Origin of the sequence: Streptomyces sp. NBC_01241, from assembly GCF_041435435.1 — a bacterium.
Lineage (GTDB): Bacteria > Actinomycetota > Actinomycetes > Streptomycetales > Streptomycetaceae > Streptomyces.
The window spans coordinates 6713277-7174649 of sequence record NZ_CP108494.1; the positions used below are offsets into that span (position 1 = coordinate 6713277).

The 461373-nt window shown below is 69.9% G+C and carries 395 protein-coding genes and 32 pseudogenes (1 of these 427 cut by a window edge); 258 read left to right on the forward strand and 169 right to left on the reverse strand.

Annotated elements, in window-relative coordinates; translation table 11 throughout:
* Nucleotides 1-136: 136 nt before the first annotated feature.
* The 3 genes from OG306_RS30270 (at nt 137) to OG306_RS30280 (ending at nt 3376) form a co-directional block, all read left to right on the forward strand.
* Nucleotides 137-358 carry a helix-turn-helix domain-containing protein gene (locus tag OG306_RS30270; protein ID WP_371665889.1) on the forward strand — a complete coding sequence of 74 codons (222 nt, stop codon included), beginning with the start codon at nt 137-139 and terminating at the stop codon, nt 356-358.
* Nucleotides 359-542: 184 nt separating this feature from the next.
* A complete protein-coding gene (locus OG306_RS30275) occupies nt 543-1535 on the forward strand; it encodes a tyrosine-type recombinase/integrase (protein WP_371666285.1) in 993 nt (330 codons plus the stop codon).
* A 764-nt stretch (nt 1536-2299) separates the two neighbouring features.
* Nucleotides 2300-3376 (forward strand): NAD-dependent epimerase/dehydratase family protein, encoded by a 1077-nt coding sequence (locus OG306_RS30280; protein WP_371665890.1) that lies wholly within the window; start codon nt 2300-2302, stop codon nt 3374-3376.
* A 73-nt stretch (nt 3377-3449) separates the two neighbouring features.
* On the opposite strand, the pseudogene OG306_RS30285 reads toward OG306_RS30280, so the two are convergent.
* Nucleotides 3450-3617 (reverse strand): annotated as a pseudogene (locus OG306_RS30285) (response regulator); the annotation flags it as partial.
* 164 nt (nt 3618-3781) lie between these two features.
* Between OG306_RS30285 and OG306_RS30290 the strand changes: the two are divergent.
* The 3 genes from OG306_RS30290 to OG306_RS30300 are packed head-to-tail and all read left to right on the forward strand — an operon-like array spanning nt 3782 to nt 6026.
* Nucleotides 3782-4528 (forward strand): glycosyltransferase family 2 protein, encoded by a 747-nt coding sequence (locus OG306_RS30290; protein ID WP_266749218.1) that lies wholly within the window; start codon nt 3782-3784, stop codon nt 4526-4528.
* Nucleotides 4525-5202, forward strand: coding sequence for a TIGR04282 family arsenosugar biosynthesis glycosyltransferase (locus OG306_RS30295; RefSeq protein ID WP_266749219.1), 678 nt, complete (start codon nt 4525-4527; stop codon nt 5200-5202). Before OG306_RS30290 ends, OG306_RS30295 begins: the two co-directional genes overlap by 4 nt.
* Before the next feature lie 23 nt (nt 5203-5225).
* A complete protein-coding gene (locus OG306_RS30300) occupies nt 5226-6026 on the forward strand; it encodes a class I SAM-dependent methyltransferase (RefSeq protein WP_327259636.1) in 801 nt (266 codons plus the stop codon).
* 349 nt (nt 6027-6375) lie between these two features.
* Here OG306_RS30300 and OG306_RS30305 read toward each other — a convergent pair.
* Nucleotides 6376-7446: pseudogene (locus OG306_RS30305) on the reverse strand (molybdopterin-dependent oxidoreductase).
* A gap of 200 nt (nt 7447-7646) precedes the next feature.
* Here OG306_RS30305 and OG306_RS30310 point away from each other — a divergent pair.
* Entirely contained in the window at nt 7647-9041 is a 1395-nt protein-coding gene (locus OG306_RS30310) for a hypothetical protein (RefSeq protein ID WP_371665891.1), read from the forward strand.
* 342 nt (nt 9042-9383) lie between these two features.
* Here the strand turns inward: OG306_RS30310 and OG306_RS30315 are convergent, their stop codons facing one another.
* Nucleotides 9384-9536 carry a hypothetical protein gene (locus OG306_RS30315; RefSeq protein WP_266905192.1) on the reverse strand — a complete coding sequence of 51 codons (153 nt, stop codon included), beginning with the start codon at nt 9534-9536 and terminating at the stop codon, nt 9384-9386.
* 276 nt (nt 9537-9812) lie between these two features.
* Nucleotides 9813-11447 (reverse strand): MFS transporter, encoded by a 1635-nt coding sequence (locus OG306_RS30320; RefSeq protein WP_266905190.1) that lies wholly within the window; start codon nt 11445-11447, stop codon nt 9813-9815.
* A gap of 432 nt (nt 11448-11879) precedes the next feature.
* Between OG306_RS30320 and OG306_RS30325 the strand changes: the two genes are divergently transcribed.
* From OG306_RS30325 to OG306_RS30350, 6 genes are all read left to right on the forward strand, one after another.
* Complete coding sequence (locus OG306_RS30325) at nt 11880-13049, forward strand: cupin domain-containing protein (protein WP_266749225.1); 1170 nt, start codon at nt 11880-11882, stop codon at nt 13047-13049.
* Nucleotides 13046-13894, forward strand: coding sequence for a fumarylacetoacetate hydrolase family protein (locus tag OG306_RS30330; RefSeq protein WP_266749226.1), 849 nt, complete (start codon nt 13046-13048; stop codon nt 13892-13894). Before OG306_RS30325 ends, OG306_RS30330 begins: the two co-directional genes overlap by 4 nt.
* Nucleotides 13894-14601 (forward strand): maleylpyruvate isomerase family mycothiol-dependent enzyme, encoded by a 708-nt coding sequence (locus OG306_RS30335; protein ID WP_266749227.1) that lies wholly within the window; start codon nt 13894-13896, stop codon nt 14599-14601. Before OG306_RS30330 ends, OG306_RS30335 begins: the two co-directional genes overlap by 1 nt.
* Nucleotides 14602-14760: 159 nt before the next feature.
* Nucleotides 14761-16140: an FAD-dependent oxidoreductase gene (locus OG306_RS30340; protein ID WP_266749229.1), complete on the forward strand. Its 1380-nt coding sequence runs from the start codon at nt 14761-14763 to the stop codon at nt 16138-16140.
* Nucleotides 16141-16203: 63 nt separating this feature from the next.
* Nucleotides 16204-16329, forward strand: coding sequence for a hypothetical protein (locus tag OG306_RS30345; RefSeq protein ID WP_327258670.1), 126 nt, complete (start codon nt 16204-16206; stop codon nt 16327-16329).
* 196 nt (nt 16330-16525) lie between these two features.
* Nucleotides 16526-17134, forward strand: coding sequence for a TetR/AcrR family transcriptional regulator (locus OG306_RS30350; protein ID WP_266749230.1), 609 nt, complete (start codon nt 16526-16528; stop codon nt 17132-17134).
* 97 nt (nt 17135-17231) lie between these two features.
* Here OG306_RS30350 and OG306_RS30355 read toward each other — a convergent pair whose 3' ends face one another.
* The 4 genes from OG306_RS30355 to OG306_RS30370 are packed head-to-tail and all read right to left on the reverse strand — an operon-like array spanning nt 17232 to nt 20662.
* Nucleotides 17232-18155, reverse strand: a complete 924-nt coding sequence (locus OG306_RS30355; protein ID WP_266749231.1) for a LysR family transcriptional regulator — start codon at nt 18153-18155, stop codon at nt 17232-17234.
* 10 nt (nt 18156-18165) lie between these two features.
* Nucleotides 18166-19308, reverse strand: coding sequence for an NAD(P)/FAD-dependent oxidoreductase (locus tag OG306_RS30360; RefSeq protein ID WP_266749233.1), 1143 nt, complete (start codon nt 19306-19308; stop codon nt 18166-18168).
* A complete protein-coding gene (locus tag OG306_RS30365) occupies nt 19305-19493 on the reverse strand; it encodes a ferredoxin (protein WP_266749234.1) in 189 nt (62 codons plus the stop codon). Before OG306_RS30365 ends, OG306_RS30360 begins: the two co-directional genes overlap by 4 nt.
* Nucleotides 19490-20662, reverse strand: coding sequence for a cytochrome P450 (locus tag OG306_RS30370; protein WP_266749235.1), 1173 nt, complete (start codon nt 20660-20662; stop codon nt 19490-19492). The genes OG306_RS30365 and OG306_RS30370 overlap by 4 nt, the downstream gene beginning before the upstream one ends.
* A gap of 258 nt (nt 20663-20920) precedes the next feature.
* Between OG306_RS30370 and OG306_RS30375 the strand changes: the two genes are divergently transcribed.
* The 7 genes and pseudogenes from OG306_RS30375 to OG306_RS30405 form a co-directional block, all read left to right on the forward strand.
* Complete coding sequence (locus tag OG306_RS30375; protein ID WP_266749237.1) at nt 20921-21895, forward strand: phosphotriesterase; 975 nt, start codon at nt 20921-20923, stop codon at nt 21893-21895.
* Between the two features lie 48 nt (nt 21896-21943).
* Nucleotides 21944-22897 (forward strand): phosphotriesterase family protein, encoded by a 954-nt coding sequence (locus OG306_RS30380; RefSeq protein WP_266749238.1) that lies wholly within the window; start codon nt 21944-21946, stop codon nt 22895-22897.
* A gap of 11 nt (nt 22898-22908) precedes the next feature.
* Entirely contained in the window at nt 22909-24024 is a 1116-nt protein-coding gene (locus OG306_RS30385; protein WP_266749240.1) for an FAD-dependent oxidoreductase, read from the forward strand.
* Between the two features lie 4 nt (nt 24025-24028).
* Nucleotides 24029-24952 (forward strand): alpha/beta hydrolase, encoded by a 924-nt coding sequence (locus tag OG306_RS30390; protein ID WP_266749241.1) that lies wholly within the window; start codon nt 24029-24031, stop codon nt 24950-24952.
* 36 nt (nt 24953-24988) lie between these two features.
* Nucleotides 24989-25930, forward strand: a complete 942-nt coding sequence (locus OG306_RS30395; protein ID WP_266749242.1) for an MBL fold metallo-hydrolase — start codon at nt 24989-24991, stop codon at nt 25928-25930.
* A 17-nt stretch (nt 25931-25947) separates the two neighbouring features.
* The gene (locus tag OG306_RS30400; protein ID WP_266905188.1) at nt 25948-27672 is read left to right on the forward strand and encodes a CocE/NonD family hydrolase; all 1725 of its coding nucleotides are present in this window, start codon (nt 25948-25950) and stop codon (nt 27670-27672) included.
* A gap of 168 nt (nt 27673-27840) precedes the next feature.
* A pseudogene (locus tag OG306_RS30405) lies at nt 27841-28356 on the forward strand (RNA-guided endonuclease InsQ/TnpB family protein); the annotation flags it as partial.
* Nucleotides 28357-28602: 246 nt separating this feature from the next.
* On the opposite strand, the gene OG306_RS30410 reads toward OG306_RS30405, so the two are convergent.
* A complete protein-coding gene (locus OG306_RS30410; RefSeq protein WP_327350170.1) occupies nt 28603-29802 on the reverse strand; it encodes an erythromycin esterase family protein in 1200 nt (399 codons plus the stop codon).
* A gap of 6 nt (nt 29803-29808) precedes the next feature.
* A pseudogene (locus tag OG306_RS30415) lies at nt 29809-29904 on the reverse strand (IS5/IS1182 family transposase); the annotation flags it as partial.
* Between the two features lie 105 nt (nt 29905-30009).
* On the opposite strand from OG306_RS30415, the gene OG306_RS30420 reads away from it, so the two are divergent.
* The 3 genes from OG306_RS30420 to OG306_RS30430 all read left to right on the forward strand — a co-directional run bounded on the left by OG306_RS30420 (nt 30010) and on the right by OG306_RS30430 (nt 33044).
* The gene (locus OG306_RS30420) at nt 30010-30339 is read left to right on the forward strand and encodes an ArsR/SmtB family transcription factor (RefSeq protein WP_266749246.1); all 330 of its coding nucleotides are present in this window, start codon (nt 30010-30012) and stop codon (nt 30337-30339) included.
* Entirely contained in the window at nt 30336-30605 is a 270-nt protein-coding gene (locus OG306_RS30425) for a hypothetical protein (RefSeq protein ID WP_371665892.1), read from the forward strand. The genes OG306_RS30420 and OG306_RS30425 overlap by 4 nt, the downstream gene beginning before the upstream one ends.
* Before the next feature lie 135 nt (nt 30606-30740).
* The gene (locus tag OG306_RS30430; protein ID WP_266905136.1) at nt 30741-33044 is read left to right on the forward strand and encodes an MMPL family transporter; all 2304 of its coding nucleotides are present in this window, start codon (nt 30741-30743) and stop codon (nt 33042-33044) included.
* Between the two features lie 391 nt (nt 33045-33435).
* On the opposite strand, the gene OG306_RS30435 is transcribed toward OG306_RS30430, so the two are convergent.
* The 3 genes from OG306_RS30435 to OG306_RS30445 form a co-directional block, all read right to left on the reverse strand.
* Entirely contained in the window at nt 33436-34110 is a 675-nt protein-coding gene (locus OG306_RS30435) for a hypothetical protein (RefSeq protein WP_266905134.1), read from the reverse strand.
* 265 nt (nt 34111-34375) lie between these two features.
* Complete coding sequence (locus OG306_RS30440) at nt 34376-34615, reverse strand: hypothetical protein (protein WP_371665893.1); 240 nt, start codon at nt 34613-34615, stop codon at nt 34376-34378.
* A 583-nt stretch (nt 34616-35198) separates the two neighbouring features.
* Nucleotides 35199-35705 carry a GNAT family N-acetyltransferase gene (locus tag OG306_RS30445; RefSeq protein ID WP_266749252.1) on the reverse strand — a complete coding sequence of 169 codons (507 nt, stop codon included), beginning with the start codon at nt 35703-35705 and terminating at the stop codon, nt 35199-35201.
* 367 nt (nt 35706-36072) lie between these two features.
* Here OG306_RS30445 and OG306_RS30450 point away from each other — a divergent pair, with 367 nt between their 5' ends.
* The 4 genes from OG306_RS30450 to OG306_RS30465 all read left to right on the forward strand — a co-directional run bounded on the left by OG306_RS30450 (nt 36073) and on the right by OG306_RS30465 (nt 40214).
* Nucleotides 36073-37380 carry an LCP family protein gene (locus OG306_RS30450; protein ID WP_371666286.1) on the forward strand — a complete coding sequence of 436 codons (1308 nt, stop codon included), beginning with the start codon at nt 36073-36075 and terminating at the stop codon, nt 37378-37380.
* Between the two features lie 172 nt (nt 37381-37552).
* Nucleotides 37553-38248: a 4'-phosphopantetheinyl transferase family protein gene (locus OG306_RS30455; protein ID WP_266749253.1), complete on the forward strand. Its 696-nt coding sequence runs from the start codon at nt 37553-37555 to the stop codon at nt 38246-38248.
* 142 nt (nt 38249-38390) lie between these two features.
* Nucleotides 38391-39512, forward strand: a complete 1122-nt coding sequence (locus OG306_RS30460) for a P1 family peptidase (RefSeq protein ID WP_266749254.1) — start codon at nt 38391-38393, stop codon at nt 39510-39512.
* Nucleotides 39513-39626: 114 nt separating this feature from the next.
* Nucleotides 39627-40214 (forward strand): hypothetical protein, encoded by a 588-nt coding sequence (locus OG306_RS30465; RefSeq protein WP_266749256.1) that lies wholly within the window; start codon nt 39627-39629, stop codon nt 40212-40214.
* Between the two features lie 200 nt (nt 40215-40414).
* On the opposite strand, the gene OG306_RS30470 is transcribed toward OG306_RS30465, so the two are convergent.
* A complete protein-coding gene (locus tag OG306_RS30470) occupies nt 40415-41299 on the reverse strand; it encodes an SIS domain-containing protein (RefSeq protein ID WP_266749258.1) in 885 nt (294 codons plus the stop codon).
* 186 nt (nt 41300-41485) lie between these two features.
* Between OG306_RS30470 and OG306_RS30475 the strand changes: the two genes are divergently transcribed.
* The 14 genes from OG306_RS30475 to mmuM all read left to right on the forward strand — a co-directional run bounded on the left by OG306_RS30475 (nt 41486) and on the right by mmuM (nt 54527).
* Nucleotides 41486-42286, forward strand: a complete 801-nt coding sequence (locus OG306_RS30475) for a DeoR/GlpR family DNA-binding transcription regulator (RefSeq protein ID WP_266749259.1) — start codon at nt 41486-41488, stop codon at nt 42284-42286.
* Between the two features lie 320 nt (nt 42287-42606).
* The gene (locus OG306_RS30480) at nt 42607-43779 is read left to right on the forward strand and encodes a Gfo/Idh/MocA family protein (protein WP_266749261.1); all 1173 of its coding nucleotides are present in this window, start codon (nt 42607-42609) and stop codon (nt 43777-43779) included.
* A gap of 378 nt (nt 43780-44157) precedes the next feature.
* Nucleotides 44158-45168, forward strand: coding sequence for an MBL fold metallo-hydrolase (locus OG306_RS30485; RefSeq protein ID WP_371665894.1), 1011 nt, complete (start codon nt 44158-44160; stop codon nt 45166-45168).
* A gap of 104 nt (nt 45169-45272) precedes the next feature.
* Nucleotides 45273-46682 (forward strand): ATP-binding protein, encoded by a 1410-nt coding sequence (locus OG306_RS30490; protein WP_266905130.1) that lies wholly within the window; start codon nt 45273-45275, stop codon nt 46680-46682.
* The gene (locus tag OG306_RS30495; protein WP_266749265.1) at nt 46679-47104 is read left to right on the forward strand and encodes a roadblock/LC7 domain-containing protein; all 426 of its coding nucleotides are present in this window, start codon (nt 46679-46681) and stop codon (nt 47102-47104) included. Before OG306_RS30490 ends, OG306_RS30495 begins: the two co-directional genes overlap by 4 nt.
* Entirely contained in the window at nt 47101-47454 is a 354-nt protein-coding gene (locus tag OG306_RS30500) for a DUF742 domain-containing protein (RefSeq protein ID WP_266749266.1), read from the forward strand. The genes OG306_RS30495 and OG306_RS30500 overlap by 4 nt, the downstream gene beginning before the upstream one ends.
* The gene (locus OG306_RS30505) at nt 47432-48046 is read left to right on the forward strand and encodes a GTP-binding protein (protein WP_266749267.1); all 615 of its coding nucleotides are present in this window, start codon (nt 47432-47434) and stop codon (nt 48044-48046) included. The genes OG306_RS30500 and OG306_RS30505 overlap by 23 nt, the downstream gene beginning before the upstream one ends.
* Nucleotides 48043-49317 (forward strand): cytochrome P450, encoded by a 1275-nt coding sequence (locus OG306_RS30510; protein WP_266749269.1) that lies wholly within the window; start codon nt 48043-48045, stop codon nt 49315-49317. The genes OG306_RS30505 and OG306_RS30510 overlap by 4 nt, the downstream gene beginning before the upstream one ends.
* Before the next feature lie 104 nt (nt 49318-49421).
* Nucleotides 49422-49820 (forward strand): cell division protein SepF, encoded by a 399-nt coding sequence (locus OG306_RS30515; protein WP_266749270.1) that lies wholly within the window; start codon nt 49422-49424, stop codon nt 49818-49820.
* A gap of 214 nt (nt 49821-50034) precedes the next feature.
* Entirely contained in the window at nt 50035-51330 is a 1296-nt protein-coding gene (locus OG306_RS30520) for an AAA family ATPase (protein WP_266905124.1), read from the forward strand.
* Entirely contained in the window at nt 51327-51695 is a 369-nt protein-coding gene (locus tag OG306_RS30525) for a nucleotide pyrophosphohydrolase (RefSeq protein ID WP_266749273.1), read from the forward strand. Before OG306_RS30520 ends, OG306_RS30525 begins: the two co-directional genes overlap by 4 nt.
* A gap of 124 nt (nt 51696-51819) precedes the next feature.
* Nucleotides 51820-52356 (forward strand): DUF6099 family protein, encoded by a 537-nt coding sequence (locus OG306_RS30530; protein WP_371665895.1) that lies wholly within the window; start codon nt 51820-51822, stop codon nt 52354-52356.
* Nucleotides 52357-52546: 190 nt separating this feature from the next.
* Nucleotides 52547-53470, forward strand: a complete 924-nt coding sequence (locus OG306_RS30535; RefSeq protein WP_266749276.1) for an LLM class F420-dependent oxidoreductase — start codon at nt 52547-52549, stop codon at nt 53468-53470.
* 85 nt (nt 53471-53555) lie between these two features.
* Nucleotides 53556-54527 (forward strand): homocysteine S-methyltransferase, encoded by a 972-nt coding sequence (gene mmuM, locus OG306_RS30540; protein WP_266749277.1) that lies wholly within the window; start codon nt 53556-53558, stop codon nt 54525-54527.
* A 54-nt stretch (nt 54528-54581) separates the two neighbouring features.
* On the opposite strand, the gene OG306_RS30545 is transcribed toward mmuM, so the two are convergent.
* On the reverse strand, nt 54582-56075 hold the full coding sequence (locus OG306_RS30545) for a recombinase family protein (RefSeq protein WP_266749279.1): 1494 nt from the start codon (nt 56073-56075) through the stop codon (nt 54582-54584).
* Nucleotides 56076-56213: 138 nt separating this feature from the next.
* On the opposite strand from OG306_RS30545, the pseudogene OG306_RS30550 reads away from it, so the two are divergent.
* From OG306_RS30550 to OG306_RS30570, 5 genes and pseudogenes are all read left to right on the forward strand, one after another.
* Nucleotides 56214-56528: pseudogene (locus OG306_RS30550) on the forward strand (AAA family ATPase); the annotation flags it as partial.
* Nucleotides 56512-58044: a site-specific integrase gene (locus OG306_RS30555; RefSeq protein ID WP_371665896.1), complete on the forward strand. Its 1533-nt coding sequence runs from the start codon at nt 56512-56514 to the stop codon at nt 58042-58044. The pseudogene OG306_RS30550 and the gene OG306_RS30555, both read left to right, overlap by 17 nt.
* Nucleotides 58041-59660, forward strand: a complete 1620-nt coding sequence (locus tag OG306_RS30560; RefSeq protein WP_371665897.1) for a hypothetical protein — start codon at nt 58041-58043, stop codon at nt 59658-59660. The genes OG306_RS30555 and OG306_RS30560 overlap by 4 nt, the downstream gene beginning before the upstream one ends.
* 108 nt (nt 59661-59768) lie before the next feature.
* Nucleotides 59769-61916 carry an integrase gene (locus OG306_RS30565; protein WP_266749283.1) on the forward strand — a complete coding sequence of 716 codons (2148 nt, stop codon included), beginning with the start codon at nt 59769-59771 and terminating at the stop codon, nt 61914-61916.
* Nucleotides 61913-62314: a hypothetical protein gene (locus tag OG306_RS30570; RefSeq protein WP_266749284.1), complete on the forward strand. Its 402-nt coding sequence runs from the start codon at nt 61913-61915 to the stop codon at nt 62312-62314. The genes OG306_RS30565 and OG306_RS30570 overlap by 4 nt, the downstream gene beginning before the upstream one ends.
* Nucleotides 62315-62323: 9 nt before the next feature.
* Here OG306_RS30570 and OG306_RS30575 read toward each other — a convergent pair whose 3' ends face one another.
* Nucleotides 62324-62806 (reverse strand): WapI family immunity protein, encoded by a 483-nt coding sequence (locus tag OG306_RS30575; protein ID WP_266749285.1) that lies wholly within the window; start codon nt 62804-62806, stop codon nt 62324-62326.
* 75 nt (nt 62807-62881) lie between these two features.
* On the opposite strand from OG306_RS30575, the pseudogene OG306_RS30580 reads away from it, so the two are divergent.
* From OG306_RS30580 to OG306_RS30595, 4 genes and pseudogenes are all read left to right on the forward strand, one after another.
* Nucleotides 62882-65236 (forward strand): annotated as a pseudogene (locus OG306_RS30580) (polynucleotide kinase-phosphatase); the annotation flags it as partial.
* Nucleotides 65237-65412: 176 nt separating this feature from the next.
* Nucleotides 65413-66645, forward strand: a complete 1233-nt coding sequence (locus OG306_RS30585) for an arginine deiminase (protein WP_266749288.1) — start codon at nt 65413-65415, stop codon at nt 66643-66645.
* 109 nt (nt 66646-66754) lie between these two features.
* Nucleotides 66755-67762, forward strand: coding sequence for an ornithine carbamoyltransferase (argF, locus tag OG306_RS30590; RefSeq protein ID WP_266905114.1), 1008 nt, complete (start codon nt 66755-66757; stop codon nt 67760-67762).
* A 237-nt stretch (nt 67763-67999) separates the two neighbouring features.
* A complete protein-coding gene (locus OG306_RS30595) occupies nt 68000-69439 on the forward strand; it encodes an amino acid permease (protein ID WP_266749291.1) in 1440 nt (479 codons plus the stop codon).
* On the opposite strand, the gene OG306_RS30600 is transcribed toward OG306_RS30595, so the two are convergent.
* A complete protein-coding gene (locus tag OG306_RS30600) occupies nt 69440-69904 on the reverse strand; it encodes an ATP-binding protein (RefSeq protein WP_266749292.1) in 465 nt (154 codons plus the stop codon).
* 279 nt (nt 69905-70183) lie between these two features.
* Here OG306_RS30600 and OG306_RS30605 point away from each other — a divergent pair, with 279 nt between their 5' ends.
* Both OG306_RS30605 and OG306_RS30610 read left to right on the forward strand, forming a co-directional pair.
* Nucleotides 70184-71011, forward strand: a complete 828-nt coding sequence (locus OG306_RS30605; protein WP_114247191.1) for an enoyl-CoA hydratase family protein — start codon at nt 70184-70186, stop codon at nt 71009-71011.
* A 4-nt stretch (nt 71012-71015) separates the two neighbouring features.
* The gene (locus tag OG306_RS30610) at nt 71016-73409 is read left to right on the forward strand and encodes a bifunctional salicylyl-CoA 5-hydroxylase/oxidoreductase (RefSeq protein ID WP_266749293.1); all 2394 of its coding nucleotides are present in this window, start codon (nt 71016-71018) and stop codon (nt 73407-73409) included.
* Here the strand turns inward: OG306_RS30610 and OG306_RS30615 are convergent.
* Nucleotides 73396-74232 carry a GNAT family N-acetyltransferase gene (locus tag OG306_RS30615; RefSeq protein WP_266749295.1) on the reverse strand — a complete coding sequence of 279 codons (837 nt, stop codon included), beginning with the start codon at nt 74230-74232 and terminating at the stop codon, nt 73396-73398. The genes OG306_RS30610 and OG306_RS30615 overlap by 14 nt on opposite strands.
* A gap of 73 nt (nt 74233-74305) precedes the next feature.
* Complete coding sequence (locus OG306_RS30620) at nt 74306-75907, reverse strand: AMP-binding protein (protein ID WP_266905112.1); 1602 nt, start codon at nt 75905-75907, stop codon at nt 74306-74308.
* 127 nt (nt 75908-76034) lie between these two features.
* On the opposite strand from OG306_RS30620, the gene OG306_RS30625 reads away from it, so the two are divergent.
* Entirely contained in the window at nt 76035-77162 is a 1128-nt protein-coding gene (locus OG306_RS30625) for an acyl-CoA dehydrogenase family protein (RefSeq protein ID WP_266749298.1), read from the forward strand.
* Nucleotides 77159-77560, forward strand: coding sequence for a RidA family protein (locus OG306_RS30630; RefSeq protein ID WP_266749299.1), 402 nt, complete (start codon nt 77159-77161; stop codon nt 77558-77560). Before OG306_RS30625 ends, OG306_RS30630 begins: the two co-directional genes overlap by 4 nt.
* A gap of 63 nt (nt 77561-77623) precedes the next feature.
* Here the strand turns inward: OG306_RS30630 and OG306_RS30635 are convergent, their stop codons facing one another.
* From OG306_RS30635 to OG306_RS30655, 5 genes are read right to left on the reverse strand one after another with little or no spacing between them, the layout of a single operon-like run.
* Complete coding sequence (locus OG306_RS30635; RefSeq protein ID WP_266749301.1) at nt 77624-78757, reverse strand: FAD-dependent monooxygenase; 1134 nt, start codon at nt 78755-78757, stop codon at nt 77624-77626.
* A gap of 60 nt (nt 78758-78817) precedes the next feature.
* Nucleotides 78818-79387, reverse strand: a complete 570-nt coding sequence (locus tag OG306_RS30640; RefSeq protein WP_266749302.1) for a GTP-binding protein — start codon at nt 79385-79387, stop codon at nt 78818-78820.
* Nucleotides 79388-79393: 6 nt separating this feature from the next.
* On the reverse strand, nt 79394-79750 hold the full coding sequence (locus OG306_RS30645; RefSeq protein ID WP_266752530.1) for a DUF742 domain-containing protein: 357 nt from the start codon (nt 79748-79750) through the stop codon (nt 79394-79396).
* 44 nt (nt 79751-79794) lie between these two features.
* On the reverse strand, nt 79795-80232 hold the full coding sequence (locus OG306_RS30650) for a roadblock/LC7 domain-containing protein (protein ID WP_266749304.1): 438 nt from the start codon (nt 80230-80232) through the stop codon (nt 79795-79797).
* Nucleotides 80229-83003, reverse strand: a complete 2775-nt coding sequence (locus tag OG306_RS30655) for a nitrate- and nitrite sensing domain-containing protein (protein WP_266749305.1) — start codon at nt 83001-83003, stop codon at nt 80229-80231. Before OG306_RS30655 ends, OG306_RS30650 begins: the two co-directional genes overlap by 4 nt.
* Before the next feature lie 590 nt (nt 83004-83593).
* Between OG306_RS30655 and OG306_RS30660 the strand changes: the two genes are divergently transcribed.
* The 7 genes from OG306_RS30660 to OG306_RS30690 all read left to right on the forward strand — a co-directional run bounded on the left by OG306_RS30660 (nt 83594) and on the right by OG306_RS30690 (nt 91091).
* A complete protein-coding gene (locus OG306_RS30660) occupies nt 83594-86521 on the forward strand; it encodes a Na+/H+ antiporter subunit A (RefSeq protein ID WP_266749307.1) in 2928 nt (975 codons plus the stop codon).
* Nucleotides 86518-87162 (forward strand): Na(+)/H(+) antiporter subunit C, encoded by a 645-nt coding sequence (locus OG306_RS30665; RefSeq protein WP_266749308.1) that lies wholly within the window; start codon nt 86518-86520, stop codon nt 87160-87162. The genes OG306_RS30660 and OG306_RS30665 overlap by 4 nt, the downstream gene beginning before the upstream one ends.
* Nucleotides 87159-88814, forward strand: coding sequence for a Na+/H+ antiporter subunit D (locus OG306_RS30670; RefSeq protein WP_266749310.1), 1656 nt, complete (start codon nt 87159-87161; stop codon nt 88812-88814). The genes OG306_RS30665 and OG306_RS30670 overlap by 4 nt, the downstream gene beginning before the upstream one ends.
* Nucleotides 88811-89434 (forward strand): Na+/H+ antiporter subunit E, encoded by a 624-nt coding sequence (locus OG306_RS30675; RefSeq protein WP_266749312.1) that lies wholly within the window; start codon nt 88811-88813, stop codon nt 89432-89434. The genes OG306_RS30670 and OG306_RS30675 overlap by 4 nt, the downstream gene beginning before the upstream one ends.
* Nucleotides 89431-89808 (forward strand): monovalent cation/H+ antiporter complex subunit F, encoded by a 378-nt coding sequence (locus OG306_RS30680; RefSeq protein WP_266749313.1) that lies wholly within the window; start codon nt 89431-89433, stop codon nt 89806-89808. The genes OG306_RS30675 and OG306_RS30680 overlap by 4 nt, the downstream gene beginning before the upstream one ends.
* Nucleotides 89805-90158, forward strand: a complete 354-nt coding sequence (mnhG, locus tag OG306_RS30685) for a monovalent cation/H(+) antiporter subunit G (protein ID WP_266749315.1) — start codon at nt 89805-89807, stop codon at nt 90156-90158. The genes OG306_RS30680 and mnhG overlap by 4 nt, the downstream gene beginning before the upstream one ends.
* A gap of 84 nt (nt 90159-90242) precedes the next feature.
* On the forward strand, nt 90243-91091 hold the full coding sequence (locus tag OG306_RS30690; RefSeq protein ID WP_266749316.1) for a hypothetical protein: 849 nt from the start codon (nt 90243-90245) through the stop codon (nt 91089-91091).
* A 195-nt stretch (nt 91092-91286) separates the two neighbouring features.
* Here the strand turns inward: OG306_RS30690 and OG306_RS30695 are convergent, their stop codons facing one another.
* The 4 genes from OG306_RS30695 to OG306_RS30710 form a co-directional block, all read right to left on the reverse strand.
* A complete protein-coding gene (locus OG306_RS30695; protein WP_371665898.1) occupies nt 91287-94802 on the reverse strand; it encodes a beta-galactosidase in 3516 nt (1171 codons plus the stop codon).
* A 58-nt stretch (nt 94803-94860) separates the two neighbouring features.
* Nucleotides 94861-96831 (reverse strand): beta-N-acetylhexosaminidase family protein, encoded by a 1971-nt coding sequence (locus OG306_RS30700; RefSeq protein WP_266749319.1) that lies wholly within the window; start codon nt 96829-96831, stop codon nt 94861-94863.
* Between the two features lie 234 nt (nt 96832-97065).
* Entirely contained in the window at nt 97066-98307 is a 1242-nt protein-coding gene (locus tag OG306_RS30705) for an MFS transporter (RefSeq protein ID WP_266749320.1), read from the reverse strand.
* Nucleotides 98304-98939, reverse strand: coding sequence for an ArsR/SmtB family transcription factor (locus tag OG306_RS30710; RefSeq protein ID WP_266905100.1), 636 nt, complete (start codon nt 98937-98939; stop codon nt 98304-98306). The genes OG306_RS30705 and OG306_RS30710 overlap by 4 nt, the downstream gene beginning before the upstream one ends.
* A gap of 376 nt (nt 98940-99315) precedes the next feature.
* Here OG306_RS30710 and OG306_RS30715 point away from each other — a divergent pair, with 376 nt between their 5' ends.
* The 6 genes from OG306_RS30715 to OG306_RS30740 all read left to right on the forward strand — a co-directional run bounded on the left by OG306_RS30715 (nt 99316) and on the right by OG306_RS30740 (nt 105901).
* Entirely contained in the window at nt 99316-99933 is a 618-nt protein-coding gene (locus OG306_RS30715; RefSeq protein ID WP_266749323.1) for a TOPRIM nucleotidyl transferase/hydrolase domain-containing protein, read from the forward strand.
* Between the two features lie 196 nt (nt 99934-100129).
* Entirely contained in the window at nt 100130-101188 is a 1059-nt protein-coding gene (locus OG306_RS30720; protein ID WP_266749325.1) for a vWA domain-containing protein, read from the forward strand.
* A 413-nt stretch (nt 101189-101601) separates the two neighbouring features.
* The gene (locus OG306_RS30725; RefSeq protein ID WP_266749326.1) at nt 101602-101901 is read left to right on the forward strand and encodes a MauE/DoxX family redox-associated membrane protein; all 300 of its coding nucleotides are present in this window, start codon (nt 101602-101604) and stop codon (nt 101899-101901) included.
* Between the two features lie 638 nt (nt 101902-102539).
* On the forward strand, nt 102540-104111 hold the full coding sequence (locus tag OG306_RS30730; protein WP_266749327.1) for a CDP-glycerol glycerophosphotransferase family protein: 1572 nt from the start codon (nt 102540-102542) through the stop codon (nt 104109-104111).
* 3 nt (nt 104112-104114) lie between these two features.
* Nucleotides 104115-104831 carry an IspD/TarI family cytidylyltransferase gene (locus tag OG306_RS30735; protein ID WP_266749329.1) on the forward strand — a complete coding sequence of 239 codons (717 nt, stop codon included), beginning with the start codon at nt 104115-104117 and terminating at the stop codon, nt 104829-104831.
* Nucleotides 104828-105901 (forward strand): NAD-dependent epimerase/dehydratase family protein, encoded by a 1074-nt coding sequence (locus OG306_RS30740; RefSeq protein WP_266905098.1) that lies wholly within the window; start codon nt 104828-104830, stop codon nt 105899-105901. The genes OG306_RS30735 and OG306_RS30740 overlap by 4 nt, the downstream gene beginning before the upstream one ends.
* Before the next feature lie 132 nt (nt 105902-106033).
* Here OG306_RS30740 and OG306_RS30745 read toward each other — a convergent pair whose 3' ends face one another.
* A complete protein-coding gene (locus OG306_RS30745) occupies nt 106034-106831 on the reverse strand; it encodes an acyltransferase (RefSeq protein ID WP_266749332.1) in 798 nt (265 codons plus the stop codon).
* Between the two features lie 295 nt (nt 106832-107126).
* Between OG306_RS30745 and OG306_RS30750 the strand changes: the two genes are divergently transcribed.
* Both OG306_RS30750 and OG306_RS30755 read left to right on the forward strand, forming a co-directional pair.
* Nucleotides 107127-107432, forward strand: coding sequence for a transposase (locus OG306_RS30750; protein WP_266744336.1), 306 nt, complete (start codon nt 107127-107129; stop codon nt 107430-107432).
* A 17-nt stretch (nt 107433-107449) separates the two neighbouring features.
* Nucleotides 107450-108340 (forward strand): IS3 family transposase, encoded by an 891-nt coding sequence (locus OG306_RS30755; RefSeq protein WP_266752043.1) that lies wholly within the window; start codon nt 107450-107452, stop codon nt 108338-108340.
* A gap of 215 nt (nt 108341-108555) precedes the next feature.
* On the opposite strand, the gene OG306_RS30760 is transcribed toward OG306_RS30755, so the two are convergent.
* Both OG306_RS30760 and OG306_RS30765 read right to left on the reverse strand, forming a co-directional pair.
* Complete coding sequence (locus OG306_RS30760) at nt 108556-108741, reverse strand: DUF397 domain-containing protein (protein WP_266749334.1); 186 nt, start codon at nt 108739-108741, stop codon at nt 108556-108558.
* Nucleotides 108738-109607: a helix-turn-helix domain-containing protein gene (locus OG306_RS30765; protein ID WP_371665899.1), complete on the reverse strand. Its 870-nt coding sequence runs from the start codon at nt 109605-109607 to the stop codon at nt 108738-108740. Before OG306_RS30765 ends, OG306_RS30760 begins: the two co-directional genes overlap by 4 nt.
* Nucleotides 109608-110040: 433 nt before the next feature.
* Here OG306_RS30765 and OG306_RS30770 point away from each other — a divergent pair, with 433 nt between their 5' ends.
* Nucleotides 110041-110574: a hypothetical protein gene (locus OG306_RS30770; RefSeq protein ID WP_266749336.1), complete on the forward strand. Its 534-nt coding sequence runs from the start codon at nt 110041-110043 to the stop codon at nt 110572-110574.
* A 25-nt stretch (nt 110575-110599) separates the two neighbouring features.
* Here the strand turns inward: OG306_RS30770 and OG306_RS30775 are convergent.
* A pseudogene (locus OG306_RS30775) lies at nt 110600-110731 on the reverse strand (protein kinase domain-containing protein); the annotation flags it as partial.
* Between OG306_RS30775 and OG306_RS30780 the strand changes: the two are divergent.
* The 3 genes from OG306_RS30780 to OG306_RS30790 all read left to right on the forward strand — a co-directional run bounded on the left by OG306_RS30780 (nt 110687) and on the right by OG306_RS30790 (nt 112807).
* Nucleotides 110687-111139, forward strand: a complete 453-nt coding sequence (locus OG306_RS30780; protein WP_371665900.1) for a hypothetical protein — start codon at nt 110687-110689, stop codon at nt 111137-111139. The pseudogene OG306_RS30775 and the gene OG306_RS30780 sit on opposite strands and share 45 nt — an antisense overlap.
* 209 nt (nt 111140-111348) lie before the next feature.
* Complete coding sequence (locus tag OG306_RS30785; RefSeq protein WP_266749338.1) at nt 111349-111930, forward strand: hypothetical protein; 582 nt, start codon at nt 111349-111351, stop codon at nt 111928-111930.
* Nucleotides 111931-112294: 364 nt separating this feature from the next.
* Entirely contained in the window at nt 112295-112807 is a 513-nt protein-coding gene (locus tag OG306_RS30790; protein ID WP_266752753.1) for an SMI1/KNR4 family protein, read from the forward strand.
* Nucleotides 112808-112817: 10 nt separating this feature from the next.
* Here the strand turns inward: OG306_RS30790 and OG306_RS30795 are convergent.
* The 3 genes and pseudogenes from OG306_RS30795 to OG306_RS30805 form a co-directional block, all read right to left on the reverse strand.
* A pseudogene (locus OG306_RS30795) lies at nt 112818-113162 on the reverse strand (ISL3 family transposase); the annotation flags it as partial.
* A 491-nt stretch (nt 113163-113653) separates the two neighbouring features.
* Entirely contained in the window at nt 113654-115183 is a 1530-nt protein-coding gene (locus tag OG306_RS30800; protein WP_266749339.1) for a helix-turn-helix domain-containing protein, read from the reverse strand.
* A gap of 221 nt (nt 115184-115404) precedes the next feature.
* A complete protein-coding gene (locus OG306_RS30805; RefSeq protein ID WP_371665901.1) occupies nt 115405-116028 on the reverse strand; it encodes an RraA family protein in 624 nt (207 codons plus the stop codon).
* 153 nt (nt 116029-116181) lie between these two features.
* On the opposite strand from OG306_RS30805, the gene OG306_RS30810 reads away from it, so the two are divergent.
* Entirely contained in the window at nt 116182-117438 is a 1257-nt protein-coding gene (locus tag OG306_RS30810; RefSeq protein WP_266749341.1) for a M20 family metallopeptidase, read from the forward strand.
* A 270-nt stretch (nt 117439-117708) separates the two neighbouring features.
* Nucleotides 117709-120423 (forward strand): aconitate hydratase AcnA, encoded by a 2715-nt coding sequence (gene acnA / locus OG306_RS30815; protein WP_327258629.1) that lies wholly within the window; start codon nt 117709-117711, stop codon nt 120421-120423.
* 76 nt (nt 120424-120499) lie between these two features.
* Here acnA and OG306_RS30820 read toward each other — a convergent pair whose 3' ends face one another.
* Together OG306_RS30820 and OG306_RS30825 are read right to left on the reverse strand one after the other, a co-directional pair.
* Entirely contained in the window at nt 120500-120697 is a 198-nt protein-coding gene (locus OG306_RS30820; protein WP_327349266.1) for a DUF397 domain-containing protein, read from the reverse strand.
* Nucleotides 120681-121526 (reverse strand): helix-turn-helix domain-containing protein, encoded by an 846-nt coding sequence (locus OG306_RS30825; protein ID WP_371665902.1) that lies wholly within the window; start codon nt 121524-121526, stop codon nt 120681-120683. Before OG306_RS30825 ends, OG306_RS30820 begins: the two co-directional genes overlap by 17 nt.
* A gap of 350 nt (nt 121527-121876) precedes the next feature.
* Between OG306_RS30825 and OG306_RS30830 the strand changes: the two genes are divergently transcribed.
* Nucleotides 121877-122521: a histidine phosphatase family protein gene (locus OG306_RS30830; RefSeq protein ID WP_266749348.1), complete on the forward strand. Its 645-nt coding sequence runs from the start codon at nt 121877-121879 to the stop codon at nt 122519-122521.
* Nucleotides 122522-122629: 108 nt separating this feature from the next.
* Here the strand turns inward: OG306_RS30830 and OG306_RS30835 are convergent, their stop codons facing one another.
* A complete protein-coding gene (locus OG306_RS30835) occupies nt 122630-126475 on the reverse strand; it encodes a GH92 family glycosyl hydrolase (protein WP_266749350.1) in 3846 nt (1281 codons plus the stop codon).
* Between the two features lie 502 nt (nt 126476-126977).
* Here OG306_RS30835 and ngcE point away from each other — a divergent pair.
* The 10 genes from ngcE (at nt 126978) to galE (ending at nt 140117) form a co-directional block, all read left to right on the forward strand.
* A complete protein-coding gene (ngcE, locus tag OG306_RS30840; RefSeq protein WP_266749351.1) occupies nt 126978-128426 on the forward strand; it encodes an N-acetylglucosamine/diacetylchitobiose ABC transporter substrate-binding protein in 1449 nt (482 codons plus the stop codon).
* Between the two features lie 50 nt (nt 128427-128476).
* Nucleotides 128477-129400: a carbohydrate ABC transporter permease gene (locus OG306_RS30845; RefSeq protein ID WP_266749353.1), complete on the forward strand. Its 924-nt coding sequence runs from the start codon at nt 128477-128479 to the stop codon at nt 129398-129400.
* Nucleotides 129401-129491: 91 nt separating this feature from the next.
* Entirely contained in the window at nt 129492-130409 is a 918-nt protein-coding gene (locus tag OG306_RS30850; RefSeq protein ID WP_266749354.1) for a carbohydrate ABC transporter permease, read from the forward strand.
* Nucleotides 130410-130608: 199 nt separating this feature from the next.
* Nucleotides 130609-131811 carry an ROK family transcriptional regulator gene (locus OG306_RS30855; protein ID WP_266749356.1) on the forward strand — a complete coding sequence of 401 codons (1203 nt, stop codon included), beginning with the start codon at nt 130609-130611 and terminating at the stop codon, nt 131809-131811.
* Between the two features lie 118 nt (nt 131812-131929).
* On the forward strand, nt 131930-133024 hold the full coding sequence (locus OG306_RS30860; protein ID WP_371665903.1) for a sugar ABC transporter substrate-binding protein: 1095 nt from the start codon (nt 131930-131932) through the stop codon (nt 133022-133024).
* A gap of 143 nt (nt 133025-133167) precedes the next feature.
* Nucleotides 133168-133962, forward strand: a complete 795-nt coding sequence (locus tag OG306_RS30865) for an ATP-binding cassette domain-containing protein (protein ID WP_371665904.1) — start codon at nt 133168-133170, stop codon at nt 133960-133962.
* On the forward strand, nt 133959-135272 hold the full coding sequence (locus OG306_RS30870) for a sugar ABC transporter permease (protein ID WP_266749360.1): 1314 nt from the start codon (nt 133959-133961) through the stop codon (nt 135270-135272). The genes OG306_RS30865 and OG306_RS30870 overlap by 4 nt, the downstream gene beginning before the upstream one ends.
* A gap of 168 nt (nt 135273-135440) precedes the next feature.
* Nucleotides 135441-137372 carry a 1-deoxy-D-xylulose-5-phosphate synthase gene (gene dxs / locus OG306_RS30875; RefSeq protein ID WP_327258627.1) on the forward strand — a complete coding sequence of 644 codons (1932 nt, stop codon included), beginning with the start codon at nt 135441-135443 and terminating at the stop codon, nt 137370-137372.
* A 204-nt stretch (nt 137373-137576) separates the two neighbouring features.
* The gene (locus OG306_RS30880) at nt 137577-139085 is read left to right on the forward strand and encodes an amino acid permease (protein WP_266749364.1); all 1509 of its coding nucleotides are present in this window, start codon (nt 137577-137579) and stop codon (nt 139083-139085) included.
* Nucleotides 139086-139130: 45 nt separating this feature from the next.
* A complete protein-coding gene (gene galE, locus OG306_RS30885; RefSeq protein WP_266749365.1) occupies nt 139131-140117 on the forward strand; it encodes a UDP-glucose 4-epimerase GalE in 987 nt (328 codons plus the stop codon).
* A gap of 87 nt (nt 140118-140204) precedes the next feature.
* Here galE and OG306_RS30890 read toward each other — a convergent pair whose 3' ends face one another.
* The gene (locus tag OG306_RS30890) at nt 140205-141293 is read right to left on the reverse strand and encodes an LCP family protein (protein WP_371665905.1); all 1089 of its coding nucleotides are present in this window, start codon (nt 141291-141293) and stop codon (nt 140205-140207) included.
* 402 nt (nt 141294-141695) lie between these two features.
* On the opposite strand from OG306_RS30890, the gene OG306_RS30895 reads away from it, so the two are divergent.
* From OG306_RS30895 to OG306_RS30920, 6 genes are all read left to right on the forward strand, one after another.
* Entirely contained in the window at nt 141696-143189 is a 1494-nt protein-coding gene (locus tag OG306_RS30895) for a hypothetical protein (RefSeq protein WP_266905088.1), read from the forward strand.
* Nucleotides 143190-143405: 216 nt separating this feature from the next.
* Nucleotides 143406-144587, forward strand: a complete 1182-nt coding sequence (locus OG306_RS30900; RefSeq protein WP_266749369.1) for a CDP-alcohol phosphatidyltransferase family protein — start codon at nt 143406-143408, stop codon at nt 144585-144587.
* Nucleotides 144584-149071, forward strand: coding sequence for a bifunctional glycosyltransferase/CDP-glycerol:glycerophosphate glycerophosphotransferase (locus tag OG306_RS30905; RefSeq protein ID WP_266905086.1), 4488 nt, complete (start codon nt 144584-144586; stop codon nt 149069-149071). Before OG306_RS30900 ends, OG306_RS30905 begins: the two co-directional genes overlap by 4 nt.
* A complete protein-coding gene (locus tag OG306_RS30910) occupies nt 149071-149850 on the forward strand; it encodes a rhamnogalacturonan acetylesterase (protein ID WP_266749372.1) in 780 nt (259 codons plus the stop codon). The genes OG306_RS30905 and OG306_RS30910 overlap by 1 nt, the downstream gene beginning before the upstream one ends.
* Nucleotides 149847-150584, forward strand: a complete 738-nt coding sequence (locus OG306_RS30915; protein ID WP_266749373.1) for a hypothetical protein — start codon at nt 149847-149849, stop codon at nt 150582-150584. Before OG306_RS30910 ends, OG306_RS30915 begins: the two co-directional genes overlap by 4 nt.
* Entirely contained in the window at nt 150581-151873 is a 1293-nt protein-coding gene (locus OG306_RS30920) for a phosphodiester glycosidase family protein (RefSeq protein ID WP_371665906.1), read from the forward strand. Before OG306_RS30915 ends, OG306_RS30920 begins: the two co-directional genes overlap by 4 nt.
* Before the next feature lie 80 nt (nt 151874-151953).
* On the opposite strand, the gene OG306_RS30925 is transcribed toward OG306_RS30920, so the two are convergent.
* The 5 genes from OG306_RS30925 to OG306_RS30945 form a co-directional block, all read right to left on the reverse strand.
* Nucleotides 151954-154092 (reverse strand): 3-hydroxyacyl-CoA dehydrogenase NAD-binding domain-containing protein, encoded by a 2139-nt coding sequence (locus OG306_RS30925; RefSeq protein ID WP_266749376.1) that lies wholly within the window; start codon nt 154090-154092, stop codon nt 151954-151956.
* Nucleotides 154089-155318: a thiolase family protein gene (locus OG306_RS30930; RefSeq protein WP_266749377.1), complete on the reverse strand. Its 1230-nt coding sequence runs from the start codon at nt 155316-155318 to the stop codon at nt 154089-154091. The genes OG306_RS30925 and OG306_RS30930 overlap by 4 nt, the downstream gene beginning before the upstream one ends.
* A 289-nt stretch (nt 155319-155607) precedes the next feature.
* A complete protein-coding gene (locus tag OG306_RS30935; RefSeq protein WP_266749379.1) occupies nt 155608-156882 on the reverse strand; it encodes a ribonuclease D in 1275 nt (424 codons plus the stop codon).
* A gap of 116 nt (nt 156883-156998) precedes the next feature.
* Nucleotides 156999-157661 (reverse strand): helix-turn-helix transcriptional regulator, encoded by a 663-nt coding sequence (locus OG306_RS30940; protein WP_024488613.1) that lies wholly within the window; start codon nt 157659-157661, stop codon nt 156999-157001.
* Between the two features lie 256 nt (nt 157662-157917).
* Nucleotides 157918-158577, reverse strand: a complete 660-nt coding sequence (locus tag OG306_RS30945; RefSeq protein WP_266749380.1) for a DUF3000 domain-containing protein — start codon at nt 158575-158577, stop codon at nt 157918-157920.
* A gap of 92 nt (nt 158578-158669) precedes the next feature.
* Between OG306_RS30945 and hemE the strand changes: the two genes are divergently transcribed.
* Nucleotides 158670-159743: a uroporphyrinogen decarboxylase gene (gene hemE / locus OG306_RS30950; RefSeq protein ID WP_371665907.1), complete on the forward strand. Its 1074-nt coding sequence runs from the start codon at nt 158670-158672 to the stop codon at nt 159741-159743.
* Nucleotides 159744-159778: 35 nt separating this feature from the next.
* On the opposite strand, the gene OG306_RS30955 is transcribed toward hemE, so the two are convergent.
* The gene (locus OG306_RS30955; protein ID WP_266749382.1) at nt 159779-161167 is read right to left on the reverse strand and encodes an FAD-dependent oxidoreductase; all 1389 of its coding nucleotides are present in this window, start codon (nt 161165-161167) and stop codon (nt 159779-159781) included.
* 37 nt (nt 161168-161204) lie between these two features.
* Entirely contained in the window at nt 161205-162194 is a 990-nt protein-coding gene (locus tag OG306_RS30960; protein ID WP_266749384.1) for a DUF4349 domain-containing protein, read from the reverse strand.
* 127 nt (nt 162195-162321) lie between these two features.
* Between OG306_RS30960 and hemG the strand changes: the two genes are divergently transcribed.
* Together hemG and hemQ are read left to right on the forward strand one after the other, a co-directional pair.
* Entirely contained in the window at nt 162322-163809 is a 1488-nt protein-coding gene (hemG, locus tag OG306_RS30965) for a protoporphyrinogen oxidase (protein WP_266749386.1), read from the forward strand.
* A gap of 4 nt (nt 163810-163813) precedes the next feature.
* Nucleotides 163814-164542: a hydrogen peroxide-dependent heme synthase gene (gene hemQ / locus OG306_RS30970; RefSeq protein WP_266749387.1), complete on the forward strand. Its 729-nt coding sequence runs from the start codon at nt 163814-163816 to the stop codon at nt 164540-164542.
* Nucleotides 164543-164717: 175 nt separating this feature from the next.
* On the opposite strand, the gene OG306_RS30975 is transcribed toward hemQ, so the two are convergent.
* The 4 genes from OG306_RS30975 to OG306_RS30990 form a co-directional block, all read right to left on the reverse strand.
* Nucleotides 164718-165518 (reverse strand): TIGR04222 domain-containing membrane protein, encoded by an 801-nt coding sequence (locus tag OG306_RS30975; protein WP_266749389.1) that lies wholly within the window; start codon nt 165516-165518, stop codon nt 164718-164720.
* A 98-nt stretch (nt 165519-165616) separates the two neighbouring features.
* The gene (locus OG306_RS30980; protein WP_266749390.1) at nt 165617-166675 is read right to left on the reverse strand and encodes a TIGR04222 domain-containing membrane protein; all 1059 of its coding nucleotides are present in this window, start codon (nt 166673-166675) and stop codon (nt 165617-165619) included.
* A gap of 16 nt (nt 166676-166691) precedes the next feature.
* Nucleotides 166692-168041 carry a DUF692 domain-containing protein gene (locus tag OG306_RS30985; RefSeq protein WP_371665908.1) on the reverse strand — a complete coding sequence of 450 codons (1350 nt, stop codon included), beginning with the start codon at nt 168039-168041 and terminating at the stop codon, nt 166692-166694.
* A gap of 157 nt (nt 168042-168198) precedes the next feature.
* Nucleotides 168199-168957 (reverse strand): peptidyl-tRNA hydrolase, encoded by a 759-nt coding sequence (locus OG306_RS30990; RefSeq protein WP_371665909.1) that lies wholly within the window; start codon nt 168955-168957, stop codon nt 168199-168201.
* Between the two features lie 72 nt (nt 168958-169029).
* On the opposite strand from OG306_RS30990, the gene OG306_RS30995 reads away from it, so the two are divergent.
* On the forward strand, nt 169030-169707 hold the full coding sequence (locus OG306_RS30995) for an AIM24 family protein (protein WP_266749393.1): 678 nt from the start codon (nt 169030-169032) through the stop codon (nt 169705-169707).
* Nucleotides 169708-169759: 52 nt separating this feature from the next.
* Here the strand turns inward: OG306_RS30995 and OG306_RS31000 are convergent, their stop codons facing one another.
* The 4 genes from OG306_RS31000 to zapE form a co-directional block, all read right to left on the reverse strand.
* Complete coding sequence (locus OG306_RS31000; RefSeq protein ID WP_266749395.1) at nt 169760-170587, reverse strand: polysaccharide deacetylase family protein; 828 nt, start codon at nt 170585-170587, stop codon at nt 169760-169762.
* A gap of 208 nt (nt 170588-170795) precedes the next feature.
* The gene (locus OG306_RS31005) at nt 170796-172175 is read right to left on the reverse strand and encodes an alkaline phosphatase PhoX (protein WP_266749397.1); all 1380 of its coding nucleotides are present in this window, start codon (nt 172173-172175) and stop codon (nt 170796-170798) included.
* 148 nt (nt 172176-172323) lie between these two features.
* Entirely contained in the window at nt 172324-172749 is a 426-nt protein-coding gene (locus tag OG306_RS31010; RefSeq protein WP_266749398.1) for an OsmC family protein, read from the reverse strand.
* A 102-nt stretch (nt 172750-172851) separates the two neighbouring features.
* The gene (zapE, locus tag OG306_RS31015; RefSeq protein ID WP_266905081.1) at nt 172852-173943 is read right to left on the reverse strand and encodes a cell division protein ZapE; all 1092 of its coding nucleotides are present in this window, start codon (nt 173941-173943) and stop codon (nt 172852-172854) included.
* Nucleotides 173944-173980: 37 nt separating this feature from the next.
* Here zapE and OG306_RS31020 point away from each other — a divergent pair, with 37 nt between their 5' ends.
* The 4 genes from OG306_RS31020 (at nt 173981) to msrB (ending at nt 177200) form a co-directional block, all read left to right on the forward strand.
* On the forward strand, nt 173981-174745 hold the full coding sequence (locus OG306_RS31020) for a pyrimidine reductase family protein (RefSeq protein ID WP_266749401.1): 765 nt from the start codon (nt 173981-173983) through the stop codon (nt 174743-174745).
* Nucleotides 174746-174895: 150 nt separating this feature from the next.
* On the forward strand, nt 174896-175348 hold the full coding sequence (locus OG306_RS31025) for an indole-3-glycerol phosphate synthase (RefSeq protein WP_266752535.1): 453 nt from the start codon (nt 174896-174898) through the stop codon (nt 175346-175348).
* Between the two features lie 40 nt (nt 175349-175388).
* Complete coding sequence (gene murC / locus OG306_RS31030; protein WP_266749402.1) at nt 175389-176783, forward strand: UDP-N-acetylmuramate--L-alanine ligase; 1395 nt, start codon at nt 175389-175391, stop codon at nt 176781-176783.
* 9 nt (nt 176784-176792) lie between these two features.
* Nucleotides 176793-177200: a peptide-methionine (R)-S-oxide reductase MsrB gene (msrB, locus tag OG306_RS31035; RefSeq protein ID WP_266749404.1), complete on the forward strand. Its 408-nt coding sequence runs from the start codon at nt 176793-176795 to the stop codon at nt 177198-177200.
* A gap of 113 nt (nt 177201-177313) precedes the next feature.
* Here msrB and OG306_RS31040 read toward each other — a convergent pair whose 3' ends face one another.
* Nucleotides 177314-177784, reverse strand: a complete 471-nt coding sequence (locus tag OG306_RS31040) for a hypothetical protein (RefSeq protein ID WP_266749406.1) — start codon at nt 177782-177784, stop codon at nt 177314-177316.
* 169 nt (nt 177785-177953) lie between these two features.
* Between OG306_RS31040 and OG306_RS31045 the strand changes: the two are divergent.
* Nucleotides 177954-179215: pseudogene (locus tag OG306_RS31045) on the forward strand (MFS transporter).
* Here OG306_RS31045 and OG306_RS31050 read toward each other — a convergent pair.
* Complete coding sequence (locus OG306_RS31050) at nt 179139-181598, reverse strand: GTPase-associated protein 1-related protein (protein WP_266749408.1); 2460 nt, start codon at nt 181596-181598, stop codon at nt 179139-179141. The pseudogene OG306_RS31045 and the gene OG306_RS31050 overlap by 77 nt on opposite strands.
* Nucleotides 181599-181973: 375 nt before the next feature.
* Between OG306_RS31050 and OG306_RS31055 the strand changes: the two genes are divergently transcribed.
* Nucleotides 181974-182858, forward strand: coding sequence for a peptidase S1 (locus tag OG306_RS31055; protein WP_266749409.1), 885 nt, complete (start codon nt 181974-181976; stop codon nt 182856-182858).
* Between the two features lie 88 nt (nt 182859-182946).
* Here OG306_RS31055 and OG306_RS31060 read toward each other — a convergent pair whose 3' ends face one another.
* Both OG306_RS31060 and OG306_RS31065 read right to left on the reverse strand, forming a co-directional pair.
* Complete coding sequence (locus OG306_RS31060; protein ID WP_266749410.1) at nt 182947-183132, reverse strand: DUF397 domain-containing protein; 186 nt, start codon at nt 183130-183132, stop codon at nt 182947-182949.
* Nucleotides 183129-183983, reverse strand: a complete 855-nt coding sequence (locus OG306_RS31065; protein ID WP_266749412.1) for a helix-turn-helix domain-containing protein — start codon at nt 183981-183983, stop codon at nt 183129-183131. The genes OG306_RS31060 and OG306_RS31065 overlap by 4 nt, the downstream gene beginning before the upstream one ends.
* A gap of 158 nt (nt 183984-184141) precedes the next feature.
* On the opposite strand from OG306_RS31065, the gene OG306_RS31070 reads away from it, so the two are divergent.
* The 10 genes from OG306_RS31070 to OG306_RS31115 all read left to right on the forward strand — a co-directional run bounded on the left by OG306_RS31070 (nt 184142) and on the right by OG306_RS31115 (nt 191646).
* The gene (locus OG306_RS31070) at nt 184142-184606 is read left to right on the forward strand and encodes an ATP-binding protein (protein WP_266749413.1); all 465 of its coding nucleotides are present in this window, start codon (nt 184142-184144) and stop codon (nt 184604-184606) included.
* Nucleotides 184607-184845: 239 nt separating this feature from the next.
* Nucleotides 184846-185319: a DUF2690 domain-containing protein gene (locus tag OG306_RS31075; protein WP_266749415.1), complete on the forward strand. Its 474-nt coding sequence runs from the start codon at nt 184846-184848 to the stop codon at nt 185317-185319.
* A 36-nt stretch (nt 185320-185355) separates the two neighbouring features.
* Nucleotides 185356-185784: a TIGR03668 family PPOX class F420-dependent oxidoreductase gene (locus OG306_RS31080; RefSeq protein ID WP_266749416.1), complete on the forward strand. Its 429-nt coding sequence runs from the start codon at nt 185356-185358 to the stop codon at nt 185782-185784.
* Nucleotides 185785-185919: 135 nt separating this feature from the next.
* Nucleotides 185920-186342: a hypothetical protein gene (locus OG306_RS31085; RefSeq protein ID WP_266749417.1), complete on the forward strand. Its 423-nt coding sequence runs from the start codon at nt 185920-185922 to the stop codon at nt 186340-186342.
* Between the two features lie 295 nt (nt 186343-186637).
* The gene (tdh, locus tag OG306_RS31090) at nt 186638-187666 is read left to right on the forward strand and encodes an L-threonine 3-dehydrogenase (RefSeq protein ID WP_266749418.1); all 1029 of its coding nucleotides are present in this window, start codon (nt 186638-186640) and stop codon (nt 187664-187666) included.
* Nucleotides 187667-187716: 50 nt separating this feature from the next.
* Nucleotides 187717-188910 carry a glycine C-acetyltransferase gene (locus tag OG306_RS31095; RefSeq protein ID WP_266749419.1) on the forward strand — a complete coding sequence of 398 codons (1194 nt, stop codon included), beginning with the start codon at nt 187717-187719 and terminating at the stop codon, nt 188908-188910.
* A gap of 58 nt (nt 188911-188968) precedes the next feature.
* Nucleotides 188969-189892, forward strand: a complete 924-nt coding sequence (locus OG306_RS31100) for a LysR family transcriptional regulator (RefSeq protein ID WP_266749420.1) — start codon at nt 188969-188971, stop codon at nt 189890-189892.
* Nucleotides 189893-190044: 152 nt separating this feature from the next.
* Nucleotides 190045-190515, forward strand: coding sequence for a hypothetical protein (locus tag OG306_RS31105; protein WP_266749421.1), 471 nt, complete (start codon nt 190045-190047; stop codon nt 190513-190515).
* Between the two features lie 512 nt (nt 190516-191027).
* The gene (locus OG306_RS31110) at nt 191028-191159 is read left to right on the forward strand and encodes a hypothetical protein (protein WP_266749422.1); all 132 of its coding nucleotides are present in this window, start codon (nt 191028-191030) and stop codon (nt 191157-191159) included.
* A gap of 28 nt (nt 191160-191187) precedes the next feature.
* Complete coding sequence (locus OG306_RS31115; protein ID WP_266905069.1) at nt 191188-191646, forward strand: hypothetical protein; 459 nt, start codon at nt 191188-191190, stop codon at nt 191644-191646.
* On the opposite strand, the gene OG306_RS31120 is transcribed toward OG306_RS31115, so the two are convergent.
* Together OG306_RS31120 and OG306_RS31125 are read right to left on the reverse strand one after the other, a co-directional pair.
* The gene (locus OG306_RS31120) at nt 191640-194342 is read right to left on the reverse strand and encodes an ABC transporter permease (protein WP_371665910.1); all 2703 of its coding nucleotides are present in this window, start codon (nt 194340-194342) and stop codon (nt 191640-191642) included. The two genes, OG306_RS31115 and OG306_RS31120, sit on opposite strands and share 7 nt — an antisense overlap.
* Complete coding sequence (locus tag OG306_RS31125) at nt 194339-195028, reverse strand: ABC transporter ATP-binding protein (protein WP_266907572.1); 690 nt, start codon at nt 195026-195028, stop codon at nt 194339-194341. Before OG306_RS31125 ends, OG306_RS31120 begins: the two co-directional genes overlap by 4 nt.
* Before the next feature lie 207 nt (nt 195029-195235).
* On the opposite strand from OG306_RS31125, the gene OG306_RS31130 reads away from it, so the two are divergent.
* Both OG306_RS31130 and OG306_RS31135 read left to right on the forward strand, forming a co-directional pair.
* Nucleotides 195236-196465, forward strand: a complete 1230-nt coding sequence (locus tag OG306_RS31130) for a sensor histidine kinase (protein ID WP_371665911.1) — start codon at nt 195236-195238, stop codon at nt 196463-196465.
* Complete coding sequence (locus OG306_RS31135) at nt 196453-197112, forward strand: LuxR C-terminal-related transcriptional regulator (RefSeq protein WP_266749428.1); 660 nt, start codon at nt 196453-196455, stop codon at nt 197110-197112. The genes OG306_RS31130 and OG306_RS31135 overlap by 13 nt, the downstream gene beginning before the upstream one ends.
* A gap of 14 nt (nt 197113-197126) precedes the next feature.
* On the opposite strand, the gene OG306_RS31140 is transcribed toward OG306_RS31135, so the two are convergent.
* Complete coding sequence (locus tag OG306_RS31140; protein WP_266749429.1) at nt 197127-197513, reverse strand: VOC family protein; 387 nt, start codon at nt 197511-197513, stop codon at nt 197127-197129.
* Nucleotides 197514-197672: 159 nt separating this feature from the next.
* Between OG306_RS31140 and OG306_RS31145 the strand changes: the two genes are divergently transcribed.
* Both OG306_RS31145 and OG306_RS31150 read left to right on the forward strand, forming a co-directional pair.
* Nucleotides 197673-198308, forward strand: coding sequence for a nucleoside/nucleotide kinase family protein (locus tag OG306_RS31145; RefSeq protein WP_266905063.1), 636 nt, complete (start codon nt 197673-197675; stop codon nt 198306-198308).
* Between the two features lie 70 nt (nt 198309-198378).
* Nucleotides 198379-199506 (forward strand): aminopeptidase P family protein, encoded by a 1128-nt coding sequence (locus tag OG306_RS31150; RefSeq protein ID WP_266749432.1) that lies wholly within the window; start codon nt 198379-198381, stop codon nt 199504-199506.
* A 67-nt stretch (nt 199507-199573) separates the two neighbouring features.
* Here OG306_RS31150 and treZ read toward each other — a convergent pair whose 3' ends face one another.
* Entirely contained in the window at nt 199574-201376 is a 1803-nt protein-coding gene (treZ, locus tag OG306_RS31155) for a malto-oligosyltrehalose trehalohydrolase (protein ID WP_266749433.1), read from the reverse strand.
* A 169-nt stretch (nt 201377-201545) separates the two neighbouring features.
* Here treZ and OG306_RS31160 point away from each other — a divergent pair, with 169 nt between their 5' ends.
* The 9 genes from OG306_RS31160 (at nt 201546) to OG306_RS31200 (ending at nt 210918) form a co-directional block, all read left to right on the forward strand.
* Nucleotides 201546-202934, forward strand: a complete 1389-nt coding sequence (locus OG306_RS31160) for a GH1 family beta-glucosidase (RefSeq protein WP_266749435.1) — start codon at nt 201546-201548, stop codon at nt 202932-202934.
* Nucleotides 202935-203206: 272 nt separating this feature from the next.
* A complete protein-coding gene (locus OG306_RS31165) occupies nt 203207-203920 on the forward strand; it encodes an urease subunit gamma (RefSeq protein ID WP_266749436.1) in 714 nt (237 codons plus the stop codon).
* Nucleotides 203917-205911, forward strand: a complete 1995-nt coding sequence (gene ureC, locus OG306_RS31170) for an urease subunit alpha (RefSeq protein WP_432762243.1) — start codon at nt 203917-203919, stop codon at nt 205909-205911. The genes OG306_RS31165 and ureC overlap by 4 nt, the downstream gene beginning before the upstream one ends.
* 19 nt (nt 205912-205930) lie before the next feature.
* Nucleotides 205931-206605: an urease accessory protein UreF gene (locus OG306_RS31175; RefSeq protein WP_266749439.1), complete on the forward strand. Its 675-nt coding sequence runs from the start codon at nt 205931-205933 to the stop codon at nt 206603-206605.
* A 38-nt stretch (nt 206606-206643) separates the two neighbouring features.
* Nucleotides 206644-207345 (forward strand): urease accessory protein UreG, encoded by a 702-nt coding sequence (gene ureG, locus OG306_RS31180; RefSeq protein WP_266749441.1) that lies wholly within the window; start codon nt 206644-206646, stop codon nt 207343-207345.
* A complete protein-coding gene (locus tag OG306_RS31185) occupies nt 207342-208199 on the forward strand; it encodes an urease accessory protein UreD (protein ID WP_266749442.1) in 858 nt (285 codons plus the stop codon). The genes ureG (OG306_RS31180) and OG306_RS31185 overlap by 4 nt, the downstream gene beginning before the upstream one ends.
* A gap of 76 nt (nt 208200-208275) precedes the next feature.
* Nucleotides 208276-208584, forward strand: a complete 309-nt coding sequence (locus OG306_RS31190; protein ID WP_266905053.1) for a hypothetical protein — start codon at nt 208276-208278, stop codon at nt 208582-208584.
* A 46-nt stretch (nt 208585-208630) separates the two neighbouring features.
* Nucleotides 208631-209857 carry an RNA-guided endonuclease InsQ/TnpB family protein gene (locus OG306_RS31195; protein ID WP_266749444.1) on the forward strand — a complete coding sequence of 409 codons (1227 nt, stop codon included), beginning with the start codon at nt 208631-208633 and terminating at the stop codon, nt 209855-209857.
* Between the two features lie 221 nt (nt 209858-210078).
* On the forward strand, nt 210079-210918 hold the full coding sequence (locus OG306_RS31200) for an alpha/beta fold hydrolase (RefSeq protein WP_266749445.1): 840 nt from the start codon (nt 210079-210081) through the stop codon (nt 210916-210918).
* Nucleotides 210919-210957: 39 nt separating this feature from the next.
* Here OG306_RS31200 and OG306_RS31205 read toward each other — a convergent pair.
* A pseudogene (locus tag OG306_RS31205) lies at nt 210958-211163 on the reverse strand (GNAT family N-acetyltransferase); the annotation flags it as partial.
* Between the two features lie 189 nt (nt 211164-211352).
* On the opposite strand from OG306_RS31205, the gene OG306_RS31210 reads away from it, so the two are divergent.
* Nucleotides 211353-211922: a DUF1707 and FHA domain-containing protein gene (locus OG306_RS31210; RefSeq protein ID WP_266749447.1), complete on the forward strand. Its 570-nt coding sequence runs from the start codon at nt 211353-211355 to the stop codon at nt 211920-211922.
* A 35-nt stretch (nt 211923-211957) separates the two neighbouring features.
* Here OG306_RS31210 and lpdA read toward each other — a convergent pair whose 3' ends face one another.
* On the reverse strand, nt 211958-213367 hold the full coding sequence (lpdA, locus tag OG306_RS31215; RefSeq protein WP_371665912.1) for a dihydrolipoyl dehydrogenase: 1410 nt from the start codon (nt 213365-213367) through the stop codon (nt 211958-211960).
* A 177-nt stretch (nt 213368-213544) separates the two neighbouring features.
* Between lpdA and OG306_RS31220 the strand changes: the two genes are divergently transcribed.
* Together OG306_RS31220 and OG306_RS31225 are read left to right on the forward strand one after the other, a co-directional pair.
* Entirely contained in the window at nt 213545-214432 is an 888-nt protein-coding gene (locus OG306_RS31220; RefSeq protein WP_266752538.1) for a LysR family transcriptional regulator, read from the forward strand.
* Nucleotides 214433-214493: 61 nt separating this feature from the next.
* A pseudogene (locus tag OG306_RS31225) lies at nt 214494-214613 on the forward strand (cytochrome P450); the annotation flags it as partial.
* Here the strand turns inward: OG306_RS31225 and treY are convergent.
* Together treY and glgX are read right to left on the reverse strand one after the other, a co-directional pair.
* A complete protein-coding gene (gene treY / locus OG306_RS31230; protein WP_266749449.1) occupies nt 214573-216969 on the reverse strand; it encodes a malto-oligosyltrehalose synthase in 2397 nt (798 codons plus the stop codon). The pseudogene OG306_RS31225 and the gene treY overlap by 41 nt on opposite strands.
* A gap of 89 nt (nt 216970-217058) precedes the next feature.
* Nucleotides 217059-219233, reverse strand: coding sequence for a glycogen debranching protein GlgX (gene glgX / locus OG306_RS31235; protein ID WP_266749450.1), 2175 nt, complete (start codon nt 219231-219233; stop codon nt 217059-217061).
* 357 nt (nt 219234-219590) lie between these two features.
* Here glgX and OG306_RS31240 point away from each other — a divergent pair, with 357 nt between their 5' ends.
* Together OG306_RS31240 and OG306_RS31245 are read left to right on the forward strand one after the other, a co-directional pair.
* A complete protein-coding gene (locus OG306_RS31240) occupies nt 219591-220823 on the forward strand; it encodes an SAV2148 family HEPN domain-containing protein (RefSeq protein ID WP_266749452.1) in 1233 nt (410 codons plus the stop codon).
* Between the two features lie 148 nt (nt 220824-220971).
* On the forward strand, nt 220972-221700 hold the full coding sequence (locus tag OG306_RS31245) for a 3'-5' exonuclease (RefSeq protein WP_266749453.1): 729 nt from the start codon (nt 220972-220974) through the stop codon (nt 221698-221700).
* 97 nt (nt 221701-221797) lie between these two features.
* Here OG306_RS31245 and OG306_RS31250 read toward each other — a convergent pair whose 3' ends face one another.
* Nucleotides 221798-222664 carry a phosphotransferase enzyme family protein gene (locus OG306_RS31250; protein ID WP_266749455.1) on the reverse strand — a complete coding sequence of 289 codons (867 nt, stop codon included), beginning with the start codon at nt 222662-222664 and terminating at the stop codon, nt 221798-221800.
* Nucleotides 222665-222768: 104 nt separating this feature from the next.
* Here OG306_RS31250 and OG306_RS31255 point away from each other — a divergent pair, with 104 nt between their 5' ends.
* The 6 genes from OG306_RS31255 to OG306_RS31280 all read left to right on the forward strand — a co-directional run bounded on the left by OG306_RS31255 (nt 222769) and on the right by OG306_RS31280 (nt 228522).
* Nucleotides 222769-223740 (forward strand): carbohydrate ABC transporter permease, encoded by a 972-nt coding sequence (locus tag OG306_RS31255; protein WP_266749456.1) that lies wholly within the window; start codon nt 222769-222771, stop codon nt 223738-223740.
* The gene (locus OG306_RS31260) at nt 223737-224576 is read left to right on the forward strand and encodes a carbohydrate ABC transporter permease (RefSeq protein WP_266749458.1); all 840 of its coding nucleotides are present in this window, start codon (nt 223737-223739) and stop codon (nt 224574-224576) included. Before OG306_RS31255 ends, OG306_RS31260 begins: the two co-directional genes overlap by 4 nt.
* A complete protein-coding gene (locus OG306_RS31265; protein ID WP_266749459.1) occupies nt 224576-225874 on the forward strand; it encodes an ABC transporter substrate-binding protein in 1299 nt (432 codons plus the stop codon). Before OG306_RS31260 ends, OG306_RS31265 begins: the two co-directional genes overlap by 1 nt.
* A gap of 369 nt (nt 225875-226243) precedes the next feature.
* Nucleotides 226244-227446 (forward strand): S8 family peptidase, encoded by a 1203-nt coding sequence (locus OG306_RS31270; RefSeq protein ID WP_327258613.1) that lies wholly within the window; start codon nt 226244-226246, stop codon nt 227444-227446.
* Between the two features lie 123 nt (nt 227447-227569).
* On the forward strand, nt 227570-228130 hold the full coding sequence (locus OG306_RS31275) for a DUF1697 domain-containing protein (RefSeq protein ID WP_327349257.1): 561 nt from the start codon (nt 227570-227572) through the stop codon (nt 228128-228130).
* Complete coding sequence (locus OG306_RS31280; RefSeq protein ID WP_266749463.1) at nt 228127-228522, forward strand: nuclear transport factor 2 family protein; 396 nt, start codon at nt 228127-228129, stop codon at nt 228520-228522. Before OG306_RS31275 ends, OG306_RS31280 begins: the two co-directional genes overlap by 4 nt.
* 6 nt (nt 228523-228528) lie before the next feature.
* Here the strand turns inward: OG306_RS31280 and OG306_RS31285 are convergent, their stop codons facing one another.
* Together OG306_RS31285 and OG306_RS31290 are read right to left on the reverse strand one after the other, a co-directional pair.
* Nucleotides 228529-228876, reverse strand: a complete 348-nt coding sequence (locus tag OG306_RS31285; RefSeq protein ID WP_266907570.1) for an ATP-binding cassette domain-containing protein — start codon at nt 228874-228876, stop codon at nt 228529-228531.
* A gap of 79 nt (nt 228877-228955) precedes the next feature.
* Nucleotides 228956-229825: an aldo/keto reductase gene (locus OG306_RS31290; RefSeq protein ID WP_266749464.1), complete on the reverse strand. Its 870-nt coding sequence runs from the start codon at nt 229823-229825 to the stop codon at nt 228956-228958.
* A 112-nt stretch (nt 229826-229937) separates the two neighbouring features.
* Here OG306_RS31290 and OG306_RS31295 point away from each other — a divergent pair, with 112 nt between their 5' ends.
* The 3 genes from OG306_RS31295 to OG306_RS31305 all read left to right on the forward strand — a co-directional run bounded on the left by OG306_RS31295 (nt 229938) and on the right by OG306_RS31305 (nt 232288).
* Nucleotides 229938-230936, forward strand: coding sequence for a ketopantoate reductase family protein (locus tag OG306_RS31295; protein ID WP_371665913.1), 999 nt, complete (start codon nt 229938-229940; stop codon nt 230934-230936).
* A 69-nt stretch (nt 230937-231005) separates the two neighbouring features.
* Nucleotides 231006-231587, forward strand: a complete 582-nt coding sequence (locus OG306_RS31300; protein ID WP_266749466.1) for a TIGR03086 family metal-binding protein — start codon at nt 231006-231008, stop codon at nt 231585-231587.
* Nucleotides 231588-231655: 68 nt separating this feature from the next.
* The gene (locus OG306_RS31305) at nt 231656-232288 is read left to right on the forward strand and encodes a DsbA family protein (protein WP_266749467.1); all 633 of its coding nucleotides are present in this window, start codon (nt 231656-231658) and stop codon (nt 232286-232288) included.
* Nucleotides 232289-232315: 27 nt separating this feature from the next.
* On the opposite strand, the gene OG306_RS31310 is transcribed toward OG306_RS31305, so the two are convergent.
* The 14 genes from OG306_RS31310 to OG306_RS31375 form a co-directional block, all read right to left on the reverse strand.
* A complete protein-coding gene (locus OG306_RS31310) occupies nt 232316-233068 on the reverse strand; it encodes a sirohydrochlorin chelatase (protein WP_371665914.1) in 753 nt (250 codons plus the stop codon).
* A gap of 8 nt (nt 233069-233076) precedes the next feature.
* Nucleotides 233077-233955: an ABC transporter permease gene (locus OG306_RS31315; protein WP_266905037.1), complete on the reverse strand. Its 879-nt coding sequence runs from the start codon at nt 233953-233955 to the stop codon at nt 233077-233079.
* Nucleotides 233942-234730, reverse strand: coding sequence for an ABC transporter ATP-binding protein (locus OG306_RS31320; protein WP_266749472.1), 789 nt, complete (start codon nt 234728-234730; stop codon nt 233942-233944). Before OG306_RS31320 ends, OG306_RS31315 begins: the two co-directional genes overlap by 14 nt.
* A gap of 34 nt (nt 234731-234764) precedes the next feature.
* A complete protein-coding gene (locus OG306_RS31325; RefSeq protein ID WP_266749473.1) occupies nt 234765-235880 on the reverse strand; it encodes an aliphatic sulfonate ABC transporter substrate-binding protein in 1116 nt (371 codons plus the stop codon).
* A gap of 235 nt (nt 235881-236115) precedes the next feature.
* The gene (locus OG306_RS31330) at nt 236116-237501 is read right to left on the reverse strand and encodes a sulfate adenylyltransferase subunit 1 (protein WP_266749474.1); all 1386 of its coding nucleotides are present in this window, start codon (nt 237499-237501) and stop codon (nt 236116-236118) included.
* 1 nt (nt 237502) lies between these two features.
* Nucleotides 237503-238438: a sulfate adenylyltransferase subunit CysD gene (gene cysD, locus OG306_RS31335; protein WP_266749476.1), complete on the reverse strand. Its 936-nt coding sequence runs from the start codon at nt 238436-238438 to the stop codon at nt 237503-237505.
* Complete coding sequence (cysC, locus tag OG306_RS31340; RefSeq protein WP_371665915.1) at nt 238435-238980, reverse strand: adenylyl-sulfate kinase; 546 nt, start codon at nt 238978-238980, stop codon at nt 238435-238437. Before cysC ends, cysD begins: the two co-directional genes overlap by 4 nt.
* A 23-nt stretch (nt 238981-239003) precedes the next feature.
* Nucleotides 239004-239705 carry a phosphoadenylyl-sulfate reductase gene (locus tag OG306_RS31345; RefSeq protein ID WP_327258608.1) on the reverse strand — a complete coding sequence of 234 codons (702 nt, stop codon included), beginning with the start codon at nt 239703-239705 and terminating at the stop codon, nt 239004-239006.
* Nucleotides 239702-239881, reverse strand: a complete 180-nt coding sequence (locus OG306_RS31350; protein ID WP_266749480.1) for a hypothetical protein — start codon at nt 239879-239881, stop codon at nt 239702-239704. Before OG306_RS31350 ends, OG306_RS31345 begins: the two co-directional genes overlap by 4 nt.
* The gene (locus OG306_RS31355; RefSeq protein ID WP_266905031.1) at nt 239878-241575 is read right to left on the reverse strand and encodes a nitrite/sulfite reductase; all 1698 of its coding nucleotides are present in this window, start codon (nt 241573-241575) and stop codon (nt 239878-239880) included. Before OG306_RS31355 ends, OG306_RS31350 begins: the two co-directional genes overlap by 4 nt.
* Nucleotides 241576-241689: 114 nt before the next feature.
* Nucleotides 241690-241773 carry a putative leader peptide gene (locus OG306_RS31360; RefSeq protein WP_311203059.1) on the reverse strand — a complete coding sequence of 28 codons (84 nt, stop codon included), beginning with the start codon at nt 241771-241773 and terminating at the stop codon, nt 241690-241692.
* A 178-nt stretch (nt 241774-241951) separates the two neighbouring features.
* Nucleotides 241952-242545 carry a GNAT family N-acetyltransferase gene (locus OG306_RS31365; protein ID WP_266749483.1) on the reverse strand — a complete coding sequence of 198 codons (594 nt, stop codon included), beginning with the start codon at nt 242543-242545 and terminating at the stop codon, nt 241952-241954.
* A 92-nt stretch (nt 242546-242637) separates the two neighbouring features.
* Complete coding sequence (locus OG306_RS31370; RefSeq protein WP_327350226.1) at nt 242638-242874, reverse strand: hypothetical protein; 237 nt, start codon at nt 242872-242874, stop codon at nt 242638-242640.
* A 138-nt stretch (nt 242875-243012) separates the two neighbouring features.
* Complete coding sequence (locus OG306_RS31375; protein ID WP_371665916.1) at nt 243013-244662, reverse strand: acyl-CoA dehydrogenase family protein; 1650 nt, start codon at nt 244660-244662, stop codon at nt 243013-243015.
* 17 nt (nt 244663-244679) lie between these two features.
* Between OG306_RS31375 and OG306_RS31380 the strand changes: the two genes are divergently transcribed.
* Nucleotides 244680-245894: a YihY/virulence factor BrkB family protein gene (locus OG306_RS31380; RefSeq protein ID WP_371665917.1), complete on the forward strand. Its 1215-nt coding sequence runs from the start codon at nt 244680-244682 to the stop codon at nt 245892-245894.
* A 13-nt stretch (nt 245895-245907) separates the two neighbouring features.
* Here OG306_RS31380 and OG306_RS31385 read toward each other — a convergent pair whose 3' ends face one another.
* Complete coding sequence (locus OG306_RS31385; protein WP_371665918.1) at nt 245908-246333, reverse strand: CU044_2847 family protein; 426 nt, start codon at nt 246331-246333, stop codon at nt 245908-245910.
* A 123-nt stretch (nt 246334-246456) separates the two neighbouring features.
* On the opposite strand from OG306_RS31385, the pseudogene OG306_RS31390 reads away from it, so the two are divergent.
* Nucleotides 246457-247232, forward strand: a pseudogene (locus OG306_RS31390) (DUF6597 domain-containing transcriptional factor).
* On the opposite strand, the gene OG306_RS31395 reads toward OG306_RS31390, so the two are convergent.
* The 6 genes from OG306_RS31395 to OG306_RS31420 all read right to left on the reverse strand — a co-directional run bounded on the left by OG306_RS31395 (nt 247172) and on the right by OG306_RS31420 (nt 253812).
* The gene (locus OG306_RS31395; RefSeq protein ID WP_266749491.1) at nt 247172-247564 is read right to left on the reverse strand and encodes a VOC family protein; all 393 of its coding nucleotides are present in this window, start codon (nt 247562-247564) and stop codon (nt 247172-247174) included. The pseudogene OG306_RS31390 and the gene OG306_RS31395 overlap by 61 nt on opposite strands.
* 158 nt (nt 247565-247722) lie before the next feature.
* Nucleotides 247723-249282 carry a 3-hydroxyacyl-CoA dehydrogenase gene (locus tag OG306_RS31400; protein WP_266749492.1) on the reverse strand — a complete coding sequence of 520 codons (1560 nt, stop codon included), beginning with the start codon at nt 249280-249282 and terminating at the stop codon, nt 247723-247725.
* 383 nt (nt 249283-249665) lie between these two features.
* Nucleotides 249666-251135, reverse strand: a complete 1470-nt coding sequence (locus tag OG306_RS31405) for a sialate:H+ symport family MFS transporter (protein WP_266749494.1) — start codon at nt 251133-251135, stop codon at nt 249666-249668.
* 63 nt (nt 251136-251198) lie between these two features.
* Nucleotides 251199-251879 (reverse strand): N-acetylmannosamine-6-phosphate 2-epimerase, encoded by a 681-nt coding sequence (locus OG306_RS31410; protein ID WP_266749495.1) that lies wholly within the window; start codon nt 251877-251879, stop codon nt 251199-251201.
* Nucleotides 251876-252856, reverse strand: a complete 981-nt coding sequence (locus OG306_RS31415; protein WP_327258606.1) for an ROK family protein — start codon at nt 252854-252856, stop codon at nt 251876-251878. The genes OG306_RS31410 and OG306_RS31415 overlap by 4 nt, the downstream gene beginning before the upstream one ends.
* The gene (locus OG306_RS31420; RefSeq protein ID WP_327258605.1) at nt 252853-253812 is read right to left on the reverse strand and encodes a dihydrodipicolinate synthase family protein; all 960 of its coding nucleotides are present in this window, start codon (nt 253810-253812) and stop codon (nt 252853-252855) included. Before OG306_RS31420 ends, OG306_RS31415 begins: the two co-directional genes overlap by 4 nt.
* A gap of 157 nt (nt 253813-253969) precedes the next feature.
* On the opposite strand from OG306_RS31420, the gene OG306_RS31425 reads away from it, so the two are divergent.
* Nucleotides 253970-254674, forward strand: a complete 705-nt coding sequence (locus OG306_RS31425) for a FadR/GntR family transcriptional regulator (protein ID WP_327258604.1) — start codon at nt 253970-253972, stop codon at nt 254672-254674.
* An 80-nt stretch (nt 254675-254754) separates the two neighbouring features.
* Here the strand turns inward: OG306_RS31425 and OG306_RS31430 are convergent, their stop codons facing one another.
* On the reverse strand, nt 254755-255345 hold the full coding sequence (locus OG306_RS31430; RefSeq protein WP_327258603.1) for a TetR/AcrR family transcriptional regulator: 591 nt from the start codon (nt 255343-255345) through the stop codon (nt 254755-254757).
* Between the two features lie 141 nt (nt 255346-255486).
* Here OG306_RS31430 and OG306_RS31435 point away from each other — a divergent pair, with 141 nt between their 5' ends.
* Together OG306_RS31435 and OG306_RS31440 are read left to right on the forward strand one after the other, a co-directional pair.
* Nucleotides 255487-256608 carry an ABC transporter permease gene (locus OG306_RS31435; protein ID WP_266749502.1) on the forward strand — a complete coding sequence of 374 codons (1122 nt, stop codon included), beginning with the start codon at nt 255487-255489 and terminating at the stop codon, nt 256606-256608.
* Complete coding sequence (locus OG306_RS31440) at nt 256605-257297, forward strand: ABC transporter ATP-binding protein (RefSeq protein WP_266749503.1); 693 nt, start codon at nt 256605-256607, stop codon at nt 257295-257297. The genes OG306_RS31435 and OG306_RS31440 overlap by 4 nt, the downstream gene beginning before the upstream one ends.
* Before the next feature lie 22 nt (nt 257298-257319).
* Here OG306_RS31440 and OG306_RS31445 read toward each other — a convergent pair whose 3' ends face one another.
* From OG306_RS31445 to OG306_RS31465, 5 genes and pseudogenes are all read right to left on the reverse strand, one after another.
* Complete coding sequence (locus OG306_RS31445) at nt 257320-258507, reverse strand: FAD-dependent monooxygenase (RefSeq protein WP_371665919.1); 1188 nt, start codon at nt 258505-258507, stop codon at nt 257320-257322.
* A gap of 165 nt (nt 258508-258672) precedes the next feature.
* Nucleotides 258673-260115, reverse strand: a pseudogene (locus OG306_RS31450) (exo-alpha-sialidase).
* Between the two features lie 126 nt (nt 260116-260241).
* Entirely contained in the window at nt 260242-261540 is a 1299-nt protein-coding gene (locus OG306_RS31455; RefSeq protein WP_266905019.1) for a GDSL-type esterase/lipase family protein, read from the reverse strand.
* A 15-nt stretch (nt 261541-261555) separates the two neighbouring features.
* Nucleotides 261556-262566: an acetylxylan esterase gene (locus tag OG306_RS31460; RefSeq protein ID WP_266749522.1), complete on the reverse strand. Its 1011-nt coding sequence runs from the start codon at nt 262564-262566 to the stop codon at nt 261556-261558.
* A gap of 195 nt (nt 262567-262761) precedes the next feature.
* Complete coding sequence (locus tag OG306_RS31465) at nt 262762-263493, reverse strand: FadR/GntR family transcriptional regulator (RefSeq protein WP_266749523.1); 732 nt, start codon at nt 263491-263493, stop codon at nt 262762-262764.
* Nucleotides 263494-263664: 171 nt separating this feature from the next.
* Between OG306_RS31465 and OG306_RS31470 the strand changes: the two genes are divergently transcribed.
* The 5 genes from OG306_RS31470 to OG306_RS31490 all read left to right on the forward strand — a co-directional run bounded on the left by OG306_RS31470 (nt 263665) and on the right by OG306_RS31490 (nt 270264).
* Nucleotides 263665-265260 carry an ABC transporter substrate-binding protein gene (locus tag OG306_RS31470; RefSeq protein WP_266749525.1) on the forward strand — a complete coding sequence of 532 codons (1596 nt, stop codon included), beginning with the start codon at nt 263665-263667 and terminating at the stop codon, nt 265258-265260.
* 148 nt (nt 265261-265408) lie between these two features.
* Nucleotides 265409-266359: an ABC transporter permease gene (locus OG306_RS31475; protein WP_266749526.1), complete on the forward strand. Its 951-nt coding sequence runs from the start codon at nt 265409-265411 to the stop codon at nt 266357-266359.
* A gap of 1 nt (nt 266360) precedes the next feature.
* Nucleotides 266361-268328, forward strand: coding sequence for a dipeptide/oligopeptide/nickel ABC transporter permease/ATP-binding protein (locus OG306_RS31480; protein ID WP_266749527.1), 1968 nt, complete (start codon nt 266361-266363; stop codon nt 268326-268328).
* On the forward strand, nt 268325-269332 hold the full coding sequence (locus tag OG306_RS31485; protein ID WP_266749528.1) for an ABC transporter ATP-binding protein: 1008 nt from the start codon (nt 268325-268327) through the stop codon (nt 269330-269332). Before OG306_RS31480 ends, OG306_RS31485 begins: the two co-directional genes overlap by 4 nt.
* Nucleotides 269329-270264, forward strand: a complete 936-nt coding sequence (locus tag OG306_RS31490; RefSeq protein WP_266749530.1) for a dihydrodipicolinate synthase family protein — start codon at nt 269329-269331, stop codon at nt 270262-270264. Before OG306_RS31485 ends, OG306_RS31490 begins: the two co-directional genes overlap by 4 nt.
* A gap of 94 nt (nt 270265-270358) precedes the next feature.
* Here OG306_RS31490 and OG306_RS31495 read toward each other — a convergent pair whose 3' ends face one another.
* Nucleotides 270359-271339, reverse strand: coding sequence for a chaplin (locus OG306_RS31495; RefSeq protein ID WP_323187791.1), 981 nt, complete (start codon nt 271337-271339; stop codon nt 270359-270361).
* Between the two features lie 384 nt (nt 271340-271723).
* Between OG306_RS31495 and OG306_RS31500 the strand changes: the two genes are divergently transcribed.
* The 6 genes and pseudogenes from OG306_RS31500 to OG306_RS31525 all read left to right on the forward strand — a co-directional run.
* Nucleotides 271724-272125 carry a rodlin gene (locus tag OG306_RS31500; RefSeq protein ID WP_266749531.1) on the forward strand — a complete coding sequence of 134 codons (402 nt, stop codon included), beginning with the start codon at nt 271724-271726 and terminating at the stop codon, nt 272123-272125.
* A gap of 279 nt (nt 272126-272404) precedes the next feature.
* A complete protein-coding gene (locus OG306_RS31505; protein WP_323183967.1) occupies nt 272405-272638 on the forward strand; it encodes a chaplin in 234 nt (77 codons plus the stop codon).
* A 247-nt stretch (nt 272639-272885) separates the two neighbouring features.
* Nucleotides 272886-273176, forward strand: coding sequence for a hypothetical protein (locus OG306_RS31510; protein WP_266752544.1), 291 nt, complete (start codon nt 272886-272888; stop codon nt 273174-273176).
* Nucleotides 273177-273328: 152 nt separating this feature from the next.
* Nucleotides 273329-273739: a rodlin gene (locus OG306_RS31515; protein WP_266749532.1), complete on the forward strand. Its 411-nt coding sequence runs from the start codon at nt 273329-273331 to the stop codon at nt 273737-273739.
* A gap of 254 nt (nt 273740-273993) precedes the next feature.
* The gene (locus tag OG306_RS31520) at nt 273994-274185 is read left to right on the forward strand and encodes a hypothetical protein (RefSeq protein ID WP_266749533.1); all 192 of its coding nucleotides are present in this window, start codon (nt 273994-273996) and stop codon (nt 274183-274185) included.
* 116 nt (nt 274186-274301) lie between these two features.
* Nucleotides 274302-274468 (forward strand): annotated as a pseudogene (locus OG306_RS31525) (rodlin); the annotation flags it as partial.
* A gap of 179 nt (nt 274469-274647) precedes the next feature.
* Here OG306_RS31525 and OG306_RS31530 read toward each other — a convergent pair.
* On the reverse strand, nt 274648-275148 hold the full coding sequence (locus OG306_RS31530) for a DUF5949 family protein (RefSeq protein ID WP_266749534.1): 501 nt from the start codon (nt 275146-275148) through the stop codon (nt 274648-274650).
* 375 nt (nt 275149-275523) lie between these two features.
* On the opposite strand from OG306_RS31530, the gene rsgA reads away from it, so the two are divergent.
* Both rsgA and OG306_RS31540 read left to right on the forward strand, forming a co-directional pair.
* Nucleotides 275524-276699 (forward strand): ribosome small subunit-dependent GTPase A, encoded by a 1176-nt coding sequence (gene rsgA / locus OG306_RS31535; protein ID WP_266749536.1) that lies wholly within the window; start codon nt 275524-275526, stop codon nt 276697-276699.
* Nucleotides 276700-276784: 85 nt separating this feature from the next.
* A complete protein-coding gene (locus OG306_RS31540) occupies nt 276785-278146 on the forward strand; it encodes a DNA-3-methyladenine glycosylase 2 family protein (protein WP_323184060.1) in 1362 nt (453 codons plus the stop codon).
* 31 nt (nt 278147-278177) lie between these two features.
* Here the strand turns inward: OG306_RS31540 and OG306_RS31545 are convergent, their stop codons facing one another.
* The 3 genes from OG306_RS31545 to OG306_RS31555 form a co-directional block, all read right to left on the reverse strand.
* A complete protein-coding gene (locus tag OG306_RS31545) occupies nt 278178-280571 on the reverse strand; it encodes a glycosyl hydrolase family 95 catalytic domain-containing protein (RefSeq protein WP_371665920.1) in 2394 nt (797 codons plus the stop codon).
* A gap of 160 nt (nt 280572-280731) precedes the next feature.
* On the reverse strand, nt 280732-281214 hold the full coding sequence (locus OG306_RS31550; protein WP_266749539.1) for a DUF456 domain-containing protein: 483 nt from the start codon (nt 281212-281214) through the stop codon (nt 280732-280734).
* 222 nt (nt 281215-281436) lie between these two features.
* Nucleotides 281437-282426: a helix-turn-helix transcriptional regulator gene (locus OG306_RS31555; RefSeq protein ID WP_266749540.1), complete on the reverse strand. Its 990-nt coding sequence runs from the start codon at nt 282424-282426 to the stop codon at nt 281437-281439.
* Nucleotides 282427-282635: 209 nt separating this feature from the next.
* On the opposite strand from OG306_RS31555, the gene OG306_RS31560 reads away from it, so the two are divergent.
* The 4 genes from OG306_RS31560 to OG306_RS31575 all read left to right on the forward strand — a co-directional run bounded on the left by OG306_RS31560 (nt 282636) and on the right by OG306_RS31575 (nt 290560).
* Nucleotides 282636-286403, forward strand: coding sequence for a S8 family serine peptidase (locus tag OG306_RS31560; protein ID WP_266905011.1), 3768 nt, complete (start codon nt 282636-282638; stop codon nt 286401-286403).
* Between the two features lie 128 nt (nt 286404-286531).
* Complete coding sequence (locus OG306_RS31565; RefSeq protein ID WP_371665921.1) at nt 286532-287917, forward strand: protein phosphatase 2C domain-containing protein; 1386 nt, start codon at nt 286532-286534, stop codon at nt 287915-287917.
* Nucleotides 287918-287982: 65 nt separating this feature from the next.
* The gene (locus tag OG306_RS31570; protein ID WP_371665922.1) at nt 287983-289725 is read left to right on the forward strand and encodes a pyruvate dehydrogenase; all 1743 of its coding nucleotides are present in this window, start codon (nt 287983-287985) and stop codon (nt 289723-289725) included.
* Nucleotides 289726-290197: 472 nt separating this feature from the next.
* Nucleotides 290198-290560 (forward strand): ATP-binding protein, encoded by a 363-nt coding sequence (locus tag OG306_RS31575; RefSeq protein WP_323184061.1) that lies wholly within the window; start codon nt 290198-290200, stop codon nt 290558-290560.
* A gap of 76 nt (nt 290561-290636) precedes the next feature.
* Here OG306_RS31575 and OG306_RS31580 read toward each other — a convergent pair whose 3' ends face one another.
* Nucleotides 290637-291713 carry a DUF2637 domain-containing protein gene (locus tag OG306_RS31580; protein WP_266749547.1) on the reverse strand — a complete coding sequence of 359 codons (1077 nt, stop codon included), beginning with the start codon at nt 291711-291713 and terminating at the stop codon, nt 290637-290639.
* A 191-nt stretch (nt 291714-291904) separates the two neighbouring features.
* Nucleotides 291905-292753: a (2Fe-2S)-binding protein gene (locus OG306_RS31585; protein ID WP_266749549.1), complete on the reverse strand. Its 849-nt coding sequence runs from the start codon at nt 292751-292753 to the stop codon at nt 291905-291907.
* 146 nt (nt 292754-292899) lie between these two features.
* On the opposite strand from OG306_RS31585, the gene OG306_RS31590 reads away from it, so the two are divergent.
* The gene (locus OG306_RS31590) at nt 292900-293721 is read left to right on the forward strand and encodes a GntR family transcriptional regulator (protein ID WP_266749550.1); all 822 of its coding nucleotides are present in this window, start codon (nt 292900-292902) and stop codon (nt 293719-293721) included.
* Between the two features lie 40 nt (nt 293722-293761).
* Here OG306_RS31590 and OG306_RS31595 read toward each other — a convergent pair whose 3' ends face one another.
* Nucleotides 293762-294565 (reverse strand): hypothetical protein, encoded by an 804-nt coding sequence (locus tag OG306_RS31595; RefSeq protein ID WP_266749552.1) that lies wholly within the window; start codon nt 294563-294565, stop codon nt 293762-293764.
* A gap of 163 nt (nt 294566-294728) precedes the next feature.
* A complete protein-coding gene (locus OG306_RS31600) occupies nt 294729-296501 on the reverse strand; it encodes a PucR family transcriptional regulator ligand-binding domain-containing protein (RefSeq protein WP_266749553.1) in 1773 nt (590 codons plus the stop codon).
* A 306-nt stretch (nt 296502-296807) separates the two neighbouring features.
* On the opposite strand from OG306_RS31600, the gene OG306_RS31605 reads away from it, so the two are divergent.
* The 13 genes and pseudogenes from OG306_RS31605 to OG306_RS31665 all read left to right on the forward strand — a co-directional run.
* The gene (locus tag OG306_RS31605) at nt 296808-297698 is read left to right on the forward strand and encodes an FAD binding domain-containing protein (RefSeq protein WP_266749555.1); all 891 of its coding nucleotides are present in this window, start codon (nt 296808-296810) and stop codon (nt 297696-297698) included.
* Between the two features lie 2 nt (nt 297699-297700).
* Entirely contained in the window at nt 297701-298294 is a 594-nt protein-coding gene (locus tag OG306_RS31610; protein ID WP_266749556.1) for a (2Fe-2S)-binding protein, read from the forward strand.
* A 2-nt stretch (nt 298295-298296) separates the two neighbouring features.
* Nucleotides 298297-300681 (forward strand): xanthine dehydrogenase subunit D, encoded by a 2385-nt coding sequence (gene pucD / locus OG306_RS31615; RefSeq protein WP_327349252.1) that lies wholly within the window; start codon nt 298297-298299, stop codon nt 300679-300681.
* A 381-nt stretch (nt 300682-301062) separates the two neighbouring features.
* The gene (locus tag OG306_RS31620; RefSeq protein ID WP_371665923.1) at nt 301063-302514 is read left to right on the forward strand and encodes an NCS2 family permease; all 1452 of its coding nucleotides are present in this window, start codon (nt 301063-301065) and stop codon (nt 302512-302514) included.
* Between the two features lie 57 nt (nt 302515-302571).
* Entirely contained in the window at nt 302572-303723 is a 1152-nt protein-coding gene (locus OG306_RS31625; protein WP_266905003.1) for an XdhC family protein, read from the forward strand.
* 105 nt (nt 303724-303828) lie between these two features.
* The gene (locus OG306_RS31630; protein ID WP_371665924.1) at nt 303829-307581 is read left to right on the forward strand and encodes a S8 family serine peptidase; all 3753 of its coding nucleotides are present in this window, start codon (nt 303829-303831) and stop codon (nt 307579-307581) included.
* A 312-nt stretch (nt 307582-307893) separates the two neighbouring features.
* Nucleotides 307894-308196 carry an urease subunit gamma gene (locus tag OG306_RS31635; protein WP_266749563.1) on the forward strand — a complete coding sequence of 101 codons (303 nt, stop codon included), beginning with the start codon at nt 307894-307896 and terminating at the stop codon, nt 308194-308196.
* Complete coding sequence (gene ureB / locus OG306_RS31640) at nt 308193-308573, forward strand: urease subunit beta (RefSeq protein WP_266749565.1); 381 nt, start codon at nt 308193-308195, stop codon at nt 308571-308573. Before OG306_RS31635 ends, ureB begins: the two co-directional genes overlap by 4 nt.
* Nucleotide 308574: 1 nt before the next feature.
* Nucleotides 308575-310278, forward strand: coding sequence for an urease subunit alpha (locus OG306_RS31645; protein ID WP_371665925.1), 1704 nt, complete (start codon nt 308575-308577; stop codon nt 310276-310278).
* The gene (locus OG306_RS31650) at nt 310278-310943 is read left to right on the forward strand and encodes an urease accessory protein UreF (protein ID WP_266749567.1); all 666 of its coding nucleotides are present in this window, start codon (nt 310278-310280) and stop codon (nt 310941-310943) included. Before OG306_RS31645 ends, OG306_RS31650 begins: the two co-directional genes overlap by 1 nt.
* Nucleotides 310936-311679, forward strand: a complete 744-nt coding sequence (gene ureG, locus OG306_RS31655) for an urease accessory protein UreG (protein ID WP_371665926.1) — start codon at nt 310936-310938, stop codon at nt 311677-311679. Before OG306_RS31650 ends, ureG (OG306_RS31655) begins: the two co-directional genes overlap by 8 nt.
* Nucleotides 311676-312425: an urease accessory protein UreD gene (locus OG306_RS31660; RefSeq protein ID WP_266904997.1), complete on the forward strand. Its 750-nt coding sequence runs from the start codon at nt 311676-311678 to the stop codon at nt 312423-312425. Before ureG (OG306_RS31655) ends, OG306_RS31660 begins: the two co-directional genes overlap by 4 nt.
* Before the next feature lie 19 nt (nt 312426-312444).
* A pseudogene (locus OG306_RS31665) lies at nt 312445-312759 on the forward strand (SDR family NAD(P)-dependent oxidoreductase); the annotation flags it as partial.
* 86 nt (nt 312760-312845) lie between these two features.
* Here the strand turns inward: OG306_RS31665 and OG306_RS31670 are convergent.
* Nucleotides 312846-314093, reverse strand: a complete 1248-nt coding sequence (locus OG306_RS31670) for an MFS transporter (RefSeq protein ID WP_371665927.1) — start codon at nt 314091-314093, stop codon at nt 312846-312848.
* 279 nt (nt 314094-314372) lie between these two features.
* Between OG306_RS31670 and OG306_RS31675 the strand changes: the two genes are divergently transcribed.
* Together OG306_RS31675 and OG306_RS31680 are read left to right on the forward strand one after the other, a co-directional pair.
* Entirely contained in the window at nt 314373-314951 is a 579-nt protein-coding gene (locus OG306_RS31675; protein WP_371665928.1) for a dihydrofolate reductase family protein, read from the forward strand.
* Nucleotides 314952-315074: 123 nt separating this feature from the next.
* Nucleotides 315075-315482 carry a nuclear transport factor 2 family protein gene (locus OG306_RS31680; RefSeq protein WP_327258588.1) on the forward strand — a complete coding sequence of 136 codons (408 nt, stop codon included), beginning with the start codon at nt 315075-315077 and terminating at the stop codon, nt 315480-315482.
* Between the two features lie 249 nt (nt 315483-315731).
* On the opposite strand, the gene OG306_RS31685 is transcribed toward OG306_RS31680, so the two are convergent.
* From OG306_RS31685 to OG306_RS31720, 8 genes are all read right to left on the reverse strand, one after another.
* Entirely contained in the window at nt 315732-316871 is a 1140-nt protein-coding gene (locus tag OG306_RS31685) for a zinc-binding dehydrogenase (RefSeq protein WP_327258587.1), read from the reverse strand.
* Nucleotides 316868-317170, reverse strand: coding sequence for a putative quinol monooxygenase (locus OG306_RS31690; protein ID WP_266749575.1), 303 nt, complete (start codon nt 317168-317170; stop codon nt 316868-316870). Before OG306_RS31690 ends, OG306_RS31685 begins: the two co-directional genes overlap by 4 nt.
* A gap of 6 nt (nt 317171-317176) precedes the next feature.
* Nucleotides 317177-317836, reverse strand: coding sequence for a glycerol-3-phosphate responsive antiterminator (locus OG306_RS31695; RefSeq protein ID WP_266749576.1), 660 nt, complete (start codon nt 317834-317836; stop codon nt 317177-317179).
* A 43-nt stretch (nt 317837-317879) separates the two neighbouring features.
* Entirely contained in the window at nt 317880-319433 is a 1554-nt protein-coding gene (locus OG306_RS31700; protein ID WP_266749578.1) for an FAD-binding oxidoreductase, read from the reverse strand.
* Entirely contained in the window at nt 319430-321103 is a 1674-nt protein-coding gene (locus tag OG306_RS31705; protein WP_323183969.1) for a glycerol-3-phosphate dehydrogenase/oxidase, read from the reverse strand. The genes OG306_RS31700 and OG306_RS31705 overlap by 4 nt, the downstream gene beginning before the upstream one ends.
* Before the next feature lie 75 nt (nt 321104-321178).
* On the reverse strand, nt 321179-322750 hold the full coding sequence (locus OG306_RS31710) for an FGGY family carbohydrate kinase (RefSeq protein WP_266749579.1): 1572 nt from the start codon (nt 322748-322750) through the stop codon (nt 321179-321181).
* Between the two features lie 82 nt (nt 322751-322832).
* Nucleotides 322833-324287 (reverse strand): MFS transporter, encoded by a 1455-nt coding sequence (locus OG306_RS31715; RefSeq protein WP_266749581.1) that lies wholly within the window; start codon nt 324285-324287, stop codon nt 322833-322835.
* Nucleotides 324288-324671: 384 nt separating this feature from the next.
* Nucleotides 324672-324935 carry a hypothetical protein gene (locus tag OG306_RS31720; RefSeq protein ID WP_327259711.1) on the reverse strand — a complete coding sequence of 88 codons (264 nt, stop codon included), beginning with the start codon at nt 324933-324935 and terminating at the stop codon, nt 324672-324674.
* Here OG306_RS31720 and OG306_RS31725 point away from each other — a divergent pair.
* Both OG306_RS31725 and OG306_RS31730 read left to right on the forward strand, forming a co-directional pair.
* Nucleotides 324919-325101 (forward strand): annotated as a pseudogene (locus tag OG306_RS31725) (IS5/IS1182 family transposase); the annotation flags it as partial. The gene OG306_RS31720 and the pseudogene OG306_RS31725 overlap by 17 nt on opposite strands.
* A 305-nt stretch (nt 325102-325406) precedes the next feature.
* Nucleotides 325407-325808 carry a ricin-type beta-trefoil lectin domain protein gene (locus OG306_RS31730; protein WP_266907566.1) on the forward strand — a complete coding sequence of 134 codons (402 nt, stop codon included), beginning with the start codon at nt 325407-325409 and terminating at the stop codon, nt 325806-325808.
* 225 nt (nt 325809-326033) lie between these two features.
* On the opposite strand, the gene OG306_RS31735 is transcribed toward OG306_RS31730, so the two are convergent.
* From OG306_RS31735 to OG306_RS31745, 3 genes are all read right to left on the reverse strand, one after another.
* Nucleotides 326034-326168 carry a hypothetical protein gene (locus tag OG306_RS31735; RefSeq protein ID WP_266749584.1) on the reverse strand — a complete coding sequence of 45 codons (135 nt, stop codon included), beginning with the start codon at nt 326166-326168 and terminating at the stop codon, nt 326034-326036.
* Between the two features lie 105 nt (nt 326169-326273).
* On the reverse strand, nt 326274-326708 hold the full coding sequence (locus OG306_RS31740; protein WP_266749585.1) for a VOC family protein: 435 nt from the start codon (nt 326706-326708) through the stop codon (nt 326274-326276).
* A 72-nt stretch (nt 326709-326780) separates the two neighbouring features.
* On the reverse strand, nt 326781-327290 hold the full coding sequence (locus OG306_RS31745; RefSeq protein WP_327259710.1) for a hypothetical protein: 510 nt from the start codon (nt 327288-327290) through the stop codon (nt 326781-326783).
* A 141-nt stretch (nt 327291-327431) separates the two neighbouring features.
* On the opposite strand from OG306_RS31745, the gene OG306_RS31750 reads away from it, so the two are divergent.
* Nucleotides 327432-328709: a choice-of-anchor A family protein gene (locus OG306_RS31750; RefSeq protein ID WP_371665929.1), complete on the forward strand. Its 1278-nt coding sequence runs from the start codon at nt 327432-327434 to the stop codon at nt 328707-328709.
* Nucleotides 328710-328833: 124 nt separating this feature from the next.
* On the opposite strand, the gene OG306_RS31755 is transcribed toward OG306_RS31750, so the two are convergent.
* The 3 genes from OG306_RS31755 to OG306_RS31765 form a co-directional block, all read right to left on the reverse strand.
* Nucleotides 328834-330387, reverse strand: a complete 1554-nt coding sequence (locus OG306_RS31755; RefSeq protein WP_266749588.1) for an N-acetylmuramoyl-L-alanine amidase — start codon at nt 330385-330387, stop codon at nt 328834-328836.
* 191 nt (nt 330388-330578) lie between these two features.
* Nucleotides 330579-330887 (reverse strand): hypothetical protein, encoded by a 309-nt coding sequence (locus OG306_RS31760; protein ID WP_371665930.1) that lies wholly within the window; start codon nt 330885-330887, stop codon nt 330579-330581.
* Entirely contained in the window at nt 330815-331543 is a 729-nt protein-coding gene (locus tag OG306_RS31765) for a nitroreductase family protein (RefSeq protein ID WP_266749591.1), read from the reverse strand. The genes OG306_RS31760 and OG306_RS31765 overlap by 73 nt, the downstream gene beginning before the upstream one ends.
* A gap of 173 nt (nt 331544-331716) precedes the next feature.
* Here OG306_RS31765 and OG306_RS31770 point away from each other — a divergent pair.
* Nucleotides 331717-332058: pseudogene (locus OG306_RS31770) on the forward strand (alpha/beta fold hydrolase); the annotation flags it as partial.
* Between the two features lie 51 nt (nt 332059-332109).
* On the opposite strand, the gene OG306_RS31775 reads toward OG306_RS31770, so the two are convergent.
* A complete protein-coding gene (locus OG306_RS31775) occupies nt 332110-334527 on the reverse strand; it encodes an endonuclease/exonuclease/phosphatase family protein (protein ID WP_371665931.1) in 2418 nt (805 codons plus the stop codon).
* A 212-nt stretch (nt 334528-334739) separates the two neighbouring features.
* Here OG306_RS31775 and OG306_RS31780 point away from each other — a divergent pair, with 212 nt between their 5' ends.
* Nucleotides 334740-335561, forward strand: a complete 822-nt coding sequence (locus OG306_RS31780; RefSeq protein WP_327259632.1) for an ArsR/SmtB family transcription factor — start codon at nt 334740-334742, stop codon at nt 335559-335561.
* Between the two features lie 7 nt (nt 335562-335568).
* On the opposite strand, the pseudogene OG306_RS31785 reads toward OG306_RS31780, so the two are convergent.
* Nucleotides 335569-335697 (reverse strand): annotated as a pseudogene (locus tag OG306_RS31785) (IS5/IS1182 family transposase); the annotation flags it as partial.
* A 200-nt stretch (nt 335698-335897) separates the two neighbouring features.
* On the opposite strand from OG306_RS31785, the gene OG306_RS31790 reads away from it, so the two are divergent.
* Nucleotides 335898-336425 carry a hypothetical protein gene (locus OG306_RS31790; protein WP_266752550.1) on the forward strand — a complete coding sequence of 176 codons (528 nt, stop codon included), beginning with the start codon at nt 335898-335900 and terminating at the stop codon, nt 336423-336425.
* 232 nt (nt 336426-336657) lie between these two features.
* Here the strand turns inward: OG306_RS31790 and OG306_RS31795 are convergent, their stop codons facing one another.
* The 3 genes from OG306_RS31795 to OG306_RS31805 form a co-directional block, all read right to left on the reverse strand.
* Nucleotides 336658-337497 (reverse strand): transposase domain-containing protein, encoded by an 840-nt coding sequence (locus tag OG306_RS31795; protein WP_371665932.1) that lies wholly within the window; start codon nt 337495-337497, stop codon nt 336658-336660.
* 135 nt (nt 337498-337632) lie between these two features.
* A complete protein-coding gene (locus OG306_RS31800; protein WP_266749596.1) occupies nt 337633-338001 on the reverse strand; it encodes a nuclear transport factor 2 family protein in 369 nt (122 codons plus the stop codon).
* A 262-nt stretch (nt 338002-338263) separates the two neighbouring features.
* Entirely contained in the window at nt 338264-338716 is a 453-nt protein-coding gene (locus OG306_RS31805) for a DUF5709 domain-containing protein (protein ID WP_266749597.1), read from the reverse strand.
* A 257-nt stretch (nt 338717-338973) separates the two neighbouring features.
* Between OG306_RS31805 and OG306_RS31810 the strand changes: the two genes are divergently transcribed.
* Entirely contained in the window at nt 338974-339204 is a 231-nt protein-coding gene (locus OG306_RS31810; protein ID WP_266749599.1) for a DUF6296 family protein, read from the forward strand.
* A gap of 105 nt (nt 339205-339309) precedes the next feature.
* On the opposite strand, the gene OG306_RS31815 is transcribed toward OG306_RS31810, so the two are convergent.
* Together OG306_RS31815 and OG306_RS31820 are read right to left on the reverse strand one after the other, a co-directional pair.
* The gene (locus tag OG306_RS31815; protein WP_266749600.1) at nt 339310-339735 is read right to left on the reverse strand and encodes a cold-shock protein; all 426 of its coding nucleotides are present in this window, start codon (nt 339733-339735) and stop codon (nt 339310-339312) included.
* A gap of 114 nt (nt 339736-339849) precedes the next feature.
* Nucleotides 339850-340725, reverse strand: a complete 876-nt coding sequence (locus OG306_RS31820; RefSeq protein ID WP_266749602.1) for a DMT family transporter — start codon at nt 340723-340725, stop codon at nt 339850-339852.
* Nucleotides 340726-340869: 144 nt separating this feature from the next.
* On the opposite strand from OG306_RS31820, the gene OG306_RS31825 reads away from it, so the two are divergent.
* Complete coding sequence (locus tag OG306_RS31825) at nt 340870-342045, forward strand: winged helix DNA-binding domain-containing protein (protein ID WP_266749604.1); 1176 nt, start codon at nt 340870-340872, stop codon at nt 342043-342045.
* Between the two features lie 74 nt (nt 342046-342119).
* On the opposite strand, the gene OG306_RS31830 is transcribed toward OG306_RS31825, so the two are convergent.
* Entirely contained in the window at nt 342120-342962 is an 843-nt protein-coding gene (locus OG306_RS31830) for a response regulator transcription factor (RefSeq protein ID WP_266749605.1), read from the reverse strand.
* 148 nt (nt 342963-343110) lie between these two features.
* On the opposite strand from OG306_RS31830, the gene OG306_RS31835 reads away from it, so the two are divergent.
* On the forward strand, nt 343111-344787 hold the full coding sequence (locus OG306_RS31835) for an AMP-binding protein (RefSeq protein WP_266749607.1): 1677 nt from the start codon (nt 343111-343113) through the stop codon (nt 344785-344787).
* Complete coding sequence (locus OG306_RS31840; RefSeq protein ID WP_266749608.1) at nt 344784-346481, forward strand: AMP-binding protein; 1698 nt, start codon at nt 344784-344786, stop codon at nt 346479-346481. The genes OG306_RS31835 and OG306_RS31840 overlap by 4 nt, the downstream gene beginning before the upstream one ends.
* 22 nt (nt 346482-346503) lie before the next feature.
* Here the strand turns inward: OG306_RS31840 and OG306_RS31845 are convergent, their stop codons facing one another.
* From OG306_RS31845 to OG306_RS31855, 3 genes are all read right to left on the reverse strand, one after another.
* Nucleotides 346504-346725, reverse strand: coding sequence for a hypothetical protein (locus OG306_RS31845; RefSeq protein ID WP_266749610.1), 222 nt, complete (start codon nt 346723-346725; stop codon nt 346504-346506).
* Between the two features lie 75 nt (nt 346726-346800).
* A complete protein-coding gene (locus tag OG306_RS31850) occupies nt 346801-347355 on the reverse strand; it encodes a GNAT family N-acetyltransferase (RefSeq protein ID WP_266749611.1) in 555 nt (184 codons plus the stop codon).
* Nucleotides 347356-347390: 35 nt separating this feature from the next.
* Nucleotides 347391-348119, reverse strand: coding sequence for a hypothetical protein (locus OG306_RS31855; RefSeq protein WP_266752552.1), 729 nt, complete (start codon nt 348117-348119; stop codon nt 347391-347393).
* A gap of 360 nt (nt 348120-348479) precedes the next feature.
* Between OG306_RS31855 and gcl the strand changes: the two genes are divergently transcribed.
* Nucleotides 348480-350255: a glyoxylate carboligase gene (gene gcl, locus OG306_RS31860; protein WP_266749612.1), complete on the forward strand. Its 1776-nt coding sequence runs from the start codon at nt 348480-348482 to the stop codon at nt 350253-350255.
* Between the two features lie 430 nt (nt 350256-350685).
* Here the strand turns inward: gcl and OG306_RS31865 are convergent.
* From OG306_RS31865 to OG306_RS31875, 3 genes and pseudogenes are all read right to left on the reverse strand, one after another.
* Nucleotides 350686-352142, reverse strand: a pseudogene (locus tag OG306_RS31865) (catalase).
* 221 nt (nt 352143-352363) lie between these two features.
* The gene (locus OG306_RS31870) at nt 352364-353263 is read right to left on the reverse strand and encodes a 2-hydroxy-3-oxopropionate reductase (protein ID WP_266749615.1); all 900 of its coding nucleotides are present in this window, start codon (nt 353261-353263) and stop codon (nt 352364-352366) included.
* Between the two features lie 47 nt (nt 353264-353310).
* Entirely contained in the window at nt 353311-354150 is an 840-nt protein-coding gene (locus OG306_RS31875; RefSeq protein WP_266749616.1) for a TIM barrel protein, read from the reverse strand.
* 316 nt (nt 354151-354466) lie between these two features.
* Here OG306_RS31875 and OG306_RS31880 point away from each other — a divergent pair, with 316 nt between their 5' ends.
* The 7 genes from OG306_RS31880 to OG306_RS31910 all read left to right on the forward strand — a co-directional run bounded on the left by OG306_RS31880 (nt 354467) and on the right by OG306_RS31910 (nt 360129).
* Nucleotides 354467-355669 carry a lactonase family protein gene (locus OG306_RS31880; RefSeq protein ID WP_266749617.1) on the forward strand — a complete coding sequence of 401 codons (1203 nt, stop codon included), beginning with the start codon at nt 354467-354469 and terminating at the stop codon, nt 355667-355669.
* A gap of 98 nt (nt 355670-355767) precedes the next feature.
* A complete protein-coding gene (locus OG306_RS31885; RefSeq protein ID WP_266749618.1) occupies nt 355768-356019 on the forward strand; it encodes a hypothetical protein in 252 nt (83 codons plus the stop codon).
* Nucleotides 356016-356402, forward strand: a complete 387-nt coding sequence (locus OG306_RS31890; RefSeq protein ID WP_371665933.1) for a helix-turn-helix domain-containing protein — start codon at nt 356016-356018, stop codon at nt 356400-356402. The genes OG306_RS31885 and OG306_RS31890 overlap by 4 nt, the downstream gene beginning before the upstream one ends.
* Nucleotides 356403-356653: 251 nt before the next feature.
* A complete protein-coding gene (gene uraD / locus OG306_RS31895; RefSeq protein WP_266749619.1) occupies nt 356654-357163 on the forward strand; it encodes a 2-oxo-4-hydroxy-4-carboxy-5-ureidoimidazoline decarboxylase in 510 nt (169 codons plus the stop codon).
* 5 nt (nt 357164-357168) lie between these two features.
* Nucleotides 357169-357558 carry a hydroxyisourate hydrolase gene (gene uraH / locus OG306_RS31900; RefSeq protein ID WP_266749620.1) on the forward strand — a complete coding sequence of 130 codons (390 nt, stop codon included), beginning with the start codon at nt 357169-357171 and terminating at the stop codon, nt 357556-357558.
* A gap of 5 nt (nt 357559-357563) precedes the next feature.
* Nucleotides 357564-358520: a factor-independent urate hydroxylase gene (gene pucL / locus OG306_RS31905; protein ID WP_266749621.1), complete on the forward strand. Its 957-nt coding sequence runs from the start codon at nt 357564-357566 to the stop codon at nt 358518-358520.
* Nucleotides 358521-358731: 211 nt separating this feature from the next.
* Nucleotides 358732-360129, forward strand: coding sequence for an 8-oxoguanine deaminase (locus OG306_RS31910; protein ID WP_266749622.1), 1398 nt, complete (start codon nt 358732-358734; stop codon nt 360127-360129).
* Nucleotides 360130-360381: 252 nt separating this feature from the next.
* Here OG306_RS31910 and OG306_RS31915 read toward each other — a convergent pair whose 3' ends face one another.
* Nucleotides 360382-360975 (reverse strand): TetR/AcrR family transcriptional regulator, encoded by a 594-nt coding sequence (locus OG306_RS31915; protein WP_266749623.1) that lies wholly within the window; start codon nt 360973-360975, stop codon nt 360382-360384.
* Between the two features lie 102 nt (nt 360976-361077).
* On the opposite strand from OG306_RS31915, the gene OG306_RS31920 reads away from it, so the two are divergent.
* Together OG306_RS31920 and OG306_RS31925 are read left to right on the forward strand one after the other, a co-directional pair.
* The gene (locus OG306_RS31920; protein ID WP_266749624.1) at nt 361078-362412 is read left to right on the forward strand and encodes a metal-dependent hydrolase family protein; all 1335 of its coding nucleotides are present in this window, start codon (nt 361078-361080) and stop codon (nt 362410-362412) included.
* Nucleotides 362406-363896: an APC family permease gene (locus tag OG306_RS31925; protein WP_266749626.1), complete on the forward strand. Its 1491-nt coding sequence runs from the start codon at nt 362406-362408 to the stop codon at nt 363894-363896. Before OG306_RS31920 ends, OG306_RS31925 begins: the two co-directional genes overlap by 7 nt.
* A 137-nt stretch (nt 363897-364033) precedes the next feature.
* Here OG306_RS31925 and OG306_RS31930 read toward each other — a convergent pair whose 3' ends face one another.
* Together OG306_RS31930 and OG306_RS31935 are read right to left on the reverse strand one after the other, a co-directional pair.
* Entirely contained in the window at nt 364034-364342 is a 309-nt protein-coding gene (locus tag OG306_RS31930; protein WP_266749628.1) for an SH3 domain-containing protein, read from the reverse strand.
* A 179-nt stretch (nt 364343-364521) separates the two neighbouring features.
* A complete protein-coding gene (locus tag OG306_RS31935; RefSeq protein WP_371665934.1) occupies nt 364522-365388 on the reverse strand; it encodes a chitosanase in 867 nt (288 codons plus the stop codon).
* A gap of 61 nt (nt 365389-365449) precedes the next feature.
* On the opposite strand from OG306_RS31935, the gene OG306_RS31940 reads away from it, so the two are divergent.
* Nucleotides 365450-366133, forward strand: coding sequence for an alpha/beta fold hydrolase (locus OG306_RS31940; RefSeq protein WP_266749631.1), 684 nt, complete (start codon nt 365450-365452; stop codon nt 366131-366133).
* Between the two features lie 63 nt (nt 366134-366196).
* Here the strand turns inward: OG306_RS31940 and OG306_RS31945 are convergent, their stop codons facing one another.
* Together OG306_RS31945 and OG306_RS40955 are read right to left on the reverse strand one after the other, a co-directional pair.
* Nucleotides 366197-366847, reverse strand: a complete 651-nt coding sequence (locus OG306_RS31945) for a TIGR03086 family metal-binding protein (RefSeq protein ID WP_371665935.1) — start codon at nt 366845-366847, stop codon at nt 366197-366199.
* Between the two features lie 36 nt (nt 366848-366883).
* Nucleotides 366884-367949 (reverse strand): annotated as a pseudogene (locus OG306_RS40955) (amidohydrolase family protein).
* Nucleotides 367950-368082: 133 nt separating this feature from the next.
* Between OG306_RS40955 and OG306_RS31960 the strand changes: the two are divergent.
* Nucleotides 368083-369090: a fibronectin type III domain-containing protein gene (locus OG306_RS31960; protein ID WP_371665937.1), complete on the forward strand. Its 1008-nt coding sequence runs from the start codon at nt 368083-368085 to the stop codon at nt 369088-369090.
* Between the two features lie 121 nt (nt 369091-369211).
* Nucleotides 369212-371525, forward strand: a pseudogene (locus tag OG306_RS31965) (glycosyl hydrolase family 18 protein).
* A 418-nt stretch (nt 371526-371943) separates the two neighbouring features.
* Here the strand turns inward: OG306_RS31965 and OG306_RS31970 are convergent.
* Both OG306_RS31970 and OG306_RS31975 read right to left on the reverse strand, forming a co-directional pair.
* Nucleotides 371944-372147: a DUF397 domain-containing protein gene (locus OG306_RS31970; protein ID WP_266749641.1), complete on the reverse strand. Its 204-nt coding sequence runs from the start codon at nt 372145-372147 to the stop codon at nt 371944-371946.
* A complete protein-coding gene (locus OG306_RS31975) occupies nt 372144-372980 on the reverse strand; it encodes a helix-turn-helix domain-containing protein (protein ID WP_266904982.1) in 837 nt (278 codons plus the stop codon). The genes OG306_RS31970 and OG306_RS31975 overlap by 4 nt, the downstream gene beginning before the upstream one ends.
* 423 nt (nt 372981-373403) lie before the next feature.
* On the opposite strand from OG306_RS31975, the gene OG306_RS31980 reads away from it, so the two are divergent.
* Nucleotides 373404-374300 carry a DEAD/DEAH box helicase gene (locus OG306_RS31980; RefSeq protein WP_266749644.1) on the forward strand — a complete coding sequence of 299 codons (897 nt, stop codon included), beginning with the start codon at nt 373404-373406 and terminating at the stop codon, nt 374298-374300.
* Between the two features lie 289 nt (nt 374301-374589).
* On the opposite strand, the gene aceB is transcribed toward OG306_RS31980, so the two are convergent.
* Together aceB and OG306_RS31990 are read right to left on the reverse strand one after the other, a co-directional pair.
* The gene (gene aceB / locus OG306_RS31985; RefSeq protein ID WP_266749645.1) at nt 374590-376209 is read right to left on the reverse strand and encodes a malate synthase A; all 1620 of its coding nucleotides are present in this window, start codon (nt 376207-376209) and stop codon (nt 374590-374592) included.
* 235 nt (nt 376210-376444) lie between these two features.
* Entirely contained in the window at nt 376445-377077 is a 633-nt protein-coding gene (locus OG306_RS31990) for a nucleotidyltransferase family protein (RefSeq protein ID WP_266749646.1), read from the reverse strand.
* 266 nt (nt 377078-377343) lie between these two features.
* Between OG306_RS31990 and OG306_RS31995 the strand changes: the two genes are divergently transcribed.
* On the forward strand, nt 377344-377658 hold the full coding sequence (locus OG306_RS31995) for a DUF5955 family protein (protein WP_266749648.1): 315 nt from the start codon (nt 377344-377346) through the stop codon (nt 377656-377658).
* A gap of 89 nt (nt 377659-377747) precedes the next feature.
* On the opposite strand, the gene OG306_RS32000 is transcribed toward OG306_RS31995, so the two are convergent.
* A complete protein-coding gene (locus OG306_RS32000; protein ID WP_266749650.1) occupies nt 377748-378548 on the reverse strand; it encodes an IclR family transcriptional regulator in 801 nt (266 codons plus the stop codon).
* A gap of 361 nt (nt 378549-378909) precedes the next feature.
* Between OG306_RS32000 and allB the strand changes: the two genes are divergently transcribed.
* The 3 genes and pseudogenes from allB to OG306_RS32015 all read left to right on the forward strand — a co-directional run bounded on the left by allB (nt 378910) and on the right by OG306_RS32015 (nt 382732).
* A complete protein-coding gene (gene allB / locus OG306_RS32005) occupies nt 378910-380253 on the forward strand; it encodes an allantoinase AllB (protein ID WP_266749651.1) in 1344 nt (447 codons plus the stop codon).
* A 2-nt stretch (nt 380254-380255) separates the two neighbouring features.
* Nucleotides 380256-380960 (forward strand): annotated as a pseudogene (locus OG306_RS32010) (allantoicase); the annotation flags it as partial.
* A gap of 117 nt (nt 380961-381077) precedes the next feature.
* Nucleotides 381078-382732, forward strand: a pseudogene (locus OG306_RS32015) (IS1182 family transposase).
* Between the two features lie 107 nt (nt 382733-382839).
* Here OG306_RS32015 and tnpA read toward each other — a convergent pair.
* Complete coding sequence (tnpA, locus tag OG306_RS32020; protein ID WP_266904249.1) at nt 382840-383268, reverse strand: IS200/IS605 family transposase; 429 nt, start codon at nt 383266-383268, stop codon at nt 382840-382842.
* Between the two features lie 23 nt (nt 383269-383291).
* On the opposite strand from tnpA, the gene OG306_RS32025 reads away from it, so the two are divergent.
* The 6 genes and pseudogenes from OG306_RS32025 (at nt 383292) to OG306_RS32050 (ending at nt 387917) form a co-directional block, all read left to right on the forward strand.
* Nucleotides 383292-384611: an RNA-guided endonuclease InsQ/TnpB family protein gene (locus OG306_RS32025; protein WP_266904976.1), complete on the forward strand. Its 1320-nt coding sequence runs from the start codon at nt 383292-383294 to the stop codon at nt 384609-384611.
* Between the two features lie 35 nt (nt 384612-384646).
* Nucleotides 384647-385060 (forward strand): annotated as a pseudogene (locus OG306_RS32030) (allantoicase); the annotation flags it as partial.
* A 67-nt stretch (nt 385061-385127) separates the two neighbouring features.
* Nucleotides 385128-385460, forward strand: coding sequence for a putative quinol monooxygenase (locus OG306_RS32035; protein ID WP_266749659.1), 333 nt, complete (start codon nt 385128-385130; stop codon nt 385458-385460).
* Between the two features lie 197 nt (nt 385461-385657).
* Nucleotides 385658-386136, forward strand: a pseudogene (locus tag OG306_RS32040) (histidine kinase); the annotation flags it as partial.
* A gap of 136 nt (nt 386137-386272) precedes the next feature.
* A complete protein-coding gene (locus OG306_RS32045; RefSeq protein WP_266749660.1) occupies nt 386273-387463 on the forward strand; it encodes a cytochrome P450 family protein in 1191 nt (396 codons plus the stop codon).
* A 31-nt stretch (nt 387464-387494) separates the two neighbouring features.
* Entirely contained in the window at nt 387495-387917 is a 423-nt protein-coding gene (locus OG306_RS32050) for a PaaI family thioesterase (RefSeq protein ID WP_266904974.1), read from the forward strand.
* 21 nt (nt 387918-387938) lie between these two features.
* Here the strand turns inward: OG306_RS32050 and OG306_RS32055 are convergent, their stop codons facing one another.
* Nucleotides 387939-388991: a Gfo/Idh/MocA family protein gene (locus OG306_RS32055; protein WP_266749663.1), complete on the reverse strand. Its 1053-nt coding sequence runs from the start codon at nt 388989-388991 to the stop codon at nt 387939-387941.
* Nucleotides 388992-389128: 137 nt separating this feature from the next.
* Here OG306_RS32055 and OG306_RS32060 point away from each other — a divergent pair, with 137 nt between their 5' ends.
* The 8 genes and pseudogenes from OG306_RS32060 to OG306_RS32095 all read left to right on the forward strand — a co-directional run.
* Entirely contained in the window at nt 389129-389887 is a 759-nt protein-coding gene (locus tag OG306_RS32060) for a GntR family transcriptional regulator (protein WP_266749664.1), read from the forward strand.
* 93 nt (nt 389888-389980) lie between these two features.
* Nucleotides 389981-390250, forward strand: a complete 270-nt coding sequence (locus OG306_RS32065) for a hypothetical protein (RefSeq protein WP_323183975.1) — start codon at nt 389981-389983, stop codon at nt 390248-390250.
* Nucleotides 390251-390336: 86 nt separating this feature from the next.
* Nucleotides 390337-391320, forward strand: a complete 984-nt coding sequence (locus OG306_RS32070) for a sugar ABC transporter substrate-binding protein (RefSeq protein WP_266749666.1) — start codon at nt 390337-390339, stop codon at nt 391318-391320.
* Nucleotides 391317-392369 (forward strand): ABC transporter permease, encoded by a 1053-nt coding sequence (locus OG306_RS32075; protein WP_266749667.1) that lies wholly within the window; start codon nt 391317-391319, stop codon nt 392367-392369. The genes OG306_RS32070 and OG306_RS32075 overlap by 4 nt, the downstream gene beginning before the upstream one ends.
* A complete protein-coding gene (locus OG306_RS32080) occupies nt 392366-393226 on the forward strand; it encodes an ATP-binding cassette domain-containing protein (protein WP_266749668.1) in 861 nt (286 codons plus the stop codon). The genes OG306_RS32075 and OG306_RS32080 overlap by 4 nt, the downstream gene beginning before the upstream one ends.
* 130 nt (nt 393227-393356) lie before the next feature.
* Nucleotides 393357-394520 (forward strand): ROK family glucokinase, encoded by a 1164-nt coding sequence (locus OG306_RS32085; RefSeq protein WP_266749669.1) that lies wholly within the window; start codon nt 393357-393359, stop codon nt 394518-394520.
* 14 nt (nt 394521-394534) lie between these two features.
* Nucleotides 394535-395125, forward strand: coding sequence for a hypothetical protein (locus OG306_RS32090; protein ID WP_266749670.1), 591 nt, complete (start codon nt 394535-394537; stop codon nt 395123-395125).
* Between the two features lie 29 nt (nt 395126-395154).
* Nucleotides 395155-396452, forward strand: a pseudogene (locus tag OG306_RS32095) (ketoacyl-synthetase C-terminal extension domain-containing protein); the annotation flags it as partial.
* A gap of 26 nt (nt 396453-396478) precedes the next feature.
* On the opposite strand, the pseudogene OG306_RS32100 reads toward OG306_RS32095, so the two are convergent.
* The 6 genes and pseudogenes from OG306_RS32100 to OG306_RS32125 all read right to left on the reverse strand — a co-directional run.
* Nucleotides 396479-396598: pseudogene (locus OG306_RS32100) on the reverse strand (hypothetical protein); the annotation flags it as partial.
* Nucleotides 396595-398397, reverse strand: a complete 1803-nt coding sequence (locus OG306_RS32105) for a glycoside hydrolase family 35 protein (protein WP_266749671.1) — start codon at nt 398395-398397, stop codon at nt 396595-396597. The gene OG306_RS32105 and the pseudogene OG306_RS32100, both read right to left, overlap by 4 nt.
* A 71-nt stretch (nt 398398-398468) precedes the next feature.
* Nucleotides 398469-399314 (reverse strand): carbohydrate ABC transporter permease, encoded by an 846-nt coding sequence (locus OG306_RS32110; protein WP_266749672.1) that lies wholly within the window; start codon nt 399312-399314, stop codon nt 398469-398471.
* Entirely contained in the window at nt 399311-400267 is a 957-nt protein-coding gene (locus tag OG306_RS32115) for a carbohydrate ABC transporter permease (RefSeq protein WP_266749673.1), read from the reverse strand. The genes OG306_RS32110 and OG306_RS32115 overlap by 4 nt, the downstream gene beginning before the upstream one ends.
* Before the next feature lie 103 nt (nt 400268-400370).
* Nucleotides 400371-401687: an ABC transporter substrate-binding protein gene (locus OG306_RS32120; protein ID WP_266749674.1), complete on the reverse strand. Its 1317-nt coding sequence runs from the start codon at nt 401685-401687 to the stop codon at nt 400371-400373.
* Between the two features lie 403 nt (nt 401688-402090).
* Complete coding sequence (locus tag OG306_RS32125; protein WP_266749675.1) at nt 402091-403266, reverse strand: ROK family protein; 1176 nt, start codon at nt 403264-403266, stop codon at nt 402091-402093.
* An 834-nt stretch (nt 403267-404100) separates the two neighbouring features.
* Between OG306_RS32125 and OG306_RS32130 the strand changes: the two genes are divergently transcribed.
* Complete coding sequence (locus OG306_RS32130; RefSeq protein WP_266749676.1) at nt 404101-404493, forward strand: hypothetical protein; 393 nt, start codon at nt 404101-404103, stop codon at nt 404491-404493.
* A 568-nt stretch (nt 404494-405061) separates the two neighbouring features.
* Here the strand turns inward: OG306_RS32130 and OG306_RS32135 are convergent.
* From OG306_RS32135 to OG306_RS32150, 4 genes and pseudogenes are all read right to left on the reverse strand, one after another.
* A pseudogene (locus tag OG306_RS32135) lies at nt 405062-406096 on the reverse strand (acyltransferase family protein); the annotation flags it as partial.
* Between the two features lie 493 nt (nt 406097-406589).
* On the reverse strand, nt 406590-407009 hold the full coding sequence (locus OG306_RS32140) for a hypothetical protein (RefSeq protein WP_266749677.1): 420 nt from the start codon (nt 407007-407009) through the stop codon (nt 406590-406592).
* Nucleotides 407010-407019: 10 nt separating this feature from the next.
* The gene (locus OG306_RS32145) at nt 407020-407301 is read right to left on the reverse strand and encodes a putative adhesin (RefSeq protein WP_266749679.1); all 282 of its coding nucleotides are present in this window, start codon (nt 407299-407301) and stop codon (nt 407020-407022) included.
* A gap of 27 nt (nt 407302-407328) precedes the next feature.
* Entirely contained in the window at nt 407329-407832 is a 504-nt protein-coding gene (locus tag OG306_RS32150; RefSeq protein ID WP_323183978.1) for a hypothetical protein, read from the reverse strand.
* Nucleotides 407833-408169: 337 nt separating this feature from the next.
* Here OG306_RS32150 and OG306_RS32155 point away from each other — a divergent pair, with 337 nt between their 5' ends.
* The 34 genes and pseudogenes from OG306_RS32155 to OG306_RS32320 all read left to right on the forward strand — a co-directional run.
* Nucleotides 408170-409276, forward strand: a complete 1107-nt coding sequence (locus OG306_RS32155) for a winged helix DNA-binding domain-containing protein (RefSeq protein ID WP_371665938.1) — start codon at nt 408170-408172, stop codon at nt 409274-409276.
* 60 nt (nt 409277-409336) lie between these two features.
* On the forward strand, nt 409337-409756 hold the full coding sequence (locus tag OG306_RS32160; protein ID WP_266749681.1) for a hypothetical protein: 420 nt from the start codon (nt 409337-409339) through the stop codon (nt 409754-409756).
* 883 nt (nt 409757-410639) lie between these two features.
* Nucleotides 410640-411266 carry an OvmZ protein gene (locus OG306_RS32165; protein WP_371665939.1) on the forward strand — a complete coding sequence of 209 codons (627 nt, stop codon included), beginning with the start codon at nt 410640-410642 and terminating at the stop codon, nt 411264-411266.
* Entirely contained in the window at nt 411263-411475 is a 213-nt protein-coding gene (locus OG306_RS32170; RefSeq protein WP_266749684.1) for a transcriptional regulator, read from the forward strand. Before OG306_RS32165 ends, OG306_RS32170 begins: the two co-directional genes overlap by 4 nt.
* A 294-nt stretch (nt 411476-411769) precedes the next feature.
* Complete coding sequence (locus OG306_RS32175) at nt 411770-412144, forward strand: dehydrogenase (protein ID WP_266749685.1); 375 nt, start codon at nt 411770-411772, stop codon at nt 412142-412144.
* 8 nt (nt 412145-412152) lie between these two features.
* Entirely contained in the window at nt 412153-412689 is a 537-nt protein-coding gene (locus OG306_RS32180; RefSeq protein WP_266749687.1) for a nuclear transport factor 2 family protein, read from the forward strand.
* Nucleotides 412690-412736: 47 nt separating this feature from the next.
* Nucleotides 412737-413222: an ester cyclase gene (locus OG306_RS32185; protein ID WP_266749688.1), complete on the forward strand. Its 486-nt coding sequence runs from the start codon at nt 412737-412739 to the stop codon at nt 413220-413222.
* Nucleotides 413223-413321: 99 nt separating this feature from the next.
* A complete protein-coding gene (locus OG306_RS32190; RefSeq protein WP_266749690.1) occupies nt 413322-413723 on the forward strand; it encodes a nitroreductase family deazaflavin-dependent oxidoreductase in 402 nt (133 codons plus the stop codon).
* A 10-nt stretch (nt 413724-413733) separates the two neighbouring features.
* Nucleotides 413734-414315 (forward strand): NADPH-dependent FMN reductase, encoded by a 582-nt coding sequence (locus OG306_RS32195; RefSeq protein ID WP_266749691.1) that lies wholly within the window; start codon nt 413734-413736, stop codon nt 414313-414315.
* A 34-nt stretch (nt 414316-414349) separates the two neighbouring features.
* On the forward strand, nt 414350-415738 hold the full coding sequence (locus OG306_RS32200; RefSeq protein WP_371666287.1) for a cation:proton antiporter: 1389 nt from the start codon (nt 414350-414352) through the stop codon (nt 415736-415738).
* A gap of 55 nt (nt 415739-415793) precedes the next feature.
* Nucleotides 415794-416447 carry a hemerythrin domain-containing protein gene (locus OG306_RS32205; protein WP_371666288.1) on the forward strand — a complete coding sequence of 218 codons (654 nt, stop codon included), beginning with the start codon at nt 415794-415796 and terminating at the stop codon, nt 416445-416447.
* An 83-nt stretch (nt 416448-416530) separates the two neighbouring features.
* A complete protein-coding gene (locus tag OG306_RS32210; protein WP_266749693.1) occupies nt 416531-418006 on the forward strand; it encodes an MFS transporter in 1476 nt (491 codons plus the stop codon).
* Between the two features lie 207 nt (nt 418007-418213).
* Nucleotides 418214-419158, forward strand: coding sequence for a MarR family winged helix-turn-helix transcriptional regulator (locus OG306_RS32215; protein WP_323183979.1), 945 nt, complete (start codon nt 418214-418216; stop codon nt 419156-419158).
* 190 nt (nt 419159-419348) lie between these two features.
* Complete coding sequence (locus OG306_RS32220; protein ID WP_266749696.1) at nt 419349-421061, forward strand: NAD(P)/FAD-dependent oxidoreductase; 1713 nt, start codon at nt 419349-419351, stop codon at nt 421059-421061.
* Nucleotides 421062-421110: 49 nt separating this feature from the next.
* Nucleotides 421111-421692, forward strand: coding sequence for a flavin reductase family protein (locus OG306_RS32225; protein ID WP_371665940.1), 582 nt, complete (start codon nt 421111-421113; stop codon nt 421690-421692).
* Between the two features lies 1 nt (nt 421693).
* Nucleotides 421694-423448 carry an acetyl/propionyl/methylcrotonyl-CoA carboxylase subunit alpha gene (locus OG306_RS32230; protein WP_371665941.1) on the forward strand — a complete coding sequence of 585 codons (1755 nt, stop codon included), beginning with the start codon at nt 421694-421696 and terminating at the stop codon, nt 423446-423448.
* Between the two features lie 6 nt (nt 423449-423454).
* The gene (locus OG306_RS32235; protein ID WP_266749699.1) at nt 423455-424417 is read left to right on the forward strand and encodes a questin oxidase family protein; all 963 of its coding nucleotides are present in this window, start codon (nt 423455-423457) and stop codon (nt 424415-424417) included.
* Nucleotides 424418-424495: 78 nt separating this feature from the next.
* A complete protein-coding gene (locus OG306_RS32240) occupies nt 424496-425962 on the forward strand; it encodes an FAD-dependent monooxygenase (protein WP_266904958.1) in 1467 nt (488 codons plus the stop codon).
* 46 nt (nt 425963-426008) lie between these two features.
* Nucleotides 426009-426338 (forward strand): TcmI family type II polyketide cyclase, encoded by a 330-nt coding sequence (locus tag OG306_RS32245; protein ID WP_266749702.1) that lies wholly within the window; start codon nt 426009-426011, stop codon nt 426336-426338.
* Nucleotides 426335-427606, forward strand: coding sequence for a beta-ketoacyl-[acyl-carrier-protein] synthase family protein (locus tag OG306_RS32250; protein WP_266749704.1), 1272 nt, complete (start codon nt 426335-426337; stop codon nt 427604-427606). The genes OG306_RS32245 and OG306_RS32250 overlap by 4 nt, the downstream gene beginning before the upstream one ends.
* A complete protein-coding gene (locus OG306_RS32255; RefSeq protein ID WP_266904957.1) occupies nt 427603-428823 on the forward strand; it encodes a ketosynthase chain-length factor in 1221 nt (406 codons plus the stop codon). Before OG306_RS32250 ends, OG306_RS32255 begins: the two co-directional genes overlap by 4 nt.
* A 38-nt stretch (nt 428824-428861) precedes the next feature.
* Complete coding sequence (locus tag OG306_RS32260) at nt 428862-429131, forward strand: acyl carrier protein (RefSeq protein ID WP_266749707.1); 270 nt, start codon at nt 428862-428864, stop codon at nt 429129-429131.
* A gap of 95 nt (nt 429132-429226) precedes the next feature.
* Complete coding sequence (gene fabG / locus OG306_RS32265; protein ID WP_266749708.1) at nt 429227-430012, forward strand: 3-oxoacyl-ACP reductase FabG; 786 nt, start codon at nt 429227-429229, stop codon at nt 430010-430012.
* A gap of 44 nt (nt 430013-430056) precedes the next feature.
* On the forward strand, nt 430057-431001 hold the full coding sequence (locus tag OG306_RS32270) for an aromatase/cyclase (RefSeq protein ID WP_266749710.1): 945 nt from the start codon (nt 430057-430059) through the stop codon (nt 430999-431001).
* Nucleotides 430982-433468, forward strand: coding sequence for an SDR family oxidoreductase (locus OG306_RS32275; RefSeq protein ID WP_371665942.1), 2487 nt, complete (start codon nt 430982-430984; stop codon nt 433466-433468). Before OG306_RS32270 ends, OG306_RS32275 begins: the two co-directional genes overlap by 20 nt.
* Nucleotides 433469-433804: 336 nt before the next feature.
* A pseudogene (locus OG306_RS32280) lies at nt 433805-434608 on the forward strand (transposase); the annotation flags it as partial.
* Between the two features lie 97 nt (nt 434609-434705).
* On the forward strand, nt 434706-436166 hold the full coding sequence (locus OG306_RS32285) for an MFS transporter (protein WP_266749715.1): 1461 nt from the start codon (nt 434706-434708) through the stop codon (nt 436164-436166).
* Nucleotides 436167-436243: 77 nt separating this feature from the next.
* Complete coding sequence (locus OG306_RS32290) at nt 436244-437059, forward strand: 4'-phosphopantetheinyl transferase family protein (protein WP_266749717.1); 816 nt, start codon at nt 436244-436246, stop codon at nt 437057-437059.
* A 13-nt stretch (nt 437060-437072) separates the two neighbouring features.
* Nucleotides 437073-438707: an acyl-CoA carboxylase subunit beta gene (locus OG306_RS32295; RefSeq protein ID WP_371665943.1), complete on the forward strand. Its 1635-nt coding sequence runs from the start codon at nt 437073-437075 to the stop codon at nt 438705-438707.
* On the forward strand, nt 438704-438937 hold the full coding sequence (locus OG306_RS32300) for an acyl-CoA carboxylase subunit epsilon (protein ID WP_266749719.1): 234 nt from the start codon (nt 438704-438706) through the stop codon (nt 438935-438937). Before OG306_RS32295 ends, OG306_RS32300 begins: the two co-directional genes overlap by 4 nt.
* A 72-nt stretch (nt 438938-439009) precedes the next feature.
* Nucleotides 439010-439921, forward strand: a complete 912-nt coding sequence (locus tag OG306_RS32305; protein ID WP_371665944.1) for an alpha/beta hydrolase — start codon at nt 439010-439012, stop codon at nt 439919-439921.
* Nucleotides 439918-440124 carry a hypothetical protein gene (locus OG306_RS32310; protein ID WP_266749721.1) on the forward strand — a complete coding sequence of 69 codons (207 nt, stop codon included), beginning with the start codon at nt 439918-439920 and terminating at the stop codon, nt 440122-440124. Before OG306_RS32305 ends, OG306_RS32310 begins: the two co-directional genes overlap by 4 nt.
* A 99-nt stretch (nt 440125-440223) precedes the next feature.
* Nucleotides 440224-440583, forward strand: coding sequence for a GNAT family N-acetyltransferase (locus OG306_RS32315; protein ID WP_266750718.1), 360 nt, complete (start codon nt 440224-440226; stop codon nt 440581-440583).
* Between the two features lie 76 nt (nt 440584-440659).
* Nucleotides 440660-441019 (forward strand): annotated as a pseudogene (locus OG306_RS32320) (arylsulfatase); the annotation flags it as partial.
* A 137-nt stretch (nt 441020-441156) separates the two neighbouring features.
* Here OG306_RS32320 and OG306_RS32325 read toward each other — a convergent pair.
* The 3 genes from OG306_RS32325 to OG306_RS32335 all read right to left on the reverse strand — a co-directional run bounded on the left by OG306_RS32325 (nt 441157) and on the right by OG306_RS32335 (nt 444328).
* Nucleotides 441157-442563: an IS4 family transposase gene (locus tag OG306_RS32325; protein ID WP_266749724.1), complete on the reverse strand. Its 1407-nt coding sequence runs from the start codon at nt 442561-442563 to the stop codon at nt 441157-441159.
* 754 nt (nt 442564-443317) lie between these two features.
* Entirely contained in the window at nt 443318-443515 is a 198-nt protein-coding gene (locus OG306_RS32330; RefSeq protein WP_266749726.1) for an integrase, read from the reverse strand.
* A gap of 57 nt (nt 443516-443572) precedes the next feature.
* Nucleotides 443573-444328, reverse strand: a complete 756-nt coding sequence (locus OG306_RS32335) for a transposase family protein (RefSeq protein WP_266749727.1) — start codon at nt 444326-444328, stop codon at nt 443573-443575.
* A gap of 590 nt (nt 444329-444918) precedes the next feature.
* Between OG306_RS32335 and OG306_RS32340 the strand changes: the two genes are divergently transcribed.
* Nucleotides 444919-446358 (forward strand): cytochrome D1 domain-containing protein, encoded by a 1440-nt coding sequence (locus OG306_RS32340; RefSeq protein ID WP_266749730.1) that lies wholly within the window; start codon nt 444919-444921, stop codon nt 446356-446358.
* A gap of 264 nt (nt 446359-446622) precedes the next feature.
* On the opposite strand, the gene OG306_RS32345 is transcribed toward OG306_RS32340, so the two are convergent.
* A complete protein-coding gene (locus tag OG306_RS32345) occupies nt 446623-447378 on the reverse strand; it encodes a transposase family protein (protein WP_266749727.1) in 756 nt (251 codons plus the stop codon).
* Between the two features lie 289 nt (nt 447379-447667).
* Here OG306_RS32345 and OG306_RS32350 point away from each other — a divergent pair, with 289 nt between their 5' ends.
* Nucleotides 447668-448264, forward strand: a complete 597-nt coding sequence (locus OG306_RS32350; protein WP_371665945.1) for a GNAT family N-acetyltransferase — start codon at nt 447668-447670, stop codon at nt 448262-448264.
* Here OG306_RS32350 and OG306_RS32355 read toward each other — a convergent pair.
* Nucleotides 448201-449167 (reverse strand): annotated as a pseudogene (locus OG306_RS32355) (IS5 family transposase). The gene OG306_RS32350 and the pseudogene OG306_RS32355 sit on opposite strands and share 64 nt — an antisense overlap.
* 325 nt (nt 449168-449492) lie before the next feature.
* On the opposite strand from OG306_RS32355, the gene OG306_RS32360 reads away from it, so the two are divergent.
* Entirely contained in the window at nt 449493-449909 is a 417-nt protein-coding gene (locus tag OG306_RS32360) for a hypothetical protein (protein WP_266749731.1), read from the forward strand.
* A 92-nt stretch (nt 449910-450001) separates the two neighbouring features.
* Here the strand turns inward: OG306_RS32360 and OG306_RS32365 are convergent, their stop codons facing one another.
* From OG306_RS32365 to OG306_RS32400, 8 genes and pseudogenes are all read right to left on the reverse strand, one after another.
* Complete coding sequence (locus tag OG306_RS32365; protein ID WP_266749733.1) at nt 450002-451393, reverse strand: Mucin-2; 1392 nt, start codon at nt 451391-451393, stop codon at nt 450002-450004.
* Nucleotides 451394-451400: 7 nt separating this feature from the next.
* Entirely contained in the window at nt 451401-451904 is a 504-nt protein-coding gene (locus OG306_RS32370; protein ID WP_266749734.1) for a DUF6262 family protein, read from the reverse strand.
* Nucleotides 451894-452571 (reverse strand): tyrosine-type recombinase/integrase, encoded by a 678-nt coding sequence (locus tag OG306_RS32375; RefSeq protein WP_266904949.1) that lies wholly within the window; start codon nt 452569-452571, stop codon nt 451894-451896. Before OG306_RS32375 ends, OG306_RS32370 begins: the two co-directional genes overlap by 11 nt.
* A 42-nt stretch (nt 452572-452613) precedes the next feature.
* Nucleotides 452614-454227, reverse strand: a complete 1614-nt coding sequence (locus OG306_RS32380) for a hypothetical protein (protein WP_266904947.1) — start codon at nt 454225-454227, stop codon at nt 452614-452616.
* Entirely contained in the window at nt 454224-455309 is a 1086-nt protein-coding gene (locus tag OG306_RS32385; RefSeq protein WP_266749739.1) for a tyrosine-type recombinase/integrase, read from the reverse strand. Before OG306_RS32385 ends, OG306_RS32380 begins: the two co-directional genes overlap by 4 nt.
* 344 nt (nt 455310-455653) lie before the next feature.
* Nucleotides 455654-457462, reverse strand: coding sequence for a C40 family peptidase (locus OG306_RS32390; protein ID WP_266749740.1), 1809 nt, complete (start codon nt 457460-457462; stop codon nt 455654-455656).
* A gap of 96 nt (nt 457463-457558) precedes the next feature.
* Nucleotides 457559-458553: pseudogene (locus OG306_RS32395) on the reverse strand (IS5 family transposase).
* Nucleotides 458554-458792: 239 nt separating this feature from the next.
* On the reverse strand, nt 458793-459824 hold the full coding sequence (locus tag OG306_RS32400; protein ID WP_371665946.1) for a transposase: 1032 nt from the start codon (nt 459822-459824) through the stop codon (nt 458793-458795).
* Nucleotides 459825-460083: 259 nt separating this feature from the next.
* Between OG306_RS32400 and OG306_RS32405 the strand changes: the two genes are divergently transcribed.
* Nucleotides 460084-461373, forward strand: partial view of an IS110 family transposase gene (locus OG306_RS32405; RefSeq protein WP_371665947.1) — the 5' portion only. 51 nt of this gene lie beyond the right edge of the window; 1290 of the gene's 1341 nt are visible here — the first part of the coding sequence; it begins with the start codon at nt 460084-460086; the stop codon falls past the right edge of the window.

Sequence of the window (461373 nt, forward strand, 5' to 3'; positions counted from 1 at the left end):
GGGCGGAATATAGGCCACGATCCCCGGTTACCGAAACCGGGGATTCTCCGGATCGTTTAGGGCGTCCTCACCGACTGCTTGGCGGTGGATCGAGTGCGGACTGACCGTCGTCCTGCCCTATCCATCGGAGCCTGCCGTGTGTGAAAAATTGCTATCGATACAGAGCGTTGCGGAAATTTTGGATGTAAGCCGACGCTCGGTTTATCGGTACATAGCTCTGGGGGAGCTTTCGGCTATCGATCTGCGCACGGGCGCGGAACGCTCTCGTGTGCGAGTTTCCGGAAGTGACGTAAAGGCTCTCGTTGAGCGGCGCACTAGCTCGTCCGGTTCCTCTTCCTCCGCCCCTCGGGCAAGTTAGCCCTACGTGTCCAATTGCTAGATGAATCGAGAAAGGCGAGATGGCTTACCTGCGTAAACTTCCATCGGGTAAGTGGCAAGCGACCGTAAGGACGCCGGCGGGCGATCGGGATACGGAGACCTTTGCGCTTAAGGACCAGGCGCGTGATTGGGCGGCTGGGAGGGAGGCTCAATTCCGGCGGGGTGTGCACCGGGACCCTCGTGCTGGAAAGATCAAGTTTCGCGAATGGCATGACCGCTGGTGGGATGCGCGGGTTGTCGAGCCCCATACGCTGCGCGGGGATGCTTCTGCCATACGCAACCATGTCATGCCCTATTGGGCGGACTGGGAAATGCGGGCTATAGGTCGCATTGACGTGCAGACGTGGGTCCGCAAGCTGATGCTCGAGAAAAAGGGTTCATCGGCGATTCGGCGCTCGTATAACTTGATGCACTCGCTGATGCAGGCCGCAGTCGATGAAGACCTAATCCCAGTTACGCCGTGCAGGCGCATAGACTTGCCGCCGGAGGTAGTGAAACCTCCGGAGTGGTTTACGCTCAATCAAGCCCAGGTGATTCTTGATGGGCTGTCACAGCCATGGCAGACGATGGCCCTTTTGGGCTTCTATACCGGTCTCCGGTGGGGAGAATTGTCAGGGCTCCATGGGAAGAGGATTGACTGGCGTAGGTCGCGGCTATTCGTCGTCGAGGTCAATACGAAGTCGGGCATCAAGGAGTATCCCAAGACTGCAAAGAGTCGCCGGGAGGTCCCGCTGCCAGACCACGTGCTAGATGCCTTGGCGCGTCACATGCATGGAAGGGATCGTGACGGTGTCGTCTTCACTACAGTCACTAAGGGGCGTGCCGGCCGATTGCTCGACGACGGAAATTGGCGGCGCCAGACGTGGTGGCCTGCCGTACGTGCGGCCTGCTATCTCGAAGCAGGTGGCAGGCGGCGAGCTGTCCCCGAGTATCCGCCGCACTCTATGCGTCACACGTGCGCTTCGTGGCTTGTGCAAAAGGGGGTGTCCCTGTACGAGGTGCAGCACCTGCTGGGGCACGAGAGCTATCAGACCACTCAGCGCTACGCCCACCTCGCACCTGATGCGCACGAGGCGGTTCTCGGGGCGTGGACACGGCTCGAATCGCAGCTCATAGTTCCCACGGGCACTGCCCTCCCATTGGCTGGGGCGCAGTGATTGCAAGCCGGGCCCTCGATGCTTCGCATATTGTCAGCCCTGCCGGTTCGCTCCGAACCGGCAGGGCTTCTCATGTGGTCGTGGAGCGGGCGGCCTAGGTGTTTCGCTGGTCGGTCAGGCCGCAGTGCGAAACCCCCGCTGCCACGCGTGGCCATGAAAGTGACGCACGTATGACGCACGGGGCCTATGGGCGCACGTGGGTTATGCCCTCTGACCTGCACGTTCCCTTGTGATTGACCCACTGCACATCTTCCCGATGACGCACCATGTGGAGTGCGTGGCAATCCTTGAACCTGCTGGGAAGGGTGCCTGACCTGCGGATTCGCTGCCCTGTTAGTTCGCTCGACCTGTTTCCCTCCGTGTGACGGTTCGAGCGGACGAATCGGTCACCCGAGGCTGTCTGACCTGCGGTTTCACCACGAATGCGACCATTTGGACGACGGTTCAGGACCTTGGTCCGGCATTCTTGACGCTCGAATGACGCTTGCCCTGGAAGATCAGCCTGGTCGTACGGCTCTGGTCGCAGGTGGCGAAAATCGTGGCTGCACGGGATACCGGATGACACCAGTGATCCGGGCGGCAGCAGCAGACCGGGCGGCCGGTGGTACAGAGCTCTCGGGCAGCCCGCTCACGCAGCTCGTCGGGGTGTTCATGTGCATGGATCGCGTTTTGTTTGTAGGCGGCCGCAGGGCATCTCTTACGATCCCGTGACGCGCCGCGCTGGAACCGGCCATGTGACTCGCCGGCGGCCTAGCGTGGGCGCCATGCGCGTACTGGTTACCGGTGGAGCCGGATTTATCGGGTCGGAGATCGTCCATACCCTCACATCGGCCGGGCATCAGACAGTCGTGTTCGACGCACTGCTGTCCTCGGTGCATGGTGCGGCAGTGGACCCCGCGGACTGCGACGCCGAGCGCATCATCGCGGACGTTCGCGATCGGGAGGCGGTGGACAGGGCCCTACGGGGCATCGACGCCGTGTGTCATCAGGCAGCGATGGTCGGCTTGGGAAATGACTTCGCGGACGCGCCCGAGTACGTCGGGTGCAATGATCTCGGGACGGCGGTGCTGCTTGCGGCGATGGCCGAGGCGGGTGTGCGAAGCCTGGTCCTGGCCGGTTCGATGGTGGTCTACGGCGAGGGACGTTACGACTGTCCCCGCCACGGCACGGTCCGGCCGGGACCGAGGACGGTGGCTGACCTGGACGCGGGCCGGTTCGAGCCGCACTGTCCGTGCTGTGGTGCGGAGTTGGCGCCTGGTCTGGTCACCGAGGATGCGCCCACGGACCCGCGCAGTGTGTACGCGGCCACCAAGCTCACCCAGGAACATCTCACCGCGGCCTGGGCGCGCGCGACGGGCGGGTCCGCGGTGTCGCTGCGCTACCACAATGTGTACGGGCCGGGGATGCCGCGTGACACACCGTACGCCGGTGTCGCCTCCTTCTTTCGCTCGGCGCTGGCCCGTGGAGAGGCCCCCCAGGTCTTTGAGGATGGCTGCCAGCGGAGGGATTTTGTCCATGTACGGGATGTGGCGGCCGCGAACGTATTGGCACTGGAAGCCATCAAAGGAAACGGGCCGGGCAGTTTTGCTGTTTACAACACGGGGAGTGGGGATCCCCGCACCATCGGCGAGATGGCCTCGGCACTGGCTTCGGCACATGGTGGCCCTGCTCCGAAGGTCACCGGCGAATACCGGCTCGGTGATGTACGCCATGTCACTGCGGACTCACGACGACTGCGAGACGAGCTGGGCTGGAAGCCGCAGGAAGGGTTCGCCAGGGGAATGGCGGAGTTTGCGACGGCCCCGTTGCGGGGGATGCGCCCAAACACCGGAAGGCTCTGAACACATTGCAGTGTGTGGTTGAGGCGTTCAACTGGCCGTTGGTCTGTGGCAGACAGGGCCGAGCCGGCTTATGGAGGACGACCAGGTCCGGCCGGCGTCCGGCGAAGCACCCCAGCGCCGTCGGACCGTCGTCCGCCCGCTCGACGTCGTACCCCGCCCGGACCAGGTAGCTGACGACGACCTCGGCGACCGTCGGATCGTCGTCGACGACCAGAACGTGGCCGCGTTCGGTGCCCGGCAGGAGTGCGTGCCTGGGCCTGAATCGTCCGGGATGTTCTCCATCTCACCACCCCGGCATGCAGGTGCGGCACGCGCGGGGCTCGTCCGCTGCTTCCAGGCCGACGTCCATTTTTCGTAAGAAAATGGAGCCCGGAATGTCGGTTTCTGCTCCGTAGGGTGAGTGGCGTGACCGATTCCTCCCTGACGGGCCCTCCGTCCGCCCATATCCCTACGCCGAGTGCCGACGTCATCCTGCCCTGTCTGGACGAGGCCGCGGCACTGCCCCGGGTGCTGGACGCCGTCCCCAGCGGCTGGCGCGCGATCGTCGTCGACAACGGCTCCACCGACGGATCGGCCGAACTGGCCCGCTCGCTCGGCGCCACCGTCGTGCACGAGCCGCGACGCGGCTTCGGCGCCGCCTGCCATGCCGGACTGCTCGCGGCCGAGGCGGAGTTCGTCTGCTTCTGCGACTGCGACGGCTCCCTCGACCCCGGCCTGCTCCCCGCCTTCGTACGCCGGATCGCCGACGGCGAGACCGACCTGCTGCTCGGCCGCCGCTGCCCCGAGGGCCGCGGTGCTTGGCCGCTGCACGCCCGCGCCGGCAATGTCGTGCTGGCCCGGATGCTGCGCCGCCGCACCGGCTTGCGGCTGCACGACCTCGGGCCGATGCGGGCCGGGCGCCGGGCGGATTTGCTGGCGCTCGGTCTCACCGACCGGCGCAGCGGCTACCCGCTGCAGATGGTGGTCCGCGCGGCGGACACCGGGCTGCGGGTCACGGAGACCGACGTCCCGTATCTCCCTCGCAGCGGAAAGTCGAAGGTCACCGGCACCTGGCGGGGTACCTGGCAGGCGGTGCGCGACATGCGCGCGGTGCTGCTTCAGCCACCGGCCGGGACGGCTCCGGGGACCGTGCGCTCCGGGGTGCCCCGGTGAGCGCCCCAGCCGGCCCCGGTGCGGTCGAGGGCTTGTCCGGCCCGACGACCGTGCTGGTCATCGCCAAGGAACCGCTGCAGGGCCGGGTCAAGACCCGGCTCACCCCGCCGTTCACACCCGCCCAGGCCGCCCGGCTCGCCGAGGCGGCGCTCGATGACACTCTGCGGACCGTGTGCGCCCTGCCCGCCCGGCGTCGCGCCATCGTCCTCGACGGACGTCCGGGCCCGTGGCTGCCGCCCGGCATCGAGGTGTTGCCGCAGGGCACCGGCCGCCTCGACGAACGGCTTGCCGCGGCCTTCGCCTGCTGTACCGGCCCGACTCTCCTCATCGGCATGGACACCCCCCAGATCACTGCCGCCCACCTGGCCGCCGCGCTCCGTCCCGCCGCCTGGGACGGCTGCGACGCCTGGTTCGGACCGGCCGACGACGGCGGCTTCTGGGCGCTGGGCCTGGCCGCCCCCGCCCCGGAACTCCTGCTCGGCGTCCCCATGTCCGTACCCGAGACCGGCGCGGTCCAGCGCCGACGCCTGGTCGACGCCGGGCTGACCGTGCGCGACCTTCCGCAGTTGCGTGATGTGGACACCGCACAGGACGCCGTCGCCGTTGCCGCCGCGGCGCCGCACGGCCGGTTCGCCGCGACGCTCGCCCTGCTGACCCCGGCGCAGGTCCAGTGAACCCGGTCCCTCACCGCAGCAGGCTGGTCACGGCACCCCCGTCCCCCGACCGCGGTACCACGTCCTGGGGCACCGATCCGTACGCTGAGGCGCTGCGCAACGGTCACGGACCGCTTTTCCTCCGCTGTACCGACGGCTGGCTCTTGCCCCTGGACGTCGAACGCTGGTGCGCGAAAGCCGACGCCGCCGACCTGTCGGCACTGGGCCGCTGCGAAGGCCCCGTTCTGGACATCGGCTGCGGGCCCGGCCGGCTGGTCGCCGAGCTCGCCTTCCGCGGCCATCGCGCACTCGGCATCGACATCAGCGAGACCGCCGTCGCCCACACGCTTCGACTCGGCGGAGCGGCGCTGCACCGCTCCGTCTTCGACCCGCTGCCGGGCGAGGGCCGCTGGGGCACCGCCCTGCTCCTCGACGGCAACATCGGCATCGGCGGGAACCCACCGCTCCTCCTGCACCGCACGGCCAACCTGCTCGCCCCGGGTGGTCTGCTCATCGCCGAGACGGCACCACAGGACATCGACGAGAAACTCCAGGTCCGGCTGGACGACGGACGCGGCACAGCGGCCGCCGACACCGGCGCCTGCGGCTCCGCGACCGCCTCACCGTTCCCCTGGGCCCGGCTCGGCACACCGGCCCTGCTGCGGTACGCGCAGGCGTACAGATGGCAGCCCGTCGATCAGTGGGAGGCGGACGGCCGCCCCTTCGTGTCCCTGCGCCGCAACCGGGCGGTACGGACGGCGAGCAACAGTGCCGAGCCCGCGAACAGCAACCCCGTGATCAGCAGCCAGTTCCCCAGGAACACATTGGGGGACAGCCCGCTGTAGGGCTCGTACCGCACCGCGTGCCGGGTGATCAGCGGCCACCACATCAGCAGGAGCAAGCCGGAGAGGAATGCCGGTACGCGGACGTAGTTGACCAGCCCGGTACGGGGCCCGAGCGCCCGGCGCAGGACCAGGTCCGCCGACGCGTACAGCGGCAGCAACACCAGATCGTGCAGGAGCGCGGAGCCGATGAACCACACCGTGATCGCGAACGTGTCGCCCGCCAGCAGCCGCACACCCGCATAGCCGGCGAGGGCGAATGTCGCGGCCAGCGGGAGGAGATGCAGCGGCCCTTCCCCGTACCAGCGCCTGAGAACCACTCGAGGATTCACCCGGTTTCCCGCCTTCCCGCTCACAGCGCCTCGAACGTCAGCCGGGCCACCCATTTGGTGTTGAGCACGCCGGGGGCCGCCGGGACGGTGATCCGCGCCGGATATCCGTGATCGAGCGAGAGGTCCTTGCCGTTGACCTGCAATGCCAGCAGCGCGCGCGGGTCGCGCACCTGGTTGTCGCGGAGCGCCACCTTCCGGAACGCCCCGCTGCGCTGGACGGACTCCACCGTCACCCCCGGTGGCCGGTCCGGATACCCCACGAGTGCCGCCAGATCCCTCAGCCGCACTCCGCGCCACCACTGGTCCGATATCGCTCAGCCCTCCACGCACGCGATCGGCAGCGCCGCGCTGTACTGGTCCATGGCCAGCAGTTGTTCCCGGCTGAGCCGGATCTTTCCGGCGGGCCCGCTGACGGTGAGCCGCCAGGCCTTCCCCGTATCGGCCGCGGCCAGTTCATCCGTCTCGCCGGGCGCGCAGCCCTCCAGCCGGCCGCCCCGCAGCACCCGGACGGCCCGCGGCAGCTTCAGCCCGGTGTGGGCGAGGAACGCGGCGAAGAACACCCACGCCCCGTAGAAGTGCAGCGGAGAGAACGACCCCGGGAACACGTACTCCAGCTGGATGTTGAGCAGTCCGGTGATGAACTCGAACAGTGCCCCGCCGACGAGCAGCAGCAGCGACACCCGCTCCAGCGCACGCCCCACGGAGCGGACCGGGGGCAGCGCGAAGAGCTTCGGGATCACCGACCAGAGCTTCGCCAGCAGTACGGGGACCAGGGCGATGCCCACCGTGACATGCAGCCCCTGCGTCAGCCGGTACAGCCAGTGCGGACCGGTCGGCCAGGCGAAGAGATAGAACCCCAGCAGGCCCTTGTCCGGCGTCTTGTCGTTGACGGGCGCGAGGTCCGGGTTGTACGCGGCGTACGACAGCAGACCGGTCACGAACAGCAGGGTGAGCCCGGCGAGCAGGACCAGCCCGAGCACCGCCGTGAACCGGACACCGCGCACCGGGCTACGCCAGAACCCGGGCGCGGAGGGAAGCCGCCCGGCGAAAGGCCGGTCCACGACCCGCCGAGCCCGGAAATGACCGGAAATGAGAAGGGGGAGCCTCTTCCGAAACGGCTGTCACCCATGTCCCGAAGCTATGCCCGGGACGCCTGACCGCAGGGCGTACGACTCCTGACGAATCTCTGACGTCACACCCCGGAGCGGGCAGCCGGAGCAAGATCTGACGGTTCGGTGACACGATCCCGTGGCATCACGTGTAACCGTCCTGCTGTGCATAGCGTGCCTGCGTGAAGACCGAGGACCGCACAGAACACCCCACCATGGATGAAACCGGTCACCGCACCGGCCGCCGCAGCGACTTGATCGCCGCCGCCGCGGGCGTTCTGCTCGTCACCGCCGCCGTGCTTGTCGGCCGGTTGATCCAGGACGCCGACGGAAGCCTCTTCGTCCACTGGCCTCCCCTGCTGGCCTCCTGGCACCCACACACCGGCCCCGGCACCCCGGCCGTCGTCGTCGTGGCAGCCACCGTCGTCGCGTACGGGCCGCCGCTGGCCGACCGTATCCGCCGGCGGGCGCTGCTCCCGGCCGCCTGGGCGGCGTCGCTCGCCTGGGTCTTCTCGCTGGCGCTGATCGACGGCTGGGGCCGGGGCATCGCCGAACGGCTCACCAGCAAGCATGAATATCTGCAGGCAATCGAGCGCTTCCAGAACATCGGCGCGGCCCTGCGCGGCTTCAATGGCCACATCCTGCTCGGCTCCCCGGACAACTGGCCCACCCATGTCGCCGGGCACCCACCGGGCGCCACGCTCACCTTCGTTCTGCTCGACCGCATCGGGCTCGGCGGCGGCGCCTGGGCCGGGGTCTGGTGCATCGTGGTCGGCGCCTCCGCCGGCCCGGCCGCCCTGATCGCGCTCCGGGTCCTGGCCGACGAGCGCCTCGCACGCCGCGCCGCCCCGTTCCTGGTCCTCGCACCGGTCGCGGTGTGGACCGGCACCTCGGCGGACGCCTACTTCGCCGCCGTCGCCGCCTGGTCCGTGGCCCTCCTCGCCCTGGCCGCGACCCGTTCGGTCCGCCTCCCCATGGCCGCCGCATTCGCCTCCGGTCTGCTGTTCGGGCTGACCTGCTACCTCAGTTACGGTCTGACGCTGATCGCGATTCTGCTCCTGGCCGTCCTCGTCCTCGCCCGTACCGCCCGCTCCGTCCCCCTCTTTCTCGCCGGAGCGCTGGTCGTCCCGGTCCTCTTCACCCTGGCGGGCTACAACTGGTGGGAGGGCTACCGGCTGCTGGTCGAGCGCTACTACCAAGGGGCCGGCGGCTTCCGCCCGTACTCCTACTGGGTCTGGGCGAATCTCGCCTGCACCACGATCGCCGCGGGCCTCGCCACGGTCGCCGGACTCCGTCGAGCCGCGGCCGGCGCCCCCGGAGCCGTACGCGCCCTGCGCACCGGCACCACCTGTGCGTCCCAACGGCTGATTCTGCTCACTCTGATGGCGCTCCTGGCACTCCTGGCCGCCGACCTGTCCGGGATGAGCAAGGCGGAGACGGAGCGCATCTGGCAGCCCTTCATCCTCTGGCTGCTGCCTGCCGCCGCCCTGCTGCCGACCGGCACCCGGCGCGGCTGGCTGACCGCACAGGCCGTCGTCGCCCTGCTCGTCAACCACCTGCTGTGGACCGGGTGGTGACGAGAGAGACCGTTGAACTCTTCTGCCGGGGGGTACAGGCGAGTCCTATGGCGGTGAACCGTTGAAGCGAACCGCGTGCGGCCGCGATGCGACCAGCAACCACCACCCCTCCGGTCCCTGGTGACCCGCTCGCCACCATCGGGGGCAGCCGTAGCCGGTCGTCCGCAGCCGTCCGGCGCGCTCATCCAGCAACTGCTCGGGAACGAACCCGGCTCTCGCGAGCCGCTGCCGGAGCTCGTCGGGGATCGGGAAGCGGGCGGCTGCGGATCGCCCGGCGCCCCGGACAGTGGTGCCCCCGGCACCTCCGTGCCGGTCACCGTGATCGCCGGCGAGGCCGGTTCCTCAGTGTTCGGTGAGCTCAGCGGCGCGGGCGTCCCTGCGGCCATGGCTCGCGGGCTCGAGGAGGCCGAGGACGCCGTCGCGATGCGCGTCGGCCCGGTCTCCTGCGGCATGCCGGCCCAGATCAAGGCCGCGCTCGCCCAACGCAGCGACCATGCCTCCGTCAACGGTCTGCACTCCGCCGTCACCGTGACCGGAGTCCTCCGCCTGATCGGTGCGGTGGCCGCCGTCGCCGGCATAAAGCGCCGGGCAGAGGAGGCAGCAGGCCCGCCGGCCGGTCCCACCGGAGGGCGGCAAGGGGGACGTGGTGATCGCCGGTGCTCACCGAGCGTCGGCGCACCCGTGAGAGCGGCGCTGCCGGGGGCGTGTCCGACCCTGGCGGGCGCCGCTCCGAAGCGGTGGACGGCGTTGTCCTTCTCCTCGCCGGGCTTGCTACTTCGCGACGGGTTCCGGGGCGCCGCCCTGTTCGGTGGTGGAGGGTTCGGCCGGGGACTGGGCGGGGGAGCGGTGAGGGCGGACGCCGAACATGCCGACGGCGGTAAGGACCGCGGCCAGGGCGGCGGCGATGCCGCAGATGAGGAAGGCGTTGCTGAAGCCGCTGCCCAGTGCGTCGAGGGCGAGGTCGTGCGCTGCCGATCCCGGAGCGCCGGGCGGCAGGCTGTTCACGGCGATCGGTCCTCCCTCCGCGGCGATACCGCGCGCGGCTCCCAGGTGGTCCGCCGGCAGGTCCGCGTCGTTCAGTTTCGACGTGAACTCCGTTGCCGCGTTGCTGAGGGCGACCGCGGTGACGACGACCGGGCCGAGCGCGAAGCCGAGATCGCGGAGCATGTTGGTCGTGGCGCTCGCCATGCCCGCCAACTGCGGGGGCACGCTGTCCAGTGCCACGGCCGTCACCGAACTCACGCACAGGGCGAAGCCGACGCCGATCAGCAGGGCGGGTCCGACGAGCGCGGTCAGGGCGGGGTCGGTGACATCGAGCCGGGTGCACAGGAGGCAGCCGACGGCCATCAGGACGAAGCCCGAGGTCAGCAGCCAGGTCGGGGCGACCCGGTGCAGCAGCCGGGAGACGATCGGTATGAGGACGAACGCCGGTCCCTGCAGCAGCAGGAACGGGACGGCGACGCGAAGCGGGTCCTGGTGCTGCACCGGTCCGAGCCACATGGCCGTCGCGAAGCATGCGCCGAGAAACGCGAGCATGCCGACGACGGCGACGACGGACGCCACCGTGAAGGCCCGGTTCCTGAACAGGGTCAGGTCGAAGATCGGGGACTTGGCACCCAGCTCGACCACGACGAAACCGATGAGGAAGCAGAGGCCGACGCCGAAGGACAGGATGACGGGAAGGGTTGTCCAGCCCGACTCGGGACCCTCGACAGCGGCGTAGAGCACCAGGATCAGACCGATGGCGAAGGTGATCTGCCCCGGTATGTCGAGCTTCCGGCCCTCGGGAGACCTGGACTCCGAGGTCAGCACAAGGGTGATTACCACGCTCACCGCGGCGATCACCACAAGCACCCAGAAGGAGCCGCGCCAGGAGCCGATCTTGGCGAACGCCCCGCCGAGGAAGGGCGAGACGGCCGCGCCGGCTGAGAGGAACCCGCTCCACAGCGCGACGGCGTGGGCCCGTTCCCGGGCGTTGCGGGTGACCGACGCGAGCATGGTGAGCGAACCGGGGAACAGGGCACCAGCGCCGAGACCGTTCAGCGTGGCACCGACCCAGAGGACCTGCACGTTGGGCGCAACCGCGGCCACGGTGCTGCCGACGGCGACGAGGGCCGCCCCCACGGTGATCAGCTTCTTGCGGCCGAACAAGTCGCCGAGCACGCCGAAGGTGAATTCGAAGCAGACCACCGCGATCATGAACGCCGCGGTGATCCAGGTCAGTTGGGAGCCATGGGTGTTCAGGTCCGCCTGGAAGAGTCCGAGGAGGGATGCCGGCAGTGCGTTGGCCACCTGCGCCACGAACACCGCACAGCAGGTGGCAGCCAGCGTCCCCGCGTAGCCCGGCTTCCGGGCCGCCCCCGCGGTGGGGCCGTGGGACGTCGTCGTCCCGTTGTTGAGCGTCATTGCTTCTCCCTGGCTGGGAAGGTGAAGTGCCCCGCCGTCGGGCGGGACGGGCTTCGGCCGACTGCCGAAGCGAGGAGGAGGAGAGGGTGAACGTTGCGGTCGTTCACCGTTCTCGCCGGGACCCGGGCACGCCGACGGGCTTCTCGTCGAGCGCTGCGGGCCTGTGCCATAGGGGCAGGTGTGGCGAGCCGCTGCCGTACTCGAGGTGGAGGGGGGAAGGGCACAGCAGGAGTCGGACGCGGTGCCGTGGAGAATGACATCTCGCTTTACGTCGCGTCAATGAAATGTTCGCCGTTTAAGCGAAATTTCCTCAACGTAAGGATCGAGTTGCCTCGGCGAGTTGACGCCTTCTGGCCCGACCTGCGCGGGGCCTTCGGTTCTGCTCTCCAGAATCTGCATGTCTTGTGTGCGAACCCGGCGCACGCTGAGTCCGTGACTCAGTCCTCACTCGCTCAAGACATCGCTACGGGCTCCCCCGTCCGGCTGCAGGCCGTTTCCGCAGCGGGCCGGCCCGAGGTCACCCCGGCACTGGAGGAGCTGTACCGGGGCTTCGAACAGGAACTTCTCGTCCCGCTGTGGACCGAGATCGGTGACCTGATGCCGGCGCACCCACGTTCGCGTGCGGTCCCGCACGTGTGGCGCTGGGCACAGCTGCGGGCGCTCGCGGCGCAGGCCGGCGCTCTCGTCCCGGTCGGCCGCGGCGGTGAGCGCCGCGCCATCGCGCTGGCCAACCCCGCGCTGGACGGCCGGCCGTTCGCCACGCCGACGCTGTGGGCAGCCATCCAGTACCTGATGCCCGGGGAGGACGCCCCGGAGCACCGCCACACCCAGCACGCGTTCCGGTTCGTCGTCGAGGGCGAAGGCGTCTGGACGGTCGTCGGCGGCGACCCGGTGGCCATGCGGCGCGGCGACTTCCTCCCGCAGGCCGGGTGGAACATGCACGCGCACCACAACGCCACCACCGAGCCGATGGCCTGGATCGACGGCCTCGACATCCCGTTCCAGTACGCCAATGAAACCCAGTTCTTCGAGTTCGGCCGCGACGAGATCAGCGACGCCGAGCGGATCACCCCGGACCGGTCACGGGCCGAGCGCCTGTGGGGACATCCCGGACTGCGCCCGGTCTCGGCCGCCGAACGAGGCCCCGGCACGCCCCTGTTGGCGTACCGCTGGGAGCACACCGATCGCGCCCTCGGCGACCAGCTCGCCCTGGAGGCGGAGGGCTTCGCCGGCACCGTCGAGCCCGGCCACGCCGCCGTCCGCTTCACCGACCCGGCGACCGGCGCCGACGTGCTGCCCACCATCCGCGCCGAGATGCACCGCGTCGCGCGCGGCGCCGAGACCGCGCCGGTCCGCGAGACCGGCTCGTCGGTCTATCAGGTCTTCGACGGCTCCGGCACCGTCACCGTCGGGGAGAAGTCCTGGTCCGTGACGCGGGGTGATCTGTTCGTCGTCCCGTCCTGGCAGCCGCTGTCCGTGCGCTCCGAAGCCGGCACCACCGACTCCGATTCCGGCGCCCTGGACCTGTTCCGCTTCAGTGACTCCCCGATCTTCGAGGCCCTCCGGCTCGACCGCACCCACGTGGAAGGAACCACCCGATGAAGCTCGCCACCCTCCGTACCGGCGGCGCCACCAAGGCCGTCCGGCTCGACGGCGACGTCCTGGTCGATCTCGGCGTCCCGGACGTCGGCACCCTGCTGGGCCAGGACGACTGGGCCGAGCGCGCCGCCGCGGCCACCGCCGAAAACGCCGAGACGTACGCCGTGGACGGCGCCGAGTACGCGCCCGTGGTCCCGCAGCCCTCGAAGGTGGTCTGCGTCGGGCTCAACTACCGCAACCACATCCAGGAGATGGGCCGAGACCTGCCCGAACACCCCACCCTGTTCGCGAAGTTCGCCGACGCGCTGATCGGCGCCGGTGACGACATCCTGCGGCCGGACGAGACCGGCCAGTTCGACTGGGAGGTCGAGCTCGCGGTGGTCGTCGGCAAGCGCGTGCGCCGCGCCCGGGGCGAGGAGGCCGAGCAGGCGATCGCCGGATTCACCGTCCTGAACGACATCACCTGCCGGGACTGGCAGTTCCGCACCCGTGAGTGGCTGCAGGGCAAGACGTGGGACTCCAGCACCCCGGTCGGCCCCTACCTGGTCACCCCCGACGAGCTGCCCGGCGGCGTACGCCCCGCTCTCGACATCCGGCTGACCGTGGACGGTGAGGTCATGCAGTCCGACTCCACGGCCGACCTGCTCTTCGATCCGGTGCACCTGGTGGAGTACGTCTCGACGATCGTGCGCCTGAACCCGGGCGACATCATCGCCACCGGCACCCCGGGCGGTGTCGGGCACGCCCATAAGCCGGGGCGCTATCTGGTGGGGGGCGAGACGGTCGTCGCCGAGATCGACGGCATCGGCCGCCTGGAGAACCGTGTCGTCGAGGAGAAGTCCGCCTGATGTCCCGCACGTTCGAGGACGCTCGCCGCTGGGCACAGCTCGGCACCACCCTGTTCGTCCAAGCCGCGGACCTCGGTGAAGCCGGGCTGGACGCGCCGAGCACGTTGCCCGGCTGGACCCGCAAGCACCTGGTCGCGCACGTCGCTGCCAACGCCGACGCCCTGGGCAACCTCGTCCACTGGGCCGCCACCGGCGAGCCGACACCGATGTACTCCTCTCCCGAGGAACGCGCCGCCGGTATAGAACGGGGCGCCGGGATGCCGGCCGCCGAACTGACCGCGTGGCTGCGCCGTTCCGCGGAGGAGCTGGCCGCGTCGACGGCCTCGCTCGGCGACGAGCAATGGCAGTCCCCGGTCGTGACGGCACAGGGCCGCACCGTGCCCGCCACCGAACTGCCCTGGATGCGCTCCCGCGAGGTGTGCGTCCACGCGATCGACCTGGGCACCGGCCTGACCTTCGCCGACCTGCCCACCGGCTTCCTCGCCGCGCTCTGCGACGACGTCGTGGGCAAGCGCGCCCAGGAATCCGGCCCGGCGCTGCACCTGGAGGCGACCGACACGGGCGCTTCCTGGAAGCTGCCCGGGGAGGGCGGGCCGACCGTGCTCGCCGGCCCCCTCCACGAGATCACGGCCTGTCTCACCGGGCGCGAACACACCCTCACAGCTCCCGGCGGCGGGCCCGTTCCCGCCCTGGCTCGCTGGCTCTGACCCCGGCTCGCCGGCTCCGACCCCGGTTTGCCGGCTCCGACCGCTGGGACCGCTGGGACCGCATCGGGGCCGGCCGCCCGGACTCCATCGGCCGGTCCCGATGCCCGGGTCTCACAAGCCCTGCCACTCGACGTCTCTCTGCCATTCGAGGAAAAGAAGATGAACCCTGCGACCCCGCCCACCAGCGACAAACCCGACGTGATCATCGTTGGAGGAGGCATCGGTGGCCTCAGCTCCGCGTTCGCCCTCGCGCGGCAGGGGCTGCGCGTGCGCGTCCTCGAACGGGCCCCGGAGTTCGGCGAGGTCGGCGCCGGCATCCAGATCGCGCCCAACTGCACCCGCATCCTCGACGAGTACGGCCTGCTCGACGAGGCCAAGGAGCTGGGCGTACTCCCGGAGAACATGGTGATGCGCGACGTCCTCGACGCCCGGGAGCTGACCCGGCTCGACCTGCGGGACGTGGAGCGGCGCTACGGCTTCCCGTACATGGTGATCCACCGCAGCGACCTGCACGGCATCTTTCTGCGCGCCTGTCGGCGGGCCGGTGTGGAGCTGCTGACGGACCGGACGGTCATCGACTACGAGCACACCGACGGTGGCGCCCGGATCCGCCTGGAGAACGGCCGGACCGAGGAGGCGCCGTTGATCATCGCCGCCGACGGCCTGCACTCGGTGGCCCGGCGCAAACTGGTCGGCGACGACGTGGTCAGCTCCGACTACGTCGCCTACCGCGCGGCCGTCCCGATCGACAAGGTGCGCGACAACGGCATCGCGGAGAAGGACGTCACCGTGTACGTCGGCCCGCGCTGCCACTTCGTGCAGTACGCCCTGCGGGGCGGCGACATGTTCAACCAGGTTGCCGTGTTCGAGTCGCCGAAGGCGCTGGCCGGGAAGGACGACTGGGGTACGCCGGACGAGTTGGACGCGGCCTTCGCGGCGACCTGCGACACCGTGCGCAAGGGTATCCCGCTGATGTGGCGGGACCGTTGGTGGCAGATGCTCGACCGGGACCCGATCGAGACGTGGGTGCACGGCCGGATCGCCTTGCTCGGTGACGCCGCCCACCCGCCGTTGCAGTACATGGCGCAGGGCGCGATCATGGCGATCGAGGACGGCTGGGTCTTCGCCCGGCACGTCGCCCGCCAGTCCACCGGGAGCGCCGGAGCACCGGACTGGGACGCGGTACTCGCCTCCTACGAGGCGGTCCGCGTCGAGCACTGCCGCCGGGTGCAGTCCACCGCCCGTGCGTGGGGCGACCTGTGGCACCTGGACGGCGAGCAGCGGCTGCAGCGCAACGCGATCATGCGTGGGCGGGACGCTCACGACTACGGCTTCACCGATTGGGTGTACGGCCCCACGGCGCTGGCCCCGGACGAGGAACCCGCGATGTTCACCCCGATCCCGCTGTCCTCGGCCCGGCTCGGCGAGACGGATACCGAGGGGGCGCTCGCGCAGACGGCGAATACCGAGGGGGCGCTCGCGCAGACGGACGTCAAGGGTGCGGAGGCCACCGCGGTCGCGGAAGGCATCGCCCGGTGAGCGACGCCTTCCCGTACACGGCGGTGCGGACACCGTTCGGCCGGTTCAACGGCGCGCCGGCCGGTGTCCGCCACGTACGGCGTCACGGTCGCGCAGCTACGGGAACGGCTCTCCGTCGACCTGCTCCCGCGAGCCACCGACACCAAGCGACGGACGCGCGCCGACGTCATTCATGGTTCCGCCCCTTGACGGGCGCCGGCCCTCACCGGTCGTCTCCCGAACGAGGCCATGGCGGTACCGCGACTGGACCGGTACCTGATCCGCGACACCGGGAAGCGCGTGAACGGTGACACGCTGGTTTACGGTGTGTCCGGGCTCAGGTCAACGCGTAAAGCGCGAAGCCGGTATGTGCGCTCGACGTACAGTGGCGCGTTAGGATCCGGTCATGGCGAACCTTCGTGAGGCGCAGAAGCAGATGACGCGCCGTCTGCTGCTGGAGTCAGGACTTGAACTGTTCAAGACGAAGGGGTACGCCGCCACCACGGTCGACGACATCGCGACTGCGGTGGGCACCACGCGAGTGACCTTCTACGCGTACTTCTCCTCCCGCAGCGAGCTGATGAAGGCACTCATCGACGAGCAGCTCAACGAGGCGTTGCAGCGCGTCGGCTCTCCCGAGCACGGCTCCACGGCGCAGGACCTCGTCGCCACGGTCGCCGACGGGACGCCGGAGGCGATCACGGCGTGGCTTCGGCGAACCGCCGACAGCTGGCCGGCCATCCGGCCCATCATCCGCGTCGGCCGTGACGCCGCGGCGGTCGATCCGGAACTCACCGACCTGGTCGAGCGATGGATGGAGGAGGCCATCAGCGACATCGAGGAAGGACTGGCGACGGCTGGGCGCCTCGCGCCCCATCAGCGCCGCTTCCGGGGCGTTCTGGCGATGGCCCAGCTCGATTTCGTCGCCCAGAACTGGGACCGTGCCGACTGGAAGATCACGCGTGACCAGATGCTCGATGAGCTCAGTGCCAGTTGGGTACGGCTCCTGGCCTGACCACGCCCGCGGGACCGGCCGCGCGACGGAGAGCGGGCCGCGCTGTTCAAGCGGTTCGGGAACATCGACGCGTGGTCGATTCGCCTCGTAGCCGGCGTCAGAGATGCGTTGCGACATCGAGCAGCAGCGCCCGAAGCCATTCGGTGAAGTACTGATCGGCCAGTCGGGGATTCCAGACCATGTCGATCCCGAGCCCGGGAATCGGGAACGGGAACTCCTCGATCCGCAGGTCGGTGAGCGTCCGCATGGCGGCGGCGACCTGGTAGCGAAGGAGTGCGACGCCGCCCGCGCGTGCGACCAGGAAAGGTACCAGCAGGAAGTCGGAGATCAACTGGCCGATGCGGTAGGTGACACCCGCTTCCTCCAGCACCGAATACGGGAAGACCCGACGATCGGTGTCGACGACGATGTGCGGCTGTGTGGTCAGGAGGTCGAGCGCGCTCGCTTCCGGCGGCGTGTCCGGTGAGGCCACCACCACACAGCGGTCGTTGTACAGCCGCTCGCGCGGGTACGGCGAGAAGTGCCCCTCGGAGAGCAGCACGACGTCGACGCCCTTGTCGGTGAAGGTGGCCTCGGTCGGCACTGTGATCGTACGCAGACGCAACGTGGCATGAGGAGCACGCTCGGCAATGAGCCGCGTCAGTTGAGGGCCGACGACGAACGCCGTGCTGTTCGTCATGGCGATCGTGATGACGCGCCGATCCGCGGCGGGGTCGAAGTGGGGGAAGTTCACGATGCGTGCCGTCTGTTGCAGGGCACTGCGCAGCGGCGCGATCAGTTCCAGCGCGCGCGGGGTCGGCGTGACGCCGGTCCCTTGTCGGACGACGAGGTCGTCACCCAGCAGACGCCGCATTCTCGTGAGGGCGTGGCTCATCGCCGGCTGTGACAGACCGACTCGCTCCGCCGCCTTGGTCACCGAACGCTCCTCGAGGAGCGCGAGGAGGGGCACCAACAGGTTGAGGTCGACCGATGCCAGTCGATCCAGCCCCGAACCCGTGGTGCCCTCTTCGTCGTCGACCATGGAGCGAACCTTACGCAGCTGCCCGGGTCATACGACGCAGCCGGGGAATCGGTATCCGGTAGTTGAGGGCCGCGACCACACCGGTGCCGTGATCGTGCGACCAGCGCATCAAGGCCGGCCCGCCACCGGGCCCTCCTTCGACGTATGCCGGTTCCCCTTCCAGCGGCAGATGGCCCACCGCCTTGAGGCTCAGTCCGAACTGCTCGGTCCAGAAGTACGGCTGAAACCGGAGCGGCGGCGCATCGTCGCCGCGGACAAGCGCCCTTGCGGCGACCTTCGCCTGCTCGATCGCACTGCTCCACAGGGGGATGCGGCGCAGTCCGTACGGAGTGGGGAAGGCTGCGAGGTCTCCGACGGCCGCGACGTCGGGGCGGACAAGCCCACGCGAGTCGACCGGGACGGCACCCTTCGCCGCAAGTCCTGTGTCCGCGAGCCATTCCGTGTTGGGGACGTCGCCGACGGCGGTCATGAGAATCTCCGCCTCCAGGACCGCGCCATCGTCCAGTACGACCCGGGCGCTTCCCTCACGCCGTTCGAGCCGTGCCGACCCGGTCTCGACGATGGTGAGCCCCCGCTCCAGCGCAGCCTTGACGAAGACGCCGGCGAGGTACGAACCGAGCTGGACGATCAGTGGCACTCCTTGGGAGACGAGGGTGACCCGGGATCCGGCGGCCAGGCACCCCGAGGCGATCTCCATGCCGAGCGGGCCTCCGCCGACCACGATGACCGACGGCCGGCCCGCCAACCGGCTTCGCAGGGACAGCGCGTCATCGAGTCCGCGCAGGGTGAGCTCCTCGGGGAGGCCGGACAGCCGTCGCGCACGGGAGCCCGTGGCAAGGACGACGCGGTCGTACGGCAGAGCCGTACCGTCGTCGAGAGTGACGAGCCGACGATCGAGGTGGAGTCCGGTCGCACGTACGCCCAGAAGTTCCGTCGCCCCGTGGCTGGTCGGCGCAAGCGCGTACGACGCCATGTCGTCGCCGTCGAGCAGGAGCGCCTTCGAGAGGGCCGGGCGGCTGTACGCCGGGTGCGGTTCGTCGCCGACGATGGTCAACTCGCCGTCGAAGCCGGCCTCGCGGAGCGTATCGGCCGCGGTGAGTCCGGCAATCCCGTTGCCGACGACAACGACGCGGTCCAACGCGGCGCCGCTCATACGATCCTCAGCGCTGCGACCGGACACACGCGGACGGCGGCGTTCACCAGGGCGGCGTCGGCTTCGTCGACCTGCTCTCTGTCGAGCACGAGCTCGCCGTCGTCGTCGAGGTGCATGAGCTGCGGGGCGGCCTCCTCGCACAGGCCGTGACCCTCACAGCGGGGGCGGTCAAGAACGATCTTCATGCGGGAATCACTTCCAGGACGGGGAGCTCCTCGATGCTCCGGGTGATGTTGCTGGGAACACGGACCTCGGGTCCGACGACGAGGCGCTTCACGCGCCGGGAAAGCGCTTCGATCACAGCGTGCGCCTCCAGGCGGGCGAGCCCCTGGCCCGCGCAGCCGTGGGGGCCGTAGCCGAACGAGAGATGGTCGATCGGATTGCGCTCGACGAGGAAGGCATCGGGATTCTCGTAGTGCCGGGGGTCGCGGTTGCCGGCGCCGAACAGGATCGCGACCTGCGCACCCGCGGGGATGACGGCCCCGTCGATGTCGACGTCCTTGGTGGTGCGCCGGCCCCAGGCGTGGACGGGAGCCCAGAAGCGCAGCACCTCGTTGAATGCCGCCGGCACCAGCGACGGGTCCTGGCGGATCAGGTCGAGCTGGTCGGGGTGCGAGCCGAAGAGGGCGACGATGTTGCCGATCGCTGCCACGGTGGTGTCGACGCCGGCCCCGAGGTACTGGTGGATGATGTGGCCGGCCGTGTTCGGCGGAACGGTCCCCCGTGCCTCGGCGTCAAAGATGCCACGGCCCACGGACCCTTCGGTCAGGTCGGTGGCCCTGACCTGGGAGCACCAGCTGTAGAGCTCGCCGGCGATCGGGAAGCTCTCGGCCGTGCGCTGGTTCATCGGACCGATGACCTGCATGGCGGCCTGGCCCCAGCGCAACATGTTGTCGCGCACGTGGCCCGTGAAGCCGATCAGATCCGCGACGACCTCCAGCGGGAATGCGCGAGCAAGGGCGTCGATCGCCTCGAAGGTGCCCTTCTCGACAAGCTCCGCGACGAGAGCGTCCGCCTTCACCTCGATTCGCCCCTTCAGACCGCGCAGCGCACGCGGCGAGAGGTTCTCGGTGAGCGTGGCGCGCAGTTGGGTGTGCATCGGCGGATCGGACGCGAGCGAGGTGCCGGCGAGTGCCTCGTTGGTCATCGGGTTGAACCCGATCGAGGCCGAGGAGAACGACTCCCAGTCCGCGAGTGCGTCACGGATGGCGTCGTACCGCGTCAGCACATGGACATCGTTCTTCCGGAGGCGGACGACGGGGCCCTGCTCCCGCAGTTCGGCGTACACGGGGTAGGGGTCGAGCACGACCCCGTCGGCGAAAAGGTCGATGTCGGAGGTAGGTGGGGTGGTCATGTCCTTCAGTGAAGTGGCTGGCGTCACATCCAACAAATGAATGATTCACATGCCGAAATATGCACGCCGTTCATGCTTGCCGTTCATGCTTCCCTTCCACGGCACCTGCCGTCGAGCGGCCGGTTCTGAATGCCCACTGCACCGTCCGTCCATTGTTTTTTCTTGGTGTTCATTTCATTGACACTGTGTAAATCGAATGGCTACTGTGACTGCAGCCACAGGGTGCGGTGCACCCGACCCGGACATGTGAGGGCAGGCATGAGCGTCAAGAGCAACACCGTGAACACCGTCCTGGGCCCGGTGCCGACCGAGGAACTGGGCGTCGTCTCGGTCCACGAGGCACTGCTGTCGGTGGTGCCGGGCGCGGAGTACGCCTTCGACATCACCATCGACCGCGCGGAGATCTTCGAGACCCTCGCCGTCAAGCTGAAGGACTTCCGCGCCCACGGCGGCGGCACGATCGTCGACAGCACCGGCATGTTCCACGGCCGGGATGTCCGGCTGTACGAGACCCTCTCCCGCACGACCGGCGTGCACATCGTCGCCTCGACGGGGCAGGGCCCGGAGGAGCTGCTCGGCGGCTACTTCCTCACGCCGCAGACCAACCCGCCGGCGCCGTGGCCGGCCGAGAAGTTCGCCGACCTCTTCACCAAGGAGGTCGCCGAGGGCATGGTGGTCCCCCGCGTGGAGCGACGAGGAGCCGCCGGCCTGGTGGCCACCGTCGCAACCCTTGAGGGCATGACCGCGACCGACGAGAGCTTGTTCCGCGGCGCGGCCCGGACCGCCCTGGGCACCGGCGTCGCGGTCTCCATCCGCTACGGGAGCGACGCCGTCCACGACCTCGATGTCGTCCTGGACGAGAAGCTGCCGGCCGACCGCGTCGTCGTCGGCGGACTCGACCGCAAGGAAGCCGTCGCCACCGGCGCGCCCCTCGAGATCACCCGCCGCGGCGCCTACGCCGCACTGGACCACGTCGGCGTGGAGGACACGGCCCACATCACCGATGCCGAGCGCGCCGCCCTGGTCGCCGACCTCGTGCGGGCCGGATTCGGCAACCGCATCCTGCTCTCGAGCAACGCGACGGGGGTGGCGAAGGGCCACCCCGGCAACGACCTCCCTTACAGCTACGTCCTGACCACTTTCGTCCCGCTCCTGAAGGCACAGGGTCTCAGCGACGAGGACACGCGGCGGATTCTCGTAGAAAACCCGCGCGACCTGCTGTCGGTGCGCTGAGCGCCGGCGCGAACGACCATCAAGTCTCTTTCTTCAAAGGTGAGTGTTGTGTCGAGAGTGAACACCGTTCTGGGGCCGGTCCCGGCCGAGGAGCTGGGTCTCGTGGCCGTCCACGAGCACATTGGCTACGGCATGCCCGGCTCCGAGCTGGACACGAAGTGGTGGAAGAACCCCGAGCAGCGGTACGAGGAGACCGTCCCGAAGCTGCGCACGTTCCACGAGTACGGCGGCGGCACCTTCGTCGACGCGACCGGGATCTGCAACGGCCGTGACGTCGACTACTACAGGTCGCTGTCTGCGAAGACCGGCGTCCACATCGTCGCCTGCACCGGCTTCGTCGGCGGCGACACCGCCCTGCGGCACTTCGCCCGGGCCGATGTGGACTACCTCACCCAGCAGTTCGTCCACGAGATCACCGTCGGCATCGGCAACACCGGCAGCCTCGCCGGTGTCATCAAGGTCGGGGTGAGCCGCGGCGGCCGTATGACGGACCTGGACAAGCGCATCTATCGCGCCGCGGCCCGCGCTTCGCTCACCACGGGCGCGCCGATCCTGACCCACCTCGCGATCGACGCCGAGAACGCGATCGCGATCTTCGGCGAAGAGGGCCTTCCCCTGGACCGTGTCCTGTTCGGGCACGTCGACGATGGCGTGAACGCCGACAAGACGCGCGATGTCTGGATCGCCGAGCAGGGCGGTCGCATCGGCTTCGACACCTTCGGCTACGAGACCGAGCTGCCGGACCCACCGTTCTGGGCCCGCCCCCGCCAGGAACGGCTGGACCACTTCCTCCGGTTCATCGGCGACGGCCGGCTGAAGCAGGTCCTCGCCTCCGCCGACGCCAACTGCAGCCCGCTGGGCTGGCCGGGCGTGAAGGGCCACACCGTCAACTACATCTTCGAGGACCTCATCCCGGACCTCCGCGCTGCCGGTCTCGACGAGGCCGCGATCAAGACGATCTTCGTCGACAACCCCGCTGACTTCCTGACCATCCAGAAGTAGAGAGAACCACCATGCAGCTCTCAGACCTGAAGAACCTGAAGATCGCCATCGTCGGCGCGGGGTACGGCGGCGCTGCGGCGGCCAAAGCCCTGAGCCTGCTCGGTGCGGATGTCAACGTCTACGAGCAGGCGAACCAGATCCGGGAGGCCGGCGCCGGCATCGGTCTGCGTCCCTCCACCATGAACCGGTTCCGCCAGTGGGGGATCTACGACGCGATCGCGAAGGTGAGCTCGCCGAGCGAGTACTTCGAAATCCTCACGCCCACCGGTGGCCCGATCATGAAAGAGGCGTGGCCGGCATCCGGCGAGCAGACCCACACCCACCTGATCCACCGCGGGGACTTCATCGACGCTCTCCTGGGCGTGCTCCCCGAGGGCATGGTCCACCTCGGTCACAAGCTGGAGACCATCCAGGACATGGGCGACAGTGCCGTCCTCACCTTCGCCAACGGCGAGACCGTCGAGGCCGACCTGGTCATCGGTGCCGACGGCATCAAGTCGGTGGTGCGTCAGCAGCTGTTCAGCGACAAGGACCCGGTGTTCTCCGGTGAGCACGCCTACCGCGCGGTCATCTCCGTCGACGACGCCTACGGGATGGTCGCCGACGACAACCTCCGGATGTACATCGGCAGGGGCACGAAGATCTATCTGCTGCCGCTGCGCCACCGCAATCAGGTGTCGTTCGACATCACCGCCCTGTGCCCGGACGGCACCTGGGTACCGCAGGTCACGAAGGACGACGTCCTGGCGACGGTGGAGGGCTTCGACGAGCGCCTCGTGAACATCACGCGCAACCTCGACATGGACACCGTGAACATTCGCGCCGTCTACGACATCGACCCGGTCGACACCTGGCACTCCGACTCCGTCGTCCTCGTGGGCGACGCGGCTCACTCGATGCTGCACCACCAGGGCCAGGGCGCGAACTCGGCCGTCGAGGATGCCGGAGCGCTCGCCGACGCCCTGGTGCGGGCGGACTCCGTGAAGGAAGGGCTGGCCCTGTTCCAGGCCACCCGTAAACCGGTGACCGACAAGCTGCAGCAGGTCTCGCGTCAGGGATGGAGCGAGGGCGAGATCGATGACGTCTTCCCCGGACAGAGGCCCGCGGCCGCTGCGCCGCAGGAGTGACGCCATGACACTGCATCCTGAGATCGCCACGTTCATCGCCGGCCTGCCGACCCCGCCCGAGGGCCCGCTCGACCCGGTCGCCATGCGCGCCGCGGACGAGGCGCACGTCGCTCCCCTCGAAGAGCGCCTGCCGCTCCACGCGGTCGACGACGTGACCGCGCAGACGGCGTCGGGCGAGGTACCGGTGCGGATCTACACGCCGGTCGAGGCCGACAGCTACGGCGTGCTGGTCTATTTCCACGGCGGCGCGTTCTTCCTCGGCAGCCTGGAGACGCACGACCACGTCGCGCGCTCGCTGGCGAAGGAGACCGGGCTCAAGGTCGTATCCGTCGACTACCGCCTGGCACCCGAGGCCGCCTTTCCGGCCGGTCTCGACGACTGCTACGCGGTCGTGCGCTGGGCCACCGAGGAGACCGGGAGCCTGGCCTGGGACGGCACGACCCTCGCCCTCGCCGGCGACAGCTCCGGCGGCACCTTCGTCGCCGCGGTCGCGGCCAGGGCACACGACGACGGCTTCCACCGGATCACGCACCAGGTCCTCTACTACCCCTCGCTCGACCTGGACTTCGACGTCGACCGCTATGCCTCGCTGCGGGAGAACGCCGTGGGGTACGGCATGGAGACGGCCGGGCTGAAGCCCTTCAACGCCTTCTACGTCGACAGCGGCGCCGATCCCGCGGACCCGCTCGTCTCGCCGATCAAGCGCGCGGACCTCACCGGGCTGCCGCCGGCCCTCGTCGTCACCGCGGAGTACGACCCGCTGCGCGACGAGGGCGAGCTCTACGGCCGACGGCTGCGGGAGGCCGGCGTGGAGTCGACGGTGAGCCGGTACGAGGGGGCCGGCCATGGATTCGTCCAGCACTTCTCCTGGATCCCGGAGTACCACGGGGTCTTCGCTCAGACGCGCGACTTCCTCGGCCGGCGCTGACCCGGCCGACCCGCGTACGAGTTCAGAAAGAAAGCCATGACGCACGCAGTCAACGTCCATCCTTTGGTGTCGCCGTGGGGCCGGTTCGGTCTCTACAGCTTCTTCATCGACGCACCCGAGCCGGCCGTCGTCGACACCGGGATCGCCTCCTCGCCCGCCGAAGGAATGGTTCCCGCGCTCGAGGCGATCGGCCGCCGCATCGAGGACGTGCGCTGGATCCTGCTGACCCACGGTCACATCGATCACATCGGCGGGGCTTACGCCCTGTGGGAGCTCACCGGGCGGCGCGCACAGGTGGTGATCCACGAGGCCGACGCACCGATGCTCCGCTCGCGGCGGGCCCACGTGGAGGAGTACCTCGCGGGACGGGGCCAGTACCTGCGCGACCCCGACGGGGCGGCGAAGGTGACGGCCGCCGCGCATGCCGTCATCGCCGGCGAGATGGAGCCCTCCATGCTTGTCAAGGGCGGCGAGACCATCTCCCTCGGCGGCGATGTCACCGTCTCGGCGCACTCGATCCCGGGCCACACGCCCGGATCGGTCGCCTACGCCATCGACGGCCAACGCTCGGTGTTCGTCGGCGACGCCGTGCAGGTCCACGGGGCCGCCAACGGCTTCCCCGGCTACCTGGACCCGACCGCCTACCGCACCAGCCTGGAGTACGTGCGGGACGAGCTCCGTCCGCAGCACCTGTACCTCGGACACCCGTACCGCCGCGCCGACGGCACGCCGTACGGCGTCGAACTCGACGCCGCGCAGGCCCAGGAGGCCATCGCCCACAGCCTCGCGATCGAGGGCCGTGTCACCGCGGCCGCCTGCGGCTGCCTGCAAGCAGGCCTGCAGAAGACGGATTCGCCGTACTCCCCGTTCGCCCGCGTTGCCGAGGAGCTCGGCTACACCGGCGACCCCGCGCTCGAGCCGTCGCCGTTCTTCACCTCCATGCACGGCTACCGCACACACCTCGCCCAGAACGCATGACACAGGAGCTCGCACTCATGACTGACTTCCAGACGATCCGGGCGGGAGAGCAGACGATCGCCGTTCGCAAGGACCTCCGGGTGCCGATGCGGGACGGCGTCGAACTCGCCGTGGACGCCTACCACGGCCAGGACGACAAGCCGCGGCCGGCTCTGATCGCGATGAGCGCCTACGGCAAGGAGCTGCAGGCGCTCGCCCTCACCACGCCGCCGCAGCGCCGGCCCAGCCCGATGTGGGACGGCTGCATCGAGGCCGGTGACATCGCGCGCGTCGTCAGGGAGGACTATGTCCACGTCATCGGTGACGTGCGGGGAACCGGTGATTCCGACGGCGTCATGATCGGCAACTACAACTTCGGCGGCGTTTCCCAGGGGCAGGACCTGTACGACCTCGTCGAGTGGGTCGCAGCGCAGCCGTGGTGCGACGGCAACGTCGGCATGATCGGCATCTCCTACTTCGGCTCCATGCAGGTACTCGCCGCCGCCGAGCGGCCACCGCACCTCAAGGCGATCTTCGTCAGCGGTGGCCACTACGACTTCTACGAGACCACCTACCACGGCGGCATCATGTGGTTCATGCCGCGTGCTGCCCGCGAGGGACGCGGCGGCGACTCCGGCATCGCGCACACCGACGTCAAGTCCCGTATGCAGGAGGTCCATTCCCCCGAGGAGCTGAAGAAGCTCGTCGAGGAGCGGCTGCAGGATCCGGACGTGGCGGCCTGGCCGAACCTCGTGCACGTGCTCAAGTACCCGAAGAACCGCGAATTCTGGTTCGACATCGTGATGAACCACCTCGACGGCGACTGGTACGAGGAACGCAACCCGATCAATCTGGCCGAGAACATCGACATCCCGGTCTACCTGCAGATCGACCAGGGGCGCGGCTGGACCCTGGACGGTCACATCGAGCTGTTCAACGTCCTGAAGGGTCCCAAGAAGCTGGACATCGGCTCCTACCCGCCGATGCAGTCGCGACCCTGGATCGAAGAGCACGACAAGATGTTCCGCTGGTACGAGTACTGGCTCAAGGGCATCGACAACGGCATCATGGACGAACCGGCCGTGAGCGTCTTCGTGGAGGGCTCGCGCGAGGTGGTCACCGCGGCGCAGTGGCCACCGAAGGAGATCGAGCACAAGCCGCTCTACCTGCGCCCGCGGCACAAGCTCTCCTTCGAGCCCGAGTTCATGGGCGCCGAATACGCCGCCCCCGACGGCTTCTACCAGGCACCGCTCACCGTCACCGACAAGGTGGAGGTGCTGAAGTGGAGCACCGAGCCGTATCCGGAACCCACCGAGCTGATCGGTACCGGCGCGGCACACCTGTTCGTGGAGATCGACCAGGACGACACCAACTTCATCCTGCGCCTGTGGGACGAGGCTCCCGGCGGCGGCCGGCAGCTGATCACCAGCGGATACCTCAAGGCCTCCCACCGCGAGCTCGACGAGAAGCGCACCACCGAGGGCGACCCCTACCACCCGCACACCCGCGTGGTGCCGGTGGAGCCCGGGAAGGTGGAGGAGTACGTGCTGCGGCTCTATCCGTTCGCAGCCACCTTCGAGCCGGGTCACCGTCTGGTGGTGGAGTTGTCGAACAACGAGCCGCTGGTCGACGCGCACAACGCGCTGCTGCCGCCGGATGCCTTCCACCTGCCGGTGGGCCGCCCCGTCACCCACAAGATCTACCGCGACGCCGCGCACCCCTCCCGGCTCGTGCTGCCGTTCACGACGGTCACCCGGTCGTGACGCACGCCGAGGGCGGCCGGGCCATCGCTTACCTGGCCGTCCTGCGTGACCAGCAGGGGCTCATTCACTCGCTGCGGGTGCCGGAGAAGCATTCCAGAAATCGGCGTAGTGGCCATCGCGGTGCAGCAGTTCGTCGTGGGGGCCTTCCTCCACGATGCGGCCGCCGTCGACAGGGCGAAGGTCCGGCTCAGGGTCGCCCGCGCTCACGCGCGGGTGACCGACGCGCGGCGTGAGTTCCACCACCAGCTCTCCACTCGGATCATCCGTGAGAACCAAGCGGCTGCCGTGGAGGACCTGGCGGTGAAGGGACTCGCCCGTACGCGTCTGGCCAAGTCCGTCCACGACGCCGGATGGTCGGCGGTCCTGGCAATGCTGGAGTACAAGGCCGCCCGGTACGGACGCACCTTCGTGCGCATCGGCCGGTTCGAGCCGACCTCCCAGGTCTGCTGCGTATGCGGCGTCAAGGACGGTCCCAAGCCCCTCCACGTCCGCGTGTGGGAATGCGGGGCATGCGGGGCCGTCCTGGACCGGGACATCAACGCGGCGGTCAACATCGCCAGGGCCGCCTGTGGAGCGCGGGTAGGACCGGGACTCGTCCCGGCGCAGCGCTGTGAAGCAGGAACCCACCGAGGCGGTCGGACGACCGTGGTAGGAATCCCCGGGCTTCAGAGCGTCCGCCAGTAGGTCATGAACGCGTCGGATTGGCGGCACGACGGGCAGGCGTCTGCTGATCATGGAGTTGCTGACGCTCTGCGATCCTGGGAGAACGTCTGTGCCCGTCATGCCCGCGTCCATCATCGACCCGGTCCGTGCCGAGTTCCTGGTGCTGTTGGCAGATCGTCCGGTGCGGGCGGCACCGAATCCGCCTCCTTGAGCCGTAGGCAGGTGGGGCCTCCGGCCGGAGACCCCACCTGCTCGGGTTCAGGTTGGTCAGAAGCGCACTGTGCGGTCCCGGGTGACCGTCGGGACGGCGAGCACGGCATCGAACGCTTCAGGGACCGGGGTGCTCAGATGGGAGCTCTGGAAACGGAGCCCGTTGATCAGTGGTGCCCCCTGTTCGTCGCGCGGTGCGTGGCGCAGGTCGGTCAAGGTGATCCGGTCGGCGAGTCCGGCATCGATAAGAGCGGCCTCGACACTGCCGGGCTCGGCAGGCTCAAGGGGGGCTTCGGCGAGGGTGAAGCCGACCGCGGCGCTCTGGTCGGGGTACATCTCCGGCACGTGGTCGGCGGTGTGGACGAGCGCCACGGTGCGGTAGTCCTGGCCGAGCATCCGCTGCAGGTGCTGGCCCATGGGCAGTGTGGTGAGGCCGCCGCCGAAATCCAAAGAAAACGCCGTCTTGTGGATGTGGTTGTTGTGTGCCGCAAGGGCTATCCGGGTCCCCGGTTCGGCGTGGTCCAGGTGCCAGCGCAGGGACTCGGCCAGGTAGATCTCTCGCACCGACAGGTCCGCGGCCAGGCCCCGACCGGACATCAGCGCGTTTCCCGCCTGGAACATGTAGTCGGTGTGGCGGGCCGCTTCCACCTGGCGCCGGGCGATGTCGAAGCGGCTCTGGCTGCTGCGGGAGACGTAGAGCGGTTCGACGGCGCGCAGCCGCAGCAACAGCCGTGCCAGTACGGCAGTCAGTTTGTTCTGCTCGGCGGTCTCCAGGCCGGCCCATGCGGGCGCGGCCGTGGCGCCGGAACCGCAGCCCTTGAGGAACCGATCGCTGATCTCCAGGGCCGTATCGACGAGGGGGAGTGCATCGGGGTCGACCTCACGCAGGTATTCGGCCACCGGCTCCAGGGCAGGTCGTAGCGCCCCGCCGGCCTCGGGGATGTCGAGGCCGGCGAAGCGCAAGGGGTGTCCGCTGGTGCGGTTGTGGTGGCGCAGCCAGTGCATGAGATCTGCGGCGCCCCACTCGGCGGCGGCCCGGCTTACTTTCGCCAGGTCCCCGTCGTCGCCGTCGCCCAGCAGCCACCGGTCGAGGGGGAAGGCTTCGCTGAAGCCGAACTCCATGGCGAAGACGGTGAATCCACAGCGTTCGGCGAGAAAGCGCAGCACCCGCTGGCGTGCGCGCGAGAACTCTTCGACGAAGTGGGCGCCCTCACCGACTGCCACAACCCGGGCATCGCCGACGATCTCCCGGAGCACTTCGAGGTCGTCGAGGGGCCCGTCCGGGATACGCGGGTTGTGGCAACCCAAGGGGTGAGTGTCCTCACGATCCGGCAGCGAGGCGAGGAACTCCTCGCGGATCGGGTCGGCTCAACCCCTCTGATGGTGTGCAGAGTTGCTGACCGCATCCCATGCAATTCGATAATGGCACCTGCTAACATTTCTTGGCATGTGCTGGACGTTGACATGAGAGACCCCGCGCCGACGGGCGACGACCTGGTGCGGGTGCTGGCCACGCTGTCCAACCCGCACCGGCTGCGAGTCGTGGCGGCCCTTTCCGGCCGACGGAACTACGTGAGCCAGCTGGCGCGCGAGCTGGACATCAGCAGGGCGCTGCTCCAGGTCCATCTGAAGAAGCTGGAGGCGGTCGGCCTGGTCTCCTCCCGGCTGGAGCTGTCGGAGGACGGAAAAGCAATGAAGTTCTACGAGGTGAGTCCGTTCTCGGTCCACCTCACACCCGAGTGCATCGAGAGCGCCGTAGAGACGTTGACCACCGAGAAGGGATCGTCGCGATGAACGAGCGCGAGTGGCAGGAAGTCATCGGAACCATCGGCATGTTCGTCCTGCTCATCGCCGTGGTCGTCACGGTCATCTGGCAAGTTGCCGCCGGCCGGCGGGCGAAGGCTCGGGAGGCGCGCGAGGCCGAGTACCAGAAGCTCGCCGAAGCCGCGGTCGCCGGGCAGCGGAACATCGAGCGGCAACTCGCCGAAATCGGCGGCCAGGTCTCGGACCTGCAGGGCCGCACGGATTCGATCGAACGGGTCCTCAAAGACGTCGAGTAGCCCTTGAGGGGCACATCCCGGAGAAAATCCCGGGCCGTCGAGCGGTAACTCGACGGCCCGGATTCGCGGGACGAACCACCTCGCCGAAGGCGAGTTTGCGCAGGAACACCCCACCAAGGAAGAGGAGAGCAGCCCATGCTGCCCAAGAGCAAATCCGCTCCCCGTCCGCCCGACGGTTTCGACAGCGCCCAACGGTGCTTACCTGCCTACTCCCGCAGCGCCGGGCCCGGTCGCAGCGCAGGGGTGATCGCGGCCGTCGCGGGCTGGTCGGCCCGGCACCGCGCCCTGGCGATCGGCGGGTGGCTCGCACTCGTAGTGGTTGCCGTCCTGTCCAGCTCCCTGGTCCGGGGCGACAGCGCCCGGTCCGTCGATCCGGGGGAGGCAGGTCGGGCCCAGCAGATGGTGGACGCGCAGGGCAGTGGCGGCTCCATCCGGGAGAACGTGCTGATCCAGTCCCGGGGCGGCGGTGATCGACGGTTTCCGGACGACCCCGAACTGAGGGATGCCACCAGGGACTTGGTGGCCGAGCTGCGCCGGACACCGGGCGCCGTGCGTGATGTCGGCTCCCCGCTGGCGGCGCACGGCGAGCGATGGGTGACGCGAGACGGCCGGTCCGGCCTTGTCACCTTTGAAGTGGCGGGCTCCGAGGAGCAGTTCGAGACCCACTACGAGACCGTGGCGAAGGCCGTGGAACGGGTCGGGGAGAGCCATCCGCGGGTACGGCTCGCCCAGGCGGGCGACCACAGCCTCTCCGAGGCGGTCAACGACGGGATCAAGGGCGACCTCAAGCGCGCCGAGACGACCTCTCTGCCGCTGACGGTCCTGATCCTGCTGGTCGTCTTCGGTTCCCTGGTCGCCGCCGGTATCCCGTTGCTGCTGTCGGCGACCACCGTGGCGGCCGCTTTCGGCCTGCTGCAAGTCGTCAGCCGGTGGGTGCCGTTCAACAGCGCCGCCTCCGCGATCGTGCTGCTGATCGGCATGGCGGTCGGCATCGACTACTCGCTGTTCTACCTGCGCCGGGTGCGCGAGGAGCGGGCGGCCGGACACGAGGTGCGGGAGGCGCTGCGGATCACGGCACTCACCTCGGGGCACGCCATCGTGGCCTCCGGCCTGACCGTGATGCTCTGCATGATCGGCCTGCTGTTCACCGGCGTGGACGTCTTCAAGGGCCTGACCGCCGGCACTGTCCTGGTGGTCGGCCTCGCGGTGCTCAGCTCCGTGACGGTCCTGCCCGCCCTGCTTGCCGCACTCGGCGACCGGGTCGACAGGGCGCGTATCCCCTGGCTGGGCAGGCGCAGGATCGCAGCGCAGGAGTCGCGTCTTTGGGGGCGGGTGGCGCGGGCAGTCGTACGCCGGCCCGTTCCGGCCGGTGCGACGGCGGCGCTGGTCCTGTTGCTGATGGCGTTGCCCGCGCTCGGCATCCGGTTGCAGGACGCCGCGGTGACGGCCAGCCTGCCGCCCGGTGTGTCGACCGCGGTGGACGCAGCGACGCGGATGCAGAGTGTCTTCCCCGGGTCGGCGACCGCGGCCCGGGTGGTCATCGACCGTGCGGACGGCACGTCGGCCGACACCCCCGAGGTACGGGCAGCGATCGACGGACTCCACGCGCAGGTTGCCGCCGGTCATGGCGCGCTGCGGGAGCCGATCACAGCCGTACCGGTCGGTGACGCGATGGTGGTGCGGGTGCCGCTGGCGGGCGCTGTCACCGATCCCGTGGCGAATCGTGCTCTGGAATCCCTCCGTGACCGCGCACTCCCCACGACTCTCGGCACGGTGGAGGGCATCGACTACGCAGTCGCCGGCAGGACCGCCATGCCCCATGACTTCGCGGAGCAGGTGAACCGCCGGACCCCTGCCGTATTCGCGTTCATCCTCGGCCTCGCCTTCCTCCTTCTCGCGGTGACGTTCCGGTCGTGGACGATCCCCCTGGTGTCGATCCTGCTCAATCTGCTGTCCATCGGCGCCGCGTACGGGGTACTGGCCCTGGTCTTCCAGGACGGCCACCTGGAATCGCTGCTGGGGTTCATCTCCTATGGAGGAGTGGTCAGTTGGCTACCGTTGTTCATGTTCATCATTCTGTTCGGCCTGAGCATGGACTATCACATCTTCATTCTCAGCCGGATCAGGGAACGGTGGCTCGCGGGTACGCAACCGCGCGAGGCGGTCGTCGGTGGCATCGCGGCCAGTGCGGGTGTCGTCAGTAGCGCGGCGCTCATCATGACCGGTGTCTTCACGGTCTTCATGACCCTGTCCGCCATCGAATACAAGATGCTGGGCCTCGGCATGGCGCTGGCCATCCTCATCGACGCCACTGTTGTGCGCGGTGTGCTGTTGCCGGCCGCGCTGTCCCTGCTCGGCGAGCGGGCCTGGAGTCGCGGGACCGGTGTGATCGGACGCGCCTCATCGAGCGGAAAGGCTTCCGGAGTGGACGGGTCCTGATGCCCGTCTCCCAGGGGCCGACCTCCAGCTTGGGGCCGCTGTCGGAACCGCCGGTGGCGGGGAGCGAGCCCGCGGGCCACTGCACGGTCGCCTGATGCGTGTCGTTCGGGGGCGTGTTCTTCGGCCGTGTTCCGCGGCCGTGTTCCTCGGCCGTCCGGCGTGGCTGCCGGGTGCTGTCCTGAACTGTGGTGGACGGCTGGGACGTTGATCACGTCGGCACGCCTGATTCGGGACGCTGGAACGGGTCGTCCCTCTGGCCTGGGGAAACAGGTGGTCCCTGGAACGCCGGGGTGGGAGGCCGGGACGGAGGACGCGGGGGACGGTGGGCACGTGGTACGCCGGCCCGATTCCGGCGGGCCGGCGTACCACGTCACGTCGCGCGGGCGAACGGTCAGTAGTCGTAGTCGTTTCCGATCACTCGGAAACTGCCCCCTACTCCGTTACTGACGAACACACCCCCTTCGACGCGGTTCGGGAACACGCCTTCAGTGGCGCCGTGGGGGCCGACGACGGCGACGGGGGCGCCGTTGTCGCAGGTCGCCCCGCTGAAGACCTCGACGGTTCGCCGGCTTTCGTTGAAGATGTTGAAGCTGGTGGAGCCCAGGCCGCTGGCCACGCTGACGCAGCCGCCGGGGGAGGCGGAGTACGTGCGCTCGTTGAAGTGAATCCTGCCTTCGTCGTAGTCCCGGCCCCCGTAGCCCCGGCCTCCGTGACCCCGGTCCTGGTCGCCTCCGCGCTCGTCGCCGCCCCTGCCTTCGTCGTCGCCGCGGCCCTGATTGCCCCTGCCTTCGTCGTTGCCCCGGCCCTCGCCGTTGCCGCCGCGGCCCTCGTCGTTGCCTCGGCTTTCGCCGTTGCCTCGGCCTTCGTCGCTCTTTCCGGTGTCACCTCTGTCCTTGGGGGCCACAGCGGGTGCTGGGGCCGGGGCTGGAGCGGCGACCGCTCGCTGGACGACCGGAGCGGCCTGGGGCGGCTCGTTCGTGGCGGCCGAGGTGAAGGTGCTACCGGTGGCGGTCAGGGCCGCGGCGGCGGCGATGGCGGCAGTGAGGACGGTGGAACGTGTGGTCATGTCGTTTCTCCTGTCTCGGAGTGAGGTCGGCAGAGCAGCGGACCCGTAATTGAACGTACGTAGGGACTCCATAGCTGTCATTTCGGGGCATACCGAAAGGCCGGTGCCGGAGCGTCGGCTGGGGCGGCAGTCACCCGTATGCCATTCGGGTGTGAGATGACGTACCGTCAATAGCTTTGTGCGTAGGTGAATTGATGCGTCGTTCGTCCGTTCGGGTGTCTTCTGGGGATCTATTCACTCCGGAAGCGGCGTGTCGTTCGTTGACTCAAGCCCGGGCAGGCGTTGCCGGGCTCGGTGGCGCCTGCGCGACGGTCTCCCGGTCTGCGTGCAGCGTCCTCATGGCGGGGTCGGTGAAGACCAGCCGGATGTAGGTGCGCTGCTTTTCCGGAATTTTGCCGAAACCGGTGACCGGAATGGCGGCGGGCGCATTCCACGCAAGGATGTCCATGCGACGGCCCATGACGATGGCCGCAGGGGCGGTGAGGCCGTCGAGGAGCCGCTGCATTGGTGGCTGGACTTTCTGCCGTGTGTGCCGTCGCGGTCGCGCCGGGCTTGTCCCGGCCAGGCCGAAGAGGCGGCCGTGCTGGTCGTCGAGGTGCGGGACGCGGGCGCGGGGGTGTGGATGCGGCCCTGCTCCGGACGGGTGCAGCAGTCGGTGCTGATCGCGGCCGGCCGGGCCACTTCCTCCCGGTGCAGCCCCGGAACCCGCCGTGGCCCTCCGCTGTCGGGCAGCCCTACGGTGCGGGGGCCGAGCCCGGCGGGCCGGGCCGCCGGAAACACCGGCCAACACCGACCCGGGGGGGCGGACTTCCCCGTCGCTTCGCGCGATTCATCCGGCGCGCCCATACTCCGGGCGGCGACGAAAGGAAGAACCGTGCCCGACACCGGCGTCTCTACGCACCGTCCGCAGCCCGTCGGCGACCGCCGCTCACTGACGGCCGAGGCCCAGCGGGTCGTATCGGGATCCAGGACGCCCGCCCACGCCTGACCCACACCGGAAACCGAACGAGAGTAAACGAAAGGCTCCGCAACGAACGGGCGGTCGCACTCGGTCAGTTCCGCGACCTCCGCCGAAGCGTCCCTGCCCTTTACCGGTGAAGTGCCCCTGGAACTTCGGTCAGGGCCTGACCCAGTTCCAGTTCCCCCACCGTTTGATCCCCGCTCGTCTCTCCGGTCGGCCGAAACCCGAGCCCCAGATAGAAGCCCTCAGGGCCGTCCTCGCCCGGGTGCCAGGAGACGGTGAGCCGGGTGCCGCCGCGGCGGCGGATTTCAGCGGCCACGGACTCGACCGCGAAACGGCCGTACCCGCGGCCCTGCTCACCCGCCGCGATATTGAGACGCCACAGACCCGAGCGGATGTCGGTGTTCTTGCCGTCGCCGGCGAAGTCGATGTCGAAGAACGCCATGAGGAAGCCGACGGGCCGGTCGCCGTCGAAGATGAGGCGAGGCCAGGCTATCCCGGGGTACAGGTACGCCTCAGCGAGCGATTTCACGACCGGCGCGACCAGGTGCTCCTGGTCGGTGCGCACCTTCAGGCCGATCGCAACGTCGAAGTTGTCGACGGTGATCTTCTCCAGGCGGAGCGTAGACGTCATGCAGGAATCATAGAATCGGATGATCACCGGAGGGCGCCTCCTCGACTTGACCCTTGTGCCCGGCGATGGTCTTCGACGCCCTGTACCGCGGAGCCGGCGTGGGGAAGGTCCGTGGAATCAGGCAGAGTCAGGCCCCCGGCCCGGCCGGCGGCCGCGTCTGCTACGGCGCCGACATCGTCTGAGGGGCTGTTCTCCGCAGGTATGTAGGGTTCGTCCACCGCAAGGTGCGGGGGTGAAGAACGGGGCGAACGGCTGAAGGGCCGGGCGGGGGAGGGCCAGCGTGAGCAAGGAACGCAGGAAGCCGCGAGGCGGGGCGAGGCGCAGGGCCGGCGAGAAGCCAGGAGGGCGACTCACGAGACGGGGCAAGCTGTTCGCCCGTGGCGGGGCCGTGCTGGCCGTGCTGCTTCTGGCGACGGGCGGCGTCGGCGTGTGGGTCTATCAGAGTCTCGACGGGAACATCCACTCCGCCGACATCGACGACAAGCTCGGCGGCGACCGGCCGGCCAACATGAGCCCCGGTTCCAAGAACATCCTGGTGGTGGGTTCGGACTCGCGCGACGGCGACAACGGGAAATACGGCAAGAGTCTGACCACGATGCAGTCGGACACCTTGATGGTCATGCACGTGGCAGCCAACCGGAAGTGGAGTACCGTCGTGTCCCTTCCGCGCGATTCGTGGGTGGGAATCCCGGCCTGCGACCGGGGCGACGGCACCCGGTCCACCCCGCATCACTTCAAGATCAATGAAGCCTTTGCCGTCGGCGGAACGAGCGGTGAGGTCGCAGGGGCCGCGGCCTGCACCATCCGGACCGTCGAACAGAACACCGGCCTGCGCATCGATCACTTCATGTCGATCGACTTCCAGGGATTCAAGGGCATGGTGAATGCCCTGGACGGCATAGAAGTCTGTCCCGAGACGGCGATCCACGACAAGAAGGCTCATCTCGATCTGGAGGCGGGGTGTCAGACGGTCAGGGACGAGAAGGCCCTCGGCTATGTCAGGACCCGCTACAGCGTGGGAGACGGCTCCGACCTGGGCAGAATAGGGCGGCAGCAGGAATTCATGGAGGCCCTGGCGGCCAAGGCGCAGAAGAAACTCACCAGTCCGGCCGCCTTGTACGGATTCCTCGACTCGGCGACCAAATCACTGACGACGGACAAGGAATTGGCAGGGATCACGCCGCTCACCGGGCTCGCCTCCGAACTCAAGGAAATCCCGAGTGACCGACTGACCTTCCTGACCGTGCCGAATTACGCGCGTGAGGCGGATGTGCCCACCGACAAGGCCAATGTGGTGTGGCAATACCCCCAGGCGGCGGACCTCTTCGCTTCGTTGGCCGCGGACAAGGAAGTCGACAAGAAGTCACTGGAGGCCCGCAGCAAGAACCCCGTGTACGCCGCCACCATCCGTGTGCGCGTACTCAACGGGACGGGAAAGTCGGGGCAGGCGGCAAAGGTCGCGGACGCCCTGCGTATGGCGGGGTACACCATCGTCGGCACGGGCAACGCCCCCAGCGACACACCAACGACGGCGGTCACATTCCCGCAGGGACTCGACCAGCAGGCGAAGGCACTGGCCTCCCGGGTGCCGGGAGCGCGGGCGACCGAGGACGCCACGGCCGCTCCGGGCTCGGTGACGTTGACCGTCGGCGACAACTTCGACGGCACTCGCTGAACCCGGCGGGCGGCGGGGGCTTCGCGGGCCGGGGGATTCTGTCGCCGCCGGCGACGGTCGGGGTGAGAACGTCGTCCGAAACACAGCCGGGCACTGTCGGAATCCCGCATTCTTTGGGCAGGCTTCGGAAACGATGCGAAGGATGGATCAACCAACCGGCACGAGGGAGAACATGATCGAGAAGATTCTGCCGCCCCAGGTGGCCGTGGTGGAGGCACTCTCCGACCCGGTCGACGCGGCTCTTTTCCCCGGTGAGGAAGAACTGATCCGTAACTCGGTGGAGTCCCGGCGCAAGGAGTTCACCACCGCCCGCTGGTGCGCCCGTCGCGCGCTCGGCATGCTCGGTTTCGCGCCCGTCCCCATCCTGAAGGGCGAACGCGGAGCGCCGATATGGCCGGAAGGCGTCGTCGGAAGCATGACGCACTGCGCCGGCTACCGAGCCGCCGCGGTCGCCCGCCGGGCGGACCTGCTCTCCGTCGGTATAGACGCCGAACCGCACGAGCCGCTGCCCGACGGGGTGCACGAGACCATAGCCCTGCCGGCGGAAAAGCAGCGCGAGCGCGAGTTGCGCAGGACGGCCCCGGAGATCCGTTGGGACCGGCTGCTGTTCAGCGCGAAGGAGAGCGTCTACAAGGTGTGGTTCCCGCTCACCCACCGGTGGCTCGGCTTCGAACAGGCCGACATCGTCCTCCACTCCAACGGCACGTTCACGGCCGATCTGCTGATCCCCGCCACGGACCCGGACCCTGCCCCGCCCGGAGGGGCGACGTCGACCCCGACAGGCTTCCGTGGCCGGTGGCTGGTCGCGGACGGTCTCGTGGCGACCGCGATCGCTGTCGAGAGCGAGCCGGACACGCCCACCCGGTAGCGCCGACGAGCCGGACACGCCTATCCGGACGGCGCGACGAGCCGAGGACACGCCCGCCGGGCAGTGCGGGGCAGCCGTGAACGACGAGCGGAGGCGCCCGCACCTCGTCCGGCGTGCGGGTCCACCCGTACTCTCTGACCGCATGAGTGAAAACCGTAAGCGTGCACGCGAGTTGGGCATCCCCCTGATGGGGGAGCCGGGGCCGTGGAACGCGATCACAGACGTGCCCGGTGTCGAGGTCGGGTACGTCACCCTTGTCGAGGGCGACGACGTACGCACCGGAGTGACGGCGCTTCTGCCGCGTGGCCGGGACGGAGTCGGAACGCCCTGCGCGGCCGGCTGGCATTCGTTCAACGGCAACGGTGAGATGACCGGAACGGCCTGGATCGAGGAGAGCGGATCGCTCGCCGTTCCGGTGGTCATCACCAACACGTATGCGGTCGGCCCGGTGCACCGGGGCGTCGTCGAGTGGGTGCGGGCCCACTGCCGCGGCATGGCACCGGAGTGGCTGTTGCCGGTGGTCACGGAGACCTGGGACGGCCACCTCAACGACATCCACGGTCCGGCCGTGCAGTCCCGCCACGCGGCGGCCGCGATCGAGGCGGCCGGGTCCGGTCCGGTCGAGGAGGGATGCGTCGGCGGCGGAACGGGCATGCGCTGCTACGGCTTCAAGGGTGGCTCGGGGACGGCGTCCCGGGTGGTCGAGTACGGCGAGGACCGCTACACCGTCGGCGCCTTCGTGCAGGCCAATTTCGGTGCACGGCGCGAACTGGTGGTGGCCGGTGTGCCGGTGGGGCGTGAGCTGTCCGGTCCGGTCGGGGCACCGGACCCCGAACCGACGGCCGACGGGGAGCGCCCGGTGCCGCCCGGCGCGGGTTCGGTGATCGTGGTCGTGGCGACCGACGCACCGTTGTTGCCGGGGCAGTGCAAGGCGTTGGCCCGTCGGGTGACGCTGGGCCTGGCCCGCACCGGCACCACCGGCAGCCACTTCTCCGGGGATCTCTTCCTGGCTTTCTCCACGGCCAACCCGTCCGCGCTGACCAGTACGTTCCCCGAGGACGACGGCAGCGCGCCGTACGAGTCGATGCGCTTCGTGCCATGGGGCCGGATGGATCCCTTCTACGGTGCGGTGGTCGAGTCGGTGGAGGAGGCGGTGCTGAACGTGCTCACCGGTGCGCAGTCGATGACCGGCCGCGCGGGCCACCACGTCCCGGCGCTCCCGCTGGACCGGGTGACGGAACTGCTGACGGTACGGGAGCGGTGACGTACTCGCGGGGACGGTGACGTAGTACGGCGAGCCCGGCCGGAGAAGGGGAAGAAAGGCGCCCGGCGTGGTGGTCACTGGTCTCGTACAGGTTCGTCGGCCATACTGCCCGCCGTGGAGCAGCGCATAGATCCGAACACTCAGCCCGGGTACGCCGCAGGGACAGACCCGGCGTACATCCCTGGTCTCACGGCCCCTGCCCCTGCCGGGAAGCCGCATACGAGCCGGGAGCACAGAGACCAGGAAAAGACGGACGAGAAGCAGACGTCCCAGGAGCAGACGTCCCACGAACGGACGGGTCAGGAGCAGGCGGACCAGGAACAGGCGGGCGAGCGGGAACCCGGTGCCGCAGCCCTCGACGATGCCCTCGCGGAGACCGCGTCCGAGGGTGCGGCGGTGGCTGATGACAAGGAGGCGGTGGACGGCCCCGTATTCGAGGTGAGCGACCGTCGCGGCTCGATCACCGCGGACCACGACGGCGTCCGGTTCCGGCTGGACGACCAGGAGGCCGAGTTCAGCTGGGACGAGGTCGGCGCGGTCGAGGTGAAGACCCCTCGGTTCGGCCGCCGGTTCACCGTCACGGTCCACATGTCGACCCGTCGATGGTTCAACGCCGAGGTCGAGGCGCCGGCCAGGAGCGATCTCAAGAAGTGGGCGGAGGACCTCGACGCGGTCCTCGACGTCTACTTCGAGGAGTCCTGACCACGGCGGTGCCGTCCGAGAGGCCGGGCCGGCGGCCGTGAGGGGGCCGACGTCCCTCACGGCCGCCGGCCCCGTCACGGCCGCCCGGTCGGGCCACGCCGGGCCCCGGTGCCAGGGCCCGGCCTACCCCCGTAGGGGAAGCGCATGAAGGCGGGAGCCCGGCTCTCGCCCGCAAGCCCTCGCACGTACGCCGCGGCCCGTCAGGCGTCCGCGAGAACCACGGAGCGGGTCAGGTGGCGCGGGCTGTCCGGGTCCAGACCGCGGGCGGCGGCGCGGGCGATCGCCAGCCGCTGGACGCGGACCAGTTCGGCCAGCGGATCCAGGTCGCTCTCCACCCAACGGGCACCGGTCGAGAGCACCTGTTCCGCGAGCCCTTCGGGGGCGGTGCCGAACATCCAGGTCGCGGTGCCGGTGGTGGCGATGCTGATGGGGCCGTGCCGGTACTCCATCGCCGGGTACGACTCCGTCCAGGACAGCGACGCCTCCTTCATCTTCAGCGCTGCCTCGTTGGCGAGCCCCGCCGTCCAGCCGCGGCCGAGGAAGGTGAACTGGGTGCACTCCACCAGGCCTTCGGGCAGCGGCTCGGCCAGCGCGGTCTCGGCGTCGCGGACCACGTCGTCGGTGTGCAGACCGAGGTGGGCGCGGAGCAGGGTGAGCAGGGTGGTCGCGAACCGGGTCTGCACGACGGACTGCTCGTCGGCGAAGTCGAGTACGACGACCTCGTCGGCGGACGTCATGACTGGGGTGTTGGGGTCGGCGGTGATGGCCACCGTGCGGGTGACACCACGCAGCCGGTCGAGCAGCGCCAGCACCTCGGTCGTGGTGCCCGAGCGGGTGAGGGCGACGACCCGGTCGTAGCTGCGGCCGAAGGGGAACTCCGAGGCGGCGAAGGCATCGGACTCGCCCTGTCCGGACTCCTCACGGAGCGCGGCGTACGCCTGGGCCATGTAGAACGAGGTGCCGCAGCCGACGACCGCGATGCGCTCACCGGCGGCGGGCAGAGCGGAGGCCTGGGTCCGGGCCAGCTCGGCGGCGCGGCGCCAGCACTCCGGCTGACTGGCCGTCTCGATCTCGACAAATGACACTTTTGCACTCCGTACTCGTAGTGGGATGCTCGTTCGTGCACGTTATAAGGGAACTGGGAGCATTATCAAGCATCCTGCATGCAGGATGCTTGACTGGGCGGAGCCTTGTGCCACGCTTGCGCGTGTCCGGAGACCGTACCCAAGGGGATGGGTGCCTGAAGCCCGGGCTCGTGAAGGAGAGTTCTCTTGTCCAGGGATGCCCGGTGGAACGCGCTGCTGGAGCTTGTCGGTAAGAACGGCCGAGTGGAGGTCGAGGACGCCGCCGCCAAGCTGGACGTCTCGGCCGCGACCATCCGCCGTGACCTGGACCAGCTCGCCGAGCAGCAGCTGCTCACGCGCACCCGCGGTGGCGCGGTCGCGCACGGTGTCAGTTACGAACTGGCCCTTCGCTACAAGACCGGCCGCCACGCCCCCGAGAAGCAGGCCATCGGCCGGGCCGTCTCCGAATTGGTGGCGGTGGGTGAAGTGGTGGGGCTGACCGGCGGTACGACGCTGACCGAGGTGGCCCGTTCGCTGGCGGTGCGCTCGGATGTCGTCGGTGACACCGCGGCGGGAATGGGCGGTCAGCCGACCCTGACCGTTGTCACCAATGCCCTCAACATCGCCAACGAGTTGGTGATCCGGCCGCAGATCAAGATCGTGGTGACCGGTGGGGTGGCCAGGCCGCAGTCGTACGAGCTGACAGGGCCGCTGGCCAGCGGGGTGCTGGGCGAAATCACGCTGGACGTCGCCGTGCTGGGCGTCAACGCGATCGACACCGAACGCGGTGCGTACGTCCATCACGAGGGCGAGGCCAGCATCAACCGGCTGCTCGCCCAGCAGGCGCAACGGGTGGTCGTGGCGGCCGACTCATCGAAGATCGGCAAGCGGGCCTTCGCCAGGGTCTGCGACCTCGGTCAGGTCGACTTCCTGGTCACCGACAAGGGCATCACGCCCGAGGCGACCGCCCGCTTCATGGAGGCCGGCGTCACTGTCATCGCCGTCTGAACCGCTCGCACGAAACGGCGGGTTGCCACCGATCGAAGCGGCGCCCGCCGTTTTCGTGGGTACGTGGGTACGTGGACGCGTGGGCACGTGTCCACGTACCCACGCGAGTGTGTTGGTGCGTGGGCGTGAGGCTGTGTGGATACGTCGGCGAAACCGGCCGTGACCTGCTTACTGTCACCAAAGCGCTAGTGTGGTGCCAATAAATGTTTGTTACCTCGGCAAAATGAACAACTCTTGCCATCCGGATGCGCCTTCGTGAACTATGTGCCTGCCGCCGCAGAGGAGCGTCCGCACCACCAGTACAGACAGAAGGGACCACCGTGTCAGACCTGCGACTCGGCGTCATCGGGCTCGGCCTGCGCCGATCCATCGCGATGTCCGCCCACCACCCCGGACAGGGTTCGGCGATCACCGCCGTCTGCGACCTCGACCCCGAGGTGCGGCAGCGTGAGGCCGAGCGGTTCGGCACCGATGTCGCGGTCGAGGACTACAAGCTGCTCCTCGACCGGGACGACCTCGACGCGGTCGTCGTCGCCACCCCGGACGACACCCATGAGACGATCGCCATCGACGCGCTCCGGGCCGGCAAGGCCGTCTTCGTCGAGAAGCCGCTCGGTATCACCGTCGAGAGCTGCGACAACGTCCTGCGTGCCGCGTACGAGACCGGAACCCGGCTGTACGTCGGACACAACATGCGGCACATGGGTGTCGTGCGACTGATGCGCGACATCATCGCCCGCGGCGACATCGGCGAGCCCAAGACCGTGTGGGTGCGGCACTTCGTGGGCTACGGCGGTGACTACTACTTCAAGGACTGGCACGCCGACCGGACCCGTACCACCGGTCTGCTGCTCCAGAAGGCCGCCCACGACATCGACGTCCTGCACTGGCTGGCCGGCGGCTACACCCGGCGGGTCAACGCGCTCGGTGACCTTCTCGTCTATGGCGACCTGCCGCGCCGCGAGCCGGACACCCCGCGCCCGGCGAACTGGCTGCGCGAGTTCGACTGGCCGCCGACCGCCCGCAAGGACCTGCACCACATCGTGGACGTCGAGGACGTCTCGGTGATGAACATGCAGCTCGACAACGGCGTCGTGGCCGCCTACCAGCAGTGTCACTTCACCCCGGACTACTGGCGGAACTACACCGTCATCGGCACCGAGGGCCGTCTGGAGAACTTCGGTGACGGCCCCGGCGACGAGGTCAAGGTCTGGAACACCGGCCCGAGTGGATACCGCGGCGACGCCGACATCACCTACCGGGTGCCGGACGCCGGTGGTTCACACGGTGGCGGCGACACCCGGATCATGGAGGAGTTCTGCCGCTTCGTGCGCGACGGGGGTGTCACCGACACCTCGCCGGTCGCCGCGCGGATGAGCGTCGCCGCCGGTGTACTCGCCACCCGTTCGCTCCGTGAGGGCGGCGCACCGTACGACGTACCGGCCCTCGATCCGGAGCTCACCGCGTACTTCGAGCGCGGTCAGGTCCGCTAGGAAACCGGCGCGACCGGCGCGACCGGCACGCAACGTTTCGGAGGCCGTTCGGCGACCTCGCGGCGACTTCCTGGTGACCGTGCGTCCGGCACCGTCACCGGGAGGTCTCGGGGCGGCTGTTTTCAGCCATGCTCGGTGGGTAATCGGCTCATTCCGGTTTGATGTCCGCTCGATGGTTGTCCGCCGCGCGGGGTGACGGTGCCGGGTGAATTGACCGAAATCATATGGGCGGTGCCGTACGGGGATGCGGGACGCCGCTCTCGTACGGTCACCGAACTGCCGCCACCGAGAGGTGTGGCCGACGATTTTGCGCCATTAGAAGGTCGTGATGGCCGAGTTCGAACGCGTGGCTGGATCGCGGTCGGCATAATCGCGTCCATGTCGATCATGGGTGGGGACGTCGTTGACCTTGGGCGGGGCCTGTACGCATGGCTCCCGCCGAAGCGGGGCTGGGGGCTGGCCAACTGCGGACTCCTCGTCTCGTCCCGCGGCGCGCTCTGGATCGACACCCCGTACGACACCGTGCTGGCCGGCCAGTTCCTGGCCGAGTCCACGAAGCGGCTGCCCGACGGCGTCTCCATCGACCGGGTGATCGTCACCCATGCGAACGGGGACCACTTCTGGGGTGCGGGCGTGCTGCCGGACGCGGAGATCATCGCGACCCGCGAGGCCCGGGAACACATCCATTACGAGCCCACGCCGAAACAGCAGCACGCGCTGGTCGCCACCGGCGATCCGGCCACCCCGCTCGGGGCCTACCTCGGACGTCACTTCGGCCCCTTCGAGTGGTCCCACACCGAGCCGGTGCAGCCGACCACGTACTTCACCGGGGAGCTCGAACTGACCCTGGGGGAGTACCCGGTCCAGATCTCCGCCCTGCCGTCCGCGCACACCACCGGCGACCTGATCGTCCATCTGCCCGCGCAGCGTGCGGTGTTCAGCGGAGACGTCATTTTCTCGTCCACCCCTGCTCAGCCCGGCGATCACCCGGTGCACTGGGCGGGTCCCCTCAGCAATGTGACCGCGGCCTGCGAACGGGTGCTGGCCACCGGCGCCGAGACCGTCGTCCCCGGACACGGACCGGTCCTCGACCGGGCCGGGGTGCGCGATCACATCGTGTACCTGGAGTACGTGCGTGAGCGCGCCCACGCCTTCCATGCCGCCGGGGTCCCGGCCCTTGAGGCGGCCCGCCGGGTCATCGGGGAGGGGCGCTATCCAGAACTCGGGCTTCCCGAGCGGCTGGTGGTGACCATCGGCAGCGAGTACCGGCAGCTCGACGGCTCCGAATTGCCCGGAGTGCTCCAGGTGATGACGGACGTCGCCGTGGTCGCCCAGGAACTGGAGCAGTCCGGTGAGCCTGCGGGCCCCGCAGGCCCCGCGGAGAAGTAGCCGGAGCGGTCCTGTGAGCCGACGGGCCCTGCGGAGAAGCAACCGGACCTTTCGCCGCCGCTTCGGCCGGAAGACCGATCCGACAACAGAAACGCGGTGACGGCATGGGATGGATCGTGGCGGTGATCGCCGTCGCCGCTGCCGTGGCTGCGGCGGTCCGCGCGCAGAACGCGGCCCGCTCGGAGCACCTGGCCCTGGCCCGCGCCGAGCTGGCCGAACGGCAGTCGAAGGCCGCCGAGGCCCGTACTGCCGCCCTCACCGACGAGATCCGGCAGCTGGCCCGCAGGCGGATACCCGCCACCGCGCTCGCCCTCTCCCACCCCACCGCCCGGGTCCCCGGACTGCGGGAGGCGGCCGAGGTCGACGGCGAGGCCGCCCGGCTCCTCACCGAGGCCGTACAGGCCGCCCGCACAGCGGTCGTCGAGGAGCGCGGGCGCGTCGACGCCGCCGCCCGCGCGGCGATGCGCGGCACCTCCGCCAAGATCCAGTCCCTGCTCAACCAGTCCCAGCAGTTGCTGCACGAGCTCCAGCACGAGTACGACGACCCACGGATCCTGCAACTGGACTTCCGTAACGAACTGGCACTGCGGCGCACCCAGTCCACCGCCGTGCTCTGCGACGCCTGGCCGGGGCTCGCCCGCCAGAACTCGCCGCTCGTCGAGATCGTGCTCGGCGCCCAGTCCCGGGTCGCCGGCTACGAACGGATCAAGGTCGCCAACCACCTGCGCGAGGAACGGCTCGCGCTCGTCGCCCGCGCCGCCGAACCCCTCGCCATCGCGCTCGCCGAACTGCTGGCCAACGCCACCGCCTACTCGCACCCCGACACCGATGTCCAGGTGACCGTCCAGCAGAGCGGTGGCCGTGGCGCGTTCCTGATCGTCGACGACGCGGGCATCGGCATGGACGACGACGCGCTCGACCGGGCCCGCGCCCTGCTGGCGGGGCCGTCCGAAGTGCTCCTGACGGAGCTGGGCGACCCGCCGCAGACCGGCTTCGCCGTCGTCGGCCGGCTCGTCGTGCAGTACGGCTTCGACTGCCACATCGAGGCTTCGCCGTTCGGCGGAATGCGTACGATCCTGCGCGTCCCCGCCCACCTCCTGACCGTGCTGGAGGAGGACCGCAGCCTGTCCGCCCTCGCCCCGAAACCGGTGCAGGCGCACGCCTCTTCGCCCGCCTCCGCCCCCGCCACCCCGCAGCCCGCCGCCGCGCCGCAAGCCACGGGCGGGCACTTTGCCGAGCTGCCCAGCCGACGCCGACGCTCACCCCGGCCGACCCCGGCCCGGTCCGCGTCCGCCGCCACCCGGGACCGTGGAGCCGCCACCCGGGACCACAAAGAGGTGTCCCGTACACCCGAACAGGCCGAGGCTTCCTGGGCGGCACTCCAGCAAGGCACCCTCAACGGCAGAGGCGTCGCCGGACGGCCGACCGCACCGGCACCGGCCGACCACGAGGACGACCACGAACACCGCAGCGACCGCAGCGACCGGAACGACCGAGGAGACGACGAGACGTGAGCACCCCCACCCCCACCACCGGTGACCTCGCATGGGTGCTGACCCCGCTGCTGGAGCTGCCCGGAGTCCAGCACGCCGTGGTCGCCACCGGCGACGGCCTCGTCGAGGGCGCCTCGCCCGGCCTGGACCGGGCATCCGGCGAGCGGGTGGCCGCGATGACCGCCACGCTGCACGCCGCGGCCCGCGCGTTCACCACCGCTTTCACCGACGTCGACGCCCCGAGCCTGGCGCAGACGGTCGTCGAGTCGGACCAGGGCTTCGCCATCGTCGTACCGGCCGGGAACAACACCACGCTCGCCCTGTTCGCGGAACCCGGCGCCAAACTCGGCGACATCGCCTACCAGATGCAGGTGCAGGTCACTGCCCTGACCCGGGCGATGAACGCACCCGCCCGCCAACCGGATGCCCCCGCCCGGCCATGACCTCCGGCCCCGGACGCCGTCTGATCCCCGCCTATCTGGTCACCGGCGGCCGGACCCGGCCCGCCGGTCCCGAGCTCGACCGGCTCGCCGTGCTCGTACGCACCGACACGGACCTGCCCCCGGACACCGGCTCGGAACAGCGCAGGCTGTGCGAGCTGCTGGAACCGGGGGCGCTCACCGTCGTCGAATGCGCGGCCCACCTGGACCTGCCGGTCAGCGCCACGGTCTTCCTGGCCACGGACCTCGCGGCCGGCGGACACCTGCACACCCGACCGCCCATCCCCAGCGCCGGGGAGATCGACCGGTCGCTCGTCGAGAGGCTGCTCGTTGGACTCCGCTCCCTCCATTGACCCGACCGGCATCGGCTATCTGCCGCCCGCCGCCCGGACCCTGATGAAGCTCGTCGTCACGGGGCCCTTCGGCGTGGGCAAGACCACCCTGATCCGTACGCTGTCGGAGATCGCCACCCTCCACACCGAAGAGGCGATGACCCAGTCCAGCACCCGGTTCGACGACACTGCGGGACTGCCGGACAAGACCACGACCACCGTCGCCATCGACTTCGGCCGGCTCACCGTCCTCGACGACCTGGTGCTCTATATGTTCGGCACCCCGGGCCAGCAGCGGTTCTTCCCGCTCTGGGACGACATCGCGCGCGGCGCGCTCGGCGCACTCGTCCTGGTCGACACCCGCAGACTCGCCGACTCCTTCGCGGTCATGGACATGGTCGAGGAGCAGGGCCTGCCGTACGCCGTCGCCGTCAACCGTTTCCCCGACGCCCCCGCCCACACCGACGAGGTCCTGCGCAAACACCTCGACCTCGCTCCCGAGACCCCGCTGGTGCAGTGCGACGCCCGGGAACGCCGCGGCAGCATCGACGCGCTGATCGCGCTGGCCGAGCACGTGCTGACCCGAATGCCCCGGCCCGAGGACCCCTCATGACACCGCCCGTACAACCGCCGCAGCCCCTCGCGCTGTACGGCCCGGACTTCGCCGCCGACCCGCAGAGCCACTACCGGAGCCTGCGCGGACATGGCCCCCTCGCCCCCGTCCGGCTCGCCCCGGGCGTCGATGCCCTGCTGGTCACCGACTACCAGGCCGCCGTCGACCTGCTGCGCGACACCCATACCTTCACGAAGGACCCGCGGGCCTGGCAGGCCACCGTGCCCGACGACTCGCCGGTCCTGCCCATGCTCGGCTACCGGCCCACCGCGCTCTTCAGCGACGGCGACGTGCACGCCCGCTACCGCGATGCCATCAACGACGGCCTCGCCCTGATCGAGCCGCACGTCCTGCGGGCCGAGGTCGCCCGGGTCGCCCAGCGGCTCATCGGGGAATTCGCCGTCACCGGCAGCGGCGATCTGATCGCCCAGTACGCCCGACGGCTCCCGGTGCACGTCTTCGTCACCTGGTTCGGCGTCCCGCCGGGTGACAGCGAACGCATCGTCAACGGCATCGCCGGCATGTTCAACTCCGCCGAGGACGCCGCCACCGCGTACACCGATCTCGTCGAGGTCGTCACCGAACTGGTCGCCGACCGGCGTGCCCGGCCACGCCGCGACCTCACCTCATACCTCCTCGCCCATCCCGCCGATCTCGACAACGACGAGACTGTGCGTCAGATCACCCTGATCATGAGCGCGGGCCACGATCCGACGACCAATCTGATCGGCAACGCGCTGCTGCACATGCTCACCGACGCGCGCTACGCCGGCTCGCTGCACGGCGGCGCGATGACGGCACACGAGGCGATCGACGAGGTCCTCTGGCAGGACCCGCCGCTGGCCAATCTCTCGGCCCACTACCCGCGCCACGACACAGAGTTCCACGGCGTCCGGCTGCGCGCCGGACAGTTGCTCCTGGTTTCCTACGCCGCGGCCAACACCCAGTCCCCGCCCGGTCTTTCGGACCCCGGCATCCGCTCCGGGGGCAGCGCCCATCTGGCCTGGTCGGCCGGTCCGCACCGGTGCCCGGCGAAGCAGCCGGCGCTGCTCATCGCGATGACCGCGATCGAGCAGCTGACCAGTCAGCTGTGCGACGCGGAACTGGACATTCCGATCAGCGGACTGAGGTGGCGACAGGGACCCTTCCACCGCGCCCTGGTCCGGCTTCCGGTACGTTTCACCCCCGTCGGCATGACCGCGGAAGCGGACCGGCGTGAAGCCGCCGGGAGCGCGTCGGGCGGGCCGTCGGCGGTGTCGATCAGCCCGTGAACCGTGTCGGTGGTACGCCGAACGGGTGAGGGACGAGAGAATTGCCCGATGAACAGCGAGCGCAGCCGGCGCAACGCCGACCGAAGCACAGACGGGGTGGTCCGGTGAGCAGGTACGACAGGTACGACGTCACGGACGAGCAGTGGGAGGGGCTTGCCCAGGTCGTGCCTCTGCGCAGCCGCAACGAATGGCCGTCCCGGGTGGATCACCGGACGGTCCCCGACGAGAGCGCGGAGACCGAACAGCGGCGCCTCGTCGTGCTGCGGGTCCAGGTCTTCGCGGACGCGCGGGAGGTGGCGGAGTACCTGGTCGCGCAGGTCCCGGTGCTGCTCGACCTGACGGGCGCGGAGACGGATGTGGCCAAGCGCATCCTGGACTTCACCAGCGGAGTCGTCTTCGGGCTCGGCAGCGGAATGCACCGGGTCGACCGGAACGTCTTCCTGCTGTCCCCGATCGGCATGGAGGTCGAGGGGGTCGCTGCGGCGGGCGTACCCGGTTCGTAGAGCGGGCGTACCCGGTTCGTAGGAGGGCCGCGGGAAGGGCGGTGGCCAGGGGTGGCGGCCTGGGGTGGTGTGCCGGTGGGTGGTGTGTCGATGGGCCTACCCCGTTCGTGGGAATGCCGTCCGGTCGGGGTTGCCACGGCGGGCGTAGCCCGATCGTAGGAAGGTCGTTAAGGCGGAACGATTCTCCGCCCCGAAGCCTGCTTACGGTCCGCCCATGACTGCACTCCCCCCGGAAACCACCACCCCTTCGCCACCCGCCGGTACGTCCGCGCCCGATGGTGTCCACGCGGCTACCGGTACGTACGCGACGTCCGTGCCCGACGCCCCCCGTGGCGCCGCCGTTCCGTCCACCCGCCGGGAAGCCGTGCCGCGCTCCGGTGGGCCTGTCCGCTGCGCCGGCCCCGTCGTCACCGAACTGCGGCTGTCCGCCTTCGCCTCGCACCGGGGCGCCACCTTCCCCATCGGTCCCGTCACGCTCTTCGCGGGCCCCGGCGGCAGCGGCAAATCGACTGTCCTGCGGGCGTACGAGGCACTGGCGCGGCTGGGCAGCGGTGACCCGCTCGAAGAGGTGTTCCCCGACCCGGAGGGCTGTGTGCCGGAAGGGGCCGCGGCCGATGCGCAGGGCCGCCGGGGATTCCGGATCGGCTGCACGACGGACGGCCCGGCGGGCCCGGTGCGACTCGACGTCGCCGTCCAGGCGGAACCCACCCTCCGCATCGTCGGTGAACGGCTCACCGGCGGCGGCGAGACCCTGCTCACCACCGCGTTGCGCGACCCGGGGCGCTCTTCGGTCCAGGCGGCCTGGTACACCGCGGGCGCGGTCCCGGTGACGCGTGCGCCGCTGCCGGACGACCGGCTCGGAACGGCGCTGCTGCCGCTGCGGGTGGCGGGCACGACCGAGGGGCAGTTACGGGTCCTGGCCGCCGCCGAACAGGTGGTGGTGGCTCTGCGGTCGGTCTTCGCCTGCGAACCGCAGCCCTCGCGGATGCGCGCCCCGGTGCCGATGGGCGACGGCCTGCTGCGCCGGGGCTGCGACAACCTCGCGGCCGTACTGGAGCGTACGTACACGCAGTGCGGCCAACGGCATGCCCGGCTGGTCGCGGCCGCTCAGGCAGGATGTGCGGGGCCGGTGACGGAACTCGGCGTGGAGCGGTCGACGGACGGCTTGCTGCGCGCGGTGGTCGGGCGCGGCGGGGGACGTTTCTCACCGGTCGGCCGGCTCGGCGACGGTGAGTTGAGGTACCTCGCGCTCGCCCTGGTGCTGCTCACCGGGCCCGGGGTGCTGGCGATGGACGCGGCGGGCGAGGTGCCGTCGGCCATGCAGACGCTGACCGTGCTGGCCGACGGGCTCGACCGGGACCTGGACGGACGGCAGTTGCGCGAACTGGTGGATCTGGCGGTGGCGATCGGGGCGGCCGGCCATCTCAGGCTGGTGGGCACGGTCACGGAATCGGGTGCGGTGCGGGCCCGGGAGACGCCCGGCGTGACGGTGGTAGACCTGGAGTCGTGACAGAACTTGATGTACGGGCCCTGCAGCAGCGGCTCGCCGCGTTCGCGGCCGCACGGGACTGGGAGCAGTACCACACCCCGAAGAACCTGGCGACGGCACTGAGCGTCGAGGCGTCCGAACTGGTCGAGATCTTCCAGTGGTTGACGCCGGAGCAGTCGGCACGGGTGATGGAGAGGCCCGAGACGGCGCACCGGGTGGCGGACGAGGTCGCGGATGTCCTCGCGTATCTGCTGCAGTTCTGCGAGGTGTTGGGGATCGACGCGTTGTCGGCGCTGGCGGAGAAGATCGACCGGAACGAGGCCCGGTTCCCGGTACCGGAGCCCCCGGACCCCTCCGAACCCCGGGATCGTCACTCTTCGGAGTGATCAACTTATACACAGTCGACTTCGTGTCCACAGATTTCCGAATTCCTCTGGCTTTTCGGTACCGACACCCTCACTGTGGGTAATGGATGAGTTGAGCGGCTTTTCGTACGGACGGGGGTATCGCATGGAAGCGGAGCGGCTTGTAGGAGTCGGCCGACGTGCGCTGGCGCAGAGCCGGGGCACGCCGGACATCATCGCCGAGGCATGGCAGGCCCAGGCGCTCGCCCAGGCGATCGGCAGCCGGCTGGCGGCGGACGGCCCCAAGGAGTTAAGGGGCGAGGCCCGCGGGCTCAGCGAGATCGGCGGGAGAAGCAGTGGGTCGCTGGACCATCCGGCGGCGCGGGCCGGAGTGGCGCGGGCCGCGCAGCTCTCCGAGCTCGCCGAACCGCGGGCGACGCTGACGGGTCTGGGCATGCTGCTCGGAGAGGTGGGGATGGCCCTGGTCGGGGTGGCCTGCGAGACCGATGAGCAGGGGCTCTACTGGCAGTGCATGGAGGCGATCGACGCTGCCGACGAGTCCTTGGACCGGGTGCACGGAATGCTCCGGCGCCTCGACGAGCAGGAGCGGGAGCGGCAGCAGGATATGGAGCGCGGCCGGGAGCGGGACGGCCCGTACGGCCCGGTCCGCGGACCGGCGGGCTCGGCGGCGGGCCAGTCGTGACCGCACGGCACTTCGACGGTGACCAGTGGCGGCGGTGGTGCCGCGGAGAGAAGAGATGGTGCCGCGGAGAGAGGGAGGAGAGAGGGAGGGAGGGAGGAAGGAAGCGAGGGAGGAGGGGGAAGCGAGGGAGGAGGGGGAAGGGAGGGAGGAGGGGAGCGATGACCGGCGGCCGGAGGTGCAGGATGGGTGCATGGATCTTCGAATCTTCACCGAGCCCCAGCAAGGGGCCGACTACGACACCCTGCTCACGGTCGCCAAGGCGGCCGAGGACCTCGGCTTCGACGCCTTCTACCGCTCCGACCACTACCTCCGCATGGGACCGGGCGACGGGCTGCCCGGCCCGACCGACGCCTGGATCACCCTGGCCGGGCTGGCGCGCGAGACCAAGCGGATCCGTCTCGGCACGCTCATGACCGCGGGGACCTTCCGGCTTCCCGGCGTGCTCGCCATCCAGGTCGCGCAGGTCGACCAGATGTCCGGCGGACGCGTCGAGCTCGGTCTCGGCGCGGGCTGGTTCGAGGAGGAACACAAGGCCTACGGCATTCCGTTCCCCAAGGAGAAGTTCGGCCGGCTGGAGGAGCAGCTGGCCATCATCACCGGGCTGTGGGCGACCGAGATCGGCAAGACGTTCAGCTTCGACGGCAGGTACTACCAGCTGACGGATTCGCCTGCGCTGCCCAAGCCGGCGCAGGCCAGGATCCCGGTCCTGATCGGCGGTCATGGTGCGACGCGTACACCGCGGCTGGCCGCCCAGTACGCCGACGAGTTCAATATCCCCTTCGCGTCGCTGCAGGACAGTGAGAAGCAGTTCGGCCGGGTCCGGGAAGCGGCAAAGGCGGCCGGCCGCGGGCCGGACGACCTGGTGTACTCCAACGCCCTGGTGGTCTGCGTCGGCAAGAACGACGCGGAGGTGGCGCGCCGCGCGTCCGTCATCGGCCGCGACGTGGCGGAGCTGAAGGCGAACGGGCTTGCGGGCTCGCCCGCCGAGGTGGTCGAGAAGATCGGCCAATACGCTGCGATCGGGTCGTCCCGGATCTACCTCCAGGTCCTGGATCTGGACGACCTGGACCACCTGGAGCTGATCTCCTCCCAGGTCCGTACCCAGCTCGCCTGAGCCGGGCGGTTCCGGCTCACCTGAGCCGGAGTCCGGTCCCCGTTCACCGGGCCGAGTCATGGCCCGGCACATGAGGGAGTCACCTGTGCAACCCGTCCGGTCAGCCGATGGCCCGCCCGCCCGCGCCCTCGGGCAGGCCCTCTTGCAAGGGGCGCTCCTGCTCGACGGCGGTCTCTCCAACCAGTTGGCGGCGCAGGGCTGTGACCTGTCCGACGCGCTGTGGTCGGCCCGGCTGCTGGCCGACGGGCCGGGGCAGATCGAGGCAGCGCACACGACCTATGTGCGGGCGGGCGCACAGGTGCTCATCACGGCCAGTTACCAGGCGACGTTCGAGGGATTCGCGCGACGGGGGATCGGCCGGGCCCGGGCGGCGGAGCTCTTCGCCCGCAGTGTGCGGCTGGCGCGGCGGGCCGCGGGTGGGGTGGAGCGGGAGGTCTGGGTCGCCGGCTCGGTCGGGCCGTACGGGGCGATGCTGGCGGACGGCAGCGAGTACCGGGGCCGCTACGGGCTCTCCGTCCGGGAGCTGGAGCGGTTCCACCGTCCCCGGGTCGAGGCGCTGGCCGCCGCCGGGCCCGACGCGCTGGCGCTGGAGACGGTGCCGGACATCGACGAGGCCGAGGCGTTGCTGCGGGCGGCCGAGGGATGCGGGCTCCCCGTCTGGCTCTCGTACAGCGTGGCGGGGGACCGGACGAGGGCGGGGCAGCCGCTGGAGACGGCCTTCGCCCTCGCCTCGGAAAACGACCGTGTCCTGGCCGTCGGGGTGAACTGCTGTGATCCGGCGGACGCGGACCGGGCGGTGCGGATGGCGGCGGACGTGGCCCGCAAACCCGTCGTCGTCTATCCGAACAGCGGCGAGCAGTGGGACGCCGGGGGCCGGGGGTGGGCCGGCGACGCCACGTTCGATCCGGGGAGAGTACGGGTCTGGCAGGAGGCCGGCGCCCGGCTGGTGGGCGGTTGCTGCCGGGTCGGCCCGGACACCATCGCGGAGCTGGCCGGGCTGCTCGGCGGGACGACCGCGGACGAAGGAGGCGAGACGTACGTGACTCGCCAGGGCTGACCCTCGAAGCAGCCTCGCCACCACAAGGGCACGGGGCGGCCTTCTTCTACCTGCTTAGCGCTTCCAGGCGGTCTCGATTGCGCCGTAGTTGAAGGCGTCGCCGGGCAGCCGACCTCGCCCGATCGGCAGGATGCGGACGTCCAGCAGGGTCCGCAGCACCGAGCGCTGCCTGTCCAGCTCCAGGGCCTTCCACGCTTTGGTGACGTCCGTGGCGCCCACCACGCCCACCAGCGGGTCCCGCTTGGAGGCGCGGGCCAACTGCTTGGTCACCACTTCGAGCTGGGCCCTGGCCGCGTCCGAGCCCTCCGTGAACTGGGACATGTCGATGCCCCCGGCGCCGAAGAGGGCCGCCAGGTTGGTGAGCCGCTGGCGAATCTGGTCGCTCTGCACCTGGAGGGCCGCCACGTCCACATCGTCCGGGCCGGGCTCTAGGAGGTCCACCGCGTCCGGCCGGGAGAGACGCGACACGATCAGGTCGGTGATGTACTCGTCCACCTTCTCGGCCTGCCGTGAGCCGCCGTGCCCGGTGATGCAGCGGTAGGCGGGCTTCGCGGAGCTGCCGCCCCGGCCGCACTTCACCGCCTCCGGGCACCCGGGCACCCCGCACTTATAGATCAGGGAGCCCAGCCACTTGGGCTTCGCGCCACGGGTCGTGTTGCGGGCCGGGTTCTTCAGCACGGCCACGACACCCCGGAACTGGGGTTCGGTGACGAGAGCGTCCCAGGATCCGCGCCCGATCTCCTGGCCCTGGTACACCGCGATGCCCGCGTTGCGGGGGCGCAGCAGGAGGAGGCGGGCGTCCGTCGCCCTAATCCAGTTGCCCTGTGACGACTTGATGCCCCCGTCCTTCATCCAGCGGGCAAAGCCCTGGATCGAGCCGCCGGAGAGGACCAGCTCCGTCCCGTACTTGATCGCGGCGGCCTCCTCGGGGGCGGCCTTGTCCATGTCCAGGACGGGGACCACGATCTCGTCACCCGTCGCCTTGTCGATCTTCTTGCGCGTCTCGCCGGTGGGCCTGCCCCAGCCGAACGGGCGGATGCCGCCGCCCCACTCTCCGGCCTTCGCCTTCTGCTGGCGCTTGCGGGCGACGCGGGCGCCCTTGTGCTCGGACTCCTGCCGGGCGACGGCACCGAGGATGCGGGCGGTCATGCGGCCGTGGGGAGTGGACAGGTCGATCAGCCCGGCCTGGACGGTGTGCGTGAGCACGGACCGCCGCTCGGACAGGGCGATGTACTCCTCCAGCTCCACGGGGCTGCGGTGGAGACGGTCGGTGTGCCACGCGAGGACCACCGTGGCGTCGCCCTCCTCTAGCCCCTGGAGCATCTCCAGGTAATCCGCGCGGGGCTTGCCGGAGTAGGCGGACAGGTCGTTGTCCTCAAAGATCCGGGCGGCCTCGTACACGACCTCCGGCGTGGACAGCCGCTTGGCGAGAGCGTGGCAGTCCTCGATCTGCCGCTCGGTGCCGAGATGGGCTCCCGTGCGGTCCTGGCTGATGCGAGCGTAGATATAGCAACGGACGACCCTGATCGCCCCCGTAAGGTTCTGCATGACCCTGATTGTGGCAGTTTTATGTGTCCCTGGTGAGATGTCGGACCACCCAAACAGATGTCCATTGTTCACGATGACCGCAGCCGATGAGACCGCGAAGCGGAACAGGAACGAGACCGTGAAGGAGGCGAAAGCCGCATGACCAGTCCCCCGCGCACCCTGCCGGTGACCGACCTCTCCCTCGTGGTCCTCGTCGGAGCCAGCGGTTCCGGCAAGTCCACCTTCGCCCGCAGGCACTTCGAGCCCACGGAGATCATCTCCTCGGACTTCTGCCGCGGCTTGGTCGCCGACGACGAGAACGACCAGAGCGCCAGCCGTGACGCCTTCGACGTCCTGCACTACATCGCGGGCAAGCGGCTGGCAGCCGGGCGGCTGACCGTCGTGGACGCCACTTCCCTGATGATTGGGCGTGTTCAAGCGTCAGGGGAGGCGTCAGTTGCACGAGTGGAACGTGGTGTGGGTGCCCGATCCGGGGCAGTGGGGATCGCTACCGTCTGAGGGGGTCCTGGGGGTACAGGACCTGCCGGCTGAGGTCGCCCGGATCGGTCTGCGGCCGGGCGATCCGGTGTTCGTGGCACCGGACGGAACGGTGGACCGGGACCTGCTGGATTTCGTCCGGTCCATCGAATTCCGGAATCTGGAGCGGGAGACCAAGCGGAATTACGCGACGGATATCCGGCCGCTGTTGACCTTCCTGTCCTCGCGTGAGGTTCCGTGGAGGCAGGCGAGGCGGCAGGACTTGGCGGATTACCGGCACTGGAGATGCCGGGCTCCGCAGAATCCGCGCCGAATCGGTGGGACGAAGTGGAACCGGGAGGCGGCCGCGTTCACCAAGCTGTTCCGGTGGGCGAAGGTGTCCCCGTTGCCGGTGGACATCGTGCGGCGCGAGGACCGGGCTGCGGACTCGGTGAGCTCGCGAGTGCTGTGGCTGACGCCGCGGACCTGGGGTTTGTGGTCGGACATCGGGCTCCGCGGCCACAGTCGTACAGGAATGCCGGCGCCGGGGTGGGAGTCGCGGACGGAGTTGCGCAACACCAGCTTCGTGCAGCTGCTGCTCAGCTCCGGCCTGCGCCGACAGGAGGGTGGTTCACTGCTCACCTTCGAACTGCCCAGCCAGCGCTTGCGGTTCGGCCGCTACTGCCATGGCCGCGTCGCCGCGGCGGTCACCCGGTCGAAGCAGAGCCGGGTCTTCTACGTGTCGGTGGACGCAGTCGGCCAGGCCGAGGCATACGTCGAGTCGGAGCGCGCGTGGGCGGTGCAGCGCGCCCAGGCGGAAGGCCGCTATGAGCGGTTGCCCACGATGTGGCTGGTCACGAAGGTGACACGGGGCCTGAGACCGAAGGTCGAGTGGGTCGACTCGGACGGCGTCATCGGTGAGCAGGAGCTGGGCCGGCTGGGATGGCGCGAGCGGCAGTGGCTGTTCCTGGAGGGCCCGGACGGGCCGGAGCCGGCGTGGTTGTGGCTGACGGAACAGGGCCTGCCGATGGCTCCGGACCGGTGGAACGGCGTGTTCAGGGTGGCGAACCTGCGCTGCGAGGAGGTCCTGCTCTCCCCGGAAGAACAGGAGATCGAACGGGACTTCCGGCTGGCGGAGGTACGCGGCAAGAGTCCGTACGCGACGCCACACGCCGCGCGTCATTCGATGGCCCTCTACATGCTGGTCTTGCTGAATCAGCTGGTGGAGACCCGCTATGGGCTCTCGGCCGCAGACCGGCGGGACTTCGCAGTGCTGTTCGGCGATCCGTGGTGGCTGGTGAAGACCCTACTCGGTCACGCGGACGTGGAGGTGACGAAACGGCACTACCTCGCGCCGGTCGCGCACCTGCAACTGGAATCGATCCTGGCCGCGGCCGAACCCGCCGGCGAGGAGGAACAGCAGGTCGAGGACCTGGAAGGTGTGTTCACCCGGCTCGCCCGGGAGTCGGAAGGCATCCAGGACATCGACGCGATCCTTGAGGTGGCCCGGTGATCGGGCGGGGACGGCGGGCCGTCCTGCCACCGGCCGATCATCACACCGAGCCGCCGCTGGCTCCTGACGGGCTCGTGGTGACGGTCGTCAACAAGGCCGGATACGAGATGGCGTTCGACTTCGCCGAACTTCCGGTCGCCGAGGCCATGCAGCGGTCGCTGGCCGAGGTCTTCGCGATCCGGTCTGCGGGCTGGAACAGTCACGAGACCGCACGGGCTTCCTGGATCACGGTGAAGATGTTCGCGCGCTTCGTCGCAGAGCTGGAGCATCCCCCACAGGACCTGGGGGACTTGACACCCGCCACGCTCAAGCGCTGGCGCGCGAGGCATATCGGCACGAACAGCGGCAAGAGCGTGCTGCGTCAAGTGAGGCCGCTGCTGAGGGCGGATCCGCGGCTGGTCGACGGGCCGGTGGGAGAGGAACTGGCCCGACGCATCCCCAAAGCGGTGCCGATCAAGCAGTCGTACGGGAAGGAGGAGCGGGAGCGGGTCCTGCTGGTGGCCCAGCGGCAGTTTCGGACCGCTCTGCTGCGGATCCGCGAGAACACCCGCCTGCTGGAGAGGTGGCGGGCCGGTGACCTGGTGGAAGGCAGACGTGACTGGCGCCTCGGACAGGTCCTCGATCACCTCGCGCAGACCGGCTACGTCCCGCACACGGTCATGCCGAGCGGGGAGTTCGTGAAGAACCACAAGCTGCTGGGCGGCACCAGCCCGGAGAACACGTGGGGCAGACTCTTCCTGTCTCGCTCCGAACTCACCGCACTGGGCGTGCTGTTGACCGACCGGTTCGGCTGGAACCTGTCCGTCTACGACCGGCTGCCAGCCCCGACCACGGCCCCGTCGGCCGGATCGCCGGCAACGGTGACCTATCAGATCCAGGTCGAAAAGCGCAGGCAGGGCGGCGGCCGGTGGTTCTCCACGGAAAACGTCACCGACTCCGGGGCCGACTCCTCTGGCAGGCTGATCACTCAGGCGTTGGAAGCCACCGCGCACGGACGGGCGCTGGTCCATCGCCTCGCGCCCGACATCGGCCTTTTGATGGTTGCGCGAATGCACTACCCCAAGCGGAGGCACCAGCGCACGGAACGACCCCGCCCGGTGGGCCCCTTCGCCTTCGGCATCGGCAACGGCGACGCCCAGCGTTGGTGGATCACGCATGAGCTGGGCGGATCTCCGTTCCAGCGGACGCGCAGGACTACGGTGACGCGGGAAGGCCGCCCCCTTCAGCACACCCAGGGCACCCATCAGAGCATCTACGTGCTGCCCGACGAGCACGTTCAGCTCGCCTCGCAGAGCGTCTTCGAGGCCGGTGCCCGCGAAGCCGTCGAACAGGCCCAGGCCGCGGTGTTCGCCGGCGGCATCGCCGCCGCCCCGGACCCTGACCACGAGCGGACCGTGACCGCGGACTGCTCGGACGAGACGTCCAGCCCCTGGCCCCGACGCGCAGGGCGGCTGCGGAGCAGACTTCCTGCTCTGCCTGGCCTGCCCCAACGCCCGTGTCCACCCCGGCCATCACCCCCGACTTGCTCACTTGCATCAGAAGGTGCACAGCCTTCAATCCGTCCTGCCGAAACGCTCCTGGCACGAGCTGTGGAGCGAGCACGCACTCCGACTTGAGGACCTGCGCGACAAGGTCGGCCCGGCGGCCTGGAACGCGGCCCTCGCCTGCGTGAACGACGAGGACCGCACCCTGGTCCACCTCCTGGTGAAAGGAGATCTCGCCCCATGACCGCCGTCGGCGCCGCTGCCGAGATCGATACGTACATGCTGGCCATGCCCGCACCGGACAGCCCCGTGGTGCTGCCCCAGTGGATCAGCCGTGGCAACACGCACCCGAACTCCCGCTACCAGGATCCGATCTGGTCCATGGCTCCGCTCATCGACAACCCCGGAACCGGTCTGGTCAAGCTCCACTGGAAGAACTGCCCGGAACCTCTGCGCGATCAGGTGAAACTGGCCACCTGGACGATGATCAACGGCCAGCTGCGGCCCACCTACCTGCAAACCCGAGGAGTCCAGGCCCGATCCCGGTCGGGCGGCACGGACATGCTCGCCACCTGCCACGAGTGGATGCGGCTCGCCCGCTGGCTGCACGAACGCCAGATCACCAGCCTGGCCGCCTGCACTGAGACGCAGTGGCGGGCCTACGCGAACGAGCGCCTGGGCCAGGTATCCCGTGACACCGCAGCGATCATCTGCGTCCGTTCGGCGAACCTGTGGGCGTTCGACCAGCTCAGCGCCCGTCCCTCGGGCATCGCCCGCCCTCCGTGGGAGACCGAAGGAGTCGACGACTTCCTTCCCGCAGTTGGTACGGCCGGCGGCGGGGAGAACGCGACGGAGCCGCTGGACCCCCGGGTTCTCGGTCCGCTGCTGATCTGGGCTATCCGGTTCATCGACGACTTCGCCGACGACATTCTGGCGGCCTGGGCCGAACGCCGCCGCCTGGTCGTCGTTGCCGCCGCCACGAAGGCCGCGCCGGCCGGATGGGCCGCGCTGGAGGAGTGGTTGCTGCCCGTGGCGCGGGCCGGTCACCCGCTGCCGGCCAACTCGGGGAAAAGCGAGATCCAGGTGGCCACCACCTACATCGCCGCCCTCACAGGCTCCAACCGCGGCCAGGTGTCGAGGTTCGTCAAGCAGCACGGCCTCGCGGAGATCGCCGCAGAGCGGCCAGGGCCATGCCCGCTGCGGGTGCCGGTCACCGGACGGATCAACGGCGAGCCATGGCGTGAACACGTGGACTTCCACGAGGCCGCCGAGTTGATGAAGCACTTGGGCACAGCCGCGACGATCATCCTGCTCTACTTGACCGGGATGCGCCCCCAGGAGGTGCAGGGACTGCGTTCCGGCTGCTGTCCCGCCCCCGCACCCGCCGCCGACGGCACCGACGGGCGGCGCCTGATCCACAGCCACCACTACAAGAACGTCACCGACGACGACGGGAACCACATCTCCGGCGGTGAGGTCCGCCAAGTGCCCTGGGTCGCGATCACTCCGGTGGTTCACGCCATCCGCGTGCTGGAGCGTATGGTCCCCGAGGGAGAGCTCCTCCTCAGCACCGCCCACCACGAGTTCCATTCCCGCCACGGCCATGCGGGCGCGCTGAAAAAGCACACCTTGACCTTGCGCATCGAGTCCTTCGTGAACTGGGTAAACCGCGAGGCCGGGGAGCAGGGCCTGTCGGACCAGACCATCCCCGAGGACCCCCACGGCGCGATCGGACTGAGCCGGTTCAGAAGGTCTCTGGCCTGGCATATCGCCCGTCGCCCCGGCGGTCTGATCGCGCTCGCCATCCAGTACGGGCACATGCGCACCGTCCTCGATGCCCGCACCTCCAGCAGCTATGGAGCCCGCGGCCGCGGCGGCATTCACGCCATCCTCGACGTCGAAACGGCCCTCGCCGCCGCCGACACCGCTGCCCGACTGCGTGACCGCGTCGCCACCGGAGAGAAAGTCTCCGGTCCCGCCGCCCGCAGAGCCCTGACTGCCGCCGCCCACACCCCTCGCTTCGATGGCCGCATCGTCCCCCGCACCTTCGCCAGGAAGGCCAGCACCTTCCTCGCCCGCGACGGCATCGTGCTCTACGACAACCCCGACGCGCTCCTGATCTGCGCCTTCAAGCACGACAACGCTCTATGCGAACCAGAGCCCGGCGCGACCGCCCCACGGCAGTACGACTGCCGACCCGGCTGCGGCAACACGGTCCGCACTGACACCCACGCCCGCCTCCTTCGCGAACGCGCCGACGACCTCGACCAGTTCGCCGCCCACGCCCCCGGCCCGATCAGCAAGCGCCTGCGGACCAACGCCCACCGGCTCCGCGAAACCGCCGACACCCATGACAGCACCGCGCACCCCGCCGAGGCCCTCGCATGAATCAGCAGCACCAGGACGAGCGCGCCCGCATCCGCGAGGCGATGGACCGACTCCTGACCGGACACGCCACCGTCTCCAACGGCAGCCTCACCGTCGTCGCGCTCGCCGCCGAGGCCGATGTCCACCGCATGGCCCTTATGAAGCGGCACGCGGACTTGAAGAACGAGTTCTATGAGCGAGTCCGCAATGAAACCCAGCAGATACCGGAAACCGAGAAACGACTCCGGGAAACCGTCACAAAACTCAAGAGGACCATCGCCAACCAGAAAGTAGAGCTCGAAGAGCTCCGTCAACGAGTAACCAATCTGACCCTTGCTGGCGCCGTTCTCAGCCAGAGGGCGGAGCCCTCCACGGGGAGGCCCGACAACGTCGTTCCTCTCCGTCCGCCCACCACCTGAGAGCCCTGATCAGCGGGGCGGGAAGGAAGCCAGAGCGAACTCCCACTGGTCGGCGGCCTGAAGCAAGGCAGCCGTCCCTACCCGCACCTCCACGAAGTACTGGTAAATGTCCGTCCCGTCATCACCCTGCTGGAATGGGGGTGTGGCCTCCAAGGACAGGTGAATGCGAATCGCCGCCTCGCCTTCGCCTCGGTCAGCGAGGCTAAGGGCGAGGACCGGCTCAACGAACCACGTGTCTGGGGACAACTGTCCTTCGGTATCAGGACCAGTCACAGCTACGGTCCCCGCAGCCACCGCGCGCAGCCAAGCGGCAACCTGACGGGCTTCATCGGTCAATAGACATGGGTCGGTAAATGACCAGGTGCCCTCGGGAGTTGTTACCGCTCCTTCGATGACCAGCCAATTGTCGTCGTATGAATCGCCCCGCACCGCAGAGAACTGATAGCGCACCGGGCGCAGCTCGACACTGCTCACATGATCATTCAGAAGCACCGTCACAGGATGGCACAGGGCCTCGCCCCGAGTCCCGGAGAAGCCTGCTGATCTGAACAGAAAGACTTGACGGGGAACGCCACCAACGTCCAGTCCGAGAGCCGCAGGCAGCTGGTCCAACTGGCCAGGAGCCACGACGTGCTGCCCATCGCGATCGTCCTCGACCTGCCCGAAGAGATCTGCGTCGCGCGCAACGCGACCCGCCCCGACCGCGCCGACATGCCGCGCCACGTCATCCAGCGCCACCGCCGCGAACTGCGCCGCTCGCTGCGCGGCCTGGAGCGCGAGGGCTTCCGCAAGGTGCACATCCTGCGCACCGAGGAGGAGGTGGAGCACGCCGAGGTGGTGCTGGAGCGCCGCTACAACGACCTGCGCCACCTCACCGGCCCTTTCGACATCATCGGCGACATCCACGGCTGCCGTTCCGAGCTGGAAGCCCTGCTCGGCAAGCTCGGCTACGTCGATGGCGTGCATTCCGAGGGGCGCACGGCGGTCTTCGTCGGCGACCTCGTGGACCGCGGCCCCGACAGCCCCGGGGTGCTGCGCCGCGTCATGTCCATGGTGTCGGCGGGCAACGCCCTGTGCGTACCCGGCAACCACGAGAACAAGCTCGGCCGCTACCTCAAGGGCCGCAAGGTCCAGCACACCCATGGACTCGCCGAGACCATCGAGCAGTTGGACCGGGAGGACGAGAAGGACCCGGCCTTCCGCGAGCAGGTGCGGGAGTTCATCGACGGGCTCGTCAGCCACTACGTGCTCGACGGCGGCAAGCTGGTCGTCTGCCACGCCGGACTGCCCGAGAAGTACCACGGGCGCACCTCCGGCCGGGTCCGTTCGCACGCGCTATACGGGGACACCACCGGCGAGACCGACGAGTTCGGTCTGCCCGTGCGCTATCCCTGGGCGGAGGAATACCGGGGCCGGGCCGCCGTGGTCTACGGCCACACCCCCGTGCCCAACACCTCCTGGATCAACAACACCATCTGCCTGGACACCGGCGCGGTCTTCGGCGGCAAGATGACCGCGCTGCGCTGGCCGGAGCGCGAGCTCGTCGACGTACCGGCCGAGAAGGTCTGGTACGAGCCGGTCAAACCGCTGACCACCGAGGCACCCGGAGGCCGGGAGGGCCGGCCACTGGACCTCGCCGATGTGCAGGGGCGCCGGATCGTGGAGACCCGGCACATGGGGCGCATCTCGGTCCGGGAGGAGAACGCCGCGGCGGCGCTCGAAGTCATGAGCCGGTTCGCCGTCGACCCCCGGCTGCTGGGCTACCTCCCGCCGACCATGGCGCCCACCGCCACCTCGCACGAGGACGGCTATCTGGAGCACCCGGCCGAGGCCTTCGCCCAGTACCGGGCGGACGGTGTCGCGCGGGTCGTGTGCGAGGAGAAGCACATGGGCTCGCGTGCGGTGGCACTGGTCTGCCGGGACGCGAACGCCGCCCGTGAGCGGTTCGGCGTGGGCGATGCCCTCCGCGCCTCCGATGCCCTCCGCGCCTCCGACGTCCTCGACAGCGAGGGGGGCCCGACAGGGGCGCTGTACACCCGCACGGGGCGGCCGTTCCTCGACGACGTCGCCCTCACCGAGGTGATCCTCGGCAGGCTGCGCATCGCCGTCACCGCCGCAGGACTGTGGGAGGAGTGGGACACCGACTGGGTGCTGCTCGACGCCGAGCTGATGCCGTGGTCCCTCAAGGCGGCCGGGCTGCTGCGCACGCAGTACGCCGCGGTCGGCGCCGCATCCGGAGCCGTCCTTCCGGAGGCCGACGCGGCCCTCGCGGCAGCGGCGGCCCGTGGGGTGGACGTGAGCACGCTCGCGGACCGCCAGCGGGGACGGGCCGAGGACGCGGCGGCGTTCACCGAGGCGTACCGCCGCTACTGCTGGAGCACCCAGGGCCTGGACGGAGTGCGGCTCGCCCCGTTCCAGATCCTCGCCGTGCAGGGCCGCTCGCTGGCCGCCGTACCGCACGACGAGCAGCTGGCCTGGCTCGACCGGCTGGTCGAGCACGACCCGACGGGACTGCTCCAGGTCACCCGCCGGCTCGTCGTCGACACCGGTGACGAGGCGTCGGTGCGCTCCGGAATCGACTGGTGGCTGGAGATGACCGGACGCGGCGGCGAAGGCATGGTCGTCAAGCCGCTCGCCGCGCTCGTACGGGACGACAAGGGCAGGCTGGTCCAGCCGGGCATCAAGGTGCGCGGCCGGGAGTACCTCCGGATCATCTACGGCCCCGAGTACACCCGCCCGGAGAACCTGGAGCGGCTGCGCGGCCGGTTCCTCGGCCACAAGCGGTCGTTGGCGCTCCGGGAGTACGCGCTGGGGCTGGAAGCGCTGGACCGGCTGGCCGGCGGGGAGCCGCTGTGGCGGGTGCACGAGGCGGTGTTCGCGGTGCTGGCCCTGGAGTCGGAACCGGTCGACCCGAGGCTGTAGGAGGGGGTGGCAGCGGATCGTCCGTGGGCTCGACGGTGAGATCGACGCAGAGTCCAACGGTGGGATCCGCGGAGAGACAGACCGCGGGATCCAGGGAGAGACAGACCGGGGGATCCACGGGAAACCCGCTGGCGATTCACCGGGTGAACGGCGCTCCGCACGGCGAGGATGGAGATATGGGATTCCACGTCGACTCCGAGGCCGGGCGGCTGCGCCGCGTCATCCTGCACCGCCCCGATCTTGAACTGAAGAGGCTCACCCCCAGCAACAAGGACGCGCTCCTGTTCGACGACGTGCTCTGGGTGCGCCGCGCCCGCCAGGAGCACGACGGCTTCGCGGACGTGCTGCGCGACCGCGGGGTGGAGGTGCACCTTTTCGGCGATCTGCTCCGTGAGGCGCTGGACATTCCGGTGGCCAGGCGGCTCGTCCTGGACCGGGTCTTCGAGGAGAAGGAGTACGGCCCGCTCGCGACCGAGCATCTGCGGGCCGCCTTCGAGGAGTTGCCCAGCGCCGACCTGGCCCAGGCGCTGGTCGGCGGGATGACCAAGCGGGAGTTCCTGGACCGGCACAGTGAGCCGACCTCCGTCCGCTTCCACGTCATGGACCTGGACGACTTCCTGCTCGGCCCGCTGCCCAACCACCTCTTCACCCGGGACACCTCGGCCTGGATATACGACGGCGTGTCCATCAACGCGATGCGCTGGCCGGCCCGGCAGCGCGAGACCGTCCACTTCGAGGCGATCTACCGCCACCACCCGCTCTTCACCGGCCCCGAGGCGGGCGCCTTCCACCACTGGTCGGAGGGGCAGGACGACTACCCGTCCACCATCGAGGGCGGCGACGTACTGGTCATCGGCCACGGCGCCGTACTCATCGGGATGAGCGAGCGCACCACCCCGCAGGCGGTGGAGATGCTGGCCCGCGGGCTGTTCGACGCCGGCTCGGCGCACACGATCGTGGCGCTCGACATGCCCAAGCGCCGGGCGTTCATGCACCTCGACACGGTCATGACGATGATCGACGGCGACACCTTCACCAAGTACGCGGGGCTGGGCATGCTCCGCTCCTACACCATCGAGCCCGGTGACGGGCCGAGGGACCTGAAGGTCACCGACCATCCGCCCGAGCACATGCACGACGCGATCGCGCACGCTCTGGGCCTGGACTCGATCCGGGTTCTCACGGCCACCCAGGATGTGCACGCCGCGCAGCGCGAGCAGTGGGACGACGGCTGCAATGTGCTGGCCGTCGAGCCGGGTGTCGTCGTCGCGTACGAGCGCAACGCCACCACCAACACCTACCTGCGCAAGGAGGGCATCGAGGTCATAGAGATCCGCGGCAGCGAACTGGGCCGGGGCCGGGGCGGCCCCCGCTGCATGAGCTGCCCCGTGGTACGCGACCCGGTGTAGTGGCGCGCGGCCTGGACCCGAGAAGAGGCGCCGTATAGCAATGCATGGTGTCGTATAGACTTCCAGAGTCAGTGCAAGTGCGACCCTCGCCCTACTCAGGAGCAGTCCCATGGCCATAGACCTCGCAGGCCGCCACTTCCTCAAGGAGCTGGACTTCACGGCCGAGGAGTTCCGCGGCCTGATCGACCTCGCGGCGGAGCTGAAGGCCGCCAAGAAGTCGGGGACCGAAGTGCAGCGGCTGCGCGGCAAGAACATCGCGCTCATCTTCGAGAAGACCTCGACCCGCACCCGCTGTGCCTTCGAGGTGGCCGCCGCCGACCAGGGTGCGTCCACGACGTATCTCGACCCCTCCGGCTCGCAGATCGGGCACAAGGAGTCGGTGAAGGACACGGCCCGCGTCCTCGGCCGGATGTTCGACGGTATCGAGTACCGGGGTGACAGCCAGGTGGCCGTCGAGGAGCTGGCCGCCCATGGCGGCGTTCCGGTCTTCAACGGACTCACCGACGACTGGCACCCGACCCAGATGCTCGCCGACGTCCTCACCATGACCGAGCACAGCGCGAAGCCGCTGGAGCGCATCGCCTTCGCCTACCTCGGCGACGCCCGCTTCAACATGGGCAACTCCTACCTCGTCACCGGCGCGCTGCTGGGCATGGACGTGCGGATCGTCGCGCCGAAGTCGTACTGGCCGGCCCCGGAGATCGTCGCCGAGGCCCGCGCGCTGGCCGAGGTGAGCGGCGCGACGGTCACTCTCACCGAGGACGTCACCGCGGGTGTCGGGGGCGCGGACTTCGTCGCCACCGATGTCTGGGTCTCCATGGGTGAGCCCAAGGAAGTCTGGGCCGAGCGTATCGAGGCTCTCGGGCCGTACGCCGTGACCATGGACGTCCTGCGCGCCACTGGCAACGCCGACGTGAAGTTCCTGCACTGCCTCCCGGCCTACCACGACCTCGGCACCAAGGGCGGACGGGAGATCGAGGCCACCTACGGGCTGACGGAGCTGGAAGTCACCGACGAGGTATTCGAGTCCGCGCACTCGGTCGTCTTCGACGAGGCCGAGAACCGGATGCACACGATCAAGGCCGTTCTGGTGGCGACCCTGGCGGCCACGCGCTGAATACTGCATGAACATGCATCCAATTGGGTGAACATGCGCGAAGGTGACTATTATGTTGCCTCTTGGTGGGGTTCGAGCTCGCACGCTCGAACCCCATTTTCGTGCCGCCCCACGCGCCCGAGCCCTGGGGCCCGAGTTCTGAGCCCGGAGCCCGGAGCCCGGAGCCGGAATCGGAGCCCCCCACAGGCCTCGGGGCGCACATCCCCCACATGCTCCACCAGAGAAGAGAACATCCCCGTGAGTCCGCTGCGCCCACCGAGCCCCACGCGTCCGTCCGGGCCACGCATCAAGAACCCGCACCAGCTGATCGCCGAGTCCGGCGCCGACCTGGAGGGGCACGGCCTCAGACGCTCCATGGGCCTCTTCCAGCTGGTGTGCTTCGGTGTCGGCGCCGTCGTCGGCACCGGCATCTTCGTCGGCCTCTCCGACAGCGTCGCCGAGGCCGGCCCCGCCGTCGTGCTGTCCTTCGTGCTCGCGGCGATCACCTGCATCTTCACCGCGTTCTCCTTCGCTGAGCTGGGCAGCGCGATCCCGGTCTCCGGCAGCTCGTACTCCTTCGCCTATGCGACGCTCGGCGAGCGCATCGCGTTCCTCGTCGGCTGGTGTCTGCTGCTGGAGTACGGCGTCTCGGTCTCCGCGGTCGCCGTCGGCTGGAGCCAGTACGTCAACGAGCTGCTGAGCAGCCTGTTCGGTCTGCAGCTGCCCGCCGCTCTCTCGGCGGGGCCCGGCGACGGCGGAGTGATCAATCTGCCCGCCGTCCTGGTGATCATGATGGCCGCCACCCTGCTGGTGCGCGGCGTCCGGGAGAGCGCGGGAGCCACCACCGCGATGGCGGTCCTCAAGATCGCCGTCCTGATCATGTTCTGCGTCATCGCCTTCACGGCCTTCGAGCACGGGAATCTCACGCCGTTCGTCGCTCACGGAGCGGGCGGGGTCACCGCCGGTGCGTCGCTGGCGTTCTTCTCGTACATCGGCTTCGACGCCATCACCACCGCGGGCGAAGAGGTCAGGAACCCGCGGCGGAACATCCCGATCGCGATCATGATCTGCATCGGCCTGGTCACGCTGCTCTACTGCGCCGTCGCGCTCGCCGCCATCGGAGCCCTCGGCCCGGAGGCCGTTGCCCACCGGCCGGCCGCGCTCTCGATCGTCGTCGACCAGGTCACCGACTCGAACGTCGGAGGCGGGATCATCGCCTTCGGCGCGGTCGTCGCGATCGCGTCCGTCGTGCTCGCGGTGATGTACGGGCAGACCCGCATCCTGATGTCGATGTCCCGCGACGGCCTGATCCCCCGGGTCTTCGAGCGGGTCTCGCCGCGGACGGCGACGCCGGTCGCCAACACCTGGATCGTGGCGGTCGTCTTCGCGGTACCGGCGGCCTTCTCCTCGCTCGACGTGGTGGTGAATCTGACGACCATCGGCGCACTGGCCACCATGGTCGCGGTGAACATCGCGGTGATCGTGCTGCGCCGCCGCAACCCCGAGGTGAGGGGCTCGTTCCGGGTGCCGCTCTACCCGCTGAGCCCGGTCCTGGGCGTCGGATTCTGCCTGTATCTGATGTACGGGACGGGCTGGGCGACCTGGGTGCAGTTCGCCGTCTTCCTGCTCGTCGGCGCGGCGGTCTACGCCTTCTACGGCCGCAGCCGCTCCCGGCTGGCCGCTGCCGACGCGGGGTGATCAGGGGGACCGGGGCGGCGCGGGGGCGGCGGGTAAGTTCTGCGGTGTACGGGACGGCAGGGTGAACCAGACCGCCTTGCCGTGCTCCGTCGTGCGGTGACCGCAGGACGAACTGAGCGTACGGATCAGCAGCAGCCCCCGGCCGTGCTCCTGCCACGGGTCCGGCTCGCTGCCGGGCCGCGGATGGGAGAGATCACCCGGCGGGGCGGGGTCGCGGTCGTGCACCTCCACCTGGCAGCCGGTCGGCAGCAGCTCCACCACCAGCTCGATCGGCTCCGCCCCGCGGGTGTGCTCCACCGCATTGGTGACCAGCTCGGCGGTGAGGAGCTCGGCGGTGTCCGAATCGGCCGGAGCGTCGATCTCCGCCAGCGCCGTACGGATCAGGGCGCGGGCGACCGGTACGGCCACCGTCGAGTGCGGCAGGGCGATCCGCCAGGAGGCAGGGACGGGGGCATCGGGGAGCACGGCAGAGTTTCCGTTCCGTAGTCGGTCGAGATTCCGGGCGTCGGTGGGGTTTCCGGGGCCGGTCGGAGGGCTTTCTGGACGTCAACACTTCTTCGGTTCAACCTTTACGAAGTGCAACGAGTTCGGACCAGGGTCTGCCGACCGGCATGAAGGGGACATTCGGCACTGCTTTCTCACGCTCCGCGTATCGCGTGCCCGTGACGGGAGTCACGTACGAGTGATAAGTTCGGTTGCAGGTATCGCAGGCAGCGGCCCGACGGCTGAAGGAGAGCCCCCTCCATGAGTCCGTTTCCCAGCTCCGCCCCCCGTACGGATGACTGGCGTCATCTGCGGCTGACGACGGACGACGGAGTCGCCACCGTCACCCTCGCCCGCCCCGAGAAACTCAACGCGCTCACCTTCGGTGCCTACGCCGACCTGCGCGACCTGCTTGCCGAACTGTCCCGCGAACGCACCGTGCGCGCGCTGGTGCTCGCGGGGGAGGGCCGCGGATTCTGCTCGGGCGGAGATGTCGACGACATCATCGGCGCGACACTCGCCATGGACACCGCCCAGCTCCTCGATTTCAACCGCATGACCGGGCAGGTGGTGCGGGCCCTTCGTGAAACCCCCTTCCCCGTCATCGCCGCCGTACACGGCGTGGCCGCAGGTGCCGGCGCGGTTCTCGCACTGGCCGCCGATTTCCGGATCGCGGACCCGTCCGCCCGCTTCGCCTTCCTCTTCACCAAGGTCGGTCTCTCCGGCGGCGACATGGGCGCCGCCTACCTGCTGCCGCGCGTCGTCGGCCTCGGTCACGCCACCCGACTGCTGATGCTCGGCGAACCGGTCCGCGCGCCCGAAGCTGAGCGGATCGGACTGATCAGCGAGCTGACCGAGGAAGGCCAGGCGGATGTGCGCGCGGCGGCGCTCGCCCGCCGCCTCGCCGACGGACCGGCCCTCGCCCTCGCCCAGACCAAGGCACTGCTCACCGCCGAACTCGACATGCCGCTCGCCGCCGCGGTCGAGATGGACGCCGCGACCCAGGCCCTGCTGATGCACGGCGACGACTACGCCGAATTCCATGCCGCCTTCACCGAGAAGCGGCCACCGAAGTGGCAAGGCCGGTAGCGCGATGCCGCCCGACATCAGCGCCACCGGCTCGGGACCGTCCGCCGCGACGGCGCCGGGTGTGATTCCATCCGCCGCGACGGCGACGGCTCCTGGCACACATCCCTCCGCAACGAAGCCGACCGGCGTGAAACGGATCGCGGTCATCGGCGGCGGACCCGGTGGGCTCTACGCCGCGGCCCTGCTCAAGCGGCTCGATCCGGAACGCGACATCACCGTCTGGGAGCGTAACGCCCCCGACGACACCTTCGGCTTCGGCGTCGTCCTCTCCGACGAGACCCTCGGCGGCATCGAACACGCCGACCCCGTCGTGTACCGGGCGCTCCAGGACGAATTCGTACGGTGGGACGACATCGACATCGTCCACCGAGGCGTGACCCAGACCTCCGGCGGCCACGGCTTCGCCGCGCTGGGCCGGCGCAGGCTCCTGGAGATCCTGCACGACCGCTGCGAGTCCCTCGGCGTACGCCTCCGCTTTTGCACCGTGGCCCCGCCGGCCGCCGAGCTGGCCGCCGCCCACGACCTGGTGATCGCCGCCGACGGAGTGCACAGCCTCACCCGCGCCGCGCACGCCGACACCTTCGGCCCCCGCCTCACCGACCACCGCTGCCGCTACATCTGGCTCGCCGCCGACTTCGCCCTCGACGCCTTCCGCTTCGAGATCGCCGAGACCGCGTACGGGGTGATGCAGCTGCACGGCTACCCCTTCTCGGCCGACGCCTCCACCGTCATCGTCGAGATGCGCGAAGAGGTCTGGCGGGCCGCCGGATTCGACACCTGCGACGTGGAGCACTCGACCGTACGCTGCGCCAAGATCTTCACCGAGGCGCTCGGCGGCCGGCCGCTGCGCTCCAACAACTCCTCCTGGCTGACCTTCCGCACCGTCGTCAACGCCCGCTGGTCGCACGGCAACACGGTCCTCATCGGCGACGCCGCCCACACCGCGCACTTCTCCATCGGCTCCGGCACCAAACTCGCCGTCGAGGACGCCCTCGCGCTCGCCGCCTGCATCGAGGAACAGCCCGACCTGCCCGCCGCGCTGTCCGCGTACGAGACCGAGCGCCGGCCGGTCGTCGAATCGACCCAGCGGGCCGCCGCGGCCAGCCTGCGCTGGTTCGAGGAGCTCGGCACCTACGTCGACCAGCCGCCCCGCCAGTTCGCCTTCAACCTTCTCACCCGCAGCCGCCGCGTCACCCACGACAACCTGCGGCTGCGCGACGCCTCCTTCACCGCCGCCGTCGAGGAGGAGTTCGGCTGCGCCCCGGACACCCCGCCGATGTTCACCCCGCTGCGGCTGCGCGGCCTCGAACTCCGCAACCGCGTCGTCGTCTCACCCATGGACATGTACGCGGCCATCGACGGCGTCCCCGGCGACTTCCACCTCGTCCACCTGGGCGCACGCGCACTCGGTGGCGCCGGGCTCGTCATGACGGAGATGGTGTGCGTCAGCGCCGAGGGCCGCATCACCCCCGGCTGCACCGGGCTCTACAGCCCCGAACAGGCCGCGGCCTGGACCCGGATCACCGGCTTCGTCCACGCGAGCGCGCCCGGAACGGCCATCGGCGTCCAGCTCGGCCACTCCGGACGCAAGGGATCCACCAAACTCATGTGGGAGGGCATCGACCAGCCCCTCGACCACGGCAACTGGCCGCTCACCGCCGCGTCCCCGATCCCGTACGCGGACGGCGTCAACCAGGTCCCGCACGCCCTGGACCGAGCCGGACTCGACGCCGTACGCGAACAGTTCGCGGCGGCGGCCCGCCGTGCCGATCACTGCGGCTTCGACCTGCTGGAACTCCACTGCGCCCATGGCTACCTGCTGTCCGGCTTCCTCTCGCCGCTCACCAACCGCCGCACCGACCGGTACGGCGGATCGCTGGGCAACCGGCTCCGCTTCCCCCTGGAAGTCTTCGACGCGGTCCGCGCCGACTGGCCCGACGACCGGCCCATGACCGTCCGCATCTCCGCCACGGACTGGGCCGAGGGCGGCACGACCGCCGAGGACGCCGTCGAGATCGCCCGTGCCTTCGTCGCCCACGGCGCCGATGCCATCGACGTCTCCACCGGCCAGGTCGTCCCCGACGAGCGCCCCGAGTACGGCCGCTCCTACCAGACCCCGTACGCGGACCGGATCCGCAACACGCTGTGCGTGCCGGTCATCGCGGTCGGCGCGATCTCGTCCTGGGACGACGTCAATTCACTGCTGCTCGCGGGCCGGGCCGACCTCTGCGCCCTGGCCCGCCCCCATCTCTACGACCCGCACTGGACGCTGCACGCGGCGGCCGACCAGGGCTACAGCGGTCCGGGCGCGCCCTGGCCGCTCCCGTACCGCGCGGGCAGCCGCACCCCGCCGACGGGCCGCACGGACGCACCGAAGCCCCGGCTCACCCTGGGGTGACGGGCTCCTCCGCCGCGCTGATCAGCAGCCGGTCCGAGACCGCCCGGAAGCCGATGCGCCGGTACACGCCGTTGCTGGTCGGGTTCGCAAGGTCGGTGAAGAGCAGCACCTCCTGCGCGCCCGCCTCCCGAGCCGCCCGGGCGACCTCCGCCGTCACCGCGGCCGCGTAGCCCCGGCCGCGGTACTCGGCAGGTGTGTAGACCGTCGCGATCCGTACCGTGCCCGCGATCCGTGGCGAGGCACCCGCCATCGACACCGGGACGCCGCCGTCCTCCCAGAGTGTCAGCGTGCCGGCTGCCGTCCCTTCGTCCACCAGCCGCTCGGCATTTTTGCCGGGCTGGCCGACCTGGTCGGCGAACGCGTGGAACCAGCGCACCAGCGGCTCCCGGTCGGCGGCGGTGGCGGCCCGGTGCCTCCCGGCCGGTGCCGGAGAGGGCGGGACCAGCGTCTCCAGCCGGTAGAGCCGCTGCTCCTGGTCGACCCGGTGGCCCGGCCAGGTGGCGGCCAGCGCCTCGGCGGTGGCCCGGTCCGCGTTGACCCCGGTCAGCGGGAGCGCGGCGGCCAGCGGGGCGAGCGCTTCCGGGGCGACGGTCCCCAGCAGTGGCCGGTACGGCGGGGTCTGCACCAGCGTCCCCGCGACCTCGCCGTCCGCCCCGCGCCACCAGCCCAGCAGCGGGGCGGAGTCGGTGTAGGCGTGCGGGCCGCCCCGACGCAGGGCCGCGGTGACGGTCAGCACCAGGGTGTTCTCGGCGGGCCGGGCGGCCAGCGAGGCGCCGGCCGCGTCCAGAAATACGTCGACGTCATCGGTGAAGGTCCAGGTCATGCCTCATCCTGCCGGGTGCGGGTGGCGCGAAGCACCCGTATTTCCGGGTCACTCGGCTCGCAGCATTTCGGGGTCACTGGTCCCGCAGCCGGAAGCGCTGCAGCTTCCCGGTGGCGGTCCGGGGCAGTGCGGGCAGGAACTCGACGACGCGCGGGCACTTGTGCGGGGCCAGTTCGCCCTTCATGTACGTACGCAGCTCGTCGGCCGACAGTTCGGCGCCCTCACGCAGCACCACGTACGCCACCACGATCCGGCCGCGCAGTTCGTCGGGCCGCCCCACCACCGCGGCCTCGGCCACCGCGGGGTGACGCAACACGGCGTCCTCGACCTCGGGGCCCGCGATGTTGTAGCCGGAGGAGATGATCATGTCGTCGGCGCGGGCGACGTAACGGAAGTAGCCGTCCGGATCGCGCACATACGTGTCACCGGTGATGTTCCAGCCGTGCGCCACGTAGTCCCGCTGGCGTTCGTCGGCGAGATAGCGGCAGCCGATCGGACCGCGTACGGCGAGGAGCCCCGGCTCCCCGTCCGGCATCTGCCGGCCCTCGCCGTCCACCACCCGGGCCTGCCAGCCGGGCACCGGAACTCCGGTGGTGCCGGGGCGGATCGCGTCGTCGGCGGCGGAGATGAAGATGTGCAGCAGTTCGGTGGCGCCGATGCCGTTGATGATGCGCAGACCCGTCCGCTCGTACCAGGACCGCCAGGTGGCCACCGGGAGGTTCTCGCCGGCCGAGACACAGCGCCGCAGCGCGGTCAGATCGTGCTCGTCGACGCGGTCGAGCATCACGCGGTACGCGGTCGGCGCCGTGAACAGCACCGACACCCGGTGGGCGGCGAGCGCGGGCAACAGCTGCACCGGGCCGGCCTGTTCGAGCAGCAGGGAACTGGCACCGGCCCGCAGTGGGAAGACCACCAGACCGCCGAGCCCGAAGGTGAAGCCGAGCGGCGGACTGCCCGCGAACACGTCGTCGGGCGTCGGGCGCAGGACATGGCGCGAGAACGTGTCGGCGATGGCGAGCACGTCCCGGTGGAAGTGCATACAGCCCTTCGGCCGCCCGGTCGTGCCCGAGGTGAACGCGATCAGCGCGACATCGTCCGCCGCCGTGTCCACCGGCAGGTACGGCCCCCGCTCGGCCTCGGCCAGCCGCAGCAGATCGTCCGGGGCGTCACCCCCGTACGCCGTGATCCGTAGTCCCGGCACCTGAGCCTTCACCAGATCGTCGATCGCCCGGATGTCGCACAGTGCGTGGCTCACCCGGGCGATCGAGCAGATGGTGGCGAGCTCGGCGGACCGCTGCTGGGCCAGCACCGTGACGGCGATCGCGCCCGCCTTCAGCACCGCGAGCCAGCAGGCGGCCAGCTGGGGCGTGGTGGGGCCGCGCAGCAGCACGCGGTTGCCGGGGACGACCCCCAGATCCGACGTGAGGACATGGGCGATCCGGTCCACCCGGTCCCGCAGTTCCCCGTAGCTCCACACTCCGCCGTCCGGGGTACGGAAGGCGGGGCGGTCGGGGCCGAAGCGCTCGGCCGTACGGTCCAGGAGCTCCGCCGCGCAGTTGAGGCGGGCCGGGTAGTTCAGTTCGGGCAGGTCGAAGAGCAGTTCCGGCCACTGGTCCGGAGGTGGCAGGTGCTCCCTGGCGAAGCTGTCGAGGTGCGCTGAGGTCTTCGGGTCCATGACGGATCGCCCCCTTGTCGCCTCCGGAGCGTATCGTTTGGGTGACGGTAGTCAACGGTCCGCGATAAGACGAGAAAAACGAGATGCGCCCCCGGGTGCCTCGGACACCGACAAGAGAGGCGCCGGTATGACGGCATTCTCGCTCGATCCGGCACAAACCGCCTGGTGCGAGGAACTGAGAGTCCTTGCCGAGCAGCAATTGCGCCCCCTCGCCGAAAAGGGCGACCCGGGCCACGTCAACCGCCCCCTGATCACCGCACTCGGCGAGTCGGGTCTCCTCGACCGGCTGCTGAACTCCGGCGCCCTCGACCTCTGCCTGCTCCGCGAGTCCCTGGCCCGCGGCTGCACGGAGGCCGAGACCGCACTGGCCCTCCAGGGCCTCGGCACCCACCCCGTGCTCCGGGCGGGAACCCCGGCTCTCCGCGAGCGCTGGCTCCCCGAAGTGCGCGCCGGCCGCGCCGTCGCCGCCTTCGCACTCAGCGAACCGGGCGCGGGCTCCGACGCGGCGGCCCTCGCCCTGAACGCCGAACGCGCCCCCGACGGCTGGCGCCTGACCGGCGAGAAGTGCTGGATCTCCAACGCACCCGAGGCCGACTTCTACACCGTCTTCGCGCGTACGACCCAGGGCGCCGGATCCCGTGGCGTCACCGCGTTCCTGGTCCCCGCCGACCGCCCCGGACTGACCGGCACCGCCCTCGACATGCTCTCGCCGCACCCCATCGGAACCCTGGTCTTCGACGGTGTCCCGGTCACCGCCGACGATGTGCTCGGCGAACCGGACCGCGGCTTCCGGGTCGCCATGGACACCCTCAACCTGTTCCGCCCCAGCGTCGGCGCGTTCGCCGTCGGCATGGCCCGCGCCGCCCTCGACGCCACGGTGACGCACACCGCCGGACGCACCGCCTTCGGCGGCCCGCTGAAGGACCTTCAGGCCGTCTCCCACCAGGTCGCCGAGATGGCCACCCGTACCGAAGCCGCCCGGCTGCTGGTGTACGCGGCCGCTGCCGCGTACGACGCGGGCGAGCCCGGCGTACCGCGCCGCGCGGCCATGGCGAAGCTGTACGCCACCGAGACCGCGCAGTACGTCGTCGACACCGCCGTCCAACTGCACGGCGCCCGCGCCCTGCGCCGCGGCCACCTCCTCGAACACCTGTACAGAGAGGTCCGCGCCCCACGGATCTACGAGGGCGCCAGCGAGGTCCAGCGCACGATCATCGCCAAGGAGCTGTACGCGAACCGGGAGGCGTCCGCATGAGTCCGCTCCACCGGATCAACCCCGCCGAGCTGTCGCCGCCCACCGGCTTCTCGCACGCCGTCACCGCCATCGGCGGTCAACTGGTCTTCCTGGCCGGGCAGACCGCCCTCGACCAGGACGGCAAGGTCGTCGGCGCGGGCCTGCCCGAGCAGTTCGCGACGGCGCTCACCAACTTGCTCACCGCGCTGCGTGCGGCGGGCGGCGCCCCGGCGGACCTGGCCCGGGTCACCGTGTACGCCACCGATGTGGCCGACTACCGCACCCATGCCGGGGAACTGGGCCGGATCTGGCGGCAGTTGGCGGGCCGCGACTATCCGGCCATGGCGGTCATCGGGGTGGCGAGGCTCTGGGACGAGCAGGCACTGGTCGAGATCGACGGGGTGGCGGTGCTGCCGTGAACGCGCCGGGCGGGCCGGGCACCGCGTGCCCGGCCCGCCCGGCGACGCGCGGATCGGCGCGGATCAGTACGGCTTCACCAGCACATGCGCCGCGCCCGGAATGCCGATCTTCAGCAGCTCGTCCTCCTCGGGCGTGGTCTCGCTGCCGGTCTCCTGCTTGAGCACCGCACGCGACATGGCCTGCACCCACATGGCCCGGGGGCGGCGGCGCGCCTCCCACGCTTCGAGGGCCGCTGCCACATCGGCCTCGGTGTCCAGCGACTCGGCGAGCACCAGCGCGTCCTCGACGGCCATCGCCGCACCCTGCGCGATGTGCGGGGTGGAGGCGTGCGCGGCGTCACCCGCCAGCACCACCCGGCCGACGTGCCACGGCTCGTCGACCGTCACCTGGGAGATCCGCGAGTACACCACCGCGGCCGGGTCGGTGACGGTGGCGAGCGCCTCGGCGACCGGCCCGGAGAACATCGCCAGCCGCTCCGTGAGCTGCTCGTGGGCCCGCTCCGGGTCCGGCCGGAAGTCCTCGGACTCGGCGAACACCGCTCCCAGGTACATCAGTTCCTCGGTGATCGGGGTGAGCAGCGCCTTCGCGGCCCGGCCCGCGGTGCCCATCACCACACCCCGCACCCGGGGCCGGCGGTCCACTGTCACCCGCCAGTTGGCGAACCCGGTGTACTCGGGGACGTAACGGTCCCCGTACAGCCGGGTGCGCAGCGGCGAACCGATGCCGTCGAAGCCGACCACCAGGTCCCAGCGCCCGGTGGAGCCGTCGGAGAGGGTGACGTCCACGCCGGAGCCGTCGTCGGCCAGCTCCGTGATGGTGGTGCCGAAGCGGATCACGGCCCCGGCGGCCACGGCGGCGGCGTTCAGTATCTGAGCGAGGGCGGGGCGCGGGATACCGTTGTTCGAGGGGACGTCGTCCATCCTCGGCTGCGGAATCTCGGCGAGCGTGTTGCCGGCCGGGTCGGCGATGGTCAGGATCTCCCACTCGAAGCCTGCCTTGAGGCAGTCGTCGAGCACCCCGATCTCCCGCATGACGTGGAGGGCGTTGGACGGCTGGATGATGCCGACGCCGAGCGCTTCCAGCTCGTCGCGGAGCTCGGCGACCTCGACGGTGTGGCCGCGCCGGGCCAGCGCGGTGGCGAGGGTGAGCCCGCCGATGCCGCCGCCGTGAACCAGGACGCGCAGGGGTGATGCCATCTCAGATCTCTCCAGAGCGAGAAAGGTGCAGAAGGTACGGGGAGTGAGGGGAGCGCACGGTCAGCCGGCCACGACGGGCACGCCCATCAGGTGGTCCACCAGGGCCAGCAGCACGTCCCGGCCGAACGGCCGCTCGCGCACGTCGCCGATCAGCATCGGGACGTGCGGATCGAGGTCGAGAGCTGCTCTGATCTCGTCCGGTGTACGGGTGTTGTGACCGTGGAAGCAGTTGATCGCGACCACGAACGGGATGTCCCGGCTCTCGTAGAAGTCGATCGACGCGAAACTGGTCTCCAGCCTGCGGGTGTCGGCGATCACTACACCGCCGAGCGCCCCGTTGACCAGGTCGTTCCACATGAACCAGAAGCGTTCCTGGCCGGGGGTGCCGAAGAGGTAGACCACCACCTCGGAACTGACCGTGATCCGCCCGAAGTCCAGGGCCACGGTGGTCGTGTCCTTCCCGCCGACCCCGGCCAGGTCGTCGACACCGATGCTGGCCTTGGTCAGGTACTCCTCGGTGCGCAGCGGGGCGACTTCGCTGACTGCTCCCACCAGGGTGGTCTTGCCGACGCCGAAACCGCCGGCGACGAGGATCTTGACGGCGGCGGGGGCCGCCTGACTGCTTGTCATGTTGGTTCAGAGTCTCCGGAGTCCGTCACGAACGGTGGCCAGCAGGTCCATCCGGGCCCCGCCGGCCGCCCGCGCCACCGAGAGCGGGGCACGGGCCAGCAGGAGGCCCTGGGCGACGAGGTCGGCCAGCAGGATCTTGGTCACCGACACCGGGAGGCCGAGGCCGGACGCGACCTCGGCGACCGCGGACGGGCGGCGGCAGTGCGCGAGGATCAGCCGGTGCTCCGGCTGGAGCCTTCCCGGCAGGATCGGCGCACCGTGCTCGTCCCGCGGGTCCTGCGCGGTCGTCAGCACCGTGATGAGGGTCAAGTCGTCCCGCTCGGGAGCGGTCCGGCCCCGGGTGATGGTGTACGGGCGCACCATCGAGCCCGCCCCGTCCTCCTCGGCCTCCTCCTCCCAGTGCGGGGTCACGCGCGCTGCCCGTTCCCGGATCCGAAGGCGTCGAACTCACCGCGGGCCGGGGTGCCGAGCTTCTGGCCGACCTGCTGGACGAGGTTGTGCATGGCGAGTGACATGATCTCGGCGTCCACCTCCTGGGAGGCGATCACGGCCAGGTGGGTGCCCTGGGCGGCCGAGATGATGAAGAGCCAGAGGTCGGCGAGTTCGACGATCACCTGGTGGACGCCGCCGCCGTCGAAGAGCTGCCCGACGCCGCGGGCCAGGCTCTGCTGACCGGTGCAGATGGCGGCCAGCCGCTCGGCGTCGGCACGGTCGATGGTGCGCGAGTGGCTCACCACCAGACCGTCGTCGGAGAGCAGCACGGCGTTCCGGGTCTCGGCCACCGAGTCCACCAGACCGTCGAGCAGCCAGTCGAGATCCTGGTGAGTGGCGGTTGTGCGTGTCATGACCGTTCTTCTCTCGTGGGGAGGGGGGTTGCGGGTGGAGCGGGCTGCGTCGTCGTCCCGTCGATCGCGCGGGCCGCGCGGGAGCGGCGCTGGAACGCTCCGATCGCCGCTCCGGCCCGGCGGGGGGCCGGTCGCGGCTGTGAGTTCTCGGACGGGCCCGGCGGCGTGGCCGCGGCGGGCCGGGCGGCCGGGGCGATCCGCAGCTCGTCCGCCAGGCTGGCCTGTCGTACCCGGCGCGGCAGCGGTGGCTCCGCACCGGGCGCGGGAAGGGCGGGCCGCCCGGACCCGCTCTCCGGGCGCAGGGCGTCCGGCTCCGGCGGCGCCGGATGGTCGGGCACGGACACCGGCAGCTGCGCGGGGCGGGCGACGTCCGGCCCGGACTGCCGGGGCCCGGGGATCGGGAGGCGGGGACGGTCCGTCCCGGCGCCCGAGGGGTACGGAGCGGCGTACGGCTGCTGGGGAGCCGGGTACGGCTCCTCGGGCATCGCGTACGTCTCCTGCGGCATCGGGTACGGCGGCTGGTCCACGGGGTACTGGCCGGCCGCCGTCATGTACGGCTGTTCGGCCGCGTTGTACGGGGTCTCGTGTGCCGTGCGGGACGCGGTGGGCGAAGCAGGTGCGGGCGATGCGTTGTACGGGTCGGTGGGCGCCCCGTACGGCTCGTCCTGCGCCGGGACCGGGTTCTCCGGCGCCGCGTACGGCTGCTCCGGGGTGGCGTAGGGCGCGCCCGCCGCGTTCAGCGCGGTGACTCCGGCCAGTGCCTGACCCTGGACGCGGGTCGGCAGCGCGTCACCCGGTGCTTGGGCCGCCGCGGGGGCGGCGGGTGCGGGAGCGGAGGAGGGCACGCCGACCGGGCCGGACTGCGGCTCGGAGACGGTGAGCTCGTCGGGGACGAGCACGACCACCCGCGTACCGCCGTACGGCGAGGAACGGAACTCCACCCGCAGACCGTGCTGGTCCGCGAGCCGTGCGATCACGTACAGACCGAGCCGGATGTCGTCGGAGTGGGCGAGCACGTCCATCCGGGGCGGCCGGACCATCAGCTCGTTGGCCGCGGCCAGCTGGTCCTCCTCCATCCCCAGGCCCCGGTCCTCGACCTCGATGGCCAGACCGCGGCTCACCTTGGCGGCTCTGACCTCGACCGGGGAGGGCGGCCGGGAGAAGCTGAGCGCGTTCTCCATGAGCTCGGCCAGCACGTGCGAGACCGGTCCGACGGCCCGCTCCGACAGCCAGGGGCTGCCGTCCAGGTCCAGCACCACACGCTGGTAGTCCTGCACCTCGCCCTGGGCGGAACGCATCACGTCCAGCAGCGGAACCGGCTTGCGCCAGCGCCGGTGCGGGGAGCCGCCCGCGAGGATCACCAGGTTCTCCTCGTACCGCCGCAGCCGGGCGGTGAGGTGGTCGAGGTCGAAGAGGCCGTCCAGCACCTCGGGGTCCTCGTGCTTGCGCTCCAGCTCGTCCAGCTTCTTCAGCTGCTGGCCGATCAACTGCTGGGTGCGGCGCGCGATGCGCTGGAGCAGCCGCTCGAATCCGCGGTGCTGATCGGCCTGTTTGACGGCCGCGGCCAGCGCACTGGTGCGTGCCAGGTTGAGCGCGTCGCCGAGCTGGGTCAGCTCGTCGCCCTTGTCGCCCTTGTCATCGCGCTCGATGGCGCGGGCCTCGGCCTCGACATCGATGCGCTCGCCCTTGCCCAGCCGCTCGACGACGTCGGGCAGCGCCTTTTCCAGCTCCTCGGCCCGCTCCTGCAGCCTGCCGATGCGGCGGCGGAGGTTACGGGTGAGGCGCCAGGTGGTCCAGATGACCGCGATCACGGCCACCAGACCGACCACCGTGGTCAGCACCATCTTGAACAGCAGTGACATCACACTGCCCTTGCCCTCCTCGACCACGAGGGCGGTGCGGTGTTCCAGCAGCTTCTCGATCCGCGGAGAGAGCTCGTCCATCGCGGCGCGCCAGGTCTTCTCCTCGGCGCCGACCTCGACGAACCCGGCGGCGTCGGCACCGGCCGGCCGCAGCACCTCGTTCTCCACCCGCGTCTTGGTCTGCCAGGCCGGACTGCGGGTGATCTCCTCCCACATGGCCTTCTCGTCCGACGGCAGATAGGGGACGACCTTGGTGGAGTACTGGAGCGACTGGCCGGACACGGCCTCCCGGACCTGTCGCAGGTCCTCGCTGCTCAGCTTCCCCTCGGACCAGCCGCGTGCCAGCAGCGCGTCCGAACGGGAGATCATCTCCTTGGTCCAGAACAGGTCGACGAGCGGCTGCGAGAGCGTGGTGATCCGGCCGTTGTCGACATGGCTGAGCGCGGTGAAGAGTTCGAGGTCGACCGCGATCAGGTCCGTGTAGTAGCCGTACACGACTTTCTGCTGATCGTTGCCGCCCTCGTCCACGAGGGTGCGCTGGGCGGGCAGTCGGTTGATCGCCTCACGGGCCGTGGCGACCGCGGCGCGGACCTCGGCGGGGGCGTCGCCGGTCGCCACGTCGGAGAGCGACTGAAAGCTTTTGATCGCCTCGTCGGTCTTCTTGCGCTGCTGCTCCAGCGCATCGGTCGAGCCCTTGTGCCGGGCGAGCGCCTCGGCGCTGAGCCGGCGCTCCTCCTGCAGGTTGTAATAGACGATGTTGGACGGCTGGCCCGCCTTCTGGGCCAACTGCCCCTGGGCTGCCTGGCGTTGGAAGTCCAGCAGCATCTGGCCGCTGGTGACGGCCCAGAGGGCGGCCAGGGCTACGCCGGGGACGATGGCCAGTACGAGCAGGGCCGTCCGCAACGACATGGTGGCCGATTGGGTCCGCCGTGAGGCGCGCGTGCGCAGGGCGTGCTCCTTGACGATGATGCCAGCCTCACGACTGGTCAAATCCGTTGAGAACTCCGACAGATCGATATTAGTCACACTGCAAAAAAGAAAAGAAAGCGGGCTCACAAGTGCATCACTGATCACACACAACTCCGCCACGGCGGTCCGGAGCGCCTGATCGGGACCGGTCCGGGCCGGTTCGAGCAGCGGGCCGTTGATCACGGGAGACGCTGGGGGGTCCGTACGGAGTCATGAACCAACCGGAAAGGTCACCGGTGGCCACCGATCAGCCCCCGCGCCCCGCGGACCCGGGTGATGCTGTGCGGCTGCGGACGCACCGGAAACACGCCGTACTGCGATCACGGCGGGCTCTGCGGCGAACACGGGTGAACGGCGGCGCGGGTCTGCGGCGAGCGCAAGTGAACGCAGCACGCCGGGCGGAGCGCGGCGCGCCGTACGGGTGAAGCGCGATCAGGGATATATCTGTATTTAGTGCCCTTTGCCTGTAATGCCTCATCCGGGCCCCGGACCCCCGCTCCCCGCGGGCACAGGACGCCCCTCGGGGCCGTATGACCGCGCTCATCGTCTGCCACTTCGTCCTGGCCGCCTGCGCGCGACCGCTGGTACGAGCGCTGGGCACGCGCGCCTTCGTCGTGCTGGCGCTGCCACCGGCCGCCGCCACCGTGTGGGCGGCCACGCAGTGGAACACCGCCGCCTCCGGCGGCTCGGTCACCTGGTCGTGGCGGTGGATGCCGGCGTACGACGTCACCGTCGATCTGAGGCTCGACGCGCTCGCTGAGCTCATGGTGCTGCTCGCGGCCGGAATCGGCACGCTCGTCCTGCTCTACTGCGCCTCGTACTTCACCGACGGAACCCCACAACTGGCCGGCTTCGCCGGGAACCTCCTTGCGTTCGCGGGTGCCATGCTCGCCCTGGTCCTCGCCGACGACCTGATCTCGCTCTATGTGTTCTGGGAGCTGACCACGGTCTTCTCGTACCTGCTGATCGGGTACGACAGCGAGCAGAAACACAGCCGTCGCTGCGCGCTCCAGGCGCTCACCGTGACCACACTCGGTGGCCTCGCGATGTTCGTCGGCTTCCTGATGATCGGTCAGTCGGCGGGCACGTACCGGATCTCCGCCATCCTCGCCGACCCGCCCCCGACGAGCCTCGCCGTCTCGGTCGCCGTGGTGCTGATCCTGTGCGGGGCGCTGTCGAAGTCGGCGATCTGGCCGTTCAGTCTCTGGCTGCCGAACGCCATGGCCGCACCCACCCCCGTCAGCGCCTATCTGCACGCCGCCGCGATGGTGAAGGCCGGTGTCTACCTGGTTGCCCGGCTCGCCCCCGGTTTCGCCGACGTGCCGGTCTGGCGGCCCGTCGTGATCGTCCTCGGGGCCGCGACCATGCTGCTCGGCGGCTGGCGGGCGCTGCGCCTGAACGACCTGAAGCTCGTCCTCGCCTACGGCACCGTCAGCCAGCTCGGCTTCCTCACCCTGCTCGCCGGGGTCGGCAACCGGGACACGGCGCTGGCCGCCGCCGTCATGATCCTGGGCCACGCCCTGTTCAAGGCGCCGCTGTTCCTCGTCACCGGCATCGTCGACCACGCGGCCGGCACCCGTGACCTGCGCAGACTCTCCGGCGTCGGACGGACGCTGCCGCACGTCTGCGCGGTCGCGATGCTCGCTGCCGCGTCCATGGCGGCCCTGCCCCCGCTGCTCGGCTTCGCCGCGAAGGAGGCCGCGTTCGAGGCGCTGCTGCACGGTGACACCGCCGACCGCTGGGCACTGGGCGTCACGGTGGCGGGCTCGGCGCTGACCGTCGCGTACACCGTGCGGTTCGTCTGGGGCGCCTTCGCCCGTAAGCCCGGGGTCGAGGACACCCCGGTACACCAGGTCGGCCCGTGGTTCCTCGCGCCGCCCGCCGTGCTCGCGGTCTGCGGGCTGGTGCTCGGACCCGGCGTCGGCTGGACGGACCGGCTGCTCGGCGCGTACGCGGACGCGTTCCCCCCGTCCGCGCATCCCTACCACCTCGCGCTCTGGCACGGATTCGGGACCGCCCTGCTGCTCTCGGCCGCCGCTCTGGCGGGCGGCGTGCTGCTCTTCGCCGCCCGCACCACCGTCACCCGGCTGTCCCGCCGGATCGCCTGGCCCACCGCCGACAGCGTCTTCGGACATCTGCTGCTCGGCCTGGACCGGCTCTCCCTCCAGCTCACCGGCTTCGTCCAGCGCGGCTCGCTCTCCATGTACCTCGCCACCACCCTGCTCGTGATGCTGGCCGGCCAGCTCACCGTCCTCGGCGTGGACAGACCCTGGCACGGGGCGGCCGCCCCGAAGATCTGGGACTTTCCGCTGCAGGGCGCCGTCGCCGTGCTGACCTGCGCGGCCGCCCTGCTCTGTCTCACCGTCAGCCGGCGGATGAAGGCCGTGGTCCTGGCCGGGCTGACCGGATACGGCGCCGCACTGCTCTTCGTCGTCCAGGGCGGCCCGGACCTGGCGCTCACCCAGTTCTGCGTCGAGACCGTGTCGATGATCGTGTTCGTGCTGGTGCTGCGGCGGATGCCGGTGCACTTCCAGGAGTCGGTCGGCAGCTGGCGGCGTGCCGTACGCATTCCGGTCGCGCTGGCCGCGGCGGCGACGCTCGGCGTGGTGGTGTGGGTCGCGGCGGCCGCGCGTACGGCGAAACCGGCGGGCGCGGCCATGGTGGAGGAGACCGCCCACCACGGGCTCAAGGACGTCGTGGCCACCATCCTGGTGGACCTGCGCGCCTGGGACACCATGGGGGAGTCCGCCGTGCTCGCCGCGGCGGCGATCGGTGTGACGAGCCTGATCTATCTGCACCGCCACGCCGAGGGCCCGTCGCTGCGGGAAGAGGCGCGGGGACGTACCGCCTGGTCACTGACGGCCCCCGAGATGACGGGGCTTCCGCACGGAGACGAAGGGGCACCGGAGCGCGGCTGGCTCGCGGCCGGGTCCACACTCGCCCCCGAGCACCGCTCGATCGTCTTCGAGGTCGTGGCCCGGCTGCTGTTCCACCCGGTCCTGGTGCTCTCGCTGTACCTGCTGTTCTGCGCCGAGAACATGCCGGGCGGCGGCTTCGTCGGCGGGCTCGTCGGCGGGCTCGCCCTGATCACCCGTTACCTGGCGGGCGGCCGCTTCGAACTCGCCGAGGCCGCACCCCTGCAACCCGGACTCTTCACCGGCCTGGGGCTGTTCATCTCCACGAGTGTCGCCCTGCTCGGCCTCACCGAGGGAACGGTCCTGGACGCCTGGACCCACCACGGCCGGCTGCCCCTGATCGGCGCCTACCACCTGGGCACCCCGGTCCTCTTCGACTTCGGGGTCTATCTGCTGGTCCTGGGCGTGGTGCTGGACATCGTGCGCGCGCTCGGCGCCAAGATCGACCGGCAGATCGAGCGCGCGGCGTTCGAAAGGGCCGCCGCCGCGCGCACCGGCACCCCACCGGGAGCCGCACCCGGGACAGGAGGCCCCACCGGATGACGGTGAGCTTCTCGCTCCTGGCCACCGCCGCCGTGCTGTGCGCGGTCGGCGGCATCCTCATGCTCACCCGGCCCCTCACCCGCATCCTGCTCGGCGCGGTGATCGCGGGCAACGGCATCAATCTGCTCATCCTCGCCGCGACCGGAACGGCCGGCCGGGAACCGCTCCTGTACGGCGTCCCGCTGCGGGAGGTCACCGATCCCCTGCCGCAGGCCATCGCGCTCACCGCGATCGTCATCACCCTCGCCACCACGGCGTTCCTCCTCGCCATGGCCTACCGCGGCCACCAGCTGACCGGCACCGACGAGGTCCACGACGACGACGAGGACCGGCGCATCGCACTGCGCGCCGAGGTGCTGGGGGAGCGGGACGAACTGCGCGAACGGTACCGGGCCGCCCCGGACGTCACGGAGAAGGAACGCGCCCGGTACCGCGAGGAACGACGCCGCCTACGGGCCAGACTGCGCGCCGACCGCGCCCTCCAGGCCCGGGGCCGTTACGCCACCGGGGACCTCTGGCACGACGTACTGGGCGCGGACCCCGAGGACTACGCCCAAAAACGGCCCCGCCCCGACACCGCCCCCGAGGACGACCCCCAGAAACGGCCCCACCCCCACGCCGACCCGGGAGACACCGGATGAACGCACTCGTCCCCCTGCCGGTGCTGCTGCCGCTCTGCGCCACCGGCCTGAGCCTCGCCGTCGGCACCCGGCTCAAGCAGATCCAGCGCCTCGTCAGCGTCGCCGTGCTCACCGCCGTGCTCGGGCTCTCCCTCACGCTGATGATCGTCGCCGACACCCGCGGCCCGCTCTCCGTCAACCTCGGCGACTTCGCGCCGCCGCTCGGCATCACCCTGGTCGCCGACCGGCTGTCCGGACTGATGCTGACCGTCTCCTCCGCCATCACGCTCTGCGTGCTCGTCTACTCCCTGGGCCAGGGCATGGCCGACCGGGACGAGGAAACACCCGTCGCGGTCTTCCACCCCGCCTATCTGATCCTGGTCGCCGGCGTCTCCTGCACCTTCCTCGCCGGTGACCTCGTCAACCTCTATGTCGGCTTCGAGATCATGCTCGTCGCCAGCTTCGTCCTGCTCACCCTCGGCGGCACCGGACCCCGCATCCGCGCGGGCTCCACGTACGTGATCATCTCGCTGTTCTCGTCGATGCTGTTCCTCACCGCCATCGCCATGACCTACGCGGCGACCGGCACCGCCAACTTCGCGCAACTGGCCGGCCGGCTCGCCGCGCTCCCGCTCGGGGTGCAGACCCTGATCCAGGCGATGCTGCTCACCGTCTTCGCCATCAAGGCCGCCGTCTTCCCGCTCGCCGCCTGGCTCCCCGACTCGTATCCGACCGCGCCCGCCCCCGTCACCGCGGTCTTCGCCGGTCTGCTCACCAAGGTCGGTGTGTACTCCATGCTGCGCACGGAGACGCTGCTCTTCCCCGGCAACCGGCTCGGCGACCTGCTGATGGCCGCCGCGCTCGCCTCGATGGTCGTCGGCATCCTCGGAGCCGTCGCCCAGACCGACCTGAAGCGGCTGCTGTCCTTCACACTCATCAGCCACATCGGCTACATGGTCTTCGGTATCGGCCTCGCCACCCGGGACGCGTACGGCGGCGCGATCGTCTACGTCGCCCACCACATCACCGTCCAGACCACGCTCTTCCTGGTGGCGGGGCTCATCGAACGCCGGGGCGGCACCAACGAACTCACCCGGATCGGCGGACTGGCCAAGGCATCCCCCCTGCTCGCCGTCCTGTTCTTCGTACCCGCCATGAACCTGGCCGGCATCCCGCCGCTGTCCGGCTTCATCGGCAAGCTCGGACTGATGCGGGCCGGCGTCGCCGACGGCAGCGTCTGGGCCTGGCTCCTCGTCACCGGATCGGCGGTGACCAGCCTCTTCACGCTGTACGTGATGGCCAAGGTCTGGAACCTGGCGTTCTGGCGGGCCGCGCCCCCGGGGCAGGCCGCGGCCGGCACCGTCCTGGAGTCCGACTCCGAAGAGGACGACAACGACATCGACGAGGGCCCCGACCACATCCCCGGCAGCGGCGACGAACCGGTCCGCCCCCGCCACCAGCCAGCCGGGCTCGCGGTCGCGGCCACCCTGCACGGACACGCCGTCACCACCACGACGAAACTGCCGCTGCCGATGACGGCGGCCACCGCGGCAGCCGTAGTCCTCGGGCTCGCCTTCACCGTGTTCGCCGGACCGCTGACCTCCTACACCGACCGCGCGGCCGCCGAACTCCTCGCACGCACCCCCTATGTAGAGGCGGTGCTCGGCCGGTGAAACGCATCGTCAAGCTGTCCTTCCGGAACAAGGACCTGCCGTTCTTCAGCTGCGAGTTCGGCGGACGGGGACGCGTGCTCGACCTCCCGCTGATCGCCTGGCTCACCTTCATCTGGGTGCTGCTCTGGTCCGGCCTGAACTGGGCCAACGTACTGATCGGCGCGGTCGTCGCGGTCGCCGTCTGCCTGGCCTTCCCGCTGCCCCGGGTCGACCTCGGGCTCCGCCTGCATCCCTGGGGCATCCTGATGCTCGCCGGCTATCTGCTCTACGACATGTACACCTCGGGCGTACGGGTCACCCGGCAGATCTTTGTCGACCACCCGCACCGGGCCGCCGTCATCGCCGTACCGCTGCGCTGCCGCTCCGACCTGATGCTCGCGGCCACCGCCGTCGCCGTGTCGAACGTGCCCGGCGGATCGGTCGTCGAGGTACGCCGCGCCACGGCCACCGTCTTCCTGCACGTCCTCGACGCGGACAGACCCGCCGTACTCGACGCGGCGCGGCGCTCCGTCTGGCGTATGGAGGAGCTGACCGTACGGGCCTTCGGCACACCCGACGAGATCGCCCGCGTCGCCGAACCGCCGCCACCGGCCGGGCGCGACAGGGGGGACAGCGCATGAGTGGGCCGGAGAACGTCGACCAGGCGCTGCTCACCGCGGCCGTCGTCGTGATCGTCATCGCCGGGGCGGGGCTTCTCACCCGGATCTGGCTGGGCCCCTCCATGCTGGACCGGGCCCTCTCACTCGATGTGTGTGCCGCCCTCATCATCGCGGGCCTGGGCGCCAAGTGCGCCTTCGCGCGCGAGCCGTTCTACTTCCCGATCATGCTGGTGCTGGCCTTCCTCGGGTTCACGGGGTCGGTCGGCATCGCCCGCTTCATCGCCACGCGCGACCGGCCGGTACCGCGACGGGAAGCGGGCGGAACCGGCGGCGACGGACGCAACGGACGCAACGGACGCGAGGGTACGGGCGGGACCGAGGGGGAAACACGGTGAACGTCTGGTTCCAGATCCTCGACACGGCCGGCGCGGTGCTGGTGTTCATCGGTGCGGCGATCTGCCTGCTCGGTGTGATCGGCATGCTGCGTCTGCCGGACGTGCTGTCCCGCAGCCACGCCGCCACGAAACCGCAGACCCTCGGCATGCTCCTGGTCCTCGCCGGGGTGGCCCTGCGGCTGCGCAGCGGCATGGATCTCGCCACCCTAGCGCTGATCGGCTTCTTCCAGCTGATGACCAGTCCGGTCGCCGCCCACCTGGTGGCGCGATCCGCCTACCGGACCGGCCAGATCGACCACAGGGAGCTGCTCTTCGACGAACTGGACGAGCAGTTGACCGAGGAGCACTGAGACCGGGGCCGCGCCGGGACGACGGGCGGACTCCCCGCCCCGTTCTCCCACGCGCGGGCGGCGTCCGGGACTAGCCTCCGCATCATGCTGCGTATCACCGACACCCGCACCGGCCACCTCGTGGAAGTCCCCGCCGCGCCGCGCCACCTGCTGCGCAGCTGTGTCCATCTACCGGCCCTCGGCACCGGCACCGGGATCGGCCCGGTACACCTGCGGGTGCCGCTGGTCGGTGACGTACTGGCGCGCACCGCGGAGCTGAACGGCCTCCAGGTCGTCACCGCCCTCACCACCCCGGAACTGACGCCCGATCAGGCCCGGGCGCTCGACCGCGTCATGGCGGTGCTCGGCATCCATCCCCCCGCCGTCGTCGGAGCCCACCACCCGGACGCGGCACTCGGCGGCCCCGCCGACGTGCACGTGGTCGCCCAGGGCGCCGACACCGGCGACGCCACGGGCGGGGGCCGGATCGAGGTGGGCCGGGTCAGCACGGTCCTGCTGGAGGAGGGCGTGCCCGACCCCGGTCACCTCCTCTCCCCGGACAGGCCGGACGTACGCGTGCCCGAGACCGCCGATCCCCTGGCCGTGCGGCTGCTGCTGCTCCACCGCCCCTACGCCGTGCCGGTCACGGTCACCGGTGCGGCGCTGGCAGAGGCCCGGGGGACACTGCGGCAGTGGCGCCGGCAGGTCGCGGACTGGGCGCAGGAGCCGTCCCGCCCGATCCCCGCCGATCTGCTGCGGGAGTCGCACGCGGCGCTCGTCGAGGATCTCGACGTCACCGCCGTTCTCGATCTGCTGGCGGATGTGGCGGGACGGTCCGACGTGCCGCCCGGCGCCAAATTCGAGACCTTCGCCCATCTCGACCGCGTCCTCGGCCTGGACCTCGTCCGCGATGTCGGCCACCAGCGCCGCCCGGACCGGCCGACACCCGGGTGAACAGCCGCGACCGGCGGTCTCGGCACCCCGGCCGGGCGGCATACCGATGGCCGGGACCAAGCGCAGGACCAAGCGCAGGACCAAGCGCAGGACCAAGCGCAGGACCACGCCCGGAGCCACGCCCGGAGCCGTGCCCGGAGCCGTGCCCGCCCCAGCGCCTTGCGCGATCGGGGCGGGCACGGCTCGGTCGGCAGGTCAGTTCCTTCGTGCCGTGCCCGTACCGAACAGCGCTTCGTAGCCGGGCGAGGCGTTCTGCTTGCCGGGTACGCCTCCGAGCACGGTGCCCTGGTTCACCAGCTCGACCGAGTCGGGTCCGACGCCGCTCTGCTCGGCGGTGACCGCCAGTGCGATGGAGTTGTCGCCGTGCGGCTTCAGGAAGCCGGACGGGATGACGAACTCCTTCTGGGGACCGACATCGTTGATGTACTGGCCGGTGTTCCAGCCGTTGACGAAGATCTGGACGCGGTACTTGCCTGTTCTGCCTCCGGCGTCGTTGATCCGCAGGCCGACCGCCGTGTCCGTATCCTGGGGCTGGTCGAGCCGGGCCGTGGTCCGGTACCACCGCACACCCGGGCGCTCGCTCTTCAAGGAGTTCGTCCGCGGCCACGACGAGTCCGGTGCGCCCGGCAGATGCCAGCCCATGCGCTCCCCGTACAGGCCTCCGTTGTTGTACAGCCCGCGAGCGGTGTCGACGGGCTTCGGCCCGCCGAGAGCGCCCTGGATCCGCCAGCCGACCCTGCCCGCGCCGGCGATGTCCACGTCGGCGAGGCCCCGTCCGCCCTTGGACCGGCCGTCGGAACTCCAGTCCTCGTACTGGCCCATGTTCCGTACGAGTACGGCCAGTACGGCGGGCTTGCCCGGCTCCACCAGTCCCTCGGGGACGAGGTGGGTGGCGCTGCCGTCGCCCTGGGCGCCGAGATAGTGACCGTTCAGCCAGATGAGAGCGTGACCGGCCGTGCCGGTCTTCACCGTGACCTTGACGGTGCTGCCGGCGGCGGTCGGCGTGTAGTGCCCGCGGTACCAGGTGTCGCCCTCGTGGAATCCGTACTCGTCGGTGTCCAGAACGACGCCGGCTGCCGCACCGGGCCCGTGGCGTGGGTTGGCGGCCGTGGTCCGGTCGGCCTCCAGCCAGCCCGAGTCGTCGTATCCCGTCTCACGTTCGGGATCGGACCCCGCGCTACGCCAGGTGTCCAGCGTCGGCAGCACCGACGGAGCGGGTCCGGGCAGCTCGGCCATGAGCGCCCCGGCCTCGTCCCGGCTCGCTCGGAGAAGGCGGTTGTTCCAGGTGAGGACCTTCACGCCGGTGGGCGCGAAGACCCGTAGCGGGCCGGCCCGGCGCGTGTCACCGGTCAGGTCGAGCCTGGCTCCCGTGATGCGTGCGGTACGTGCGAGTTCCGGGCCGGTGATCAGGACATCGCTGCTCCCGGCATCGAGCTGCCAGGTGTCCGCGACGCCGTCACGGTCGCTGATCACGACGGTCAGGTCGCTGCCGTCGCCGGAGATGCGTACCGTACGCCTGCCCCCGTGCGCGTAGTTGAGCCGCAGATCCTTTCGCTCCGCGTCCCAGGTGGTCTCCACCGGGGCTCCGTCCAGGGTCGTGACCTCGGGCCTCTCGGCGTAGCGCAGCACGGTCTCGCCGTCGCTGCCCTTCGCGCCGTCGAGGACGAGCAGATCGCGTCCCGCGTTCAGGTGGGTGAGTACCTGCGAGGTGGAGTAGACGAGCCGGTGCGGCCCGAAGGTGTAGTCGGCCACGAGGGTCTCGGCGTCGCGCCCGTCCACGGTGATCGCGGTGTCCGGCTTCTGCGGGACACGCGGATAGGCGGTGCCCGAGGAGGGCGGCTGCGGGGTCCGGCTCGGGTTCGTGTCGATGGCGTCGACGGAAACGAACGTTCCCTGGGAGGCGGACGTGCCCCTTTCACCGGTGACGACGATCTTGACGGTGTGCGAGCCCTGGCCGAGGTCGTTCGCCTCGTACAGCACACGCTGGAAGGCGGGGGACGGGGCGTAGCTGTCGACCGTCGCCTTCTTGACGCCGTCGACGTAGACGTCGGCGGTGCCGTGGTTGGACGAGTCCGGTCCGATCCAGCGCACCGTCGGTCCGTCGAAGGTGACTTCGAGGCTGTCGCCCGCCTCGGCGGAGAAGGTCTCGTCGTTCTTGTGGTCGCCGCTGGTCCACGACTTGCCGGTGGCGTGCTCCCAGGATCCGGTGAACTTCAACGCCCCGGTGTCCGAGTCGTTCCAGCGGTACGAGGCGCCCTCCAGCGGTCCGGGCGGGTCGGCCGGATCGAGGGGGAAGGTGACGCGGCTGGTCGAGGTGTCGTTGGAATCGGGGTGGCGCAGCGTGATCAGCCGCATGCCGTTGCCCGATACGGACGTGTCGCCGGCGTGCTCGGTGGAAAGCCGTTGCTGGGCCTTGACGGGGCCGCCGCCCGTGACGGTGAGCGCCGGTGCGGTGACGGCCCCGGCGGAGGCGATCGGCTTCACCGCGTTCTGCAGGTATCCGAATTCCTTCTGGACGGCGAGTTTCGGGGTGATCGCGCGGTTCTCGGCGAGCGCGGCGCCGTAGTCGTAGGACGTGAATCCGGAGCCGGGGTCGCCGGTCCATCCCCAGTTGGTGCCGCCGTACTCCATGTAGTAGTTGAACAGGGTGACGCCGTTGGCGACATTGTTCACGGCGAACTGACGGGTGAACGCGGAGTCCACGAACTTGGCGCACTCGTTCGTCTGGAAGTCACGGCCCCAGGCGGTGAACGCGCCGCCCTGGCCCTCGGCGATGAACACCGGTGTCCGGGGCGACTGGGCGCGGATGCGGGGCTCGAAGTCGCTCAGCCGGCCACGGCTGCCCGTGCAGTCGAAGCCGAGCGGGTACGTGTCGAAGGCGTAGAGGCCCAGCTTGGAGCCGCCGGGCCCGCCGGGCACGTTCCAGCCGTGGCCGTCGCCCCAGTCGTTGTGGAACAGCGGCACGGTGATGCCCTGTTCGACGACGGCGCTCTGCAGCTTCTCGATGTAGTCGATGTGCTTGGCCGAGTTGTCGATCTGTTCGTTCTCGACCTGGTACGCGATGACGCTGCCGCCGCCGTCGGTGATCTGGTGCTTGCCGATGATGCCGTTGACGGCTTTCAGCCACTCCAGGTCGGCTGCCAGGTTCTGCGGGTCGGCCGTGCGCTGCTCGCCACCGTGCGTGGCCATGTACGGCGGCAGACCGCCCATGCCGGCCTCGGCGTTGATGTACGGGCCGGGCCGGGCGACGACGTAGAGACCTTCCTCTTCGGCCATGGTCAGGAGCCGGTCGATGTCACGGACGCCGGTGAAGTCGTAGGAACCGGGTGCGCTGGAGTGGTAGCCCCAGAAGAAGTACAGCGAAACGGTGTTGAAACCTGATGCCTTGAGCTTCTGCAGGATGTCGCGCCACTGGTCGGGGCTCGGCAGCCGCCAGTAGTGGAACTCCCCGGACCACACGACCAGCCGCTCGCCGTCGAGTTCGAGGGACTTCTCATCCCAGGTGACGGTGTGGGGACGGCCGTCGTCGCCCGGGAAGCGAGGGGTGGTGGCCGTGGCGGCGGGAATCCGTTCGGCCGGGTCCGTGGTGCTCGCGGAGACCGGCAGCGGTGATGCGAGGGACAGCACGAGACCGGTCGCCAGGCCGCCGACGACGGCTCGCCGTCGTACGACGCGCGGGCGGCCGCGCAGCCGGTGGGAATGCTTCGTCATGAACGCCCTTTCGCTGGTGTGCTCATGGTGCGGTTCATCCGTGCGCGGGGCCGGGGGCCTATCGCATGCGGGTCTCCGCCTGCGCGAGGAAGGTGTCGAGCACGCCGTCGCCGACCTTGGGCTGGACGCTGCCCCAGGTGTTGCGCGGCGGGTCGACGCGCACGGCGCGTGCCTGTTCCCGCAGACGTTGTGATGCGGCGAGCTGTTGAGCGGCCGTGTCCTTGTCGCCCGCGCTCCAGGCGTCGAGTGCGTCCAGCATCGTCACGGTCGCGTCGCCCCACAGCCGGGTGGCGTCGAGCCAGGGCCCGGCGTCGGTGACGAATCCGGGCTGGACGGCGCCTTCGCGGATGACCGCGGGCGCGTTGCGGATCGCGGTGGCGTACGTGCGCAGTTCGCGCACGGCGTCGGCCCGGTCGCCGGTGTCCCAGGAGGCCCAGAAATCCGCTGTCCGGCGGGCGAGTTCGGGAGCCTGCGGCTGCCAGGGCGTGGCGCCGAAGGTGGGCGCCAGGTGCTCCAGGTCGCCGAACACCAGCAGGGCGTCGGTCGCCGCCCGGTCGCCGCCCGCGAGGTAGGCCATGGCGCGGCGCCAGTTGGCGCGTGCGTCGTACGCCGTGTCGTTCCAGGTGAAGTCGGCCGCGCCGAAGACGGCGACCTTGCTTGCGTACGGCTGGTTCATGGGGTTGGCCACGATGCCGGTGAGGTGCGCCGACAGTCCCGCCTCACGCTTGTCGTACGGCGCGAGGAGCAGCCGTCCACTGGTGTTCCCGTAGTCGTTGACGGGATAGTTGTCCCACACGAACACCTTGCGCCCGAACAGCTTCGCCGCCCCTTCGGCCTGCTGGTCGGTGATGCTGGGCGGCACGACGTCGGTACCGGTCCACATCACCTCGATCGCGGGGTCCAGCGTGGTGCGCAGGGTCTGCTTGTAGGCGGTGTCGGTCAGGTCGCCGTACTCGGTCGGCACCATCTGCAGCGGCTGCGCGCCCGGGTGGGTTGCGATGAAGGAGTGCTGTACGTCGTTGAGGAGGTCGGCCTGTGCCGTCGCGGCTGCTTGACGGCCGGGCTCGCCGAACGCCGCTTTGTCGCCGGCGCAGTTCCATCGGGTGTAGCTGATGTCGTCCAGCGGGATGGAGAACGCCCGCGTGCCCAGGTCGTACATCGCCTGGAGCTTGGCGGCGAGGTCCTTGCGATGGGCCGGGTCGGAGTAGCAGATCGACTCGCCCGGGGAGACCGCGAAGGTGAAGCGGACGTGGTTGGCGGTGGCGCGCCGAACCAACTCGCCCAGTTCCGCGAGCTTGTCGGCCGGGTAGGGGTCGCGCCACTTGCTGCGGTGGTACGGGTCGTCCTTGGGGGCGTAGACGTAGGTGTTGGCCTTCACATCGCCGTAGAAGTCCATCTGGTCCAGCCGTTCGGCGTGTGTCCACGGCTGTCCGTAGAAGCCCTCGATGGTGCCGCGCAGCGGCATCGAGGGGAAGTCGGTGGCCTGCGCGCCGGCCACCTTCCAGTCGTCACCGGCGCGTACGAACAGCTGGCGCAGTGTCTGAACGGCGTAGAACTGTCCGGTGGCGTCCGTGCCGCCGAGGGCGATCGCCGATCCGGGCCTGTGTGCCGAAACCCGCAGGGCGTAACCCTCGGCGTGGTCGGGAGCGGTCGTGGTGCCGAGTTCGCGGGCGACGTCCGGGCGGGCGGCGGGCCCGAGCCGCACGGTGAGCAGACCGGCGGCGGCCGGGGGCACGTTGCCGGGTGCGACGACGTCCACCCGCCCGGCGCCGTGCGCCTCGAGTTCCTCGACCAGGCGGCCGAGGGCCGCGGCGTCGGTCCGCTCGTCGGCCACGACGAGCACACGGCTCGTGACGACGGCGTCGGAGCCGGAGCGGCCGATGGACTGCGGGTTGGGTGAGACCGGCGGGAGGGCGGCAGAGCCGCCCGGGCCGGCCGCGCGGGCGGAGCTGGAGGGTGATGCCAGGCACAGTGCGGCGGTCGTCGTGGCCAGCAGGCAGGCGACCGATGTCACGTTGCGACGTCTCACAGGTTCTCCAAGTGGTCTAAACCAGCGAAGTGCTCAGGAGAATCCCGCAACAGAGCCGGACCGTCAAGGACTTCCGTGCGATCCTGTTTGGTCTAGACGTTTAGTTGTGTTGGATATCGGGCCATCGGAGAAGGGTGGGTGCCGCGTCTGGTACATCACCCGGATCCGGCCTCCAGGCGAACCTGGACGTCGATATCACGGTGTGAGACCGAAGGCAGGTCAACGGTCCAGCGGCTATGCGGACTTGGGGGATCGGAGCTCGGCGTTCCGTATCGCGGGGGCAGCGAAGCCGAGCACCGCGGCGAGCAGGCAGATCACGCCGCATCCGGCGAAGAACACGTCCGCTCCCCAGAGGGCTACCGTGATGCCGGTGGCCGGGAAGAGCACGGGCGCGAGGCCCAGCGTGCACAGGGTCGTGACCGAGGTGACCCGGCCGAGGTATCGCGGGTCGGTCTCCGTCTGGATCAGGGCACCGGTCACGGTCGTGGTGAAGCCGCTGGTCAGGCCGATCAAGGCGCCGAACATCACGGCGGCGGGAAGTGCGGGAGCATGCCCCAGGCCGACGGCTCCCGCAGCGGTGACGAGCAACGCGCCGGACATCGCAGGCCCGGGGCACGGTATCCGGGCCGACACGGTGAGCAGCAACGCCGAGGCTGCGGCTCCGACGCTGAACGCGCTCGCGATCCATCCCATGCCCGAGGCGCCCCAGCCGCGTTCGTCCGCCAGGAGCACCAGGCCGGTGGCGACCGGACCGCTGAAGCACATCTCACTCAGCCCGATCACCGTGACCAGTGGTGCGAGCATCCGGTGGCGGCGGACGTACCGCAAGCCGTCACCCAACTCACGCCAGGCGGAGGCGTGCTGAGGGGTTTTTGCCGAAGGAGCGATGCGTACGGTGAGCAGGGTGGCCAGCGAGAGGGCGAAGAGAACGCCTGCGGCCGTGAACGCGCCCGCCGCGCCGCCGATCACCAGGACGGCTCCCGCCATGACGGGGCCGACGGCATTGCTCAGCCGGATCGACAGTCCACGCATCCCCTGGACCCGGGCGAGTTGATCGGGCGTCGTGATGTGCGGCGGGAGCGCGCCCACCGCCGGCATGAACACCGCGTCCACCACGCCGAAGACCAACGCGACGGCGGCCAGCAGCCATACCCGCGGGGACGCGAACATCATGGCAGCGGCGGCGGCGAGGATCACCGCACAGCGAACCGCGTCGCCGGCGACAGCGACGCGGCGTGGCCCGAACCGGTCGGCCACCACGCCCCCGCCGAGCATGAGCACGGCCCGGGGAAGCGCCCCGGCCGCGACCACCAGGCCCACCTGCGAGGGACCACCGGCGCGAGTGGCGGCCCAGGACAGGGCAAGGAAGTACACGACGTCGCCAGTGACCGAAGCCGTATAGGCGCTCAGCCAGCGCAGGACATTGACGTCCCGGTAGGCAGGCCGCGCGGACGCGGCCACGTCGTGCGCGCTCACGCGTCACCGGCCGGCGGCACGGCCGTCCCGGGCACCGGAAACGCCTGCACTTGCAGCGTCACCGGAGAGGAGCCCTCGGGCGCCTCACTCGTACTCTGGCGATATCGCGAGATCACCTCGAAGATCTCCGCCCGCATCCGGTCCACGTCGCCCGGAGTCAGATGCAGGAGGAAGTCGCTGTAGGTGGCGACGTCGAGCCACTCCCGCGGAAGCAGGGCCAGCTCCTGCGCGGACCTGCGCAGCCGATCCGCGGCGGCAAGGGCCACTGCGTGGGTGTACCCGCGTCCGGCCTCGCGCTGCTCCGCGGACCCGGTCGCAGGATCGTGGACCGACTGGCGATGGGCGGATTTCCACCACCGTTCGCGGCCGGTGCCACGGTCCGGCTCCTCCACGATGAGCCCACCGGACGCGAGGCGACGCAGATGATAGCTGGCCGCACCCGGATTGATGCCGAACTCCTCGGCAACCCGGGTGGCGGTGGACGGACCACGGTCGCGCAGCAGGCCGAGCACGCTCAGGCGCAACGGGTGAGCAAGTACGCGCAGGGCAGCGGTGTCGAGCTCGATGTCCCGCTCCACGGACTCGACGGGGGCGGCAGCGGACCCGACGGGGGCAGCAGAGGAAGCGACCATGCGCCGAGGTTAGACCTGCAACAGTTGTTTCGAAAGAGATGTTGTGAAGTCATCCTGGAGTGGCGCGACTTCGGGCCGGGCGTCCAACGCCGTGTGCCGGTCGGATCCGGCCGGCACTACTGCCGCGAGATCTCGACCTCGGCACGGATCGCCCGCATGATCGGGGCGACGTCAACCAGTCCACGAATCCGCTGACCGGTCCACTCTCATGACGAGGAGCGGTCGGTGCCCTGTTCTGTGTGCTCCCCACGCTGCGCGACCGCGTTCGGCCGTCGCCCCGACTGCTCATCTGCTCCCGATCGATTGCCCACCGCCGATCGTCGCGCCGGCGGAAATTCTCTGGCGTGGTGGCCGGGAAGGGCGGAGACTCGGCCTCATGGCTGACATGCGGTTGTTCCTGGAGGCGGTCACCGCGTGGGCGGCCGGCGGCTCCGGCGAACCGGCGCGTGAGCTGGCCGCGCGGCTGTCCGTCCGGAAGGCCGTCCTGCTGGAAGGCCCGAGCGATGTCGCGGCGGTCGGCGCGCTGGCCGCGAGCCGCGGGCGGAACCTGGCGGCCGAAGGCGTATGCGTCCTGCCGATGGGCGGTGCGATGAGCGTCGGGCGCTTCGCCCAGCTCCTCGGGCCACCCGGCCTGGACCTCCGCCTCACGGGACTGTGCGACGAGGCGGAGCTTCGCTACTACGCCCGCGGCTGGGAGCGGGCCGGTGCGGCACAGCACGGGTTCTTCGTCTGCGCGGCGGACCTGGAGGACGAGCTCATCCGCGCGCTGGGCGTGACACGAGTGGAGGAGGTCGTCCGGGCGGAGGGCGACCTGCGCGCCCTGCAGACCTTCCTGCACCAGCCCGCACAGCGGGGCCGCACCTCGCAGCAGCAGTTGCGGCGCTTCCTCGGCACGAAGAAGGGGCGCAAGATCCGCTACGGTCGCCTCCTCGTCGAGGCACTCGACCCCGACCGCGTACCCGCCCCACTCGACGACCTCCTCGCCGGCCTCTGACTGCTGGGCGACGCCCGATACGGGCCATCGACACCGGCATTCCCTTTTCGCAGACGTGCAAGGCAGCTGCGGTTGTTGCGAGTTGGCCGGAGTCTGCCACGGAAACAGGCGGACGATCGGCCGTCGGACTCCACTGTCAGTGCCTCCCCCTAGGGTGAAACCATCACTCGGGGAGCCTCGGAAAGGGAGTGGAAGCGTGTCCACCAACAAGATTCAGCACAAGGTGAATCACGTCGCGCTGGTAGTGGACTGTTCGGGTTCCATGCATCCGCACCAGGGTCAACTCATCCGCGTTGTGGACGAGTTCGTGGCAGGTCTGAAAGCCGAGTCGGACAACCTCGGCCATGAGACCCGGATCAGCCTCTACTCCTTCGACCACAAAGTGGAGAACCTGGTCTGGGACATGGACGTGAAGCATCTGCCGTCCATGCGGGGTCTGTACAAGGTCAACAATGGTGCTACGGCGCTCATCGAGGCCTCGCTGAAATCTCTGGACGACCTGGACCATATCTGGGAGGAGTACGGCGAGCACAGTTTCCTTCAGATCGTGGTGACGGACGGCGAGGAGAACGCCTCCGGCGGCGACAGGCGACACGACGGCGACATGGCCATCCTCGGCCCCTGGCTCGACAAGATCGCGGCGAAGATGGGCGCGCTTCCGGGCCACTGGACTTCCGCGATCCTCGTTCCGAACTCCCTGGCGAAGCGGACCGCCCAGAACTACGGCTTCCCGGCCGGAAACATCGCCATCTGGGACGCGGATTCCAAAGAGGGTGTCGAGGAGGCGATCGGCACCGTGCGCGCCGCCGCCACCAGCTTCCTCCGGGGCCGCGAGCAGGGCGTGCGCGGTACGAAGAACCTGTTCGCCGTCGGCCAGGACATATCGGTCGACGAGGTGCGGGCGAACCTCGAACCGATCTCGGCGGACAAGTATCGGCTCCTGAAGGTCGACAAGGAGGTCGAAATTCGATCCTTCGTCGATTCGCATCCGGGCGTGACGTACGAACGCGGTTCGTGTTACTACCAGTTGGGCACCCGGGTGCAGGTTCAGCCCGATAAGGAAGTCATTGTGGTCGAGAAGGACACCGACCGCGCCTATACGGGCGATGCGGCGCGCAGCCTTCTGTTCGGTACGGGCATCCAGGGGACCGTCTCCGTGAAGGCCGGGAACAATCCCAAGTTGGAGGTGTACGTGCAGAGCCGTTCGGTGAATAGAAAGCTCAAGCCGAAAACGCGTCTGCTCATCATGCTCTGAAATTCAAGAAAAGGGTGCAGAGCGGGTGGTCCAGGATCAGCCGCAAAACGCCGGCCGGTCGTGGACCTCACCCGATGCCGTAACCGGACCTGAAACGTCGTCACGCGCAGGCGCAAAGATTCAGAGAAGTCTCACAGATGCCGCCGCCGCCCCTTTCGAATCAGTGTTTCACCTGGTCAGGAAGGTGGAGTTCCGCTTCAACGTGTGGCGGGTAACATATCGCCGCGTCGCTTTTGCCAAATACGCAGGTCGGGAAGGGCCCGACTCCTCGGAGTCGGGCGCTTGGCTCGTTCCCGTGCGGGGATGGTGCTGGGATGTGGTGAGAGTCTCGTGCTGACTCTCAGGCGTGGACCTCGACCTGGGCGCAGCTGTGAACCGGGTCCGCCGAGGTCTGCCGCGACCGAACCCCGCCCATGCCGCACCGGCGTCCCGGACCCCGGCCGGCACCGGAAGTCGTCCGTTCGGCGGCGGGGCTGCTGCTGTGCCGGCCGCTCGTCCTGCCCGGCGCCGTGATCACGGTGTCCTCGGGCCTGGTCCTCACCTTCGGCGTCGGAGGCGTCGTACGCCGCGACCTGAGTGGGCCCTGCGCGTGTTTCGGCGAACCGGACGAAGAGCTGTCCATGGCGCACCTGACACGCAACGCCGCCCTGACGGCGACGAGTTCGGCGGCCCTCGTGCTGCGCCTGCTGGGACCCGCGCCGCCGTGGGGGTAGACCGGGGCGGCGCTCGTCTTCCTGGTGGGCACCCTCTTCGTCGCGCGGTCCGACGTCTTCCCGCCCGGTGGCGGTGTCTCCTGGCCTCGGCGTTTCGGTCAAGTGGCGTCCGGATCTTGGACAGGAACGCGAAATGCCTTTGAAATGGGACGATATGACTTGTCGAAGGACCCTGAGAGCGACCTGATCGGCGTGGACCGGGAGCCGGTGGCCGGGCAGGTGCCCTTCCTCGGCTCTATCAAAAGCCGTCCGGGCCCGCCTTCTGGCGAACTTCACAGCGGGGTGCGGGATGAATGTGCACTGCGAAGAGTATTCGGGCCGTTGCCGTGCGAAATCACGGACGGCGTCGTCCAGGCAGATCAACAGCTCTCCACAGTAGGGCAAGGAGGGCCGGACTGGCTCGATACGCTATGATCCGATCACCGTCCCACCTGGCGCTGGCAGGCTCCGTAGCCGTCGCGCAAGCCTCATAGAAGGCACGACGGTTCACAAACGGAAGGACAACGATGGCGGGTTGCTCAATAGCGGCGATTTCCTGGGAGCGTGTGCACCTTGCTCTTGTTGTGACGGTCTCGGACTTCACTGGAGATCCTAGTACTCTCCGGTTCCTGATTGTTGACAACGAGCGCGAATTCCCGGTGAACTCTCGGCAGATCGACGCCGGACAGCACCGCCTGGAGATCAACGTCACCAACTTTCAGGACCGGCGCCAGGTGCCCAACGGCACGTGGCGGATCGTCCCGGTGGCCGGTGATGAGCGACTGCCCGCCGCCACCTTCGACCTCAAGGACGCGGACCGGCTCGACGTCGACTCCCGCTCCTACCTCTACGACCGCAACCGCTCCGTTTACGTGATCGCGTTCGGGATCTCGGACGACGACGAGAACCCCGAGTTCCTCATGCGGACGTACCAGTTGTTCCGCGGCGCGGGGCCGAGCAAGAACGCGGTGAAGAAGCCGCTCGGCAAGCGAATATCACTGAAGGTGCTGCCGCGGGCCCGGCGCCGCAAGATGGCCAACCAGTTCTACCGGGCCGCGCGCCGCCTGAATCCGCCGCGTGGCAACCGGATTCTGTTCGCCTCCGAAATGCGCACCGGCCTCGGCGGCAACCTGGCGCGTGTCCACGACCGGATGATCGAGCGGGGCCTCGACAAGAAGTACACGTTCCGCCGCTCGTTCCGGGTACCCGCCACGGCGAACAAGCGGAGCACGCTTCGTCTCATCTACCTGCTCGCGACGTCGGACACCGTGCTGATGGACGACTACTTCGGGCTTCTCGGAAACCTGAGCATTTCGCCCGAGACCAAGATCATCCAGCTCTGGCACGCCGGAAGCGGCTTCAAGGCGGTCGGCTACAGCCGGTTCGGAAAGTACGGTTCGCCGAAGCTGTCCAACGCCCACCGCAAGTACACGCATGTCATCACCGGGTCCAAGCATCTTGTGCCGGTGTACGCCGAGGCGTTCGGCATCGAGGAGTCGGCGGTCGTACCGACCGGCCTGCCGCGCATCGACACGTTCCTCGACAAGGAGCGTTCCCAGAAGGTCACTGACGACTTCTTTGCCTCGTACCCGCAGCTCCAGGGCAAGAAGATCGTGCTGTTCGCGCCGACCTTCCGCGGGAAGAGCATAGGAGACGCGCACTACGACTACGACCGCATCGACTTCGGGAAGCTCCACGAGGTCTGCGGCGACAAGTACGTCGTGCTCTTCCGGATGCACCACTTCATCGCGGAGCCCCCGCCGATCCCCGCCGAGTACGCGGATCGGCTGATGAACTTCGCGTCGTTCCCCGACACCAACGACCTGCTGCATGTGACCGACGTGCTCGTCACCGACTACTCGTCGATCATCTACGAGTACACGCTGCTCGACAAGCCGATCCTGTTCTACGCGTACGACAAGGACACGTATTCGGTGATCCGCGGATTCCACCGCGATTACGACACCGTCGCCCCCGGCAAGATCTGCGTGACCTTCGACGAGTTGCTCAAGGCTCTGCAGGACGAGGACTTCGACCTCTCGAAGGTCGAGGAGTTCCGGCGGGAGAACTTCGATTACGTCGACACCAACTCGGCGGACCGCGTGATCGACTGGCTGGTGGTCGGAGATCACGGTGGCAGGGATACAGGCGGCCAGCACCAGTGGCTCGGTCCCGTCCCGGATGACACGACGGTGGGCGACCAGCCGCTCAGCGACCAGTCAGAGGAATAAGTTATGAACGTTGCGTTGCTTTTCGCCGGCGGCATCGGGTCGAGGATGAACACCCGCGCCCTCCCGAAGCAGTTCCTGGAGGTCCAGGGCAAGCCGATCATCATCCACACCCTTGAGCACTTCGAGGCGCACCCCGAGATAGACAGCATCGCCATAGCGATACTCGCCGAGTACCGCGAACACATGGTGAAGCTGCTGAAGCGATACGAGATCCAGAAGGTCAAGTGGATCATCGACGGCGGCCGGACCGGTCAGGAGTCGCGGCACAAAGCCCTCGAGACGGTCGCCGCGGACTGCCCCGATGACACCGTCGTGCTGATCCACGACGGCGTGCGGCCGCTGATCGACGCCAAGTTGATCAGCGCCAACATAGAGTCGGTCCGGGAGCACGGCTCGGCCATCACCTGCACCAAGTTCAACGAGACCGTGGTGTCGAGTGAGTACGAGCACATCGACGACGTGATCCCGCGCGACCACATATACGCTGCCCAGGCCCCGCAGAGCTTCCGGCTCGGCGAGATCCTCTCGCTGTACGACCGGGCGGTCGCGGAGGACGAGCACGACACCATCGACTCGTGCTCCCTCATGCACCGGTACGGTCGCAAGATCTACCGCGTGGTCGGCCCCCGCTCGAACATCAAGATCACGACGGCCGAGGACTTCTACCTGTGCCGGACGTTCTTCGAGATCCGTGAGAACCAGCAGATCGTAGGTACGTGATTTCAGTGACCACTGTCTCCAGCTCGGTCGTGGCGCACGACCTCGATGAAATCCTTGACCGTGACCTGCCGTGGAGTGAGCTTTCCGGCCGCACCGTGCTGGTCACCGGCGCGAGCGGCATGCTGCCCTCGTACGTCGTCTACACCCTGCTCGCACTGAACGACCGGCACGGCGCGGGCATTACCGTGCACGGTCTGGTGCGGAACGAGGAGAAGGCCAGACGGCTGCTCGCGGACGTGATCGACCGCCCGGACTTCCACCTCGTCGTCCAGGACGTGGCGACTCCGCTCGAACTGTCCGGCCCCGTCGACTACGTGATCCACGGGGCGAGCGCCGCACGGCCCGCCCTGCACGGCAGCCAGCCGGTCATGACGATCAAGGCGAACCTGCTGGGCACCTTCAACCTGCTCGACCTCTGTGTGGCGAAGGCCAGCCGCGGATTCCTGCTGATGTCCTCGGCGGAGGTCTACGGCGCCCAGCCCCCGGAGACCGAGCTCATCGACGAGCAGAGTTATGGCGGCTTCGACATCCTCAACCCGCGGGCCTGCTACGCCGAGGGAAAGCGCGCCGCGGAGACGATCTGCGCGACCTACCAGGCGCAGTACGGCATCGACAGCCGCGTCGTCAGGTTCGGTCACGTCTACGGGCCGGGGATGGCGCTCGACGACGGGCGGGTGCAGGCCGACTTCGCGGCGAACGTGGTGGCCGGCAAGGACATCGTGCTCAACAGCGACGGTTCCGGCGTACGGACCTACACCTACGTGGCCGACGCCATCGCGGGGCTGTTCTACGCGCTGCTCTGCGGTGACCAGGTGGCCTACAACGTCGCGGACCCGTCCGGCCTGGTCTCGATCCGGCGGCTGGCGGAGCTGTTCACCGAGGTGCGCCCGGAGCGCGGGCAGCAGCTCCGGTTCACCAATGAGTCCGACGCGCGCTCCTACAGCCTGACGAAGAAGCAGGGCTTGGACAGCACACGGCTTGCAGCACTCGGCTGGAACCCCGTGGTCGATCTGCCGACCGGGCTGAACCGCATGGTGACCCATCTGGAGTCGAGCGCCCCGGGCGTTTAGCGAATCCCGCGTCGGCGCGCCACCGACACGGATCTACGGAAATCGCCAGGACGCACATTGCCTCGGGCGCGGACTTTCGTCCGCGCCCGAGGCAATGTGCGTCATGTCACTGAATCGCCGAACGTGGGCGCTTCAGGAGGATCGGAGCTTCCTGGCCAGCCGCCGCACCGAGGCCGGAAGGTACCGGCCCAGCCACCGCTGCTGCTGCCGCACCACCAGTTTCTCCGAAGCCCCGTTGTCTTCGGTGGGATTCCAGTACTGCGGGGATTTCTCGCCCTTGCGCGGATACAGCTCATTCGGACGGCGAGGAACGACCTCGGGACGCTCCCAGGCGATGTTCCGCCGCACCACCCGCGCCGGTGCTCCCACCGCGATGCAGTTGTTGGGAATGTTCGACGTGACGATGCTGCGGAAGCCGATCACCGAGCCGTTGCCGATGGTGACGCCGCCCATTACGACCGCGTGCTTCGCGATCCAGACGTGCTCGCCCACGACGATCGACTGGGACGGGTTCACGCGCTTCTCGGTGCGCACGTCGAAGATCGGGTGGGTGTCGTCGCCGCGCACCTCGATGTTCTTGGCGAACATCACGTCGGCGCCGATCGTCACCGACACGCCTTCGACGGCGGAGATGAAGGCGCGGCCGGCGCAGCCCACGTTCTCGCCGATCCGGATCCGGGACTCGTGCCCGCAGCGCAGTTCGAAGCGGAGACCTGCGCGCTTCTTCGTGGTCTGCTCGATCTCGATCTGACCGTTGTCTCCCGAGAAGGTGACGAGCAGGTCCTTGATGTCTGCCTTGGGGCTGATGACGAGTTTGTTGTTCGACCCCTTGAACCGGATATCGATCTTGGTCTCAAGGATCTCGCCGTCGTAGACGATCTCGTTTCCCTGATCGTCCTTGTAACGCTCCAGCTTGTGCAGTTGCAGCATCGTGATCTGAGGGGGCCCTTGACCGGGTCACGGGCTGGACCTGTCCCTCGTACCTCCGTTCGAGCCTGCGATTTTGGCTCAAGTTATCAGATGAATCTGTTGCTGAACCTGGGCGTGATCGAACCGATCGAGGCCGCAACACCGGCTGCCGGATCGAGAGCTTTGGCGCCGCGCAGTTCACGTTCAACGTAGTCCAGAGCGGGAACCCGTCCACGATCGAGCGCATGAAGTTCCACCCTGGAGCTGGACAGCCTGATACTGGGACGACAGGTTCCGGAGGAAGCAGATCCAGGTAGTGAGCAAGAAGAGCAATACGAGCAAGCGGTACACGGCCGAGTTCAAGCGGGACGCGGTCGGGCTGGTCCGCTCCTCCGGGCGGACGGTGACGGAGGTGGCCCGTGAGCTCGGGGTGAGCTCCGAAGGGCTGCGGGGCTGGGTGAAGCAGGCCGCGATCGACCGGGGCGAGGGGCCGGCCGGGGTGTTGACCACCGCGGAGCGTGAGGAACTGGTCCGGCTGCGACGCAAGGTCCGCGAGCAGGAACAGACGATCGAGGTGCTGGGAAAAGCGACCGCCTTCTTCGCGCGGCAGAAGACGAAGTAGCCGCGCGCTACCGGTTCATCGACGCGGAGAAGGCATCCGAGGACAATCCCGGCGGCTACGGCGTGAGTCTGCTGTGCCGGGCGTTGAAGGTGGCGCGATCGGCGTATTACGTCTGGCTTGCCGCGCGGCCCGCCGCCGAGGTGCGCCAGGCGGCCGAGGACGAGCTCGCCGGGGAGATCCGGCAGATCCACGCCGATTCCCGTGGGGCTTACGGGGCCCCGCGGGTGACCGCGAAACTGCGACGCGGGGGCAGGCGGATCAATCGGAAGAAGGTCGAGCGGATCATGCGCGAGCGCGACATCCGCGGGATCACCCGCCGCAAGCGCCGCAGCCTGACCAAGGCCGACACCAAGGCGGCCCCGTCGCCGGACCTGGTCGGGAGGGACTTCACCGCCGCCGAGCCCGGCACGAAACTGGTCTCGGACATCACATATCTGCCCACACTCGCCGGCTGGTGGTATCTGGCGACGGTCATCGATCTGGCGACCCGCGAGGTGATCGGGTACGCGATGGCCGACCACCATCGCGCCGAACTTGTTGTCGGCGCCCTGAAGATGGCCGCCGGCCGCGGCGCCCTGAGGGAGGACTGCATCGCACACTCGGATCGCGGATCGGAGTACACGTCGAGTGAATACCGCAAGCTGATACGGGAGTTGAAGCTGAGCCAGAGCATGGGACGAACCGGGTCATGTTACGATAACGCCGCGGCTGAAAGCTTTTTCGGTTTGCTGAAAGCGGAGATCGGGACCACCGTCTGGGAGTCCCACGAGGCTGCTCGCGCGGACGTCTTCCGCTTTATCGAGGTCGAATACAACCGAACCCGTCTGCGCAAGCATCCGGTCTACGGCTACGTCACCCCGATCGAGACCAGGGCCCTGGCGGCCCAAGATCTCACCCACGCAGCGTAAACATTCGCTGTCCATGATCGTGGGGGAACTTCACGCATCGAGCAGAGGGTGCGCCGGCACATTCTTCCGCACCTCGGATCCCAGCCGCTGAACGGCGTCGGCACGGAAACCGTGAAGCTGAGATGCGTGCCGCGCACGCCTCCTTCACCCAACGGATGAAGGATGCCTGAGAGGAGCGCCCCGGAGCCGGACTGGAACCGGCACGGGGCGCTCGATCAGGCCTGGGCGGCGTACGAGACGAAGCTCGCCCACGACGCGGGCGAGAGGGCGAGCTGAGGCCCCTGCTCGACCTTCGAGTCCCGGACGTGGACCGTCACGGGGGCCGTCGCCACCTCGACACAGCTGTCGCCCGAACTGCCGCTGTAACTGCTTTTGAACCAGACCAGTTCTGTGTTGTTCATGTTGCTCCTCGGATCTGCCGCAACAGGCTCAGGGAGTCCTCCAACGAGAGAGCCTGTGATCGCATCCTGGCATACCGTATCTGGAGCATGCTGACCACTTTGAGGTCGGAGATGAACTGGCCGCTTTCCTGCCCCTCGCAGTAGCCGAACCACCTGTTGTCCGGAGTCTCCAACAGCTGCATGGGGCCGTCGATCCCCGCGTGGCTGCCGCGCGCCTGCGGCATGACCTGGACCTCGATGTTCCGGAACCTCGCAAGTTTGAGGACGTGGTCGATGAGCTCAGCCGAGGCCTCCGGCCCACCCGTCTCTCGCAGGAATACGTGCTCCTCGACGATGAAGCTGTAGGCCGTGTTGGGGCGCTCAGTAAGTATCCGCTGCCGATCCGTACGCGCTGACAGCCGGGCTTCGATCTGGTCGTCCCCCAGCGGCGGAAGTCGCTCCGAGAACAGGCTTCGTGCGTACGCCTCCGTTTGTAAAAGCCCTGGAATCAACCGGCACTCGTATGTATAGAGGGCGACGGCCTCCGCTTCCAACTGGGCCCACTGCCGGAACCAACTGGCCAGCCCTGGACGCCGCGACAGATGCCGCGCCGCACCCCGCAGCGCCCCGAACGCGTCCAGCACCTCCTCCGCCCGGTCCACGAAGTCCGCCGGCGGAAAGCGTCTCCCCTGCTCGATCGAGGCGACGGTCGGTACCGAGTACCGCACCCGGGGCGCGAACTGCTCCTGCGTCAGCCGCGCCCGCTTCCGGAACGCCTTCAGGACCTCCCCGAAGGCTTTCAGACTGTCCGAACTCTCCGGTTCCGCCCCGCTGTTGCCCGCCGTACCCCCGTAAGCTCCACCCGAACCCACCACCGCTTCGTCCAACCCACCCACCTTCACGTACCGTCCCGCCGACCCACGTATGGTCACGCTTCACCCTGGGCGCGGTCCACTCTCCGCGCCCGTACGCTGACGCAGCGTACGGGTTCCTGATCTGACCCATGTGCCTATGCCGGATCGGGTGGCTGGTGAACAGGTTCGCTGGAAGATGTGCCTCCTGCTCGGTGCGGGTGCCGGCCGGGGGTGGCGAGGGACCTATTGGGGCATAGCGGCAATTCGGCCACATCAAACGGGAACGTCAACGGTTTCGATGGATCGACTTCCGCGCACACCGTGGTGCAGGCGGGCGAGGTCGGCGGCGGGGAGTATTTCCATTGGGTGCGGCTCTTCTGGAGGGAAGGGCTGAGCTGGGAGAATGCTGATCAGGGCTGTGCCCGGGGCTGCTCGTCTCTACCGTGGTGGTGGAGGAGGGCGGCTGATGGGTTCGCTGTTCGAGGAGTTGGAGGCTCGCGAGGCCGCTGCCCGGGTGCGGGTGGAGGAGCTCGAGGCCGAAATCGCGTCGGTGTCCGCCAAGTTGGAGCTGGCCCGGGAGGGTCTGGAGCGTCTGCGGATCGCGCGGGAGACGGTCGCCGAGGTGCTCGCGGAGATGCCCGGGGTGACGGTCGATGCCGGAGGACCGCCTACGGGTGAGCGGGTGGCGTCGGCGTATGCGGGGGCCGAGCGGCAGGTCATCGGGGTGCTGACCGTGCCGAACTGGCAGCCCGGGATGGGGCCGGACGTGCTGCCGGCGGTGTACCGGCACATCGTGGAGGTGGTGGCGGATGAGCCGGGGCCGGTCCGGGCCAAGCAGATCGTGCCCAGGATCGGACTGCCAGCCGAGACCGGGAAGATCGAGGGCGCGCGGTCGAAGCTGAAGCGGCTGGTGGAGCGGGGCTGGCTGGACGAGGATGCCCCGGGGCGACGGGCAGACCTTGGGAGTGCTCGGGGGCCATGTAGGGCGGGGTTCCGATGACCTCATGCGTGTGGGTCAGCCTGGTGCCGGCCTCGGTGCGGGCGATGCCGAAGTCGGTCACCGCGACCCGCCCGTCCCTGCGGAGCATCAGGTTCGACGGCTTGATGTCGCGGTGCACGACCCCGAGCAGATGCACGGCGTGCAGCGCGTCGAGCACCTGGGCGACGAGGTCGAAGACCTGGGCAGCCGGAAGGAGCCCGCTCCGCTCGGCGGCATGGGCGTCATCACGGCAGACGCTCGTGACACTTGGGCCGACACGACCCCTGCCGGCCTCGATATCGAGCCGGAGGAGCTGGTGACGTGGGGGGCCGCGAGCAGCGCCGATCTCTTCTGCTGGCTTGCTCGCGGGAAACCCGCCGAGTGGCCTGTAATGGTCTTCAGTCATGGTGACGATGTTTGGACTCGGCACGACTTCGGTGTCGCGGAATTCTTGTGCCGAGTGCTGCAAGCAAGGCCGGGAGTCGAAGTGATGGCTGATTCTCCGCTGTGGGGTCAGCGGCACCCCTCATATGTGAGTTCGGCTGAGCGCCGACGGGCGCGCGAGGCCGGGAGCTCGGGCGAGTAGCCAGGCATTGTGGCGTAGGTCCTGACACGCTGTCAGTGCTCGCAGCGGTGTCAAGGTGTTCCTGCGTTCCTTCTGCATGCAGGCGCGCGGGACCACGGTCGGGGGGCGGCAGGAATAGAATTCGATAATGAGGTGAAGAACATCATGTACAGCGTGAAGGGCGGCCAGTTCCAAAACTTGGGCCGAGTGGTTCCGGGAGGTTATGTGAAATGACACGTCATATCGAGGCGCTTTCCGGCCTGTTGACTTCTTTCGAAGGAAGTGCGGGGGATATGGTCGATTGGGGGGTGATCGAATCTGCTTACGGAACCGTATTCCCACTGGACTACAAAGAGTTCGTGCAGCGATTTGGACACGGAACCATCGAGGGGAGCATTGCCACCCTGATACCGGTCGTTACTTCCGACCCGATGGTCAGGCGGGTGGCTCCTCTGCCCGATTTGGTGCGTGCGGATCCAAATTTCAACAGGTGGGCCGAACGAGGTCAGGTGTACAGCCTCGATCAAATTCCCGTGTGGGGGGAGACGCACAGCGCCGACGTGCTCGGCTGGGTGGCCACAGGGGCCGATCCCCATGCGTGGCCGCTAGCCGTGTGGGCGCGAGGTGATGCGGCCTGGGCCGTACATGACTGCGGGATGGTCGAGTTCCTGATCAAGCTTCTGGCAGGAGATTTCCCCGAGTGGCCGATCAGTGACACTTCTCTCATGGGAATCCAAAATGCGCGCTTCTTGCACGACAGGCAGGAGGAGCGGCTCGCGGAGGAAGGTATCTATCCCTGGGATGAGGACTGAGACGCCTGGTGGAGGACTGCTCTCACCTGCCAGGGTGGTGGCGGTTCCATCTTGCGCGTGCCCATGACATTCAGCTTCACCCCGGAGCCCGCGAGGGAACGTAAAAGGGTCGGTGACGCGGATTTTCGTGCACGGCAATCACTGAAGGTCGAGTCAACTTGCATCCTGCACCGAAGCGATAGATGCGTGGACCGTTCATCCCGATGAATTCGTGGACATGAAAATAGAAGGCTTCTCATGAAACACATGCCGAGCTGAAACGGGACCCGAGTTCCTACACCACGGAACATGCGACTGGGGCAGTCAGCAGGGGCCAGTACGGTATCTGTCAGATATCGCGACCATGAGGAGTTGAGCTGTGCAGATGAGAGAACTCGTCGGGCAGGTGATGGCCACGCTGGTGAAGGCGTACTTCGCGGATTCCCCGATGGGCGCCGGCTCTCGCCCGGCGATCCGTCCGCCCGCGGAACCCGGGGCGCTGGCTGAACTGGAGCGCCACGCCGGTCAGTCGCTCGAGGCAGGGTACCGGCAGTTCCTGTTGCTCACGGACGGTCTGGAGGGCTTCCCCCTCGTGCTGCTTGGCTGTCAGGACTGGGAGCCCGGGGGCTTGGGCGAGGCCGCTGAGGAATTTCGGGAGACGGTTCTGGACAGTGATCCCGAGGACGTTGGCGTGTCCCCCGAGACCCCCTGCTTTCCGGTGGCCGTCAATGCTGATCGAAGCCAGGGTATCTTTTTGATTGACACCGTCGGTCCCGCCGAGGAGCGGTTCTGGTGGACCGGCGAGGGGGACAGCTTCTATTTCGTGGGGTTCGCCGACGTCCTCGCTTTCCTGAACGACGCGGGTTCCTGCGACCCGAGGGAGTCACTCTGCACCTGAAACGTGTTCCTGGCTGAGGCTTCAGGAGCTGGGCGAAGGCCCGGATGCGGGTGGCCAGATGGGTCATCTCGGGACAAGCGGCGGTGAGCCGGGCCAGGAACTCGTGATGCTCGGCCTCGAGGTTGTCGGGCCTGGTGAGCAGCATCCGGGCGAGTCTACGCTCAGAGATGTGGCTGCGGTCGGCGTCCGCGCGCCCTTGGCTGATGTGCTTGTGCAGGAGGTTGAGACAGCCCGTGAACCCGAGGGCCTTGATCTCTTCGAAGAGGTGCAGGACGGGGACGGCGGGGTCCTCGGCCCGGCGTTTGCGCAGGTGCTCGCGATAGGGATCGACGAGGCTGGCGCGGTACTTGGGGACACATGTCGGTCCGGCCTTCCAGGCCACCGGCGACTGCGCCACCGTCGCGGCGGGCCCTGCTTGGCCACCGCGGCACTGAGCGGCGAGATGTTCTACGTCCCCTGCCCCGCGTGAGGCGACGACGCCGTGGTCCCGGAGACTTCACTGGTCTCGACCCCGGCCGGAGCCGTGTCCCACTCCGGGGTTGTTGCAGGACTTGATCGCCCGAGTCCTGACGAAGTCTCGAGCCCCGGCGTCCACCTGGTTGTGCGTCAGCGTGAGCAGTGGCGAGACGACTACGGTTGACTCTGTTCTGTGCGCGCAGCCGCAGATCCTTGATCTCGCTGCCGTCAGATCCCTGGAGCTACCGATCTGAGCCCGAAAGGCTCGTTGACGGAACGTGGCTTCAGCGCAAAGTCCCAGAGAAGTCCCACGGTCACCCCGCCACGCCCCTCCGAATCTGTATTTATGCAGGTCAGATGGGGTGTGGCGGAGCGGTCACTTGTGCATTCTCAGATGTCCCGGAAGATCTCGATCTGCGCGCCCACGGAGTTGAGCCGCTCCGCCAGCTCCTCGTAACCGCGGTTGATGACGTACACGTTGCGCAGTACGGACGTGCCCTCCGCCGCCATCATGGCGAGCAGCACCACCACGGCGGGCCGCAGTGCGGGCGGGCACATCATCTCGGCGGCGCGCCAGCGGGTCGGGCCCTCGACGAGTACCCGGTGCGGGTCCAGGAGCTGCAGCCGGCCGCCGAGGCGGTTCAGGTCGGTGAGGTAGATGGCCCGGTTGTCGTAGACCCAGTCGTGGATGAGGGTCTGGCCCTGGGCCGAGGCGGCGATGGCCGCGAAGAAGGGCACGTTGTCGATGTTGAGCCCGGGGAACGGCATGGGGTGGACCTTGTCGATCGGCGCCTCCAGTTTGGAGGGGCGGACCGTGAGGTCGACCAGCCTGGTACGGCCGTTGTCGGCGGCGTACTCCGTCGTACGGTCGCAGTCGACGCCCATCTCTTCGAGTACCGCGAGCTCGATCTCCAGGAACTCGATCGGCACCCGGCGGATCGTCAGTTCGGACTCCGTCACCACGGCGGCGGCGAGCAGACTCATCGCCTCGACCGGGTCTTCGGAGGGGGAGTAGTCGACATCCACATCTATGTGCGGAGCGCCGTGCACGGTCAGCGTCGTCGTGCCGATGCCGTCCACGCGTATGCCCAGTGCTTCCAGGAAGAAGCAGAGGTCCTGGACCATGTAGTTGGAGGAGGCGTTACGGATGACGGTCGTGCCGTCGTGCCGGGCGGCGGCCAGCAGTGCGTTCTCGGTCACGGTGTCCCCGCGCTCGGTGAGCACGATGGGACGGTCGGGCGTGACCGAGTGATCTATTTGCGCGTGGTAGAGCCCCTCGGTCGCGGCGATCTCCAGTCCGAACCGGCGCAGCGCGATCATGTGCGGCTCGATGGTCCGCGTGCCGAGGTCGCAGCCGCCCGCGTACGGAAGCTTGAACGCGTCCATCCGGTGCAGCAGCGGGCCGAGGAACATGATGATGGAACGGGTCCGGCGGGCGGCGTCCGCGTCGATGGCGTCCATGTCGAGCCGGGCGGGCGGGACGATCTCCAGATCGATCCCCTCGTTGATCCACCGGGTCCGCACGCCGATGGAGTTCAGCACCTCCAGGAGGCGGTAGACCTCCTCGATGCGGGCCACGCGGCGCAGCACCGTACGGCCCCTGTTGAGCAGTGAGGCGCAGAGCAGCGCCACGCACGCGTTCTTGCTCGTCTTGACGTCGATGGAGCCCGAGAGCCGGCGCCCACCGACCACCCGCAGGTGCATCGGCCCGGCGTAGCCGAGCGAAACGATCTCGCTGTCGAGTGCTTCACCGATGCGCGCGATCATCTCAAGGCTGATGTTCTGGTTACCGCGCTCGATGCGATTGACGGCGCTCTGACTGGTGGCCAGCGCCTCGGCGAGCTGGCTCTGTGTCCAGCCACGATGCTGACGTGCGTCACGGATGAGCTTGCCGATGCGTACGAGGTAGTCGTCTGACATGACGAAAGGCTATCTCAGATATGAGATGAGCCCTGGGGTGGGGTGCTCCGTTCGGGTGACGGCCGTGTGCAGGCACGGCAGTTGTCCGGCCGCGATCGCGTGACGAGCGGTGCGGGTCACGGATGCGCTGTGCGTTCCATGGTGCACCGGGCTCGTCGGGAAGGCGCGCGGTGTACGTCCGTCCGGGGTGGACGTACACCGGCCTCGGCCCGGCCCGCAGGTCAGCCCTCGAAGCCGCCCTCGGCCAGGATCGCGTCGATGCGCTCGCGATGGGCCTTCTTCCAAGCGTCAAGGGTTTCCCCGGCCTCCTTGGCCAACTTCTTCCGGGCATCGCGCAGTACGTCCTCCCGGCGGGCGCGGGGTGTGACCACGACGCCCTCTTCGTCGGCCACCACGATGTCGCCGGGGGCGACGGCCACCCCACCGCACCGCACCGGGGCATTGAGCGGCCCGACGGCCTTCTTGGTGCCCGGGATGGGGATGACTCCCCTGGCGAAGACGGGGAAACCCATCTCGCGCACCTCGGCGAGGTCGCGGATCACTCCGTCGGTCACGAACGCCGCGATCCCGCGGCGCTGGGCGACGGCACAGACGTTTCCTCCGGCGAGCGCGTAGTCCACGTCCCCCGCCTCCACGACGATGACCGAGCCGGGTTCCGCGCGGTGGATGGCCGCGTGCAGCATCAGGTTGTCGCCCGGAGGGCAGCGCACGGTGAAGGCCGGTCCGGCGACTCGTGGGACCGACGGCCACAGAGGCCGGATGCCGATGTCCATGACCTGTTCGCGGCCCAGGAGATCGGCGAGGGTGGTCGGCGGGATGTCCTTGAACTCGGTGGCGTCGTTCATGTTCCTCCTTCGTCCGGGCCCCCGACCCACCGCAGGCGGCGCGTTCCCCGCGTCCACGGTGCAACCGCTGTGTGTCCGGCGGACGATGGGAGGAGTGCGGCGGCGAGACTACCGAACTGCCGCGGGGGAGTCCCACTTGCACAAGGAGCCTCCATGACCGACCGTGCCCACACCGTGCTGGCAGGCCTCGATGGCGTCGGCTCCGATCTGGAGGGCATCTACAAGGACCTGCACAGACACCCCGAACTCGGCTTGCGGGAGCACCGCACGGCCAAGAAGGCGGCCGACGCCCTGCGGAACTTCGGCTACGAAGTCACCGAAGGCATCGGCGGAACCGGGGTGATCGGCACCCTGGTCAACGGCGAGGGTCCGGTCGTCATGGCCCGCGCCGACATGGACGCCCTCCCGGTACGCGAACAGACCGGCCTGCCCTACGCCTCCACGGCCACGGTGACCGGCGACGACGGCACCGAGCAGCCCGTGATGCACGCCTGCGGACACGATGTGCACGTGACCTGTCTGATCGGCTGCGCACGGCTGATGGCCCGGGCCAAGGACGCCTGGCGAGGCACCTTCGTGGCCCTCTTCCAGCCCTCGGAGGAGAACGGCGACGGCGCCGAAGCCATGATCGACGACGGTTTGACGTCGAAGGCTCCCCGGCCCGACGTGGTGCTCGCCCAGCACGTCCTGCCCTATCCGGCCGGCTATGTCGGCACTCGCTCCGGATCGTTCCTGTCGGCCTCCGACAGTCTGCGCGTCACCGTGTACGGCCGGGGCGCGCACGGCTCCATGCCCCAGGCCGCGGTCGACCCCGTGGTGATGGCCGCGATGATCGTCGTACGCCTGCAGACCATTGTCTCCCGGGAACTGGCCGCCACCACTCCGGCCGTCGTCACCGTGGGCAGCATCCATGCCGGCACCGGCCCCAACGTCATCCCCGACCGCGCGGTCATCCAGCTCAACGTGCGTACGTACGACGACGCCTCGCGCACGCACGTCCTGAACGCGATCGAGCGGATCGTCGAGGCCGAGAGCCAGGCGTCCCGATCGCCGAGGCCACCCGAGATCGAGAAGACCGCCACCTTCCCGCCCACGGTCAATGACGAGGCGCCGACCCGGCGCGTCGCCGAGGCGTTCGCGGCCCACTTCGGCGACGAAGCGCACACCATCGACCTGCAGACCGCCAGCGAGGACATGAGCGAGATCCCCAAGGCGTTCGGTGCGCCATTCACCTACTGGGGCATCGGGGGCATCGACCCCGGCCTGTACGCCGAGGCCGCCAGGAACGGGACCGTCGCCCAGGACATCCCGGTGAACCACAGCCCCGCCTTCGCCCCGGTCGTCCAGCCGACCCTGAACACCGGTGTCGGCGCGCTGACGGTCGCCGCCCTCGCGTGGCTCGGCAGATGACCCGGTGACCGGCGCGCCGCCGCGAAGGGCGCCCCGCCGCGAAAGGCGGTCGGCCAGGGCGCCCGCACATGACCGCGCTACGGTGATGTACTAGAGTTATCTCGACATCGAGATATATGCCGAAGGCGCACCGCAGGCCGCCATCGGGTAAGGGTTACCTAACTAAGCCTTACCTCAGCGGATGGTCGAGGGGTCGTAGGCGGCACCACGCGGCGCCCGCCGTAATGAGGCGCGGCGCGGAGTACGCGCACATTGATGAAGGAGACTGTCGTGTCGGCGAACAGCTTCGACGCCCGCAGCACGCTGCGCGTGGGCGACGAGTCGTACGAGATCTTCAAGCTGGACAAGGTCGAGGGCTCCGCGCGCCTCCCTTACAGCCTGAAGGTGCTGCTGGAGAACCTGCTCCGCACCGAGGACGGCGCGAACATCACCGCCGACCACATCCGGGCGCTCGGCGGCTGGGACTCCCAGGCACAGCCCAGCCAGGAGATCCAGTTCACGCCGGCCCGCGTGATCATGCAGGACTTCACCGGTGTGCCGTGTGTCGTGGACCTCGCCACCATGCGTGAGGCCGTCAAGGAGCTGGGTGGTGACCCGGCCAAGATCAACCCCCTCGCCCCGGCCGAGCTGGTCATCGACCACTCCGTCATCGCCGACAAGTTCGGCACCAACGACGCGTTCGCGCAGAACGTCGAGCTGGAGTACGGCCGCAACAAGGAGCGCTACCAGTTCCTGCGCTGGGGCCAGACCGCCTTCGACGAGTTCAAGGTCGTCCCCCCGGGCACCGGCATCGTCCACCAGGTCAACATCGAGAAGCTGGCCCGTACGGTCATGGTCCGGGGCGGCCAGGCGTACCCCGACACCCTCGTCGGCACCGACTCGCACACCACCATGGTCAACGGCCTCGGTGTGCTGGGCTGGGGCGTCGGCGGCATCGAGGCCGAGGCCGCGATGCTCGGCCAGCCGGTCTCCATGCTCATCCCGCGCGTCGTCGGCTTCAAGCTGACCGGCGAGCTCCCGGCCGGCACCACCGCCACCGACCTCGTGCTGACCATCACCGAGATGCTCCGCAAGCACGGCGTCGTCGGCAAGTTCGTCGAGTTCTACGGTGAGGGCGTCGCCGCCACCTCCCTCGCGAACCGCGCCACCATCGGCAACATGTCGCCGGAGTTCGGCTCCACCGCCGCGATCTTCCCGATCGACGACGAGACGCTGAAGTACCTGCGCCTGACCGGCCGTGACGAGCAGCAGGTCGCGCTCGTCGAGGCGTACGCCAAGGAGCAGGGCCTCTGGCTCGACCCGGCCGCCGAGCCGGACTTCTCCGAGAAGCTGGAGCTGGACCTGTCGACGGTCGTCCCGTCGATCGCCGGCCCGAAGCGCCCGCAGGACCGCATCGTCCTCGCGAACGCCAAGGAGCAGTTCGCCCAGGACGTGCGCAACTACGTCTCCGAGGACGAGGAGTCGGGCAAGGAGTCCTTCCCGGCCTCCGACTCGCCGGCCTCCTCCAACGGCGTTCCGTCGCGTCCGACCACGGTCACGGCCCCCGACGGCACGACGTACGAGATCGACCACGGCGCCGTCACCGTCGCCGCGATCACCTCCTGCACCAACACCTCGAACCCGTACGTCATGGTCGCCGCGGCGCTCGTGGCGAAGAAGGCGGTCGAGAAGGGCCTGACCCGCAAGCCGTGGGTCAAGACCACCCTCGCCCCGGGCTCGAAGGTCGTCACCGACTACTTCGACAAGGCGGGCCTGACCCCGTACCTCGACAAGGTCGGCTTCAACCTCGTCGGCTACGGCTGCACCACCTGCATCGGCAACTCCGGCCCGCTGCCGGAGGAGGTCTCCAAGGCGGTCAACGAGCACGACCTCGCCGTGACCTCGGTGCTCTCCGGCAACCGTAACTTCGAGGGCCGGATCAACCCCGACGTCAAGATGAACTACCTGGCGTCCCCGCCGCTGGTCGTCGCGTACGCCATCGCCGGTTCGATGAAGGTGGACATCACCAAGGACGCCCTGGGCATCGACCAGGACGGCAAGCCGGTCTACCTCGCGGACATCTGGCCGTCGGAGGCCGAGGTGAACGACGTCGTCGCCAACACCATCGGCGAGGACATGTTCAACAAGTCCTACCAGGACGTCTTCGCCGGCGACGCCCAGTGGCAGGCGCTCGCGATCCCGACCGGCAACACCTTCGAGTGGGACCCGCAGTCCACCTACGTGCGCAAGCCCCCGTACTTCGAGGGCATGACGATGGAGACGACCCCGGTCGAGAACATCTCCGGCGCCCGGGTGCTCGCCAAGCTGGGCGACTCGGTCACCACCGACCACATCTCCCCGGCCGGTGCGATCAAGGCCGACACCCCGGCCGGCAAGTACCTCACGGAGCACGGCGTCGAGCGCCGTGACTTCAACTCCTACGGCTCGCGCCGTGGTAACCACGAGGTCATGATTCGCGGCACCTTCGCGAACATCCGCCTGCGCAACCAGATCGCCCCGGGCACCGAGGGTGGCTACACCCGCGACTTCACCCAGGCCGATGCCCCCGTGTCGTTCATCTACGACGCCTCGCAGAGCTACCAGGCCGCCGGTACCCCGCTGGTCATCCTGGCGGGCAAGGAGTACGGCTCCGGCTCGTCCCGCGACTGGGCCGCCAAGGGCACCGCGCTCCTCGGCGTCAAGGCCGTCATCGCCGAGTCCTACGAGCGCATCCACCGCTCGAACCTCATCGGCATGGGCGTCCTCCCGCTCCAGTTCCCGGAGGGCGCGACCGCCGAGGCCCTCGGCCTCACCGGCGAGGAGACCTTCTCCTTCACCGGCGTGACCGAGCTGAACAACGGCACCACGCCGCGCACCGTCAAGGTCACCACCGACACCGGTGTGGAGTTCGACGCGGTCGTCCGCATCGACACCCCCGGTGAGGCGGACTACTACCGCAACGGCGGCATCATGCAGTACGTGCTCCGCAGCCTGATCCGCAAGTAGGCAGCAGAGCCGAAGGGCCGCATCCCGGGTCTCCCGGGGTGCGGCCCTTCGCGTGGTACGGCGCCTGTGGTCGCCCCTACCGCTTGACGTACTGCACGAACGCCGCCCAGCCCGCGGCCGGGAAGGCCAGGACCGGGCTGTGGGTCAGCTTGGTGTCGCGTACGGGGACGAAGCCGGGGACGTTGTCGGCGACCTCGACGCATTCACCGCCGTCGCCGTTGCTGTACGACGACGTACGCCAGGCAGCGGTACTCAGGTCAGGTGCCATGCTCATCGGTCGCGAACTCCTTCGCCGCCGACACGATCCGGGCCAGGGACGCCTCCGGCGACAGCGCGGCGGCCCTGGCCAGATCGTATGCGGATCGGTACTGCTCCACCAGCAGCGGTTCTTCAACGAGTTGGCCGCTGTACGCGCTCTCCGTGTACACGATGGACGGAGCGTCGGTGAACTGCATCAGCGTCATGGACGAGTGCAGGAAGGGATGTGCCCCGGCGGAGAACGGGAGCACCTGGGCGACGATACGAGGGCGGGAAGCGATCTGCTCGGCGAGATGATTGAGCTGCTCCGCCATGACGGCCGGTCCGCCCACCGGCAACAGGAGCGCGGCCTCGTGAATCACCACCCAAAGCACGGGTGCCGCAGGCGCGTTGAGGAGACTGGTGCGCTCCATGCGCGTCCTGACATGTCCGTCGATGACTTCCGTGTCGGCGAACGGGTGGGCGGCTCGGGTCAGCGCACGCGCATAGGACTCTGTCTGCAACAGTCCGAGGACCACCATCGACGTATAGCTGTCGATGGACGAGGCGTGCAGCTGGAGCTCGGCCGCATCCGCGAAGTACCCCGCCACCTTCGACTTGCGCGCCAGCCGGCACAGCCGCTGAAGATGCTCGCCGCTGCCCAGCAGTTCGTCGAAGGCCCGGGACATGTCTTCCTGCGGGCGCCGTTCCGCCATCTCGAACAGCCCGATGTACGTTCCCGAGCAGAACACCCGGTCGCCCAGCTCGCTCTGGGACATCCCGGCGGCCTCACGCAGGCGGCGCAACTCGGAGCCGTAGAAGGAACGGGAGTCGGTGTACGGATCGAGATCCTTGGGCTGCGGCATGTGCCGCAATGTAACGGCGCACGGACGTACCCGACCGGGAAACCGGGAACGCGCCACCCGTAGGGCCTCTCGTTTGGATCATGCCGGGCTCGCGTGCCCCGGCACCGCACCTCGCCGCGTTGTCGTCGGTCGCCGACGCTCCGCGTCGCCTCCCTCCTCCGCCTTGCGATGCACGGCACCGGACCCCGCTCCCTGATCCGGCCTGATCCAAACGAAAGACCCTAGGTGTCCACCGCCGCGCGGACGCCCGAGGGCGAGCCGCGCCTGCCGCCGACCCGACGGAATGCGATCGTGGGCCCGCGGGTTCACACCCGCGACAGCGCCATCGGCACACAGGGAGCGGAATCACCATGGGCGAGTTGATCCTGATCCGGCACGGCGAGACCGAGTGGTCGCGGTCCGGGCAGCACACGAGCCACACCGATCTGCCCCTGACCCCCTTCGGCGAACGGCAGGCCCGCGCCCTGGCCCCGCTGCTCGCCGACCGGCAGATCGCGCTCACCCTGGTCAGCCCCGCGGTACGCGCCCGGCGCACCGCGGAGCTCGCCGGGCTCACCGCGCCCCGCATCACACCCGAGCTGCGTGAGTGGGACTACGGCGGCTACGAAGGGGTGACCACCGAGGAGATCCGCCTCACCCGCCCCGAGTGGAATCTGTGGACCGACGGGGTCGCCCCCGGCCCCGAGGCGCATCCCGGCGAGACGCCCGCCGAGGTCGGTGCGCGTGCCGACCGGGTGCTGGCGGAGGTCGTGCGGGCCGCGGGCCGCGATACGGAGGAGGACATCGCGCTCGTCGCCCACTCCCACTTCCTGCGCGTACTCACCGCCCGCTATCTCGGCCTGACCCCGGCCGAGGGCACACTGTTCCAGCTCGCCACGGGGGCGGTCTCGCGGCTCGGCACCGAGCACGGCAAGCCGGTTCTGACGGCGTGGAATGTGACCTTGCCCGAGAGCTTGTTCCCCCGGGACGTTCCGGAAAGCCCGGAGCAGGACTGAGCGGGAGCCGAGCCGTGCCGCCGCGCGGCTGCCCCGCCAACGGGCCGACGGCCGGTACCCCGGGGTGAGGTACCGGCCGTCGGCCGTGACGCGGGCAGAACACCCGGGTCAGGAGAGCAACTCCACCTCCGCGAGCGTCCCTTCACCGGCGAACACCAGGCGGTAGTGCGCGTACGAGCCCGGCGTGGCCACCGAGAACACCCTCGTCTGCCGGTCCCAGGCGAACGACTGGCCCGACCGCTTGTCGAGGTCCTTCCACGTCGCGCCGTCCGACGAGCCCTGGAGGATCCAGCCCGTCGGGGCCCGGTCCGCCGCGCTCGATGTCAGCGTGTACTGGGCCGCGTCCGTGGCCGAGGCCACCGGCAGGACCACCGAGGTGACCGTCGCCGACGTGGCCGACGTGTTGTCGAACAGGGCGCCCTCGCCCTTCAACACGTCCGCCTTCGGTGTCGCCACCTTGTCGTCCGTGGTGATCGAGGTCGGCGCCGCGTCCTTTCCGGTGCCCCACGACGACGGCTCGGCACCCATGTCGAAGTCCAGCACACCGCCCTTGGCCAGCAGGTCGTGCGGCAGCGAAGTCGAGGTCCACTTCTTGCCGTTGACCTTCAGGCCCTGGACATAGATGTTCTTCGCGCTGTTCTTCGGCGCCTTGACGACCAGGTCGTGGCCGTTCTCCAGGTGGACCGTGGTCTTCGTGAAGAGCGGGGAGCCGATCGCGTACTCGCCACTGCCCATGACGAGCGGGTAGAAGCCGAGCGAGGAGAAGAGGTACCAGGCCGACTGCTCGCCGTTGTCCTCGTCGCCGTGGTAGCCCTGGCCGATCTCGCTGCCGGTGTAGAGGCGGCTCAGGACCTCGCGGACCTTCTCCTGCGTCTTCCAGGGCTGCGAGGCCGCGTCGTACATGTAGGTGACATGGTGCGCGACCTGGTTGCTGTGGCCGTACTGCCCCATCCGTACGTCACGCGCCTCGGTCATCTCGTGGATGACACCGCCGTACGAGCCGACGAACTCGGGCCCGGCCGTCTCCGGCGTGGTGAAGTACGTGTCGAGCTTCTTGGCCAGGCCGGCGCGCCCGCCGTACAGGTTCGCCAGGCCCCGGCTGTCCTGCGGGGCCGTGAAGGCGTAGCCCCAGCCGTTCGTCTCCGTGTAGTCGTAGCCCCAGACCCGCGGGTCGTACGTGTCCGGCGTGAGCCGCCAGTCGCCCTTCGCGTCCTTGCCCTGGAAGAAGCCCACCTTGTTGTCGAAGAGCTCGACGTAGTTGCGGGCGCGGTTAAGGAAGTACTCGGACTCCTCCTTGTACCGCTCCTTCTTCGTCTTCTTGTAGAGCGCCCGGCCCATCTGTGCGATGCCGTAGTCGTTGAGGTAGCCCTCCAGCGACCAGGACAGGCCCTCGTGCGTGGCGGTGTTCGCGTAGCCGACGAACGGGGACGTCGCCATGCCCTTGCGGCCGACGCCCGAGGACGGCGGAACCACGGTGGCGTTCTTCAGCGCCGCGTCGTACGCCGCCTCGGCATCGAACTTCACGCCCTTGACGTACGCGTCGGCGAACGCGACGTCCGAGGAGGTGCCGGTCATCAGGTCGGCGTAACCGGGGGAGGACCAACGGGAGATCCAGCCGCCGTCCTTGTACTGCTGGACGAAGCCGTCCACCATCTCACCGGCCTTGTCCGGCGTGAGGAGGGAGTACGCCGGCCAGGTCGTCCGGTAGGTGTCCCAGAAGCCGTTGTTGACGTACACCTTGCCGTCGACGATCTTCGCGCCCGTGCGGGTCGGGGTGTCGGATCCGACCTGCGGGGAGAAGGGGCTGGAGTACTTGTCCTTGCCGCCGACCTTCTCGAAGCCCGAGTTCGGGTACAGGTACAGCCGGTACAGGCTGGAGTACAGGGTGGTCAGCTGGTCGGCCGTGGCGCCCTCGACCTCCACCTTGCCCAGGATGCCGTCCCAGGCCCGCTGCGCCCGGTCCTCGACCGCGCCGAAGGAGCGGGCGGCGGGGATCTCGGCGGCGAGGTTCTGCTTGGCCTGGTCGATGCCGATGAGGGAGGTCGCCAGGCGCAGGCCGACCGTGCGGTCCTTGCCCGCGTCGAAGCGGAGGTACCCGGTGACATCGTCACCGCCACCGCCGGACAGCTTGCCGCTCGCGGTGACCGGTGCGTCGAAGACGCCGTAGACGAAGAGCCGGGTCGCGCCGGTCGAGCCGCCGCTCTTCACGTCGGAGAAGCCGGTGAAGGAGCTGGTGTCCGGATCGAGGGTGAGGCCGCCGTCGTTGGAGACGTTGTCGAAGACGACGCTCGCGTTGTCGCCGGGGTAGGTGAACCGCATCCGGGCCGCGTGGTCGGTCGGTGTCATCTCGGCCTTGAGGCCGTTGTCGAAGGTCACACCGTAGTAGTGCGGCTTCGCCGTCTCGTTCTCGTGGTGGAACGGCAGCGCACGCGCCGTGCGCGAGGCGTCCGGGGTGCCGGCGACCGCCGACGGCATCAGCTGGAAGGTCTGCCGGTCGCCCATCCAGGGGCTCGGCTCATGGCTGGCGCTGAACGCCTGGAGCGTGGGCAGGTTGTCGTCGTTGTTGCCGCGCGCGTAGTCGTACAGCCAACTGGTCGACCCGGCGTTGGTGACCGGCGTCCAGAAGTTGAAGCCGTTCGGGACCGCGGTGGCGGGGAAGTTGTTGCCGCGCGAGAAACCACCGCTGGAGTTGGTGCCACGGACCGTCGACGCGTAGTCGGACAGGTGCGGGCGGCGCTTCTCGGGTGCCTTCGGGGCGATCTTGATGTCGTCGATCCAGCCCTGGAACTTCGCCGGGCCCTTGGGGGAGTCGTACGCCACCAGAATCCGGTCGACGGTCTTTCCCGCCGCGACGGTGCCGATCACCGAGTCGACCTTGTTCCACTGGTTGACGTACAGCCGCTTGGCGTCGGCCTGGCCCTGCGGGGTCAGCGGTCCGCCGTTGCTGTCGGTCGCCCGCAGATCGCTCAGGTACGTGCCGTCCGTGAATGCCAGGTCCACCGAGACATGCGTCGCCGGGTAGGAGAGGTCGGTCTCGCCCATCTGGGGATAGATCACATAGGACAGTGAGGTGTCACGGGTGACAGCCGTGTTCACATCGAAGATCTTGTTGTACGAGTAGGCCCGGCCGTCCGCCTTGTGCGTACCGGCGTACCGCAGGGCCTTCTTGCCGGTGAAGCCCGCGCCCGCCTTGGCGGTGGGGGAGCCGGACGGGCCGCGGTCGGCCTGGCTGCGCATCGAGTCGGGGGCCGGGGCCGAGGTGTCGCCGTCGGAGAACTGGACGTCCGCGAGCTGGGTCGCGTCGGAGGCGCCGTTGTTCTTCGTGATCTGCAGGCGGTAGTGCTGGTATGCCGTGTCGGATGTGACGTCGTACGACTTTGTCCGGAACCGCTCGGTGAAGGCCTGGCCGGTCCGGGAATCCAGCTCCTGCCACGTCTTGCCGTCGGTGGAGCCCTGCAGGGTCCAGTCCTTCGGGTCGCGCTCGTCGTGGTCATTGGCCGACGTCAGCGCGTACGTGACGACCTTGACCGGTTCGACGAGGTCGAACTCGACCCAGCCGGTGGGCTCGAAGGCCAGCCACTTGGTGCCGGGCTCGCCGTCGATCAGGTTCTCCTTAACCTCCCCGCCGCCGGTGTTCTCGCCGCTGGCGCGGACGTCCGTCACCTTGTCGGTCACATTGCCCGGTATTCCGGCGGAGAAGCCGCCATCGACACCCGATGACCGCTTCTTTCCGTCCGGGCCTTCTTCGACGGTGTTGCGCCAGTCCGGCTGCTTTTCATCCGCTTCGAAGGAAGAACTGAACGTCCGTTCCCCCGGGGCGTTTTGGCCCTTGTCTCCTGTCCGTGCCGACTGCGCGGCGGCCGCGGTGGGGGCTGTCACGACCAGAACCAGTGAAGCCGCGATCAGCGCGGCCGTACGGCTTTGTCTCTTACGAGAACCATGTCGGGGCTGCATGCCGAGCATTCCTCCCGAGGAAGTGCGCTTGGACAACGTTGTCACCGAGTTGCACAGGATCCAGTAGGGAGCCAAGTGGCTGGATGTGTCAAGGGTGTTGGGCGTGAACCGCCGACGGAATCAACCGTAATGCGGAAATCGTTACGCCCGGATCGGGACGCACGGGGTCCAGGTATCCGCAAGGTCTCAACTCGGGAAAGACTGCTGCTCAAACTTGCATTCGATCTTGCTCAGTTGGTCGCAAGTGGACTATACCTGTCGGCGTCTGCACAGCCGTTTCCGGCGACGTGGACAGGGGGACACGGGGGAACGGCCGAGGACGGCACAACAGGTGCGATCCGATGTCCGAACTCCCTCAACCCCCCACTGCACATGGCTAGCCTGAGATCAGCACTACCCAAGCGCAACTGACCGCGGTGGCGGGGCCCTTCGCCTGTCTGGCGAATATCGACGGGCGACCGGTACACACCGCCTGAGTCCTGGAGAAGGCGAGGACTTGAGCATGGGATCCACCTCCGCCCACAAGAATGAGGGCCTTGGCCGTCGCGATGTGATCAAGCGATCTGCCGCACTCGGCCTGATCACCGTGCCGACGATGAGCTTCCTGTCGGCGTGTGCGAGCAGTGACAGCAGCAGCGACAAGAAGGTCGAGAAGGGCAAGACCAGCAAGACGAACCCGCTCGGCGTCAACGAGACGGCTCCCCTAGAGGTAGTCATCTTCGACGGTGGTTTCGGCCAGCAGTACGCCCTCGACGCGGAGAAGAAGTACAACGCCGCGTTCCCGAAGGCTCCGAAGGTCAAGCACGCCGCGACCCAGAAGATCCAGTCGCAGCTGCAGCCGCGCTTCAACGGCGGCACCCCGCCGGACCTGATCGACAACTCCGGCGCCGAGCAGATGGACATGGGTGTCCTGGTCGGCAAGAAGCAGCTGCTCGACCTCACGCCGCTGATGGACGCCCCGTCCATCGACGACCCCAGCAAGAAGGTCCGCGACACGCTGCGCCCGGGTGTCCTGGAGATGGGGCAGTTCGACGGCGACCCCGTCTGGATCATGTACTACGCGTACACCGTGTACGGCGTCTGGTACTCGCAGACCGCGCTCGACAACCTCGACGCGCAGTACCCCGAGAACTGGGACGACATGCTCGCCCTCTGCGCGAAGGCGAAGAAGAAGGGCATCGCCGGCTGGACGTACCCCGGCAAGTACCCGTACTACCTGCCGTTCTCGCTCTACCCGTTCATCGCCAAGATCGGTGGCCGGGAGGTTCTCGACAAGATCGACAACCTGGAGCCGAACGCCTGGATGGACCCCGCGGTGAAGGCGGCGTTCGAGGCGTACTACGAGCTCTACCAGAAGGGCTACGTCCTCAAGGGCACCCCCGGCCTGACCCACATCCAGTCGCAGACCGAGTGGACCAAGGGCAAGGCGCTGTTCATCCCGAACGGCTCGTGGGTGGAGAACGAGGCGGCGCCGACCACGCCCAAGGACTTCAAGATGATGGTCGCGCCGCCGTCCGGCCTGGACTCGTCCGACAAGATGCCGTTCGGCACCATCTGGGCGTCCGGCGGCGAGCCGTTCATCGTTCCGGCCAAGGCGAAGAACCCCGAGGGCGGCATGGAGCAGCTGCGCATCATGCTCTCCGAGGAGTCGTCGAAGAACTTCACCAAGCAGGTCAAGTCGCTCAGCGCCTTCAACGGTGGCACCGACGGTCTGACCCTGTCGACTGCCATGCAGGCCGGTGTCGACTCGCTGAAGAAGGCCGGCGACAACGTGGTGAACCCGCGTCTGCAGGACTGGTACGTGAAGCTCCAGAAGGAGCAGATCGGCGTCGCCGGCATCGGCGAGATGATGGCCGGCCGCGCGACCCCGGCCGAGACCCTCAAGAAGATCCAGGCCTTCGCGGACGCGGCGGCCAAGGACCAGTCCATCAAGCACTACAAGCACCAGTGAGCAACCGTCACCAGCGGCGGCACCCGCGGAAAGATCGGGGTCGGTAAACGATGCAGCACGGCAAGTACCGTTTCATCGTGGGGTTCTTGGTAGTCCCACTGGCGTTGTACGCGGTCTTCGTCATTTGGCCGTTCATCCAGTCCATCTACTACTCGTTCACGGACTGGACCGGCCTGAGCCCGGACTTCAAGATGGTCGGGTTCGACAACTACACGAAGATGCTGAAGGACGACGTCTTCTGGAAGTCGTTGCAGCACAGCGTGTTGCTCGTGCTGCTGCTGCCGCTGGTGACGCTGGGCCTGGCGCTGTTCTTCGCCTTCATGCTCAATGTCGGAGGCCGACGGCGCAAGAACGCCGCGGTCTCCGGCGTGCGGGGCTCCTCCTTCTACAAGATCGCCTATTTCTTCCCGCAGGTGCTCTCGATCGTCATCGTCGCCCTGCTCTTCCAGTTCGCTTTCAACCCCGTCAGCGGGATGCTGAATTCGACACTGAAGGGAATCGGCCTGGGCTCCATCCAGCCGGACTGGCTGGGCGATCCGAGTCTCGCGCTGGTCTGCGTCATGTCGGTGCTGGTCTGGTCGACGGTCGGATTCTTCGTCGTCCTCTTCTCGGCCGGCATGGCGTCCATCCCGAAGGACTTCTACGAGGCGGCGCTCCTCGACGGCGCCAACCGCTTCACCACGTTCTTCCGGATCACGCTTCCGCTGCTGTGGGACACGGTGCAGTCGGGCTGGGTCTACATGGGAATCCTGGCCCTCGGCGTGGAGGCGTTCACCGCCGTACAGGTCATGACCGTGGGCCCCGGTGGTCCCGACTACTCGACCACGGTCCTTCCGCTGTACGTGTACCAGACGGCCTTCCGCGACGGGCAGGCCGGATACGCGACAACGATCGGTGTCGGACTGCTCATCGTCACCATGGCCTTCGCCGCCGTCGTGATGCGACTGGGCCGGCGCGAGCGGCTGGAGTTCTGATGCTGCGATTCACGGGGGACGGCCCCCGGACCCCCAGCAGGCACCACAGGTCGGCCTCCGTGTCCGGCTCGACAGTACGAGGTGAGTACACGTGAAGACGACTGACACCCCACCCGCGGCACCGGCGGCCGACCCGGCACCCGTGGCCAAGGCGTCCGCGCCCGCCGTCAAGGAGAAGAGCGGCGAGGGCCAGGTCCTCAATGTCTTCTCGCACGGTGTGCTGATCATCTGGGCGATCCTGGTCGTCCTGCCGCTGCTCTGGGCGGTGATGGCGTCCTTCAAGACGGACGACTCGATCCTGTCGACGCCGTGGTCGCTGCCCGACAAGCTGCACTTCGAGAACTGGTCGCGCGCCTGGAGCCAGGCGCACATGAGCGACTACTTCTTCAACACCGTCGTGGTGGTGGGCTGCTCGCTCGTCGGAACCCTGCTGCTCGGGTCGATGGCGGCGTACGTACTGGCGCGGTTCGACTTCCCGGGCAATCGCTTCCTCTACTACCTGTTCATCGGCGGGATGAGTTTCCCGATCATCCTGGCGCTGGTCCCGCTGTTCTTCGTCATGAACAACATGGGCCTGCTGAACACGCGGCACGGACTGATCATGGTCTACATCGCGTATTCGCTGCCGTTCACCGTCTTCTTCCTCACCTCGTTCTTCCGGTCACTGCCGAGCTCGGTGGCGGAAGCGGCGATGATCGACGGGGCCTCGCACACCCGGACCTTCTTCCAGGTGATGCTGCCGATGGCGAAGCCCGGCCTGATCAGCGTCGGTATCTTCAACTTCCTCGGGCAGTGGAACCAGTACATGCTGCCGACGGTGCTCAACACCGATCCGAACCACCGGGTGCTCTCCCAGGGCCTGGTCGAACTGGCCAACAGCCAGGGGTACAAGGGTGACTGGTCCGGTCTCTTCGCCGGTCTGGTGATGGCGATGCTGCCGGTCCTTGCGGCCTACATCATCTTCCAGCGCCAGGTCGTCGCCGGGCTCACCGCGGGTGCGGTGAAGTAGCACTCGTACCGTCCGTACACACACGAACCGCCCGTCGGCCATGCGCCGGCGGGCGGTTCGTGTGTGCGGGACGGGTGCCCCGGGCGCGGGCGCGGTGCTCATCCGAGGCTTCGCATGCTCAAGGTCTTGACGGGGAGTACCTCAAAACGCTCAGCTTAGAGTTCACATGTTGGAGAAATCGGTAGGAGTGAGAGAGTCGATGGAGACTCCGGGTTCGCAGACATCTCTGCATCGCGCCAACCTTGAGCGGGTGGTGCGCGCGGTACGCATGGCGGGCTCGCTCACCCAGGCGGAGATCGCACGGAGCACCGGCCTGTCAGCGGCCACCGTCTCCAACATCGTTCGCGAACTGAAGGACGGCGGCACGGTCGAGGTGACCCCCACCTCGGCGGGCGGCCGGCGGGCCCGCAGCGTCTCGCTCAGCGGTGACGCCGGCATTGTGATCGGCGTCGACTTCGGTCATACGCATCTGCGGGTGGCGATCGGCAACCTCGCCCACCAGGTGCTCGCCGAGGAGTCCGAGCCGATGGATGTCGACGCCTCGGCCGCGGAGGGGTTCGGACGGGCGGAACGCCTGGTCAAACGGCTCATCGAGGCGACCGGGATCAGCCCGGACAAGGTGATCGGGGTGGGCCTCGGTGTTCCCGGCCCGATCGACGTCGAGTCCGGCACCCTGGGCTCCACGTCGATCCTGCCGGGCTGGACGGGCATCAACCCCAGCGAGGAGCTCGCGGGCCGGCTCGGCGTGCCGGTGTACGTCGACAACGACGCCAACCTCGGCGCGCTCGGCGAGCTGGTCTGGGGGAGCGGGCGCGGGGTCAAGGACCTCGCGTACATCAAGGTCGCCAGCGGTGTCGGCGCCGGTCTGGTGATCGACGGGCACATCTACCGGGGGCCGGGCGGCACGGCCGGCGAGATCGGGCACATCACGCTCGACGAATCGGGCCCGGTCTGCCGCTGCGGCAACCGCGGATGCCTGGAGACGTTCACCGCCGCGCGCTACGTCCTGCCGCTGCTCCAGCCCGGTCACGGGCCCGATCTCACCATGGAGCGGGTGGTCCAGCTGGCCCGCGAGGGCGATCCGGGCTGCCGACGGGTGATCGGGGACGTCGGGCGCCACATCGGCAGCGGGGTGGCCAACCTCTGCAATCTGCTCAACCCCAGCCGGGTGGTGCTCGGCGGCTCGCTCGCCGAGGCCGGCGAGCTGGTGCTCGCACCGATCCGCGACTCGGTCTCCCGCTACGCCATTCCCAGCGCCGCCCGGCAGCTCTCGGTGCTGCCGGGGGCGCTCGGCGGCCGGGCCGAAGTGCTGGGTGCGCTGGCCCTGGTGCTGAGCGAGATGGGGGATTCAACCCTTTTGGAAAGTACCCTGCCGTCAGCCGCCCAGCCTTCACTTAGATGACGAATGGCACCGTTGTCATCTCGTTAAGGATTTACTCCTTGACGCTGACGTCACAGCCGAGTTGACTTCCTGCCACCTCGGCCGCACCGTCGCGGCCTCGTCAGGGAGGCAACCCCACATGAACGCAACGATGCGACGCATTGTCATCGGCACGGCCGCTGTTTCCATGACCGTCTCCCTCGCCGCCTGCGGCAAGGCGGGCGACGACAACAAGGGTGGCGGCGGCGACAGCAAGGTCATCGGCCTGCTGCTGCCGGAGAACAAGACCACTCGTTACGAGACCTTCGACCGCCCCATCATCGAGGCGAAGATCACGCAGCTGTGCGGCGACTGCAAGGTCAAGTACAGCAACGCCGCGGGGGAGAGCGATACCCAGAAGAAGCAGTTCGACTCGCTCATCACCCAGGGTGTGAAGGTCATCATCGTGGACTCCGTCAACTACGAGGCCACCAAGTCCTGGGTGGAGCAGGCGGCCAAGAAGGGCGTCAAGGTCGTCGCGTACGACCGCCTCGCCGAGGGCCCGGTCTCCGCGTACGTGTCGTACGACAACGAGAAGATCGGCCGCCTTCAGGGGGAGGCCATGGTCAAGGCGCTCGGCGCCAAGGCCAAGGAGAGCAACGTTGTCATGATCAACGGCTCGCCGCTCGACCCGAACGCCCCGTTCTTCAAGAAGGGTGCCCACAGCGTCCTGGACACCCAGGTCAAGAAGGTCGTCTACGAGCAGGACATCCCTGACTGGTCGCCCGAGGAGGCCAACAAGAAGATGGGCGCGGCCATCGACTCCCTGGGCAAGGACGGCTTCCAGGGCGTCTACTCCGCCAACGACGGCATGGCCGGCGGCATCATCACGGCCCTGAACAAGCAGGCCATCAAGGTCCCGGTCGGCGGTCAGGACTCCGAGCTCGCCGGGCTGCAGCGCATCCTCAAGGGCGACCAGGCCTTCACGATCTACAAGCAGATCAAGCCCGAGGCGGAGACCACCGCCGAGATCGCGGTCAGGCTCCTCAAGGGCGAGAAGTTCGACGACCTGACCCCGACCAAGGTCGACAGCGTCTCCGGCGCGATCAAGGGCATCCCGGCCAAGCTGTACGACGCGCAGGTCGTGACCAAGGAGAACGTCGCCGACACGATCATCGCCGACAAGGTCTACAAGGCCTCGGAGATCTGCACGCCGGAGTACAAGGCGGCTTGCGAAGCAGCCGGTATCAAGTAGCGCCCTCGGGCCGGGCCTCCGGTCCTCCTCGCCGGTCCGGCGCCCGCTCCGTCAACGCCCCGCAGGCGGGGGCGGGCGCCGGACTTCTCTCGCACGCCCCTGTGCTCAGCACCACCATCCCCGCCGGTCAGGCGGCGAAGGAGATGATTCACGTGTCCGCTACGCCCGTGCTGGCGTTGCGCGGAATCTCCAAGCGGTTCGGCGCCGTCCAGGCGCTCACCGATGTGGACCTGGAGATTCACCCCGGCGAGGTCGTCGCCCTGGTCGGCGACAACGGTGCCGGCAAGTCGACGCTCGTCAAGACCATTTCGGGTGTCCACCCGATCGATGAAGGTGTCATCGAGTGGGAGGGCGAGGCGGTCCGGATCAACCGGCCGAACAACGCCCAGGATCTCGGAATCGCCACCGTCTACCAGGACTTGGCGCTCTGCGACAACCTCGATGTCGTCGCCAACCTCTTCCTCGGCAGCGAACTGCGCAAGGTCTCCGTCCTCGACGAGATCGCGATGGAGAAGCGCGCCAAGGAATTGCTGGACACCCTCTCCATCCGGATCCCCAGCGTCCGCATCCCGGTCGCCGCGCTCTCGGGCGGTCAGCGTCAAGTCGTGGCCATCGCACGCGCGTTGATCGGTGACCCCAAGATCGTCATCCTGGACGAACCGACCGCGGCACTCGGCGTCGAGCAGACCGCCCAGGTCCTCGACCTGGTCGAGCGGCTGCGCGAGCGGGGCCACGGCGTCATCCTCATCAGCCACAACATGGCCGACGTGCGCGCCGTCGCGGACCGCGTGGCGGTGCTCCGCCTGGGCCGCAACAACGGTGTCTTCGATGTGGCGGGCACCTCCCACGAAGAGATCATCGCCGCGATCACCGGCGCCACGGACAACGCCGTCACGCGTCGCCAAGCACGCTCGGCCACGAAGGAGGAAGCGAAGTGAGCGACCTCGCCAAGACCCCCGGGACCTCCACCGAGAAGCCCGCCCCGCAACCACCGGCCGCCGAGCAGTCGGCAGCCCCCGTACCCGCCGTCGACCCGCGTCTGCTCGTCCGCGAGGAGGGCTTCAAGGGCTACTGGTCGGAGTTCACCCGCAAGGTGCGCGGCGGTGAGCTCGGCTCGCTTCCCGTCTTCGTCGGCCTGATCGTCATCGCGGTCGTCTTCCAGTTCCAGAACAGCAATTTCCTCTCCGCGAGCTCCGTCGCCAACATCGCCGTCTACAGTTCCGGCATCGGCATCATGGCGGTCGGCATCGTGTTCGTGCTGCTGCTCGGCGAGATCGACCTCTCGGTCGGCTCCGTCGCGGGGGTCGGCGCGGCCGTCTGGGCCGTGCTCAACGTCAACAACGGCTGGAACGAGTGGCTCGCGATCCTCGTCGCCGTTCTCTCCGGAATGGCCCTCGGCGCGCTGCACGGCTTCTTCTTCGCCAAGATCGGCGTACCGGCGTTCGTCGTCACCCTGGCGGGCTTCCTCGGCTGGAGCGGTCTGCAGGACTGGATGATGGGCGGGGAAGGGTCGATCAACACGCCGTCCGGCAGTGCCGTCGAGAACCTGACCAACTACTTCTTCGAGGACAAGGCCGCCGGCTACGGACTCGCCCTGGTCGCCGTCCTCGCGTACGGGGCCTCGCTCCTGGTGGACAGCAGGCGCCGTAAGGCGGCGGGGCTGCCCGCCCGCCCGACCGGCGAGGTCGTGCTGCGCACCGCGGTCGTCGCGATCCTGTGCTTCGTCGTCGCGTACGTCCTGAACGAGCCCGCGGGCGCCCGTGGCCTGCCGCTCGCCCTGGTGCTCTTCCTCGCCGTCCTGATCGTCGCGGACTTCGTCGCCCGGCGCACGAGCTTCGGCCGTCAGGTCTTCGCGGTCGGCGGCAACCCGGAGGCCGCGCGCCGTGCCGGTATCAACGTCGACCGGGTCCGGATCACCGTCTTCGCCCTGTCCGGCACGCTGGGCGCCTTCGGCGGCCTCTTCATCGCCAGCCTCTCCGGCGGCGCCACGAAGAGCGTCGGCGGCGGCAACACACTGATGCTGGTCATCGCCGCCGCCGTCATCGGTGGCACCAGCCTCTTCGGAGGCCGGGGCAAGGTCTGGTCCGCGCTGCTCGGCATGATCGTGATCCAGTCGATCCAGCAGGGCCTGAACATGATCGGTATGGCCAACGCCATTCAGTACATGATCACCGGCGCGGTTCTGCTGGCCGCCGTGGTCATCGACTCGGTCTCCCGCCGTACCCAGAAGACCGCAGGTCGCGCCTGACATCGCGGCCGTTCCAACCGGTGCCCGGCGCCCCGATCGGGGCGCCGGGCACGGTCGGCTGCGGACAGGGGCGGGGCAGTACACCCCTGCCCGATGCCTGCCGCGACGGGCGGAACACTAGACTCATCGGATCGGCATGCTCGATCAGCTCAACGCAAGGAGGAACGGGTGGCTCTGCTGACCCGCATCGGTGGACCGCGCGACCTGGACCGGCTGACTCCCGAGCAGCTGGACCAGCTCGCCGAAGAGATCCGGACCTTCCTCGTCGACGCCGTTTCGAAGACCGGCGGACACCTCGGCCCCAACCTGGGCGTGGTCGAGCTGACCATCGCCCTGCACCGGGTCTTCGACTCGCCGAAGGACAAGGTGCTGTTCGACACCGGTCACCAGAGCTATGTGCACAAGCTCCTCACCGGTCGCCAGGACTTCTCGAAGCTCAAGAGCAAGGGCGGCCTCTCCGGCTACCCCTCCCGCGCGGAGTCCGAGCACGACATCATCGAGAATTCGCACGCCTCCACCGTGCTCGGCTGGGCCGACGGCCTCGCCAAGGCCAACGAGGTGCTGGGCAAGGACGACCACGTCGTGGCGGTCATCGGTGACGGCGCGCTCACCGGCGGTATGGCCTGGGAGGCGCTGAACAACATCGCCGCCGCCAAGGACCGCCCGCTCGTCATCGTCGTCAACGACAACGAGCGCTCCTACGCCCCGACCATCGGCGGCCTCGCCAACCACCTCGCCACGCTGCGCACCACCGACGGCTACGAGCGCTTCCTGGCCCGCGGCAAGGACATCCTGGAGCGCACCCCCGTCGTCGGGAAGCCGCTGTACGAGACGCTGCACGGCGCCAAGAAGGGGCTGAAGGACTTCATCGCCCCGCAGGGCATGTTCGAGGACCTCGGCCTGAAGTACGTCGGCCCGATCGACGGCCACGACATCGAGGCCCTGGAGTCCGCGCTCCAGCGCGCCAAGCGCTTCGGCGGGCCGGTCATCGTGCACTGCCTCACCGAGAAGGGCCGCGGCTACACCCCGGCCCTGCTCGACGAGGCCGACCGCTTCCACGCCGTCGGCAAGATCCACCCCGACACCGGCCTCCCCATCGCCACCTCGGGCCTCGACTGGACCTCCGTCTTCGGCGAGGAGATGGTCAAGCTCGGCAAGGAGCGCAAGGACATCGTCGCGATCACCGCGGCCATGCTCCAGCCGGTCGGCCTGACCAAGTTCGAGAAGGCGTTCCCGGACCGGATCTACGACGTCGGCATCGCCGAGCAGCACGGCGCGGTCTCCGCGGCCGGCCTCGCCACCGGCGGACTGCACCCCGTCTTCGCGGTGTACGCCACCTTCCTCAACCGCGCCTTCGACCAGGTCCTGATGGATGTCGCGCTGCACAAGTGCGGTGTGACCTTCGTCCTGGACCGGGCCGGCGTCACCGGCACCGACGGCGCCTCGCACAACGGCATGTGGGACATGTCGATCCTGCAGTGCGTGCCCACGCTCCGGATCGCCGCCCCGCGCGACGCCGACCAGGTCCGCGCCCAGCTGCGCGAGGCCGTCGAGGTCGACGACGCGCCGACCGTGGTCCGGTTCTCCAAGGGCGCGGTCGGCCCGGCGGTCAAGGCCGTCGGCCGGGTCGGCGGCATGGACGTCCTGCGCGAGCCCGGCACCACCCGGCCGGACGTCCTGCTCGTCTCCGTCGGAGCGCTCGCCCCGATGTGCCTGGAGATCGCCGATCTGCTGGACGCCCAGGGCATCACGACGACGGTCGTCGACCCGCGCTGGGTCAAGCCGGTCGACGAGGCCATGGCCCCGCTGGCCGAGCGGCACCGGGCCGTCGTCACCGTCGAGGACAACAGCAGGGCCGGCGGCGTCGGCTCCGCCGTCGCCCAGGCGCTGCGCGACGCCGGGGTCGACGTACCGCTGCGCGACTTCGGTATCCCGCCGCGCTTCCTCGACCACGCCTCCCGCAAGGAGGTCATGGCCGAGATCGGGCTGACCGCCCCGGACATCGCCCGCCAGGTCACCGGCCTGGTCGCCAGGCTGGGCGGCCGCTACGAGACGGGCGCGGACGACATCTCCGTCGCCGTGGAGCCCGTCCGCGACTGAGCCGCGCCCCCCGCACGAGCGGCCTCCGGACCGCGGTGCCACGGGGCCGTACGAGCGAACCGCGATACGGCCGATGGGCCGGTCGGAGCACCCTGTACGGGTGGTCCGACCGGCCCATTCGTGTGAAATCGTCCGGTCCGGAGCCCTCCGTGGCAGGCACGGTCCCAATCATGGCGTACACGACGAGTGCGTGGAGGTACGCCGGTGACTGCCCAGCAGGACACACCACCCAGCAGCGACGGACTGTTCCGGACCAAGACGGTCGAACAGTCCATCCGCGATACCGAGGAGCCGGAGCACGCGCTCAAGAAGTCCCTCTCCGCGCTCGACCTCACGGTCTTCGGAGTGGGCGTCATCATCGGCACCGGCATCTTCGTGCTCACCGGGAAGGTCGCCAAGGAGACCGCCGGCCCCGCTACCGCGCTCGCCTTCGTCGCCGCGGCCGTCGTCTGCGCCCTGGCCGCGCTCTGCTACGCCGAGTTCGCCTCGACCGTTCCCGTCGCCGGTTCCGCGTACACCTTCTCCTACGCCTCGCTCGGTGAACTCGTCGCCTGGATCATCGGCTGGGACCTGGTGCTGGAATTCGCGCTGGGCACAGCGGTGGTGGCGGTCGGCTGGTCCGGCTACGTCCGCTCGCTGCTGGACAACTTCGGCTGGACCATGCCCGACGTGCTCTCCGGAACCGATGTGGCGAAAGGATTCGGGTTCGACATCCTGGCCTTCGTGCTGGTGCTCGTCCTGACCGTTGTCCTGGTGCTCGGCATGAAGCTCTCGGCCCGGATCACGACGGTGGTCGTCGCCATCAAGGTCGCCGTCGTGCTGATCGTGATCATTGCCGGACTGTTCTTCATCAAGGCCGCCAACTACTCGCCCTTCATCCCCGAGGCCCGGCCACAGCCCTCCGGTTCCGGACTGACCGCGCCGCTGGTCCAGCTGATGTTCGGTTACGCGCCCACGAACTTCGGCGTCATGGGCATCTTCACCGCCGCCTCCGTCGTCTTCTTCGCCTTCATCGGCTTCGACGTGGTGGCCACCGCCGCCGAGGAGACGAAGGTTCCGCAACGTGACATGCCACGTGGCATCCTCGCCTCGCTGTTCATCTGCACCCTGCTCTATGTCGGCGTTTCGCTGGTGGTCACGGGCATGCAGCACTACACCGAACTGTCCGTCGAAGCCCCGCTGGCCGATGCCTTCAAGGCCATCGGCCATCCCGTCTACGCCGGTTTCATCAGCTTCGGCGCCGCGATCGGTCTCACCACGGTCTGTCTGATCCTGCTGCTCGGACAGACCCGGGTGTTCTTCGCGATGAGCCGCGACGGACTACTCCCGCGGTTCTTCTCCGTGACGCACCCGCGCTACCGCACCCCGTACCGCCCGACCATCCTGCTCGGCGTGATCATCGCGATCGTCGCCGGGTTCACGAGCATCAACGAACTGGCGACGCTGGTGAACATCGGCACGCTCTTCGCGTTCGTCGTCGTCGCCCTCGGCGTCCTGGTGCTGCGCCGCACCCGCCCCGATCTGCACCGCGCGTTCCGCACCCCGTGGGTGCCGCTGGTCCCGATCCTGTCGGTGGCCGCCTCGGTGTGGCTGATGCTCAATCTGCCGGCCGAGACCTGGCTGCGGTTTGCCATCTGGATGATCATCGGCGTGATCATCTACTTCGCGTACGGGCGCAGCCACAGCAGGCTGGCGCGTGGCGATGCCCGGTAGTAGCGGCGCGTCCGGCATGCACTGTCTCGCGGATACTATGACCGTATGACTTGGCTGATCACGGGTGGTGCGGGTTTCATCGGGGCCCACGTCGTAAGGGCGATGCTCGACGTGGGCGAACAGGTCGTCGTGTACGACGACTTGTCCACGGGTGACCCGAACCGGGTACCCGAGGGCGTGCCCTTCGTCAAGGGTTCGACGCTCGACCGTGACGCCCTGGACCGGACCCTCGCGGAGTTCGGCATCGACGGAGTCGTCCACCTCGCCGCGAAGAAGCAGGTCGCCGAGTCCGTGGCCCGCCCGCTCCACTACTACCGGGAGAACGTGCACGGGCTGCAGAACCTCCTCGAAGCCGTCACGGCGGCCGGCGCGCGCCGCTTCCTCTTCTCCTCGTCCGCCGCCGTGTATGGCCTCCCCGACGTCGACCTGGTCAGCGAGGACACTCCGTGCGCTCCGATCAATCCGTACGGCGAGACCAAACTCGTCGGTGAGTGGATGGTGCGTGCGGCGGGCGCCGCCCACGGCATGGCGACCGCTTCGCTCCGTTACTTCAACGTCGCGGGCGCGGCCGGACCGCAGCTCGCCGACACGGGCGTCTTCAACCTGATCCCGATGGTGTTCGAGAAGCTCACCGAGGGCCGTGCTCCGGTGATCTTCGGTGACGACTACGCGACGTCGGACGGTACCTGCGTCCGCGACTTCATCCACGTCGAGGACCTGGCCTCCGCCCACGTCACCGTGGCGCGCGCCCTGGGCGAGCGCGGTGACGGGACCGACCTGACGGTCAACATCGGCCTGGGTGAGGGGGTTTCGGTGCGCGAGATGATCTCGCTGATCGGCGAGGTCACGGGATACGGACCGGCGGCGGAACCGACCGTGTCCGCCCGGCGCCCGGGTGACCCGGCCCGGGTCGTGGCCTCGGCCGCCCATATGCGGGAGGAACTGGGCTGGACGGCTCGGCACGACGTGCGCGAGATGGTCGCGGCGGCCTGGGAGGGCTGGTGCCTGTACCACCCCGAGGCGCGCCGCTGAGAGCGGCCCGGAACGGCTGATGCGGCGATGCCCCGGGGTGCTCTCACCCCGGGGCATCGCCGCATCGCATGTCGGTGGAACGGGTCATCAACCGCCGGTGGCGGGCGACTTCTTGGCGGACTCGGGAATGGTGACGTCCTTCCGGATCGCCTTCCACAGCTCACCGGCCTGCGGCTCCGCCGCCACGACCCGGTTGGGGTCCTGCTTGTCGTACGCCACGGGAAGCATGATCGTTTCCATGGTGCTCGGGTCCACGCCGTTCATCGACCGGCCGAACTCCGCCAGGGACGTCAGCGAGGCGAGCCCGGAGTCGGTGGTCAGCGACTTGGTGATCGAGTTGGCGATCTTGTACGAGTTCGCCGGATTGCCCAGCAGATTCTGGGACTTCACCTCGCTCAGCAGGGCCAGGATGAACTGCTGCTGGAGCCCGATGCGGCCGAGGTCACTGCCGTCACCGATGCCGTGCCGGGTACGGACATAGGCGAGGGACTCGGTGCCGTCGAGCTTGTGCGGGCCGGCCGTGAGGTTCAGCCCGGACGACTTGTCGTGGATGTCCTGCGGTACGTCGACGGTGACGCCGCCGATCGCATCGACCAGTTCCTTGAACCCGGCGAAGTTGATCTCCATGTAGTGGTCGATGCGCACCCCCGACATGCTCTCCACGGTCTTGACCACGCAGGCCGGACCGGCCAGTGCGTAGACGGAGTTGAACATCACCCGGTTCGCGGAGGAAAGTGTCGAGCCGTCGGCCTTGGTGCACTCGGGCCGGGTCACCAGGGTGTCGCGGGGTATGGACACCGCGACGGCCTTGGTCCGGCCCTCGGGTATGTGGATCACCATCGCGGTGTCGGAGCGCGCGCCGCTGACGTTGCCGCCGCCGCCCAGCTCTTTGTTCTCCGCACCGGCGCGCGAGTCCGAACCGAGGACCAGGAGGTTCTGGCCGCTGGTGGGGAGCTTCTCGGGGCGGTCGTCGCCGAGCGCCTTGTCGATGTCGACGCCCGTGATGTTCCCGTCGAGCCGGCTGTACAGCCAGTAGACGGTTCCGCCCCCGGCCACCACGAGTGCGAGCAGGGTGAAGAGGATGCCACGCCTGATGCGCTGCCCGCGCGTGCGCACCTTCCCGGCCTTGCGGCTCCTGGGCTTGCGGGCGGAATGCAGATCGGAGTCGTCAGACATACACACAGCTCGTCATCGTCTGGGCCCCTGGGTCAGTGGGGTAACCACTGAGGCGAGTCGGCCCCTCCCTGTCGATCGGCTGCCGGAGCCGGAGGAGGGGGATGGTACGGGTCCGCCGACCGCGTCGTCGGGACTCCCCGGACGACAGAATCGCAGGCGGGCACCAACTGATCGCACACGTGCTGATCGAGCGGACGCTGGAGCACTATAGACAGATTTCCCGACGGGAAGGGAGAGTGCATATCTTCTAGGAAGCCGGGAGTTGTCTGAATCCCCGGTTCCACTTCAGAGGGGATCAACGGGCGGATGGCACGCAGAAGGGACCGCCGAGGGGGGCGTGGCACGGCTGCGCCGGACCGTGCGGGAACGGCGCCGGCCGACGGCCGGGGAGGTGTGGCGATCGTGGTCGCGACGCCCGGAGATGCCCTGGAACTGCTGGCGACGGAGGACCACGGCTCGGTGGTCGACATCGTCTGCGCCCAGCCGGGCACGGCCGACGAGCGCGCGGCGCTCGACCGCGCCGCGGCGGACTGCGGCCGGCGAGGCGTCCGCGTGGCGGGCGATCCCTGGGTGATCGACGCGGAGGTGGGAAAGATCACAGCGCTCGTGCTCGACGCGTTGCACGAGCTGCGCCCGCTGACGGTGCGGACGCTCGATCCCGATCCCGCGCATGTCTCGTTCGACGCGGAGGCCAAGCGGCCGGTGATCGCCGAGCCACCGCTGCGGGGCAGCGTGGCGCGGGCCACCGTCGCCGCGGCCCGCACGTACCAGCGGGAGTGCGGCTTCCCGGTCTTCGTGAACTGTCATCGGGCCGGGACGGACCCGCGGCTCGGTGCCCAGGCGTGCACGCGTTATCCGCTGCCGGGCCGATGGCTCGTCCGGGGTGCGGACGGCCGGCTCACCGCCTATCTCCCCTCCGCGGCGGGTGTGCTCCGCTGGACCGAGGGGTCGCCGGGGGCCGACGAGTGGAGCGGGCCGGAGGTGCTGGAGGGCCCCGATCTCCTTCCGGGCATCACCGTGGTGCAGGACGCCAACGGGTACGCGCACCTGCTCGGTCTGCGTCGCAGGAAGCGCGCGGACGGCAAGGAGCACGTCGATCTGGTGCACGCGACGCAGTACCAGACCGGGCGCCCCATGGGCCCGTGGCACTCGGTGGGCAACCCGAATGCCAACGACCGGTCCAAGGCGCGGGAGGTCGGCTTCCCCGTGGCGGTCTTCGACGCCGCGGGGAACCTGCATGTCTTCGTGCGTAACTTCGGTCACGGGGTCAGCACCCGCCGGCAGTCGCCGGACGGGCGGTGGAGCGGCTGGCAGCATCTGCGCGGCGCGGCCGTCGCCGACGAGCTGGTCGCACTGCCCGGAAGGTCCGGCGGAGCCCAGGTCTGGGCCAGGGCCAGGGACTCGGCGTCCGTGGTCCGCTGGCACCAGGAGGCGCCCGGCGGGGACTGGGCGCTGGACCCCGTGACCCATGTGAGCCCCTATCCCGGCACCTTGTCGGCGGCGCCGGAGGCGGGGACGATCCGCTACCGGTACTTCGGTACCAACGAGGTCTGTGTGGAGGTCCCGGGGGTGGGCCCGGTCAGTCTGGGAGGCGCGGACGGATCCGGGCCGCTGGCCGCGGTTCCCGGCGTGGAGATCCAGGGCTGGGGCTGTACGGTGCTGGCCAGATCGGGGCACGCGGGAACGTGCGCCGTGGGGGCCCACGAGGACGGCCGGCCGGAGACCGGCGTGTGGTGGTTCGATGCGGGGGAGACCTCGCTGGTGCCCCCGGCCGTGGCGGTGGACGGCGGCGGCCGGGCGGTCATCGCGCTGCTGGGAACCGACGGCCGGCTGAGAGTCGCACGTCAGGAGCCCGGTGTGAGCGGGCTGGCCTTCGCGCAGTGGGTCACCGCGTAACCAAAAAAGGGACACATCGCCGCAAAAAATCCATCTGTCGTTCCTGGGACAACCTTTGCCAGTTTTGGTTTGCCTTTGAACTTGCTATGGTCGCGTCCTGTCTTTACACGGATCACAGGTGAAATTTCTGTGTCCAGTTTGTGAATGCCCCTTGATCGCGCGTTCTCGCAGGCCGCTGGGGCCGCGTTGTTCACGGTACGTCGGGTCTGAGGGGTTATGGGGAAGCTGTCGCTGCGGGCTGTTCAGAAGCTGACGTGCAAGAAGCGCGACGCCTGGTGGACAGTCCTGCTGGTCGACCCCGTGGCGACCCGCATGCTGATCGTGATGGCCAAGTTCAAGTTCATCACGCCGAACAGGGTCACGTGGTCGGCGCTCTTCGTAGGCCTCGGCTCCGCCTACTTCTTCCTCAAGGGGGATACCTGGTCCCTCGTCATCGGGGCCGCCCTCTACCACCTGAGCTTCATCCTCGACTGCATCGACGGCAAGCTGGCGCGCCTCAAGGGCAACGGCACCGTGTTCGGCGGCTGGCTCGACTACGTCTTCGACCGCATCCGGGTGCTCTTCTGCGCACTGGCCCTGATGGGCGGCCAGTATCTCCGTACCCACAACGAGCTCTACCTGCTCGCCGCTCTGGCCGTCGTCTTCCTCGACATGCTCCGGTACGTCGACGCTCTGCAGATCTACAAGATGCGCATGTCCATGCGCATGAAGATCGAGAAGGTCACGCTGGAGCGCAAGGCGCTGGAGGAAGAGCAGGCCGAGCGGGAGGCGTCGGCCGCCGCACAGTGTGCGCAGTCCGAGCCCGAGCAGCCCAAGGTGGTCTTCATCGAGGACCTGCTCCGCGAGAACCCCGGCGTGGAGGCCGAGGTCCTGAAGCAGCAGAGCGGCGACGTGGTCGATCTGCACGCCCAGTTCCGGCACCGCTTTCCCTGGTACACCCGGTTTCGCCAAGCGCTGCTGCGCAGTCGTATCCGGCCCCACCTCATCAGCGGCATCGAGTTCCAGATGTTCATCTTCATCGTGGCGCCGCTGATCGGCCAGATCCTGTGGACCACGGCGATATCGGCCCTGGCGCTCGGCCTCTTCGAGCTCGTGATCATGTACAAGTTCTGGCTGTCCACCCGTGACTTCACCCGGCTCATGGAGAAGCTCGCGCCCACGCCGTCCACCGCGGGGGTCATCGCCGAGCATCTGCACAAGGGCCGCCATCGCCGCGGGCCCGACGCCGTGGAGGAGCAGCAGGCGGTCCTGGCCCAGCAGTTCCCGCTGCCCGAGCAGGACGACGACCTGGGCTTCCAGCCGTATCCCCAGCCGTATGCGCACCGGCCTCAGGACATTGAGACGCAGCAGCTCAGGACGCTGCCTTACTGGGCGGAAAATGAAGGGTCCGTACGATGAGTTCGCCTGCCGACCCGTCTCTCTTCACTGTTTCGGTGGTCGTTCCGGCCTACAACGCGAGCGCCACTCTCGGCCGGGCCCTGCGGTCCGCTCTCGCGCAGACGCACCGCAACGTCGAGGTGATCGTCGTCGACGACGCCTCTGTCGACGGGACCCTCGCCGTCGTCAGGGAATTCGCCGCCGGTGACCGCCGCGTACAGATCATCGAGCGCCCGCAGAACAGCGGCGGCGTCGGCGCTCCGCGCAACAACGGCATCATGGCCGCCACCGGCCAGTACGTGATGTTCCTCGACGCGGATGACGAGCTGCCGCTCAAGGCGTGCGAGGAACTGCTGGCCTCGGCGGTGACCACGGGTTCGGACATCACGGCGGGCCGGGCGCTGCGGGTCAACCTCAACACCAAGGAAACGACGGTCTGGCAGCCCCAGCTGTACACCACGGAGCGCACCGTGGCGGGGCTGCGCGCACTGCCTCAGCTCTTCGACGACCCCATCGCGGCCGGCAAGCTGTACCGGCTGGACTTCCTGCACAACAACGGGGTCCGGTTTCCCGAGGGCGTCTACTACGAGGACACCTACTTCTCGACGCTCGCCAACTACCGGGCCGCCTCGATCACCTTCCTCACGGCGCCCGTCTACCGCTGGATGTGGGAGCGGGAGTCCGCGGCCCCCTCGATCACCAACCGGCGCGGTGAGCTGCGCAGCATCCAGGACCGGGTCGCCGTCCATCAGTACACCGACGCCTTCCTGCGCCAGGTGGGCGAGCAGGAACTCCTGGCCCACAAGGCGGTGAAGTTCCTCTCGCACGACCTCCACCTGTACGCACGCGAGCTGCGCGCCGGGGACGAGCGGTACCGCCACGGGTTCGCCGCCGCCGTCGCACCGTATCTGCGCTCGCTCGAACCCTCCGTCTACGACCTGTGCGGAGTGATGGAGCGGGTCCGGGCCTTCTGCCTCATTCACGAGCGGGTGGATCTCGCGCTGTCCGTCTCGGACTACGCACAGCGACGCAGCGTGCTCAGCTCGGACCTGGTCGAGAGCGACGAACGCGTCTACTGGTCCGAGTCGCTCCTGCACTTCCCGCAGGCGAAACGATTCCTCGATGTCACCGATCTGGATCTCGCGGACAAGCCGCTGTCCGACGCCCGGCTGTTCAACCAGGCGACCGAGCTGGAGATCAAGGGCAGCGAGCTCCATCTGTCCGGGTACATCCTGAATCAGTTCGGGCGTTTCTCCCGCGGCGGCAAGGTCGAGCTCAAGGCGGTGCTCCGCCTGCGCAGCACCAAGAGCGATCACGTCTTCCCGGTCAACGCGGTCGAGACCGACGACCACCGGGTCCACTACCGGGCGACTCTGGACCTCGCGTCCAGTATCGGCGCGGCCGCGAACGACGGAGTGTGGAACCTCTTCGTCCAGGTGCGCCACGCCGGCGAACGGGCGACCACGACGGTGGCGGTCCACGGAATCGACGTCTCCCGTGAGCGCTACGAGAGTCCGTCGGGTCCGGTCGAGATGTACGAGACGGTCAGCGGCAATGTCGCACTGCGTCCCGAGACCAGCGAGCGCACCCAGCAGGAGGACCGCCGGGGCACCCCCTGGCACTGGTGGCGGGGCGGCGAGGACCCCGCACCGGTGCCCGCTCTCGGGGCGTACCGGGCCGCCGTCGTGGTGCACTGCCACAACGACGAGCACCATCTGTACGAATTCCTGCACTCCCTCGCGGCGCAGACCGTGTTCGCCGAGACCCAGGTCGTGTTCGCCGACGACGGTTCCACGGACCGAACGGCCGAACTGCTGGACAATTTCGCTGCGTTCTACCGCAACTCGACCGTGCTGCGGCTCCCCGCCCGCGGCGCGGCGGTCGCCTATGAAGAGGGCCTTGCTCAGGTCGTGGCGCCGTACGTGCTGTTCGCGCGGGGCCGGGACATCCTCGGCGGCGACTGTCTGCGGCAGCTCACCGAGTCCGCGGTGAAGCACGACGTCGATGTGGCCATCGGCAACTACGACACGTTTCCGGGGCCGCGGCGCAACTCCGACGAACCGTGGAAGCGGTACTTCGGCAAGGGCGCGAAGGGCCTGACCGACCTGGTCAGGAAGGCGCCCCACATGGTCTTCTCGACCGACCTCGGCAACAAGCTCTTCCGCGTCTCCCTCCTGCGGGGGAACGGACTGAGGCCCACGGACGGAGGCGCTTTCGCCGATATCTGGCTGAGCGTGATGGCCATGCTGACCGCGCGCGGCTTCAGCATGGTCGACCGTTACGTGTACTTCGAGCGTGATCCGGCCCAGAACGACTCGCTCTTCGACGTTGACTGGAACGATCCGGCCAAGGCCCGGCAACGGCTGCGGCTCAACCGCTTCCTGCTGGACTTCGCCGACCGGATCGAGGCGCCGTCGGCCCGGCTGATTCACCGGTTCGTGGTGCGCTCGTACCAACCGTACCTGCGCAACTACCACCGCATCATGAACCGGGCGGAGATCGCCCAGGCCTTCGACGAGCTCTGCGACGTCTACGCCAGGGTTCCCGAGGAGGTCCTCCTCCAGTACGTCGTCCACCCCGTGTCCCGGGTGCAGCACCACGCCGTGCGGACCCGGAACTTCGAGCTCTTCTGCGACCCGTTCGGCGATGCCGAGTACGAGCCGAGGGTCCGGCTGGACGAGCAGGGGATGTACCGGAAGCTCGCCGCCGATCCGGTGGACTCCAGGCTGATCCGTGTGGAGCGGCAGCGGGGCGTGCTGGAAAGCGTCCGGTACCGCGACGGTGAGCTGCAGTTCGAGGGCGTGATGACGCTCACGGGCGTGGACATCGCCCAGCTCTTCACCAACCGCTTCGAACTCGTCTGCACGGACGGAAAGCGGTCCGTCGCCATCCCCGCGGAGCAGGTCTACCGCCGGGACCGCTGGCGGGTCCGCAAGGAACGCGACTGGTTCGGCGGCTGGCGCGCCTGTGCGGACCCCGCGGTCCTCGCCCCGCTCTCCGGCCGCGACCTCACGGTCACCCTGCGGTTCCACGACGGCGAGCGCCATGTGGACGCGCAGATCGGTGCACGGCTCATGCTGCACCGCTTCAAGGGCATGCGCCGCATCGGCAGGGACCGGCTGTGGCTCACGGTGCGCAACGACGACTCCGTGGTCCTGCGCTACTTCACCGGCGCGGGACAGAGGCTCCGCGGCCGGCTGTGGCACCTGCTGCGGCAGGCCCGCGCCGCGCTGCCCGGCCGCCCCGGCTGGCGCACCCGGCTCGCCTACCTGCTGAGCTATCCGCGACTGCACCGCAAGAACATCTGGATCATCGGCGAGCGGGCAGACACCGCGCAAGACAACGCGTACCACCTGTTCCGCTGGATCAGGGAGAACCACCCGCGCCGCAAGGTCTACTACGCGATCAACGGTGACGCCAAGGACCGGGCCAAGGTGGCCCCGTACGGTCATGTCCTGGACCGGACGTCGCGCAAGTACCGGATGTATCTGCTGCACGCCAAGAGGCTCATCAATCCGTACGACCTGGAGGCGTACCTCGGCTTCCCCGAGCTGAGCAAGAGTTCGTTCCTGCGCGGCTACGGCGATCTGCTGAACTATCGCCGGGTCTTCCTCCAGCACGGGGTCACCTACAACGACGTGGCACCCTCGGTGCACCATCAGGTCACCAGCGTGGATCTGCTGCTGACGGTAGGTCAGGCGGAACGGTCGTATTTCGCCGAGCACTGCGGCTACGGCTACGCACGGGTCGCCGCCGCGGGGTTTCCCCGCTTCGACGCGCTGAAGCCGGTACGCTCCGAACGCCCCCGGATCCTGCTGATGCCCACGTGGCGGCGGGACATCGTGGCGCCGTCGTACGACAAGGCCGCCAAGGCGAAGATCCCGTTCGCGGCTTCGGAGTACTTCCGTTTCTTCTCCACCCTGCTGCGCGACGAGCGCCTGCTGAAGGTGCTCGAACAGTGCGGTGTGGAGCTGGAGTTCATGCCGCACTACGAGATCCGCCCGTACCTGCACCACTTCCGTATCGACCACCCGTCGGTGACGGTCACCGGAGACGGCCGTGATGTGCAGCTGGCGATGCGCGAGTGCTCGCTCCTGGTCACCGACTACTCGTCGGTCTTCTTCGACGTTGCGTACATGGGCACCCCCATCGTGTACACGCCGTTCGACGAGGAGGACTTCTACGGCAACCACTACAAGCGCGGCTACTACGAGTTCGAGCGGGACGGCTTCGGCCCGGTCTGCCGGGACGTCGATTCCACCGTCCGGGAGATCATCGGCACCGTGCAGCGGAACTTCGCCGTGGAGCCGCAGTACCGGGCCCGGGTCGACGAGTTCTTCGGGCGCCGGGACACCAGCAACTCGGAACGCGTCTTCCGCGCGATCGACGCGCTGGAGTCGGCCGTCGACAGCAGCCAGGCGTCCGACGTACCGACGGCACGACAGTCCTTGGACACCCCGGGACAGGACTTCCGCGACCAGAACTCCCGTAAGGAGTGGGCTTGATGGGCGGTTCGCCGCGCAGGGTGTTCCTGGCCGGGGACTCCAGCGTCACCAGCCGCCAGCGCAGCTTCGCACCGATGGCGGGCTGGGCACAGGCGCTTGCGCTCTTCGTCCGGGGCGCCGAGGTCATCAACTGCGCGCGGGCGGGCGCCAGTTCGCGCAGCTTCGTGGAACGCGGCAGGCTGGCCTGGATTCTGCGCGAGGCCCGGCCGGGCGATCTGGTGCTGTTCTCCTTCGGGCTCATCGACATGAAGCCGGGGAAGGGCCGTTACACGGAGCCGTTCAAGGAGTACCAGAGCTATCTGCGCCGTTGTGTGGACGGCGTACGCGAACAGGGCGCCCACCCGATCCTGGTCACCAGCCACGAGCGCAGGGTCTTCGACGCGCAGGGCAATCTCCGCCGGCTGCTGGGCGTCTACCCGCTGGCGATGAAGGAGATCGCGGCCGAGAAGTCCGTGCCGCTGATCGACCTGAACGAATGGAGCGTGCGGTGGTGGCGCCGGGCAGGGCCTCAGGGAACGCGCGAGATCTTCCTCTACCTCGCCGCCGGTGAGCATCCCAACTATCCCGAGGGCGTGGCCGACAACACCCATCTCAGGGTGGCCGGCGCGATCGAGTGCGCGCGCTTCATCGCCTCCGAGATGCGGGAGCGAGCGATGCTGGAGCCCGGCTGCTTCGCCCATCTTGAGCGCGCCCGGTTTCCCGAGGGCGCCATCGAATGGCTGGAGGACCACGTCTTCGACGAACTGACGCGAACCCGGACCCTGGAGGTGGTCGAATGAGTGACTGGTATCTGTTGGCGCGTATCCAGGTCGCGCACCCCGAGCGCACCACTGTGTCGGCGGTGCTGGAACTGCACGCCGACGTGGACCCCGCGATCGCGGCCGTACCCGGCCAGGAGATCACGCTGCACCTGAGCGTGCTGCCCTCCGGAGGGCCCTACCGCGCGTACGGCTACATATTCGACGACGTTGTCGCCGAACACGCCACGATGACCAACCTCCAGGGCCTGGGCCACCTCCCCAACGGACGCTTCGCGACCTACGCCCGCGGCGACGAGCAGCGCGCCGTGACCGCGATCCTCAAGGTCAACGACGACGCACCGGAAGGGGCGGTCCTGCTGCCCAAGGTGTGCGTCGGAGTGATGTCGTACGCCGGTGAAAAGCTGGTGTCCTCCGCGCAGGTCACCGACGCGGGCTACCGGGTCAGACGGGCCTGGGTACCGGGCCGCAGCCTGGCCATTCCGCCCGGCGGCTACGGGGTCGTCGGCCCCGACCCGGCCGCCGCCCAGGCGGGCCTGCGGGTCGTCGGTGTGGGCCTCGCCCAGTACGGCGCGGTCAGCGCGGTGCCGGACGGAAGCGTCACGTACACGGGAGTTCCGGGAGCGGCCGGATACGACCGGTTCTCCATCTGTTACGAGAACCAGGCGGGCCACCGCAATTGGTCCGAGGTGACCGTGTACGCGGGAGACGTCGACAGCATCCCCGGGGTGCTGCCCGACGCCCGTACGAGATGAGACGTCGGCGGTTCCTCGCCGTGGGAGCCGGCACGGGCGCCTGGGCCCTGGCCGGGTGCAGCACGGGAGACGGCACCGGCCGGGCCCCGGCCCAGGTTTCGGCGGCGCCGCGCTCGCCGGAACCCATCGGCCCACTGCCGGCAGGTGTCACCTTTCACCAGCACACCACGCGGCTGCGGGCGGCAGGCCCCCTCCGCCATCAGATGCTGTCCGTCTCGCCGTCCGCGCAGGTACGGGTGAGCGCGGTCCACGGGTCTCGGCTCGACACGGCAGAGACCGTACGGGCCATGGCGAACCGCGTCGGGGCGGTGGCTGCCGTCAATGCGTCCTTCTTCGACATCGCCACCAGCGCGGTGTTCAGCGGGTACGACGGTGATCCGCTCGGGCTGTACGTGGAGAACAACGCCATGCTCAGCGAAGCCGCGAACGGCCGCACCGCGCTGGTGCTCGGCGAGGACGGCGGCACCACGCGTATCGTCGAAGCCCGGTCGGTCAGCACCGTGACGGACAGCCATGGCGCCCGACGGACGATCGACGGGGTCAACCGGATGCCGGGGCGCATCGTCGGATGCGGCGGTGTGGGCGGGGACGTACTCCGCGGCACCCGGGGAGTGCGGACCGCCCCTGCCCACAACAAACTGTGCGAGGACCAGGACGAGCTGGTCCTGTTCACGCGTCAGTGGGGACGTGCCGCAGCGGCTGCGGGACCGGGTTCGACAGAGGCCGTGATCGCCTCCGACGGCCGCGTCGTCCAGCTCCGTTCCCCCGGAGGAGGCCCGATACCCGCGAGATGCAGGGTCCTGACAGGCATAGGCGAGGGGGCGGCCTGGCTGCGCCGCCACGCCCGCACCGGCGCCACCCTGCGGATCACCTCCCAGGTGCACGACGGGGCGGGACGCCGCATTTCGGGGAGGGGGCTGACCGTTGTCCAGGCCGGGCCGCGGCTGCTGCGCGACGGCGCTCCCGACATCGACATCGAGGCCAACGGGATCCCCGTCACCGCCCTGACCCAGCGCCACCCCCGCACCCTGACGGGCATCACGGACGACGGCACACTCCTGCTGGTGACCGTCGATGGCCGTGATCCCGGCGCGAGCGTCGGGGTGACGCTGAAAGAGGCCGCGGAACTGATGCGCTCGCTGGGGGCACGGGATGCCATGAACCTCGACGGCGGAGGCTCCACGACGATGGTCGTGAACGGCCGGCTCCGCAACCGCCCGCGGGGCGCGGCCGGGGCGCCGGTCCGTGAGCGACCGGTGGCCAACGCCCTGGTCGTCCTGCCCCGTTGAACCGCCGCCACCCGCGCACAGCACGGACGGGCCCTACCGGAATGAACCGGCAGGGCCCGTCCGCGTATCAGCGAAGGACGTTACGCCGGAACGCTCGCCACGCCCTGCGCGAGGAACTTCCTTCCGTTCACCCGCTCCGAGACGCCCTCACGGTCCAGGTACGGCGTGATGCCGCCCAGGTGGAAGGGCCAGCCCGCGCCGGTGATCAGGCAGAGGTCGATGTCCTGGGCCTCGGCGACGACGCCCTCGTCCAGCATCAGACCGATCTCCTGCGCCACCGCGTCCAGGACCCGGTCGCGGACCTGCTCCTCGGACAGGACGGCATCGCCCTGCTTGAGGAGCGCGGCGACCTCCGGGTCGAGCTCCGGCCTGGCAGGATTCTCGGCGGAGTAGACGTAGAAGCCGCGCTTGCCGGCCTTGACGACCGCGGCCAGGTTCTCGGAGACGGTGAACCGGTCCGGGAAGGCGCGGTTCAGGGTCTCCGACACATGCAGACCGATCGCCGGGCCGACCAGCTCCAGCAGCACCAGCGGGGACATCGGCAGCCCGAGCGGCTCGATGGCCTTCTCGGCGGTCTCGACCGGGGTGCCCTCGTCGATGACGTTCTGGATCTCGCCCATGAAGCGGGTGAGGATGCGGTTGACGACGAACGCCGGGGCGTCCTTCACCAGCACCGCGGTCTTCTTCAGCTTCTTCGCCACACCGAACGCGGTGGCCAGCGAGGCGTCGTCGGTCCGCTCGCCACGGACGATCTCCAGCAGCGGGAGGACCGCGACCGGGTTGAAGAAGTGGAAGCCGACGACCCGCTCGGGGTGCTGCAGCTTCGACGCCATCTCGGTGACCGAGAGGGACGAGGTGTTGGTGGCGAGGATCGCGTGCGCCGGGGCGACCGCCTCGACCTCCGCGAACACCTGCTGCTTGACGCCGATCTCCTCGAAGACCGCCTCGATGATGAAGTCGGCGTCGAAGAAGCCCTCCGCCTTGTCCAGCACACCGGAGACCAGGGCCTTGAGGCGGTTGGCCTTGTCCTGGTTGATGCGGCCCTTGCCGAGCAGCTTCTCGATCTCGGCGTGGACATAGCCCACACCCTTGTCGACGCGCTCCTGGTCGATGTCGGTCAGCACGACCGGCACCTCCAGACGGCGCAGGAACAGCAGCGCCAGCTGCGAGGCCATCAGCCCGGCACCGACGACGCCGACCTTGGTGACCGGGCGGGCCAGAGCCTTGTCCGGAGCGCCGGCCGGGCGCTTGGCACGCTTCTGGACCAGGTTGAAGGCGTAGATCCCGGAACGCAGCTCGCCGCCCATGATCAGGTCCGCGAGGGCCTGGTCCTCGGCGTCGAAGCCGGCGCCCAGGTCGCCGTTCTTCGCCGCGGCGATGATGTCCAGCGCGCGATACGCGGCCGGAGCCGCACCGTGCACCTTGGAGTCGGCGATGGCCCTGCCACGGGCGACGGCCTGGTCCCAGGCAGCACCGCGGTCGACGTCCGGGCGCTCCACCGTGATCGTGCCGTTCAGCACGGAAGCGGTCCAGATCAGCGACTGCTCCAGGAAGTCGGCGCCTTCGAAGAGGGCGTCGGCGATCCCGAGCTCGAAGACCTGCTTGCCCTTGAGCTGGCGGTTCTGGTTCAGCGAGTTCTCGATGATCACGGAGACCGCGCGGTCGGCGCCGATCAGGTTCGGCAGCAGGGCGCAGCCGCCCCACCCCGGAACCAGGCCGAGGAAGACCTCGGGCAGCGAGAACGCGGGCAGCGCCTTGGAGACGGTGCGGTACGAGCAGTGCAGACCGACCTCGACACCGCCGCCCATCGCCGCGCCGTTGTAGTACGCGAACGTCGGGACGGCGAGGCCGGACAGACGCCGGAAGACGTCGTGACCGCCCTTGCCGATGGCCAGCGCGTCCTTGTGCTCCTTCAGCAGCTCGACGCCCTTGAGGTCGGCGCCGACCGCGAAGATGAACGGCTTGCCGGTGATGCCGGCACCGACGATCGCGCCCTGGGCGGCCTCCTTCTCGACCTGGTCGATCGCGGCGTCCAGGTTCGCCAGCGACTGCGGTCCGAAGGTGGTCGGCTTGGTGTGGTCCAGGCCGTTGTCCAGCGTGATGAGGGCGAAGCGGCCCGCACCGGCCGGAAGATCCAGGTGGCGTACGTGCACCTGGGTGACGACCTCGCCCGGGAACAGTTCGGCCGCACCCTTCAGAAGCTCGGTGGTGGTGCTCATGCCTTGTCTCCGTCTGCCGTGTCGAAGTGCGGGTTCTCCCAGACGACCGTCGCGCCCATGCCGAAGCCGACACACATGGTCGTCAGGCCGTAGCGGACCTCCGGCTGCTCCTCGAACTGGCGGGCCAGCTGCGTCATCAGACGCACACCGGAGGAGGCGAGCGGGTGGCCGTAGGCGATCGCGCCGCCGTACTGGTTGACGCGCGCGTCGTCGTCGGCGATGCCGTAGTGGTCGAGGAAGGCGAGCACCTGCACGGCGAACGCCTCGTTGATCTCGAACAGGCCCATGTCGTCGATGGTCAGCCCGGCCTTGGCGAGGGCCTTCTCGGTCGCCGGGATCGGGCCGTAGCCCATCACCTCGGGCTCGACACCCGCGAAGGCGTACGACACGAGGCGCATCTTGACCGGCAGGCCCAGCTCGCGGGCGACGTCCTCGGCGGCGAGCAGCGAGGCGGTGGCGCCGTCGTTGAGCCCCGCGGCGTTACCGGCGGTGACGCGGCCGTGCGGGCGGAACGGGGTCTTCAGACCCGCGAGGGACTCCAGGGTGGTGCCCGGACGCATCGGCTCGTCGGCGGTGACCAGGCCCCAACCGGTCTCACCACCCTCGGAGTTGGTGCGACGCACCGAGATCGGTACCAGATCCTGCTGGATCTTGCCGTCGGCGTACGCCTTGGCGGCCTTCTCCTGCGAGCGGACCGCGTACGCGTCGGCTCGGTCCTTGGTGATCTGCGGGTACCGGTCGTGCAGGTTCTCCGCGGTCATGCCCATGAACAGGGCGGACTCGTCGACCAGCTTCTCCGACACGAAGCGCGGGTTCGGGTCCACGCCCTCGCCCATCGGGTGGCGGCCCATGTGCTCGACACCACCGGCGACGACGACGTCGTACGCACCGAAGGCGATGGAGCCGGCCGTCGACGTGACGGCGGTCAGGGCGCCCGCACACATGCGGTCGATGGAGTAACCGGGCACGGACTGCGGCAGCCCGGCCAGAATTCCGGCGGTACGGCCCAGCGTCAGGCCCTGGTCGCCGATCTGCGTGGTCGCGGCGATGGCGACCTCGTCGATCTTGGCGGGGTCGAGGTCCGGGTTGCGGCGCAGCAGCTCCCGGATGGCCTTCACGACGAGATCGTCGGCGCGGGTCTCGTGGTAGATGCCCTTGGGGCCCGCTTTGCCGAACGGGGTGCGGACGCCGTCGACGAAGACGACGTCCCTGATGGTACGAGGCACGGTGGCTCTCCTCCAGGGTGCGGGATGGCACTGCTGCGGGGCACGCCCAGAGGCGCGCCGCTCCCCCCATGCTACTTGCGAGTAACCAGACTGCCCACCCCTTGCGACGGGAGCGGCGAAGGTCACACACGGACGGGCTCGGCCGCGAGGACCGTTTCGTCCTCAAACGCCGGATCGCCGGACGGGGCGGAGAAAACTGCCCGTCCGGCGATCGAGGACGCGGTGCGACCCGGGGCCCGCACAACCTGGCGTGAATACGACCCTCGGCCGAGCTCGGCCGAGAACCCTCTCAGGCCGCGGACTTCAGCGAACGGAGCAGGAGCGGGGCCACCTGTTCGATCTGCCAGCGCCGTGCCCCGTACCCGATGAGCGCGGACTCGATCGCGTCGGGGGTCGGATTCTTGGGCGGCTCCCAGCAGACCCGGCGCACGGTGTCCGGCGTGATCAGGTTCTCCTGCGGCATGTGCAGCCGCTCGGCGAGCTCCGAGACCGCGGCGCGGGCGGCCACGAGCCGGGCCGCCGCCGCCGGGTCCTTGTCCGCCCAGGCGCGGGGCGGCGGCGGACCGGCGAGGGTCTGGCCGGGCTGCGGCAACTCCGAGTCGGGCAGCGCCTTGGCCCGGTCGATGGCCGCCTGCCACTGCTCCAGCTGCCGTCGCCCCATGCGGTGGCCGAAGCCGGGCAGGGCGGTCAACGCGTGCGCGTTCGGCGGGAGGGCGAGCGCGGCCTCGACGATCGCGGCATCGCCCAGCACCTTGCCGGGTGAGATGTCCCGGCGTTGGGCCACCTGGTCACGGACGGTCCACAGCTCCCGTACCACCGCCATCTGACGGCGGCGGCGGACCTTGTGCATGCCGGAGGTGCGGCGCCACGGGTCCTTGCGCGGGAGAGCGGGCGGCGCGGAGGCGATCGCGTCGAACTCCTCCCGTGCCCACTCCAGCTTGCCCTGCCGGTCGAGCTCGTCCTCCAGGGCGTTGCGCAGATCGATCAGCAGCTCGACGTCGAGCGCCGCGTAGCGCAGCCAGGGGTCGGGCAGCGGGCGGGTGGACCAGTCGACGGCGGAATGGCCCTTCTCCAGCGAGTATCCGAGCACGCTCTCGACCATGGCGCCGAGGCCGACCCGCGGGAAGCCGGCCAGCCGTCCGGCCAGCTCCGTGTCGAAGAGCCCGGTGGGAGTCATCCCTATTTCGCGCAGACAGGGCAGGTCCTGAGTGGCGGCGTGCAGGATCCACTCGCTGCCGTGCAGCGCGTCCCCGAGTCCCGACAGGTCGGGGCAGCCGACCGGGTCGATCAGCGCGCTGCCCGCGCCGTCGCGGCGCAGCTGCACGAGGTAGGCGCGCTGGCCGTAGCGGTAGCCGGAGGCGCGCTCGGCGTCCACGGCGACCGGGCCGGAGCCCGAGGCGAAGGCGGCGACCACCCGGGCGAGGGCGTCGTCGGATGCCACCACCGGGGGAATTCCCTCGCGAGGTTCGAGCAAGGGGGTCGGCGCCGGGGCGACGTCGTCCGGGGGAGCGCCCCCGGTGGTTCGCAGTGAAGTGTCTGCTGCGGTCTCTTGGGCGTCGGTCACGTGTCAAGGGTATCTGTGTATGTACGGCGCCCGTCGACGGAACGTTCCGTCGACGGGCGCCGATGAATGTAAACCAGCCGGTCCGCATCGCTGCGCGGACCTGCCGGGGTACGGGGTCAGTGAATGATGCCCGTGCGCAGGGCGACGGCGACCATTCCTGCGCGGTCGCCGGTGCCGAGCTTGCGGGCGATTCGGGCGAGATGGCTCTTGACGGTCAGGGCGGACAGGCCCATCGAGACGCCGATGGCCTTGTTGGACTGGCCTTCGGCGACCAGCCGGAGGACCTCGACCTCGCGGCCGGACAGTTCGCGGTAGCCGCCCGGGTGGCTCGGGGTGCCGGGGGGCCGGCGGTGCATACGGGCGGCATTGGCGCCGATGGGGGCGACGCCGGGACGGGTGGGGTGGCCGATATTGGTTCGGGTGCCGGTGACGACGTAACCCTTCACGCCGCCCGCGAGGGCGTTGCGTACGGCGCCGATGTCATCGGCGGCGGAAAGGGCGAGGCCGTTCGGCCAGCCGGCGGCTCGGGTCTCGGACAACAGGGTCAGCCCGGAACCGTCGGGCAGGTGGACGTCGGCTACGCAGATGTCGCGTGGATTGCCGACGCGGGGACGGGCCTCCGCGATGGACGACGCCTCGATGACGTCACGTACTCCGAGTGCCCACAGATGGCGGGTGACGGTGGAACGGACGCGCGGGTCGGCCACGACGACCATGGCCGTCGGCTTGTTCGGGCGGTAGGCGACCAGGCTTGCGGGCTGCTCTAGGAGAACGGACACCAGGCCTCCTGGGAAGTGGCGGGACGGGCCGGCTCGGGGATGAAGCCGGGGCGAACCGTGCTTGAAGGGTCATTGACCTCTTCGGCAGCAGACCCGTCCTCCTTTAGAGGAAGATCACGATTTAGTGAGTAACAATTCGGGCAAATCGGACACGCGATCGATTGTACGAAAAAAATGCCGGTAATACTGCGACCTTTGTGACGCAGTGTTACCAGCATGGGGAGTGCTTCGTCGGGGAAGAGGGGTGCGAAGGGTTTCAGGGGGCCTGGGGGCCGCGCCGCTGAGGGAGCGTCACCACCGCCGCGTCGGCGGGGTCCGACGGCGGCAGGCCGGCGATCTGGCACAGCAGATCGCCCCACGCCGTCAGGTGCGCCGCCGTGTCCGGTACCCCGCCACGGCCCTCGCGTGGCGTCCATGACGCCCGGATCTCGATCTGCGTCGCCGGGCGGCGCGTGGCCAGCGCACCGAAGTAGTGCGAGCCCGCCCGGGTCACCGTGCCGCCCGCCTCGCCGTACGACAGACCGCGCGCCTCCAGCGCACCGGTCAGCCACGACCAGCACACCTCCGGCAACAGCGGATCGGAAGCCATCTCCGGCTCCAGCTCGGCCCGCACCAGCGTCACCAGGCGGAAGGTCCCCTGCCAGGCCTCGTGCCCGTCCGGGTCATGGAGCAGCACCAGACGGCCGTCGGCGAGATCCTCCTCGCCCTGGACGACCGCCGCTTCCAGCGCGTATGCGTACGGAGCGAGCCGCTTGGGCGGCCGTGTCGACTCCACCTCCAGCTCGGGGCGCAGCCGCGCCGCGTGCAGCGCGTCCACCGCCGACCGGAACGCGGGCGGGACGGAACCACCCTCCGCGCTGTCCTTGCTGTCAGCGCCATCGGATTGATCGGAGAACTGTCCCTGAGCCGGAGCCATGCGGGGAAGAGTAGGCGGAACCGGAGCCTCGTGCAGGGAGGGACACCCGGGGCGGCCCCGGCTGCTTGCGGCTTCATGCGAAGATTCTGTGTGTGACTGCCAACGACCGCCCCATGGGCCAGCAGACAAAGACCTCCGCCACCCATGAGTCGGCGTTCCTGAAGGCATGCCGCCGCGAGCCCGTGCCGCACACGCCGGTCTGGTTCATGCGCCAGGCAGGGCGTTCGCTGCCCGAGTACCTGAAGGTCCGCGAAGGCATCCCGATGCTCGACTCCTGCATGATGCCGGAGCTGGTCGCCGAGATCACGATGCAGCCCGTACGGCGCCACAAGGTGGACGCCGCGATCTACTTCAGCGACATCGTCGTCCCGCTCAAGGCCATCGGGATCGACCTCGACATCAAGCCCGGCGTCGGCCCCGTCATCGCCGACCCGATCCGCACCCGCGCAGATCTGGCCCGGCTGCGCGACCTCACGCCCGAGGACGTCCCCTACGTCACCGAGGCCATCGGCCTGCTCACCGCCGAACTGGGCGCCACCCCCCTCATCGGCTTCGCGGGCGCGCCCTTCACCCTCGCGAGCTACCTCGTGGAGGGCGGCCCGTCCCGCAACCACGAGCACACCAAGGCCCTGATGTACGGCGACCCGCAGCTCTGGGCCGACCTGCTCGACCGGCTCGCCGAGATCACCGGTGCCTTCCTCAAGGTCCAGATCGAGGCCGGCGCCTCGGCCGTCCAGCTCTTCGACTCCTGGGTGGGCGCGCTGGCCCCCGCCGACTACCGGCGTTCGGTGCTGCCCGCCTCGGCGAAGGTCTTCGAGGCCGTCGCCCCGTACGGGGTCCCGCGCATCCACTTCGGTGTCGGCACGGGCGAACTCCTCGGCCCGATGGGCGAGGCGGGCGCGGACATCGTCGGCGTCGACTGGCGGGTTCCGCTGGACGAGGCCGCGCGGCGGGTCGGCCCCGGCAAGGCACTCCAGGGCAACCTCGACCCCGCGGTGCTGTTCGCGCCGACGACGGTGGTGGAGGAGAAGGCCCAGGAGGTGCTGGACGCGGCCGCCGGCCTGGAGGGGCACATCTTCAACCTGGGCCACGGCGTGATGCCGTCGATGGACCCGGACGCCCTGACGCGGCTCGTGGAGTACGTGCACGAGCGGACCGAGCGCTGAGCCGAGGGGACCGGGCACCGCGCACTCAGAGGCTGTCAGGCGGTGCCCGCCCGCCGCAGTGCCGTCGCCGTCTTGCGGGCCGCCACCAGGACCGGGTCCCACACCGGTGAGAACGGCGGCGCGTAGCCGAGGTCCAGGGCGGTCATCTGGTCCACGGTCATCCCGGCCGTGAGCGCCACGGCCGCGATGTCCACGCGCTTGGCCGCCCCCTCCCGGCCCACGATCTGCACGCCGAGCAGCCGCCCCGTTCGGTACTCCGCGAGCATCTTCACCGTCATGGGCTGCGCCCCCGGGTAGTAGCCCGCCCGGCCCGTTGACACGATCGTCGCTGTGACGAACCGCAGGCCCACCGCGCGGGCGTCCTTCTCGCGCAGCCCGGTGCGGGCGATCTCCAGATCGCACACCTTGCTCACCGCCGTGCCGACCACCCCCGGGAACGTCCCGTAGCCGCCCGCCACGTTGGACCCGATGACCTGGCCGTGCTTGTTGGCATGGGTACCCAGCGCGATGTGACGGGTGCGGCCCGCCACCAGGTCGAGGACCTCGACGCAGTCGCCGCCCGCCCAGATGGTGTCGTGCCCGACGACCCGCATCGACAGATCGGTGAGCAGCCCGCCGTGCGGGCCCAGCGGAAGGCCGACGGCCCGCGCCAGCGTCGTCTCGGGTTCCACACCGATGCCGAGCACCACCACGTCCGCCGGGTAGGAGGTGTCGCCCGTGGTGACCGCGCGGACCCGGCCGTCCGGGCCGGTGCGGATCGCGGTGACCTCGGCCTGGTTGACCGTGATGATGCCCAGGCCGTCCATCGCGTTGTGAACCAGCCGCCCCATGTCGGGGTCGAGGGTCGCCATCGGCTGCTCGCCGCGGTTGAGCACGGTCACCTCGAAACCGTGCTTCAGCATCGCCTCCGCCATCTCGACGCCGATGTAGCCCGCCCCGACGACGACCGCCCGCCGGTGTCCCGGCGCCACCCGGTCCAGCGAATCCAGCAGAGCCTGCCCGTCGTCCAGCGTCTGCACCCCGTGCACCCCTGGCGCGTCCATGCCGGGCAGCGCCGGTCGTACCGGCCGGGCCCCCGTGGCGATCACCAGCTTGTCGAAGCCCGTCCAGTACATCTCACCGGTCTCCCGGTCCAGGGCCCGCACCCGCTGCCCGGCGACATCGATCTCGGTGACCTCGGTGCGCATCCGCAGCTCGATGTCGCGGGCCCGGTGCTCCTTCGGCGTACGGGCGATGAGATCGTCCCGCTCCGCGACGTCGCCGCCGACCCAGTACGGGATGCCGCAGGCGGAGTACGAGGTGAAATGGCCCCGCTCGAAGGCGACGATGCTCAGCTCGTCGGGGCCCTTGAGCCTGCGGGCCTGGGACGCGGCGGACATGCCTGCCGCGTCACCACCGATGACCACCAGTCGTTCCGCTGTCATGCCTGGTCCCTTCGACACCGAGTCCGAAGGGGCCACGCTACGACGCCGGAGGCGTGGACGAGGACCTCGACGGCTCGGGCGACGGCGATGCCTGCGGCGTACGGCGTCCGCGCAGCCGGCCCCGCAGCAGCCGCCCCAGCAGCAGAAGCACGGCGACCGCGGCCAGGAACGGGGCCGCCGCGCCCACCCCCATCGCGAGCCATCGCAGCACCGTGACGAACGCGTGCCAGCCGCCGCCCAGCGCGTCCAGGAATCCGGGGCCGTCGTCACCGTCCTGCTTCGCCGTCGCCTCCGGCTCGGAGAGGTCGAGGGTGATCGTGGCCAGCGTGGTGCGGTCCTCCAGCGACGCCTGCTGGGCGAGCAGTGACTCCAACGATGCCTGACGGCTGCTCAGTTCGCCTTCCAGCGTGACCACGTCGGCGAGCTTCTCGGCCCGGTCCATCAGCTTGCGCACCCGCGCCACACTCGCCCGCTGGGTGGCGATCCGGCTCTCCACGTCGACCACTTGGTCGGTGACGTCCTTCGCGGACGACGTGCGCGACAGGAGCTTCCCGGCGCCCGCGAGCTCCCGCAGCACCGCGTCGTACCCGGCTTGCGGAACGCGCAACACGATATGTGACATTTCGCGCGTGTCGTCGACCCGTTCGGTCTCCTCGCCGGCCACCAGGCCACCCGCGCTCTCCGCGGCCGAGCGGGCGGCCGCTGCGGCCCTCGGCACGCTCTTCACCTCCACGGAGAGCGTGGCGGTACGGATGACATGGGTGCCCGCGGGCAGGGTGCCGGACTTCTTCGGGCCGGCCGGCGAGCCGCCCGCCTCCTGGGGTCCCTGCGCCGACTTGGCGGCCCCGGAGTCCGCGGCGCTCCGCTCGTCCGCCGAGACCGCCTTGTCGCTCTTCGCGCTCGAGTCGCTCGCGCCGCCGGAGGCGCTGCAGCCGCTCAGCGCGAGGAGGCCGGCCACGACTCCGGCGGCCAGGACCGTGCGCGAACGACGGACGGATGAACGGCCGAGATGCCGGTCGGTCTGCATAACTGCTCTCCCGGGGCGGGTGGTTGATGGTGCAGGTTCGACGTACGGGGTAGGGGAACGGGTTGCCCGATACCGGTTTCGAAGCGGTCACGTTCGGGACTCGGATGAGGTTTGAGAGAGTGGGGGCATGCAGCGTTCAATCAACCGCGCAGACACAGGCCCGGGCCACGTCGTCGTCATCGGCGGTGGCATCGCCGGTCTCGCCGCCGCCCACCGGCTCCTCGAGGCCGGGCTGCGGGTGACCCTCCTGGAGGCCACCGAGCGGCTCGGCGGCAAGCTCATGACCGGTGAGATCGCCGGCACCCGGGTCGATCTCGGCGCCGAGTCGATGCTCGCCCGGCGCCCCGAAGCGGTCGCGCTGGCACGCGCCGTCGGACTCGGCGACCGCCTCCAGCCACCCGCCACCGCCACCGCTTCGGTCTGGACGCGCGACGCCCTGCGCCCCATGCCCAAGGGCCATGTCATGGGCGTGCCGGGCGACCCGGCGGCGCTCAGCGGAGTGCTCTCCCCGGAGGGACTCGCCCGCATCGCGCAGGAGCGCGACCTCACCCCGACCGCCGTCGGCGACGATGTCGCGGTCGGCGCGTACGTCGCCGACCGGCTGGGCCGCGAGGTCGTCGACCGGCTCGTGGAACCGCTGCTCGGCGGCGTGTACGCAGGCGACGCCTACCGGATCTCGATGCGCGCCGCCGTACCGCAGCTCTTCGAGGTGGTGCGCGAGGGCGGCTCGCTGCTCGACGGTGTCCGGCGCATCCAGGAGCAAGCCGCGGCCCGGCAGCAGACCGGACCGGTCTTCCAGGGCATCGACGGCGGCATCGGCACCCTCCCGTACGCGGTCGCCGACGCCGTGCGCGCGGCGGGCGGGGAGATCCTGACCGCCACCCCCGTGCTGGGCCTGACCCGTACCACCGACGGCTGGGACGTCCGCACCGACGCCCGGGTGATCACCGCCGACGGCATCGTGCTGGCCGCCCCCGCCTGGTCCGCCGCCACCCTGCTCGCCGCCGAGTCCCCGGCCGCCTCCGCCGAGCTCGCCGGTGTCGAGTACGCGTCGATGGCCCTCGTCACCATGGCGTTCCGCCGCTCCGACGTGGCCGCGACCAGGGCACTCGAGGGGCGCTCCGGCTTCCTCGTACCGCCGGTGGACGGCCGCACCATCAAGGCCTCCACCTTCTCCACCCACAAGTGGAACTGGGTCGCCGACTCCGCCCCCGACCTGTTCGTCCTGCGCACCTCCGTCGGCCGGTACGGCGAGGAGGACCACCTGCACCGCGAGGACACCGAGCTGGTCGATGTATCGCTGCGCGACCTCGCGGCGGCGACCGGACTCGCGGCCAGGCCCGTGGACACCGAGGTCACCCGGTGGATCGGCGGACTGCCCCAGTACCCCGTGGGACACCTGGCACGGGTCGCCCGGATCCGCGACGAGGTCGCCAAGCTGCCCGGCCTGCGGGTCTGCGGAGCGGTCTACGACGGCGTCGGCATCCCGGCGTGCGTCGCGAGCGCCCACCGGGCCGCGGACGAGATCGCCCGCGACCTCACGGGCGCGTCCGGGGAAGAGATCATCGCCACGTCGACCCTGGTTCAGGGCACACGGAGCGAGGCGGGACAATAGCCGTATGAGTGCGCCTGAGACTGTGAAATCAAGCAAGGGCCCCAACGCGGGTAAGAAGGCCAAGGACCTCAATGAGGTCGTCCGCTACACGCTGTGGTCCGTCTTCAAGCTGCGCGATGTCCTGCCCGCGGACCGTGCCGGTTACGCCGACGAGGTCCAGGAGCTGTTCGACCAGCTCGCGGCGAAGGACATCACCGTTCGCGGCACCTACGACCTGTCCGGCCTGCGTGCCGACGCCGACATCATGATCTGGTGGCACGCCGAGACCCCGGACGAGCTGCAGGAGGCGTACAACCTCTTCCGGCGCACCGAGCTGGGCCTTGCACTGGAGCCCGTCTGGTCGAACATGGCGCTGCACCGCCCCGCCGAGTTCAACAAGTCGCACATCCCGGCGTTCCTGGCCGATGAGACGCCGCGCAACTACATCAGCGTCTACCCCTTCGTGCGCTCCTACGACTGGTACCTGCTGCCGGACGAGGACCGCCGCCGCATGCTCGCGGACCACGGCAAGATGGCCCGCGGCTACCCCGACGTCCGGGCCAACACCGTCGCCTCCTTCTCGCTCGGCGACTACGAGTGGATCCTCGCCTTCGAGGCCGACGAGCTCCACCGCATCGTCGACCTGATGCGCCACCTGCGGGCCTCCGAGGCGAGGATGCACGTCCGCGAGGAGGTCCCGTTCTACACGGGGCGCAGGAAGTCGCTCGCGGACCTGGTGGCCGGGCTCGCGTAGCGAGCGGGCTCCGACCACCCCAACCCGGAAGATCAGACGGCGGGCACCCGGCGCTATCTCGCGCTGCCCGTCGTTCCAGCGACACCGGGTTCGGCTCCCGGTGCGGCGTGCCCTGCGCGCGCCGCACCGGTGTTTTTTCGGTACGCATTCCCCCAGGACAAGCGGACGGGGAGTGCTACCGGCCCGCGCCGCCCGGCCTGCCCCTGAGCGCGGCCCGCAGCGCCGGGTCGGTCACGGCGCGCACCCCCCGTATGGCGATCGCCGCCAGGACGTCGTGGTCCGCGCCCGCCGTCGGGACCTCGTGCGCGGCGAGCAGCCGCTGCCCGGCCGGTGAGGCCCAGGCACCGCTGTACGGATGGACCTCCATCCGGGCGATGGCCAGACAGCCCAGGGTCAGCGCGAGCGGCAGCCCGAACCAGACCAGCAGGGACAGCACCGGGCCGCCGAGGCCGCTTTCCTGACCGGGTATCAGCAGCGTCGCGGCACCCGTCCCGGCCACCAGCAGAGCCGCGCCGCGCACCGTGCGGACCGCGGCGGCCACCCCGTCCCCGCCGCCGGGGACGGCGAGGCCCGCGGTGACGAGCCGGTCGGCGAGGGCGCGCACCGGATCGGCGGCGGCTGCGGCCGCCCGTACCGACGGAATCGGGGACTGGCCCTGCGGACCGATCGCATGTATCACCGTGCGCTCCATCTCGTCCCGGGCCTCCGGGTCCACGACCGTCGCCCACCCGGTGTGCGCGAGCAGCAGGCGCCTCCGCAGATGCATGGTGACCAGCGCCAGATCGACCACCCGGTGCGGGCCGCCGGACAGGAACGCGGTCTCGTACAGGGTCAGTTCATGACCGTCCGGCACCCTCCGTACGGCATCCGAGGACGCCTCGGACAGCAGCCCCGCACGGGCCGTGACGAGACAGAGCCGGACGCACGAGACGGCCGCCGCACCCCATGCGACCAGCAGCAACAGAACCCAGAGCATGACGGATTCCTATGCGGTGCGGGCCGGGTAACGCCATGGCCTGTTCACCATATGGACGGTTCGGCGGCCCGGGCCGAGGCGCCGGACGCCGCCGTCGCTCAGGAACTGCTGCTGCCGCAACTGGACCCGCCCCCGCAACTGGAGCCACTGCTGCTGGAGCAACTGGAGCCGCTCGACCCACCGCAGCCGGACCCCGAGCCGCAACTGGAGCCCGAGCCGCAGCTCGCCCCCGAGCTGCATCCGCCGCCGCCCCCTCCGCCATTGCTGCCGCCGTCATGGGAACTTCCGTAACTGCCGCTGCCGGGGCCCGTACCGGCGCACCACACCGCCGGTGCGAGGAGCAGGGCGGCGGAGTCCGGGGAAGAGCCCGGGGACGAGCCGGAGACCCGGCTCGATGTGCGCCCGGCCGGACGCATCCGGACCGCCGCGATCAACTGCGCCCGCAGCACGGGATCGGGCAGGGCCCGCAGTCCGTGCGTCGCCACCAGATGGGCCGGCCGCGGGTCGTACGCGTTCGCGGTGCGGCATGCCTCGGCCGCCTTCCGCCCCGCCCTGGTGACGCGCCGGCGGGCCACACCACCGCAGATGAAGCCGGTCAGGAAGCCGATCACCAGGGCCGGGAAGACCTGGAGGGCGAACGGTACCGAGGAGAACAGGTCGGCCGAGTCGTCGGCCATGACCTGAATCACCGTCACCACGGCGGAGACCGGAACGGCCAGCAGGCAGCCCAGGCCCTGAATGCTGCTCCAGCGCCGCCACACACGGCTCGTGGCCGGTGAGCCCAGCAGGCCGCGGGCCGCGAGCCCGTCGCCGATCTCCTGCACCGCGGGATGCCGCATCACCGCCTCACGCAAGGTGTGCAGCGCGCCGCTGGGGGCCATGGCGTGTTCCTGGAGCACCGCGCGTTCCACCGGGTCACGGGCGTCCGCATGCTGAACGGCGACGATGCCGGGACCGCCGATGGCGAGCCGCCCATCCGTCTGCATCGCGGTGAGCGCGGTGTCCACCACCCTGCCCGGACCGCCGTTCAGGAAGGCGGCCTCGAAGAGGTCGTGGACGGAGCCCGCAGTGCCGCGGCGGGAGCGCACGAGCCCCACGATCAGGAGGACCGAGGAGACCACGACGCCGAGATCCACCAGCATCGCGAGGGTGTTCATGCCGTGCATCGTCCGGTCACCTTCCGATCAGGGCCGCGCGGGCCGCTCGTACCAGCCGGGTCGAGCGGCGCGGCGGGCGGGCGGCCGCCCGGTCCTGCCACCAGTGGGTCAGCCGGCGCCGCGCCGCGTCGTCGGCGGGTTGGCCGGCGATCAGGAGCCCCTCGGCGAAGTCCAGCGCGTCGCGCCGGTATCCGGCGGACATGGGGTGGTTCCTGGCGTACGCGAGGAAGGCGTCCCGGTAGCCGGCGCCGAGGATCTCCGGCAGTTCCGGCGCCACCTTGGCGACGACCCCGGCCCGTTTGGCCGCCAGGGCACGGCTCTGGATCCCGAGCCGACGGTGGTCGAAGCCGTGCGGAGTGGGGGCGCCCGCGACGAGGGCGGAGAGCAGCGCCGTCTGGGCGACGGCGACCCGGTCGCGCACGGAGCCGGGGGAGGAGGGGCTCGACACCGGCCGGGGGTGCGGGGCGGGCTTCGCGCCGGGCGCGGACGAGCCGGCGCCCGGGACGGGCCGTGCGGCGGGCGCCCGCGCGGCCGCGCCCAGGGCGGCCGCCCGGTCCAGCGTGGCGCGGATCGTGGTCAGTTCGCCCGCCAGTTCCTCGGCCGGCGGGAAGTCGTCGTCCCGTTCCAGGAGGATGCCGGGCGGGTCGACCCGGGAGCGGAGTTCGGCGAGGACGTCGAGCACGGGCTCGGTGACCGGGTGGGCGTGGGTGTCGTGCCAGACACCGTCCTTCTCGACGCCGCCCGCCACATGCACGTAGGCGATGGCCTCGACCGGCAGCTCGTCGAGCGCGGTGGCCGGGTCCTCGCCCCGGTTGACGTGGTTGGTGTGCAGATTGGCGACATCGATCAGCAGCCGGATCCCCGTGCGTGCGACGAGCTCCGCGAGGAACTGGCCCTCGGTCAGCTCCTCGTCGGGCCAGGAGATCAGCGCCGCGATGTTCTCCAGCGCCAGCGGCACCGGCAGCGCGTCCTGTGCGATCCGTACGTTCTCGCACAGCACGTCCAGTGCGTCCCACGTGCGGGGTACGGGCAGCAGATGACCCGCCTCCAGCCCCGGCGAAGCGGTACGCGGCCCCCCGGCCCGTACGAACGCGATGTGCTCGGTGACCAGCGGGGCGGCGAGCAGCTCGGCGCGGGCCGCGAGATCCGCGAGCCGGCCCGCGTCGGGGCGCTCGGCCCCACCGAGACCGAGCGCGACGCCGTGCGGGACGACGGTGACACCGCGCTCCCTGAGCCGCACCAGCGAATCGGGCAGATGGCCGGCACAGATGTTCTCCGCGACCGCCTCCACCCAGTCGATCCCCGGCAGCGCCTCGACGGCGTCCGCGATCTCCGGCCGCCAGCCGATACCGATCCCCAGCCTCATGCCGCCCCCTGCTCCGCTCCGGTCCGTACTGTGCAGGGCTCATGGCCCCGGCGAGTGGGGGTCAACCCGAAGACGGGGACGTTCAGAGGTTGATTTGAGGTTCCCGGTACGGGGAATCCGGAGCGCCGCCGCCGGCCGCCCGGCCCCCGCTCATCGCTCAGCCGCGCAGCGCGGGATGGTCGGCGACCACCGTGCAGGACCCCGGCGCGATCTCGGTGAACCCGGCGTCACGCACCACCGGAAGCCCGCTCACCGTGAGTTCCTGCCAGCGCCCCGCCTCCGGAGCGGTGACGGAAAGCGGGAAGCCCGCCTCGCGCCACGCCTTGCGCTCCGTGTCCGAGAGCTCCCACCAGGCGAGCTGCGCACCGTGCCCGGCCTGCGCCATCGCCTTGCCCGCCGACATGTCCAGCTCCGGGTTCAGCCACAGCACCGGACCGGCGAGATCGGGCGCGGCCGGCGGCTCGGGGTCGTCCAGATCCGTCCCCGAGACCTGGAGCTTCGCCAGCTCCTTCGGCCAGCCGTCCAGCAGCACCGGCGGGAAAACCCGCACCTCGGCGCTCTCGCCCGTGACCGTGATGCCGGGCAGCGCGCACGCCTTGCGCCACTCCGCGCCGCGCGCCCGGCGCACCACCTTGCGGATCCGGGCGTCCTGCCAGTCCCGCATCGCCCTCGCCCACTCGCCCTCGCCTGCCGAGCGCTCGTCGGAGAGCATCACGAGCACCGCACGGGCAGCGGTCCGCAGTGCGTCGGTACGGGCCGGGGGAGAAGCCTTCTCGATGTGCACGACCAGCGGCAGCACGTACTGCGGCGCCTCGTCGCGGCTCGTGCGCCCGGACCTGAACGGGCTGTCCACCGCGGGGGCACTGGACGTCGCCGGATGTCCGGACGGGGATACGGGGATGTCGTTGTCGCTCACCCGTCCCAGTCTGCCAGCCGCCCGGAAAACCCTTCTTGGCGGAACGAATCGCTCCGGGTGAGGATGCACCGCATGAAGAGCGATCTCTTTTCCAGCGAGAACATGGCGCAGCAGGCAACAGCCCCCGGGATGACCCTGCAGAACGCCAAGTCCATCAAATACGCCGTCAACGGCGAAATGCACGCCCGGCAGGGATCGATGATCGCCTTCCGTGGTGATCTGCAGTTCGAGCGCAAGGGCCAGGGCCTCGGCGGCATGCTCAAGCGCGCCGTCACCGGCGAGGGGCTGGCACTGATGGCGGTCCGCGGCCAGGGCGAGGCATGGTTCGCGCACGAGGCCGCCAACTGCTTCATCGTGGAGATGGAGCAGGGCGACGTCCTCACCATCAACGGCCGCAACGTGCTCTGTTTCGACCCCACGCTCTCCTACGAGATCAAGACCGTGAAGGGCGCCGGGATGACCGGCGGCGGGCTCTTCAACAGCGTCTTCACCGGGTACGGCAAGCTCGGCCTGATGTGTGAGGGCCACCCCATTGTGATACCCGTCACGCCCCATCAGCCGGTGTGCGTCGACACGGACGCGGTGGTCGGATGGAGCGCCAACCTGAACACGTCGCTGCACCGCTCGCAGAGCTTCGGCTCGATGATTCGTGGCGGGTCCGGAGAAGCCGTCCAACTGCGGCTGGACGGGGAAGGATTCGTGATCGTACGGCCCAGCGAGCTCAAGCCCGAGAAGGCGTCGGCCAACTGAACCTGCGCGGGGTGGGCCGCCGGTACGGCCTCGGCGGACCCTGGGTGCTGTGCTAGGACGGTCGGGTGCGCATGAGATCGGAGACCTTCACGAAGCGGTACCCGCGGCCGCGCAGCTCCGGTACCACCTTGCGTACCGCCTCGTCCGTGACGGGCGCCGCGCTGCGGGTGCAGTGCATGACGACCACCGAGCCCGGCTTCACCCCGTCCAGCACCTGCCGCGCCACCGCGTCCGCATCCGTGGCGAACGCGTCGCCGCTGACCACGTCCCACTGCACCGCCGTCACCCGCTCGGGCGCGAGCGCGCGCAGCGTCGCATCGTCGTAGCAGCCACCGGGGAAGCGGAAGTACGGCACCACGTGGCGCACACCGGCCTTCCGGAACGCGGCGAAGGCGCGCTCCACCTCGGCGCGCATCCCGCCCTTCGCCACGGTCGGCAGCCCGTAGCAGGGGGTGGTGAAGGCGTAGTGGCTGTACGAGTGGTTGGCGATCTCGAAGAGCGGGTCGGCGCCCATGGACCGGGCCTGCGCCGGGTACTCCTCGGCCCACCGTCCCGTCATGAACACCGTCGCGGGAACCTTCAACCGGCGCAGCAGCGCGATCAGTTCGGGATTGTCGAAATGCTCGCCCGCCGCCGCGCGCGGTCCCTGGTCGGCCGTCATGTCGGCGTCGAAGGTGAGGGCGACGACCTTGTCGGTGCTGTTCTTCGGACCCCGCTCGAACACGGGCGTCCGCCCGTCCTGCCCGGGGGGCATGACGGGCGGCTCCGACGAGGCGGGAGCCGCCTTCACGGACGGCGTGGGCGAGGCCGGTGCCGGTGAGTGCTCGGTCGCGTGGGCTCCGGCGTCCGGCCTGCCGTGCCCTGTCGCAGCGTTGTGCATGCCACAACCGGTCAGAACAGCGCCCAGTACGACACCCAGTGCCGCAGTTACCGTAAATCTTCGTACAGAGATGGTCACTTGCGGAATGTAGTCGATCGCCCAGGTCGTGGGGGGTGGTGGCGCTCCGGCCGGAGGTCAATGGACATACCGGTACCCCCGACCGGCTCACCGCCCCCCGGCGCAACGAGTCCGTCAGTGCGTCAATGCCTCAGTGCCACGGACCCGTCACCGCGAACGTCGTCCCCGGCGTATAGCAGTTGACGAACATCGTCCTGCCGTCCGGAGCGAACGTGACCCCGGCGAACTCGCCCCACGAGGGCTCCTCGGGCGTCCCGATGTTCTGCCGGCCCCGCGCCATCGCGTAGACCTCGCCGCCCCGGGTCAGGCCGAACACATGCTGCGCGCCGTCGCCGTCCTCGCACACCATCAGCCCCCCGTCGGAGGCCAGGCAGATGTTGTCGGGGGACTCGCCGGGCAGCTGGACGTCCGTACCGGGACCGAAGACGATCACCAGCGTGAGGCGGCGCCGCTTCGGCTCGTACCGCCATACCTGGCCGTAGTGATCGGCCGCCGAACCCTGCGAGCTGTGCGCGAAGCTGGAGACGAAGTAGACCGAGGACCCGCCCCAGTAGCAGCCCTCCAGCTTCTGCGCGTGGGTGATGCCCTTCGGGCCGAAGTCCTGGAACCGGATCGGGGTCCCGGCGGCCAGTGGATCCGGTACGGGGACCCACTCGATGCCCTCGAAGCTCGCGCCGGTCTCCTGGACCACGGAGAGGTCGGGGACGCCCGGCACCCGCATGGCCTCCAGATGACCGCCGGCCCGCAGCGAGCCCGTACCGCCGAGCGGCTTGTTCGGCAGGAAGCGGTAGAAGAGCCCGAACGGCTTGTCGAAGGCGTCCTCCGTCTCGTAGACGATCCCGTTCTTCGGGTCGATCGCGATCGCCTCGTGCTGGAAGCGGCCCATCGAGGTGAGCGGCACGGCCCCGGTGCGGTGCGGATCGGCGCCGTCCACTTCGAAGATGAAGCCGTGGTCCTTGGTGTAGCCGTTGGTACCGGCCTTGTCCTCGGTCTCCTCGCAGGTCAGCCAGGTGTTCCAAGGAGTGCGGCCCCCTGCGCAGTTCACCGCCGTACCGGCGATGGCGACGCGTTCGCCGAGGACGTTGTTGCGACCGTCCAGCTCCAGAGCCGTACAGCCGCCCTTGCCCATGGGGTCGTAGGTGAGGCTCTCGACGACCGGCACCGGAATCCTGGCGGTGACACGGTTCTCGTGGTTGCGGACGAGAGTGACGTGGCCGTGCCGGCCCGCGAAGGCGGCCATGCCGTCATGGTTGCTGGGGACCTGGCCCTCGCCGGAGCGGAGCGGGGCGCCCTCCCGGGACAGGACCCGGTAGCGGAAGCCCTTCGGGAGGTCGAGCAGACCGTCGGGGTCGGGCACGAGCGGGCCGTAGCCGCTGTGCCCGCGGGCGGCGGCGGTACCCGCGAAAAGTTCGGAGAACGCCCCGGCGAAGGCGATCGAGGCAACGGCGGCGCCGCTGCCGGCCAGGACCTGTCGTCGTGTTGCGCGTTGTTGTGACCGTGCTGATGACATGAGGCAACTCCCTGCTGGCGGACAGGAGAAGTGACCCGCATGTGTGTACCACGCGCATCGCCGCGCGGGAACCATGCGGGTCACTGAGCCTCATGCGCGTCACGGGCCCGCAGGGGCCTGTGAGGTAGCCGTGAGGGCCCTGTCGGAGTCAGGCCAGGGACGCGGTGAGCGTGATCGTCGTGCCCGTGAGCGCCTGGCTGACCGGGCAGTTCGCCTTGGCGTCCTCGGCGGCCTTGAGGAAGCCCGCCTCGTCGAGGCCCGGCACCTCGCCCTGGACGGTGAGGTGAATACCGGTGATGCCGGTGCCGGGCTGGAAGGTTACGTCGGCCTGGGTGTTCAGTCGGGTCGGCGGGGTGCCGGCGGTGGCCAGGCCGTTGGACAGCGCCATCGAGAAGCAGCTGGAGTGGGCCGCCGCGATGAGCTCCTCGGGACTGGTCTTGCCGTTCGCCTTCTCCGAGCGGGACGGCCAGGAGACGTCGTAGTCGCCGATGCCGGAGGAGTCGAAGGTGACGACGCCCTTGCCCTCGATCAGGTTGCCTTCCCAGACCGTGTGCGCCTGACGCGTGGTAGCCATGCTGGATCCCTTCAAACGGTGTGCGCGGTTGATACGGGAGAAACGAGGCGCCGCGGGGCACCTCGGGTGGTACGCCCCCGAGGGGGTGGTACGTCCCCGAACCTACTGCGCTACCAGACCCTTCGCGTCGCGCGCCAGCGCCGTCAGCCGGGAGATCGCCCGGAAGTACTTCTTCCGGTACCCGCCGTTCAGCATCTCGTCGCTGAACAGCCTGTCGAACGGCACCCCGGAGGCGAGCACCGGTACCTCCCGGTCGTACAGCCGGTCGGCGAGGACGACGAGCCGCAGCGCGGTCGACTGGTCCGGCACCGGCTGCACGTCGGTGAGGCAGACCGCCCGCAGACCGTCCGTCAGCGCGCCGTAGCGGCTCGGATGGACGCGGGCGAGGTGGTCGAGGAGCGAGGGGAAGTCGTCCAGGCTCGCGCCCCCGGCGGCGTACGCGGCCTTGGTGACCTGCTCGTCGGAGTACGGCGCGGGGGCCTCGGGCAGCCCGCGGTGTCGGTAGTCCTCGCCGTCGATCCGCAGCGGACGGAAGTGCGCGGACAGCCCCTGGATCTCCCGCAGGAAGTCGGCGGCGGCGAACCGGCCCTCGCCCAGCTTGCCAGGCAGCGTGTTCGAGGTGGCGGCGAGCGCGACGCCCGCCTCGACCAGCCTGCTGAGCAGCGACGACACCAGGACCGTGTCGCCCGGGTCGTCCAGCTCGAACTCGTCGATGCACAGGAGCCGGTGCCCGCTCAGCGTCCGCAAGGTCTGCTGGAAGCCCAGCGCGCCGACCAGGTTCGTCAGCTCGACGAAGGTGCCGAACGCCTTCAGCGAGGGAGCGGCGGGCGTGGCGTGCCAGAGAGAGGCCAGCAGGTGCGTCTTGCCGACGCCGTAGCCGCCGTCGAGGTAGACCCCGACGGGCCCCGCGGGCGCCGCCGGCTTCCTGCTGAACCACTTGCGCTTGCCCGAGCCGCTGGCGTGCGCCCCGCCGAGCCCGGCCGCGAATCCGCTCAGGACCTCGACCGCCTCGGTCTGGCTGGGCCGGTTGGGGTCCGGGACGTACGTACCGAAGCGCACGGAGTCGAAGCGCGGCGGCGGCACCATCTCGGCGACCAGCCGGTCGGCGGCGACGTGCGGCTCAAGGGCGCACAGGGACAGCGGGGCCGTTTCGGCTATGGGGCTCTGCCCAGGCACGGCGATGGTGGACGACACAACCATCAATCCTAAGCGCCGTGCCAGACTGCAGAACATGCGACGCCTGTTCCCTGTGACCGACCTGACACCGGCTGACGACGAGGGGGAGTGGAGCCTGGACGATCTGGCCGAGGCCTACGCGTACCCCGAGCAGACCGGCCCGTGGCTGCGCGCCAACATGGTGTCGACGCTCGATGGCGCCGCCCAGCACGACGGCCGCTCGCAGCCGATCTCCTGCGCGAGCGACATGAGGATCTTCGGCACCCTGCGCGGGCTGGCCGACGCGGTCGTGGTGGGGGCGGAGACGGTACGGCTGGAGGGCTACCGGCCCGCCAGGGCGCGCGAGGCCTTCGCCGCCCGCCGGGCCGCGGCCGGGCAGGGGCCCGCGCCGGCGATCGCCGTGGTGAGCGGCAGCCTGGACCTGGACTTCTCGTGGCCGCTCTTCGTCTCGCCGCTCGTCCCGACCCTCGTGCTGACCAGCGCCGGAGCACCTTCCGACCGGATCGCGGCGGCGCGGCAGGCGGGCGCCGAGGTGGTGATCGCGGGAGAGGGCTCCCGGGTGGACCCCGTCAGGGCCGTACGGGAGCTGGCGGAGCGCGGGTTCAAGCGGCTGCTGACCGAGGGCGGGCCCAGGATGCTGGGCCAGTTCGTGGCGGCCGGGGTACTGGACGAGCTCTGTCTGACCGTCTCGCCGATGCTGACCGCCGGCGACGCGCAGCGGATCGCCGGGGGGCCGTCGGTGGCCGTGCCGGAACGATTCGCCCTGGCATCACTGCTGGAAGAGGCCGGGTTCCTCTTCACCCGATACCGTCGGATCTGACAATCGGCGGAATTTATCGTTCCGGTTAGCTTCCGGTGGGCACAATTAATCTCGCAGACCCCGTGCGAGCACGGGGAAGGATGGTTTCAGCAGAGGCCGGGTGACGGCCACTGAAGCAGAAGGGCGCCCGTGGTGTTCACCAGCGTTTTGATGATCGAGAAGGCCCTCACCTCCGAGGACGTCGAGTTCGTCACCACCCTGCACGGGGAGGAGCGGACCTCCTTCGTCGTGCTCATGCAGCCGCGCGGTGACCAGGCCGATGTGCTGTTGCGGGCCATCGACGACCTGGCGATGGGCGAACTGAAGGAAGCCGCCCGCGAGGTCGAGGAGCCGGAGGGCAAGGACGCCCGGCAATCGGCCGAACTGGCGCTCGAAGTGTCACTCGAGGCACTGCGGCAGGCAGGCTCCGAAGCCGTCGGGCAGGTGATCGAGGAGCACCCGCTGGACAAGCTGAAGACCGTGGTCGACGAGGCGGAGGCGGACGAGGTGATCGTGCTGACCGCGCCGCACTACGTGGAGGAGTTCTTCCACCGGGACTGGGCGTCCAGGGCCCGGCACAAGGTCGGCGTCCCGGTGCTCAAGCTCTTCGCGCACAGCGAATAGGCTGTGCGGGAATCGTTTCAACTTTTGGGGAGACACACGCATGGCACCCGGTATTCCTGCCGCCATGGAACGGCCGCACTTCATCGGCATCGGCGGCGCCGGAATGTCGGGCATCGCGAAGATCCTCACCCAGCGCGGCGCGAAGGTCGCGGGCAGTGACGCCAAGGAGTCGGGTACCGCCGAGGCGCTGCGGGCGCTGGGGGCGACCGTCCACATCGGACACGCCGCCGCCCATCTGGCGGACGACGCCTCGTGCGTGGTCGTCTCCAGCGCCATCCGCCCCGACAACCCGGAGCTGGCGCGCGCCGCCGAGCTGGCGATCCCCGTCGTCCACCGCTCCGACGCGCTGGCCTCCCTGATGGAGGGCGCGCGCGCGATCGCGGTGGCCGGTACGCACGGCAAGACGACCACCACGTCGATGCTGGCCGTCGCCCTGTCCGAACTGAACCTCGACCCCTCGTACGCCATCGGCGGCGACCTCGCGGGCCCCGGCACCAACGCCGCGCACGGCGAGGGCGCGATCTTCGTCGCCGAGGCGGACGAGAGCGACCGCAGCTTCCAGAAGTACGACCCCGAGGTCGCGATCGTCCTCAACGTCGAGCTGGACCACCACGCGAACTACGCCTCGATGGACGAGATCTACGAATCCTTCGAGACGTTCGCCGGCAAGATCGTCCCCGGTGGCACCCTGGTGATCGCCGCCGACCAGCCCGGCGCCGTCGAGCTGACCGAGCGGGTGCGCGCGCTCTCGTCGGTGAAGGTGGTCACCTACGGCGAGTCCGAGACCGCCGACGTACGCGTCCACAAGGTCACCCCGCGCGGCCTGACCAGCGAGGTCACGGTCATCCTGAACGGGAAGTACCTCACCTTCACCGTCTCCGTGCCCGGCCGCCACTACGCCCACAACGCGGTCGCCGCCCTCGCCGCCGGTGTCGCCCTCGGCATCCCGGCCCACAACCTCGCCTCGGCCCTCGGTAAGTACACCGGGGTCAAGCGTCGCCTCCAGCTCAAGGGCGAGGCGGCGGGCGTGCAGGTCATCGACTCGTACGCGCACCACCCCACCGAGATGACCGCGGACCTCGAAGCGATGCGCGGCGCCGCGTCCGACGCCCGCCTCCTGGTCGTCTTCCAGCCCCATCTCTTCTCCCGCACCCAGGAGCTCGGCACCGAGATGGGCCAGGCCCTCGCGCTGGCCGACGCCTCCGTGGTCCTGGACATCTACCCGGCCCGCGAGGACCCGATCCCCGGCATCACCAGCGACCTGATCATCGGCGCCGCCAGGGCCGCGGGCGCCGACGTCACCGCCGTCCATGACAAGGCGGCGGTCCCCGGGACCATCGCGGGAATGGCGAAGCCCGGCGACCTCGTTCTCACCATGGGCGCGGGCGACGTCACGGACCTCGGCCCGCAGATCCTGGACCACCTGTCGAGCTGAGGGAGCGACGTGTCGTACGACATCGAGAAGCCGGACGAGCAGTGGCGGGCGGAGCTGACCCCAGCCGAGTACGCGGTCCTGCGCCAGGCCGGCACGGAACCCGCCTTCGTCGGCGAATACACCGACACCAAGACCACGGGCGTCTATTCCTGCCGCGCCTGCGGTGCGGAGCTGTTCCGCTCCGACACCAAATTCGAGTCGCACTGCGGCTGGCCGTCCTTCTACGACCCGAAGGAAACGGACGCGGTCGAACTGATCCAGGACCGCAGCCACGGCATGGTCCGCACCGAGGTCCGCTGCGCCCGCTGCGGATCGCACCTCGGCCACGTCTTCGAGGGCGAGGGCTACCCGACCCCGACGGACCAGCGGTACTGCATCAACTCGATCTCGCTGCGGCTGACGCCCGACGAAGGCTGACGCCCGACGAAGGCTGACGCCCGACGAAGGCTGACGGCCGATGAGGGCTGACGGCTACGACCTGACGGCCAGGACGTGACGGTGAGGACCTGAGCGAGGGCTGACGCCGGGCGTCAGCCCTCGTCCTCGCCCTCGGGGTTCTCCGGCCGCAGCAGCGGGTGGGCGACCCCCGGGAAGACCCGGGCCCGTACGACCGGCTCCGCGGACCCGCCCTGGACGACCGTCTCGGCGACGCCCCACGGCCGGCCGGGCAGGACCACGGTCAGGATGTACGAGGACGCGCAGCCCGTGCAGTCGTAGCGGTCCGCCCAGGTCTCCACATCCGTGACGCTCCCGGGGTAGCGCGCCACGTGCCGGTGCGGCGCGTGACAGCGCTCGCACCGCTCGCCGGGTTCGCACGTGCCACCGCAGGGGCACGGCACGTCGAGCGATTCGGCGGGATGCCAGCGCTGGGTGAGGACGGCCTCACGCGTGGCGCCCATGTCCTTCATCGCCTTCAGATTGCGGGCGGCGACGTTGTACGACTCGCCGGTCGCGGCCATCCGGTCCCGGATGACGTCCTTGCGTCCGCGGTTCGTCGTCATGTGTTCCTCCTGGGGGGTGTCACGCAGCCCGCCGGGAGCACACGAGATCGACATGGCACATCGATATGTCACACGGTACCGGTCACTCCCGCGCAAAATCACATGCCTGCCGGTGCGCACTCTGCCAGGCTGACGAGCTGCTTCGACGGGCGAGGGCAGGAAAAGGCGTATGAGCACCGCACCACCGGCTCTGTGGCACAGGTTGGCGGTGCTCGTGGCCCTGATGCTGTCCGCCTTCACCTTCAACACCGCGGAGAACCTGCCGATCGGCCTCCTGGAACTCATCTCCGAGGGCCTGCGGGTGTCCGTACCGGCGGTCGGCTACCTGGTCACCGGTTACGGCGTGACGGTCGCCGTGGCGTCCCTGCCGCTGGCCCATCTCACGCGGGCCGTACCCCGGCGCCATGTGCTCACGGGACTGCTGGCCGTGCTGATCGTGTCCAGTCTGGCTGCGGCACTGTCCACCTCCTACTCGCTGCTGCTCGCGGCGCGGCTGCTGACCGCGCTCGCCCAGGCGCTGTTCTGGGCCGTGATGGGGCCTGTCGCGGTGGGTCTGTTCCTGCCCGAGGCCCGTGGGCGGGTGATCGGGGCACTGTCCGTCGCCGGTTCGCTCGCCCTCGTGCTCGGTGTTCCCGCCGGAACTGGCTGGGCCGGCGGAGCGACTGGCCGGTGCCACTCGCGGCGCTGGCCGGCCTGGGAATCATCTCCCTCGTGACGATCGCCGTCCTGCTGCCGACCTCGCGTCCGGAAGAAGGACACTCCGCCTACGGAACCGAACCCGACACCCGCCGGTTCGGGACCGTCCTGGCGGCCGGGGCACTGTCCGCCACCGGGGCGTTCGCGGGATACACCTACCTCGTGAAGTTCCTGGGCGACGTGAGCGGGTTCTCCCGGAGCGCGGTCAGCGCCCTGTTCATGGTCTTCGGTCTCGCGTGTCTGGCCGGGGTGAGCATCACCGGGGCGGTACTGGACCGCTTCCCGCAGGCCACGCTGACCACCGCCGTGGCCACGCAGGCGGTGGGCCTGCTCGGCCTGTACGCGGCCGGCGCCGACCCGGTGGCGGCGGTGGTGTTCCTGATGCTGATGGGCGCCGCGCTCGGGCCGGTGTTCATGGCCACTCAGAACGAGATGCTGCGCTGCGCACCGGGCCGCACGGACATCGCCCTCGCGGCCAACTCCGCTGCCTACAACGCCGGTATCGCGGCGGGTGCCGCGCTCGGGGGACTGGTCCTGCCGCTCACCGGTGTGCGGGGCACCTTCCTCATGGGCGGACTGCTGACCGTCGTGGCCCGCGCGGTGCTGCTCGGCGGAACACGAAACGGGACGGGACCCGCGACAAGGAGGCCGGCCCCGGTCAGGGCCGCCGGACGCGTCGGGCCAGCCGCTTGCCGAGTCGGCCGAGAGTACCGCCGGAGCGGTTCCACGCCCTGAACGCCTCGGCGCGCTGCCTGCTGCCGGCCCGCTCCACGGCCTCCTCCACCGCGGTGATCGCGGCGGACGACAAGGCACTCACCGCCGGACGCAGCACCTCCTCCAGCAAGGAGCCGGTGGTCCGCGTCCACGCGCGGCCCGCGTGCGGGTGGACGGTCCAGACGGTGAAGCAGTCGGCCGCATAGGCCGGTTCGGCCCGCAGCCGGGCGAGGACGGCCTCATGGCGGGCCGCCCTGCCGTAGGCCGCGATCAGGTCCGCGTCGTCGCTGTGGACGAACGCGTACAGCTCCGCCTCGGGGCGGTCCGGGGCGAGCAGTTGCCGGGCCAGGGCGCCGAACGCCTGGTCGCGTACGCCCGGCTCCACCGGTTCTGCCCCGGCGTACAGCTTCCGGGCCCGTGCCGCCCAGCCGGGCTCCGCCGTCCCCGACCGCAGCTCCCGCGCGAACTCCAGGAGCAGCAGGGCGCCGCGCGCCCGCGCGTCGATCTCCTGCGGGAAGCCGCGCAGCAGGTCATGGGCGAGTTCGGGAGCCTCCTCGTCGTCCGCGCGGGCGCCGAGCGCCGCCGCGACGAGAGCGGACCACGTACCGGCCGTACGGTGCGCGTCGGAGGTGGTCCCGCCCAGCAGCAGTCGGGCCTCGCCCGGCGTGAGCAGATCCTCGCCCCACACCAGACCCACCCCGGTCCGCAGTACCAGCGGCTCGGTGAAAGGCGACATGCCACCGGCGCGGAGCACCGCGTGCAGCGCCTTCACCCGGTCCCCGGCACCCGCCCCGGCGTCCGGCGCCGCCGCGCACATCCGCAGATGCGGCAGCGCCTGCGCTCCGGTGAACGGCAGGGCGACCCCGGCCAGCAGCCGCTTCGTCCCCGCCGGATCGTGCGGGGCGATCCGGTCCAGCTCGCCCAGCAACGCCGTACGGACATCGAACTGTTCGTCCAGGAGGTCGAGCAGTACCGGTGCGCAGCCGGCCGCCCCTTCGTCCAGCAGTGACCGGGCCATCCGGCGTACGACGTCGGGAATCAGGTCCGCGCAGTCCACGTCCAGCAGCCGCGCGATCCGCAGCAGCTGCACGGTGCGCGCCACACCCCGGCCGGGCGCGTCCGACGACGCCGACGCGGACGCGTTGGCCGCACCGGTGGCGAGTTCGGTACGCAGGTCGTCGCCCAGAGCCGCGACGAGCGCGGCGGCGGCCCGCTCCCCGGCCGGCCCGGCGAAGGACGAGCGCGCGGGCGGTTCGAGTGCGACATCATCGCCATGCACCGCCTCCGTCACCAGCAGAGCCGCGAGCGACGCGGTCGTGGCGGCCGGTGACCGGCCGTCGAGAGCCGTCAACAACCGTGACACACAGGCGAGTTCATTAATCGTACGGTCGATGCCGGGAGCGGTCAGCGCATCGGTCAGCCGCCGTGTCCGCTCCTCGTCCAGCGCGTACGGCCGCTCGGCGGCCCAGGCGGCTGCCGCGGCCCGCCCGTCGGGGCCGAGCTCGACGCCCGTGCACAGGGCCGTCACGGCGAGCGGTCCCGCGGCGAAGGGCTCGCCGGGCAGCTCCGCCGCCATCCGGAACAGTTCCGGAGACCGGTGCCGCCAGATCCGGGCGCAGGTCTCGGCCCAGGCATCGGCCACCGGCCCCTCCGGGCGCGGACCGGTGCAGTCGTGCACCCGCAGCCCGCTGTCGGGGCCGGCCGTTGCGGGCGCGTCGTCCGGCAGCACCCCGACGACCTGGTGCGGGGACTGCGCCGGGCGGCGGGTGTACGTCGTGAAGGTCAGCCGTTGCGCGGTCTCCGGCGGGAGCACGGCAGCGGCCAGGGCGATCCAGCGGGCCACATCGGCGCTCTGCCGTTCCACGAGCACCACGCGCGCCGACGACGGTTCCTCGCTCACCCTGCGCAGATCGGCGAAGACCGCCGCCAGCCAGGGGCTCCGGGAGACCGCGAAGTCGTTGAGCGCCTGCGGCCCGAAGGCGGCGGAGGCGGGCAGGTGGGTCATGCGGCCGGGCACCACGCCGTCCGGTGGGCTGGACGCCCAGTTCGGCGACCGCCAGGCCGTGACCGGCAGCGCGTCGCCCGGCAGTCGGGTACCGGCCGGAAGATGCACCGCGTGCGCGTGGAAACGGCCCGCGCCGGGGCCGCCGAGCGCCACCGTACGGCTCAGCAGATGGCTGCCGTCGGACAGTGCGCTGAAGCTCAACGCCTCGGGAAACGACCGGAGTTCATCAACGGTCGGGTGATAAGGGGCGGCAGCCGGCGGCTCGTAGCCCAGGAGCTGCTCGGCCTCGGCCAGCACCGGCGTGGGTATGCCCGCGCCGACCGCGGTGAACCGCGCACCGCCCCCGTCCCTGTCGTCCCCCGCAGAGGCAGAGGTGTAATGCAACTGCGCGAGGCTCATGCGTAGGCCCTCTTCGTCCTTGCCGCGAACGCCCCCGTAACGTCAGCACGCTCGCTCCGACGGCCACCCGTCGAGGGCAGGCCGTCCGGGCGCAGCGACGACCCCGGCGGGGAGCGGTCCGCAATCGCGGGAGCGACGCTATCAAGGGCGTCGCCCCCGCACGCACCCTGCCGGAAGGTCACGCGGGCGACCCCGGCCGAGGCGTTCACCCCAACGGGACGGCCCGTGGCAAAAGTCCGTTCGGTGCTTCTTCATCACTCCAATGGCCTACGCACCCCCGGCCTTCCCGGTCGTTGGTCGTCTTCGGATTGATGAATCCCCCGTGGGCGCCGCAATCCGGGCCCAAGGGTAGTTCTGCGTTCAGGAGTTACTCGGATGAACCTCAAGACTCTCTCCGCGGCCGCCGCCGTTCTGGCCCTGGCCGGTCTCGCCGGAGCATCCACGGCCGGCGCGGTGCCCGGCACGGTCTCCGGCAACGGCGGCAACCGCATCGGCACGCTGCGTGCCAACGGTGACGCGTACGTGAAGGGGGGCGGCCTCAGCGCCACCTGGGTCAAGGAAACCGGCAACGTCAAGCAGGTCGTGTTGTCCGGCAAGCGCATCGGCGTGCTCACGGTTTACGGCACCGCGTGGGTGAAGGAGGGCGGCCTCGGCGCGAGGTGGGTCCGTGAGTCCGACGACGTCAAGCAGATCGCACTCTCCGGCAACCGCATCGGCGTCCTGAAGGACAACGGGGACGCGTACGTCAAGGAGGGCGGCCTCGGCGCGAGGTGGGTCAAGGAGCACGACAAGGTCAAGAAACTCGAACTGTCGGGCAACCGTATCGGCATCGTGACGGGTGACGGAGCCGCGTGGGTGAAGGAGGGCGGCCTCGGCGCGAGGTGGGTCAAGGAATCCGGCAACGTCATCGGCCTCGACCTGGCGGGCAACCGCATCGGTGTCCTCACCAGTGACGGCACCGCCTGGGTGAAGGAGGGCGGCCTCGGCGCGAGGTGGGTGCGGGAGCACGACGACGTCATCCAGCTCGAACTGTCCGGCAACCGCATCGGCGTCCTGACGGACAGGGGCGACGCGTATGTGAAGGAGGGCGGCCTCGGCGCAAGGTGGGCCCACGAGTACACCCACGCCATCCAGATCGCCCTGTCGGGCAAGCGCATCGGTGTCCTCAAGGGCGACGGCGCCGCACGGGTCAAGGGGGGCGGCCTGAGCGCGACGTGGGTCCTGGAGGCCAACAACGTCACCGAGCTGGCGCTGTCCTGACGCCTGACACGTAACGTGTGATACCCGCCGTGCCGCGCACCGGAGTTGATCCGGTGCGCGGCACGGCACCGTGTTCGTCCGTGCCCGGTCAGCCGCTCACGGCGTAGTCGACGAAGCCGGCCCAGGCGGCGGGGGAGAGGGCGAGGTGCGGACCTTGCTCGACCTTGGAGTCCCGGACGTGGACGGTGGTGGGGCAGGTGGCGACCTCTACGCAGTCATCGCCGGAACCGCCGCTGTAGCTGCTCTTGAACCAGGCCAGGTCTGTGGTGTTCATACCGCTCCTCGCATCCGCTGCAGCAGGCCCACGGAGTATTCGAGTGAGTGAGCCTGTGAACGCATCCTGGCATACCGCATCTGGAGTGTGCTGACCACTGCCGGGTCGGCGTGAAAGTGGCCGCTTTCCTGGCCCTCGCCATAGCCGAACCACCGGTGGTCAGGGGTCTCCAGCAGGCGCATTGGACCGTCGAGCCCGGCGTGACTCTCCCGAATCTGCGGCATGATCTGAACTTCGATATTCCGGAGCTGCACCAGTCGGAGAATGTGGTCGATGAGGTTCCGCGTGACTTCCGCGCCGCCCGTCCGCCGCAGGAACAGGTGCTCTTCCAGGATGAAGCTGTACGCGGTGTTCGGCCGCTCCGTGAGCAGCTTCTGCCGGTCGAGTCGAGCCGTGAGCTGTGCCTCGATCTGATCGTCACCAAGCGGCGGAAGCTGGTTCACGAACAACGCCCGCGCGTACGCCTCCGGCTGCAACAACCCGGGAATCAACCGGCATTCGTACGTGTACAGGTTCAGCGCCTCCGCCTCCAGCTGCGCCCACTGCCGGAACCAACTGGCGAGCCCCGACTTTCGCGACAAGTGCTTGGCCGCGGCCTTGATGACCCCGAACGCGTCCAGGACGTCCTCCGCGCGGTCGACGAACGCAGGCGGCGGAAACCGCCGCCCCTGCTCGATCGAGGCGACCGTCGGCACCGAGTACCGGACCTTCGGCGCGAACTGCTCCTGTGTCAGCAGCGCTCGCTTCCGGAAGACCTTGACGACCTCCCCGAACGCCTTCAGGCTGTCGGAGGGCTCCGGCTCCCGGTTCGCGCCCGTCGCTCCACCCGTTCCGCCGACGCCGTCCGTCATGTCCGGCCACCTCCCGTGCCTTGTGTCTGCCCCGGTCCGCAACTCGCCCATGGTCACGGACCGTTACGCGTACTGTCCACCCTCCGCACCCGTACGCTGACTCAGCGTACGAGTTGCTGAGCTGGTCCGATGGGTGTTCCGGCCATCACGGTGGGCGCATGGAAGCACTCACCACCCCCCAACCGCCGTTCACCGTACGTGTGTTCGCGCAACGCTTCAGCTCGACGCCGCGCGGGGCGAGGCTCGCCCGTCATCTGGCACTGCACGTGCTGCACGACTGGGGCATCCCGTACCGCAGTGACGCATCGGAGGCGGCGGCGTTGATCGTCGCCGAGCTGGCCGCGAACGCGGCAACGCACGGCCGGGTGCCGGGTCGCGACTTCGAGGTGCGGCTGACCCACGCGCCGGGCGATACGGACGCGCTCGGCGTCCTGCGGATCGAGGTCGGCGATACGCGGGGCGAGGCCCGCCCGCCGGGGCCGGGGGAACTGGTGGCGCCGCCGCCCGGTTCCGGCAGCGGGAACGGGCTGATCATTGTCGAGGCCCTGGCCGACCGGTGGGCGGTGCTGGACCGCGTGCCGCTCGGCAAGACGGTCCGCGCCGAGCTGGACCTGCTGTACTGATCAGGGTGACCGCCTCCATCAGCCCGTTCTGCTTGTCGCAACCTGCGTCTTCCGGGACCGTTCGATCTGGACCTGGACACGGGCGAGTTGTGAGTGCGGGGGTGGGTGCGGCCCGGTAGTGCGTCGCAGTCCGACTTTCCATCCGTCCGAAGGACGGCGTGGCCGATCGGGTGGCGGTTGCCCCGTGCGCACCGTACAAATCTCCTGACCCATTCCATAATTCGTCAGGAGAACGACAAATGGTACGCGCGCACATCACGACTGCGGTGGCCACGATGGCGGCGGTGGGGGCTCTGGTGGTGCCGTCGGTGCAGGCCGACGCGGCGCCACAGCCCAGGACCGACGTAGGGGCCCATGCGCAGTCGGTGGCCTCCGGCGGGTGCAAGGGGTCGTCCTGCACGGGGAAGAACCCGCACTCCACGAAGTGTGACCAGGGAGCGAAGACCCTCGACCGGGTCAAGTCGGCCGGTGGCGGTCCCGAGGTCCAGTTGCGGATGTCGGCCAAGTGCAGTGCAGCCTGGGCGTACGTCCCCAAGGGCTTCGACGGGTTCCGCTTCCGGCTCCAGGTCAACAAGGGTGTGACGTACGTGGAGTCCGCGTCATTCAACCGTGTCATGTATACCCCCATGGTGTGGTCCAGCTACCGGTACCGGGCGTGCGTCGAGCACTTCGACGGTGCCGGCGGAGACTGGGCGTGCACCAAGTGGCACTGACGCTCGTGCGCCGCCGAAACTGCTGGAAAGGGTGCGATGCCCGCCCTGACGAGTGCTGAGGCACGGGCGAGATTCGCCGCGGCGCGCATCGCCCACCTTGCGACGGCCGACGCGGAGGGCCGCCCGCACCTGGTTCCGGTGGTGTTCGCCCTGGACGGTGACACGGTGCTGCTGGCCGTGGACGACAAACCGAAGCGGACGGCACGGCTGAAACGCCTGGCCAACATCGCCGCCAACCCGTCGGTCTGCCTGCTCATCGACCACTACGAGGAGGAGTGGGACCGCCTGTGGTGGGCCCGGGCCGATGGTGAAGCGTGCGTGCTCCCGCCGCCGGACCGGTCCCCCGAGGCGGCCCGCGGCATCGGCCTGCTCACGGCGAAATACGAGCAGTACGCCGGCCGGCCACCCGGCGGACCGGTGGTCAGAGTTTCCGTTCTGCGCTGGAGCGGCTGGCGCGCGGCGTGAGCTTTCCGGCGGCTGCCCCGACCCGTGATGTGCCGTGCCGTGTTCGCTCGGGCTTCGCCGTGCCGTTTGCCAACCAGTCGTAAAGTGCGGCCCGTTGGTGGTGGCGGCGACGGATGGGGTGAGGACGGTTGCCAGATGCTCGGCGCCCAGCCGATGAACCAGATCGACCGGGCCGCCGAGCCCATGCGCGACCTGTTCACCGAGAATCCCGACTTCACCCCGTACACCAGCCTGCCCAACCGGATCCCGCTGGACTACGGACTCAAGAAGCCGGCCTCGGCAGCTGCCGCGAAGGCGGCCGACAACGGTGCGCAGCGCCCGCAGGTGCCCGCGCATCTGCGGGAGGTCGCCGCCCGGTGGGAGGCCTGGAGCACGATCCAGGCGAGGACCACCGGCGGCTCCCGCCCCGTCGAGGACCAGGTGAAGCCGGCCCAGCTGAACCGGATCACCAGGTACGCGTCCACCGAATGGACCAGGCCGTACCCGGGCGGCAGCCGCGTCCTCGCACCCAACGAGGTGCCGGGCCGCGACAACCCGCCGCAGGAGCTCGGCGACTGATCACGGCACGTTCGCGGGGGCCGGCCGCCCGTTTTCCCTGTTCGGGGGGTGGTCGGCCGCCGGGCCGTGCGGTGCGGGGCATGAAGCGGAGCTGCGGGCACGCTTAAGAAATCCTCGATGGACCTGTGGCGCGGGGTGCGGCAGATTTCTCCGTGACGGCAGAGGATGGAGCGCGGCAGCCGATCGACGCGCGCTGCCATGCCGTCCCTCTCATTCTTCCCCGGGCCGCAGGCTTCCCCCGATGCTGCCCCCGGCCCGGGGTACTCAACGCCGTACAGCGCAGGGAGCCGCAGCCGTGAAGGCACTCGTGAAGCAGAAGGCCGAGCCGGGACTCTGGCTGATGGACGTGCCCGAGCCGGAGATCGGCCCCTCGGACGTACTGATCAAGGTGCTCCGCACCGGCATCTGCGGCACCGACCTGCACATCCGGAACTACGACGGCTGGGCCCAGCAGGCCGTACGCACCCCGCTCATCCTCGGACACGAGTTCGTCGGCGAGGTCGCGGAGACCGGCGCCGATGTCGTCGACATCAACGTCGGCGACCTGGTCAGCGGCGAGGGCCACCTGGTCTGCGGCAAGTGCCGCAACTGTCTGGCCGGGCGCCGTCACCTGTGCCGCTCCACGCTCGGGCTCGGCGTCGGCCGGGACGGGGCGTTCGCCGAGTACGTCGCCCTGCCCGCGTCCAACGTGTGGGTGCACCGGGCCCCCGTCGACCTCGACGTCGCCGCGATCTTCGACCCGTTCGGCAACGCCGTGCACACCGCGCTGTCGTTCCCGCTGGTCGGCGAGGACGTCCTGATCACCGGCGCCGGACCGATCGGCATCATGGCCGCGGCGGTCGCCCGGCACGCCGGCGCCCGCAACGTCGTCATCACCGACGTCAGCGAGGCCCGGCTGGAACTGGCCCGGAAGATCGGCGTCAGCCTCGCTCTCAACGTCAGCGAGGAGACCATCTTCGACGGACAGAAGCGCCTCGGCCTGCGCGAGGGCTTCGACATCGGCCTGGAGATGTCCGGACGGCCCGAGGCGATGCGCCACATGATCGAGAACATGACGCACGGCGGCCGGATCGCCATGCTCGGGCTCCCGTCCGAGGAGTTCCCCGTCGACTGGTCCCGCATCGTCACCTCGATGATCACCATCAAGGGCATCTACGGCCGCGAGATGTACGAGACCTGGTACGCCATGTCCGTACTGCTGGAGGGCGGCCTCGATCTCGCCCCCGTGATCACCGGCCGGTACGGCTACCGCGACTTCGAGGCGGCCTTCGACGACGCGGCGAGCGGCCGCGGCGGCAAGGTCATCCTCGACTGGACCTCCTGACCGACGCCTCCGTAGACGACGCCACCGTAGACAGCTGGGAGACACCCCTCATGTTCGACTCCGTACGCGACGACATGCGTACCACCCTCGACGAGATCCGGGCCGCCGGACTGCACAAGCCCGAGCGCGTGATCGGCACCCCGCAGTCCGCGACCGTCGCCGTCACCGCGGGCGGACGCCCCGGCGAGGTGCTCAACTTCTGTGCCAACAACTACCTGGGCCTCGCCGACCACCCCGAGGTGATCGCCGCCGCCCACGAGGCGCTCGACCGCTGGGGCTACGGCATGGCCTCGGTCCGCTTCATCTGCGGCACCCAGGAGGTCCACAAGGAGCTGGAGCAGCGGCTCTCCACGTTCCTCGGCCAGGAGGACACGATCCTCTACTCCTCCTGCTTCGACGCCAACGGAGGCGTCTTCGAAACCGTCCTCGGCCCGGACGACGCGGTCATCTCCGACGCCCTCAACCACGCCTCCATCATCGACGGCATCCGCCTCTCCAAGGCCAAGCGCTTCCGCTACGCCAACCGCGACATGGCCGACCTGGAGACGCAGCTCAAGGAGGCGTCCGGGGCCCGGCGCCGGCTCGTCGTCACCGACGGCGTCTTCTCCATGGACGGATACGTCGCCCCGCTGCGCGAGATCTGCGACCTGGCCGAGCGCTACGACGCGATGGTCATGGTCGACGACTCGCACGCCGTCGGCTTCGTCGGTCCCGGCGGCCGCGGCACGCCCGAGCTGCACGACGTGATGGACCGCGTCGACATCATCACCGGCACCCTCGGCAAGGCGCTCGGCGGCGCGTCCGGCGGCTACGTCGCGGCCCGCGCCGAGATCGTCGCGCTGCTGCGCCAGCGCTCCCGCCCGTACCTCTTCTCCAACACCCTCGCCCCGGTCATCGCGGCGGCCTCGCTCAAGGTCCTGGACCTGCTGGAGGCGGCCGGCGACCTGCGCGAGCGGCTCAATGCCAACACCACGCTCTTCCGTAGCCGGATGACCGAGGAAGGCTTCGACATCCTGCCCGGCGACCACGCCATCGCCCCCGTCATGATCGGGGACGCGGCGAAGGCAGGCCGGATGGCGGAGCTGCTCCTGGAGCGTGGTGTGTACGTGATCGGGTTCTCGTACCCGGTCGTCCCGCAGGGCGCGGCCCGCATCCGCGTCCAGCTCTCCGCCGCGCACTCCACGGCGGACGTGAACCGGGTCGTGGACGCGTTCGTCGACGCGCGGGCCGCGCTGGGGCAGTAGCGCCCGGCTCTGCCACCCGGGCGCCGGGGTTGCCTCCGTGACCTGGGACAATGGGCACATGATCGATGCACGGCGGCTGCGCATTCTTCGTGCGGTGGCGGACCACCGTACGGTGACTGCCGCAGCCGCCGCGCTGTATCTCACGCCCTCCGCGGTCTCCCAGCAGCTCGCCGCGCTGGAGCAGGAGACGGGACACCGGCTGGTCGAACGCAACGCACGCGGCGCCCGGCTCACGGCCGCCGGCGAGATCCTGCTCACCCACGCCAATGCCGTCCTGGCTCAGCTGGAACGGGCCGAGGCGGAGCTCGCCGCGTACGGCGCGGGGGACGCCGGTACGGTCACGGTCGCCGCGTTCGCCACCGGCATCGGCCTGGTCCTCGCCCCCGCGATCGCCGAGCTGACCCTCACCGCGCCCGGCATCCGGGTCCGCGTCCAGGACGCCGAGGGCGACGCGAGTGTGCCGATGGTGCTGGACCGGCAGGTCGATGTCGCGGTCGCCGTGGAGTACCGGGGCGCGCCGGGCGAGGACGACCGGCGGCTGACCCGGGTGCCGCTGTACTCGGAGCCGTTCGACGCGGTGCTGCCGGTCGGGCATCGGCTGGCCGGCCAGGAACAGGTGGCGATCGCCGACCTGGAGAAGGACCCGTGGATCGGCCCGTACCCCGGCAACCCCTGCCATGACGTGGTGGTCCTGGCCTGCGAGTTCGCCGGGTTCCAGCCGAGGCTGGAGCACTCCTCGGACGACTTCCGCGCGGTGGTCGCGCTGGCCGGTGCGGGCGCCGGGGTGGCGCTGGTGCCGCGGTCCGCGCTGCGCGGAATGGACCTCACGGAAGTGGTGGTCCGGCCGGTGGAGGGCAGCGCGCCGACCCGCCGGGTCTTCGCCGCGGTGCGGCACGGCGCGGAGGGGCATCCGCTGATCGCGCCGGTGCTCGACGCGCTGGCGGGGGCGGCGGGCGGTGTGGCGGGTCGAAGTCACGTCTGACGGGCAGGGGGACGGCATGAGAAGCATGTGCTTCATCTCCGTCAGGACCACGCCTCGCTCGGCCTTCACCATGAGCCCGGGTTCGAACCCGTGGTGACCGGTGCCCGGTGGAGCTGGCGGAATAACCAGCTCACGTTTGAAGGGTTCCTGTAATGGTCGGATTGGATGGCATTGGTATGCAGTATCGCAGCGAGGACTTCGAGGTTGACGGGGCACTTCGCGACGTGTGCATCCTGGACGCCTCGATCAATGACTGGCAGAACCTCCTTGAGGGGCTGGTCTTTGCGGATTGGTCCGTCCAGTTCACTTGGACTCTTTCCGAATCGAGCGATGGGGTGATTCCTGATGCCCGCAGCCTGTTTGACCGACTGGAGAGCGAGCCGGAGGAATCGGCAAGCTTGGCTGTGCAGGTAGGCGGTATTTGGTTCACCTGTTATTTCTTCGATATCGATGAGATCGAATTCACGTTTGACCCCGCCGACGTCGAGGGTCCCACGTCTTTCGCTCACCTGGAAGCGTTTGTTCGACGGCTCGGAGATGCGACTCGCAGGAATGTTGTGGTGACGATGGAGGGGACTGATCATCGTGCTATGCCTGCGTTGATCGAATATTCTCCGATGTAATTTCTTCGCACGGGAGACTCAGGGATGGATCGAGCCCTTTCCGGTCTCGCGTTGACCCGGCATTTGAGCCCCGTGTCGGTGAGGGCGCCGACGATTCCGTGCTGCCGGGCGGCGGTGAGATCGCGGGCGATCCGGGCAGGGTGGGCGAGGCTCACGAGAGGCGCCCGTACGAATTGCACCGGAAGGTTGTAATTGAAATTTGTGAAAGCGGACCGGGATTCAGGGGTGCACGGGTTCGACTTGGACCCGAGTGCCTATCTCGCCGAGCTGCCGAAGATACGGGATGCGTTGCCGGCCGGTGCCTGGGCCCTTGCCTCCGACGCGGAGCACTACAGCATGCGCAGTAGCCGTTGCGTAAAGGACCTCGAACTGGCGGACATCTCCGTGCCGACGGACAAGTGCGGGGTCCTGGCCATCGAGTTTTCCGCCAATCAGTGGCATGAATCCGGTCTTCGGATTCGGTACTCCGGGTCTCGCGCTTCTCGATCGACTACGAGCATTCAATTGATTGGATGCCGGCCGATACGGTGCTGCTCGACGAAATTCTTCCTCGACAAGATGGCTGTCTCCATGAAATTGCGCTGACAGGCGCGTCGATCATCGTTCATTGTCAGGAACTCGAAGCCGTATGGGGTGACGCGTAGTGAGAACTGCCGTAATGAGGGATTCCTGATGGATCCACTGAAAGATCCGCTGATCAGGGCGTGGGCGGGAGCCTCGGGTGGCGACGCCGATTACCTGGACTTCCTTTCCCGGTCCGCAGGGCAGGCTGAATGGATCGCTCTTTCACGTGTCTTCCTTCCGCAGTTCGTCGAGGTGGAGGGATGTGTCCTCTGGGACCGCTCGTACGACCCCATCAACTTTCGCCTATGGCGCAGCAAATTGAATGGTGACATCGCCTCCATCGAAGCAAACCTGAATCAATTCAGGCTATGGCTGTATATTGATATCGACGATGACGCCGAATCCCAGGCCAACGCCCTCGCTCTGGCTCAAGATATCGCCGGTGCTTGGCGTCTGTCCCTCAAGCAAGCATTTCCGCAAAAGATATTTGACGTTCAGGCAACTGGCACGGTGGATGGCCCAGTCGTGAGCTTCACCACCGGGGTCGGCTGCACGAAGGCTCACTGACGGTCGACCGCATTCTGGAACCGGCCGCCCCGCGCCCCCGGCAGCAGCGTGCCCGCCGCCGCGGCCGCCGTCACGGTCAGTGTGAGTACTCCGTACTGGGCCGGCGGAAGGTACGGCAGCGAGCCCGTAGTGGTAAGGGCGAACGCGAGGAGGGGGATCGCCGCGACCAGCGTGCCGATCGTCAGGCCTGCCACCGTCACCAGACCCGTCTCCAGGACCCGCATCCGCAGCAGCTGGCCGCGCCCCGCGCCGACCAGCCGCAGCAGGCGGAATTCCGGGCGGCGGCCGACCGTGATCAGGGCCAGGGTGCTGACCACAGCGAGCAGCGCGAAGCCGCCGATCACTCCGACGCCGATGATGATCAGGGCGTCGTCCTGGTCCGAGGACGACGGGCTGATGCGGACGTCGTCGGCCGTCGCGGCACGGACCCGCACCCCTTCGTACGGCGCAAGCGCACGCCGCACGGCCGACGCGGCGTCGCCGTCCGTCGAGCGGACCAGGATCTGCTGGTCGCGCGGTGCCGAGACGTGCGCGGCCAGCGTCTCGCGGGGCAGCATGAACTCGCCCAGCCCCAGGGACCGTTCGTAGAGGGCCACCACCCGCAGCCGGACCTGCGTACCGTCCCCGAGGCGCAGCCGCACCGTGTCGCCGACACCGGCGCCGAGGTCGTCGGCCCGGTCCTTGCCGACCGCGACCGTGCCCCGGCCGGTGAGGTCGGCCGGATCGCCCGCCGTCACCCGGGGATCGAGGGTGCCGGACAGCTGGTCCGCCGTGACGCCCAGCACCGGAAAGCTGTCCAGCGCGGGGTCGCCGGCCTCCCGGTGGGAGAGGACGACGGTCGAGCGCAGCAGGCCCGTCGCGGCGGACACCCCGGGGGCCCGGCGGACGGCCTCGGCCGCGTCCGAAGGGATGCCGGCGGCGGGGCCGGTCACCACCAGGTCCGCCCGCAGGGCGTCCGCGGCCTGCCGGCCGGCGGCCCGTTCCAGCGTGGTGCCCGCCGCCAGTTGCACGCAGACGAACGCGACGACCAGCACGATCGGGGTGATCGCCGCACCGAGCCGCCGATGGTGCGCGGTGGCGGACCTGGCGGCCAGGAAGCCGGAGACCCCGCCCAAACGCCGTACCGGCGTACCGAGTACCCGCACCGCCACCCGGGCGATCCACGGGCCGAGCAGCGCCACCGCGATGATCAGCGAGGTCGCCGCACCCGAGGCGGCCACCGCGGCGGCCTGTCCGCCCTGCGCCGTAGCCGCGCCCGCCGAACCGGCACCCGCCACGGCCAGCACCACTCCAAAGACCGTACGCACCCGCCCCGGCTCGTCCGACTCCGGCGCCCGTGCCGCGCTCAGGGCGGCGGCGGGCCGCAGCCGGGTGATGGACCTGGCGGCGAGCATCGACACCGGACGCGCCGCGAGCGCGACGAGCACCGCGGCCGTGGCCCCCGCGGCGAACGGCAGCCACACCGGCACGGGCAGCGGCAGCGGGTCCGTGGTCAGCAGCGACCGCATCAGCAGACCCAGCGGTACGCCACCGATTCCGCCCAGCACCGCCGCGACGCCGGTCACCCGGCTCACCTCACGTCCGACGGCCGACCTGAGCTGCCGGGGCGTCGCCCCGACCGCGCGCAGCAACGCCAGTTCGCCGGAGCGCTGGTGGACGGCCTGGGACAGGGTGGTCGCGATCACCAGGAGCGCCACCATGAGGACGGTCCCGGTGATGGAGGCGAGCAGGGGCAGCAGATCGCCGCGGGCGCCGAGCGCGCCGACGTACTCGGCCTGCCCGCGCTCCGAGCCGGTGAGGACCCGGATCCCGCGGTCGCCGTGCGCGCGGTCGGGCAGCGCCGCTGCCAGTGACGCCCGCAGCGTGCCGGCCGGGACGCCCTTCTCGGCGACGATGCCGATGGCGTCGACCGTGCCGGGGTGTCCGGCCAGGGCCGTCAGCCGCTGCTCGGTGAAGAAGACGGCGGGGGCGGCGCCCCGGTGCGCGGTGTCGGCGACGCCGCTCACGGTGTACACGCGGGGTGCCCCGTCGAACTGCAATGTCACATGGCTGCCGGGCTTGCTTCCGGCCGCTGCCGCCAGCGCGCGGTCGATGACCACCTCGGAGGACGTCCTCGGCGCGTGTCCGTCCGTCAGCCGGTACGGAGTGAGCACGGCGGACTCCCAGGACCGTCCGACAGCCGAAGCCGCGCCCGCCCCGCCGGGTGCGCCGGGCCCGGTGCTCCCGCCGCTCACGGTCACCGGCACCGAGTCGTCCGCGACCGCCTTCGCGACCCCGTCGGCGGCGGCCGCCTTCCGCACCACCGAGCGGTCGAGGCGGACCCGTTCGGACAGATACGTCGTGGCGGTCTTCGGCTCACTGCCCCACGGCTTCGCCGTGTACGTCACCTTCTGATCGGCCGCCACCACCGCGTCGGCCCCCGCATAGCGCTCCACCGGCGGCTGCGCCGGCAGCAGCGAACCCAGGACGAAGGCGAACGCGCCGATCAGCGCGGCGGCGGCCGTCGTCGCCACGAACACCGCCGCCCACGCCCGGCGATGGGTCTTCAGCGAACGCCGGGCGAGGAACGCCGACGCCCGCCGCACCCCCTGCCGCACATCGGTGCGCGACCTACGCGTGCCCGTACCTGTACCCGTGCCTGTACCCGTGCGTGTGCCCGCAGCCGTACTCGTGGATGTACCCGTACGCTCGCTCATCGCAGTCGGCCGCCGTCCATCGTCAGCACGGCGTCCGCCCAGCTCGCCGCCACCGGATCATGGGTGACCATGACGACCGTACGGCCGTCGATCCGTACCGCGTCCCGCAGCAGACCGAGCACCAGCGTCGCCGACTCCGGGTCCAGGGACGCCGTCGGCTCGTCCGCGAAGATCACATCGGGCTCGGTCACCAGCGCCCGCGCCACCGCGACCCGCTGCTGCTGGCCGCCCGAGAGCGTCGCGGGGTCCTGCGCGCCGCGTCCCGCCAGGCCGACCCGGGCCAGCAGGTCCCGGCCGCGGGCCAGCACCCGCTCGGCCGCCGGATCGGCGCCCGCCAGTACCAGCGGCAGCACGACGTTCTCCTCGATGTTCAGCGAAGGCACCAGATTCAGGGCGTGCGACTGGAAGACGAAACCGATGCGGTCCCGGCGCAGCCGGGTCAGCGCGGCCTCGGACAGCGCGCCGAGATCCGTGCCCCCGACCCGTACCGTCCCCGATGTCGGACGGTCCAGGCCCGCCGCGCACTGCAGGAACGTGCTCTTCCCCGATCCCGAGGGGCCCACCACCGCGGTGAAGCTTCCGGCCTGGACCGCGCAGCTCACCGCGTCGAGCGCGACCGTCTCCCGGTCGCCGCGGCGCCCGTAACGTCGGCTCACCGACTCCAGACTCAGTGCGGTCGCCCGCATCGCCGTGATCGTGTCCACCGTCGACTCCACCCGTTCCCTGTCCAGCTTCATGCTCGGCCTCGTCCCTTCTGACCTGGGTAAACGCTATGAGCGAGGGGGTGGCCGGACGAGAGTGCGCGCTCCCGGACCGGGGGTGTAGCCGGCTCCACCAGGACCCGGGGGAGGTCTCCACTCCGGCGGCGGGTGAACCCCCGTAACGTGATGCGCATGAGCATCACTCCCGCCCCGCTGACGGTCGCCATCCGGCGTTCGTGGGACGCCTCGCGCTATCTGTTCGTCGGCGTCGGGATGGGGCTGATCGCGTATCTGGGCACCTTCCTGGTGGTGGCGGTCCTGATGTTCGCCGTCGTGGTCGTCGGGCTGCCCGCACTGCCCGAGGCCGCCAAAGTGCTGCGCCGCTTCGCGGAGTTCGAGCGGCGCAGGGCGGCCGCGCGGCTCGGCGTCCCGTTCACGCCGACGCCGTATCCGCCGCTGGACGGTGGTGAACTCTCCGAGCGGGTACGGCGCGTCCTCACCGATCCGACGGTCTGGCGCGACGCGCTCTGGCTGCCGCTCCAGGCGCTCATGGGCAACGTCCTCGGCTACTTCGCGATGGTGCTGTGGCCGGTCGGCCTCCTCGTCGACGGGGTCGTCCTGCCCGTCGTGCACCTGCTGGACAGACGCAGCACCGACGAGTACGGGACGCCGCAGCCCGTGCGACAAGGACTCATGCTGCGGTGGCATCCCGTCCTCGCCGATCTGTCGGCGAGCTGGACCCGTTCCCTGCTCACCGTCTCGCCGTCCACCGCGCTCGCCGAGCGGATCGCCCAGCTGACCGAGAGCCGGGCCGGAGCGGTCGAGGCGCACGGCGCCGAACTGCGGCGGATCGAACGGGATCTGCACGACGGCGCCCAGGCCAGGATCGTCGCGCTGTCCATGCGGATCGGCCTCGCCAAACAGCTCCTGGACCGTGACCCGGCCGCCGCGCGCATCCGCCTCGACGAGGCGCAGGACGGTGCGGAGGCGGCCCTCGCGGAACTGCGGCACGTGGTGCGCGGCATCCATCCGCCCGTCCTGACGGACCGCGGGCTGGCCGGAGCGGTACGGGCGTTGGCCGCCGATGTCAGCGTGCCCGTCGCCGCGGAGCTCGACGGCGTGGAGGACGGGCGCCGGCTGCCGGCCGCGATCGAGGCCGCCGCCTACTTCGTGATCGCCGAGGCCCTCACCAACATCAGCAAACACAGCGGCGCGACTGCCGCGAGGATAGGCATCGACCGCGGCCCCGGCATCCTGCGGGTGGTCATCGGCGACAATGGGCACGGCGGTGCGGACGAACGCGCCGGGAGCGGACTGGTCGGAATCAGGCGGCGGATCGCCGCCCTCGACGGCACCACCCGCATGAGCAGCCCCACCGGGGGGCCGACGGAAATCGAAGTGGAGCTGCCGTGCGGATCGTGATCGCCGAGGACAACGCTTTGCTGAGGGAGGGGCTCATCCTGCTCCTCACCGGCTCGGGCCACGAGGTGGTGGCCGACGCGGCGGCCGGTCCCGAGGTGCTCCCCGCGCTGCTCGAACACCGCCCGGACGCCGCCGTGCTCGACGTACGGCTCCCGCCCACCTTCCGCGACGAGGGGCTGCGCGCCGCACTCGCCGCCCGCGCGGAGATGCCCGACCTGCCGATCCTGGTCCTCTCGCAGTACGTCGAGGAGACGTACGCCGCTGAGCTGCTCGCCCGGGGCGCCGAGGGCATCGGCTACCTGCTGAAGGACCGGGTGGGCCGGGTCGAGCAGTTCCTCCAGGCGCTTGAGCGGGTGGCGGCCGGCGGCACGGCGCTCGACCCCGAGGTCGTGACCCAGCTGCTGACCCGCAAGTCGTCGGCCGAACCCCTGCGGAGCCTCACTCCGCGCGAGCGGGAAGTCCTGGAGCAGATGGCACAGGGCAAGGCGAACGCCACCATCGCCGCCGAACTGGTGGTGACGGAACGGGCCGTGAGCAAGCACATCGGCTCGATCTTCGCCAAGCTCGGCCTCGAACCGGACGACGGCACCGTCCACCGCCGGGTCCTCGCCGTGCTGGCGTACCTGGAGGGCAACGGGACGCGCTGAGCGCTCGTCGGCGCCTACGCGGGCTGGAGCAGATCCCAGCGGTTGCCGTACAGGTCCTCGAAGACCGCGACCGAGCCGTAGACCTCGTGCCGGGGCTCCTCCAGGAACCGCACCCCGGCCGCCAGCATGCGCGCGTGGTCACCCGCGAAGTCCTCGGTATGCAGGAAGAAGCCGACCCGCCCACCGGTCTGCGCCCCGACGCTCGCCCCCTGCTCCTCGTCCTTGGCGCGGGCCAGCAGCAGCCCCGTACCCTGCGCATCACGCGGACGCACCACCACCCAGCGCGAGCCGTCGCCGCGGTCGGTGTCCTCCACCAGCTCGAAGCCGAGGGCGTCGGTGTAGAAGGAGACGGCTTCGTCGTAGTCGCGGACGACCAGGGTGACCAGGGCGATGTGCGGCATGAGGCTCCTCGGACGGGGGCGGGCAAGGGTGTCGCGAGCCCATTCGTTATACGTAACACTACCCGCCCCTGCGGGCGCCGCGTCGACCGCACCCGCCATGACAGCCACCATGACACCCGCCGTGACACTCGTCCGGCGCGCGGCAGGACAATGCCCCGCATGGACATCAGTGACCTCACGGAGCCGAGGGCCCGCGCCCTGCGCCTCGCCGTCCCCGGCCACCGCCGCATTCTCGGCATCGCGGGACCGCCCGGAGCCGGAAAGTCCACCCTGGCCGCACAGCTCGTCGACGCGCTCGACGGTCTCGCCGTCCTCGTCCCCATGGACGGCTTCCACCTCGCCCAGGCCGAGTTGGAACGGCTCCGCCGTGCCGGGCGCAAGGGCGCCCCCGACACCTTCGACGCCGCCGGGTACACGGCCCTGCTCCGGCGCCTGCGCCACCCGGAACCGGAAACCACCGTGTACGCCCCCGCCTTCGACCGTGCCCTGGAGGAGCCGATCGCCGGGGCCGTCCCCGTACCCCCGGATGTCCCGCTCGTCGTCACCGAGGGCAATTACCTCCTGCACGACGAAGGGGACTGGGCGCCCGTGCGCGGGCTGCTGGACGAGGCGTGGTTCCTGGATCTCGAACCAGCCCTGCGGGTACGGCGGCTCGTCGACCGGCATGTGCGCTTCGGCAGGCCGCGGCCGTACGCGGAGCGTTGGGTGGCCGAGTCCGACGAACCCAACGCGCGCCTGGTCGAGCGGGGTCGTTCCCGCGCCGACCTCGTCGTACGACCGCACCCGGAAAACTGATTCCCGCTCGCGCGGAACGGAGTGCACGGGCAGGATGCTGTATGCCGTGTCGCGTCGCCAGGAGGTCCGCATGTCCAGCCCGAACCAGCCCGTACCGTTCACCGCCGACGACTACCGGGCCCGGATGGCGCGCGCCGCCGAAACCGCCGCCGAGGCCGGGCTCGCGGGCGTGCTGGTCGCCCCCGGACCGGACCTGGTGTACCTCACCGGCTACCAGCCCGTGAACACCGAACGCCTCACCGTCCTCGTCCTCACCGCCGGCCAGGACCCGGTCCTCGTCGTCCCGACCCTGGAGGCCCCGGACGCCGAGAAGGCCGTCGGCGCACCGGCCCTCACCCTGCGGGACTGGACCGACGGCAAGGACCCGTACGCCGTCACCGCCCCGCTGCTCGACGACCGGGGCCGCTTCGGGATCAGCGACAACGCGTGGGCGATGCATCTGCTCGCGCTGCAGCGGACGCTCCCGGGCACCTCGTACGTCTCCCTCACCGAGGCGCTGCCGATGCTGCGCGCCGTGAAGGACAGCCATGAACTGGACCGGCTCGCCGCGGCCGGGGCCGCCGCCGACGCCACGTATGAGGAGATCCTCAAGGTCCGCTTCTCCGGGCGCAAGGAGACCGAGGTGGCCGCCGATCTGGCCAGGCTGCTCACGGAGTTCGGGCACTCCCAGGTCGACTTCACCGTCGTCGGCTCCGGTCCGAACGGCGCCAATCCGCACCACGAGGCGGGCGACCGCACCATCGAGCGGGGCGACATGGTCGTGCTCGACTTCGGCGGCCTCAAGCACGGCTACGGCTCCGACACCTCCCGTACGGTCCATGTCGGCGAGCCCACCGCCGAGGAGCAGCGGGTCCACGACATCGTGCGCGTGGCGCAGGAGGCGGGCTGCGACGCGGTCCGGCCCGGCGTCGCCTGCCAGGAGATCGACCGGGCGGCCCGCGCCGTCATCACCGAGTTCGGTTACGGAGAGCGCTTCATCCACCGCACGGGCCACGGCATCGGCGTCACCACCCACGAACCGCCGTACATGATCGAGGGCGAGGAACAGCCGCTGGTGCCCGGGATGTGCTTCTCCGTGGAGCCGGGCATCTATCTGCCGGGCCGGTTCGGTGTCCGGATCGAGGACATCGTGACCGTGACCGAGGACGGCGGCCGTCGCCTCAACAGCACCGCGCGCGAACTGGCGATCGTCGAGTAGCCGAGTAGCCGAGTAGCCGAGTAGCCGAGTAGCCGAGTAGCCGAGCAGCCGGACGCGGCTTCGCGGATCAGTCGTCGGCCAGCACCACGCAGGACTCCGGCGGCAGATGCAGCAGCCCGTCGCTGCCCGGGGTCTCCACCGGCTCCCACGCGGCCACCACCCGGCCCGCGCCGCCCCGGCGCCGGCCGCCGCCCAGTGGGATCGTGGCCGGTTTCTCGTCGAGGTTGACGGCGATCCGCAGATCGCCCCTCCGGTACGCCAGCCAGCGCGCCTGTTCGTCGTGGGCGGTGCGCACCGACGCCAGGTCCGGGTCGCAGAGGTCGGGCAGGGCGCGGCGCAGCGCGATCAGCTCGCGGTACCAGGCGTGCAGACGGGCGTGCGGCTCCCGGGCCGGTTCGCTCCAGTCCAGGCAGGAGCGGTCGCGGGTGGCCGGGTCCTGCGGGTCCGGAACGTCGTCCGCCGCCCAGCCGTGCGCCGCGAACTCCCGCCGTCTGCCGCTGCGTACGGCCTCGGCGAGCGCCGGGTCGGTGTGGTCGGTGAAGAACTGCCAGGGCGTACGGGCACCCCACTCCTCGCCCATGAACAGCATCGGGGTGAACGGCCCGGTCAGCACGAGGGTCGCGGCGCAGGCCAGCAGCCCGGGGGAGAGGGTGGCGGAGAGCCGGTCGCCCCGGGCCCGGTTGCCGATCTGGTCATGGGTCTGGGCATAGCCGACGAAGCTGTGGGCCGGGGTGCGGGCGATGTCGACGGGGCGGCCGTGGGTACGGCCGCGGAAGCTGGAGTACGTACCGTTGTGGAAGAACGCGTTCGTCACGGTCTTGGCGACGGCGGCCAGCGGGGCCGCGGCGAAGTCCGCGTAATAACCCTGGGACTCGCCGGTCAGCGCGGTGTGCAGGGCGTGGTGGAAGTCGTCGTTCCACTGGGCGTGCAGACCGATGCCGCCCGATTCGCGCGGCGTCGTGGTCCGCGGATCACACCGGTCGGACTCGGCGATCAGCGAGAGCGGACGGCCGAGTTCGGCGGCGAGCGCGTCGGTCGCCGCGGCCAGCTCCTCCAGGAACGTCAGCGCCCGGTCGTCGGCCAGGGCGTGGACGGCGTCCAGCCGCAGCCCGTCGAGCCGGTAGTCCCGCAGCCAGGCGAGCGCGCTGCCCAGCAGATATGCCCGCACCTCGTCCGAACCGGGCGCGTCGAGGTTGACCGCCGCACCCCACGGCGTGTGGTGGGTCTCGGTGAAGTACGGGCCGAAGGCCGGGAGGTGGTTGCCGGACGGGCCGAGGTGGTTGTGGACCACGTCCAGCACGACCGCGAGCCCGAGGCCGTGTGCCGTGTCGACAAAGCGCTTCAGTCCTTCCGGGCCGCCGTACGGTTCGTGCACGGCCCAGAGCGACACCCCCTCGTACCCCCAGCCGTGGGTGCCGGGGAAGGGACAGACCGGCATCAGCGACACATGGGTGATCCCCAGTTCGGCGAGATGGCCGAGCCGGGCCGCCGCGGCGTCGAAGGTGCCCTCGTCCGTGTACGTACCGATGTGCAGCTCGTACAGGACGGCGCCCGGCAGCCCCCGGCCCGCCCAGTCGTTGCGCCAGGCGTACGCCGATTGGTCGACGACGGCGCTCTCGCCGTCCGGCCCGTCCGGCTGCCGACGCGAACGCGGATCGGGCAGCACGGTCGCGCCGCCCGCGCTGCCGCCTTCACCACCCCCGCCGGCCTCGCCCGCGTTCAGAACGAAGCCGTAGCGGTCCCCGTCCACCGCCTCCGCCTCGACCGTCCACCAGCCGTCCCGCAGGGGATCACGCCCCATCGCGCGTGGTGCCCCCGCCAGTCGCAGTTCCACCGAGTCCGCATCCGGTGCCCATACCTCGAACAGCATGTAACGCTCCTCGTCTCCTCGCCCCCGTGCTCCATGGCCGGCAGCAGCCGCGACGGCTGACTCACGACACTGGATCGAGCCCGTTACTGGCGATTAAGGTCTGGCTCTGATCATTGCCCCGTCAGGTTCTGCTCAATACGCGCTCCCTCTTACGGCTGTGGAGGCCGAGATGACTGTGCCGTCGTTCCCGCCCGGTTTCCTCTGGGGGGCCTCCGCCTCCGCGTTCCAGACCGAAGGCGCGTCCGAGACCGACGGCAAGGGTCCCTCCGGCTGGGACGCCTTCGCCGCACAGCCCGGACGGATCAAGGACGGCACCGACACCACCCGCGCGACCGGCTTCCACCGGCACTACCGCGAGGACGTCGCCCTCCTGGCCGGCCTCGGCGCCGAGGCCTTCCGGTTCTCCATCAGCTGGCCCCGTGTGGTCCCCGGCGGCAGCGGACCGGTCAACCCGCAGGGGCTCGACTTCTACGACCGCCTCGTCGACGAACTCTGCGCCCACGGCATCACCCCGGCCCCCACCCTCTACCACTGGGACACCCCGCTGGCCCTGGACGAGGAGGGCGGCTGGCTCAACCGCGACACGGCCTACCGCTTCGCCGAGTACGCGGGCATCGTCGCCGAGCGCCTCGCCGACCGCGTACCGATGTGGATCACCATCAACGAACCGGCCGAAGTGACGATGCTCGGCTACGCCCTCGGCGAGCACGCACCGGGCCGCACCCTCCTCTTCGACGCCCTGCCCGCGGCCCACCACCAGCTCCTCGCCCACGGCCTGGCCGTCCGCGCCCTGCGCGGCGCGGGCGCGGACAACATCGGCGTCGCCGTCTCGCACACCCCCGTCTGGACCGCCGGGGACCGTGACGAGGACCGCCTGGGCGCGGAGTTGTACGACACCATCACCAACTGGATGTTCGCCGACCCGATCCTCACCGGCCGCTACCCCGACGAGAACTTCGCCGCGCTGATGCCGGGCCCGGTCGAGGACGACCTGGCGACCATCTCCACCCCCATCGACTGGTACGGGGTCAACTACTACAACCCCACCCTCGTCGGCGCCCCGTACACGGAAGCCCCGGACTCCTTCTCCGGCTTCCGGATGCCCGCCGAACTCCCTTTCGGCATCCGCGAGATAGAGGGGTACGAGAAGACCGACTTCGGCTGGCCCGTCGTCCCCGACGGCCTGCGCGAAACCCTCGTCCAGCTCCACAGCCGCTTCGGCGACCGGCTCCCGCCGCTCTACATCACCGAGAACGGCTGCGCCGTCGACGAGCCCGCCCGGGACACCCGCCGGATCGCCTACCTCGAAGGGCACCTGCGGGCCCTGCACGAGGCCATCGGCGCGGGCGTCGACGTCCGCGGCTACTTCACCTGGTCGCTCACCGACAACGTCGAATGGACCGAGGGCGCCAGCAAGCGGTTCGGCCTCGTCCACATCGACTACGAGACGCTGCGCCGGACGCCCAAGGACTCGTACGCCTGGTACCGGGAACTGATCCGCACACAGAAGTCCTCCGCGGTCCGGCACGGTGCCCCGGAGAGGCCCGGAGCTCACTGACCGCCCCGTGCCTCGAACGACCTCTTCCTCGAACGATCGTGTCAGCCGCCACTCGTGCGGGTGTGGATCTTCCATATCCCGATTCCGGCACCGGCTCCGTGATCAAACTTGCTCTGCGAGACGGGGATCGACCAGCCAAGAAGTGCTGTGCCGACTGAGCGGGAGTGAAGCTGCAAGGGCTTCGACCCGTCTGTGGGCCGGTGGATGGCGAGGCCCCCGGCGCTTGAGCCCAGGGCAGGAGTCCTGGGCAAGGACGGACACAGGGTAGGGCCGTGCACCTGACTCCACATGAACAAGAACGCCTGATGATTCACGTGGCGGCGGACGTCGCCGAGAAGCGACGGGCGCGGGGGGTGCGGCTCAACTACCCCGAGACAATGGCGTTGTTGATCGTGCACGTCCTCGAGGGTGCCCGGGATGGGAAGACCGTCGCTGACCTCATGTCCTCCGGGCGGAAGGTGCTGACGCGCGAGGAGGTCATGGAGGGCGTGCCCGAGATGATCGAGAACGTGCAGATGGAAGCCACGTTCCCGGACGGCACCAAGCTGGTCACCATCCACGAACCCCTCCCGGAGGCGGGCCGGGAGGAAGAGCCGATCGTCTGGCCGGGGAAGGTCGACTTCTCCACCCGCGAAGGAGACGAGGTCGTGGTCTTCAACCGGCGCAACAGGGAAGCGAATCAGGTCACCACGCTGTTGGTCGAGAACCCCGAGGACCGCCCCGTCCAGGTTGGTTCCCACTACCACTTCGCCGAGGTGAACGACGGGCTGGTCTTCAACCGCAAGGAGGCGTGGGGCAAGCGGCTGAACGTACCGGCCGGCAGCTCCGTACGTTTCGAGCCCGGCATCACCGAAGAGGTCGAACTCGTGCCCATCGAAGGCGAGCGTGTGGTCCACGGTCTGCGCGAAAAGGTCAAGGGTCTGCCCCGGAAGGTCAAGGGGTCGCTCGACAACACCAAGGGTTCGTTCGACGCGGGGCGGGTGTGAATTCCGTGACCGAGTGCCCCGATTGCTCCTGCTGCCAGGAGACGCCGAAGCCTTCCGACCCGTTGACCCGTGCTGCCTACGCGGACCGGTACGGCCCCACGACCCGCGACCGCATCCGCCTCGCCGACACCGCGCTGCAGATCAAGATCGAGGACGACTGGTCGGGCGGACCCGAGCACAGCGGCAACGAGATGGTCTTCGGCGGCGGCAAGGTCATCCGGGAGTCGATGGGACAGTCCATCGCGCCGCGCGACCCGGACAGCTCCGACAAAGCGGCCGGTGGGCGTGTCCTGCCCCCTGACACCGTCATCACCGGCGTTGTGGTCCTGGACCACTGGGGCATCGTCAAGGCCGATGTCGCCATCCGGGACGGCGACATCGTCGCGTTCGGCAAGGCGTACAACCCCGAGACCATGAACCGCCTGCACGACGGAGCGCGCAAGCACAACGGCATCGGCCCGGCTCCCACGGACTTCGTCATCGGTCCGGACACCGAGGTCATCGCGGGCAAGGGCAGGATCCTCACCGCCGGCGGGGTCGACACCCACGTCCACTTCATCTGCCCCGACCAGATCGACGAGGCGCTGGCCGCAGGTGTCACCACCCTGATCGGCGGCGGCACGGGGCCGGCGGAGGGCAGCACCGCCACCACCGTGACGCCCGGCTCCTGGCACATCAATCGCACCTTCGAGGCGCTGGACTCCTTCCCGGTCAACATCGGTCTGCTCGGCAAGGGCGCCACCATGTCGAAGGAGTCCATGCTCGACCAGGTGGACGCCGGCATCATCGGGTTCAAGGTTCACGAGGACTGGGGTGCCACCCCGGCCGTCATCGACCAGTGCCTGGACATCTGCGAGAAGACCGGAGTGCAGCTCGCGCTCCACGCCGATTCACTGAACGAGGCAGGCTTCGTCAAGGACACCATCGACGCCATCAAGAAGCGTTCCATCCACGTCTTCCACGTCGAGGGCGCCGGCGGTGGCCACGCCCCCGACATGATCAAAATGGTGCAGGAAGGCAACGTACTGCCCGCCTCGACCAATCCCACCCGGCCGCTGACCGTCAACACGGTCAAGGAACACTTCGACATGGTGATGGTCTGCCATCACCTCAACCCGAAGGTCGAGGAGGACCTGGCCTTCGCGGACTCCCGGATCCGGCCCTCCACGATGGCCGCCGAAGACATCCTGCACGACCTCGGCGCCATCTCGATCATGTCCTCGGACGCCCAGGCCATGGGCCGAATCGGCGAGATGATCATGCGGACCTGGCAGACCGCGCACGTCATGAAGGTACGCCGGGGCTTCCTGGAGGAGGACCTGCCGCAGGACATGAAGACGCAGGACAAGAAGACGCAGGACAAGAAGCCGGTGGATGGGCCGGCCGACAACCGGCGCGCCCGCCGGTACGTCGCGAAGTACACCATCAACCCGGCCATCGCCCAGGGAATCGACCAGGTGGTCGGATCGGTGGAGACCGGCAAACTGGCCGACCTGGTGCTGTGGGAGCCGAAGTTCTTCGGGGTCAAGCCGCACCTCGTCATCAAGGGCGGGCAGATCGCGTACGCGCAGGTGGGTGACGCGAATGCGTCCATCCCCACCCCGCAGCCGGTCCTGCCACGCCCCATGTGGGGGTCCACGGGTCTGGCACCTGGCGCCATCTCCTACAACTTCGTCACCCAACGGGCCATCGACCACTTCGCCGCCCAACAGGCCGACGACGCCACCACCAAGAAGACTAAAGACAGCGCTGGGCCCGGACGGCGCAGGCTGAACAAGCAGTTCAAGGCCATCACCAGCACGCGCGGTGTCTTCAAGAAGCACATGAAGGAGAACGACGCCACCCCCGAGGTCGAGATCGACGCCGACACCTACGAGGTCGTCGTCGGCGGCGCGAAGGTGACGGACGTGACGGCCTTCGTCGACGACCACATCGTCGACCGCGCCTACGCCTCCGAACTACCGATGGCACAGCGGTACTTCCTCTTCTGATGATCTCGAAGGAGCACCGATGAACCGCGCCGCGCTGTTCGTCCTGGCCGACGGCCGGTTCCCCGCCGGAGGGCACGCGCACTCCGGGGGAGCCGAACCGGCCGTGGCCGCGGGCCGCATCAGGGACGCGGACTCGCTTCAGGACTTCTGCCGGGGACGGCTGCACACCGCGGGCCTGGTCGCGGCGGCACTCGCCGCCGCGGCTGCCGCCGGCCACGATCCACTGGACCTGGACGAGGCCGCCGACGCCCGCACTCCGGTGCAGGCCCTTCGGACCACCGCCCGCAAACTCGGACGGCAGATGATGCGGGCAGCTCGCGCCACCTGGCCTTCGGCCGAGCTGGACGGCCTGGCCGCGGCCAGGCCGCAGGGCGCGCACCAGCCGGTGGTGCTGGGTCTGGCCGCCCGGTCGGCCGGCCTCGCGCCGCTGGATGCCGCGTATGCGGCGGCATACGAGACCATCAGCGGGCCGGCCACGGCGACGGTTCGGCTGCTGAGCCTGGACCCGTTCCACGCCACCGCTGTCCTCGCCCGCCTGGCCCCCGACCTCGACCGGATTGCCGCCGCAGCCGCCGCCGCTGCCGCACGCATCCATGAGGAGGGGACCGGCGCGCTGCCCGCCGCCTCAGCGCCGCTGCTCGACATCACCGCGCAGCAGCACGCCGCCTGGCCGGTACGGCTCTTCGCCTCCTGACCGCCCGCACCACGAGACCACGCACGACGGGAGTTCTTATGCATCTCGACCAAGATCTCGACGAGAAGTACCCCCACCGGCACACCTACAGCGCCGTCGATCCCCAGCGCCCCGACGGCACCCGTCGCGCCCTGCGCATCGGTCTGGGCGGACCGGTCGGCTCGGGCAAGACCGCCACCGTCGCCGCCCTGTGCCGGGCTCTGCGCGACGAGCTGTCCATCGCCGTGGTCACCAACGACATCTACACCCGCGAGGACGCCGATTTCCTCCTGCGTGAAGCGGTCCTGCCACCCGAGCGCATCAAGGCCGTCGAAACCGGCGCCTGCCCGCACACCGCCATCCGCGACGACATCTCCGCCAACCTCGAAGCCGTAGAGGACCTGGAGGCCGAGGCCGGCCCGCTCCAGCTGATCCTGGTGGAGTCCGGCGGCGACAACCTCACGGCCACCTTCTCCAAGGGCCTGGTCGACGCGCAGATCTTCGTCATCGACGTGGCCGGCGGCGACGACATCCCCCGCAAGGGTGGACCCGGTGTCACCAACGCCGACCTCCTCGTCGTCAACAAGACCGACCTCGCTCCGTACGTCGGCTCCGACCTGGAAGGTATGGCTCGCGACGCCGAGGTCCAACGCGGCGAACTGCCCGTCGCCTTCACCTCCCTCAAGAACGAGGGCGGCGTCAAACCGGTTGCCGACTGGGTCCGTGAACGCCTCACCGACTGGACCGCGGGCCCCGCATGACCCTCACCACCGAAGCAACCGTGCCGGCCACCGAGCGGGCGGCCACCACCGGGGTAAGGGCCACCGCCCGTATCGCGGCAGCCACCAGAGGCGGCACCACCACCCTGCCCGTCCTCGACGGCGACGGCCCCTTCGAACTGCGACGCCTGCGCTCACGAGGAACCGAGGCGCGCGTGTGCGTCGTCGGAGCCATGAGCGCCCCCCTCGGCGGCGACCGGCTACGCATCGAAGCCACCGCCCAGCAGGGCGCGGCACTCCACATCACCTCCGCAGCCGCAACCCTTGCCCTGCGAGGCCCCACCCCCGAGCCCGCCACCTACGCCGTACACCTGACCGTAGAAGACAACGCGGAACTCCACTGGCTGCCCAAGCCGTTGATCTGCGCGGCCGGCAGCAACCTGCGGCAGACCTGGACCATCGACCTCGCCCCCACCGCACGGCTCGTACTGCGCGAGGAACAAATCCTCGGACGCACGGGCGAAGCATCCGGCTGTGTGACCACCCGGCTCACCGTCCGGCGCGACGGGAGCACCCTGCTGGACCAGCAAGCCGCGTACGGGCCGGGTGCCCCCGGCTGGGATGGCCCAGCCGTCCTCGCCGACCACCGCGCGACCGGTCAACTCCTCATCGTCGACCCGGACTTCGAGCACAATCCCCTCGAAGTCCAACTTATCGGCGACGCGCCGGAAGACGGCCAGGCCGTACTGACACCACTCGCCGGCCCCGCCGTCCTCGTCACCGCCATCGCACCGGACGGCAACCGCCTGCGCCACCTCCTCGCCACAGCGCAGGGCACGCCCCATCGCCTCGGCCCACCCGGCAGCGCACCAAAACGGCGCCGGTCAGGAGGGTAATGCACCGGCCAGAAAGGTGATCGCCTGCCTTTCCCGAACCTCGCCCCGCATAAGCCGTAGCGCCTACGTTTCACCCATGAGCCAACGGCATGTGCCCCACGCCTTCCCAGCGGTCGACACCCAGCCGCAGCCGACCGAACTCGTCGAAGTTCTGAAATGCCTGGCCGCCGAGCCGTTCTATGGTGCATACAAACAGCGGCTGCGAGACCTCCTGCAGGCCCGTCCGGGCGGACGCTTCCTCGACGTGGGTGCCGGATCGGGGGAGCAGTCCGCACCGGACGCTTCACAGGATTTCTCCCAGGATGCCCCGGGCTTCAGCCCGGGGAGGAATGGGTCCTTGGGGCGGAGCCGCGTAGCGGCGGAGTTCGTTGCACATCTGCTCTGACCTGCGCTTTCTTTCGTTGTCAGTGGGGGCGGCTAGGTTGGGGGTCATGACGACAGGAGCGCAGAGCGGGGAGAATGCCGGGCATGCCCGGTACACCTACCGGCTTCGTGTGTCGTCCACCGCAGGCGCCGCGCTGGAAGCGGAGTGGGCGCGGTGCCGGTGGATTTGGAACGAGAGTTGCGCCCGGTCGAAGAAGGCCCATGCCGAGGATGAGAAGTGCGGCCCGGCCGGGCTGGACAAGATGCTGACCGAGGCCCGGACCGCGATGTCCTGGCTGCGTGAGGGCAGCAGCGTTCCGCAGCAGCAGTTGATCCGCGACTTCGGCAAGTCCCGGGCCAAGGCGCTCAACGACATCAAGGCCCGGTTGCCGATGCGACAGCGTGCCGGGATGCCGAAGTACAAGAAGAAGCACGAGACGGACCCCACGCTCAACTACACGCGGCGCGGCTTCCGGTTGAAGGACGGTCGCCTGCACCTGGCCGGGGGTATCAGCTTGACCGTGGTGTGGTCGCGCGATCTGCCCGAGCCGCCGTCGTCGGTGCGCGTGTACCGGGACAGCCTCGGGCATTGGTACGCCAGTTTCGTCGTCCCCACCGCCACCGAGGTGCTGCCCTCCACAGGTGCGGTGATCGGGATCGACTGGGGCGTGAAGGAGACGGCCACCACCACGTCCGATGACCATGACCTGCCCCACGCCGAGTACGGCAAGAAAGCCGCCGGCGGCCTCGCGCGCTACCAGCGGATGATGGCCCGACGCCGCGCGCCCCGGGGCAAGGCCCAGTCGAAGGGCTACCGCAAGGCGCAGCGGCAGGCCGCCAAGCTGCACAAGAAGGTGGCCCGGCAGCGGCAGGACACTGCCCGCAAGTGGGCCAAGGCCGTGGTCCGCGACCACGACGCGCTGGCGGTCGAGGACTTCAAGCCGAAATTCCTCGCCAAGTCCACCATGGCACGAAAGGCCGCCGACGCCGCGATCGGCGCGACCAAGACGGCCCTGATCGAAATGGGCCGCAAGCACGGTCGGCCCGTGCACCTTGTCCACCCCGCGCACACCACCATGGACTGCGCGCAGTGCGGAGCGAGAACCAAGCACGCACTACCTCTCTCAGAACGAACCTACTCGTGCACCGCGTGCGGAGCCGTATCCCCCAGGGACAAGAACTCCGCACGCGTGATGTTCGTCCGGGCTGGTCTCAACCCGGCTGGTGCTGATCGTGTAAGAGCTGACGGACCGCCGGTCCGCAGCCAACGTGAGCCAGGAATCCCCTCCTTTTAGGGAGGGGAGGATGTCAACTACGCCGTGACCTTCTTCCTGACATCAGGGACGCTGCCGGCTTCCGGTGCTGGGGCCTCTCGCTGACGGGGACGTGATCCCTCGGTGGACCCGACGGTGAATCAGGTGCGTTATGTTGCGGGTGTGTTGGGCCTCACTCAACACTCCAGCACCACGCATTTGGCTAGGCCGGTCCATCGTCACGAGCGTAGGAGGGGGCCTTTATGCCCGAGTTGGAACTCTCGGCGGGAACCATCGACTACCAGGACTCCGGCGGTGACGGCCCCGTGGTCGTCCTGCTGCACGGCGTCGCCATGGACGGTTCGCTCTGGCGCCACGTCGTCGCCGGGCTCCAGGACGACTTCCGCTGCGTCGTCCCGACCCTCCCGCTCGGCGGCCACCGCCAACCGATGCACCCGGACGCCGACCTGTCGATCCTCGGCGTCGCCCGGCTGGTGGACGAGTTCCTCGAACGGCTCGACCTGAGCGATGTCACGCTGGTGCTCAACGACTGGGGCGGCGCACAGAGCCTTGTCGCCGACGGCCGCGCGGCCCGCATCGGCCGGCTCGTCATCACCTCCTGCGAGGCCTTCGGTAACTACCCGCCCGGCCTGCCCGGCAGCAACCTGGTCACCTCCGCCAGGCTGCCCGGCGGCCTGGCTCTGGCGTTCAACCTGCTCCGCCTGAAGCCCATGCGCCGACTTCCGGTGACCTGGGGCTGGATGGCCAAGCGGCCCGTGCCGCCAGAGATCATGGATGCCTGGTTCCGGCCCGTGGTCAGCTCCGCCGGGGTGCGCCGCGACCTGCGCAAGTACGTCCTCAGCACCCCGCCGAAGGCCGAGCTGCTCGCCTGGTCCGAGGCGCTTCGCACCTTCGACCGCCCCGCCCTTGTCGCCTGGGCCGCCGAGGACCGCGTGATGCCCCTCTCCCACGGACGCCGCCTGGCCGAACTGCTGCCACGGGCCGAGCTCGTCGAGATCGCCGACAGCTACACGCTCATCCCGGAGGACCAGCCCACCGTCCTCACCGCCCACCTGCGGAACTTCCTCGACGGCCGGTCGTGAAACACGCCGATGTGCGCGCAACGCATGCGGCTCCGCCGCTCAGGACCGCTCGTCCCAGACCATGTCGAAGGCGCGCTCGGAGATCACGTACCCGAGGTGTTCGAAGGCCCTCTCCATCGGGACGTTGCCGAGATCGGTCGCTGCCCGGATCCGTTCCACACCGTCCCGCGCCGCCGGCACCCCGGCCCCCTCTCGGCGAGGGTGTCGTCGATGTATCCGTGGCCGCGCCTCGCGGGCGCTGAGCCCGGACGCCAGACCGGCCCGGCCGTGCGCGTCGAGGGTGCTGCGTTCGCCGGGAGGCCGGCGGCGCAGACAGTACAACGTCCGCCCGGCAGCCGCCCCGGAATTCCGCAGCCGGTGTTCCGCGCAGGTCAGGAGGGCGGATAGCCGGGTTCTTCTGGACACTCCGGGGCGGTCGGCCGACAATTGACCGCGTGACGTCCCCCTTCGAGTTCCACACGTACCCCGCGCGGCTGTCCGACGCCCAGCGCGACCGTGTTCTCGGCGTGCTCAGAGACGGTGCGGCACAGGGCAAGCTGTCCCACGACACCTTCATGCGGCGCATGGAACTGGCCCTCACCGCCCGGCGATCGGAGGAGCTGGCCGCGCTCACCGCCGACCTGGAGAGCGAAGGCCGCTGGTCACGGCGGGTACTCCGGGTCGTGAGCGGGGTGTCCGGTTTTCCCGGCCGGGTACGCCGGGTCTGGCAGACCGAACGGCTCCCGAAGCTCCTGCTCCCCGCCCCCAGCCCGTACCCCCTGCTGATCGGCCGCGACCCGGGCAACGGCCTGCGGCTCAACCACGAGACCGTCTCCCGGCTCCACGCGGAACTCACCGTGCAGGGAGGCCGATGGCTGCTGCGCGACCTCGGCTCGACCAACGGCACCTGTGTCAACGGGCAGCGGGTCATCGGCACGGTCCCCGTCCGTGAGGGGGACCAGGTGAGCTTCGGCCGCATGAGTTTCCGGCTCTCCGCGCCCGTCCTCGGCCCCCCTCCCCGATAGCCGACCCGGCCCAAGGACCTGACCCTTCGTCCGGATCAGGACTGCTGGTGGAGACCGCGTCCGGCGAGAGTGAGGAAGGCCTCGCCGACCGCCTCGGAGAGCGTCGGATGCGCGTGGATGTGAAGCGCCACATCGGCGGGTTCGGCGTCCCATCCGACGATCAGCTGGCTCTCGGCGATCATCTCGGAGACATGCGGGCCGACGAGATGCACCCCGAGCACCCGGCCACCCCGCTCGGCGACGACCTTCACCATGCCGCCCTGCCCGTGGACCATGCCCTTGGCCACGGCGGTCAGTGGCATGGTGTTGACCTCGACATCGTGCCCGGCGTCTCGGGCCTGTGCCTCGGTCAGGCCCACCGCCGCGGTCTGCGGGGACGAGTACGTGACCCGGGGGACGGCCGCGTAGTCCACCGCAGGTGAGCGCAGACCGGCCAGCGTCTCGGCGGCCAGCAACCCCTCGGCGAAGGACGCGTGAGCCAGACCCGGTGACGGCGGCGGCAGCAGATCACCCACCACGTGCAGGCCCGGCACGGACGTTTCGAGACGGGACCAGTCGGCGGGCGCCACATGGCCGCGGTCGTCGGCGGTCAGACCGGCCGCGGCGAGACCGAGCCCGTCCGTCACCGGGGCACGCCCCACCGCGACGAGCAGCCGTTCGGCCCGCACCGTGCGGGTCTCGCCGCGCGAGGTGCGCACGGTCGTCACGACCTCGTCGTCCCCCACGGCCGCGTCCAACAGCCTTGCTCCGGCGAGCACATCGATGCCGCGTCTCTTCAGACCGCGGGTCAGATGACGCGACACATCGGCATCCTCCAGCGGCACGAGCCGGTCGGCGGCCTCGACGAGGGTGACGTCCGCGCCCATCGACCGGTGGAACGAGGCGTACTCGACCCCGATCGCCCCGCCGCCCAGCACCAGGACGGACCGCGGCAGCCCCGGCGCGAACAACGCGTCGTCACTGGTGACCACACGGCGCCCGTCTGCGGTCAGACCCGGCAGCACGCGCGGCCGGGACCCGGTCGCGAGGACAATGCCGCGCCGTGCGACAACCTCCCCGTAACCGCTGATCCGCGCACTGCGAGGACCGGTCAACTCGGCGCTTCCGTAGGCCACTTCGACTGCGGCATGCGCGAGGTGGCCCGCCACGCCGCGATGATTGCGCGCCACGATGTCGTCCCTCGTCGCGGCCAGCGCCGGCCAGTCCACCGATTCCACGGCCGCCCGCACGCCCCACCGCTCCCTGGCCTCCGCGATGCCGTCCACGAGTTCGGCGGCGTGCAGCATCGCCTTGCTGGGGATGCAGCCGCGATGCAGGCAGGTGCCGCCGACCTTGTCGCGCTCCGCGAGCAGCACCTTCAGACCGAGGGACGCGGCCCGCAGGGCGGTGGAGTACCCGCCGGTGCCACCGCCGATCACCAGCACGTCGGTCTCGTTCTCATTCAATTCCCTGGCCCGAGTCATGGCCACAGCCTCCGCCCGCTCCTTGCCATGCGTCCAAGACAATGTTTCTTTGGATCCGATGCACAGCCTTTATGGGTTGGGTATGGGCACGGGTATGGGCGCGGACCGCTGGACGCGGTCCACCAGAAGGGCGGGGAGCGCGCGGTGAGCCTGCGACAGATGGAGTACTTCCTCACGGTCGTCGAGGCGTCGTCGTTCACCCGGGCCGCCGAACTCCTCCATGTCACCCAGCCCGCGCTCTCCCACCAGATCAAGGCCCTGGAGAAGACCGTCGGCGGTGCCCTGCTGGAACGGCTGCCGCGGGGCGTGCGGCTGACGCCGATGGGCCGTGCCTTCCTGCCGCACGCCGAGCGCTCCGTACGCAGCGCCGCGCAGGCCCGGCGCGCGGCCAGGGCGGCGGCGGGGGCGGAGGGCGGCGAACTGCACATCGCGACGGTGCACGCGGTGGCCGTCGGTATCCTCCCGGACGTCTTCGCCCGCTGGCGCCGGGCGCACCCCGGGGTCGCTCTCGTCCTCCACGAGTACGCCACCACGGAGGCCCTGGAGGAACAGATCGAACGCGGCACCGCCGACCTGGCCGTCGGCCCGCCGCCCGCGCACTGGCCGGGACCCGTCGTCCAGGTCGGCGAGGAGGAGATCGTCCTGGTCGTTCCGTTCGACGACCGGCTCGCCGGACGCACTTCAATCCGCCTCCAGGAGCTGGCCGACCGTCCCTGGGTGCGCTGCGCGATGGAGCCCGTAGTGCAGGGCCGGGCATTCCTGGACTGGGCCTGCGGCCGGGCCGGCTTCACGCCCCGTACGGCGGTGCGCACCGAACACACCTCGACAGCGGTACGGATGGCCGCGGCCGGAGTCGGAGTCGCCGCGGCGCCCGTACACGTGGTCGGGGGAGCGGTCGGCGAGGACTGCGCGGTGCTCGCCGTCGACCCGCCGTGGCGACGTCGACTGGCGGTCTTCTCCCGCGTCGAGCTCACCGGGGCCGCCGCCGCGTTCACGGAGCTGCTCGGCGCCTCCGGGCCGTTCTGCCTTCCGTCGACCGCGGACTGAGCCACGGCCCGTACGGGCGTGCCACCATCACCCGGATGGACTCGGCCGGCCGGGGGCCCGGCAGGGAGTGCGCGCCCTGCCGGGCGCGATGCCCCGGCTCCGCTGGGCGGACGGCTTCCGCCCGGCCGGCACCGGGCTGCTCACCCGCGGCCCGCGGGCCCTTCTCGTCCGACCCGGCTGAGCAGCGCCACCGGCCGTTCGGCGAACAGGTCGGCCGCTGCGACCGTGGCCCCGGTGAACTTCCGGCCCGCTGCCAGCAGATCGGTCCACGGCCCGTCGTCCGGCAGCGTCAGCTCCGTCCCGCGCCAGCCGCCCGACTCCGCCAGCCGCAACGACAGCCTGGTCACCGCCGTGACCACCTCGCCCGAACGGCAGAAGGCCAGACAGTGTGCGGCCGCCGGACCCTGCGCGCTCAGTGGGGTGTACGTTCCCGACTCGCCGAACAGCTCCGGCCGTTCGCGCCGCAGCCGCAGCGCGACCGCCGTGAGTTCGCCCTTCTCGCCGGACGGCCCGCCCTCGGACGGGTGGCGAAACGGCCGCCGGTTGTCCGGGTCGACCAGCGCCACGTACTCCCGTTCCGTGCCCTGATACAGGTCCGGCACACCCGGCATCGTCATCTGCACCAGCGCCGCGCCGAGCACATTGGCCCGTACGTACGCATCGAGCGTGCCCGCGAACCGCTCCAGCGCCTCCCGCACCGGACCGTTGCCCGCGGCCGGCCCCGCCGCCACGAAGTCCGTCACCGCCCGCTCGTACGCCGGATCCGGCTCCGTCCAACTGGTGAAGAGCCCGGCCTCGCGGACCGCCTTCAGCAGTGCGGGCTCCAGCCGCCCCGCCATCTCGCGGGCCGGCAGCTTCGCGCAGCCGTACGCCGTCTGCCAGGCCTGCCAGGCCAGTTGTGCGTCGGGCGCGGCCGCGGGAGTCACCCGGTCCAGCTCCACCAGCAGCCAGGACCACTGTTCCGGGCACTCCGTCAGCACCGCGAGCCGAGCCCGTACATCGGCGCTCCGCTTGGTGTCGTGGGTGGTCAGCGCCGTGCCCGTGGTCGGCCAGTCGCGCGCCAGCCGGGCGCAGAACGCGTGGAACTCCTCCGGCGTCACCGCCGGATGCCCGGGATCGCCGCCCACCTCGTTCGCCGAGATCAGCGGCACGTACCGGTAGAACGCCGTGTCCTCGACCGATTTCGCGCGCAACGCCGAAGCGGTCTGGGCGAACCGGGCGCAGAAGGCGGCCCGGTCGGGCCCCTCGCCCAGCCGCCCCAGCGCCAGCTCCCGCACCACATCGACGGCCGACGCCTCCTCGGGAACGGCGAACACCGCCTTCGCGTCCGCCACGGCCCCGTCCGGGAGCGTCGCCCGGGCCGTCTCCGTGCAGGGGCCACCGGCCGATACGTAGGGGCGGTAGACGGGTACGCGTACGAGCAGTTCGCGCACGGCGGTGTGCAGCGCCCACGGGGCATGGTCCCGCAGCGCGGGGTCCTCGGCGCAGACGCGTACCGCGAGCCGGGTCAGCAGCGCGGTCTCGGCGGCCAGTTCATGGGTCACCACCCGGTACGCGGCCCGCCGCACGGTCGCCTTCCAGTCGCCACCGCGGTCCCCGGCCGGTCCCGAGTACTCCCGGTAGCGGCCGATCAGCTCCGCCGCACCCATCGGATCGACGAAGAGGCCGTCGATCCGGTGCAGCGCGTCGTACCCCGTCGTCCCGGCGACCGCCCAGTCCGCGGGCAGCGGCTCGGCCCCCGTGAGGATCTTCTCCACCACCGTCCACCGCCCGCCGGTCGCCTCCGAGAGCCGCTCCAGGTAGGCCGCGGGATCGACGAGCCCGTCGGGGTGGTCGATGCGCAGACCGTCGACGACCCCGTCCCGGACCAGTTCGAGGATCTTGCCGTGGGTGGCGGCGAAGACCTCGGGATCCTCCACCCGCACTCCGATGAGGTCGGAGATGGTGAAGAACCGGCGGTAGTTCAGCTCCGTACGGGCCAGCCGCCACCAGCCGAGCCGGTAGTGCTGGGCATCCAGCAGTTCGGACATCGGCAGCTGGGCGGTGCCGGTCCGGAGCGGGAACTCCTGCTCGCCGTGGCGCAGCACCTCCCCGTCGACCTGGAGCCTGTCGAGCTCGACGCCGATCGGCCCGGCGAGCACCGGCAGCAGCACCTTGCCACCGCCCGCCGCCCAGTCGATGTCGAACCAGCGGGCGTACGGGGACGCGGCGCCCTCGCGCAGCACCTCCCACAGCGCGTGGTTGAGGCGGGGCATCGCGGCCATGTGGTTCGGCACGAGGTCCACGATCAGCCCGAGCCCGTGCTCACGCGCCGTACGGGCCAGCTCCCGCAGCCCCTCCTCCCCGCCGAGTTCGGCGCGCACCCGGCCGTGGTCGACGACGTCGTACCCGTGTCTGGAACCGGGTACGGCTTCGAGGACCGGCGACAGATGCAGATGGGAGACGCCGAGCGCGGCGAGATACGGCACGGCCTGTCCGGCGGCCGAGAACGGGAAGTCCGGCTGGAGCTGGAGCCGGTAGGTGGCGGTGGGCGTCATGCGCCGTTACGTACCCAGACTGCGGCCTTCTGTGTCACGGAACGCGGCAAAGGGCTCGACCGGCGGTGTCGCCGGCCGCCGGCCGGGACCTACGCGGGCCGCTGCAGCACCGCCAGGCTCCGCCCGGCCAGCGTCACCCGTTCGCCCGCCGCCACCTTCGGCCCCGAGCCGGGAAGAACCCCCGCGGGACGTGCCGTGTCGACCACCACCAGCCACTGCCGGCCGTGATTCACCGGAACGGAGAAGTCCAGCGTCTCGGCGCTCGCATTGAACATCAGCAGGAACGAGTCGTCGGAGATCCGCTCGCCGCGCGGGCCCGGTTCCGAGATCGCGTGGCCGTTGAGAAAGACCGTCAGCGCCCTGGCGTGCGCGGCCTGCCAGTCCCGCTGCGTCATCTCGCGGCCCTCGGGCGTGAACCACGCGATGTCCGAGAGCTCGTCGTGCGTGCCCTCGACCGGCCGCCCGTGGAAGAACCGGCGGCGCCGGAAGACCGGATGGTCGCGGCGGAGCCAGACCATCGCCCGGGTGAACTCCAGCAGGCTGCTGCCCAGGCCGTCCCCCTCGGCGCAAGCATCCCCGTCCGCGTCGTCCGTGTCGTCAGCCGCGGCCTCGGCCGGGTCGGGCCAGTGCACCCACGACAACTCGTTGTCCTGGCAGTACGCGTTGTTGTTGCCCCGCTGTGTGCGCGCGAATTCGTCGCCGTGGCTCAGCATCGGCACGCCCTGCGACAGCATCAGCGTGGCGATGAAGTTCCGCATCTGCCGCATCCGCAGCTCCAGCACCTCCGGCTGGTCCGTATCGCCCTCCGCGCCGCAGTTCCACGACCGGTTGTGGCTCTCGCCGTCCCGGTTGCCCTCGCCGTTCGCCTCGTTGTGCTTGTCGTTGTACGAGACCAGGTCGTGCAGCGTGAACCCGTCGTGGCAGGTGGTGAAGTTGATCGAGGCGAGCGGCCGCCGCCCGTCGTCCTGGTAGAGGTCCGACGAGCCGGTCAGCCGCCCGGCGAACTCGGCGAGGGTCCTCGGCTCGCCCCGCCACAGGTCCCGGACGGTGTCCCGGTACTTGCCGTTCCACTCCGTCCACAGCGGCGGGAAGTTCCCCACCTGATAGCCGCCCTCGCCCACGTCCCACGGTTCGGCGATCAGTTTCACCTGGCTGACCACCGGGTCCTGCTGCACCAGATCGAAGAACGACGACAGCCGGTCCACCTCGTGGAACTGCCGGGCCAGGGTGGCCGCCAGATCGAAGCGAAACCCGTCCACGTGCATGTCCGTGACCCAGTACCGCAAGGAGTCCATGATCAGCTGGAGCACGTGCGGCGACCGCATCAGCAGGGAGTTGCCGGTCCCGGTGGTGTCCATGTAGTACCGCTGGTCGTCCGCGAGCCGGTAGTACGAGGCGTTGTCCAGGCCCCGGAAGGAGAGCGTCGGACCCAGGTGGTTGCCCTCCGCGGTGTGGTTGTAGACCACGTCGAGGATCACCTCGATGCCCGCCTGATGCAGTGCCCGTACGGCCTGCTTGAACTCCAGCACCTGCTCACCGCGGTCGCCCCAGGAGGCGTACGCGTTGTGCGGGGCGAAGAAGCCGATGGTGTTGTAACCCCAGTAATTGGCCAGCCCCGCGTCCGCCAGCCGGTGGTCCTTGACGAACTGGTGCACCGGCATCAATTCGATCGCCGTGACACCCAGTTCCGTCAGGTGGGCGATCACCTCCGGATGGGCCAGCCCCGCGTACGTCCCGCGCAGCTCCTTCGGCAGCGCCGGATGGAGCATCGTCAGGCCCTTCACATGGGCCTCGTAGATCACGGTGCGGTGGTAGTCCGTACGGGGCCGCCGGTCGTCGCCCCAGTCGAAGTACGGGTTGACCACGACCGAGGTCATGGTGTGGGGCGCCGAGTCGAGATCGTTGCGCGCGTCGGGCCGGCCGAACGGATAGCCGTACACCGCCTCGCCCCACCGGATCTGCCCCGCGACGGCCCTGGCATACGGGTCGAGCAGCAGTTTGGCCGAATTGCAGCGGACGCCGCGCTCCGGTTCGTACGGGCCATGGACCCTGAATCCGTACCGCTGACCGGGCATCACCCCGGGTAGATAGGCATGGCGGACAAATGCATCGGTCTCCCTGAGTTCCACCGCCGTCTCGGAACCGTCGTCGTGCAGCAGGCACAACTCGATTCGGTGGGAGGCCTCCGAGAAGACCGCGAAGTTGGTCCCGGCGCCGTCGTACGTGGCACCGAGCGGATACGCCTGTCCCGGCCAGACCTGCATAGGTTCGACTCTTCCACTTCTGATCCGGGTGTCTGGGGCTTTCGGGCTGTTTGTGCCAGATCTTCCCCGAAAGTGGTGCGGCTGCCTAGGACGTCGCGCGGTCCGGTCAACATCGGGCCTCTCCGTGTCGCCCGGAACGGGAATCAGGGGTGCTGAGCCGGTCGTGGGCCGGGTGCGGAGCCCCGGGCGGGGTGCCCAATCACTATGAATCCGCTCACTACGGCAGATCTCGCACCCGGGAACGTGCTTATGTCACAGGGGAGTTGACGAAGCAGCCTGCGCATCCTGCTGCACCGGATCCCGCTCGCGGAGTACCCTTCCTTGATCGTTGGTGGGGGAGTGGAAGGCGGTGCGCGGGTGAGCTCGGGAGGGTTCGAGCTGCCTCCAGGTGACGCAGGTCACGAGGGGGAATCCACCGATGCCCCGCCCGGGGCGGTCTCACTTGCGCGGCCCATGGAGATCGGCGCGGAACTGGACTGGGGCGCGGACGCCTGGAGCGAGGTGCGTACGCGCGCCCAGCGGGCCGGGCGTGCCTACATCTGGCTGAATCTCGTGGAGCAGCGGCTGCGCGCCGTGGTCGGCGCGGTGCTCCGGCCCATCTACGAGCCGGTCCACGGCGAGGACTGGGTGGTGGCCGCCGCCGGGCCCGCCGGGCAGGAGTGGGTGCAGCGCGCCGTCGCCGTACGCGAGGTCTCCCGCCGCAAGGGCTATCTGCTGGACCCGGCCGACGACAACGTGCTGAGCTTCCTCACGCTGCCGCAGCTGCGCGAGCTGATGGTCCAGCACTGGCCGTGTTTCGAGCCGTACTTCGACGACCGGCGCGAGGTCGAGCTGGCGTTCGACGAGCTGGAGGTCGCCCGCAACGTGGTCTCCCGCAACCGGGCCCTGAACGAGGCGGTCCTCGCCCAGGCCGAGCGCGCCTCGGCCCGGCTCCTGGAGATCCTGGGGAGCGGGGCGGCGGTCCCCTCCTCCGACCGGCTCCCGGTCGACGCCGTCGAGGAGCTGGTCGGTGACCGGTACGCGGATGTGGTCTCCGTCCACTCCGACCGGGTGCGGCTCCAGCGCCAGCTGCCCGCCGAGGACCTCTTCGGCGGTTCGCGCCGCCTCGACGCGATCGGCATCGGACTCAATCTGCTGGTGCAGAACTTCTCCGGCCGCCGGCTGATCCGGCTCGCCGAGTCGGGCTGCCGGGTCAGGCTCCTCTTCATCAACCCGGCGAGCAGCGCCGTCAAACGCCGTGAGCGGGAGCTGGGCCTGAAGAAGGGCGAGCTGAGCCGGTCGGTGGAGATGAACATCCTCCATATGCGCCGGGTCCGCTCCAAGCTCCGCGATCCGGGCGCGTTCGAGATCCATGTCTTCGACGAGACGCCGCGCTTCACGGCCTATCTGGTGGACGGCGACGGGGCGGACGCGGTCGGGGTCGTCCAGACGTATCTGCGGCGCGCACGCGGCATGGAAGCGCCCGTGCTGGTGCTGCGGGGCGGCGGGCGCGCGGTGGTCCGGGCGGGGCAGGAGAACGAGCACGGGCTGTTCGAGACGTACCGCGAGGAGTTCGAGTCCGTGTGGGCGGACTCCCGGCCGGTCTCTTGAGGGGCTGTTTCCTGAGAAGTCGTTCCTGATGAGCCGTTGCCAGGCCGTCGCTCCCGAGAGCTGTCCATGAGGGGCTGCCGGTCCGTTGTCAGTGGTGCATGCGAGGGTGGTCATCACCTGGGGGAGAGCACCACGAAGGAGGTATGGGATGAGTTGGCACCGGGAGGCGCTGGTCGGCTTCGACCTGGAGACGACGGGTACGGAACCGCTGGAGGCCAGGATCGTGACAGCCGCGGTCGTCGGCGTCGGCGGCAGGGACGGGGAGCCGGTGCGGCAGGACACCTGGCTGGCGGATCCGGGCATCCGGATTCCGGCACAGGCCTCGGCGATCCACGGCATCAGCAGCGAGCGGGCGGCGGCGGAGGGCCGGCCGGTGCGCGAGGTGGCCGACGAGATCGCCGAGACACTCACCGGCTACTGGCGCCAGGGGGTGCCGGTCGTCGCGTACAACGCGGCTTTCGACATCACGCTGCTGACGGCGGAATTGCGGCGGCACGGGCTGCCGTCGCTGAGTGACCGGCTCGGCGGGGCCGGGATCGGGCCGGTCATCGACCCGTACACCATCGACCGGGCCGTCGACCGCTACCGCAAGGGCAAGCGCACCCTCGAAGCGGTCTGCGTCGAGTACGGAGTGGTGCACGGCGGAGCCCATGACGCGGGGGCGGACGCGCTGGCCGCGGTCCGGGTGGCGTACGCGATAGCCGAGCGGCACGGCTCGGTGGCCGAGCTGACCGCCGCCGAACTGCACGAGCGCCAGGTGGAGTGGTACGCGCAATGGGCGGCCGACTTCCAGCAGTTCCTGCGCCGCAAGGGCACGGCGGACGCGCTGATCGATGGCCACTGGCCCCTGCGCGAGCCGGCCCCGGTGACGGGCTGAGGACGCAGCCGGCCCCGAGCCGGTCCGTGCTCGCGGGCGGTGCGGCGGCCACCGGACGACCCCGGACACCGGCGCTCCGGACCGGGGTGTCCGCGTCCTAGAACGGATACCACCGCACCGTCGCGTCGCCGTCGCGCAGTGACGCCACCCGGCGGCGGAACTCCGCGAGCGCCTTCGGGTTGGTCGGCGCGTGCTGGGACACCCACGCGCAGCTGGCCGTCTCCCGCGCCCCGCGCAGCACCGCGCAGCCGTCCCATTCGCGGACGTCCCAGCCGTACACGGCGGTGAAGGCGTCGTACGCCCCGGCCGCCAGCCCGTACCGGTCCCGGGACAGGGCGAGCACCACCAGGTCGTGCTCGCGCAGATCGGCGGAGAAGGTCTCCAGATCGACCAGCACCGGCCCGTCCGGGCCGACGTGGACATTACGGGGGAGGGCATCGCCATGGATCGGACCGGTCGGCAGATGGGGGACCAGCGCGGCCGCGGCCGTTGCGAAGCCGTCGCGGCGCTCACGCAGATAGTCGGCGTCGGCCGGGTCGATCGCATCGCCCGCGAGCCGTAGCCAGCGCTCGACCCCGCCCAGCAGCTCACGGCGCGGAAGGGTGAACCCGGCCGGCGCGGGCAACGCGTGGACCAGGGTGAGCAGCCGCGCCAGATCCTGGGGCTCGGCCGGGCGTACGGCATCGGGCAGCCGGTGCCACAGCGTCACCGGGTGGCCCTCCACCAGCCGCGCCCGGGGCTCGGCGGACCGCACGGCGGGGACCCCCGAGGCGGCCAGCCACTCGGCGACGGCCACCTCGCGCTCGGCCCGGTCGCGCAGTTCCGGGTTCCGCGCGGCGTCCCGGCCGATCTTGACCACCAGGTCGCCCACGGCGAACACCGCGTTCTCACCCAGCGCGAGCAGCTCCGCACCGCCGGACAGCCCGGCAGCGGTCAGCACCTCGCGCGCACACTTCTCGTTCATGGCTCCGATTTTCGCATCCGTGCAGGCCCGCTTGACGAACCGATGGCCCGTCAGCACGATGACGAGGACCACCTGAGCGGCCAGAACGGTATGAAACCGATCGAATGACGCAAGGGGGCAAATTCGTGACATTAGCGAGTGCGACCGTAAAATCCGGGACACACGGCCCGCCCGGCAGTCCACACGACAGGCAGCACCGGCCGGTCAACCGGAGCGCCGGCTCCTGGTTCCTGGTGCTGCCCGCGCTGATCCCGATCCTCATCCTCAGCGTCGGCCCGCTCCTTTACGGTGTCGCGCTGGCTTTCACCGACGCACAGTCCGGCCGCACCCGCTCGACCCAGTGGGTGGGCGGGCTGAACTTCCAGGACCTGCTCCACGACACCCTCTTCTGGGAGTCCTTCCGGATCGGTCTCCTGTGGGCGGTCGGCGTCACGGTCCCGCAGTTCGTGCTGGCGCTCGGCCTCGCCCTGCTGCTCAACCAGAATCTGCGGATGCGCTGGCTGGCCCGGGCGCTGGCGATCATTCCGTGGGCGATGCCCGAGGTGGTCGTCGGCATCATGTGGCGGCTCGTCTACAACCCGGACGCGGGGGTGCTCAACGAGACCATCCGCGATCTCGGCCTCGGCGACGGCCGGGCCTGGCTCACCGGACTCGCCACCGCCCTGCCCGCCGTGATCGTCGTGGGCGTCTGGGCCGGCATGCCGCAGACCACCGTCGCCCTGCTGGCCGGGCTGCAGAACACCCCGCACGAACTCCACGAGGCCGCCGCGCTGGACGGGGCGGGCGCCTGGCGCCGCTTCCGTACCGTCACCTGGCCCGCGCTCAGACCGGTTGCGCTCTCCATCACCGCGCTCAACTTCATTTGGAACTTCAACTCCTTCGCCCTGGTCTACGTACTGACCAGCGGCGGACCCGGCGGCCGTACCCGGCTGCCGATGCTCTTCGCCTACGAAGAGGCATTCCGCTACGGACAGTTCGGCTACGCCGCGGCGATGGGCTGCGTGATGGTCGCGGTGATCTCCGTGATCCTCGCCGGGTATCTCGTCGGCCGGCTCAGGGGAGGCGAGGACCGGTGAGCGCGCGTACCAGCAGATCCGCACGTGCCGGACAGTACGTCGCACTGCTCGGCTATCTCGTCTTCCTGGTGTTCCCGTTCCTGTGGCTGATCTCCACCGCCTTCAAACCGGCGCGCGAACTGGGCTCCCTGCACCCGACCTGGATCCCCGAACATCCGACGCTCGACAACTTCCGCGCGGCGTTCGACGAGCAGCCGCTTCTCCAGGCCGCCATCAATTCGCTGATCGTCGCCCTCTGCGCCGCCGTCGTCGCGGTCCTCGTCGCCACGCCCATGGCGTATGTGACGGCCCGCCACCGCTCCAGGCTCTCGACGGCCACCACGGGCTGGGTTGTCGTCAGCCAGGCGTTCCCGTTCGTCCTGCTGATCATTCCGCTCTTCCTGGTCCTGAAGAACCTCCATCTGATCAACACCCTGTGGGGGCTGGCCATGGTGTACGTGGTCTGGGCGCTGCCGTTCGCGCTGTGGATGCTGACCGGATACGTACGGGCCGTGCCCGCCGAGCTCGAAGAGGCCGCCGCGGTAGACGGCGCGGGCCGGCTGCGTACGCTCGTCTCGGTCACCGCGCCGCTGCTGGCCCCCGGCATCGTCGCCACGGCGCTCTTCGCGTTCATCACCGCGTGGAACGAGTTCTTCTTCGCGCTCGTCCTGCTCAAGACACCGGAGAAGCAGACCTTGCCGGTCGTACTGACCCACTTCCTCGGCGCGGAGGGCGCGGCCGATCTCGGACCGCTCGCCGCCGCCGCGTTCCTCGTGACCCTTCCCTCGCTGGTCGTCTTCGCGCTCATCCAGCGGCGGATCACCGGTTCCATGCTGGCCGGGGCGGTGAAGAGCTGATGCGCGCACGGGTACGGACGACGGCCGCCGCCGTGGCCACCGCGCTGGCTCTGCTGCTCACCGGCTGCGCGGGGACGGGCGACGGCAGGGTCGACGACGGGCGGACCGAGCTCAGCTTCCAGTCGCTGGCCTGGCAGAAGGAGTCCGTCGACGCCAACAAGCAACTGGTGAAGGAGTGGAACGCGACCCACCCCGACATCCACGTCACCTACGTCCAGGGCAGCTGGGACACCGTCCACGACCAGCTGCTCACCTCCTTCGAGGGCGACGAGGCCCCGGACGTCATCCATGACGCCTCCGACGACCTCGCCGACTTCGCGTACGGCGGCTACCTCGCAGATCTGCGCACGCTCCTCCCGGACCGGCTGACCGCCGACATCCCGCAGCAGAGCTGGCAGACCACCACCTTCGGCGACGGCGTCTACGGAGTGCCGTTCCTCCAGGAACCCCGCGTACTGATCGCCAACACCCGGATCCTCAAGGAGTCGGGGGTCCGTATCCCCACCCCTGCCACCCCCTGGAGCTGGACCGAATTCCGGGAGGTCACCAAGGAGCTGACCGGCAAGGGGAGATACGGCGTCGCCTGGCCGCTCAAGGAGCCGGTCTCCGTCACCCTCAACCTCGGGCTCTCCGCCGGCGGCAGGCTCTTCCACCGCGGCGCCGACGGCAAGGTGACCATCAGTGCGGGCGAGGGCGACCAGGTCGTCCCCGGCACCATTCACGACCAGGTGAACACCGACCACAGCGCCGCACGCACCACGCTCGGCATGGGCGGCTCCGACACCCTGCCGGGATTCTTCGGCGGCAAGTACGCGATGGTTCCGCTCGGCTTCTCGTACCGCCAGCAGGTCGTCGAGCAGGCCCCCGAGGGCTTCGAGTGGACGGTGCTGCCCGCCCCCGTCGGCAGCGGGGGACTCGCCCAGGGGGTGAGCCCGCAGACCCTCTCCGTCTCGGAGGCCAGCCCGCACAAGAAGGAGGCCGCGCAGTTCATCGACTTCCTGCTGCGGCCGCCGAACATGGTGCGTCTCGCCAAGGGGGACTGGATGCTCCCGACCGGCACGGCGGCCCTGGCGGACCCGGCCCTGCACACCGACAAGGACGGCTGGTCGACCGGTGTCGAGGTCGCGAAGGGGCTCCGGCCGGCGCCCGCCCAGGCGGTCCGCGGTTACCCGGAATGGAAGGACAAGGTCGCCACGCCCGCCCTCCAGGAGTACTACAGCGGGGCGATCGGGGCGGCGGAGCTGAGGAAACGTCTGGTGGACGACGGGAACCGGGTGCTGGCCCGCTATCAGCGCTGAGACGGCCCCGAAGGGCGAGCGCCGCCCGCAAACCGGGGCCGAACCGTACGCGTGACGGGCGGGGATGGAATCAAGCCGAGTCCTCGCCCGCCCGGGGGCGCCGCCCTGTTCCCTCTTCCCGCCTGCGAAGGGTGCCGGTCGTCGACGCGGGAGCGGCGAACCCCTGACGCGGGACGGGTGTGGCGACGGCCGTGTCCGACGTGGATGCGGCTGGCCTGTTTCTTATTACGAAGGCTTGTTGAATAAGTCACAGCCGCATGAAGGTCTTGATCTGAGCGCGTCAATCGGCGAGGGTTTCGAGCCAACCCCCGGAGATATTCCGGCCGGAGGTCAATCCCCCCACAAAGAATGACGAGGAGACCCCTCTTCATGGCAATTCACAAGCGCGCACGCCGGATCAAGCTGACCGCGGCGACAACCGCCGTGGCCGCGGCCGCCGGAGTCACCCTGATGGGCAGCTCCCTCGCCGGAGCCGCTCCGGCTCCCGCGACGGGCATCGTCTACGGTGCGGACGCGGCGGACGCCGTATCGGGCAGTTACATCGTGATGCTGGACCACAAGGCCGACAAGGCGAAGCTCGCCAAGGAGTACGGCGGCGAGCTCGAGCGGAACTACAGCTCCGCCATCAACGGATTCTCCGCCAGTGGCCTCACGCTGACCGAGGCCAAGCGCCTGGCCGCCGACCCGGCCGTCTCCAAGGTCGTCCAGAACAAGAAGTTCCACATCGACGCCACCCAGCAGAACCCGCCGTCCTGGGGACTGGACCGGATCGACCAGACCGAGACGGCCGGCGACGACGCGTACACCTACCCGGACAGCGCGGGCGAGGGCGTCACCGCGTACGTCATCGACACCGGTGTCCGCACCACGCACAACGAGTTCGAGGGCCGGGCCACCTCGGGCTACGACGCCGTCGACAACGACGACAGCGCCGACGACGGCAACGGCCACGGCACCCATGTGGCGGGCACCATCGCCGGTGCGACCTACGGGGTCGCCAAGAAGGCGAACGTCGTCGCCGTCCGGGTCCTCGACGACTCCGGCTCGGGCACCACCGAGCAGGTCGTCGCCGGCATCGACTGGGTCACCGAACACCACGAGGGCCCCTCCGTCGCCAACATGAGCCTCGGCGGCGGCGCGGACGAGGCGCTCGACGCAGCGGTCCAGAAGGCCATCGCCTCCGGAGTCACCTTCGCGGTGGCTGCCGGAAACGGCTCCACCGACGCGAGCGACAGCTCCCCGGCCCGCGTCCCGGAGGCCATCACGGTCGCCTCGTCCACGGTGGACGACGAGCAGTCGTCGTTCTCCAACTACGGCTCGATCGTGGACATCTACGCCCCTGGATCGGACATCACCTCGTCCTGGAACGACAGCGACGACGGCTCCCACACCATCTCCGGTACGTCCATGGCGACCCCGCACGTCGTCGGTGCCGCCGCCGTCTACCTCTCCGGACACCCGGACGCCACCCCGGAAGAGGTCGCCACGGCCCTGACCGACGGTGCCACCCCCGACGCGATCTCCAACGCGACCGAGGGCACACCGAACAAGCTGCTGAGGGTCGTCGAGTAACCGCCCCCCCGCAGCCGTGACCGGGCAGCAAAGGCCCGGCGCGACGGAATCGGCGGCCGCCGCGCCCTCCCCCACGGGGCGCGGCGGCCGCACCGCGCGAAGCGATCGTCCTATGGTGTGCCCATGACGATGTACGCGGCGCTGCTGCGCGGAATCAACGTGAGCGGCCACAAGAAGGTTCCGATGGCCGAACTCCGCACACTGCTCACCGAACTGGGCCACGGCGACGTCCGCACCCACCTGCAGAGCGGCAACGCCGTGTTCAGCAGCCCGTCGGACGACGAGATCACACTCGCCGCCGAACTGGAACGGGCCATCGAGAAACGGTTCGGCTTCCCCGTCCCCTGCCTGGTCCGGGACGGCGCCTACCTCGCGGCAGTTGCGGCGGCCTGCCCCTTCCCGGCCGCCGAACTCGAAGGCAGACAACTGCACATCACCTACTTCGGACAGCCCGTCGACGCCGAACGCTTCGCCCGGATCGACCCGGCGGCCTACCTCCCCGAGGAGTTCCGGCTCGGCGACCGCGCGCTCTACCTCTACGCCCCCGACGGACTGGGCCGCTCCAAACTCGCCGACGCACTGTCCCGGCCCGCCCTCACCAAGGACCTCACGGCCACCTCGCGCAACTGGAACACCGTGGTCAAGCTAGTGGAAATGACCGCACACGACGGAGCCCGCACATGAGCGAACCGTCCCCCGCGGTGGCCGCGGCCGTCGAGGGCGAGCTCCGCCTCCTGGACCCGTCGGTACGAGCCTCCGCCGAACTCCTCTCCCAGGTACTGCACCCCGAGTACCGCGAGATCGACTCCACCGGCCGGGTCTGGGACCGCGACATGATGATCGCCTCGCTCACCGGGGACGACGCCCCGCACCCCGGCCCGCTCACCGCGTCCCGGATGCGCGGAGTCCAGCTGGACGGCCAACTCGTCCACGTCACCTACGACACCGAGGTGAAGGGGCGCTTCGCCCACCGCAGTTCGCTGTGGCGGCCGACCGGCGTGGGCTGGTTGCTCTACTTCCACCAGGCCACCCTGTTCGACCACGCCCCGCACGCCGGTCCGGACGACAAGGGCTGAGCCCGCTCAGCGACGGGCGACGCGCTGCGCCCGCGCCGTCCAGCGGCCGTCCGTACGGGAGATCCGCACCGGATGCCCGAAGCAGTCGCTGACCCGGTCGGTGGTCAGTACCCCGTCGGCCGGTCCCGATGCCACGCACCGGCCGGCGCGCAGCAGCATCGCATGCGTGGTCGAGGCGGGCAGCTCCTCCAGATGATGCGTGACCAGGACCGTCGCCAGCCCCAGCAGCGTACTCTTCCCGGCCCCGTTGGCACCGAGCAGTGCCCAGTGCTCACCGCTGCGCACGGTCAGCGAGACCGAGTCGAGCAGAACCTTGCCGTCCCGTACCAGCGAAACGCCGTCGGCCCGGATCACCGGGGCGCCCGAGGGGCCGGGGACACCGGCCGGGGTGGGGGCGGGAGGGGTGGTACGCGTGGTCACGTGCGGTACTCCTTCATGCGGGTGCGAGCGCCTCCAGGCGGCTCATGTCCTCGGCGGACAGCCGGATCTCCCGCGCCCCCAGGTTCTCCGCGAGATGGCCGGGCGAACCGGTGCCCGGAGTCGGGCACAGCACGGGTGAGTGGTGCAGCAGCCAGGCGAGGGCGATCTGCCCGCGGGTGGCACCGTGCCGGTCGGCGATACCGGCGAGCGCCGTGACCGCCTCGCCGGTCAGCGCGCCGTTCGCCAGCGGGAACCAGGGCAGAAAAGCCAGGCCGTGGGCCTCGCACACCTTCAGTACCGGGTCCGACGAACGGTCCAGGAGATTGAAGCGGTTCTGCACCGAGGCGATCCCGGTCAGGGAGAGGGCCTGCTCCAGCTGGTCGGCGGTGAGGGTGTCCAGACCGATGTACCGGATCTTACCTTCCTGCCTCAGCGCCTCCAGAGTCCCCAGTTGGTCGGCCATCGGGACGTCCGGGTCCAGCCGGTGCAACTGGTAGAGATCGATCCGGTCCGTCCGCAGTCGCCGCAGACTGGCCTCGCACATCGCCCGCAGCTGCTCGGGGCGGCCCGCGACGTGCCAGGCGCTGTCGCTGGTCCGCACCACACCGCCCTTGGTCGCGACGACCAGATCCTCGCGGTACGGGTGAAGGGCCTCGGCGACCAGTTCCTCGGCCAGCCCGGGGCCGTAGTTGTCGGCGGTGTCGATGAGCGTGACCCCTTGTTCGACCGCCGCCCGCAGCACGGCCACGGCCTCGCGTCGCTCCCCGCGCGGACCCCAGTATCCGGGGCCGGCCAGCTGGGCGGTGCCATATCCGAGACGGCGTACGGGCAGCTCGCCACCGAGCAGGAACACATCGCCGTGCGGCTGTGACGTGGAAGACATGATGGGAACACTAGTCCCCCTCGATGATCCGATCTTCCGTCCTATGCTGAGGTGTTGCCGGCCCTTCGGGGCACCGTTGTGCCGACCTGCGCGGCCGTGGACGGGAGTGGGGATGCGCTACATCATCATCGGGGCGGGCGCCGTCGGCGGCGTCCTCGGGGGACGGCTGGCCGAGGCCGGCCACGACCTCGTGCTCGTCGCACGAGGTGCGCAGTACGAGGCGTTGCGCGCCGGCGGGCTGCGGCTCGTCACGCCCGACGGGCCGTCCACCCGTCCGATCCCCGTCGTCGACCGACCCGAGGCGCTCGAACTGACCGCGGACGACGTTCTCGTGCTCGCCGTGAAGACGCAGGACAGCACGGCCGCGCTCGATGCCTGGAGCGTCCGGCCCGTCGCGGGCGGCTCCACGGCGGGTCAGCGGCTGCCGCTGATCTGCGCGCAGAACGGGGTGGAGAGCGAACGCCTCGCACTGCGGCGCTTCCGGCGCGTGTACGGCATGTGCGTCTGGCTGCCCGCCACCTTCGTCGAACCCGGCGAGGTCTTGGCCGCCGGAACGCCGCTGACCGGCGTTCTGCACCTGGGCCGCTACCCGGCGGGGACCGACGAGACGGCCCGGCTGATCGCCGCCGACCTGGAGAAGTCGAAGCTGCTCGCCCCGGTCGTGCATGACGTGATGCGCTGGAAGTACGGCAAGCTGCTCTCCAACCTCGCCAACGCGATCGAGGCCGTCACCGGCCCGCTCACCGGACAGGGCGCGTCCGCGCTGCTGGAGCGGGCACTCGCCGAGGGGCGGGCCGTGCTCGCGGCCGCCGGCATCGATCCGGTCAGCCAGGAGGACCAGGCCGCGGCGCGGGCCGGTCTCCGCTTCGAACCGTTCGACGGCTCCCCTCGCGGCTGCGGCTCGTCCTGGCAGAGCCTCAGCCGGGGCACCGGCACGATCGAAGCCGACTACCTCAACGGCGAGATCGTGCTGCTCGGCCGCCTCCACGGCGTACCCACGCCCGTCAACGACGTACTTCGCCGCACCGCGAACACGTTCGCGCGCGAGCGCCGGGAGCCCGGCTCGATGCCCGTGGCCGAACTGGTCGCACTCGTCGACGCCGCCACCTGAAGCGACGGGCCCGGCCGTCGTCGCCTTTCTTCAATACCGTTGTCAGTGGCCCGTCCTAGTCTGGGACGCATGAAGATCGAGCACACTCACATGACCGAAGTCGCCGGCGAGGCGGCCCGCATCGCGCGTTCCATCACCACCGATCAGCTCGGACTGCCCACTCCCTGTGGCGACTGGGACCTGCGTGAACTCATCAACCACTGGGTGCTCTACACCTCCCACGGCCTGGAGCACCGCGCCCTGGGCAAGGATCTCCCCGACGAGCTCACCACCCGCGACTTCACCGCCGACGCCGACTGGGCGCAGCAGTACGCGGCACAACTGGACCGGGCCGTCGCCGCCTGGTCGGACCCGGCGGTCTGGGACGGCGAGGTCGACCTCGGGAATTCCACGACGCCCGCTGCCGAGACAGCCGCGATGCTCATCGAGGAGACGGCCCTGCACACCTGGGACGTGGCCCGCGCCGTCGGCGAGGAGCTCCGGCTCTCCGACGCCGCGGCCGCCTATGTCCTCGATGTCGTCGACGGCAACGCCGCGCTCTACCGGCAGTACGACGGCTTCGCCGACGAGGTGACGGTGCCCGGATCGGCGTCGCTGCTCCAACGGGCGCTGGCCCGCAGCGGTCGCGACCCGCACTGGGCCAGGGCCTGAAAGTGGCCCAGTTGATCGGACGGTGAATGGCCCGGGACGGTACGCCAATACCTGTCTAGGCTCGACGCATGACCACTCACCGCACCCCGGACACGGGCAGGACCGCCGTCGACTTCTACTTCGACCCAGCCTGCCCGTTCGCCTGGATCACCTCCCGCTGGATGCTGGAGGTGGAGCAGCAGCGCGACATCGAGCTCCGTTTCCACGTCATGAGCCTCTACCTGCACAACATCGGCAACGAACTCCCCGACTGGTACCGGGAACTGGTCGACCGGTCGATCGGCCCGGTGCGGGTCGCGGTCGCCGCGGCAGCCGACCACGGTGACGCCGTGCTCCGCGATCTCTACACCGCGATGGGCAGCCGCGTCCACCAGCAGAAGAACGAGGACTTCGACGAAGTGATCGCCGAATCCCTGGCCGAGCTCGGCCTGCCCGCCGGGCTCGCCACCGCCGCGCACGCGGACACGTACGACGAGGCACTGCGGCGCAGCCACGACGCCGGCAAGGATCCGGAGGCGGACGCCTATGTCGGTACGCCCACGATCCATGTCGACGGTTCGGTCTGGTTCGGGCCGGTCCTGCGGGCCGTGCCGCGTGGTGAGGAGGCGGCGCGGGTCTTCGACAGCTTCCGCGTACTTGCCGGGAATCCGGACCTCTTCGAACTCAAGCGGACCCGCACGGGCAGCCTGGACGTGGGCTGATGGACGTCGGCCTCGGCGCGCCGAGCTCTACGCGGTGAGCGTGGCCGCCCGGGCGCGCGGGACGCGGGCCTCGTCGTACCGGGTCAGCAGCAGCCGTGCCAGCTCCGGTGACGCGCCGAGGACATCGGCCAGCACGTCCGCCCCGGCCGCGCCCGCGGCGATGCGGTCCGGGAGCCGGCCGGGTGCGATGACATAGGGAGCCACCGCCACCCGCCGTACGCCCTCGGCACGCAGGGTCCGTATGGCGTCCTCGGTGCGGGGGAGGGATGCGGAGGCGAACGCAGGCCGCACGGCGCACCAACCGGTGTGCCGCAGCTCCCGCGCGATTTCAGCGATCACTGCGATCGCCTCCGGGTCTGTGGAGCCCGCCGAGGCCAGGACGAGCCCGGTCGAGCCGCGGTCACCGGGACGGATCCCGGCTTCGTGCAGCCGTCGTTCCAGTGCCGAGTTCAGCAGGGGTGACGGGCCGAGCACCTCGGCCTGCCGGATGCGCATCCGAGGCAGCCTGGTCCGGGCCTCGTGCAGCACCGTCGGGATGTCGGACTTGGCGTGGAAGGCCCGGGTGAGCAGGAGGGGGAGCGCGATGACGGCCCCCGCCCCCTGTGCGGCCAGCCGCTCCAACACCCGCGGCACCGACGGTGCGTTGAAGTCCAGGAAGCCGGTCTCCACGCGCAGCCCCGGCCGCAGCGACCGCACCCGCGCGGTCAGCGCGTGCACGGTCGCCGCGTGCCGTGGGTCGTGGCTGCCGTGGGCGATGACGAGGAGGACCGGGGCGGACATGGCGTGGCTCAGTTCTTGACGAGGAGACCGCGGCTGCGCAGCACCCACCGCTCCAGCGGACTGAAGATCAGCAGGTCGATCGCGATGCCGACGAACAGGATCAGGATGATGGCCAGGAAGATGCCGGGCATGTCGGCGTTGTTGCGGCCGTTTTCCAGCAACTGCCCGAGCCCGAGCCCGAGGTCGGGGGAGGACGCGATGATCTCGGCGGCCATCAGCGAGCGCCAGGAGAACGCCCAGCCCTGCTTGAGACCGGCCAGATAGCCGGGCAATGCGGCCGGCAGCACGATGTGCCAGGTTCCGCGCAGCCCGGTCGCACCGAGCGTGCGGCCCGCCCTGAGGAACAGCGGCGGCACCTGGTCGACGCCGGAGACCAGCCCGTTGGCGACCGAGGGGACGGCGCCCAGCAGGATCACCGCGTACATCATCTTGTCGTTCAGCCCGAGCCAGATCACCGCGGGCGCCACCCAGGCCACCGACGGCAGGGACTGCAGCCCGGACAGGATCGGGCCGATCGCCGCCCGTACGAACCTCACCCGGGCAACCAGCAGACCCAGCGGCGTACCGATGGCCACGGCCAGCAGGAAGCCGAGCAGACCGCGCGAGATGCTGGTCCAGACGACGTCCAGGAGCGTCCCCCGCAGCCACATGTCGACCGCGCTGCTCCACACCGCACCCGGTGAGGGCAGCTTGTAGTCGTCGGTGACCCGGGACTCGACGAGCAACTGCCAGACGACGACCACCAGCGCCACGGCGAGCACCGGCGGCAGCACCTTGCGGAGCAGCACCTCGCGCACCGGGGTGCGGCGCACCTGCACGGCGTCCAGCGCGTCGAGCCCGGCCTCCAGCCCGGCCAGACCGTCGGGCTTGGTATCAGTGCCGGCCATGACGGCGGATCTCCCCACGCAGTTGTTCGGTGATCTCAAGGGACAGTTCCGCCACAGCGGTGTCCTCGATACGGCGCGGCTGATCGATGTCGACCGTCCACTCGCGGGCGATCCGGCCGGGCCGGGACGACAGCAGGACGACGCGCTCGGCGAGCCGTACCGCCTCGCGCACGTTGTGTGTGACGAAGAGGACCGAGACCTTCGTCTCGCGCCAGATCCGGGTCAGCTCGTCATGCAGTACGTCCCGGGTGATGGCGTCGAGCGCGGCGAACGGCTCGTCCATCAGCAGCAGTTGACTGGCCTGGGCGAGCGCCCGGGCCATCGCCACCCGCTGCCGCATGCCGCCGGAGAGCTCATGCACCCGTTTCCCGTACGACCCGCCCAGCCGTACGAGTTCCAGCAGCCGCTCCGCCTCCGTGCGGCGCTCCGACTTGGGTACGCCGCGCAGCCGCAGCGCGAGTTCGATGTTCTTGCCCGCGGTCAGCCACGGGAACAGGGCGTGCTCCTGGAACATCAGGGCCGGGCGCCCGCCGGGGGTCTCGATGGATCCCGCGGCCGGGCGGTCGAGCCCGGCCACCAGGTTCAGCAGCGTCGACTTTCCGCACCCGGAGGCTCCCAGGAGGGTGACGAACTCGCCCGGTGCGACATCGAGCGTGATGTCGTCCAGGACGAGCTGCTGCCCCGCCGGTCCGCCGAAGGACTTGGAGACATGCGAGATACGAGCGGCGTGCCCGACCGAGACACGGTCCTCGGCCTCGGTGAGAGTGGTCGCCATGGTCGTCACCTCCTGGGAGTCTGCGAGCGGGGGCTTACTTGACGCCGAGGCCGGCGTCGGCCACCTCGGGCCTGCCCGCGGCCTTGAGGATCTTGTTCAGCGGCTTCAGGTCGTAGATGCCGTTGAGGTCCGGCTTCTCCAGAAGGCCCGCCTTCACCGCGTGCTGGGCCTGCGCGTCGAGCGTGGCCGCCAGCGGGTCGTCGGTGATCTGGATCGACTTCCACGCCGGGTCGATGATTTCGGCGGGCAGCGCCTTGCCGGTCAGCTTCTTCAGTGCCGCGTTGGCGGAGGCCTTCGCCTTGTCCGGGTCGGCGTTGATCCACGCGTTGGTCTTCACCGAGCCCCGCAGTACCGCCTCGACGACGTCCGGGTGCTCCTTGAGGAATTTCTGCGACACGATGATGTTCGTGATCACGAACTTGTCGCCCGGCCACAGCGTCGACTCGTCGAGCAGTTCCCTGGCCCCCTCGGCGACCAGCTTGGACGCGGTGGGCTCGGGGACCCAGGCGCCGTCGATGGAACCGGACTTGTAGGCGTCCGGTGTCACCTTGTTGTCCGTACGGACCACGGAGACGTCGCCCTGGCCGCTCTGGGCGTCGACCTTCCAGCCCCTCTCGGAGATCCAGTTGAGGAAGGCCACGTCCTGGGTGTTGCCGAGCTGCGGGGTGGCGATCTTCTTGCCCTTGAGGTCGTCGAGGGTCTTGACCTTCTTCGGGTCGACGACCAGCTTCACACCGCCGGAGGCCGAACCGCCGATGATCCGCAGGTTCTTGCCCTTGGACTTCGTGTAGCCGTTGATGGAGGGCGACGGGCCGATGAAGCCGATGTCGATCGAGTCGGCGTTCAGCGCCTCGATCTCGGACGGCCCCGCGTTGAACTGCGAGGTCTTCAGCTGCGTGCCGCCGAGCTCCTTCTGGAAGAGGCCCTCCTGGTCACCGACCAGGGCGGTGGCGTGCGTGAGGTTCGGGAAGTACCCGATCCGTACGGTGTCCGCGGAGAGCTTCTTCGCGTCGGCGGCGACGTTCGACTTCTTGGCGTCGTCGTCCTTCGCCTCGGAGCCGTAGCCGCAGGCGGTGAGCGCGACGGCGAGCAGCGGCAGGGCGGCGGCAGCGGCGAGGCCGCGGCGCAGCGTGGTACGGGGGGCAGGCACGGGAGGCTTTCCTCTCGTCGGCCCGGTGCTCGCGTCCCTCGGAACTTACGGGGACGCGGCCGGGAAGTCGGCAGGTCTTCGTCTGAACGGGTGGTGCGGGTGGTACGGGTGGGCGCGCAGGCAGTGCGCGTACGTCATCACGCACATCGCGCGACCCCGCCCTGGCCGCTGCCGAGGGCGCCGCTGCCGACGCGGCCGCCCTCCTTCGCGAACGTGGAGTAGATGTCGATGGTCATCAGAAGTCCCACTCGGCGTCGTCGGCCGCGTCGGCGTCGTCGGCTGCGGGATCGGTCACGGCGGCGAACGAGGCACCGGCCATGCCCGCCGACAGCGTGGTGCCGTCCGACGGGTCGATCAGCAGGAAGGAGCCGGTGCGCCGGGAGTCCGCGTACGCGTCGAGGGCGAGCGGCTCCGCGGTGCGGACGACGACCCGGCCGATGTCGTTGGCGACGAGCCGGCCGGGGGCCGGGTGCTGGGAGAGGTCGTCCAGCGTGAGGCGCGAGGGGATGTCCTTGACGATCGCCTTGACCGTGCGGGTGGTGTGCTTGAGCAGCACCCGCTGGCCGACGGTGAGTGGCCGGTCGGCGACGTGGCAGACGGTCGCCTCGACGTCCTGGGTGACAGCGGGCGCGTCGTCGGCCGGCGCGATCAGGTCGCCGCGCGAGATGTCGATATCGTCGGCCAGCCGGATCGTCACCGACTGGGGCGCCCAGGCGATGTCCACGCTCTCGCCGAGCGCGTCGATCGCGGTGACCGTCGACGTGCGGCCCGAGGGCAGGACGGTGACGGTCTCACCGACGCGGAACGCGCCGGCCGCGATCTGGCCCGCGTAGCCACGGTAGTCCGGGTGCTCGGCGGTCTGCGGCCGGATGACGTACTGGACGGGGAAGCGGGCGTGGCAGGCGGTGAGGTCGTGGCTGACCGGTACCGTCTCCAGGTGTTCCAGGACCGTCGGGCCGCCGTACCAGTCCATGTTCGCCGACGGTTCCACGACGTTGTCGCCGGCCAGCGCGGAGATCGGGATCGCGGTACACCAGTTTTCCTGGGGGTCGCCCCCAGACCCCCAGCCCGGGACGCCCAGGGAGGCCGCGTACGCGGTGAACTCCTCGGCGATGGCAGCGAACACCGGCTCCGCGTAGTCGACCAGGTCCATCTTGTTGACGGCCAGTACGACGTGCGGCACCCGCAGCAGTGCGGCGACCGCGGCATGGCGGCGGGTCTGCTCGACGACGCCGTTGCGGGCGTCGACCAGGACGACGGCCAGCTCGGCCGTCGAGGCGCCCGTCACCATGTTCCGGGTGTACTGCACATGCCCCGGGGTGTCGGCCAGGATGAAACGGCGGCGTGGCGTCGCGAAGTAGCGGTAGGCGACATCGATGGTGATGCCCTGCTCACGTTCGGCCCGCAGCCCGTCGGTCAGCAGCGCCAGATCGGGCGCCTCCTGGCCCCGGCTGCGCGAGGCGCGCTCGACGGCCTCCAGCTGGTCGGTGAGGACCGACTTGGAGTCGTGCAGCAGACGTCCCACGAGGGTGGACTTGCCGTCGTCGACGGACCCCGCGGTGGCGAACCGCAGCAGGGTGGTGGTCGACAACTGCTCTGCGTGCTGGGTGAGTGTGGTCATCTTAGAAGTACCCCTCGCGCTTGCGGTCTTCCATCGCGGCCTCGGACATCTTGTCGTCGGCACGCGTCGCGCCCCGCTCGGTGAGCCGGGAGGCGGCGATCTCGTCGATCACGGCGTCCAGCGTCGTCGCGTCCGAGTCGACGGCGCCGGTGCACGACATGTCACCGACCGTGCGGTAGCGGACCTGCCGGGTCTCGACCCGCTCGTCCTCCTTGGGGCCGCCCCAGTCGCCCGCGGTCAGCCACATGCCGGAGCGGTTGAAGACCTCGCGCTCATGGGCGAAGTAGATCTCCGGGAGCTCGATGCCCTCGCGGTCGATGTACTGCCAGACGTCCAGCTCGGTCCAGTTGGAGATCGGGAAGACCCGGACGTGCTCACCGGGGGCGTGCCGGCCGTTGTAGAGCTGCCACAGCTCGGGGCGCTGGCGGCGCGGGTCCCACTGGGAGAACTCGTCGCGCAGCGAGAAGACCCGCTCCTTGGCGCGCGCCTTCTCCTCGTCGCGGCGCCCGCCGCCGAACACGGCGTCGAAGCGGTGCTGCTGGATCGCCTCGGTCAGCGGCACGGTCTGGAGCGGGTTGCGGGTGCCGTCCCGGCGCTCGCGGAGCTTCCCGGCGTCGATGTACTCCTGCACGGAGGCGACGTGGAGCCGCAGCCCGTGCCGGGCCACCGTGCGGTCGCGGTACTCCAGCACCTCGGGGAAGTTGTGCCCGGTGTCGACGTGCAGCAGTGCGAACGGCACCGGCGCGGGCGCGAACGCCTTGAGCGCCAGGTGCAGCATCACGATCGAGTCCTTGCCTCCGGAGAACAGGATCACCGGCCGCTCGAACTCACCCGCCACCTCACGGAAGATGTGCACGGCCTCGGACTCCAGGGAGTCCAGGTGGCTGAGTGCGTACGGATTGCCGGTGCCTTCCGACACAGTCGCGACGGTCGTCACGCTGCACCCCTCTCGCTCAGCAGCGCGTACAGCTCCGCCGCGGACTCCTGCACGGTCTGTCGGTGCGACTCGATCCGCAGATCCGGCGACTCGGGCGCCTCGTACGGGTCGTCGACCCCGGTGAGCCCGCTGATCTCGCCCGCCGCCTGCTTGGCGTAGAGCCCCTTCACATCGCGTACGGAACACACCTCGACCGGGGTCGCGACGTGCACCTCCAGATACGCGGTCCCCTCGGCCTGGTGCCGCGCCCGCACCGCGTCGCGGCTGTCCGCGTACGGGGCGATGACGGGGACCAGCACCTTCACGCCGTTGGCCGCCAGCAGCTCGGCGACGAAGCCGATCCGCTGGACGTTGGTGTGGCGGTCCTCGCGGGAGAAGCCGAGACCCGCGGAGAGGAACTCCCGGATCTCGTCGCCGTCGAGGACCTCCACGCGGTGGCCCTCGCCGCGCAGCCGCCCGGCGAGTTCGTACGCGATGGTGGTCTTGCCCGCGCTCGGCAGACCGGTCAGCCAGATGGTGGCACCCGTCTCCGTCACGCTCATCGAAGTCTCCTGATCAGTCGTCATCAGTCGTGCAGCCCGCACTCGGTCTTGCCCCGGCCGGCCCAGCGTCCGGCGCGTGCGTCCTCGCCCTCCAGCACCCGGCGGGTGCAGGGCGCGCAGCCGACGGAGGCGTATCCGTCCATCAACAGCGGGTTGGTGAGGACGCCGTGCTCCGCGACGTACGCATCGACGTCGTCCTGGGTCCAGCGGGCGATCGGCGAGACCTTGACCTTCTGCCGCTTCTCGTCCCAGCCGACGACCGGGGTGTTCGCCCGGGTCGGGGACTCGTCGCGGCGCAGCCCGGTCGCCCAGGCCGCGTACGAAGTCAGGCCCTCCTCAAGGGGCTTGACCTTCCGCAGCTTGCAGCACAGGTCGGGGTCGCGGTCGTGCAGCTTCGGCCCGTACGCGGCGTCCTGCTCGGCCACGGTCTGCCGCGGGGTGAGCGTGATGACGTGGACGTCCATCACGGCTTCGACCGCGTCGCGGGTCCCGATCGTCTCGGGGAAGTGGTAGCCGGTGTCGAGGAAGACCACGTCGACGCCGGGAAAGGCGCGCGAGGCGAGGTGGGCGACGACCGCGTCCTCCATGGACGAGGTGACGCAGAACCGCTTGCCGAAGGTGTCGGAGGCCCACTTCAGGACTTCCAGCGGGGAGGCACTCTCCAGCTCCCGGCCCGCGCGTTCGGCCAGGCTCTTGAGGTCACCGGTCTGCTGAGTGTCCGTCATATCCCATCCCGTTCAACGTCGTTGCGCTGAAGTCCCCGGGTCAGCAGACCCAGGAACTTGAGCTGGAACGCGCGGTTGCAGGAAGCGCATTCCCAGGCGCCGTGGCCGGTCTCGTGCGGGCGCAGGTCCTCGTCGCCGCAGTAGGGGCAGTGGAACGGTGCGGCGCGCTCGCTCATGACAGCGACTCCGCACTGGCCCGCGCCGCCCACGTCGCGAACCGCTCGCCGTCCTCGCGCTCCTCCTGGAAGCGGCCCAGGACCCGCTCGACGTAGTCGGGCAGCTCGGTCGAAGTGACCTTCAGGCCACGGACCTTGCGGCCGAACCCGGCCTCAAGACCCAGGGCGCCGCCCAGGTGGACCTGGTAGCCCTCGACCTGATTGCCGTCGTCGTCCAGCACGAGCTGGCCCTTGAGGCCGATGTCGGCGGTCTGGATGCGGGCGCACGCGTTGGGGCAGCCGTTGAGGTTGATGGTGAGCGGTTCGTCGAAGTCCGGCAGACGGCGCTCCAGTTCGTCGATGAGCGAGGCGCCGCGCGCCTTCGTCTCGACGATCGCCAGCTTGCAGAACTCGATGCCGGTGCAGGCCATCGTGCCGCGGCGGAACGGTGACGGCCGCACCTGGAAGTCGAGCGCCTCCAGTCCGGCGACCAGGGAGTCCACCTGGTCCGACGCCACGTCGAGGATGAGCATCTTCTGCTCGACGGTGGTACGCAGCCGGTCCGAGCCGTGCGCGGCGGCCAGCTCGGCGATCTTGGCGAGTGTGGAGCCGTCCACGCGGCCGACCCTGGGGGCGAAACCGACGTAGAAACGGCCGTCCTGCTGCTGGTGCACACCCACGTGGTCGCGCCAGCGGCTGCTGGGCTGCCCGGGCGCGGGCCCGTCGATCAGCGGACGCTTCAGGTACTCGTCCTCCAGCACCTGGCGGAACTTGGCGGGGCCCCAGTCGGCCATCAGGAACTTCAGCCGGGCGCGGGTGCGCAGCCGCCGGTACCCGTAGTCGCGGAAGATGCCGACGACTGCGGCCCAGACGTCCGGAACCTCGTCGAGCGGCACCCAGGCGCCGAGACGCTCGGCGAGCCGCGGATTGGTGGAGAGCCCGCCACCGACCCAGACGTCGAAACCCGGACCGTGCTCGGGGTGGACCACACCGACGAACGCGATGTCGTTGATCTCGTGCACCACGTCCTGCACCGGCGAACCCGAGATCGCGGTCTTGAACTTGCGCGGCAGGTTGGAGAATTCCTTGTTGCCGATGTAGCGGTCGTGGATCTCGTCGACGGCGGGTGTGCCGTCGACGATCTCGTCGGCGGCTATCCCCGCCACGGGGGAGCCGATGATCACGCGGGGGCAGTCGCCGCAGGCCTCGGTGGTGGAGAGCCCGACGGCCTCCAGCTTCTCCCAGATCGCCGGGACGTCCTCGATGCGGATCCAGTGCAGCTGGATGTTCTGCCGGTCGGTGATGTCCGCGGTGCCGCGTGCGTACTCCTGCGAGATCTCGCCGATGACCCGCAGCTGCGCGGTGGTCAGCCGGCCGCCGTCGATCCGGACCCGCAGCATGAAGTACTTGTCGTCGAGCTCCTCCGGCTCCAGGACCGCGGTCTTGCCGCCGTCGATGCCGGGCTTTCGCTGGGTGTACAGACCCCACCAACGCATGCGCCCACGAAGGTCGTTGGGGTCGATCGAGTCGAAACCGCGCTTCGCGTAGATCGTCTCAATGCGTGTCCGCACATTGAGACCGTCGTCATCCTTCTTGAACTGCTCATTGCCGTTGAGCGGAGTGTGGTGCCCCACGGCCCACTGGCCTTCGCCACGGTGGCGACCGGCCTTGCGGCGGGGCGTGACGGGCGCAGGCTGTTCCGGGGTAGCGGCCATGACGGTACGTCCTTCGGGACTGCAGGAGGGCGGCTCTGAACTGCACACTCGCGCTGAGGCGCGGCGGTGCGCAGGATGGGCAGAGAAAAAAGGATCGCGGCGGTGCTGGGACTCTCAGCTCGCCGGACAGATGGCGCTGGACACGCGGCCGAGGTCGACGTGGCGTCGACTCACCAAGGCAATTCCAGTTCCAGACATGACGGAAGCGTGTCACGCGAATCTCCGGGCAGTCCACCACGATCCATGATGTGGACGAGAGTGTCCCGTCATGCGAGACGACGTGGTGCCCGTCACCCGGCCCGCGCGGGCCGGGCCGCCCACAATAGCCGTAATCACCCCATTTGTCGTCGGAAGTTGCCGCCCCGTTGCCTGCGTACTACCGCTTCGCCCCCGGCCACGGCCCGGGCGTCGCCACCTCCGGCTCCAGCTCGATCTTCGTGTCGAAGAGCCGGAAGCCCCGCCGCAGATAGTTGTCCATGGCGTGCGGGCCGTCCTTGGAGCACGTGTGCAGCCACACCCGCTTCGTCGGCGTCCGCTCTGGCTGGCGCTCCGCCAGGTCCCAGGCACGGGCGACCCCGTACGAGAGCAGATGGCCGCCGATCCGGCGCCCCCGGAAGGCGGGTATCAGTCCGAAGTACATGACCTCGACCACGCCGTCGTCCTGCGGATCCAGCTCGATGTATCCGGCCGGCGTCCCGTTCGCGTACGCCACCCAGGTCTCCGCCCCGGGCCGGTCCAGCGCCTCCTGCCACTGCGCGTACGTCATCGTGAGCCGGTCGGTCCACTGGATGTCGCCGCCGACCGCCGTGTACAGGAACCGGCTGAACTCGGGCAGCGGCACTTCGGACCGGACGATCCGTACATCGCCCTCCGGGACGGCGGCGGGGCGCAGATCGTCGGGGGAGGTCTGTTCCAGGGACCAGATGGTCACCTCGGCGGGGGTGTCGGCGGTGCGCGCGGGGTTGCTCATGACTGCCAGGGAATCATGCCGTGCGGCCCGGACCCAAGCCGGTCCCACGGCCCGGACGACGGCACCGGCCACACGCCCGCGAAAGGGAGGCCCTACGGGGCCGTACGCGCCCCGATCACCACCGGAGCCGTCGAACGCGGCAGCTGATCGGCCGGGTGATCCGGGCGGATCACCTCGACCTCGACCCCTTCACCGAAGCGGTACGGGCGGTGCGCCAGGGACTCGCTCCGTAGCGGCATCACCTTGCTCGGCGCCGAAGTCCGACGCCGGTGTTCGATCTCGTCCAGCTCCAGCAGCACGCTCTCGGTGGACTTGGTCCGGATCGACACCGCAGCGCAGCACGCGGTCCCACGAGGCGCTGGTCTCCGCCCGCGGGGCGACCGGGGAACCACAGCGTGGAGGGTGGTGCCGTGTCGGCGCAGCACCACCTTCCGTCGCTGTACGGGCAAGCACCACCGTCCGTCGCTCTACGGGCGGCCCTGGCGTTCGACGGGCCGCGCCCGTTCGACCACCGATGCCAGAGCGAGGCTGTGCGGCAGCGTCCCGAACGCCGTGCCCCAGTCCCCGCCCAGCCGTGACGCGCAGAACGCGTCGGCGACCTCCGGCGGCGCCCAGCGCACCAGCAGCGAACCCTGCAGCACGAGCGCCATCCGCTCGACCAGCCTGCGGGCCCGCGCCTCGATCCCGGTCAGATCCGCGAATTCCGTCAGCATGTCCTTGACCGCCCTGTCCAGCCGGTGATCGGCGCCGCGCGCCCTGCCGATCTCCTGGAGGAACGCGTTCAGCGCCATCGGCTCGCGCTGCAGCGCCCGCAGCACATCCAGCGCCTGTACGTTGCCCGAGCCCTCCCAGATCGAGTTGAGCGGCGCCTCCCTCAGCAGCCGCGGCATCCCGGACTCCTCGACGTAGCCGTTGCCGCCGAGACACTCCAGCGCCTCGCCCACCAGCGGCGCGCACCGCTTCGTCACCCAGTACTTCGCCGTCGGCACCGCGATCCGCAGGAAGGCCCGCTCGCTCTCCGTGTCCGCGTCGTATGCAGCGGCCAGCCGCAGCGCCAGCACCGTCGCCGCCTCCGACTCCAGCGCCAGATCGGCCAGCACATTGCGCATCAGCGGCTTCTCCACCAGCACCCCGCCGAACGCGCTGCGGTAGGTGCAGTGATGGATCGCCTGCGCCACCGCCTGCCGCATCAGCGCCGCCGAACCGACCACACAGTCCAGCCGCGTCGCCGCCACCATCTCGATGATGGTGCGCACCCCGTGCCCCTCGTCGCCGACCCGGCGCGCCCACGTCCCGTCGAACTCGACCTCGCTCGACGCGTTGGACCGGTTGCCCAGCTTGTCCTTCAGCCGCTGGATCGCGAACGCGTTGCGGGTGCCGTCGGGCAGCACCCGCGGCAGCAGAAGACACGTCAGGCCGTCGGGCGCCTGCGCCAGCACCAGGAAGGCGTCGGACATCGGTGCCGAACAGAACCACTTGTGCCCGGTGAGCAGATACTCGCCCGCCGCGGCCAGCGGCTCGGCCCGCGTCGTGTTCGACCGTACGTCGCTGCCGCCCTGCTTCTCCGTCATGCCCATCCCGAAGAGCACGCCGGCTTTCTGCGCGGCGGGCCGCAGCCCCCGCTCGTACACCGTCGAGGTCAGCAGCGGCTCCCACTCGGCGGCCAGCGCCGGATCGGTCCGCAGCGCGGGCACCGCCGCGTGCGTCATCGACAGCGGGCAGCCGTGCCCCGCCTCGGCCTGCGTCCACACCAGGAAGCCTGCCGCCCGCCTCACATGACCGCCGGGCCTGCCCCAGGCGTCGGTGAGACCCGCACCGACCGCATGCCCCAGCAGCCGGTGCCAGGCCGGGTGGAACTCCACCTCGTCGATGCGATTCCCGTACCGGTCGTGGGTGCGCAGCACCGGCGGATTCTCGTTCGCCTGCGCCCCCCACGCCTGTACCTGCGCGGAGCCCGCGGCCCTGCCCAGCTCACCGAGCCCGCCTCGGGCCTCGGCGAACAGCTCGGGTGCCATGTGACGTCGTACCGCCTCGGTGAGCGCGAGGTCGGCGCCGAAGACGTCGTAGCCGGCCAGCGGCGGTACCTGGTTGAACACGGTGTGGGTGGTGGCTGCCATGCCGATACGGTAAGGATGTGCAGGCAGTAAATGAAACACCCGAGCGGCCACCGGGGCGGCTCCACCGGGCCAGGGTCCTCTACCGCAACGTATCCAAGCGGCAGATGGTCTGGCAGTTGCTCAAGGACACCGTCAATTCGTGCATGGAGTACCGCATTCTGGGACTCGCGGCCGAGGCGGCGTTCTTCACGCTGCTGTCCCTGCCCCCGTTGCTGCTCGGCCTGATCGGGCTGCTCGGATACGTCGACGCGTGGACCGACACGACCACGGTCGCCTCCATCGAGCGCAACATCCTCAACGCCTCCCAGACGGTGCTCAGCCAGCGGGGCGTGAACGACTTCGCGAAGCCGCTCCTCGCGGACGTCACCACCGGCGCCCGGCCCGACGTCATCTCCATCGGCTTCGCGATCGCGCTCTGGTCAGGCTCCCGCGCGGTCAACGTCTTCATCGACACGATCACGGTGATGTACGGCCTCGACGGCCAGCGCGGCATCGTCAAGACGCGGCTGCTCTCCTTCCTGCTGTACGTGATCGCGCTGCTGCTCGGCGCCGTGGTGCTGCCGCTGCTCGTGGTCGGTCCGGACCGGGTCGTGGAGTTCATCCCGTGGGGCACCGAGCTCATAAGCATTCTGTACTGGCCGCTGGTGATCCTGCTGTCGATCGCGTTCCTGACGACGCTCTACCACGTGTCCGTACCGGTCCGTTCGCCGTGGATAGAGGACGTTCCCGGTGCGCTGGTGGCGCTCGCGATGTGGGTGTTCGGCAGCTTCCTGCTGCGGATCTACCTGACCAGTACGGTCGAGGGGCCGACGATCTACGGCTCGTTGGCGGCCCCGATCGCCGTCCTGCTGTGGATCGGCGTCTCCGCGTTCGCGGTGCTCGTGGGCGCGGCGGTCAATGCCGCCATCGACCGGGTGTGGCCCTCGCTGGCGACGGCCGCGGCGCGTGCGGCGAATGAGCGGGTACGGGCGGCCCAGGCCGCGGAGCTCGTCGCGCGGGCGCAGGCGGAGAGCCGGGAGAGGGCCGCGAACGGGGACTACGACGATGACGACGACGATGACGAAGACGAGGACGACGATGTCGGCGAGAGCCCGTACATGCCGTCCGAGTTCCCGGAACGGTGGTCGAGGTTCCTGCCGCCGGACGACGTGAAGTCCAGGCTGCAGCCGAGCCGCGACAAGGAGTCGGACAAGCCGGACCCGGACAGGCCGGACAACCCGTCCGAGGGCTGAGAGCGGCCGTCCGCTAACCGGCGGGTGGCACGGGAGGGGCCGCTGCGGGTGGGGTCGTGGGCGGCGGTACGGTGGCGGCCGTCGCGGGAGTCGTCGGAGGTGCCGGCGTCGCCGGTGTCGCGCCGGGGGACCAGGACAGCTTGACCACCAAGTGGCCCTCGACCGCGCTCTTGGCGATCACGGCCCCGGCCTCCGCCGTGATCTTCACGCCGAATTCCAGCTCCACACCGTCCGGTTTGAGAGCGCCGTCCCGGAACACGGCGAGCGCGGACTCCGCGGCCGAACGGATTCCCGTGAGTGCGCTGTCGAACGTACGCCCCGCCCTGGCCAGGGTGTTGTCGTCGCCCAACGCGACCAGTTGCGCACCCGGTGTATGGCGGTCGACCTCGACCGTCACCGTCGCACCGCTGTCGGTGGTGAACTCCATCAGTGCTGTCATGGCCCGCCCCCGGGAAGCTGATTCCGTTCTCCGACGAGATGTTTTCGACGAGAAGCTCTTCGCCGAGAAGTTCTCCGAGGAGAAGTTCTCCGACGAGATGAGGACGAGGTTAGCGTGTGCGGCATGGGCGGCACGTACGAAGAGCGGGCGTCGCGGTTCGACAGCGCGACCGTGTGGACCCTGCGCGTGCCGGAAGGATCGGTCCACGCGGTGCTGCCCGACGGCTGCATGGACCTGCTCTGGATCGACGGACGACTGCTCGTCGCGGGCCCCGACACCCGTGCCGGGACGTCGGCGGCAGGGACCGGCGGGCAGTACGCCGGGATCCGTTTCGCGCCCGGTACGGCCCCCGCGCTCCTCGGCGTACCCGCGCACGAACTGCGCGACCGCCGGGTCGCCCTCGCGGAACTGTGGCCGGGCGCGCGGGTCCGCGTACTCACCGAGCGGATCGCCGAAGCCGCCGATCCCGCCGCCGCACTGGAGGCCATCGCCCTGCGGCGGGCGGCCGGCACCGCACCGCCGGACCCTGTGATGCGGTCCGTCGCCGCGCAGCTCGGTCACGGCCGGTCCGTCGCGGACACCGCGCGGACGGTCGGCCTCGGCGAGCGTCAGCTGCACCGCCGTTCACTCGCGGCCTTCGGCTACGGGCCCAAGACGCTTGCCCGGGTCCTGCGGCTCCAGCGCGCGCTCACCCTCGCCCGGTCCGGAACGCCGTACGCCGAGGCGGCGGTCGAAGCGGGCTGCACCGACCAGGCCCATCTCGCACGGGAGATGCGCGACCTGGCCGGGACCACCCTGACCGCCTACCTGGCGTCCCGGTGACGGTCCGGCCCGGGTCTCAGCCGTTGCCCGCGAACAATGACACCGCACAGCCGTCCGGGTCGAGGACCGTCGCGTAACGCTGCCCCCACACCGCGTCCCACGGCTTCAGATGTCCCCGGTAACCGGCGCCCGTCAGGTCCTCGTACACCGCGTCCACCTCCGCCGGGCTGTCGCAGAGAAAGGCGAGCCCGAGGCGTTCCCCGCCCTGGGGCGCGGTCCATTGCGGGTCGAACGACCGGATGACCTCCTCGGTGTCCCAGAGCAGACGCTGCCCGCCCGGGAGCATCACTTCGACGTGGGGTGCGGATTCCACGCCGGCGGGGATGTCGAGGCCGAGCCGGCGGTAGAAGGCGAGCGATGCGGTCAGATCCGCGGTGATGATGCTGATCGCGTCCATGCGTGGAGTCATGCTCCGACCGTAGGCCGGTCGTCTCTGCGGGTCTTGTAGGAAACGGACATGAGCGGTGATCCGCGAGTCGCCGGGGGCCTCCACGGACCTGTGGGGGACCTGCACGGACCTGCGGGGGGCCATGGCTCCGGCAGGCCCCCGCAGGTCCCGGCCGGCTGCTACGAGAACGCGTTACCGGTCGCGCAGTCGGCGGGCGAGGTCCCCGGGTCCGTCAGCGCGAGGCCGAGTTGGGCGCGTTCGGTGACCCAGCGGCTCGGGCGGTGGCGGGGGTCGCCCGTCGTGCGGTGCAGCGCCCGGTGCAGCTCCAGCATCCGCTCGGCGCCGATCCGGTCGCCCCAGGTCAATGGGCCGACGGGGTAGCCGAGCCCGGCCGTGACGGCCAGGTCGATATCGGCGGGGGAGGCGATCGAGCGCTCCGCGATCCCCGCCGCGACCGACACGATCGAGGCCAGCAGCCGCTGAGCGACCGAGCCCGCGGTGTCCCGTACCACCGTGACCGCGTACGGCTCGTCGCCGTCCGCCGCCCGGGCCAGCACCGCGCGGGCGTCGCGCGCGGCGGCCGGATCCACCGCCGGGGTCACAGCTAGCACCCGGCGCCGGCCGGCCGGCGGCAGCGGGTCGACGCCGAGGGTGCGCCCCGCGGGCAGCCGGTGCGCGGCGACCGCGGCAGCCACCGTGGTGCCCCAGACCGGAACCAGGACCAGGGCCTCGGCGGACGGCTCCGTGCCCGTCTCGACGACGGCGCCCGCAGCGGTCAGCGCCTCGCGCAGCGCCGTCGCGTCCCGGCCCTGCGGCGCGGCGCCGTGGACGAACACCGGGCGGTCGGTGTCACCCGTGACCGGCGGTTCCGGGACCGGGGCGGGCGCCTCGGGGCCGTACGCGAACCAGCCCTGCCCGGTCTTGCGGCCGTGCAGCCCGGCGGCGACCCGGTTCGGAGTGAGGTAGGAGGGGCGGAGCCGGTCCGCGTACCGGAAGCCCTGCCAGATCGAGTCGATCACCGCGGCCGTCACATCCAGACCGGTGAGGTCCATCAGCTCGAACGGGCCCATCCGCAGGCCGAGGACGTCACGGGCGATCCGGTCGATGTCCGCCGGGGCGGCGACCGTCTCCTCCAGCAGGGCGAGGGCCTCGGTCACCAGGCCGCGCCCGGCGTGGTTGACCAGGAAGCCGGGGGTGTCGGCGACCGTGACCGCGCGGTGTCCGCAGCTTTCGACGAGTGCGGTGAGGGCCGGCGGGATCTCCGGGCGGGTGGCCGCGCCCGGCACGATCTCGACGATCTTCATCAGCGGTACCGGGTTGAAGAAGTGCAGCCCGGCCAGGCGCGTCGGATCCTTCAGCGCCGCCGCGATCCGGGTGACCGACAAGGACGAGGTGTTGGTCGCGAAGACGGCCGTCGCGGGCAGCGCCTGCTCCAGCCGGCCGAAGACCTCCGTCTTGGTGCCGAGGTCCTCCCGTACGGCCTCGACGACCAGCTCGACGTCCGGTCCCTGTGCCCACGGGTCGTCCAGCGGGATCAGCCGCTCCAGGGCGGCGGCACGGTCCTCGGCGGACATCCGGCCCTTCTGCACGGCCCGTTCGAGCATGGACCGTACGAAGTCCACGGCGGCCGTCACCGCCTCCGTACGTACGTCGCACAGCTCGACGGTGTGTCCGGCGGTCGCCGCCCACTGGGCGATGCCGCGGCCCATGGCCCCGGCGCCGACGATCCTGATACGCATGGCAGTTGCGGTCCTCTCAGGGTGTGACCAGTGATCGGGGTGTGACATGTGATCGGGTGCGTGGTGATGGTGACATGTGATGCGTCTCAGCGAAGATAGACGCGGTCCGGGTCCACGTCCTCACGCAGCAGCCGCAGTTCGGCCGCGGTCGGCGGCGGTACGGTCCCGAGCTGAACCGCCGCGAGGCCCGGTACGGCCTGGAGATCATGTGCATCGGTGGTGGACAGGGCCTCGCCGCGATCTTCGAGCGCATCGAGGCCTGAGCCGAGGCGCGGTGCGGTGAGACGCGCCCGGGTCGAGGGCGTGGGCCCGTGGGGCGGCCGGGAACGCGGGGCGGGCCGGACGGTGTTCGCCGCCCCGCCCCGCCCCGCGCTCGCGTGGTGTCAGCCGACGGCCGTCGTGGGTGCGGCCTCGCTCCGTTCCGTCGCCGGTGGCACCGCGAGGTGGTCCCGTTCCGCGTCCGGATCGGTCAGCCGGTTCAGCCTGGCCGGTACGTCGAACCCGACCAGCAGCACCACGATCACCGTGCCCGCGAAGGTCAGCACCGCCAATGCCCGGCCCAGGTCCATTCCGGACGCCAGATGCGCTCCGAGGACCGGGGCCACGGCGCCGCCGAGCGCTCCCACGTTGTACGTGAAGCCCAGCGCGGCGCCACGGCTCTCGGTCGGGAAGTGCCCGCCGATGTAGCGGGGCAGCAGCCCGGAGATGCCGAAGCTGGTCGCCTGCAGCAGGAAGAGCAGAACCCCGAGCAGCAGCAGATTGTTGTGCACGGCGAATACCGGGTACACGAAGGCCAACGAGGCCAGCAGCGTCAGTGCGTACGCCTTCTTCGCGCCGATCCGGTCACCGAGGAATCCCGCGGTCCAGCAGCCGGCCATGGTGCCGAAGCCCGCGAAGTACAGGACGTCGGTGACCTGGCCGGTGGTGTAGCCGAGTTCGGTCTTCAGATACGTGGGCAGCAGCGCCTGGATCGGCCACGAGTACAGGAACGCGAAGAACAGCGTCACGATCATCGACAGGTACAGCACCCAGCTCCGCTTCCCGCCGAGCTGCACCGCGAACGCGACGAGCGCGAGTCCGGCGACCACCGAGAGCACCGGAACCATTCCGGCACCGCCCGGCGTGAAGACCAGGAAGAGCGAGACGGTGGCGAGGACGACCAGGACGGTGTTGACGACGGCCCTGCCGCGCGTCACGAACAGCGGCCGGAACGGGTTGGGCTCGGCTCCCTTGTCCGCGACCGTCTTCGTCCACTCCTCGGCCTCCGGCAGCGCGCGCCGCATCCACAGTGCGATGGCGATCGGGATCAGGCCGATGTAGAACATCCACCGCCAGCCGAGCGACGGCACCACCCAGTTGTAGACCTGCGCCGCGAGCACCGAGCCGACCGAGAAACCGGAGATCAGGAAGCCGCTGGCCCGGCTGCGGAGCCTCGCCGGCCAGCTCTCCATGACGTACGTGGCGCTGGCGCTGTACTCACCGGCCATGCCCATGCCGATGGCGAGCCGCGCGGCGAACAGGCTCTGGTAGTTCCAGGCGAATCCGCAGGCGAAGGTGCCGAGCGAGTACAGCAGGATGCTCAGGATCATGGAGAACTTGCGGCCGTACCGGTCGCCGAGGGCGCCGAGTACCGCCCCGCCGAGCCAGCGGGTGATGAACGCACCGGAGATCAGGCTGGCGGCCTGCACCGTGCTCAGGCCGAAGTCGTCACTGATCTCGGTGAGGACGAGCGTGATCAGCACGAAGTCGAAGCCGTCGAGGACATAGCCGATCCAGGCGGCCAGGAACGACTTCCACTGGGTACCGCTCACCTCGCGGTACCAGGGGAGCGTGGGGGGTGTTGTGCTGTGCACGGTGACTCCAGGATGCGGGACGGCACTCGCCTTTGAGTGGCCGGCCCGCGTGGTGGGGAGGGATCAGGGCCGGGTCATGCCTGCGACGAAGCGGGTGGTCAGGGCGGTGGGGGCGGTGATGGCCGTGCCGACGACGACGCTGTGGGCGCCGCGGGCCAGGGCTTCGGCGGCGTCCTCGGGGGTGTTGATACGGCCTTCGGCGACCACGGGGACATCGATCGCGGTGGAGAGCGCGGCGACCAGGTCGAGATCGGGGCCGGTCTGCTTCGGTGTGCCGGGCACGTAGCCGGAGAGGGTGGTGGAGACGAAGTCAGCGCCCTGCCCGGCCGCGGTGACGCCCTCGGCGAGCGTGGAGACATCGGCCATGACCAGGGCGCCCGCCGCGTGGACCGCCATGACCAGCTCGGCGAAGGTGGAGCCGTCGGGGCGCGGCCGGTCGGTGGCGTCCGCGGCGACGACGGCGGCACCGGCCTCGGCGACGGCCAGGGCGTGCCGGACGGTCGGGGTGATGTAGACGCCGACGTCGCCGTCCTTCCACAGACCGATGACCGGCAGATCCACGGCCTCGACGATCGCGGCGACGACCTCCGGCTCGTTGGCGCGGATCGCGGCGCAGCCACCGGCGACGGCCGACCGGGCGAGCCGGACGAGGGTGCCGGTCTCCCGCATCGGGTCGCCGGGAGGTGCCTGACAGGACACGATCAGCTTGCCCTGGAGGGAATCGGCCAGTTCCTGTGCGGTCATCGAGGGGCTCCCAGGTGGTGGAGGGGAAGGGTGGTGGTCAGGGCGGCGGCGCCCAGTACGGCCGCGTCGGCGCCGAACAGCGGTGGCTCGGGTACGAGCCCGCGCAGCGGCGGCATCAGCTCCGCTGCGAAGGCCGCGGCCAGGGCGTCCCCGTACAGCGGGCCGATCCGCGGCACTCCGCCGCCGACGACGACCCGGTCCGGTCCCAGGGCGTTGGCGAGCCCGCCGAGCACATGGCCGGTGGCGGCCGCGCCGGTGGTGATGGCGCGGACGGCGGCCGCGTCGCCCCGCGCGGCACGGGCGGCGACGGTTTCGAGCCGGTCCACGGGGGAGCCGGTCAGCCGCTCGTAGTGGGCGGCGATGCCGGGTCCGGAGGCGATGACCTCCAGATGCCCGGTGGCGCCGCAGGTACAGGGCAGTCCGGCCGCCTCGGGGCTGGGCAGATGGCCGAGGTGCCCGGCGATACCGGCGGCGCCGTGCAGCATCCGCCCGTCGACGGCGATGGCGCCGCCCACCCCCGTACCGATGGCCGCGAACAGCAACGAGCCGTGTCCCGTCGACCCGCGACCGGGCTCCGGGGCGTTCAGCGCCGCCAGTTCCGGTCCGGCCGTGGCCCGTACGTCGTTGTCGCAGGCCACCGGGGACCCGGTACGGTCCGCGAGGCCGGTGCCCAGCGCGGTGCCCGCCCAGTCGCGGATGGCGTCGGTGGCACTGGTGACCATGCCGGTACGGGGATCGACGACCCCGGCGGCGGCGACGCCGATCGCCGTGGCCTGCCGTCCCGGATCGACGGTGCCGACGGCCTCGGCCAGTGCGTCCAGCACGGCCGGCGCGCCGTCCCGGGCCGGGGTGGGCCGGGTGTGCCTGGCCAGGACCGCGCCGTCCGCGCCGAAGAGCGCGGCGGCGATCTTCGTACCGCCGAGATCGAGGCCGATCACGGTGGCGCCGGTGCCGGCGTACAGGGGGGCGGAGTTCATCGGACCGGCGGCAGACCGGCGGCGCGCAGGCGCTGGCCGACCAGGGCGACCGACTCGGCACTCAGCTGGATCTGCGGGAACGCGGTGTCACCGCACTGGATGACGCCGAGCAGCTGGAGCGCCGCCTTGAACGAGCCGAGCGCCGAGGAGCTGCGGCCCATGTCCGCCTCCGGCCCGACGTCGACCATGCCGAACAGTTCGACGAGCCGTTCCTGCTCCTTCGTGGCGAGCGCCCAGTTCCCGTCCCGCGCGGCGTCGTACAGCCGGACGTACCCGGCCGGGTCGACGTTTCCGATGCCCGGTACGACACCGTCGACCCCGGCCAACAGGGCTGCGTCCACCGTGAGTTCGGAGCCCGTGAGTACGCTGAAGTGCGGCGCGGGGCCCTCCTTGCGGCCGTCGCGGCCGCCCAGTTCGACGAGCAGCCGGCGCAGCCCGCCCTCGTCGCCGCTGCTGTCCTTGAGACCGGCCAGGGTGCCGTCCTCGGCGAGTTCGCGGACCAGTGCGGCGGAGAGCTTGCTGTGCACCGCGACCGGGATGTCGTACGCGAACAGCGGCAGGTCGACTGCCGCGCGCAGCCGCCGGAAGTGCTGGGCGATCTCCTTGCCGTGGGTGCGGGTGTAGAACGGCGCGGTCGCGACCAGGGCGTTCGCACCCAGCTCGGCGGCGGACCTGGCGTTCTCGATCACGCGTGCGGTGGTGGTGTCGATGACACCGGCCAGCACCGGCACCCGGCCGTCGGTCACGTTGACCACGGTCTCCAGCGTCGTGGCGCGCTGTTCATCAGTGAGGTACGCGACCTCGCTGGTGGATCCGAGCGCGAACAGTCCGTGCACACCACCGCCGATGAGGTGCTCGACGAGCCGGGCGAGGGACGCGGTGTCGACCTCTCCCTGGTGGTCGAGCGGGGTGCAGACCGGCGGGACGACGCCGTGCAGGGGTGCGGTCAGAGACATGGTGAGGGCTCCAGCTTGGTCGATGCACCGATCCGTGGCCCGAAGCGGCTGCACGGAGCGAGACATGAGACGTAAGATGTCCTATGTCTGGCCTCACCTTAAACAGATGCCCCTGCGACCGGTCAAGGGGCAATCGCACCTCAATCAGGAGGACGTAGTGGCGCGCCCCACCATGGCTCAGGACATAGAGCGTCGGCTCAAGGAACTGATCCTGGAGCGCGGGCTCGGCCCCGGCGACGTGCTGCCCACCGAGGCCGAACTGATGGATCTCTTCGGCGTGGGCCGGGTGTCGGTGCGCGAGGCCCTCAAGGCGCTCCAGGCTGTCAATGTCGTGGAGATCCGCCGCGGCTTCGGCACCTTCGTCGGGTCGCTCTCCCTGTCGCCCTTCGCCGAGGGGCTCGCCTTCCGGGCCGCTGTCCGTCACCGGCAGGGCGAGCCGGGCCTCTTCGAGCTGATGAAGGTGCGGGAGGCGTTGGAGACGGGCCTGGTCGGCGCCGTCACGGCCGGTATCCCCGACGAGGATCTCGACGTGCTGCGCGGCCTCGTGGCGACGATGGAGGCGGAGGCGAGCCGTGACGGCCGGGTGGCGCGCGGCACCGACCGCGCCTTCCACCTCGCGCTCTACGCCTCACTCGACAACCACCTGCTCAGCGAGGTGCTGGACGCCTTCTGGGCGGCCATGGACCGGGTGCGCGAGGACCTCGACGACGGCCATCAGGATCCGGTGACCACCTGTGCCCAGCACCGCGAGATCGTCGCCGCGGTCGCGGCGGCCGACGGCGAACGCGCGGTACGCGCCATGCGTACCCACTTCGACGGCATCCGCACCCGTCTCGAACCGTCACCGGCCCCGGGGCTGTAACCGCCCACGTGACCGTCACCGGCCTCGTGGCCGGGCGGCCGAGGCGCTGAGGGAGGGTGACCGGGGGACTTGCGCCCCGGTCACCTTCCCTCGGCTGTCCCCGTGACTGCGGCGACCGCCATCCGTACCGCCCGTTCCGTCATCACCACGTCGTCGTCGCCCGACTCGATCGCCGTCGTGGCGGCATTGACGATCCCCTGCAGCAGCAGCGCCGTCCGCCGTGGATCCTCCTCGCCCAGCTCGGTGAGCGCGCCGATCAGCGGGGTGAGCAGTTCCCGGTGCGCCCGCACCGCGCTCTCCCGCACCACCGCCGCGTCCCGGACCCCGGCCAGGGCCTGGGCGATCCGGTGCTCCCCGACGCGGACCAGCTCCAGCTGGGACGACACATACGCGGCGATCTTCTCCTCGGGCGTACCGGCCGCCGACATGCGGGACCGGATGGCATCCGTCCAGCGCGGCATCGCGTCCTCGACGACCGCGGCGAGCAGCTCGGGGCGGCCGGGAAAGTACTTGTACACGCTGTTGCGGGCGAGGCCGGTGGCTCTGGCGACCGCCGTGAACGTCACGGCCTCGGCGTCGCCGCCCTCCAGTAGTTCGCGCGCCGCCCGCACCAGGGCCAGCCGCTGCTGGGCATGGTGCTCGGCGACCGTAGCGGCTCTGATCCTGGGCATCCGCACAGTCTAGAAGCCCCCGGCCGCCAGGGCCTGATCCGCCGGACGAGCCCTGGAACCCCCCACTTAGCGACGCCGCGTCGCCATCATCTATCTTAGCGACGCATCGTCCCTAACATCGATCCATCGAAGGGAACCGCTGTGTTCCTCGCTCTGCTGGAGCTGCGCGCCGCCCGAGGGCGTTTTCTGCTCATGGGGTCCGTCGTGGTGCTCGTCGCCGCACTCGTCGGCATCGTCTCCGGCTTCACCACCGGTCTCGGCGACGACACCATCTCCGCCCTGCGCCGCCTCCCGGCCGCGCAGCTGGTCTTCTCCTCGGACGCCCGGTCGGACCAGTTCGCCCGCAGCCTCCTCGACGAAAAGACAGCCGCTGCCTGGCGCAAGGACGCCGGCACCGACACGACCCCGCTGGGCGTCTCCATCACCCGCGGTACGACGAACCGGGGCGCCGAGGTCGATCTCGCCGCCTTCGGAGTCGATCCCGTCGCCTTCCTCAACCCCTCCGTCACCCGGGGCAAGAGCCTCGCGGGCGCGGCGGCCGACAGTGTCGTGATCTCCGCCGAGCTTGCCGACGAGGGCATACGCGTCGGGGACACTCTGGTCATCGACCGGCTCGGCATCTCGCTGCGGGTCATCGGGCAGACCGAGCGCCTGAGCTACGGCCATGTGCCCGCCGCCTACATCCCGTTGAAGACCTGGCAGCGCATCCGCTTCAGCACCCCCGGCGCTCCGGCCTCCGCGACCGCCACCATCCCCGACCAGTTCAGTGCACTGGCCCTGCGCTCGCCGGCCAGGACCTCGGCCGCCACCCTCGACGAGCGGCACTCCACCACCACCCTCACCAAGGAGAAGGCGTACGAGGCGGCGCCCGGCTACACCGGCGAACGCGTCACCATGAACTCGATCCAGGTCTTCCTCTACCTGATCGCCCCTCTGGTCGTCGGCGCCTTCTTCGCTGTCTGGACCGTGCAGCGCCAGCCCGAACTCGCCCTGCTGCGCGCGCTGGGCGCGTCCCGCCGGCGGCTGCTCGCCCACACCGTGCTCCAGGCGGCCCTGGTCGTCGTCCTCGGGACCGTCGCGGGCGCCGTACTCGCCGGGGCGGTCGGGCTGCTGGTCGGTGAACAGGTGCCGTTCAGCCTGCCCGCCACCACCCTCGCCGTCACCATGTGCACCGTCGCGGCCGTCGGTCTCGCGGGCACCGCCCTGACCCTGCGCCGGGTCACCCGAGCCGACCCGCTGACCATGCTGGGAGCCAACCGATGAGCCTGGAACTGACCGGTGTCACCGTCTCGTTCGGCCGCGCCGACACCCGTACCACCGTCTTTGACAGCCTCGACGTCACTTTCGAACCGGGCCGCATGACCGCCCTCGCCGGCCCCTCGGGCTCCGGCAAGTCCACCCTGCTCGCCGTCGCGGGCGCCCTGCTGCGGCCCACCGCCGGGCAGGTCCTCCTCGACGGCGAGGACCTCGCCGGACTCTCCGACGCCCAACGCGCCAAGGTCCGCCGCGAACGCATCGGCTACATGTTCCAGAGCGGCAATCTGCTCTCCGGGCTGCCCGCCGTCGAACAGTTGCTGGCCGCCGCGTACATCAGCGGCGAACGCCCCCGCACACACCGCTCGCGCGCCCAGGACGCCCTGACCGGGGTCGGCCTCGGCCACCGGCTGCGCCACCGTCCCGAACAGCTCTCCGGCGGCGAACGCCAGCGCGTCGCCCTCGCCCGTGCCCTCTTCCTCGCCCCGAAGCTCCTCCTGGTCGACGAACCGACCGCGGCCGTCGACCGCTCACAGGCGGCCGAGCTGGCCGGACTCCTCGCCGAACGCACCCGCCAGAACGAGTGCGTCACCGTCGTGGCCACGCACGACCCGGCCGTGGCGGAGGCCGCCGACCGGGTCGTGGACATGGCGGCACTGACCGCCGCCGCGTCCTCGCCCGCGCTGCCCGGCCGCTGAACCCGCCCGGTGACGGGGCCCGTCACCGCTGCTGGACGCTGCCGTACAAGTAGCTGCTCGCGCCGTTCAGCACGGTACGGCTCCACGCGTCCACGTCGGCAGGCCCCATCGCCGTCCAGTCCGGCGTGTGCTCCACCAGTTCACGCCCCAGCCTGCGGCCCAGCTCGACCAGGCGCACCCCTTCGGGGGTGCGCTCGTCCGCGTACCGCCGAAGCGCCTCGGCCGCGGAGGAGGAATCACGCAGGGTCCGCTCCAGACACCGCGCGTCCTGGAGCGCCTTGACCGCGCCGCTGGCGGTGTGCGGCCTGGTGACGCTCGCCGCGTCGCCCGCCAGCAGGAACGGCGCCCGAGCGGCCCGGGGCACGACGAAGTCGGCGACCGGATGGAGCGCCTGGGCGGCGTGCTCGCCCCGGGCGACGATGTCGGCCCACTCCGCCGGGAAGTGCTCCTCGGCGATGCTCCGCACATCCGAGGGGGAACCCTGGGCCCGCCCGTCCGTCGCCGCCGGGGGAAACCCGTAGATGGCGTAGGCCAGCAGACGCGACCCCGGCGCGGCCCCCGGAATCAGGTAGAAGACACCGTGCCCGTGCGGAAACCCCAGCGTGATCCACGCGGTCTCCAGCAGTTCCAGCGGTTTCGGATGGTCGCGCAGCGCGGTCAGCGCAATCGTGCCCCGCCACACCAGGTATCCGGCGGGAGCCGGCCGTACCCCCGGTGCGATCAACTCGCGGGTGACGGAACGGTGCCCGTCGGCCCCGACGGCGATGTCGTACTCCCGCTCCCCGTCCGCGGTACGGATCAGAGCGCGGCCGGCCGGGGTCCGGCCGACGGAGCCGACGGGCAGCCCCCGGTGGTACACGCTCTCCCCGATGTTCGCCCGCAACGCCCGCCACAACAGCCCCCAGTTGCACGGCGTCACCGGACTCGTCCACCGCGCCAGTTCCCGCGCCGACTTCTGCCCCGGGGCCCGGGCGAGCCAGACACGCGTGGCGACGGGCGTCGTCGGCATGTCCGCGCCCAGATACCCGCCCGCGACCAGCTCCCGATGCAGGTCCGGCGGGATCACGATGCCGAACCCGCGGTCCTGCAACTCGCCGTCGCTGCGTTCGTGGACGGTGACGTCCGCCCCGGCGCGCGCCCCCGCGATCGCCATGGCACAGCCGGCGACACTGCCGCCGACCACCCCGATGCGCAAGCCTGTCACTGTCACCGCGCTACCACCTGTTCTCACGCTCCGGGAGGTGCTGAACGCCCTCATCGTCGCACCCGGTTCGGTGCGGGACGGGGACGCGCGCACCTCCCGGAGGTGCGGGACGGGGAAGCGCGGCACCTCCCGGAGGTCCGGGACGGCTCCGGAGTCACGGCGGCGTCACCGTCACGGAGTCACGGTCACCGTCGTGCTGCCGGAGGCCTGCTTGCCACTGGCCCGGTACGTGGCGGTGAGCTCGGCGCTGCCCGAGGCACCGGCTGCCACAGTGACGGGGACCTTGATGTTGGCGCCCTGGCCCGGGTTGAGCGCCGGAATGGTCACCTGACTCGTCGTCCAGCCGCTGGGCACCGTGAGGTCGATGGTGCCCAGCGCGCGACGCACGTCCATCCGGTTGACCACCCGGACGGTCACCTCCGCGCTCGCACCCGCGGTGAGGGTCGCGGGCGGGGTGATCGTGATGTCCGCGCAGGTGCCGCCGAGCCACTGGAGGTCGAAGGACGAGTAGGTGATGTGCTCGTAGTTGCCGCGCTCGTAGAGCAGCCCGACACGCCCGCCGGGCAGCGGGGTCAGCGTCGAGTAGGCCGCGGCGCCCGGGTCGACCACCTTCCTGATCGGCCAGGTCTTCCCGTTGTCGCAGGACATCTTCACCGTGAGGTTACGCCGTGCCGAGGCGTCCTCGGTGTTGCTGAACAGCAGCCACGACGACTGCGGGTTCGACGCCGGGGCGGCGGGGTTGTAACGGATCACCGACGCGTTGTTCGCCGGGTCGGTGAGCTGGGTGTCCTGGGCGAACGGGGTGTAGTTCACGCCGCCGTCGGTGGAGTACGCGATCGTCCGGTACGGCTTCGAGCGGTTGTTGAGCATGACCCTGCCGTCCGACAGCTCGACGGTCTTGTTCTCGTCCCCGCCGGGACCGACCGGATTGCCCATCTTCCAGGTCTCGCCGTGGTCGTCGCTGTAGGCGCTGGCCGCGTAGTTGGCGCCGTTGATCCGGACGGCGCACTGCTGGATCAGCCGGCCCGCGTACGCCCCGTGGCGCAGCTGGATGCCCTCGCCGGAGGCGGCGAACATGCCCGCCCAGGCAGGGTTCTTGATCTGCTTGGTGATACGGTGATGGGTTCAGGTCAGCCCGTCGTCGTCGGAGTAGCTGTAGTCGGCCTGGAGGATGTTCGGGTCGGTCTCGTCATTGCCGGTGCCCGAGCCGAAGAAGCCCTGGTTCACCCCGGCCGCGTAGAAAAGGAAGATCCGGCCGGTGGTGCGGTCGACGAGCAGGCTCGGGTCGCCGTAGCCCTTGGGGGCGGCGTCCTTGCGGACCACCTGCTGCGGCTGCCACGTCACACCTCCGTCGGTGCTGCGCCGCAACACGATGGAGATGTTGCTCGGCAGGTCGCCGAGGGTGGGGCGGGCGTCGTAGGCCGCGAGGACCGTGCCCCGCGCCGTGGTGGTCAGCGCCGGGATGCGGTAGTGGGGCGACCCCACGCCGTCGACGGTCAGGTCCTGGGAGGTCAGCGCGCCGGGGGCGGGGGCGGCGGCGCCCTGTGCGGTGCCGGTCGCGGCGACCACCAGCGCGGCGGTGCAGAGCAGGGCGAGGGAGACTTTTCGCTTCACGGACGCTCTCTCTTCTCGAAAGGGCTGAATTGTGCCTGAAGGTCTGAAAGGTCTGAAAGGGCCGGAGGTCCGGAGGTCCGGAAGTCCGGACTTTTGGAACGGGGATGACGGGGACGGGCGCCGGGGCTACGGGATGCGCAGGGAGCAGACCCGGCTGGTGGCGTCGAAGATCCTCAGATCCTTGATCATTTTCAGTACGAGGCGGTGATGACCCCGCTCGTTGGGATGGAGCCCGTCGTTGAGCAGGGACAGCGGGGCCTGGCCGCCGTTGCCGCTCAGCCAGTCGTTGTAGTGGTCGACGAAGACGGCGTTCTGCTCCGCCGCGACCTCGCCCATGATCTGCGCGTACCGGGAAAGCCCCACCCGGCCCGGCCACTTCGCCGGATCGACCGGGTTGGGCGACTGGAGTACCGGCACGGGTGAACCGGGCAGTGCGCGCACCGCGCGCACGAGGGAGACGAGATTGGCCCGGTAGACCTCGGGGCCGAGGCCGGATGTCGCGATGTCGTTCGTACCGATCATGATCGAGACGACGTGCGGCGAGAAGGCGGTGACCCGCTCCCCGAACCGGGCGAGGAGTTCGGCGCTGGTGGCGCCGCTCACTCCGGAATCGATCACGAAATCGCGGTTCTTCGGCTTGCCCAGTTCCCAGCGGACGCGTTCCGTCCAGTGCTCGGGGTAGCTGCGCCAGCCGTTGGTGTGCAGGGCGCCGTGGGTGATGCTGTCACCGGTGACGACCCAGGTGGCGGGGGTGTCGCTGTTGAGGATCGTGGAGATCCGGCCCAGATCGGCGAGGTCGGGGCGGGGGCTCTGCTCGACCAGTTCGGCCTCGTCGAGCACCCGGTCCCAGACCGCTGCCCGTTCGATGGTTCCGGTGCAGAACCATTCGCCGCCGGGGTGGTCGCTGTCGAGATTGCGGCCGAGAGTGAGTGCGCTCAGCCCGGAGACACTGCCGAAGAAGGAGTGCTGGGTCGTCTGGAGCACGGTGCGCCCGCCGGCGTGCAGCCGGGTGCCCATACCGTCGACGGTGACGGCGACGGTATGGCGTTGACCGTCGTCGTAGCGTGTCCGGGTCATGACATTTATCAGCACCGCGCCCTTCTCGCGCACGGAGAACTGCAGGGCGCCGCCGCTCAGGTTCAGGGTGATGTTGGAGGAGGGGGCGGTCGGGTCCGAGGCGCTGAGCAGGGTCATCGCCTCGTTGTGACTGGTGGTGCGGAAGGTGACGACGATGGTCCCCGCGGTGAGCGGGGCGAGTGCGCGGACGCGGTTCGACAGGTCGACGTACTGGCTGCCGTCCAGGTCCACGGGGGTGTCGTGGTCCAGGCGGGGGCCGCTCCGTGGAGCGGCGGCGAAGGCGCGGCCGCCGAGCGGGGTGCTCAGGGCTGCCGCGCCGGCGGCAAGAAGCATGGATCGTCTGCGCACGGAAGGTGCCTCCGGTCAGGAATGACCGGCCCGCCCCGATGGCGGGCCGACGAACAGGGAACGCACCCAGGCCAGTTGCTCCCGCTGCTGATACGCCGCGCCGCCCTCGTGCCCGTTGAACTCGTAGACCCGTACGTCCTTGGGGCCCGCGTAGTGGTTGTAGGCGGTGAAGCAGGTGGAGGGCGGGCAGATCTCGTCCATCATCGCGATCGAGAACAGCGCGGGAGCGGTGGCGCGGGTGGCGAACAGTGCGGCATCGAAGTACGAGAGGGTGGTGAACGCCGTCTCGGTGCGGTCGCGGTGGAGTTTCAGATACTCGGCGATCTCGGTGAACGGCGGCCGGCCCGAAATCTCCGCCGCCCGCCGGAAGTTGCAGAGGAACGGCACGTCCGGCATCACCCCGGCCAGTCCCGGCACGAGCCCCGATACGGCCAGGGCGATGCCGCCGCCCTGGCTGACCCCGGTGACGACGATCCGGTCGGGATCGACCTCCGGGTGCTCGCGCATCGCCTCGACGCAGCGCACGGCGTCGGTGAACACCCGTCGGTAGTAGTACGTTTCGGGGCTCTCGATGCCACGGGTGAGGAAACCGGGCACGGTACCGGCCGCACCGGCGTCCGTATCGGCGGTGGAGCCGGTCGCGGCCGACCAGCCCTGACCACGGGTGTCCATGATCAGGTGCGCGTAACCGGCGGACGCCCAGAGAAGGTTCTCGTGGGCGAGGCCGCGCCCGCGTCCGTATCCGAGGAATTCGACGATGCAGCCGAGGGGTCCGGTGGCCCCGGCCGGCAGGTGCAGCCAGCCGCGGACCGGCCGTCCGGCGAAGCCGGGCAACGTCACATCGTAGGTACGGACCTGGGCGAGTCCGGTGTCGACGTGGGCGAACACCGGCTTCCCCGCCGAGCCCCGGCCGTCGGCGGACACCTTGCTCAGGGTGCTGGACCAGAAGGCGTCGAAACCGTCCGGAACGGGCAGTTCGGGCCGGTAGGCGCGGCAGTCCGCGAGTGAGAGGTCCGTCAGCGGCATGGAGGTGCCCTCCTGGGGTGGAACAGGGATGCTGAACGCCGACCATCAAGACAGAAGACGTCAGATGTCCTGGCGGCACACGGACCCTAGGCAGCGCTGCTGTCAGCCGTCAAGGGCCCCACCGGACCGGAATCTGTCCCGGCAGGGCCCGGCTCCGTCCTCCCGGGAGGGTGTGAGGAGGTCGGGCGTGAGGGGTCAGCCCCGGCCACCGTCGCGGGCGCGGGCCTCGGCGATCCGGCGCCTGACCGGGGCGTAGTGCTCGCTCAGCGCCTTCATGAAACCGGCGCTGTCCCCGGCCCGCGCGGCGTCCACGATGTTCTGGTGGGCCGTGATCGTCTCCATCTCGTCGGCGTGCGTGAATCCGTCGAGGTGCGGTGCGACGATCGTGTACACGTCCCAGAAGGCCATCGAGAGCTGGCCGATGAGTTCGTTGCCGAGCGGCGCCACCAGTAGTGCGTGGAACGCCCGGTCCGCCTCCACAAAACCGTGCCCGTCCTGGACGCCGGTCTCGCGCATGGTGGCGACCAGGCCGTCCAGGATGTCGAGCTGGTCCGGGGTGAGCAGCGAGACGATCCGGTCGGCCATCCCGCGCTCGAACAACTCGCGTACGTCGACGAGGTCGGCCATCACCTGGAAGTCGTCGTCGGGGGAGAGCAATCCGCGGAAGGTCAGGCTCTCCACCAGGGCGGACAGGCTCAGCCTGCCCACGTACGTCCCGTGCCCGTGGCGCACCTCGACGATGTCCAGCGCGTTGAGGATCTTGACGGCCTCGCGGACGCTCGAACGGCTGGCCCCCAGCGCCTCGCACAGGGCCGGCTCGGTGGGCAGCGGGTCCCCGGGGCGGAGGCGTTTTTCGAGGATGTAGCGCTTGATGCCCTCGACGACTTCCTGCCGAAGCAACTGCCGGCCGGGCCTCGTACCGGACATATGTGAACTCCCCACCTCTTGACCCCTCTCGATTGTCAAGCTACGTTCCCACGCTATCAAGGCATCAGACATCTGACGTCTGACGCCTGAGGTTCCTCGATCCTCGCGATCCTGCGATCCCCGTCTGTTTCCCGCCCCTTACGTTCCATCTTCGATGTCTCTGGAGGACCCGTGCCCGAGCTGAGATCAGCCGGTGTCGAGCGCCGCACCTTCCTGCGTTACACCAGTGCTGTCGGTGCGGCAGCCGCCATCACGGCGAGCCTTTCCGCCTGCGGTGGACCGTCCTCGACCGCCGACGGCACGGCAGGCAAGGGCGACGGCAACGGCCTCATCGAGGCCGGTCTCTCGTACCCCCTGTCAACCGGTTTCGACCCGATGATCACCTCCGGTGCGACTCCGTACGCCGCCAATATGCACATCTTCGAGGGCCTGGTGGATCTCGATCCGGCAACGCTTGTGGCCCGCCCCGCACTTGCCACCGAGATGCCGAAGAAGATCAACGCAACAACCTACCGGGCCACCCTCCGCAAGGGCGCGACCTTCCACGACGGATCGGCCGTCACCGCCGACGACGTGGTGTTCAGCTTCGAACGCATCCTGGACCCGAAGAACGCCTCGCTGATGGCGCAGTTCGTGCCCTTCATCGACACGGTGAAGGCAGTCGACGCGGGCACGGTCGAGTTCAAGCTGAAGTACCCCTTCGCGCTCTTCCCGTCCCGGATAGCCGTGGCCCGGATCGTCCCGAAGAAGATCGTCGAGCCGGACCCGAAGGCCTTCGACGCCAAGCCGGTGGGCTCCGGACCGTACAAGTTCGTCGAAGCGACCCGCGAGGACAAGATCGTCTTCGAGGCGTACGACAAGTACAACGGCGCGCACCCGGCCAAGGCCAAGAAGATGATCTGGCGCCTGATGTCCGACCAGTCGGCGCGCGTCAGCGCCATGGAGTCGGGCCGTGTCCAGGCCATCGAGGACGTCCCCTACATCGACGTCAAGCGCCTCGCCGGCTCCTCGAAGACCGAGTCCGTCCAGTCCTTCGGCCTGCTCTTCCTGATGTTCAACACCGCCGACAAGCGGTTCGCCGACAAGCGCGTGCGCCAGGCCCTGCACTACGCCCTGGACACCGAGAAGATCATCTCCACCGCGATGGTGGGCAACGCCGCACCGGCCACCGGGTACGTCCCCGCCACGCACCCCGACTACCAGAAGGCCGCCACGGTCTACACCCACGACGTGGCCAAGGCGAAGCAGCTGCTCGCCGAAGCCGGCGCGAAGAACCTCTCCTTCACCGTCCTCACCACCGACACCGGCTGGGTCAAGGACATCGCCCCGCTGCTGAAGGAGAGCTGGGAGGCGGCCGGCGTCAAGGTCACCCTCGACATCGCCCAGTCCCCGGCCCAGTACGCCAAGATCGACAAGGGTGCCTTCGACGTGCTGGTCGCCCCCGGCGACCCGTCCGTCTTCGGCAACGACGCGGACCTCCTGCTGCGCTGGTTCTACTACGGCTTCTGGCCCGAGAGCCGCTACGGCTGGGGCAAGTCCGCCGCGTACAAGAAGGTCAAGCAGACCCTCGACAAGGCCGCCCAGGCCACCGACGAGGCGAAGCGCAAGGAGCTGTGGGGCGAGGTCACCGACCTCGTCGCCGACGAGGCCGCGCTCTACCCGATCCTGCACCGCAAACTGCCCACGGCCTGGAACGACAAGGCACTGCCCGGCTTCAAGCCGCTGCCCACCACGGGCCTGTCCTTCCTGGACGTCAGCCGCGCCTGACCGGCCGCCGGCGCCCGATCGCCCGGTCCGGGACACCTGCTCGATCCAGGTGTCCCGGCCCCAGGGCCTCTCGTTCGGATCAGACCGGGCTCGCGGGGCCTGATCCCAACGAAAGACCCCAGACCGTCCAACCACAAGGAACCCGACGATGGTTGCTTTTCTCCGGCTCGCGCTGCGCCGCGTCGCGATGATGCCGGTGATGATCCTCGGTATCGCGCTGCTCGTCTTCGTGGTGCTGCAGTTCTCGCCGGTCGACCCGGCCTTCAACGCGCTCGGGGAGAGCGCCACACCCGAGGCCCGTGCGGCCTTCGCCGAGGCCAACGGCCTCAACGACCCGCTCCCGGTCCGGTACTTCCACTTCCTGGGCCAGCTGCTCCACTTCGACCTCGGGATGACCGTCCCGCCGAGCCAGCCCGTACTGGACCGGATCACGGCGGCCTTTCCGCTCACCCTTCAGCTGACCCTCCTCGGGCTGATCCTCGCGGTGATCCTGGCCGTCCTGTTCGGTGTGGTCGGCGCGATGTACCGGGACCGCTGGCCCGACCAGCTGTTCCGGGTCCTGTCCATGGCCGGGGTCGCCATCCCGTCCTTCTGGCTCGGCGTGCTGCTCATCCAGCAGTTCGCGCTGAACACCCGGATCTTCCCGACCGGGGGCTACACCAACCCGGCCGACTCCTTCAGCGGCTGGCTCACCACCATGGCACTGCCCGCCATCTCGCTGGCGCTCCCGGTCTCGGCCTCCCTCGCCCGTCTCGTACGGACCTCGATGGTCGCCGAACTCGACCGCGACTACGTCCGCACCGCCCGCGGCAACGGCCTCCCGCCGCTGCTGGTGATCCGCTCGGTGCTGCGCAACGCGCTCGTCACCCCGCTGACCGTGCTCGGCATCAAGGTCGGGTACATGCTCAGCGGCGCCGTCGTCATCGAAGCGATCTTCGACCTGCCCGGCATGGGCAAGCTCATCCTCGAAGGTGTCACCGGCGGCGATGTCGCCCTGGTCCAGGGCACCGTACTGACCATCGCCATCGCGTTCCTGGTGGTCAACGTCATCGTCGACCTGCTCTACCTGCTGGTCAACCCGCGCATCAGGACGGTGTGACATGTTCGCCACCGGCCGTCTGGCCAACAAGCTGTCCCGACCCGGCATCGCGTTCCGCGCCCTCCCGGTCACCTCCCGCATCGCCCTCGGCGTGCTCGTCGTCGTCATCCTCGGCGCCGTGCTCGCCCCGCTGTTCACCCAGAACCCGCTGACCACCGGCACCCCGGTCCAGGCCCCCAGCGGCGCCCACTGGTTCGGCACCGACCGGGCCGGCCGCGACGTCTTCGCCCGGGTCGTGCACGGCTCGCGCTACTCGCTGGTCATCGGCCTCGGCGCGACCGCCCTGGCACTGGTCGCCGGCGCACTGCTCGGCTCCCTCGCCGCCACCTCGCGCAAGCTCGGCGACGAGTCCGTGATGCGCACCCTGGACGTCGTGATGTCGTTCCCGCCGATCGCACTGGCCGCCGTCCTCGTCGCGGTCTTCGGCACCAGCATCCCGGTGATCATCTTCACCATCGCCTTCGTCTACACCCCGTCGCTGGCCCGCGTGGTCCGCGCCAATGTGCTGTCCCAGTACGGCGAGGACTACGTCGCCGCCGAGAAGGTCATCGGCGCCCGCCGCGGCTACATCGTGCTCCGCCACGTCGCCGTCAACTGCATGGCGCCGGTCATGGTGTTCGCCACCGTCATGGTCGCCGAGGCGATCATCTTCGAGGCCAGCCTCTCGTTCATCGGCGCCGGAGTGCAGGACCCCGACCCCAGCTGGGGCAGCGTCCTCGCCTACGGCCGGCAGATCCTCCTCGCCGGCGGCTGGTGGGCCACCTTCTTCCCCGGCCTCGCGCTGTTGATCACCGTCCTCGCGCTCAACATCCTCTCCGAGGGCCTCACCGACGCCTCCGCAGCCCCGAAGGGCGCCCGCCCCGCCGTCGACCCCGCCACGGCCACCGCACCCGACCCGGTCGAGGCCACCTCCACCGTGGACGTCGATGCCGCCCTCACCAAGCTCGCGGACCGCGTCAACGCCACCGAACCATCCATCAAGCCGGTACGGGAGGACGCCGCCGAACTCCTCGTCGTACGGGACCTGGCGATCCGCTTCCCCGACCGTTACGGCGAGATCCCCGTCGTCGACGCGCTGAACTTCACCGTCCACGAGGGCGAGACACTCGGCCTGGTCGGCGAGTCCGGCTGCGGCAAATCCATCACCAGCCTCGCCGTCATGGGCCTGCTCGCCCGCAACGCCGAGGTCAGCGGCGAGATCCTGTACCGCGGCCGGGACCTGCTGAAGCTCCCGCCGAAGGAACGCCGCGCCCTGATGGGCCCGGAGATCGCGATGGTCTACCAGGACGCACTGTCCTCCCTCAACCCGTCCGTCCTCGTCGGGACCCAACTGAAGCAGCTCACCTCGCGCGGCGGTACGAAGACCCCCGCCGAACTCCTCGAACTCGTCGGCCTCGCACCCGAACGCACCCTGCGCAGCTACCCCCACGAGCTCTCCGGCGGCCAGCGCCAGCGCGTCCTGATCGCGATGGCGCTCTCCCGCAACCCCCGCCTGCTCATCGCCGACGAACCGACCACCGCCCTCGACGTCACCGTCCAGGCCCAGGTCGTCGAACTCCTCGTCCAGCTGCGCGACGAACTCGGCTTCGCGATGGTCCTCGTCTCGCACGACCTCGCGCTCGTCGGCGACCTCTCGCACCGCGTCGCCGTGATGTACGCGGGCCGCCTCGCGGAGATCGGCGCCACCCGCTCCGTACTCACCGCCCCCACCCACCACTACAGCCGAGGCCTGCTCGGCTCCGTCGTCTCCCTGGAAGCGGGCGCCGACCGGCTGCACCAGATCCGCGGCATCGTCCCCGCACCCCAGGGTTTCGGTACCGGCTGCCGGTTCGCCTCACGCTGCGCCGCAGCCACCGAACTGTGCCGCACCACCGCACCCGAACTCACCGCACGCGGCGCCACGAACGACCACGGCTTCGCCTGCCATCACCCGGCGAAGGCCGCCCAGCTGGAAGGGAGCGCCCTGTGATCAGGCTCGACGGCGTCCACGTACGCCACAAGGCACGCAGCGGCGGAGTCTTCCGCCGGGACGCCGTGCACGCCCTCACCGACGCCACCCTGGAGATCGAGCGAGGTGAGATCGTCGGCCTGGTCGGCGAGTCCGGCTGCGGCAAGTCGACCCTGGCCCGGGTGCTGACCGGCCTGCAGAAGCCCACCGAGGGGGAGGTCCGCTTCCACGGCCGCGACCTGTGGGAGATGTCCGCCGCGCAGCGCCGCGACGACTTCGGCTCCGCGGTCGGCGTCGTCTTCCAGGACCCGTCCACCGCCCTCAACCCGCGGCTCACGGTACGTCAGATCCTCCGTGACCCGCTCGACGTGCACAAGCGGGGCACCCGGGAGGCGCGCGAGGCACGCGTCGAGGAGCTCCTCGATCTGGTCGGCCTGCCCGGCCACACCCTCGCCGCACTTCCCGGACAGCTCTCCGGCGGCCAGCGCCAGCGCGTCGCCATCGCCCGCGCCCTGGCCCTCGAACCGGAACTGATCGTCGCCGACGAACCGACCTCCGCCCTCGACGTCTCCGTCCGCGCCCAGGTCCTCAACCTTCTCGTCGACCTGCGCGAACGCCTGGGCCTCGGCATGGTGTTCATCTCGCACGACATCCAGACCGTGCGCTACCTCGCCGACCGCATAGCCGTCCTCTACCTCGGCCGGATCGTCGAGGAGGGGCGCGCGTCCGACGTCGCGGGCGCCCCCGCGCACCCGTACACCGAGGCACTGCTCTCGGCGACCCCCAGCCTGCTGGAGACCACCGAACGGATCGTGCTCACCGGCCCGGTCCCCTCGGCCACCAACCCGCCGTCCGGCTGCCCCTTCCGCACCCGCTGCTGGAAGGCGGACGACGCCTGCGCCACGGTCTTCCCCGCGCAGAGCACCGGACCGGGGGAACACCGCTGGCACTGCGTCCACCCCCAGAACCCCGCCACCCGCGGCGGGGACCAGTCCGCCGTACCGGCCGCAAGGAGCACCACATGACCGCCCGAACACCCCGCTACTCCGGCGTGATCCCGCCCGTAGTCACCCCGCTCACCGCGGACGGCGAGATCGACCGGCGCTCCCTGGAGAGGGTCGTGGGGCATCTGCTCGACGGCGGTGTCAGCGGCCTGTTCGCCCTCGGCAGCTCCGGCGAGACCGCCTATCTGACGCCCCGCCGGCAGGACGAGGTCATCAAGGTCATCACGGCCGCCTCGGCCGGCCAGGTCCCGGTCCTCGTCGGAGCGATCGAGACCACCACCGACCGTGCCATCGAACGGGCCCGTGCCGCCCAGGCACTCGGCGCCGACGCCGTCGTCGTCACCGCCCCGTTCTACACCCGCACGCACGACACCGAGATCGACCGCCACTTCCGGGACGTCGCCGCCGCCGTCGACGTGCCGCTCCTCGCGTACGACGTGCCGGTCTGCGTCCACAGCAAACTCGACCCGGAACTGCTGCTGCCGCTCGCCGCGGACGGCGTGCTGGCCGGGGTGAAGGACTCCAGCGGCGACGACGGCTCGTTCCGCCGTCTGGCCATCGGCGCCCGCGACCTGCCGGAGTTCGCCGTGTTCACGGGGCACGAACTGGTCGTGGACGCGATGATGCTGAGCGGCGCCGACGGTTCCGTCCCCGGGCTCGGCAATGTGGACCCCCACGGATACGTGCGCCTCCACGAGGCCGCGGTACGTGGCGACTGGGCGACCGCACGCGCCGAACAGGACCGCCTCGTCGCACTGTTCGACATCGTGCGCGCGGCCCGTCCCGGCACTGCGTCCGCCACCGCTGCCGGTCTCGGCGCGTTCAAGTCGGCCCTCATGCTGCGCGGGATCATCACCACCAACATGGTGAGCCCGCCGATGCGCCGGCTGGACGCCGCGGAGACCGCCACGATCGCGGACTGCCTGGACCGCGCGGGGCTCTCCCGGGTCTGACGGGTTCCGAAGAACGCACTGAGGTGCGTGGGTACGGCCTCGGCCGTACCCACGCACCTCAGTGCTTCTGCCTGCTACCTACCGGCTGTGCCGGTCACTTCCTCGACGCGCGCGTGCGGCGGTACAGCAGGGTTCCGCCGAGCACCATCGCGGCGCTCGCCGCGCCGGCCAGACCCAGGTTGGTGTCGGCACCCGTGTGCGCCAGCTGCGCGGTGGAGACCGGGTCCCCGGAGGCGACCGTGGGCACATTGCCGGTCTGCGACTCATCGGTGTGGGGCGTGACGGGAGGTGTGACCACCGGGGGGGTGACCACCGGGGGCGTGACCACGGGCGGGGTGACCGGGGGCGTGACCACCGGGGGCGTGACCGGGGGCGTGACCACGGGCGGGGTGACCGGGGGCGTGACCACCGGGGGCGTGACCACGGGGGGCTCCACGGGAGGGTTGACCACCGGTGGCTCGGTGCTCGGCCCATTCCCGCACGAGTTGCCGGACGCCGGGTTCAGCAGACCGACGACGTCGACGCTGTTGCCGCACACGTTGACCGGAACGTGCACGGGAGCCTGGATGACGTTGCCGGACAGCACACCGGGAGATTGAGCTGCGGTGCCTCCGGCGCTTGCCTCTTGGCCGCCGTTGTCGCTTCCGCCGCTCACGTTCGCGCACTCGTTGTCGGACGCCGGGTTCAACAGCCCGATCACATTGGCCGTGTTGCCGCACACGTTGACCGGAACGTGCACGGGAGCCTGGATGACGTTGCCGGACAGCACACCGGGAGACTGAGCTGCGGTGCCTCCGGCGCTTGCCTCTTGGCCGCCGTTGCCGCTTCCGCCGCTCACGTTCGCGCACTTGTTACCGGACGCCGGGTTCAACAGGCCGATCACATTGACCGTGTTGCCGCACACGTTGACGGGAACGTGCACCGGTACCTGCACGGCGTTGCCCGAGCCGACGCCCGGCGAACCGACGGCGGCACCATCGGCCGAGGCGTCCGCGAAGGCGTATCCGCCGGCCGCCGTCAGAATGCCGGACGCCGCCGCCATCACCAGCACGCTCTTGCTCAAGGCTTTTCGCATTGATTGCCCTTTCCTAGGACACTTCGCGCGAGCGCGATGCTCGCGGTTCGTTCATCACGCGGTGCAGCTTCTGCCATCACGCGGTGCAGCTTCTGCCGGGAACGTCACCCCGGGTTCTTCATGCATGAGTCGGCAAGCGGCGGTTCTTCCGCAGGGTGAACACCGCACGCTGAACCGCACGCTTGCTGACATCCATAACGAGGGGGGATTGTCGAGGAAACGCAAAAATGGGTGGAAATCTTGTGACTACTCGAACGGATGACGTATGCGCGTTCATGGCGACGTCACGCCCGGGCATTCGGGTGAACGGAGAGAACCAAACGTCCGACCGTGAGTTGGGCAGGGGGCTCCGGTACGGGGCATCCGGTACGAGAAGGGTCAATCGTGATCAAGAGGGTTCTGGCTACGGGTGCTGTGGCCGCGTCCGTCCTCGGTCTGGGCGCCACGCAGGCCATGGCGATGGGTGACGACAGCGGTACGACTTCGGTCAACGGCAACGGTGCCCCGCAGTCCTTCGGTAACGCTGAGACCCATGGTGACGGCAGCCCGCAGTTCGGCCTGGTCCAGGGCAGCTTGAACAAGCCCTGCGTCGGCCTGCCCGCCAAGGCCAATGGCGGCTCGCTCGTCGGTCTTGTCCCGGTCACGGCCCAGGACGTCAACGTGCTGGCCTCGTCGCAGAGCCAGCAGTGCACCGAGAACTCCGCCCAGGCCAAGGGCGACGAGCCGCTGTCGCACACCCTGAGCGGCATCCCGGTGCTCGCCGGCAACGGTACCGGCAACAGCTGATCCAGCCGCAGTGACAGGCCCGGGCCGCCGGCCTTCCTCCTCCGCGCGGCCCGGGCCCGCTTATCGGCGCCCGATTGGCCCGGCGATCCCGCCCATGACGTCGCGCAATCGGCACTGCTCCATTCGGGCCGTTTTTTCGAGAATCTCCTTCTTGGAGAGTTTCGACTGTGGCCCTAAATCGTTACGAATTGCAGCGGCGGAGTTACGAGTGATCAGGACCGCGCTCGTGCGGCACGAAAGACGTGACCGCTCCGGACTCCGTCAAAGAAAGGGACAAACGTGAAGTACGCCAAGGTTGCCGCCATCGCCGCCGGAACCCTGATGGCGGTCGGTGCCGCCGCCCCCGCTTTCGCCGACTCCGGCGCCGATGGCAGCGCCACCAACTCCCCGGGCATCGCGTCCGGCAATGTCGTCCAGGTCCCGGTCCACGTCCCGCTCAACCTCTGCGGCAACAGCGTCAACGTGATCGGTCTGCTCAACCCCGCCTTCGGCAGCACCTGCGCCAACTCCTGACCTCTGGTCAGCCGAGCTGAACGCTCATGATGGGGAAGGCCCCGGATCGCATTCGATGCGATCCGGGGCCTTCCCCCTTTTCCGGTATTCGATCGAAGGGCGCCGAGAAAAGCGATCCCGCCCAGTTGCCCGGGCGCAACCACATCGTTACCCAAGGTGAAAAGCGGCAGAAGTCACGGCTAAAGAAGGCTGGTGCGGCGCGGATACGCGGCCGAAATGGATGCCGCTGCAGAAGGGAACCCCAAAAGTGAAGTACGCGAAGACCGCTGCGTTCGTTGCCGGTTCCGTGGCTGCTCTGGGAACGGCTGCTCCTGCCTTCGCCGTTACCACCACCACGGCCCCCGACTTCAGCCTCAACGGCGGCGTCAACCAGATGGTGGGAAGCGCACCGCAGGCTGTCGACCCGATCGCCGACACGGTCGGCGAAGCCGCCGATTCGATGCAGAAGAACGGCACCGTCACCAAGCTGGCCGGCCGGGCGACCGGTGCGGCCCAGGGCGCGTCCCCGCTGATGGGCGGCCTGCCGCTCGGCGGCTGACCCGTCAGGCCACGGCTCTTGCCCGCCCGTGCGACGAACCTCCGGGCCGCAGAGGCACCGTTCGAGTGAATCGGCACAACCATCCCCATCGCCGTGAGTTGCTCAGTGGACTCCGGACAGGTGAGCAACAGAAAACCCAGAAGGACTATTCAGTGATCAAGAAGATTATGGTCTCGGCAGCAGCCGCCGCCTCGATCGTCGGTGTCTGCGCTGCGATCGCCCCGCAGGCCATGGCCCTCGGTAACGACGGTGGCACGACGTCGGTCAACGGCGACGGAGCCGTCCAGTCGTACGGCAACTCCGCCACCCACGGTGACTGGAGCCCGCAGTTCGCGCTCATCCAGGGCTCGCTCAACAAGCCTTGCATCGCCCTTCCGGCCAAGGCCAATGTCGGTTCGGTCCCCGGCGCCGTCCCGGTCTCGGTCCAGGACGTCAACGTCCTGGCCTCGCCGCAGAGCCAGCAGTGCACCGAGAACTCCACCCAGGCCAAGGGCGACGAGGCACTGTCGAACGTCCTGAGCGGCATCCCGGTCCTGTCCGGCAACGGCACCGGCAACAACTAGAACCGTAAGGCTCCGGTCGCTCGCCGGTGATTCCTCGGACCTGTCGAGGACGTCACCGTGTGCGGCTTCGAGCCCGCCTGCCCGCAGTGCGTGAAACACCGTGGGGCCGGCACATCCGCGCGGCAGCTGATCGTCGGCAGCCCGGATGTGCCGGCCCCACGCCGTGTGCGCCGGCCCCTCGAAGGGGCGGGCGGACTGGGCCGGTTGCCGTAGTGACGGCGGACGTAACCCGTTGCACCGGGTAGGGGCCACCCATGGACCAGTACGACAGCCAACACCCCTGTGGTCGGCAGCGGCACGCACACGACGCCACACCCATCTACGACCGGCTGCTCGCCGAATGGCAGGCGACCCGCGGCGGACCGGAGCCGGCCCCTCCTGAGCGGCCCTGTGCGGGGAGCCGCGTGCCCTCCGCCCGTACGTCCGACGACGCCTTTGACGGGTGAGGGGGCGCCTCCAACTGGTGCCGGATCGAACCCATTTGAGTGGTAGGCGCTAAACCGGCGCTTCCGTAGCGGGTTGATCAGTACGTTCCACAACGGGACGCTCCGAAAGGTGAAGCGTGATAAAGAAGATGATGACGGTCGGCGCAGCAGTGGCCGTGTCCTTGGTCGGTCTGTCCGCCGACGTGGTGCCCCGTCGGCCATGGCGATCGGCAACGACGGGGGCACCACGTCGGTCAACGGAAACGATGCCGTGGACTTGTTCGGCAAGAGCGTGACCCGGGGCACCGGCATCGGCAACAGCTGACACCCACGTGAATGCGGGCGATCGCGAGGCCCCCGCGGTCGCCCGCATTCCGGGGCACGGCACCACCGAGAAGCATCCGGAGCGCGGCCCCAGGGCTCCACGCATGACGATGCCCACCGTTCCACGGGAGCGGTGGGCATCCGGCGTACCGGGGCGGCTCAGCCCAGGCTGCGTGCCGGAAGGACACAGTGCGCGGAGGTCATGATGACCTCCACGTCGGCTGCGAACGACCGCAGCAGTTCCTCGCTGACCGGCCGGCCCGGCGTTCCTTCGGGCCAGGGACGGGTGGCGAACATCGTGTGCACCTCGCCCCGCTGCTCGGCCGCGGCCAGCCACTCGGGCGGTGCGGGGTACTGCGCCGTGAAGTGAGGCAGCGTCAGTACGGCCTGACCGGCCTGGACGAGCAGCTTCACCGGGAGGCCCGGTGTCTCGGCGGCGTACACCGGGCCGGCGCCGACCGGAAGTCCGCTGCGGTCCAGGGCCACGCGCATCGCGGCCTCACCGACGGCCGGGCCGTCCGTCCCGTCGCCGAGCGAGTAGACGAGGAGGAAGGCGACGTCGGAACCGCCGTCGGGGTGTTCACCGCTCCACCCGATCAGTGTGATCGTGCCCAAATGGGCGTGGGTGAACGCGCCGGTGACGGTCTGGCGTGAGGTCATGCTCGGCACCCTAACGGCCTGAGACCGGTCGTTGTGCATGAATATCACCTGATCGAGGGAGATTTGCGGATATCTTCGATGAATGCGGTCGAAGCGCACTCCGGGAGGCGGGGCCGGCGGACGGTGTGGATAAATGTGTTGACGCCGCCCGATGGCCGCGGACTATCGTGTGCAGCGTTCCGGACGGCGGGGAAGAACCGCCGGTGTCGGGCCCGTGCTTGAACCAGGAGGTGAGGACATTGATGACTGTCGTTGCGATGGGCGTTGCCCACAACCAGAAGAGCATCATTCCCACCCCCGTGGTCGCCGGCTGACTTCTCCTCAACTCACCGCGCTTGTACGCGCTTGCCGGGGCCACCCTGTGAAGGGTTTCCCTTGTCTTTCCCGTCTTCCTCGTCTCTTTCTTCTTCTCTTCAGGGCGCGTCCGTGTCGCATCCGCTGTCCCCGTACGGCTGGGACGACGACTGGGCCGCCGCATTCGCTCCGTACGCCGAGCAGGGCCTGCTGCCCGGACGCGTGGTGCGGGTGGACCGCGGGCAGTGCGACGTGGTCACCCCGTACGGCACGCTGCGGGCCGACACCGCCTTCGTCGTCCCGCGCGATCCGATGCGGATCGTCTGCACGGGCGACTGGGTCGCCGTCGACCCCGACGGAGACCCGCAATTCGTACGGACGCTGCTCCCGCGGCGTACGGCCTTCGTCCGCTCGACGTCGTCGCAGCGCTCCGAAGGGCAGGTGCTCGCCACCAACGTCGACCACATCGCCATCTGTGTCTCCCTCGCCGTGGAGCTGGACCTGGGGCGGGTGGAGCGCTTCCTCGCGCTCGCCATGTCCAGCTCCGGCGGCGACGCGCTGCTGCGCGACGGGGCGTCCGCCGCGGATGGCGCCGCCCAGCCGATCGTGGTGCTGACCAAGGCCGATCTGGTGCCGGACACCGCCACGCTGGCGTACCTCGTCCAGGACGTCGAGGCCATCGCGCCCGGTGTGCAGGTGCTGACCGTCAGCTCCGCCACGGGGGAGGGGCTCGATGTGTTCGCCGCCATCGTCTCGGGCGGCACGAGTGTGCTGCTCGGGGCGTCCGGCGCGGGCAAGTCGACCCTCGCCAACACCCTGCTCGGCCGCGATGTGATGGAGGTGCAGGCCGCCCGGGACGTCGACGGCAAGGGCCGGCACACCACCACGACCCGCAATCTCCTGGTTCTGCCCTCCGGGGGCGTACTGATCGACACCCCCGGGCTGCGCGGGGTCGGCCTCTGGGACGCGGAGACCGGTGTCGGCCAGCTCTTCTCCGAGATCGAGGAGCTGGCCGAGCGGTGCCGGTTCCAGGACTGCGCCCACCTGTCGGAGCCCGGCTGCGCGGTGCTCGCCGCGGTCGAGGACGGTTCGCTGCCCGAGCGGCGCCTCGACAGCTTCCGCAAGCTGCTCCGCGAGAACCAGCGCATCGTCGCCAAGACCGATGCCCGGGTGCGGTCCGAAATGCTGCGTGAATGGAAGCGCAAGGGGGCCGAGGGCCGGGCGGCCATGGACGCGAAGCGGGGCCGGCTGCGGTAGCCGCAGCCGGCGGGGCCCCTGGACTCGGTAGACGTCCGAAAACCGCGAGTGCGGTACCGGGAGGTGCCGCACACTGGACGGTGTGATGGACGAACAGACCAGGTACGAGGCGGTGAGCAGCCGCGATGCCCGATTCGACGGGGAGTTCTTCTTCGCCGTCGAAACGACCGGCATCTACTGCCGGCCGAGCTGCCCCGCCGTCACGCCCAAGCGGAAGAACGTCCGGTTCTTCCCGACCGCGGCCGCCGCGCAGGGCAACGGCTTCCGGGCATGCAGGCGCTGCCGCCCGGACGCCGTGCCCGGCTCCGCCGACTGGAACGTGCGGGCCGATGTCGTCGGCCGTGCCATGCGGATGATCGGCGACGGTGTCGTCGACCGGGAGGGCGTGCCCGGTCTTGCCCACCGGCTCGGCTACAGCTCACGCCAGGTGCAGCGGCAACTCAACGCCGAGCTGGGTGCCGGGCCCGTCGCGCTCGCCCGCGCCCAGCGGGCCCACACCGCACGTGTGCTGCTCCAGACGACCACGCTGCCCGTGACGGAGATCGCCTTCGCGTCCGGATTCGCCAGCGTGCGCCAGTTCAACGACACGATCCGGCAGATCTACGCCCGTACGCCCAGCGCCCTGCGGGCCGAGGCCGGTACGGGGCTGGGAGCGGCGGTACGGGAGGCGCGGACCACCGGGGTCCCGCTGCGGCTCGCCCACCGGGGGCCGTACGCGGCCCGCGAGGCCTTCGATCTGCTGGCCGGCGAGACGGTCGCCCGGATCGAGGAGGTCAGTGGCGAGCCGGGCAGGCGCACCTACCGGCGCACCCTGCGGCTGCCGTACGGGACGGGCATCGTGGCCGTCGACGAGCGGTCCGCCGGGCCCTGGCTGGATGCCCGGATCCACCTGACGGACCTGCGGGATCTGACGACGGCCGTGCAGCGGCTGCGGCGCCTCTTCGACCTGGACGCCGATCCGTACGCCGTCGACGAGCGGCTCGGCGCCGACCCGCGCCTGGCACCGGGCGTCGCCGCCCGCCCGGGGCTGCGCTCGCCGGGCGCCGCCGACCCGGAGGAGTTCGCCGTACGGACGCTGGTGGGCAGGCCGAACGCGGAGCGGCTCGTGGAGGCGTACGGGAAGGTTGTCGACGTCCCCTGCGGAGGGCTCACGCATGTGTTCCCCGAGCCCGGGGTGCTGGCCGGTGCGGTGGACGACCCGGCGCTCCGGGCGCTGGCGGCCGCGCTCGCCGACGGGGACGTACGGCTCGATGCCGGGGCCGACCGCGACGAGGCCGAGCGGGCACTGCTGCGGCTGCCGGGGATCGCACCGGCAGCGGCGGCACTCATCAGGATGCGGGCGCTCGGCGACCCCGACGTGGACCCGGAGGGCAGGCCCGCGTCGGAGCGGTGGCGGCCGTGGCGTTCGTACGCCGCGCGCCACCTGAGCCTCTTGGGCCTGCCCTAGGTGTATTGCCCCGTGAAGTCGGTGACGGATTTCAGGCGGGCAGGCCCCAGCGTGGTGCGGGCTCGTTCGCCGTCACCGGGCGGATGGTGAGATCCGGGCGGTCGCCCTTGGCCGTGATCAGCGCCGAGTCGCCCGTGCGCAGGTGGATACGGACCGTACCGTCGGCCAACTCCTCGTGCTCCAGCGGGCGTCCGTGCCGGTCGCGGATCGCGACTGCACCCTCGATGCCATGGCGTACGACGCACGGCGCGCCCGCCTCGCTGGTCACCCGTACCCAGCGGGTCCGGCCCTCTTCGCGTACCGCGCTCAGCAGGAACGCGCCCTGGGTGCGGAAGTCATGGACGGTCAACTCCCGCCAGGCGGCGGGCAGAGCCGGGAAGACCCTGATCGTGCCGCCCCACGACTGGCACACCATGTCGTGCAGCGACTGGGCCGCCGAGAGCGGGGTCTCGATGACCGGGCCCGACTCCTTGTACATGGTGTTCGCCTGGATGAACCGGCTCATCAGCTGCCCGAGGTACTTCAGCGCGTCCTCGCCCTTGCCGAGCAGCGCGGACATCGACGCGGCGCCGGTGAAGGTGTAGCCCTGCAAGGCGCCTTCGAAGCCCACCCAGTGGGCGAGGGACCTCTCGATCAGGGCGCGTTCGTCGGGCGTCGCGCCCGTCAGCTCGTACAGCGGGTACACCGCGAGCATGTGCGAGTAGTGGCGGTGCGACATCGCGAACGGCACCCCGGCGCCGATCATGAAGCCGTTCGCGTCGACCGGGTACGGCGCGAGCCTGGCCAGGACCTCCTGCCAGCGGGCGGTCAGCGGGTCGTGGACGCCGAGCTGCTCCGCCGAGTCCAGCAGGGTGCGGCAGCCCCAGCGCAGCAGCATCAGGTCGTAGTTGCAGTCGGGGGCGTTGACGCCGTACTCGGGGGAGAACGTCGCCGGGAGATGCAGCTTGCCGTCCGCGCCGGGCGTCAGGAAATGCAGGTAGTAGTTGACGGCCTTGCGCAGCAACGGGAAGAGCGTGTCGCGCAGGATCGACTCGTCCATGGTGTGGCGGTAGGAGAGCCATACGTTGTGCAGTGCCCAGGTCAGATTGCCGACCTCGGGGGTGGGCGGGTCCTGGCCGGGGATGCCGACGCCGAAGCCGCCGTCGGGGACCGACGCCCCGTTGACCAGCTGGGGGTCGGTGGTGCGGGGCATGCCGGCCGAATCCGCCCGGTAGGGGGCGGCGACCTCGCGGGAGAGCTGGTCGCGGAATTCGCTCAGGGCGCGGGTGACGGCGTCCAGCTCCAGGTGGTTGGAGCCGTGGATCAGCCAGTACTCCAGCTGGACGTTGAGGTTCCACCAGGTGTTCGGCCAGGGCGTGGGCTCCAGCCAGGGGCCGGAGGTGGCCATCACGGGCGCGTCCTTGCGGGCCGCCGACGCCGTTTTGTACAGCTGGATCCAGTAGAAGCGCTGCAGCCGGGCGTCGGGCAGGGACAGGAAGCTCTTCCGGTAGAACCGGTCCCACCAGGTGCGATGGGGCGCCGCCAGCGGACCGTACGGGAGCGCGGAGGCGGTCTTCACGGTGCGCAGCGCACGGTCGCGGGCCGTCGTCGTGGGGTGGGAGTGCGCGACCGTGACATACAGGGTGCGGGTGGTGCCCCTGGTGCGCTCGCGCCAGGCGGTGACGTGGTGGCCGCCCGCGAGCAGCGGCTGGACGGCGGCGGTGGTCCCGGCGTGCTGTTCGGTGACCGCGGGAGGGTTGCCGGTGTAACCGTCCGGCAGGGGCTTGAAAGCGGCCCTCGGGCTGATCGCGTCGGCGGGGTGGAAGACCCACCGGAAGTCCCGCTCGCCCGCGCTCGGGGTGACCTCCACGGCCAGCAGGTCGCTGGAGGAGTGGACGAAGGCCCGGAGCTTCAGGGTGCCCGCGGTGGTGGTGATCGTGCCTTCGAGTTCGGCGGTGCGCAGCCGCATCCACCACTCGATGCCCGTGATGGTACCGGCCGGTTCCAGGGTGAAATGGCCGATCGGGAGGCGGGCGAGGCCGAAGAGGGAGCCGAACTCGGGGCGGTGGTCCTGGACCTCGGAGTGCTGGACGTTGAAGCGGACGGCCGTGGTGGTGGCGCCGGGCTCGGCGTAGATACCGGAGCCGAGGCGGCCGTTGCCCAGGTACGGGCCCTCGTACCAGGTCTTCGGGAGCTTCTGCCAGAGCAGGTCGGCGTCGTCCAGGACCGTGCGCCAGGCGTCGTCGGGGGAGTGGACGGTGACGGGGGCCGGGGCGGTCGTCGCCGGGGCGCCGGGGGTGGCCGCCCGGGCGGGGACGGTCGCCGCGCCGCCCACCACGAGCGCGCCGCCGATCGCACTGCCGGTGGCGAGGACGCTTCTACGGGAGGGGGCCGGGGCTTCGCTGCGGCGGCGGGACGGGCGGTAGGGGTCCAGTGCTGGGGGCAAGGCTGTCTCCTGGCGACTCGTATGCAGGCACAACAATTCATCCGAGCTATTCCTTCAGGGAAGGTAGGCACGGGGCATCCTTGCGTCAATGGCGAGGGAGACATCCGATGTACTTCTGCCTATCTGGACTGCATCCACTTGGCTGTTCAGGGAGGCGCGGTCAGCTCCGGATCACCGTGGCCAGCCAGGCCCCCGTCACCAGCAGACACGCGAAGAGTTCGACGAGCACCGCGTAGCCCGTCGCCCGCATCACCGAGCGGACCGATGCCCACCCCGCCCCGCTGCTGCCGAGCCGCAACCGCTCCGCCCCGTAGATCGCCCCCACATATCCGACGATCCCGCCCACCACCGGCACCACGAAGAACCCCACGATCCCGCCGATCCCGCCCAGCATCAGCGTCTTGCGCGGCGCCCCCGACTCATGGGGGCGGCGCGGCGGCAGCAACAGCTTCAGCGCCTGGTTCACCAGCAGAAGTGCCGTGGCCCCGATGAGTACGCCCCAGGCGGCCGGAGTCATGTCGGTCAGCGCCCACCACAGCACGGCGGCCCAGACGATCGCCTGCCCCGGAACCCCCGGCACCAGCACACCGACCAGGCCGAGGAACATGACCAGGCCGACGGCGACGAGTTGCCACACACCCATCTGACCAGCGTGCCGGAGTCCGGCCGGTCCCGCCCGTCAGCGCGGCCCCGGGCAAAGGCCGTCGACGCAGCCCGGGGCCGTAACGGCACGGCGCGAACACCGTGCCGGGGCACCGGCGATGCCTGGCGACGCGACGCGACGCGACGCGACGTGCCCGTGACGTGACGTGACGTCACGGGGGCAGGCCGGGACGGGACGAAGTCTGCCGGGAGGGGCGCCGGCTCAGGTCCGCGCCTCCCGGGCCACCCAGCCCCGTTCGTACGCGTGCCAGCCCAATTGCAGCCGGGTCGACACCCCGGTCAGCTCCATCAGCTTCTTCACCCGCCGCTGCACGGTCCGCAGCCCCAGCTCCAGCTGCTTCGCCACGCTCGCGTCCGTCAGCCCGGCCAGCAGCAGCGACAGGATCTCCAGATCCGTCGGATCTGGCCCGGTGGACACCTCCTCCAGCCGGCCGCTCTCGGCGAGCCTGAGCGGCATGGCCTCGCGCCACACCGCCTCGAAGAGCCCCATCAGCGACTCCAGCAGCCCGGAGGCGTGCACCACCAGCGCCGCCGGCTCGGCGCCCCGTCGGGTCAGCGGCACCATCGCCAGGGCGCCGTCGGCGACGACCAGCTTGGTCGGCACCCGGTCGACGACCCGGCACTGCTCGTCACGGCTCAGCGCGGCCGACAGTTCCAGAATCCCGGACGGCAGCGACAGCACCTCGCGTTCGATGACGACCCGGAACGACACCCCGCGCGTGGCGGCCTGCTCCTCGGCCTCGTTCTCCATACCGCTCACCGCGATCGGCTTGCCGGTGACCAGGGCGCACACCTCGCTCGTCGCCCCCAGCTGCAACTGGTGGAAGCGGTGTGCCATCGCGCTCGCGCCGGTCACCACCTCGACCAGATCGTGCACGGCCGGCTCGGTGGCCTCCGCCCGGTACTCCTCGGCGAGCAGCGCCGCCGTCAACTCCGCCTGCTCCAGCTCATGGCGCTGCTGGGTCAGCAGCGCTCCCAGCGCCACCGCGGGCGGCGCGGCCACCCACCGGTCCATGCGGGACGATGCCTGCGCGGCGAGCCCGTGCTGTTCCAGCCGGCGCAACGCCCGCTCCGTGTCCGCCTCGGGAAGAGCCAGCCGGTGCGCGAGATCGGAGACCTCCGCGGCTCCCACCGTCACGAGCGCGCGGTACGCCGACTCCTGTATCTCGTCGAGACCTATGGCTCCCAGCATCCCTGGACCCCTCCCGGACGCATTGATTCCGCACGATGGCGCTGTCTTCGGGCGTCGGCCGTGGCGGAAAGCGGCCACGGCGTAAACCCGCCCTGTCCATCATCCCTTTATCGCTGGTCGCTCTGCCAATGTGGCGCCACCGCAGTACCGACAACCTCCGGAATCACGCGGTCTGTTCAGAGATATTCCGGTTTCACTTGGGGAGAGCGATGCGTCCGATATCGCGTACGGCGCTGGGAGCGGCCACCGCCGCCGTCCTGGCCGTCACCGCGATCGCACCGTCAGCGGCAGCGCCGCAGGACGATACGAGCGCGAAGAGACCACTGACCGGCAGTGCAGCCGCCGCCGTCAAGGCGGCCCAACCGGTCACCGTCACTCTGGTCACCGGGGACAAGGTTCTGGTGAGCACGGACAGTTCGGGGGCCGCATCGGTCACCGCACTGCCGCGCGAGGACGGCACCGTCCCCCTGGTACAGACCAGGCAGTCCGGCAAGGACCTCTACGTCTACCCCGATACCGCCGCCGCCGCGCTGGCCGCGGGCACGGTCGACGAAGAACTCTTCAACGTCACCGGGCTCATCCGCCAGGGCTACGACGACGCGAGCACCCAGTCGCTGCCGCTGATCGCCGTCTACGGCAAGGGCACGGCGCGCACCGCGCTTGCCACCCCGCGCGGCGCCAAGCGCGGACTCGAACTCGACGCGATCGACGGCGTCGCGCTCAAGGCGGACAAGGAGAAGGCCGCCGACTTCTGGTCGGACGTCACCAACACCCGTTCCCGCTCTGCCTCCGGCCTGAAGAAGCTCTGGCTCGACCGCAAGGTTCAGGCCACTCTCGACAAGTCGACCAAGCAGATCGGCGCCGACCTCGCCTGGGCCGCCGGATACGACGGCAAGGGCACCAAGGTCGCCGTCCTCGACACCGGCGCCGACGCCGGACACCCCGACCTCAAGGGCCGGATCACCGCCTCGAAGAACTTCACCGACTCCAGCACCACCGACGACCGGCAGGGTCACGGCACCCACACCATCTCCACCGTCGGCGGCTCCGGCGCGGCCAGCGACGGCAAGAAGAAGGGCGTCGCCCCCGGCGCCGACCTGCTCGCGGGCAAGGTCCTCAACGACAGCGGCTCCGGCGCCGAGTCCTGGATCATCGCCGGAATGCAGTGGGCCGTCGACCAGAAGGCCGATGTCGTCTCCATGAGCCTCGGCAGCCCGGAGCCGACCGACTGCACCGACCCGATGAGCGTCGCCGCCGAGGAACTCGCACAGAACAAGGGCACCCTGTTCGTCATCGCGGCAGGGAACCTCGGCCCGACGCTGAACACCGTCTCCTCGCCGGGCTGCGCGCCCAGCGTGCTGACCGTCGGCGCCGTCGACCGTGACGACTCCACGGCCCAGTTCTCCAGCCGCGGACCCGTGACCGGCTCGCACACCCTCAAGCCCGAGATCTCCGCGCCCGGCGTCAACATCTCGGCCGCCGCAGCCGGCGGGCGGGGGCTCTACGCCTACCGCACCATGTCCGGTACTTCGATGGCCGCCCCGCATGTCGCGGGCGCCGCAGCCATCGTGAAACAGCGTCACCCGGACTGGACCGCCCAGCAGATCAAGGCGGCCCTCGTGTCGTCCGCGAAGAGCGACATCCCCGGCGACGTACGCGAGACCGGCGGTGGCCGCCTCGACGTGAAGGCCGCCATCGACACCACCGTCGTCGGCGCCCCCGCCGTCCAGGCCGGCACCTTCAACTGGCCGCAGGACAAGAGCGACCGCACCACCGTCGAGGTCCCGTACACCAACTCCGGCACCGAGCCGGTGAAGCTGTCGCTGAAGGTCCAGGGCGTCACCGGCAACGACGGCTCCGCCGTCCGCTCCTCGGCCGCGAAGCTCGATGCGAGCACCGTCACCGTCCCGGCCGGAGCCACCGTCAAGGTTCCGCTGGCGATCGACCCGACCGCGAAGCTGACGGCCGCCCAGTACGGCGACGTCACCGGACGGGTACTGGCCACCGGAGCCGGCGGCGTCAAGGTGTCCACCCCGTTCTCGCTGTACGTCGGAGCGGAGACGGTCACCCTGCGCGTCAAGCTCATCGACCGCTCGGGCAAGCCGGCGGCCGGCGCGTCCTCGCTGGACCTCATCGGCACCGACACCGCCAGCGGTGAGCGCCGCTTCAACGACGGCGCCACCGACCAGGTCTACCAGGTGCGCCCCGGTGCGTACTTCGTCTCCAGTTTCATCACGACGCCCGATGCGAAGGACGCCACCGGCAAGCTGGTCGAGTCCGTGGGCTACCTCGCGCGGCCGCAGCTGAACGTCACCAAGGACACCACCCTGGTCCTGGACGCCCGCAAGGCCCACCGGATTCAGGTGACGACGGAGGACCGAGCGTCCGAGAACCGCTCCACCACGCTCTCCTTCGGCCGCAGCTGGGACGGCACATGGCTGCACTCGGGCGCCATCAGCGGCACCGGCATCGTCAAGAACTACCTGGCCGATGTGCAGGGCAAGGCAAGTGACGGCGACTTCGAGTTCGCCAGCTTCTGGCGAGCGTACGCGCCGCAGATCGAGAAGCTGTCGGTCGTCGGCGGCGCCGCTCTGCACCCGACGGTGGCGAGCACCGGCTCCGTCAACCTCGACGGTACCGGAGAGGCCGCCCTTGTCGACGCGGGCACCGGCACCCCCGACGAGCTGAAGGCCGCCGATGTCCCGGGCAAGATCGCCCTGGTCGAGGCCGCCGATGACGGGGCGATGGCCACTCAGGCGCGGAACGCCAAGTCCGCGGGCGCGAAGGCGGTCATCGCGTACCGGCCGTCCGCGGGCCCCTGGCAGCCGTCCGTCGGCTACGGTTCGGCGCCGCTGCCCTCTCTCGGCATCGAGTCGAGCGAGGCCGACGCCCTGAAGGCCGCTCTGGCCGACGGCCCCGTGAAGCTGAGCTGGAAGGCCACCGCCGCCAGCCCGTTCGTCTACAACCTCGCGTTCCCCGAGACCGGCCCCGTCACCTCGGACCGCACCTACAAGGTCCGTGACAGCAAGCTCGGTAAGGCCACCGCCAACTACGAGGCGATGGGTATCGCGGCCGACTATGTCGACACGATGATCATCAACAGGCCGTACGGCGGGAGATACTCGGGCGGCACCTTCGACACCGTCGCCGTCCCCGGCAAGCGCACCGAGTACTACTCGGCGGGCGACACCGCCTGGGTGCGGTACCTCTCCTCCAGTTTCCCCTGGGGCGAGTACATGGTCGACCAGCCCCGTACCTACACGGCGGGCTCGAAGCGTACGGAGAACTGGTACCGGGGCATCTTGGCCCCGGCCGCTCCGCGTGACGCCGCAGGCAAGGTCCAGCTCGCCGCGGAGCGGCAGGAAAACGTGATCGGCGTCGCCCCGGGCTTCTGGGGCGACACCGAGCACGCCGGTCTCCAGGGCTCGTTCGGAGACATCGGCAACATGCGGCTGACCAGCGGTGGCGAAGTGCTCGGCGATTCCGGCTGGCCGTCCGGGGTGTTCACCGTCCCGGCCGGGGACGCCGCGTACGAACTCACCATGACCACCGCCAAGTTCGGCCAGCCCGCAGCGGTGTGGAAGCGGTCCACGTCGACCACGACCACCTGGAAGTTCCGCTCGAAGGAGGACGAGAACGTCTACTCGCAGGGGATCCCGCTGCTCTTCCCGGGCTACGACCTGGAGACCGACGGGCTCAAGACCCTTCCGGCGAAGGACGGTCTGACGATCGGCCTGAGCGTCACCGGCCACGCGGGCTACACGCCCGGCAAGCTGGTCGCTGCCGAGGTCTCCTACTCGTACGACGGCGGCGAGACCTGGACCAGGGCCACCACCGCACAGCAGGGTGACCGGTGGACCGCGACCGTGAACCACGCGGGCGCGGCCGGCAAACCGGTCACCCTGAAGACCGAACTGACGGACGCCAACGGCAACTCCGTCATCCAGACCGTGAACGACGCGTACGCCGTGCGCTGATCACGTCCTGACCGGTCCGCCGGGCGTCCTTCCCGTGGGGGGTGGGGACGCCCGGCGGACCTCTTTTGTCCGGCCACTATTTCCGGATGACCCGTTTTCGTACGGCCCGGGCGGTCGACAATAAGGGCATGAGTCAGCAGGGGGACAGGCCCGCCGCCCACGAGAACGACTGGTGGCGCAGGCTGTACGACGAAACCGCCAGGGACACCGGGGCGACCAACGCGGCCGACAGCCTCGACGACCGCTTCGACTCGGCGTCGGACGCGGTTGGCCGAGGCGGGGGCGGGCGTGGGGGGATTGTGAAGGAGGGAGACGGGGACGGGGGCGAGGACGTGGGTGGGGCCGGGGCTTCGGTCGCGGGTCCGGCTCCGGTGTCTGTGCCACCGGCCGTCCCTGACCCGCGATCGTTACCGGATCTGCCGTCCGTACCGCCCGTGCCGTCCGTATCGTCCGTGCCGTCCGTGCCGTCCGTGCCGTCCGTGCCGTCCGTGCCGTCCGTGCCGCCCGTGCCGTTCGTACCGCCTCTGCCCAAGCGGCCGGTCGCCGACAGGAGCGTTGCCCCGCAGGGCCCCACCGCCGACGTCACCGCAGAGGCTCCCGAGCCCGCATCCGCTCCCGCCCGGCGCCCCGTGATCGGCCATGTGGGTGACCGGCCGCCCACCTACGACGCCGAGCCCACCGCGCTGCCCGCCACCGTCCCCCAGGAGCTCGACGATCTCGTCGCCGACACCGTGCTCGACGGCGCCCGGTACGGCACGTACACCCTGCGCGCCGCCTCCGTGCGCGGGGACTCCGCGCGGTTCCGCGGCGAGCCCCGCCGCGACGCGCTGCTCACCGTACGCTTCGGCACCGACCGGAACGCGCTCGTCCTGGTCGCCGTCGCCACCGGGGCCCGCGCCACCGAGCGCGGGCACCTGGCGGCGGCCGACGCCTGCCGCTGGATCGGCGGTGCCGTGGGCCGCAGCTTCGCCAGGCTCTCCGAAGACATAGGGGCCGGCCGCCGCGGCGACCTCAAATCCGGATTGCACCGCCTCACCGACCGTACCTACGGCAAGCTGCGCGCCCGCGCCGCCGAACTGGGCCTCGAACCGGAGCAGTACACCGCGGGGCTGCGCTGCCTCCTGCTGTCGGCGGATCCCGACTGCCGGACCCGGATCTTCTTCGGCGCCGGCGCCGGCGGGCTCCTCCGGCTGCGCGACGGTGTCTGGCAGGACCTCGAACCGGAGGTTCCGGAACCTGCCGGTGACGGCGGCGAAGCCGCGGCCGAGTCCGGACCACCGCCCGCCGAGCCCTTCCGGTTCCGGGCCTCGGTGGCCCGGCCGGGGGACACACTGCTGCTGTGCAGCACCGGCCTCGCCGAACCACTGCGCGGCGAACCCGCCCTGGCCCGGGAGCTGGCCGCACGCTGGGCCGACGACCACGCGCCCGGGCTCGCGGCCTTTCTCGCGGACTCCCAACTCAGGGTGAAGGGGTACGCCGACGACCGTACAAGTGTCGGAGTCTGGGAGGCGTAACCGCGCGCTTCATGGGTTGATGGATGCGGAGTCCGGAAGCCGAAGCGCGGAAAGGTTACGCACCCATGGCCAAGCAGAACGTGTCGGAGCAGTTCGTCGACATCCTCGTCCGGGCGGGGGTCAAGCGCATGTACGGGGTCGTCGGCGACAGCCTCAACCCGGTCGTCGACGCCATCCGCCGCAACTCGGCCATCGACTGGATCCAGGTCAGGCACGAGGAGACCGCCGCGTTCGCCGCCGGAGCCGAGGCCCAGATCACCGGCTCCCTGGCGGCCTGCGCCGGATCCTGCGGTCCCGGAAACCTGCACCTCATCAACGGCCTCTACGACGCGCACCGCTCCCTGGCGCCCGTTCTCGCACTCGCCTCGCACATCCCGTCGAGCGAGATCGGTCTCGGCTACTTCCAGGAGACCCATCCGGAGCTGCTCTTCCAGGAGTGCAGCCATTACAACGAGATGATCTCCAACCCGCAGCAGATGCCGCGGCTGCTCCAGACGGCCATTCAGCACGCGATCGGCCGAGGCGGGGTCAGCGTCGTCGCGATGCCGGGCGACATCGCCTCGCAGCCCGCTCCGGAGAAGTCGATCGAGCACGCCCTGGTCACCTCGCGGCCGACGGTACGGCCCGGTGACGCGGAGATCGAGAAGCTCTGCCGCATGGTCGACGAGGCGAAACGTGTGACATTGTTCTGCGGCAGCGGCACGGCGGGCGCCCACGCCGAGGTGATGGAGTTCGCCGAGCGGGTGAAGTCCCCGGTCGGGCACGCGCTGCGCGGCAAGGAATGGATCCAGTACGACAACCCGTACGACGTCGGCATGAGCGGGCTGCTCGGCTACGGCGCCGCCTACGAGGCGACCCACGAGTGCGATCTCCTCATCCTGCTCGGCACCGACTTCCCGTACAACGCCTTCCTCCCCGACGATGTGAAGATCGTCCAGGTCGATGTGCGGCCCGAGCACCTGGGCCGCCGTTCCAAGCTGGATCTGGCGGTCTGGGGCGATGTCCGTGAGACGCTTCGCTGTCTGACTCCGCGGGTGAAGGTCAAGACCGACCGCAAGTTCCTCGACCGGATGCTGAAGAAGCACGCCGACGCGCTGGAGGGCGTGGTCAAGGCGTACACCCGCAAGGTCGAGAAACACATCCCGATCCACCCGGAGTACGTCGCCTCGGTGCTGGACGAAATCGCCGATGACGATGCCGTGTTCACCGTCGATACCGGCATGTGCAATGTCTGGGCCGCCCGCTACCTCTCGCCCAACGGCAAGCGCCGCGTCATCGGTTCGTTCAGCCACGGATCGATGGCGAACGCGCTGCCGCAGGCCATCGGCGCCCAGTTCACCGACCGGAACCGACAGGTGGTGTCGATGTCCGGCGACGGCGGATTCACCATGCTCATGGGCGACTTCCTCACCCTGGTGCAGTACGACCTGCCGGTGAAGGTCGTGGTGTTCAACAACTCCTCGCTCGGCATGGTCGAGTTGGAGATGCTGGTCGCCGGGCTCCCGTCGTTCGGTACGGACAACAAGAACCCGGACTTCGCGGCGATCGCCCGGGCCGCCGGGGCGTACGGCGTCCGGGTCGAGAAGCCCAAGCAGCTGGAGAGCGCGCTCAAGGACGCCTTCAAGCACAAGGGCCCGGCGCTCGTCGATGTCGTCACCGACCCCAACGCGCTCTCCATCCCGCCGAAGATCAGCGCGGAGATGGTGACCGGATTCGCGCTCTCCGCCAGCAAGATGGTGCTGGACGGGGGAGTGGGCCGGATGGTCCAGATGGCCCGCTCCAATCTGCGGAACGTGCCCCGCCCCTGACCGGAAGCCGGCGCGGAAGCCCGGCGCGGAAGCCGGCGCGGGGTTCGGCCGGACGTCCCGACGCCGGGGTCCGGCCGCACCTCACGCCGGGGTCAGCCGCACCGTCAGAATCCGGAACGGCCGCAACGACAGGACGAGAGCGTGCCTGATCGTGGAAGACCTGACCAGGCGCTGCCTGGCCAGGCAGCGTGAGCTAGAAATCCCCGCTCGGCCCCGAAGGAGGGAATCCCCTCCTTCCGGGAGGGGAGCAGCCAATTATTGATGAGTCGACAAGCGTGGCGGCCGGTCTGTGGGGCATGCATCCCCGTGGAGATGTTCCGCGAAGGCGTTCGGCGATACGGCGAACAGGGGGCGATTCACGGTGCAGGCGGGGGAAATGATGGAGCGTTGGAAAGAGGCCGATTCCATGGCGCACGGGCCGGCTCACGAGCCCGGGGCGCAGGGGTGGCAGCCGGTCCGGCTGCATCGCCGACTGACCCGTACCGATCTGGCGGCCGTAAGCGAAGTGCGGTGTGCGTTACGGGAGTTCCTGCGCTACCGGTGGCGGGACGAGTCGGCCGGGGTGGCGGAGCTCCTGCTCAGCGAGCTGGTGACCAACGCGCTGATCCACACGAGGCACGGCGCGGTCGTCACGGTGAGCGTGGCGCCCGCCGGACTGCGGGTGGAGGTACGGGACTTCGTATCCGGGCTGCCCCCGTCGTACGTATCGGACGCCGACGACGGTACGCACGGCCGGGGACTGTTCCTGGTGCAGAGCCTCGCGGACGCCTGGGGGGTCGGCGCGCACGCGCTGGGCAAGGTCGTCTGGTTCGAACTGCACGGCGAGAGGCCCTGAGAGCCCGGAGAAGACCGGGCCGTCAGGGCCTCTTGCAACGGATCAGCGCATCCATGTGGACAGGTGGATCAGTGGATCAGCCGAACTGCTGCTCCAGATCCTTCAGCTTCCGCTCCAGCGAGTCGAGCCGGGGCAGTGCCTGGGTGTCGTCCTCGGCGGTGAGGTCGACGGTGACCGGATCGAGCGCGTTCCGCTCCGGGGTGCCGGTGTGCGGACCTGTCACGGCTTGCAGGGACGGCCGGGGCCGCAAGGGCAGCTGTCCCTGCTCGGATCCGGCGGACTCTACGACGGACTGCGCGGAGGCCGTCGTCGGGGCGATCGCCTGGATGTCCACCTGGGTGCCATTCCGGCCGACCCGGCGCCAGGCGCGGTTCTGCCGGTTCAGCGCCTTGATGTGGGCTCGGTCCAGCTTCTCCTGGTCCTTCCTGCGGAGACGGTTCTGCTCCTTCTCCCGCCGGTCCTCACGTACGTCCTCGACCGCTTCGTCCAGGGTGCGTACGCCCTCCAGCAGCATCAGCGACCAGGCGCCGAAGGTCTCCCGGGGGGCGCGCAGCCACCGTACGATCCGGATCTGCGGCAGCGGACGGGGTACCAGGCCCTGCTCGCGCAGCGCGGCCCGGCGGGTCTGCTTCAGTGCCCGGTCGAAGAGCACCGCCGCGGAGAGCGACATCCCCGCGAAGAACTGCGGGGCGCCCGCGTGGTCCATGCCGCGCGGCGCGTGCACCCAGTTGAACCAGGCCGCGGCGCCGGCGAACATCCATACGAGCAGCCGTGAGCCCAGCGCCGCGTCACCGTGGCTGGCCTCGCGCACCGCGAGTACGGAACAGAACATCGCGGCCCCGTCGAGGCCGAACGGAACGAGATATTCCCAGCCCCCGGTGAGGCCGAGATTCTGCTCGCCGAAGCCGACGAGTCCGTGGAAGGAGAGCGCGGCGGCGACCGCCGCACAGCAGAAGAGCAGGATGTACGAGGCGGTGGCGTACAGCGCCTCCTTGCGTCTACGACGCTCCTCGCTGCGTTCCCAGCTGTCTTCGGCAGCGGATTTGTCAGCGGCGCGCTTGCCGCGTGCGACCACCGCGACCGCCGCCAGGACCCCCACGAGCAACACGGCGCCCGGAAGCAGCCAATTCAGCGATATGTCGGTCAGACTCATGCGCGGTCCCTTGCGTCGCGTAGGGCATTTCGGGCGCCATGATTGCCGAAACCCCGTCACTCTCTGGGGGTTTCGGGGCAAGAGAACGCCATTGGGTTGGCAGGGCATACGGATAGCCGGGATCTGATCGAATACCCGTACGCGGCCGATGATGTGCGTTCGAATAGTACTACCCGTGCAGGTGGTGTGAATCAATGAGTGGGCGTCAGTTTCCGTACGCGGTCCGCGTCACAGGTGCGGGGGCACGTGACACAGGTGTCCTCGGGGCGCAGCGTGTAGAAGAGGCAGCAGCTCGTCCGATCGCGGGTGGGCAACGACCCGCCGTCCGGCCCGGCCAGTTCGCGGAAGCCCGCCGAGCCGACGAACGGCTTCGTGGTGCCGGGCAGGAGTGCCTCCAGCTCGGCCATCGCCCGTCGCTCCTCGCCGAGGAGATGGGCGATGTACCAGAGGCCCTCGACGATTTCGTCCGTCGCCATGCCCCACAGCGCCCGTCGGCCGCGCCGCATCCGTGGCCCGAAGCCGTCCAGCACCGGGCCGATGTGGTCGGCCACCGCGGCGAGCACCTCGGTCCGCAGCGCAGCCTCGTCGAGGACCACCCGGGCGCCCGGCAGGCCGGCCGCGGGATCGTCCGGAAGACAGGCGAACTCCCGTACGCGGACGGTCAGATGGCCCAGCGCGCGCTGGAACGCCACATCGCCGACGGGAATCCGGGGCACCCGCCGGTGCAGGAACCACGGCACCGTCACCAGCAGGCAGGCGGGCCAGGCGTACCGGTGCAGCCCGAAGCCGGCGACCACATCGGGGCGGGCCTGCTGTCCGTAGTCCCGCACCACCTGCGCGTGGTCCCAGGCCAGGAAGGCGTCGAGTGCGGCACCACCGGCCGCGAGCTCCTCCGCGCCCACCCAGCCGGCGCCGCGGGGCGCGGCGTCATCATCCGTCAGCACCTCTGCGCGCAGGCCGGGGAAGACCTCGGCCAGACGCGTGTACGCGCCCGTCACGGCGGACGCGGTGGTGCCGGGGAGCAGGGCGGGGAGTGTCATGCAGGACCACCGAATCGCGATCGTTTGCAGGTAAGCCTTACCTTATCCGAACGGATCGATGTTTGAACTGCGGTCTGCTCCGCCTATCGTGCACAGGGGGGCATGGCACACGCGAGCCGCGCCCGCGGCAGGCCGAGGAGGTCCGAGTGGAGCAGGGCAGCGCGCGAGAGCAGGCGCGACCGACGTACGCGTCCGTCGCGTCCGCGACCGCCCCGGCAGCCGTACGCGTACCCGAACAGCCACGCGGCGAGCAGGCGTGTGGTGCGGAGACACGCAGGGAACAGGGAGGCACGGACCAGGCGCGTGGCGAGCACACCCACAGCGAGCCGCCCGCCCCGCGCGTGGCGGTGCAGCGGCACTCCGTGCGCGGCCAGATCCTCGACGCCCTGCGCGCCGCCCTGGTCGACGGTCAGCTGGTCCCGGGGCAGGTCTACTCCGCACCGGCCCTCGGCGCCCGCTTCGGGGTTTCTGCGACCCCGGTGCGCGAGGCGATGCAGCAGCTTGCCATCGAGGGCGCCGTCGAAGTCGTACCGAACCGCGGATTCCGGGTGTCCCAGCGCGGCCCGCACGAGCTGGCCGAGCTGGCCGAGGTACGGGCGCTGATCGAGGTCCCCGTCATGCTGCGACTGGCCCGCACCGTACCGCCGGCCCGCTGGTGCGCCCTGCGCCCGCTGGCCGACGCCACGGTGACGGCCGCCGCCGTGGGCGACCGGGCGAGCTACGCCGAGTCCGACCGGGCCTTCCACGGCGCGGTCCTCGCGCTCTGCGGCAACGAGCAGCTGGTGATGGTCGCCGACGACCTGCACCGCCGATCCCAGTGGCCCCTGGGGAACAACCCCGTCTCCCGCCGCGCCGACCTGCTCGCCGACGCCGTCGAGCACACCGCCCTGCTCGACGCGCTCATCGCCCAGGATCTGACCGTCGTGCAGTCGCTCGTACGGGAACACTTCACCGGCGCCGAGAGCTGACTGGACGCCGGCCCCCGGGGCTCAGCATCTGTCCGGCAGATCAGGGCCGTAAAGAACCCTCCTGGTTCGCCTCGGCCGTCTCCGGCGGCGGGTCCAGATGCGGGGCCAGCCAGGTCGGTACGCCCCCGAGCAGCCGGAAGAGCCGGCCCGCCTCGGCCCGCAGCCGGGTCGCCGCCTCCGGCTCCGGTTCCGAGTCCGCGAGGGCGATGAGGGCCGGAGCCGTACCGATCAGATAGCCCAGCTCCTCCCTTATCCGCAGGGACTCGGCGAAGCCGTGCCGGGCCTCCGCGAGCTCGCCCTCGCGCAGGGCCAACAGGGCGAGATGGCGCCAGGTCGAGGAGAGCAGCAGGGCGTCGCCCTGAGCGGTCGCACCGGCGTGAGCCCTGCGGTACGCGGCGCGCGCGGCCTGCGGCGAGTCGGCGATGTTCTGCGCGATCAGGCCCCGGCGGAAGTCCAGCAGCGGGCGGCTCGGCGCGGACGGGGCGAGCAGCGCGGCGGCCCGGCTCAGGGCGACGCTGGCCTCGTCGGCCCGGTCCCGTACCCCGAGGAGCGTCGACGCGTACGCCAGATGACCGCGCTCGCAGGCGGCCGCACCCCGTTCGGCGTCGTCGTGGGCCAGCGCCTCGGCGGTGCGCAGCGCGTCCTCGGCGTCGGTCCAGCCCTGCCCGGTGTACAGGCACCGTTCGGTCAGCAGGGCCGTCCGCTGGAGTGCCGCCGCCGGATCGGTGGCGGCGTCGGGTTCGAGCAGCGCGGCGGCGTCCGTCCAGCAGGCGCGTGACCGCAGCCGCCATACCGCTGTCTGGAGCGGCGGATCGTCATCTGCTGTCGTTCCGGAACCAGACATGGCGGTATGCGCCACATTGCCCTCCCCGAGCGCGCCATCGAGCTGTTGAGTCTGGCCGCATCTCAGCACGGATTGGCACGCCGGGCCAAGGGGTCGGGGCAATGTCAGGTGAAAGATTTCACAAACGGCGGGACCTGCCGGGAGGCGCGGCAGGTCCCCGACGTCAGCTCATACGCAGGGCGAGGAAGAAATCGAGCTTGTCCTCCAGGCGCGAAAGATCACGCCCCGTCAACTGCTCGATTCGCCCGACCCGGTAGCGCAGCGTGTTGACGTGCAGATGGAGCCGGGACGCGCAGCGGGTCCAGGAACCGTCGCAGTCCAGGAACGCCTCCAGCGTCGGGATCAGCTCCGCGCGGTGGCGCCGGTCGTAGTCGCGCAGCGGGTCGAGCAGCCGTGCGGTGAACGCGCGGCGCACGTCGTCCGGGACGAACGGCAGCAGCAGGACGTGCGAGGCCAGCTCGTGATGGCCGGCCGCGCAGACCCGGCCGGGGCGGGCCGCCGCCACCCGACGGGCGTGCCGGGCCTCCTCCAGGGCGCCGCGCAGGCCTTCGGGCGAATGCACGGCGGCGCTGACACCCAGTGTCAGCCGGCCGTCGTCGGCGAGGCCCGCGGAGAGCGGTTCGCGGACGGCGGCGAGCAGCACATCGGCGTGGAGCGCGCAGTCCTCCTCGACGGGCGCCGCGTCGGCGGCGGAGTCGTGGGCCGGTGCGGGCGCGGTGACGGCGGGCAGCGGTACGAGGGCCACCGCCTCGTCGCCCGTGTGGGCGACCGCGATCCGGTCCGCGGAGTCGGAGCCGGTGACCGCGGGGTCGACCAGGATCTCCTCCAGCAGCGCCTGGGCGACCGGGCCGCCCGCGACGGCGGAGCCGGGGCCCACGGCCGGGGTGCCCGCGACGGAGCCGGACGGCCCGCCCGCTTCCGCGGAGCCCTCCGCGTCGCCCCACTCGACCCGCGCCACCACCACCTGCCAGTGCGGCGCGGCGCCGAGCCCTGGCAGCAGCACCGGGGCGGCGACCCGCAGCCGGGCGGCGATCTCGGTGGGCGGGGCGCCCGTCTGGACCAGCTCCAGGACTTCCTGGGCGAGCCTGCGGCGTACCGCACGGGCGGCGTCGCGCCGGTCCCGTTCGACCGCGATCAGCTGGGTGACGCCCTGGAGCAGATCCAGCCGGGCGGGCGGCCAGTCGCTCGCGTCCGCCTCGACCGCGAGCAGCCAGTCGGAGAGCACCGACTCGCGCACGTCCCCGGAACCCGGGAGCGCTTCCCGCCCGGTGTTGCGGATCGGGAAGAGCGAATACGTGGTACCGCCGACCGTGGTCCGGTGCGGGGCCCGGCGGCCGGTGCGGGTGGCGGCCAGGTGGTGGCCGGCGAGCGCCGCGCCCACCGGTTCGGCCAGCGGCGCGTCACCGGCGCCCGCGATCAGCCGGCCGGTGGGGGAGAGCACCCAGGCATGCAGGTCGAGGTCGGAGCCGAGCAGATCGAGCACCACCTCCGGGCCGCCGCCCGCCGGACCCGAGGTCATCAGCCTGCGGTGCCGGTCCACGACCGCGGCCAGATCGCCCGCCCGCTCGCCGGACACCTGGCGCACCACATGCTCGGTGATCGTTGCGAACGCGACGGTCTCATGGACGGCGAAGAGCGGCAGCCGGTGCTTCGCGCACGCCTCCACCAGATCGCCGGGAACATTGCCGAGCTCCGCCTCGCCCGCCGCCAGCCCGGCGACCCCGGCGCCCGCCAGGATCCGTACGAACGGCTCCGAGTCCGTCGCGTTCCGGCGCCAGGCCAGGCCCGACAGGACCAGCTCACCGCCCGACAGATAGCGGCTGGGATCCCGCAGGTCGGTGGTCATCACCCCACGGACGGTCCTGTCCAGCTCGTTTTCGCCGCCGAGCAGCCGCAGGCCCAGCGCGTCGGTCTCCAGCAGTGCGCGCAGCCGCATCTCGTCGCCGCCGTCTCTTTCGTTGGTGCGGGTGAAAACTGGTTATTGCGGTGAGGTTACTGATCCCCGCCATTCGTTCGAATCTACAAGACGAGGAGATCGACCAGCCAACTCCTTCATGGTTTCGGTGACTGCACCAGGTGGGGCACGGCTTGTGTACTTGGCCCCACACCGCGTTAACACCATAGGAACGACCAGTCGAGGGCCGGCCGTTCCCGAGGGCCTGTCGTCGGTCTGCCGTCTGCCGCACGATGCCTGGCACGCACGCCCTGACGAACGACCCGATTGAGAAGAAGAGAGCCACTCATGGACTTCCTTCGCCCCGCCAGCTGGGAGGAGGCGCTCGCCGCCAAGGCCGAGCACCCTACGGCTGTGCCCATTGCAGGTGGCACCGATGTGATGGTCGAGATCAACTTCGACCACCGGCGGCCCGAGTACCTCCTGGACCTGAACCGCATTGGAGAGCTGTCCGAATGGGAGGTGGGCCAGGAGAGCGTACGGCTCGGCGCCTGTGTCCCGTACAGCCACATCATGGAGCACCTGCGCGCCGAGCTGCCCGGACTGGCGCTCGCCTCGCACACCGTCGCGTCGCCGCAGATCCGCAACCGCGGTGGTGTCGGCGGCAACCTGGGCACCGCGTCGCCCGCCGGAGACGCCCACCCGGCGCTGCTCGCCGCGGGCGCCGAGGTCGAGGCCGAGTCCGTACGCGGAACGCGGCTGATCCCCATCGACGCCTTCTACACCGGCGTCAAGCGCAACGCCCTCGAACCGGACGAGCTGATCCGGGCCGTGCACATCAAGAAGGCGGACGGGCCGCAGCAGTTCTCCAAGGTCGGCACCCGCAACGCCATGGTCATCGCGGTCTGCGCCTTCGGCCTGGCCCTGCACCCGGAGACCCGCACGGTCCGCACCGGCATCGGCTCGGCCGCCCCCACGCCCGTCCGGGCGAAGGCGGCGGAGGAATTCCTGAACGCCGCGCTCGAAGAAGGCGGGTTCTGGGACAGCCGCACGATCATCACCCCGTCCATCGCCTCGCAGTTCGCCGCGCTCGCCGCCGGTGCCTGCAACCCGATCGACGATGTGCGCGGCACCGCGAGTTATCGCAGGCACGCGGTCGGGATCATGGCCCGCCGCACCCTCGGCTGGACCTGGGAGTCGTACCGCGGCAACGGCCGCAGCACCGAAGGAGCTGCCTGATCATGCGCGTCAATTTCACGGTCAATGGACGCAGGCACGAGGCGGACGACGTCTGGGAGGGCGAGTCGCTCCTCTACGTGCTGCGTGAACGGATGGGCCTGCCCGGCTCGAAGAACGCCTGCGAGCAGGGCGAGTGCGGATCGTGCACGGTCCGTCTGGACGGTGTCCTGGTCTGCTCCTGCCTGGTCGCCGCAGGCCAGGTGGAGGGCCGCGAGGTCGTCACCGTAGAGGGGCTCGCGGACTTCGCCGCCCACCGCTCCCAGGCACACCCGGGCAGTGGCTGCGCCTCCGGCGCCTGCGGCACCGCACTCGACAAGGCACGCCAGTGGGAAGCCGAGCCGGCCGGCGAGGATGGCCGGGACACCGGTGAACTCTCCCCGATCCAGCAGGCGTTCATCGACGCCGGCGCCGTTCAGTGCGGTTTCTGCACCCCCGGCCTGCTGGTCGCCGCGGACGAACTGCTCGAACGCAACCCGGAACCGTCCGACGCGGACATCCGTGAGGCGCTCTCCGGCAACCTCTGCCGCTGCACCGGCTACGAGAAGATCCTCGACGCGGTCCGCCTCGCGGCCGCCCGCGCGGAAGAAACGGTCTGACGATGGGCGTTACCGGCAACCCCACCAGCATCAACCAGGGCACCCGTACCAAGGGCCGCATCGGCGAGTCCACGCTCCGCCCCGACGGCATCCTGAAGGTCACCGGTGAGTTCGCGTACTCCTCCGACATGTGGCACGAGGACATGCTCTGGGGTCACACGCTGCGCTCCACGGTCGCGCACGCCGAGATCGTCTCCATCGACACCTCGGAAGCGCTCGCCACCTCCGGCGTCTACGCCGTACTCACCTACGACGACCTGCCGACCTCGGTGAGGAACTACGGGCTGGAGATCCAGGACACCCCGGTCCTCGCCCACGGCAAGGTCCGCCACCACGGCGAACCGGTGGCACTCGTCGCCGCCGACCACCCCGAGACGGCCCGGCGCGCAGCCGCGAAGATCAGGATCGAGTACCGCGAGCTGCCCGTCGTCACCGACGAGGCCTCGGCCACCGCCCCCGACGCGCCCCTCATCCACGAGGGCCGCGACGACCACCACGCCGGGCACGTACCGCACCCCAACATCGTCCACCGCCAGCCCATCGTCCGCGGCGACGCGGACGCGGCGGCGGCCCGCGCCGATGTCGTGGTCAGCGGTGAGTACGTCTTCGGCATGCAGGACCAGGCCTTCCTCGGCCCCGAGTCCGGTCTGGCCGTGCCCGCCGAGGACGGCGGCGTCGACCTGTACGTCGCCACCCAGTGGCTCCACTCCGACCTGCGCCAGATCGCCCCCGTCCTCGGCCTGCCCGAGGACAAGGTCCGGATGACGCTCTCCGGAGTGGGTGGCGCCTTCGGCGGCCGCGAGGACCTGTCGATGCAGATCCACGCCTGCCTGCTCGCCCTGCGCACCGGCAAGCCGGTCAAGATCGTCTACAACCGGTTCGAGTCCTTCTTCGGGCATGTGCACCGTCACCCCGCCAAGCTCTGGTACGAGCACGGCGCCACCCGCGACGGCAAGCTGACCCATATGAAATGCCGCATCGTGCTGGACGGCGGAGCCTACGCCTCCGCCTCACCGGCCGTCGTCGGCAACGCCTCCTCGCTCGGTGTCGGTCCGTACGTCGTCGACGACGTGGACATCGAGGCCATCGCGCTCTACACCAACAACCCGCCGTGCGGCGCCATGCGCGGCTTCGGCGCGGTCCAGGCCTGCTTCGCCTACGAGGCCCAGATGGACAAGCTCGCCGCCGAACTGGGCATGGACCCGGTCGAGTTCAGGCAGCTCAACGCCATGGAGCAGGGCAGCGTCCTGCCGACCGGACAGGTCGTCGACTCGCCCGCCCCGGTCGCCGAGCTGCTGCGCCGGGTCAAGGCCATGCCGCTGCCGCCCGAGCGCCAGTGGGAGGTGGCCGGCGAACAGGCCGACGTACGGGCCCTGCCCGGCGGACTCTCCAACACCACCCATGGCGAAGGCGTCGTACGCGGCGTCGGCTACGCGGTCGGCCTCAAGAACGTCGGCTTCTCCGAGGGCTTCGACGACTACTCCACCGCCCGGGTGCGGATGGAGGTCGTCGCCGGCGAACCCGTCGCGACCGTGCACACCGCCATGGCCGAGGTCGGACAGGGCGGCGTCACCGTCCACGCCCAGATCGCCCGAACCGAACTCGGCGTCACCCAGGTCACCATCCATCCGGCCGACACCCAGGTCGGCTCCGCAGGCTCCACCTCCGCCTCCCGGCAGACCTATGTCACCGGTGGCGCCGTGAAGCACTCCTGCGAGGCCGTCCGCGAGAAGGTCCTGGAGATGGGCCGCCGCAAGTTCGGTACGTACCACCCCGCCTGGGCCACCGCCGAACTGCTCCTGGAGGGCGGCAAGGTCGTCACCGACGGAGGTGAGGTGCTGGCCGATCTGGTCGACGTACTGGAGGACGAAGCGGTCGACATCGAGCTGGAGTGGCGCCACCGGCCCACCGAGGCGTTCGACCTCCGCACCGGACAGGGCAACGGCCACGTCCAGTACTCCTTCGCCGCCCACCGCGCGGTCGTCGAGGTCGACACCGAACTCGGCCTGGTCAAGGTCATCGAACTGGCCTGCGCCCAGGACGTCGGCAAGGCGCTCAACCCGCTCTCGGTCGTCGGCCAGATCCAGGGCGGCACCACCCAGGGCCTGGGCGTCGCCGTCATGGAGGAGATCCTCGTCGACCCGAAGACCGCGAAGGTGCGCAACCCGTCCTTCACGGACTACCTGATCCCCACCATCCTCGACACCCCGACGATCCCGGTCGACGTGCTCGAACTCGCCGACGACCACGCCCCGTACGGGCTCCGTGGCGTTGGTGAGGCCCCCACCCTGTCGTCGACCCCGGCCGTCCTCGCGGCGATCCGGAACGCGACGGGCCTGGAGCTCAACAGGACACCGGTACGCCCCGAGCACCTCACGGGCACCTGAGTCTCCGGCTCCTTTCGAACCCTCCGGGCGGTGCGTGCCTCCCAGGAACGTCACACTTCCGTTGCCCGCACCGCCCGGAGCACTCAAGTGCCGCATCCTTCACGGATGTTGGCGCGACGAGTAGTCCCGCAGCAAAGCAGCCCAGCGGTGACGACGCAGTCCCGCGGCAACGCAGTCCCGCGGTGACGACGCAGTCCCGCGGAAAAGCTGCTCAGCGGTGACGACGCAGTCAGGCACTTCCGTAGTACCAGCACAATCCACTCTGCATGCTCAGTTCGCCTCGGGCCGTCCCCCGGGTCGTGCCGCCAGCGCAGTCATCCCAAATCCCGCTTACCGATTCTCCATCGCGGGTGCCCCTGTGAACCTTGGGAGTCAGGCATCATGACCCAGCAGTCAGTGGAGCCCGGGACCATTGCGGAGGACGCGGGCTCCGGCTCGCGCATCCCCGCAGGAAGATCCTGGCTCGACCGGTACTTCCACATCTCCGAACGTGACTCGACCGTCGCACGCGAAGTGCGCGGCGGCATCACGACCTTCATGGCGATGTGTTACATCCTCCTGCTCAACCCGCTCCTGCTGTCCGGACCGGACGTGGCGGGCCACCGGCTCAGCCACGCCGGGCTGATCACGGCGACCGCGCTCGCCGCCGCCGTCTCGACCCTGCTGATGGGTTTCATCGGCAAGGTGCCCCTCGCTCTCGCCGCGGGACTCTCCGTCTCCGGCGTGCTCGCCACCCAGGTGGCGCCCCACATGACGTGGCCGCAGGCCATGGGCATGTGTGTGATGTACGGCGTGGTGATCGTGCTGCTGGTCGTCACCGGGCTGCGCGAGATCATCATGAACGCGATACCGCTGGCCCTGAAGCACGGCATCACCATCGGCATCGGCATGTTCATCGCGCTGATCGGCCTCGTCAACGCCGGCTTCGTCGGCAAGGGCGCCCCGGTCACGCTCGGCGTGGGCGGACAGCTCTCCGGCTGGCCCGTACTGCTCTTCTGCGTCACCCTGCTGCTCATCTTCATGCTGCAGGCCCGCAATGTGCCCGGCGCGATCCTGATCGGCATCGTCGTCGGCACCGTCCTCGCCGTCATCGTCAACACCGTCGGTGACATCAGCCCCAAGGCATGGGGCGGCAGCGCACCCGAACTGCAGGGCAGCGCCGTCTCGATGCCCGACTTCGGGCTCTTCGGCCATGTCGAGTTCGGCGGCTGGGGCGACATCGGCGTCATGACCGTAGGCATGATCGTCTTCACCCTGGTGCTGGCCGGCTTCTTCGACGCGATGGCGACCATCATCGGCGTCGGTACCGAGGCCGGGCTCGCCGACAGCAGGGGCCGGATGCCCGGCCTGTCCAAGGCGCTGTTCATCGACGGCGTGGGCGGGGCGGTCGGCGGCGTCTCCGGAGCCTCCGGCCAGACCGTTTTCATCGAGTCGGCGACCGGCGTCGGCGAGGGGGCCCGCACGGGTCTGTCCTCCGTCGTCACCGGTGTACTCTTCGCCGCCGGACTGTTCTTCACCCCGCTCGCCCAGATCGTGCCGGGGCCGATCGCCGCCGCCGCACTGGTCGTCATCGGCGCGATGATGATGCAGAATGCCCGCCATGTCGACTGGAGCGACCGCTCCGTCGCGGTGCCGGTCTTCCTGACGGTCGCCCTGATGCCGTTCACGTACTCCATCACCGCCGGTGTCGGCGCCGGAGTGATCTCCTTCGTCGCGATCAAGGCGGCGCAGGGCAGATTCCGTGAGGTCGGCGTGTTCATGTGGGTACTGACCGGTGTGTTCGTCGTGTACTTCGCGCTCAGCCCGATCGAGAGTTGGATCGGGGCCAAGTAGGCCCGTCCGTAACGGGACCGGCCCGTCCCTCCGCACCCCCGTAGAAGGAGAAACGCCATGCTGGACATCGCCGAAGAGCTCAACCGGTGGGTCGAGCAGGGACGCGACTTCGCCGTGGCCACCGTCGTGGCGGTCGGCGGGAGCGCGCCCAGGCAGCCGGGAGCCGCCCTCGCAGTCGACCGCGACGGCACGGCGATCGGTTCGGTCTCCGGCGGGTGTGTGGAGGGCGCGGTGTACGAGCTGTGCGGGCAGGCCCTCGACGACGGCAGCACCGTCCGGGAGCGGTTCGGCTACAGCGACGAGGACGCCTTCGCGGTCGGACTGACCTGCGGCGGCGTCATCGACATCCTGGTCACACCGGTCCGTGCGGACGATCCCGCACGGACGGTGTTCGCCGCCGCACTGGCTGCCGCCGCTCGGGGGGCGGCGGCGGCCGTCGCCAGGATCACCGACGGGCCCGCGGAGCTCCTCGGCCGGCCCCTGCTCGTCCACCCCGACGGCTCGTACGAGGGCGGGCTCGGCGGACACCCGGAGCTGGACCGCACCGCGGCGGCCGACGCCCGCGCGATGCTGGACGCGGGCCGTACCGGCTCCGTCACCATCGGCGCCGACGGCTCGCGCTGCGGGCAGCCGCTCACCCTGCTCGTCGAATCGAGCGTCCCGCCGCCCCGGATGATCGTCTTCGGGGCCATCGACTTCGCGTCCGCGCTGGTCCGGGCCGGAAAATTTCTCGGATACCACGTCACATTGTGCGACGCACGCCCCGTCTTCGCGACGAAGGCCCGCTTCCCGGAGGCCGACGAGCTGGTCGTCGACTGGCCGCACCGCTATCTCGCGGCGACCGAAGTCGACGCGCGCACCGTCCTGTGCGTCCTCACCCACGACGCCAAATTCGATGTCCCGCTGCTGGAACTGGCGTTGAGACTGCCGGTGGCGTACGTCGGAGCGATGGGCTCGCGCCGCACCCACCTGGAGCGCAACGACCGGCTGCGCGAAGTCGGCTTCACGGAGCGGGAACTGGCCAGGCTGCACTCGCCGATCGGCCTCGATCTCGGCGCCCGAACCCCCGAGGAGACCGCGCTGTCGATCGCCGCCGAAATCGTCGCCGACCGGCGCGGCGGCAGCGGAGTACCGCTCAAGGGGGCGCACACACCGATCCATCACGAAGGCGACGGGGCGTCGACGGCAGTGATCACTTCCGTGGCTTGAACCTTTCCGTGAACCACGGTTGTCCGTGGGCGGGTTGCCGCCACGGCGGCTTCACGCCAGGCGTGAACTCAGCCGTAGCCTCGGTTTTGCCTCTAGACCTGCCGCATGACATTTACATCCTCCTCTGCTTCCGGCCGGGCGAGATCGGCTCGTGCGGGACGCAGGGCTCTGCTCATAGCGACTTCGGTCGCCCTGGTGAGTGGCGCACTGTTGCCCGCAGCGGGCTCCGCTTCCGCCGCCGCAGTTCAGTCCGAGCCCGCCGACCGCCAGGCCGCCGCCCCCGTCAAGGAGTACGACATCACCCTGCTCACGGGGGATGTCGTGCATTACTCGGACGGTGTCGGCAAGCAGGACACCGTCACCGTGGACCGCCCCGACGGAGCGGTCGGCGGCGTGCATGTCCAGCAGGCCGGTGACGATCTGTACGTCCTGCCGGACGAGGCCAACTCCCTCATCGCAGCGGGCAAGTTGGACCGTCGGCTGTTCAATGTCACGGCTTTGGCCAAGATGGGGTACGACGACAGGAGGTCGGGCGGCATTCCGCTGATCGCGACCTACCCGGCGAGCCAGGGCCGCTCACTGCCCGCCGCTCCTCGCGGCGCGAAGAAGACCCTTACCCTGGCGAGCATCCACGGCGCCGCGCTGAAGGCCGGGAAGGACACCGCCCGGACCTTCTGGAACGACATCGCCCTTAAGGCCCGTTCGCTGGACAACGGCATCGCGAAGCTCTGGCTCGACGGCCGGGTGGAGGCCGCGCTCAAGGACTCCGTGCCGCAGGTCAACGCCCCGCAGGCGTGGGCCGAGGGCTACGACGGCAAGGGCTCCAAGGTCGCCGTCCTGGACACCGGAATCGACGCGACCCACCCGGACGTCAAGGACCGCATTCTCGAAACGAAGAGCTTCGTGCCGGGCGAGGAGGTCGTGGACAAGAACGGCCACGGTACACATGTCGCCTCCACGATCGCGGGCTCCGGCGCCGCGTCGGAGGGTGTCAACAAGGGCGTCGCCCCCGGCGCCGACCTGATCATCGGCAAGGTGCTCAGCAACGGTGGTTCCGGCGCGGACTCCGGCATCATCGAAGCCATGGAGTGGGCGAAGGCCGAAGGCGCCGACGTCGTCTCCATGAGCCTCGGCTCCAGCATCCCGGACGACGGCTCCGACCCGATGTCCCAGGCCGTCGACGCCCTTTCCGCCGACGGCGGCCCGCTGTTCGTGATTGCCGCGGGCAACTCCTACGGCGCGGGCACCATCGGCTCGCCCGGCTCGGCGGAGAAGGCGCTCACCATCGCCGCCGTCGACAAGCAGGACAACCGCGCGGCCTTCTCCTCGATGGGCCCGCTCGTGAGGTCCTACGGCCTCAAGCCCGATCTCTCCGCACCGGGTGTGAACATCAACGCCGCCGCCTCGCAGGCGGTCCCGGGCATCAGCGGGATGTACCAGTCGATGTCGGGTACGTCGATGGCGACCCCGCACGTCGCGGGCGCCGCGGCCATCCTGAAGCAGCGTCACCCCGACTGGTCCGGCCAGCGGATCAAGGACGCGCTGATGAGCTCGTCGAAGAAGCTCGACGCGTACACCCCGTACGAGCAGGGCACCGGTCGGCTCGATGTGAAGGCGGCCGTCGACACCACTATCGAGGCCACCGGCTCCGTCGCGGTCGCCTCCTACAACTGGCCGCACTCCGCGTCCGACCCGGTCGCCCAGCGGACGATCACCTACCGCAATACGGGTGCGAAGGACGTCACCCTCGACCTGGCCACGGACACGGACGCCGACGCGTACACCCTGTCGACGAAGCGGCTGACCGTCCCGGCCGGTTCCACCGCCGATGCCGTGCTCTCGCTGGACCCGTCGAAGGTCGCGAACGACACACAGTTCTCCGGCCAGGTCATCGCCAAGGACGCGGCGGGAACCACCGTCGCCCACACCGGCTTCGCCCTGAACAAGGAGCAGGAGCTGTACGACCTGACGCTCAGGCTCCGTGACCGTGACGGCAAGCCGATGGACGGTCTGGTCGTCATCGGCGCGCTCGGCGACCCGAACCTGAGCGTCGTCCCGGTGTCGGGCGAGTACACGCTGCGGTTGCCGCCGGGCAACTACAACGCCTGGACCGCCGCCGACATTGCCGGCGACCGCGCCGACTCGCGGGCCGTGGCATTCCTCGCGGCCCCCGAGACGATCCTCGACAAGGCGACCACGGTCACCCTCGACGCGTCCAAGGCCCACAAGGTCAGTGTGCGGACTCCGAAGGAGACCGAGACCCGGCAGCTGCGCTACGACATGGCACGTACCGCACCGGACGGCACGGTCCAGCGCGACGCGTATCAGATCCCGTTGACCTACGACCAGCTGTGGGCCAGTCCCACCAAGAAGGTCACGCAGGGCAGCTTCTCCTTCCTGACCCGCTGGCGGCAGGGCGAGAAGCAGCTGGATGTATCGGCCGGCGGCCGTGACGTGCCGGTCTTCCCGCAGGGTGGTGCGGCCATCGCCGAAAACGGCGAGAAGAAGCTGGCCGGCGTCTTCGCGGGCAACGGCTCCGTGGCCGACTACGAGGGTCTGAACGTCAAGGGCAAGGCCGTCGTCATCCGCAGCAGTGACGCGGTCGCTCCCGCCGACCGGCTCGCGGGCGCGGTGGCCGCGGGCGCCGGGGCACTGTTCGTCGTCAACGACGGCGACGGCGTCCTGATGGAGAGCTACACCCCCTACGGGACCAAGGGCACCATCCCGGTCGCCTCGGTCCAGCGCCTGGCGGGCGAGGACCTGATCAAGTCTGCCCAGCACGGTGCGAAGCTGACGATCGGGCAACACCGTTTCGCCGGTTACGTGTACGACCTGGTCGACCGCCACGACGGCGTCGTCCCGGACCGCTCGCTGGAGTTCGCTCCGTCGACCCGCCAGCTGGCGAAGGTGGAGAACACCTTCTACGGCCACAAGGACGTGCTCGGCGCGGGCTTCCGCTACGACATTCCGGACTACGGCCCGGGTCTCGGCTTCGAGGAGTACGAGAAGTTCCCCGGCACCCGCGAGGAGTGGGTCACCCCGCTTCCGGGCGCCTCCTTCTGGTACGAGAACCACTCGGTCTTCAACGCCACCGAGACGGACTTCGCGCAGGAGATGCGCAGCGGCGAGCTGGACTACACGGCGGGCCGCACCTACCCTGCGGAGTGGTTCGCGCCGATCACCCGTCCGCGTCTGGGCACCGGCTACTGGGGTCCGTTCCGGACCACCTACAACGACATGCAGTTCAACCTCACCCCGTGGACGGACTCGGGCGCGGGCCACGCGGGCGACATGTACGCGGACGAGTACGACACCACCACCACCGCGATCTACCAGGGCGATACCCTGATCAAGAAGGTCGCGGGCCGGGCCGGCTACTTCGGAAACCTGTCGCCGGAGAAGCTGCCCTACCGTTTCGTGCTCGACTCCAAACGTGACGGCGACCTGTGGAAGACCTCCACCCGCACGCACACCGAGTGGAACTTCGTCTCGGGCGCAATGGACGAGAACGGCCCGTACCGGGCCGACCTTCCGCTGCTGCAGTTGGACTACAAGGTCGACACCGACCTCGCCGGTGACGTCAAGGCCGGCCAGTGGGCCGAGATCGCTCTCACCTCCGGTACGCAGGAGTGGATGGACGGCGCGGTGAAGGCGAAGAAGGCCTCGCTGTCGGTCAGCTACGACGACGGCAAGAACTGGAGCGACGTGGAAGTGCGCGAGAGTTCGGCCGGTTCCTGGACCGCCCGGTTCAAGGCGCCCAAGCAGGCCGGCGGATTCGTCTCGATCAAGGCGCACGCCGAGACCGAAGACGGGCTCGGCATCGATCAGGAAATCATCCGGGCGTTCGGCCTGAAGTGACTGTCCGGCTGAAGTGGCCTGCTGACAGTTCCTCTTGAGGTTGCTCGCAAGACGGGCGGGAGGCGCTCGGGAGGCACGCAGGAGGTTGCGAACGAGGTGGCTCCACACCCTCCGACAGGGGTGTGGAGCCACTTTTTATGCTTTCCCGATCAACAAAATTGGTCCAGTTTGCCCGTATTTAGTGGGTCGTAACCCTAGAAAGGGACTTTTTGCGGTGCGTGGCAAGTTGCCACGACCGGGCGGGGAGGCTTATAAGAGAAATGTGGCTCAGGCGATAACGGGAATTCCGAGAGGCCGCCACGGAGGTTTCCCATGTTTCTGACTCCGTCCGACACGGAGAAATTGTTGCTGAGTGTTGCCGGAATGGTTGCCCGCGACCGGCGGGAGCGGGGCGTGCGCCTCAACTATCCGGAGGCCGTCGCCCTGCTGTCCTGCTGGGTCATGGAGCGAGCCCGCGAGGGAGCCGTGGTCAGCGCCCTCATGACCGAGGGGAGGAGCGTTCTGACCCGCGCTGACGTGCTCGAAGGCATCCCCGAGATGCTCCATGACGTCCAGGTCGAGGCGACCTTCCCGGACGGGCGCAAGCTCGTCACGATCACCTCACCGATCCCGTGATCCCGGGCGAGGTCCGGACCGGGTCCGGCGTGGTGAAAATCAACGAAAATCTCGCCACATTGCGAATCACCGTGGTGAATGACGGAGATCGGCCCATTCAGATCGGATCTCATCTGCACTTCCCGGACGCTAATCCGGCGCTTTCCTTCGATCGGGCCGCAGCCCAGGGATTCCGGCTTGATATTCCGTCAGGTACGTCGCTGCGCTTCGAGCCCGGAGTCGGCGCCGACGTCACCCTCGTCGCGCTCGGTGGCCGTCGACTGGTGCCCGGGCTCGTGCTGCCGGGTGTCCGCGCGTCGACCGGCGCACCCCTCGGCGGCCCCGAGGGCACGTGCGCTCCGGTATCCGCCCCCACGTCACACATGGAGGGCATGTGACATGGCACAAATGACCCGCGCCGCCTACGCGTCGCTCTACGGCCCCACCACCGGCGACCGCGTCCGCCTCGCCGACACCGACCTCTGGATCGAGGTCGAGGAGGACCGCTGCTTCGGCGGCGACGAGGCCGTGTTCGGCGGCGGCAAGTCCATCCGCGAGTCCATGGGACAGGCCACCACTTCGCGCGCCGACGGCGCCCTCGACCTCGTCATCACCAATGTCGTCGTCCTCGACCACTGGGGCATCGTCAAGACCGACATCGGCGTCCGAGCGGGCCGGATCGTCGCCCTCGGCCGCTCGGGCAACCCCGACATCAGCGACGGCGTCCACCCCGACCTGGTGATCGGTCCCGGCACCGACGTGGTCTCCGGCGAGGGCCGCATCCTCACCGCCGGAGCCATCGACACCCACGTCCACTTCCTCATGCCGGAGACCCTCCACGAGGCCCTCGCCACCGGCACCACGACCGTCATCGGCGGCGGCACCGGCGCCACCGAGGGGTCCAAGGCCACCACGGTCACCCCGGGCGCCTGGAACCTCGCGATGATGCACCGGTCCCTGGACCGTGTCCCGCTCAACATCATGCTGTTCGGCAAGGGCTCCACCGTCGGCGAGGACGCCCTGCGCGAGGCGGCACTCGGCGGCGCCGGCGGCTACAAGGTCCACGAGGACTGGGGCGCCACCCCCGCCGCCATCGACGCCGCGCTGAAGGCGGCCGACGCCTACGGTCTCCAGGTCGCCCTGCACGCCGACAGCCTCAACGAGGCCGGTTACGTCGAAGGAACCCTCGACGCCATCGCCGGGCGCGGCATCCATGTCTTCCACGCGGAAGGCGCGGGCGGCGGTCACGCCCCCGACATCATCACCGTCGCCTCCCACCCCAACATCCTTCCCGCGTCCACCAATCCGACGCTCCCGCACACCGTCAACACCGTCGCCGAGCACCTCGACATGCTGATGGTCTGTCACCACCTCAACCCGCGCGTCCCCGAGGACCTCGCCTTCGCCGAGTCCCGCATCCGCGCCACCACCATCGCCGCCGAAGACGTGCTGCACGACATCGGCGCCCTCTCCATCACCTCCTCCGACGCGCAGGCCATGGGCCGCATCGGCGAGGTCATCTGCCGTACCTGGCAGGTCGCCCACGTCATGAAGCAGCGCTTCGGCGACCGCGGCAGCGAACTCCCCGCCGACAACGAACGCGCCCGCCGCTACGTCGCCAAGTACACGATCTGCCCCGCCGTCGCCCACGGCATCGACCACGTCGTCGGCTCCGTGGAACCCGGCAAGCTCGCCGACCTCGTGCTGTGGGATCCCGCCTTCTTCGGCATCCGCCCCGCCGCCGTGATCAAGGGCGGCATGGTGGTGTACGCGCCGCTCGGTGACGCCAACGCCGCGATCCCCACCACCCAGCCCGTCCTGCTGCGCCCGACCGCCGCGGCCGAAGCCGCCCCACACCTCTCGGTCAGCTTCGTGGCCCCGGCCGCCCTGGAGGACGGACTCGCCGAACGTCTCGGCCTGGTACGCGAGTTGGTCGCCGTACGACCCACCCGCCACCTCACCAAGGCGGACCTGCCGAACAACACGGCGCTCCCGGACATCGACGTCGACCCGGAGACCTTCGCCATCCGCATCGACGGGGAGCTCATCGAGCCCGCCCCCGCCACCGAACTGCCGCTGGCCCAGCGGTACTCCATGTTCTGATGGCGGGCCTCGCACCCCTCCTGCTCGGAGACGGCCGGCTCCCGGTCGGCGCGTACACCTACAGCGCGGGGCTCGAACCGGCCGTCGCGGCAGGCCTCACCCGCGACCACGTCCCCGCCCTGCTGCGGGCCCGGCTGCACACCGCCGCCGTCACCGAGGCAGCCGCCGCTGTACTCGCCCTGCGGGCCGCAGGCCAGGACCCGGTGGACTACGGCCCCGTACAACAGGCCCTCGCCGCCCGGACCCCCGCCGCACCCCTGCGCGAGGCATCGATGACACTCGGCCGCGGGGTGCGCCGCCTGGCACGGCGGCTGGCCCCGGACCACCCCGCGGTCACCGCCCTGTCGGCGATCCGCCCGCGCCCACTGAGGCCGATCGCGCTGGGCGCCCTCGGAGCCGTCATGAAGGTGTCGGAGGAGGAGCTGGCGCACAGCGTCGTCTACGACGAACTGCAGGCCATCGCCTCCGCCGCGCTCAAGCTGCTGCCCGGCGATCCCCTGGACACCGTCGCCTGGATCCTCGCCGCGGAGCCGGACGCCACGACCGCGGTGGCCGAGGCCCTCGCGGTACGGACTCCGACCGGTCTGCCCGCTCGTACACCCCCGCTCACCGAGCAGTGGGCACTCGAACACGCACCACGAGAACGGAGACTCTTCCTTGCCTGACCAGCAGCACGACCGGCAGCCCGCCCAGGGCCCCAACGTGCACTACCATCAGCCGCTCAACCAGCCGCGTGCCATGCGCCTCGGCGTCGCCGGTCCGGTCGGCACCGGAAAGAGCTCGATTCTCGCGACGCTGTGCCGTGAGCTTGCGGGTGAACTCTCCATGGCCGTCGTCACCAACGACATCTACACCGACGAGGACGCCCGCTTTCTCCGCTCGGCTGGCGTCCTGCCCACCGAGCGCATCCGCGCCGTCGAGACCGGCGCCTGCCCGCACACCGCGATCCGCGACGACGTCAGCGCCAACCTCGACGCGGTCGAGGACCTGGAGGAGGCGTACGGACCGCTCGACCTGGTCCTCATCGAGAGCGGCGGCGACAACCTCACCGCCACCTTCAGCCCCGCCCTCGCCGACGCGCAGCTCTTCTGCATCGACGTCGCGGGCGGCGGTGACGTCGCCCGCAAGGGCGGCCCCGGCATCACCGGCGCCGACCTCCTGATCATCAACAAGACGGACCTCGCGCCGTACGTGGAGGTCGACGTGGACGCGATGGTCGCCGACGCCGAGAACGCCCGCGGCGGTCTCCCGGTCCTCGCGCTCTCCAAGAACGACCCGGGCTCGATCGCCGAACTCGCCGACTGGGTGCGGGCGGTGCTCGTACGCCACCGCTCCGGGACCCACATCCCCACCGACCCGGGCCCGATGGCACCCCACAGTCACAGCCAAGACGACTCGTGACAGCGCGGACGGTCGCTTCCGCCGAGCCGGCCGACCCCACGGTCGTCTCTGTGGAGCGCGACGGTTCGGGCCGCCATCTCGCCCGCGAACTGCGTCCCGGCGCCTTTCTCGCCCCCCGCCCCCTGCTGCCGTCCCCCGACCGCCTCCGCATCGCCCTCGTCGGCATCCGCGCGGGACTCCTCACGGGCGATGATCTGCGGCTGCACATCTCGGTCGGCCCGGGTGCCCGGCTGGAACTGGTCGAGCCGTCCGGCCTGGTGGCGTACGACCATCGCGGCGGCTCATCGACCTGGCGGGCCAGGGTCGACATCGCGGAGGGCGGCGAACTGCGCTGGAACGCCCGGCCGTTCGTGATCTCGACGGGTGCGTGCGTCGAGCGATCGATGGACATCGCGCTGGCGGCCGGTGCGCGGATGCTGTGGCGCGACACCCTGGTGCTCGGGCGCTCCGGCGAGCGGGGCGGCAGCGTACGGGCGACGACCCGTGCCACGTACGACGGCCACGAGCTGCTGGTCGAGGACCTGGACCTCACGGACCCGGAACTGCGCGAACTCCCCGGCATCCTGGGCCCGAACCGCATCATCGGCTCGGTCACCGCTCTCGGCACGAGGCCCGGGGGCCCGCCCCACCCGTACCGCATGGAGCTGGCGGGGCCGGGGGCGCAGGTGCGGCTGCTGGACACGGTGACACCGGCGCTCGACGCGGAACTGGCGACGGTCTGGGAGAACTGGCTCGTCACCGGCTGACACGCGGCATACACACAAAATGTATCGTGCACAGAAATCCGTGCGCAGGCAGCCGAACCAGGCGTCGTACGCCGCCGCGAAGGAGGCGATCCGCGGGCTGAGCCGGGTCGTCGCCAACGAGTGGGCCACCGACCGGATCCGCGTCGACGTCGTGTCGCCCATGGCGAGGACCGCGGGCGTCGCCGCCTGGGCCGAGGCGCACCCCGAGCAGTACGCGCTCTGCGCCGCCGAGGTCCCCCTGGGCCGCTTCGGCGACCCGCAGAAGGATGTCGCCCCGGTCGTCGCGTTCCTGACGAGCGACGACGCCCCGTACCTCACCGGTCGGACGCCGATGGCCGACGGCGGGGCGATCAAGCTCCGCCGACCCTGCCGCACGGCCTCGGGCCGGAAGGGATGTCCGGACGGGACGTCCTTTCACGGTCAGGAGCGGCTGATCCGGGAGCGGCCGACCGCGCCGCGCGCCACCGCGGCCGCACCCAGCAGCGCGGGGACCGCCGCGACCGCGAAGCACACGGCCGGCGGCAGGCGATCCACCAGCAGACCCACCGCCGCGGTGCCCGCCGAGGACCCGGCATTGACCGCGGTGTTGACCCACGCACCCGCCTGCGTGCGACTCCCCGCGCTCACGGACTCGTCCGCGACGAGATACGCGGTCGTCAAGGCCGGTGCGACGAACACCCCGGCGGCCGCCACCACCGCGGCCAGCACGTACACATCGGTCGACAGCCCGGCCACGGCCATGGCCACCCCCAGGCCGGCGGCCGGCACCGGCAGCCGTACCCGGTTCGGCGCACGCCAGGAGACGGCGCCGTAGCCGAGCCCGCCGACCGCGCTTCCCGCCGAGAGCGCGGCCAGCACCCACGCCACCGACGCGCCCTGGTGGCGCTGTTCGGTGAACGCCACCACCAGCAGGTCCAGCCCACCCAGACACAGCCCCACGGCCGCCGCCACGATCGCGGCGTGCCGCACCCCGACGATGCCGAGCAGCCGCCGCTCGCGCGGCGCGTCCTGGGGCGTGTCGGCCTCCTGGTCGGACGGTGTCGTGGCGATGCCGCGGACCGCGGGCGAGGACACCAGCGCCAGGGCGCCCACCAGCACGAGCACGGCACTGATCACGACACCCGCCGCGGGGACGGTGAAGGTGACCACCACGCCCACCAGCAACGGTCCGGTGACGAAGAGCAGTTCCTCGGCGACGCCGTCCAGGCTGTACGCGCGCCGCAACAGCTCCCGTTCCGGAACGAGGCTGCTCCACAGGGTCCGCATCACCGGTCCCAACGGCGGTGTGCAGGCGCCCGCCGCCACGGCGAGCACCCCCAGAAGGAGCGAGGAGGCGCCGGGCCGCCACGTCGCGCACGCCAGTGCGGTGAGCAGTGCCGCGTAGACCCCGGCCATCGGCGGCAGCGCCCGACGCGGCCCGTGCCGGTCGATCAGCGCGGCACGGGCGGGGGAGAGGAAGACACTTGCCGCCCCGAACAGGGCCATGACGGCGCCCGCGACGGAGTACGAGCCGGTGGCGTCCTTCACCGCCAGCATCAGGGAGAGGGAGACCATTCCGTACGACAGCCGCCCCAACAGAGCGGCGCCGAAGGTGCGGGCGGCGTGACGGGTACGCAGGACGGTGGCGTACGAAGGGGCGCGCGAAGGCGCGGGTGAGGGCGAAGGCATGAGGACGTTCCTCGTGAGGGCAGCGCGGCAGAGGGCGCTGCGGGCATGCGGGGACACCGAGGGCCGCACCCGGTGGGACGAGGCGCGGTCAGTACGGGGTCCTACGCACGGAAGAGGAACATGTGTGCCAACGTATCAGGGCGAGAAGCGCGTGCCCCGGCTTCCGGTGCCCTGTCCGAATTGCCGCCGTCGAGGAAGGCCGGGTGTGAGACTGGGGCGTCGGCTGTTCCGGCGTCGCGCAGCCCTGTGGTGCGACGCCTTCGGCGGGAGAGGACCGCGATGCGAAAGATCATCCTGATGATGTCGGTGTCCCTCGACGGTTTCATCGAGGGACCGGACCGTGAGATCGACTGGCACCTGGTCGACGACGAATTGCACCGTCACGTCAACGAGCAGCTCAGGGCCATGGGCGGCTTCCTGGACGGCCGTGTGACCTATGAACTCATGGCCGGGTTCTGGCCGACCGCCGACGCGGATCCCTCAAGTGCCGGACCGGTGGCCGAGTTTGCCGGTATCTGGCGGGACATGCCCAAGATCGTGTTCTCCCGGACTCTGGAGCGGGCCGACTGGAACACCACCATCAGGCGGGAGGTCGACGTCGACGAGATCAAGGCTCTCAAGGCGCAGCCCGGCGGAGACCTGGTGGTCGGCGGTGCCGATCTGGCCTCGTCCTTCATGCGCCACGATCTGATCGACGAGTACCGCATCTACATCCATCCGGTTCTCATCGGACGAGGCAAGCCGCTGTTCCCGGCGTCGGATACCCGGACCGGGCTCCGCCTGGCCGAGACCCGGACCTTCGGCAACGGGGTCGTACTCCTTCGCCACGAACGTCCCGCGGCTGCTCCACCGGAATGAACTCGCCGAGCCGCCGCGGTGCGACGGCTGCCCCACCGGGCCGTACGGGCGGTTCGCGCCGTATAAATGCCGCACCGTCCACAGGTGGCTGTACCGTCAGGAGATCCGACGAAAGGACCGGCGATGACACTCGCACCGGAGGACCGTCTGGCCATCACCGAACTGATCGCCCTGCACGGGCATCTGGTGGACGACGGCGAACTCGACCGCCTCGACGCGCTGTTCACCGACGACATCGTCTACGACACCTCGAACCTCGAACATGGAGAGATGCACGGGCTGGCGGCCTTCCGGGACGCGGCGCTGGCGATGGCGGAGCGTGGGCCCGTCAGTCACCACGTCACCAACATCGTCCTCACCGAGGCCGGTGACGATCAGGTGCGCGCCCGCTCCAAGGGGATCGGTGTCAAGGCGGACGGTACGTGCGGAAGCGTGACCTATGACGACGTGATCGTGCGCGGTGAGCAGGGCTGGCGTATCAGCCGTCGCAAGATCATCGTGCGGCAGATGCCTCCGGCCGCGAAGGAGTAGCCCGCACCGCATGTCGCATGTCATGTGCGCGGGTGTCGTACGACACGCCACTACATGTGACACGCCACCACATGCAACACCCAGCCACATGCGACACCCAGCCACATATGACATGTCGCATGTGGCTGATATCGCGTGGCATGTCGCATGCCACATGTCCCATGCCAGGTGTCGCACGCCGACGCCGATGGGCGCCCCCGCAACCAGCAGGGGCGCCGCCGACGGAACCGGGCCACGGACAGGATCGCGTCAGGCGTCCAACATGCCTGACGTGTCGATGACCTGACGGATCGCCCGGCCCGAAGCCAGCTCCTCCATCGCCGCGTTGATGTCGGCCAGCGGCAGCGTGCCCGTATGCATCTGCTCCACCGGCATCAGGCCCGCCCGCCACAGGTCCAGGAACCTCGGGATGTCGCGGCGCGGCACCGCGTCCCCCATGTACGAGCCGAGCAGGGACTTGCCCTCGCCCGCGAACGCCAGGGCCGGCACCTCCAGCACCCGGTCGGGGGCGGGCAGGCCCACCGAGACGACCTTGCCGCCCCGCGCCACGGCCGTCAGGCACTCGGCCATGACCTTCGGACTGCCCACCGCCTCCACCGCCAGCTCGGCACCACCGGAGGTGAGTTCACGGATCTGCCGCAAGGCGTCATCGGGGGCGTACGCATGCGTCGCACCCAGCCGGAGAGCCAGCTCGCGCTTCTCCTGGACCGGGTCGACCGCGATGATCGGGTACGCCCCTGCCGCCCGTGCGCCCAGTACCGCCGAGAGCCCCACGCCGCCCAGGCCGTAGACCACCGTCGACTGGCCGGGACGCAGAGCCGCCGTGTTGATGACCGCGCCCGCGCCCGTCAGGACCGCGCAGCCGAACATCGACGCCACGGTGAACGGGATGTCCTTGGGGATCGGGACCACCGACTCCTGGGCCAGCACTGCGTGTTCGGAGAACGCGGAAACGCCCAGCTGGTGGTGGACCCGGTTGCCGGCGGCGTCGGTCAGCAGTGACGGGCCGTGCAGCAGCGCGCCCGATCCGTTCGCCGCCGCTGCCTGCGCGCACAGGGCGGGCCGGCCCGCCGCGCAGTCGGCGCAGAAACCGCAGCTCGGCACGAAGACCAGCGCCACATGGTCACCGGGGGAGACCCGGCCGACACCCGGCCCGGTGTCCTGGACGACGCCCACCGCCTCGTGCCCCAGCGCCATCGGCAGCGGGCGGACCCGGTCGCCGTTGACCACCGAGAGGTCCGAGTGACAGAGCGAGGCGGCCGCGATACGGACCAGCACCTCGCCCTCGCGCGGGGCGCCCAGCTCCAGCTCCTCCACCTCGACCGGGCGGGTCCCGGAGTAGGGACGGGCCGTCGATATCCCGCGCAGCACCACCGCACGGGTCTTCACGCCCGTACCTCCGGACGCGGGGCGCAGCGCAGCACGTCGCGGCTCTCCAGCAGCGGGACGACCTTGCCGAGCACGATCTCCTGGAAGTGCGGGGTGGCGCAGTGCGCGGTGAAGTCGGCCTCGGAGACGTACTCCTCGTACAGCACGATCGCCCGCGGGTCCTCGGTGCCCTGGTGGACCCGGTAGGCGAGATTGCCCGGCTCCTGGCGGGAGGCGGTTGCCATGGTGTCGAGCAGGGGCAGGACGGTGTTCTCCTCGCCGGCCCTGGTGCGGTAGCGGGCGACGACTACATAGGTCATGGGTGCTTACTCCTGGGGTGCGGGGGGCCTCTTCAAGGCGGTGGGCGGGACCGGCGGCAGCTGGTCCCGGCGCAGGTGCCAGAGGCGGGGGTCGGACGTGGCTGCCGCGGCCGACCCGAGGGCCAGCGCGAGTGCCACGTCCGCGGCGGTTTCCACGAAGCCGGCGGCGACCGACGGGGACATCGCGCGCTGTGCCTGCGCGCTCATCCGGCCGATGATCGGGGCGGGCATGATCTCGACCAGGTCCGGCGCCCCGCGCGAGATCGCGTCCGTGGAGCGGCGCAGATTGGACCGGTCGGTGACGAACACCTTCATCATCGTCAGCAGGCCGAGCGGGCGGCCCTTTTCTATGAGGGAGAGCCGGGTGCTGACCACGCCGTGCGCGCCCATGTTCTTGATGAACTCCAGCGCGCCCCGGTCCTGAGCCAGACCGGGGCTGCTGTCCACGTTCACGAACACGGTCTTCCCCGCCCGGGCCAGCGCCGGCACGACCTGGGGCAGCTGCCCCACCGCGAACGAGGCGAGGATGCACACCTTGGCCGGTGCGGTCAGGAACTGCCGCAGCGGCTGGGTGCCGACGACCGACGCGACGACCGGCACCTCGGCGAACGCCGCGGTGAGCCGGGGGTCGAGTGGGGCACCGGACCGGGAGGGGGAAGGGGTCATGGCAAGGGCCTGCCTGGAGAAGGAGGGTTCGTGGCTGCTGAGATCAGTTCAGCGGAGACGTACCGAATCGGCTGGGAAGGCCCAGCTTGCCAGGGTTGAGAATGCCGGCCGGGTCCAGGGCCTTCTTCACCGCGACGAACGTCGCGAAGCCCGCCCCGAGTGATTCCTCCAGGTAGGGACCGCGCAGCAGACCGCAGCCGTGGTGGTGGCTGAGCGCCGCCGCGTGCTTGATGAGCACGGCGTTGGCCGCGTCCCACACCGAGCGGTACCAGTCGCGGCGCGACTCGGGCGCCACATCGCCGCGCAGCGAGAAGTAGACGCAGGCGCCGTCGGTGTACGCGTGGGACTGGTGGGCCGAGGCCGCCAGAGTTCCGTCCACCGACTGGATCGCGGCGACCACCTCGTCGTAGATCACCGGGAGGTCGGTCCAGGACGCGGCCATCTCCAGGGTGTCGGCGACGAAGCCGGGACCGGGCTTGAAGCCGTCGGCGGACTTGCCGACCAGCATCCGCTCGTCCAGCCAGCGCTCGAAGACCGCCTTGCTGTCCAGCTCGGGGCCGTACGCCTCGCAGACCTCGGTCGCCACCTTGATGGAGGCGTCGACGATGGCCGGGTCGCCCTCGTCGGCGATGAGGAGGAGATTGGTCTCCGGGTGGCCGAAGTGGGTGCCCGACTCCAGCGTGTCGTACAGGCGCAGGACGGCCGGGGTCGCACCGCGCTGCATGATCTTGCGGCAGGCGTCAAGGCCCTCCGCGAAGGTCGTGAAGCCGAACGCCACGGCGTTCGCGTACTCCGGCAGCGGGTGCACCCGCACCCGCGCCGAGACGATGACGCCGAGGGTGCCTTCGGAGCCGACGAACAGCTGGCGCAGGTCCGGACCGACCGCGGCACGGGTGTAGTCGCCGTACGTGGCCCGCGTACCGTCCGCGTGCACGACGTCGACGCCGACGACCATGTCCTCGATCTTGCCGTACCGGGTGGAGAGCTGACCGGCGCCCCGGCAGGCGATCCAGCCGCCGACCGTGGACACGGCGAACGCCGACGGCCAGTGGCCGGTGGTGACGCCGTACTCCTCCTGGAGCTGCTTCTCGAAGAGGTCGCCGAACATGCCGGCCTCGACGTCCACCACGTTCGACTCGGCGTCGAAGGCGGTGATCCGGTTCAGCCCGCAGACGTCCAGGACGACGCCGCCGAAGACGGGGAGCGCCGCGCCCGTGACGTTGGAGCGGCCCGCGGACGGGGTGACCGGGATGCCGGCCTCGTGGCAGATCCGCAGCACGGCTGCGACCTGGTCGGCGTCGGCCGCCTCGACGATCACGGCGTTCGGCGTCGCCGGACGGCCCTCGGTCTCGCCGATCATCGAGCCGGCCCACCAGTCGCGGGTCCGGGTGACGACCTCGTCGCGGGAGGTGTGCACCGCGTGCGCCGCCTCGCGCAGCGCCTCGATCACGGTCTCGGGGACCTCGACCGGGTTCACCTGGAGGGCGGCCTCGCCGTCTCCGATCGGGGTGTTCTGCGCCCACTTCGCGAAGCTGGGGGCGCCGATCGTGTAGTTGCCCCGGTTGAACGGGTGGGTGATGGTCTGACGGCTGATCATGCTGCTGCCCCTTCGAGGAGTACGGACTTTTCGTGACGGACGGCTGCGAGGTATTCGGAGACCGAACGGTCCACCTCGGCCTCCGTGAGGTTCAGTTCCCGGCCGAGGATCGCGCCGACGGCCCCGGCGGCGTCGACGGAGGAGTCCCGCGCGAACAGCCGAGCGCGCATCCGGCGGGAGAGCACGTCGTCGACCGAGCGGGCCAGTTCGGCGCGGGCCGCGTACACGACCTCGGCCTTGGTGTACGGGAGTCCGGCGACGATCGGCTCGGCCAGCGTCGGATCGTCCTGGATGAGGTCGCCGACGAAGCGGGCCTCGGTGCCGAAGCGCTCGCCCAGGTGCGCGGCGATGCCACCGGAGGCCGCGACGGCCTCGGCGTCGTAGCCGGCGCCGCCGAGCAGCGGGAGGTCGGTGGTGCGGCTCTTCCCCCTGCGGCCGAGGACCGTCATCACCTTGTCGATGACGAGTTCGCCCATGTGCCGGCTGGTGGTGAGCTTGCCGCCGGTCACCGTCACCATGCCGGTGCGGCCGACGGTGATGTGGTGGTCGCGGCGCATGTCGAGCGTGGCGCCCTCCTTGCCGCCGACCAGCGGACGCAGACCCCCGATGGAGCCCACCACGTCGTCCGGGGTGAGCTTCCCCTCGAAGGCGGTGTTGGCGCCCTCCAGCAGGAAGTCCATCTCCTCGCGGGTGCAGTGCACATCGTCGGGGGAGCCCTGGTAGTCCTCGTCCGTGGTGCCGAGCACGACACTGTTGCCCCAGCGGGTGCAGGTCGCGCGGCGGGCCCGGCCCGGGATCGGCACGGTGACCGTGCAGTTGATCCGCACCTTGTCCCACGGCACCACGATGTGGACGCCCTTGGCGGGCCGTACCTGCGGCTTGTGACCGTCGTCCGCCTTCGCGTCGAGCTCGTCGGTCCACACCCCGGTGGCGTTGACGACGGCGCGGGAGCGGATGTCGATCGTGTCGCCGTCCGCCGAGACCCGGGCACCGGCCACCTTGCCCATCTGCATCAGCAGACCCTCGGCCTTGGCACCGTTGAGGATCGTCGCACCGAGCGCGGCGGCGGTCCGGACGATGGTCAGGACGAGCCGGGCGTCATCGGTGCGGGCGTCGAAGTACATCAGCCCGCCCTTGAGGTTCTCCGCGCGCAGCGTCGGCGCCTGCGCGAGGACCTCGGGAACGGTGAGCCGCTGGTGGAGCTTGCCGATCCGCCAGCCGCCGACCAGGTCGTACGTCCACAGCAGACCCTCGAAGCCCTTGGCGAGGCGGGCGTCGAAGATGCCCTCCTTCTCCAGGATCGGGAAGAGGAACGGCAGCCGGTGCACCAGATGCGGGGCGTTCTTGCGGAAGCGGTGACGCTCCAGGAGCGAGTGGCGGACCAGGTTGACGTTGCCCTGCTCGATGTACCGCAGGCCGCCGTGCACCATCTTCGAGGACTTCGACGACGTACCGGAGGCGAAGTCGTCCTTCTCGACCAGCGCCGCGCGCAGCCCGCGCGAGGCCGCGTCCAGCACGGCGTACGCCCCGGTGATGCCGCCGCCGATGACGAGGACGTCGTACGTGTCGTCGGCCAGCCGGCGCTTGAGGGCTGCCCGGTCGAGCAGCAGGGGCGTTCGGCGGGTCGCCGCGGCGCTGCGCCGCGGTTTCCGGGCGGGCATAGTGATCACAACATCAACTCCTGGTGTTTCGGTGCGGCGGCCGCTTGGTCGGGTACGGGCCGCCAGTGCGACGGTCGGGGGCCGTCAGTGGGGGGTTCGGGGTTCGGGGCTGGTCAGGGGAAGCAGCGCGGGGTCGTTCAGGTGGGTGATCAGCAGGTCGCGCCAGGCGGCCCGCTGCTCGGCGCGCTCGGCCGCCGTGATCGACGGCTCGAAGACCTGGCCGTGCGGCTGGGCCTCGACGACCTCTTCGAGCGAGGACCACAGGCCCTGGGCGACACCGGCCAGGTAGGCGGTGCCGCGCAGGCTGGCGGTGGCGGAGTCGAAGACCCGCTCCAGCGGGAGGCCGGTCAGGTCGGCCTGGATCCGCATGAGCGGATCGCTGCCGGAGACCCCGCCGCCGACCCGGAGCCGGGTGAACGGTGTGCCCATGGTGTCGGCGACCCCGTCGATCAGGTCGCACACCGAGTGCGCGATCCCGTCGAGCACCGCGCGGGCGAGGTCGGCGCGGGTGGTGGCGAGGGTGAGCCCGGTGAGGGAGGCGGTGGCCTCCGGGTGCCAGACCGGCGTACGGACCCCGGCGAGTGCCGGGACGAAACGCGGGGTGCGGCCCGGCCGGGTGGGGACCCGGCCCGCCTCCTCACCGAGCTCCTTCGGCGATGCGAACAGCCCCAGGTCGTCGCAGAGCCAGCGCAGCGCCGAACCCGCCGTGGAGGTGTACGCCTCCAGGCTGTAGTGGCTGGTGTCGCCCTGCCGCCGGCCGGGCTGGGCGAGCACCCCGGAGATGTCCGGCCGGGGCAGGGCGGGCGTGGTGCCGGTCGCCGCGTCGACGAAGGCGCCGGTCCCGTACACGCACATGCCCTGCCCGGCGGCGAGGCCGCCGAGCGCGATCAGTGCGGCGTGCTGGTCGCCCATGGAGGCGGCCAGCGGGACGGCGATCCCGAGGGCGGCCGGGTCGGTCGTACCGAATCCGGCGTCGTCGGAGCGGAGTTCCGGAAGCAGGTCGAGGGGGAAGCCGAGGTGGCTGATCCACTCCTCGTCCCACGCATGCCGCTCCAGCAGATAGCCACCGCTGGACGCGGCGTTGGTCGGGGTGGTGGCGTGTACGGCACCACCGGTGAGGCGCCAGATCAGCCAGGTGTCGACCGTGCCGAAGAGCAGCCGGCCCTCGCGGTGCGCGGCGGCCACCTCCGGGTGCGCGGCGATCTGCCGCGCGGCCCAGAGGAACGGGGCGCGGGCGCCGACCGGCCGGCCCTGGCGGGCCAGCAGAGCGGCGTCCCACTCCGCCTCGTACGCGGTGAGTTCGTGCGCGTAACGCCGGTCCTGCCATACCACCGCGGGCAGCAGCGGCCGCCCGGTGACCCGGTCCCACAGCATCGCGGTGGCCCGCTGGGTGGAGAGCGCCACTGCGGTGATCTCGATGCCCTCCTCGCGGGCCCGGCCGACGGCCCGGCGCGCCACCTCGACGGTGGCGCTCCAAATCTCCATCGGGTCCTGCTCGACCGAGAGGTCGTCCGGATGGCTGACCTTGATCGAGCGGTAGAACACCTCGTGGGCCGCGCCGGAGTCGAGGACGACTCCGGCCCTGGTGCCCGTGGTGCCCTCGTCGATGGACAGCACACCGCGCCGTGCGGCGGCGCCGGGGAACGTCTGCGTCATTGCAGCCCTTTCATCGCGAGCTGTGCGGAGGGATACGAGAGGGGAGGGGACCATCGTGTGGTGCGGCAGGTCCGGGGCCGGGTCAGCGCGCGGTCGCGGACCGCGCGTCTTCCGGTGAGCCGGCCGGGGCGCCGACGGCGCCCCGGTCCTGGCCGGCGGCCTCGTCGGGGGACGCGGCCTTCATCGGGTCCCACTTGATCGCCAGGCAGGTGATCAGGCCGAGCAGCGGCACGACGGAGAGCACCAGGAAGGTGTCGGCGAGCCCCAGCGAGTCCTTGATCTGCGGGAAGACGTACAGCCCGGCGACACTGCCGAAGCTGCCGACCATCCCGGTGACACCGGTGCCGAGCGCGCGGACATCACTGCTGTACGAGAGTGCGGCGATGGACTTGCCGTTGGCGCCGGGACCCGCGGAGTGGCAGAGGATGAACAGCACCGGCAGCAGGAACGCCACGGCGGTGGGGACCTTCTCGAAGGTCAGGCCCATCGCGAGCAGTGCGACGAAGACCCCGGCGAAACCGGCCGCGGAGCTGAGCCGCAGCCCGAGCCGCCGGCCGAAGTACGCCGAGAGGAGGCCGCCCGCGATACCGAAGGCGTTGAAGACCATCGAGCCCATGGTGGCCTTCTCGAAGCTTTCGCCGAAGATGGTCAGGCTGATCAGCGGGAGGTACCAGCCGACCGCGAAGTACTGCATCGACTGCCCGAGCGAGATGACCGAGGAGAGGACCGTTCGGGGCAGGTACTCGCCCTTGAAGAGCAGTCCGGCCTGACGGAACCCGATGGCGGGCGCCTCGGTGGCCGCGCGGGTCGCCTCGTCGGGCTTACCGGCGACGGCCTTGATTTGGTAGATCTTGTCCAGGTTGACGACGGCCTCGTCCAGCCGGCCCTTGCTCGCCAGCCAGGTGGGGCTCTCCTTGAGCATCAGCCACTGGCCCAGCAGCAGGGCGACGGCGAAGACCGCGGCCGAGCCGACCGACCAGCGCCAGATGTCCGCGCCGACGTCCAGGTTGAAGAAGAGCAGGGCGAGCGCGAGGTTGCTGGTGGTGGCGACGTACCAGACCGCCTGCCACAGGTTCAGCCGGCCACCCAGCTTCGCGGGCGTGTACTCGGCGAGCAGCGCCATGGCGACGGCGAAGTCGATGCCGTACGCGACACCCACCAGGACCCGGCCGAACCAGACGACGGTGAAGTCCCCGGCGAACGCGGCCAGCAGGGCGCCCGCGATGGCGAACACCTTGGCGATGAGCAGCGGGGGAACGCGGCCGATCCGGGTGGCGAGCCAGCCGCCGACCGGGTTGAAGATGATCGCCAGGGCCGGAGCGGTGGCCGTGAGGATCGAGACCTGGGTGCTGGTGAGCTCCATCTGGGACGTCATCGGTCCCAGACCGGCGCTCAGCGCGGCGTTCGAATAGGCGTCGAGAAACAGCCCGCCGAACACGAAAAACCAGATGACTTGCGCCCGGCCGGTGATCTTTCCCAGCCCATCGATGAGCGCAACGACGTCGGCGACGCCCTTGACGCTCGGACGTTGTGCCATGAATCCGCCTTCGAGGAAGACCCATCGGCGGCACGGGGAGCACAAAAAAACAGGCATGACGAAACCACCGACAGGTGGTCTATGTCTATGCCTGTCAAAACACTGCGGAAAGCGCCGCAGCACGTGAACTGCAAGGAATGCGATCTACGGAGTGAGGTTAAGAACGAGTCAGAAGAAACGTCAAGGGTTTCCGGCAGGTTACTCAAACGTGACGTGGGACTTGATGCTACGTGTACTGCCCCGGTGGCATCCGACGGCCCCCCTGGGCGGTGCACGTACCCCGTCAGGCCGCGGAAGGCGCCCGCTTCGCGGCCGTCGCGGCCGCTGTCGTCGCCGCCGTGGCTGGATCCAGGGCGGACAGGTCGTCCCGGTGACTCTCCCGGGTCAGTGAGATGGCCACGGCGCCGACCACGCAGACACCGGCGAGGAAGAGGGAGCCGGCGCCGGTGTGTTCGTCCCGCCGCCGGCCGCGGCGAGCAGACTGGTGGCGATCAGCGGGGCCAGTCCGGCCCCGAGCGTGGTGGCCGGCTGGTAGCCGAGCGAAGCGCCGGTGCAGCGGGCCCGGGTACCGAACATCTCGCTGATGAAGGTGGCCATGGGCCCATACATCGACACGGAACCGGAGTCGACCCTCTCGGGTGCCGACATGCACGACAGCTAAGGTCTCGAACCGCTCGTGCGCGGCATCCCGCCGATCCGGCCCTGCCGCGGACCGCGCCGCCGCAGGCCCGCCAAGCTGCAGGCAGACCAGGCGTACGACAACCGTCGCCTGCGCCAATGGCTCCGCGGCCGAGGCATCACGTCCCGCACAGCTCTGCCGGAGGCGTCACCGTGATCTGCCTATGGCTCCTGCGGATGGGTGATCTTGCTTCGCTCTAACGGGGGGTGCCTGCAGAAATCCGCTACTGGCGACCGGCAGCGGCATCCAGGATGCGGGGGCACCGACTGCTGGTCTCGTGCGGTGCTCTCGGTTCCCCTCCAACGATTGGGATTGTGCTCATGGCTTCGCTCCTTTCTCCTCGCTGCCTTGGCTCCCTCACTGGCGCGGCGCTCATGCTCGCCCTCGGCGCGGGGGTGCCGTCCTCTGTGGCGGCTCCTGCGTCCCGGGCTGCCAATGAGATGTGCTTGGACGCCGGCAACAACCGCAACAACGGTGATCACGTACGCATCTGGCGGTGCGTCAACCACACAAACCAGCGGTACGTGATCACCAATGGACAGATCAAGGTTGAAGACACGATGGGCAAGCGTCAGGAGATGTGCCTGGACGCCGGTAACACCCGCAACAACGGTGACCGCTCACGCATCTGGCAGTGCGTCAACCACACCAACCAGAAGTGGATCGTCCGCAACGCGCAGATTGTGCTCGCCGACACGATGGGCAAGCGTCAGGAGATGTGCCTGGATGCCGGCAACACCCGCAACAACGGTGATCACGTCCGCATCTGGCAGTGTGTCAACCACACAAACCAGAAGTGGGTCATCCAGCGGGGTTACATCAAGGTCGCGGACACGATTTGATCGGCTCCTCAACCGCCTCGGTCCTGGCCTCCCAGGGCCGAGACGCGGTGGGCGGTTCGGTGCTCCATGGCTCCGCCCCGTGAGCGGAAGGTGACGCGGCGTCGTGAAGCAGGCGGTGCACACCGCCGTAGGAGCAGCCCGTCTCCTCCCCGACCTGCCCGGGGGGCTGCGTCCGCTGCGTGATCCGGACGCCACCGACGAGGAGTGAGGCCCGGCGACGGGTCGTCAGCGGCGCAGGTCGCTGACGACCCGCTCCCTGCCCAGGATGGGGGCGTCCTCGCACCGGCGGGGACGTACGAACCACTGGTGGCGGTAGACGCGGCCGGCGCCCACCCCGTACCGGTCCCTGCTCGTGGACACCGAAGGGTGGTTCTGGACCAGGACCGTTGGCGCGCCGCGGGACGACGAGCCGCGTGAGGGCGAACTGCACCGGTCGACTCGCGAAGGTGCCGCGTTCGCGCTCACTCAGTCGAGACAGAACTCGTTGCCCTCGATGTCCTGCATCCCGAGGCACGACTCGTTGTAGCCATCGGCAAGCAGCAGTCGCCCGCGTACCGCGCCGAGCGCGACCAGTCGTGCGCATTCGGCCTCGAGTGCGGCCAGGCGCTCTTCACCCACGAGCCCGGTGCCGACCCGCACGTCAAGATGCAGTCGATTCTTGACGGCCTTGCCTTCGGGAACGCGCTGGAAGAACAGTCGCGGGCCCACGCCTGAGGGATCGACGCAGGCGAATGCCGAACCCTGACGCTCAGGCGGCAGCGAGCGATCGAAATCGTCCCAAGTGGCAAACCCCTCCGGTGGCGGCGGTACGACGTACCCCAACACCTCGCACCAGAAACGAGCGACGCGCTCAGGATTTGCGCAGTCGAAGGTGACTTGGATCTGCTTGATAGACGTCATCGGTCCATCGTAGAGGCGGGATCTTTCGTCGTCTCCACGGGCCCGCCCCTGGCCAGGTTGTGGCTCATGCGTTCAACTCCTGGCGATGAGTGGGACCTTGAGCCGTGGGATGACGATCCTGAAAGTGCCGGCCGTGGTACTCCAGCAGTCCTTGCGGGACCTGGACACCGCGTACCGGAACTTCTTCGACGGCCTCAAGGTGAGGCCGGTAGGGTCCTGCGTACCGCCGACGAAGCCCTCGGTGCCCGGCCGGCTTCCGGCCGGCGGCACCGTGCCGCGCGCCTCACCGAAGGGCGTGTTGCGGCGCTGCACCATGGCCTGGGTCGTGGCATCGATGGCGAGTTCGCCGGTGCCGTGATGGTCTCCGACGACGAACGAGAGCGAGCCGTTGTCCTGGCGTACGGTGCTCGCCCCGCCGGGCTCGTAGTACCGCCGGGCCGTCGTCTTCCCGGTGGCCTTCGGCCAGGTGATCTCCGAAGCGCCCAGGTACAGCGTCGAGACGCCACCGGGACCGCGGCTGATCAGCCGCGAGATGTGACCGGCCCGGTGGCCGGAACCGTTGAAGATTCCCCGCACGAGCATCAATGGCGGGCAAAAATCTTTTTCTTGGCGGTGTGTCAGCACTTCAGCCATTGGTCTTGACCAATGGCTGAAGTGTGTGAAATCTATGAGCAAGGCCGCCATGAAATCTCTACAATTACCCCCGCGGGAGAACCAAGTCCCATGCGCATAACCGCGACCGCCGCAGCCGCATCCGCAGTGCTCGGCGGAGCCCTCGTCCTCGGCCTCACGGCCGTCCCGGCCGCACAGGCCGCGCCCGTCGATTCGGCCGACTGTGCCACCGATGCCTTCGGGATCGCCGTTAAATACGGTGAGTTCGTCCTCGGTGACGACGCCCACTCGCCCGACGCCGAAGGCGCTGTGGCCGTCGGTGGCAACGCCGACTTCCGCGGCGGATTCAGCGTCGCCAACGAACTGTCGGCGGCAGAGGTCGACGCCCTGCCCGGCCGGGCGTCGCTCGTCGTCCGCGGCGACCTGGTCAACAACGGGTCGGCCACCGTGGTCATGAAGGGCAACGCGGTCGTCGGCGGCGAAGTCCGCGACCGCGCCGTCGAGCTGCACTCCGGCACGTTCGGCCGGAACGCCCGGCTGATCGACTTCGACGCCGAGTTCGCAAAGCTCCGGGCCTACTCCACCGCGCTCGCCGAGGAACCCGTGACCGCTGGTGCCGCCGCGACGCTGAACGGCACGAAGCTCACCCTGGAGGGCAGCGACACCACCCGTAACGTCTTCAAGGTGACGACCGGTCAGCTGGAGCGGGCCAAGGACATCTACCTCAAGGTTCCGGCCGGCGCGACCGCGATCGTCAACGTCAGCGGCGAGAACTACGACATGGCCGACGCCGGCACCACCGGCTTCTTCCTGTCCGGCGGTCAGGACTACGTGCTGGACGACAAGCTCCAGAGCGCCTCCGACGGCAAGGTCCGCGCCCGGCTGCTGTGGAACTTCCCCGAGGCCCGTACGGTCACCAAGAACAGCCGGGCGGCCTGGCCCGGCAGCGTGCTCGCCCCCGAGGCCCACCTGGAGCTCGGTACCGGCGCACCGGTCAACGGCTCGGTGTGGGTTGCCTCGTTGCACGGCTCGGGCGGAGCGGAGACGCACCACTTCCCCTTCACCGGCTGCCTCCCGGAGACCGGGAAGACCCCGTCCGCCACGCCGACGCCGAGTGGCACGCCCGGGACCACACCGCCGGTGGACAGCACGCCGTCCGCGTCAGTGACGCCGCCCTCGGAGAGCGGCACGCCGTCCGGTGACGCGTCCCAGGCCGTCGCGCCGCCCACGTCGAGCCCGTCAAAGAGCGCGACGCCCGGGACCGGCGGTGGGAACCTGGCCTCGACGGGCAGCAGCGGCACGGTCCCGCTGGTCATCGGCAGCGCCGCGGTGCTCGCCGCAGGTGCGGGCCTCGTCGTGGCGGCCCGCCGCAGGGCCAAGCGGGCCTGACACCCGGTGGTTCAACGGGCCCCGGTGGTTCAACGGGCCCCGGTGCGCGCACCGGGGCCCGGGGTATGCGGCGCCGTCCACGTCACGCAGGACGGCGCCACGGTCTCTCTTTCCTCAGGGCTCGTCAGCGCCCTGCCTGGAGCGCTGCCCAGGTTCCCGGTCCCACGATGCCGTCGGCCGTCAGCCCCCGGCTCGTCTGGTAGCTGCGTACCGCCGTCGCCGTCGCCGGGCCGAAGCTCCCGTCGACGCCGACCGTCGAACCGAGCGCCGCGGTCAGCGAGCGCTGGAGCCGCTTCACCCCGTCGCCCGAGTCGCCCTCCTTGAGCATCGCCGTCGCGCCGGCCGACAGCAGCGCTGTCCAGGTCCTGGCTCCCACGACGCCGTCCGCGTCCAGCCCACGGACCGCTTGGAACGCCGTCACCGCGCCCTGCGTGGCGGGGCCGAAGCTGCCGTCCACCGCGCCCGCCGGATAGCCGTGCTCGCCCAGCAGCTGCTGAACGGCCGTGACCTGGGCGCCGGTCGAGCCCCTCCGCTGGGTCGCGTACGCGGTGAAGCTCAGCCCGTCGCCGCTCTTGCCGCCGCCGGTGTCCCCGCCGACCAGCTGCATGTAGCGCGTCCAGTCCCAGTACGGCCCGGGGTCGGTGTGGTCGTTGCCGGGCGCCTCGCTGTGCCCGATGATGTGTGCCCGGTCCTTCGGAATCCCGTACCGGTCGCACAGGTATTTGGTCAGGGCCGCCGATGACCGGTACATCGCGTCCGTGAACCACGACGGGTCGTCGATGAACCCCTCGTGCTCGATGCCGAGAGCCGAGGCGTTGGCGCTCCGGGCGTGGTACGCGGTGTCGCTGTCACGCACCATCTGGGTGATCTGGCCGTCGGAGGAGCGCACCACGTAATGTGCGCTCACCTCCGCCGTCGGGTTCTGGAACCAGCTGATCGAGCCCGCGTACGAGCCCTGCGTGACATGCACGATCACCTTGTCGATCTTCGCCGAGCGGCCGACGGCGAAGTTGTTCGCGGCGGCCGGAACCCACAGCGCGTACGGGTAGTCGGGACTCTGGGTGCGCACGTCGGTCGCGGTGAGCGAGCCCTTGTCGGGCGAGACCGGACGTCCCGTCACCGAGATCCGCTCACCGCCGGGGGTGACGGCGTCGAGGCCGTCGGCCAGGAAGGTGTAGACGGTGTCGGCGTAGAAGGCGGCAGTCGGCCCGTCCGTGCCGCTGTACCGTGCGACGGCCGGGTACCAGGCGTCGATGTCGTCGCGGTCCCGGGCATCGAGGCCCAGTTTGTCCGCGTAGCTGCGCAGCACCGCCGCGCCGCCCAGGATGTTGGCCGCGGTGTCGCTGCGGAGGTCGGCCACGGGCTTACCGGTGAGGGCGGCGGCCTGCTCGAGTGTCCGGTTCACGGGGTTGCTCACCAGATGCATCACGCCATAGCCGTTCGCCTGGCTGGGGCGCCCGGAGTGGCCGTCGAGCCGGGTCTCGCCGTATCCGACGGCGGCGAGCAGATCACGCGGTACGTCGAACCTCTCGGCCGCCCGTGCGAACGCCCGGTTCATCGGGTGTCCGTCGTCCGGGGTGGCGAGGGCCGGGGTGCCGGTCGCGGCCAGGACGGTGGCGGTGAGGGCCGCGAGGACGGATGCGCGGGCCTTGGTTCGGAGGGCGGCGCGTCTGGGCATACCTGCTCCTGCTCGGTGGGGGAGAAAGAACGGCCCCCGGGTCCGAGTGGGGTGGGCCGAGGGCCGCGAAGCCCGCTCAGAGTATCGATCTGTTTCGGGCATGACAATCATCAGCCGGTGTGTCGAACTCCCTTTCACTCCAACGCGGTTGAGGCGCAGGCCAGGGCCCTGCCCGGCGACCGTGAAGGCGGTCACCGGGCAGGGCCCTGGGCCGATTCACCGGCTCGGACGCGCACCGCGCCCCGCTCCCGCTCGGCGACGAGCCGCAGCGCCACATCGGTGATCACGTCCTCCTGGCCGCCGGCGTACCCCGCGTCGCCCACCCGCCGCAGGACCTCGTGCGCCGGTACGCCGTACCGCTCACCGGCCCACTCCGCCGGGACCGCCCCGGCCCCGCCGAACGCCGGGGCCGGGCCGGGGCGCCGTCCTACCAGCGGTCGTGGTGGATGACGTCCGCCACCGGGCGGCGCCGGACCGGACCGAAGTTGCCCTGCGGCCACCCGACCGGAATGGCTGCGAAGGTGTGCATGTCCTCGGGGATGCCGAGGGCCGCCTTCCACTCCTGCTCCAGCATCAGGTGCCAGATGGTGATGTTCGCCGCGAGCCCCAGCGCCCGTGCGGCGAGCAGGATGTTCTGCACCCCCGGGTAGACGCAGGAGCCCTCGGCGAGTGCCTGGAAGCGCGTCTGGATGTTCATCATGTGCTCGGTCCCGGCCGGGCCGAGCGCCTGCGCGGAGGCCAGCAGCCCCTCCTCGTCCAGCTGCGGCTCCGGGAACCGGTAGCAGGGGATGATCAGCGCGGGCGTATCGGCGAAGTGGTCCCGCTGGTACTCGATCGCGGCGACCATCCGGCCGTACGCCGCGTCGTCCATGCCCTTCGGCGCGTACTTCCCGGTCGTCGCCAGATAGGCGTCGACACACCGCTTCCACAGCGGCGCGAGGCGCGCCATCACCTCACGGTCGGTCACCACCACGTACTCGTAACACTGCATGTTGCCGCCGCTGGGGCCCCACACGGCGGCCTGTACGAGCCGCTCCAGCGTCTCGGCGGGCACCGGATCCGGCTTGAGGCGGCGCATGGCGCGCATCGTGGACATCGTCGGGAAGAGCGACGGTTCGTCGGCCCGCAGTGCGTCCATCGGTATATCTGTCGTCATGATCGCGGAGTTTAGACCGCCCCGATTGCCGGTCGGTCCAACGGGTGAAACCCCCACCAGGGGAGGTGTGGTGGACGGTCGTACGGGTCCGGCCCGTGCGACCCGCTCCCCTCGGCGCCCCGATCCGCGCTGCCGAGGAGATCACCGTGACCCTGTCGGTGCACGGGCTGCGCTACCGGGCACTGGGACAACGGCCGGACTTCTCCGGCGGACTGACCGGTGTGCCGGCCCTCGTCTTCGCCGGCGAGCACGACACGGTGACCTCACCGGAACGGCAGCGCGCGTTCGCCGCCACGATCGAGGGCAGCAGGTTCCTGATGATCGGGGAGTGCGACCACTGGGTCGTCCTGGAGCGCCCGGACGACGTCGCGGACCTCGTGGCCCGCTTCTTCACCGACCGCCCGCTGGAACCGGCGCCCGGGCCGGCCGTCCCCCGCGCCAGTCGGCGGGCGCGAGCCCGGTGCCGGGGGCGTGAGGGGCGGCTCGGGCCGCGGGCCGGAGCCCGGTGTGGGTGAGGTCCGGCCCCACCCACACCGCACGGCCCGCGGCTTTCGCGGGCCCGGCGGTCAGTGCCCGCCGTTGCCCTTCGCGTTGACGTCCACGCGCACGACCTGCGGGTCGTGGTCGCTCGCCTGGTCGGCGAACTCCGCGTTGATGTGCACCACGTCGTAGTCGAAGCGGCGGATGCCGGGACTGGTCAGGATGTGGTCCAGCGTCTGCGAGTTGCCCTCGTACACATAGCTGTACTGCTCGCTCGCGGGCAGGGTGGTGATCAGTGGCTTGAGCACCTCGCCGTTGATCAGCGCGTCCATCGTCGGTGAGAACGCGAAATCGTTGAGGTCGCCGAGCGTGATGACCCGGGCCGAATCATCCGCGGCCAGCAATGACTTGACGAAGGTGTTGACCTCCGCCGCCTGTTTCACCCGCTTGGTCTCCGAGCTGCGCTTCGGCTCCTGGTAGCGGCCGTGCAGGGGCTGGTCTCCGCCCTTGGACGTGAAGTGGTTGCCGATGACGAAGACCGGCTTCCCGTGGAAGCTGAACTCGCCGACGAGCGGCTTGCGGCTGTCGGCCCACGCCGCGTCGGTCGGGGTGATCCGGCCGGGCGACGCCGAGAGCGTCACCCCCTTCTTCGTCTTCACCGCGGTCACGGCGGTCGTCGCGTCGCCGCCCGCGCGGTCCACGAAGTCGACCCTCTTCGGATTGAAGAGGAAGACGTTACGGATGTTGCCGCCGGGTTCGCCGCCGTCCTTGTTGTTCTCGGGGGCGATGTACCGCCACGCGTATCGCGGACCGCCCGCGGCCACGATGGCGTCGGTGAACCGCTTCAGCGTCGCCTCGGAGCCGACCGTGCCGTCGTTCACCGCACCGTTGTCGTCCTGGATCTCCTCCAGCGACACGATGTCCGGGGAGGAGAGGTTGACCGCGACGCCCTTGGCGAGGGTGTCGAACTTGGCCTGCTCGTCCAGCGCGTCCAGGTTCTCCACGTTGTACGTGGCGACCGCGAGCTCGTTGCCCTTCTGCTTCCGGGTGACCTCGCGCCGCAGGTGGTTGTCGGTGAGCGTGCCGAGTTCGGTGGCCTGGAGGTTGTAGCCGCCGAACGACGCGTAGTCCATGACACCGGTGGTCGTGCCGGACAGCACATCGCCGACGTCGGCGACGGGGACCGGCTTGGCCGGGTCGAGCGACATCACCTTGATACGGCCGGTGTTCTGGTCGCTGTACGAGGAGTACAGCGTGCCGCCCCGCCCGGTCCGGTTCTCGTCCGGCTTGACGGTCACCCAGACCTCGTCGTACGCGGTCGTCGCACCCGTCACCCGGGTGTCGGAGATCGCGACCCGGGTGCCTTCGAGCGATTCGTAGAGGTCGAGGGCGTACGCCGACGGGTCGAGGGCCAGCGAGTCGATCGAACCGCCGTCCGCCGACGGAGCGTACGCGTCCGGCACCGAGGCCGCGTCGAGCACGACCGGGGCCGGCAGCGCGTTGCCCGAGGACAGGACCGTCGTCTTCGGGGCGCTGATCTCGGTGATCGACTGGGTGGTCGTCGACGGGTAGTACTCGTCCACCTTGCCGCTGACCAGCACCGAGTCGCCCACGGTGACCTCCGGGGCGGTGGAGCCGGTGAAGACGAACACGCCCTCGCTGGTCCGGGCGTCCGCGTCCGGCTCGGTGTCCTGGATCCAGAAGCCGCGCGAACCGGTGGTCCGTACGCCGGTGACGATGCCGGGGACCCCGGTCACCTGCCGGCCGTTCAGCGGCGACACCCGGGTGGTGCCCTGGATGTCGTGGATCCGGACGGTGCCGGGCTCGGTCGGGCCGCCGGGGTCGCCCGGGTCGGAGCCACCGGGGGTCTCACCGGCCGAGTTGACCGGCGTCGGGGCGCCCGCGGTGAAGTCGGCGGCGTTGTCGTCGGTGTCGGCGAGGGACGTGCCGCGCGCCACCGAGAAGGTGTTCGACGCTCCCGTGGCGGGGCCGCTGCCCTCCCGTACGACCGCGGTGCCGTAGCCGACGAGGTCCACGATCCGTGAGTCGGCCGCACAGTCGGCGGCCGTCTTGCAGGTCAGCGGGGTCGTGCCGGAGACGAGCGCGACGGTTCCGCCGCCGGCCGCCATCGCGACCGTGCCGGTGGCGTCCGGCGTCGGCAGGGCTACCGTGCCGCCGGTGCCCGCGGCCTCGGCGACGAGATAATGGCCGCCGGGGGCGACGGACCCGGTCAGGGCGGAGGCCTGCCACAGAGAGCCGGCCGACGGGGCGGCCGGCAGGTACTGCACGCTGAAACCGGACAGGTCGTACGCGGCGGTGCCGGCGTTGGCCAGCTCGATGAAGTCGCGGGTGAGCGTCGCACCCGAATTGCCCCCGCCGCCGTACACCTCGGAGATGACGGCGGTCGAGGACGGAGTCGCGAAGGCGGCAGGCAGAGCGGTGGCCGACAGCGTCACGGCGACGGCGCCGGACAGCAGAACGGAACGAGGTCTGGATATGCGCACGGTGGGCTGCTCCCGAAGTGTGGTGAGGGCAAAAGCTATGCGCGTAGACCCGGTCGTGACAAGACATCAGAAGTTAATTCCAGGAATCGCTCCGGCGCCCCGGAGGCGCTGGGCGGCGCGCCCGGCTCGACATGCAACCGGTGGGTTGCCTATGGTGAGAGTTCGGGACAGCAGATGACGGTGACGCGATGGCGACGATGGGCACGATGACGATGGACGCGATATTCAAGGCGCTTGCCGATCCGAGCCGCCGTAAGCTCCTCGACCGGCTCGACGCGCGGGGTGGCCAGACTCTGCGGGAGTTGGGCGAGGGCCTGGGCATGAGCCGGCAGGCGGTGAGCAAACATCTCGCGGTACTCGAAGCGGCGCTGCTGGTCACCGCGGTGCGCCGGGGCCGGGAGAAGCTGCACTACCTCGACCCGGTGCCCGTCCAGGAGGTCGCCGATCGCTGGATCGGCCGGTATGAGCGCCACCGCCTGGGCGCACTGTCCCACTTCAGGCAGACGCAGGAAGGAACGGCCATGGACAAGCCCGAGTTCGTCTACGTCATCTACATCCGGACCACCGCAGAAAAGCTCTACCAGGCACTGACCGACCCCGAGTTCATCGAGGTCTACATGGGTGGTCACGGCCCCGATTCGACGTGGGAGGTCGGTGCACCGGTCCGCTGGAAGATGTCCCCGGACGGTGAGTTCGAGGAGGTCGGCCAGCGCGTCCTGGTGGCGGAGCCGGGCAAGCGGCTCTCGTACACCTGGCACACCCTGCAGCCCATGCACCGCGAGATGTTCGACTTCGCCTCGGACGAGGCGTGGGAGAAGGCCGTCCGGGAACGGTCGAAGGTCACCTTCGACATCGAGCCCGCCGAGGTTGCGGAGATGGGCGTCAAGCTGACGATCACCCACGACGGGTTCGACAGCCCGGACAGCAAGATGCTGGAGGGTGTCAGCGGCGGCTGGATCATGATCCTCTCGTCGCTCAAGACCCTTCTGGAGGGCGGGAAGTTCCTCGACCGGCAGGACCGCGGAGCCGCGTGACGACGAGGTCGTATCCCTTGTCGCCGTGAGGCTTGTCGGGCCGTCTGCGGCGGGTACCGCGGCGGCTGCGGATCGGCGGTATCGACGTGACGAGGGGCTGGAGCGCGAGACTGTCACGGGTATTCGCCGCGGAGACAGCGACCGCGACTGGAAGACCGGAGATGCGTAGACGATCACTCATTGGGCCGGCTGCGTCGTGATGCTGTCCATGCCCGCCCAGTTCACAGGGCTCCTCTGCGCTTCGGCTTCACCGCCGCAGGCGCTCGCCGCCATCACCCGCAACTGCACGGCCCCGGGATACACTGCTCCGCCGCACCCCGACCGGAGGTCATCTTGGTGTTCCCTGCACGGGTACTTGCCGGTGTCCCGTTGGCTCTGGTGATTCTCGCTCTGTCCGGCTGCTCTTCCCTCTGGAGCTGCACCGACACGACGGCGGAGCGCGGTGAGGCCGGTGTCAGGGTGCAGGTCGAGGACACGTCTGGGCAGCCTCTCGGCGTCACCGCCGAGATCGTCGACTGGCGCCTTGAGCCCCACCCGCAAGTACCCTCCGAAGGTGACCGGGTCCACTTCCACTACCGCTTCGACGGCGCCGACGAGAGATCCGGCCCTGCAGTGGACGCCTGCGCGGTCGACAAGGAGCGTATGGCGTTGGGGTGTCAGACGGTCTATTCGTCCCGGGCGTTCGGGCCGGATGGTGCCCTCACGGGCGACGACTGGCTCGCCGTCGAGCATCCTGAGCAGGTTGCCGGAGTGCTATTGATCCCCAATGACCAGTCCTACGTTGGACGAACCTGCGAGACGGACATCAAGGACGGTGGCGGGCCGCATCCTCCGGAACCACCCAGCACGGGGGACCAGTTGTAAGGCGGTCAAGGCGGTTGAGCGCGAGGTACGGGTCTGCCGGCGCCCCGGTGTTTGCGCTGTTTGGTGGTCTGGTTGCGCGCCCATCGCCCCGGCTCGACCTTGCTGCGGCCGCTCCGAGTCCTCAGGATCGGCCATCGCATCGGCTTCTTGATCGCTCGGGGCCGGTCCCGGCCGGACCGGGGCGGCAGCAGACGGGACCGCGCTTCCTGGGCGGCCTCCTTCCAGGCGTTGGTCAGCGAGCGTCTGGAGGTGTCGTGCTGAGACGGCACGCTGCGCCGGGCGATCCGGATGCAGCGGAGGTAGGAGAGCCGGTCGGCATCCAGGACCGGCCCACTCGCTCCGGCGGCGTGCGCGAACCGGCGGACGGCCTGGTGGACCGCGAGCAGGGCCCCCAGCTCCTGCCGCACGGCTTCAGGAGTGCGCGAGCGGAGCGGTCCGCCGGGGCGTGGACGAATTCGACCGACCAGAACCCGCGGTCGGCGATGACGAGGTCACCGGGGCCGCGTCGAGCTGGCCAGAGCGGGTAGGCCAGGCGCCGTTCGCCGTCCCGGTAGCCGCCCAGGCCGGCGTCGAGGATGGCGTGGGTGCCGATCTCCGCGAGCACGGCAGCTCGCACCTGAGGGAAGCCGAATGGCGTGCCACCAGTGGAGGGGCCGCCGAAGGTGTCACCGTTACTCACCGAGTCCGGCACGTCGAACTGCGTGCCGTCCAGCGCCGGCATCCGCAGACCGGGCCACCACGCGCCCGGCGTCTCCGGGAGCGCCAGCGGGCCGGCCACCTGCCGGAACACCGTCTCGGGCACCTCTTCACCGAGCCGGACTCGCGCCCGGCACAGCGACGAGCGGTTGACCCGGGCCAGAACCCGGCTGCCGGGTACGCCACTGGTCAGCATGCGTATCACCTCCTCGTACGACTCCCGGGCGAACAGGCACAGCGCGAGCACGAAGTACACGACCAGCCGGGCCGGGAGCAGTCGGCGCCGCAGCTCACCCCGCCCCCGTGCTTGGCGACGGCCGCGTCCACGAGCTCCGGCGTGAACACCTTGGGCGAGATCCCCATGCGCGACCGGCACCCCGGCCCCCACCCCTCCACGAGCAGGTCAACGGACCAGCCAGCTCAAAAGCAACTGCATTGGCCGGTTCGGCCACCCGGACGCCAGAGGGGTCGGGCTCGGTTCCGGGTCCGGATCAGGCTCCGGGCCTCCGGATCAGGCTCCGGGCACCCGGTCGAGGAAGCCGCTGACCGAAGCGATGCGCCCGTCGTCGGCGAGTTCGAGCACGTCCGACCCGGCGACGGGTGCCGAGCCGTCGGTGGTGGAGACCAGTTCCCAGCTGAAGCGCACGATGGCGTGATGCCCGTCCGGGGTGCCGGTCGGCCGGAACTCGAACCCGGGAAACTGTTCACGGGCCCCGTTGATCGTGGCCGTGAGCTCCTCGTGGCCGCGCACATCGGCCAGCGGATCGGTGTAGGTGGCGGTCTCGGTGAAGGCCGCCGCCACAGCCTTCTCCAGATCCTCGGGGGTGGCCGCGTTCCAGGCGACGAAGTAGCGCTGAACGGCGTCCTCGTATGCGGTCATCGTGCTGTCCTCTCCTCGCGTCCCGGTCCCTGGACCGGGCTCCGTGTGCTGGTGAGGAACACGATGTCCGACGGTGCGGAAGGCGTCGATTACCTCCGAGGTCATGCGGCGGGGCAGAGGAACGGGCTGCCTGGTATCGGCGCATGAGGAATTCGGGGCAGGACACATTCGGTACAGGACGAATTCGGTGCCACGGGAACTCGGCGCAGCGGAAAGCCGGCGCATCAGGGAATCGGTGCAGGAGGAAGAAGCAGGCGCCTCCTCAGATCTGGCTGTCCCGGACGACATGCATGGCGGCCTCCTCGGCCGATGCCGCCGCTCCGTCGATCCCGACGTCCTCGGCCGTCAGTGTGTCCGGCTCGTTGATGTCCAGCTGCCGGGTGAGACGGCCGGCGCGTACCGTACCGACCTCCGCGTCCCAGAGCTCGCCGTCACCGTCGGACAGGTCCCCCACGTCGTCCCCCGCGGCTTCGTTGACCTCCGGCAGTTCCCGGGCCAGACGGCTCTCCAGCGGCTCGCCACTGTGCTGTTCGGCGGCCGTGGTGCCCTGGTCCTCCACCGCCCACGGTCGCTCGGGCGGGGAGTAGCCCTCGTCGAGGAGGTCGGTCAGCCCCCGGTTGTCCAGGGTGTCCTCGATGTCGAGCTGCTCAGTGGGATCGGAGGCCTCCGGTTCCTGGGGCTGGTAGACATCGTCTCCCATGTCGCCATCCTTCATGGTCAGTCCCTTCCCGGTCTTGGGGATCCCGGTCGTGCATGGCGCACACGCGACTCGGGGGAAAGGGGGCGTACATGCGGTATGTGTGCGGTATGCGCCCTGATGCCGTCGAACCGCCCGTATGGCTTCAGGATAGATTGCCTGGGCATGAGACCGCAGCCGTGGGCCGCCGGACCGGGCGCCGGGGGCCGGTCCGGGGGACGATGGAAGTGGCAGGTGGCACCATGCCCTGCCCCATCTGTATCGGGAGAATCACCATGGACTACCCGGAGAGCTACGAGCTGGTATTTCAGGCGTCGGCCGTGGAGGACGACACGGTGACGGTTCGGCGTACGGCGCAGTCGGGCGCGGGCGGGTACCCGATCTACGAGGACGAGACCGGAATCGTGCGTGCGGAGATCAGCGACCGCGGAGAGGTGCGCATGCTGGCCACCGGCGGACACCAGGTGCTCGGCACCCCACTGGTGGTGCGTGAAACGAGGGTCTGAACCGCCCGCGGGCCTGTTCCGGGGCCGGTCCGGCGGATCGTGGCCGGGCCGGCCACCGGGGCGTTCACGGCATCGTCGGGAACGGGACGGCCGGGCGCGGGGCCGTCAGCCCTCGGTCCAGCCGTGGTTCTTGGCGAACTGCAGCAACCCGCTCCGGATCTGCAGGATCTGAGCCCCCGTCAGCGTCGGTGCCGACTCCAGCAGGAGGTCGGTCACCTCCTTGGTGTACTCGGACGCGCTGAGCACATCGCACAGGGTGTCGTCGTCCGCCGATCCGGAACCATGGACCGCGACGGGCCTCGGAGGCGTCAGCGGCTTCCCGTCGGGCCCCTCGGCGAGCCGGACGGACGACGCCTTCAGCCCCCGGTCACCGTCCTCGATCTCGAACTCGACCGCCGTACCCGTGTGTACGTAGGACTCCGGGATCAACATGTCGTTCACGTGGAGGAAAACATCCTCACCGCCGTGATCGGGCGCGATGAAACCGTATCCCCGTGCGCCGTCGAACCGCACCACGCGACCAGAAACCACACCGACCCCCAAGAAATGACCGGGCCCCTTGCCCGTCGCCACACATGGCTCGACCGGAGAATAGCCCTGTGCGTCCGGGCGGCGCGACCCGATCCGGGGAATCGCCGGACCGGGTCACCTGACCCTGCGGGCCGGCGGCGCGGTACCGGACGCCAGGGGGGAGCGGGCCAGCTCGACGCAGCCCACGGCGATCAGGGCGAGTGCGATCAGCTCGGGCAGCACCCACCAGCCGGTGCGCAGATGCTCGCCGAACAATGTCACCCCGTACAGGACGCTGATCAGCGCGTCACCGAGGGTGAGCGGTGGCTGGACGGCGACCAGCGTGCCCGCCTGGAGCGCGTTCTGGAGGAGGAACAGCGCGCCCACTCCGGCCGCGGCGGTGGCGTACAGCTGCCAGGACGTCAGGAGCGCCACGGCTCCGCCGCCGTCCGCTTCGAGCTGTGCCATGGCGTCCTTCATGAGCGCGGCCGTGAGCGCGTATCCACATGCGGCGGCGAGGCCGAGCAGCGTGCCCCGGGGGTTGCCGCGGTTGCTCAGGGCCGCGCCGATCAGTGTGGCCTCGAAGACGCCGGTCAGGATCAGCGTCGGCACCCAGGCCGCTCCGTGCACGGACGCGCTGCCGCCGCCCGGGGCCGCGGAGGCCATGCCCAGGGCCAGGCCCACGGTCACGGCCGCCACCGCGTACCAGGTCGACCGGGGCAGCCGGACCCGCATGACGAATCCGGCCATGAGCAGCGCGCCCGGCAGTTCGATCACAAAGATCGGCTGGACCACGGCGATCGGCCCGGTGGCCAGCGCCACGGCCTGGCAGACGGCTGCGACGATCACCAGGCCGATACCGGCGAGCCACAAGCGCTGGCGCAGCAGATGAGCGATCAGCGACAGATGCATCGCCTCGGTGTCGGGGGCGGTGCGCGCGGCGCGGCGCTGGAGCACGGAGGCCGCGCCGTTGCTGAGCGCGGTCAGGATGGCGAACAGGACGCTGATCACCGACCCATGATGCGGGCGCAGGGCCCACGATCCCGGGTGCGGCGGCGTGGCGGCATGGCGAGGCGTACGGAGCGGGCGTACGGAGTGGAGCGAGTCAGCCGATGAGGACGGAACCTGTCCGCAAGCACGCGTAACGTGCCGTGCATGGCCCCGAAGAAGAGCACCGCCGTAAAGACGAAGCCCACTCCGAGGAAGAACCCCGTCGCACCGGTCGTACTCTCTGCGCGCGCACTGGGCCGCGCCACGCTGGAGCGGCAGTTGCTGCTGCGGCGGACCGCGATGTCCGCGAAGGACGCCGTCGAGCATCTGGTCGGTCTCCAGGCGCAGAACACCAAGCCGCCGTACTACCAGCTCTTCGCCCGCCTCGACGGCTTCGCCCCCGCCGAGCTCGCGGAACTGATGGAGTCCCGTGAGGTGGTCCGTATCGTCACCATGCGCTCCACCATCCACCTGCACACCGCCACCGACGCGCTCACCCTGCGCCCGCTCGTCCAGGCGGCCCGCGACCGGGAGCTGCGGATCTTCCGCAAGGGGCTCGTCGGGGTGGAGCCGGACCGACTCGGGGCGCTCGCGAGGGAGCTCGTCGAGGAGCGGCCGCGTACCCCCAAGGAGATCCGTGAGGCGCTGCTCGTGGAATGGCCCGACGCCGACCCGCAGTCGCTGGGCGTGGCCGCCCGCTGTCTGCTGCCGCTGGTCCAGGTCACCCCGCGCGGGGTATGGGGGAGGAGCGGTCAGGTCGCGCTGACCACCGCCGAACACTGGCTCGGCAGACCGTCGGAGCCGGTTCCCGCACCCGATGCCACCGTGCTGCGCTACCTCGGGGCCTTCGGGCCCGCCTCCGTGCAGGACATGCAGGCATGGGCCGGGCTGACCCGGCTGCGGGAGGTATTCGAACGGCTGCGGCCGCGGCTCATCACCTTCCAGGACGAGAACGGCACCGAGCTCTTCGACCTGCCCGACGCCCCGCGCCCCGACGAGGACACCCCCGCCCCGCCGCGATTCCTGCCCGAGTTCGACAACGTGCTGCTCGGCCACGCGGACCGTACGCGCGTCATCCCGCCGCAGTACCGGGGGCGCAACGGGAACGGCAACCAGGCGTACGGAACGGCGCTCGTCGACGGATTCCTCGCGGCGATCTGGCGGCTCGGCACCGGAGCCGAGAAGGCGGTCCTCACCGTGCAGCCGCTCGGCAGGCTGAGCCCGGCGGATCGCGACGCCGTCACGGATGAGGCCGTACGGATGCTCTCCACCATGACGACAGTGGCCGACGACGCGTTGGCGTACGACATCCGGTTCGCCACGTTCATCGACTTCGAGTGACGAGCGACTTCGCGTGACGGCCTCACCCGCTCTCTCTCGCGGGTGAGGCCGTCACGCGTCCGGCAGCGCCGGGATCACGGCAGCAACCCGGCGCGCCGCGCCGCCACCACCGCCTCCAGCCGGGTGTGTGCCCCCAGCTTGCGCATCGCCGAACGCAGATACGCCTTCACCGTCTCCGGCCGCAGCCCCAGCCGCTCTGCCGCCACTGCGTTCGTCGTCCCCGCCGCCACACAGGCCAGCACGTCCACCTCGCGCGGCGCCAGGTGGACCCCGCAGGGCTCCGGCGCGCGGGCCCCGGCCGCGGAGGCGAGCAGCCCGCACACCGCGAGCAGATCGTCGCGCAGCGCCGGGTCGACGACCTTCGGGACCAGGGCACGCAGTTCGCGATGGGCCTCGCGGACGTCCTCCCAGGCCTCCGGCGCCGCTCTCGGGTCCGTGACCTGTTCCCGGGTCACGGCCAGGAGCTGCTGCACCTCGTCCCGCACGACCAGGGCCTGCTCCACATCGCGGGCCGCGGCCATCGCCGCGTCGAACGTCCGGTCCCCGAGCGTGACGGGCTCACGCAGCGCCCCGTACAGCACGCCACGGACCTTGCGCCGTACGACGACGGGCACCGCGACCACCGAGCGCAGGCCCTCCGCCGCGACCGCCAGGTCGTACTCGTGGCTGATGTGGCGCGAGGAGCGGTAGTCGGTCACCGCGCACGGCCGGGACAGGGCGATCGACTTGCCGCCGAGCCCGCTGCCCGCCGAGATGACGAGCCCGCGCAGCGCGGTGGTCTGTGTGCCGTTCAGCTCGGCTATCCGGGCGTGACGGGAATCCGAGAGCAGCCCCCCGAAGGCCACGGGCAGCCCACTGGTCCGGCGCAGCCGCAGCAGCGCCGCCTGCATTTCCACCGCGTCGACGGATTCCGGCACGCTGCCGCCTCTCTGCCCGGTCCTGCCCGACCCCGCCAGGCTCCAGGCCCCCCCGCGCGCCGCACCACCCCCGTTCGGGGGTGGTGAGACCTGGGTCACTGTTTACATGATGTTAAACGACCGGTCCGGTCCGCAATGAGGAGGGCATATGTCGGCAACCAGCGCGACGGAGACGTTCCGGGCCGCCCGGGACTTTCTGCTGCAGCACCGCGAGGACTACCACGCGGCCTACGAGGGTTTCCGCTGGCCCCGGACCGACCATTTCAACTGGGCGCTCGACTGGTTCGACGCCATCGCGGAGAACAACGACCGCACCGCACTGCACATCGTGGAGGAGGACGGCGGCCGCACCGAGGTGTCCTTCGCCCGGATGTCCGCCCGTTCCAACCAGGCCGCGAACTGGCTGCGCTCGCAGGGGGTACGGGCCGGGGACCGCATCCTCGTCATGCTCGGCAACCAGGTCGAGCTGTGGGAGACGGCCCTCGCCGCGATGAAGCTGCGCGCCGTCGTCATCCCCGCCACTCCGCTCCTGGGCCCGGTCGATCTGCGCGACCGGGTGGAGCGCGGCCGGGTCCGGCACGCCCTGGTGCGGGATTCCGACACCGCCAAGTTCGACGAGGTGCCCGGCGACTACACCCGGATCTCGGTCGGCGCGGACGTGCCCGGCTGGCTGTCGTACACCGGCGCCGACGAGCAGTCCGACACCTTCGAGGCGGACCGGGAGACCGACGCCGACGAACCGCTGATGCTCTACTTCACCTCGGGGACGACCGCCAGCCCCAAGCTTGTCGAGCACACCCATGTCTCCTACCCCGTGGGCCACTTGTCGACGATGTACTGGATCGGTCTCAAGCCGGGGGACGTCCACCTCAACATCTCCTCGCCCGGCTGGGCCAAGCACGCCTGGTCGAACCTCTTCGCACCCTGGAGCGCCGAGGCGACCGTCTTCATCTTCAACTACACCCGCTTCGACGCGGGCCGGCTGATGGCCGAGATGGACCGCTCGGGCGTCACCAGCTTCTGCGCGCCGCCCACCGTCTGGCGGATGCTGATCCAGGCCGACCTCTCGCAGCTGAAGACCCCGCCGCGCGAGGTGGTCGCGGCCGGTGAGCCGCTGAACCCGGAGGTCATCGAGACGGTGCGGCGTACTTGGGGCGTCACCATCCGGGACGGCTTCGGCCAGACGGAGACCGCCGTCCAGGTCGCCAACACCCCGGGGCAGCTGCTGAAGGCCGGTTCGATGGGACGGCCCAGCCCCGGTTTCAAGGTCGAGCTCCTCGACCCGGTCACCGGTGAGCCCGGCGCGGTCGAGGGAGAGATCTCCCTCGATCTGTCGTACCGCCCGGTGGGCCTGATGACCGGCTACCACGGCGATCCGGACCGGACCGCCGCGGCCATGGCCGGCGGCTACTACCGCACCGGTGACATCGGTTCCCGCGACGAGGACGGCTACATCACCTACGTCGGCCGCGCCGACGACGTCTTCAAGGCATCCGACTACAAGATCTCGCCGTTCGAGCTGGAGAGCGCGCTGCTGGAGCACGAGGCGGTCGCCGAGGCGGCCGTCGTCCCGGCCCCCGACCCGGTACGGCTCGCCGTGCCGAAGGCGTACGTCGTGCTCGCGGAGGGCTGGGAGCCCGGACCGGACACGGCGAAGGTCCTGTTCGAGCACTCCCGGGCGGTCCTCGCCCCGTACAAGCGGGTCCGCCGGCTGGAGTTCGCCGACCTGCCCAAGACGGTCTCCGGCAAGATCCGCCGCATCGAGCTGCGCGAGCGCACGGCGCGGGGCACCGGCACCGAGTACAACGAGGGGGATCTGCGATGAGCGAGCTCTCCCACACGCAAGCGGCCGGAGTCGGGGCCGGCGGTGCCGGTGCCGGTGCTGTCGTCGGGGCGGGTGAGGACGCTCGGGCCCAGGAGCTGTCCTACGCGCACGGCACCGGTACCACGGCGCTGCTCGGCGACACCATCGGAGGCAATCTCGGCCGCGCGGTCGCGGCCTTCGGCGAACGCGAGGCGCTCGTCGACGTCGCGTCGGGACGACGCTGGACGTACGCCGAATTCGGCGCGTCGGTCGACGAGCTGGCCCGTGCGCTGATGGCGTCGGGGGTGGCCAAGGGCGACCGGGTCGGCATCTGGGCGGTCAACTGCCCCGAGTGGGTCCTCGTGCAGTACGCCACCGCCCGCATCGGCGCCATCATGGTCAACATCAACCCGGCCTACCGGGCGCACGAGCTGGAGTTCGTACTGAAGCAGGCCGGGATCTCGCTCCTGGTCGCCTCGCTCGCGCACCGCACCGGCGACTACCGCGGCCTGGTCGACCAGGTCCGCGGCGACTGTCCCGCACTGCGTGCCGTGCACTACATCGGCGACCCGTCCTGGGACGAGCTGCTGGCCGCCGCGCCATCCGTGACGGAGAAGCAACTCACCGACCGCGCGACCGAGTTGTCCTGCGACGACCCGATCAACATCCAGTACACCTCCGGCACCACCGGCTTTCCCAAGGGGGCCACCCTCTCCCACCACAACATCCTCAACAACGGCTATTTCGTGGGGGAGCTGGTCGCCTACACCGAACAGGACCGGATCTGTCTGCCCGTCCCCTTCTACCACTGCTTCGGCATGGTGATGGGTAACCTCGGCGCCACCTCGCACGGCGCCTGCATCGTGATCCCGACGCCCTCCTTCGAGCCCGCCGCGGTGCTGGCCGCCGTGCAACAGGAGCGCTGCACCTCGCTCTACGGCGTTCCCACCATGTTCATCTCCGAGCTGAACCTCCCCGACTTCGCCTCGTACGACCTCTCCTCGCTGCGCACCGGCATCATGGCCGGATCGCCCTGCCCGGTCGAGGTGATGAAGCGGGTCGTCGCCGAGATGCACATGGACGAGGTGTCCATCTGCTACGGCATGACGGAGACCTCGCCGGTGTCCACCCAGACCCGCCGCGACGACGACCTGGAGCGCCGCACCGGCACGGTCGGCCGCGTCATGCCGCACATCGAGGTCAAGGTCGTCGACCCGGTGACCGGCGTGACCCTGGAGCGCGGCGCGGCGGGCGAACTCCGCACCCGGGGCTACAGCGTGATGCTCGGTTACTGGGACCAGCCCGAGCGCACCGCGGAGGCGATAGACGCGGGCCGCTGGATGCACACCGGGGACCTCGCGGTGATGCGCGAGGACGGCTACGTACAGATCGTCGGCCGGATCAAGGATGTGATCATCCGCGGCGGCGAGAACGTCTATCCGCGGGAGGTCGAGGAGTTCCTCCACGGTCACCCGAAGATCGCTGACGTGCAGGTGGTGGGCGTACCGGACGAGATGTACGGCGAGGAGATCCTGGCCTGCGTCATCCCGAGGGACCCGGCGGACCCGCCGACCCTGGACGAGGTTTCGGGCTACTGCCGCGACCAGTTGGCGCACTACAAGATCCCGCGGCGGCTGCAGATCCTGGAAGCCTTCCCGATGACGGTCAGCGGGAAGGTCCGCAAGATCGAACTGCGGGAGCGCTACGGCCGGTAGGAGCGGATTGCCCCGGGCGTGGTCAGGCGGCCTCGATGATGTCGCCGGCCATGCCCCGGGTCGCGGCCGCCCATTCGATCAGCAGCACCTCGTAGGCGGCGGATTCCACGGACGACCAGTCCTGGCCGGCTCGCGCGTCGACCAACGCCCGTATCGCCTCGTTCGCCTCGGCGGCGGACGGGTGCGTCGGGCGGGTCGTGCGCGGCGGGTCGGTGGGCGGGATCTGCCGTGGAGTTAAAAGCATGGCCCTACCTTAAGGCCCGCCACTGACAACGGTCCGAACATTTGTGGCCCCTGGCTCGAACGTGACGGATTGCACTCACCGTTGCCGGCCGGTTCCACTGCGGTGCGGGTCGTGCCCGGCGCGCGGGACCTCGCGGCGCATGCAGACTCTCGGCCAGCGGTCCAGGCCGTGTTCCGCCTCTTCCGCCCTGATCTTCCGCAGCCCGTCGGTGAGTTCGGATTCCACGAGCGCACGGAAGCCGAGGCGGGTGTAGTACGGGGCGTTCCACGGGACGTGGGAGAAGGTCGTCAGCGTGAGCGCGTCCAGCCGGGCGTCGGCCGCCCACCCGGCGAGATGGTCGATGAGGGTGCTGCCCAGCCCGCGCCGCGCGACGGTCGGATGGACGGAGACCTGCTCGATGTGGGCCGCGCCGTCGACCGGGTCGGCGATCAGATAGCCGGCCGGGCGGTCGTCGCCGTCGACGGCGACCCAGGCGCGGCCGGCCCGGCGGTAGCCGTCCAGCAGGTCGAGGGGCGGCGGATCGTCGTCCGCGACGGCGATCATGCCGAGCGTGCGGAACGGTTCGCCGGCGGCGCGCTCGATGTCCTGCAGCAGCGGAAGATCGGAGCGGCGGGCGGTACGGATACGCATGCGGCCAGTATGGCGCCCGCGCAGGACGGCCGGTCTCAGGCGCCGGTGCCGATCAGTTCGTCCGCAGGGGCGTTGACCGGCTGCGGCGTTCCCATGAGGTCCGTCGTGAAGAGCGGGATGCCGAGCCCGTCCGCGCGCGCCTCGGCGTCCTCGGCGTAGCCCGCGAGTGAGAAGAGCACGCTCCTGGCGGACGCGGTCAGTGCGTGCAGCCAGAGGCACTCGACGTCGCGCAGCGCGGTCGGGCGGGTGGTGGCGTCGACCCGGGCGATCAGCCCGGTGGCCCGCAGGTCGATCCGCGCGGGGGAGCGTTCCGCGGGCTGTACGACGTCGTGGTAGCCGAGCCACGTCAAGTACAGGGCGGCGACGGTGACCGCGTCGCGCGCGGTACGGACCGGCCGCGGCCGGAACGCCGGCCGGGGCGGCGGCGCGGTGCGCGGCAGCGAGATGTGGGACGGCCGGGCGGGCCGGGTGACTTCGGTGGGGGCGCCGGTGGCGTCGTGCGCCGTCACCGGACGGACCGGTATGCGCAGCACCGTCCCGCACGGGCAGCACAGCTCCGGCTGCGGCCACTGGTCGAGACGCCCGCAGCCACGACAGCGCACCGTCACCCAGTCGTCGTTCCAGGTGCGGTGCGTGATCGGTACGACCGGGGCGCCGCGCAGCACGCTAGGGCTGGTCGGCGCCCCGCACGGACACGGATAGACCGGCGTGCTGTACGCGTGGTCGCGGCGGCAGGCCGGACAGCGTACCGGCACCGACTCCACCATGCTCTCCCTCCGGCCCCGGGCGTGCGCCCCGGTGACGGGCAGCCTCGGCGCGCCCCGACGCGCCGGAGCCGACTGACGCGGGCCGGCTCCGCTCCGTATCCCTCATGGTCCACCAGAAGCGAGGTCCCGGGGGGCGACTTGGCGTACTTCGCGGACCGGGCGCGCGCATCGGTCCGCCGGGTGCGGACTCTCTTGACGGCCGCCCGGCCGCGCTTTAGATTAACTTCCGCATAACAGAATCAATTTTCCGCAATACGGAATTCGAATCTAGGCGGAATCAATGCGGAATTGGTGCTCTCAGGTGGCGCGACAGAGCCCGAATCCACCAGGCCCGAGCAGGAGCACTCAATGCCTCGAATGACCGCTGCCCGAGCGGCAGTTGAGATCCTCAAGCGCGAAGGCGTCAGCAACGCGTTCGGTGTGCCGGGCGCGGCGATCAACCCCTTCTACGCGGCCCTCGAGGCCTCCGGCGGGGTTCGTCACACGCTCGCCCGCCATGTCGAGGGCGCCTCCCACATGGCGGAGGGGTACACCCGGGCGCGTCCGGGCAACATCGGCGTCTGCATCGGCACGTCGGGTCCGGCCGGCACCGACATGATCACCGGCCTCTACTCCGCGATCGCCGACTCGATCCCGATCCTCTGCATCACCGGCCAGGCGCCGACCGCCGTGCTCCACAAGGAGGACTTCCAGGCGGTCGACATCGCCTCGATCGCGGCGCCCGTCACCAAGGCCGCCACGACCGTCCTCGAAGCCGCCCAGGTCCCGGGCGTCTTCCAGCAGGCCTTCCACCTGATGAGAACCGGCCGCCCCGGCCCGGTCCTCATCGACCTGCCCATCGACGTCCAGCTCACCGAGATCGAGTTCGACCCCGATCTGTACGAGCCGCTGCCGGTGCACAAGCCCGCCGCGACCCGCAAGCAGATCGAGCGCGCCCTGGAGCTGCTGAACGCCTCCGAGCGCCCGCTGCTCGTCGCGGGCGGCGGCGTCATCAACGCCGACGCGTGCCAACTCCTTGTCGCATTCGCCGAGTTGACCGGCGTCCCGGTCGTCCCCACCCTGATGGGCTGGGGCGTCATCGCCGACGACCACGAGCTGAACGCGGGCATGGTTGGCCTGCAGACCTCGCACCGCTACGGCAACGCGAACTTCCTGGAGTCCGACTTCGTCCTCGGCATCGGCAACCGCTGGGCCAACCGCCACACCGGCAAGCTGGACGTCTACATCCGGGGCCGCACCTTCGTCCACGTGGACATCGAGCCCACCCAGCTCGGCAAGATCTTCGCCCCCGACCTCGGCATCGCCTCCGACGCCGAGGCGGCGCTGGAGCTGTTCGTCGAGGTGGCGCGCGAGCTGAAGGCCGCGGGGAAGCTCAAGGACCGCTCGGAGTGGGCCGCGTCCACCCAGGAGCGCCGGGCCGCGCTGCAGCGCCGTACGCACTTCGACAACGTGCCGCTGAAGCCGCAGCGGGTGTACGAGGAGATGAACCGGGCCTTCGGCCCCGAGACCCGGTACGTCACCACGATCGGCCTCTCCCAGATCGCCGGTGCGCAGATGCTGCACGTCCACCGGCCGCGCCACTGGATCAACTGCGGCCAGGCGGGCCCGCTCGGCTGGACCATCCCGGCCGCGCTGGGCGTCGCCACCGCCGACCCGGACGGCTCCGTCGTCGCCCTCTCCGGCGACTACGACTTCCAGTTCATGCTGGAGGAGCTGGCGGTCGGCGCGCAGCACCGTATCCCGTACGTCCACGTCCTGGTGAACAACTCCTACCTGGGGCTGATCCGCCAGGCGCAGCGCACCTTCGACATCGACTTCCAGGTCAACCTGGAGTTCGAGAACCTCAACTCGCCGGAGCTCGGCGTCTACGGCGTCGACCATGTCAAGGTCGTCGAGGGCCTGGGCTGCAAGGCGATCCGCGTCATCGAGCCGGACCAGCTGCTGCCGGCCTTCGAGGAGGCGAAGAAGCTGGCTGCGGAGTTCCGGGTCCCGGTGGTCGTCGAGGCCATTGTGGAGCGCGTGACGAACATCGCGATGAGCGGTACGGACATCGCGTCCGTCAACGAGTTCGAGGACATCGCGACCGACCCGTCCCACGCCCCGACCGCGATCCGCCGGTTGACGGCATCCTGACGGCCTGCCGGTCCGGCCGTGGCCTCCCGTCCCCGAGTCCCGGGGGCGGGGGGCCACGGTCAGGGGGCCGGCGCGTCCGGTGGCCGAGGACGGAACCCCGACGACGGGGCGGCCGGCACCCTGGGAGCGGCCCGGCACGCGAGGAAGGGCGCGGAGTACGGGACCGTATCCGTACTCCGCGCCCTGGCACGGGGAAAGAAAGGGGACAGGGGTCGCGGCGGCGGCGATCGGGCCGGAAGCCCTCGTCCCCTTCAGGTCAGGAGGCGAGCAGACCCACCTGCCCCCACCACCGCACTGGCATCGCACAACCGCCGCGACCTCGTCCTGCCCGCGCCGCATGACATCCCTCATCCGGATGTGCGACGCGAGCAGGGCTCGGTGTGAGGCTCGGTCCGCGCGCACGGGCGGACGGCCTCCCTCGCTGTGAGGCTCAGTCCTCGCGCAGGGTGCGGACGGCCTCCTCCACGCGCTTGCCGTAGTCGGCGTCGGCGGCGTGGAAGTGGGCGAGGTTCTTCTCGATCACGTCGTCGCGGGTCACCTGGGAGAGGCCCCCGGCGATGTTGGCGACCAGGCGGCCCTTCTCGTCCTCGGACATCAGCCGGTACAGCTCGCCCGCCTGGAAGAAGTCGTCGTCCCTGGTGTGGCGGGCGCCGCGTGGGTGCCGGTCCGGCCGTGGATCGCGAGCGGGGCGGAGAGCGCCGCGTCGGTCTGGGCGGGGCCTGCGTACGAGTTGGGCTCGTAGTTCTTGTCGTGGCGCGCGCCGTTGCGCGTGGCGTGCAGCCCGTCACGGCCGTAATTGTCGACGACCGCGGTGCGCGGCGCGTTCACCGGGAGCTGGGTGTGGTTGACACCCAGCCGGTAGCGGTGCGCGTCCGCGTAGGCGAAGAGCCGGCCCTGGAGCATCTTGTCCGGGGACGGGCCGATGCCGGGCACGAAGTTGTTCGGGGAGAACGCGGCCTGCTCGACCTCGGCGAAGACGTTGTCCGGGTTGCGGTCCAGGACCAGCCGGCCCACCCGCTGCAGCGGGTAGTCCGCGTGCGGCCACACCTTGGTCAGGTCGAACGGGTTGAAGCGGTAGTCCGCGGCCTCGGCGGCCGGCATGACCTGTACGTGCAGCGTCCAGGACGGGTTCACACCGCGCTCGATGGCCTGGAGCAGGTCCGTCTGGTGCGAGCTGCCGTCCTTGCCCGCGAGTTCGGCGGCCTGCTCGCTGGAGAGGGAGCGCACGCCCTGGTTCGTCTTGAAGTGGTATTTGACGAAGAAGGCCTCGCCCTCGGCGTTCGTCCACTGGTACGTGTGCGAGCCGTAGCCGTTCATGTGACGGTACGAGGCGGGGATGCCGCGGTCGCCCATCAGCCAGGTGACTTGGTGGGTCGCCTCGGGCGCGTGGGCCCAGAAGTCCCAGACGTTGTCCGGCTCCTGACGGCCCGTGAACGGGTCGCGCTTCTGCGAGTGGATGAAGTCGGGGAACTTGATCGGGTCCTTGATGAAGAACACCGGGGTGTTGTTGCCGACGAGGTCGTAATTGCCCTCGTCCGTATAGAACTTGAGGGCGAAGCCGCGCGGGTCGCGCACGGCGTCCGCGCCGCCCAGGGAGTCGGCGACGGTCGAGAAGCGGATGAACGTCCCGGTGCGCTTGCCGACCTCGGAGAGGAAGTCCGCGCGGGTGAACGCCGTGATGTCATCGGTCACTTCGAAGTAGCCGTACGCGCCGGAGCCGCGGGCGTGGACCACGCGCTCCGGTATGCGCTCCCGGTTGAAGCGGGCCAGCTTCTCCAGCAGGTGCTGGTCCTGGAGGAGGATCGGGCCACCGACGCCGGCGGTGGCGGAATTCTGGTTGTCGGCGACCGGGGCGCCTGACTCGGTCGTAAGCACACGCTGCGTCATGGTGTCGGGGCGACCTTCCGTACGGGAGCTGCTGAGCTGCTGAACTGTGACGGCTCGGGGCTCCAGGAGCGTAAGTACGCCCCGAACCAGGCGTCAACAGTTTGTTGAAATTAGGAGTCTGGTATTCCGGATGGCGCCGACGCCTGGGCGCGACAGGACAGGTGTCAGTGCCGACACCATCCGGAAGTCTCTGGTTGCCGGGCCCGGCGGGGCCCCGCGGGTCAGGCATGGACCGGCTGACCCGACAGCCGCTCGACCGAGCGCAGCAGTGCCGAGTGGTCCAGGCCGCCGTCGCCCTGGGCGCGCAGCGAGGCGACGAGCTGGGCGACCACGGCGCCGACGGGCAGCGCGGCACCGACATTGCGGGCGGCGTCCGCGACGATACCCATGTCCTTGTGGTGCAGGTCGATCCGGAAGCCCGGCGCGAAGTCCCGCTTCAGGAAGTTGTCCTTCTTACGGGTCAGGACCGTCGAGCCGGCCAGTCCGCCGCCCAGGACGTCCAGTGCGGCGGCGAGGTCGACGCCGGACTTCTCCAGGAAGACGACCGCCTCGGCGCACGCCTGGATGTTGACCGCGACGATCAGCTGGTTCGCGGCCTTCACCGTCTGACCGGAGCCGTGTGGACCGCACAGCACGATGGTCCTGCCGAGGGCCTGGAGGATCGGCTGCGCGGCGTCGAAGTCGGCCTGCTCGCCGCCGACCATGATGGACAGCACCGCCTCGACCGCACCGGCCTCGCCACCGGACACCGGGGCGTCCAATACCCGGATGCCCTTCTCCACGGCGTTCTTCGCGAGGTCCACGGAGGTCTGCGGGGTGATCGACGACATGTCGATCAGCAGCGCGCCGCGCTTCGCGTTCTCCAGGATGCCGTCGGGGCCGTACGCGATGGCCTCGACCTGCGGGGAGGCGGGCACCATCATGATGACGACATCGGCGTCCCGGACCGCCTCGGCGATCGAGCCCGCGCCCGTGCCTCCGGCCGCGACCAGCCGGTCGATCTTGTCCTGCTCCAGGGTGTGACCGGTGACGTCGTACCCGGCCTCGATCAGGTTCTCGGACATGGGGGAGCCCATGATGCCGAGACCGATCCACGCAACCTTGGGGAGGTTGTTGCTCATGAGGGTGCCTTCCGGTAAGCGTGTGTGCGAGGGGGAGTTGTCCGCCCTCAGCGGGCGGACCGCGCGGTGGCCGGGAGCCACTCGAAGGCCTCGGCGCTCGGGCGGCCGCCCGGCTTGTACTCCAGGCCGACCCAGCCGTCGTAACCGGCCTTCGTCAGCTCGTCGAGGAGCTGCTCCAGGGGGAGCGAGCCGGTGCCGGGTGCGCCGCGCCCCGGGTTGTCGGCGATCTGGACGTGGCCGGTCTTCGCGGCGTACGCCGTGATGGCCTGACCGAGGTCCTCGCCGTTCATCGACAGGTGGTACAGGTCCAGCAGGAACTTCGCGTTCCCGAGCCCTGTCGCCGCGTTGACCTTGTCGACGACCTCGATGCCGGACGGTGCGCTCACCAGGGGGTAGCGCGGCGATTCCGGCTGGTTGAGGGTCTCGATCAGCAGGACCGCTCCGACCCGGTCGGCCGCACGGGCGGCGACGGCCAGGTTTTCCAGGGCGAGTTCGTCCTGCACGGCCGGGTCCACGCCGTCGACGCGATTGCCGTAGAGCGCGTTGAGCGCCTTGCAGCCGACCGAAGCGGCGAAGTCGGCCGCCACCTCGACATTGGCGCGGAAGCGGTCCGACTCCGCGCCGGGCACGGAGAGCGCGCCGCGGTCCGGGCCGGGCAGCTGTCCGGCGTAGAAGTTCAGCCCCACCAACTGCGTGCCTGCTTCGTCGAGCGCCTTCTTGAGGGCGTCGAGCTCGGCCCGCGGCGGAGTGGGGGTCCCGGTCCAGGGCCACCACAGCTCGACCGCCGTGAAGCCGGCCGCGGCGGCGGCCGCGGGACGCTCCAGGAGCGGGAGTTCCGTGAAGAGGATCGAAAGGTTCACATCGAAGCGCTGGTCCGGGTAGCCCATGAGGGTTCGGCGCTCCTTCCGTATTGCGGAAGTTAGTTTCTACGTAACGGAAGATTGCCCGGGGCTGGGAGGGCTGTCAAGGGGGTGCCGGGAATTCGTGCCGGGCGCCTTCGTGCCGGTTGCGCGGGGGGAAGCCGGGAATGCGCCGGTTGCCGAAGGGGCCCGGGCCGGGACAGGGTGGCTGGTGCACCCGGCGCAGCCGTCCCGAAGCTGCCGCCCGGCCCCGCATCCGAAGCCCGTACGCGACGCCCAAGGCCGCCCGCCGGCACTCGCCGCCCGTACGCCCCCGCACTCGACCCCACACGAGGTGCCTCGCATGACCCACGCCACCAGCCGGCGCACCGTTCTCGGAGCCCTGTTCGCCGGTGTCGCCCTGTCCGTGGCCCCCGCGCCGCCCGGCTCGCTCCGGTCCCCGGAGGCCGCGCCGGACCCCGCGCCCACGGTGGGTTCGCGCCCGCGCGCCACCGGGCAGCTGCTGATCGGCACGTACACCTCGGCCGAGGGTGGCGGCAAGGGCATCGGCATGGCCTCGTACGCCGCCACCGGGGCGATCTCCGCCGGCCCCGTGATCACCGGCGTCGACAACCCCTCGTACCTGGCCATGCATCCCTCGGGCGCCACCGTCTACGCGGTCGACGAGCAGGAGCGGGGCGGGGTGACGGCCGTCGCGCTCCCACCGGACGGAGCCCCCCGGGTGCTCGGAACCCGCGGCACGGGCGGGGCGGGACCCACCCACCTCTCCGTCCATCCCACGGGAAGGTGGCTGCTCACCGCGAACTACACCTCCGGAAGCGTCGCGGTGCATCCCATCCGGGGCGACGGCTCGCTGGGGGAGCGCACGGACCTGGTCACGCACACCGCGCCGCCGCCCGGCCCCGGCCAGGACGGGCCGCACGCCCACCAGGTCATCACCACCCCGGACGGCGGACACGTCCTCGCCGTGGACCTCGGCAACGACGCCGTGTACACGTACCGGCTCGACGAGGAACGCGGCACCCTCGCACAGGTCTCCTACGCGGCCCTGCGACCCGGAGCCGGACCGCGGCACATCACATTTCACCCGGGTGGCCGCTTCGCCTACCTGGCCTGCGAGGTCGACAACACCGCCGTCGTCTGCGGCTACGACCCGGCCACCGGCACCCTCTCCCCGGGCGCCCCGCAGTCCACCGGGACCGGCGCCGGCACCAACTACCCCGCGCAGTTCCTGGTCACCGGCGACGGGCGCTTCGCCTACCTGGCCAACCGGGGGCACAACAGCCTGACGCGCTACGCCGTCGAGGACGACGGGGCCGCGCTGCGGCTGCTCGACACCGTGCCGGTCGGCGGCGACTTCCCCCGCCAGATCGCCTTCTCGCCGGACGGGAAGCTGCTCTTCGCCGCCAACCAGAAGTCGAGCACGGTGACGGTCTTCCGGGTCGATGCGAAGAGCGGCGGACTCACCCGTACCGGCGACGCCTTCCCCGCCCCGGTGGCCGTCTGCGTGCTCCCGTACCTGGCGCCGGGGCCGTCCCGGTATTGAGGGCGAGCCGCCGCCCGACGGCCCCGGCGCCTGTCCGTTAGGGTCGGGCCCTGGGCCGCGGGCGCACAGGGACGCGGCGAACGCACCAGGGAGGCACAGTGCGCTTGAGGGTGGAGTTCACCACCGAACCCTTCGATCTCGACGAGGCGCCCGCCCACGCGGTCGTCGCCCGCGAGGTCATCCAGAACGCCGATCTGGACGCCGTGGACGTCGGCCCCTTCGGCAACACCGCGGAGGGCGGCGCGGACGAGGTGCTCACCGCGGTGGACTCCTTGCTGCGCCGCGCCCTGGCATCCGGTGCCACGCGCGTATCGCTCCAGGTCAACGTGATCGGGGAGGGCTCGAAGTGACCGAACCGGTGGATCACCCCCTCGTCACCGCGGTCAAGCCGCTCGTCGACGCCATGGGCGCCGAGCTGCTCGGACCCGAGCAGGCGCAACCCGACGACGTCGTGCTGGCCTGGGAGGGCGAAGACGTCATAGCGGTCCGGCTGCCCCAGCTCTCGGACTCGCTCGACCACATCCTGGCCGCCATGGAGCGCCGGTACGGCATGCCGCTCGCGGAGCTGGACCGCAGGACCAAGCAGTCGGTCGTACGGGCCCTGGAGGCACGTGGCGCCTTTTCCGTACGGCACGGCGTGGAGACGGTGGCGGGCGCGCTGGGGGTCAGCCGCTTCACCGTTTACAACTACATCAATGCCCAGGAGGAGAAGCGGGCCCGGGGGCGGGGGTAGCGGGCGTAGTTCTCCGTCTGCAACTACCTCAACAGGGAAAATGCCGCCAAAGGTCAGTAGTTGAGCCCGTAGGTGAGCGAAGGCCGTGGAAGGCCGCGCCAGGCCGTCGTCCGGAGCGCCGGGCGTCGGCCTTTTGCATGCGCGTAATTTCAACAAAGTGTTGACGTGGTGTTGTGGAGGGCGTTAGCTATCCGCAGCCCGACCGACGCGACGCCGAGCGACGCACAGCGAAATCAGCCACGGAGGTTCCCGTGACTTCGAACTCCACGCCGGGCCTGGCCCGGTTCAACACCCTGACGGACGACGAGGCCACCACCGCGTTGCACGACGTGTGCGCCAGTGCGGCCTGGGGAAGAGCGATCCTCTCCCGACGCCCGTACACCACCGCAAAAGCCCTTCTCTCCGCCAGTGATGCCGCCACGGCAGCGCTGACCACGGAGGATCTGGCCGACGCGATGGCCGGTCACCCGCCGATCGGCCGCCCGAAGCCCGGAGACCCGACCTCCTCCCGCGAACAGCGGGGCATGGCCGGCGCCTCCGGGGAACTCAAGGCCGAGATGCTCGAACTGAACCTGGCCTACCAGGAACGGTTCGGACACGTCTTCCTGATCTGCGCCACCGGAGCCACCGGTGAGCAGATGCGCGACGCGGTGAAGTCCCGGATCGGGAACTCGCCCGAGCAGGAGCGCGGGATCGTGCGCACCGAACTGGGCAAGATCAATCGCATCCGGCTGACCCGTCTCGTAACCGAAGGAGAGTGACGGTCTTGAGCACCGACACCACCGCATCGGTGTCCACGCACATCCTGGACACCAGCATCGGCCGCCCCGCCGCGGCCGTCGCCGTCACGCTCGCCGCCCGCAGTGGCAGCGACGCGCCGTGGGTGACGCTCGGCGGCTCCGCGACCGACGCGGACGGGCGATGCAAGGACCTGCCGGCGTTGCCGGAGGGCACCACCCATGTACGTCTCGACTTCGAGACCGAGGCGTACTTCTTCAACAAGCAAGCCGAGGCGCAGCAGGACGCCCCCCGCGTAAGGGACAGCGGTGCGTTCTTCCCGGAAGTGGCGATCACCTTCGCCGTCGTACCGGGCGAGCACTATCACGTACCGCTGCTGCTCAACCCGTTCGGCTACTCCGTTTACCGAGGGAGCTAGCAGACATGACAGTCAATTCCCACCATCCCCGCCCTGTGGTCCTCGGCCAGAACCAGTACGGCAAAGCAGAGAACCGCGTTGTCAGGATCACGCGGGACGGCGACACCCATCACATCAAGGACCTGAACGTCTCGGTCGCCCTCTCCGGCGACATGGAGGACGTGCACTACTCCGGCTCCAACGCGAACGTCCTGCCCACGGACACCACCAAGAACACGGTGTTCGCCTTCGCCAAGGAGCACGGCATCGAGTCCGCCGAGCAGTTCGGCATCCACCTCGCGCGCCACTTCGTGACGTCGCAGGAGCCGATCAAGGTCGCGCGCATCCGGATCCAGGAGTACTCCTGGGAACGCATCGCGACCTCGGACAACAACTCCCGGTTCATCGGATCGGACGAGGTCAACCACTCCTTCGCCCGCAAGGGCCAGGAGCTGCGCACTGCGCAGATCACCTTCGACGGTGAGAAGTGGCAGGTCATCTCCGGCCTCAAGGACCTCACGGTCATGAACTCCACCAGCTCGGAGTTCTGGGGCTACGTCAAGGACAAGTACACGACACTCAAGGAAACGTACGACCGCATCCTGTGCACCGACGTCTCCACCGCCTGGCGCTACAACTGGACCAGCGACGCCGACCGGATGCCCAACTGGGAGAAGTCGTACGCGCAGGCCAAGAAGCACATTCTGCAGGCCTTCGCCGAAACGTACTCCCTCTCGCTGCAGCAGACCCTGTACCAGATGGGTTCGCGGGTCATCAACAGCCGGAGCGAGATCGACGAGATCCGCTTCTCGCTCCCGAACAACCACCACTTCCTGGTGGACCTCGAACCGTTCGGGCTCAAGAACGATACCGAAGACGGCGCTGTCTACTTCGCGGCGGACCGCCCGTACGGCCTGATCGAAGCTACCGTGCTGCGGGACGGGACGGAGCCGCAGATCCCGGTCGACATGACCAACCTCTGACGTGGCGCCGAGCCGGTCCCCGTCCGCACACAGCAGCGCGGGGACCGGGCCGGACCGGAGGCTGGGCTCCGGCATCGGCGCCGGAGCGCCTGTCGCGGTCCTGCTCCACCTGTTCTTCCACCCTTTCGGCACCCACGGCCGCCCGGCCGCGGCACTCAAATCGTCCTGGGGCCCTGCCGTGCCCACACCGCTGGAAAGAGAAGGAAGCACCATGGCAGCACCGGCAGCTCCTGAGCACGTGGAACGCATCGTCATCGAGAACTGTTCGATCGCGACCGTCGACGCCGACGACACCGAGTACGCGTCGGGCCATGTCGTCGTCGCGGGCAACCGCATCGAGTCCGTCGGCGCCGGCCGGGCACGCGAAGGCCTGGAGAACGTCGTGCGCCGCATCGACGGCACCGGACATCTGGTCACCCCGGGCCTGATCAACACGCATCACCACTTCTACCAGTGGATCACTCGCGGCCTCGCCACCGACCACAACCTGTTCGACTGGCTGGTCGCGCTGTATCCGACCTGGGCGCGCATCGACGAGCCGATGGTCCGCGCCGCCGCGCAGGGCTCGCTCGCCATGATGGCCCGCGGCGGTGTCACCACCGCCATGGACCACCACTACGTCTACCCGCAGGGCTCCGGGGATCTTTCCGGAGCCATCATCGGGGCCGCCCGTGACATGGGCGTACGGTTCACCCTCGCCCGGGGTTCCATGGACCGCAGCGTGAAGGACGGCGGACTGCCGCCGGACTTCGCCGTCGAGACGCTCGACGGTGCGCTCGCCGGCACCGAGGCGACCATCGACGCGCACCACGACGACTCCTTCGACTCGATGACCCAGGTCGCCGCCGCACCTTGCTCCCCGTTCTCCATCTCCACGGAACTGCTGCGACAGGGAGCCGAGTTGGCCCGCCGCAAGGGAGTGCGCATGCACACCCACGGTTCGGAGACGGTGGAGGAGGAGCGGTTCTGCCACGAGCTGTTCGGGATGGGCCCGACCGACTACTTCGAGTCGACCGGCTGGCTCGGCGACGACGTGTGGATGGCGCACTGCGTCCATATGAACGACTCCGACATCGCCGCCTTCGCCCGCACCGGAACGGGCGTCGCGCACTGCCCCTCGTCCAACGCCCGCCTCGCCGCCGGCATCGCCCGGGTGCCCGACATGCTCGCCGCGGGCGTTCCCGTCGGCCTCGGCGTCGACGGCACCGCGTCCAACGAGGCCGGCGAACTCCACACCGAGCTGCGCAACGCGGTCCTCATCAACCGCCTCGGCGCCCACCGCGAAAGGGCCCTGAATGCCCGTCAGGCCCTGCGCCTGGGAACGTACGGTGGCGCCCAGGTCCTCGGCCGCGCCGGCCAGATCGGCTCCCTGGAACCCGGCAAGCTCGCCGACCTGGTGCTCTGGAAGCTGGACACCCTCGCCCATGCCTCCATCGCCGACCCGGTGACCGCGCTCGTCTTCGGCGCCGCGGCCCCCGTCACCCTCTCCCTCGTCAACGGCAAGCCGGTCGTCGAGGGCAACCACCTGATCACCGCGGACGAGGACGCCATCGCCCGCGCCACCCGCGACGAGGCCCGCCGCCTCGCACGGATCGCCGCCGGAGCCTGACACTCCGGGGCACCCCCGATACCGGTCGGCCGAGGGGGACGGCCCTCGGCCGACCGCCGAGGACCGAACGAGGTCCGCGGCAACCGGTGCGGGGGCGCGTACGTCCGCGTACGTGCCCCCGCACCGGCGACCCGAGCTGCCGCACCAGCTGCACGTCCTGCCCCCTGCCTGCGCCAAGGCCCCACGTGCACCGCCTCCCTGACACCCACGTCGCCGCAGACGTGTACCCGACCGGAGGAACCGCCGGGGCAGCTACGCCCGCCCGGCCTCGCCCTCTCCTGCGAACAGCAGCTCCTGCGCCACTGCCGCTGCCGTGCGCGTCTGCTCCGGCCAGCCGATCCCCAGCATGGTCGCCGAGCCGTAGGCGAGAGACACAATGGTGAAGCCCAGCTCGGCGGCGGCCTGCGCATCGAGGTCCGGCCGTTCCGACAGCGTCGCCGACGCGATGGTGTCGGCGACGCTGCGGTACATCACCAGCAGGGACGACTCATTGGCGGGCTTCAGCGCCTCGTAGGCGATGAGCTGGTCGAGCACGATGTCATCGCGGTCGCGCTGCTGCCAACGGGCCCCGAACAGGACGTCGATGACGACGCGGCGCCGCTGCCCGACCGGAGCCGCGGCGATGGCGTCGATGAGTTCGGTGGCGTACCGCGTCGACAGCACGCTGATCAGAGCCCGCAGTTGCTCGTCCTTGTTGCCCAGGTAATGCCGCACGAGCCCGCGGGTCCAGCCTGCGCGCGCGGCGATCTTGTCGACGGTGACGCCCTGCACCCCGTACTCGGCGACGCAGTCGGCCAGGGCGTCGAGCATCTCGGCACTGCGCTGACTGGCGAGGCTCGGGCGCATGAAAAACCTCCTGGTGCGGATCCGTACCAAGTTTGTCATACTGCCAACCCCCAGTTGTTTGTCAGAAAGACAAACAACTGTGGCGTGACTAGGAGGCCAGCGATGCTCTACTCCACCCACCGACCGGAACGCACCGCTTTGATCGGGGTGAACGTGCTCGACGCCCGCGGCGGGGAGCCGGTCAGGGATGCCGTGCTCGTCATCGAGGACGGGCGGATCGCCGAGATACTCGCCCGCACGCACTACACGACCAGGCCCGGTACCGAGGAGCTTCAGCTTCAGGGCATGTGGGTCACGCCTGGTCTGATCGACGCGCACGTCCACTTGGCGGGTGGTCGCGCCGGCATCGACGACCAGGAGCTCGGGGTCATCGCCGAGAACCGCACCGTGCGCGCCATCCGCGCCGTCTGCGAGGCGCAGACGCTGCTCAAGCACGGCTTCACCACGGTCCGTGATGTCTCGTGGAACGGCCTGTACCTCAAGCGCGTCTTCTTCGAGCAGAAGCTCCCCGGGCCGAAGGTGATCGCCTGCGGGCCGGGTCTCACTCGCACCGGCGGCCACGGCGACCTCTTCCAGTTCACGCCCGACTACGTGCGTGAGAACGGCGTCTTCGGCCTGGTGGCCGACGGTGAGCAGGAGATCGTCAAAGCCGTCCGCTACCTGCTGCGTGAGGGGGCCGACGCGATCAAGATCTTCCTGTCCGGCGGTGACAACTGGCCGCACGACCGCAATGGCGACATCCAGTACTCGGCTCGCGAACTCGCCGCCGCCGTAGAAGAGGCGCACCGGCAGACCGGCACGATCGTGATGTGCCATGCGGAGAGTCGCGAAGCCATCGCGATGGCGGTGGAGGCCGGGGTCGACACCATCGAGCACGGCGAGGATCTCGACGCCGACCTGGCGAAGACGATGGCCGACGCCGGCACGATCCTCGTCCCGACTCTGCAGCTCATCGCCAACTGGCACCGCGACTTCATGCCCCTGGACGGCGACCGCCGGCCGCCGCTGCGGCCGGACGCCTTCCTGTACCGCGACCTGTACGAGGGGCGGGACGACTCCTTCGCGGACGACTACTCCGGCTCCGCGGTCCGTAGCTTCCAGCTGGCGCTCGAGTCGGGAGTGAAGATCGCCCTCGGCTCCGACACCGTCTACGAGCCGCTCACCCCCTTCGGCGAGTACAGTGCGCTGGAGTTCCGGGCCCTTGTCGAGGCAGGCATGACCGTACGCCAGGCGATCACCGCCGCGACCGTCATCAGCTCCGAGGCGGTCGGGATGTCCCATGTGATCGGCACTGTCGAGGTCGGCAAGCAGGCCGACCTCCTCGTTGTCCGAGCAGACCCCACCACCTCCGCCGACGTCCTCGCCGACGCGTCCAACATCCATCTGATCTTCTGCGACGGCAGGCTGACCGTGAAGGACGGGAAGTTCGAGTGGTGACCACCGAAGGCAAGGAGTTCGGGACTGCGGCGAGCACCGAAGGCAAGGAGTTCGGGACTGCGGCGAGCACCGAAGGCAAGGAGTTCGGGACTGCGGCGAACATCGAAGGTGTCGGGACTGCGGCGAACAGCGAAGGGAAATCCACGGCCGGCTTCCGCCGCGTCCTGACGCTCAGGCATCTGGTCGCCTTCGGGCTGGCCTACCTCGCGCCCACAGTCGTCTTCAACTACTACGGCATCATCACCGACCTCACCGACGGCATGATGGCGCTCGCTTATGTGGTGACGCTCGTCGCGATGTTCTTCACGGCCTACTCGTACGCTCAGATGGTGCGGGCCTTCCCCGTCTCCGGCTCGGCCTACAGCTATGTGCGCAAGGCGGTGAACCCCTGGCTCGGCTTCGGCACCGGCTGGGTCATGCTGCTCGACTACCTGCTGCTGCCAATGGTCTGCTACCTGCTTTTCGGCATCTACATGAACGAGTACGTGCCGTCGGTCCCGGTGGCGGCCTGGGTGATCGCGGGTGCGTTCCTGGGCGCGCTGGTCAACGTCCTGGGCGTGAAGGTGTCGGGGCGGCTCAACGTGGTCCTGGTCTCGGCCCAGATCCTCTTCTGCCTGAGCCTGATCGGTCTGATCACCGCCTACGTGCTCGGCGGCGACGGCAGCGGCAGCCTGCTCGTCCCGCAGGCTCTCGTGGACGTCGCACGGCTCGACCCGGGCAATATTCTGTGGGCCGCTTCGATCCTTTCGGTGTCGTTCCTCGGCTTCGACGCGGTGTCCACACTCGCGGAGGAGACGAAGGACGCCCGAAAGACCGTGCCGCGCGGCATCCTGATCGTCTGCGTCGGCGCCGGCGTGGGCTTCGCCGTCATCTCGTACTTCCTGCAGATCGCCTGGCCGAGTGCGCCATCGGCGATGAAGGATCCCGACGTCGGCATTTTCGAGCTCCTTCCCCGCATCGGCGGCGAAGGCTTGTCGACAGCGTTCCTCGTCACCGACCAGACCGCGAGCATCTTGTGTGCCATGGCCGCGATCGCCGCGGTGTCACGCGTCCTGTACGGCATGGGGCGTGACCGTCTGCTCCCCGTCCGCTTCTTCGGGCACCTCTCCCCGCGCTTCGGGACGCCGGTGAACAACATCGTGTTCACCTCGGCCATCGCTCTCACGGCCGTGTTCTTCTCCGACAACCTGCTCGGTGCGGCCTCGCTGACAAGCTTCGGCGCGATCACCGGGTTCCTGCTCGTCAACTTCTCGGTCATCAACCACTACTACTTCCGCGAACGGCGCCGCACAGGGACGGATGCTGTGCGCTTCCTCGTCATGCCGGCGATCGGCATCGCGGTGAACGTCGTCCTGTGGGTCAATATCGACACCTCCGCCAAGTTGCTCGGGCTCGGCTGGCTCACGCTCGGCGGCATTTATCTCGGTGCCGTCACCAAGGGATTCCGGCTGCTGCCGCAGCCGATCCTCGACGAAGACGGATGATGCGTCCCGTCCCGGCTGCCCCACCGCCGCCGTGGTCGAGGCGGTGGCGGCGGGCGCGGCCCGAGCCGACGGGGACGGGAGTGGCTCCGCAGAGGTGGGTGAAGGCTGCTTCGGAGCGGGGCCGAGGCGCGCGGGCTTCAGCAGTTCAGATACGCGACGTGGATCCAGACACCCGTGGGGCCGCCCCACAGGTCACCCATGACCCAGTTGCCCTGCTGGCCACGGCGGTTGAGGTTCTGGCCCCGGTTCACCTGGCCCAGGACCGGGTACTCGTTGCCGGGTCCGCCGCGGAAATTCACCCCGTTGTCGTTGACGGTGCAGACCGCGGCCGGCGCCTTCGCCACCCGTGCGGCGGCGGGGCTCTGCGCGGCCTGGGCGGCGGGGCTCAGGGCCAGGCCGAGACCGGCGGTCAGCACCGTCGCGGCCAGCATCATCTTCTTCACCATGCGGCTTCTCCTCCGTTTTCCGGCTCACATCCGGGTGTGCCGTTCGTCGGAATCAACGGAGCCGACGATCACCGCGTCACGGGTCCGGATCACCTTCATCCGGGAGTGAAAGTGCAGGCCATACGGTATGTGCGCCAGCGTGCGCGGTCGGTGGCGCGGATGCTTCCCGCGCCTGTCGATCACGGATTCGGCGGGGCGTCCATCCGGTAGCTGTCGCCGTACACCCGCCACCGCAGCGGTGTCTCCAGCCCGAACCTGCCCTCGTGCACGAACACCCGCTGGGCCGTCTCGACCCGGCTGGTGTCGGAGTGCGAGCGCTCCTTCCGCATCGCCGCGACGCGGGCGTCGAGAAAGGCGTTCAGGTAGGCCGCCTCGTCGCCGCCGCGCGCCGGGGGCGGGACCGAGTCGATCGCCTCGCGCCGGATCGTCCGGAATCCGACCGTGCCGTCGGAGTCGTCGTACCCGTGCATCACATAGGCGTCGTAGTAGATGAACTGCCCCAGGGCGCCGAGTCCGTCCGCCTCGGCCCGGGTGACCGCGGGGTCGAAGTACGACCGGTCGCGCTCGGCGTCCTGCGCCGCCCGGAAGGCCGGGTCGGTGGCCGCCGCGGCCCATGCTTCGGTGAACGGGCCGCCGAGTCCGTCGTGCGCGTCGCTGCCCAGCACGGCTCGCAGCGCGGGGAGGAACCGTTGCAGGGGATTGCTCGGACGCGCCGCCGTGTACCGCTCGACGACCTTCAGCATGTCGCCGGTGCCGGAACAGAAGCCGATGATGCCCGCCGTGTAGCCGCGGCCGTCGTCGATGTCCTCGATGTACTCGTACTGCGCCTTCCAGTCGAGTGAGGAGTTCTCCGCGCTGGAGACCAGTTGCATGGCGATCTCCTTCTTCGCCGGATCGTCGAGCCCGGATTCCGGTGCTTCCCCGGCGGACCGGGGCGCCGATCCGGCACCCGGTCCCGACCCGGATCCCGTGCATCCGGAGAGCATGGAGACGGCCATGACGGCCGCCGCGACGGCGGTGGACAGGCGACGAGAAACGATCTTCACCCCTTCACCCTGTCACGTCGCGAGGAGTGGTCTGCGCCCATTCGGCTGTAGCGTCAGGGGTATGGAAGATCAGTCTGTTGTGGATGTCGGCGACGTACGGCTGGCGTACCGGACCTGGGGCGACCCCTTCGGCTCGCCGGTGGTCCTGCTGCACGGCCTCGGCGGCTCCGCCGCGAGCTGGGAGGCGGCGGGGAGCCTGCTCGGCGAGGAGTGGCGGGTGTACGCCCTCGACCTGCGGGGGCACGGCGAGAGCGATTGGCCGTACGAGTACTCCTTCGAGCTGATGCGGGACGACGTCCTCGGCTTCCTCGACGCGTGCGAACTCGACCGGGTCGGCCTCGTCGGCCACTCGATGGGCGGCGTCGTCGCCGAGCTGCTCGCGCAGGAGCACGCGGACCGGGTGGAGCGGCTGGTACTGGTGGAGACCCCGCCACCGTTTCCGAGCGAACCGAAGCCGGCCGCCGAGCCGACGGGACCGGTGGACTACGACTGGGCCGCGGTCTCTCCCATCGGGGTCCAGGTGTCGGACCCCGACCCCGAGTGGGCGGTGGGCCTCGGTGAGATCGTCGCGCCGACGCTGATGATCGCCGGCGGCCCGGAGTCCACCATGCCCCAGGGGCGCCTGCAGGACATGGCCTCGCTGATCCCGGACTGCCGGCTGATCACCATCGGGGGCGGCCACCGGGTGCACGAGGTCCACCCCGACCTGGTCGCCCAGCAGATCACGGAGTTCTTCACCAGCTGAAGGGCCGTCGGTACGGCCTTCGGCCCGCGCCCGCACCGGCAACCCCGCCCGCCCGGCAGCCGCTCACTGTCCTGCGGGAGCGCGGGCGACGTCCGGCGGAAGCGCGGCCGACGTGCCCGGCTGCCAGTCCGGGTGGCGGCCGCTCATGGCGACGGCCCGGTCGACGAGTGGTGCGTCGGCCGGGACCGGAACGGGCGGGCCGAAGATGGTCTCGGACCGGGGGACGGTGTCGTTCGGCGTCAGCATGGCCAGCGAGACACGCAGGCTCGCCTCGTCCGCCTCGTACTTCTGGCCGGTCGAACGGGCCAGGTCCCAGCCGTGGATCACCAGCTCGTCCAGCACGACCACCGCGGCCACCTCGCCCGGCATGTCGACACCGCCCGCCCTGGTCATGCCTTGCCGGGCGGCAGGATCGCGCCAGGCCGTCACCAGCTCGTCCAGCAGTGGCGGCAGTGATTCGCGCCAGTCGTCGGCGAGGACCGGAAGCGCGACGTCCGGGGCGGTGTCGGTCGTCGGGCCGAAGTTTTTCCGCGCCGCGTCGCGAAAGGCCGTGCTCAGCCCGGCCACGTGGGCGAGGAGCTCCCGGACCGTGTAGCCGGGGCAGGGCGTCGGGCCCGCCAGCTGCTGTTCGCCGATCCCGTCGAGCAGGCCGGCGATCTGGCGGGCCGCGGGCTCCAGATCGATCGTGGGTGCGGTCTCCGTGTGTGTATTCATAAAATGCAGACCGCTCCGGCGCCCGGAACTCATCGCTCAGCGCACCACGCGTCCCCGGAGCACGATCCGGCTCGGATGATCCAGCGCGGCCGGGTCCAGGGTCGGATCGGTGGCGTACGCGACGAGGTCGGCGGGCGCGCCGTCCGCCAGGCCTGGCAGACCGAGCCAGGCACGTGCTGTCCAGGACGCCGCGCCGAGCGCCGCGTGGGCCGGCAGGCCGGCGCGTACCAGCCAGTCCATCTCGCCCGCGACGGTCCCGCACGGGAAGGAATCCGTCCCGGCCAGCACCGTCACCTCCGCTTCGTGGGCCGCCCGGACATTGCTGAGCATGGTGTCCCAGCCGGCCAGCCACAGATCACGGCGCACGCTCGGCTCCCGTGCCCGCATCGCGTCCGCCTTCGCGCCGAAGACGCTCAGTGTGGGCACGAACGCCGTGCCCTGGGCGGCCATCCGGTCCAGGAGCGCCGGGTCCAGATGCATGCCGTGCTCCAGGCTGTCGGCGCCCGCCAGTACGGCATTGCGGGTGCCCTCGGCGGTCTGGCAGTGCACCGCCACCTTGCCGCCCGCCGCGTGCACCGCCTCCACCACCGAGGTCAACAGCGCGAGCGGTACGGCGGGTTCATCGAGAGCCCCAGTCACCGACGACCTTGCACCACCCGGACGAAGCCGCCGCCTCCTCCACGGCCGCCCGCACCAGCTCCGCCTCGCTCACATCCCGTCCGAAGCCGGGGAAGAACCGGCCGGGTGTGGCCAGCCAGCGCCCCGCCGAGGTCACGCGCGGGAGTCCGGGGTCCTTCTCCACCCAGGCGGGCATCCGCTGCGAAGTGCCGGGGGTGCGCACCGCGAGTACCCCGGCGTCCCGGTGCTCGCCCAACTGCTTGCGCAGCAGCTCCTCGCCGAAGGGCGCGCCCGGCTCAAGCGCCCCGGGATGCGTGTGCACATCGACGAGCCCGGGCAGCAGCCAGCCGCCGTCGACGACCGTCTCCGCGGCCCGGCCCGCGAGCCCTCCCGGCGGCCTGCCGGCACGGAGCACCTCGCCGTCGATCCAGAACTCGCGCTCCTCGCGTTCAGGCAGCACAACCCCACGTACGCACAGCATCAGCCGACCGTACGTCACCCCCCACCTTCCGGCCCAAAGAGCACGACCCACACCGGCACATTGCGGAACGTTCCTCTCCACCCTCTTGTCGGCGACCTTCGCGCCATGCGATACAGGTCTGGACCATTGCTGCCGGATGGAAGGCACGACCGTGCAACGCCCCCACGTAACCGCTGCGTTGGCCTGCTCCGCCGCCGCCCTGCTCCTCGTTACGCTCACCGCCTGTGATTCCGCCCCCGAGGCCGACATCCAGAAGCCCACGACCCCGGACCATGTGACAGCGCAGGCCAGTAGCGCCACCTCCGCGCACATCATGTGGGAGCAGGCCGCCGACAACGAGGCGGTCACCGGTTACGAGGTCTACCGCCAGGGCGAGAAGGTCAAAACCGTCCCGGCGACCAAGGTGATGACCGACATCGGCGGGCTGACCGCCTCGACCGCGTACACCTTCACCGTTCGCGCCCGCGACGCCGCCGGGAACCTCTCCGCGCCGAGCGCCGCCGCAGCCGTCACCACACCCGCCCCGACCCCTGCCGACCACGAGCCGCCGACCCGCCCGGTGAAGCTGCGCGGCGCCGCGGACGGCAGCCGGGCCGTGAACCTCTCCTGGGGCGGCTCGACGGACGATGTCGGCGTCACGTCGTACGACATCTACCAGGAGGACTCCCGGATCCACAGCGTGCCCGGCACGCGAACGACCGCGCATGTGACCGGACTGCGCCCCGGCACCGTCTACACGTTCACCGTCCGCGCCCGCGACGCCGCCGACACCTCCTCGCCGGACAGCAATGCCCTCGACCTGACCACCGCTTCCGCGCCGGGCGCACCCGCGAGTACCGCCCCCACGGACCTGCGGATCAGCAACCGCGTCCAGGGCAAGGAGTACGCCGTCGACCTGGACTGGAAGCAGCCCGACACGGGCGGCGAGATCCCGGCGTACCAGCTCTTCATGGACGGCCGGCTGACCACCACCATCGTGTGGGGCGCCACCCCGCCCGCGGGCCGGGCGAGTTACCGGCTCACCGTCAGCGACCCACGCGGCACCCGCTACTCGATGAAGATCCGCGCCAAACTGCCGGACGGGAAGTGGGGGGACTTCTCCGCCCAGCGCACGGTCGTCCTCGGCGACCGACTTGGCGAGTGATTGGTCTGAACCTCTTGACGATTTGGTCCAGACCATTTAGTTTTCCCGTGCTCCATGGCACCAGGAAAGTCTCCACTCCCCCTCAGGACCGCCTCACCGGTCCCTGCCCCAAGGGAGAACCATGTTCGAGCACATGAGTTCCAGAAGGAGAACAGCGGCCGTCCTCGTCGCCGTTCTCGGACTCCTCCTCGCGCTGCTGTCGATACAGGCCGCACCCGCACACGCGGTGGGCAAGCTGACGGCGACCTTCACCTCGGCCGACAACGGGTCGTGGTGGAAGGGCACCTACGTCCTGCACAACGACACCGACACCGCCGTCACCGGTTGGAGTCTCGAATTCGACCTGCCTGCCGGGGTCGCGATCGACACCTCCTACAACGGCACCGTCACCACCCGGGGCAACCACATCACCGCGGTCAACGCCCACTACAACGGTACCGTCGCCGCTCACAGCACCACCGAGCCGTACAGCTTCTGGTTCGTGGCCACCGGACGGATCACGGCACCGACAGGCTGCCGCATCAACGGCGACAAATGCGACGGATCCGCGGACGTGCCGCCGGGCGCGCCCGCCGGACGTGCCGCCGGGCGCGCCCGGCGGACTGAAGCAGACCGATGTCACCGCCCGCACCGCGTCGCTGTCCTGGACGGCGGCCACGGCGGGCGACTTCCCCGTGGCGTCGTACGACATCCTGGCCGGCGGCAAGGTGCTCGGCACCGCCACCGCGGCAACCACCGCCACCGTCACCGGCCTGACCCCGGCCACCGCCTACTCCTTCACCGTCCGGGCCAAGGACACCCGGGGCAACACCTCCGCCGAGAGCGCGCCGCTGACGGTCACCACCGTCGACCCGGCCACCGACACCTCCCCGCCCACCGCACCGGGCTCGCTGCGCTCCACGGGGGCGGACTCCTCGTCCGTCACCCTCGCCTGGACCGCCGCGACGGACAACCAGCGGGTCGCCGCCTACGACATCTACCGGGACGGACAGCTCGCCACCACGGTCTCCGGTACGACGACCACCGCGACCATCGGCGGACTCTCGCCCTCGACCTCGTACACCTTCACCGTCAAGGCCCGTGACGCGGCGGACAACGTCTCTCCGGCCGGCAACGCGCTCACGGTGAAGACCGACGGCATCGTCGGCGCGGGCAACTACGCCAAGGTCGGCTACTTCGTCCAGTGGGGCATCTACGGCCGCCAGTACTTCGTCAAGAACCTCCAGGACTCCGGGGCCGCGGGCAAACTCGACATCGTCAACTACGCCTTCGCCAACATCGACCCCAACAACCTCACCTGCCTCAACGGCGTCACCAAGGGCACCACTGCCGACCCCGAGGACCCTGAGCAGGGCACCGGCGCCGGTGACGCGGACGCCGACTACGCCCGGCCGTTCAGCGCCGCCCAGTCCGTCGACGGCGTCGCGGACGACGGCTGGGGCACACTGCGCGGAAACTTCAATCAGTTGAAGAAGCTCAAGAAGCTCCACCCGAACCTGAAGATCGTGGTCTCGCTCGGCGGCTGGACATACTCGAAGTACTTCTCCGACGTGGCCGCCACCGACGCCTCCCGCAAGAAGTTCGTCTCCTCCTGCATCGACATGTACATCAAGGGCAACCTGCCCGAGTACAACGGCGCGGGCGGTCCCGGCACCGCGGCCGGAATCTTCGACGGCTTCGACGTCGACTGGGAATGGCCGGGCACCGGCACCGGACACCCCGGCAACCACTACTCACCGAACGACAAGGACAACCTGACCCTGCTTCTCGCCGAGTTCCGCAAGCAGATGGACGCCCTCGGCGGCGGCCACCGCCTCCTCACCGCCTTCACCCCCGCCGACCCGCAGAAGATCGGCGACGGCTGGGACCTGAGCAAGGTCTTCGACTCCCTCGACGTGGCGAACGTCCAGGGCTACGACTTCCACGGCTCCGGCAGCGACAACTCCTGGGAACCCGATCGCACCGGCCACCAGGCCAACCTCTACACGGACGACCAGGACCCGTACGACGTCCACTTCAGCGCCGACACCGCCATCAAGGCCTACACGGACGCGGGCGTCGAACCCCGCAAGCTGACGCTCGGCATCCCCTTCTACGGCCGCGGCTGGCAGAACGTCACCGACGGCGGCGTCGCGGGCGAATGGCAGCCCGCGGGAGGCGCCGCCCCCGGCCAGTTCGCGGAGGAGGCGGGCAACCGCGGCTACTCCAACCTCATCGGCGCGTACCCGACGATGACGATCCATCACGACGAACAGTCGGTGTCCACGTACGGCTACACAGGCAGCCAGTGGTGGTCCTTCGACGACACCTGGTCCATCGGCAAGAAGACGGCCTACGTGAAGGACAAGGGCCTGTTGGGGGTGATGGTCTGGGAGATGTCCGGTGACACCTCGCAGGGCACACTGCTCAACGCTCTTGACACCGGACTGAAGTAGCCGGCCCGGGAGAACGGATACCTGCTCGCGGAGCTCCGGCGGGCTTCGCGAGCAGGTCGGGCGGTCTCTGCGGTGGTGGTCCCGCGTCGTCGGCAGCGCGGCGCCGAACAGGATCCGCGCCTCGAAGTGCTGCGCCGCGGCCCCGGTCACGAAGTGGAGATCGCCCGCATCCCGACATCGAGGTTCATAGTGAGTACGAAGCGAACAGTGGGACGGCACCCCCGCCGAGGAGTACCTCGCATACGTGGACGAGCAGCGCGCCAAGCATGGGCTCTCCGCGGCAGACCTCATGGCCTGGCGGCCGGAGAAGAAGGCCCGCGGGCGGGCGAAGAAGGCCGACTGAACCTCGCGTAAGGCTCGTACAAGAGGGCGCCCCGCTACCGGAGTTCGGTGGCGGGGCGCCGTCGTTCCTCCGGGGTCAGCTCTGCGCGGCGAATTCCACGAAGGCCGCCCAGCCGCCAGAGGCGACAGACAGGATGGGCCCGGTCCTGTCCTTCGAGTCGCGAACGTGGACGGTGCTCGTGCGGGTCGCTACCTCGACGCACTCGCCGCCGGCTCCGCTGCTGTAGCTGCTCTTGAACCACGCGGACTCAGGCGTCCCCACAAGCGCTTCGGCGTTCATGTCTCTCCCAGAGATTTCTCGATGAGGGCCAGCGATTCGCGCGGAGTGAGTGCCTGGGCCCGGAGGACGCCGTACTGCTCCTCGAACTCCCGGACCGGCCTTCGCTCCGTGTAGAGACGGCTGTCCTTGTGCGCCTCAACGTACGCGATCCTCCGCTCTTCCTTGGTCTCGATCAAGGTGAAGGCGCCAGCCATTCCCGCGTGATCCTCGCGGCGGGTCGGCATCACCTGGATCTCGACGTTGCGGTATTGGCCGATCAAGAGAATCTGCTCCAACTGACCACGCAGCACTCCGTCCCCGCCCAGGGGGCGGCGCAGCATGCACTCCTCGATCACGAAGCTGATGATCGGCCTGGGGCGACGGGAATAGATCTCGTGCCTGGCCAGGCGTGCTGTCACCCGTTGATCCACGATCTCCTCCTCCAGCACCGGTCGCCACATCTCGAACACCGCCCGCGCGTACTCTTCCGTTTGCAGCAACCCAGGCACGCCGTGGTTGGCGTACACGTGCAGCTCAACCGCCTCCGCCTCCAACCGCGCCGCATCCCGGAAAAATGCCGGGTCTTGAGCCCGAGCGACCTCTTCTTTGCTGGCCTTCAGCACCCCGCCCGCGTCCAGCAGTTCGTCCGCCTGCTCGATAAACTTCGGCTGCGGGATCCGGCGGCCCTGCTCGAACGACGCGATGGACGACGCCGAGTACCCCGTCATCGCGCCGAACTCCGCCCGCTCCAGCCCGGCCCGTACCCGGAACAGCTTCAAGTGCTGACCGAACACGTGCAGGATGCCCGACCCGACTTCGTATTCGTGCTGCGGCTGCTGTCCTTGATCGTCCATGCCCCGTGCCTCCGGTACCGTCCCGCGTAGCCCTGCTTGCCCCGAACCGTCTCCACCCATGAATCGGCCAACGCGGCCCACCGGGGCCGGTTACGCCCGGTGCCGCGTACAGCTCGCGTGCTGACGCGTACAACGCGAAGCCGTCGGCGTATCCCTCCCGGTCACGGTAGCCACGGGCCCAGAGTGTTTTCCGGATGAATCCAGCGGTTCCCCCGGACGTGCGAGCCCGTAAGCTCAGGGAGGTGCATGCGGGGGCGGGGCAGCACCTCACTCGTCCCCGGCAACTCCACCCGCCGGCGATGACACAATCCAAGCCATGCAGGGGGTGTTGTCCTCTCACGGACCCGCCCCCGGGCAGATGGAAAGACTGCCTGACCCGGCTCACGTCCTGACCGACGAACGGGGCCCCGGTCACTCGGTTGGATGCTGATCGACGAGGCCGGCCAGGCGACCGCCCAGATGCCGGTGGGTGCGCTGTGGCGGGCGCGCAGAGGCGTCATCGTGGGCGATCCGCTGCAACTGGAGCCGGTGGTCACGCTGCCTCATACGGGGCAGCAGGCACTTCGCCGTACCTTCGGTGTGGCTGAGGAGTGGGAACCGTCCCGGAGCTCGGCGCAGCGCGTCGCGGACCGGCTGAACAGCTCCGGCACATGGCTTCCGGCACCCCAGGGTTCCGAGGACGACCGGGTCTGGGTGGGGTCGCCTCTGCGTGTCCACCGGCGTTGCGACGACCCGATGTTCACGATCAGCAACGAGATCGCCTACGACGGGCTCATGGTGCACAGGGTGCACCGGGACGACGATTACGCGGTGGCCCGGCGCGGCGTGTGGTGGCCGGTGAGCGGAGGGCGGGCATCGCAGGGCAAGTGGTCGCCGGACGAGGGGGATTGCGCGAACGTCATCGTGCACCGGCTCGTCGATCAGGGCCTTGACCCCGATCGTGAGCTCTTCGTCATCAGCCCGTTCCGGGATGTCGTGGCCGGACTCCGTCGCAGCCTGTGCCACGTTGTCCCGCGCGACAGGGTGGGAACCGTGCATACGACCCAGGGGAAGGAGGCCGATGTCGTGCTGCTGGTCCTCGGGGCGGGGGGCGACAAGGCAGGTCCGCGAGCCTGGGCGGCATCGACACCGAACCTGCTGAACGTCGCGGTGAGCCGGGCCCGTCGACGGCTGTTCGTCGTGGGTGACCACGACGCATGGCGTGGACACCAGCACTTCGACGTACTCGCACGTCAGCTGCCGTGCATCTCGGAGGCCGAGCAGGCGGCCATGCGGGAACTCGCCCCGACGGTGCTGGCCGAAGGGTGCCGATGCAGGTAGGCGAGGCCGCAGTCCCACGCCTACGTGCTCGCGCGGCGCTTTGGAACGCTCCGGATCCATACCGTCCCCGGGGCGGCCGACGCGGCCCTCTCCGAGCCTGGCCGGTCACGCTCTGTGGCGTGTACGGCCCCGCACGGGGTTCGCCGGCCTTGAGGGTGCACGGGCCGTCCTGAAAGAGACGGTCGGATTTGTCTTCCTGACCCCTTCCTGACGTCGCGCTCGTCCGGCCATGGAAGCGCCCCCGGCGCCGTGCGGCACCGAGGGCGGTCAGAATTGCATGCGAGCGGTGTCAGTCCAACTGCTCGTACGCCGGCAGGGTCAGGAAGTCCGTGTAGTCCTGGTCCAGGGAGACCTGGAGCAGGAGGTCGTGGGCCTGCTGCCACTTGCCGGACGCGAAGGCCTCGTCGCCGGTCTCGGCGCGGATCGCGGCGAGTTCCTCGGCTGCGACCTTGCGGGCCAGGTCCGCGGTGGCGTGTTCGCCGTTCTCGAAGACGACGTCCGCGTTGATCCACTGCCAGATCTGCGAGCGCGAGATCTCCGCGGTGGCCGCGTCCTCCATCAGGTTGAAGATGGCGACCGCGCCCATGCCGCGCAGCCAGGCCTCGATGTAGCGGATGCCGACCGCGACGGCGTTGCGCAGTCCCTCGTACGTGGGCTTGGCGTCCAGGGTGTCGATGGCGATCAGGTCGCCCGCCGTCACCGAGACGTCCTCGCGCAGGCGTTCCTTCTGGTTCGGCTTCTCGCCGAGGACCGCGTCGAAGGAGGCCATGGCGATCGGGACCAGGTCGGGGTGGGCGACCCAGGAGCCGTCGAAGCCGTCGTGGGCCTCGCGGTCCTTGTCGGCCTTGACCTTCTCGAAGGCGACCTTGTTGACCTCGGCGTCGCGGCGGGACGGGATGAAGGCCGCCATGCCGCCGATGGCGTGCGCGCCGCGCTTGTGGCAGGTGCGGACGAGGAGTTCGGTGTAGGCGCGCATGAACGGGGCGGTCATCGTCACCGCGTTGCGGTCCGGGAGGACGAACTTGGCGCCGCCGTCACGGAAGTTCTTGACGATGGAGAAGAGGTAGTCCCAACGGCCCGCGTTCAGCCCGGAGGCGTGGTCGCGGAGCTCGTACAGGATCTCCTCCATCTCGTACGCGGCGGTGATCGTCTCGATGAGGACGGTCGCGCGGACCGTGCCCTGCGGGATGCCGAGGTAGTCCTGGGCGAAGACGAAGATGTCGTTCCAGAGGCGGGCCTCCAGGTGCGACTCCGTCTTCGGGAGGTAGAAGTACGGGCCCTTGCCGAGGTCGATGAGGCGCTGGGCGTTGTGGAAGAAGTAGAGGCCGAAGTCGACCAGCGCGCCCGGCACCGGGGTGCCGTCGAGCTGGAGGTGACGCTCGTCCAGGTGCCAGCCGCGGGGGCGGGTGACGACCGTGGCGAGCTCGTCGGCGGGCTTGAGGGAGTACGACTTGCCGGACCTGGGGTCCGTGAAGTCGATGTTACGGGTGTAGGCATCGATCAGATTGAGCTGGCCGAGGACGACGTTCTCCCACGTGGGGGCGGACGCGTCCTCGAAGTCGGCGAGCCAGACCCTGGCGCCCGAGTTCAGGGCGTTGATGGTCATCTTGCGGTCGGTCGGACCGGTGATCTCCACCCGGCGGTCGTTCAGCGCGGCCGGGGCCGGCGCGACTTTCCAGGAGTCGTCCGCGCGGATCGCTGCCGTCTCGGGCAGAAAGTCCAGCGTGGAGGTACGGGCGATCTCGGCGCGACGCTCACCCCGGCGGGCGAGCAGTTCGTCGCGGCGGGGTGTGAACTGCCGGTGCAGCTCGGCCACGAACGCGAGAGCCGCGTGGCTGAGGACCTCATCCTGCCGGGGCAGGGGCTCGGCATCGACGATGGCCAGCGGGGACGGCGCTGGTGCGGACATGAGCTGTCACTCCTTCAGCGGGCGGTGCGGGCGGCGTCTCACGGCCGCCGGGTCGCCTGGAACGGGCACGGCGTGCCAAGGCTCCGAGGTATGGCCGTGGTCGCCGTCTGGCATACAGAGGGCTTCTGACCAGTGGATACTAGTTTCCTCATGGTGGAAGTTCAATGATTTGTTGATGTCGAGATTCTCCGGGTCGACACAAGTGGCGCGTTGCTGGCGCGGCGTGCCAGTCCACTCACTCAAGGTGTTTCAGGTCCTCCACCGTGTCGATGTCGTACGTCTGAGCCACATCGGAACACTCGACGAGCGTGATCGCATCGCGGTGGGCCCGCAGGTACGCCCGGGCGCCCTGATCGCCCACCGCTGCGGCCGCGACGTCCGCCCACCGGTCGGCCCCGAACAGCACCGGATGGCCGCGCTCCCCGTCGTACGAGGCGGCCGCGAGGCTCCTTCGGGTGCGGTACGCCGATCGCACCCGCGCCACCGCGTCCGCGCCGATGCCCGGCTGGTCCACCAGGAGCACGAGCGCCGCGTCCGCCCCCGTACCGGCCAGCTCCCCGAGCCCCGCCCGCAGCGATGAGCCCATGCCCTCGGCCCACTCGGGGTTGACGGTCACGGGGCAGCCGGTGAGGTCGGCGCGTGCGCGTACCTCGTCGGCCGCGGCGCCCAGGACCACCTGGACGCGGTCGCAGCCGCCCTCCCGCAGGACGCGTACCGCGTGCTCCACCAGCGGCCGGCCGCGGTGGTCGAGCAGTGCCTTGGGCCGCCCGCCGAGCCGCCGCCCGCCGCCCGCGGCGAGCAGCAGCCCGGCGACCACCGGGGTCCGGGGCCGTCCGGTGACGGCCGGGTCCTGTGTTGTTCGAGTCATGGGGACTGGCATACCCGGGAGATGCCCCGCCCGCGCAACCGGGAAGCGGCGGGAGCGGTGAGGAGTACAGGGAGCGGGCTCGGCGGCGTACGCCGAGCCTTCCATGGAGCGACGTGTGTATCACCCATACGGGAGCCCCTGAATTCCGTCCGCGGAGTGGCGCTCGACACCTGCCATGGCGTTAACTTGCGGGCATCTCCGGACACTTGACCACGGTCCGGAGTCCGGTCGAAACACTGGCACAAGGATGTGCGAGGGGGAGTGCTTTGTTGCGAAGCGTGGGGCAGACGCCGGTGACCAGCAGTGATGAGGATCCGAGGGTGGCGGAGCTGCGTACGGCGGTCTCCCGGCTCCGCCGCGAGCTGGCGGGGCATCCCGCGGAGTTCCCGGACCGCGGGATCGCCGAGGACGAGCTGGCCGCGTTGGACGCGATGGCGATCAGCGGCGCGCCCGAGATTCCCCGCCTGCGTCGTTCGCTGCTGCTGATCGCGGGGGCGATCGGCTCGGTCAGCGCACTGGCCGCCGCGCTCAGGGACCTACGCGTCGCCGTCGACCTCTTCGGCGAGCCGCCGCGCTCCTGACGGCCGCCGCGCCCCGCCCGCCGTCGTGCTCCTTACGGCCGCCGCGCTCCTGGCGCGCGACGGCCGGGAACCGGTCGCGGCGGCGTGACTCAGCCGGTGGAACCGTTACTGGCGAGCGCGTCGGACAGCTCCTTCGCGGCCTGCTGCAGGATCGGCACGATCCGCTCCGTCGCGGCCTCCGTCACCCGGCCCGCCGGGCCCGAGATCGAAATCGCGGCCGACGTGGGGGAGTTGGGTACGGAGACCGCCAGGCAGCGCACCCCGATCTCCTGCTCGTTGTCGTCGACCGCGTAGCCGACCCTGCGTACCTGCTCCAGCGCGTCGAGGAAGTCGTCCGGGGTGGTGATCGTCTTCTCGGTGGCGGCCGGCATTCCGGTGCGGGCGAGCAGGGCCCGTACCTCCTCCGGGGGCGTGTGCGCCAGCAGCGCCTTGCCGACGCCCGTGGAGTGGGGGAGCACCCGGCGGCCCACCTCGGTGAACATGCGCATCGAGTGCTTGGACGGCACCTGCGCCACGTACACGATCTCGTCGCCGTCGAGCAGCGCCATGTTCGCGGTCTCGCCGGTCTCCTCGACCAGGCGCGCGAGGTACGGGCGGGCCCAGGTGCCGAGCAGCCGGGAGGCGGATTCGCCGAGCCGGATCAGACGCGGGCCGAGCGCATAGCGCCGGTTCGGCTGCTGGCGCACGTATCCGCACACCACGAGCGTGCGCATCAGGCGGTGGATGGTCGGCAGCGGAAGCCCGCTGCTCGCGGAGAGTTCGCTCAGCCCGACCTCGCCCCCGGCATCCGCCATCCGCTCCAGCAGATCGAAGGCGCGCTCAAGGGACTGCACGCCGCCGCTGGAAGCGGCGGGCTTGGAGTCGGATGTGCTGGCGTGGGACGACGGCACGTCAACGGTCCTTTCGAGGCGGAAGAGCGGGTGCCTCGCCGGGCGAGGCACCCAGCAGACTACCGGTCGGTTCCCGATCGGCGCACTGCTCCGGGTGCGGCGTCCTTGCCGGTCAGAGCCCGTTCGTCCCGGTGTCTGCAGTTAGCGGGGCCATTCTGCGGTGCCGCACTGGTCCCATGTTACGTTCCGCTTTCCGGAATTGCTCTTTTGCTTTGTGGAAACCTCCAGGAGCGGTTACGGGTGGTCCACCTGCCGCCGGACGAGGAAAGTGGGGTCTTGACGGGCCCGAATCCCGAGTGAAGACTCCTTCAACAGTTCGTTGAATTTGCCAGCGGTCGAAAGTCCGAAGTGAGGAGCACGGGTGTCCGGTGCGGACGTGAAACTGGTACTGCGCTCGACGCGTGTCGTCACCCCGGACGGGACGCGCCCCGCAGTGGTCGCCGTCGCCGAGGGGAGAATCGACGCAGTCCTGCCGTACGACACCGAGGTGCCGGCCGGTGCCCGGCTGGAGGACTTCGGCGACGACGCCCTGCTGCCCGGACTCGTCGACACCCATGTCCATGTGAACGACCCCGGTCGCACCGCCTGGGAGGGCTTCCACACCGCCACCCGCGCCGCGGCGGCGGGCGGCATCACGACCCTGCTCGACATGCCGCTCAACTCCCTCCCGCCGACCACCACCGTCCCGCATCTGCGCACCAAGCAGCAGGTGGCAGCCCCCAAGGCGCACATCGACACGGGATTCTGGGGCGGGGCGATCCCGTCCAACGTCAAGGACCTGCGTCCGCTGCACGAGGCCGGGGTCTTCGGTTTCAAGTGCTTCCTCTCGCCCTCCGGCGTCGACGAGTTCCCCGAGCTCGACCAGGAGCAGCTGGCCCGGTCCATGGCCGAGATCTCCGGCTTCGGCGGGCTGCTGATCGTGCACGCCGAGGACCCACGCCAGCTGGCCTCCGCCCCGCAGCGCAGCGGGCCCGCGTACGCCGACTTCCTCGCCTCCCGGCCCCGGGACGCCGAGAACACCGCGATCGAGGGACTCATCGCGCACGCCAGGCGGATGAACGCCCGGGTCCATGTGCTGCACCTGTCCTCCAGTGACGCGCTGCCGTTGATCGCCGCCGCCAAGCGCGAGGGCGTACGGGTCACCGTCGAGTCCTGCCCGCACTTCCTCACCCTCACCGCCGAGGAAGTCCCGGACGGCGCGACCGAGTTCAAGTGCTGCCCGCCGATCCGCGAGGCCGCCAACCAGGACGCGCTGTGGGAGGGGCTGGCCGACGGGACGATCGACTGCATCGTCTCGGACCACTCGCCGTGTACCGCCGACCTCAAGACGCCGGACTTCGCCTCCGCGTGGGGCGGCATCTCCTCCCTCCAGCTGGGCCTTCCCGCCATCTGGACCGAGGCCCGCAAGCGCGGCCACTCGCTCGACGACGTCGTCCGCTGGATGTCCGCCGCCCCCGCCGAACTGGCCGGGCTGCCCCGCAAGGGCGCCATCGAGGCCGGCCGCGACGCCGACTTCGCGGTCCTCGCCCCCGACGCGACCTTCACCGTCGACCCCGCCGAGCTCTTCCACCGCAACCAGGTCACCGCCTACGCCGGCAAGACCCTGCACGGCGTCGTGAGATCGACGTGGCTGCGCGGACGGCGGATCGCGGCGGACGGCACCGTCGGCGAACCCACCGGCCGCCTTCTCGAAAGGAATCAGTGACCATGACGGCGACAGCCCGCTTCACCGGTGACGCGAACCCGTACGGCGGCGGCGACCCGTACGCCGACTACCGCACCGCCGACCTCCCCTTCACCGGCCTCGTCGACCTCGCCGACCGGCGGCTCGGCGCCGGGGTGATCGCCGCCAACGACGAGTTCTTCGCCGAGCGCGAGAACCTCCTGAAGCCGGAGCCCGCCGAGTTCGACCCCGAGCGCTTCGGCCACAAGGGCAAGATCATGGACGGCTGGGAGACCCGCCGTCGGCGCGGCGCGGGCGCCGACCGGCCGCACCCCACGGACGAGGACCACGACTGGGCGCTGGTACGGCTCGGCGCGCCCGGAGTCGTACGCGGCATCGTCGTCGACACTGCCCACTTCCGCGGCAACCACCCGCAGGCGGTCTCCGTCGAGGCGGCCTGCGTCCCCGGCTCCCCGTCGCCCGAGGAACTCCTCGCGCCCGGAGTGAAGTGGACAACGCTCGTACCGCGCACGGCCGTCGGCGGACACGCGGCCAATGGGTTCGTCGTCGCGGCCGAGCAGCGCGTCACCCATCTGCGGGTCAATCAGCACCCCGACGGCGGGATAGCCCGGCTCCGGGTGTACGGCGAGGTCACCCCCGACCCGGACTGGCTGGCCGCCCTCGGCACCATCGACCTGGTCGCCCTCGAGAACGGCGGCCTGGTCGAGGACGCCTCCGACCGCTTCTACCTCTGATCTTGGCCAGTGCTCCGCCCTTGAAGGACTCTGCTGAGGAATGCGTGATTCGAGCAGGGCTGGGTCGTTGGTCCTCCACGATTGTTATGGCGTGAGCGGGAGGGCCGGGAGATGTCACTGGAGCCACGGGCTGGTCATGGGGTGCCGGAGCTGACGGCCCGGGTGGTGCGGGCAGCGTTCCCGAAGGGGACGATGGCGGTGCGGATCCGGGAGGCGTTGGGCCCGCTGTTTGAGGACGAGGCGTTCGCAGGGGCGTTTGCCGTCCGGGGACGCCCGGCTGTCTCGCCGGGGGCGTTGGCTTTGGTGTCGGTGTTGCAGTACGCGGAGGGGCTGACCGATCGGCAGGCCGCTGACCAGGTGCGGGCCCGGATGGACTGGAAGTTTCTGCTCGGCCTGGAGCTGGACGATCCCGGGTTCGATGCCTCCGTGCTGAGCCTGTTCCGTTCCCGTCTCATTGAGCACGGACTGGAACAGACGACGCTGGAGCTGGTGCTGGAACGCCTGCGCGGGCTGGGCCTGCTGAAGGCCGGTGGCCGGCAGCGGACCGATTCCACGCATGTGCTGGCGGCGGTGCGGACGCTGAACAGGATGGAGTTCGTCGGCGAGACGCTGCGGGCGGCGCTGGAGGCGCTGGCGGTCGCCGCCCCGGCATGGCTGTCCGGCCTGGTCACGGCCGAGTGGGCCGAGCGCTACGGGCCGCGCGTGGACGATTACCGCTTCCCCAAGGGCGAAGAGGTCCGTGAACAGTGGTCTGAGCAGGTCGGACGGGACGGGTTCGTCCTGCTGGAGGCGGTCTACGCCCCCGCGGCTCCGGACTGGCTGCGCGAGATCGAGGCGGTGCAGGTCCTGCGGGTCTCCTGGGTCCAGCAGTACCACCGCGACGAGAGGGGGTGCGCTGGCGGGAGGGCAAGGATCTCCCGCCGGTTCATCACCGGTTGTGCTCGCCCTATGACACCGATGCCCGTTACGGGATCAAGCGCGGCTCGGGCTGGACCGGCTACAAGGCGCATCTGACCGAGACCTGCGAGCCGGATGCGCCGCACGTGATCACGCAGGTGGCCACCACCGATGCCGTGGTGGCCGACACGGAGATGACCGAACCGGTCCACCAGGCGCTCGCGGAACGGGAGTTGCTGCCGCACGTGCATGTCGTGGATGCCGGCTACACCACTGCCGCCCTGTTCCTGTCCGCGACCGAGCGGGGTATGGAACTGCTCGGCCCGGCCCCGCACGACAGCAGCCGCCAGTCCCAAGAGGATCAGGGCTTCTCCCGCGCCGACTTCACCATCGACTGGGACAACGAGAGCGCCATCTGTCCCGGCGGGCACCGAAGTTTCGAGTGGTGGGAACAGAAACACCACCGCAACGGCACTCCGGTCCTCAAGGTGTTCTTCTCCGCCGAGCACTGCCGCCCCTGCCCGAAGCAGACGGCATGCACCAAGCCCCCGTCCGGCCGCCGGGGCAGGGGCATCACCTTCCTGCCCCGCGAACGGCACGAGGCCCTCGAAGCCGTCCGCCAGGCCCAGGAGACCGACAATTGGAAGAACCGTTACGCGATCCGGGCCGGGGTCGAAGGCACGATCTCCCGGGCCGTCCGTGTCACCGGCCTGCGCCGTACCCGCTACCGCGATCTACCCGCGACCCGCCTCGGCCACGTCTTCGCCTCCACCGCACTCAACCTCATCCGCATCGACCGATGGCTGACCGGCACCCCACTCGGCGGCACCCGCACCTCCCGCCTCGAAGCTCTGATGCTCGCGGCCTGACCACCCGAATCACGCATTCCTCAGCAGAGTCCTTCAGGGCGGGGGTGAAGGCCATCCTTGGCCCGGAGGCGCAGAGCGCCGGAGTGCTCTGCGCCTTGGGGTGAGGGTCAGACGGGACGCTGTTGGTTTTCGATGTACTGCTTGACGACGGTCAGGGGTGCGCCGCCGCAGGACCCTGCGAAGTAGGAGCCGGACCAGAAGTGTCCGCCCCACAGGTACCGGCGGACATGCGCGTTGTACTCCTGGCGGAGCCTGCGGGAACTGACGCCCTTGAGGGAGTTGACCAGTTTGGAGAGCTGCACCTTCGGCGGGTAGTGCACGAGCAGGTGGACGTGGTCCTGTTCGCCGTTGAACTGTTTCAGCTCGGCCTCGAAGTCGGCGCAGACCTCCCGCATGATCTCTTCGGTGCGGGTCAGCATGGCGTCGGTGAACGCTTCACGCCGGTACTTCGTGACAAAAACCAAATGAACATGCAGGTTGTAGACAACATGGCGACCGGTTCTGACATCGGGATGAGGGTTCCAGCGCGGTGACATAAACCAATGCTATGGTCTCGATCGTGAGTCAAGACACCATGGTCAAGCGGCAGTTCGGGCATCGTGCCCGGCTTGCGCTGTCGCCTGCCGAGGCGTTGAGGACTGATAGCCAGGCGCACGCGGCCCGCACCATGTGGAACCTGCTGCACGCCTGGTGGCAGATGATGCCGAAGGAAAAGCGGACTCTCGGACACGCGGATGCCGCCGTACGACAGGCCCGCAAGGACATCGACTTCCTTGCTGTCCTTCCCGCGCAGGCCGCGCAAGCGGTACTCAAGACGTACTTCCAGGCGTGGAAGAACTGCTGGGAGGGCCGCGCCGACGCCCCGAACTTCAAGGGCCGGTTCCGCACGGTGATGTCCGTGGACGTCCCTCAGGGCCGGGACCTGAACATCGTGCGCGTGCACCGCCGCTGGGGCATGGCCAACATTCCCAAGGTGGGCCGGGTCCGCTTCCGGTGGACCAAAGACCTTCCGGTCGGCAAGCGTGCAGGCGCGGAGAACCGGATCACCGGGGCACGGCTGGTCAAGGACGCTTCCCCAAGCTCTCGGCTTCGCTCGAGCAGGGGAGGCCCCATTGGCTGGCACATCGCCTTCCGCGTCCAGACCTTGGAGGTCAAGCCCGAGCCCCACCAGGGGCCGGAAGTCGGCATCGACGTGGGCGTCACCGTGCCCATCGCCCTCTCGGACGGCGAGACGTACGAGCACGGCGAATGGCTGACGGAGAAGGAGAAGGCCAGGCTTCTGCACCTGGAGCGGCGCGCCGCGCAGCGCAAGCGGCACCGCAAGCCCGGCGAGCGCACCAGCCGCCGGCTGCACCGCACCTACGACCAGATCGCAGGACTCCGCGCGAAAGCCAAGCGCAGGGCCCTGGACTGGCAGCACCAGACGACCACCGCCATCGCCCGCACATACGGCACCGTCGTGGTCGAAGCACTCACCATCACGAACATGGTCAAGTCCGCCAGGGGAACCATCGAGGAGCCAGGGAAGAACGTCGCCCAGAAGTCCGGGCTGAACCGCTCCATCAGCAAGGAGGCATGGGGCCGCACGGTCACCATGCTGACGTACAAGACCGCCCGGCTCGGCGGCACCCTGCACAAGGTCCCCGCCCCCGGCACCTCCCAACGCTGCTCAGCGTGCGGCTTCACCACGCCCGGCAACCGGGAGAGCCAGGCCGTGTTCGTGTGCAAGAACCCCGACTGCGGCTGGTCGGGCAATGCCGACCACAACGCAGCCCGGAACGTCTTGCACCTGTACCGGATGGGCCTCGCGCTCATCCCGGCTGCCGGGAGGGCAGTCGTCAGACGTGCGAAGCGCGTCAAGCCCGCTGCCGCAAGGTAAGCAGGAATCTCCCGGCTTCAGCCGGGAGAGCACTTCAATCGCCGGCCACCAACACCATCCAGCCGGGCAGGTCCCGCAAGATGGACGACGGCTGGGAGACCCGGCGCCGGCGCGACAAGGGCAACGACTGGATCCGCTACCGCCTCGTCGAGCAGGCGGAGATCCGCGCCGTGGAGATCGACACCGCGTATCTGAAGGGCAATTCGGCGGGCTGGGCGGGCCTTTCCGCCCGTGACGGGGAGAACGGCGACTGGACCGAGGTGCTGCCCCGGACCCGGCTGCAGCCCGATACGAACCACCGCTTCGTCCTGCCGGACGCGGTGCGGGCCACGCACGTGCGGATCGACATCTTCCCGGACGGCGGCATTTCCCGGCTGCGGCTGTTCGGGTCACCGACCGAGGAGGGCGCCGCCCGGTTGGCCGCGCGCCACCGGGAACTCGGCGGTTAGCGCCCGTCCCGCGCTTTCCGGGTGTGCCTTGTCTGTCCGTGTTCATGGCATATGGGATCCTGTCGTCATGATCTTCATCGCCGTCAAATTCACCGTCCACAGCGCCGAACGCGACAACTGGCTCCCGGCCGTCGAGGACTTCACCGTCGCTACCCGGAACGAGCCCGGCAATCTCTTCTTCGAGTGGTCGTACAGCGTCGAGAACCCGTACCAGTTCGTCCTGCTGGAGGCCTTCGCCTCCCCGGAGGCGGGCGAGGCCCATGTGAGGTCGGAGCACTTCGCGGCGGCGATGGACCGGATGGCGGATCTCGTCGCCGAGACTCCGGAGATCATCAACGTCGAGGTGCCGGGCGAGGGTTGGTCCCGGATGACGGAACTCGCCCCGCGCGGCCCGCGGTGACGGGTACGTCGGCGCTGCGGGCCCCCGTTATGTTCTTCGCGGTCCTGCAAGAGGGCCGCTGGGCTCCGGGCCCGGCATGACTGTGTCCCCCTGTCGAACGGATGACCTGGGGGGTGGTGTCACCGGGCCCGGGAGGTGCCGTCGGAGACGCTGATGAGAGGACCGGCCACTGCCCGGTCCGGCGCAATGCCGGACAGCTCGCGGTCGGCCTGATCCTGCTCTCCACCGTCGAGCCGGTTGCCGCGGGGGCCCTGCTCGTGGCCCTGTTCAGCGTCGCCGTGTACCGGCCGTTCCGCCCGGTGGCGGCCATCGGGGTGCTGCTGCCCCTGCTGGTGCTCAGCTGGGGCATGGTCGTACGGTCCAGGCGCCAGCTCGTCGTCACGCTCCGCGAGCGGGCCCGGCGGGCCGAGGCCGGGCCGGACTCCGCGCCGAGCAGGCGCAGCGGCTGGCCCGCCAGGCCATCGCCCGGGAGATGCACGATGTCCTCGCCCACCGGCTGACCCCCCTCAGCGTCCATGCCGGCGCCCTCGAATTCCGCCCCGCCGCGCCCCCGGCCGAAGTGGCGCGGGCCGCCGGTGTCATCCGGGACAGCGCGCACGACGCGCTCCAGGACCTCCGCGAGATCACCGGCGTCCTGCGCAGCCCCGGCGAGAGCGACGGCCCCCGGCCGCAGCCCGCCGACAGCCGTGGCCGGATAGCGCCGTCGGCGTATGACGCGGCCCGCTCGACGACTGCGGTGCGCAATCCGGCGGCATAGGCTGAACCGGTCGGTCCGAGACGATCGAGCCGTTCAGACCGGGAGGGGCGATCCCATGTCCGATGCCAGTGGCCGTGTCGATGTCGATCTGCGCGGGGCCGAGGACTTCACCGCGAATCCGTATCCGTACTACGCGAAGCTGCGCGCCGCGGGTCCCGTGCACACCGTCCGTACCGACGACATCGAGCGGTTCTGGCTCGTGGTGGGGTACGACGAGGCCCGTGCGGCCCTCGCCGATCAGCGGCTCGGCAAGGACCGGCGGGGGCTGCCCGGCGCACCCGACCAGAACGCCCCGATCTTCGCCAACATGCTGGAGCTCGACGCACCCCACCACACCCGGCTGCGCAAACTCGTCGCCAGGGAGTTCACCGCCCGCCGGGTCGAGGCCCTGCGCCCGCGCGTCCAGCAGATCACCGACGAACTCCTCGACGCGATGGTGCCGTCGGGGCACGCCGATCTCGTCGACGCGCTCGCCTTCCCCCTGCCCATGACCGTCATCTGTGAACTGATCGGCGTGCCGGACCTGGACCGCGAGGTGTTCCGCCGGCTGTCGAACGGCGTCATCTATCCGGCCACACCGCAGGAGGCGGCCGAGACGGTGGCCGCCATGGGGGAGTATCTCGCCGAACTCATCGAGGACAAGCGATGCTCACCCGGTGACGACCTGATGAGCGCGCTGGTCCGGACCCGCGACGAGGAGGGGGACGGGCTCTCCCCCGACGAGCTCGTGGGCATGGCGTTCCTGCTGCTCGTCGCCGGCCACGAGACCACGGTCAACCTGATCAGCAACGGGGTACGCGCACTGCTCGACCACCCGGACCAACTGGCCGCCCTCCGCGCCGACTCCGGCCTGATCGACGGCGCGGTCGAGGAGATGCTGCGCTACGAGGGCCCGGTGGAGACCGCCACGTTCCGCTACCCGCGCGAACAGATCGAGATCGGTGACCGGGTCGTTCCGGCGGGCGAGCCGGTCCTCGTCTCCCTGGCGGGCGCCGACCACGACCACGGCCGCTACGCGCGGGCGGACACCTTCGACATCCGCCGCGACGCCCAGGGGCACCTGGCCTTCGGGCACGGCAGCCACTTCTGCATGGGTGCCCCACTGGCCCGGATGGAGGGCCGGATCGCGATCCGCACCCTGCTGGAACGGTGCCCCGGCCTCGTGCTGGACGCGGACGCGAGCGAGTTCGACTGGATCCCCGGGCTCCTGATCCGGGGGGTGCGCCGGTTGCCCGTCCGCTGGTGAGGCAGGGCCGACCGGCCTGATAACCTTTGTTATGACCGGACTTGACTTGCAGATGGCGCAGAAGGTTCTCGACAGCCAGCCATTCAGTGGGCTCGTCGGGGCGCGGATCACCGCCTTCGGGGACGGCGCGGCCACCCTCGAAGTGGACATCCGGCAGGAACTCCAGCAGCAGAACGGCTTTCTGCACGGCGGGGTCCTGGCCTACGCCGCCGACAACTCGATCACCTTCGCCGCCGGGACGACACTTGGCCCGGCCGTACTGACCGGCGGTTTCTCCATCCAGTACATCCGGCCCGCCACGGGCCGCACTCTCATCGCCCACGCCGACGTCGTGCACACCGGCCGCCGTCAGGCCGTGGTCCGCTGTGAGCTGTTCGCGGCGGGGGAGGACGGAGCGAGGGCGCTCTGCGCGGTCGCGCAGGGCACCGTACTGTCCGCCACGTCGTCCTCCTGAATCGCCCGGTCCGCCGCCGGGTCACGAGGAGGGCCGGGCCGTTTCCGCCGGACGGGCGGCGGTGCCCCCGGCGATCTCCGCGATCTCCGCGATCTCCACGGGGCGCCGCTCGCGGCGGGACACTTCGCACGCCTCCGCGATCAGCAGCGCGTACCACGCCTCCCGGCCGTCGCACGGATTGGGCAGCGCGCCCCGCACCACCCGTACGAACGCGTCCAGTTCCGCCTCGTACGCCGCGCCGAACCGTTCCAGGAAGCCCGGCCAGGGGCTGTGCGGTGCGGCGGGGCCCCGCGGTTCGGCCGAGGTGACCGGCGTACGGTCGTCCAGGCCGACCGTGATCTGGCCGAGTTCGCCCGCCAGTTCCATCCGTACGTCGTAACCGGCGCCGTTGCAGCGGGTGGCCGTCGCCGTGACGAGGGTGCCGTCGTCGAGAGTGAGCAGGGCCGCCGCCGTGTCGACGTCGCCGGCCGCCCGGAACATCTCGGGCCCCGCGTCCGATCCGGTGGCGTACACCTCGGTCACCTCACGGCCCGTCACCCACCGCAGCATGTCGAAGTCATGGACCAGACAGTCCCGGTACAGCCCCCCGGAGAGCGGCAGATACGCGGCGGGCGGCGGCGCGGGGTCCATCGTCATCGCCCGCACGGTGTGCAGCCGGCCCAGCGACCCCGCCCGCACGGCGGCGCGCGCCGCCCCGTACCCGGCGTCGAACCTGCGCATGAAGCCCAGCTGGAGGATGCTTCTTGCTCGTTCGACCGCACGCAGCGCGCTCAGCGTTCCCGGCAGGTCCAGGGCGATCGGCTTCTCGCAGAACGCGGGCAGCCCCGCCCGCGCGGCCTGCCCGATCAGCTCCGCGTGCGCCGACGTGGCCGAGGCGATCACCACGGCGTCCACACCCGCGCCGAACACCTCGGCGGCGCTGTCCGCGGCCGTCGCGCCGACGCTGTCCGCGACCTTTGCCGCCCGCGCCCGGTCGGTGTCCGCCACCACCAGGGCGTCCACCTCGGGATGGCGGGCCAGTACGCCCGCGTGGAAGGAACCGATCCGTCCGGTGCCGATGAGTCCGATGCGCATGGACCCAACGTGACGCCCGGGGACTGCGCTGTCAACCATATGTCCTGACAACATGCGGCTTGTTCGGTGTTCATGCTGTCCGGACAACAGAACGACCTGACTACCGGAGGATCTGATGCGGGGGTTACCCTCCACGCGTGCCCGAACCCACCGCCGACCCCGCCGCGCTCGAACTCGGCGTGGACCGCACCAGCCCGGTTCCGCTGTACTACCAGCTGGCCCAGCAGCTGGAAGCGGCCATCGCGCAGGGCCGGCTCGCCCCCGGCAGCCTCCTCGGCAACGAGATCGAGCTCGCGGCCCGGCTCGGCCTGTCCCGGCCCACCGTCCGCCAGGCCATCCAGTCACTGGTCGACAAGGGCCTGATGGTCCGCCGCCGCGGCGTCGGCACCCAGGTCGTGCACAGCAGGGTCCGCCGCCCGCTCGAACTGAGCAGTCTGTACGACGACCTGGAGGCGGCGGGCGGGCACCCCACGACCCGCGTCCTGCGCAACACCGTCGAACCCGCCGGAGTCGACATCGCCGACGCCCTCGGAATCGCGGCGGGGACCGACGTACACCTCGTCGAACGGCTGCGGTACGCGCACGACGAGCCGCTGGCACTCCTGCGCAACCACGTACCCCTCGGGATCATCGACCTCGACACCGCACGGCTGGAGACCACCGGCCTCTACCGGATGATGCGGGGCGCCGGCATCACCCTGCACAGCGCCCGCCAGACCGTCGGCGCCAGGCTCGCCACCGCAGAGGAGGCGGCCGGACTCGCCGAGACGGAAGGGGCCGCCGTACTGACGATGGAGCGCACCACCTTCGACGACACCGGGCGCGCGGTCGAGTTCGGCTCCCACGTCTACCGGGCCTCGCGCTACTCCTTCGAATTCCAGCTGCTCGTACGGTGACGACGGCCCCACGGCCCCGTTGACGTCTCGTACCGCCGGCGCTAGAACTCACCCAGCCGCACTCGGGCGGCCGGGAGAGAAGGCGGACCCACCATGCGTACCTCTCGCAAGGCGGCAACCCTGATGGCCGCGGCCGCCACCCCGCGGATGAAGAACGTCATCGGCAGCGGAAGGCCGGTGCTCACCGGCCCGGCGATCGTCACCGCCGACGACGTACCGCAGCCGGACGAACACACCACGCGCGGCACCCGATGCCCCTCCCGCGCACCACCGCGCACACCCGGTGCCCCCGCACCCGCCCCGCCCCTGCCGGGCGGCGCCGTCGGCGGCTCGGGGATACTTGGCCAGCCGGGCAGGGCGTGAATCGTCCCCGGCCCCACCAAAGAGCACAGCGAGCAGCACAAGAAGGGCATGGCGTCGTGGCAAGGGTTCGGACAGGGGTACGTGCGATGGGCGCCGTGCTTGCGGCGGTGCTGGCGGCTTCCCTCGTGGGATGCAGCAGCACCGGCGGCAAGCGGGCGGAGGAGCGCGCGGCCCGGGCTGCCGCCGAGGGCCGGTCCGCGGTGACCACGCCCCGCTGGACCTTCGCCATGGTCACTCACTCGGGCGACGGGGACACCTTCTGGGACATCGTCCAGAGCGGTGCGAAGCAGGCGGCCGTCAAGGACAACATCAAGTTCCTGTACTCGCACAACGACGAGGCGCAGCAGCAGGCCCAGCTCGTCCAGGCCGCCATCGACCAGAAGGTCGACGGGCTGATCGTCACGCTCGCCAAGCCCGACGCGATGAAGGACGTCGTCGCCAAGGCGACCAAGGCCGGCATCCCGGTGATCACGGTGAACTCGGGCTCCGCGGAGTCCAAGCAGTTCGGCGCGCTCACCCACATCGGCCAGGACGAGTCCATCGCGGGCGAGGCGGTAGGCGACGAGCTCAACGCACGCGGCCGCAAGAAGGCCCTGTGCATCCTGCACGAGCAGGGCAACGTCGGCCACGAGCAGCGCTGCGCCGGAGCGAAGAAGACGTTCGACGGGCAGCTGCAGAACCTCTACGTCGAGGGCACCAACATGCCCGACGTCCAGGCGTCCATCGAGGCCAAGCTCCAGGCCGACAAGAACATCGACGCGGTCGTCACCCTCGGGGCGCCGTTCGCGGACGCCGCCGTCAAGGCGAAGAAGACCGCGGGCAGCAAGGCCGAGATCGACACCTTCGACCTGAACGCGAAGGTCGCCGCCGCCCTCCAGGACAAGACCCTCGGCTTCGCGGTCGACCAGCAGCCCTACCTCCAGGGGTACGAGGCCGTCGACCTGCTCTGGCTGTACCGCTTCAACGGCAATGTGCTCGGCGGCGGCCGCCCGGTCCTCACCGGACCGCAGATCATCACCTCGAAGGACGCCGCCGAGCTGGCGGAATACACGCGGCGGGGGACCCGATGAGCACCGTCACCGGCCCACCCGCGCCGGCCGCGGCCGACGAGCGGCTGCTGCGCACCTCACCGCTGCGCAGACTGCTCGGCCGCCCCGAGCTCGGCTCGGTGGTCGGCGCCGCGGCCGTCTTCATCTTCTTCTCGATCGTCGCCGACAGCTTCCTGCGCGCCTCCAGCCTCGGCACGGTGCTGTACGCGGCCTCCACCATCGGGATCATGGCCGCGCCGGTGGCGCTGCTGATGATCGGCGGCGAGTTCGACCTCTCCGCCGGTGTTCTGGTCACCAGTTCCGCGCTGATCTCGTCGATGTTCAGCTACCAGATGACGGCCAACGTCTGGGTCGGTGTCCTGGTGTCGCTGCTGGTCACGCTGGCCATCGGGGCGTTCAACGGCTTCATGCTGACCCGTACCAAACTGCCGAGCTTCATCATCACGCTCGGTACGTTCCTGATGCTGACCGGCCTCAATCTGGGCTTCACCAAGCTGATCAGCGGGACGGTGTCGACGAAGTCCATCGGCGACATGGAGGGCTTCGAATCGGCCCGTCAGGTCTTCGCCTCGCAGTGGACCATCGGCGGCGTCGAGTTCAAGGTCACCATCCTGTGGTGGGCCGCGCTCGTCGCGATCGCCACCTGGATCCTGCTCCGCACCCGCTTCGGCAACTGGATCTTCGCGGTCGGCGGCGAGGCCGACGCGGCCCGCGCGGTCGGCGTCCCGGTGATCCGTACCAAGATCGGGCTCTACCTCGGGGTCGCCTTCGCCGCCTGGGTTTCCGGGCAGCATCTGCTGTTCTCGTACGACGTGGTGCAGTCCGGCGAGGGCGTCGGCAACGAGCTGATCTACATCATCGCGGCCGTCATCGGCGGCTGCCTGATCACCGGCGGCTACGGTTCCGCGATCGGCTCCGCGGTCGGTGCCTTCATCTTCGGCATGACCAGCAAGGGCATCGTCTACGCGGAGTGGAACGCGGACTGGTTCAAGTTCTTCCTCGGAGCCATGCTGCTCCTGGCCACCCTGCTCAACGCATGGGTACGCAAGCGCGCGGAGGCGACGACATGACGGCCCCCCAGGCACCGGCCGACGGGCAGACGCCCCACCGGGCGCTCGTCGAGCTGGACCACGTCAGCAAGTTCTACGGCAACATCAAGGCGCTCCAGGACGTCTCGCTGGAGGTCCACGCGGGGGAGATCTCCTGTGTCCTCGGCGACAACGGCGCAGGCAAGTCCACCCTGATCAAGATCATCGCGGGGCTGCACCGGCACGACGCGGGAACCTTCCTCATCGCCGGCGAGGAAACCACCCTCGCCAACCCGCGCGACGCGCTGGACCGCGGCATCGCCACGGTCTACCAGGACCTGGCAGTCGTTCCCCTGATGCCGGTCTGGCGGAACTTCTTCCTCGGCTCCGAGCCGACCACCGGCGCGGGCCCCTTCAAGCGCCTCGACGCACGGCTGATGCGCGAGACGACCCGCTCCGAGCTGCTGCGCATGGGCATCGACCTGCGCGACGTCGACCAGCCGATCGGCACGCTCTCCGGTGGCGAGCGCCAGTGCGTCGCCATCGCGCGGGCCGTGTATTTCGGCGCGAAGGTCCTCGTCCTGGACGAGCCGACCGCCGCGCTCGGCGTCAAGCAGTCCGGGGTCGTCCTCAAGTACGTCGCGGCCGCCCGCGACGCCGGTCTCGGCGTGGTCCTCATCACGCACAACCCCCACCACGCGTATCTCGTCGGTGACCGGTTCGTCCTGCTCAAGCGGGGCGCCATGGCCGGCAGCCACACCCGGTCGAGCATCACGCTGGACGAACTGACCCGCCAGATGGCGGGCGGCAGCGAGCTGGAGGAGCTCGGCCACGAGCTGGAGCGGGCCCCGGGACCGACCCATCTCGGCGGCCACCCGGTCACCGACGACCCGCGGTAGCCCGGACCGGTACCGGACCCGGCCGAAGGTTCCGCCGACCGCACGGCCCCCGGCAGTGGCAGAATCGAGCCCGACGGGCGCCGTCCGCCGCCGGGAGCACCGCTCCGGCCCCCCAGACCCCGCAGGGACGATGAGCACGTACCGCGACCTCACACACCGCGGCTCCGCCCGCGCCACCGTCCTGCGGACCGTGGGCACCCGGGAGCGGCGCTCGCACCTCACGGCGCCGCGGGTACCCACTGTCGGCATCGACATCGGGGGTACGAAGGTGATGGCCGGCGTCGTCGACGCCGACGGCAACATCCTGGAGCAGCTGCGCACCGAGACGCCGGACAAGTCCAAGAGCCCCAAGGTCGTCGAGGACACCATCGTCGAGCTGGTACTGGACCTGTCCGACCGGCACGACGTGCACGCCGTCGGCATCGGGGCGGCCGGCTGGGTCGACGCGGACCGCTCCAAAGTGCTGTTCGCCCCGCACCTCGCCTGGCGCGACGAACCGCTGCGCGACGCCCTCGCCTCCCGCCTCGTCGTTCCCGTCATGGTCGACAACGACGCCAACACCGCCGCCTGGGCGGAGTGGCGCTTCGGAGCGGGCCGCGGCGAGGACCACCTCGTCATGATCACGCTCGGTACCGGCATCGGCGGCGCGATCCTGGAGGACGGCCAGGTCAAGCGTGGCAAGTACGGAGTCGCCGGTGAGTTCGGCCACATGCAGGTGGTGCCGGGCGGGCACCGCTGCCCGTGCGGGAACCGCGGCTGCTGGGAGCAGTACAGCTCCGGCAACGCCCTCGTCCGCGAGGCCAAGGAGCTGGCCGCGGCCGACTCCCCGGTGGCGCACGGCATCATCGAGCGGGTCAAGGGCAACATTCCCGACATCACCGGGCCGCTCATCACCGAACTGGCCCGCGAGGGCGACGCGATGTGCGTCGAGCTCCTCCAGGACATCGGGCAGTGGCTCGGCATCGGCATCGCCAATCTGGCCGCCGCGCTCGACCCCTCCTGCTTCGTCATCGGAGGTGGCGTCAGCGCCGCCGACGACCTGCTGATCGGCCCCGCGAGGGACGCCTTCAAGCGCCACCTCACCGGCCGCGGCTACCGCCCCGAGGCCCGGATCGCGAAGGCACAGCTCGGCCCGGAGGCGGGTATGGTCGGCGCCGCCGACCTGGCCCGGCTGGTGGCCCGCAGATTCCGCCGCACCAACCGTCGTCGCGTCGAGCGGTACGAGCGGTACGCGCAGATCTACGACCAGGCCGCGAGCACCATCCGTAACACGCGCAACACTCGCACCTCCTAGGGATCTCCACAGACATGACCACAGCCGAGCACCCCGTCCTGCCGCGCCAGTCCTCGCCGCCCGACGACAAAAGGCCGCCGCAGGACCGGCGCCGGATGATCCGCCGCCGTCTGGTCACGGCGACCATCATCGTGCTGCTCATCGGCATCCCGGCCGGCTACCTGCTGATCTCCGCGGGCCAGAGCCGCCGCTCCGGCCAGAACAAGGAGGCCGAGGCCTCCGCGCAGGGGCTCCGGGAGGGCTGGCCGTCCCGGGTGCAGCGCCGGATCTTCGAACTGCCGATGCCCGGCAACGCGCTGGACGTGCAGTACTACGAAACCAACAACTGGAGGGCCAGCCGCCTGTACGTGGAGTTCCGTACCACGTCCGCCGGGCTCGACCGGTTCCTGAGCCGGATGGGCAGCGGCCGCGCCGAGCTGGAGACGGGCAAGGTCAGCATCGGCTCCCGCGACCAGGAGATCACGGGCTGGAGCTTCGCCCCGGGCATCCAGTGGGCGGGCACCAAGCACACCAACAAGGACCCGCGGCCCGATCAGGACATCACCGTGAACATGACCGACCCGATGAACCCTGTCGTATATGTCGCCTCCGCGGCGACCCCCTGACCCGAAGCCGACAGGCCGCTCACCAACCTCGGCTGTCCGACGCCCGGCGCAACGGCCACCCCGTCCTTGCCGTGATCCGCGGTTCGGCCGTCAACCAGGACGGTGCGAGCAACGGACTCACCGCGCCCAACGGTCCCTCCCAGGAAAGGGTGATCCGGCCGGCGCTCGAGGACGCCGGTCTGTCCGCGCGGGACGTGGACATGGTGGAGGCGCACGGTACGGGCACCACGCTGGGCGACCCGATCGAGGCGCAGGCCCTCCTGGCCACCTACGGCCAGGACCGGCCCGAGGAGCGCCCCCTGTGGCTCGGGTCGATCAAGTCGAACATCGGGCACACCCAGGCGGCGGCCGGCGTGATCAAGGCGGTGCTGGCGCTCCGGCACGAGACCCTGCCCGTCAGCCTCTGCTCCGAGACCCCGTCTCCGTACGTGGACTGGACGGCTGGACAGGTGCGGCTGCTCAGCGAGCCGGTGCCGTGGCCGCGGACCGACACGCCCTGCCGCGCGGGCGTCTCCTCGTTCGGGATCAGCGGGACCAACGCCCACGTGGTCGTGGAGCAGGCGCCGGCGGCCGAGCCGGCGGAGCAGGAGGGGGCGCAGGAGCCGCCGCAGCCGCGGGTCGTGCCGTGGCTGCTCTCCGGCGAACCGAGACCGCGGTGCGGGAAGCGGCCGACCGGCTCAGCCGGTTCCTGGCCGACCGGCCCGAGATCGCCTCGGCCGACGTCGCCGCGACCCTCGCCGCCCGTACCTGCTTCGGCCACCGTGCCGCGGTCGTGGCGGAGGACCGGGAGGCACTGCTCAGGGGACTCCGCGGGATCGCGGCCGGCAAGCCGACCGTCGGCGTGGTCCGCGGCCAGTCCGCAGCCACGGGCAAAACCGCGTTCCTCTTCACCGGTCAGGGCAGCCAGCGACTCGGAATGGGGCGCGAACTGTACGGGGCGGTCCCGAAGTTCACCGAGGCACTCGACGAGGTCTGCGCGCAGCTGGACCGGCACCTGGACCGGCCGCTGCTGACGGTGCTCTTCGCCCGCAGGTGGTCGGCGAGGACCAGGTCCGGGAGGAGCTCGGGGCCGGCGTTGTCGGCCACGAAGCAGACCTTGCCGGGCGGGCCGGCGGACAGGGTTCGCCCGGGTTGCTCGCCCGCGCGCTGCGCGGTCACAGACGGGACCTGCTCACCGGAACGGGGACGGAGCGACAACCGACACCTCGACAACTGCATCGGCCTTCGAAACAGTCCCGAGCATGCCCGCCGATCACGCTCGCGCACCGGGAAACACCAAGATCCCCGAGTCAGAGTCAAGCTGAGCATGTGCAGCGACGCGCCGTAGCCGGGCTTGATCGGGTAGTCGAGCACCTGGCTGCGCTGGGGCTCGGGGTAGTCGATCAGCAGCCGCGAGGTCGCCCCGCCTCTGCTGATCGCTTCTCCGTGCCCGCAGGATGGTGATGTCTCGTTCGGGCGGTACCGCGGTGTCAGTACTGGGGTGCTGGCGCGGCCGGCCCGAGGTCGGGCGCGGACCGCAGTTCCACGGCCAGTGGCACGGCGGCCCCGGCGAGGTCCAGCACCAGAACTTCGTTGTCACCCGCCTGCCACAGGGGCGCCGGGGCGTAAAGGGTGCGCTGGGGGCCCTTCTCCGTCCGCAGGCGGCCGAGGAGGAAGCCGTTGAGCCAGACCAGGGTGCGGTCGCTGCCCGGGACGGCGAGGAAGGCGTCCGCCTGTTCGGGCAACTCGACGATGGCCCGGTGGAAGGCGGGGCCATCGCCGGTCCCGGCGGCCGGGGCGGCGGGCAGGGCGGCCAGGTCGTCGAGGGGGAGCACGCGGATGTCCCAGCCGAACAGGTGCTGGTAGTCCAGGCGCACGCCTGCGACCAGGCCCTTGCGGTCGGCCAGGTGGGGGCCGTAGTTGACCCGGCCGAAGGGCTCGACGAGGATCTCCAGTTCCGCGCCGCCCTCGGGGACGGACAGCTCGACGGTCGGCGACAGGTCGTCGCGTTCCAGCACGCCGACCAGTCGCCCGTCGAGGAAGACCTGCGCCAGGTCCCGGATGCCGTCGACGGTCAGCGTGGCCGGACCGCCGGGCCCGGTGATGCGGTGCCGGTAGTGGACGAGCCCGCGATGGTGGCCGAGCTTCTCCATCGGTTCGGGCGCAGGGCGGTGCGTCGCGACGGAGAGCAGGTCCAGGCTGTCACGCAGGGCCGCCACCCGGGTGGCGGGGACGGTCTGCGGGTCGACCCGCGTGGGCTGGACGGGCAGCTCCCTGGTTGGCAGCGGCACGTAGCGGCCGATGACCTCGCGGAAGGCGTGGAACTTCTCGGTCAGTTCACCGGCCTCGCCGATCGGTGCGTCATAGTCGTAGCTGGTGACCGTGGGCATGTAGCCGGGGTCGGCGAGGGTCTTGCCGGTGTGGTTGGCGCCGGCCCACCAACCGAAGTTGGTTCCGCCGTGGCCCATGTAGATGTTGACCGATCCCCCCGCGGCGAGGATCCCGTCGAGCGCCTCGGCGGCGTCCGCACTGTCCCGTATGTGGTGGGGGTCGCCGAAGTGGTCGAACCAGCCGTTCCAGAACTCCATGCACACCAGCGGCGCGCCGGGCTGGAACTTGGCGAGGGCGTCGAAGGCCTCGGCCGGGCGCGAGCCGAAGTTGGCGGTGGCCAGCACGCCCGGGAGGGTGCCGCCGGCGAGCATGCGCGCTTCCGGGCCGTCGGAGGTGAACAACAGGCAGTCGATGCCCCGCGCGAGCAGGCTGTCCTTGAGGTGCTCCAGATAGGCCTTGTCGTTGCCGTAGCTGCCGTACTCGTTCTCGACCTGGACGGCGACGATGGGGCCGCCGCGCGAGGTCTGGAGTTCGGCGAGGACCGGGATCAGCTGGTCGAACCACTGGTCGACCGCGGCCAGGTAGGCGGGGTCGGCGGTGCGCAGGCGCATGGACTCGTCGGCGAGCAGCCAGGCCGGGAGTCCGCCCAGGTCCCATTCGGCGCAGATGTAGGGGCCGGGGCGGGCGATGACGTCGAGGCCGAGCGCGTCGGCCTCGCGGATGAAGGCGGCGACATCGTGCCAGCCGTCGAAGCGGGCCGGGCCGGGGGCGGGCTGGTGGAAGTTCCAGGCGATGTAGAGCTCGATGGTGTTGCAGCCCATGGCCTGCAGGCGCTGCAGCCGGTCGTGCCAGAGCCCGGGGTGGATGCGGAAGTAGTGCACGGCGGCGGAGACCACGCGGTGCTCGCGGCCGCCGCGCAGGAAGCGGTGGTCGTCAACGGTCAGGGCGGGGCGCGTGCTCATACGTGGCTGCTCTCGGTCGTCGTTGTTTGTGTGTGGCGCCAGGCAGCCGCCTGGGTCAGTAGGGTTTGCGGTCACTTGACGGCGCCTGCGGTGAGACCACTGCGCCAGAAGCGCTGCAGTGCTACGAAGGCGATGAGCAGCGGGACCAGTGAGACGAAGGCCCCGGTGATCGAGAGCATCGGCGGGACGCCGTTGGCGAACTCCGAGCGCCACTGGACCAGGCCGACGGTGACCGGCAGCTTGGAGGCGTCGTTGATCATGAGCGCGGGCAGCAGGTAGTTGTTCCAGACGCTGACGAACTGGAACAGGAAGATCGTCACCAGGGCCGGGGCCATGACCGGCAGCGCGATGCGGAAAAAGGTCCGCTGCTCACCGGCGCCATCGATGCGCGCCGCCTCCAGCAACTCGTCGGGGACGGACGCCGACGCGTAGATGCGCGAGAGGTAGACGCCGAAGGGGCTGACGAAGCTGGGGAGCAGGACGGCCCAGTAGGTGTCGGTGAGCCGCAGCTCGGCCAGCATCAGGAACAGTGGCAGGGCGAACAGCGGCGCCGGGATCAGCACCGAGGCCAGGATCACGTTGAAGATCGTCTCGCGGCCGCGGAACCGGTACTTGGCCAGGGCGAAGCCGGCCATGACGGACAGCAGCGTGCTGACCGTGGCGCCGACCAGGCTGTACAGCGCGCTGTTGGCCAGCCAGGAGGAGAAGACCCCGCCCTGGAAGGAGAAGACGCGGCCGAGGTTCGCACCGAGGTCGAAGTGGGAGAACCAGAGCGGGCTGCCCTGGTGAAGGTACCCCTCGCCCTTGGTCGCCGAGACGAACAGCCACCACAGCGGGATGAGGGTGTAGAGGGCCATCAGGCCGAGCAGGGCGTTGACGACCAGGCGGCTGGCGAGCGGGCTGCGGGTGGTGGTCATGCGTCGGCCGTCCTTCGCTGAGTGAACTTCAGGAGCCCGAAGGAGAGGACCAGAGTCACAAGGGCCAGCAGGACCGATTCGGCGGCGGCCAGGTGCTGGTCCGCCTGGGAGGCGGTGAGCGTGGTGTTCATGATCGGGCTGAACTTGTTGGAGGCGCCGGGGATGCGAGCGGCGGCGAGTACGGCCGGCTCGGTGTAGAGCTGGGCGGTGCCGATGATGGAGAACACCATGGTGAGGACCAGGGCGGGCCGCACCATCGGGATCTTGACGTACCAGGCCAGGCGCCAGCCGGTGCAGTTGTCGAGGGTCGCGGCCTCGATCACGTCGCCGGGCACGGCCTGCAGCGCCGAGTAGATGATCAGCATGTTGTAACCGGTCCAACCCCAGGTGATCATGTTGCCGATCGACACCGGGATCCAGCCGGCCGACAGGAAGTCGGTGTGGACGCCGATCGCCGACAGCGGCCCGGTGAACGGCGAGAGGTCCTTGACCAGGAGGAACGACCACATCACCGCGGCGATCGCACCGGGCAGCGCGTAGGGCAGGAAGAAGGTCAGCCGGAAGGTCTTCTTGAACCGGGCCGAGCGCGAGTCCAGCAGCAGCGCGAGGGCCAGTGCCAGCCCGAGCATCACCGGCACCTGGAAGACACCGAGCAGTGCCACCCGGCCGAGCGAGGCTGTGAAGTCGCCGTCGTGGAGGGCGTCGGAGAAGTTTTCGAATCCCGCGAACCGCGTGGTCTGCGCACCGCCGAACAGGCCCTGACGTTCTACTTTGTAGAAGCTCTGATAGATCGCGTAGCCGATGGGTGCGAGCATCATCGCGGTGAACAGGACGCCGAACGGAACCAGGAACCCGGCGGCGTTCAGCGCGGTCCGGCGGCGGCGGTGGCGGCTCGGCCCTGCCACCACGCGCGGAGGCGCCGGTGCGGGCGGTGATGCTGTCTGGGTGCTCATAGTGTTCGTTCCTCGCGCGCTTGCGGTATGGACGGGGCCCCGCGGTGCCGCACCCTCGAGCGGCACCGCGGGAATCCTCGGGCGACCTGACGTCCCCTCGACATCAGCCGCCGGTAACGGAGAGCCCCAGGCTCTTGATCTTCTCGACCGTCTTCCGCTGAACCGTGGCGGTGGCCTGGGGGTAGCCGCCCTTGCCGATCGCGTCCGAGTAGTCCGCCTCGACCTGACCGAACGTCGGCCCGACCACCCAGGTGGTGGGGATGTTCGCCGCGGACTCCTTGAAGACGTCGTAGATCTTCTGTCCGCCGAAGTAGGGGTCGCCCTGGGACAGCAGCGGGTTGTCCAGAGCGGCCTTCGACGCCGGGTACAGGCCGCCGACCTTGATGCCGGTGCTGACCGCGTCCGGGTCGCTGGACAGGAACGCGGCGAACCGCGCGGCCTCCTTGGGCGTCTTGCAGCCGGTCAGGACGGAGGTGGCGGAGCCGCCGGAGTTCGCGCTGGTCCGGTCGCCTGCGGTCCAGGTCGGCATCGGGGCCACGGCCCACTTGCCGGCGAGGTCCTTGAGGTCCCCCTTGATGCCCGGGACGGCCCAGGCGGCGTTGACGAAGGTCATGACCTTGCCGGCCTCCGACGCCTTGTCGAAGGTCGGGTCCCAGGCGTTGCCGCTGTTCATCACCAACTTCTTGTCCTTGAGGTCCTGCCAGTACTTGGCGACCCGCTGCGTGCCCGGGTTGTCGATGGAGACCTGCCAGGACTCGCCCTTCGTGCCGAACCAGGACTTGCCGGTCTGCCAGGTCAACGCGGCCATGTCGTAGGCGTCCTGGGGCGCGGTGCCGAAGGCGACCTTCGGGTCGGCCGCGTGGACCGTGGCGGCGTCGGCGGCGTACTCCTCCCAGGTCGCGGGGGGCTTGGCGATGCCGAACTTCTTGAACAAGTCGGCGCGGTAGTACAGGGCCATTGGTCCGGTGTCGACGGGGACGCCGTACATCTTGCCGCCGGCCGAGGACGCCGCGACGGTCCAGTCCAGGTACTTGCCGGTGTCGCCGGAGGCGTACGGGGTGATGTCCATCAGCGCTTCCTTGACCAGCATCGACGGGATGTCGTTGTAGGTGACCTGCGCCAGGCACGGGGCCTTGCCCGCCGTGATCGCGTTGGTCATCTGGTCGTAGCCGCCCTTGGCACCGGACGGGATCTGCTTGAACGTCACCTTGATGTCCGGGTGGGCGGCGTTCCACTGGGCGGTGATCTTGTCGTAGCCCGGGGCCCAGCCCCAGAACTCCATCGACACCGGTCCGGCCTTGGTCGCACCGCCGGAGGCCCCGGACGAGTCGGAGCTGCCGGAGCTGGAACATCCGGTCATCAGCAGGGCAAAGGAGAGGGCTGCCGCACCGGCGGCGGATCTGGACGAGAACGTACGCATGACTTCCTCATTGGACATGTCGCGAAGACAGCTGGAACGGAGAGGAACGCAATCGGAGAAGGCCTCGAATAAGGCCGCTCGGGAATTATGGTGAATTATTTGACACAACACGGCGGGGTGGTCAACACCCTTGCGGACACATTTTCGGGACGCTGCGGAAACACAGATCCAAGGCAGGCTTCATCGCCCCACCGCTGACCCCGCAGATTCAGGGAACAATGGAATGCATTTCGGCATGCCGAAGGAAGTCAGTCGAATGCTGAAAGCGATGAAACCGAGGGAGTGAAACCCGATGAACCCAGGGAGTGAAATTCGATATGCCGAGGGAGTGAGACCAGAATCTCGCCCCTTTTCGACCCCTGGCGGCAACGGCCCTCACCACAGCGGTTCGCGTGCTGTCCGGTCAAGCTAGACGGGCACGGACGCTCTCCCTGATGACCAGACATGCCGCACCTCGCGCCCACAGTGTCTCGCTGGCTTCATCTACCTTGATCACGCAGTCGCGGGCCGCTGTGGAGACGGCGTGGCGCTCCAACGCCGCGGTCATGGCCGGCCCGAAGTGCTCATAGGCCACCACACCTTCACCCGCGATCACGATCAGTCCCAGGTTGAGCAGGTTGCACAGGCACGCCAGTCCGCGTCCGAGGGCGTCGCCGGCCACGGCGAACGCGTCGAGTGCTGCCCGTCGTTCGACCTCCGGCCCCGACCGCGCGAGTTCCGTCACCGCGTCGTAGTCGGCGTCGGGCCGGCCACCGGCCTCGCGGAACATGCGCAGCACCGCGTCGGAGGAGGTCAACGCCTCCACACAGCCCCGGTTGCCGCAGGCGCACTCCGGACCATTCGGCTCGATCGGCAGATGCCCGAACTCGACGGCCAGTCCACCGGCGCCGGAGTGGAGAACTCCACGGAGCATCAGCGCACCACCGACGCCGCGCCCGACCGAGACCACGGCGAACGAGTCGACCTCCCTCCCCTCTCCGAACCAACGCTCGGCAATAACGAGGGCGTTGACGTCGTTGTCCACCACCACCGGAAGCCCGGTCGCCGCGCTCAGCGGAGCCGCGACGGCTACGTCGGTCCAGCCCAGCCGAACCGCCGAACGGCACACGCCGCTCACCGCGTCGACATGGCCGCCCACGCCGACCCCGACACCCAGCACCCTCACCTCGGCACTCGCCGCCTCCGCGATGAGCCGAGCCGTCAGGTCCGCGGCCACCGAGAGCACATGGGCCGGCTCCAGGGAATCGAGCACATGCTCCAGGCGGAGCAGCGGACGGGCGCCGAGGTCAGTGAGCACAGCCGCGACGTGTGTGCGCGCGATCTGGATCCCGACGACCAGGTGCTGTTCGGTGTTGACCCGCAGCAGGCGCTGAGGTCGCCCCAGACGGGTGGCGCTCTGCTGCCCGGTCTCGCTCAGATAGCCGCCCTCGATCAGCGGCGACAGCAGCCGGGTCACCGTGGAGGGCGACAGCCCGAGCCGCTGCGCGATCGCCGTTCTCGAGATCGGGCCCGCGGTGAGCACCTGGGCGAAGATCTCGGCTCCTGTCTGATCCGGGACCAAAGCCGTCAAGGCGGTCACGTCATGCCTCCCCATCGCTTCGCTACCTCACTGGTGGCGTGAGTTTGGCGAAGATATTTTCGTGTGTCAAGAAAAGAACTCAAGGGGGCAGGATCCGACCCTCGGTGCCCATGGAACGCATCAGGCCCGCGCAAGCGAGGCCCGGACCAGGAGGCCCGCGCCTCCACCTCCACGTCAAGCGCCCCGCGCGAGCACGGCCCGGGTGATCTGACCAGCAGCCACCCCGCCCAGCAGGGGCGCCCCGGAGGCGTCGACATGGTCCGCCAACGGCTCGACGGCCCTGTCCGCCAACCTGTGCCCGCCAGCCCGCCAGCCCGCCAGCCCGCCAGCCCGCCAGCCCGCCCGTCCGGCGCTCACCATCGATAGCCATGTCCGTCTTCCACTGGCCGACGAGTGCACGCGGTGCCCCTCGCGGGTCGCGCGCGAGATCCCGGCCGCCGGCTACGAGGTGGTGGTGTGGGCGAACCGGTTTCCCGTCGTTGTCGGGTGGGCGGTGCGAGGTGGCGTGTTTCATGCCCGGCCACGACGCAGGCTTCTGGGGTCTCGCAGCGGCGAGATCCCGCCTGGCGCTCGGCGCATGGACGGACCGCACTGGGCGCCTGTTCAATCCTCCGGGTGCCGGGCGGGTGTACTACCGCGAGACCGTGGCGCAGAGACGAGCGAGACACTCGACCACCCGCACGGCCGGATCCATGTCTTCGTTCACGACACAGTGCGCGGCCAACTCGCAACCTGTCCCGGCAGGCCTCCGCCGACGACGGGGCCGAATGCTTCGGCGGCCTCCGACCGCCATAGGTCGCCCATGCCAAGTGCGTTGACTCTTGTGCCTTTCTGTTGAATCATGTCGCGCAGTTGACTTTCGTCGTCGGGAAGACTCGCAACGCTGCTGCCTGTAACGACGAGAACGTCCAGGGTGGCGCCACCGCGCTGGAGAACGCCGGCTTCAAGGCGGACGACGTCATCGGTGCCTACCTGGCCCGCAAGAACTGGAGCTCGGGCAAGCTGTTCGGCATGAAGGCCACCCTGTTCATCAACGGCAGCGACGTCGGCGCCCTGGCCGTCCAGACCATGTACGACAAGCTCACCGAGCATCGCACCCACGAGGGCCACGACCACCGGCACGAGGAAGGCTGCGGGCACGTCGCCGTTCCGCACGACGATCACGTCGACTACGTGCACGACGGGCACCGGCATGCCTTCCATGAGGGTCACTGGGACGACCCCTGAATCGCCTGCGGGGCTCTTGACGGTGGAGCAGCCATTGGCGCCAAGCGCGTGATCCTGAACGCGGAGCGGGCCCCGGCGCGATGCCGGGGCCCGCTCCGCTCTGGTAGGCGGTCAGTGGCGGCGGTCGCAGGCGCCCGTCTCTTCCCGTCGTTGGGCGGGGACCGCATCGGCCAGTTCCGCGCAGCAGCCGGAATGCCCTTGCCCCGCCGCACTGCCCGGCAGGGCTGCGACGGCGTCTGTCGAGGGGCTCCGGGCGTCGGCATGCCCGAAGCACGGGCCGCCGCCGGCTCCCTGGGTCCCCGGCATCCTCGGGATCCCCACCTCCGGGGCGTCGAGGTGGCGGGCCGCCGGAGCACACGATGCCCGTGAGACCGATGGCGTAGAGCGCCAGCGGGAGGGCCGCGAGCCGGCCGGCGGGAGCGAAGCCGCCGATGGCGAGGGCGGTCAGGGGCAGGAAGCAAGCGACCAGGCCGCACACCAGGAGCAAGGGGGACCACCAGGCCGTCGGACCCACGCCTGCGGGAAGGCGGCGGAGCGGGCGCTGGGCCCGCAGGAGGGCCAGGGTGAACGGGATCAGGGCAGCGGTCAGGAGAGCGAGCCAGGGGATGCGCAATGCCAGCCACGCGATGGAGCCGATGGCGGGCTGGGGTGCCAGGCCCGTGGGGTAGAAGGCGACGGCCACCAGGATCACCGGGATCATGTGCCACAGGTAGACGGTCATGACCGCCTGGTTGAGGTGGGAGACCCGTTGCCACAGGCGGGGGCGGGTGAGCAGGCGTTGCAGCGCGGGTTCGGCCATCAGCAGAAGGCCGGTCTGGGCAGCGGCGAACGCCAGCAAGGCGATCGACGGTGGGTTCGTGTTGCCCACCCGCGTGCCGGCACCGATCATGTCGACGGGGAACGGGCCCCAGCCCAGCAGTACAGCCAGGAGCACGACGCCCCCCGCCGCCAAGGCGCGGCACCGCCATCGCGGGGTGGTCAGCGTTCCGTCCTGCCAGGCGAATCCCCACTGATGCATCGCCCCCCACACCAAAAGGTAGTTCGCGAAGCCGATCACCGGCAGCCGGGGGCCCAGTACCAGCACGTCCACCCCGGCGGCTCCCAGGGCCATCACCGTTGGCACGGCCAGCCCCCAACGGCGGTGCGCCGCGTGCAGGAGCGGGGTCAAGGCGATCAGGAGCAGGTAGACCGGCAGGAACCACAGGTGCAGCGCCACCAGCCAGCCCGCCCGGGCCAGCACGGCGGGTTCCGCGCCCGCGAGGCGGGCCGCGACTGCGGCGAGCGCGCACACCGCCGCGTACACCGTCGTCGGCCACAGCAAACGCACCGCCCGCCCCTGTACCCAGGACCGCCAGTCCTCGCCCTGTTGCCGACGGGCCTGCCAGGACACCGCGTTGGCGTACCCACCGACAAGGAAGAAGACCGGCATGACCTGCAGCAACAGGGTGGGCCAGCGGACCCAGCCGACGTGGTCGAGCGCGTCGAGTCCGGACAGCCGACCGTCCCGGTAGGTGACGTCGACCAGCAGCCAGTGACCGGCCACCACCGCGCCGATCGCGCACACGCGCAGCAGGTCCGCACAGCGGTTCCGTTCCGCCCTCACACCATCGATGATCGCGCGGCACCGACCCGGACCGGAAGCCGCGCGACGTTCGGGACGACCAGGGTCGCAGTACCAGGGTCTGCCCTCGTGCGCAGCGCCCTGCGGTTACCGACCGGCGTCCAGCGCGGGGTTCATCAGGTACGCCACTGTCAGTACAGCTCGGGTTCGAGAGCGTCTCCGTGTTGCTACGGTCGGTAGCGTGGCGCTGCTTCTCTGCCAGCGCGAAGGCGTCGAGCATGCGGGCGAAGTGGGCTGACTTTGCGCTGGGGGCGTGGGGCCAGTCGCTGCCGTAGGTGACGCGGCCGGGGTCGGCGAAGGCCAGAAGGCTCGGCAGAGCGTGGAACGCCTGGCGATCCTTGAGCCAGCCGTGAAGGCTCCTGAACCGGGGGCCTTCGTCCGAAGCAGGCGTCCGGGGCGATGAGAGGTTCTGCCGGCCCGTGGCTGTCGGACCGTAGCCTCCGCGCATGTGTCGGAGGCTACGGTCCGACGTCGCTCAATCGGCCAGGGTCAGCTGTCCGGCCGTTTCGATCCCCACCGTCCTGGCCGCCGCGCGGCAGAACTCCTCGGGCGGGCAGTACTGGTGCTCCGTGATGTAGTGGATCACCAGGTTCGGTGCCGTGTAGAGCGTGCCGTCCGCTCCCCGCACCCGGATTTCCGCTGATCCGAGCCACACCTCGGTGTCCATGGCGGGGCTGCCGAGGACGAAGGGCCGGTCGGCGTCGCAGAACTCGCAATGGTGGACGCCGCGCATCTGGTTGTCGTAGTCGGCGCTGAGAACTCTCAACGCGTCCACCACACGCTCGTCCACGATCCCTGTGCGGTAGTCGTGCTCCGGCGCCAGCCAGCCGACGTTGAGTATCTCCCGGTCCGACTCGTCGTAGGAGTAGCGCGTCAGGTCGGGGCAGTGGGTCATTCGTTGCTCCTCAGCGCCGTGGGTCGCAGTGTTTCCGGCAGATCACCAGGTGGACCGGGCCCATGTTGGGTTTGAGGATCTCGCTGAGCAGGGTGTCCTTGCTCACCGTGATCGATCCGTTCATCATCCTGAGGTCGTGGCCCGGAGCCACGGTGTAGTTCGGGAGCGTCTTGCCGGGCCCGACGACCTCCGTGGGCTTGATCTTCTTGCCCTGCTCGACCGTGAGTCCGACAGACTGGCGAAGACCTATGCCGTCCTCCACGTAGAAGTAGCCCCAGGTACCACTGGGCATCTGCATGTCTCCCGTGCCACGAACGTACTAGCCGTGACCTGCGATGACGGTTTGGCCGTCAGGGCGTCCGCCGGGGAGCCGCTCCGCAGCCAGGCCCACGCCCTTGCCGTGCGTGGGAATCTCGTGTCCGCGCAACTCGGGTGCCACAGCGGTACGCCGCCACCCTGTCAGGCCGCCGATCCCCACGAGGACGATCTGCTGGGTCAGTTCGTCGGCTGTTTCGGCGTAGAGGTCGGCGAGTGCGTCGCAGCCTTGCTGGTGGAGCATGTACTCCGCGCGGTAGAGGCGGTAGGCGGGGCGGACGGGGAGGACGGGGAGGTACTTGTCGACGAAGGCGCCGACGCCGCCGATCTGGCCGGTGATGGCGTCGTAGGCGTCTCCGAGGAAGGGGAAGGGCAGCTTCAGCCCTTGCACGAAACCCTCGCCGAAGTCCCCCAGGATCGCGCCTGGGCTGTTGGGGTCTTCGGGGGTCAGGCCGCTGGGGTCGGTCAGGAAGGTGGGGACGTTGTCGGTGTAGGCGTACGGGGACACGTGTGGGGTCGATGTGCTTCGGGTCCGCGGCTGAAAGGCGTTCTCAACTGCCGCAGCGTCCCGATCCACAGCGGCCGGTCCCAGTGGATATCGGGCCGCGATGCGGCGAGCTGGTGCAGACGTGCCCGTTCGGCCGGCAGCGCGATGTATCCCCACACGCCCGTCGGCAGCGGACCTTGGGATCCAGCGTCTCGTGCGTCCACGATCGGGGCAAGGCCTGTCCGCTCAGGCCCCGCGCGCTGAGGCCCGTGCGCTGAAGGCCCGCGCACTGTGCGTGCGAGACGGCGACCGGCTACGGTTCGGGAACCGTCAGCAGCCATGAGGCAGGGGGAGGAACGTGCGGGAGCTCGGTCCGTCTGAGGGAAGACTGCTTCGTGCGTGGTCGCAGGGTGTGGGGGGCGATCGGCGCGCGACGTCGGTGCCCGAGGTTCTGGAGCGGTGCCTGGCAGTGCAGGCACAGGATATGAGGGCGGCGGCCCTTGGACTCAGGGCGCGCGGCTCCGGGCTGACCGAGGCCGACGTGTACCTGGCGCTCGGCCCCGCGCGAAGTGTGGTGCGGGGCTGGTTCATGCGGGGCACGCTGTACCTGGTCCCGGCCCGTGACGCGGGCTGGCTCCGTGAACTGCTCGCTCCGCGGCTGTTGCGCCGCAGTGAGCGCCGGTACCGCGAGCTGGGGCTCGGGCCGGCTGAGCTGGCCCTTGGGGAGCGCGTGATCACCGAGGCTCTTGCGGACGGCCCCCTGACCCGGGATGAACTCGCGGCGCGGATGACCGAAGCGGGCCTCCACGCCTCCGGGCAGGTCCCCTTCCATCTCGTCCGCCGGTCCGCTCTGCTCGGTACCGCCTGTTTCGGTCCGGTCCAGGAGGACGGCTCCGCCACCTATGTGCTCGCGAAGGACTGGCTGCCCGACTCGGCCGGACCTTCCGGTACGGACGCGGTCAGAGAGCTGCTGCGCAGATACCTGGCGGCGCACGGGCCGGCGACGGTGGCCGACTTCGCCACCTGGCCGGGGCTCGGGCTGCCCGCCGTCCGCTCGGAGTGGAAGGATCTGCTCGGGGCGGGTTTGACCGAACCGTGCCGTGTCGAAGGCCAGGACGAGTACGCGCTGCCGGCCGGTGCACCGTCCGGCCTGGAGCCGACAGACGATGTCCGGTTGCTGCCGGCCTACGACAACTACCTGGTGGGATTCGCCGATCGCCGGCTGTCCGTCGAGCCCGAGCACGCCCGTATGGTCTGGCCGGGCGGCGGTCGGATCGGCCCCACCGTGGTGGTGGACGGGCTGGTCCGCGGAGTATGGCGCCGTGACCGGACACGTGCCGTCGTCCTGGACCTGTTCGACGGCGCTCCGGCAGACGCCGGCGGGAAGGCCCCGAACGTGGAGGCCCTGAACGCGGAGGCCCTCGACGCCGAGATCCGCGACATCTCGCGCTTTCTCGCTGCATAACCTCGGGCTAACCACCCCCTTCTACGGTCTCGGGAGATGTGCCGAGTCCAAGGAGAACAGGTGGCGATTATCCCTGCCCCGGGGTCACTCGCGCGGTCACCGGAACGGGCTCGGCTGCTGAAGGCGCTCGCGGAGCGCCGGTCGGGATGGCCCGGCATTCCGCGGCGGCACCCGGCCGGGCCGCTCGTCACCGCCTCGTACGCGCAGGCCGGGCTGTGGATGGTCGCTGAGCTGGAGCAGGGCGCTTCGGCGTACACCGTGCCGCTGCCCGTGTCGCTCCGCGGCCCCCTCGACACCGACGCACTCCAGGTGCTCGTGGCTGAGGATCACCGCGCCCGGCAGCGGCATCGTCGCGACGTCGATGTGTCGGGGCGGCCATATCGGGAACTCAAGGTCCCCGGCGTCGAAGGCTTCGGCGAGGATCGGATCGAGCAGTACCGTGGACAGACCCTCGGTGATGTGCCAGGTCTGGTGGCCTAGGAACGTCAGCTCCAGCCCGGTGTGTACCTTGTGACGCCTCACATGGGGATTGCGGGGTTCGCGTGCGGTCGCCGCAGGTCCATAACACGGGCCCTGGTGGCGGCTCAGTAAGGTTCCATTCGTTTCGTGATCTTCATCTCATTGCACCTCGGGGTGGGAAGACAGTTGCCACCGGTTGAGCCGTGCGGGTGGAGTCGATCTCCGTGACGCCGAATTCACCCACTTCGGCGCCCGGATGCCCGGCCCGGCCCCTCGGTCCGAGCGGTGTATACCAGCCACCTGCCACGCTTGCCCGGACGGCCGGTATGTCGTTCTAAAAGCTGATGGTGCGTCAGATTCCGCTTCTGGTCCGGGCGCTGTGCTGCGGTGTCTGTGCCGAGGACGCGCGGAGCACTCCGACGCGAACCAGAAATACTCCTGTAGTCGTCTGTTCTCTCTCGGACACTACGGTCCGGTTGCCAGTCGTCCCCCGGTTGGTGTCTCATCTGTTCTCGGTCCTGGATCAGACGTGGGCTCCGTCCTGGGAGACGCACGATCGATTCCGCCTGCCGTGGTGCCGTTGGGGGGTGAACGCGCGCTCGTCTGCCGTCTCGACGGCGTGTTCTGTGTTCGGATTCGGGGCTCCCGGCGCGGCCGTGTCGCGAGCTGTGCTTGTTGGTCGGAAAGCTGTCGTTGGTGCGTCCTGACCCTGCGGGCGTGGGTTTCACGCTCGCAGGGTGGTTTGAAGCAATCACTGTCACGGATCAGCGCATCGGACCGGAGCGATAGACCACGAACCCGCGTTCTCGGCCCGCTCCGAGTCCCGTTCCTCGGCCCCTGGTCGCCCGGTGACCCCGGGCGTCCGGGACTGTCACGCATGGACACCGAAGGAAGGATTCGAGAGATGCACGAGCACCCAGAACTTTTCGCCGGCCACATCGGCCGAGACTGCGCAACACTCTGCGGGCGTGTCTGCCAGATGTGCGTCGAGAGGCTGCGGGAGGAGCTGCTCACTCTGCTCGGTCTGTACCGCGAGAGCGACCACGCCCTGACCCCGAGGCCAGCCCGGATGCGGGAACGGGTGAGCGGGAGCAGATCCGTCGGCATGGTGCTCGACGAACGGACCGTGGAGATGCGCACGGAGGCCGCGGACGTGCTGGCGTCGTGGGCGCGGCTGGTCGTCGAGGAGCGCGGGGCGAAGGGGCTGCAGGGCTGCGACGTCGGGTCGCTGGTGTCGTTCCTCCGCGACGAGGTGGACTGGATCGCCGGGCACCCCGCGGCCGTCTCGTTCGACGAGGAGGTGCGCCAGTTACTCCAGCGACTCGGCGCCCTGTTCGGTCCTGCCCCGGTGCGTGGGTTCCCGCTCGGGGCGTGCGTGGAGCTCGAGTGCACGGGCACGATCCTGGCCATGGTGGACGGAGCCGGCGGGTCGGCCGCGACGCCCGACCATGTCTCGTGCGACGCCGGGCACACGTTGCCGCCGCACCAGTGGTTGACAGTGGCCGGTCAGCTGGCGAGGTGGTCGGAGTGACGACCCCGAGACGCAGGACGGTCTCGACCGAGCTGGCCGCCCTGGCCATGGGCGTCAGCGAGGCCACGATCCGCAAGTGGGCCTCCCGAGGCAAGATCACCCGCTACGGAAGGAGGCAGCGGGCCGAGTACGATCTCGACGAACTGCTCGCGCTGAGGGAGCGCGGAGCGCCGCTCTCCACCCGTGGACGGCAGGCATCGGGCATATGACGTCTACGGGGGTCGAGCGCGGGCGACCGACCGCGTGCACGCCGCTGAGCTGCGGCGATGGCCCTGTGCCGGGCGATGGACGGAGAGCGGAACCCGTACAACATAAGTGGGTTGACGATTCAGAAGGTTGAGTGTCACACTTCTTCCGGCGGCTCCATGCTCTGATTCCATGATCGTCCCGCGATCGGTCGAATCGGGCGTTACGGCGGCCCGAGCTCTCACCAGAATCCGTGTCCGGCCCTGTGCCGGACGCGGATTTCTTTTTGTCTGCAGCCGACAGAGGAAGTGTGGTTGATGTCTGTTTCTCCCAGTACGCTCGCCGGACAGTGGGCGGGTACGGTCACGCACGACGGCGAGGTTGACGATTACACCGTCACCTTCCAGGAGGACGGCTCGCTCGTCGTCGTCACGCAGAAGAGCACGGGCGCCGGCTCCTGGACGCTGACCGGCGACGAGACATTTGAGTTCTTCCTGCGGGAGGACTTCAACACCGACGTCGCCCAGATCAGCCCCACCGGGTTCCGGGCCGCCTACATCAAGATAGACATCAAGGCCCGGCTCGCCGGTGACGGCAAGTTCACCGGCAAGGGCAAGGCGGTCGTGCACGGCACCGACGACACGGTGATCTACTCGACGGACGCCGAGACCGACGCGCACCGGGTACCGTGACCGGGTCCGTGGGACCCGAACTCGGTGAACTCGCCGCCGAAGTGGCGCGGTTGTCCGACATCGCGGCCCTGAACAACCTGATCGACCGCTACCTGGCGGGCCTGGACGAAGGGCTCGCCGAAGGCAGCTTTGGCTTTGACGAGGCGTGGGCGGCGTCCCTGTTCACCGAGGACGTGGAGCTCCTTTTCCCGGTGGGCAGCCACCAGGGCCTGGCCGGGGCCGATGGCTTCCTGCGGGAGATCATGGAGCGCTGGAGTCGTACGCATCACCACGGTTCCCTCGCCTCCGTCGAGCCGGACGGCGACCGTGCCGCGATCAGCTGGAGCCTGATCGCTTCGCACGTGCACTTCGGCTCACCCGCGCCGCCGCAGCCCTCCGCGTACTTCCAGATCGGCGGCCGGTTCACCGGCGTCGCGCGGCGTACGGCGGACGGCTGGCGCTTCGCGCGTCTGCGGCTCCGGATCGTGTGGAGCACCGGCTCGCCGCCCGGCGGAGTGACCGAGGTCGACGCCCGGACCCTTGAGGCCCTCGATCCCCTCCACTGACGCCTTGCAGCCAATCAACTCCCTCACCTGACACAGGAGGAACCGCCATGCCCACCACACTCACGCCCGAACAGCAGCGCGAAGTCATCGAGAAGGTCTTCCATGAGGGTCTGGACCTCGGGGACCTCACGGCCGCGGACCGCTACCTCACCGCGGACTTCCGCAACCACGGCAGCCACGACGACTCCATGCGGGGTCCGGAGGCCTTCAAGCACACGATCCGCATCCAGCAGTCCGCGTTCAGCGAGATCAAGTACGAAATCCTCGACTTCATCTCGCAGGGCGACCGGGCCGCGATCCGCTGGGTGATGCACGGCAAGCACACGGGCCCCTTCATCGGCATCCAGCCGACAGGGCTCCAGGTCCAGCACCAGGCCATGATCTGGTTCCGCTTCGAGGGCGACAAGATCGCCGAGCGTTGGGGGATCGTGGACAACTTCACCCTGGAACGCTTCCTGAAGTCCGGTGGAAAGCCGACCGGCCCGCTCACCCCCAAAGCCGGGCCGGGGCAAGCGGCGCGACCGGGCGCCTGACAGAGCGTCAACGTGATGACGGGCGGCTCCGGTCGGGGCTGCCCGTCATCACGTAGCTGGGAACCGGCACCCGTAACGGCAGAGATGAAGGAGGCAGTTGTGCCGATCAACAGACGCGTGGCCCGCTTCAACAAGGCGGTCGCCAACCACTTCGTGGGCCCTGTCCTGAGCCGGATGCCCGGCTTCGGCAAGGTGCACCACCGCGGCCGCAGGTCGGGCCGCGCTTTCACCACCCCGGTCAAGCTGTTCCGCCGGGGCGAGAACATCGTTATCACCCTGCCGTACGGTCCGGGATCCGACTGGGTCAAGAACGTCCAGGCCGCCGGTGGCTGCGAGATTACCACGCGGGGCCGCCGGATCAAGGTCACCGACCCGGTGGTCTTCACGGACGACGGTTCGACGAAGATGCCCGCGCTGACCCGGCGGATTCTCTCCCGGGTCGACGCGACCCAGTTCCTCTCCCTCACTCCTGTCGCCGCGCGGTCCGCGGCCACGGGCTGAGGGGCGCCCCGTGGACTTCCCGGTGGAGCCCGTCAAGGTCGTGGTCGTGGTCGCCTCGGTGCGCAGCGGCAGGCTGGCGCCGGACGTGGCCGGCTGGCTCACCGCGGTGGCCGGGCTCCGGGACGACCTGGTCCTGGACGTCGTCGACGTGGCGGACCACGAGCTGCCCGGCAGCCTCGACGCGCAGGATCCGGTGGCGGTTGCCCTGAGGCCCCGGCTGGCCTCCGCCGAGGCGTTCGTCGTGATTGTTCCGGAGTACAACCGTAGCGTTCCCGGCCCCGTCAAGACGCTCATCGACAGCTTCCAGACAGAGTGGGAGGCCAAGCCCGTCGGCTTCGTGAGCTACGGGCTGTCCCTGGTGGGCGGGGTGCGCGCGGTGGAGCATCTGCGGCAGATCTTCGCCGAGTTCCACGCGGTCGGGATGAAGGACGCGGTGATCTTCCCGCGGATTCTCGAACACTACGACGCCCAGGGGCGTTTCCCGGCCGAGCCCGAAGGCGCCGAAGCCGCCGCCAAGCTCATGCTCGACCAGCTGCTCTGGTGGGCTCGGGCCCTGCGAGACGCCAAGCGCGCACGTCCGTACGGATCCTGACAGCCCATCACTTCTGCTTGGAGAACCGATGGCCATGGCCGCCGCGAGTGATCCTCTGCCCGATCTTCTGATCGCCATCCCGGTGGTGATCCTGCTCTGCAAAGTGGGTGCGCGAGCCGTCCGCGGCGCCGGCCAGCCACCGGTGGTCGGCGAGATAGTCGTCGGCCTCCTGCTTGGCCCCTCGTTCCTGGGGTGGCTGTGGCCCGAAGCGCAGGCGTGGCTGTTCCCGCCGTCCTCCCTCTCCTATCTGGGGCTGCTCGGCAACCTGGGACTGCTCATCTTCATGTTCCTCGTCGGGCAGGAACTCCAACTGGACTCGCTCCGTGCCCAGAGCGGGACCGCGGCGCTGGTGAGCATGGTGAGCGTCGCCCTGCCGCTGGGGCTCGGCACGCTCCTGGCCCTCGGTATGTACGGGTCCTTCGCTCCCGAGGGCGTGGACCGGCTGCCGTTCGTCCTGTTCGTCGCGGTGGCCATGAGCATCACGGCCTTCCCAGTGATGGCCCGGATCCTGGCGGACCGGGGGATGTACCGGACGCGGGTGGGCGTGCTGGCGCTGGCGTGCGCCGCGTTCGACGACGTGACCGCCTGGTGCCTGCTGGCGGCCGTGGTCGCCGTGTCGACTGCCGGCTCCCCAATGGAGGCGGTCACGACCGCGCTGCTCGCGGTCGCCTTCGCCCTCTTCATGGTCGGTGTCCTGCGGCCGGTGCTGGCACGCCTGACCGCCCGCGCCGAGCGGACGTCCACCGACAGCCTGGTCCTGGTCCTGCTCTTCAGCGGCCTGTGCCTGAGCGCCCTGGCCACGGACCTGATCGGGGTGCATGCCCTGTTCGGGGCGTTCGTCTTCGGTGCGGTCACGCCGCGCGGCAGCCGGGTCATCGAGTACCAGGCGGCACGGCTGAGGGCGTTCGCCGTTCCCGTACTGCTTCCGCTGTTCTTCGTCACCACCGGTCTGCGGGCGGATGTGTCGCTGCTCGCCGCGGACCCGGTGCAGTGGCTCTGGGCCGGGGCGGTCCTGGCGGTGGCCGTGCTGGCGAAGTGGGGCGGCGGAACCGGCGCGGCCCGGCTCTCCGGCCAGTCCTGGCGGGACGCGATGTCGATCGGCGCGCTGATGAACTGCCGCGGGCTGACCGAGCTGATCGTGCTGAACGTCGGGCTCGGCCTCGGGGTGATCGGCCCGGACCTGTTCACGATCCTCGTGCTGATGGCGCTGATCACCACTGCCGCGACCTCGCCCGCGCTCAACCGGATCCGCAAGGGGATGCCGGAGGAGGCGCCGGAGGTGGAGCGACGGCCCGCCGACGAGCCGGTGGAGGCCGCCCGGCAGCCGGACGGAACCCCGGACGCCGTGGGCGCCCGGACCGGGGGAGGAAGCCCGACGCCCAAGAGTGCTTGGATCTCTGATGGTTCTCAAGTTGATAGTTAAGTAGGTTGACGATACTCTTCTCGCGCCGGACACGTGCAGGGAGAGGGAAGAGATGATGGGCGACTTCAAGAACCTCGACATGACGATGATGTTCGCTATCCACGATGCGCTCCGCCGCGAACTGGAGCGCATCGCACGGATCACCTCCCGGGTGGACGAGGACCCGCGGCACGTGCTGAGCACCGCGGTCGGCTGGGAGCTGTTCAAGAAGTTCCTCACGGCCCACCACACCTCCGAGGACCTCACCGTGTGGCCAGTGATGTACAAGGCGCTGGCCGGGCGTGACTCCGAGACCGCCCTCCTCGACGCGATGGAGGCCGAACACGCCGTAATCGACCCGCTGTTGACGGACATCGACGCGGCCCTGGCCGACCGTGACACGGGCGCCGAACGCCTCGGCGGCCTCGTCGACACGCTCTTCACCGACCTCAATGCCCACCTGGACCACGAGGAGCGGGAGGCGCTCGCGCTCATGGACCTGACCATGAGTCCGGAGCAGTGGACGGCGTTCAGTGTCGAACAGAAGGACCGGATCGGGAGCGACGCCAACCGCTACCTCCCCTGGCTCCTGGACGACATCGACGCCGCCCGGGTTGCCGCCATCCTCGGCAAGCTCCCGCCTCCCCTGCGTGCCGCCTACGAGACCGAGTGGCGTGCCGCCTACGCGGACCTGGACATCTGGGCCGTCAAGGACGCCGCAGGACGCTGAACCCGTCCCCCGGGCCGGCCCGTCCCGCTCCTCCGGCCGGGAGCGGCCGGATCCACCTCCCCCAATCACCTCTGGAGACGTTCATGTCTATGCAGGACAGAACCGAAGCCGCTCCACCGGGCGCCGTCGCGTCCTCGGGCGCCACCGCACCGGCCCCTGCCGGCGACCGGCTCGGCCTCGCGCTCGCGGTCATCGCGGCCGCCCAGCTCATGCTGGTCCTCGACAACACGATCGTGGCCGTCGCCCTGCCGAGCATGCAGAGCTCGCTGGGCCTCTCCGACGCCAACCTCGGCTGGGTCATCACCGCCTACGCCCTGGCCTTCGGCGGGCTGCTGCTGGCCGGTGGCCGGGCAGGCGACCTCTTCGGCCGCCGCCGGGTGTTCCGTACCGGACTCGTGATCTTCAGCCTCGCCTCGCTGCTCGGCGGCCTCGCGGGCAGCGGCGAAGTGCTGATCACCGCCCGTGTCTTCCAGGGCGTCGGCGCCGCGATCGCGGCACCCACCGCGCTCTCCCTGCTGGCCTCCACCTTCCCGGCAGGACCGGCCCGCAACAAGGCGCTCGGCGTGTACGGGGCGATGGGCGGGCTCGGCTCGGTCGTCGGCCTGCTCCTCGGCGGCGCGCTGACCGAATTCTTCAGCTGGCGCTGGGTCATGTACATCAACATCCCGATCGCCATCGCGGTGCTGATCGGCACCGGCGTCCTCAAGGAGGGCGAGCGCGACCGCGGCAAGGTCGACGTGCCCGGCGCGCTGACCGCGACCTTCGGGTTCGGCTCCCTCGTCTACGGCATCAACCGGGCGGGCGAGAAGGGCCTCGGCGACGGGGTCACCCTGATCGGCCTGGCCGCAGCGGTCGTGCTGATCGTCGCCTTCATCGTCATCCAGCGCTCCAGCCGCGCACCGATGGTGCCGGGCGCCGTCCTGGCCGACAAGAGCCGCGCCGGAGCCAACGCGGTCATGTTCCTGGTCGGTGCGGGCATGCTCGCCACCTTCTACTTCCTGACCCTCTACATGCAGGTCGTCAAGGGATACGAGCCGATGATCACCGGCCTCGCCTACCTCCCGTTCGCCATCGGGATCGGCATCGCGGCCGGCGGTGTCGGACCGCAGTTGCTGGCCAAGGCACCCGAGCGCTCGGTCATCTCCGTCGGACTGGTCATCGGCATCGCCGGCATGGTCTGGCTCAGCTTCCTGGAGCCCGGCCAGAACGCCTTCGCCGTCCTGCTGCCCGCCCAGCTGGTCTGCGGCTTCGGCCTCGGCCTGGTCTTCGTCACCGTCACCGTCATCAGCGTCCGCGGTGTCTCCCCGGAGGACACCGGGATCGCGGCGGGTCTGATCAACACCAGCCAGCAGATCGGTGGCGCGGTCGGCCTCGCCATCCTGGCCGCGACCGCCTCGGTCATCACCGAGGCCAGGCTCCCCGGCGACCGGTCCGAAGCGCTCACCACCGGCTACTCCTACGGGCTCCTCATCGGCGGCGGCATCTACCTGATCGCCCTGATCGTGACCCTGGGCACCATCAAGGCCACGGCACCGCAGGCTCAGCCGCAGCCCCAGTAGCGGACCGGCGGCGGCTCGCTTCCGCGGGCCGCCGCCGGTTCTTTCCGACCCCGCCCGGGCCCCTCCCCCCTCCGGGCGGGGTCCGGTGCGCGAGCGCCCCCGCGCCATGACGTACGGCAGGCCCCGGCGGGCGGTGGTCCGGTGATCCGGGCCCCGTCCGGCCGGGATTGTCCGCCGTATACTCGGTTACCCGGTTCCGAAGGGGAGATGACGATGGTGCGAGGCGAGCCCGACGCGACGCGAGGTCCCGTTTCGGAGACCGAGGCCACAGCCGAAGTCCCCGGCGTCCTCCCGGAAGCGCTCACCGGATTCATCGGCTACCTTCTGCGCCGGGTCTTCGCCCAGTTCGCCACCTTCGCGGACGGTCCGGAGGACGGCTCCCGGGACATCCTCGTCCTGGACGCACTGACCGGCGGTGACTGGGTCTCCCAGCTCGACCTGGCCGAGCGCCTCGGCATCAACCGGACCATCATGGTCGGCGTCATCGACCGCCTGGAGGGCCGGGGCCAGGTGCTCCGCACCCGTAACCCGGACAACCGCCGCCAGTACATCCTCTCCCTGACCGACGAGGGCCGCTCCACCGTGGAGGTGGGCCGCCGCGCGGTCGCTGAGCGAGACGCGCGGCTCACCGCCGCCCTCAGCCCCGAGCAGGTCATCCGCCTCAACACCCTGCTCGCGCGGCTGCTCCCGCAGGGCACCCAGAACCTCGTGCAGGGCACCGAGCACCTCGTCGAGCAGGCCCACCACCGGCTGCGCCGACTGGGCGACGAGAAGCTGGGCGGGACGGGCCTGCGGGTGCGCCACTACGGGCCGCTGTCCATCCTCGCCATCTCCGGACCCTGTCCGCAGCAGCGGCTCGCCCAGGAGCTGGCCATCACCGGGCCCGCGACCTCGCAGCTGGTGGACGAGCTCGTCGACGGCGGGATGGTCCACCGCGGGCGCGACCCACACGACCGGCGCCGGCACGCCCTGGAGCTCACCGAGTTCGGGCACACCCAGCTGAAGGCGGTCGCGGAGGCCGTGGACCTGCTCGCCGCGGACGTCGCGGAGCTGCTTGGCCCCGGCGGCGAGGACGAGCTGAGGGCCCTGCTCGTCCAGCTCCTCGAACCCGCCCATCCCGGTGTCGCCGAAGCAGCCGGAAGACGTGACTGAGCCCCGGTAACCTGCTTTTTTCCAGCGGGGGTTGACCGTCCGCACAATTCCTGTCACGCTTTGTTCAGCGGTTCACTCGTACCCTTTTTCAGGCTCCTCCCGAAGGCCATTCCAAGCCATAGGAAGGGCCTGTTTTTTTGTGCCCTCTTTTCGCACTGGATCGCACCCCACCTGACGAAGGAGACGGCCCGTGGTCACCCAGACGAACGAAAGGCCCAAAGGAGCGGACGGCATACTCGGGGAGGCGACGTACGACGTCATCATCCTGGGTTCCGGTATCGCCGGATCGGTGACCGGAGCAATTCTCGCGAAGCACGGAGCGAGGGTTCTTCTCGTCGATGCCACCACCCATCCGCGTTTCGTGATCGGTGAGTCGATGACCCCGCAGCTCGTCGAATGGATCCATATTCTCGCCGAGCGCCACGACCTCCCCGAACTCAAGAGCCTGGCCAGTGTGCGGCAGAGCACCCGGGACATCGCGCCGACCTTCGGGACCAAGGCCCACTTCGGGTTCATGAAGCACGAGGTCGGAGAAGAGCCCGACCCGCGCGAGGCCACCCAGCTGGCGCTGCCCAAGATCTTCCACCAGAACAGCCACATGTTCCGGCAGGACAGCGACTCCTTCATGTTCCACGTCGCCGTGAAGTACGGTTGTGTGGCGAAGCAGAGCTGGCGGGCCAATGACGTCGACTTCGACGAGGACGGCGTCACAGTCACCGGCCGCAGCGGAGCCCCGGGCGCGGAGCCCGAGTCGTTCCGCGCGAAGTACGTGGTGGACGCCTCCGGGTTCCGCTCGCCGCTCGCCCAGAAGTTCGACCTGCGCGACCAGCCGGCCCGCTTCAAGCACCACTCCCGCTCCATGTTCACGCACTACGTGGGCGTGAAGCGGTTCGACGACGTCAGTGGTCACCCCAAGGAGCTGCGGCCGCCGGCCGACTGGCACACCGGGACGATGCACCACCTCATCGAGCGCGGCTGGTTCTGGATCATTCCGTTCGACAACCACAAGGACTCGCGCAACCCGCTGTGCAGCGTCGGCCTGACCATGGACGAGCGCACCTACCCCAAGCCCAAGGACCTCACCCCTGAGCAGGAGTTCGAGCTCTTCCTCGACAAGTACCCGGCGGTCAAGCGGCAGTTCGAGGGCGCGAGCAAGGTCCGGGAGTGGGTGTCGACGGACCGGCTCCAGTACTCCTCCAAGCAGACCATCGGCGACCGCTGGTGCCTGATGTCGCACGCCGCCGGCTTCCTGGACCCGCTGTTCTCCCGGGGACTGTCCAACACCCTTGAAGTGGTCGACGCCCTGACCTCCCGGCTGCTGGAGGCATTCAAGGACGGCGACTTCTCGGCCGAGCGCTTCGAGTACGTGGAGCGCCTGGAGCAGGGCCTGCTCCAGTACAACGACGAGATCGTCAACAGCTCCTTCATCGCCTTCTCGCACTTCCGCCTCTGGAACGCCGTCTTCCGCGTGTGGGGTTCGTTCATCACCCCGGGCACGATGCGTCTGACCCGGGCCCGCCTCAAGCATCTGCGGGACAAGGACCCGGTCCACTTCCGGCAGCTGGAGCGGAACGACTACCCCGGCCTGTGGTGGCCGCAGAGCGACAAGTTCAAGATCCTGCTCGAAAGCACCGCGGAAACCTGCGAGAAGTTCGAAGCAGGCGCCCTGAGCGGGGACGAGGCGGCCGACATCATCTTCAAGCTCCTCGACGAATCGCCCATCGTCAATCCCGTCTTTGGATGGAAGGACGAGAGCAAGCGATTCATCTACCCGTCGACCGCCACCATGGCCCGTTTCCTCTACTGGGCCTCGGTCCAGGCGCCCCCGGAAATGAACAGCGTCGGCCGGGAATTCCTGCTCGGCATCGTCAAGGCCGGGGCCAAGGTACGCAAGCTCCTTTAGGTACGCGCGCACGCTCCGAGACCGGCAGCCATCACGAAAGGGATTGCACATGTCCGCAGCGCGCTCACTGACTCGCAGCCAGGTGAAACAGCCGATAGCGCCGAAGGAATTCCGTCGCATCTGTGGCCTCTTTGCGACCGGGGTGACGGTCATCACCGCCGGAACCGAAGACCAGGCCGAAGGAACGACGGTGAATTCCTTCACGTCGGTCTCGCTCGACCCGCCGCTGGTCCTTTTCTGTCTGCACAAGGAATCGCGGATGCACGCAGTGATCGGCCGGCACGGCACTTTCGCCGTCAACTTCCTCTCGGGCAGCCAACAGGAACTGGCCCGCGCCTTCGCCGGCCGCCGCCCGAAGGGATTCCACGGCATCCCGCACCACTTCGCCCCGGACGGGCCGCCGGTCCTCACCGAGGCCCTGGCGTACCTGACCTGCTCCACGGTGGCCGTGCACCCCGGCGGGGACCACGACATCGTGGTCGGTGAGGTGCTGGAGCTGGCCGCGCCGGGGAGTGCCCAGGAACCGCTGATCTTCTTCGACGGGACCCTGGGCCCGCTGGAGTCGACGGACGGGCGCTTCGGCCAGGCCGGATCGAAGGGCCCGGCGGCGAGCCCGGCCCGGGCCGGCTGACATGCGCAAGGTGCTCATCGCCAACCGTGGCGAAATCGCTGTCCGCGTTGCTCGGGCGTGCCGGGACGCGGGGATCGCGAGCGTGGCAGTCTACGCCGATCCGGACCGGGACGCGTTGCATGTCCGGGCCGCCGACCAGGCGTTCGCTCTGGGCGGTGACACCCCGGCCGCCAGCTATCTGGACATGGCCAAGGTGCTCCAGGCCGCCGCGGACTCCGGCGCGGACGCGATCCACCCGGGGTACGGGTTCCTGTCGGAGAACGCCGAGTTCGCCCAGGCCGTCCTGGACACCGGGCTGACATGGATCGGCCCGCCCCCGCAGGCCATCCGTGACCTCGGCGACAAGATCGCCGCCCGCCACATCGCCCAGCGCGCCGGCGCCCCCCTCGTGGCCGGTACCCCCGACCCGGTTTCCGGCTCCGCGGAGGTCGTGGCGTTCGCCGAGCAGAACGGTCTCCCGATCGCGATCAAGGCGGCGTTCGGCGGTGGCGGGCGCGGGCTGAAGGTGGCCCGCACGCTGGGGGAGATCCCCGAGCTGTACGACTCCGCCGTGCGTGAGGCGGTCGCCGCGTTCGGGCGGGGCGAATGCTTCGTCGAGCGCTACCTCGACAAGCCGCGTCACGTGGAGACCCAGTGCCTGGCCGACCAGCACGGCAACGTGGTGGTCGTCTCGACCCGTGACTGTTCCCTCCAGCGCCGCCACCAGAAGCTCGTGGAGGAGGCCCCGGCCCCCTTCCTGACCCGGGCGCAGAACGAGGAGCTGTACGCGGCGTCCAAGGCAATCCTCAAGGAAGCCGGTTACGTCGGCGCCGGCACCGTCGAGTTCCTCGTCGGGGTCGACGGGACGATCTCGTTCCTGGAGGTCAACACCCGCCTCCAGGTCGAGCACCCCGTCACCGAAGAGGTCACCGGCATCGACCTCGTACGCGAGATGTTCCGCATCGCCGACGGCGAGGAACTCGGCTACGACGACCCCGCTGTACGCGGCCACTCCTTCGAGTTCCGCATCAACGGCGAAGACCCCGGCCGCGGCTTCCTTCCCGCCCCCGGCACCGTCACCACCTTTGCCCCGCCCACCGGGCCGGGTATCCGCCTCGACGCGGGCGTCGAATCCGGCAGCGTGATCGGCCAGGCCTGGGACTCCCTCCTCGCCAAGCTCATCGTCACCGGCGCCACCCGCGAACAGGCCCTCCAACGCGCCGCCCGCGCCCTCGCCGAGTTCACCGTCGAAGGCATGGCCACCGCCATCCCCTTCCACCGGGCCGTCGTCGCCGACCCCGCCTTCACCTCGGACCCCTTCACCGTCCACACCCGGTGGATCGAGACCGGGTTCGCCAACAGCATCGAGGCGTTCGTCCCTCCGGCCGAGGCGACCGGCACCGGCGCGGAATCCACCCGTGAACGGGTCATCGTCGAAGTCGGTGGGCAGCGCCTCGAAGTGGTCCTCCCGTCCTTCCTCGCCCTGGCCCGGACCGTCTCCGCACCGGCCGGCCCCGCCAGGTCCCAGCCGCGCGGCCGCGGAACGCGCACCACCGCGGCCGCCGGCGACACGCTCGCCTCCCCGATGCAGGGCACCGTCGTCAAGGTGGCGGTCGAGGAGGGCCAGGAGGTCAAGGAGGGCGACCTCGTCGTCGTCCTGGAGGCCATGAAGATGGAACAGCCCCTCAACGCCCACCGCTCCGGCACCGTCAAGGGGCTGCTCGCCGCCGGGTCCACCGTCAGCACGGGCGCCACCATCTGCGACATCAAGGACTGATCGCCCGTGGCTCCACTGACCTACACCGATGCTGTGAGCGGGGCCCTGGAGCGGCTGCGCGGAGTCGGGTTCGAGCACGGGCCCCGGTTCGTCAACCACGCGCCGATGGCGGCCGAGGCCTTGGCGTACATGGGGTACGCCGACGACGTACCACGCTGGGTCGACCACAACCTCCGTACGCACACGTACCACGATGTCCCCGAGGCCCGGTGGACGATCGACGCGGCGGATTCCGACGACTGGCGGCCCGCGCTCGGGGACTTCAGCCGGGTGGCTGACTGGACCGCCCTCTTCGAGCGTGAACTCGCCCTCGCGCCCTGGCCGGAGGTGCTGGCCCGGTGGTGGCCGAGGCTGCTTCCCGGGATGTCGGGCGTCCTCACCCACGGAGTCATCCGGACGGCACATGCGGTCCGGGCCATCTCCCGGGTGGGGGAGGCCGAGGGCGACCGGCTGCTCCGCAACGAGCTGGCTCAGGGCCTGGGTTACTGGGCCGCTCGATACGCGAGCCACGCGCACGGCATCCGGCCGGGCGACGAGGACCCGCGTACCGGCGACGGCGAAGGGGCGGCCGCCGCGCTCGACGACCTGGTAGCTGAGTACTCCGGCATCTACGCCTCCGTACCCCAGCGCCACCCGGTGCCGCTGATCCACTCCATCACCGGCCCGGCGGCGGTCCGTCTGGTCGTCGAGCACCTGCCGGCCGCCCAGCGCCACCCCTCGTACCTGGTCGCGCGGGACGTCAGCGCCTCGATGCTCGGCTGGTTCTCCGTACCTGCCGTGAAGGCACCCGTCGGTCGGAAAGGGGTGCCGGACCTTGCCGAGGTCTTCGCCACTGCCGCCGCCATCGGTGACGAGCATGCCATCAAGCTGGCCGAGGTGGCCGTACGCCACCAGGCACTCGCCCCCGACCCCCGCTACGCGGCGGCCGCCCACGCGGCGAACCAGGGGCTGGCCCGTTTCCGCAGGTGAACCGGCGGCCCCGTACCTCTTGCAGCGCACCACAGGACCCGTTCCCCGCCCCTCGGCGGGATTTCACGAGGAGGACCGATGGACGCACAGGTGATCGTCGCGGGCGCGGGACCCGCCGGCATGATGCTGGCCGGTGAACTGCGCCTCGCGGGCGCCGATGTCATCGTGCTGGAGAAGCTGGCGGCGCGCACCGGGGAATCCCGCGGTCTGGGCTTCACCGCCCGGACCATGGAGATCTTCGACCAGCGCGGCCTGCTCTCCCGCTTCGGGGACATCGAGGTCAGCAACGTGGGCCACTTCGGCGGCCTGCCCGTCGACTTCGGGGTCCTGAAGGGCGCGCACCAGGCGGCGAAGACCATCCCGCAGTCCGCCACCGAGACCGTGCTTGAGGAGTGGGCCACCCAGCTCGGCGCCGACATCCGGCGCAGCCATGAACTCCTCTCCGTCACGGACAAGGAGGACTGCGTCGAGGTCGAGGTGCGCGGCCCGGGGGGCGTTCACACCCTGCGCGCCGACTACCTGGTCGGCTGTGACGGCGGCCGCTCCACCGTGCGCAAGGCCGCCGGCTTCGAATTCCCCGGCACCGCGGCGACCTTGGAGATGTTTCTGGCCGACGTCAAGGGCATCACCCTCGCACCGCGCATGATCGGGGAGACCCTGGACGGGGGCATGGTGATGGTCGGCCCGCTGCCGGGTGGCTCGACCCGGCTGATCGTGTGCGAGCGGGGCACCCCGCCCCGGCGCCGCGAGGCCCCGCCGACCTGGCAGGAGGTCGCGAATGCCTGGCAGCGGCTCACCGGCGACGACATCTCGCACGCCGAGCCCGTCTGGGTGTCCTCCTTCGGCGACGCCACCCGGCACGCCACCGAGTACCGGCGCGGCCGCATCTTCCTCTCCGGGGACTCCGCCCACATCCATCTGCCCGCGGGCGGCCAGGGCATGAACACCAGCATCCAGGACTCCGTGAACCTCGGCTGGAAGCTGGCGGCGGTGGTCCGGGGCCGGGCCCCGGAGGCGCTGCTGGACACCTACCACGAGGAGCGCCACCCGGTCGGCAAGCGGCTGCTGATGAACACCCAGGCCCAGGGGCTGCTGTTCCTGACCGGCGCGGAGGTGCAGCCCCTGCGCGACGTCCTGCACGAACTGATCCGCTACCCCGAGGTCAGCAAGCACTTCGCGGCCATGGTCGGCGGCCTGGACATCCGTTACGAACTCGACGGCGGGGAACACCCGTTGCTCGGCCTGCGACTGCCGCACGTCCCCCTCGAAGGGGCCGGGCAGCCGGCGTCGAGCACCGAGGCCCTGCGTCCGGGCCGGGGGGTGCTGCTGGACCTTCAGGACAACGCCGAGCTGCGCCGCCGGGCCGCCCCCTGGGTGGACCGCGTCGATCTCGTCACCGCCACCGTGCCCGGTCCCACCGCCGGCTGCCTGGGGGACACCAGTGCCCTGCTGCTGCGCCCCGACGGCCATGTGGCGTGGGCCGCGCCGGGCAGCTTCGCCGATCTGCCGATGGCGCTGGACCGCTGGTTCGGCCCGGCGCGCTGAACTGTCCACGGCCCTCCCAGGCCGCCCGACACCCTACGGAGACCCCATGCACAGCACGTTGATCGTGGCCCGGATGAACCCCGGCTCCAGCCAGGAGGTCGCCCGGCTCTTCCGCGAGTTCGACGGCAGCGACATGCCGCATCTGATGGGCACCCGCCGCCGCCAGCTCTTCTCATACCGGAACCTCTACTTCCACCTCCAGGACTTCGACACCGACAACGGCGGTGAGCTGATCGAGGCGGCCAAGACCGACCCGCGCTTCCAGCGGATCAGCGACGACCTCAAGCCGTTCATCGAGGCGTACGACCCGGCGACCTGGCGGTCCCCTGCCGACGCCCTCGCCACCCGCTTCTACGACTGGGAGGGGCGCGAGTGAGCGCCAGACGCGTGGTCATCACGGGGGTCGGCGTCACCGCCCCCGACGGCATCGGAGCCAAGAGCTTCTGGAGCCTGCTGAGCGAGGGGCGCACCGCGACGCGCGGCATCACCTTCTTCGACCCCTCCGCGTTCCGCTCCCGGGTCGCGGCCGAGATCGACTTCGACCCGGAGGCGCACGGGCTGAGCCCGCAGGAGATCCGCCGGATGGACCGGGCCGCCCAACTGGCGGTCGTCACGACCCGGGAGGCGGTCGCCGACAGCGGCCTCGACCTGACCGCGCTGGACCCGTACCGCACCGGCGTCACCATCGGCAGCGCGGTCGGCGCGACGATGGGCCTGGACGAGGAGTACCGGGTGGTCAGCGACGGCGGCCGGCTCTCACACGTGGACCACACCTACGCGGTCCCGCACCTCTACAACTACCTGGTCCCCAGCTCGTTCGCCGCCGAGGTCGCCTGGGCGGTCGGGGCCGAGGGAGCCGCCACGGTCGTCTCGACCGGCTGCACCTCGGGCATCGACGCGGTGGGCCACGCGGTGGAGCTGATCCGTGAGGGCTCCGCCGACGTGATGGTGGCCGGGGCGACGGACGCGCCGATCTCCCCGATCACCCTGGCCTGCTTCGACGCCATCAAGGCGACGACGCCCCGCAACGACGACGCCGAGCACGCCTCCCGGCCGTTCGACGGGACCCGCAACGGGTTCGTGCTGGGGGAGGGGTCGGCGGTCTTCGTCCTGGAGGAGCTGGACAGCGCGCGGAAGCGCGGGGCGCACATCTACGCGGAGATCGCCGGGTACGCCTCGCGCTGCAACGCCTTCCACATGACGGGGCTGCGCGCGGACGGGGCGGAGATGGCCGAGGCGATCAACGTCGCGCTGCACGAGGCCCGGCTGAACGCCGAGTCCATCGACTACGTCAACGCGCACGGCTCCGGCACCAAGCAGAACGACCGCCACGAGACCGCCGCACTGAAGAAGAGCCTGGGCGACCACGCGTACCGCACGCCGGTCTCCTCCATCAAGTCGATGGTCGGGCACTCGCTGGGCGCGATCGGCTCGATCGAGATCGCCGCCTCCGTCCTCGCGATGGAGCAGAACGTGGTGCCTCCGACGGCCAACCTGCACACCCCGGACCCGGAGTGCGACCTCGACTACGTACCGCTGACGGCACGTGAGCAGCGTACCGACACGGTTCTGACCGTCGGCAGCGGCTTCGGCGGCTTCCAGAGCGCCATGGTGCTCGCCCGGCCGGAGAGGAGACTGCCATGAGTACGGGCGCCCCGCGCGCGGTGGTGACGGGACTCGGCATCACCGCCCCCAACGGCCTCGGCACCGAGGCCTATTGGGCCGCGGCCCGGGTCGGCAAGAGCGGCATCGGCCGGATCACCCGCTTCGACCCCTCGCAGTATCCGGCGCGGCTGGCGGGGGAGGTGCCGGGGTTCACCGCATCCGAGCATCTGCCCAGCCGGCTGATGGCCCAGACCGACCACATGACGCGCCTCGCTCTCGTCGCCACCGACTGGGCGCTCGCGGACGCCGGTGTCGAGCCGGCCGAACTGCCCGCCTACTCCATGGGTGTGGTCACCGCCAGCTCCTCCGGGGGCTTCGAGTTCGGCCAGGGCGAGCTGCAGAAGCTGTGGAGCGAAGGCAGCCAGTACGTCTCCGCCTACCAGTCCTTTGCCTGGTTCTACGCGGTCAACAGCGGCCAGATCTCGATCCGCAACGGCATGAAGGGCCCCAGCAGCGTCGTCGTCTCGGACCAGGCGGGCGGCCTCGACGCGCTGGCCCAGGCCCGTCGGCAGATCCGCAAGGGGACGCGGCTGGTCGTCTCCGGTTCGGTGGACGCTTCGATCTGCCCCTGGGGCTGGGTCGCCCAGCTCGCGGGCGGCCGGCTGGCTACCGGCGACGACCCCGGCACCGCGTACGTCCCCTTCGACGCGGCCGCCACCGGGCACGTCCCCGGAGAGGGCGGCGCCATCCTCGTCATGGAGGATGAGGCGGCGGCCGGGGAACGCGGCGCCCCGGTCTACGGACACATCGCCGGGTACGGCTCCACCTTCGACCCCGCCCCCGGCAGTAGCCGTCCGTCGGGGCTGCGTAAGGCCATCGAACTCGCCCTGGCCGATGCTGAGTTGGAGGCGGGTGACATCGACGTGGTGTTCGCCGACGCGGCGGCGGTCCCGGAGCTGGACCGGGCCGAGGCGGAGGCCCTGAACGCCGTCTTCGGGCCGCACAGGGTGCCCGTCACCGCCCCGAAGACGATGACCGGCCGCCTCTGCTCGGGCGCCGCACCCCTCGATATCGCGACCGCCTTCCTCGCCATGCGGGAAGGCCTCGTCCCGGCCACCGTCAACGTCGAGCCGGACCCCGGCTATGACCTGGACCTGGTCACCGGGCAGCCCCGGGCGCTCCCTGTCCGCAACGCCCTGGTGCTCGCCCGGGGTCACGGCGGCTTCAATTCGGCGGTCGTGGCAAGCGCGTTGTAGTTCCCCTCCCCGCAGCTGAGAGAAGGACGGAAGAACACATGGACACCCAGACATTCACCCTGGAGAACCTCAAGCGCATCCTGCGCGAGGGAGCCGGTGCCGACGAGAGCGTCGACTTCGACGGCGACATCCTCGACGCGGACTTCGAGGCGCTGGGCTACGAGTCCCTGGCGATCCTGGAGACGTGCGGCCGGATCGAGCGCGAGTACGGCATCACGCTCGACGACTCGGTGGTGAGCAACGTGCGGACGCCGCGCCGCATGGTCGAGGTCGTGAACGGGCACCTGGGTCAGACGGCCCCTGCCTGACCGTTGTCCGGCACGCACGGCACCCGCACCGGCCGTCGTACCGCGTCAGCCCCTCCCGTACCCCATCACATTCCTTCTCCTACCAAGGAGCAGTCATGCCCGGAAACGACCGACCCGTCGCCCTCATCTCCGGCGCCACCAGCGGAATCGGCCTGGCGGTGGCCCGGCTGCTGGCCACGCAGGGGCACCGCGTCTTCATCGGCGCCCGTGACGCCGAGAACGTCGCCGCCACCGTCAAGTCCCTGCGCGAGGAGGGACTGGAGGCCGACGGCACGGCCCTGGACGTGCGCTCCCCGGACTCTGTCGACACCTTCGTACAGACGGCGGTAAAACGTTTCGGCACGGTCGACGTCCTCGTCAACAACGCGGGCCGCAGCGGCGGCGGAGTCACCGCCGACCTCGACGACGAGCTGTGGAACGACGTCATGGAAACCAACCTCACCAGCGTCTTCCGCCTCACCCGCGCCGTACTGAACACGGGCGGCATGCGCCGCAAGGACCGTGGCCGGATCATCAACATCGCCTCCACCGCCGGGAAGCAGGGCGTGGTGCTCGGGGCTCCCTACTCCGCTTCCAAGCACGGCGTGGTCGGCTTCACCAAGGCGCTCGGCAACGAACTCGCCCCCACCGGCATCACCGTGAACGCGGTCTGCCCCGGGTACGTCGAGACGCCGATGGCGCAGCGCGTGCGGGCCGGCTACGCGGCCGCGTACGACACGTCCGAGGACGCGATCATGCAGAAGTTCACCGCGAAGATCCCCCTCGGCCGCTACTCCACCCCCGAGGAGGTGGCCGGCCTGGTGGGCTATCTCGCCTCCGACACGGCGGCCTCCATCACCGCGCAGGCACTCAACGTCTGCGGCGGCCTCGGCAACTTCTGAGCCGTGACCGCTTCCCGAGGAGACGACCCGAGGAGATGAAGAGCATGTCCGACTCCCGACCGCGCGAGGTGGAGCACGAGATCACGGTCTCGGCCCCGGCCGCGGAGGTGTACCGGCTGATCGCCGAGGTGGAGAACTGGCCGCGGATCTTCCCCCCGACCATCTACGTGGACCACATCGAGCGTTCCGACGACGAGGAGCTCATCCGCATCTGGGCCACGGCCAACGGCGAGGCCAAGAACTGGACGTCGCGCCGCTTCCTGGACCGCGAGGCGATGCGCATCACCTTCCGCCAGCAGGTCTCGACCCCGCCGGTCGCGACGATGGGCGGCACGTGGATCATCGAGCCGCTTTCGGCCACCGAGTCGCGGATCAGGCTCCAGCACGACTACACCGCCGTCGACGACGACCCGGCCGGGCTCGCCTGGATCGAGGAGGCCGTCGACCGAAACTCGCGCTCCGAGCTCGCCGCCCTGAAGACCAACGTCGAATTGGCGACGGCCTCGGAGGAGTTGACTTTCTCCTTCGAGGACACCGTCGAGATCGCCGGCGCGGCCAAGGACGTCTACGACTTCATCAACGAGGCCGGGCTCTGGTCGGAGCGGCTGCCGCACGTGGCGGTCGTCCGGCTCACCGAGGACAGCCCCGGCCTCCAGACCCTGGAGATGGACACTCGCGCCAAGGACGGCTCCGTGCACACGACGAAGTCGTACCGGGTCTGCCTGAACGGCGAGAAGATCGCGTACAAGCAGACCACCCTGCCCGCCTTGATGAACCTGCACACCGGTGTCTGGACCTTCCGGGAGACGGACACGGGTGTCGCCGCCACCTCCCAGCACACCGTGGTCATCCGGGCCGAGAACATCGAGAAGATCCTCGGGCCGGAGGCGGCCGTCGCGCAGGCGCGGGAGTACGTGAGGTCGGCGCTCAGCACCAACAGCCGCGCCACCCTCGGCCACGCCAAGGACTATGCCGAAGCACGGCGCTGATGCCGTGCGGGCCCACGTCACCACGGGCACGGATGTCGTCGTCGTGGGCGCGGGCCCCGTCGGGCTGATGCTCGCCGGGGAACTGCGGCTCGGCGGTGCGGACGTGATCGTGCTGGACCAACTCGACGCACCGACGACCGAGTCCCGCGCGTCCACGCTCCACGCCCGCACCATGGAGATCCTCGACCAGCGAGGGCTGTTGGACGAGATCGGAACCCCGCCGGACGAGCCCATGGGCCACTTCGGCGGCCATCCGTTGGACCTGCGGCTGCCCGGACCGTACCCGGGGCAGTGGAAGGTCCCGCAGACCCGCACCGAAGTGGTCCTCGGTGCCTGGGCCGTACGGCTCGGCGCCGAGGTGCGACGCGGCCACCGGGTCACCGGTCTGGAGCAGCACCCCGACCGGGCCGTGGTCGAGGCGGCGGGGCCCGGCGGTGTTCCGGTACGGATCACCGCCCCGTACGTCGTCGGGTGCGACGGCGAGGGATCCACCGTGCGCCGGCTCGCCGGCATCGAGTTCCCCGGGACCGACGCCCGGCGGGAGCTGATCCGCGCAGACATCGACGGCATCGACATCCGCGGCCGGCGCTTCGAACGGCTGCCGCACGGGCTGGCGATCGCGGCCCGCCGGGGCGACGGCGTCACCCGCGTGATGGTCCATGAGTTCGGCCGTACGCCACGCGCCGCCGAGGCGTCTTTCGCCGACATCGTGGACGCCTGGCGCAACGTCACCGGTGAGGACCTGTCGGCCGGAACACCCCTGTGGGTCAACGCGTTCGGCGATGTCTCCCGGCAGGCCGAATGCTACCGGCACGGGGGGGTGTTCCTCGCGGGGGACGCCGCCCACGCGCAGATGCCGATCGGCGGCCAGGCCCTCAACCTGGGCCTCCAGGATGCGGTCAACCTGGGCTGGAAGCTGGCCGCCGCCGCCCGGGGCCGGGCCCCGGCCCGCCTGCTGGACTCGTACCACGAGGAGCGGCACGAGGTGGGCCGCCAGGTCCTCTCCAACATCCGTGCGCAGGCCCGGCTGCTGCTCGGCGGACCGGAGGTCACGGGCCTGCGCCAGGTGATCGGCGAGCTGCTCCCGTACGACGGGGTGCGGGCCCGCCTGGCCGGAATGATCAGCGGTCTGGACATCCGCTACGGCGGGGCCCTTACGGACGCGGGGCGGCCGGGCAGCGGCCCGCACCGGCTGGCGGGGAGCAGACTGCCGCCGGTGTCACTGAGGCTCCGGGCGGCGCCGGGGGGCTCTGTGACGTACGGCGTCGAGGCGGACGGTTCGTCCGTGAGTACGGCCGTTCTGCTGCGGGGCGCCCGCGGAATGCTGCTGGTGACGGCGGATGAGGAGGAGCGGCGGGACCTGCTCACGGTGGCCGCCCGGCCGTGGAGCCGGAGCGTGGACGTCATGACGGCGTTCAGGCCGGCGGGAGGCGCTGCGGACGGTCTGGCCGGGGGGGCGCTGGACGGTGTGGATGCCGTCCTGGTCCGCCCGGACGGATACGTCGCCTGGGCCGGTACGTCGGCCGCGGGCCTCGAAGCCGCGCTCGCCACCTGGTTCGCGCGGGACACGCGGCTCGCGCAGAGCGTGCGGGCCACCCCGGCCACCCCGAAGACCACGGCCCCCGGCAGTCGCGGCGGGCCCACCGACCGACACTCATCGCCCACCGGCTCATACATCGGGTCACACATCGTCAGGAGAGAGAACATGGGCAAGCTCACCGGAAAGACGGCGCTGGTCACCGGCGCGAGCCGGGGCATGGGGCGGGCCACCGCCGAACGGCTGGCACGGGAAGGGGCGCTCGTCGCCGTCCACTACGCGACCGGCGCGGACGCCGCGGCCGAGGTCGTGGAGCGCATCGAGAGGGACGGCGGACGCGCCTTCGCCGTCCAGGCCGAGCTGGGGGCGCCCGGCGGCGTCCACGAACTCTTCCTCGGGCTCGAACAGGGGCTCAAGGAGCGCACCGGCTCCACGGAGCTGAACATCCTGGTCAACAACGCCGGGGTGATGGGCGGGGTCGCGGCCGAGGACACGACCCCGGAGCAGTTCGACCGTATCTTCGCAGTGAACGCGAAGGCGCCGTTCTTCATCGTCCAGCGGGCCCTCACCAACATTCCGGACGGCGGCCGGATCGTGAACATCTCCTCCGGCCTCACCCGGTTCGCCAACCCGGACGAGATCGCCTATGCGATGAGCAAGGGCGCCGTCGAGATGCTCGCCCTGCACTTCGCCAAGCTGCTCGGCCCGCGCAACATCACCATCAACTCCGTCGCGCCCGGCATCACCCGCAACAGCAACCCGGTCTTCGACATCCCGGAAGCTGTCACGGCCATGGCGGGCCTGTCCACCTTCAACCGGGTGGGCGAACCCGAGGACGTCGCCGACGTCATCGCCTTCCTCGTTTCCGACGACGCCCGCTGGGTCACCGGCTCGTTCGTCGACGCGAGCGGCGGCACCCTGCTCGGCTGACAGTGAGGATGTGGCGTGGTGACGCTGCTGGTGTGTCTGACCCCTCGGCTGAATGACGTCTCGACTGTCCTGTTCGGGATCTGTCGGCCCACCGGGCGTTACCAAGCACGCGGCCGGACGGGCGTTTGTGACTTTATAGCGCCTCTGTGTGCCAAGCGGCTTGAGCGAGGTGGGTTCGTTGGTCTCGTTTCATGATCCGGTGGACCACGTTGGACAGGCGTCGTTCGAGGGCCCTGCGGGCTTCGGACGGCGTCTTTCCCTCGCTGATCCTGCGGAGGTAGTAGTCCTGCCCGCGCCCGCCGTCGCGGATCTGGCAGACGGCGATGGTGTGCAGCACAGACGCGGCGCATGCAGGGCAAGTCCGACCCGATCGACGCCTACGCCGCGGCGACGGCCGTGTGGTCCGGGCGGGCCACCGGAACCCCGAAGAGCAGGGACGGCGTGGTCGAGGCGGTACGCGTCCTGCGGATCGCCCGCCGCGGCGCGGTCAAAGCCCGCGCGCAGGCGATGAACCAGATCCGTGGCCTGCTCGTCTCCGCGCCCGCGATGCTGCGCGAGCAGGTCGCCGGACTGCAGCGAGCAGAACTCATACGTACACTTTCCCGGCTGCGGCCCGGCGACGACCTGTCCTGTCCGCCGGCCGCGACCCGCGCAGCCCTGCGTTGTCCGGCCCACTGGCACCAGGCGATGGACGAGGAGATCGCCGAGCTGGATGCAGAGCTCGGCCCGCTCGTGCAGCAGGCCGCTCCCGCCCTGCTGGAGCTGTTCGGCGTCGGCCCCGAGACCCCCGGGCAACTGCTGGCCTCAGCCGGGGAAAACCCCGAACGCATGCGCTCCGAGGCCGCGTTCGCGCACCTGGCCGGAGTTGCCCCGATCGCGGCCTCCTCCGGCCGCACCCACCGCCACCGCCTCAACCGAAGCGGCGACCGGGCTGCGAACAACGCCCTGCACACCATCGTGCTGACTCGTATGCGCTTCGACGAACGCACCCGCGCCTACGTCGAGCGCCGCACCGAAGAAGGGCTCTCGAAGAAAGACATGGGGTGTCTCAAACGATTCGTCGCCCGCGAGGTCTACCGCGCCTTGACCAGCACACCAACGGAGCGAATCACCCGAACCGACCTTGCTCCTGCGGCTTGATAACCATAGGAGCATCCCCGCCGGACCCCGATGCGAAAGGCAGCGACCCGTCCCGGGCCGATCGCCCTCCCGACCCGACCCGCTGGAGCACCGGACCATGACCAGCTCCTTCGTACCGCCGCACACCGCACCCGCCCCGGCGCACGCCCCGTGGAGCCCCCGGATGTGGGGGCTGCTGGTCGTGCTCGCCGGCAACATGCTCATCGACGCGCTCGAAGTGTCCGTGGCGCTCGTGGCGCTGCCCGCGATCGGCACGGACCTCGGCGCGCCCCTCACCACGATGCAGTGGACGATCACCGGATTCGCCGTCGGCTTCGGCGGCCTGATGTTGTTCGGCGCCCGCGTCGTGGCGTTGCTGGGGCGGCGACGGGTCTATCTCGCCGCCCTCCTCGGCTTCGCCGCCGCCTCACTGATCGGCGCCCTCGCCGAGGACCCCTCGCTCCTCATCGCCACCCGGGTGGTGAAGGGCTTCTGCGCAGCGCTGACCGCACCCACCGGGCTCGCGATCATCGCGACCGCCTTCCCTGAAGGCCCGCCCCGGAACCGGGCCCTGTCCGTCTACACCCTCTTCGGCGCCGGAGGATTCACGACAGGTCTCCTGCTCTCCGGCTGGCTGACCGGCTTCAGCTGGCGGCTGACCTTCGCCTTCCCGGCCCCGGCGGTCCTGGTGCTGTTTGTCCTGGGGCTGCGGCTGATCCCGGGTGCGGAGGAGGACCGGGCGGAGCGGCCACCCAGCACGGCCCGCCGACGTTACGGCATCCCGAGCGCGGCCTCGTTCCTCGTCGGCCTGCTCGCGCTGGTCCAGGGCATCACCTCGGTGCCCGCCCACGGGTGGGCCGACGTCCGCTCCACCGGACCGCTGGCCCTGGCCGGAGTGCTGCTCACTCTCTTCGTCGCCCTCGAACGCGCCTCGGCGCAGCCGCTCGTGCGGTTCGAAGCGCTCAGGAGCGGCGCGATGGTCCGCTCGGCACTCGGCGCGGCCTGTCTGAACGGCTCGTATCTGGGGCTGCTGTTCATCCTCAGCCACCAGCTCCAGAGCCTGGCGGGCTGGTCGCCCCTGCGGGCCGCCGCCGCCTTCCTGCCGGCCGCGGCGCCCCTCGTCGTGACCGCGCTGTTCTCCGGACGGATCGTCGCCCGCTTCGGCGCACCGCGCCTGATCGCCGCCGGGGCGCTGCTCCCGTTCGCCGGGTACCTGCTGCTCCTGCGAACGCCCTGGCCACCGACGTACGCCACCGGGATCCTGCCCACGATGCTGCTGGTGGGGGCCGGCTTCGTGCTCGCCTTCGCCGCGCTGAACAGCCAGGCGACCTCGCAGCTGTCGCCCACCGAACGGGGTGCGGGCAGCGGCCTCTACCAGACCGCCGTACAGGTGGGCGCCGCGGTCTCGGTGGCCCTCGTGGCCGCGCTGCTCACCGGGTTCGCACCAGCGGCGGGGGCGGCCCCGGCCGAGATCGCCCAGGCCTGTCGGCCTGCGTTGACCCTGGTCGCCGCGGTCGGCGGCCTCGGCCTGTTCACCGCGCTCACCGGCCTGCGCTCCCGGCGTACGGGAACGCCCTGACCGTCCGAGGGCCGGGGCCCGCTGAGCGCACCGGACCACCGCCTCCGGACCCCGGCCCTCGGACCCCAGGGACAGCCATGGACACCGCGCACACTTCCGCCCCCGCCTACGCCCACCGACCGGCCGCACCCCACCGGCGCCCCTACCCCGGCCACGTGGACGTCTGGCTCGTACACCCACCTCTCCCCGGCCGTCCGGCTGCAGACCACGCCCAACAGCCCACCGGACTCAGCGCCGCCGAACTCCGGCGCGCGGCCTCCTTCACGCGTCCGTCCGACCGCGCCGCCTACGCGGCCGCGCACACGGTGCTGCGGCGGCTGCTGGGCGGTTACCTCGACCGGCCGCCCGCCGCTCTCGCCTTCGTACGGGAGCCCTGTCCCGGCTGCGCGGGGCCGCACGGCCGGCCCGCCGTGGTCCACGCCGGCGCGCCGCTGCACTTCTCCCTGGCGCACAGCCGGGGCCTGATCGCCGTCGCGGTCGCCCCGCGCGTCATCGGCGTCGACGTCGAACGGCTGCCGTCCCCGGAGACCGTCGAGGCGTGCGCCCGCGCACTGCACCCAGGGGAGCAGGCTGAACTGGAGGCCGCGCCGCCGAGCGAGCGCCGGGCGCACTTCGGCCGGTTGTGGACCCGCAAGGAGGCGTACCTCAAGGCCCTGGGCACCGGCCTGTCCCGCCACCCGCGCACCGACTATCTGGGGTCCGACCTTCGGCGCAGGCCCGCCCGTTGGGCGGTCCTCGACCTTCCCGCCGGGCCGGAGCACGCGGCGGCGATCGCGGTGCCCGGCGACCGTCCGGAGCACGTCACCGTCCGGTGGCTGTCCGAGGAATCCCTGTACAGCGACGGCCCCTCGGGCGCGAACCCCGGCAGCACGATCACCCGAAGCTCACGTTGAGGAGCGTGCACCCATGTCGACCGACGAGAAGACCACCGCACAGACCGCCCCCCAGCTCACGTCACAGGCCGCCACCCGGCTCACCGCGCGGGGCCACTGGACGGCCATGGAACGCCTGGAGGAGCTCGGCCTGATCAAGGAGGAGGTCCGCAAGGGGCCCGATCCGCTAGCCACCGAACGCCAGCACGCCAAGGGCAAGCTGACTGCCCGCGAACGGATCGACCTGCTGCTCGACGAGGAGACGTTCACCGAGGTCGAGCCGTTGCGCAGGCACCGGGCCACCGGCTTCGGCCTGGAGGACAAGCGCCCCTACACGGACGGGGTCATCACCGGTTGGGGAACGGTCCACGGGCGGACCGTCTTCCTGTACGCCCATGACTTCCGGATCTTCGGAGGGGCCCTGGGCGAGGCCCATGCGGCCAAGATCCACAAGATCATGGACATGGCCCTGGCCGCCGGTGCCCCGCTGGTCTCGCTCAACGACGGTGCGGGCGCCCGCATCCAGGAGGGGGTGTCGGCGCTCGCCGGGTACGGCGGCATCTTCCTCCGCAACACCAAGGCGTCCGGCGTGATCCCGCAGATCTCCGTCATGCTCGGCCCGTGCGCGGGCGGCGCCGCCTACTCGCCGGCGCTGACCGATTTCGTCTTCATGGTCCGCGGGATCTCCCAGATGTTCATCACCGGCCCGGACGTCGTGCGGTCCGTGACGGGCGAGGAAATCACCCAGAACGGGCTGGGCGGAGCCGATGTCCACGCGTCGACCTCCGGCGTGGCGCACTTCGCGTACGACGACGTGCGCGCCTGCATGGAGGACGTCCGCCACCTGCTGTCGCTGCTGCCGTCCAACAACCGGGACCTGCCCCCGGGCGCCCCGGCGACCGACCCGGAGGACCGGCCCACCGACCGGCTGCTGGAGCTGGTGCCCGACGATCCGCAGCGGGTCTACGACATCCGGACCGTGATCGAGGAGATCGTCGACGACGGCGACTACTTCGAGGTGCATCCAACCTGGGCCACCAACATCGTCTGCACCCTGTCCCGGATGGGCGGCGAGGTCGTGGGCATCGTCGCCAACCAGCCCGCCTCCTCCGCGGGTGTCCTCGACATCAACGCCTCAGAGAAGGCGGCACGGTTCGTCCAGTTCTGCGACGCCTTCAACATTCCCCTGGTCACGCTGATCGACGTACCGGGCTTCCTGCCGGGCGTGGACCAGGAGCACAACGGCATCATCCGGCGGGGCGCGAAGCTGCTCTACGCGTACTGCAACGCCACCGTCCCCCGTATCTCGCTGGTCCTGCGCAAGGCGTACGGCGGCGCGTACATCGTCATGGACTCCCGCTCCATCGGCACCGACCTCGCGCTCGCATGGCCCTCGAACGAGATCGCGGTCATGGGCGCCGAGGGCGCGGCCAACATCATCTTCCGCCGCGAGATCAACGACTCTGACGACCCGGAGGCGGTGCGGCAGCAGAAGATCAAGGAGTATCAGGTCGAGCTCATGCACCCCTACTACGCGGCCGAACGCGGGCTCGTGGACGACGTGATCGACCCGCGCCAGACCCGGCGGGTCATCATCAGGTCCCTGGCGATGCTGCGCCACAAACACGCCGACCTGCCGTCGCGCAAGCATGGCAACCCGCCGCTGTGAGCGCGCCCGGCGGGCAGACCGCCACCACCTTCCGGATCGTCAAGGGGCAGCCCACCTCAGCAGACCTCGCCGCCCTCACCGCGGTCCTCCTGAGCCGGCTCGCGGCAACCGAGCCGTACGGGGGCGACGGCGCCGGGCCCCCGCGCACGGCCGGCTGGCGGCGCCCCGAACGAGCGGCCCCGCACCGCGACCCGCGTGGCTGGCGCGCATCGGGAAGCGGCACGTCCTGAGCCGGGCCCGCGGCCCGCGGTCCAGCCGTCCTCGCCCCACCCACCCGTCCGTGTGAAAGGAGTTCCGATCCGATGCCCCAGCTGTCGTCCGTCGCCGTCGCAGCACCGCAGATCCGCGCGATCACCCTGCACGCCGACGGCCTCACCCTGTCCGCCCTGCTCGCCGAGCCGGTGGACGCGGTGCCCCGCGCCGTCCTCGTCGCCCTGCACGGAGGAGGCATGCGCGCCGGCTACTTCGACAACCGGGCCCGCCCCGGTCTCTCCCTCCTCGCCCTGGGAGCCCAGCTCGGCTACACCGTGCTCGCCGTCGACCGGCCCGGTTACGGACTCTCCGCCGCGCGGCTGCCCCGCGGCCTGGCTCTGGAGGACTCGGCGCCGGTCCTGCGCGCCGCGCTGGCCGACTTCTCGACGCGGTACGACACCGGGACCGGCCTGTTCCTCGTCGCCCACAGCTACGGGGGCAAGCTCGCCCTGTCGGCCGCCGACGCGTTCGGCGAGGCACTGATCGGCATGGACATCTCCGGGCTCGGCAACCGCGTCGCCGTCGCCCCGCACCAACTCCCGGGCCCCGACGGGCAGGGCGACTGGCGGAAGCACTGGGGAGCCCTGCGCCTCTACCCGCCGGACGCCTTCCGGCTGGGGCAGGCGCTGGTCTCCCCGGTCCCGGAGATCGAGGCGGCGCAGGGGCCGTTGTGGCCGGAGCTGTATCCGGAGCTGGCCGCACGGGTCCGGGTCCCCGTCCGCTTCACGTTCGCCGAGCAGGAGCAGTGGTGGCGGTACGACGAGGAGGCCGTGGCGGCCCTGACCCGGCCGCTCGCGTCGGCCCGGGTGCGCGTCGACCACCAGCCCGACGCGGGCCACAACATCAGCCTCGGCTGGGCGGCCCGCACGTACCACCTGCGGGTCTGCGGATTCCTGGAGGAGTGCCTCCTCGCACGCGACGCGGCGGTGCCGCAGCGTCGGCCTGTGGGGGCGGCCGTATGAACACGGGAGGCGCCATGCAGTACATCATGCTCGACCACGACTCCACGCTGGTGCGGTCGCCGCTGCCGCCGCGCCCGATCGTGCTCGCGCGCCCGGCGCAGACGGCCGGGCCCCGGCATCCGGTGCGCCCGTTACGGCCCGCCCTCCTGGCCGGTGAGGACCTGGACGCCCCCGACCAGCACATATTCCGCGGGACCGACTGAGATTGACTCTGTCGGGGCCCGGCACCGCCACCGAACGGAGCCCGCACGCCGTCCCCGCGGCGTGCTGACCCCGGCTCGACCCCCGAGGGAGCGCCCGTCATGGCAGAACAGACCGGCCGGATCGAACTCGACATCCGCGACGACCGCGCGAGCGGCAACCTCCTCGCGTACGAGAACGGCAAGGCCGCCGGAGTCATCGCGTACGTCGTGATGGACGGCGACCCCGCCGCGCTCGTCGCCGTGCACACCGTCGTCGAGCCCGGCCACGAGGGCAAGGGCATCGCGGGCGCCCTCGTCCAGGAGTTCTACGCCATGGCGGGCCGCGAGGGCGTCCCCGTCGTCCCGCTCTGCCCGTACGCCGCGAAGTGGGCGGAGCGTCACCCCGACCAGGCTCCCGAGGCGCCGGCCGAACTGGTGGAGCGGGCGAAGGCACAGCTCGCGTCCCACCCCGAGCTGTAGTAACCCACACGGGCGGGCTGCACCGAACCACTCGGCCGATGATCCGACCTGGTCCGCGGAGTTGTACGTTCGGCCGATGACACTCGCACTGCTGCACACCTCCCCGGTCCACGACCCGGTCTTCGACGCGCTCCGGGACACGGATCATCCCGGACTCGCCCTGCGCCATCTCGTGTCCGAGGACCTGCTCGCCCGGGCCAGGGACGAGGGCCCGGAAGCGGTGTCGGACGAGATCCGGGCGCTGCTCGCGGGCGCGGTCGCCGAGGGTGCGTCCGCCGTTCTCTGCACGTGTTCGACGATCGGCGGGGTCGCGGAGTCGGCCGGGGCGACGGCCGGAGCTCCCGTGCTGCGTGTCGACCGTCCCATGGCGGCCGCTGCCGCGGAACGGGATCGCGTGGTGGTCCTCGCGGCGCTGGGCGACACCCTGGCGCCGACCCTTCCCTGCTCGACGAGGAGGGAACAGTGCCTTCGCTCACGCCCCGTCCGGCCATTTCCGGGCCAATGCCGCGTGGCTCGCCGTGGCGGCGCCGGCGCGGAACATCAGGCAACTACGCCGACGGCAACACCGTTGCGTTAGGGCCGTGAGCGGCCATTGAGGCCGTGGGCGAAGAATGCAACGGTGGTGTGGACGGTGTAGTTCTGGGCCTTCTGGGGGTGCTGTCCGGCGTTCGGGCCGTACTTGCTGGTGGGGTTCTTGCGTGTGCGGGCCTTCACTCGTTGCCGTCGGTGGGCGGGCAGGAGGGCGTCCAGGGCGGCGTGGCCGATCGTGCCGACCAGGTCGATGAGGGTGTTGGGGAAGATTCCATGGCCGGCAGTGACGGTGTCGGTTGCGGCGGCCAGTAGGACGGTGAAACTGATCCGTTCCATGGGTACTTCCGGCCGTCCGGTCAGGGCGTCGTCGCCGGTGCGGATCAGAGCCTGGTAGGCGGTGAGCAGGGCGTAGACCTCCTGGTCGAGGCCATCGATACTGCGGGAGCGCAGGACGCGGCCGTCGAGCATCGTGGCCTTGATCGAAAAGTACGTAGTTTCCGCCTGCCACCTGCGGTGATAGAGATCAACGAGCTCGGCGGCCGGATAACGGACGGGGTCCAGCAGGTTGGTGATCAGCCGCCACCGCTCGGTGCGGACGGTGCCATCGGCCAAGGTGACGATGAGGGTCGCCTCGATCACGCGCACCGGCAGCAGTACCCGCAGGACGCCGTAGCCGGTGCGGGCGATGTAGGAGCCGTCGCCCAGGTGCTCGGCGGGGGTGGGGACGCGGCGGGCCCCGGAGCGCACCAGGAACCGGGCCCCGCTCTGATGGACGGCATCAAGGAACTCGCTGCCGTCGAAGGCCGCGTCGGCCAGCAGGAGCATCGTCTTGTCCAGGGCGGTCAGAAGCCGCTTGGCATAGGGGAGTTCGCCCTCGGGCTCCGGTCCGAAGGCGGCGGCTATGAGCGCGCGGGTGCCGCACTCGACCAGGGCCAGCAGCCGCAGGAGCGGATAGCCGAACTCCAGACCCTCCCCGGCCCGTTTGGGGTAGCGCCAGGTGAGCGTCTCGTCGTCGGGGGTGTGCAGCAGGGTCCCGTCGACGGCCACCGTGCGCAGGCCCCGGTAGAAGGACCCGGCCTGCCCGGGGCGGGCGACGGGCCCGGCAAGCGTCTCGAACAGACGCCGCAGAGGTGCGGCCCCCACCCTGCGCCTGGCCCGCGTCAGCGAGGAGACCGCAGGATGCACCAGGGCCAGCGGGGTCAGGGCGGCGGTCAGCTTGGACCACACCGTGCGGTACGAGCGGTGTTCGAACAGTGCGAGAGCGAGCACGAAGTACACCACCACCCGCGAAGGCAGCAGCCGCAGGCGCTTCTCGCGCCGGCCGGTCTCCTCCAGCACCGCGTCCACCAGCGCAAAGTCCACGACCTGGGTCAACTCTCCCAGATGACCCGGCGCGAACACACCCCGGGCTGTCTCGATCGTGGACGTGATGACAGACTTCTCCTGCAACGGGACCCCTGATCTTGACCGACTTTCTTCGCCGATCGTTGATCTATCAGGTGGTCCCGTTGCGCTGTTCAGCAGGGCTTGACGTACAGCTCAGGGGCCAAACGCAACGGTGTTGACGGTGACGGGCATACCGGATCACGGAGCTGCTAGGGCTCCGTCAGGTGCGCCTGTACGACGCTCGGGCGTCCTGCTTCACGTACCTGGCCAACAAGGGCGTGCCGGACCACCTGTTGGCTCGGTGGGCGGGACATACGAACGTCAAGACCACGAAGAACTGGTACGTCAAGCCGGGTGTGGGGGATCTTCGTGGAGCTGCCACAGTGTGGGGCGGACTGCATGGGTCCGGAGAGGGACAGACCGCGCGGTCGTGAGAGATTGTGAGATATGAGAGCGTGAGGCAGGTGAGCGAGACACCACCGAACACCCTCCAATACCGCTTTGACGGGCCAGAAGACGCACCGGTCCTGGTCCTGGGCCCCTATCTCGGTACCACATGGCACAGGTCGTAGGACCCGTTCACGACAGTCCACACAGTCCAGACGGTGCGAATAATGCATGGTGAGCAGCGCTCGGTCTATCTCGCCCCGCAGAGACTGTGACACCTCGTGACACGACGACGCCCCGGCCGGCAAGCACCACCGTGCCGGGGCGTCGTCGTGCCTGAGCGCTACCGCGACTTCGCCAAGGCATGCCAATCGCGGGGCGCTCTCGGGTCACTGCCTCACCCATACGGCGCCGTCCTGGTCTCAAACCCTCAAGACCCTTCGGCTGAGGCGCTGACCGGCCTGCTGCTGTACTCGGGCTCCCCGCTTTCGAGTACACGGAGCAAGGACGCGGTGACGACTCGCGTGGTGCGCCCGATGCGTAGCACACGGCACGGGAACGCACCGCGTCGAACCAAGTCGTAACCGGTCGCCCGCGAAAAACCGAATGCCCGTGAGGCTTCCGCCACGCTTCCCGTGCCGTTCCAAGTGGCGCGAATGCGCGCAGGACTGAGCCTTTTCCAACCTCAGGTTGAGGCGTGATGAAGGGCGACGATGGCCTTCACGATGTCGGTGATCCGGTTGGTACTGCAGCGGAGTTTGCGCAGGAGGCGCCAGCCCTTCAGGGTGGCCATGGCTTGCTCGCCGAGGCAGCGGATCCTGGCGTGGGTGCTGTTGTGCCGTCGCTTCCACCGCTTGAGTCGTCGGCCGCGGAACGGGACCCGGACCGGGCGGCCGGCGCCTTGGTATGCCTTGTCCGCCCAGCACTTCACGTCCGCGTCGACGAGGGCATCGATGATGCCGTGAGTACGTGCGGCGGTCAGGTCGTGGGTCGAGCCCGGTAGTGCGGGCGAGGCCCACAACAGGCGTCCGAACGGGTCGGTGAGGACCTGGACGTTCATGCCGTGGCGTTTGTGCTTCCCGGAGTAGTACGGGGTGTCTGCGGCAATCCGGTCGATAGGTAGCAGGGTGCCGTCCAGGATCACGAACGCCTTCGTCCGCATGGTCTTCATCGCTTCGGCCAGGGTCGGGGCGAGGGCGGCCAGGACGTCGACGGCTTCGCGTATGTAGCGATAGGCCGTCGCGACACCAATGCGGAACCCGGCCGCGAGCTGGGCGTAGGTGTCACCGCACCTCAAGTGGGCCAGGGCGAGCAGGGCCTGCCGGCCCACCGGCAACCGTCGCCACCGCGTTCCGATCTCGCGCTCCCGGGCACGGAGTTGTCCTGTCAGATAGCGCAGGGTGTGGCTGGACAGATCGATCGACGACGGGTAGACAAGCACGCGAAGCTCCTGGCGGACACGGGTGATCTTGGTCGTGAACCCGTCTACCAGGAGCTTCTTCGCGTTGTACAGCAGCCCGCCTCGACAGCGCCGCCGTCAGATTGGAAAGGGCTCAGTGAGGCTGCGCCGTTGGCTTCCTGCGCAGAGGCGCACTTCGTCTTTGATCCAGGCCCTGCGGTCACGTGGGATCGGCCCGGGACATCTTCCACAGCAGGGCGCGGTCACACCGCAGTGTGTGCCGCCGGCCGCGCCGGCCGCGGGCGGTCGTGAGAGTCGGTCTGATGGTCAGTCGATCGGGTCGTATGCGGTGTGCGCCCAACGGCTTGGCTTAACGCTTTGGTTGCGGAGTGCTGTCCGCCCTGCCAGCAACAAGCTACGTAGAGTGACGTGCGGTCACATGTTGTGTGTGGCTGCGGTGCGCTGTCGGCGCCCACGGTATGTCCGGTCGCGGCAGCCCTTCCTGACGAAGCGAGGCTTTCGTGATCCCACATGCGGGAAAGCAGCCCGGGCCGCAGGGCAGCCCGGTACCGGACAAGAGCAGGCCCGGGCCACGCCCGGGCATCTTGCGACCGGTCATTGGGGCCCTAGCCATGCTGGCCATGCTGGCGGGACTGTCCCTGCCAGTCCTGGCTGCCGCCCCGGCGCGGGCGGCCGCCCCCACGCCGAACGCCTACGTCACCAATCAGAATTCGAACACGGTGTCGGTGATCGACACGGCCACTAACACGGTCACCGCCACCATCCCCGTCGGCAACCGCCCGCTCGCTGTGGCCATCACCCCCGACGGCACCCGCGCCTACGTCGCCAATTTCCTTTCGGCCGCGGTGTCGGTGATCGACACGGCCACTGACACGGTCACCGCCACCATCCCCGTCGGCGCCAGCCCGTTCGGCGTGGCCATCACCCCCGACGGTACCCACGCCTACGTCACCAACAGCGGCTCGAGCACGGTGTCGGTGATCGACACCACCACGAACACGGTCACCGCCACCATCCCCGGCTTCGCCTTGCCGCTCGGTGTGGCCATCACTCCCGACGGTACCCACGCCTACGTCACCAATCAGGCTTTCGGCACAGTGTCGGTGATCGACACGGCGACGAACACGGTCACCGCCACCATCCCCGTCGGCACCAGCCTGCGCGGTGTGGCCATCACCCCCGACGGCACCCGCGCCTACGTCACCGATTTCGGGTCGGCCACGGTGTCGGTGATCGACACGGCCACGAACACGGTCACCGCCACCATCCCCGTCGGCGCCAGCCCGTTCGGCGTGGCCATCACCCCCGACGGTACCCACGCCTACGTCACCAACAACGCCTCGAACGATGTGTCGGTGATCGACACGTCCACGAACACGGTCACCGCCACCATCCCCGGCGTCAGCAACCCGTTCGGTGTGGCCATCACCCCCGACGGTACCCACGCCTACGTCGCCGATGCCGGGTCGAACGATGTGTCGGTGATCGACACCACCACCATCACGGTCACCGCCACCGTCCCCGCCGGCCTTACCCCGTCCGGTGTGGCCATCGGCACGCCGCCACCCCCGCCCCCCTCCCTGACCGTCGCCAAGACCCACCACGGCGCGTTCGCTCGGGGCAAGAAGAACACCTACTCGATCACGGTCACCAACAACGGCACCGGCTCGACCGACGGCACCACCGTCACCGTGACCGACACCCTGCCCACGGGGCTGACCCCCGTTTCGCTCCGCGGCACCGGATGGGCCTGCACCCGCGCCACACTGACCTGCACCCGCAGCGACACCCTCGCCCCCGGCGGCAACTACCCGACCATCACGCTCACGGTCAAAGCGTCCTGCAGAGCACCGAAGCAGATCACCAACACCGTCACCGTCACCGGAGGCGGCAGCACCCCCGACACCGCCACCGACCCCACCACCATCAACCGCAGCAGACACTGCGAAAAGCAGCACCGCCACAACAGGAGACACGACAAGAAGCACCAGACCGGAAAGCACGACACCAGGTACGACGTGCCCAGCAAGCAGCAGCCACACCACGACTGACGACCCGCCACGGACAGCAAACACGACAGGAACACGGGCGGAAGAAGAAGGGCCGCGCCATCTCCGCATGGCGCGGCCCCCACCTTTGGCGCGAGCGATCGTCCCGTGAGCTTGAGGCGTGCCAGGTAGGAACGAACGACCCCTTCGTCCCGAATTAGGCCCTGGAGGATCGCCGACCTGGGACTCATGTCAAAGATGCAGGTCAGGGCGTTGGGACGCGTTGGTCTCCGTTGGTGTTTCGGGGGCACTGAGCCTATTCCAACCTCAGGTTGAGGCGTGATGAAGGGCGACGATGGCCTTCACGATGTCGGTGATCCGGTTGGTACTGCAGCGGAGTTTGCGCAGGAGGCGCCAGCCCTTCAGGGTGGCCATGGCTTGCTCGCCGAGGCAGCGGATCCTGGCGTGGGTGCTGTTGTGCCGTCGCTTCCACCGCTTGAGTCGTCGGCCGCGGAACGGGACCCGGACCGGGCGGCCGGCGCCTTGGTATGCCTTGTCCGCCCAGCACTTCACGTCCGCGTCGACGAGGGCATCGATGATGCCGTGAGTACGTGCGGCGGTCAGGTCGTGGGTCGAGCCCGGTAGTGCGGGCGAGGCCCACAACAGGCGTCCGAACGGGTCGGTGAGGACCTGGACGTTCATGCCGTGGCGTTTGTGCTTCCCGGAGTAGTACGGGGTGTCTGCGGCAATCCGGTCGATAGGTAGCAGGGTGCCGTCCAGGATCACGAACGCCTTCGTCCGCATGGTCTTCATCGCTTCGGCCAGGGTCGGGGCGAGGGCGGCCAGGACGTCGACGGCTTCGCGTATGTAGCGATAGGCCGTCGCGACACCAATGCGGAACCCGGCCGCGAGCTGGGCGTAAGTGTCACCGCACCTCAAGTGGGCCAGGGCGAGCAGGGCCTGCCGGCCCACCGGCAACCGTCGCCACCGCGTTCCGATCTCGCGCTCCCGGGCACGGAGTTGTCCTGTCAGATAGCGCAGGGTGTGGCTGGACAGATCGATCGACGACGGGTAGACAAGCACGCGAAGCTCCAGGCGGACACGGGTGATCTTGGTCGTGAACCCGTCTACCAGGAGCTTCTTCGCGTTGTACAGCAGCCCGCCTCGACAGCGCCGCCGTCAGATTGGAAGGGCTCAGTAGCGGGTTCTGGCACAGATCTTGGGGAGCAGTCGCGGAGCGTCACCTCGGTGTTCGATTGCGAGGGGCTGGGTCGTGTGAGACCGCGTACGCCTGGTCGTCCGATAGGCCGACAAAACCGATTGCCAAGGCGCGGGGCAGTGCGCACAATCTCCGTCGTGATCTCTCAATGCCGTGACCACCGTCGTCCGAACTTCGCCACGCACATTGAGGATCACCGCCTTGAACCACGTCATACGTGAGTACCGCCCTGCCGACGAGGTTTCCTGGCTGCGCTGCCGGGTGCTCTCGTTCTTGGACACCCCCTACTTCGACGACGTCCTGACAGCCAAGCCCGAGACGCCCGCCCCGGGCTTCGCACTGGTCGCAACGGCAGAGCAGGAAACTGTCACAGGGATCATTGACGTCTCTGTCGACGACGAACTGGCGACCATCGACACCGTCGCTGTCCACCCGGACTACCAGCACCAGGGCCTTGGCCGTACCCTCCTCACCGAGGCACGCGCCCGTGTTAGCGCGCTGGGTGTAACGACGTTGGATGCCTGGACGAGGGACGACCCCGCGACGCTGCGCTGGTATCGGGCGATGGGCTTCACCGAGAGCCGGCACTACCTCCATGTCTACGCCAACTATTACGCTGACCCCAACGAACCAGACCGGGCCATCTGCGAACGTCGGCCGGGGCTAGGGCGTGTTCCAGGTTCGGATCACGTGGGGCGGAGACTCCGGAGCCAGATGATCGATCCGCGTAGGTGGAGTCCGGCGAGGTAGCTGGTAGGAGTCTTGTCGTAGCGGGTGGCCAGCCCTCGCCATTCCTTGATCTTGTTGATGCCGCGCTCGACGGTGTTCCTCTCCTTGTAAAGCTCGGCGTCGTGGGAGAGGGGCGGCCGCCCTTCGAGCCTCGCTTCCTGCGGTGGGCGGCCTGGTCCTTCCTCTCCGGGATCACCGCCTGGATCCGGCGTTTGGAATACGCCTTGTCGGCGGCGACGGCCCCGGGGCGGGTGCGGGGCCGACCGACCGGCCCACGGATCCTGACTCGGTCGAGGACCGCGGCGAAACGCGGACTGTCGGCCGCCTGTCCCGGCGTCACCACGAACGACAGCGGGCGGCACCGCCGGTCGGTGGCCAGGTGCGTCTTGACCGTCAGCCCGCCCCGCGAGCGCCCCAACGCGGCAGCTTTCAGGCGGGCCTTGTGGCGGCGGCGTATCCGTCGTCGTTCGGCACGTAACGCTTCCTCGACCGGGTCGCCTTCGGCCGTCACCTGGGCGGATTGTCCCTTTGCTGGAGCCCCTTTTCCTCCTGGGCGGCTTTCACCAGTTCCTCCAGGAGCTCGGGGTCGACGGCCATGCCGGCCGCGTGGTGATGCGCGCGTGCGACGGTGGAATCGACGCTGACCAGGTCCAGATCGGCCTGTCCTCGCCGGGCTGCCTCGGCGATCATCCGCTCCATCAGCGTCTCGAAGGTGCCCGCAAGGGCCCACTTCTGGAAGCGGCCGTAGACGGTGGACCAGGACCCGTAGCGTTCGGGGATGTCGCGCCACGGGCTCCCGGTCCGGAACCTCCACATCACCGCGTTCAATTGTTTACGCAGGTCAGGGATCGGTCCGCTCACGCCGAGCGGCAGGTGCGGCTCGAACAACTCCCACTCTGCATCCGTCAGATCGCCTCGCGTCACCCCGGATGTCTACCGTCCCGAGCCACTCCGGCGGAGCGATTTGACCCAACAGTGATCTGAACCTGGAACACGCCCTAGCAGGTGTCAGGCCCGGCAGCGGGGTTCTGGGGAAGATCCCAGACCGACTGCGAGCGCCGATAGCTTCACGCTCATGCCAGTGGAGTTCCTGACCGACGAGCAGGCCGTTATCTGGATCTCTTGCACTCGGCAGGCATGATGAGCTGGTCTTTTGTGTGGCTGACAGTGTCAGTCACCTCTCCTAGAGTTGCTCAGTGTCACCGGAGCTGATTCGGCTGGCACCGCACGAATGGGAGGACCCACCCGCATGACCACCCCGCCGTCCGAGCGCACCCTCATCTACGCGGAAGACCTCAGGCCTGAGGACGTTCACGCCCTGGAGACGTTCCTCAACGTCCAGTTGGGGCGGGTGTACGAGGAAGTCGGCGAGACTGGTGAGACGTCCTTCGCGATGCGGTCTTTGCTCATCCTGGTCTGCGACTCGGCCGGGCTCCTGCACACGCTGCTCGCAGTGGAGCGGCCAGAGACGTGGCAGCGGGCCGCGATCGTGCGCGAGTGGCAGCGGCTACGCAGTACGGCCCACGAGTTCAACCACTGCGAGGGCTATGACCATGATCGCTGGTGGAACCAGGTGCGGCACTTCGGCGCCTCTGACGAGACCAACGAACAGGCCCGGATCCGCCGGTTCGCCGACGTCGGGCCGCGCCCCGAGGCCGGACACTAGGGGATGTCCGGTCGATCATGGCCTTCGTATCTGGGGACCGCCCGGACGAGCCGTAGGGGAGCGGCGCAGGGTCGGGCGGTTCTGCTCGGCGGTCAGGCGGGAACGCCGGCCCTGTCCAGGACCGCGGCCATCTCGTCCTCGGGGAGCGCAGGGTTGGCACCCGCGCTGGAGGCCAGTTCAGGGACATGAAGCGCCTCGCGGAGCCGGTGGAGCGGGAGGCGCGGGTCGCCGGCCGCCGCCTGGCGTGTCCAGACCGCGGGGTCATGGCTGAGCCGTTCGATCAGCGTGGGTGTGGCGGCCGGGTCCCGGACGGCCAGCCGACGGTAGTTGCCGTCCGGGTGGTCCGCGTAGCGCGCGGCGAGACCCTCGCGGGGGAAGCGGGGGTGCGTCTCCGCCATCCAGGCGGAGAACGTGCCACCGAGCCGCGCGTACACACGCATCAGGACCTCCTCCGGGGTGTCGGGGTGGTACATGCCCAAGAGGTCTTCCACCAGCGGGTCCTCGGTGCGTGCGAGCAGGCGCATGAGGTCGGGCGGCAGGTGGGGGCTCTGGGCGACGGTGCGCCGGAGCAGCGGGTGGGCGGAGGTCGCGGCCCGTCGCAGCACCTCGGGGTCGGCGAGCCCGTCCCGTACCCACTCCACGTCCCCCCTGGCGAAGGCCTCCACTGTGAAGTCGATCGACATGCGTCGTGTCTCGTCCAGTTCCGGCCTCAGGGAGACCGCGAGCCGTACGGCCTCGTCGGGGTCGACAGCGAGCCGCTCCACGAGGTCGATGGGCAGCGACGGGTTCTCGGCGAGGGCGGCCAGGTGCGTCCGCTCGGCGACGCACCGTTCGGCGTCGGCGCGGTGGAAGAGCCCACGGCGCCGCACCTCGGCGGCGGACTTCGGATCGCGGAGGAGTTCGGCGGTGACGCGTGCGTCCCGTCGGCACTTCCCCAGCGCGGCGGTCCGTCGCACCTCGGGGTCGGGGTCGGCAAGCAGCGCCAACCGCTCGCCCGGCGGCAGCTTCTCCCATGCGCGCGCCGCGCTCCGGCGCGCTGCCGGATCGCGGTGCGTGGCCAGCGAGGCCACGAACGACGGCACCAGATGGGGCGAGTCCAGCAGGGCCGTCCGTACGGAAAGGTCGGGGTCGTCGAGCAGGCGGGCGCACACGTCGTCCGGCAGCGGCGCGACCGTTGTACGCGGGTCGCGCCACTCGGGTCCGTACGCGAGAGCGGCCCGCACCTTGGGGGAAGGGTCGTCCGCGAGCCGGGCCCGCTGCGCGGGCTCTGCCCTGGTGCTCATCGCGAAGTCGATCCGAGCGCCAGGGTTCGGGTGAGCCAGGATCACCGCGACGGCTGGCTCGGGAAGTCCAGCCCGCTGGAGGGCGTGACGGGGCGGGCCGTCACCGCCGCCGTCGAAGGCGAGCAAGCGCAGCAGCAACGGTGTCGGCAGCGCCGGGTTGCGGGCGACTCCGTCCAGCGCGGACGCGTGGAACGCGACCATGATTTCCCTACCCCTGTGTCTCCGTCGGCTGGTCCACGACCATGATCCCCCGCCCGTCAGGCCGTCTGGCGGTCGGGCCGTCATGATCGGCCGGACTGCACCTAGCCGCGTGGGGCGGGATGCCTCGGCGAAGGTCGCGGAGCTGTCCGAGGGCCACGGCGAGTTCGTTGCGGAGCCGTTCGTTGTCCTCGTTCAGTTTCCGGTTGGCGTCCCGCAGCGCTCGCACTACCGACTCGTGTGACTTGGTGGTGATCCGCTGCTGATCGGGCAGGGCCGGTCGTCCCGTGGCGGGCTGCTTGTTCGCGAGGTCACGCAGCCTGGCCAGCAGCGGAGCCTGGGCGTCGTCATAGAGGAAGGTTCGGGAGACCCCGGCCCGTGCGGCGACGCCGGCGACGGTCACGGCCCCGCCGTCGCGTTCCAGAGCGTCCAGGACGGCTTGGACGCGCTCCATGCAGTCCAGGCGACGCTGTTGTGCGGCTGCGGCCAGGTGGGACGAGTTGTCAGCCCGCATCGGCTTCTCCCTTCGTATCGCCTGGGCCACCGGGAAGGTCGTCTGGCGCCGGGGCGAGTCCGTCGTTCTCCTGGTCGGTGATGCGCGCGATGAGGTGCTCGACTGCGGCGGCCAGCTGTGCGTTGATGTCAGCAGCGCGGGAACGGCCGGCGATAGCGGCGCTGGCTTGCAGCTCGCGGGTGCGGGCGAGGGTGTCGTGGTGGATGGGCAAGAACTGCCGGTCGCTTTGGAAGTCGTTGCAGAAGTAGCAGCCATCGGCCGCCGTTTTGGGGCAGGGGCGTGAGATGTGCCGTCCGCACCAGCCGCCGGCGACGGCGTGGAGACGGCGGCCGATCTTCTCGGCGAGCCACTCGACGCCAGACAGGTCGCAGTCGCGGTGGATCTTGACGGCCTCACCCTTGCGGTTGAAGCGGACCTCGTACTTCTCCTCGTACTCGCGGCGAAGCGTGTCGTCCGCGATGCGCGAGTAGTGCTCCTGCATCTGCCAGGAGGTGTGACCGAGGACCTCGCGGATGGTGCGCCCGGACACGCCCGCGTTCGCCATCCTGGTGCCCAGCGTGTGGCGGAACTGGTGCCAACTGACGGCGGCGGCATCGCCGTTGGAGTCGATGAGGCGAATCCGTTTCAGCCAGGCGTCGAATCGGGTGTCGACGGTGCCGTAGGGCATCGGATACTTTCCGTCCGGGTTCCCGCTGACCTTGGGGAACAGTCACTGGCAGGCGCCGCCGAACCGTTCCCGGACCCGGCCGTGCTGTTCCCGGATCGCGTCCACCACCACGCGGGAGGCGGGGATGGCCCGGAAGCTCTTGTCCTTGCTCTTGTAGTGGACCAGGGCCCAGCGGCCCGACGGGGTCTTCTTCAAACAGTCGGTCTTCAGGGTGAGGGCTTCGCTGATGCGCAGGCCCTCGTCGCGGCAGATCAGCACCAGTGCGCGTGTCTCGGGGTCGAGCAGGGCCAGGTTCTGTTCGGACTCGATCTGCTCCATCAGGTGCTCGTCGATGAAGTTGGCCTTCAGCCCGCGCGGCCGCGGGTACTCGTCCCGATGGATACGGGCGTTGGCCGGCAGCGCGGGCTGCCAGTCGTAGCGGCGCCACGTTTCGAGCATGGTGGAGACCGCCGACAGCAGGCGGCTCCGGCTGCCCGGGGCCACAGGTTGGCCGAAGTACGGCCCCTTCTGCTCCACCGTCCTGCGACCGACCCAGCCGATATAGGACTCCAGCAACGGTCGGTCCAGCACTGCCGGGTCGTTCTGCCGGTCCGGGCGCGTCTCCGCGATGAACCGGGAGAAGAGGACGAAGTCGTGGAGGCTACGCGCGGCCGACCGCAGTTCCGTGCGGGCGAGCCGCAGCCGCAGGTAGCGCTTGACCGTCTGCCTCAGCCAGGGCTGGGTGATGCCGGTGAAGTCCAGCGGGGCGACGCGCTGCCGCTCCTCGATGCTGTAGCCGAGCCGGTCCGGACGCCACACGTCCCTGTCCCATTCCTCCACTGGCCCGTCGAGGTCGCCAAGGGCCTCCAGCAGGTCAGTGAAGAGCTGCGGGACGGTGGTGTAGTTCAGCGACAGGTGGCGCCAGTGGTGGGCGGGACGGTCCCGCACCGAGGAGACGCCCTCGGCGATGACGGTGTTGACCGCGCGGACCCAGGAGCTAGGGACCACCTTGGAGCGGCGCTGGTCGGTGCGGAGCTGGAGCAGGTACTGGAACTCCAGCGCCGCCAGCGGTGGCAAGCCCGCGACGGAGAAGCTGGGGGTGTTGCGGAGCTTCAGCTCGGCGGGCAGTGCGGCCAGCGGTGGCCGTCCGACCTTCGTCCAGCGGTAGTGGTGTCCGTCGCACAAACCGCTGCGGCTGATCCCGTAGCCGCAGTCCGGGAAGCCGCACCTGCCAGCCGCCGGACGAGAGAGTTCCGGCGCCGCGGCGGCATACTCGCGGACGCTGATGCTCCGGCCCCGCGAGTGCAGGCCGTTCAGGTCGGCCAGGTGCAGGTCACACAGGAACGAGAGTCCGCCGGAGTACCGGCATCCGTTGACCCGGCACGAGGTCACGTCCAGGCTCAGCCCGGCCGGCCAGTTCGCCGGGTCCGCGGTCCACGCCTCCCGCTCGGGTCGGCCGGCCTTCCGCCAGGCTGCGTCGTGCGCGGCGCACAACCCGTGCGAGGCGTTCTTCCTCAAGCATGTGGTGATCACGCACGGGGTCGGGGCCAGGAAGTGCCCGGCGGGCGGCACGAAGCGCTCGACTCGGAACTCCGGCCGCACCACGCGGAGCAGGGCCACGGTCCGCGGATCTCCGGGAAATGGGACGACGGCGGCCACGCGTCCCTCGGCGCTCACCACGCGCCCCTGAAGCCGACCCGGTCCAGCTCCTCAGCCAGGTCATCCGCGTCCAGGTGGCCGTAGGTGTCCGCCGTGGTGTGGACCGAGCGGTGCGTGAGCAGCTCACTCGCCACCTCCAATCGCACGCCCGCCCGCAGAAGCGCGGTCGCGTGGGTGTGCCGGAACAGATGGGGGTGAAAGTCGACGCCTGTGCGCCGCCGCAGCCGCTTGACCAGGCTTATCGCCGCCCAGTACCCCATCGGCGTGCCGACGGTGCCGTTCCACAAGTTCACGAACACGTAGTCGCAGTCCAACTCGCCGTACTCGGCGAACAGGTAGTCCGTATAGAGGTCGAGCAGCGTCTGCCGGACGGGGATCTCCTTCGGGGCGTGGCTCTTGCCGCGTGCACGGTTGGCGTTGTCTTCCCGAGGTCGCAGCGTCAGCGTCCGCCGGTCCGTGTTGATGTCCTCGTGCCGCAGGCCCAGCGCCTGCCCGATCCGGCAGCCCGTCTCGAACATCAACGCCATCAGCAGCCGGTCCCTCAGCCGCTCGCACGCGTCGAGGATCCCCTGCACCTCGGCGTCCGTCAGCGTCGCCGGTCGCCGCTTGACCTGCTTCAGCCGGGTCGGCCGACGCGTGACCTCACGTTCCGCGATGCCGGCGAGGAACCCGCCGTGGTCGCCGACCGAGGCCGCCCGGCGGTGCGTCAGCTGGACTCCCATGCCGACACCGCGGCGCGCGAGGAACTCGTAGAACATGTAGACGCTGTTCAGCGCGCGGTTCACCGTGGATGGCTCCCGGGCAGGACCATCGGCGTCCGCCGATCGCAGCCGCCCCGGCTGGACGGGGCGTCGCAGCCACCCAGCGAACTGGTCGACGTGCTCCGGGGAGGTAGCCAGCAGATCGACGTCCAGGAGCTGGAGGAAGACCAGCCACGCCTTCAGGTCGAAGGCACGGGCCCGGAGGGTGTTTGGCGACTGCTCCCTGTCGGTACACAGAGCGAGGTAGTCGTCCACCGTCTCGACGACCCTTCCCTCGCCGTCCACGACGGTGTACGTCTCGTGGCGCATCCCGGTCCCCACGACCCGTCGCACGTACATCCCCGGCCCTCCCCACCCATTGGTTCCACGGATGGAGCAACGACCGCCACGGACAGCGGTCACGACGGAGTGTCAGCCACAGGCGCCGATGCCATCTCGGGCGCCACGTGCCGTACGTCGCTGACACCTCAAGACCGCATACAGATAAAGGCGGCGTCGTACGGCGGGCCCTCCGCAACCCTGCCGCCTTCGGGTGGCAGGCCACCGCTGGGGCACTCTCCGCGGGAATCGGTCGGCCCGACAAATCGGTCTACCCGACCATCGGCGCGGCACGGAGGGGGCGCGCGAGCGCGGTGGGCCCAGCCGGGTGAAAGTTTCCCCGGCCGGGCGTGAACCCGCCGCCGTCAGAAGCGGCGGATCACCCGCAGCGAGGCGGTGTACAGATCACCCTTGACGCCTTCGGCGGGAACCGACTGCTTGCCGTTGAGGATCGACTTCGCTCCGAGATCCGCCAGGGTCGGCCCGTTCGGCGTCTTGCGACTGGAGACGAAGCGCAGACCGCCGTGCTGGTCCTGCCCGACGTAGATGCCGGTGTGATCGATCACCCCGTCGGTGGTCTCGGGGTCGTCGGGCTCGGCGTTGGTGGCGTCGAAGAAGACCACGTCACCGATCCGCAGCGGGGCGAGCGACGGTGCCGCGCCGGTGGCCTGCGCCACCACCACGCCGGGGCCGGAGGCGGACTGGTTCTTCGAGGTGCGGGGCAGGTTACGACCGTCGAAGTTCTTGGAGCCGACCATCCGGATGCCCAGGTGGTGGCCGTAGACCATCCTTACGAAGCCCGAGCAGTCGAGGTGGCCCTTGAACTGCGTCTCCGCGACCACTGGACCTTCGCCGCTCGCGGGGAAGGTCCAGTCGAGCCCCATGTACTCGTGGAAGTCGGCGCCGATGAAGCGCAGCCCGGCGGCGTCCGGCTCGCTGTACCCGGATGTGCCGAGCACCTTGGCACCCTGGAGCGCGGGGTCGGTCACGGCGGGGGCGAAGGGCCGGAACATCGAGGCATACGCGAGGGCGTCGGGGGAGGTGTCGCCCGCCCAGGCGCGGATCTGCTGCTCCAGGGCGGGGGTCCAGCTGCCGTCGAAGGGCGCGGGCAGCACCCGTACCCAGGTGTCGTGGCTGATCACCGGCGGGTCGGTCCACTCGGCCGAGACCACGTCGAAGTCGTAGACGCGGGCCTCTAGGGGCACCGTGGCGCCGGAGGAGGCCAGCGCCCGGACCCCGAGGGTGCCGGAGCCGAAGACCTTGGCCGGGTCCTTCTCGGGGTCGCGCAGGCTGTGGTGCCAGGTTGTCGGCTCCGACGTGCTGTGCGACCAGGCGCGGGCGCGCAGCACGTCACCGGTCTTCTCCACCCGGACCCACCAGTGGTCGAAGGCGGCGAAGCCGGTGCCGACCGTGACGGCCGGGCTCAATGTGCTCGTGGCATTGGCCAGTTCCTTCTCCATCAGGAGCTGGACCTCGCCGGCGGGGGTGATGTTCAGCCGGGCCCGGTAATGGTTGTTGACGTCCGTGGCCGCGAAGGTGAGGGCGAGCGAGACGGGTGCGCCGGTGGGCACCTTGTTGAAGGAGAAACGGGCGCGTGCGTCGACGTCCCCCACGGCCTTGTCGGGGAGCAGGGCGTGGCGGCTGGCGTTGGCGGCGGTGAGCCGCATGGCGGCCCGGCCGCCTTCCAGGAAGTAGTCCGCGTCGGCGCCGTTGTGGGTGGACCACTTACCGCCGCCGGGGGAGGAGCCCCAGCCGGTCTGGCCGGCGGGCAGGGTCCGGGAGAAGGCGTCAGAGAATGGTTTCTTCTGCTCGGTGAACCAGCGCTTCGGTCCGCGCAGCGTGACCGTCCTTGCACCGGTGGTGAGGGTGGCGAGCACCCCCCGTTCGTCGGATACTTCCAGGAGCGCGGGGGTACCGGCGAGCGTACGGGTGGTCAGCGCCCCGGCCGGGTGGGCGCCGAAGTGCCACGGGTCGCTCGGGTCGAGCACCATCGGGAGCCGCCCGCCAGGCACCGCCGGCACGGCGGCCGTCGTGGTCGTCGCGGCGGCCGTGGTCGTCGCGGCTGGCGTGGCCGCGACGGCGGACGAGGCGAGCGGCAACGAGCTGCCCGCCGCCACCCCCACGAGGGCGGCGAGAGCCGATCTGCGGCTCGGCGTGGACATGGATGCGGACATGCGGGTACCCCCTGTGGCAGGACAGATGATCAGACGAGGGGGACCCTACCGGCGCCTTCCGCTCAGCCGTCGGCTAGGGCGTGTTCCAGGTTCGGATCACGTGGGGCGGAGACTCCGGAGCCAGATGATCGATCCGCGTAGGTGGAGTCCGGCGAGGTAGCTGGTAGGAGTCTTGTCGTAGCGGGTGGCCAGCCCTCGCCATTCCTTGATCTTGTTGATGCCGCGCTCGACGGTGTTCCTCTCCTTGTAAAGCTCGGCGTCGTGGGAGAGGGGGCGGCCGCCCTTCGAGCCTCGCTTCTTGCGGTGGGCGGCCTGGTCCTTCTTCTCCGGGATCACCGCCTGGATCCGGCGTTTACGCAGGTAGGAGCGGTTCGCGCGGGAGGAATACGCCTTGTCGGCGGCGACGGCCCCGGGGCGGGTGCGGGGCCGACCGACCGGCCCACGGATCCTGACTCGGTCGAGGACCGCGGCGAAACGCGGACTGTCGGCCGCCTGCCCCGGCGTCACCACGAACGACAGCGGGCGGCACCGCCGGTCGGTGGCCAGGTGCGTCTTGACCGTCAGCCCGCCCCGCGAGCGCCCCAACGCGGCAACTTTCAGGCGGGCCTTGTGGCGGCGGCGTATCCGTCGCCGTTCGGCACGTAACGCTTCCTCGACCGGGTCGCCTTCGACCGTCACCTGGGCGGATTGTCCCTTTGCTGGAGCCCCTTTTCCTCCTGGGCGGCTTTCACCAGTTCCTCCAGGAGCTCGGGGTCGACGGCCATGCCGGCCGCGTGGTGATGCGCGCGTGCGACGGTGGAATCGACGCTGACCAGGTCCAGATCGGCCTGTCCTCGCCGGGCTGCCTCGGCGATCATCCGCTCCATCAGCGTCTCGAAGGTGCCCGCAAGGGCCCACTTCTGGAAGCGGCCGTAGACGGTGGACCAGGACCCGTAGCGTTCGGGGATGTCGCGCCACGGGCTCCCGGTCCGGAACCTCCACATCACCGCGTTCAATTGTTTACGCAGGTCAGGGATCGGTCCGCTCACGCCGAGCGGCAGGTGCGGCTCGAACAACTCCCACTCTGCATCCGTCAGATCGCCTCGCGTCACCCCGGATGTCTACCGTCCCGAGCCACTCCGGCGGAGCGATTTGACCCAACAGTGATCTGAACCTGGAACACGCCCTAAGGCCGATGGCTTCCTTCCTCCACGCCGGCCTGGAGAACGAACAACTCATGCGCGAGCAGTTCGCCCGCGTGCACGTCTGTCGCCGCTTCGCGATGGGCGTCCTCTGACACGAGAATCATTTCTCGGATCTGGCGCAGTTTCGGTGCGGTGGTCGTGGTGGGTTACTGAAGCAGGATCATCTTGCGAAGGAGTTCGAATCCGGCTCGCCCGTAGAGCTGCCTCTTGATCTTTTTGATGCGGTTCACGGCGCCTTCGGTGGCTCCGGAGCTCCATTCCAGAGTGAGTCCGGCGGTCACGGCGTCGAAGTCACGGTGCAGGTGGAGTGCGAAGCCGGTGAGGCCAGGCAGCTGGCTGGTATCGACGGCGTCGATCCAGGTGGGAAGCGTGGCGCCGAGGCGGTCGGTGAGGATCTCACCGAAGTCGCGGATGTGCCCGGCGGCGGTGTCCAGTTCGGGGCAGCGGCCCAGGACGTCCTTCAAGGCGGCTCGGTCCTCCTCGCTGAGGGCGGAGGGGTGCTGGGTGAGCCAGCCGGTCACCTTCCGCACCGATGGGGGTGGGAGCGGGGCGTCCGGTGGGACGGAGCGCAGGGTGACGATATAGGCGCGGACCATGCCATAGGTGACGGGAGCGCCTTCGGCGAGCAATTCGCGGTGGAGCTCGGTGACACTGGTGCAGCCTGCGGTGAACCGTTTTCCCAGATAAGTCTTGTAGGGGTCGAGGCGGCTGGGCCGAGGCAGGTTGTCGCGGAGGGTGTCCTGCCAGTGTGTGGCCCGCGCGTAGCGCAGCACAGTGTTGAGCCCCCAGCCCAGGTGCCGGGCGATCGCCCGTCGGGAGCGACCCTGCGCGAGGAGTTCGTGGACCAGTGCGTGAGCGGCCTTCTTGCGCTGGGCCCGTCGGCTGGCCGGGTCCGGTCTGAGGCGTGCCGGGGCCTGTTGTGGGATGCCGGTAGGCGGCTTGTCCGGTATCAGAGTGCGCAGGCACTCGCGGTGGGCGGCGACGCAGGTCTCAACGGCCCGCCCCAGCCCCTGCCACAGGTGGAACCGGTCGGCGACCTGGAGAGCGTCGGGGGCGCCGATCCGGGCGCCTTCGGCGTAGGCGCCGGCCCGGACCCGACAGATGATCTCCACGCCGGGGTGAGTGGTGAGCCAGGCTGCCAGCGGTCCCGCTGTGCGTGTCGGGAGCACATCGACCACGCGATGGGTTTCTCCGCAGGTCAGTCCCCCTGATCCCTTTCGGGTACGCCTTGCCGGCGTGAAAACATGATCGCGGTGCCTGCCCGCCGACCCCGATGTCTCGTTGGGACGTTGAGCCCGTAGGTCAGTCTGGCGCCGGGACCGCAGAGGGGCCACGCACTGTTGCCTTCGAGCACGCCGGTCAGATTCTCGCTCCCCCAGCGGTCCCACGGGCAGGCGCCGTTCTGTTCGCGGACACGAGGACTGAGGGGAACTGTCCATGGCCGAGGCCGAGGACCGTGAGGACGTCGAGGAGATCGAGCAGGCCGCCGAGCTGGTGGAACGCGTCGCCGCGATCGATATCGCCAAGGCGTCCGGGATGGTCTGCGTGCGGGTGCCACACGAGGACAAGCCGGGCAAGCGCGTCCAGCGGGTCTTCAACACCGTCGCGACATCCGGCGCGATCCTGGAGCTGGCCGACCACCTGATCTGCCAGGGCGTCACCCGGGTGGTGATGGAAGCGACCTCGACATACTGGAAGCCGTACTTCTTCCTCCTCGAATCCCGAGGACTGGAGTGCTGGCTGGTCAACGCCCGCGACGTCAAGAACGTCCCCGGCCGGCCCAAGACCGACCGCCTGGACGCGGTCTGGCTGGCCAAGCTCACCGAACGCGGCATGCTCAGGCCCTCCTTCGTACCCCCGAAACCCATCCGTGAACTCCGCGATCTCACCCGGGCCCGGGCGGTGATGACGCACGAGCGCACCCGTCACAAACAGCGAACCGAGAAGCTCCTCGAAGACGCCCAGATCAAGCTCTCCACCGTGATCGCCGACATCTTCGGCGTCTCCGGCCGGGCGATGCTCGAAGCACTCATCGCCGGGGAACGCAGCCCCAAGGCCCTCGCGGACCTGGCCCACGGCACCATCAAGGCCAGCCACGCCACCCTGGCCGAATCGCTGACCGGCCGTTTCGAAGAACACCACGCCTTCATGTGCCGGATGCTGCTGGACACCGTCGACTACCTCACCGTGCAGATCGACAAGCTCACCGCCCGCATCACCCTGCGCCTGGCCGGACTGTCCACCACCGAGGACGACGAGGGCCCCGGACAGGGCACCCTCATACCGATCACCGACACCGAACGCCTCGACGAAGTCCCCGGCATCGGACCGGGCACCGCGCAGGTGATCCTCGCCGAGACCGGCCTGGACGTGAGCGTCTTCCCCACCGCCGGGCACCTGGTCTCCTGGGCGAAACTCTCCCCACGCACCATCCAGTCCGGCGGCAAGAACACCTCCGGGCCCACCGGCAAGGGCAACCCCTGGCTCCGCGGGGCCCTCGGCGAGGCCGCGATCTCCGCCGCCCGCACCGACACCTTCCTCGGCGCCCGCTACCGCCGCATCGCCAAACGCCGCGGCCACATGAAAGCCCTGGTCGCCGTCGCCCGCTCCATCCTGGTCTCCGTCTGGCACCTCATGAGCGACCCCACCGCCCGCTACCGCGACCTCGGAGCCCACTTCCACACCCGCAACCTCGACCCCACCCGCAAGACCCGCGACCTCGTCCGC

Coding starts and splice junctions, on each gene's coding strand:
- OG306_RS32115 (WP_266749673.1), bottom strand. CDS start 400,267: ATGAGCACCCAGACAGCATCACCGCCCGCACCGGCGCCTCCGCGCGTG.
- OG306_RS30665 (WP_266749308.1), top strand. CDS start 86,518: ATGACGGTGAGCTTCTCGCTCCTGGCCACCGCCGCCGTGCTGTGCGCG.
- OG306_RS31080 (WP_266749416.1), top strand. CDS start 185,356: ATGCCCGCCCTGACGAGTGCTGAGGCACGGGCGAGATTCGCCGCGGCG.
- OG306_RS31945 (WP_371665935.1), bottom strand. CDS start 366,847: ATGAATACACACACGGAGACCGCACCCACGATCGATCTGGAGCCCGCG.
- OG306_RS31110 (WP_266749422.1), top strand. CDS start 191,028: ATGCCGGCCGATACGGTGCTGCTCGACGAAATTCTTCCTCGACAAGAT.
- OG306_RS30660 (WP_266749307.1), top strand. CDS start 83,594: ATGACCGCGCTCATCGTCTGCCACTTCGTCCTGGCCGCCTGCGCGCGA.
- OG306_RS31835 (WP_266749607.1), top strand. CDS start 343,111: ATGTCGGCAACCAGCGCGACGGAGACGTTCCGGGCCGCCCGGGACTTT.
- OG306_RS32210 (WP_266749693.1), top strand. CDS start 416,531: ATGTCTATGCAGGACAGAACCGAAGCCGCTCCACCGGGCGCCGTCGCG.
- OG306_RS31720 (WP_327259711.1), bottom strand. CDS start 324,935: ATGTCGGCACCCGAGAGGGTCGACTCCGGTTCCGTGTCGATGTATGGG.
- hemQ (WP_266749387.1), top strand. CDS start 163,814: ATGAGTGCGCCTGAGACTGTGAAATCAAGCAAGGGCCCCAACGCGGGT.
- OG306_RS30920 (WP_371665906.1), top strand. CDS start 150,581: ATGAGACGTCGGCGGTTCCTCGCCGTGGGAGCCGGCACGGGCGCCTGG.
- OG306_RS30655 (WP_266749305.1), bottom strand. CDS start 83,003: ATGTCGTTGCGGACGGCCCTGCTCGTACTGGCCATCGTCCCCGGCGTA.
- OG306_RS30640 (WP_266749302.1), bottom strand. CDS start 79,387: ATGACAAGCAGTCAGGCGGCCCCCGCCGCCGTCAAGATCCTCGTCGCC.
- OG306_RS30715 (WP_266749323.1), top strand. CDS start 99,316: ATGGCTGACATGCGGTTGTTCCTGGAGGCGGTCACCGCGTGGGCGGCC.
- OG306_RS31915 (WP_266749623.1), bottom strand. CDS start 360,975: ATGCGCCCGAGCCTCGCCAGTCAGCGCAGTGCCGAGATGCTCGACGCC.
- OG306_RS31120 (WP_371665910.1), bottom strand. CDS start 194,342: ATGAGCGAGCGTACGGGTACATCCACGAGTACGGCTGCGGGCACACGC.
- OG306_RS31490 (WP_266749530.1), top strand. CDS start 269,329: ATGACCGCCCGAACACCCCGCTACTCCGGCGTGATCCCGCCCGTAGTC.
- OG306_RS31345 (WP_327258608.1), bottom strand. CDS start 239,705: ATGACGGACACTCAGCAGACCGGTGACCTCAAGAGCCTGGCCGAACGC.
- OG306_RS30385 (WP_266749240.1), top strand. CDS start 22,909: ATGCAGCTCTCAGACCTGAAGAACCTGAAGATCGCCATCGTCGGCGCG.
- OG306_RS31875 (WP_266749616.1), bottom strand. CDS start 354,150: ATGGGCTACCCGGACCAGCGCTTCGATGTGAACCTTTCGATCCTCTTC.
- OG306_RS30845 (WP_266749353.1), top strand. CDS start 128,477: ATGCAGCACGGCAAGTACCGTTTCATCGTGGGGTTCTTGGTAGTCCCA.
- OG306_RS32045 (WP_266749660.1), top strand. CDS start 386,273: ATGTCCGATGCCAGTGGCCGTGTCGATGTCGATCTGCGCGGGGCCGAG.
- OG306_RS31980 (WP_266749644.1), top strand. CDS start 373,404: ATGCTGATCGACGAGGCCGGCCAGGCGACCGCCCAGATGCCGGTGGGT.
- OG306_RS31190 (WP_266905053.1), top strand. CDS start 208,276: ATGAGCCAACGGCATGTGCCCCACGCCTTCCCAGCGGTCGACACCCAG.
- OG306_RS32260 (WP_266749707.1), top strand. CDS start 428,862: ATGGACACCCAGACATTCACCCTGGAGAACCTCAAGCGCATCCTGCGC.
- OG306_RS32275 (WP_371665942.1), top strand. CDS start 430,982: ATGCCGAAGCACGGCGCTGATGCCGTGCGGGCCCACGTCACCACGGGC.
- OG306_RS31350 (WP_266749480.1), bottom strand. CDS start 239,881: ATGAGCGAGCGCGCCGCACCGTTCCACTGCCCCTACTGCGGCGACGAG.
- OG306_RS31410 (WP_266749495.1), bottom strand. CDS start 251,879: ATGACCGCACAGGAACTGGCCGATTCCCTCCAGGGCAAGCTGATCGTG.
- OG306_RS31990 (WP_266749646.1), bottom strand. CDS start 377,077: ATGACTCGAACAACACAGGACCCGGCCGTCACCGGACGGCCCCGGACC.
- OG306_RS30695 (WP_371665898.1), bottom strand. CDS start 94,802: ATGACGAAGCATTCCCACCGGCTGCGCGGCCGCCCGCGCGTCGTACGA.
- OG306_RS30370 (WP_266749235.1), bottom strand. CDS start 20,662: ATGACCACCCCACCTACCTCCGACATCGACCTTTTCGCCGACGGGGTC.
- OG306_RS31730 (WP_266907566.1), top strand. CDS start 325,407: ATGTGCTTGGACGCCGGCAACAACCGCAACAACGGTGATCACGTACGC.
- OG306_RS30915 (WP_266749373.1), top strand. CDS start 149,847: ATGAGTGACTGGTATCTGTTGGCGCGTATCCAGGTCGCGCACCCCGAG.
- OG306_RS32145 (WP_266749679.1), bottom strand. CDS start 407,301: ATGCCCAGTGGTACCTGGGGCTACTTCTACGTGGAGGACGGCATAGGT.
- OG306_RS31465 (WP_266749523.1), bottom strand. CDS start 263,493: ATGTCCGGTACGAGGCCCGGCCGGCAGTTGCTTCGGCAGGAAGTCGTC.
- OG306_RS30520 (WP_266905124.1), top strand. CDS start 50,035: ATGACTGCACTCCCCCCGGAAACCACCACCCCTTCGCCACCCGCCGGT.
- OG306_RS31075 (WP_266749415.1), top strand. CDS start 184,846: ATGGTACGCGCGCACATCACGACTGCGGTGGCCACGATGGCGGCGGTG.
- OG306_RS32035 (WP_266749659.1), top strand. CDS start 385,128: ATGATCTTCATCGCCGTCAAATTCACCGTCCACAGCGCCGAACGCGAC.
- OG306_RS31040 (WP_266749406.1), bottom strand. CDS start 177,784: ATGACGACGAACCGCGGACGCAAGGACGTCATCCGGGACCGGATGGCC.
- OG306_RS31305 (WP_266749467.1), top strand. CDS start 231,656: ATGACCACTCACCGCACCCCGGACACGGGCAGGACCGCCGTCGACTTC.
- OG306_RS31930 (WP_266749628.1), bottom strand. CDS start 364,342: ATGGTGAAGAAGATGATGCTGGCCGCGACGGTGCTGACCGCCGGTCTC.
- OG306_RS30425 (WP_371665892.1), top strand. CDS start 30,336: ATGAACGAGCGCGAGTGGCAGGAAGTCATCGGAACCATCGGCATGTTC.
- treY (WP_266749449.1), bottom strand. CDS start 216,969: ATGACGCCCACCGCCACCTACCGGCTCCAGCTCCAGCCGGACTTCCCG.
- OG306_RS31750 (WP_371665929.1), top strand. CDS start 327,432: ATGCGCATAACCGCGACCGCCGCAGCCGCATCCGCAGTGCTCGGCGGA.
- OG306_RS31840 (WP_266749608.1), top strand. CDS start 344,784: ATGAGCGAGCTCTCCCACACGCAAGCGGCCGGAGTCGGGGCCGGCGGT.
- OG306_RS31420 (WP_327258605.1), bottom strand. CDS start 253,812: ATGTCTCTGACCGCACCCCTGCACGGCGTCGTCCCGCCGGTCTGCACC.
- OG306_RS32230 (WP_371665941.1), top strand. CDS start 421,694: ATGCGCAAGGTGCTCATCGCCAACCGTGGCGAAATCGCTGTCCGCGTT.
- OG306_RS30710 (WP_266905100.1), bottom strand. CDS start 98,939: ATGGTCGCTTCCTCTGCTGCCCCCGTCGGGTCCGCTGCCGCCCCCGTC.
- OG306_RS30570 (WP_266749284.1), top strand. CDS start 61,913: ATGAATCAGCAGCACCAGGACGAGCGCGCCCGCATCCGCGAGGCGATG.
- OG306_RS31360 (WP_311203059.1), bottom strand. CDS start 241,773: ATGTCTGGAACTGGAATTGCCTTGGTGAGTCGACGCCACGTCGACCTC.
- OG306_RS32105 (WP_266749671.1), bottom strand. CDS start 398,397: ATGAGCACGCGCCCCGCCCTGACCGTTGACGACCACCGCTTCCTGCGC.
- OG306_RS30800 (WP_266749339.1), bottom strand. CDS start 115,183: ATGTCAGACGACTACCTCGTACGCATCGGCAAGCTCATCCGTGACGCA.
- OG306_RS31185 (WP_266749442.1), top strand. CDS start 207,342: ATGACCCTCACCACCGAAGCAACCGTGCCGGCCACCGAGCGGGCGGCC.
- OG306_RS31430 (WP_327258603.1), bottom strand. CDS start 255,345: ATGCCCAGGATCAGAGCCGCTACGGTCGCCGAGCACCATGCCCAGCAG.
- OG306_RS31315 (WP_266905037.1), bottom strand. CDS start 233,955: ATGGCCGGCACTGATACCAAGCCCGACGGTCTGGCCGGGCTGGAGGCC.
- OG306_RS30395 (WP_266749242.1), top strand. CDS start 24,989: ATGACGCACGCAGTCAACGTCCATCCTTTGGTGTCGCCGTGGGGCCGG.
- OG306_RS31395 (WP_266749491.1), bottom strand. CDS start 247,564: ATGACTCCACGCATGGACGCGATCAGCATCATCACCGCGGATCTGACC.
- OG306_RS30805 (WP_371665901.1), bottom strand. CDS start 116,028: ATGAACGACGCCACCGAGTTCAAGGACATCCCGCCGACCACCCTCGCC.
- OG306_RS30890 (WP_371665905.1), bottom strand. CDS start 141,293: ATGTCTGACGACTCCGATCTGCATTCCGCCCGCAAGCCCAGGAGCCGC.
- OG306_RS31565 (WP_371665921.1), top strand. CDS start 286,532: ATGAGTCAGCAGGGGGACAGGCCCGCCGCCCACGAGAACGACTGGTGG.
- OG306_RS30545 (WP_266749279.1), bottom strand. CDS start 56,075: ATGCAGAACCTTACGGGGGCGATCAGGGTCGTCCGTTGCTATATCTAC.
- OG306_RS30635 (WP_266749301.1), bottom strand. CDS start 78,757: ATGGCATCACCCCTGCGCGTCCTGGTTCACGGCGGCGGCATCGGCGGG.
- OG306_RS31300 (WP_266749466.1), top strand. CDS start 231,006: ATGAAGATCGAGCACACTCACATGACCGAAGTCGCCGGCGAGGCGGCC.
- fabG (WP_266749708.1), top strand. CDS start 429,227: ATGCCCGGAAACGACCGACCCGTCGCCCTCATCTCCGGCGCCACCAGC.
- OG306_RS31605 (WP_266749555.1), top strand. CDS start 296,808: ATGGACTTCCTTCGCCCCGCCAGCTGGGAGGAGGCGCTCGCCGCCAAG.
- OG306_RS32255 (WP_266904957.1), top strand. CDS start 427,603: ATGAGTACGGGCGCCCCGCGCGCGGTGGTGACGGGACTCGGCATCACC.
- OG306_RS31610 (WP_266749556.1), top strand. CDS start 297,701: ATGCGCGTCAATTTCACGGTCAATGGACGCAGGCACGAGGCGGACGAC.
- OG306_RS31150 (WP_266749432.1), top strand. CDS start 198,379: ATGTCCAGCCCGAACCAGCCCGTACCGTTCACCGCCGACGACTACCGG.
- OG306_RS31005 (WP_266749397.1), bottom strand. CDS start 172,175: ATGTCATCAGCACGGTCACAACAACGCGCAACACGACGACAGGTCCTG.
- OG306_RS31125 (WP_266907572.1), bottom strand. CDS start 195,028: ATGCGGGCGACCGCACTGAGTCTGGAGTCGGTGAGCCGACGTTACGGG.
- OG306_RS31355 (WP_266905031.1), bottom strand. CDS start 241,575: ATGGCCGCTACCCCGGAACAGCCTGCGCCCGTCACGCCCCGCCGCAAG.
- OG306_RS30420 (WP_266749246.1), top strand. CDS start 30,010: ATGAGAGACCCCGCGCCGACGGGCGACGACCTGGTGCGGGTGCTGGCC.
- OG306_RS30365 (WP_266749234.1), bottom strand. CDS start 19,493: ATGAAGATCGTTCTTGACCGCCCCCGCTGTGAGGGTCACGGCCTGTGC.
- OG306_RS31475 (WP_266749526.1), top strand. CDS start 265,409: ATGGTTGCTTTTCTCCGGCTCGCGCTGCGCCGCGTCGCGATGATGCCG.
- OG306_RS31870 (WP_266749615.1), bottom strand. CDS start 353,263: ATGAGCAACAACCTCCCCAAGGTTGCGTGGATCGGTCTCGGCATCATG.
- ureG (WP_266749441.1), top strand. CDS start 206,644: ATGCATCTCGACCAAGATCTCGACGAGAAGTACCCCCACCGGCACACC.
- OG306_RS31265 (WP_266749459.1), top strand. CDS start 224,576: ATGCGCGCACGGGTACGGACGACGGCCGCCGCCGTGGCCACCGCGCTG.
- OG306_RS31295 (WP_371665913.1), top strand. CDS start 229,938: ATGCGCTACATCATCATCGGGGCGGGCGCCGTCGGCGGCGTCCTCGGG.
- OG306_RS31085 (WP_266749417.1), top strand. CDS start 185,920: ATGCTCGGCGCCCAGCCGATGAACCAGATCGACCGGGCCGCCGAGCCC.
- glgX (WP_266749450.1), bottom strand. CDS start 219,233: ATGCAGGTCTGGCCGGGACAGGCGTATCCGCTCGGTGCCACGTACGAC.
- OG306_RS30825 (WP_371665902.1), bottom strand. CDS start 121,526: ATGCCGCAGCCCAAGGATCTCGATCCGTACACCGACTCCCGTTCCTTC.
- OG306_RS30645 (WP_266752530.1), bottom strand. CDS start 79,750: ATGGTGCGCCCGTACACCATCACCCGGGGCCGGACCGCTCCCGAGCGG.
- OG306_RS31675 (WP_371665928.1), top strand. CDS start 314,373: ATGCGAAAGATCATCCTGATGATGTCGGTGTCCCTCGACGGTTTCATC.
- OG306_RS32055 (WP_266749663.1), bottom strand. CDS start 388,991: ATGCGCATCGGACTCATCGGCACCGGACGGATCGGTTCCTTCCACGCG.
- OG306_RS31220 (WP_266752538.1), top strand. CDS start 213,545: ATGGAGTACTTCCTCACGGTCGTCGAGGCGTCGTCGTTCACCCGGGCC.
- OG306_RS30625 (WP_266749298.1), top strand. CDS start 76,035: ATGACGGCATTCTCGCTCGATCCGGCACAAACCGCCTGGTGCGAGGAA.
- OG306_RS32075 (WP_266749667.1), top strand. CDS start 391,317: ATGAGCACCGTCACCGGCCCACCCGCGCCGGCCGCGGCCGACGAGCGG.
- OG306_RS30620 (WP_266905112.1), bottom strand. CDS start 75,907: ATGGACCCGAAGACCTCAGCGCACCTCGACAGCTTCGCCAGGGAGCAC.
- OG306_RS31160 (WP_266749435.1), top strand. CDS start 201,546: ATGACTGTGCCGTCGTTCCCGCCCGGTTTCCTCTGGGGGGCCTCCGCC.
- OG306_RS31800 (WP_266749596.1), bottom strand. CDS start 338,001: ATGACCGCATACGAGGACGCCGTTCAGCGCTACTTCGTCGCCTGGAAC.
- OG306_RS31540 (WP_323184060.1), top strand. CDS start 276,785: ATGGACGAACAGACCAGGTACGAGGCGGTGAGCAGCCGCGATGCCCGA.
- OG306_RS30980 (WP_266749390.1), bottom strand. CDS start 166,675: ATGAACACCCTCGCGATGCTGGTGGATCTCGGCGTCGTGGTCTCCTCG.
- OG306_RS31570 (WP_371665922.1), top strand. CDS start 287,983: ATGGCCAAGCAGAACGTGTCGGAGCAGTTCGTCGACATCCTCGTCCGG.
- OG306_RS30330 (WP_266749226.1), top strand. CDS start 13,046: ATGAAGCTCGCCACCCTCCGTACCGGCGGCGCCACCAAGGCCGTCCGG.
- OG306_RS30690 (WP_266749316.1), top strand. CDS start 90,243: ATGCTGCGTATCACCGACACCCGCACCGGCCACCTCGTGGAAGTCCCC.
- OG306_RS31595 (WP_266749552.1), bottom strand. CDS start 294,565: ATGTCTGGTTCCGGAACGACAGCAGATGACGATCCGCCGCTCCAGACA.
- hemG (WP_266749386.1), top strand. CDS start 162,322: ATGCAGCGTTCAATCAACCGCGCAGACACAGGCCCGGGCCACGTCGTC.
- OG306_RS31645 (WP_371665925.1), top strand. CDS start 308,575: ATGGCACAAATGACCCGCGCCGCCTACGCGTCGCTCTACGGCCCCACC.
- OG306_RS32240 (WP_266904958.1), top strand. CDS start 424,496: ATGGACGCACAGGTGATCGTCGCGGGCGCGGGACCCGCCGGCATGATG.
- OG306_RS30445 (WP_266749252.1), bottom strand. CDS start 35,705: ATGACGTCTACGCTCCGCCTGGAGAAGATCACCGTCGACAACTTCGAC.
- cysC (WP_371665915.1), bottom strand. CDS start 238,980: ATGAGCGTGACGGAGACGGGTGCCACCATCTGGCTGACCGGTCTGCCG.
- OG306_RS31695 (WP_266749576.1), bottom strand. CDS start 317,836: ATGACCCCTTCCCCCTCCCGGTCCGGTGCCCCACTCGACCCCCGGCTC.
- OG306_RS32290 (WP_266749717.1), top strand. CDS start 436,244: ATGGACACCGCGCACACTTCCGCCCCCGCCTACGCCCACCGACCGGCC.
- OG306_RS30735 (WP_266749329.1), top strand. CDS start 104,115: ATGAACGTTGCGTTGCTTTTCGCCGGCGGCATCGGGTCGAGGATGAAC.
- OG306_RS30630 (WP_266749299.1), top strand. CDS start 77,159: ATGAGTCCGCTCCACCGGATCAACCCCGCCGAGCTGTCGCCGCCCACC.
- OG306_RS31275 (WP_327349257.1), top strand. CDS start 227,570: ATGACGATGTACGCGGCGCTGCTGCGCGGAATCAACGTGAGCGGCCAC.
- OG306_RS31480 (WP_266749527.1), top strand. CDS start 266,361: ATGTTCGCCACCGGCCGTCTGGCCAACAAGCTGTCCCGACCCGGCATC.
- OG306_RS31310 (WP_371665914.1), bottom strand. CDS start 233,068: ATGTCCGCCCCGGTCCTCCTCGTCATCGCCCACGGCAGCCACGACCCA.
- OG306_RS30910 (WP_266749372.1), top strand. CDS start 149,071: ATGGGCGGTTCGCCGCGCAGGGTGTTCCTGGCCGGGGACTCCAGCGTC.
- OG306_RS31690 (WP_266749575.1), bottom strand. CDS start 317,170: ATGACCTATGTAGTCGTCGCCCGCTACCGCACCAGGGCCGGCGAGGAG.
- OG306_RS31175 (WP_266749439.1), top strand. CDS start 205,931: ATGAACCGCGCCGCGCTGTTCGTCCTGGCCGACGGCCGGTTCCCCGCC.
- OG306_RS31520 (WP_266749533.1), top strand. CDS start 273,994: ATGGACCAGTACGACAGCCAACACCCCTGTGGTCGGCAGCGGCACGCA.
- OG306_RS32375 (WP_266904949.1), bottom strand. CDS start 452,571: ATGCCCTACGGCACCGTCGACACCCGATTCGACGCCTGGCTGAAACGG.
- OG306_RS30485 (WP_371665894.1), top strand. CDS start 44,158: ATGTCGATCATGGGTGGGGACGTCGTTGACCTTGGGCGGGGCCTGTAC.
- OG306_RS30565 (WP_266749283.1), top strand. CDS start 59,769: ATGACCGCCGTCGGCGCCGCTGCCGAGATCGATACGTACATGCTGGCC.
- OG306_RS31010 (WP_266749398.1), bottom strand. CDS start 172,749: ATGGCTACCACGCGTCAGGCGCACACGGTCTGGGAAGGCAACCTGATC.
- OG306_RS30490 (WP_266905130.1), top strand. CDS start 45,273: ATGGGATGGATCGTGGCGGTGATCGCCGTCGCCGCTGCCGTGGCTGCG.
- OG306_RS31740 (WP_266749585.1), bottom strand. CDS start 326,708: ATGACGTCTATCAAGCAGATCCAAGTCACCTTCGACTGCGCAAATCCT.
- OG306_RS30725 (WP_266749326.1), top strand. CDS start 101,602: ATGCCGCACCGGCGTCCCGGACCCCGGCCGGCACCGGAAGTCGTCCGT.
- OG306_RS31025 (WP_266752535.1), top strand. CDS start 174,896: ATGATCGAGAAGGCCCTCACCTCCGAGGACGTCGAGTTCGTCACCACC.
- OG306_RS30530 (WP_371665895.1), top strand. CDS start 51,820: ATGGAAGCGGAGCGGCTTGTAGGAGTCGGCCGACGTGCGCTGGCGCAG.
- OG306_RS32165 (WP_371665939.1), top strand. CDS start 410,640: ATGCACGAGCACCCAGAACTTTTCGCCGGCCACATCGGCCGAGACTGC.
- aceB (WP_266749645.1), bottom strand. CDS start 376,209: ATGTCCGCACCAGCGCCGTCCCCGCTGGCCATCGTCGATGCCGAGCCC.
- OG306_RS31625 (WP_266905003.1), top strand. CDS start 302,572: ATGCTGGACATCGCCGAAGAGCTCAACCGGTGGGTCGAGCAGGGACGC.
- OG306_RS31810 (WP_266749599.1), top strand. CDS start 338,974: ATGGACTACCCGGAGAGCTACGAGCTGGTATTTCAGGCGTCGGCCGTG.
- OG306_RS32140 (WP_266749677.1), bottom strand. CDS start 407,009: ATGACCCACTGCCCCGACCTGACGCGCTACTCCTACGACGAGTCGGAC.
- OG306_RS30900 (WP_266749369.1), top strand. CDS start 143,406: ATGGGGAAGCTGTCGCTGCGGGCTGTTCAGAAGCTGACGTGCAAGAAG.
- OG306_RS32200 (WP_371666287.1), top strand. CDS start 414,350: ATGGCCGCCGCGAGTGATCCTCTGCCCGATCTTCTGATCGCCATCCCG.
- OG306_RS32340 (WP_266749730.1), top strand. CDS start 444,919: ATGCTGGCCATGCTGGCGGGACTGTCCCTGCCAGTCCTGGCTGCCGCC.
- murC (WP_266749402.1), top strand. CDS start 175,389: ATGGCACCCGGTATTCCTGCCGCCATGGAACGGCCGCACTTCATCGGC.
- OG306_RS32370 (WP_266749734.1), bottom strand. CDS start 451,904: ATGCGGGCTGACAACTCGTCCCACCTGGCCGCAGCCGCACAACAGCGT.
- OG306_RS30510 (WP_266749269.1), top strand. CDS start 48,043: ATGACACCGCCCGTACAACCGCCGCAGCCCCTCGCGCTGTACGGCCCG.
- OG306_RS31620 (WP_371665923.1), top strand. CDS start 301,063: ATGACCCAGCAGTCAGTGGAGCCCGGGACCATTGCGGAGGACGCGGGC.
- OG306_RS31585 (WP_266749549.1), bottom strand. CDS start 292,753: ATGACACTCCCCGCCCTGCTCCCCGGCACCACCGCGTCCGCCGTGACG.
- OG306_RS31700 (WP_266749578.1), bottom strand. CDS start 319,433: ATGATCAGCCGTCAGACCATCACCCACCCGTTCAACCGGGGCAACTAC.
- OG306_RS30985 (WP_371665908.1), bottom strand. CDS start 168,041: ATGAGGCTGGGGATCGGTATCGGCTGGCGGCCGGAGATCGCGGACGCC.
- treZ (WP_266749433.1), bottom strand. CDS start 201,376: ATGCTGTTCGAGGTATGGGCACCGGATGCGGACTCGGTGGAACTGCGA.
- OG306_RS31145 (WP_266905063.1), top strand. CDS start 197,673: ATGGACATCAGTGACCTCACGGAGCCGAGGGCCCGCGCCCTGCGCCTC.
- OG306_RS30440 (WP_371665893.1), bottom strand. CDS start 34,615: ATGCAGCGGCTCCTCGACGGCCTCACCGCCCCTGCGGCCATCGTCATG.
- OG306_RS31580 (WP_266749547.1), bottom strand. CDS start 291,713: ATGAGTCTGACCGACATATCGCTGAATTGGCTGCTTCCGGGCGCCGTG.
- OG306_RS31460 (WP_266749522.1), bottom strand. CDS start 262,566: ATGCCGCTGACGGACCTCTCACTCGCGGACTGCCGCGCCTACCGGCCC.
- OG306_RS31960 (WP_371665937.1), top strand. CDS start 368,083: ATGGAAGGCACGACCGTGCAACGCCCCCACGTAACCGCTGCGTTGGCC.
- OG306_RS31780 (WP_327259632.1), top strand. CDS start 334,740: ATGGACGCGATATTCAAGGCGCTTGCCGATCCGAGCCGCCGTAAGCTC.
- OG306_RS30960 (WP_266749384.1), bottom strand. CDS start 162,194: ATGCAGACCGACCGGCATCTCGGCCGTTCATCCGTCCGTCGTTCGCGC.
- OG306_RS30810 (WP_266749341.1), top strand. CDS start 116,182: ATGACCGACCGTGCCCACACCGTGCTGGCAGGCCTCGATGGCGTCGGC.
- OG306_RS31920 (WP_266749624.1), top strand. CDS start 361,078: ATGCTCTACTCCACCCACCGACCGGAACGCACCGCTTTGATCGGGGTG.
- ngcE (WP_266749351.1), top strand. CDS start 126,978: ATGGGATCCACCTCCGCCCACAAGAATGAGGGCCTTGGCCGTCGCGAT.
- OG306_RS31560 (WP_266905011.1), top strand. CDS start 282,636: ATGCGTCCGATATCGCGTACGGCGCTGGGAGCGGCCACCGCCGCCGTC.
- OG306_RS31070 (WP_266749413.1), top strand. CDS start 184,142: ATGGAAGCACTCACCACCCCCCAACCGCCGTTCACCGTACGTGTGTTC.
- OG306_RS32185 (WP_266749688.1), top strand. CDS start 412,737: ATGCCCACCACACTCACGCCCGAACAGCAGCGCGAAGTCATCGAGAAG.
- OG306_RS30315 (WP_266905192.1), bottom strand. CDS start 9,536: ATGGTCGCTGCGTTGGGCGAGCGCGGCCTTGATCTGGGCCGGCATGCC.
- OG306_RS31755 (WP_266749588.1), bottom strand. CDS start 330,387: ATGCCCAGACGCGCCGCCCTCCGAACCAAGGCCCGCGCATCCGTCCTC.
- OG306_RS30320 (WP_266905190.1), bottom strand. CDS start 11,447: ATGACGCTCAACAACGGGACGACGACGTCCCACGGCCCCACCGCGGGG.
- OG306_RS32205 (WP_371666288.1), top strand. CDS start 415,794: ATGGGCGACTTCAAGAACCTCGACATGACGATGATGTTCGCTATCCAC.
- OG306_RS30355 (WP_266749231.1), bottom strand. CDS start 18,155: ATGGTCGACGACGAAGAGGGCACCACGGGTTCGGGGCTGGATCGACTG.
- OG306_RS30760 (WP_266749334.1), bottom strand. CDS start 108,741: ATGAACAACACAGAACTGGTCTGGTTCAAAAGCAGTTACAGCGGCAGT.
- OG306_RS32065 (WP_323183975.1), top strand. CDS start 389,981: ATGCGTACCTCTCGCAAGGCGGCAACCCTGATGGCCGCGGCCGCCACC.
- OG306_RS32295 (WP_371665943.1), top strand. CDS start 437,073: ATGTCGACCGACGAGAAGACCACCGCACAGACCGCCCCCCAGCTCACG.
- OG306_RS31940 (WP_266749631.1), top strand. CDS start 365,450: ATGGAAGATCAGTCTGTTGTGGATGTCGGCGACGTACGGCTGGCGTAC.
- OG306_RS31255 (WP_266749456.1), top strand. CDS start 222,769: ATGACGCAAGGGGGCAAATTCGTGACATTAGCGAGTGCGACCGTAAAA.
- OG306_RS31100 (WP_266749420.1), top strand. CDS start 188,969: ATGATCGATGCACGGCGGCTGCGCATTCTTCGTGCGGTGGCGGACCAC.
- OG306_RS30390 (WP_266749241.1), top strand. CDS start 24,029: ATGACACTGCATCCTGAGATCGCCACGTTCATCGCCGGCCTGCCGACC.
- OG306_RS32050 (WP_266904974.1), top strand. CDS start 387,495: ATGACCGGACTTGACTTGCAGATGGCGCAGAAGGTTCTCGACAGCCAG.
- OG306_RS32080 (WP_266749668.1), top strand. CDS start 392,366: ATGACGGCCCCCCAGGCACCGGCCGACGGGCAGACGCCCCACCGGGCG.
- OG306_RS30430 (WP_266905136.1), top strand. CDS start 30,741: ATGCTGCCCAAGAGCAAATCCGCTCCCCGTCCGCCCGACGGTTTCGAC.
- OG306_RS31415 (WP_327258606.1), bottom strand. CDS start 252,856: ATGAACTCCGCCCCCCTGTACGCCGGCACCGGCGCCACCGTGATCGGC.
- OG306_RS30865 (WP_371665904.1), top strand. CDS start 133,168: ATGATTCACGTGTCCGCTACGCCCGTGCTGGCGTTGCGCGGAATCTCC.
- OG306_RS31065 (WP_266749412.1), bottom strand. CDS start 183,983: ATGACGGACGGCGTCGGCGGAACGGGTGGAGCGACGGGCGCGAACCGG.
- OG306_RS30925 (WP_266749376.1), bottom strand. CDS start 154,092: ATGAGCACCACCACCGAGCTTCTGAAGGGTGCGGCCGAACTGTTCCCG.
- argF (WP_266905114.1), top strand. CDS start 66,755: ATGGCCATAGACCTCGCAGGCCGCCACTTCCTCAAGGAGCTGGACTTC.
- OG306_RS30830 (WP_266749348.1), top strand. CDS start 121,877: ATGGGCGAGTTGATCCTGATCCGGCACGGCGAGACCGAGTGGTCGCGG.
- OG306_RS30975 (WP_266749389.1), bottom strand. CDS start 165,518: ATGCTCTGGGTTCTGTTGCTGCTGGTCGCATGGGGTGCGGCGGCCGTC.
- OG306_RS31765 (WP_266749591.1), bottom strand. CDS start 331,543: ATGACGACAGATATACCGATGGACGCACTGCGGGCCGACGAACCGTCG.
- OG306_RS31745 (WP_327259710.1), bottom strand. CDS start 327,290: ATGCTCGTGCGGGGAATCTTCAACGGTTCCGGCCACCGGGCCGGTCAC.
- OG306_RS30670 (WP_266749310.1), top strand. CDS start 87,159: ATGAACGCACTCGTCCCCCTGCCGGTGCTGCTGCCGCTCTGCGCCACC.
- OG306_RS30435 (WP_266905134.1), bottom strand. CDS start 34,110: ATGACCACACGTTCCACCGTCCTCACTGCCGCCATCGCCGCCGCCGCG.
- OG306_RS30605 (WP_114247191.1), top strand. CDS start 70,184: ATGAGTCCGTTTCCCAGCTCCGCCCCCCGTACGGATGACTGGCGTCAT.
- OG306_RS31710 (WP_266749579.1), bottom strand. CDS start 322,750: ATGACGCAGACGTTCCCCGGCGCCGCCGCACGGCGCGGTGTGCTGTCC.
- OG306_RS30945 (WP_266749380.1), bottom strand. CDS start 158,577: ATGGCTCCGGCTCAGGGACAGTTCTCCGATCAATCCGATGGCGCTGAC.
- OG306_RS31530 (WP_266749534.1), bottom strand. CDS start 275,148: ATGACCTCACGCCAGACCGTCACCGGCGCGTTCACCCACGCCCATTTG.
- OG306_RS32310 (WP_266749721.1), top strand. CDS start 439,918: ATGAACACGGGAGGCGCCATGCAGTACATCATGCTCGACCACGACTCC.
- OG306_RS30790 (WP_266752753.1), top strand. CDS start 112,295: ATGAGAGAACTCGTCGGGCAGGTGATGGCCACGCTGGTGAAGGCGTAC.
- OG306_RS31105 (WP_266749421.1), top strand. CDS start 190,045: ATGGTCGGATTGGATGGCATTGGTATGCAGTATCGCAGCGAGGACTTC.
- OG306_RS30820 (WP_327349266.1), bottom strand. CDS start 120,697: ATGAGCATGGCACCTGACCTGAGTACCGCTGCCTGGCGTACGTCGTCG.
- OG306_RS31375 (WP_371665916.1), bottom strand. CDS start 244,662: ATGGCAGCCACCACCCACACCGTGTTCAACCAGGTACCGCCGCTGGCC.
- OG306_RS31250 (WP_266749455.1), bottom strand. CDS start 222,664: ATGAACGAGAAGTGTGCGCGCGAGGTGCTGACCGCTGCCGGGCTGTCC.
- OG306_RS32245 (WP_266749702.1), top strand. CDS start 426,009: ATGCACAGCACGTTGATCGTGGCCCGGATGAACCCCGGCTCCAGCCAG.
- OG306_RS32365 (WP_266749733.1), bottom strand. CDS start 451,393: ATGGTCGCGTTCCACGCGTCCGCGCTGGACGGAGTCGCCCGCAACCCG.
- OG306_RS31020 (WP_266749401.1), top strand. CDS start 173,981: ATGCGACGCCTGTTCCCTGTGACCGACCTGACACCGGCTGACGACGAG.
- OG306_RS30280 (WP_371665890.1), top strand. CDS start 2,300: ATGCGCGTACTGGTTACCGGTGGAGCCGGATTTATCGGGTCGGAGATC.
- OG306_RS31320 (WP_266749472.1), bottom strand. CDS start 234,730: ATGGCGACCACTCTCACCGAGGCCGAGGACCGTGTCTCGGTCGGGCAC.
- tnpA (WP_266904249.1), bottom strand. CDS start 383,268: ATGTCACCGCGCTGGAACCCTCATCCCGATGTCAGAACCGGTCGCCAT.
- OG306_RS31200 (WP_266749445.1), top strand. CDS start 210,079: ATGCCCGAGTTGGAACTCTCGGCGGGAACCATCGACTACCAGGACTCC.
- OG306_RS31975 (WP_266904982.1), bottom strand. CDS start 372,980: ATGGACGATCAAGGACAGCAGCCGCAGCACGAATACGAAGTCGGGTCG.
- OG306_RS30855 (WP_266749356.1), top strand. CDS start 130,609: ATGGAGACTCCGGGTTCGCAGACATCTCTGCATCGCGCCAACCTTGAG.
- OG306_RS31850 (WP_266749611.1), bottom strand. CDS start 347,355: ATGCGTATCCGTACCGCCCGCCGCTCCGATCTTCCGCTGCTGCAGGAC.
- OG306_RS32120 (WP_266749674.1), bottom strand. CDS start 401,687: ATGCGTACGTTCTCGTCCAGATCCGCCGCCGGTGCGGCAGCCCTCTCC.
- OG306_RS32175 (WP_266749685.1), top strand. CDS start 411,770: ATGTCTGTTTCTCCCAGTACGCTCGCCGGACAGTGGGCGGGTACGGTC.
- OG306_RS30335 (WP_266749227.1), top strand. CDS start 13,894: ATGTCCCGCACGTTCGAGGACGCTCGCCGCTGGGCACAGCTCGGCACC.
- OG306_RS31550 (WP_266749539.1), bottom strand. CDS start 281,214: ATGGGTGTGTGGCAACTCGTCGCCGTCGGCCTGGTCATGTTCCTCGGC.
- OG306_RS32225 (WP_371665940.1), top strand. CDS start 421,111: ATGTCCGCAGCGCGCTCACTGACTCGCAGCCAGGTGAAACAGCCGATA.
- OG306_RS30650 (WP_266749304.1), bottom strand. CDS start 80,232: ATGACACGCACAACCGCCACTCACCAGGATCTCGACTGGCTGCTCGAC.
- OG306_RS30995 (WP_266749393.1), top strand. CDS start 169,030: ATGAAGAGCGATCTCTTTTCCAGCGAGAACATGGCGCAGCAGGCAACA.
- OG306_RS30340 (WP_266749229.1), top strand. CDS start 14,761: ATGAACCCTGCGACCCCGCCCACCAGCGACAAACCCGACGTGATCATC.
- OG306_RS31495 (WP_323187791.1), bottom strand. CDS start 271,339: ATGCGAAAAGCCTTGAGCAAGAGCGTGCTGGTGATGGCGGCGGCGTCC.
- OG306_RS30680 (WP_266749313.1), top strand. CDS start 89,431: ATGAGTGGGCCGGAGAACGTCGACCAGGCGCTGCTCACCGCGGCCGTC.
- OG306_RS31270 (WP_327258613.1), top strand. CDS start 226,244: ATGGCAATTCACAAGCGCGCACGCCGGATCAAGCTGACCGCGGCGACA.
- OG306_RS30860 (WP_371665903.1), top strand. CDS start 131,930: ATGAACGCAACGATGCGACGCATTGTCATCGGCACGGCCGCTGTTTCC.
- OG306_RS31880 (WP_266749617.1), top strand. CDS start 354,467: ATGACCCACGCCACCAGCCGGCGCACCGTTCTCGGAGCCCTGTTCGCC.
- OG306_RS31910 (WP_266749622.1), top strand. CDS start 358,732: ATGGCAGCACCGGCAGCTCCTGAGCACGTGGAACGCATCGTCATCGAG.
- OG306_RS30400 (WP_266905188.1), top strand. CDS start 25,948: ATGACTGACTTCCAGACGATCCGGGCGGGAGAGCAGACGATCGCCGTT.
- OG306_RS31055 (WP_266749409.1), top strand. CDS start 181,974: ATGAACCTCAAGACTCTCTCCGCGGCCGCCGCCGTTCTGGCCCTGGCC.
- OG306_RS31245 (WP_266749453.1), top strand. CDS start 220,972: ATGAGTTGGCACCGGGAGGCGCTGGTCGGCTTCGACCTGGAGACGACG.
- galE (WP_266749365.1), top strand. CDS start 139,131: ATGACTTGGCTGATCACGGGTGGTGCGGGTTTCATCGGGGCCCACGTC.
- OG306_RS31365 (WP_266749483.1), bottom strand. CDS start 242,545: ATGAGCAACCCCGCGCGCACCGCCGACACCCCCGCCGAGGTGACCATC.
- OG306_RS32360 (WP_266749731.1), top strand. CDS start 449,493: ATGACCACCCCGCCGTCCGAGCGCACCCTCATCTACGCGGAAGACCTC.
- OG306_RS30375 (WP_266749237.1), top strand. CDS start 20,921: ATGAGCGTCAAGAGCAACACCGTGAACACCGTCCTGGGCCCGGTGCCG.
- gcl (WP_266749612.1), top strand. CDS start 348,480: ATGACCGCTGCCCGAGCGGCAGTTGAGATCCTCAAGCGCGAAGGCGTC.
- OG306_RS30955 (WP_266749382.1), bottom strand. CDS start 161,167: ATGACAGCGGAACGACTGGTGGTCATCGGTGGTGACGCGGCAGGCATG.
- OG306_RS31000 (WP_266749395.1), bottom strand. CDS start 170,587: ATGCACAACGCTGCGACAGGGCACGGCAGGCCGGACGCCGGAGCCCAC.
- OG306_RS31715 (WP_266749581.1), bottom strand. CDS start 324,287: ATGGCACAACGTCCGAGCGTCAAGGGCGTCGCCGACGTCGTTGCGCTC.
- OG306_RS31115 (WP_266905069.1), top strand. CDS start 191,188: ATGGATCCACTGAAAGATCCGCTGATCAGGGCGTGGGCGGGAGCCTCG.
- OG306_RS30745 (WP_266749332.1), bottom strand. CDS start 106,831: ATGCTGCAACTGCACAAGCTGGAGCGTTACAAGGACGATCAGGGAAAC.
- OG306_RS30835 (WP_266749350.1), bottom strand. CDS start 126,475: ATGCAGCCCCGACATGGTTCTCGTAAGAGACAAAGCCGTACGGCCGCG.
- OG306_RS31440 (WP_266749503.1), top strand. CDS start 256,605: ATGAGCCTGGAACTGACCGGTGTCACCGTCTCGTTCGGCCGCGCCGAC.
- OG306_RS31330 (WP_266749474.1), bottom strand. CDS start 237,501: ATGACCACACTCACCCAGCACGCAGAGCAGTTGTCGACCACCACCCTG.
- OG306_RS32315 (WP_266750718.1), top strand. CDS start 440,224: ATGGCAGAACAGACCGGCCGGATCGAACTCGACATCCGCGACGACCGC.
- OG306_RS32090 (WP_266749670.1), top strand. CDS start 394,535: ATGACCACAGCCGAGCACCCCGTCCTGCCGCGCCAGTCCTCGCCGCCC.
- OG306_RS30500 (WP_266749266.1), top strand. CDS start 47,101: ATGACCTCCGGCCCCGGACGCCGTCTGATCCCCGCCTATCTGGTCACC.
- OG306_RS31290 (WP_266749464.1), bottom strand. CDS start 229,825: ATGTCTTCCACGTCACAGCCGCACGGCGATGTGTTCCTGCTCGGTGGC.
- OG306_RS30785 (WP_266749338.1), top strand. CDS start 111,349: ATGACACGTCATATCGAGGCGCTTTCCGGCCTGTTGACTTCTTTCGAA.
- OG306_RS31600 (WP_266749553.1), bottom strand. CDS start 296,501: ATGCGGCTGCGCGCACTGCTGGAGACCGACGCGCTGGGCCTGCGGCTG.
- OG306_RS31970 (WP_266749641.1), bottom strand. CDS start 372,147: ATGAACGCCGAAGCGCTTGTGGGGACGCCTGAGTCCGCGTGGTTCAAG.
- OG306_RS31680 (WP_327258588.1), top strand. CDS start 315,075: ATGACACTCGCACCGGAGGACCGTCTGGCCATCACCGAACTGATCGCC.
- OG306_RS31670 (WP_371665927.1), bottom strand. CDS start 314,093: ATGCCTTCGCCCTCACCCGCGCCTTCGCGCGCCCCTTCGTACGCCACC.
- OG306_RS32285 (WP_266749715.1), top strand. CDS start 434,706: ATGACCAGCTCCTTCGTACCGCCGCACACCGCACCCGCCCCGGCGCAC.
- OG306_RS32270 (WP_266749710.1), top strand. CDS start 430,057: ATGTCCGACTCCCGACCGCGCGAGGTGGAGCACGAGATCACGGTCTCG.
- OG306_RS32305 (WP_371665944.1), top strand. CDS start 439,010: ATGCCCCAGCTGTCGTCCGTCGCCGTCGCAGCACCGCAGATCCGCGCG.
- OG306_RS32390 (WP_266749740.1), bottom strand. CDS start 457,462: ATGTCCGCATCCATGTCCACGCCGAGCCGCAGATCGGCTCTCGCCGCC.
- OG306_RS31095 (WP_266749419.1), top strand. CDS start 187,717: ATGTTCGACTCCGTACGCGACGACATGCGTACCACCCTCGACGAGATC.
- OG306_RS30585 (WP_266749288.1), top strand. CDS start 65,413: ATGGGATTCCACGTCGACTCCGAGGCCGGGCGGCTGCGCCGCGTCATC.
- OG306_RS32110 (WP_266749672.1), bottom strand. CDS start 399,314: ATGACCACCACCCGCAGCCCGCTCGCCAGCCGCCTGGTCGTCAACGCC.
- OG306_RS32085 (WP_266749669.1), top strand. CDS start 393,357: ATGAGCACGTACCGCGACCTCACACACCGCGGCTCCGCCCGCGCCACC.
- OG306_RS30610 (WP_266749293.1), top strand. CDS start 71,016: ATGCCGCCCGACATCAGCGCCACCGGCTCGGGACCGTCCGCCGCGACG.
- OG306_RS31635 (WP_266749563.1), top strand. CDS start 307,894: ATGTTTCTGACTCCGTCCGACACGGAGAAATTGTTGCTGAGTGTTGCC.
- OG306_RS31140 (WP_266749429.1), bottom strand. CDS start 197,513: ATGCCGCACATCGCCCTGGTCACCCTGGTCGTCCGCGACTACGACGAA.
- OG306_RS30535 (WP_266749276.1), top strand. CDS start 52,547: ATGGATCTTCGAATCTTCACCGAGCCCCAGCAAGGGGCCGACTACGAC.
- pucD (WP_327349252.1), top strand. CDS start 298,297: ATGGGCGTTACCGGCAACCCCACCAGCATCAACCAGGGCACCCGTACC.
- OG306_RS30770 (WP_266749336.1), top strand. CDS start 110,041: ATGGGTTCGCTGTTCGAGGAGTTGGAGGCTCGCGAGGCCGCTGCCCGG.
- OG306_RS31825 (WP_266749604.1), top strand. CDS start 340,870: ATGGCCCCGAAGAAGAGCACCGCCGTAAAGACGAAGCCCACTCCGAGG.
- OG306_RS32385 (WP_266749739.1), bottom strand. CDS start 455,309: ATGTACGTGCGACGGGTCGTGGGGACCGGGATGCGCCACGAGACGTAC.
- OG306_RS31805 (WP_266749597.1), bottom strand. CDS start 338,716: ATGAAGGATGGCGACATGGGAGACGATGTCTACCAGCCCCAGGAACCG.
- OG306_RS31195 (WP_266749444.1), top strand. CDS start 208,631: ATGACGACAGGAGCGCAGAGCGGGGAGAATGCCGGGCATGCCCGGTAC.
- OG306_RS31845 (WP_266749610.1), bottom strand. CDS start 346,725: ATGCTTTTAACTCCACGGCAGATCCCGCCCACCGACCCGCCGCGCACG.
- pucL (WP_266749621.1), top strand. CDS start 357,564: ATGACAGTCAATTCCCACCATCCCCGCCCTGTGGTCCTCGGCCAGAAC.
- OG306_RS30360 (WP_266749233.1), bottom strand. CDS start 19,308: ATGAGCGGCGCCGCGTTGGACCGCGTCGTTGTCGTCGGCAACGGGATT.
- OG306_RS32070 (WP_266749666.1), top strand. CDS start 390,337: ATGGGCGCCGTGCTTGCGGCGGTGCTGGCGGCTTCCCTCGTGGGATGC.
- OG306_RS31060 (WP_266749410.1), bottom strand. CDS start 183,132: ATGAACACCACAGACCTGGCCTGGTTCAAGAGCAGCTACAGCGGCGGT.
- OG306_RS30455 (WP_266749253.1), top strand. CDS start 37,553: ATGATCGAGAAGATTCTGCCGCCCCAGGTGGCCGTGGTGGAGGCACTC.
- OG306_RS31650 (WP_266749567.1), top strand. CDS start 310,278: ATGGCGGGCCTCGCACCCCTCCTGCTCGGAGACGGCCGGCTCCCGGTC.
- OG306_RS31555 (WP_266749540.1), bottom strand. CDS start 282,426: ATGCTGGGAGCCATAGGTCTCGACGAGATACAGGAGTCGGCGTACCGC.
- OG306_RS30460 (WP_266749254.1), top strand. CDS start 38,391: ATGAGTGAAAACCGTAAGCGTGCACGCGAGTTGGGCATCCCCCTGATG.
- OG306_RS31400 (WP_266749492.1), bottom strand. CDS start 249,282: ATGCGTATCAGGATCGTCGGCGCCGGGGCCATGGGCCGCGGCATCGCC.
- OG306_RS30350 (WP_266749230.1), top strand. CDS start 16,526: ATGGCGAACCTTCGTGAGGCGCAGAAGCAGATGACGCGCCGTCTGCTG.
- OG306_RS31385 (WP_371665918.1), bottom strand. CDS start 246,333: ATGACAGCACTGATGGAGTTCACCACCGACAGCGGTGCGACGGTGACG.
- OG306_RS31280 (WP_266749463.1), top strand. CDS start 228,127: ATGAGCGAACCGTCCCCCGCGGTGGCCGCGGCCGTCGAGGGCGAGCTC.
- OG306_RS30905 (WP_266905086.1), top strand. CDS start 144,584: ATGAGTTCGCCTGCCGACCCGTCTCTCTTCACTGTTTCGGTGGTCGTT.
- OG306_RS32215 (WP_323183979.1), top strand. CDS start 418,214: ATGACGATGGTGCGAGGCGAGCCCGACGCGACGCGAGGTCCCGTTTCG.
- OG306_RS31630 (WP_371665924.1), top strand. CDS start 303,829: ATGACATTTACATCCTCCTCTGCTTCCGGCCGGGCGAGATCGGCTCGT.
- OG306_RS30615 (WP_266749295.1), bottom strand. CDS start 74,232: ATGACCTGGACCTTCACCGATGACGTCGACGTATTTCTGGACGCGGCC.
- OG306_RS31050 (WP_266749408.1), bottom strand. CDS start 181,598: ATGAGCCTCGCGCAGTTGCATTACACCTCTGCCTCTGCGGGGGACGAC.
- OG306_RS31130 (WP_371665911.1), top strand. CDS start 195,236: ATGAGCATCACTCCCGCCCCGCTGACGGTCGCCATCCGGCGTTCGTGG.